Origin of the sequence: Listeria grandensis, assembly GCF_014322885.1 — a bacterium.
GTDB classification, from domain to species: Bacteria; Bacillota; Bacilli; order Lactobacillales; family Listeriaceae; genus Listeria_A; species Listeria_A grandensis.
Window position 1 is genome coordinate 230,686 of record NZ_JAASUG010000001.1, and the last position, 394,753, is coordinate 625,438.

Below are 394,753 nucleotides of genomic sequence, written 5' to 3' on the forward strand. Positions count from 1 at the left end.
TAAAAAAACCTCCTATTCATTCTAGAAATAGGAAGTCAAAACCAGATTTGTAAGCATCAGCAAACAAGCCTGTTTTTATTCGCTCTGCGTCATTTTGAACACAGCAATCCCATTCTAGAAAATTTCGTTCGTCAAAAAACCAGACATCCGCCCGCTTTATCTAACGTCCATATCGAATTCTCTTAAAAAATAGGATTACATTTTCATCGGCTCAAAAGACACCCCTTTGCATTTGTTGGCTCCATCATAACGCATTTCTTAAAAAAGGTCAACCCTCATTCTTCCACTGATAATTTCGCCTCGTATTCCTTTTCTTTCGGCGCTTTTTTCTTATAAGCTAAGTAATAAAAGAGCGAAACAAATACTGCGCCCCCAACGACATTTCCTAAATATACTGGAATCACGTTAGCGATAAAGTCTGCCCATGAGTAACTTCCCGCAAAAATAGCTGCTGGAATGATAAACATATTGGCAACAACGTGCTGGAAACCGATCGCAACAAACGCCATAACCGGAAACCAAATCCCGAGAATTTTTCCAGTGAAATCTTTTGCCGCGTAACATAGCCAAACCGCAATGCTAACAAACCAGTTACAGCCAATTCCCGAGACAAAAGCAACCCAGAATGGATCTTTTATTTTAGCACCGGCCGTGGCAATCGTTTTCGCCAAAAAATCGCCTTCCGTCAAGCCTACAAAATGCCCGAAGAAAAAGGCAATCGCGATCGCTCCCACAAAATTCATAATCGTGACAATAGCCCAGTTTCGGATCAGTTGCGCAACTGAAATTTTCCGATTAAACCATGCCAATGCAACGACCATCATGTTCCCTGTAATCAGCTCACCGCCACCAAGTAAAATACAAACAAGCCCAACAGGAAACAAACTAGCTCCGATAAATGTCGCAAAACTTCCCCACTCATGCGGCATCGTTCCAACAGCGCGAATATAGAGCAAATACCCCAAGGAAATAAAAGCCCCACCTAGAAATCCTAAAATCACAAGCGTTAATGTGGAAGACTCTGCCTTTGCTATCCCCTTCTTAATTGTCTCATCTACCGTTTCTTGTGGAGTGTAATATGCGCCCACAAAAATCCCCTCTTTCGTCCTAGTTTGTCTATCTCATCTATCTTCTAACTTGCCATAACACAAAATGCTCAATACATCACAAAAAGTTCCATATAGATCATTTTTTGCAAAAACAAGGTGTTTCTCACAAAAAACCAAATAAACAACTTTATTCACAAGCTGCTTACTTGGTTTCTATGGTCATTCTAAATGTTTTACTACAGGAATCATAATATGGAATCCTTGTTCCGTTCGTGGTGCGTCAATTTTATCGTAAACCTCAATTTTGAAAGGTAATTCATCGAAAACAGGATACTCTACCGTAATATATGGTCGATAGTCGCGTGCTTTAATGCGCTCGGCGACTTCTTTATAAGTCTCATTGATGTCCGTACCGGCAATATGATCGCACACAAAATACGTATGAGCAGGAACTTCAATCCATTCCATATCTGCTGGGACGTTCTCAGGTTTCCAGTTCGCTTTCACCGCAGAATAATACGAAAAGCCATCCTCTAAATTATGCACAGATAAACCGAGCAATGCGTTGTCTTGCTTCAAGCTTTCCTGTTCCTTCGCCCAAGTCTGCATTTTCTTGATTGTTTTATGGACTTCTCCGTGAAACGCTTCCTCAAAAGTGCCTTGCCAAACAAAAGCAACAGCAGTAAATCCTTCATGTTCTTCAAACCGTGCAGCTGATAAAGCCATTTTAATCAACTCCTTCATGGGATTTCGTTGCTTCCTTCTAACCATGTAAATCATACCACAAATCGTAAAAATAATCTCACAATAAGTATGAATAAAATGACAATTTGTAAAAAAAATGATTTTACCAGACAATCGGCGTTTTTCCAGCTACCTCGAGATATTCATTGGTTTGACTATACGGCTTACTACCAAAGAAGCCATTGTAGGCCGATAACGGACTCGGATGCACAGCTGTAATCACTTGATGTTGCGGATTCGTAATCAAAGCTTGTTTTTTCTTTGCGTCCCCACCCCAAAGTACAAAAATGACCTGCTCCTCTTTCTCATTCAGCAAACGAATAATCGTATCTGTAAACAGTTCCCAGCCTTTTTTGCGGTGAGATGCCGCTTTTCCTGCCTGTACCGTTAATACCGTATTCAGCATCAGAACCCCTTGTTCCGCCCAGTCCGTCAAATTAATATCGGTCCGCGTCACACCCAAATCCGCTTCGAGCTCCTTAAACATATTGCGAACAGATGGTGGAAACTTCGCCTCACTCGATGCCACCGAAAAACTAAGGCCATGCGCTTGATTCGGGCCATGATACGGATCTTGTCCTAAAATAACAACCGACGTATCCGCATAACTCGTCAGATCCAATGCCTTATAAATTGATTCACGCGGCGGATAAATCGTCGTCGTCGCGTATTCCCCCTCAATAAAGCGCTGCAACTCCTTGAAATATGCCTTCTCTTGCTCTTCTTTCAAAAGTTCCTGCCAATCGCTTTGCATCTCTAATCAATCCCTCTTTTCTACAGCCTATAAGTGCGGCCCAATGCTATCTTGTTTTGCCCTATTTTGAATCTCAGCGATCGTCTTTTCTTGATTACCCGAGCTCTTTTTCTTCCTATCCGTCAAGTTCGGTAGAAAAAACATGATGGCGGCAATGATGACAATAAGTAAGATGATAAACCACATAAGAACATCCATCCTTTTCTTTCTAGTATAGCTTTTTTCAGCTCAGGAAGCTAGAACTTCAATAAATTTACAGAAAGATTATAAATTTTTATATCTTATTTACCAATTCGTTATTTTCCAGGTAAATTAAAATAGTTTAGTAATCATTCCGAGACTTCAAAGATCCGAACATCAAGAAGTTCCATTGCTACGGCCTAAATGACTCACGATCGGTAACCTATTTCCTCTAATTAAGCGAGCGCTATGCCACCATTATTAACACTGAAATTACAGTCCGTGCTCACTATCACATTAAACTTTTGAATTTATATGACTTAAGTACATTCGACCTCTCAAAACCAGATGTAAATGGCTACAACGTTGGCATTCATTTAGACATCAACACCTCGCACAAGCGATGGAAGTCTTTATCAAGAGTTTATAATGCACGAAAAAACCTTTTTCGATGAGTGTGGATTATCTCATTGAGAGGCTTTTATCGTTAGTAATTACATATTTTGGCTTAAAAGTTCCTGTGCGCAATTTTGGTCTAGTGTATATACAATCGGATTGTTTCTCACCTTTGTAAGGTAACCGCGGTCTATTAATTTTTGCATGGATGTATCCACTTTTTTACGCCCCACATTTAGAGCTTCAGCGATATCTTTATTGGATAATCTACTGAGCTTCCTACTAAATAACCAGCTCTGCGATATCAGGTAAAAAACGCTGTAATCAAAAGTTTTCAGGCCCGGATCAATTTTTATAATTTCACCAATACTTTTTTCCATCCTGTTTAAATTACTTTCTTTTTCTTCCATATCATCTATAATTCTTTCCTGACCTTCTAACAAAAAAGTCAACATCTTCATGCAAAAAAAGGTCATCTCGCCTTGGTTTAAAGGGTTAGATGCTTCCTCAAAAGACTTATAGTACTCATCACGGTGCCTGTTGATAACATATGAAAAAGTAACAGAACTAAACATATCCAAATTCGCGTGGACTAGCGAACAAACGAGGTATCTTCCAGTTCTTCCGTTACCGTCATAAAAAGGATGGATATACTCGAAATAATAGTGTGCAATCATATATTTATACAAATCCGGCATTTCATCATTCTCTAAAAAATTTAGTAGCCTATTTAAATAATCAATGATCCTTGTTTCTGGCTCTACACCTTTGTGCATGAATTCCCCATTTTTGGTTACACCTACAAAAGATTTCCTGAAGATATTACCGTCTAATACGCAATTTTCTGCTTCTATTTCATCAGCAACTAATTCATCATATATTTCTCGGAACTGCTCTACACGGTTTAATTTATGATAGTCCCCTATATGTTGATATAACTTCACAAGCCCTATAAATCTTTTCACTTTTTTCTCATCTTTTTTGCTATTTAACTCTTCTATTGCTTCAGCGATTTCCTTCTTGGAGCTTCTCACACCTTCTATTTCATTAGTGCTCTGTAACTCATTAATAAGCAGACTATCCATATACTGTTGCAAAGCGTGTGTAGGCATATTTTGTGCTTTTAAACTTATTATTTTACTATTTTTCATGATATCTTCATAGAGTTTCATCAGCTCTGGAATATTAACAAGAAACAAATTCACTTTTTCTTTACTGAAAGCACCACCAACAATTGGTGTTATTTCCAGGCTTGTTAGAAAGGAACCATAGCCATTCTGACGTTTATTTAATTCTGTTTTAAATAATTGTTCATCTTGATGAAATATCTTCTTTAATGGATAATATTTAGTCATTCGGAGTGCACCTCAGTTCTTTTTATACCCATTTTACGATAATAAGGAGAAAAACACAATTAATATAAACTTTAATTTCTCCTTTTTTGATATAAAGTCGAAATAAAAAACTTCTGATAAGATATTGTATCTCACAAGAAGCTCTATACGATTTTTTACAAATCGATGTAATCAAATACCCAACTATTAATTAAAATAATCCGTTATTATAATCCGCTACTTTACCGTTGAAATTAATGATTTCACTATTATGATTTTTCCCATCAAAAATAATGTCGGCGATTAATTTTCCTGCCTCAGGAGCCGTCTTCATGAAATCAGCTTTCATGTTATCATTCAAATCTGTTGTTGTTCCACCTGGCATAATGGCAAAAATCTCAAGCGGTTTTTCTGCCTTTGAGAAATTCTGAGCAAGGCTTTGTGTCATCGCATTCAGCGCCGCCTTACTCATTTTATAGGCGAATGGGTTAAAGAAATCTGACATCCCAATTGGTATTGAGATATTTAGAATTCGTCCACTATTTTCTTCAAGTATCGGTAACAATTGTTGCGTAAGATCAAATGTGCCAAAAACATTCGTTTCCATGACTTCTCTTAGCTCATCTAAAGTGAAGTCGTAGCCGGGTTTGCCCATGTCACCTGGAATCGCCGCATTATTGATTAACATCGTAAGATCTGGATGTTGTGATTTAATCGTATCTGCTGCTGTCAAAATCGTTTCATGGCGCTGCAAATCAATGTTTACGTAAATCGCATCAATGCCCTCAGTTTTAAGCTCATTCGTAGCCTTAAGTCCACGGCTCTCATCACGTGCCCCTAACAAAACAGTCCACCCGTTGTTTCCCATCTGATGCGCGATTTGCTTGCCAATCCCCTTATTTGCCCCGGTAATAAACACTTTTTTTGTCATAGCTTAAGTCTCCTCCTATTCGTTATATCGCTTCCACTATAAACCATAAGTAAAATGTTGGCAAATTTAAAACTTACGATAAAAAATCCCGAACCAGCAAGGTGAATATGCCAATTCGGAATTTTTGTATCGTTTCTTATATCCTTAACAAGTCAAAGTTTGTCTTACATCATGCCGCCCATACCGCCCATTCCCATATCAGGAACACCGCCACCAGCATTTTCGTCTGGATGGTCTGCAACGACCGCTTCTGTTGTAAGAAGAAGTGCTGCGACAGATGATGCGTTTTGTAATGCGGAACGGGTTACTTTAGTTGGATCGACAATGCCTGCTTCAATCATGTTTACCCATTCGCCGTTTGCTGCGTTAAAGCCTACGCCGATTTTTTCGTTTTTCAAGCGTTCTACGATAACGGAGCCTTCTAAGCCTGCGTTATGCGCGATTTGGCGGACTGGTTCTTCTAACGAGCGAAGAACGATTTTCACGCCTGTTGCCTCGTCGCCTGTTGCTTCGATGGCTGCGACTTTGTTGTACACGTTGACAAGGGCTGTACCACCACCGGATACGATTCCTTCTTCAACGGCTGCACGTGTAGAGTTCAGCGCGTCTTCAATGCGTAATTTGCGCTCTTGCAATTCGGTTTCTGTTGCTGCGCCGACTTTAACGACCGCAACGCCACCTGCTAATTTCGCAAGGCGTTCTTGTAGTTTCTCTTTGTCAAACTCGGATGTTGTTTCTTCCATTTGTGCACGTAATTGATTCACACGAGTCGAGATTTGTGCGCTGATTCCGGAACCTTCTACGATCGTCGTTGCTTCTTTTGTGACCATAACTTTGGCCGCGTTCCCGAGTTGCTCCATGGTTGTTGATTTCAGCTCTAGACCTAGCTCTTCCGTGATTACCTGGCCACCAGTTAGGACACTGATATCTTCTAGCATCGCTTTACGACGATCACCGAATCCTGGTGCTTTGACTGCGACAACATTAAATGTACCGCGTAATTTATTTAAAACGAGCGTTTGTTGCGCTTCGCCTTCTACGTCTTCTGCAATAATGAGCAGTGGGCGATTTTGCTGAACCACTTGCTCTAAAATTGGCAGGATTTCTTGCGTATTGTTGATTTTTTTGTCGGTGATTAAGATATATGGATTTTCCAAAACGGCTTCCATTTTGTCTGGATCTGTAACCATATAAGGGCTTGAGTAGCCACGGTCGAATTGCATACCTTCTACTACGTCCAGCTCTGTTGCGAAACCTTTGGATTCTTCAATCGTGATAACACCATCGTTACCAACACGTTCCATTGCTTCTGCGATTAGTTGACCAACTTCTTCGTCGCCTGATGAGATGGCAGCAACTTGGGCGATCGACTCTTTACCTTCAATTGGTTTAGAAATCGCTTTTAGTTCTGTAATCGCTGTGGCTACGGCGCGCTCGATTCCACGACGAATTCCAACTGGGTTAGCGCCAGCTGTAACGTTTTTTAAGCCTTCTTGAATCATTGCTTGCGCTAGAACTGTCGCTGTTGTTGTTCCGTCACCCGCAACGTCATTTGTTTTACTCGCAACTTCAGATACTAATTTAGCACCCATATTTTCAAAACGATCTTCTAGTTCGATTTCTTTTGCGATTGTTACGCCATCATTTGTGATAAGCGGCGAACCAAATTTCTTTTCCAGTACGACGTTACGTCCTTTAGGTCCTAAAGTTACTTTTACAGCGTTTGCTAATTGATCGACACCACGAAGCATTGCGCGGCGTGCGTCTTCACTAAATTTAATATCTTTTGCCATAATTTTATAGCCTCCTATATATTTGTTGTGGCTCTTACGAAGCGTCCTTTGCTGAATTAGAGCCTCAATATGCATGAGAACGCAGTGATCATGTAATCCACCAGTGGCCTGCTTACGCTATTCTCAGCTTAGCTTCCTTATTCCAGTCCAGCCTCAAGAGCCAACCTCTCGAAATTTTCCGTGCCTCCGCAAAAACCAAGTTCCGATTTTCACTGCGCCCCCACAAATCTTTTCGAGGATAACGGGCTCTTTCTGCTTCCTTATTTCACTACTGCAAGTATGTCCGATTCGCGTACAATCAAGTAATCTTTTCCGTCATATGTTACTTCTGTACCTGAGTATTTGGAGAAGATAATGTGATCTTGTTCTGCAACTTCTAGTGGCGCGATGTCGCCGTTATCTAGTACGCGGCCGCTTCCGACTGCTACGACTTTACCTTCTTGTGGCTTTTCTTGCGCCGAATCTGGTAGTACGATACCACTTGCCGTTTTCTCTTCTGCTTCCAAAACTTCGATAATAACGCGATCTCCTAATGGTTTTAACAATTAAAACAACCTCCTCAAGTCTATGTTTATGATTTTTAGCACTCTTGACATTAGAGTGCTAACCCACTTCCTATATTATAAAAAATGTAGCTAAAATGCAAGTATTTGCACCTAATTTTTTCTCCTTTGCGTGCCCTTTGTTGATTGTTGCGCGGATAATTAGTACAATGGAAAAGTATTTAATGAAAGTAGTGTTACCTATAATGGAAAGGTCGTGTTAGTTTTGAATAGACGTTATTGGTATGTACTACTTACATACTTTGCCGCGTATTTTTCGTCTTTAATTGGTGCTCCAATTGTGATGGGAATCCTGCGCGCGACGACAGAATTATCGGATAAACAAGTATTGACATACGCCTCTGTCTACTGGAGCGTATTTAGTAATCTAGTGGCTGTTGTTATTATTTGGTTGCTACTTCGGAAGCAACCACGGACAACTAAAATCGAAAAAGGGGAACCCGCGTCGATCGGAAAAAGTACCGCTTATGCCATACTAGGCTTTATCGCCCTATTGTTTGGTCAGTCAATCTGTGTATTTGTCATGAGCCAGTTTGGTATTACTGGTGAGTCCCCGAACACGGAAATGCTTGGAGAACTCGCTCGGGCTGTCCCGCTCATGATCGTGTTTACGTCAATCTTAGCGCCTATTTTAGAGGAGATTGTTTTCCGTAAAATTATTTTCGGTGGACTTGCTTCCCGTATGAATATTCATGTTGCTGCTGTAATTAGTTCGGTCTTCTTTGGTTTAATGCACATGGACCTGTCCTTTTTACTCGTGTACGTCGTAATCGCGCTGATTCTGTGCTATATTTATACGAAAACAAAACGAATTGCTGTACCAATTGCAGCGCATATGTTGATGAATGGTATCGCGATGCTTGGTCAGTTCTTAATCGGAGGCGGATCATGAAAAATCCATTAGCAATGCAAGGCCTTATTTATTTAGTGCTCGCTATTGTTTTTACCTACTTTGCGATAAGTCAGGTAAACATGAGCGGTTGGACATTTATGACATTTTTGATGATTGCGATGGCGACCGTGAATTTAGTGACTGGGATAAAATTTGTTCTAGTTGGCTTGACGAAAAAAAAAGAGTAGGGTAATTCCTGCTCTTTTTATATGCCTACATATTTAATTTCTGCTGGGCGCGGTTCGATTCGTGATGCGAAACGCTCAAGCTCCTGCTTTATTTCCGTTTGAAAACTTGCTTCTTCAAAATACGAAATGGTAAACAGTAAGATGTCTTTTTTCCATTCATATTTCCAAAGCCCCACTGCCCGGTTTCCAGCTATGATAATCGCTGAGCAGTGACCATTAACCGTCCAAGCGGATTTTCGCTGTGCTTCTGTCATAATCCATGTCGGATCTTTATAAGCGATGATCGACTGGTCAAACTTCCCTGTTAAAAATACTCGAGTTGCGTCTGTCGGAACTTGCTCGCCTTTTAGAGCAACATAGGATTCACCCTCTATTTCAAAAGTATCTAGCTCATCTGCTAAACAAAGTGTCGCGGCTTTGATCTCACCAGCGTTCAAACCACTCCAATGCCTGAAATCCTTCCATGTTGCTGGACCGTAACCACTCAAATAACGGCGGATTAAATGCTTCATCGCTTCCTGATTACGCACTGGATCGGATTCCCATTCTTCATAATTTCCCAACCTCATTCTATGACTATAATTTCTAATCCCATCGCTTGACGGCAATAAGTATAAACTTCCCTGTATCGCAGCCTGTGCAATAATTCCTGAGGTGACTTGTGAGGAATAATCCCCAATTATAGCCTCTAATTCTTTCCGACTGATGATTTCCTGCCGCCTTCCAAGCCTGTCCATTTCCGCTAAAATCGCCTCTAAATCAGCGCCTTCTTTTTGGCAAAGTCGGTGGACAATATTCGTTCTCGTGCCAAAAACACGATAGACCATTTCCCAGTCCTCTGCTAGAAATGTATGTAGCGTCAGTCGGTTTGCCCAGATTTTTATCACGCTTTTCTCTTCAAAAAATCGGCTTGCCTCTTCCCATGTCATAGCCACATGCTGTAACAAGTTCACAAGCGCTGGCTGATGGTTTTGCGACTGCAAGGCGATAGTTTGGTGCATGAAGCGGCTCGGGTCATCAAATTTTTCTACCATTCCGAGCTTCTGAAGCCTGATTTGTGTTATTTCATTTTGTGTCAACATGCTTATCCCTCCTGAATTCTGTGAAGTAAATTTTTCATTCGTTCTATTTTAACTTGAGGAAGGGCAAAATGGTACTGTAAGGCGATAAAATTCGATATCTCCTCAAATAAAGCGATCTCTTCCCACATCGCCTGCCAATTGGAAGCTAATGAGTAATCTGCAAAAATGGCTGCTAAACGTGTTGTGTCTGTCCAATTTTCGATTTTCCGACCTGAAAAAGATAGCTTCTGTCCCTTCAAACGTGCGCTTTCTTCCAGTAAAGGTAGCAAGTAATTCTCTCTAATACCAGCTTGGATTCCTTGCACAAACCAAATTTCTCCTCGTTTTAAGAATTTCGCAACGTAGTGTAATTCGAACCAAAATTCATTGACGATCCGGTCAAATTTGGCTTTTTCCATCCTTGCTCCGTTTTTTTCAGATATGCATTGTTTGATTTGTCCTGCCTGTGAATCTTTATCCAGCAAGATTTCGAGTTTTTCATAGTAAGGAAACGCTTTTTCAAGCAGTGAAACCGGCCAAAAGGAGAAATCTACTTTCACGCCGTTCCCAAAAATAACGAGCTGCGTGTTTATCATCCCTGCTGGCGTCTCCATCTGTAGTCGGTTTTCGATCAGCACTTCGCCAATATCGGCAAGCCAAGAGATTGTTTGCCCAAACGGAATTTCACCTTCATACCAAACGTTGATATCTAAATCTGATAATTCGTCAATGCCTTGTTGTTTCGCAAGGGATCCTTCCAGCACCAATGCTCGAACCTGCGCCTGTTCTTTCCCCCACGCCACAATCCTTTCCAATATCTTATGTCGCATCATAACGCCTCTCCAATCAAAAAGGCCAAACGCAATTGTCTGGCCAAGGTTTTCATTATTTATTTGGATAGTTTTCCAAGAAGTAAATCAGTGTTTGTAATTCAGTTGTCAAATCGATGTGATGCACGCGCACATGTTTTGGTACACTGATACGTGCTGGAGTAAAGTTTAAGATTCCTTTCACATCAGCTTCTAGCAAACGGTCGACCGTTGTTTGCGCCTCATCAGATGGTACTGTCAATATCACGACTTCGACTTTGTTTTCTTTTAGCAAATCTTGCATGTCATTTAAGTGATAAATTGGAATATCCTGCTGTACTGTTCCAACTTTATTCGCATCGACATCAAATGCCGCGACAATTTTTATATTATTATTTTTCATGAAATTGTAGTGTAATAGTGCAGTCCCTAAGTTACCGACCCCGATAATAGCTACGCTGGTTTGCTTGTCTTGACTCAGTGTTTTACTAAAGAAATCCAAAATATAGGACACATTGTAACCGTAACCTTTCTTACCAAGCGCTCCAAAATAGGAGAAATCACGGCGAATCGTTGCTGAGTCCACTTTCACGGCCTCGCTTAATTCTGCGGAGGATACTCGCTCCTTACCTGATTCGTGTAGATACTTTAAATAACGGTGGTACAGCGGCAAACGCTTTGCTGTGGCTTGTGGAATCTTGCCCGTTTCCTCGATCATGTTTGTTTCCCTTCTTCCTTTTGATTTTAAGTGGATAAAAAAGCAACTGGTGCTCCTTCTTCCTTGTGCTACTAAACATGCATTTACAACAAAAACGATTGCGCTAATTCTATCGTTGTTCATTTCACATGCTTGCTTATTCACTATAAACATTCCACATAAATTTCACAATGTTTTTGCTCAAAAAGTATGTTACTATTTTGTTACAACTCTTCCTATCTTCTATTATACAGCAAAATATACCAAATTGCTAACATTTTCACAATATAAAGTTTGTGAATTTTATTATCGTAAGCGTTTCCTTTCTCAGACCATTGCTTCTACGCTTGCTTTGCGATAAACTAGGAGGATATAGATATTTAAAGTTGAAGGGGTAAACAATATGATACTTTTACAAGTACAGCAGATTGTCAAGAATTTTGGCGCTGAAACGATATTAGAAAATATAAAATTAGAAGTACAAACGAATGACCGCATTGCGCTTGTGGGACGAAATGGTGCTGGGAAATCCACACTTTTGAAGATTATTGCTGGGCAGATTAGCTACGATGGTGGGACGATTTCCAAGCCTAAACATGTTCAAATTGGCTATTTAGCGCAGAACACAGGTCTTGAATCGACGAAAACAATATGGGCGGAGATGTTAACTGTTTTTACCGGCTTACAAGCGATGGAACAGGAATTACGTGGGCTAGAAGAACGGCTTGGTGATCCCGCAATTTATGAAAACAAAGACCAATATGAGCAGACGTTGCAAGAATATGATCAGCTACAACACACGTTTAAGGAACAAGGCGGTTACCAATACGAAGCCGACATCCGCTCTGTTTTGCATGGATTGCGTTTCTTCGAGGCAGATTATGAGAAATTGATTGAATCGCTCAGTGGTGGTCAGAAAACGCGGCTCGCATTGGCGAAATTACTTTTGGCGCGTCACGATATTTTAATTCTCGATGAGCCGACCAACCATTTGGATATTGCAACACTTTCGTGGCTAGAGACCTATTTGCAAAATTACAAAGGCGCCTTATTGATTGTATCGCATGACCGTTATTTTCTCGATAAAGTGGTAAATCAGGTGTATGAAATTAGCCGTACGCAGATTGATCGCTATGTCGGCAATTACTCCCGTTACCTCATTCAAAAACAGGCGAAGTTGGAACAACAGTGGAAAGAATTCGATAAACAACAAGATAAAATCGCAAAATTAGAAGATTTTGTAGCGCGAAATATCGTGCGTGCGTCGACAACTAAACGGGCACAAAGCAGGCGGAAACAGCTAGAAAAATTAGATCGTTTGGATCGACCGCAAGGCAGTGAAAAAACGGCACATTTTGGTTTTCAATTTGAGCGTGCTAGCGGTAAAGATGTCCTTTTTGTAGAGAATTTAGCGATTGGATATGCTGTCGATAAGCGGGTCTCTGAGAAATTGACGTTCGACATGAAGCGTCATGAGAGTATCGCGCTTGTTGGACCGAACGGGATTGGGAAATCGACTTTACTGAAAACGTTAATTGGCGACATTCCTGCCCTTTCTGGCGACTTCCGTTTCGGTACAAATGTTCAGATTGGTTACTATGATCAGGAGCAGGCAAAACTAAATTCGAATAAGTCCATTTTGCACGAGCTATGGGATGATTATCCAGAATTAGATGAGCAGACCATTCGTACGACGCTAGGTAATTTCTTATTCTCAGATGATGATGTTTTGAAAGTCGTTAATACGCTGAGCGGTGGCGAAAAGGCGCGTGTAGCGTTGGCTAAGCTGACCTTGATCGGCGCGAATCTACTGATTTTGGATGAACCGACGAACCATTTGGACATCGAGAGTAAGGAAGTTTTGGAGGCAGCGTTAATTGATTTTGAAGGGACGATTTTGTTCGTATCGCATGATCGGTATTTTATTAATCGGATTGCTTCTAAAATCGTGGAGATGTATCCCAATCACGCCCAGATTTATCTTGGGGATTACGATTATTATCAAGATAAATTAGCGGAGCAAAAAGAGCATGCTAGGCTTGATGCGGAACGAAAACAGCAAGAGAGCCCAGATGAAAAATCGCTAGCAACGAATAAACAGGCCTATCATTTGGATAAGGAACAGCAAAAAGTGATGCGTCAAAAGAAGCGAAAACTCGAGGAAATCGAGGCTAAAATGGAAGAATCGGACCTGAAGATTAGCGAAATAGAGCAAGAATTATTGGACCCAGTTGTATATCAAGATCATGAGGCGGCTTACGCTAGAACGGAGCAACTGGATTTGTTGAAGCAGCTGAGTGAAGATTTAATGGAAGAATGGGCACAACTGAGTGAGGAACTAGAAGAGTAACCGGCGAGAAACGTTTGTATTCAAGGGTTTTATCTCATTCTTCTGAAATAAAAAAATACGTATCGAAATGGTGAAAGTGCGTTTCCAGGTCATGGGAGCGCACTTTTTTATGTACAATATGAGATTTCGAAACCTATTACAATGCAAATCGAATGCATTCTTCTCCACCGTTTCTTGAAATCTCTTACCTTTTTCTACTTTATGGGGAACATATCATTCTTAGAGTTTTTTAGAGTCCTTCTTCATTCGCTACCGTTTATATTTCCAGTGCAGAAAAAATGACCTACAGTCATCCCATAAAGAGAAGATTTATAGATCATTTATCGGAATTTCTGTTACTTCATAATGTGCGAACTTCTTTATTTACTTGACCTGTTTGACTGTTCCTATTAGATACACTCATCCCAAATCGATAATAAAAAGTTATAAAAACCAACTTTTAGACAACTAAGTCATTCGCATACATAACCTATAGAACGGCTAATGCGTATTTCCTTATCATTCCCACTAGCCAAAATTCTATAGGTCCCGTTACAAAATTATATTTTACTATCTGACTAGCACTACTTTAAAACCTCTGCAGTTGTTTGACCACTAACAACGCCAGCAGTGAACGCTCTCACGATAAACCTATTGCCGATCGTTTGGAGCGGTGCCAGACCCGTCACATAAATGCGATATGTTCCATCCTCATTAATCTGACCGTTATGCAGGACAACACCGGCACTATCACATACAGCAATTCGCTCGGTTCCTACTCTTACCGTACCCGTGACATAGGCTTGACCCACTCGATATGGCGTTACTATTGGATTGGCTAAATCTTTCACTTCGCCTTCCGCGGCTTCACTTAATTGGCCAGACGCATCGGTTGCGACAACTTCAAATTTTTTCCCTGTTTCCTTGAGTGCGGCAATATCATTGGCATAGATGATGTATTTTCCATCTGCACTAATTGTGCCGACCCTCGCAAGTACACCATCAATCACTAGTGTAATCTTCACTGCACCTTTTGGTACCTCCCCGCGGATATATGTCACGTTCAGGTAATAATCCGAAATGGTTGGTGGCGCTAATTGGCCATTGATCACCGTGATGACGACTGGCTCACTCTCATCCGTGCTATCTAGCTGAGTAATCGTGAGTTTCGTTCCTACGACTTGTTTGGGAATGGTGACATCAAAATTACCATTCGTATCCACTTTCCCTGTTCCGATTTCAATCCCATTGACTTTAATCTTGATCGTAGCGTTGGGCGTTCCTTTTCCAGTCACTTTCGTGCTGTTAGTCGTCACAATATTGCTGTTACTCGGCTTGTCCAGCCCTCGAATGACGGTGGTTTCTGCTGCTACGCTACTTATACCATTTTTCGTTTGGGTGATGGCTAATTTTTCTCCTTCAATTTGTCTCAGGATGAGCACTTCAAAGTTACCCGTATTGTCAACGATCGTTGTTCCAGCGAGGATGCCTTCTACGGTTACTTGGACAGAAGCTCCTGAACTCCCTTTACCGGTTACTTTTACGCGGTCGCCAAGGATGATGGCGCGAAGGTTACTTGGCTTCGGTAAATCTATACCATAGCGAGCGCTATATTTGTACTCGCCTGATGACAAGGTTGCTCGTACTTGTACTACATTGCCACCGACTAATGCTGGGACTGTCGCTGACCAATTGCCTGTGACATCATCGGCTTTCACGGTTGTCACTGCTTCTATGGCTCCTGTCCAAATCGCAATACTTGCTCCTGGAGAAGCGGTTCCCGAAATACTTGTCATCCCATCTTTCAACTCCGAGGTCACCTCAGGATTCACTTGGTCTACAATCACCACGATAGGATCACTGACATCTATTCCCCCAATATCTTGTTCCTGTGTGACGGATAATCTTGTGCCGGCTTTTTGTTTAGGAATGACTACTTCAAAATCGCCTTTCGCGTCCACGAAGGCGTTCCCTATTTCTTTCCTACTTACTTTCACGCGAACCACTGCGCCCGGTGTTCCTTTTCCTTTTACGCTCGTGTTGTTGTATGTGACAGGACTGACTGTAGGCTCTTCAATGCCTTGAATAACATCTAGCGCAGAGTATTCAGAGTCACACATGGCGCCCTGCTCCGTAGTATTCTTTCGAACTACTTGCTTGAAGTACAATCTGCTTCCTTTTGGTGCTTTAGGAATATCTAGTATATAACTCCCATCTCTATTTACAGCTGCTTCTGTGACATAGTCAATAATCTCATCGCCATTTCTCCCATAGAGAGATAGTTCAATGAAAGCCCCCACCAATCCGTTCTTACCTATTACTTGAGTGCTATTCGTGGTAACCGGTATTATATCCTCTTTTTTGACAGCTGCTGGCGTCACTGTCACAAAATCAGCATTATGCCCATATATCGGTTCGTTGTAGATAATAAAGATCATGGAATCTCCTGGTTTTAATGGCAGAATATTCGCTTCCCAATAACCTTTACTATCCGGCATTATATCTCTGATTTGTCGTACATCAGTAGTAAATAGATTCGTCATCCTTATCCCTATTTCAACCCCTGGTTCGTTTGTTGTGCCCGATATCTTCGTACTCCCTAGCGAAACACCACCTGTAACTACTATATTCCATCCGGACTGCCTTAAGACTAACTCAGTTGATGGTCCTTTCGCTAAAAGAGGTCCTGCTGTATTTATACTAGGTATTTCTGCTGCCTCTACTGTTGGTGCTTGAGAGATCAGGCCAGCTACATTCAGAGATATACCGACTAAACCTGCCGCCATTAATAATCCAGCTATTATGTTTTTTATTTTCATTTCATACTCTTCCCCCATCTTTGTATATTTGTGTATAAAACAACCATGTCAAACCATTTTAATCACTATCTCCCTCCTTTATCTAGGAAAAGCTTTCAGAGTCATATGTTCTAACGGTTACTTTACATATGATATCCATCTGTTGCCATCTCCACTTCTTCACCACACCACTTATTATACGAGGTTACCTTATTTTAGTATGTAGATAAATTTCAGATATTATTTGATGAAATCGCCATAGGTAAACGCTTACTTTTTCATTTTTACAAAAAATGGATGACCATTCAAAAAAAGGCAAGGAACACAGTGAAAAGAACCACGAGCGACATTCATAACCTGGCGTTGTCAAGAAAAAGGAAACATAAAGAGAAGAGCAATTAAACATATTTTCTTTCCAATGCGACAGTAGAAAAGATTCCATCCACTTTTTGGTTTCGATGTTGGCATCATGGATAAGCTCTTTTTTAATATTTTGTAGAAAGATTCCATGAAAGTATTATCGTAGGGTTTCCTTTTCTGCTCTCATTTTAAAGGTACTTGTAGGATCCGGATTTTGATATATTTAGTGTTTTACAAGCTTTTGCGATCTGGAATTTCTCCTTATTTTAAATCGTGACACCTTATAGCTTCTTTTTGTTCAAGGACACCTGAAACGTTTTTAATATTGTGCATTAAAAAGCGCGCTCCCATGACCAGGAAACGCACTTTCACCATAGTATTCGTATTCTGAGAACCAACGATATAGCGTATTCGTGTCTACTTTATTATACCAGCTCCCCCAAAAGTTAGATTTTTTGGTCCAGCTTTTGGGAGTCTCTACAAAGCAGATTTTTGATACGTATTTTTTGCCTTATTAACTTCTTAAACCGCGCCCTTTTTCAATCAGATACCAGCATAGGGCATACAGTACTACAATGAAAAGAACAAGGATTGCTACAGACCACATAACAGAGATGTCTGTTGTTCCAAGAAAACCATATCGGAATCCTGAAACCATATAAACAATGGGGTTCACTTTTGAAACGGCTTGCCAAAATGGTGGTAACATGGAAATCGCATAAAAGACGCCGCCAAGATATGTTAATGGTTGCAAAACAAAGGTCGGTATTATCGATACATCATCAAAAGATTGAGCGAAAATACCATTCAATAAACCTGCTAACGAAAATAAAATAGCTGTCATGAAAAGAGTAATAATAACAAGCAACCATGAATGGACATGAAGTGGTACAAAAAATAGCGAAACCATCGTGACAAGTCCACCAACTAGAATACTCCTACCAAGCCCACCGAGGACAAAGCCCCAAATAATAACATGTGTTGGTACTGGAGCAATCAGTAATTCTTCAATATTTTTCTGAAACTTCTGCGAGAAAAAGGAAGAGGAGACATTGGAATAAGAACTGGTGATGACAGACATCATAATAAGTCCAGGTACGATAAATTCCATGTAGGAGAAGCCCCCTACTTGCCCGATTCGTCCCCCAATCAGGTTCCCAAAGATGACGAAGTATAGCGATGTGGTAATCACTGGTGGTACTAAGGTTTGTATCCAAATACGCATATAGCGGTTTGTTTCTTTTGCGGCCAAACTTTTTAAGGCTGTGAAATACAGATTAAACATTTTTCCCCTCCACTTGATGTGTGTCTTCTGTGATTTTCAGAAATAGCTCTTCCAATCTATTAGATTTGTTGCGCATGGAAAGCACTTTTATTCCTTGCTCGGTAAGCTGCTCAAATACCTCATTGATCCCCTGGTTGCGCTCGACTTCAACAGCTAGTGTTAGGTCATCTTCCATAACACTCGTATAACCTGTAATCTCAGGTGCTTTATCGAAAGGCGCTAAATCAAAAATAAAGGTTTCAAACTGCAGCTTCCCTAAAAGAGTTTTCATACTGGTATTTTCAATTAACTCGCCTGACTGGATGATTCCGATATTACGACAGAGCATTTCTGCTTCTTCTAGATAATGCGTAGTCAAAATAATGGTTGTGCCACCTTGATTGAGTTCTCTTAGATAAGTCCACATCTCACGTCTTAACTCGATGTCCACTCCTGCTGTTGGCTCGTCTAAAATAAGCAGACGCGGTTCATGCATCAGTGCGCGTGCAATCATGAGTCGGCGTTTCATCCCGCCAGAAAGCATTCGTGCGCGTACATCACGTTTTTCCCATAGGCCTGATTGTTTTAAATATTTTTCACTGCGTTTTAGCGCCTCTTTACGAGAAACGCCGTAATAGCCAGCTTGATTGACGACAATTTGTTGGACTGTTTCAAATGGATTAAAGTTGAACTCTTGCGGTACCAAGCCAATTTGCTGTTTTGCACGGACCAAATCTGTATCAAGATCGTAGTCAAAAACCTTCACTTTCCCTGATGTTTTATTAACCAGTGATGTGATAATTCCAATTGTCGTTGATTTTCCGGCACCATTTGGACCTAATAGTGCATAGAAATCTCCCTCTTCTACCGTTAGATTGATGCCACGCAATGCTTCCACACCCGTCGCATATATTTTTTTTAAGTCTGTTATTTCCAATGCATATGTCATTTAATAATTATCTCCTTACTCAAGGTATGATTCTGTAATTTATCATTTTTTTCTATCTCGTTTTTCCCTTCATGACTTTGGTAAGCATCCTCCTCTACACGCTTGGAAAGCAGTTGCACCATGGAGCTCATAAAGTCTCTTACAAAGTCTTCTCTCAAAGTATAGTAGTGCCATTGACTTTGTTTTGTCACCGAAATAATTCCCGCCTTTTCCAATGCTTTCATATGATGAGAAAGCGTCGGTTGCGTAAAATGAAAATGCGCCAATACATCGCAGCCACACAAACTACCATACGAAAGAAGATCAATGATTTTCATTCTATTAGGATCTGCCATCGCTTTTAACACCAATGAAGTTCTTTCATAGTTCATTTCTATTCCTCCTGTATATACATGGTTACCTATGTTGAATATAGATTAACATAAATGTAATGTCAAGTAGGACTATTATTGAAAAAGCCGTTATGCTTCACAACTACTTATAACAAGAACTAGCAGGCAAAACCATTGTGAGGTTTTACCTACTAATATTAATATCCTTCGACTATTCTCTTTCACGTATCTTGATCATTTTTTTATTCGATAAGTAAAGCGGGACATTTTCAATTTGGACGTCGCTGTACTCTAAACCAAACCAGTTTTCTGGTGATGTTGTGAAGCGCTTGATGAATAGTTTGCTCCTCATGATCGTCCGCTGCCAATTCGTTAGATCGGCCTCTGTGCTCAGCTCATCTTGGATAATGACAAAGCAGAAATCACCGAGGGATCTGCCTGGCTTTGCGGTATATTGACGTTTTTGCTGGGCGAGTTTGCCCTTACTAATCAAATCTTTTGCGATTTGGTGTAAGAAGACGTTGATGTCTTGTTCGACGCGGAAACCGAGTTTTAATTGGACGCGTACAACATGATCGGTATCAAAATCTTGGACGGTGTAGTAAGCGGCGTATGGGGCATCTACGACTTGGACATTCACGAACCAGTAGACATCCGCCCGCTTTGGTCGCTTATCAAGGATCGAAGCAACCACTTCATGCTCGACACGCGCCGGATTGCGACTGCTCGTTAGATATACTAGATTATGTGCAAATTTCGGGTAGGATAGGTCGCCTTTTAATTTGGTAAATGTCGGAATGTATTTTTTTAATGGCGCGCTTTTCACCAGTTTGGCTTTGATTTGGTAGCCGGTAAACCAGATGTACATGAGCGCCATGATTGCGACGGCCATGATGACAGCGACGAAGCCTCCGTGCATGAATTTCGCAGCGCTTGAGACGAAGAAGGCAAATTCTAAAACGCCAAATGTCAGTAAAATCCCTGTTGTCATGAGAACAGAACGCCCTTTCATGCGTAGGAATTGGAAAAGTAGAATGGTTGTCATCAGCATCGTCACTGTGATCGATAGTCCGTACGCGGCTTCCATGTGACTCGAGTCTTGGAAATAAAGCACAACACCGATACAGGCAATCCACAGAACCGTCGTGACTGTTGGGATATAGACTTGTCCTTTCGTTTCGGACGGATAGCGAATACCAAGTCGTGGCAATAAGTTAAGCGCAATAGCTTCGGAAACGAGCGTAAATGCGCCTGATATGAGAGACTGCGAGGCAATAATCGCTGCGAGTGTTGCAATTAATACGCCGTACAAAATGAACTGCTCTGGCATACTTTGAAAAAAGGGATTCACGAATGGGTCGTCGACGTTTTTCAAAGATAAGATCCAAGCGCCTTGTCCAAAGTAGTTGAGCAAGAGGCATATTTTGACGAATGGCCACGTGATGTAGATATTTTTGCGTCCAACGTGTCCTAAATCCGAATAGAGCGCTTCTGCCCCAGTGGTCGCCAGGAAAACGCTACCGAGGATGAGGAACCCGGCTTTATTTTGATCGCTAAAAAGGAGTTCCACTGCGTAATACGGCGAAAAAGCTCGGAAAATCGAGGGTTCGCCAAGTATATTAATAATGCCAAGGATTCCTAGAATCGAGAACCAAAGGAACATCGTAGGGCCAAAGATGCGACCAATAAACATCGTTCCGTAGCGCTGAATAAAGAAAATACCGCTAAGAATGATGATAACAATAGTAATGATTAGCGTCGTATTTCCAGTGAACAGGGCCTCGAAAGCAGGAATTTCTTCTAGTCCTTCAATCGCCGAGGTAACGGTAACCGCGGGGGTCAAGACGCCATCAGCAAGTAGCGCCGCACCACCAATCATCGCAGGAATCACCAGCCATTTTCCGCGTTTTCGTACTAAGGCATAGAGTGAAAATATGCCACCTTCGCCGTGATTATCGGCACGCAATGCAATGATTACATATTTGATTGTCGTCAATAGAGTAAGCGTCCAGAAAATAAGTGATAAAGATCCGATGATGTAGTCTTCGGATACGTGGTTTAAGCCGCCATTGCTCGCGACGATGGATTTCATCACGTAAAGTGGTGACGTCCCAATATCCCCATAAACGATGCCGAGAGTTCCAATCGCCAGGCCAATCCTTATTTTATCCTTCTTTTCCATAATATGTATCTCCTTTCGAAACAGGATTCAGCGTTGAACGTATTATACCACCATTTCTTCCAAAAAACGAATATAAAAACAGCGTGGCGACAAGGTCTTACTTTCGCCACCACACTGCGGTTTGTCGTATCTTTTTTTAATACGTATCTTCAAAAAGTAGGCCTGGATTTGCGTTCATCATCAAGTCACTTCGGCTTCCTTTTTCGTACATGATCGTTCCAGCGGCTGCTATCATCGCTGCGTTATCGCCACATAGGGACAGCGGCGGGATAATAAGTGTGACGTCTGGAAGCTCCGTAGCTACTTCTTGTATCAAACGCGCGCGAAGTCCTTGATTAGCCGCGACACCGCCTGCTAATAAGAGTTGTTTCACGCCATATTCTTTAGCAGCACGAATCGTTTTGGCAACAAGCACGTCCACCACACTCGCCTGAAAACTTGCTGCGAGGTCTGCCTCATTTAGCGGCTGCTCTTTTTGACGCAAATTATGAACGGTGTTGATAAAAGAGGATTTAAGTCCACTAAAACTAAAATCATAACTCGCATCGTCCATCATCGCACGCGGAAAATGGAAACTATCTTCTCCAGTCGCTGCCAACTTGTCGATTTGGACACCGCCTGGATAGGTTAGCCCTAAGGTTCGCGCTACTTTATCGTAGGCTTCTCCTGCTGCGTCATCTCGCGTTTCACCGATGATTTCAAACTTGCCGTGTTCGCGCATGATGACGAGCTCCGTATGACCGCCACTTACGACGAGCGACAAGAGCGGAAATTGCATTTCTCTGTCAAAACGGTTTGCATAGATGTGTCCTGCGATATGATGCACACCGATTAGCGGCTTATTATGAATAAACGCTAATGTTTTGGCTGCATTGACGCCGATTAGGAGTGCGCCAACAAGCCCTGGGCCTTCCGTTACGGCAATCGCGTCTATTTGCTTCATCGTGACGCCGGCCTGTGTTAATGCTTCTTCCAATACGATCGTGATTTGCTCGACGTGATGACGTGATGCAATTTCTGGTACAACACCACCGAAACGTTTATGGCTTTCGATTTGTGATGCCACCACATTGGATAACATTTCGGTTCCTCCGCGCACAACAGATACTGCTGTTTCATCACAGCTTGATTCAATTCCAAGTATTAAAGTTTCTTTTTTCATTCTAATTCCACCCACATAACTAGCGCATCTTCTCCATTATCCGGATAGTATTTTTTCCGAATCGCGCCATCTTTAAATCCAAATTTTTTATACAAATTCTGTGCTCTCGTGTTCGTCACCCGAACTTCAAGCGTCAAGCATACCATCTGTTTCGCTTTCGCTATCTGCACTAATTCTTGCAAAATTGCCTCACCGTATCCGTGCCCTTGCTGATCTGGATAAATGGCGACGTTCGTAATATGCCCCTCATCGATAATCATCCAAATCCCTGCGTAACCAATGATTTCCCCAGCTTTTTCGGCAACGATGTAGTGCGCGTAATCATTCATATGAAATTCATTGCGAAACGCGTCCTCACTCCAAGGAGATGTAAAAACGGCTCGTTCAATTCGTAGCAAATGCTTGATATCTGCGGCACTTGCCTCTCTAAATGTGAGCTCACACATCTTGATTCGCCTCAAGCCACTTGCTTTCTGCCTCCGCGAGTTTCAAATATGTCGGCACAAATGTATGTGCTGGAACACCCGTGTCCAAATGCGCCAGTTCTCCGAGGAAAGCCGGGCGCGGATAGCAGAGTGCTTCTCCTGCCAAAACAGCTCTTTCACCAAGCGCCATCTTGATTTCTGTTTTGAAATTTGCGATGGAATCTCCGATGAGTAATACATCCTGTGCGTCTTTTTCCGCCAAGTTCATTAGTAATTCCGCAAAGCTAAGATGTGCATCTGCCTGTTTCACTATTACCGTCTCGCCGTTCGCTTCATAAATCCCAGCGTAGACATTCCCACGACGCGCATCCATCACTGGCACCACAAGTCCATCAAAAAAACGACCATTTTGCGCCATCAAAGCCAAACTAGAAACTCCTACCAACGGAATTTTCAAATCCCAAGCCATTGTTTTTGCTACTGTCACACCGATTCGCAAACCCGTATACGACCCCGGACCTTGCGCCACTGCAATTTTATCCAAGTCTTGCGGCGTCAAATCGCACACCTTCATCAACTCAGCAATCGCTGGCAGTAAACGGATGCTGTGATTTTTTTTCAAATTAGTCACGATTTCACCGATTACCGACTGATCGCGCCATAAACTAACGCCTAACGTATCATTAGACGTATCCATACCTAATATAATCATCCTTTTAAAACCTCCGAACAAAGTGTCTCATATCGCGCTCCAACAGGCTCCATCACGATTTCGCGTTCATGCTCTGATCGATGTTGCAACGTGATCCGTAAAAATGACTCCGGCAAATCTTCGGTGATAAAATGTGCCCATTCAACGACCGATACGCCACTTCCTTGGAAATATTCATCCAAACCAAGATCATCCTGAGCATCCTCTAACCTGTATACATCCATATGGTAAAGCGGTAACCGCCCTTTCGTATACTCCCGAACAATCGTGAACGTCGGGCTCTTCACCATTTGCGGGATCTCCAAGCCTTCCGCGAGTCCCTTCGTAAACGTGGTTTTGCCAGCGCCAAGATCCCCTTCTAAAAGAATCACATCACCGGCTTGCAAACGTTCACCGATCTGCTTGGCGATTTCACGTGTCTTAGCCTCATTATTCGTTTCTATTTTATAAGTCATAGCCTCACCTTTTTTATCATTTTCTGTACATATCATACCATAAATGCCGTTCGATGGTTAGTAGGAGTGTTTCAAGTAGCTTTTGAATTGTGTCTAAAAAGACATAATAATTTATCGAAAACGTAAAGTATTGCAATTTTTTTAAAAGTCGCAAAATGATATGATTTACATGTAAGCAAAATTTCTTGCTTACCGAGATATACTATCCCTAAGGAGGAAAACAAAACAATGATGATCAAAAAAATTGGGGTCGCAACTGCCACATTAGTGATGTGCGCAAGTTTGCCAGTACAAACATATGTGATGGCTGCTGAAAATTCACAAAGTTACACAACAAAAGCAGAAAACAAATTAAAAGGGTTACAAACAACAAGTAATAATAAAGTATTCTCTGACTTAACAGACTACTTCTCTGTTGTCCCTGGAAAATCCTCAACCATTGATAAAAACGTTGTAACATTAACAACAAATAAAGCTAATCAAGTCGGAGGATTATGGTCGGATGCAAATAACAAGATTGACTTGACTAAAAATTTCCATTTAGAGGCAGAACTGTACATGGGGGATAACTCCAATGGCGCAGACGGTATGGCCTTTGTTATGCAAAATGATCCAAGAGGGAGTAATGCGATCGCTGCTTCTGGTGGAGCTTTGGGGCTCTATACTAACTCTTACATCAAAAATGCATTGGCGATAGAATTCGATACGTATATTAACGATGATACAGCATCTGCATCGGCATGGGATAAAGGTATTAATCCTAGAAACGAGCACATGGCTATTACAGTTCCTAGTGCAGACTCAGTCATTCAGCACAATGCACTAAACGTTTTACCGAATGGTACGTATTTTGAAGATGGACAAAAACATCCACTTATCATCGATTGGGATGCAGGAACGAAGACCTTGAGCTACAGCTATATTGGTTACACCGGTAGCTATCAAGTCGATGATTTACAAGCTACATTTGGTGGCAATGAAGTGCAATTTGGCTTTGTAGGCTCAACCGGAGATAAAAGTAACCTCCAAGAGCTAACGATTACACAACTTCAAGTAAACGGCATCTCCCCTGAAATAAACTTAGAAATCGATGACAAAAAAGGCAATAATAACGGAAAAGCAGAACCTTCTGAAACCGTAAGCGTGCAAAATACGATTTCCAACACAACAACAGATGCCACAGATTTTACCATGCAATATGGTGTTGATATGGATGCTTTCTTTGACGCTAATACCGTTTCTAACATCGAATTAAAACGAAATGATGGCCAAACTTACACCGTGACAAAAGAGCAACTGCTGAGCCATCAAGTAGCATTACCGTTTGCTGATCCATCGAATACGTTTACGTTGACTTATGATGTGCAAGTGAAGTCAGATGCCGCGCCAAAAGGAACGGCTATGAAAATTAGCGGTACCGGAAAAATCAACGGCGTGAAATATATATCGGAGGGCTCCATTTTATTAGCGATCCCAGGACAATCTCCGGTTATCACAGCCACCGATCAGTCCTTAAAAAAAGGCAAAACCTTCGATGTCATGGCAGACGTTTCGGCGACAGACTTTGAAGATGGGGACGTAAGCAGCAAGATTCAAGTGACCGAGAATAATGTGGACACGTCGAAAGTAGGCACATATCACGTGACATATAGTGTGACGGATAACGATGATAACACCACGACGAAAACCATCACAGTGACCGTTACCGGTGGCCCAGCACCAGTCATTACCGCCACGGATACAACGCTTAAAAAAGGCGGGATCTTTGATGTTATGGCTGGAGTTTCGGCGACAAGTCAAGAAGATGGCAATTTAACAAGTCAAATCACGATTACGGCGAATGATGTGGATACGTCGAACGTCGGGACGTATCATGTGACGTATAGCGTGACGGATAGTGATGATAATGTGGTAACGAAGACGGTGACCGTGACGGTGACGAGTAATGATGCACCGGTGATTTCAGCGGCAAATAAGACCGTGAAAAAGGGTGGTACACTGGATTTGGAAGCCGGGGTGAGCGCGACGGATACGGAAGATGGTAATCTGACGAGTCAAATCACGATCACGGCCAATGATGTGGACACGTCGAAAGTGGGAACGTATCATGTGACGTATAGCGTGACGGATTCTGACGGCAACACGACGACCAAAACGATTACGGTGACAGTGACGAGTAATGATGCACCAGTGATTTCAGCGGCGAATAAGACCGTGAAAAAAGGCGGCACACTGGATTTGGAAGCCGGGGTGAGCGCGGCGGATACAGAGGATGGTAATCTGACAAGGCAAATCACGATTACGGCCAATGATGTGGATACGTCGAGAGTGGGAACGTATCATGTGACGTATAGCGTGACGGATTCGGATGGCAACACAACAACGAAGACGATTACCGTGACGGTGACCAGCAACGATGCACCAGTTATCCAAGCGTCCAACATCACGATGCGTGTCAATAAAGCCTTCGACGTTAACAATGCCGTGACGGCGAGCGATACAGAAGATGGCGATATCACTAGCAGAATCCAAGTCACAGCGAACGATGTCAATGTAGCCAAAGCAGGCGTGTATCATGTGACGTACAGTGTGACGGATTCGGACAATAACACGACGACGAAAACGATTACCGTGACCGTGTTAACGGATGACGCGCCGATTTTGACAACGAATGATGTGTATTTGAAAGTGGGCGACACGTTTGAACCACTGGCAGGTATTACCGCAAATGACACCGAAGATGGCAACCTCACGAATAAGATCAAGGTAGAGACGAACACGGTAGACATGACACAAGCGGGCACGTATGCTGTTTCTTATAGCGTGACAGATGCTGATGGCAATGAAACCACGATCCAACGCCACATCTATGTCCGCACGAACGACAAACCAGTGATCCACGCGACAGACCAAACATTCAAGGCTGGTCGCACTTTCGATCCGATGGCAGGCATGTCCGCAAGCGACATAGAAGACGGCGATGTGACAGGAGACGTGACGATTACAGCGAATGACGTCGATGCGACTCAAGCAGGCACTTACCACGTGACTTACAGCGTGAAGGACAGCGACAACAACGTAACGACGAAAACGATCACGGTGACCGTTTTAACCAATGAAAAACCAGTCATCACGGCAAGCGATATCACGCAAAAAGCCCATCGTGCCATCGATCCAATGGCGGATGTTTCCGCGGCAGACCTCGAAGATGGTGACGTGACAGCCAACGTGAAAATCATCGCGAATGATGTCAATATCGATGTGCCCGGCGAGTACCATATCACATACAGTGTCCTCGATTCCGACGGCAATACCACAGAAAAAACGGTGACCGTGACGATTCTCAGCAATGAGAACCCCGTCGTAACTGGGCAAGATAGCAGTTTCAAAGCAGGTCGCACGTTTGACCCAATGGCCGGTATCACAGCAAGCGACACCGAAGATGGCGATCTCACAGCAAGTATCCAAGTGGTCGCGAACGACGTGAATCCAGATGTTGCCGGTGTGTATCATGTGACGTATCGTGTGACCGACTCTGATAGCAACACGACAGAAGTGACCTACACGGTGACTGTATTAAGCAATGAGAAGCCAGTGATCCACGCGAGCGACCAAGCGATTGCTTTTGGGACGCCGTTTGATCCAATGGCAGGCGTCAGTGCAAGCGATGTCGAAGATGAGGATCTCACAGGTAGCATCACGATTATATCCAACGATGTGAATCCGAACGTCGCGGGGATTTACCACGTGACGTACAGTGTTATCGATTCCGATGGCAATGAAACGCAGATCACGATTACCGTCCTTGTCGGGGCGCAACCCGTAGCTCCAGTCGTTCCAACTACGCCCGTCGTGGCACCAGTGACTCCAACGGCACCCGCTGTTCCAAGTAAACCAGCACCAGCGCAAACCATCCAAGCTGTGGCAATGCCGACAGACCAAGCATTACCAAAAACAGGCGATAATGACGTCGCGAAAACACTTGCCCTCGGCGGTTTCCTAACAGCCCTTGGCGCAATGTTCTTGCGTAGAAAGAAATAAGAGAACACAAAGAAGCGGATGCCCATCTAGACGGCGTCCGCTTTTTTTGTTCATAGTATTTTCTCCGTTAGCTCAAGATATCTCTTTTTCTAATTTGCTTTATAACTACATATGCGATGAGTAAGCCTACCATTGCGCCTGAAAAATCGAGTAGAACATCCTGAACAAGCGGTGTTCGACCACCAGTTAGCATTTGGTGAAACTCATCCATTGCTGCGTAACCAAGCGGTATCCCTGCACTGAGTGAGATAACTAGCCACGTTCTTTTTATAAATGCACTGAAGCCCATAAATAAACTAAAACCAAGTAAGGCATATGAGAAGAAATGCGCCCCTTTTCGGATAAAGAATTCAATGAAAGAACTATAACCTTTCGCTGCGATACTAATCTCTGAACCAGCATAGTGGAAAGATATAGCAGATAATTGTTGTTCAAACGGCTTATTGGCAAGCAATTTATCTAAACTAGATGTTAAAGATTGTTCCTCATACGTTTGTGAAGACGATACAAATAAGATAATAATAATCGTCAATGCTATGCCTATAAATAACCAAGATAATCTTTGTTGCAAAAATGCCACTTCCTCTAAGTTTTTTTCTAATTCTAGCACATTAAGATTAAAATTAAATGAAAGGCTCCACTTTATTCAAAAAAGCCAGACAAAAAAACATCTGGCACTGCATAGATTTCACTTATATGAAAGTCAAAACGACTGTTTTCACCCCGTAATAATTTTCTCTTTCGGCAGTCTAATCGCGTTCTTCGGCTCATTTTTGCGGCGGAAGGATAACATCATGTACATAATCCCCACCCGACCGATAAACATGAGTAGAATAATAACAATCTTACCGATATTGCTCAAATCACTCGTCAATCCCATCGATAAGCCACATGTTCCAAACGCGGAGAGGACTTCAACAATGATCGCCATCAGTTCCGCCTGTTCGGTATAGCCTAAGATAGTGATAGCGCCAATGCACAGAAGTGATGCAAAAATAGCAACAGCCAACGCTTTGCGAACATCTTCCTGGTACAATTCACGACCAAAAATATAAATATGATTACGTCCGCGAATCACGGAATATAGGAACAAAATCGTAATCGCAAACGTCGTTGTTCGAATTCCTCCACCCACAGAACTCGGAGATGCACCGATGAACATCAGTCCTGAAACAACGAGTAGCGTCGGATCAGTAAGCGCGGATGTATCAATCGTTGAAAGCCCTGCACTTCTAGATGTCGCCGATAGGAACATCGAGTTAAAAAAGCCTTCATCGAGTGAGGTTCCTTTAAAATAGTGCTGGCTTTCCATCGCCCAAATAAGCAAGCCACCAATGACAAGTAAACCCATGTATGTCACTGTGGTTACTTTTACAAACAATGAGAATCGGAATGGAATCAACGTGTTTTTTTCAAATAGGAAACGGCGGGCTTCGATAAGAACCGGAAACCCTATTCCACCTGAAATAATGAGCAGAATCGTGATGAATTGGACGAAATAATCGTTGACAAATGGCGTCAAAGAGTAACCCGTTATGTCCACACCTGCATTTGTCACCGCTGAAACCGAGTTAAACAGGCCTTGGAACATTGCCTCGCCAACATCTCCATTGTAAAACGGAATGAAATAAATACCCAGAATCAGACCACCAACAATCTGGATTCCGAAAATCAACACGAGGATTTCGCGTAGCATCCGCACCATCCCACTCATTGAAAACTGATTCGTATCCGTCATGATTAACTGCCGTTGCCGCAAGCCCACGCGTCTTTTTAGAACGAGGTAGAAGAACGTACTAAGCATCATCACACCGAGTCCGCCGACTTGGAAGATGCCCATTAGCACCCAAATACCTGCACGGCTGTAGGACTCACCAACATTGACGGAAGCAAGCCCAGTCACACTCACAGAACTAGCCGCGGTAAAAAGCGTATCGATGAACGGTATTTTGACACCAGGTTTTTGCGTAAATGGCATGCTTAATAGTGCAGTCGCAAATGTAATCGATAGAAAGTAGAACGCAATAATGACTTGGATTGGCGTTAGCCTAGACATCCGTGCGCGCATTCTACCCCGCCGCGTGTTGCCACCGATCATATAGTTATCCCTTTTGTTTTTCTTTTTTTCTAGCAATGATATAACCACCTAAACCAAGTGTAATCATGACGACCCAAAAGGTGATTTCCCACCCCGGTGAATCAGGAAAACTCTCTGGTAAAATGCCTACTTGTGGGTTAGCCAGTGCAATGACGGCCATTTTCACCCCAACCCAGCCAACGATTAAGAAAGCTGCTGTTTCTAATGTAGGGTAACGCTCGAGTAACTTGACAACTTGTGTTGCGGCAAAACGAATCACGATCAATCCCGCCAAACCACCAAGGAACATGACGATAAACTGACCTGCACTCATGCCGCCAATTTCGTATGTGCCCAGCTTTGGTAACGTGACAACCAAGGCGGCAGCGGCTAACATCGAATCTAGTGCGAAAGCAATATCCGTTAACTCTACACGCGCCACAGTTCCCCAGAAAGAGGTTGGTTTTGGTTCTTTGTCTGTCGCTTCCTCTTTCGCCTTGCCTTTTCGCTTATCCCAAATATGCTTGATCGCGAGGTAAAGTAAGTAAATAGCACCAATCGCTTGTATTTCCCAAAAATTAACTAAGTATGAAATAATCAGCATTGCAATCAGACGGAATACAAACGCACCGACTAAGCCGTAAAACAGGGCCTTGCGTTGCTGTTCATGCGGTAGTTTTTTTACGATAACGGCCATGACGACCGCATTATCTGCTGAAAGTACGCCTTCTAATACGACTAAAATTAAGAAGACCCAGAGGTACTCTCCCCAAATCGAAATATCCATTTTCACCCCACCATTTCTTTACTCTCCACTTTAACATATTTACCGCCCTATTTGCCATTCTTTTGTTGTTGTGTGTAACGGAAAAACTCCCGCATGACACGGGAGCAACATCTTATTTAGCTCAGGCTTCTTTCTTCTTAGCGGAACGGACGGATACGAGCCATCCCCAGATAATGATACCGATCATCACTGCCCAGAATGTTAATTTCCAAACCGTTGAATGCGGGAAGTGTTCTGGAATAACGCCTAGTTCAGGATGCGCTAATGTGTAAACAACAAGTTTCACGCCGACCCAGCCGACAATTAGGAATGCGGCTGTTTCCAGTGATGGGTATTTTTTCAGTAATTTCACGAATTGTGTCGCGGCAAAACGGATACAGATAAGTCCGACTAAACCGCCGATAAACATCACGGCAAATTGTCCTGTATCAAGTCCTCCAATGGTTCCCCAACCTGTTGCCGGCAGCGTAATCGCGAGGGCTACAGCAGCTAGCATCGAATCAATCGCAAACGCAATATCTGCAATCTCGACTTTTAAAACGGTCATCCAAAAGCTCGAGCCTTTGCCTTCTTTGACTTTGTGACCGTCATCTTTCCCCTTGGCATGCTTCCACATATGACTAATACAGATATAGAGCAGATATGCGGCACCAAGCGCTTGTACTTGCCAAACTTCTGCCAAAAAGGAGATGAGAAATAGGGCGGCAAAGCGGAACACGAATGCTCCAATTAAACCATAAAATAATGCTTTTTTCTGCTGTTCATCAGGTAAATGCTTGACCATAACAGCCATAACGACCGCATTATCAGCAGCTAAAATCCCTTCTAAACCGATCAAGACTAGTAGTACCCAGCCGTATTCCAGTATCATTGCTGTATCCAAATAAATTCCTCCTTCATCTTTCAACCGTCATGAGCGCCTCTTTTAAAACACGAAAAAGCGAGACCTCTGCCAGTGTTTGGCAAAGGTCTCGCTGACATTTTGTAATAAAATGTTGATAAAACCGATGGACTCGCATCCATGTAATGACGACTTTATCTTAGCCTTTCTAAATCAGACTAACGCTACTCCCCCTTGACGAATGTCAAAAGCGATATTTGATTGATAGGAAAATAATATCATGAAAAGCGGGGCGGTGTCAACAACGTTTTATTATGCATCCTTCCTTTAATAAGTCCACCGAGTATCTGATTTTATATTTAGATAACTTATTTCGTGCAAAAGTTTATCTTTATTTCATTTTTTGTTTAGCTGTACTTTATTTTTAGTTGCGATAATGGAATTATGTGAAGGGGGAAACTGATTTGAAAAAACTGATATGTATCGTGTTCTCATCGCTACTACTAGCGGCTTGTTCTAATGAAAATAGCCACCCAGAAACAGCGAACGAGCCGAAAGCGAAAAAAATAACGGTCCAAACAAAGGCACATAAGTATAATTATGATGTGGTGACCTCTGCAACGACTACGACATTCGGTACAAATCCAGAACCGAAATGGACGCCAGAACAAAAAGAAGCTAAGATGTTTTGGTCTGTTCAACCGCCGACAGGTATCATCAAAGGAAACTACTACAAAAATGAACAGCAATTCGATGGGGGCAATAAGGGGATTCTGGAGTTGGTAACGGATGATAGCGGAAAACTGATTCATGTGGAATTTAATGAACTCGCCTCCGAGACTTATTATGAACCGAAATATGCCAATGCTTCCAAGCGCTTGTCGGATTATGCTTTTTTCCAAGCGACGAATGCGCGAACGGATGATACGCTTGTGACTTGGGTGAACGGGATTACCTTTTTAGAGGGGCAGATGCTTGCGGAAAACCGATTAGATGGGAATTTTCAGACGGTGAAAGGATCTTCTACTAGCGCTAGAAACGGGATGATGCCACTCGCGGCCGAGATGAAAGACTGGGTGAAGAAGCCATTCGGATTTTATTATTACGGCATTGCGGAACCGCTCGGAAATGGTTTAACAGCGCGTCTACAAGTTGTTACAGAAAATGGGGAAATTATCTCTGCTAAATATGATGAGATCTTTGCCGATCAAAAAGTGGAGATCACTGATTCGGCCCTACAGTCACTGTACCGGCAATCTAAATATTATTCTCTTGATTACGAGACAATGACAGGTGATGATTTTGTGGCATTTGCGGATGGTTTGGAAAAACATATTTTGCAGTCTCAGGATCTGTTGGATATTCCAAAGCAAGGCCTAGCGAGCTTTCGAAATTACGAAAAAGTAGCCACCAAATTGAGTGCGGAAATAGATGGGGCTGGGACATAACCCAGATAAATCGGCGAAAAGCGCTCGCATTCAGGGAGTTTAGCGGACTTCCGGTTCTCATGCACAATCGTACACTCCGCTTCCGACTTCCACCAAACTCCCTGAATACAAACGCTTTCGCTCGATTTGTGTAAAGCAAAATTTTCGTCCTACCCAAAGTAATGGGTTGGGCGATTTTGCTTTATCTTGAGTTTTGTCTCAGACTCATTTTTTACGTATTAGAAATGTTGCAGAACTTACGGCTAATAAAGTGCCTATTAATTCAGCGATACCATGACTTACATCACCTGTTTGAGGAAGTGTTTCCATTGTTGGGGATGTGAGACTAGACGTGTTCATTACTCTTGTTGTCTCTTTTTTCGGTGTTACCTTTACGATTAATTTTTGACCAATTTTGAGTTCATCGGTTTTAAGTTTATTCCAGACTCTGAGTTGGTGTGGTGTTGTTTCGAATTTTGTTGCAACGCTTGAAAGTGTGTCACCTTTTTTGACGATGTAAATTTGTATCTCGTTATTCTCGTCCGTGATTGTGGTCACTTCTGGTTCATTTGGTGTCACAGTAATCGAATCTACATTCGGCTTCTCTGGCGTTGGTGGTTCAGGATTGGTCGTTGGTGGATTGACCGGTGGTGGCGTTGTTCCGCCACCTTCGCCGCCGCCTGAATAATCATTGACTGTAGCATTTCTCGTTTGCTCCTCAATGTTTGAGCCACCGATTTTTGCCGTGTTTTTATAACTAAATTGTCCACCCGCCATTTTTGTTTGATAAGTAATGACAACCGATGTATCTATCAGGTCACCAAGATCGAGCCGGAAACTGCGATTAGCATCTAGCGTGATATTTTCATTTTGTGTATAAAGTTCTTTTTTATCTGCATCGCGGTATTTCAGTTTCACTTTTCCAACGAGCGTTTGGCCTGGTCCCATCACATCGGTATAGTACGCACTATTAATATCTACCAATGCGTTGTTCAGCGTGACTGTCCAATTAATGAGACTGCTATCGTTCGCGTCAATCCGTCCCTGCTTGAAAACGACAGTCGGTGTTCCCGTGCCACCACCACTATCTACCTTACGAATCATCACTCCAAGCGTCGTCAAATCTCCTGCAACTGGAAAAGCAATCGGATTTATCTGGTCGACTACAATGTTCGCCTTATTAAAATCGGCATAGAAAAACATTGAACCTTGAATGTCCGAATGTGTATCAACAAAAGTAGTAAATGTTAAAATGATTTTTCCCGATATAGGATCTACTAGCGCTGTGGCTACCGTATTTCCACCACTGTCTTTTAATAAAAAAGGGGCAAAACTTACATATTTCAATTGTACAGGTAATGGAAGTGTCATCGTTTCTCCACTATGTACTACCTGCGTCACATTCCAGTTATACACAACCTTCACGCGTTCGTTTTCTTTAAAATCCGTATCAGGAACACCGTTTTTATCTTGTAATTCTACATGTGTAAAGAACTGTGAACCATAGTCCGTCGCGGCTTTTGCACTTTGTCCGCCCAAACCTAGCACGACTATACTTATCAGACCAAGCCCTATCAAAAAAAGTATCTTCTTCATTTTCTCATCCCCTTCCCTTGTTCTTTCCCCCTTCTATTATTGTATTAAACGATATTTTTACAAAAAAACAAAAAGAGCCCAATTTTGAGCTCTTCCTGCTTTTATAGTAATGATGTTAACTCAATATCTGGATTCTTATCGTGGAACCAATTTAATGCAAACTCATTTTCGAATAAGAATAATGGTTTGTCAAAACGATCTTTTACAAGCATACTACGCTGTGTCGAAAGTTTTTCATCAACGTCCTCTTCCTTAATCCAACGGGCAATTTTAGAACCGATGGGCTCCATGCGAATTTCGGAATTATACTCATTGTTCATTCGGTGCTCAAATACTTCAAATTGTAATTGACCAACCGCACCAATGATGTAATCCTCCATGCGCCACGTCTTAAAGAGTTGAATCGCGCCTTCTTGGACAAGCTGTTCGACACCTTTATGGAAATGCTTTTGTTTCATCACGTTTTTTGCAGAGACTTTCATGAATAATTCTGGCGTAAACTGCGGTAGTTTCTCATATTGTAACGTTTTACTACCGTTTGTAATCGTGTCACCGATTTGGTAATTCCCCGTATCGTACAAACCGATAATATCACCCGCCACGGCGCTGTTAACCGTTTCGCGATCATCCGCCATAAATTGCGTCGAATTACCGAGTTTCATCGATTTACCCGTACGCGTCAAGTTCACCGCCATGCCTCGTTCGAATTCACCAGAGCAAATACGCACAAAGGCAATGCGATCACGGTGAGCTGGGTTCATATTCGCTTGAATCTTGAAGATAAAACCGGAAAACTTGTTCATGTAAGGATCGATTTCACCTTCATTAGATTCGCGCGGTTGTGGTGCTGGCGCAAAGTTTACATACGTTTTGAGGAACGTTTCCACACCAAAATTCGTTAGCGCGCTTCCGAAAAATACGGGCGTCAACTCGCCAGATGCAATTCGTTCTTCACTGAAATCATTTCCCGCTTCGTCTAGCAACATGATTTCGTCAAGCGCCTGCTCATAATAACTCGAGTTCTGAATCGCGTGCGGCTCTGCCAAATCGCCGTCCTCACCAATAGGTAGAAAACGCTCATCACCTTCCACACGATACTGCTCTACTTGACGGTGATATCGGTCATACAAACCGCCAAGCTCTTTTCCCATCCCAATCGGCCAATTCATCGGGTACGACTCAATGCCTAAAACCTCTTCTAGTTCCGCTAAAAGTTCCAGGGGTGCCTTCCCTTGACGATCCATTTTATTAATAAAAGTAAAAATCGGGATTCCACGCATCCGACACACTTTGAAAAGTTTCAAGGTCTGCGCCTCAATCCCTTTCGCGCTGTCAATAACCATCACGGCACTGTCAACCGCCATCAATGTCCGATACGTATCCTCACTGAAATCCGAGTGACCCGGTGTATCCAAAATGTTAATCCGTGAACCGTCATAATCAAATTGCATCACAGAGCTCGTTACCGATATCCCACGTTGTTTCTCAATCTCCATCCAGTCACTCGTCGCAAATTTGCCTGATTTCTTTCCTTTTACCGTACCAGCAGAACGAATCGCTCCACCAAAAAGTAATAATTGCTCTGTAATGGTTGTTTTCCCCGCATCCGGGTGAGATATAATTGCAAAAGTTTTGCGCGAAGCAACCTCTTTTTGTAAATCATGACCCATTTTCAAATTCCTCCTAGACATACTCACATTTCCTTAGTATATCACATCGAGGCGTTTTTGAGATAGTATTTGGTGAAAAAATAGTAGCAAGTTTTATCGCTCTATTCGCTGATTTTCTTTTTTCGTGTACGGATGATAAAAGGGAGGCTAACCAAGATACATGCTGCGCCAAGAAGTTGTAACCACAAGGACTGGGACCCATCACCCGTCGCTGGTAAATCTTCTTTTGAAACAGGTTTGACATCCTGCGTTCCGACCGCATTCAACTGTAAATGATCCACTCCTTTTTTCGGTGGTGTCGCTGTGCCTCCATTTACTTTTTCTGGCGGATTTGTTGGCCCAATCGTATTCGGCTCGTTCGGGTCACCTGGCGCCGGTAAGGCATCTGTTAGCGTGATTTGAACTTTTTTCGTAGTTGGTGCCACGCGTTCTCTAGATTCATTGGCAAGTTTTATCGTCCCCTCATATACACCAGCTTTTGGCGATTCCCAATCGAAGTTCGCTATATCCAATGCTATCGCGAGGTTGTATTGCGTCGTTTCACCTTCATAATTGTAATACCCCCGCGCCTTCAGTGCTTGTAGCAGATAAGCTTGCTTCGCGTTCACCCCCGACTGCGCGTCTACATCCGATAACGGCAACGTGATTTTGTTCAGACTCTCGATCGCATTATTTTTGGACAAAATTTCAAAATGAGCTTCGATCGTGTGTCCTGCCGCTAGGGCTTGGAATGTGTAAGTATTACCCGATAACGTCACCGCTTGGCCGTCCACAAGAACTTCTTTCACACGGTATCCAGCATCTGCCTTCACCACAAAATCGGGCTTCTCACCAGGGTTGTAGATCTGTTTCCCGCTCGGCGTAATCGTCCCACCGGCTCCTGCTGACGCCTCAATTTCAAAAGTTGCCTCGCCATTTTTCAAAACGAGCGCGGAAAGTGCCGGCACCTTCACGGCACTCGTTTCCGTCGCTAAATCCGTCGTTGTCTCGCCAATTTTCACATGATATTGATCACTCGGAATCGCCACTTCTTGCTCCGCTTTGTTCGCATTAAAAAGTACCACATATGATGTTGCGCCATCTTTTAATTCGTAGGCCACAACACGATCCGCTTGCTTGATAATCTTCATTTTTTGATTGATCTGGGCGTAATCCGTCAACCGGAAAAGCGGCTCAGAATTGCGGAGTTGCATCACGGCCTCGATGTCCTTCACCGAATCGATATTATCCGCATAACGCTCCCAATCTAGCTTATTGATCGCATCACTGGATTGGTAACTGTTCTCATCCTGATCTTTCGTTCTGTAAAATTCCTGCCCCGCATGAATAAACGGAACGCCTTGCGAAAGTAAAACGATGCTGGTAGCTAATTTTTGCATTTTCTTTTTATCTTGCTCGTTGTCCCCAGGATTCGAGTAGGATAGCTTGTCCCAAAGCGTCAGATTGTCATGCGCTTCAGCGTACTGAATAACTTGGCTCGGTTTAGCAAAATCATAAATACCTTGTCCTTGATCTCGCAGACTCCCAGCTAGTATGTTTTTAGCAAGCAGCTCTTCTTTACCAGTAGCGCCGTTGACAAAACCTGGATCTGCTTCTTGACCGCCCCATGTGCTTCCTTTAATCGCATCCCGAATCGAGTCATTAAAATGAGCGATTTCCGGCATTTTGGAAGCATTTTTTTGATTCGCTTTTGTATCACTTGCAAGTGGTGTCCCAAGGTCCCAACCTTCGCCAAGCACGATAATGGATGGATCGATTTTGTTCAATTCCGCTTTAATCGCGTTCATCGTATCGACATCGTGAATGCCCATCAAATCAAAGCGGAAGCCGTCCATATGGTATTCCTTCGCCCAATAAGCGACACTCTCGACCATGTATTTACGCATCATCGCGCGTTCAGAAGCCGTATCATTTCCAACACCCGTCCCATTGGAAAGTTTGCCGTCATCGCCATATCGGAAATAATAACCCGGAACCGTCTTCTCAAAGGAATGTGCCCCCGCATCAAATACATGATTATAAACCACATCCATAATCACACGCAACCCATTGCTATGAAGGCCTTGCACCATCTGCTTCGCCTCTTGAATCCGCGTCACAGGATTGTATGGATTCGTGCTATAACTACCTTCTGGAACATTATAATTTTTCGGATCATAGCCCCAATTGTAGGGCAACGCACCCAGTTGCTCCGAAACGCTTTGATGATTCTCCTCATTGAGCGACGCATAATCAAACATTGGCAAAATTTGCACGTGCGTAATGCCGAGATTTTTCAAATAATCGATTCCCGTCGCATCCCCATTGGCCGTTTTTGTCCCCTCTTGTATCACGCCTAAATATTTCCCTTTATTCACCGTATCCTTATTTGCAATCGAGAAATCCCGAATATGCATTTCATAAATAATCGCATCCGTTGAATTTGTAAACGCAGGCATCCGATTCGTCTCCCAATCTGAGGGAACCATTACTGCTGGGTCTAAAATAACAGAACGATTTCCATTCGCCGTCGCAGCTTTTGCATACGGATCTTGCGACACGGTTTTCTTCCCATCCGCAAAAATAAGATCGTACGTGTACGCCGTTCCAGAAGGAATTTTTGCGGTGAATTCCCAGATTCCTTGCGCTTTTGGCGTCATCTCATAGCTTTGCGCTACAGGACTGTTCGGTAAATTATCTTGATACGTCGTCAACTTCACGCTCGCTGCCGTCGGTGCCCACAATCGCCACACACTCTGTTCCGCGTTATACGTTGCACCAAGCGGCTCCGTCCCAGTATACGCATATTTCGCATCAAACGCTGGATTTCGAACAATGCTCGTCGTATCCACCAATTTCTCGCCAAAACCAGCCGTCTTCACCGTCAAAGCTGCTTGAATTGGCAAATCTTGCGCCGTTTCGATATAGAAAACAGCTGGATTCGCCGCATCCCGTCTAATATTAGAAATAGCAACCGCATTACCATCCTCTGTAAGCGTCACATCCGCCATCAAATCAAGCGCCGTCGCATCCCGATTCAGCGTCACCTTCACCTCTTTAAAACCCGTCAAACTTGCCGTTTTTATCTGCTTCGTCGCATCCGCAAAATTGGGATTCCGGTAACCCGCCTTATCACCACTTACAATCCAAACCTCTGCTTTGCCATCATCCGTAAACAGATAAACAAAACGATCGTCCTCCGTCCCGTCCTTTTCCCAATTACCGGTCGCATTATTCGCAATAATAAAGCCCAGATTCGACAGACTCGCGCCACTAGAAGCATTAAACGTCGCCTTCACAGACTGCCAATCACCATCTGCCTGCCCATCCGTAAAATTAACCGTCTGCGTTCCCGTCGCACCATCCGCCCACGAATGAACAAACCAATGGCTGTAATCCTTATCATCGCGGTGATAATAAAACGTCACTTCCAAATTCTCATGGGTCGGTAAAACCGTCAAATTCGCCGGCTTTGTCGCAATTTCCTCCTCACCATAATTCAGCCAAACCTCTGTAATTCCCTCTTTTGTGGAAATATAACGATCGCTGCTAATATCACGATCGCCGCCCCAGCCAGAACCATTTTTAATGAGAAAACCGAGTTCCGATTGCACACCATCCACATCCAGGACTGCCACTTTCGAATAGTCACCATAGGCACTCGTATCTTCAAAAACGACTTCATGCCCCGCAACACCATCATTATTCCACACCCACATTTGCCAAGCCTTACTCGCCTGACTTTTTGGATTGTAGTGCACAATAACCTTCGTCTTACTTTCCCTATTTTCAGATAAAACACTGTCATTCACAGTACTAGCTAACTTGGCCTGCTGTGCTGCATCCGCTTTCGGTGTGATCCTTTCCTCCGCAAAACCTTGCATGCCAAAACTAAAACTCTGTACAGCAAACAACACAATCATGATGGAAACTAAATACTTACGCCACATGTTTTTCAAATCCCAAACCCCTTTTCTTTTTATTGGAAAGCGCTTACTCATTTTAAAGTATAAGCAAGCCGGGTTGTTTAAATCAACCTAAATTTAACTGTTAACGATAACAACTTGTAACATGGTCCTATAATTCAGACTTTTCTTCCCTTGTTTTATTAGTCAAAAAAAAAGCCGAACCCGTTAAGATTCGACTTCCACTTACTACTTTACTATAGCAAGGCCTCAATTTTATCCTTCATATTCAACGGGCTGTCTTTAGGTGCATAACGCTCGACCACGTTGCCATCACGATCCAACAGGAACTTCGTGAAATTCCATTTGATGCCACCACCAAGTAATCCTTTTTTCTGCTTCGTCAAGTACTCAAAAACAGGGTTAATATCGGAGCCACGCACTTTCGATTTTGCAAAAAGTGGGAACGTCACACCGTAATTAATTTTGCAAAATTCTTCAATTTCGCTGTCCGTGTCAAGCTCTTGGTTCATAAAACTATCGGACGGGAAACCAAGGATCGTAAAACCCTGGCTCTTATACTCCTGATACAACTTCTCAAGCTCCTCATATTGCGGTGTGAAGCCACATTTACTCGCCGTATTGACAACAATGATAACCTCGCCTTTATACTTATCTAATGAAACCTTTTCACCGTGAAGCGTCTCCTGCTCTAACTCAAAAATAGACATATTCTTCTCCTCCTATTTCACCATTTCAGAAAATAAATAAGCGTAAACTAATTTTTCTGTGTGATATAAAGAATCTCGGTGCGTCCTTTCGTAAGCATGGCTAGCGTCGATTCCGGGCCCGATTAAGCCGTGCACAATGTCAAAACCAGCCTTGATCGCAGCGCTTGCATCGGAACTATAAAACGGGTAAATATCAACTTTGTAATCAATCCCATTATCTATACAAAGCTGCACCAAATTCTTGCGTAAACCATAATGGTACGGGCCGCTTCCATCCTTCGCACAAATCGAAACCGTGTATTCATCAGACGTTTGGCCATCACCAAGCGCGCCCATGTCGACAGCAAGGTACTCCACTGTCTCGGCGGGAATATTCGAGTTACCACCGTAGCCAATCTCTTCATTATTGGAAATCAGGAAATTCGTCGTATATGGTAACACTTCGCCATCTTGTTGCAACTTTTTCAAAAGGGTAAGCAGGATCGCAACGCTCGCTTTGTCATCGAGGTGACGTGATTTAATGAATTCCTCGTTTATAATCCTCGCGCGTGGATCGAGCGACACAAAGTCACCAACACCAATTCCGAGCGCAGCCACATCTTCTGGATTAAAAACTTTGGCATCTAAGCGAATCTCGATATTTTTCGCGTCACGAGGGGCAGTCCCAGCTTCTTGATACACGTGAACCGACGTTTGGTGCATCAAAATGGTACCCGTATAACGCTTGCCATCGCTTGTTTCCACTGTACAGTACTCGCCTTCAATTGCGTTAAAACGATAACCACCAATCAGATTGATCGCGAGACGACCGTCGGGTTTCACCTGCTTCACCATCGCGCCAAGCGTATCCACATGCGCTGTCAACATCCGCTGTTTCGTGTCATCTTTCCCAGGGATACATACGAGTAACGCACCTTTATTGTTTCGCGTACTCGCAATCCCAGTTTCTTTCAAGTAATTTTCGACGAAGGCAAGTACCTGTTCCGTGTTCCCAGTGGGGCTCGGTATCGATGTCAATTCCTTGATCAACTGCATCGTCTCTAATGTATTTGGTTCAAACGCCATTCTCCAACTCCTCCTCACACTTTCTTCTCACGTTTCATTATACCCCTTTTTTAAAATAATGACGGCTATCCTGCTTTTTCATTTCGAGTTATGTTATAATTTTAACGTTATGTGAAAGGAGTTTTTATCAAAATGGAACAAACGAATACAAAAAGAACAGCCGTCACGATTGCTGTTTTTGTGGCTACTTTTATGGCTGCGATTGAGGGAACGATTGTTAGTACGGCGATGCCTACTATTGTCAGCGCCTTGCAGGGCATCGAGCTGATGAACTGGATTTTCTCGATTTACTTACTTACCTCGGCCGTTACTGTCCCAATTTACGGAAAATTATCCGATTTATTCGGCCGCAAAAAAATATTTATTATCGCCACCATTATTTTCATTGTTGGTTCCTCCCTCTGTGGTTTCGCGCAAACGATGGAGCAATTAATTATTTTTAGAGCCATTCAAGGAATCGGAGCTGGCGGAATTTTACCAACGACGATGACGATTATCGCTGACGTCTACCCATTCGAAAAACGAGCAAAAGTGCTTGGCTTCATGGGAGCCGCATGGGGAATCGCTGGTGTTTTCGGACCATTGCTCGGTGGATTTTTAGTAGATCAGCTATCATGGCACTGGATTTTCTTCATCAACGTGCCCGTCGGAATTGCAACGATTATTTTGATTTCGATGTACTTGAAGGAAAACCTCGTTCGCGTCAAATTACCGATCGATTACTTAGGAACAACGCTGTTCACCGTCGCACTGCTCAGCCTACTATTCGCTTTGCAACGAGCTGGTGAGACGCTGAATTGGTTAGAGCCGCTCGTCATCGTATTGTTCGCTGTGTCGATAGCGCTATTCGTTGCTTTCTATTACGCCGAGAAACGAGCCCAAGACCCGATCATGCCGTTCGTCCTGTTTAAAAATCCAGTCGTGCTGATCGGAAACTTGATTGGATTTCTCGTGAGCGCGTTCTTGATCGGGATTAATGTATACATTCCGATGTGGGCGCAAGGCATGATGGGCCATGATGCCATGATTGCTGGCCTAATGATTGCACCGCTGTCGGTGAGCTGGATTATCGGTTCGTTTATCGGTGGTCGGCTATTGATGTCGATTGGGAATCGCCACACGGTTGGACTCGGCGTAATTATCGCGACGGTCAGCGGACTTTTTTTGGCGCTGTTTCCGAGCACAACACCGGACCTATACTTCTATCTTGATAGCGCCTTGATGGGCTTTGGGTTTGGGATTATATTTACAACCACGACGGTCACCGTCCAAGATGCTGTGCGAAAAGATCAGACCGGAATCGCGACGGCTTCTAATACACTATTTCGTACGGTCGGCCAGACGATTGGTGTCGCGGTATTCGGAACGATTTTCAACTCCGTATTGGCGAATGGTTTTCGTGACGCAGCGACTGGTGTGAATCGAGATAACCTAAACCAACTAATCAGTCCACAGACATCTGGAAATGTGGATGTCGCACTCATTGAACCGTTACGCGATGTTCTCTACAACGGACTGCATATGGTATTCTGGGCCATGTTCGCCTGCTGCCTACTCAGCTACGCGGTTCATTTTATTTTACCGAAAAAACACATTTCTGGGAATTAACATAAAACAGCGATACAATCTCGATCAAGCAGATTGCATCGCTGTTTTTAATTTTATAGCCAATCAGAAATATACATGTAGCCTTTATAAATAATAGCACCACATACTGCTAATAAAATCACGATGGTGGCAACATTCTTGAGCTTCTTTTTCCAATCTATCCGGTGAGGCATCTCGTCATCGTCCAGATCCTCCGCTACATACATTATTCGCAGTAACGCATCAAAACTGTCGCAAATCACATTCACTTTCGAACTATCCGTATCAATGTGTATAACCTTCGGATCTGTCGTTGTCCCCTCATAATCAAGCGCGACAAATGCATGACCGTCCCCACCAATAATAATGATATCTCCTTTAGTAATCCCCCATTCATTTCTCAAATATTCCGTCTCCATAATGCCTTCATCTGGCCCAATACCATAAAGCTCATCCAAATGAATATGATCTTCTGCCCAATCGTTCTCAAAATTTACCGGCACCGCATCCGTTTTTAAATAACCACCATTTCGCTCCTCCAAAACTTTCACATAGCTCGCAGGTAACTTTACGCCAAATGTCGCTTCCGCCAGCTCAATATTTGCTTTTGTTAGCTTCGGTATCACTTCTTCATCTTCTCTAAAAATACTAATCTTATTTCACCTCCTAAAAATCTATACTTTTTTTCGTCTACTTTTAGTCCACAAAAATACAGCTACCAGTAACAAAATCGAAAACACAGAAAGCGACAAGCCAATATCTAAAGCCGCAAAAAACGTATCCTTAGGCGTATCCTCAAATATAAACAACATAAGAAGCCCTAGCGCTATCGCAATTCGAAAACCATATTTTTTACTAAATATAAGTATAAATCCTGAAATTACCACATAAACAAGGAGTACACCCCATAGAAACATACGCCATTCACCTCCTTATTTCGCGCACGTGATATCTATTTTTTTTCACGTCGACTCTATCCATTCCCAAATGTAAAAACCATAAATCAAAATCGGAATGCTGAAAAACATAACTATGTTCGCAATAATCAAGACTCGTGATTTTATTGCCATCGCGAAACAAAATCCGATCAGTGAAAATGGGAGCGTTAGTAGAAACCACTGGGATACGAGTTGGAATACGATACTTGGAAACCAAGCCAGTAAGCTGAGCAAAATACAAAAAATAGATGCTATCTTTACTATTATTCTCCCCATGTTTCACTGCTTTCTTTACGATTTTTCCTTTTATAACGCCATTCCAATACAATCAGCGTCACTAAAATCACTAAATTGGACGCCAAATAAACATCTGAAACCTCATCAGGTGCTAATATCACCGTAAAAAAATTACTGCCAAGAATCCATAAAAGAATCTTTACCTTCTTACTCTCTGTCAATGTCATCATTATCACCTATTTCCTTGTACTAAGCTAAGCCACAAAACATCATATTTCTATGTAGTAATCGATGCATTTTTCCTTACTCTAGACTTTCTATTTTTATAACCTGTTGTCTATATAAAAATTAGGTTTTATCCCACTTTTGATCACGAATTTCTTTAGAATCAGGGAAGAAATCTGTTTGTGCCCATCTGCATACTGGCACTTGTCATGCTATAATGAATCGTCGTCTATCTTCATGTGAGTCATTCACAAGAAGGAGGTGAGTTTCATGTTCATACTATTCTCCAGTATCATTGCGCCGACTGTTGTTGGCTGTGCTATTGTATGGTTCAAACACAAGTTAGAGAGTCGGGGCCATGAAAAAAATAAATAGACGGCGCCTCTAACACCTTAAAAAATCCCCTCGTTGCCACACAACGAGGGGATTTTGGTGAGCTCATGCCCATACTATTTCCAAATTCATTATACCATGCGAATCAAAGTCCGTAAACCTCTATCAAAATTTATTTCACTTTATAAATCCAACCTTCTGGCGCTTCAATGTCACCAAACTGGATACCGCAAAGCTCATCATACAATTGCTTCGTCACAGGTCCAACTTCGGTTTCACTATAAAACACGTGGAAGTCGTCACCATTTTGGATGCCACCAATCGGTGAAATCACGGCCGCCGTACCACACGCACCAGCTTCTGTGAACTCGTCCAATTTATCGATGTACACGTCTCCTTCTTCGGCCTTCAAACCAAGGCGGTGTTCCGCTAAATAAAGTAAGGAATACTTCGTAATACTCGGTAAAATAGATGGCGAGAACGGCGTTACGAAACGATTATCTTTTGTGATTCCAAAAAAGTTCGCTGCGCCTACTTCTTCAATTTTTGTATGTGTCGCTGGATCTAAGTAAATGCAGTCGCTGAACTCACGGTCTTTCGCGATTTTACCTGGGTAAAGGCTTGCTGCATAGTTACCACCTACTTTAGAAGCACCCGTACCGTTTGGCGCCGCGCGATCATACTCCGAAATAATGAAGTTAGTCGGATTTAGGCCACCTTTAAAATACGGGCCAACCGGGCAACAAAATACGGAAAACATGAATTTCGGTGCTGTGCGAACGCCTAGATTATCGCCAATTCCAATTAAGTATGGGCGTAAATACATCGTTCCACCTGAACCGTATGGCGGCATGTAGGCTTCATTCGCCGCAACTACTTGCTTACACGCATCAATAAAGCGATCTTCTGGAAATTCCGGCATCAATAGACGATCACAACTTGCTTTCATGCGTTTCGCGTTCTGATCTGGTCGGAATAAATTAATCGAACCATCTTTCGTACGATAGGCTTTCAAACCCTCAAAACACTGCTGTCCGTAGTGAATCGCTGTGGAGCCCTCTGCAATATGGACGACATTATCTTCTGTCATTGTCCCCTCATCCCACTTGCCATTTTCCCAAATAGACACATAGCGCAAATCCGTTTTTATATACTCAAAACCAAGTGTGCTCCAATCAATATCCTTACTGCTCATGCGATTCCCACCCTTTTTCTTCTAATATTTGATTTGTTCATTATATCATAATTTCAGTGGATTGGAAAAAAGACTTATAACCTTTTGAAAAAAAACTGATTATTTAAGCAAAATTTTGCCGTTCTGCTTTATTTTGTGGTAAAATGTTAGTACGTTAATTAAATTCAGCGCAAATTGGTTTATTTACAGAATATTGTCTAAAAATTTAGATAATAATAACGATCTAGGAAAGGGGATTATAAAAATGACAGAAGCAAAAATGTTGGAAAAAAAGATCTGGAGCACTGTTTTAAATGAGGAATTGGACTTATTAATTTACTTACCACCAACGTTTTCGCCTCTTTCGAAGTATCCATTTTTCCTAGTGCAGGATGGAAAAGATTATTTTCAATTTGGCAAACTGGCACGCTTCGCTGATGAATTAGTAGAAAGCAAAACCATTCAAGAGGCCATTTTTGTAGGTATCCCTTATAAAACCGTGGAGGACCGGCGAGCGAAATACCATCCAGACGGTGCGCAAAATGAGGCGTATATTCGCTTTCTAGCACATGAATTAGTACCTTACATCGAAGCCAATTACCCGACATATCATATGGGTGCTAGTCGTTTCTTGATGGGAGATTCCCTCGGAGCCAGCGTTTCTCTCAAAGCTGCGCTAAAGTACCCACATACATTTGGAAACGCGATTTTACATTCCCCGCTCGTGAATGAAGAATTGATGACACTTGCCGAGAAAACGAACCCTGCTTTAGTGAAGATTTTCCACGTCATTGGTAGTGAAGAAACCGAAGTCCCAACAACCGATGATAATGTCGCAAACTTTTTGGAACCAAATCTTGCACTTCATACTATTTTGGAAGCGCGTGGTTTTGATTATTATTTTCAAGAATTCGAGGGCAAGCATCGCTGGAAATATTGGCAGCCTTTTGTGAAAGAAGCGTTGCAATTTATGCTAGACAAAGAACAGTTTGCCACCGAAGATATGACCGTTTAAGGAGGAAAAAGAAGCATGACAGTACAGAAAGTAACCGACAAATCTGGGAAACAAGATGCATTTGATATTCGTAAGGAGGTTTTCGTTTTAGAACAAAAAGTAGATCCTGAGTTGGAGTGGGACGAGTTCGATTCACTGGACTCAACAATCATGTTTGTCGACTATGATGAAGATGGTACAGCGCTTGCGACAGGACGATTTCGCGCTCTTCCCGAGTATGGCAAAGTAGAGCGCATCTGCGCCCGCAAAATAGCTCGTAAAAAAGGAAGCGGACGTCGCATTATGGAAGCCATTGAACAAGAGGCAATCGCCCAAAAAGTGACCCTTCTGAAACTAGGCGCACAAACAACCGCGATTCCCTTTTACGAAAAACTAGGTTATGAAGTGTGCTCCGATATCTTCCTAGATGCTGGTATTGAACATAAAAATATGCAAAAACAAATAGGTTAAGCATAAAAAGGAGGCTCCCAAAATTCGGGAACCTCTTTTTTATTTATCTCGGACCTCCACGTTTCCATTGGAATAACCGATAACGATCGAAGTCGCATAATTCAAGAATAAACCATTCTCAACAACGCCGGGTAGGTTATTCAACCACGTGTTTAATTCCTCAGGATTGGCGACTACTCCCATATGTAAATCTAAAATATAGTTTTCGCTGTCCGTTAAATAAACGCTACCATCTTCATGATGACGCAACACTGGCTTGTATCCATTCATTTCTAGCTGACGCTCCACTTGCTTGTAACCAAACGGCACGACCTCAACTGGTAATGGGAAGGCGCCTAGTGTCTCCACGACCTTGTCTTCCCCAATAACCCAAATACTTCTTTTGGATGCTTGTGCTACTAGTTTTTCGAATAAAAGTGCACCACCGCCACCTTTAATACCCCGAAACAACCCATCAACTTCATCCGTACCGTCAATCGTCAAGTCAATTTCGTCAACCTCGTTTAAATCCATTAGCGGAATATTACGCTCTTTCGCCAATTTTTCTGTTGCTTTCGATGTGACTACACCAGTAACATTTAGTCCCTCAGCCACGCGATCACCTAATTTTTGAATCATGTAATAAGCGGTTGATCCTGTACCAAGCCCTACAACCATACCATCTTGAATAAACTCACACGCCTTTTCTCCCGCGATTTGTTTGCTATTCATCTCCACAATCCCCCTCAAAAAGTTCATTCTCTCTCCATTATATAGAATTTCCAAGGTTTCGCATAGTCGTATCATGCAAAGCTTCATAAATTGAATTATTACACTGCGAAACATTCCATACATTAAATACCATTTTTTAGTTTTTTTCTATTACATCTTACATTCTTCAAAAATTCACAAAAAGTTCATAAATATTCCTTCAAAACCTTATAAAATCTTGCCCAGTAGCGCTTTTTCATAAAAAAATAATTTGTTGATGTAGTTTTATTTACATTTAAAACAGTCTTTCTATAAAAAAAAATAGTCCAAAATGCTAATTTAATCTCCCGTAAACCCTTTCTTACACAACCTTACAAAAATGTAATTGGACATTTCCAAGAAAATGCGTTACATTATATAAATACATGACACTCGATTTTAACATTTGTAATATTAAAGAAATATTAAGAGGTGATGCCCAGCATGAAGAAGTTAAAAACCGCGATGTTTCAGCCAAGAGCTATATTTATCTGGAAGACCTTGTTCTACTTGATTGTATTACTAGGCTTACTATGGTTCTACGGTTTCAAAAATCCAAACGACACAACCTTTATTTATAACGAATTTTAGAGAGAAGAGAGGGGATTATGAATGAGTGTATCTTTTTTCACTACTTCCATTAATGAACGAATTGATGAGTGGGCAACGAAGACACCGAATAAGTCTTGTTACGACTACCAAGGTGAGTCACTGACTTATAGAGAATTAAAGGAGCAGTCAGACGCATTAGCAGTCTTTTTAATGCAAGTTTTAACGGATGATGCACCAGTCCTTGTGTATGGACACATGTCAGCTTCGCAAATTGTTACATTCTTAGCTTGTTCGAAAGCTGGACGGGCGTATGTTCCCATCGATGTTTCTATGCCAGCTGACCGCATTAAACAGATTACAGAAGTTGCTAACCCTAGTCTAATTCTTTGCACAGAAACGCTGCCTGAGGACGCTGTAACAGGGCATAATGATATCGTTACACCAGAACAATTACATGCCTTTATTGAAAAACATAAAGGAGAGCAACCTGCTACATCCCAATTTGTGAAAGCCGATGAGAATTACTATATCATTTTCACATCTGGAAGTACTGGTGTTCCAAAAGGCGTTCAGATTAGCCATAACAACCTGGTTAGCTTCACGAATTGGATTTTGCAAGACTTTGGTATTAGTGAAGGCGAGCGTTTCTTAAATCAGGCACCCTACTCGTTTGATCTTTCAGTGATGGATCTCTATCCGTGCTTACTTGCCGGCGGGACGCTAGTGCCACTTGATAAGACAATTAGTGCTAATTTAAAAAATTTATATGAGGCCATTCCAGATTTGCAAGTGAACGTCTGGGTTTCGACACCCTCTTTTGTTGACATTTGTCTGATGGACGCTAATTTCAATGGTGACATGAATCCGTCTATCACGCATTTCCTATTTTGTGGGGAAGTTTTAACGAAAGAAACGGCACGTGAACTGATTGCACGCTTCCCTCAGGCTACCGTTTATAACACGTATGGGCCAACCGAGGCAACAGTTGCTGTTACTAATGTCGTGATTAATGCTGAAAATGTAGATACCTATCCAAGCTTGCCACTAGGCCGTATTAAGCCTGATACGAAACTTCTAATTATGGATGAAGATGGTGTAGCTTTACCTGACGGCGAGAAAGGCGAGATCGTTTTGGTTGGTCCTAGTGTTTCCAAGGGCTATCTAAATGAACCTGAGAAAACAAATGCTGTATTTTATGCGGACACGCTTTTCCAAGCCTACAAGACCGGTGATTGTGGGATGATCATTGACGGTATGCTATTTTTCCAAGGACGCTTGGACTTCCAAATTAAACTTCACGGTTATCGCATTGAACTTGAAGATATCGAGAATAATTTAAAAGAAGTCAGCTATATTCGCTCTTGTATTGTTGTTCCAAAGATGCGCGAAGGAAAAGTGGACAGCTTAGTTGCATTCGTTGTTCCTTTTGCACACGATTTTGAGAAAGAGTACAAACTAAGTGCTGCTATCAAAAAAGTGCTCGCTGAATCGATGCCAAGCTACATGATTCCACGCAAATGGGTCTACAAAGAAGAATTCCCACTAACAATGAACGGCAAAATTGACCGCAAGATGCTATCCAGTGAGGTGAATTCATGACAACGCCATACGGATCAATACTCTATTTTGCAGTATTGTTCGCTTTTTTAGCTCCGATTGTGATTGCTGGTTTGCTCGGTAAACGAATGCCAGTTTACAATGCTTTTGTAACGCTAGTTTTCATCTACATGATGTTCGCTGGCAATCCAATCCAAGCCATTGCCCTAATCGTTTTCGTTTTTTGGCAACTAGCGCTTGTGAGACTATACTTTAATTATCGTCAGAAACATAATCACGGTGGTATCTTTGTTCTTGCATTGATCCTCGCGATTCTCCCATTATTTATCGTAAAAGTACAACCCTTGCTTGCTGCAAACTCAACGATGCTTGGGTTTCTCGGGATATCGTACTTAACTTTTAAGGCCGCGCAAATGATCATGGAAACGCGTGATGGCTTGATTAAAGAATTGAACTCTTGGGATTTCATTAACTTTCTATTGTTCTTTCCTACGCTATCATCTGGTCCTATTGATCGCTTCCGTCGCTTTAAAAAAGAAGCCGACTCACCACTAGATTCTGACAAATATGCGAATTTACTTAATCGAGGCATTTTCCTTATTTTCTTAGGTTTTCTATATAAATTTATTATTGCATACGTAATTCAAACGAACGCTATTGTTGGACTGGAGTATAACCTCCACCATCACGTCCAATTCGGATGGAGTTTGGTCGGTTACATGTATGCGTACAGTATGTATTTATTCTTTGATTTTGCAGGTTACAGTGCTTTTGCCGTTGGGGTCAGTTACTTGATGGGCGTGCAGACACCGATGAACTTTAACAAACCGTTCGCTAGTCGCAATATTAAAGAATTCTGGAATCGCTGGCACATGACATTGTCCTTCTGGTTCCGTGATTTCGTCTTCATGCGTCTCGTTTTCTGGATGACGAAAAAGAAATTTTTCAAAAGCAAGTTTACCGTAGCCTATATCGCCTATTTTGCGAACTTTCTTCTCATGGGAATGTGGCACGGACTTCATTGGTATTACATCGTTTATGGGTTATATCAGGCGGCTTTGATCGTCGGATTCGACCTCTTTGAACGCTGGAATAAGAAAAAGAAATTCTATCCGAAAAACAAAGTCACAAACGTGATTGGCATCGTGATTACGTTCCAGTTCGTCTGCTTCGGCTTCCTGATTTTCTCGGGTATTTTAGACAAAATAAGTTTTTAAACTATATTAGGGTAAGGTGGTAAATTATTATGGCATTTCGTGAAGATGTATTAGAAATTTTAGAAGAGATTACAGAGTCTGAGGAAGTTGTGGAGAACACTTCTGTGAACATGTTTGATGAAGGTTTACTTGATTCAATGGCAACCGTGCAATTTTTAATAGAAGTAGAATCGCGCTTAGGTATTACAGTTCCTGTTTCCGAATTTGATCGTGATGAGTGGGCAACTCCGGATCAAATCATCGCGAAACTTGAGGAACTAAAATGAAAAAGAAGCTTTGGATGACATTTGGGCCTTTGCTTATTGCAGGGGCTGTGTTCTTATTCATCCTGTTCGGCCCAAGTTCCATCTTTGGTGGCGTCACACAAGGCACGATCAAAAAAAGCGCGACTTCTATGAGTACTACTGTCGTACAAGGTGTTGCCATTCAACAAAAAATGCTTGCGGCAGATAAAACTTATTTACCTATTTTCGGTTCTTCTGAGCTTTCTCGGGTCGATCAATTCCATCCGAATGTGTTCTCCGAGAAATATAATCGTGGCTATACGCCATTTCTAATCGGTCGTCCTGGTACACAATCACTCTCGCATTATTTAGATATTAAAGCGATGGGAAACGAGCTAAAAGGCAAAAAAGTCGTGTTTATCCTATCACCACAATGGTTTCAACCTGCTGGTGTTGATGATGGACATTTTGGTGGGAATTTCTCGCCACTGCAAGCGTACAAATTTGCGCTTTCTGACGATGCTCCAACACCTGAGAGAAGATATGCCGCACGCCGATTACTAAGTTATAAAGTCGTGAAAAACGATACGACTTTATCTACCTTACTTGAAAATATTGCATCCCCTGGTCCTAAAACCGAGGTCAATACATTTACGAAAATGGCCGCTGCTGCCAAAATGAAAATTTTGCAGCGGAAAGATGATTTGGAATCGAAGTTTATTAAAGGATCACGCGAAGAAAAAGTCGCGAATAACTTGAGATTGCTTCCTGACAAGTTAGATTACGCGAAATTAGACGAGCTAGCTACAAAAACCGGCGAGTCTAAAGTCGGAGCTAATCCATTTTTTATTAAGGATTCTTATTATCAGAAGAAACTAGCACCGACGATTAATCAGTTGAAAGATAGTCGAACGAACTTAAGCTACGATAAGTCACCAGAATACAGTGATTTGCAACTTGTTATGGACGCGTTTAAAGAAGTTGGTGCAGATGTATTATTTATTAATCCACCTGTGAACGGTCCTTGGTATGACTATATCGGCGCTTCGAGAGAGAAATTACAGAAGTATTATGATAAGTCTGGAAAGCAAGTGAAGGATCAGGGATTTCAATATGTAGACATGTCGCGCTATAGCGATACACCTTACTTCTTAGAGGACACGATTCATTTGTCTTGGCGTGGTTGGGTCGTGATCGACAAACAAATCGATCAATTTATGAACAATAAGACCAAACCTAGTTATGAGAAAACGCCAAAACAGTTTTATTTTAACCAGCTTCTCCCTCCCAAAAAGGAAGATAATAAATAAAAATAAGGATGTAGCGCACGTATTTAATACGTTTCTACATCCTTATTTGTTTATTCTACTGTGACACTTTTCGCGAGGTTACGTGGCTTATCGACATCACAACCGCGATGAAGCGCTGCGTAGTACGCTAGAAGTTGACACGGTACAACGCTCGCAAGCGGTGTTAGAAGCTCGTGTACTTTTGGTATAACGAATTGATCACCTGGTTGGTTCACGCCCTCCATCGAGAGGATACAAGCCTTAGCGCCACGTGCAAGTACTTCTTTCACGTTACCGCGAATATTCCAGTTAATGCTTTCTTGCGTGATTAGCGCAAGAACTGGCGTACCTTCTTCAATCAAGGCAATCGTTCCATGCTTCAATTCACCACTCGCAAAACCTTCTGCTTGGATATAAGAAATTTCTTTTAGCTTCAGCGCCGCTTCCATCGCAACGAAATAATCGATATGGCGACCAAGGAAAAAGGCGTTGCGTGTCGTTGCTAAATACTCACCTGCGATATGCTCGATGATTTCTTTGCTGTCAACCAACGTTTCCATCGCGTTGGCAACGATGCCTAGTTCCACCGTTAAATTGAAATCTTTGGCGATGCTAAGACCTTTCTTACGACCTACAACGGTTGCTAGAATAGATAAAGCAGCAATTTGTGCTGTATAGGCTTTGGTTGATGCTACTGCAATTTCTGGCCCGGCATGGAGGTGCATAGTGTGGTCTGCCTCGCGCTCAAGCGTGGAGCCTGGCACGTTTGTGATCGTTAGAGAACGGTATCCAAGCTCTTTTACTTTCACCAAAACTTGACGACTATCTGCTGTTTCACCACTCTGCGTAATAAAGATGAAAAGTGGCTTCTCCGTTAGAAGTGGCATATTGTAGCCAAATTCGCTGGAAACGTGAACTTCTACTGGTATTGCAGCTAATTTTTCAATCAGATTTTTACCGACCAGCCCTGCGTGATAACTTGTCCCGCATGCGACAATGTGAATACGATCGGATGCCAGTACTTCATTCACGATGGTTGGATTGACCGTGACCTCGCCATCTTCATTTTGGTAGGCTTGGATAATTTTACGAATCACAGCTGGTTGTTCATCTGTTTCTTTTAGCATGTAATGCGGATACGTTCCTTTTTCAATATCGGATGCATCTAATTCTGCTGTGTAAGCCTCGCGTTCGATTTCTTCGCCATCTAGCGTTTCGATCGTTACACCATCGCGTTTTACAAGCACGATTTCTCCATCCATAATTTCGACAAACTGATCCGTTTCACGAATTACAGCCATCGCATCACTTGCAATAACGTTGAAATCTTTGCCTTTTCCGATGAGGAGTGGGCTTTTATTTTTCGCTGCATAGAGCGTTTCATTATCTTCTTTATCGATCAGGCAAATAGCGTAAGAACCATGAAGTAAGCTAAGTGTCTTCGTGAATGCTTCTTTCGTTGTCATGCCTTGGTTTGCAAACATTTCGATGAGTAGGACGATCACTTCTGTGTCCGTATCACTCGCAAAACTAGCATCAGCTAAATATTGATCTGTTAGTAAGGAGTAGTTTTCAATGACGCCGTTATGCACCATCGTGTATCGCCCTGATTTGCTTTGGTGGGGATGTGCATTGGCGTGACTCGGCTTTCCGTGTGTTGCCCAACGCGTATGACCGATCCCCATTTCACCAGATGCACCGGCTGGTACTTCTGCTCGCAAATCAGCAATCCGACCTTTTTCCTTCGCTACGAGTACGCCATCAGATGATTTCAAAGCAATTCCAGCTGAGTCGTAACCACGATATTCTAACTTTTCTAGTCCTTCTAATAAAACTTCTTTCGCATTTTTCTTTCCAATAAATCCTACAATTCCACACATAATAATATCCTCCATTTGGTATGAGAGCAGACGTATCCTGTATGCAAGCCCTCTATTTTTTGAAAAAAGGGCAGACTATTCCGTTGTCTGTTTTCCTTTTCGCGTTTCCATGGGGGTAAAAACATGTTCCTTTCCACTCTGTTCACTAGGTCACCCTAATGGTTTGTAGCAAAGGCATCACGATTGCATGTACAACCGAGGGACTCCCGCCGAATTTTCGATTAATCCCTTCCTCGTCAACTAGGACCATTACCTAGTTCTGGCGCTTCTATTTAATTTTGAGCGATCCTCCTCATTATTTTTTCTAGGAAACAAAATTATCATACCTCAAAGTTGTATAGTTCGTCAAGCCTTATATAATGTACCAATTATAAAATTGGTATAGCCGTTGACAAAAAGTAGTTTTTATTTGATAATGGAGAGGAAGCGTCATTTCCTGTCATAATCAGGTTTTAGCGATGATACGATATAGAATTTCAGATCATGAAACTTGGAGGTTAGCACATGAAATTTTTTCAGAAAATACTTGCTGGGTTTACAACACTTTTTGTTGCGTGGGCCATTTTTTGGAAATTCGGTTCATTACAAACAGTCCATGCTGTCGAAATGAATGAATTACCAGGAACCGGCGACAACTTCTCGATTTGGACCATTGTAATAGGTGGTATCCTGATTATTGCCGCGATTGTACTGTTATTACGAAAAAAATGGTAAAAAAAGAAATTCGATCCTAATTAGGTGTCGAATTTCTTTTTTTCTGTCGCTATGACTAAGAACAGACTCGCAAATATGCCGAGTGTACCGATAATTAATTTAAGCGCGACAATCGTATTTTCATCTTGACCAATTTGCGAACCGATCTGTGAGCCAATTTTTTGGAGTATTTGTTCGAGCCATAGATATTCTGTCAAGAAATTGAAAGATAGGCCTAGTAGCGGCGCCGTGATGAAGGCATTTGGTTTTTTAAATCCGAATAGAATAGCAAGTAGGAAGAAAAATGCAATACCGATTCCAAGATACGCATCAAACGGTGTTGTGAAAAAGAATTCTTCGCCGGATAAGACGATGACCGCGATTGTAACCGACAGTCCTAAACCAAGTATTGCGAAAAATACGCCTGCCCAACGCCATTTTTTTTGCCAATCTATGCTTGGTGTTGACGGCTTCTCCATTGTGTTTATGAAAGGCGAAACGAGGCCGATGAGTGCAACTAAAAGCGTGATAATACGGGAATAATCTAGCATGTCTAACTCGCCTGCATCGATCCATGGTTTCATTTGATTTTGCCATAACATCCAACCTTGAAAAACACTAAACCCAAGTAAAATGACTAAATTAGCCGCTAAAGAGGACTTATCTAGCAGTGCCAATATACCAAAAACGAATAGTAATACGGTTAAAGCCAATGTTACCCACAAAATCCACGTTGACTTGAAATCGGAGCCATTTAATGCCCAGCTGTATAAAAAACTACTAACATTAGGTAGCAACGTTGCCCCTAAAAATAACATGATAAATCCACTTACTTGTTTCTTCATCCTACAACTCCTCGTTGTTTTTTTGAAAACCTTCTGGGAAGCTGTATTTTCTGTGCCTATAGCAGGTTCATTTTTTTGCCGTCCACAATATATTCAAGCTCGGATAAACGCCAGAACTCTTCTTCTTTGTAGACATAGCGGTATGTCGCATTGAAAACGTAATCATCTGTCGCACCGACTCTGAATCCTGGATTTTCGAAAGTGAAGCGTTGGATAATACCCACTTCTGGCTCAATCATGCCGATATCATTCTGGCCGGCATCAAAATAAGCTGTACCAATCGATCTACCACCAACAGTAATATTAAAGGAAAATACAATTTGTTGCACTTGCACTTCTAAGAAATTGGCGAGAACAATATTGAAATGAATATTCTCCTCCGTGATTTCTAGACCAAATGGGAAAAGTTCCATCTCCCAGCGCGCATCTTTACCTTCCTTTATTTGTTCCATAATTCGTTCGCTCATTGAAATATCTTCCATTGACGGAAAAGTGCTTACCATTTCTCTTTTCTGCAAATCATAAAGTGACCAAGTTAGTTCCATAGTAGTTACCTCCATAAAAAATACCCTTTTCACCATTGTATCAGAAAAAAGATATTTCCACGATTAAAATATGGTTATAGTGGTGAAAAAATCTTTTTTTCGAAAAGATAGGAAAGTGTCTCCGCATGCCAAGGTCTTCCAAAAACCCGCTTACTGACGAAATATTGGGCGCGTTCCACTTGCCCTTCTTCATTTTCTGCTTCCATCGCTAGTTTATGTACGAAACGTTTTTTATCAAGGCGAATGGCCCGGATTTTGTCTTTTGGTAAAAAGTACATTTGTGTTTCGGATTTGCTGACGATGGAAAAAGAAAAGGTAATCAGGCCGACTTCTGTGAAAACGAGGACGAGACTGTGCCTAGTACGCATCGACGGGCCAGCATACATGAGACGCTGAAAACTCGTCGACATGCCATTGTCCGCTAAATATTGATTGACTTCTGTTTCTATTTGATCTTTCATTGCCATATGTGGATTCACCTCTTCCATCTATTCTAACACAAAATGAAAAGGCTGGGCGTGAATTCATTGCCCAACCTTCTTTTTATGAAATCATTTTTTTCGCTTGTAAAACTATATGTTCAGCGGTAAGTCCGTAAAACTCCTGGAGATATGGCATCAAACCAACCTGACCGAATTGTTCGCGGACACCGATGCGATACAGCGGAACGGGATGGTGCTCTCCGAGAAATTCCGCGACAGCACTTCCAAGCCCACCGTTTACGTTGTGATTTTCTGCGGTAATGACGCGTCCTGTTTTTTTGACAGATTCGAGAAGTGTTGCACCATCTAATGGTTTGATTGAAAACAAGTCAATAACTTCGGCCGAGATGCCGATTTCTTTAAGGCTTGCCGCCGCCTTTAAGCTTTCCGCAACCATAATTCCCGTGGCGCAAATCGTAATGTCCGTACCTTGATGCAAAATTTGTGCTTTTTCAAAGGTGGTATTTGGCTTATACAGTTGTGTCGCGTTTTTACGAATTGTCCGGATATAGTGTAAGCCGCCTTTTTCGTAGGCTTGTTCGAGAAGCCATCCGAATTGAATCGCGTCGCTAGCCTCATAAACATACGCATTTGGGATTTCGCGCATTAAGGCGATATCTTCAAACGTCATGTGCGTGCCGCCATTATGTTCTGCGGAAACGCCTGCATCCGAGCCCACGATAACCGCTGAAAGTTGCGCATAACCTAGCGATACAAAAACCTGATCAAAGGCACGACGCGTCACAAATTGGCCAAACGAATGAATAAATGGCTTTCGTCCAAGCACGCTAAGTCCCGCGGCGATGCCCATCATGTTTGCCTCCATAATCCCGACGTTCACGTACTGGCCTGGTAACTCCTCTTTTAGCCCTCCAGTCGACATCGAACTACTCAAATCAGCCTCCAGCGCAATTACATTCGGATCTGCGGCTGCTAGTTTTCGTATTGTGTCTGCGTAAACTTGGCGCATCTCTATTTGGTCTTTTTCAAGTATGAGCGTCATTGTGCCACCCCTTCCAAATCGTTTTCTAATGCCAAAATGGCACCGTCAATCGCTTGCCAATCCGCGTCATCTGGGCGCAAATGATGATTATCCGCCTTCTCCTCAATATGCGTCACACCCTGCCCCTTCACCGTATCTAGCACAATCGCGTGCGGCTTTCCAGAGGTTCTTTTTGCCGTCTGGATCGCTGCATCTATGGCCTGCGTCGAACTACCATCCACCTTCGACGTATGAAATCCAAACGCCTGCATCTTCCACTCCAAATCGAGCGGATCAATAATATCCGCCGTCAAGCCGTCCAACTGCTTCTTATTATCATCAATCAATACAATCATGCGGTCCAGCCTGTGATGCCCAATAAATTGAAACGCCTCCCAGCACTGCCCCTCATTCAGCTCGCCGTCACCAACAATCGCATACGTATAATTCTCACGTCCAGCCAACATATTCCCAAACGCAATCCCGCCAGCAACCGAAATCCCCTGACCAAGCGAACCCGTTGTCATTTCCACGCCCGGCGTCAAGTTCCGATCCGGATGCGACGGCAAACGCGTGCCGTTCTGATTCAACGTATACAACTCCTCCTCCGCAAAAAATCCCTTCAAGAACAGCGTCGCGTACAAAGCCGGCCCACCATGTCCCTTCGACAGAACGAAATAATCACGATTCGCGTCCTCCGGCTTCTCCGGATCCACCACCAAATGCTTCCCGTAAATCACCGCCAACGCCTCCACAATCGATAAACTCCCGCCAAAGTGACCAAATCCAAGCGCTCGTAGCTCCTTCAACGTATACAGCCGTATTTGCTTCGCGGCCACATCCAAATTTTCAGTCAACATCATGCTTCCTCCTCTACCGCATTCCTCTTTTTCCGTTTCATACTAAGCAAGAACATCACGGCCAGAATCGCGACCAGACTCACCACAATCGCAATCGTCCCGCCATGATTCGCGAGCACACCGAAGAAAATCCCACTCACACCAAAATCAGTATCCGAGAACGTCGAATTCGCAAACCCAAGATTTCCGAGCACCGGCATCAAGAAAACAGGCAAGAAACTAATCAAAATCCCGTTCACAAAAGCCCCTAGAACCGCGCCACGAACACCGCCCGTCGCATTCCCAAACACACCAGCCGCAGCACCCGTGAAGAAATGCGGCACCACACCAGGCAAAATAATCACGCCACCCGTAAACGTCATGATCACCATACTCACAATCCCACCGATAAAACTCGAAAAGAACCCAATCAACACAGCATTCGGCGCATACGGATAAATAATCGGCACATCCAGCGCAGGTTTTGCATTCGGCACTAAGCGCTCCGAAATCCCTTTAAACGCCGGCACAATCTCCGCCAACACAAGCCGCACGCCAGATAAAATAATAAACACCCCAGCCGCAAAAGTCCCCGCTTGAATCATCGCAAACACAAGATAATTCGTGCCATCACTCAAATTCGCCTCCACATAACTAGGCCCAGCAAACAGCGCGACAACCACATAAATTACCATCATCGTTAGCGCAATACTCACCGTGCTGTCCCGTAAAAAGCCTAATCCTTTCGGAAAATTAATTTTCTCCGTCGATTTCGGATTTTTGCCAGCGACCGCTTTGCCGACAAGACCACTCACCGCATAACCAACCGCGCTAAAATGGCCCAACGCCACGTTGTCATTCCCCGTCAAAATTCGCATAAACGGTTGCACAATCGCCGGAGATAGCGACATGATGATTCCGAGCGCCACAGCTCCTGCCATGATCAGCGGAACCGACGTGAAGCCCGCCACCGTCATGATTACCGCCAACATACACGCCATATAAAGCGTGTGATGCCCCGTTAAAAAGATATATTTAAACTTCGTGAACCGCGCAATCAAAATATTGACCATCATCCCGAAAAACATGATTAACGCCGTATTCGTCCCGTATTCCGTCAAAGCAATCGCAACAATCGCCTCATTGTTCGGTACGACTCCCGTCACATGAAAAGCCGCCTTAAACATCTCCCCAAATGGCGCGAGCGATGCCGATAAAATCCCAGCCCCCGCCGAAATCACGAGGAAACCAACAAACGTTTTTGTCGTCCCTTTTAGCGTGTCCGATAATTTTTTCCGTTGCGCAATCAAACCGATGAGCGCGATCAGCGCCACCAAAATCGCCGGTTGACTCAAAATATCCACTAATACTTTTAGAAAGTCATTCATATCTCTTACCCCTCCCCATTTTTAAATCAAGCCCTTGTCCCGAACGACCGCCGTTACCTTCTCGCGCAGCTCATCCATGTCGATAATACTGTCCAACACAATCACCTCACCGAGCGATTCACCGCCCTCCGCAATGTCCTTCGCAAGGAAAAACACGTCCGCACTGTCCGGAGTCGCCGAACTGAGATCCGAATGCGACACCTCCACATCCGTCACGCCCAGCTCCTTCAACACCTGATTAATATTCATCTCCACCATAAAACTCGTACCCAAACCAGACCCACAAACCGCTAAAATTCTCATTCCTGTTCCTCTCCTTCTATTAAATCCGTAATTTCTTCCACTGTTTCGGCTTGCTTCAATTTCTCCAAAGCCACATCATTCGTCAAAAATTTCGTCAACTGCGACAACGCCTTCAAATGCGCCTCGTTGTCCACAGCCGCCAAACAAATAAAAATATCAATCGCGGGTCCCGACGCATCCACTAAATGTACCGGCGTCCGCGTTCGCAAAAACGACATCCCAATTTGATTCACACCTTTTTCCGGCCTCGCATGCGGAATCGCAATCCCTTTTCCAATATGAATGTACGTCCCCATTTCCTCGACCGTTTCAATCATCGCATCCACATAATCCGTTTTCACACGATTTCCCGTCACAAGCGGTGTTGCCGCAAGTCGAATCGCCTCTTTCCAACCCAATTCCTCATCCGTAAACTGAATCATATCTTTCGTTAATAATTCTGATAGCATTGGCGCATATCCCCTCTCTATCGACACTTTTCCGTAAATCTTATTAAATATGGCATCATATAATTTCTGCTCATCCTCAATCACCGCGTGCCGTTCAATGATTTCGAGTAACGCATCCACCGAAATATGGCGATGATCAATCGTTGGAAAATCCGCCGCAACCGCCTGAATCAAGTAGTTCTTTTCAAGCGACGTCAATAGCGGCTGCACTAAGTACACCGGTTTTCGCGTCGGCACATACACCGTCGAAAAAATCATATCGTATCCCGATTCCGGAATATTCGCCCCGTCCGCCATAACGAACCGCAACTCTGGAAACAACTGGCGCAACTGCGATTTCATCATCAGCGACGTACTAATCCCATTCGGACAAACCAACAACGCCTCGAAATCCCGCCGCGCCTCACGCTTCTGCTCAAAATACCCACCAAAATGAATCGTAAAATAACCAATCTCCGCCGCGCTTACGGTTTTCCCAGTCAGTTTTGCAAGTGGCGACAACGCCTGTCTCACAAACGCGAACAACTCTGGGTGCGCCGTCTTAATTTGCTCCGTCATTGGCGCAATCAGTGGCAGCGAAAACACGATTCGGAAGTACGCCGGCACCAGGTGGTCGTAAAGACTCCGCCGCAACTCGCGCTTATTATCCAGCGTCAACAACGTCAGCTTCTCAAAAGCCGCAATAATCCGATCCGCCAAATCCAGCAACACCGCATGCTCACCAATCTCCGCCGTCCGCTGCGCCCCAATCACCTGCACCGTCACGTAAAGCCGCTCCATCTCGTTTTGTGTCCCAAACAGCGCCACCACAAGCGATTCCGTCATCCGATACACCGCCTGCTGCATGGTCAACTCCCGCTCCATATCCGAAAACGCAAGCCCCGCATGTTTCCCGCGACACCTCAGAAACGCCGCCAAATAAAGCCATTCCCGCTGCCGATCCTGCACGAGCTCCACCCGGTTCACCTTTTGCCAATCAAGCAGAACCCGCTCCGTCGCATCTAACCGCGCGCGCAGTCCCCAGCTTTCCAGAACAAATTTCAGCGCAACCTCACCGAGCGGCAACACCAACAACGCATTCACACACCGCCCCGCCAGCACCCGCTTATCCCGCTCTGCCCCCACCAAATGGTACCCAGAAAGCCGCGAATACACCAATTGCACATCCGCCTCCGCACAAAACCCACGCACCTTCTTCACATCACTCAGCGCCGTATTCCGACTCACATGCAACACCCGCTGATAATGAAAATTCGATATTTCCTCCTGCCGTATAAATGTATACAAATAAAGTAAATAGACCCGATCCTGCTCCCCGAGAAAAAGCTCCTCCTGCCGTATAAATAACTCCGAACCCTCCAAATAAGCCGTTTTCAGCCCAGGTTCCATAATAAAACGCTGATTTCGTATGCCAATTTCCGATTTTCCAACATGCCGCAAAGCCTGATTCATCTTTTCAAAATCATATTGAAACTGCCGCTCCGACAGTCCCATTTTTCGAACAAGCGCCCCGCTCGTCATTTTCTCATACCGAATAATCTGCTCAAAAAGCCGAAATGCACGTTGATCAAACATGATTGCCTCCTCCTTACTTTTTATTTTAAAGCGGTTACATAAAGATAGCTAGGTGATTTGAGTACAAAGTGTGTGGTGCGTTTGGAGGTGAGATTGGGTTTTTGGTGGGTATTGTGATTATAGCAGAGGTTTTAGAGGAATGGGAAAAAGCCGAGTTCGCGGATTTGTGGTCCGGGAACTCGGCTTTGCTATTTAAATTATTTATACCAGTTTATCCATAATTCCTTTTCGTCACTTGGATCATAATAATTAGGTTCTACGCCTCCGTTTGGTTTTATATAAAACCCTGTTTTTTCAGATGTATCAGCGTCTTTAGCTTCTAATAGAATTTCGTAATGTCCCGGTTCTAAACCAGGAATAGCACTCAACTCTTTTAGAAATTGCTCCTTAGCATCTTCCGTCCATGGAGCTGTCTGTCGAAAAGTTAGATTGAATTTTTGGATATGTGCACTCGCATATCCTGTTTCATCAGTACTAAAAACAGGAGTAGCAATCTGATTTATTACTTCTTTAGCTTCTGCCTTATCGGTTATACCCTCTATATAATATTCGATTGCTTTATCAAGGTTTGTATTCGATTCTTCTCTACTCGAGATTAGCCACCCCAACTCCAATTCAGAATGTTCTTTAAGAAAGCTCCTACTCTTAAGATTTTGGTACAAGTCATCTCCAAAACTCATAGCTTGCAATGCAAACATAAGCTCCGACTGAATACCGACGTTACTATTTGTTTTATCCAGGCCATTTCTAGTGACTTTTCCAAGTTTCGCTTTTTTCCCACCCTCATTATTCTTCACATCGATTCGAGCTCTTCCTATAAATTCAAAGCTATAGTTTAGTGTATAATTAACTTCAATAATAGATGTCAACTTACTTTTTCCAGAATTAGCATATCTTAATTCATCTGAAATATCAGCTTTCTCAATTCCTTGCTCCTTAAGCGATTCTCTTACCAATCTAACAGCCTCTTTTTTCGTCATTGAATCCTCTAGAAAAGCTTGTTGCTCTTTCGTCACACATCCTGCTAAAAATAGTGTAACCACACATACCAAAAACAGTACTCTAATCTTCATATCGCTCTCATCCTTTTATGATCTTTCCTAGTTTCTAAAACGCATAAAACCGTGGCAAAAATCATCACCACGTTGCCCACCACACCCAAATAAGGAGCAAGCGATTCCGCGTATGTAAACGAACTATTATTGCGCATGAAAAAGCCTATGTTCGGTCCCAATAAATTATCTGCAATAAAACCCACAACCAATATAAAAACTGCAAAGCCAGCCATTAAAACGTCCATCCATTTAGAAGTTGGGTATTGCAAAGAGTTCATATTTACTTTTTGCGTTGTAGCATAGATTATTTTCGGTACACACACTAAAATAAACAAGAAAATGCCTAACAAACCTAACACAAAATTATATACACTAATCACATTAATAATTATCGCTAATGGTAGCCATATATACCATTTCAAAAATTTCCCCATCTAGCCTAACTCCCCTTCGTTTCTGGACATTATATATTTTTCATGTAACACACCACTTAATCGATTAATGGAAAACTTCCCATGCGCCAATCTGTTAGCAGTCCCTAGTAAAATCATTGCAAATGGTACTGTGAACGGGATAATGAATAGTGCTAAAGCTACCTGAATAACTTTCATCAACCTTAACTGCGGTGTAGAAATGGTACCCACTGTTTTCTTGAATTTCCTAATCCATAACAAGCTTCTCAAACAAAATACCCCATTGATTAAATACATCACGAGCTCAAGCCACATAAAACATTTGATAAATAATAAAATATTCTTCTCATCGATTCCTATAACCAATGCCAAAATAAAGCCCATATCTACAAATAAAACTATAGAAATTGGTATCGATATCGCGAATCCAAATGCGATTTTTGTGATTTTCTTTAATTTAGCTTCTAAATCATTAACCTTCAAAATAATTCCTCCATAGTATCATTGTAAGCTACCTATTTCCTCTTCATTCTGTACTTAGTAGCTTCTTCATAGGTTACAGCAAACGCTTGAAATCTATACCTACATATAGCTAATACTATAAGTTCTTGCACTGCTACAATAAATGCAAAAAATAAGAATAAATATATAACACAACCTTCTATAATGGAGCCATTCATGAAAAGTAGCCAAATTATTAGGCCGATAAAGCAAATCCCGTTTATAGCAACTATCCATTTCAAATTTGAACTACTACTGAATAATCCTTGGCCCGCCTTTTTCATCGATCCGTTCTTTATTCCTTGTCGGACAAACGCAAAATGCATCATAAACTGAATGCAACCTGCAATTAGTACTACTATAATCCAAAGACCAATCCCATCATCCTGATTTCCGTTTCCATCCATGGCAAAAAGATAGAGCAGAAAAAATGGTTCTATCGACATCATCAGTGTATAGACTACCATCACAACACCGCCAAATTTCTGACTTTTGAATAGAAATTTCTCTGAGATTAGGCATATACTACGGTACACAACAAGAATTAGAAATACTATTAGCCAGATGAAATAGACCGTATTAAGTATTTCGCCTAAGGGTACTCTTCCTTGATTTCCCCATAGAACAAATGCTGAGACTCCTAATATAACGAAAAAATATAAACACAGACCCACTAAATAGACGATGACACTTCCCAGTGAAAGCCGATTAATCGCAACATTCTTCAATTGGTAAAAATAACTCTCATCTAGTTTCCACATGATGTACCCTCCCTAACTATATATGTTAGAATCAAAAAGCTGTACACAATAATAGCCCGTCCATTCAGACTCGTTAGGGATGGACGGACTTTTCTCTACTTATTTATTTGCATCTGGCGTATAGGAATCCATTATTTTATCTTTCAACTCCTGCATTTCCTTTTCTTTTTTCTCTGCCTCTAGTTCTTGTTGGATTTGAAGTTCTTCTTGAAGTTCCATCGCTCGTTCTCTCGCTTGTTGTTGCCGTTCTTTTTCTGCATTAGCTTCCAGACCACTCTGATAAGTCGTTCCAAATATTACTGCTCCAACGCATACATAGAGAACCAGTACGCCGTATATCAAACCATTTTTAGGTTTAGCATTTTTATCGCTGTGCAGAAATTTAACGAACCAAGCGACGGCACTCAATGCGATTAGATAGAAAATTAAAGGTTGCGGTGGTATATCATTAATCCCTAAAATAATAATTCCTGTAATAACACATAAACCTGCGATGCTAACAAATATAATATTTTTCTTCATAATTTACCCCGTTTCCTGATATGTAGCCTTCAAATAGCTTAGACCCATTCGTATTTTAAACTGGCGGAGTATCCAAATATCGAATACCTCGCCAGTACTCATCCTAAATTCAGACCCTTGCTAACCTTCTATCTACAAAATCATAGAAAGCTTGGCTAAAATCTCCATCTTTAGTTAACGCTTGTTTATTTTCTGTGAAGTAGCTGATCATGGTGTTGAGACATTCGTCTTTAGGAATTGTAATGACAGCGTTTGGAAAGTGTTTTTTACTAACCTGCCACACAAAATTATCAGCAACGTCTTTAAAAGACTTATTTTCGCGTAATTTATCTGCTAGGATTACAAGTTCCAAATGTGCCATGTAATTATCTAGGGACTCTTGAAATCCATCTGTTAAAGCATCTGAACTTTTTCTCCTAAAGTGTTTTATTCCTTTATTATATATTTGTGTACTTTGGTTTCTTAAAGTTTTTAATTCTCCTCCTTTAAAATATACATCTAAGGATTCAAATAAATTTTTACTTACTAATTCAGAATAAAAACTAATAAGTATATTACATGCAGAATCTTCAAAATCAGTCCCTTTTTCATCTTGCACTGCCTGTATCAAATATAGTTCTGAATCTTCCAATGGTCTATAGTTTTGTGGACTTCTTTTTTTGAAATCAGTACTACTTAGTTCATTTTTTATAAAGCTTCCATAATTCAAAGCTGCTAGTGATTGATGCTTTGCAGTCGCAACTTCATATAATTCGATTATTCTACCCACTATATTTTCGAACTCTTTATCTTTGATTGAATAGCAAGTGTCATAAATATTCGCAAGTCGTGACTCAGCATTCTTTTGACCTTGTTGCACACATTTCTCACTTGAATCAATCCATTTTTTAAACCACTTATTCTGCTTAAGCGCAGCATTATAATTCTCATGATGCACGTAATAATATGATAAACCCTCAGAATAATCTTTATCTGCGTTTTCAATATTATCTGCAATTGCATCACTTAATATCTTTTCGCCAGCTTCCCCCTCCCCTAAAACCATTAAAAAGCTTCCTAACATACCAGGTGGAACCACTTTGCTCTGTACTCCAGTCGTGATATTTTCCCGATACCTTTTAATTTCATTAGGACTTGCATGCATCCAGTCGTCAACTGTCCCATACATTTTTTGAGCATTATTATTACTAATTCCACCAAATAATTTCTTTAAAAAAGTCATTTAAGCACCTCTCTTATTTCTATTTCCCAAATATTTCAATCCCCCGTAAATTGTTAGGAATCTTTAATTTATCATATATATCATCCCATAATTGTTCTGGGACACCATCTTTTATTAATTTTGAAGTTATATCCTCTGCGAGCCCTTTTAAACGTGTTGCTTGCGAGTCAGTCATTACATTAGTTATAGAAATCTTAGCATTATTAAAGTTTGTTATCTTCTCTTGAAAATTACGTATAACAGCCTGGTCGTCAATGTCTATGTCCATTCCAGGATTCCATTTTTGAATCCCAATCCCTGTAAACGATTCATTCCCAACGTCATGAGGTAACTGAAAATCGTAATACTTATTAATAACCGCTAAGTCTTCTGCTGAGAATCCGCCGCCAAGTTGTGTTGACAAATTCTCTAACCTCCTTCGCTGCACGCCGTGTAAGTCACTAAAATCTCCTGTGGAAAAATAATCATGCCATCCTCGGCCAAGGCTTGATTCATCAATGGTTGCTGCCACACGTCTCACATTAAACTTACTAATAACCTTCGACGCTGCCATCCCGATTAATATCGCTCCAATAGTTGCCTTACTGTCTACATTTATTCACAGTTACCTAATTTTTGAATCCTATGTAAAGAATGATAAGCAATTTCATTTCAAAATTCTTACCATTCTCCGTACTACATTGAGAGTTACTTTATAATGATTATTATAGCTTTTCGATTATTCGTTAGTTCTATTCTTGCACTGTGATCTAATTACCTCTTAATACTATTTCTTTGTTCAATAAAATTATAAAAATCCTTAGTGTAATCTTTCCCATTATAAAAATACTGTTGTTTGTCCCCTAAAAATATTTCAGACATCTTATCCACAGCTTCTTCTTTCATAAACTTATTAGTGATTCCAGGAAATTTCTTTTTATTTATTTGTCGGACATAGCTATCACTAATGTCTTGAAACTCATCTACTCCTCTTAATTTATCGGCTAACAGTAAAAATTCAAAATGAATCATACGACTATTGAGTGACGATTCAATCGAATCTGCCATTTCTCCACAATCCTTTATATTGTCTAATATTTTCGCTCTGTTTGTCATGATTATATTTACTAGGTTAGTTAGCTCTTTTTCTTCAAAATAATAGTCTATACTTCCATCTAAATATCCCCTAATATATTCCATATAAAACCAACAAACAGATTCATGTGCATATCCCTTATATTTCGTATGTTTCTCATCTTTCAAAGACTGCATTAAAAATGGACCTGCTTCTTCCCAATTTTGATACTTTTCTGGGTTAATCGCTTTAAACTCATCTGTACCAATTCTATCCTGTATGAATAAGCCACAATTTAAGGCTCCATTTCTCTGATGTTTCCTAGCCGCTGTATAGTACAATTCGATAGTGCAATCTACAATATTGTTAAATTCTGGATCTGTTATTTTGTAACACGTTTTATATATGTCCGCCAATCGAACCTCTGCATTTTCTTCGCCTGAATCTATGCTTCTCTCGGCAGCACTAATCCATTTACTAAACCATTTATCTTGCTTAGCTAGACTATTGTACTTTCCATTTTTCATGTAGTAGTATGAAATTGTATCTACATACTCTCCTTCAGCACCCTCTACGCCATTTTTGATAGCTTGATAAAGTATCTCTTCGCCACGCTCAGCATCATCTGTAACTACTAAAAATCTACCCAACATGTCAGACGTAACTTGACCATTTTCTAACCCTGATTCAATATTCTTTTTAAATTCCTCTCGTTTGCTTGGGCTGGCTTTTTTCCAATCATCCACCGTTCCATATAGAGTCATTGCATTTTTTGTGCTGATACCACTAAATATTTTTTTCAGTATTGACAATTTGATCTCACTCCCTAATTTATTGACTCACTGCACCAAAATCTACAGCCCCACCTTGGATGCCAATTTTATCATATATTTTATCCCACGTTTCCTCTGGTATACCACCTTTTAGGATTTTACCCGTAGAATCTGTTGCTATTGTCTCTATTCCTTTTACTTGATTATGATTCAATACATCCTCTAAGGTTACTTTGCTATTATTAAAGTCTGCCACATTTTTTGTGAATTTATTCAAGATCCTTTGATCGCTGGGATCTACCATTGCCCCAGAATTCCATCTTTGAATCCCAATCCCAGTAAACGCATTATCCCCAACCCCCTGTGGCAACTGGAAATCATAATATTTATTAATAATCGCCAAGTCTTCTACTGAGAATTCGCCACCAAGTTGCGATGACAAATTATCTAATCTGTTTCGCTGTACGCCATGCAGCTCACTATAATCTCCCGTAGAAAAATAATCATGCCATCCTCGGCCAAGACTCGACTTATCAATCGATGCCGCCACACGTCTCACGTTAAACTTATTCTTTTTTTTTGAATCCTATGTAAAGAGTGGTGATCATTTTCATTTCAAAATTCTCACCACTCTCCGTACAATACTAAACGCTAATTTACAACATTATTCAACCATATAACTTTTATTATGCATTGGTCATACCTTCTTTCCGCTTTTTCATAAATTCATATGTTGCCGTTGTAAACTTTATACCCTTATTGTTCAGTTCCCGTTCATTAGTTAAATAATACTCACTCAAAGCATCCATTGCTTCTTCTTTTTTCATACTAACTTGAATATCCGCAAAACGTTTTCTATTAATTTGATATACATAATCATCTGCTATAGAAATCATTCTGTTCTCTGCTTTTAATGCACTGGATAAACATAGAAAATCAAAATGAATACTGTAATTATTCAAGCTTGATTGTATAAAACTCTTAGGAGTAATTTCCTTAGATTGATGTTTGATAATTTCCTTCTTATTCTTTTCAATATTTTTCGCTATCTCTGATATCTCTTTCCCATCAAAATAGAAACCAATTGCATTTTCTAAATCTATACGGATAAACTCTGTGTAATAATGCGCCATGGTTGAATAAGCATAATCTCTATCTTGAGTGTTTTTTTCATCCAATAAAGCCTGTAAAATATACTTTTCTGCTACTTTCCATGGTACGCTTTGCACAGGATTTAATCTCCCATACTCCTCGCTACCTATTTTATCCATAATGAAAACAGCATAGTTTAATGCTGCTTTGGTCTGATGTTTCGACGCCGCAACTTCATACAAATGGGTTATCTTTGGTACTAGGTCGTTAAATTCAGGGTCTTTTATGCTATAACAAGCTTTATAAATATCAGCCAGCCTTACCTCTGCATCTTCCTCTCCATTTTCGACACATCTATTGGCCATCTCAATCCATCTAGTAAACCATTTATCTTGCTTAGCGGATTGATTATATCTATCTTTTACCATAAAGTAATAAGACATTGAATCTACATAGTCACTTTCTGCGCCCGCTACTTTATCCTGCGTAGCCTTATATAAAATTGATTCCCCCTCAAGCACCTCATTTATAGTTATCAAAAACCTCCCTAGCATTAAAGGCGATATTCTACCTTCTTTGACTGCTTGTGAAATATTTTCTTTGTATAAAGACAATTGTTTTTTATCAGCGCTACGCCATTCCTCCACTGTACCATATAATTTTTTTGCAGAAGTTGTATTTACTCCACCAAATATTTTTTTTAAAAAAGACATTGCAATCCCCTCCTATTTTTTATTAATTAACAGCAGGATTTCTAAGATCTTTAGGAATCCCTATTTTATCGTATATAGTATCCCAAAGGTTCTCTGGAATACCTTCATCAATTAGTGCCTTAGAAACATCACCTGCTGTTTGAGCGATTGCCTCTGTTTGCTTTTCACTAAATCTGTCCACTATAGTTGAATGTGCTAAATTATACTCATCTATTTTCAGTTCAAACTCAGAAATAATTCTCTGATCTCCAGAATCAATCAAATTTCCAGGATTCCACTCTCTAATCCCAATCCCTGTAAACGCATTATCCCCAACACCCTGTGGCAACTGGAAATCATAATATTTATTAATAATCGCCAAGTCTTCTACTGAGAATTCGCCGCCAAGTTGTGATGACAAGTTCTCTAATCTGCCTCGCTGTACACCGTGTAAGTCACTATAGTCTCCTGTGGAAAAATAATCATGCCATCCTCGGCCAAGACTCGACTCATCAATCGATGCCGCCACACGTCTCACGTTAAACTTACTAATAACCTTCGACGCTATCATTCCGACTCCTTTTTCACCACCTATTAGTGTCGCTCCGAGTAATGGATTTCGTATCGTTGTTATCGCTAAATCTACTTTTCCGGCTATATCCTCTGCTCCCTTTGCTAATTTCAGTGTACTCGCCAATGTCGAGCCTTCGCGCAACGAGCTACCCAGTTTCGTCACAATCGCTCCTGCTCCGAACGATAATGTCGATGCGACAAAATCCACGCCTAACCAGACTTTATCCTCTGTGTCCAGAATATCACCGGTAATCATATTTGTTCCGCCAGCAATACCGACCACTGCTTTTGTTCCTAAATAGGCGAGTGCTGGGGCTGCGAGTAGTAACGATGCGCCACCCGTCACAAAAGCCGATGCAACTAGCGCCACGCCAACGACGACGGTCAAACCAATATCCACCCACTTCAACCAGCCCGCATTATTTTCATGCCACGTTGATTTCAGCTCTTCGAATTCGCCTAGTTGGGTTGGGAAAAAGGCTCTCACCAGTTCGTCATTACTCATCCCTTTAAGTTCTTTAATGGTTTCCTTATCTGTAATTTCGCCACTATCCATAAGCTCATTTATTAATTTTAGGCGTTCGTCATATAATAATTTAGTCGCTTTAATTGGACTATCGCTGGAATTAAGTATTTGATCTAGTGTGTATTTTTTCTGTGTTGTGTATGTTGAGGTCATCCCTGAATAAGGATCTGTTGTTGTGTACGTTTCGCTAAATGTTAGCTTATCTGTTTTATATGCGTTCTTGCCTTCGTTCACGTTATCAAGTTTTTTAACTGCATCATTCATTGCTTGTGTAATTTTTCCATCGATATTTTGCAACACTTCTTTATGCACGCGCCCGGCTAATGTTACGAGTTCATTCGCGTGTTGGTATTTTTTCTCTAGCCCACTTTTTCCTTTGCTCGCGGATAATGAAGATGTACCTCGTGACGGGAATAAATCAGACAAACCCTGACTTCTTAACTCGGCTTTTACTTCTTCAATGCCATCTAAGATTTCTCCAATCCTCTTTACCGCGTAGGATTCTGGCGTTTCTGTTGAGTACGAAGAATAGTACGATCCTGTGTAACTATAACCGCTGCTACCACCATTACTACTTTCCCAGAGAGACTTATCACTTTTATACATTACCATGCCCGTACCTCCCTATTTGTTTTCTTTCATGTAGGTTTTCACCTGGTCAATCACTGCGTTAGGATCTTGCTCACATGCTAATTTGAACTCTGTGGTTGTCCCTGGCTCATTCAATATTGCATTTACCACCTGCATCGCTAGCATTTTATCCGTGTCAATCATTGCTTTATACGTGTTCTCTGTTTGGATTGACAAAACTTCTGCCAATGTTTGGAGTGTCTGTGCTTTGAGTGTGAATCGTGATATTGTTCCTTGATCATTGTTAACAATTCTATCTTTAAATTGACCTTCTAAACAAATCGCACTTACTGCTTCTCCTGCTTCTTTCAGCAATTGTGTCAACTCTCCTGAATGCTGTGCTAATTTCTGCATTTCAACAAGCAGTTGTTCTTGTTCAGTAAGCGAGATCGAAATTTCACCTGCTCCCATATTTTATCACACCTGCACTTTCATAAATTTAACAAATTGCTTTTTCAATGTTTTCCCTGCTATGGAACGAACTTTTTGTCTTGGTAAATCATACTCAATAATCTCTGTATCATTATCGATAATCAAGGCTGAATAGGTACATTTATCATATTCAAAATACTGTAACTGAAAAGCTTCATTCTGGCTATAATATGCTTCTAATCGCAATAACGCATAGTCTTGCCAGATTTTTGTATCTTCACTTTGCTGTTTATTATCCAACTGCTGTAGAAATTTAATGTTTTGATAAAAGACTGCTAGCAAAATCATTTTATCTGTTCGTTCTAGCGTGTATATGTTTTCGTCTGTTTTTTCTAGTACATGTGAAAACATTTTATTCTTGTCTACATCAACAGCGCATGTAAAACTATTTAACGTCATGTAACGCTTTGCTTTTTGATATTTCTTCAAAATATAGCCATATTTCAAGCCTTCTTCTGTCGGTTCACCATTTTGAAACAAGCCAATTTTTTCTAGATCGCTATATCCTTTTTCAAGCACTATTTTGAGATTTTCCAGTTCACCCTCTTCATTATATTTTGGGATAGGTACATTAAATATATCAGTAGAATCATCATTCAGCATGTTCAACGCGTATAAAGCTTCACTCGTAAACTCCATATTATGCATCACCTATTTCTTTAAGTACTTTGGCATCGCTAATGTTATTCAACAGATGATCAGCGCCTTCAACCGCTTTTCTATATTCTTTCACAGCTTCATTAAAATCCTTCCTAAACCTTGTATAAAAGCTCTTTAATTCGTCATACTCTGTCTTGCTTTTCCCCTTCCAAAGCGATTCTTTCCCAGTGATTCTTTTTATATCTTCGGGTATTGTTGTATTTAATAACGTTTCAGCCGCTTGTAGTTTTTGCAACGCCTCACCAGTTCTCGTGCTATTGTATTTGACCTTATCCGAGGTAAATTTATCTTGTATGGAATTTATATTTTTCAAATCTGTCATATCAACCAAACAATCCATCTCCTTTTAACTCGCGTTCCCAGAGCATTTTCCCATCGTTATATTTATCTACATCGTCACTTATTTTATCATCTAGACTTCTCTTTTTTGACTCTAAAGTTTCGTGCAAGTCTTGAATTGATTTTATGGAGTCTTTTGCAAAATCAATATACGTATCAATATCTTTTAAATCGGTTTTTAATTTTGACGAGAGTGTATCTAAATAGTCATATGCATTGGTCATTTCCATCGTCTGCACTTTTTCTCGATTAGAGTCAACAAAACTTTCTGTAGAACTCATATCGGAGGATCGAGACTGATTTAATCGATTAGAGTCGATTACTTTTATAACGGCTTTATATTTTTTTCTTTTTTCTTTATTTCGATTGATTCGTTCCAGTAGCTCAGCATCATTGGCAGCCATCTTATCCCTCCTATATTCTAGCCTACTATCCAGTAGGCTAGATGTCTTACAACTACATTCCTAATTTGATCTTCTGTAATTGCCCATCAAAAATTATATAGGCTTCTGCTTTTTCAAGTGGCTTTTCTTGCATCATACGATTCGTTGTACTGAAAACACTTTGATCGGAGACACGCATAGATAGAACAATTAGCTTACTATCTCTAATTTTATTTACGATATCGCCATATCCTTTATTAATAACCGCTGGCTCATTACCAATAACAAACCAAATTCCCGTCTTACCATCTTGATGCAGCATTTCTAGTAGTTGCGATTGTGTTCTTGATGATACTGCCTCACTAATTTGTACTAAACCATTGAAAATAATGCATTTTGGATCGTACTGACGGTAAAACTCAAATGGAGTCCCAGAAATATCGCTCGTTTGAACCATTTCTAAATAGGATGCTTCACGGTCTTTAAACTCGTCATAGATTTCCTCAATGAATTCTTCTATTTCCTCAACATCTGTTAGGTAGTTGTTCACCAGTTGTCGAGCATTTACGAGCCCCATGGAACTTTGATCAATGACCGATGTTTCTACATTTTCTTTTCTATTCATTATTTTTGCAATCGCAGTTAAATTATCAACAACAACCGATGAACTGCCAGCAGCTATGACAATATTTTGTTTATAAAGTGGGATTGCTACGGGTTCAGCAAACTCGTAATCAATTCCCAGTGGCAACTCACCGTATGCTGTAAGATGTTTCTTCGTCTTCTCCATCTCAAACAGCTCCTCGATAGGGAATACTTCTGCAACCATAGGGATTGGCTTAGGCAATTCTCCTTTCCAATTACTTCTCATCTCATTTGCTTCTTTTTGATTTGCTTCGATAATTTCTAGTGTGTTTTCACCTATATTCGGCAATGCTGCTTGGAAAAGTGTCGGTTCATCAATTTTGACAAGCCCTCTACCAGGTAACTCTTCTATCGCCATTGTTGTTCTGCCTACAATCGAGCTTATATCCGATTTATCTATTAGGAACAGCGCTAATTGCATCTTGATGTTTGAAGCAAGTGGAACTTTAAGAGCGGCATGTCGTACACCAGATATTAGTAAATGAATACCAATTCCCGCGCCCTCTCTGGCAATCTGAGTTATGAGCGGCTCTAGCATATTTACGAGTACTTCCTCTTCACGGATAGCATCATAATTATCGATCACAATCGTGATATATGGTACTTCTTTACCGCTTGCTTGTTCATACATTTTTAGACTAGCCACGCTATAATCTTTAAGCATTTTCTTGCGTTCTTTAATCTCGGCTGTTAATCGACGAACAAATTTTTGACATTTTTCAAGTTCTTCAATACCAATTGTATCTGCGATGTGTGGCAGGTTTTTCAGAGACAATAAGCCGTTTGTTCCGAAATCAAATAAATATGCATTTAGGTGCGCTGGTGAATGCTCACGAGCAAGGCCTAACATAATTGTTTGTAGGAATGTTGACTTACCGAAACCAGGGCTTGAAAATACAGCTAGATGACCGTCTTTTGTTAAATTAAGGGTATGGACATCTTGGCTTTGTAAATGTGGCTGATCCACAATCCCTATAACTGGTTCCAAATCTCGCTTGCCTTTTTGCCATGCGTCTTTGTAATCGATTGGATGCAGCTCTGGCAAGAAAATCATGTCTTCCAGCGGCGGCAACCACGGACGCGGCAACATCGCAATGTTCGCTTCCTCCGTGTAATCGTGAATATAGTCGATCACCGCATCAAGTTCTGACGGCACTTTTGAAATATCCTCTTTATCGCCCAAACCACTCAAATCTTCCGTCAAAATTTCATACTGACCGAGATCATTAATCGCGTAAATCGTCGTGTCCACTTGCTCCTGATCGTCTTTATCTGGCACGTAATCCGCACCACTCCAAGCACTTTGGAACAATTCATAAATCTCGTTATTCCCGACTTGCAAATACGAACGACCTGGTAGCGTGATTTCGGCTGCGTCTGGTGTTTTCAAAATTTCATTGGAATCCGACGCATTTTGTACTTTCAACGCCAGTTTGAATTTCGAGTTGGACCAGATTTGATCATCCACGACACCGCTCGGTTTTTGTGTTGCTAGAATTAAATGGATACCTAGCGAACGCCCGATACGCGCCGTTGAAACAAGTTCTTTCATGAATTCCGGTTGTTCACTTTTTAGCTCGGCGAACTCATCGGAAATCAGGAATAAATGCGGCATCGCTTCGGATGCTTCGCCTAATTTGTATAATTTTTGATATTGGTTGATATGGTTGACATCGTGCTCGCCAAATAGACGTTGACGTTTTTGCAATTCGGCTTTAATCGAAGCGAGTGCACGCATACTCTGCGCACCGTCCAAGTTCGTGATTGTACCGAGTAAATGTGGCAAGTTTCGGAATAGATTCGCCATTCCGCCGCCTTTATAATCTATCAGCAAGAACGCAACTTCGTACGGATGGAAATTCACGGCAAGCGAGATAATATACGATTGAATAATCTCCGACTTACCAGAACCCGTCGTACCCGCGACCAAACCATGCGGACCATGCGCTTTTTCATGCAAATTTAGGTTGACAATATCGTCTTTCCCACGCAAACCAAGCGGAACCGCCAAGCTTTTATACGTCTCATTTTTCTCCCAACGCGCGCTAATTCCAAGCTCTTCCACGCGATCAACACCGTACATCTCCAAAAATGTCACCGATTCTGGAATCGAATTTTTCAAGTTCTGCAAGTGATTAAGCGGCGCCAATGCACGACTCACACTCTCTTTATCAAAATCAGCAGGGAAATGATCCAGCGTAAAGCTACGATTCACAAGCTCACCTTGCTCCAAAATCACATTCCCGTTCTTCGCATCCCGAATATCGATAACCGTTTTCACATGCTCTGGCAAACTTTGCATCACGTCCTGCACGAACACAAGCGAAACCCCGTACTCACTAGGATCCTCATTGAAAAACTCCATCACCGTGTGATCCATCATCAGTTTTTCGTCCGTCACAAGCACCACATAATGCGGCGAAAAGTACATCTGCTCTGACTTGTTGCCCTTTTCCTCCAAAGCCATCTTGCGCTCCTTCAAAATTTGGTACAACGAGTTCAAAACCTGGTCCCGCGAACGCTCATGGTACACAAAGCCACGCACATTAATATCGCGCAAACTCGCGTGTGGCAACCAACGCATCCAGTCCCACTGTTCCTTTTCCTCTTCCGGGAATACCGTAATAAACTGCAAATCATAGTAGCTGTGGAAAAGCGCGGTCTGCATCACCATCAACTGCAACTGCTCCAACACAAGCGCGCGGTGCCCAATATAACCAACCGGCCCGTTCATCAAATCCGTCCCCATCGGCACATCCTTCACCGAATAATACTGCGACTTCAAATCCTTCGCGCTCTCCACCAACTCATCCTTGTCCTGCGTGAACTCCTCCTCTTGGAATTCCACTTGAAACGACGTATTCTCCTCCCCAGTACCAACCCGATACTGCAAAAAATCATGGTGAAACATCGTCTTCTCATAAATCCGCGAATCAACAGAAAGCGCCATATCGCGAATCTCCGTCACCGTTGGAAAATGATAATGTAGCGAATGCGCCTGTTCCTCCGCTGCTGCGTGAAGTTCCGACGTCTTGTCTTTCAAATAACGACGATAACTCGCGTCACGTTCCTTCATGTCCACCTTATATTTTTTGCGGTTTTTCACATACGTAATCACCGAGAAAATCACCGTCGCGCCCGTCATCCCAAGCGTCATCAACACAAAAATCGGATTCGGACGTAAAAACATCATCACAATCGACATCACAATCATAATCAGCGGCGGGATCAAAATTTTCATCAATTCCTCGCTCGGTTTCGAAGGCTTGCCCGGCGGCTTTGCGATCGTCAAATTCGTCTCTGGCGCACGATAAATAATCCGCGGTGACCGGTGATAATCCGGATAATCCGCACTAAAAGCATTGTCCGGCGCAACCAACTGCGCAAGCGTCGCATGAACACGGCCATCTCCCGCGATAATCTCGATGTCCTCCTTACCAACCCGAATTGTCACGCCATCAAAATAAAGCTGATCCCCGGCTTGCAACATACACTCCGATTCCACACGATAATAGTTATGGTAAACAATCCCACCGTACACGTTCAATTTAAACGTCGCACCAAGCTCCTCACGAATAAACAACAAATCCGCCGTCGTGCCCGCAATCACAACATCATTAAAATCCTTCTCACCAAATGTAATCGAATATTTCGTCGTCGTATCAAAAACCTGCGCGGCCAAATCCTCCGTCAAATAAAACTGGATCTTCTCCCCGTCAGACGTCTCCAAATTCAGACGCTCATTCAAAGCAAGCGGCAAATCACCTAAAAACCATTGCTCCGCGTCCTCGTTCCAAATCACTTGCAACGAATCCGCCAAGTTCTCATAGGTCACCGTATGATTCAAATCTCCACCAATCGTTACCTCTTTTTTCGAATCTAGCTGGCATTTATGTAGCTGGTTGCCATAACTAATCGTTAGTAGTTGCTTCTCCATGTTATTCGACCTCCGATGTTGCTTTTGCTTTGTCTTGTTCTTTTTGGTTAGCTTCCTCTTTCGCCATCTCTTCTTTTAACTTCGCTTCGTTCTCTTTTACCTTCTTGATTTTGTCGTTGAGTGCTTCCTGTTCCTCATTTCGCGTAGAAGCCTTCATTTCCGTATTCGCATCCAACTGCTCAATCTGTCTCGCTAAATTGTAAACCTGCAAATCATTATCTTTCATCGTTAGCGCGATATCATTGGCCTTCGTAAGTTCCGCCTGTCCATCATAAATCCAGTACAATAAATACTCTTCCGGTGATTTTAGCGTTGTTTTTTGTAGCACCGTCTTCTTCTGAACATCGCTCAGTTTCGCGCTTTCCACATACGATTTCGCCAATTCAAATTTGCTCGCTTGTGGTAACTTCTCTGGATCCACATCACGCAACGTTTCCGTCACTTTTCCATAATCATCCGCAATAAACGCCTCATTCGCGCTCAGCAATGTCTCTTGAAATGGCACTTTCACAAAAGCAAAATAAGCAACCGGAACCGCCAGAACAAGCGTCGCAATAATAAATCCAATCGTAAGCCCTTTAAACAAACGATAATTCTTCCGTTGCACTAGCGTCATTTTCCGATTCACAGCCGCCGTTTCCTTCGCATAACTCTCCGCTAAAATCTCCTCAATTGCCGCTAAATCCTTCGCCTCAATAATACTCCGATCAAAACTCGTCCCCTTCGCATTATCAAGCGATCCCGAAATCAACTCATCAAACGCGTACTTTTTCGAAAACAGCGCCACAATCAAACACTTATACTGCTTCAAAAACTTCTCGTCTGTCATCGTATACGGCGGCAACACATCACGAATCCCACGATACACTAAAAACGGCATTTGATTCACATCAAAAACCATATTTTCTGGATGTAAGAAGAACGTAAATCGCGTCTTCAACAACTCTGCGAAACGTGCTACATTACCAATCGCTCGTAACTTCTCATTCCGATCAAGTCCATACAACTCATCCCATGTTGTTTTTCCAGCTGTATCGAATTGGAACGACAACGCATCGCCCTTATCCTCAAAAGAAGCCGGTACAAAAAAAGTCGAATTCTCCTTCAACAAAGCCAATTGACGAATATCCTTCACCTTCGTTTGTGACTTCGAAAAATCAACCTGCCAAGTCGTCCCATCCACCTGAAAATTATATTCCATCGCATCTACCATTATTTTTCTCGTTATCATGTGTCTCAAATCTCCCTTTTATAAAATTTCAATGATGTCCCCGTCTGTAATTTGAAAATCTGTCAACTTATCATCATCTGTCAACAATAGTTCTTTATTAGCCACCTTAATCGCGCAATGCGACATGTTCGGCTGCGACAACTTTAACGTCTCTACCAAATTCAGTAGCAATGCCTTGACCGGTTGGTGCTTCGGGATTCGCAAATCGTGAATTCGCCCACCCCACTTCGTAAAATTGATCGTCACATTAATATGCGTATCTTGTGCCATCTCTATCTCCCTCTCCTTATTCCCATACTTTCCGAACAACCATATAAAGCAACGCGCCTACAGCCAAAACAATACCCGATAGAACCCACCAAATCGTCTTATTCGTTTTTTCTGGCACATCTTGACCTACTGCCGTCACTTCATTTTGCCCCGCTACTTCCTCTGCCTCAGAAAACAAAGAAGCTTTCATCACTTGCACGGAATTATCTTTTTTTGATTCCCCAGTAAACAGAGCAGCTTTTATATCATCCATTTGTTTCTTTTCTTGCGCCTTTATCTCCGCAGCATTTTTCTCAGCTTCAGGCGTGAATAACGTGATTCCCATTTTTTCAAGCTCCGTTTGCTCTGTATCCATATCCGTGTTCTTCTCGTCAATCGTTTTTGTCGCCCGGTCCAACTGCATTTCCATTTTCCCATCATCGCCAAGGTACGAATCTTCACTATTCGCCGCAAAGACACCTACAGGAATAGCAAGAATTGTCCCCATCAGAATCGCAGAAATCATACTTTTTTTATGCTTCATCGTCGTTTCCTCCTGCCTGCTTACTCCGATGCCATACGAATAAATTCACGATTATACCAACTACCGCCGCGCCAATCAGACTATACATCAGAACAAGCCAATCATCTGTGCGACTCATAAACCCATTCAACAAGTTCTCCACATATTGCAATGGCGACAACGAACGAATCGTAGCTAACATCGAATCTTGGTCAATTTTAAGCCCAACTGCCTCCGTTAAGAATAAATAAAGCGCTAAAATAACGAGTAACAAGAACATCCCAATCATTCGTAATTGTCGTAACAAGTAAGTAGAAATCGTTACAAAAACAAATACAACCAACATAATAACACCCATCCAAGAAACGAAAATAACGCCTTTCATTTCCAAGAAGTAGGCAGAAATAACACCAATAATCGCGCCCTCAATCAAGGCAATTCCAACCGTCATGAGCGTAATCGGTGTATTTTGATACGCCAACGCCATTTCTTCGGAAAACTCATCCTCTTGCTTACGTTTACGCTCCTGTGCCGCAATCACATAACCCGTAAATAAAGCAACAATAAAGCAAACTAAAACAATCAAGTACGGTGTAAACGTATCTCCCGCCGCAATCGTTTCCCCTTTTACTTTCTCGACTGGGTTACTCAGAAAACTATATAAATTTTCATTTTGGCGATCACCAACACGACTATTTTTCATCATAGTCGCGAAATTAGAAGCAAACTCCTGATCCGTTCCTAGCTTATTCGCCATATTTGCCGATAGTTTTTGCGCTTGCGTTACAATGCCTAAACCGCTGTTTTGGATGTTCTTCGCTTGTTTATCAATAGCATCAAATGTTTTGTATACATTATCCGCCGAGTTAAGATTCGTTTTTGAAGAATCCGCCAATGACTTACTTTGCGATAGTAACGCGCCAAATTCACTTCCCAAAGATAAAGTAGCGGATTTTTCATCGCCACTATTCGTCACAACGATGCCGCCTTTTTCAAGCAACTCTAGGCTAGCTTTACGCCATGCTTCTACATTTGCAAGCGTTTGGGCAACGCTCGTATTCATAGTCGCCGCCTGTGTCGTTGTTTCTGTTAAACGCTCCGATAACACATTCGCATTCTCTTTCGTAATCGCCGTCCGCATCTGTGACTCATCCACTTGCTGCTGGAAAATTTCTAAATCCCGATGGATAAAATTCGTGACATTATCTGTAATCAGCGTTACCATACTTGCAATTCGATTTTCAATATTGAATTGATAGTAGTAGGAATTCTTCTTGTCCGCTGCGTACTCCGTCAATGATTTTCCGTCTAAATCTAATGGCGTAACGCGAGCATCAATACCGTAATACGTCTTAAAGAGCTCAGATAATTTATAGTACGGTTTGACATAATCCGCCACATTATCCGCTAACATTGTTGTCTCTTTCTCAATAGCCCCAATCGTATCGTGTACTTCTTTTATCGCATCATCTCGCTCTTGCGTCGTAATAATGTACTGCGGCCCTAATTCGATGTTCACGTTTTTATCTTCTACCGGATTAGTAACTGGTGGATCAGGTGGATTGTCTGGGTCCGCAGGTTCTTCCACTTCCAACCTAGTCTCGATATTTGTCACATCAACCTTAATCGGAGCAAATAAATCAAACCCCGTTCCTTCCGTATTTGTAAGCGCCTCTTCTTTAATATACAATTCAATGAATAAATTCAAATCCAAGGCTGTAACACCCGATCCATCAGGGTCCGTCACACTTGGATCGATATCAATCGTCCACTCCTGTTTTGCCTCATCGTAGTTAGTCGTACTGTATACATAACTGCCATCTTCTTTCGTAAGCTTAACAGAATAAGTCGCTTCACTGCTAGGCACTGCAAAACCTTCTGGCTGTTTAAAAATCAATTTTTGTGTATTATCTTTAACTCCCGATTTTTCAATCTGGAAATCTTGGCTAAAGGTATAAATATAGTAATTTCCGTCAACCAAATTACGCGTCCCAAGCCCAGCGATCTTCTCCTGTTTCAATTTATCAATCGCATTTTCGACCGCTTCATATTTTGGAAATTCTTTTTTCTTATCCAGTAGTCCCTCCGACCAATCGCCTGCATTCGAACTCATATACCTTCTAGCGATTTCAATCACATTCCGCAACTCATTGAAAACCGCTCTTTCCTCCGCGCTAGCATCATCTTTCAATAAATAAGCATCGTAATTCGGAATCTCTTTCATTAATCTTTGAATTTCATCATTAAAGCGATTATTCAACGTCTTATCCGTCAAATCATCTAGCGTAATATTCCGATTCCCCTCATCCGAAATATAATTAAGTAAGTCCCCTTCCACACTTCCACGCAAGCTTTCGCCCATTTTTGTCGTAACCTCTGTATTTATCATGGCAACCTGCTCGCTCACTGCATCTAGGTATGTCTGTACACTATCTACCTGCGTCGATAATGTCCGTTCCTCTTCCATTTTCTGAAACTGCTTGAAAAGCGCATCATTAGAACTTTTCAGATTAGAAAGTTGTTCCGATACATCTGCCGTTGACATCGCTGTATCGTTTCCTGACATCTGCTCAGCAAACGACTTTGAAACAAGCGCATTCGTTTCTTGACTTTTCGCCAATTTTTCTAAAGACTGAAAATACGTCTCGTTCGTTTTCGTTCCTTCCGCGAGCCCTGTTCCAAATCCTTTTAAAATATCCTGCAATCCTTTAAAACTATCTTTAGACATAACCGTGTAATCCTGCACCGTTTTGAATTGTTGCGTATAGTTAGATAATGGCGAATTAACATGCGCATCATATATCGAACCATACGTTTCTTCCTTGTCGACCAATTTTGTTATACTATCCTGCGCTCCATGAAGGTTAGTAAGAATACTCGCAAAATAAACATCAATAATCTGACTATTAAAGTCTTCTAGTACAGCCGCTGCCGCTCGTTCCGCTTCTGCTGCTACATCTTTATTTCCAGTCTCACTAATTCGATAAGAAATCTTCACTTTCTCGGGCTTTTCCAACGTCATGGACATCGCCGCTTTTGAAAAATCTTGTGGGATAAAGATAATCATATCGTACACCCGATTTTTCAAACCATTTTCAGCAAATCCACGAGAAGTAGTCGCCCATTTATGATCCGTCTGTTTCAAAACTTTCGCTGTAAATTTATCACCAAAATCAATTTTCTCGCCGTCATCCGTCCTAACTCCGATGTCTTCATTGACAAGCGCGATGGACATTTTTTTCGTTTGCATACCATTTTCTTTCTTAGCCGCATTTTGTTCCAACGCCAAGTAAGACGTTCCAGCCGAAAGAAGCAAAGCCAGCACTAAAAAAGCCAACACACTCCACTTTATTTTTTTCACTTGTATCCACTCCCGATGCTTTATTTATGTAAGAAGTCTCCCAACTTCGAATTTCCAAATGAGGCGTTTACTATATTACTGAGGCTAAAAAATAGCCCCAGCATCTAATATTTCTTAGTTCAATCCAAAATTGCGAGATAAATTCGCATCATTTTCTTCCACCGCATTTGCTGTTTTAGCCAGTTGTTGCTCGATTTGGTGCATCAAGTTGGAGAAATCCGTTACTTTTGGTTTCAATTGCTGGAATTGATCATCAAATTTACGGAACGCTTCCCCTTCCCACTCACTGCGTAATTGTTCTTGTAATTGCTCTAATTCTCTTAAGATTTGTTCGATATCTTGCCCTTTACGGCCGTAAGTTTTCGAGCGATCGCGGAGTTCCGCAGGGCTCATTCTAATTTGTCCTGACATTGTTCTTCCATCTCCTTTTAATCAAATTAAAAAGGCCGCACATCACAATGTACGACCTCATCGGTAACTGCACAAAGATGTATTATGTACTTTATGCAATTGGTAACGCTTTAATTCAATCCAAAATTGCGCGATAAATTCGCATCGTTTTCTTCCACCGCTGTTGCTGTTTTGCTTAATTGCTGTTCGATTTGGTGCATCAAGTTGGAGAAATCCGTTACTTTTGGTTTCAATTGCTGGAATTGATCATCAAATTTACGGAACGCTTCCCCTTCCCACTCACTACGTAATTGTTCTTGTAATTGTTCTAACTCTCTTAAAATTTGTTCGATGTCTTGTCCTTTACGACCGTATGTTTTTGAACGATCGCGAAGTTCCGCAGGGCTCATCCTAATTTGTCCTGACATGTCATTCAACTCCTTTTTATTTTTAGGTCTTGAGGTATACCATAGCCTAATGGGCTATATTGCCATTATAGCAAAAAAGAACTAATTATTGTTGATTCTATTTGTGAATTTTTTGTGAACATTTTCATTATATTTCCTATTATGTTGTATTTATGTTCATTTTTTTCAAAAAATCAACCAAGTAAGCATTCTCTTTACATATAATGGATTTATTAACACTATTATCGCCAAAACAATATCATCCATAATCAATTAGTATTAACCTGAATCTATACTACTATGCAATTTCCATATTAATTGTATTTTTTTGATATCATTGCTACTATTAGGATGGAGGTGCTCTCATGGAAATTAAGAAATGGGCAGAGTATGATATAATACCCTATGAAGCCTTACTTTTGGCAGATCCTAATATATCTGAGATTAAGCGTTACTTTTATCAATCTGACGTTTTCTTGATAGAAGAAGAGGAATACACAGTCGGAGTTGTTTGTATACAAAATAAAGAAGATTGCTCAGAAATCGTCAATATCGCTGTTTTAGCAGAGTACCAAGGGCTAGGCTATGGAAAACAACTTTTAGATTACGCTATCTCCCATGTAAAGCAATTACATAGCAAAAACTTGATCGTCAAAACAGCTAATTCGAGTATTCAGGCACTTGCTTTTTATCAAAAAGCTGGGTTTCGAATGGTCGAGATTGTTCCAAATTATTTTACTACATCTTATTCTAAATCAATCTGGGAAAATGGAATTTTAGCCCAAGATCAAATTATTCTGCAACTCTCATGGATCGGATGAAAAAACATTCGTCTTTTATAAAATCAGTTTAATTTTTCCAATTACTCCTCTATAAAGTTGCATATTTTTAACATATTCATAAAACTGTAACATATTATACTTAATTTTCTTTACGAAAGTATAATTTATGACTTTTTTTATTTTGAAAAATCTTTATAATAAGAAGTAAGATCAATCGTTAAAGAGAAGGGGAAATCAAATTATGTATGTAGCTGACTTAGTAAAAAATTTTAATGGAGAAAAGTTAATTGAAAAGATAACCGAACTGGATATTCCACACAAGACGGCGAGCTTCAAGAAAAATGAACTCATTGTGGAGGAAGGCAAAATAGATTCCCATTTTTACATAGTGGATTCTGGACTTATTTCATTTAGTGTAACAAACTCAGATAAGTTACAAGTAATTACTCGTTTTTTAAATAGTAATACTTGGTTTGGTAGTGCTAATTTCTTGTTAGATTCTCCTTTTCAATTTAATGTAACTGCTTTGCGAGATACAAAAATCAGAATTTACAACCGAAATGATATTCTTCGCCTTTTCCAAACAGACTCAGACGGTTTTTGGTTCTTGTACTTTGATGGTTACAGTCAAGTACACGAGCGTAATGCCCTTGTTGAAATTGCCCACCATGATCCTCGTCGCCGACTTATTTCGGCATTGCTTTACATTGCAAACACAGTTGGAATCAAGACAGATGATGGTATCAGTTTTCCGCGCGGCATCACGCAAAACCATCTTGCCCTAGTTTCACAAGTTCCAAGAACACGCGCGAATGTAGAGCTTCAAAAATTACGAGAGCAAGGCATTATCAGACTGAAACCAAAGCCAACCGTCATTTTGGACATTCTGAAGCTTCGTGAGCAATTGGAAATACACCGCACGCCTCGGACTACAGACTAATTCACCAAAATAAATAGAGTGCCAAACATAGAACTGAACAAGCTCAGCGATATGTTTGACACTCTATTTTTGTTTTTCAAGCCAGGTTGTGATTTGCGCTTGATCGTCGAGATCTCCTTTATAACGGTCCGTTTCCAGCCCTCTTGTGTAATAAATAAGCGTTGGCACAACTCTGACGCCCATTTCTTTTATAATCGCTGTATAGTTCTTGTCAGCCTCCCTAGCCTTATCCGTATTGTAATAAAAAGCCTGGCGCTCTGTTTCCTTCAGCGCTCCAACAAGCTTCTTACGGAACGGCTCACAATCAGGACAAGTCGGGCGTCCAATATAAACATACCCTGTCTTCTTCTCTGCCAAAATCGACTTCATCTGCGTGTTTGTAATATGGCGCATCACTTGCTGATTCGCCTCTGCTTTCGTATCCGCCAGATTTTTCGCATGCGTATCCACAATCAACTGCACACCGACAATAAAAAGAGCTAGCGTGACAATAGTAAGCAAAATAATCTTATATTTCTTCACCAGAAAACCTCCCCACAAATGAAAAGCGAGCAAAAACTGCTCGCTTACCCTTAATTTCACTTGCCTTCATCCCTAAAACCGTGACTCATCGCCGAAAATCTGAAAACCAGGGCAGAGGCTTAACAGCGGGGATGAGTGCTTGTTACTCCGCCGAGAGACCCATTTCGGAAACGACAACACTTGCTATACTATCACAAAAACGTTCTGTGTCTTCCGCAGATGCTGCTTCGACCATGACGCGAACGAGTGGCTCTGTTCCAGATGGGCGAACTAATACGCGACCATTTCCGTTCATTTCTGCCTCCACTGCTGAGATTGCTGCATGAACTTTTGCATTTTCCGTGACATGATTTTTATCAGTAACGCGGATATTAACTAATTTTTGAGGGAAGGTTTGCATTTCTGCTGCTAACTCGGATAGCTTTTTCCCAGTTTCTTTCATTACATTGACTAATTGAATACCTGTTAATAAACCATCGCCTGTTGTAATGTAGTCTAGGAATACGATGTGGCCAGATTGTTCCCCACCAAGACTGTAGCTTCCTTCGCGCATGGCCTCTACCACGTAACGATCCCCTACTGCGGTTTGTATTGCTTTAATTCCTAGTTCATCCAAGCCTTTATAAAAACCTAGATTACTCATTACTGTAGATACGATTGTATTATTGGTTAAACGACCTTGTGCTTTTAAATGTTTTGCACAGATAAACATGATTTTATCACCGTCGACAATTTCACCGTTCTCATCCACTGCAATGACACGGTCGCCATCACCATCGAATGCAAGGCCAACATGTGCTTCTTTTTCTTTCACAAATGTAGCAAGTTTTTCAGGGTGTGTGGAGCCCACGTCTGCATTGATGTTAAGTCCATTTGGTGATGCACCCATAGAGCTTGTATCTGCGTCAAGATCAGCAAATAGATGCGTTGCAAGCGATGATGTAGCACCGTGTGCACAATCTAATGCCACATGTAAACCTGAAAAGTTGCCTTCTACAGATTGTTTTAGATATTGTAAATACTTCTGCTTACCTTCAAAATAGTCACTTACTGTTCCTAATCCGGCATCACTCGGGCGTGGCAACTCATCGTTTCCGCCATCAAGTAAGGCTTCGATTTCTAACTCTTGGTCATCTGATAGTTTGAAACCATCGGAACCAAAAAATTTGATACCGTTATCTTCTACTGGATTGTGTGATGCGGAAATCATAACGCTCGCTGCTGCACCTTGTGCTTTTGTCAAATAAGCGACACCAGGTGTCGAGATTACACCTAGACGCATAACTTCAATTCCTACGGATACGAGACCTGCGATTAAAGCAGACTCTAACATTTCACCCGAGATTCTTGTATCTCTGGCTACTAAAACTTTTGGATGTTCCCCAACGTGTTTTGTTAGTATATATCCTCCAAATCTTCCTAGGCGAAATGCCAATTCTGGAGATAACTCTTTATTTGCTATTCCTCTAACACCATCAGTACCAAAATATTTTCCCATTTTATAATTCGCTCCTTCTTAATTAAGAGGTTGGTCACGCTGATTTGTTAATGTCTGCTTCATTTCGTTTTTCATTCCTAGTGGAGACCAACTTTTGTGTCACAATTTTTGATCCGTGTATCTACTCATTATACCTTTTTTTAATCTTTTTTACACCTATTCGTATGTAATTGCCCGATGAACTGCCATATAATGCGATATTCATCGGGCTGTAAATTAATTAGAAATCTGGTCTGATGCATCTGCAACTTTTTTGGTGACCTGTATTTCTGCTTTAGACTGTGATAGTGTAAATGTAAAATTTGGTGCTAATCCATGAACTGTGAGTGGAATGGTATGTGTCCCGTCTTGTAAATTCGACATATTGGCAACGATATTAAAATCATTTCGTCCCAATGCATCGATATCTTTCTTGATGCCACTGATTGTGATACTCACTTTCCCACTTTTGGGGTCCAAGTATTCTGTGTTGTAGGTTTCAGAACGAACGAGCCCAATAATACTGATTGGAACATCTTTAAATTCCGTCGACTTTTGTCCTGTGGAGGCGTCTTGATCTGCTGAATCATCTTGTTTATCCGTGTCTTTTCCTGCATCTTTCGTCGGTGTACCTGGTTCCGTTACATTCGGACTTTTATTAGTTGGCTGACCATTGCTCTCACTTGGCTCATTGGAACTCTGGTCATTCTGCTTTTTTCCAGTTTTTATCTTTACTTTTACCGAAGTAGGGGTGACAGATGCTGCGCCAGTTGGAACTGGGACTGGGACCTCTAGTGTTTTGTCCTCCGTAACTTGCGTGACATCAATTGGAATCGTGATTTGCTCCACCTTGTCAGTCACAGCCTCGCTACCAATCACGGTAACCTTCTCATCTTCAGATGTGATACTTGTAATCGTTACGGTTTTATCTGCTGGGTTGCCACTTTGTTGGAATCGTAATGGTACGGTTTTACCTATTTTTGAAACTGGAACGGTTACCTCAACTTCTTCTGGATCGATTTCGACATCCAGTTTATTTAAATTCACATCAAAAGCGCTAATTGTAGCTTTCGTTGTAAAATCGCTGGTCTGGTCTTTTTCATTAGATACCGTTGCTTTTACATAGGCGATTTGGTCGAGTATTTCTTTCGATCCGGTAATGGAGACTTTCTTGGGATCGGTTTTGATACTCCCTGCCTCATAGCCATCTGCAATCACGGATTTATTTAATTCCACTTCTACCGAATATTTTTTCGTGACTTTTTCTGCGAGTGTGACTTTGGCAGTTGGTGGATTGACCGTTCCTTTCAAACGATCTGATAAGCCTTTGATTTCTATTTTGACGCTCTGTGTCCCAACTTTTGCGTTAGTTAGATCGATATAAGCAATGAGATTTGCTTGAGTTTTCGCGAGCTGCACGAGACCTTTCGAGCCACTAACTGTCACATCAACCGTATCTGGTACGCCGGTGACATTCATGTTGTCTTTGTCATAGTAAACTTCTACTGGTACATTGTTGATAACATCGACATACACACCTTCTGTCGTAGTTAATGAATTATTGCCAGCAGCCGATGTAACCGATGTAAATAGGATTGCTGCAAAGATTAGAGAAATGATTCTTACAGACCATTTATTGGTTAAAATGCGATCCATCATTCTTTACCGCCCCCTCTCCATTTGCTGAAAATTGACGGCTTCTTCTGCATCGGTACAACGAGCTCAAACTCTAAAATTTCATGTAAACGTTCTGGTGTTACTTCGCGGAAAAGTTCGCCGCCTTTTGTGATCGAAATGCCACCCGTCTCTTCGGAAACGACAACAGTTAAGCAATCCGTTACTTCACTGATACCAAGTGCAGCTCTATGCCTTGTACCAAGTTCCTTTGAGAGAAACGGGCTATCAGACAATGGCAGATAACCTGCTGCTGCTGCGATTTTATTATTTTTTATAATAACCGCGCCATCGTGTAGCGGTGTATTCGGAATAAAAATATTGATTAGAAGTTGCGAAGAAATATCCGCGTCCATTGAAATACCTGTTTCGATATAATCATCGAGCCCCGTTCCACGTTCAATAGAAATAAGGGCGCCAATACGACGCTTGCCCATGTAGCTGACAGATTTCTCAATGGCATCAATCAGATGTTGTTGCTCTTTCTCACGCTTAGTCCCTGCTTTCGAGATAAAACTACCACGCCCAAGTGTTTCTAGCGCTCGGCGTAATTCGGGTTGAAAAATAATAATAATAGCTAAGAAACCCCAAGTTAACACCTGATCGGTAATCCATTCCACCGTCTGTAATCCTAGGAAACTGCTGACAATCTTTACAACCACAATAATAAAAATACCTTTTAATAACTGTACCGCTTTCGTTCCGCGAATCAGCATAATCACTTTATAAATAACGAACCATACTACTAAAATATCAATTACATTTGCCAAATAATGCAAAATCGATCCGTCTGGAATGGTCATAAATTCGCCTCCGTTTTCAAAAAAGCAAGGTTCGTGTTCCTTTGCTGCTTCCATTATTAAGCGTATGAAAATTGCTTATACTTGCCATTATAGCACAGAATAGGAGGTGGAAAAAGATTTGTGCCACGGAAATTGTTTAAGAATTTATAAAGAAGTATCTATCTTTAAAAAGAAGCAAGCAAAACCAAGTATTTCCTGATTACATTAGAATACTATAAAAAAAATCGTTGTGATGACTGCCTTTATAAACACGAAAAGGAACCCCCTTTGGAGCCCCCTCTCGTACTATTTATGGTAATCATGTTTTTCTAACTTATCCACCAACTGCACAGCTTCACCAAATAACTCTAGCTCTAGTGGCGCACCATCTAGTAATTCAAGGCGTACCGTTTTCGCGTTCACCGAAACTTCGATGAGGCGATCACGATAGTTAATTTTGAAAGCGTATTTCGTCCATGTTTTCGGCAGGAATGGTGCAAATGACAGGCGTTCCTGATAGGTACGCATACCTGCAAAGCCTTGTACAATCGCGATCCAACTACCCGCCATCGAAGTGATGTGCAACCCGTCGTCCGTATCGTTATTATAGTTATCCAGATCCAGACGTGCCGTTCGATTATACATTTCGACAGCTTTGTCTTCACGCCCAATTTCCGCGGCTAATACCGTATGAACTGCCGGTGAAAGACTTGACTCATGCACAGTCAACGGTTCGTAAAACTCATAATTTCGCTGCTTCGTCTCAAAATCAAATTCATCCCCGAATATATAAATTCCCTGTAGCACATCTGCCTGTTTGATAAAACATGACCGCAAAATTTTATCCCATGACCAGTTCTGATTAATTGGCTTATCTGCTTCTGTCAACGTATCCGTTGAACGCAACTCTTTATCCAAGAATGTGTCATGTTGCACAAATATTTGCCACTTTTCATCATATGGAAAGTACATGTTATCAATGATATCCTGCCACAGATCGATTTCAGCATCAGAAACTTGCAGTTCCGCTTTTTTAGCTGGCGTTATTTTCGCAAGCGATTCGATTGTGTAGCGCAATGTCCATGTCGCAATGTAGTTTGTATACCAGTTATTACTAACATTATTCTCATATTCATTAGGCCCTGTCACACCATGAATCATATACTTATCCAATCGTTCCGACATGTGCACCCGATCCGCCCAAAAGCGACTAATCTCAGTCAACACATCCATGCCTTCATTTTCTAAATAGGAGCTATCCCCTGTATAATTTGTATAATTATAAATCGCATAGGCAATCGCGCCGTTCCGATGAATCTCCTCAAATGTGATCTCCCACTCGTTATGACACTCCACACCAGTGAACGTGACCATCGGATAAAGCGCACCCTTCATGCCAATTTTACGCGCATTAATCTTTGCACCATCCAATTGATCGTGACGATATTGCAACAAATTACGCGATACGTTCTTGTCCGCTAGTGATAAATAAAGCGGCAGAGCAAACGCCTCTGTGTCCCAGTAAGTCGCACCACCATACTTCTCACCCGTAAAACCCTTTGGCCCAATATTAAGACGCGCATCCTCACCATAATACGTCGCAAACAATTGGAAAATATTAAAGCGAATCCCTTGTTGTGCCGCGTCATCTCCTGAAATCAACACATCCGCTTTTTTCCAGCGCTCATGCCAAGCAGTTACATGTTCTAGACGCAACGTCTCGTAGTCTAAACCTTCTAAATCATCCAAAATCCGCTGTGAGCTCGGCGCTAATTCTTGCTCCGCATAATCTCGCGAAGTCACAACCGCCACACGTTTTTCCAATTTTGCTGTTTTTCCTTTTGCTACCGTAAATTGATATTTATTTTCCACATAAAGTTTTGATGCTTCAGCTGCAGTCTCACTTGCACTTTCTGCGCGTGATTCCATCGAAGCTGCAATCGTGAACCGAGGAATCTCAAAATTGTTCTCAATCGTCTTGGTCACAATGGTTGCCTTGTTTTCACTTGCCTCTTGCGCCACTTCCAACCAAAACATATCATCATAATTCGCGTCCTCATTCGTCACATTCCCATCGATATAAGGCGTTAAAATCACGATTGCATCCACATCCAACGAGGTAACATGATAGCGAATCAAGCACAGTTCTTGTTTCACAATGCTAAGAAAGCGCTCCGTTTCCACGAAGAATGCCTTCCCGTTTTTCGTAACCTTGAAAGAACGGCGCAAAATCCCTGTTTTCATATCCAATTCCAATACAAAATCCGTCACTTCATCCTTAAATAAGTCCAGCATTTCGCCATCTATTTCCACATCAATACCGATAAAATTCAGCGCATTAATCACTTTTCCAAAATAATCAGGGTAGCCATTTTTCCACCAGCCAACACGCGTTTTATCCGGATACCAAACACCCGCAATATACGTGCCTTGGTGCGTATCCCCAGAATATCGCTCCTCAAAATTGCCGCGCATCCCCATATAGCCATTTCCAAGTGAAGTAAGACTTTCCTGTAATCGTTTCGCCTCTTTCTCCACACTTCTAGATCTTAATTTCCATTCATCAATTTCAAATAAGCGTTGCATCATCCTGCTCGTCCCCCCAATTCCAAAATATCATCCGTCTGTCTAAAACGCGTCTTAATGAAAGTGAATGCAATCATCAGCACCATACCAAGCGACTGAACCGCCATCATCACCGTCACATCAAAATAAATCAACCCGATCACAGTAGCAAGGAGCGTTGGTAATCCAAGCGCGAGCAACGTCAGTGACAGCGCCTCTTTGTAAGAACCTATTTCCGACATCTGATTTCGCTTCGTAAACCAAATAAACAGAGCCGCAAACAGCGTCAACATGAGGCTACTCGCGAAAAGTACCGAACCAAGCATCGCGGACATCGTCAAAAATACAAACGCCTTGTTCTGCACATACCATTGCCCACTAATCCACGCCTGCATATCCGTCGGACTCGTAATCCCCTCAAGACTCGCGTCATCCGTATACTTCACCGTGAACGCATATCCTGAGCTATCCCGAAGTTCCATACTATTTTTTCCTAAAACAAGCATATTTTTTGCATCTGGCATATCCGAATTTGCCAGGTTAACCATCGCGATACCGCTCTTATTTTCAAGCCTCGTCTCGCTCGGTTGTCCCGAAAGCGTTCCATTTTGTAGCGCATAACTGGCCGTAACCTCACCCACAAAAGCCTCATCCACCTGCTGCATCATATTTGGCATCAACGACTCCAAATCAAACGAATCCTGCTTCGCAAAATGAAGCGACACCGGGATCAACAAACAAGCCGTCAAAAACACAAATATAAACATCAACTTTCCCCATCCAAACGACGTTCGACTAGCAAACATTCGCTTTGGCGAGCACATTCCCCAAAAATAACTCATCGGAAACCCACGCTTCATAACTAATCACATCACAATCTAAAAATCTCATCCTCAAAGCTATCATAGCACCCCAAGGAAAACTTTAACAACTAAAACCTTCTTTCAAAACAAAGGCCAAAATCAAGCGTCCGAAAGGCGACAAATAGATCCCTAGTCTTTGCACGCACACCGGAGCATAAGCTACTGTATGCGAACAACTCCAACATTAAGCTTCCATCACTAGCCTTTGGTTCCGCCGGCCGTAAGCCCTGACACAAAGTTCTTTTGTAGGAAGAAGAACAATAAACAGATCGGTAAAGCCGCTAAAATAGCACCTGCAGCAAATAGTGCAACCTTTTGTTGTTGCGGATTCGCAATAAAACTCTGCAAGCCAACAGCAATTGTCAAATTTTCCGGTGTCCGTAGTAGAAATTTTGCCAAAAGGAAATCTCCAAACGGTCCCATGAACGCCCACAAAGCTTGTACCGCTATCATCGGCCGAACTAGTGGCAAGATAATTTGACCAAAAATCCGGAAATGACCTGCACCATCAAGCTTCGCAGATTCATCCAAATCGCGCGGCACTGTGTCGAAATAGCCCTTCATCAGCCAAATGTTCATCGGAATTCCCCCACCAATATAAATCAATGTTAAGAACCAGAATTGATCTAACGCGCCTAAAAGCATTGCTAACACATAAAAAGCGGTTAAAGCAGCCATTGTCGGCACCATTTGAATAATCAAGAAGAAAATCAAGCTATTTTTACGTCCTTTGAAGCGGTAACGACTATACGTATAGCCCGCAATCGTCACAATCGCAACTTGGAAAATCATCGTTGTAACTGCAATAATCAACGTATTACGATACCAATCTAAATACAATGTATCATTGAAAAGTCTCGCAAAGTTATTAAGCGTCCAATTATCGCTCCACTCTAGTGTGAATGCTGCAATATTACCAGGTTTAAACGCCGATGATGCTGTAATCAAAATCGGATATAAAATGACAATCGTTAAACCTATCAAAAAGAAGTACGTGAAAAATTTTGTTAAGAAATTCGTTGTCCGTTGATCTTTAAAAAACGACTTCATCCTACATCATCCCTTCATTACCAAAGGCATTGGTTTTCTTAAACGCAATCATAGATACGGAAATAACAACAATCGATATAAGGAGCGTAACCGCCGCTGCAACCGCATACTGTGGCGAGGTCCCAGTTGTTAACTTGTATATCCAAGAAATAAGTATATCCGTTGAGCCAGCACCTGCGCCGACACTTCCAGGTCCACCTTCATTAAATAGGTAGATGATAGAGAAGTTATTGAAATTAAATGTATACTGTGTAATAAATACAGGAGCCGTCACAAAAAGAATCATCGGCATTGTAATTTTGCGGAAACGCGAAATGGCACTGGCACCATCAATCTTTGCAGCTTCATATAGTTCACCAGGAATTGCTTGTAAAACCCCGGTAACCATAACGTAAATATATGGAAATCCCAACCATCCTTGAATAGATATTAAGGCTACTTTTGTCCAGAACGGATCTGTTTTCCAAGCAAGCGATGGAATATCCACAAACGGCAGATGATTTAAAAGTGGGATAACTTGCATATTAATTGCACCGATGCTGTCATTGAACATGTTAGAAAAACTCATGATCGTGATAAAAGCTGGTACTGCCCACGGAAGCAAGAAAACAACTCCGAAAAGGCGCTTTCCTTTGATGAAATTTTGATTGGCAACAACAGCCGTGAAAACACCGATTATAATTTGTAACGTCGTTGCGCAAAGCGTCCATATGAGCGTCCACGAGAATACACTCAAGAATGTATCGCGATATGAGCTCAGGAAAAAGATACTAAAGAAATTCTTGAAGCCGACCCAGTCAATTAAGTTCGCTGGTGGAATGTGATAAAAATCATAGTTCGTAAATGCCATAAATAGCGTGACCAGTACTGGAAAAATGATAACAAATGTCATCACAAGATATGCAGGTAGCGTGAAAAGATATGGAAAACCTTTCTCCACCATATTTTTTAGAATATCGATCGTTTTTGTATTAACTGTTTCTCCCAAGTTCCACGTTATTGCTACCCGCCTCGCATCAAATATATTAATAATATAAAAGCCGATAAAAAGGACAGTAACAATCAGTTGAAGCGTTCCCTCAATCATCAGGAACAACGAGTGATCTACACCTGGAATTGATCCGAGCGTAATAAGACCAATAAATGCATTAATACCAACTGCGATAAATTCGATAACAAAGGCAATGAAAACGGCGATAAAAACCACACCTTTAAAAATTTGCCCGTTATAAAATTGTCCGAGTCCTGGAATGATCGATAACAGCGTCGCCTTACGAACATTTTTAATTGGTTCATTATTCATCGTGTTATCTCCCTATCTTAAAGCTTGGGAGTGGAATAAAGCCTCCCATCTCCCAAACTTCTTTTTATTTATTTTTGATATTTCTGAGCGATATTGTCTGAGATTACTTTGACAGCGTCGTTTGCAGATTGTTTCGGCGTTTTATTACCCGATGCTGCGTCAAACATTAAGTTCTCAGCACCCGTCCAAACTTCGGCCATTTCCGGAATGTTTGGCATTGGTTGTGCATTCGCGTATTGTGCAATAACTGCTGTTGATAATTCGTCTTTCTTAGCCGCGGCTGTATCACGTGATTCGTGGTTTGCCGGCACTTCATTTGTCATTTCGTACAATGTATTTTGATTATCTGTGTTCGTCAAGTAGTCTACCCATTTTTGAGCTACGTCTTTGTTTTTAGAGTAATTCGAGATAACCCAACCTTTACCACCAGCGAATGGCGAATAAGGCTTGTTATTATCAAGTGTTGGAATTTCTGCAACACCATAGTTTAATTTCGCTTCTTTATAGCTCGCTGCTGACCAAGGTCCACCGATGATGGCGCCCGCTTTACCTTTTATAAACTGATCTTGGATAAAGTCATCCGCGCTCTTATTGTCTTGCATTCCTTTTGGCCAATAAGTTTGGAACCATTTCGTTGCGTACGTAATTCCCTCGATAGAACCTTCGTTATTCAGACCAATATCTTTCGGATTCGTGCCGTTATCACCAAATACATAGCCGCCGTAGCCCGCTAGCAGACCATATGAGAAATAGAAATCTGTCCATTTAGCAAGAAAGGCTGTTGATTTTCCTTTTTCTGTTTCAAAATTAAAACGAGGATCTTTTGTTAACGCTTCTAGTTCTTTAAAAGTCGTTGGGGCTTTGTCTAGTAAATCTTTATTGTAATACAGCACGAGTGTCTCAATGATTGCTGGTGCACCGTATATTTTGTCGTCAATCGTCACTTGTTTCACATCATTATCGTCAAGTTGATCTTTATTTCCCAATTTTACTTCAGCTAAATGTCCCTGTTGTCCAAGACTACCGATTCTGTCATACGCTGACATCATTACGTCTGGCGCTGTTCCCGCTGGACCATCTAGTGGCAATGCTTCCAGTGTTTCGAACATATCTTTTTTAACTACTTTAATTGTTACGTCGTTATCTTTTTCGAATTTAGATTTCACTTTATCAATATATTTTGCATAGCCTTCATCAACGGAAACCGTTAATGTTTTTTTACTGCTATCCGAACTGCTATCTTTTGATGAGCTGCCGCTACCACATGCTGCAAGACTTGCTACAATTACCAAAACCATTGCTAATAAGCTAAACTTTTTGAATGAACTCATTACCTTTTTTCCTCCTCTTTTGGAAAATCCATGCACAACTTATCAATCATAGTCTGTACATTCCTTCTCCACGCCCTATTTTATTCTTTGGTAAAGCATTGTGAAACAGGTTAACCTCTGTAGTCATTATGGCTGATAACGAAAACGTTTTCAAGATTTATTTCCGTGTTACCGATAACAGGATTATTGGTATGACTTGGGTAGTGGTAACAGGGTAAGTGTTATCCTGGAAATCGGGCCCTGTTACCGCGCCTTGTAAGTTTGTGAAAGGGATATTAGCTCTCTAGAATGGTAAATGATTTCGCTGCTACCTGAATGTCTGTAACAGTTTCATCCGTCCAAACATTTCGAAGTTCAGTTTGAATACCAAGATCCGATTTTTCAATGCGTTGCACTACTTCACTTTGGTTGAAAAGGAAGATCAAGCGCTTGACGCCAAGTGCCCTTGAAAATGTTACAATCCGATTTATATCATCAACAACATGCCATTCTAAATCACCATACGTCAGTATCTCTTGATTCACTTTGCGGAAAACAATTAATTTCTTCATGAAGGCTAGCATTTCTTTATCTTGCTTCGCTTCATCCCACTCCATACATTTACGACAAAGCGGGTCATCCGCACCATCCATGCCAATTTCAGTCCCATAATAGATACACGGAGAACCGGTATGTGCAAACATAAAAGCTAGCGCTAATTTCGCCCTCTCTTTATCCCCCTCACATCGCGTCAATAGACGAGCCGTATCATGCGAATCAAGCATATTAAACATCACATGATTCACCTGCTCTTGATAGCGCATCAACTGTTCATTAATTCCAGATACCATTTTCGTTGGCTTAATACGCTCTTCTACAAAATTCTCAATGATTGTTTGCGTGAAAGGATAGTTCATCACAGAATCGAATTCATCTCCAAGCAACCAAGCCCAAGAATCGTGCCAAATTTCCCCAAGGATGTAGATATCTTCTTTTTCGGTGCGCACAGCTTTATTAAATTCCTTCCAAAAGGCGTGATCCACCTCATTAGCAACATCTAAGCGCCAACCATCGATGTCAAATTCGCGAACCCAATACGTTGCAATATCAAGCAAATACTTCTGTACGTCCGGGTTGGTTGTATTTAGTTTCGGCATGTGCATCGTATATGCGAACGTATCGAAAGAGAGCGTATTTTCGCCTTCGATATTACCATTTTCACCTGGCGTTACTGGGAATGAATGAATGTGAAACCAGTCTACAAACCTTGATTCAGAACCATTTTCAAGCACATCTTGCCATTCCGGAGATTTATCCCCAATATGATTAAAAACAGCATCAAGCATTATTTTAATACCACGGTTATGCGCTTCTTTTACAAGTTTACGGAATGTCTCTTTGTCACCGAAATGCGGATCGATTTCAAAATAATTGAGCGTGTCATACTTGTGATTCGTCGATGCCTCGAATACAGGTGTCAAGTAAATACCGTTAATGCCAAGCTCTACTAAATAATCCAGATGTTGGATAATACCCTCTATATCTCCACCAAAAAAGTCATCACGTCCAGGATCTTTGCTTCCCCACGGCAATACATTTTCCGGTGAAAGATCAGGATTACCATTGCCAAAGCGCTCTGGGAAAATCTGATACCAAATCGTTTTCTTCACCCACTCTGGTGCTTTAAAAACTTCCGACTCATGCAAGAAAGGAAATTTGAAATAATAGTCCATAATCGCGCGGTTCTCAGGTGTATTTTCATAAAAACCCCGTCCTCCGTAAAAAATATCTACTCCGTCAGTATCAACCAAAACAAATCCGTATTGTAACCTGCGTTGCTCCGGTTTTATGGCGACAAACCAATAGTCATGTTCTTCCGTTGTTGCCACCTTACGAAGCGATGTTTCCTTCGACGACCATCCCGCTTTTGTGTGCAAATACGGATCTGCGGCAATCAAAGTGACCTCTTTCACATCACCTCTCTTACTCCGAATCTTGATATGTAGCGTTTCCGAATCATAGCCATATGCATACGAACTAAATGGCTGGTGATAAATTGCTGATTTCTCCATCACTAAAAACCTCCTTCAATATCTTCTTCCAAGTTAGCATGCTTTGAAAACACTTACAATAAAATTATGATTGTTATCGGTAACAGAATGAAAAGCGGAACGGGCTCGTTCAGCGCCGAAAAAAACTGGAGCGGCCGCAGTAAAAAGCCACTTTTGCTTTTTATGGAGGGCGTGAAGTTTTCGAGGAGCTAGCCCGTGAAGCTAGATCGCGAAATTAGGCTACGTAAAAGAACAAAGCATTCCCACCAACAAGATTACCCTACACGACTAACCGCAGAACTCGAGAACGAGGCACCAGGCCAATTTTGAAAACAGCGGACAAGCACAAACCCCTACAACAAGACTCAGCTAAACAGGTACTTAACAGAAAAAATCTAATGCCCATAGTTTTCAAGAAGTTAGGAAAGCCGAGGGGGGGAGTCTCCTTATTTTCTTTGAGAATGAGAATCCCTGTTTCCCGCATAAAGCCCACTGACGTCCCACTACACATACTCATAGCACAAACACAGCAACAAAACGCGCAGGAATTTACCCCTACGCGCCAACATTTCTGTCCTATCCACTACTCTCTCCCAATCACCGTTGAGCCCCTCACAATTAGCTCTGGTGGAAACAAAATAGAACCCTGTTTTGCACCACCTTCATTAATTTTTTTCAGCAATAACTGTGCACACGTCTCCCCCATCTCGATCACGGGAGAACGCACGGTTGTAATTTTGGGTGAAGAAATTCGATCTAGAAAAACACCGTCAAATCCCGTCACTGCAATATTTTCCCCAAATCGTTTGTGCAGAAAATTCGCGGCCCGAATGACGCCTACCGCCATCCGATCTGATGCACATATAACAGCTATTGGTTCAGTAGCCTTACTCAAAATATCTAGCGCCTTCTTCTCCGCAACCCGCGAACTATTTTTCATAAAATAACTTTCCTCTGTTAGATCATGTTCTTTCATCACTTCAGAATAGCCGGTGAGCCTAGAACGCATAAATTCCTCTTCCAACAAATTAATACCAAAAAAAATAATGTGTCGAAAGCCAATCTCGTACACATGTTTTGTTGCTAGTTCGGCACCCATTCGGTTATCGACATCAATAGCATCGATATCACGCCTATTCTCCCCGTACGCAATCACCGGTTTTTCAAGCCCTGCAATCACCTTCTCAATTTCGCAATCACGCATTCCTGTCACAATCAACCCATCATACGGCCCAATATTTTTAGATTTTTGTGTCACCAGTTGCAACGAATAGGAATGCTTATCGAGCTCCCTACTTATCCCTGTCAAAAGGTTCATATAGTAAGGCTCGACCGTATCAATCTCCTCTAAAATTAAAAACTTTACAACTTGTGTTCGATTTTGTACAAGTGCTCTAGCTGCATAATTAGGCACATACTCCAACTCTTCCATTGCGCTATACACCAATTGTTTCAACTCGTCAGAAACTTGGTCCGGATGATTAATCACACGCGAAACAGTCATTTTAGAAACATTTGCTTTTTTTGCAACATCAGCTAATGTAGCCATCCATATCCTCCCTTGCCACTTCTTCTCCATTTTATTGTAGCAGTTTTTCTGTAAAAAGGTAGCATTTTAATTTCTTTCCCGATAACTAAAAACGTGATTTAAAGCACAAAAAAACACTTCTCCCCAGAGGAAAAATGTTTTGAACGTATGTAATTTATCTTTTTGAAATGACAATAACTTTTTTTACAGCGCGATGTTCTTTCCACGTTTGGAGTAGTTTCACAAGCAATTTAATTCCTACAGCTAGCCAACCGCATATAGTTCCGATAAGAACAGCTATGAGTCCAACAATCATAAACTCAAACACCGGAAAAGTAGGTCCACTAATAGTAGCAATACCCAGAATAAAAACAACAATCATCGGAATGACAAAATACCGTATCTCATGCTCCTCCACACCAAACGCTCCTTTGCAAAATAATATTCTGCTAAACTTTTATGCCTAAATCATAATTCCAGTATACTCCCAAACCCCGCTTTTTTCAACAAGAAAAGCGCTTACATTTTATATTTATAAAAAAATGGTGAACAAGCGGTATTCATTGCTATCACCCATTTACCTCATAATTATTTCGATTCCATCACAAAAAAGAAACATTTGTCTACAAATTGTAACATTCATTTCAGCCTTCCAGTTGATCTATTTGCATACTTTTCGCCTTAAAATACTCTTCTAAGAGCGAATTAACAAATTTAGCCGTCTTATTTTTATCATCATTTAGTGGATTTACTCCAGTAAAAGTCATTGCACTAATCTTGTTACTGAGTGCTAGATTTCTCATGAAATAGCGAATTTCTCTCCAATAAATCCCACCCTGTGAAATAAAATCTGTTCCTGGTGTAAACTCTGGATCAACCGCATCCACATCTAGTACTAAATGCACATCCCCATTCCTCCTAGCTAGCCACTGAATAATTTCATCCGTCATCATCGCAAAGCCCATCCGATCAATCGTTGTCATTTCAAAATGAAGGATTTTCTCTGACTCAATCACATGTATTTCTTCTCTATCAATACGTCTTGTCCCTACAATACATACATTATCACCTCGAACAAAACGATGGTTCATAATACTTTCTAGTTCCTCAGGCCCTCTTCCGATAACGGTCGCCATCACATTGTGGCATAAGTTCTCTTGATTTAGTTGCGTCCCCATATCCGCATGTGCATTTACCCAAATGACCGCCTGCTCATTTCCATCGCTCTGTACCCCAGCAATCGAGCTAAGTGATATAAATTGATCCCCACCAAAAATAATCGGCATACCACCTTCCGCCTTCATATCTGCGACGATTTCTCTTAGTTCTTTCGATTTATATGTAATCGCTTTCAAATCCTTTGATTTCAAAATAGCCTCTTGTTCCATATCAGTAAAGAACGCCATGTTGTGATAGTCTACAACGTCATCTACCATTTTCTCTAGCATTTCCACAATCCCCGTATATCGGATCGCATATGGTGCTAAAGCTACGCCTTGCCTTTCTTCATGAAACATCCACGGTACACCGAGAATCCCGAGCTTCTCCATCCACTTCACCTTTTCTATATATATTATCTTACATTCTATCATAAGTCCCTATCTTTTCCAAAATATAAACTTTTTCTTTTTATTACTAATTTTGTATTTTGATTGTCTTTGCTGTACTGAAAAACCGTTTTTGACCTTAAAGAAAACTAGATTTCACACAAAAAAAGAGCTTCAAAAGCTGTTTTTACTGTTTTTACGTCCTACTCTTTTTCTGTTAGGATGATGGTAGTCCTCCTGTACAAACCTTTTGTATAGTTGTAGATGAATTGCAAAGAAAGCGTAAAGAGATGGCACCTCCCCCCTTTTATCCTTAGAAGTTCCCCCCAGAATTTTTTAGGTTTAATTATGCCATCTCTTTGCAATTTCTATTCTTTTAAATGATATGGATAAGTTGCTACGACAACGTCCTTTTTAAATAAAAGCTTGGTTCGAATCAATAAACTTGTTTGGTTATGCAAAACGTTTTGCCAACCTTTCTTCGGGATGAATTGTGGTATTAGCACTGTTAATGAGTAATTATCTTGGTTAGCTTTTTGCTGTGCTGTATCAATAAACTTCATTAGAGGCTCTGTAATCGAGCGATACGTAGAGTATAAATCTGCGATACGAACTTCCGGATGTATCCTGTTCCATCGTTCTACAAACTCTTTTCCTTCTTGCCTATCTAATGACACATGAACCGCAATAACTGTATCTCCGATTGATTTCGCATAACGTAGAGCCCCTTCGACCACTTTCGTCGTATCAGACACACAAATAACAACAGCATTTCCTTCAAACGCAGGTAAATCTATTTGTTCATCAATACGTAGCTGTGGCGCTAATTTTGCGTAGTGTGAACGCGTTCTATGGAAAACATAAATCATTGCAGGCATGAAGATAAATACTGGCCACACCTCACTCATTCTAGTGATAAATAAGACCATAAGCACAGTAAATGATATCAGTGCTCCAAGTAAGTTAGCAGATAGTTTTTTCATATAACCCTCAGGCTTTTCTTTTACCCACTTGATAATCATGCCCGTTTGTGAAAGCGTAAAGGGAATGAACACACCAACCGAATATAGTGGTATAAGTGATTCCGTCTTCCCTTGAAAAAGAATAATCAAAAGGATAGAGCCAAGCGCCAATGTGATGATCCCATTAGAATAACCTAGCCGATCCCCTTTATCTAAATACATCCGTGGCATATATTTATCTTTTGACAAATTAAAAGCTAGTAATGGGAATGCTGAGAATCCAGTATTAGCTGCTAGGACCAAAATAAGTGCAGTTGTCGCTTGAATAAAATAATAAAAGAAGTTTCGACCAAATATATTCTCAGCAATTTGTGATAGTACCGTAGATTTTAGTTCAGGTACCACACCATAGAAATAAGCCAGTAGTGTGATGCCTACAAAGAAGAACCCTAGAATAGATGCCATCATAATTAATGTCCGAGAAGCATTTTTTGCTTTTGGATCTTTAAATAACGGCACTGCATTTGAAATAGCCTCGATACCTGTGAGTGATGCAGATCCAGATGCAAATGCTCTCAATAATAGGATGAGCGTGACGCCAGATACATGCGTACCAACAGAAGCAGTTTCATGCGTGACATCTTGTCCCATCGCTAATTTGACTAGCCCAGTAACAATCATAACAATCATCGAGAAAACAAATAAATATACTGGGATCGCCAAAATAGTTGCCGATTCTGTCACCCCACGCAAATTAATGATGGTAACCACAATGACTAGCACAATTGCAAGTGGCACTGCGAACTGGTACAGCGACGGTATCGCCGCAATAATCGCGTCTGTTCCAGATGAGACACTTACTGCTACAGTCAACATGTAGTCGACTAACAAAGATCCACCAGCAACCAAACCTGCGTTCTTGCCAATGTTTTCTCTGGAAACAACATAAGCACCGCCGCCATGTGGATAAGCGTAGATGATTTGCCGATACGATAGGCTGAGCGCAAATAATAGTACTAATACGCAAAGCGCGATCGGTAAAGAATACCACATTGCTGCGGCTCCCACAGTAATCAATACAAGTAATATTTGCTCAGTTCCATAAGCAACAGATGACAGCGCATCCGATGATAATACAGCTAACGCCTTTAGTTTTCCTAGTTTCTGATCCCCGGCCTCTGAAGATTTAAGAGGTCTACCAATCAGCATTCTTTTTAATGGAGATGCCATTTTGCTCCCTACCTTTTTTAACGAAATTTTTTATGAATTTACCCTTTAAAAATAGCATACGTCACATTATAACACAGCGATTTAAAAATGGAATACCCTTTTATATTTAGAGTGATTAGCTAGTACTTATTTAGGCATCCCTTCAAAATCTGCGCTCTAAAAGTCGATTTTTTAGCAACTACTGAAAAATAACATATCCTCCTATTCCCTTGTTATTCTAGGCTTGAAACCTATTTTCCATTTTTCTGAATAAAAAGAATTTAATTTAAGTATTTACAAACCACCCATTCTCTTTATATAATAGTTTTCGGCTGGTAAATTTGCTAGCATCTGGCCCGTTGGTCAAGCGGTTAAGACACCGCCCTTTCACGGCGGTAACACGGGTTCGAATCCCGTACGGGTCACTTTTTAAATTTTTTTGTAGCAAAACACTGGTCAAAACAGAAAATATGTTATATTATGAGATAGTATCTTTTATCGGGGGCTTAGCTCAGCTGGGAGAGCATCTGCCTTACAAGCAGAGGGTCAGCGGTTCGATCCCGTTAGCCCCCACCATTCATCTGTAATTGTTATTTAGGAAACAGTTCTCTTGGGCGGTCGAACAGAATATTCTGTTTTGCCAACTTAGCTCAATCTGGTAGAGCAACTGAATCGTAATCAGTAGGTTGCGGGTTCAATTCCTGCAGTTGGCATTAGATTTATGTTTTTATATGGAGGGGTAGCGAAGTGGCTAAACGCGGCGGACTGTAAATCCGCTCCTTCGGGTTCGGCAGTTCGAATCTGCCCCCCTCCACCATTTTTTATTATTGGGCTATAGCCAAGCGGTAAGGCAACGGATTTTGATTCCGTCATGCGCCGGTTCGAATCCAGCTAGCCCAGCCATATTAGAGCCGTTAGCTCAGTTGGTAGAGCATCTGACTTTTAATCAGAGGGTCGATGGTTCGAGCCCATCACGGCTCATAAAAAGAGATTGATTTTAAAAATCAATCTCTTTTTTGCATTTGAACAGCGCACGTATTTACTCTATAATGAATTTCAGTTGTTGCCCAGAAATACTTACCCCTCCCGTTTCCAAATAGAACTGGGTGCTTTTTTTGCTCATACCTAACTGCTCTGCTGCTTCTTCCATTGTGATAAATACCTGCACCGGAAATCCTTTTTGATCAAACAGTAAGATTGGCATCATTCCCGTTTTACCATCCATATAAAAATGGAGCGCATCGCGTAATTTCTCTCCTTGCTTCGTCAATCCTTCGAATACAATCATTTCATCATCAAACAACGCGTGTACTAATTCTGCTGAAACCAACCACTGAAATGATTCAAAATGATCAATGTCATAATATGCTTTATTAGTGTCTCCTAATTTCAATAAGAACCTCCATTCTGTTTTTAAACGTTCTACTATACGTTGCTGCTTCTCTTGTACTTGCATTATTATCATCTCCTATGGCTCGTAACTTGCTATACATAGAGTATAATATAGGAGCTAAGAACAGTTGGGACTTTTAGCGTACTTTTCATGACATTTTACAAAAAGAGCATTTTTCTAGAGAATTGTTTTGAAGGTTTGCGTACTTCCGCTACATAGATGGTGTTTATGTTATACTAATACTACTTTCGATTTAAAGGAGGAATTCTAATATGGCTACTTTTTCTACTCATTTCATATCAAAATCATTACAGTTAAGAACCTCTTTGCAAGTCTTTATCCCTGATCAGGTTGATACTGAAAAACCGTTGCGCCTATTGTACTTATTACACGGTTTATCCGATGATGATACAGCTTGGTTGAACAACACATCTCTGGTCCGCTATGCCGATAATCGTAATATTGCAATTGTTATGCCGCAAGTTCATCGCAGTTTTTATACGGACATGCAAGTTGGAAATCAGTACTGGACTTTTTTAAGTGAGGAATTACCACAGCTTATTCACAGCTGGTTTAAACTGCCGACTGAGCCTGAAAATACATATGTAGCAGGGCTTTCCATGGGAGGTTTTGGGGCATTCAAATGGGGATTCTGCCACCCAGAGAAATTCGCGGGGATTGCATCGTTATCCGGCGCACTTGATATGGTAGGGTTGCGCGAGGCGCGTCCTGAAGGAGAAAACGAGATGCTAGCAACTTTTGGCTCTATTGCCGAACAGCGAAGTTCTACTAATGATTTACTGGCTTTGCTAGACAAAGAATTTACCACGAAACCGCGTGTCCTCCAGCTTTGTGGTACAGAAGATTTCCTCTATGACAATAACCGTATTTTTAAGGCGCATATCGAAAAAACAGATTTCCCTTACATTTATCGGGAAGCACCAGGTGAGCATAACTGGGAATACTGGGATCGCGAAATTCAAACTGTCCTTGATTGGATCGATCAAAAAGGAGACTTTGCATGATGAATACGAAAAAAAATGCGCGCATCTTATTTTTGCTTAGTGCGATGACAGCGGTCGGTTTTATTGTACTATTGATCGGTGTCGCTACAAATGCTAGCTTTATTACACAGTTTGATACCTATTGGATTGATATTATTCGCGTTAATATTTCAGCAACAAAAACGGACATCATTGCTTTTATCACTAATTTTGGTGGCGTTGCTGCGATTGTAGTGATGACCATCCTGCTTTTACTAATCTTTATCCTTATGAAGCGCTACACGATTGCGATTTGGTTTGGTGGAACGGTTTTAGTTGGTGGTGCGCTTTTACCTTGGCTTATTAAACAGATCATCGCACGTCCACGCCCCAGTGATATGCTAATTGAACAAGGTGGTTTTAGTTTCCCAAGTGGGCATGCAGCAGGCTCGACAGCGTTTTATGGTATGATTGCAGCACTTCTCATTATTGCTTTTACAAAACTATGGCATCGTATCGTAATCGGTCTTCTTGCGTTCCTCATCATTTTAGTGATTATGTACACGCGCGTCTATCTTGGCGTTCATTATCCTTCTGATGTCACCGCTGGATTATTGCTTGGTAGCACGATCGTTCTCAGCGGTAGCGCCCTATTTTTGCTATACAGTCAATCCTGTCATCACTATTTATTGGCTCGAAACTGGAAAGACGTTTACTTAAAAAAATTTGAATAACAAAAAAGCTATGCCGTCCGTATCTCCTTTTACAGGTTACGAATGGCATAGCTTTTTGCTTATTTAACTACGCTTATTTCTAGCGCTTTGAATTAAATTCCAAATAACCAATACCAGAACGACTACCAATAAAATATTGATCAATGCCCCACCAATATGGAAAATCAATCCGATGACCCAGAATACAAACAGGATAACAATAATCCCCCAAATAATACCAAGCATCTGCAACCCTCCTAGATTTGTGTCATCTATATCTTTACCACACTGAAAAAAGGCCAAACATTCTTACTCGAAGCTAATTACGATTTTTCCTTTTGCGTGGTGTGTCTCACTTAACGCATGCGCATCATAGACACCTTGTTCGGAGAATGGGAATGTTGCACCAACAATCGCCTTCACTTTTCCACTTGCCATTAAATCAGCGAATGCTTGAAGTTGCTCTCCGTTTGGGGTCAGCCAAATGCTTTTTGCAACGATATTTTTCGCTTTGGCAATCGCTTGATCTGGCTCCGATACGATGGAAATCAACCGTCCTGTGTTAGCCTTCAAGACTCGGAAACTATCCTTTTGAATATCGCCCCCCATTGTATCAAAAACGACGTCGACATCTGTCAACACGTCCGCAAAATTGGTCGTTTTATAATCAATCACTTCATCCGCACCTAGCTCCTTCAAAAAAGCCGCATTCTTCTCGCTTGCCGTTGTAATCACGTGCGCCCCAGCATTTTTTGCAAGTTGAATCGCAAGTGTTCCGACGCCTCCCGCCCCGGCATGAATCAACACTTTTTCACCAGCTTGTAGTGTTGCATGATCAAACAGCGCTTGCCAAGCTGTCAAACCAGCTAGCGGAATCGAAGCTGCTTCCTCGAATGACACATTATCTGGAATTCTGGCAAGTAATGGCGCATCGACTACGGTATATTCTGCATACGTACCAAAACGTGTGGTTTCCGGACGCGCAAATACTTTATCGCCAATTTTCCAATCTGTCACGTTAGCACCGACCTCTGAAATCACACCTGCCGCGTCCCAGCCAAGAATAATCGGAAATGGCCAATCCATCATTTGTTTTAAGTACCCTTCGCGAAGTTTCCAGTCAATCGGATTAATCGATGTTGCCGTAAGCTTCACTACAACCTGTCCAGCACCCGCTTTTGGCGTCTCAACCTCCGCCTCTTTCAATACATCTTTACCACCATAATTTTCAATAATAACTGCTTTCATCCTCTATTTCCTCCTCTAAAATGAACGTGTCACATTCGCCGACATCCGTTCTAAAATATCTGCAAAATGAGCTAGTTCTTGTTCTGATAAACCGTCTAATAATTCCTTCTGAAAAGCTTCTTTTTGTGCCGTCAACGCTACAAGTCTTGTCTCACCCAATTTCGTTAGCCGAATAAAAGTTGCTCTCCGATCCGGCACCCGCTTTTCACGAATGAGCAAACCGTCTTCTTCCAGTTTTTTTAAATGTCTTGTGATCGCTGCAGCATCAAGGTCCAAGCTACGTTGCAAAGCCTGCTGGTTCTGCTCCCCAACACAAGATAAACGGTACAAAATTTCGACTTTCGTCGCACTCATCTGTAGCGTAGCTTCAAATTTCTGATTCATCTGTTTGCATAAACCATGCATTTTAGCAAGCAGTATCGCACGCTCTGAACAACCATCGTCCATCTTTATCCCCCCATTAATTGATCTATCAATTGATGTATCAACTATATTACTCTTTTCCAGCAAACTTGCAAGATATTTGCTCAAAGGAAATATTACAGGCACCTTTCATCTGCTATTCATCATTATTTCTGCCTCGGATTATGTTTACCATTTAACGTTCCAATGTCCTATTTGAAGTGGCTCGCCCTCTTTACAATCCTGATTTATGCCTTACAATTCCTCATAAGTCAGATGATTATCCTCTCTCCAACCATGACAGCAATCCGCTACTTAATTTCGACACAAAAGAAGCATTTACAACAAAAAAAGGAAAGATCCTCTGTCATCCTCCAAATAATGATTATATAATGAAGAGAGTTCCATAAAAATGGTAAGAGGAGAGATTCAAAAAATGAAAAAAAGCATCGGGATACTGCTTTTGAGCTTTGTATTACTTTTAGCATCATGCTCAACCCCATCCGGCAGCGAAGAAAAAGCAGAAACCAAGACGACATTAAAACTTGATAAAAAAGACGTGATCGCAGGAGTAAATGATATTTTCACCGTTACAGGAAAGACCACTCCGAGCGCTTCTGTGAGTATAGATGATGTAACTGTTACAGCGGACAAGCAAGGGGATTTTGAGCTAAGCCACGTCTATGAGAGTAACAAGTCGTACAAAGTTTTAGCTACTAAAAAAGGGCTAGAAAAAAGCTACGCAACAATCAACGTGACGCAGCCTGTTGCCATTAAAGAGAAGAAACAAGAGCTAGAAGTAGCCGCAAAACAAGAGGCACTAAACAAAATAAAAACCGCGGCAAAACCAAACGCAGCAAAAATACCTTATAATGTGCTAAATCAAGATCCAAACAAATTCGCGCACCAACCTTATTATCTAAAAGGCCAAGTAACAGATAGTGGCGCCACAACACTTCTTCGGGTGAATATGACGCAAGATGGTGACAGTTGGAAAAATCCCGTGACTGTCATTTATGCGGGAACAACAACTGCCGTAAAAAATGATATCATCGAAGTTTACGGTACTGTTTATGGTATCTATGCCTATGATACAACCAGCGGCAATACCGTCACGATACCAGGAATAACGGCTTCTATCATCACTGTTTTGAAATAAAGGAAAATCGTCGGAATTTGTGCATGCTAGTTCCGATGATTTTTTTGCTACTGCTTCCACCCACGGAGTACTTTTCACAGTGTAAAGCTAAAAGGATTGACAGAGCTAAAAGCGCTATGCTACAATGATTTCAAGATATCGGGGTGTTAGCTCAGCTGGGAGAGCGCTACGCTGGCAGTGTAGAGGTCAGGGGTTCGATCCCCCTACGCTCCATAATAATAGGAAGACGGTCTGCGCGTGCAGGCCGCCTTCCTATTTTTTATGTATATGGTCGATATTTTTTTCGCAGTACCAGTTGTTCTTCTTTACGCTTTTCAATATCAGCTTTGAAAAATAAGTTGATCTTTCCTTTTTCCACGCGTTCTAGCTTGCCTCGTTTGACGAGAGATGACAGGGCTTGTTTGGATATACCTAGAAATACTGCGGCTTCTTCTGTAGTCAGGAAGTATTTTTCAAGAAGGATGATCGCTTTCTTTTTTTCCATTTGCTTTTCCCACCCGCTTTCTATTTGTTATTTTACTGGATGTTGGGGGTCTTTTTCAAGTCTTGGCCTAATAATGCTTTCATCTATTTCAAAAAAGGGCTATACTTAATTTGTTACTATTATCGAAATGGAGGTTTTCATTTGAATCCGATCATAGATCATTTGCGGAATCATCGGTCATTCCGCAAATTTAAAAAGGACCAACCAATTCCAAAAGAAAAGCTTGATGCCATCGTTCGTTCTGCGCAAAGTGCACCATCCTGGATTAATGGCCAGCAGTATTCGATTATAGCCATCCAAAATCCAGAAAGGAAACAAAAAATGGCGGAGTTGTGTGGTAATCAGACGTACATAGCGGAAAGTTCCGTTTTTCTAGTATTTGTTGCTGATTTTTATCGGGCACAGTTAGCGAGTCAACAACATGGTGGCTCGTTGTCAGCAGTGGAAAATATCGATGCCCTGCTCGTCGGTGCGACGGATGTTGGACTTGCTTGTGAAAACGCGATTATCGCCGCAGAATCATTAGAGCTCGGCGTCGTCTGCATCGGTGGAATTCGCCGAAATATGGCAGAAGTTATCGATTTTTTGCAATTACCAAAACACGTTTTTCCGGTTGTAGGGCTTTGTGTTGGCTATCCTGATGTAGAGATGCCTATCAAACCACGACTTCCCAAAGAAGCTATTTATTTTGAAGAAACATATCAAAGCGATGTCGCGGCATCACTTGCGGCATATGATGAAACGATTATTCCGTTTTCGACGCGTGAAGGTGGGATTTCTTGGACAAAGCGCGTTTCTGCATTTTACGACAAAGATTATTACCCTTCGATCGCAGAGGCGCTTAAAAAGCAAGGGTTTGTAATGAAAGATTTATAATTAGGAGGAAAAAAACAATGACAAAGGCTTTATTTTTAGATTCCGTTTTTCAAGATCGTATTTGGGGGGGCACGAAACTACGCGACTTTTTCGGATACACGATTCCGTCTGAAACGACCGGTGAATATTGGGCGATTTCGGCGCACCCACACGGCCCTTCTACAGTAAAAAATGGCGAATTCAAAGGGAAAACACTGATCGAATTATGGAATAATGAACCGGCTCTATTCGGAAATCCGACCGAGGCTGTTTTTCCATTACTCACAAAAATTTTGGATGCAAATACAGATCTTTCGGTGCAAGTTCACCCAAACGATGCCTACGCTAAAGAGCACGAGAATGGCGAGCTAGGCAAGACGGAATGTTGGTATATTATTGACTGTGAGCCTGGTGCTGAGCTTGTTTATGGACATAATGCTACGTCGAAAGAGCAATTGATTGCATGGACGCGCGACGGAAAATGGGGAGAGTTGCTTCGTAAAGTTGCAATTAAACCAGGTGACTTTTTCTATGTGCCAAGTGGTACGATTCATGCGTTATGTACTGGGACGCTCGTTTTGGAGACGCAACAGAGTTCGGATACGACTTATCGTGTCTATGACTACGACCGTGTCGATGATCATGGCAATAAACGCGAGCTTCATTTAGGAAAAGCAATTGATGTAACGACAGTGCCGCACCACGATGCCGTGCTAGATATCCAAACAAAAACGATCGGTGCTTTAACAGAAACGACGTTTGTCGACAGTGAATTTTTCGCCGTTTATAAATGGGATATTGCCGGTAGTGCTGATTTCACTGCTACTGCACCATACACATTGGTTAGCGTACTTGCTGGTGAAGCAACGTTAACAATTGATGACGACACAACAACGATCAAAAAAGCGGATCACTTCATCCTACCAAACACGTGTAAAAACTGGACGATCGATGGCAATGTTAGCTGTATCGTCTCCACGCCAGCCAAATAATATGTTCGATTTGCCTTCACATTTTTTGTGGAGGCTTTTTTTCACAAACATGCGTTGGGACAATTTTCGTATTTCTATGTTACAATTCAAGTAATACATAGGAAGGAAGTGCTTGGTATGAACGAAGCGGTAAAAACATTAGATGGTTGGTTTTCATTGCACGATTTTAGATCGATTGACTGGCCTGCTTTAAGAGAAGTTTCTCCAGAAAATCGCGAATCTATGCTCAATGAATTACAAAATTTCTTGGGAGATATGGACATCACGAAAAAAATGGGCGAAGGAGAACACACGATTTACTCAATTCTTGGCCAAAAAGCAGACTTACTATTTTTCACACTTAGACCTACGCTCGAAGGTTTGAACGAGGTCGAAAACCAATTGAACAAACTGCGGATTGCGGACTATTTATTGCCAGCCTATTCCTATATTTCAGTCGTAGAGCTCAGCAATTATTTGGCGAATCACATGGCAAAAGGTGAAGATCCGTATGAGAACAAGCATGTTCGAGAGCGCTTGTATCCTGAATTGCCGGCACGTAAACATATTTGCTTCTACCCAATGACAAAAAAACGGAGTCTCTCAGATAACTGGTATATGCTACCGATGGAAGAACGACAAGCGATGATTCGTGATCATGGTGCGATTGGTCGAACATATGCCGGAAAGATCAAGCAGATTATTGGTGGCTCAATTGGTCTGGATGACTTCGAGTGGGGCGTAACGCTGTTTGCAGATGACGCGCTTGATTTCAAACGGATTGTGACAGAAATGAGATTTGATGAATCTAGCGCTCGTTTCGCTGAGTTTGGTTCGTTTTTAGTTGGTAATTATGTAGCGACAGATGCATTGCAAGATTTTTTTAGGATTTAAAATAAATAAGTGATGATATAGGGCACCGCTTCGATCCGAGTTTTCGGAATTAGAGCGGTGCCTATTTGTTAAGGTTTATGAAGCGTCTTTTGCTGAATTAGAAACTCAATATGCATGAGAACAACGTGATCATCTAACCAGTATAACAAATAAGTAGCAGTTTTCCTAAAGAACTTCAACCTGTATTCAAAGATCCGGTGTTCACTACTGCGCCCCCTAACCAATTCTTTCGAGCCTAACGGGCGTGTTTCGCTTTTCAGTATTACAATATTGTAAGTTCCCTCCTTCATAATGTCATCTTAATCAATGGTTTACGCCTCCTTCTATCATTAAACTAAGGGTATAAGATATTTATCAAGGAGGAGTTTACATGGAAATAGTTTTACAAGCAAAGAACGTTCGTAAAGTATACGGCATTAAAGGCAACGTCTACACAGCTTTAGATAACATTAGTCTGGAAATCACAAAAGGGGATTTTGTTGGCATCATGGGGCCTAGTGGTGCTGGTAAATCCACACTACTCAACGTCTTCTCAACGATCGACAAACCAACCTCGGGTGAGATTCAAATCTCCGGCCAGGAGCTAGAAACAATGAACGAGCAACAAATGTCTTCGTTCCGTCGGGATCAATTAGGCTTCATTTTCCAAGACTATAATCTACTCGACACGCTTAGTGTTCGCGAAAATATCATTTTGCCTCTCGCACTCGCCAAGCGTCCTGTGAAAGAAATGGAAATCCAACTGGAAAAAGTGGCGGATACGTTCGGCATTCGTGATATTCTCGACAAATATCCCAACGAAATTTCCGGGGGTCAAAAACAGCGGACAGCTGCGAGTCGAGCAATTATCGCTAATCCTAGCCTGATTTTTGCGGATGAGCCTACCGGTGCACTTGATTCAAAATCAGCGACAGACCTATTAGAAAGCTTGAAGGAACTAAACGAACAGGAGCACTCAACAATCATGATGGTAACCCATGATGCTTACGCGGCTAGTTTCTGTAAACGTATTTTATTTATTAAAGACGGTGCCATTTACACCGAAATTTATCGTGGCACGAAAACGCGCAAAGAGTTCTTCCAAAAAATTCTGGATGTGTTGGCGAAATTAGGAGGGGACATGAATGACGTTATTTGATTTAGCAAAAAAGAACATTAAACATAATTTTATTCATTATTTCCTCTACTTTGCCTCGATGATTTTCTCGATCATGATTTATTATACGTTCGTGTCGCTAGCGCAAGATCCAAAAGTCGTTGCTCGTATCAATAATGACGACAATCTTGCCAGCATTTTTAACGCATCATCGATCATCTTAATTATTTTCGTTGCGATCTTTATTTTATACTCGAATCACTTTTTTACTCGTAAGCGAAAAAAGGAGATCGGTATCTATTCCCTTCTCGGCCTTCGAAAAAAAGAAATCGGCCGGATGCTCTTTTATGAAAATTTCCTAATGGGTATCGGTGCTCTAATTATCGGGATTGGCCTTGGCACACTCTTGTCAAAACTATTTGTCACGATACTGCTCAAGATCATGAATCTTGGTGGGATTAGTGATTTCGTCTTTTCTATCGATGCTGTGATGAACACAGTTATGATTTTTATTATCATCACACTGATCACCTCGTTTACCGGCTACCGCATCATTTATCGGACGACATTACTTGATCTATTCCACTCAGAAAGCAAGCGTGAAAAAACACCTAAAAGCAATCCCTTCTTAGCCATACTCGCGCTCGTTTTGATTGCAGGCGGCTACTTTATTGCTTTGCAACCCCTAATAACTGCTGATTCTATTTGGGCAAAACTCGGATTTGGGCCAGTAATGATAATCATTTTGATATCCGTTATTTTAGGCACCGTGCTCTTACTCAACAGCTTCCTACCATTCGTACTCAATAAGATTCGTAAAAATAAGCGGCTTTTCTATAATGGTACGAATATTATAAGCAATTCGCAGCTCACATTCCGAATCGCTTCAAACGCCAGAACGCTTGCTACTATCGCTGTTTTGACCGGCCTGACATTGGTTGCAATCGGCATGGTTGGCGGCCTCTATAACAACGTAAATAAAGATGCTGGCTTAAATAATCCTGCCACTTTTGAATATCATGTTGTGGATGAAAAAAGTAATGAACAAGCATTAGCACTTGCACAAAACAACACAAATACGCCATTGACTGGCCATCAAGAAACGACTATCAACTATGTAAAAGCAACAAGTGATCGTAAAATGCCATTTGTATATAGTCCAGAAGAAGGATTTGCAGTCATTAGCCTTACAGCTTACAGTAAACTGCTAACTCTAGAAAAAAACAATGATTCAAAAATGGCAGCATTAAAAGATGATGAAGCTATACTTATCTCACCAGATCTAACTGCCCAAAACACTACAAATGATGTAATAAATACAAGCTTCACCTTAAAAAATAGTACCGATCAAAAAATAACAGTCACAAAAACAAGCACAGAGACACCTTTTAGCACAATTTACAGTTTTCTCGTCGTTTCCGATAATGTCGCAAATACACTATCTCATAAAAATAAAACAACAATCCAGTCAATCATGGTCGATCAACCAAAAGATGCCGTCGCACTCAGCAAACAAATGGCGAAAGTACTTCCAAAAAACGCCGTGTTCCGAAGCTATCCTGAAAACTATGAAGCACTGATGAGAGGGAGTGGCGTTCTGCTATTTATCGGTATGTTCATCGGTATAGTTTTCCTAGCAGCAACTGGAAGTATCATCTACTTCAAGCAACTCACCGAAGCCTACAATGATGTGGCGACCTACGATATCCTGAAAAAAATCGGTCTAGATCGAAAGGAAATTCGCAAAACAATCGCCAAACAAGTACTCGTTATCTTCTTAATCCCGCTTATTTTAGGCATTGTACACAGCTCTGTCGCACTTGTCTCATTATCCAACTTGCTGCAAATGAATATAACATTCGCGGTCATCATAAGTACAGGAGCCTATACATTGATGTTCATCGCTTACTACTTCATAACGGTAAATACGTACACTAATATTGTAATGGGCAAAAAAAGAGAGGAGATTTAGATGAAACAAAAGACTAAGCACATAACCCACTATGCATAAAAACAAAGTGATCATATAATCATACGCTGTGTCATATTTGGCGCCTTCGGAACCTCCGCAAAAGTCAAAAGAGGACTTTTACTAAATTCTTTCGAGCCTAACGGGCGTGTTTCGCTTTTCAGTATTACAATATTGTAAGTTCCCTCCTTCATAATGTCATCTTAGTCAATGGTTTGATGCTTGTTTTACCGTTACACTAGGGGTATAAGTTATTTAGGAGGAGTTTGCATGGAAACAGTTTTACAAGCAAAGAACGTTCGTAAAGTATACGGCATTAAAGGCAACGTCTACACAGCTTTAGATAACATTAGTCTGGAAATCACAAAAGGGGATTTTGTTGGCATCATGGGGCCTAGTGGCGCTGGTAAATCCACACTACTCAACGTCTTCTCAACGATCGACAAACCAACCTCAGGTGAGATTCAAATCTCTAGCCAGGAGCTAGAAACAATGAACGAGCAACAAATGTCTTCGTTCCGTCGGGATCAGTTAGGCTTCATTTTCCAAGACTATAATCTACTCGATACGCTTAGTGTTCGCGAAAATATCATTTTGCCACTCGCACTCGCCAAGCGTCCTGTGAAAGAAATGGAAATCCAACTGGAAAAAGTGGCGGATACGTTCGGCATTCGTGATATTCTCGACAAATATCCCAACGAGATTTCTGGGGGGCAAAAACAACGGACAGCTGCGAGTCGAGCAATTATCGCTAATCCTAGCCTGATTTTTGCGGATGAGCCTACCGGTGCGCTTGATTCAAAATCAGCGACAGACCTATTAGAAAGCTTGAAGGAACTAAACGAACAGGAGCACTCAACAATCATGATGGTAACCCATGATGCTTACGCGGCTAGTTTCTGTAAACGTATTTTATTTATTAAAGATGGTGCCATTTACACCGAAATTTATCGTGGCACGAAAACGCGCAAAGAGTTCTTCCAAAAAATTCTGGATGTGTTGGCGAAATTAGGAGGGGACATGAATGACGTTATTTGATTTAGCAAAAAAGAACATTAAACATAATTTTATTCATTATTTCCTCTACTTTGCCTCGATGATTTTCTCGATCATGATTTATTATACGTTCGTGTCGCTAGCGCAAGATCCTGCGGTTATCGCACGTATCGATAAGAGCGCCAAGCTTTCTACGGTTTTTGACGCGTCGTCGATCGTCTTAATTATTTTTGTCGCGATCTTTATTTTATACTCGAATCACTTTTTTACCCGCAAACGAAAAAAGGAGATTGGTATCTATTCCCTTCTCGGCCTTCGTAAAAAAGAAATCGGCCGGATGCTCTTTTATGAAAATTTCCTAATGGGTATCGGTGCTCTAGTTATCGGGATTGGCCTTGGCACACTCTTGTCAAAACTATTTGTCACGATACTGCTCAAGATCATGAATATTGGTGGGATTAGTAATTTCGTCTTTTCTATCGATGCTGTGATGAACACGATCGTGATTTTTATTATCATCACACTGATCACCTCGTTTACTGGTTATCGCATCATTTATCGGACGACATTACTTGATCTATTCCACTCAGAAAGCAAACGCGAAAAAACACCTAAAAGCAATCCCTTCTTAGCCATACTCGCGCTCGTTTTGATTGCAGGCGGCTACGTTATCGCCCTACAGCCCCTCAATGAAACTTCTATTTGGGGGAAAATCGGCTTTGGACCTGGTGCGTTAGTTATTTTAGTATCCGTTATTTTAGGAACAGGGCTCTTACTTAGTAACTTTTTACCGTTCTTACTCAATCAGATTCGCAAAAACAAACGAATTTTCTACAATGGCACGAATATTATCAGTAATTCACAACTAGCATTCCGGATTGCTTCTAACGCTAGAACACTTGCTGTTATCGCGATTTTGAGCGCTACAACATTAACCGCAATCGGCGCGATTGGTAGCCTTTACTACAACGTGAATAAAGAATCCAATTCCAGCTACCCTGCCACTTTTGAATACCATATCGTGGATGAAGCAAGCAACGAGAAGGCTTTGTCCCTTGCAAAAAGCAATAAAGAAACACCCATGACCGCGCACCAAGAAACCATTGTGAACCATGTAAAAGCTACGAGCGATCGAGAAATGCCTTTAGAATACAGCCAAGAGGAAGGTTTTGCAGTCATTAGCCGCACAGCTTACAATAAATTACTAGCTCTAGAAGGCAACGACGATTTAAAAGCTACAGCCTTAAAAGATAATGAAGCAATTCTTGTCGCACCAAGTACTTTATATTCACCTGACACAGCAGATATCGTCAAAGATCAAAGCTTCACCCTACAAAACACCACAAAGCAAAAAGTAACGCTGACAAAAACCATCAAAGAATCACCGTTTAGTACAATTTATGGTTTACTCATCGTCTCGGATGATGTGGCCAATGCGATACCAGCTAACAAACCAACAAATGTACAATCCATTATGGTCGATCAGCCAAAAGATGCCGTCGCCCTCAGCGAACAAATGTCAAAAGTACTTCCAGAAGACGCGATGTTCCAAAGCTTTCCACAAAGTTATGAAGTCATGATGAGCACGATTGGCGTACTTTTATTCATCGGTATGTTTATAGGGCTAGTTTTCCTAGCTGCAACCGGAAGTATCATCTACTTCAAACAACTGACCGAAGCTTACAATGACGTGGCAACTTACGATATTTTGAAGAAAATCGGTCTAGATCGCAAAGAAATTCGCAAAACGATTGCCAAACAAGTGCTCATCATCTTCCTAGTTCCACTGATTTTAGGAATTGTACACAGTTCCGTCGCACTTGTCGCCTTATCTCACATGTTACAAATGGATCTGACATTACCAGTTATTCTAAGTACTGGAGCCTACACCTTGATGTTTACCATTTACTATTTCGTAACAGTAAATACGTATACCAACATCGTAATGGGTAAAAATAAATAAGTTAGATGCACACGAAAAAAGACTGGCTCCTTGTTGTTCCAGTCTTTTTTCGCATTATAAATACTTGTATTTCTAGTTATTTACGTTAAAATATAATTAGTAGGAAACATCATTTCAGGAGGTAAGGTAATGGAGACTCTAGAAGACTTTTTAACAAAAATTGATGATCCACAAAATCGCATGCGCACCGAAGAAATTTTCGCTTGGGTCATGAAAGAATTCCCAACATTGGAACCTAAAATTGCATGGAATCAGCCGATGTTTTCAGATCATGGCACGTATATCATTGGCTTTAGCGTTTCAAAAAAACACTTGGCTGTTTCACCAGAAGGCGCAGGAATCACACATTTTACAGACGCGATTGCTGAGGCTGGGTATGACCATACAAAGTTATTAGTCCGTATTCCGTGGGACGGTCCAGTCGATTTCGAATTACTTAGAAAAATGATTGCTTTTAACATTTCCGATAAAGCTAATTGCGAAACATTTTGGAGAAAATAGACTCATCACGCGCCTTACCTTATAGGCGTTTTTTTTTGAGCAAAAATTGAACATAATCAACCCACTTCTTGTTTTGGCATATACCCTGTCATCAATTCTTGCGCGGAGGCAACCTCTTTTTAATCCTTTTCCCATATAAATAGCCTGTTTAGACTCAAGCGCAACAAAAAAGCTTCGAAATGGACAAGCGTATCTCGTAGTTTATACCATCACGCGTTTTAAAAACAAAAAAATATCGCTAGACCGGCAATGTCAGCAGGTTTAGCGATTAAAAGGGAGTTTAAGGTAAGAAAGACTCTCAATTACTAAAAAGGGAGAAAAAGTAATTAAGATGTCGTTGCTTACATGTATAATACCCCGCAAATCTGAAATGCAACCCTTTTTTTAAACATTTTTTTGTTAAAGTTTGATAACAAAAATTACCACAGACCTGGTAAAAATACGAAACTCGTTGCTATGCAACACTTTTTATATTACAGAGTCGGTTTATTTTTCGCTACAGCAATAATAAAACATATCCATCCCGCAATAAATGCAACGCCGCCAAGTGGTGTTACTGCGCCAAGCACGGTTATTTTCGTGATGCTGAGCACGTATAAACTTCCTGAAAACAATACAATTCCGATCGCAAATAAATATCCGGACACCCGCATTAACCCCACATCCGCTTTTCCAAGGAGTAAACCAACAATCAGTATCGCTGTTGCATGAAACATTTGGTATTGCACGCCTGTTTCAAATGTTGTGTGATAGCTTCCCAGCGTTTCTTTCAGCGCATGTGCACCGAATGCCCCAATTCCTACTGCTAATCCTGCAAAAATAGCTCCTAAAATCAACATCTTTCTCATATTCTCATTAGAACCCCCTAAAAATCTAGCAATGAATCCCCATTGGATCCATCTTCTGTTTCCATCTTTTTACTATCCAATGTCATCGGTTTTGCGATTGGCAATTCGCCGGTCATCGCTTGATATTCCATGCTGGAGCTAAGTGTCTCTGCTTTTTCTGTGGTGCCTGCTTGCCCACGCATCACTTCCACCAGAACTGCCAGCCCGTGCAAATGCAGCTGCTTTTCTTGCTCTTTACTAGCATTCTTAGCAAGGCTTAGCTCCTGCTCCATTTTGGCAAATAAAGCCTGATCTGATACTGTCATCGTTTACTTGCCTCCTTGCGCATCATTTAGCGTGCGAATCACGCGTGCCGGGTTTCCTGCGACAACGGTGTTCGCCGCGACATCTTTAGTCACGACAGATCCTGAGCCAATTACAGCGTTATCTCCAATCGTAATCCCAGGATTAATTACACTCCGCCCACCAAGCCACACATTGTTACCGATTATGACAGGCTTCGCAAGCTCCAAACCACTATTGCGCTCGGTCGCGTCCAGTGGATGATACGCCGTATAAATATGAACACCCGGCGCAAACATGCAATTATCACCAATTTTAATCGGTGCACAATCCAAAAAGACACAATCAAAATTCGCATAAAAATAATCGCCGACTTCTGTATTATAACCGTAGTCAAAGCGAACATTAGGCTCCATATAAACCTCTTTCCCCGCCATGCCCAATAATTCACGAATATGTACCGCACGTTCAACCTTATCACTTACCACGCTATTAATCTTTGCACTCAGATGTCTTGCCCGATCACGATCCGCCACTAATTCTGCATCTCCCGGCCGGTACAATTCGCCACTGATCATCTTTTCACGTTCTGTCATCATTCTCCCACCACCATCCTTTTTTATCTACTCCCCCATTATACTGTTTTTCAAGCTAAAAACCTACATAAAAAAGCCTCATTCAAAATATCTTTTTGAACAAGGCTACGTCTCCTTTATTCTGTTATTTTTTCGTTTGTTGGTAGAAATTGAAATACTTTTTTAAATGATCCTGTAATCAAGGTTACGACAGAAAGCACGACTAACACAAATTCTGGCTCGTATCCGCCTAGGAAACCACTCGAAAACTTCACGGTCACAATCGCGACACCTAAAATACCGATGAACAAAATCGAAATATAAGGAACTAATACACCAAAAGCAAGTGCTAAGCCACCGACTAATTCGATACTAGCAACAACATATCCCATAAATCCTGGAATTCCTAGACTCTCAAAAAAGCCTACCGTTCCGCCAATCCCATTTGTGAATTTTTGTAGTCCGTGAAGAAACATCAATCCGCCTAATAAAATTCTGACAAGCAAAATACCGTATTTATTCATATCCTTCCTCTCCTTTTCTAAAGTAGTAAAGCTTATTATGCCCAAAAATTATATCCCACTGATTAACTAGGTATTAAATTTTTCTTAATTTTATGAGCCGATTTTACTTACTGCAATTTTCCCGGAAAAATGATATTCTAGTTATATAGGTACAAAAATGGGAGGATTATATTCTATGATAAAAGTAATTGCTTCAGATATGGACGGCACACTGCTTAATTCCAAAATCCAAGTAGACGCAGAGGGTGTGAAAGCGATCGAGATGGCTCGTGCAAAAGGTATTCACTTCGTTTTGTGTACAGGCCGTATGTATGATGACGCCACGCAACTCATCAATCATGCCAATCTTTATGCACCAGCAATCTGCATGAATGGTGCTGAAATTCGAGATGAGCACGGCAAAATATTAAAACAAATTCCGATTGAGGAAGCATCTGCACGATACACGTATCAAGTTTTGAAAGATTTGGGGATGTATTGTGAATTTTTCACTGATATTGGTCCGATCTCGCCAAATAAAGATAAAGGTATTGAGCTAATGAAAGAAATTCAGCATAAGGTTCATCCTGACTTGAGCGCAGAGGAGATCCATCGCTATGTTGAGGAGCGTTTTGAAAGCAAGGACGTCCATGTGATTGATGATCCTGAGCGTCTTTTCCGAAATAAAGATATTACGATCCTGAAATTTATCGCCTTCTCTTCTGACCAAGCGGTGCTAAAAAAAGCGAAGGATACGCTAGAATCAGAAGGAAATTTGGCGATTAGTTCCTCGTTTTCCGACAATATCGAAATCACGCATATCGATGCCCAAAAAGGACTTTCTTTGCAATACTACGTGGAGCGTATGGGCGTAACAATGGATGAAACCTTCGCAATTGGCGATAATTTCAACGACGTCTCGATGCTAAAAATGGCAGGATACAGCGTCGCGATGGGTAACGCCGAACCGGCTGTTAAAAAGCTTGCAAAGCATGTCACCGACTCTAATGATGAACATGGCGTGGCAACTGCCATTCATAAAATGCTAGAAACCAATAATTAATTTTATAATTCGGAGGGAAAATATCATGACAATCAAAAAAACATTAACTGTTGCAGGCTCAGATTCTAGCGGTGGCGCTGGACTCCAAGCGGATTTAAAAACATTTGAAGAATACGGTACTTTCGGATTTTCAGCGATTACAACGATCGTAACGATGGATCCAGACAACAACTGGAGTCATGGTGTGACACCACTCGATGCAGATTTATTGCGTGCCCAGTTAAAAACGATTCTTTCTGGTGGCCCCGTTGACGCTATGAAAACAGGAATGCTCGGTTCTGTCGAAATTATTGAAGCAACACGTGATGCTATTGATGAATACAACTTGCAAAATGTTGTCATCGACCCCGTTATGGTTTGTAAAGGAGAAGACGAGCTCATCCAACCTGAAAATGCCGAAGCAATTCGCGATCTGTTATTGCCTCGCGCACTAATCACGACACCAAATCTCTTCGAAGCTGGTCAACTTTCCGGTCTTGGTAAATTAACAACGCTTGACGATATGAAAGCTGCTGCTGAAAAAATCGTTGCTCTAGGCGTGAAATATGTCGTTATCAAAGGCGGCAAAGCCCTAAAAAGTGATAAAGCAATCGATCTATTATATGATGGCACGACGTTTACTGTGCTAGAAACACCAAAAATTGATACCAACTTTAATCACGGTGCCGGCTGTACTTTTGCAGCAGCGATCACAGCAGGTCTTGCGAAAGGTCTAACTGTCGAAGATTCCGTGCACAAAGCAAAAGACTTCGTGACCGCAGCGATTAAAGGCGGTTTTGCGCTAAACAAATTTATCGGACCGGTATGGCACGGTGCTTACAATAACGCCGAAAATAGATAAACCCCTTCCAACTAGTGACCTTACTTGATTTTTCAGGTAAGGTTTTTTTATGTGACTATCTTTTCATACCAATTCACGATCTGAACATGGTATAATGGAAACGAAACTTATTTTAGGGGGATTTAAATTCATGACACAAAAAAAAGATGCGATCAATAAAGCGACATCTGAAAAAAATTATTTCTGGCCAATTATGATTTTATCGTTCGTAGCAGTAGTCGTTATTTTACTGTTGTTCTTCTCACCAATCGGTTACCAAGGCAAAGTCGATTATGATCTATCTATTTTCCCACGCTTAAACGCGATTTTTAACAGTTTTACGTTTGTATTTCTGCTGATTGCACTCTGGGCCATTATTGCGAAGAAAAATATTAAGATGCATCGCGGCTTCATTTTAGCTGCCTTTACATCGACGTTATTTTTCCTAGTGAGCTACTTGACATTCCATTACATGTCCGCGGAAACATCGACTTTTGGTGGTGAGGGAATCGTTCGTCCTATCTACTTCTTTATTCTGATTACACATAGTTTCCTTGCAGCTGTCGTTGTGCCACTCGCACTATTCGCACTCGTTTGGGGCTGGACCAATCAAATCGGCAAACATAAAAAAATTGTTCGCTGGACAATGCCTATTTGGCTGTATGTGAGTTTAACCGGAGTGCTCGTTTACTTGTTTATGGCGCCGTATTACTGAGCTTCGCCACATTCATGTAACATTGCTTGGCTATAATTATCATGGGAGAATTGTTGTGCTGTTAGCTTTAAACTAACAAATGAGGTGAAAAATATGGCCACTCGCCAAGATCGTAACAACCCAACACAGAAGAAGAAATTAAGGAAAGGCAGAACTATTTTTACTGTCATCCTCGTCATCATTTTGGCTATCGCAGGAATAGGTTTTTATCAATACAAATCAAGTTTAAATGCGGCTGAATCTGATAATAAAATAAAAGATTTTGAATTTAACGGTCAGAAAGCGGAAGACGCGAATGATCTCAACGTGTTACTAATCGGTAGTGACTCTCGTGGGAAAGACCAAGGTCGTTCCGATTCACTGCTTATTGCCCACTACGATACAAAATCAAAATCTCCAAAACTGGTCTCGATTATGCGTGATACATATGTCGACATCCCAGGTCACGGTCTGAACAAGATCAATGCTGCTTATTCTTTCGGTGGTCCAGAGCTCGTTCGCCAAACGATCAAAGAAAATTTTGGTGTCAATATTGAGTATTATGTTGTTGCTAATTTTGAAGGATTTCCGAAAATTGTTGATACGCTTGCACCAAATGGTATTGAAATCGATGCCGAAAAAGATATGTCTAAAAATATTGAAGCCAATATCAAGGCTGGTAAGCAGTCCATGAACGGCGAGACATTGTTGCAATATGCACGTTTCCGTCATGATGCCGAGAGCGATTTCGGTCGTGTTCGACGGCAACAACAAGTACTGGGAGCACTAAAAGATCAGGCGCAAAGCATTGGTACTGTCACAAAACTTCCAAGTCTAATCGGGACGATGCAAGGTTACACAAATACAAATGTGTCCACTGGTCTGATGATTTCCATTGGGAAAGACTTCATTCTAGGAAATGCGAAAGATATCAAAGATTTTCGCCTCCCTGTCGATGGCACATATAAAGATGTCCGCAATTCTCATGGAGCGGTACTAGACATTGATGTAGCCGCCAATGCGAAAGCTTTACAAGACTTTTTGAAAGACTAAGTAGAAATAAATTACTCGTTTTCATCGACGGGTAGTTTATTTTTTTTGACTCTACTTGCCAAGATGATTATACTATTAGTCAAAGAAGGGCAGTGATTTTTATGGCAAAAAGTACATTTGGAGAAATTCCTTTATCCATTCTCGATTTAGCATCGATCCGCGAAGGCTTTAATGAATCGGATGCTTTTCAAAATAGTAAGGCGTTAGTTCAGTTTGCGGAAGAAACGGGATTTCATCGATATTGGGTCGCTGAACATCACGGGATTGCGGGCGTTGCAAGTTCTGCTACAGCCGTTTTAATCGGATTTCTAGCAGCACAAACCGAAAAAATTCGAATCGGTTCGGGCGGCGTCATGTTGCCAAACCATTCTCCGCTCATCATTGCAGAACAGTTCGGGACACTTGCTACGATCTATCCAAATCGGATTGATCTTGGTCTCGGACGCGCGCCAGGAACTGATTTCAAAACAGCCCGTGCGTTGCGTCGCGATTTACACGAAACCGTGGAAGCTTTTCCGAATTCAGTGATGCAACTTGCCAACTATTTTTCCGATGCTGGCAATGATGGTATTGTCGCCATTCCTGGTCGCGGTTTGCACGTTCCACTATATTTACTGGGTTCTAGCACATACAGCGCCAAACTTGCTGCGAAATTGGGCTTACCGTTCGCTTTTGCTAGCCATTTTGCACCGGATGAACTAGAAAATGCACTGGAGCTTTATCGAAGTCGTTTTGAGCCATCCGATGTTTTAGATGAGCCCTATGCGATGGTCACCGTCAATGCGATTGTTAGTGATACAACAGACGAAGCTAATTTTCTCGCAACATCTGGTTACCTATCCTTTTTAAACCTGACTCGCGGCAACCCTACTCCACTTCCAAAACCAAGAGAAGATATCGATCAAATTTGGACCGATTATGAAAAACATGCGCTGCAACACCAAATGAAATATAGCTTTATTGGTGACCAGCAGAAAGTCACAACCGAATTAAAACAATTTATCGACGTTCACCAACCAAACGAAATTATTGTTGCGTCGAACATCTATGATCCTATGTTAAAACAAAAAAGTTATCAACGCTTAGCTGAAATGTGGTTTTAGGTGCTACTTTTAGACGGATTGCTCTATTTTATTTTTTCGTTCATTGGGGAAGCATTTATGAGCCTGTTTGATCGCAAAGGATCGAATAGAAAGCGAAAAACGCAAAAAAAGAACAGCAAACGAACTAGACGGCGTAATGCCACGCACAAGCATCCACGAAAATCGAAAAAGCTTTAATAGCGAACTAAATAAAGCCGAAAACTAATTTACCCGCTATCATTGGTAGAATAGTTTTCGGCTTTATTTTCATGCTTTTTCCTGATTCGTAATATGATATGTTTTTTCAATACCTGTTTGTGATACCACAACGCCGTGCAAATCGCCACCGAACACTGCACCACCATCAATATCAATAATTGTGCGATCTGGTGAATACCAAATAGCCGCTGATCCATCTTCATTTAAACTCTCTGTGGGGGTATGCCCAACAATAAATGTCTTTCCTGTTTTATTTTCACCCTGTTGAAAAGGTTCACGAATCCAGACCATATCGTGCTCTGACGTCATTTTCCAGTCTGCCATTGTTAAATCGACACCAGCATGGACAAAAACAAAATCGCCCCATTCATAGTAATATGGCCGTTTTCGAATGAAAGCAAGTTCTTCTGCAGCCTCGTCTTCCACACGCCGTGCTAATTCTTCTGGTGTTATTTTTCTTGTCATTGCTTTGTAGGTTATAAAACTCTCAATCGTCTCCATTCCGCCTTGGCTAATGTAATACATCATTTTCTCACTTGGTTCCGCCAGCCAATCTAGCAACATGTTCTCGTGATTTCCTCGCAAAAAAATCGCTCCGTACTGCTTCTCAAGTAGCATTGCTTTACGGACAACCGCTCCCGGATTCTTGCCACGGTCAATTAAGTCCCCGACTGAAAGCAAGCGTTCCTTCTCTGGATTCCATTTCGTCAATAATGCCTCCCATGCCGCTATCTCTCCATGCACATCGCCAACCGCAAAAATATAATCCATTTCTATCACCCCATATGTAGTACCTCTCTATTCGCCTTGGTAAATCAGGCGCTAAAAAGGCTGATCTAACTTGTGTATACGCGTCTTTAGATCATTTTAAAGTTTATTCAATTTCTTTTCAACCGATTTGATCTCTTTTTCAAGTGCATGCATTCGTAGTTCTGTCGCCGAAATCGTTCCATTTACTAAGTTGGTATCATTAAATTGATCTGTTTCACCGAGCAGTTCCTGATGTTGACGACGCAGTTCAATCAAGCGGTCTTCTAAATCTTGTTTTTCATATGCCATTTCTTTTTCACCTCCGAAAGTAATCAGCATCCATTTTACCTTATAGACTATTCCCCTTTACTTGAAAAGTCAATCATTTTGTAAAATCCCTAATTATTGCTGTCATTCGTAACGATTCTATGGTACTTTTAAGTATATATGTATCTTTTGAAAGGAGATAATAAATTTTATGATGAGTATTTCAGAAGTTAGAAAGATGACAAAGCAAGCCTTGAAGGGTAACTGGGGGTTAGCAATTGGTGGAATAGCATTGGCTTACGTGATTTTAGCGGCTGTCTCCATGCTCAATTTCATTCCGGTTCTAGGGACGATTGCGTATTATGTTTTTGCAGGACCGTTTATGATTGGCGCAACTTGGTTTTTCCTTGCTATTAGCCGCCAAGAAAAGCCTGAGATTGGCTATTTATTTAGTGGATTTAAAACATTTGGACGCAATTTACTTGCCGCCGTACTAGTATTTATTTTTACATTTTTATGGAGTTTGCTATTCCTTATTCCTGGTATTATTAAATCGTTCTCGTATTCCCAAACGTTTATGATTTTGCGCGATGATCCGAATATTTCACCACTGGATGCGATTACAGAAAGTCGTCATCGTATGAATGGACATAAAGGTCGTTTGTTCGGTCTTGTGCTGTCCTATGTTTGGGTGTTCTTTATCCCCGTGATTATTATGATGATACTTGCAATTGTGGCGATGGCAACAACTGCTATGTTCGACTATGGTTACCATTCATACTCATATGATTATTACTCAAGTATGCCTGATATGAGCCCAGTCTTTGTGCTTGTGTTTGTTTTAGGCTACTTCTTGATGGCTGCCGTATTGTTTGGTCTAGCGATTTGGATTTATCCACAAGTTCTTATTGCTTGTGCGGTATTTTATGATGATCTTTACGCGAGCACTGGTACGTTTGGTGGCGGCGATACAGACTTGCACGCACCAGAAGATGATACAACATTTGGCGCTATTCCACCAGTGGAACCCGAAGCACCGCATTTTGAAAATAAAACATGGGGCTCTGCGTCTATGGTAGCACCAGATGCATCACCTGAATCTGAGGAAACGCCACCAGCAGAGGCGCCATCAATCGAAGAAGCACAAAACGACACGATAAGCGAAACCGTTCGTCCATCTCAACCTGAACAATCTGTCGAGCAAAAAAATGACGACGAACAAAAATAACATTCCATTAGGCGATGACATTTTTGTTGTGAAAGAGGCTTCGGTATCAGAAGAGGCCTCTCTACAACAATTAATGATTGATACTGCCTCTTGGCTAAAAAGCCGCGGTTCCTCTCAGTGGTCTGATATTCTAGAAGGAATGGATGTCCACGGACTCAGCGACCGCATTCGAGATGGCGAAGTTTTTTTAGTTTTAAGAGGAGCGGAAATAACGGCAGCCTTCATTTTACGAAAAACTGCTAGTGACTGGGATGCACGTCTGTGGAACGACCACGGAAAAGATGCGCCTGCCCGATACTTGCATCGTTTAATGATTGCGCGCGAATGGTCTGGTAAAAACCTCAGTCAAGCGATACTTGATTGGGCAAGCAAAGAAGCCGAACACACTGGCCATGTAGCCGTACGCCTAGATTGCATCGCTGATAATCAAAAATTAAACACATTGTATCAGAACGCTGGTTTTATCAACATCGCGACGGTAGATGGATTCTGTATATACGAAAAAAAACGTAGGAATTAATCCTGCGTTCTTTTTTGTCATTTGGACTATTCACGAAATGCGCTTAATGCAAAATCCGCAAATAGAGATTGAATCCGTTCATTCGCCAAGTCATAATCGTTCGCTTCAAAAGCATCTGCAATAGCTGTAAATTTCTTCACTGTCAAATCACGCTTATCCTCCGATCCTTGTTTCACAACCGTCTCCATCGAGAAATTGTTAATCGTAAAGAAAGTACGCTTCACATTTTCATAATAATATGGATTTGGATCATATTTTAAAATTCGGAAGAAAAATTGATGCTGATTAAAAATATAGTCCTCCATATTTTGCAGATAAGAAGATCGATCCATAGAAGCAATATAGTTACGAAAGGCATCAATATCCAATTGTGTCTTGTTTTTCTTCATTTTCTGAATGGTAGCATCTATAAATACTTCAATAACTTCTAAAAGTTGTGCATATTTAGCAGAATCGATCATCGAATCCCGGACAACGACCCCGCTATATGTACGATAGTCTAGGATACCTTCTGAAACCAGTGCTGTAATCGCTTTACGTATCGGTGATCTACTTACATCTAATTCTTTTGCTAAGCGTTCCTCCGTTAAGTGTTCGTTCGGTTTTAACTCACCAGATTTAATTTTTTCGATAATGCTGAAATACACCATTCTGTCTAGCGTCTTATATTCTCGTTTACTTTTCAATTGATCCGCCACTCCCTATCTTAATTACGAACATTGTAGCATAAGCCCTCGGAAAAAAAAAGCAATTTACAAAACATTACATCACTATAGATAAAATACCTACCAAGTGTTAGCGGAAAGTTTTGATTATAAAATAATTTACTAAATCCCTCACAGTCGCTTTTGCTTCATCAAAATCCTTATGTTGCAGTAACTCATTCAATTTCAATAGCTGCTCCATCAGAAATACACCGTTATGAAATGGAATTAGAAGAATTTCTTTTGGTGCCCTAGTTAAAAAATCAATTCCCATCTTACGAACTGTATTTGCCGCATATGTATTGCCCAAATAGCCCATAAAATCAAAGATAATTTGCCAAATCTCTTCCACAAAAGCAATATTATCCCCCAATTTAAAAGATGCTTCCATTACCTCCAAGCGACGATAAAATAGTTTTGGCTCGTAAGAAATACCCTTATTATTAATCTTATCCATCGTCTTGATCGTGAACAACTCAAGCATTTCCAACATTTCAATAAACTTACCCACCGTCACTTTACTCTCACAAACAATAGCCCCTCGATTGCTCTCAATTGTTAAAAAACCTTCCGTTTCAAGCATCATGAGCGCACGTCGCACAGGAGTACGACTAATCCCAAGCTCTTTTGCAATCACATTTTCAGGGACACGGTCTCCCGTCCGTAATTGTCCATTTAGTATTTTTTCCTTAATTGTTTCATAAGATTTTTTCTCATAGTTTTGTTTTTCCAAGTCGATCGTCCCTCTCGAAGTCTTTTTAAAAGTACTTTTTGCGCCAGAATATGATCGTTGTGATAATTGTAATGACCAGTGTCCCCACCATAATGAGGCCAAATGCATACTCTTGATCAGAGAACGGTAGCTTCACATTCATCCCGTAAACGCTCGCGACAATTGTCGGTAAAGATAGAATAATCGTGAACGACGTCAAAAATTTCATGACACGGTTTAAATTATTCGCAATAACTGACGAAAATGTATCAGACATACCACTTACGATTTGTGTGTACGTATCTGTCATCGCAATCGCCTGCTTGTTTTCAATGATAACATCTTGCAAAAGCTCTTGGTTCTCCATTTTATTAGTATAATGTTCTGCCAGTGCCATCTTGTCCAAAACAGCTTTATTTGACTGAAGCGCTGTTGCAAAAAACACTAAACTGCGTTGAATTGCCATGAATGCATACAATTCCTCATTTTTCATCGATACGTGGATGTTTTTCTCAAGCTCATGCATGTGCTCGATGACCCTATTTAAATAATTGAGGAAATAATAAGAAACCGCGTACAAAATTTGCAAGACAAATTGGATGTGATTAGCCGTATTATACTGCTCCATTCGCCGGTCCATGATATCTTCCAAAACAGGAACCTGCCGCAAAGCCACCGTCACGACAACCTCTTTCGTCGTAATCACCCCGATCGGCATCGTTTTAAACTCTAAAAACCCCATCTCATCTTTCGCTTCCACCGGACAATCAACAATGACTAGTGAATGCTTGAAATTCTCTTCCACATGCTTTAATTCAATACGTGAACGTTCCTGCTCATCCAATGGATCAAGAATATGATCTTTCGGTATCTCCAGTTTCTCCGATAAATAGTCGATTTCATCTGGATTAGGCGCGATGACATGAACCCAACATCCCGATTCATAGCTGTTTATTTGCCCCATCTCACCGTTTTCTTGCGTTTTATAATACTCAATCATTTTCTCTCCTCCAAGCCTAACATTACAAGTGAACTTTACAATACATTTCATTTGTGTTACAATTATTATCAATAAAATAAAATTCGTAACAAATCGAGGTGTCCATCATGGCGTTCCAAATGATAATGATTGGTTTGGGTTTTGCAGTCTTTTTCTTCGTGCTATCTTTTATCATTAGTAAACTTGGAAAGCTCCCTATTTATTGGGTATCGCTCAGTGCAAATACAGGCTTCTTCCTAGCCTTCCTACTTGTTGGGCGCGCGTTTCCAGAAGAGGCACAAACTGCCCTATTTTACTTGAACTTAGGTATTCTAACCTTTGTGTTGATACAAGCCGCACTCGGACTAGCGCACTGGCTGTTAAAGAAAACAGCAACGCGTCAAAAGAACTGGAAACATTCTTAAAGTTAATTATAGCAAAATTTTGCTCATAAAGAAAAGCTAAGCGTCGAAAATGACGCCTAGCTTTTTTGTTGTCAGCTATGCTCAGTAATGCGTAATTTAATCCCATTCGGATCTTCTACTAGAATATCATCATCCTTTTCTTGAAAAACAATCCCTTGTTGTATAAGATACGCTTGCAATTTTTCTATGTCTGCAGTTTTGATTGTGAAATAGGCCAAGCCCGTTTCGTCATCTGCAAGCTTCGGCAGATCGCGCCCAGCCCATATGTTAGCGCCGATATGATGATGATAGTCTCCAGCTGCAAAAAAGAGCGCTGATGGGATCTCTGTCATAATGGTGAAGCCTAACATAGTTTGATAAAAGTTCCGCGTCGCTTCGATGTCACCGATTTGCAGGTGGATATGTCCAACTTTTGTATCCTTTGGCACACCCGACCAATCCATATCGGCACCAGCCATCAAAAGGCCATCCCCATCCACTTGATTTGTCGCCATCGGTAGGTTACCAGCCTCATCTCGTTGCCACTCTGCTCTTGGCCGATCTGCGTAAACCTCTATCCCATTTCCTTCTGGATCCCGAAAATAGAGTGCCTCACTAAAAATATGGTCCCCGGCGCCATCAAGGGGATACTCACTTTCTAGTAGATGTTGCAAAAAACTCCCCAATGCCTCACGACTCGGCAACAAGAAAGCCGTGTGATACAAACCAGTTTTGGCCTCCTTTGGTATTTGGGCTCGCTTTACTTGCACCAATTCCACAAGAATACGTTTCCCAATACCTAGTGAGACACTGTCCGCTGACTCTTCTATTACTTTCAAACCAATTATTTCTTTATAAAAGGCCGCTAGCTTTTGATTATTTTTCGTTTTTAAAACAACTTTGCCAATCTCTGTATGTGGATTTATTTGTATCATTCAATCACTCCTTTGTTGTAACTAATAATATTACAACATACTCATCTGCAAAAGTCCAATCATTCCGCTTACAATTAGTAAGCAATTTAGTGCTCCTATTTTTCGTCATACTCTTTTAATTTACGGTATAATATCGAGCGATGAATACCAAGTTGTTCCGCAGCTTTTGTCACATTTCCATTATTTCTTGCTATCGTTTTTCGAATACAGTGAACCTCTACTTCAGCCAGATACGTTTTTAGATCCTGGAACTTATCTATCTGTTCGTCATAAAACAAATCGAGCGCAAGAGGATACGGACTATTTGAGATTATTTTCTCCAACTTCATCATCCTTTCTGATTGCTCACATATGAACGTATTATAACATAGATGTACTTGAAGAAAAAATCATCGTTTTCCCGAATTTTTATTACTTCATGGTGCGCCGGTGCTCAAACGAAGCAATGTGCTTAGTTAGGAAGAGGAAGGGCTATATTCATCGGCCCTCCTCTCTATACCTTTATGCGAACTCAATGACAGTTCTGCCAACATTCACTGCGCCGATATCATGGAAGTCAGCGAAGGCTTCGTTTATTTGGTCCAGTTTGATTTTGCGCAATACGAGATGGTCTAGATTCAGTTTACCATCCAGATAAAGCTGAGCAAGAATCGGAAAATCGCGGAACGGTTGGGAATCACCGTAGAAACTGCCGCGTAATGTTTTCGCAACTCGGTGAAAACCACCTGCTGGGAGCGCTACCTGTTTACTTGGATGGAAAGCTCCGACAACAACTGTAGTGCCCCCTTTTCGAGTTGCTTTCCAAGCTGTTTCTGTCGCAATCGTATTTCCAGAGCAATCGATGGCATAATTCACACCAAGGTGACCACTCAGCGCTTTAATCTGCTCCACAACATCTTTATCTAGTGAATTGACAGTATGTGTGGCGCCAAATTTTTTAGCTAATTCCAAGTTATCTGGTTTAATATCGCAAGCAATAATTTTTTCAGCTCCAGCGATTTTAGCCCCTTGGATGGCATTCACACCAACCCCGCCAATGCCAAAGATCGCAACTGTAGAACCAGGTGTCACTCCTGCAGCGCGAACAGCAGCATTATATCCAGTCGCCACTCCGCAGCCGATGAGAGCAGCCTCAGCAAACGGCATTTCTTTTGGAATTTTCACGCATGATTTTTCCGGGACAACTGTATATTCGGCGAAAGTCGACAGTAAAGAATAATGATAGGCTTTTTCACCATTGATAGAAAGTCTTGATGTGCCGTCTAGTAAAGTCCCATCAAACATCGGCCCAAATGCCGATTCGCACAAGTGCGGTGTTCCTGATGCGCAATATTCGCAAGTTCCACAAAACGGCACCCAATTTAACGCCACATGGTCGCCTGGTTGGACGCCAGTGACAGCGCTGCCAACTTTTTCAACAATTCCCGCGCCTTCGTGTCCCAAAATGCTCGGCGTCGGTGTGCTGTCGTCTTCATAAGCATTCAAGTCGCTGTGACAAACACCTGTAGCTTTGATTTTAACAAGTACTTCCGTCTCTTTCGGATCGGCCAAATCGACCATTTTAATTTCAAGTGGCTGACCAAGTTTGATCATTACCGCAGCTTGCATTTTCATGATTTATCCTCCTAGAAAAGCGCCGATGCGCGACGCTTTTTAATCTTTTTAATAGGCGAACCAGATTGCTTTTTGTTTTGTGTAGGCAGCGAGGGAGTGTACGGCGAACTCTTTACCCCAGCCGCTTTGTTTCCAGCCTCCAAATGGGCTTGCAAAATCATAGCACCCGTATTTATTAACGAAAACCATCCCCGCTTCGAGCTGATTCGCCACACGGTGTGTACGGCTAGCATCATTCGTCCAAAAACCAGCAGCAAGGCCATATGTTGTATCATTCGCGATCCCTACAGCCTCTTCCTCGGTTTCAAATGGAATGACACACAAAACTGGGCCAAAAATTTCTTCGCGTACGGCTTTCATCGTATTATCCATATCTGACAAAATCGTTGGACGGACGTAAAAACCTCGCGCATTATCCCCAGTAGTATCACGGAAACCACCTGCAGAAACGGTGCCTCCCTCTTCTTTTGCACTCTCAATATAGCCAAGAATTTTCTCCATATGTGCTTCAGACACGGACGCGCCTTGATGAACACTTGGGTCGAAGGGATTACCGAGCTTATAGCTATCCGCGTATTCCGCGAGTTTTGCAACCACCTGCTCATAAATCGGCTTTTGAACAATCAGGCGTGTTGGGGCGGAACATTTCTCGCCTTTATGTGTGAACAGACCATAGAACGAGGTTTCGATCGCTTTATCTAAATCCGAGGCATCTGCAAAAATAATATTCGGGGACTTCCCGCCAAGTTCGAGTGATACTGCCTTTAAATTAGATTCTGCCGATGCTCGCACCAAATCACGACCAATCTCTGTACTCCCTGTAAAGGCTACTTTATCCACCTCTCTATGTCGCGCCAACGTCTGCCCCACAACGCCTCCACCGAGTGCTAAATTAATCACGCCATCTGGTAAAATTCCAGCTTCATCGATGATCTCAAATAAACGGATTGCTGAAAAAGAGGTTTTCTCTGACGGTTTCAAAATAATTGTATTTCCCATTGCAAGCGCTGGTGCCAGTTTCCACGCAGCCATATCAATTGGGAAATTAAATGGCACAATCTGTCCACAAACACCAATTGGATCGCGCGTTGTTATACTAAGAAAATCGCCCTCCACTGGATTATTTTCACCATAATATTTATTCGTCCAGCCTGCATAATAATCAAATAAATCTGCCGCTTCTTGCACATCATCTTGATAAGATTCGGTATATAATTTCCCATTATCAAGCGATTCAAGCGTTGCCAGTTCCGCTTGATGCTGCCTAATTAAACGCGCAATACCATGCATCATCTGCGCTCGTTCTTTGCGTGTAACTTTCTTCCAAGTGCTTTGAAGAGCCGTTTTAGCGCTTGCCACGGCCTGATTCACCTCTTCTTCACTACCCGCATAAATCGAACCAATCACCATTCCATCGATTGGGCTAATGGATTCAATTATCTGCGCAGTTTTCACCCATTGACCACCGATATATAATTTTTTCGGTGTACGTAACCATTCCTTAGCCCAGTCTAACTTCGGTTGCTCAATTCCTTTAAATTCTGCTATCATTTGTCGACACTCCTTTTAAAATTTCTATCAATTCCGATCTCGTCTTTTCGGATAATAAAGCTTGGACTTCTTTATACGTGAAATGTTCCTTTAAGTCTACAACGGTCGGTATTAGCGCCTTCGAATAGCTCGCACAGCGCTCTTTATTTACCATCAAACCTTGCAGACATCGTTCAGCAAGAAGTACCACCATCGCACGAAGCTGTGCCACACATTCTAGTAACTGCATTCCCGCCATATGCTCAAAAACGTTCAGATCGGTATCACTGTGACGGTAACAAAGATGTATCGTTGCCACTTTTCCAATAATGCTAAAAGCTCCCTGCATCACAGTTTCCGGAATAACAGGGTTCACCTTCCCTGGAAAAAATGTCGATCCAGCCATGTGGGCAGGCAATACGAGCTCTCCGATACCCGCCTCAGGGCCAGACGACAAAAAACGCAAGTCTTGGCAAATTTTTAGCAAAGTTTCTGCATAAAGTTTGATACCATCTGCAAGTTCTACAATATCATCCATATTTTGCGCACTATCAAAACCGTTTTCTGTCAAGTGAAGTTTCAAACCTGTGACTTCACATAGTTGATGCGTTATTTCTTCCTGATACAATGGGCTCGCGCCAATTCCAGATCCAATAACAGTTTTACCAAGGTTCACCGTCAATAAAGCAGGCATCCTATCCATCACCTTTTTCCGGCGCCGTTTTAGCACATCTGCATAACCACTGAAACGTTCCCCCTGGGTAAAGCGCATGCCATCTTGCAAGCAAGTCCGACTAATCGTCTCGATTTCCGCAAACAGAGTCGCCTTGTCCACCACCACAACTTCCAGTAATTCCAAATCATCTAGCAACTTCTCAAAATCACGATATAGCGCAATATGTAGCGCTGTATGACACGCATCCGCCGTCGATTGCGAGCGATTCACGTCCTCCGTCGCATCAACGCCCATACCTGCCACATGTGCCACCACCTCATTCACATTGACATTCGTTGCAATCCCGCCACCCCCATGGTAAGCATCCACAACAAAAGCCCCCCAGTCAGCATCTGCCAAAAGCGTATCACACGCCGTCGCAATCGCATTTCCCTTTGCCACACTTAGTTCTGAAATCGCCACATTCGTCAAACTTGCCGCTTTTTTCACTTCCAGCATCGCTCGGATAAAACTCGTTTTTCCAGACAATAAAACCCCCGAAAAAGATAAATTGGCAACTGCGCGCGCCGTCAAAATACCATATTGGTGGTTCTGTGGAATTTCTACCTCACCAAAATAATCTCGCTCTATTCGTGATTCAACTGTTTCACTCATAGTTAATTCCGACCTTTCCCTGAATTTCTACTTTTGATTGCGTCCAAATAAAGAAACCGCTTACTAAACAGCGTATCAGACCTATTCGATCTTCTATAAAGTCGTCTTTTTGAAAAATAATCCCCCAACCATTTGTTCATATTACGAAATTATTATTTCTTTATTTGAATTCAAAGCCATTATAGGGTATAAAATAGGAGGCGTCAACTTTGTGTTTTTATGCACTTAATTTCCGCTATAAAGTTTGATTATCATTCTGCCCCAACGACTCTGAATTGAAAAAATGAACTTTTAAAGCTATAATGAATAGTATGAAGAAACTAGTAGAAGATTCACCTAAAAAAAATATTTCTACTGTGCAATCCGTTGATAATGCGCTTTTATTATTAAGAATGATCAGTGAAAGTAAGATTGGGCTTTCCATTAATGATCTCATCGACAAAACGGGATTTAACCGTACAACCATTTGGCGATCGCTTAATTCTCTTGCAGAGCAAAGCCTTATTGAACGCAATGTGCAGACAAAACTGTATACGGTTGGCACCTTTTTTTATTTGCTATCCAACAAACATAATTACCACCAATTTCTCATTCGGCGGACGCATCATCTGATGAAAGAATTGTGCGCTGAAGTTCACGAAAGTGTCCACTTAAGCCTCCCTCTTACAACAACGACACTAACAATTGAGCAACTCGTTCCCGAAGATCAGGTCAAACTAATCGATTATATCAACGTTGAGTTGCCGCTCCATTCCACTTCTAGCGGTAAGATCGTGCTTAGTCTATTGGAAAATGGTGATTTAGAAGCGATTCTTGCTGGGCATTTGACAAGCTATTCACCAAGCACCATGACAGATCCTGACAAGCTACGAGCCGAAATCGCTTCCATCAAAAAAAATGGCTATGCAACTGTTTTTGGCGAACTAGAAACCGCTGAAAATGGACTTTCCCTTCCAATAACCGACCAAAATGAACAGCTGATTGCCTTGCTTAGCGTTTCTGGCCCAGGCTTTCGCTTCACGGAAGATAAAATGAAAGAAGCATTACCAATTATTCAAAAATATCGCGATTTGATGACGACGGCAATTCTTCGCGAAACAGAAATGGAGTAGGTGCTAACCAACCTATTCTTTTTTTGCGATCAATTTCACATGTCATTTTGTCTATAGCCTCACAATGAAATTCTGTCATTATGCTATTTTATCTTCCCTAAAATAAAACCATTGACAAAGTTTGTGATTTTGTCGTAGGATAGAAATCGAATAGTGAAATTACTTTTTCGTTATTCGAACTTTTATTAATCCCCCAGCAAAATATTTTTGTAATCCCTTACATTTTGAAAATAGGAGGATTTACTTATGTCGACGACTACGAAAGATTTGATACGCTTAGACGATGCGCCTTTAAATAAATTTCATATTAAGATAGCTGGCTTAACGTTTGGTGCACATTTTACAGATGGGTATATTATTGGTGTCATTGGTTTTGCTTTAACTTTGATTCAGCCACAAATGGGGCTCACTCCGCTTTGGATTGGCTTGATTGGTAGCTCTGCGCTGATTGGCTTGTTTTTAGGTAGCCTTGTTTTAGGTTGGATTTCTGATTATATTGGACGACAGAAAATCTTTGTAACGAGCTTTATTATTATTACACTTGGATCAGCCCTGCAATTTTTTGCGGATACGCCATTGGAATTGTTTTTATGCCGCGTCTTGCTTGGCATTGGACTAGGTGGTGATTATAGCGTCGGGCATACGATGCTAGCTGAATTTGCACCGCGAAAACATCGTGGAGTATTGCTAGGATCATTTAGCGTGATCTGGACATTTGGCTATGTAGCCGCTAGTTTTGTTGGCTTTTTCATGCAGTCGATGGGACCTGATGCCTGGCGGATTATGCTAGCTTCTTCGGCTTTACCTGCTTTCTTGATTTTAATTTTACGAATTGGGACACCGGAATCGCCACGTTGGTTGATTAGTAAAGGTCGTAAGGAGGAAGCGCTGGCAATTGTGCAGAAGCATGTCGGTTCAAACGTGATGCTAGATGATGAAGAAGAAACGACGACGAATAAAAAACGTAGCTTCATGACTTTGTTTAGTAAAGAGATGCGAAAACGGACAGCTTTTAATAGTTTATTCTTTGTTTGTCTTGTCATTCCTTATTTTGCGATTTATACGTTCCTGCCATCTATTCTGAATTTGATGGGACTTAGCGAGAACTTCGGAACGGATCTATTGCTTAATGTTATCTTGATCGTTGGGGCTGTACTTGGTATTTGGTTTACCATTATTTTTTCTAGACGTGGCTTCTTGATCTATTCGTTTATTTTTCTTAGCGTGATGTTGGTGCTTTTGAGTTTGCTTCCAACGAGTGCTAGTTTCTTGATGATCCTTGTTTTTGCAGGTTTTACGCTCATTATGTCCGCCGTTAGTAACCTTGTTGGTGTCTTCCCAGCTGAGAGTTTCCCAACGGAAATTCGTTCGCTAGGCGTCGGTTTTGCAACATCGATGAGTCGGTTGGGCTCTGCAATTGGAACGTTTTTATTACCGATTTCGACGGCAAGCTTTGGAATTCAATTTTCGACGATGGGGCTCGCCATTATCCTTATTATTGGAACGATTGTATCCATTGCATGGGCACCGGAAACAAAAAATTTAACACTTTCCGAGGCCGCAAAAAAAGACGATCGCCTTGTAAAATCTGTGCTTAAGGGAGAGAAATGATGTGAATACCGTACAGAATCAGCATCGAGTAGTAGCGGGGCTTCAGTTAACAAAAGAGGAACGTGATGCGCTTGGTATAACACCTTTTTTGCCGCGTCAAGTACTCGATTTGGAACAAGAGATGACAACCATACTCTCGCGTATGCGGGAAATGCCGACGGATTTTGCGAAATATTTATTTTTACGTGGGCTTCGTGAAAGGAATAAGGCGCTGTTTTATCATTTGATTAGTGCACATATCGAGGAGCTGCTACCAATCGTTTATACACCAACAATTAGTGAGCCAATTCAACGTTTTAGTCAGTGCTATGATGGCACCTCTGGTGTTTATTTTTCGATCGATCAAATGGCGGAATTGCCTCGTTTAATGGAGCAAGTGAAAGCAAAATATCCGCGGATTGATATTGTGATTGTGACAGATGGGGAAGGTATTTTGGGAATCGGTGACTGGGGCGTTGGTGGTAGCGAGATTGTAGCTGGTAAAGGAGTCGTTTATACAGTCGCAGCGCACATTCCAGCAGAGCGGATTCTGACAGTGATGCTTGATGTGGGGACAAATAATCCGGAGTTATTGGCAGATCCATACTACCTTGGATTGCGTCAAAAACGTGCCATTGGAGCAGAATACGATGCCTTTATTGCCGCTTTTATCACTGAGCTCAACCATTCTTATCCCCAAGCGTTACTACATTGGGAGGATTTCGGCCGGGAAAATGCAGACCGTTTATTGCAAAAATATGCGGATTCGTTTACATTCAACGACGATATCCAAGGTACTGGGATTATTGTTTTAGCAGCGCTCAGTGCAGCTCTCAAGCGAGTTCAGGCAGACCTCTTTGCACAGAAAATTTTTATATTCGGCGCGGGAAGTGCTGGACGAGGGATCGCTGCACAGATAAAAGATTGGCTAGTAACTCAGGGCTTGACGATGCAGGAAGCAGATCAATGTTTTTACTTTTTTGGGAAAGAGGGATTGATTTCAAAACAAAAAGAACTCGCAGGACTCCCCCTTGCAGAAGCAGTTAATCAGATTCATCCGACGGTTTTAGTTGGCACATCGACGTCGCCTGGAGCCTTTACGCGAGAAATTGTGACATCGATGGCACAATCCTGCGAAACACCGATCATTTTTCCAATTTCCAATCCAACTGCCTTAGCGGAAGCTACACCCCAAGATTTATTAGATTGGACGCAAAGCCGTGTTTTTGTGGCAACTGGAAGTCCTTTTGAGGATGTCATGATAGGTGGAAAACGCCACAGAGTCGCTCAAGCAAACAATGCGCTGGCCTATCCTGGCTTAGCACTCGGCGCAATTTTAGGCAATGCCACAAGAATTAATGCCAAGATGCTTTCTGTCGCAGCCGAAGCGATTGGTGCATTCGAAACAAGTGACGACGCCCTACTCCCAGCCATACCAGAGCTTCATGCTGTGTCGATGACAGTCGCAAAAGCAGTCGCTGAGTATAGCCTTGGAGAAACATGGAGCAATTCTGTATTTGAAGAAAAACTGTATACCTATTTGAACTAACGAAAAGGCGATGCCACTAGTTTCAGTGCATCGCCTCTTTTTTATGCGGTTATTTCGATCTGATTTCCTTCGCTGTCCAAAATAACACTTTCATAATAACCATCACCGGTTGTTCGTGGGCCGCTTTCTAAAACATAGCCATCTGTTTGTAACTGCTTGGTTAGCTCATCCACACGCTCTTTGCTACCAACTGAAAAAGCAATGTGTGCCCAACCAAGTTGCGCTTTTCCCTTCTCTTCGGTAATGTCTCGTCGATTCATAATTTCAAGACGTGCACCTGTCGGATACGTGATAAAATAAGAACAGAATCCTTTTGTTTCATTGGTGTATTTTTCATTAGCAACACCTTCAAAATAGCGTGTATAAAAATCCTTTGCTTGCTCAATATCTGCCACCCAAATAGCTACGTGTTCAATCTTCATTTTGCTCCTCCTTCTTTTGGCTGCTTTTTCTTAAATTCAAAATTGATCATCCACGGTCTTCCTTTTTTCAATGCCCAGTAACCGATCAACACAAAGACAAGTGAGCCGAGAACATCGACTATAATATCTCCCATTGTATCTGCTAATGCCGCACGACCTGCAAGCGGTGTCCCATTCGACAAATTATAACGCTGCATATTTAAGTTCATCAACCCGTCAAACGTGTACTCATAAATTTCCCAAAAAGCACCTAACGTGACGGCAAAGCAGAACGCAAAAACGGAAATAAAACCTGGTTTCATTTTCATCACGACATGCTTGTCATTATTCAGCAAGTTGACGAAGGAGAAACCGATGGCCCCGAGCATGGCACCACTGAATGTATGCAGAATCTTATCCCAATGCGGCACCGTAGAATAGAATTTTTGCACCGTTCCAAGATAAATAGATGCATACAAGAAAATTAAGAATAAAATATAGACTAACCCTGGTATCTCAAATTTGAATCGGTGGGATAAAATCGTTGGTAAAAGTAGTATAATGACTCCTAACACACATTCAAATAGCAAGAAAATATAATCACTGCGCAGTGTTACTTTTGGCTGACCCGGCGTTTGTTCCACTGGCGCCAAGAAAATTTCAACGGTGATAAAAATCATCGAAATCCCCATTGAAACGAAAATAAAGATCGCAATCCATTGCGCGATGCTCACTCCCTTTAATTTTGTTAACATTGTTCTCATCTCCTCTTCTTACAAAAGTCTTCCTTGATCCTTTTCATTATAGCAGAGTTACATACCTCAACGTTGAATGGATACGCCTATGCTTTCCACATAAACCGCCGTTCCTGTAATCTTGATCTCGTATGTAGCCTCTCTTTTGTGAACGTGCACCATTACTTTACCATCGCGACCAACCTCCGTACCTTGTTCCACCATGATATTCAGCTGATTTTCGAAATCTGGTGAAATATACGTGGCATAATAAGCACCCATAACACCTGATGCCGTCCCTGTAACCGGATCCTCGATTATCCCGGAAAATGGTGACGAGAAATGGCGCGCATGCATAGAAGCTTTCGGATCTATCGTTTCTAAACAAAATGGATGCACCGAAGCCCGAGGTATTTCTTTTAATATCTCTGGAAACCTCGCATTATCTGGTTTCATTTTTTGAAAGGTTTCCCTGTTTTTAATTGGTACGAGCAGCGTCCAAACCCCGGTACTTCCATACATAATCGGCCATTCCTCAGACAAATCATCGATCTCAATCCCTATTGCTTCGGCTAAATCCAAGCGAGAACCTGAAAACAGCTTAAAAGCAGGTGTAGCTTGCTCCATCGTTATCTCCAGTTGCCCGTGATCCAAACGCTCCGTTTTCACCGTCAAAATGCCTGCCTTAGTCTCTACCCGCATTTCACCCATTTCAGTCCAAAAATGTTGATCGTATAGCGCATAAATTGCTGCCATTGTTCCGTGTCCACACAGATCCATCTCATGTCCAGGAGTAAAATAGCGCAATCTTATATCCGCTATATCCGATTGTAGCACAAAAGCAGTCTCATTAAATCCTACTACCTTCGCAATCTCCTGCATCTCGTCTCCAGTTAGCTTATCAGCTTCCAACAACACACCGGCCGGATTTCCCCTATTCGGCACATGACTAAACGCATCATAACGATATACTTGCATTTCCCATCACTCCTTCTCTCAAATTATAACACTATTTCCCGGGAAATATTATTATGTTGTCAAATTAACGTCACATACAGATGCTATAGTTGTCCTCGAACCAATGAAGGAGGAATAAAAATGAAAAAAATGATGATCATAAGCATAGTAATGTTTCTACTCATCGGCACTGCTTGTTCACAGGACACAAGTGCCCAAACACCATCACAGATCGACAAAGAAAATAATAAACGAATCGAATATGCCCAAGGTGATTTTGAATATGAGGTTATTCCTGAAACATTCACATTAAAAATCACAAAAGACGGCACCACAGAAACCATCGCAGAACCCCAAGCCAAACGAAAAGTGAGCAATCTCCAAAAATCAGCCACAAAAACAAGTTGGGATTTCCCAGATGATAAGCTCCACGTTACCATCGAAAAACAGAAAAAATCACTTGCTGTCTCCATTCATTCTACCGATCCAAAAACATCGCACTTGGAGTGGCCTCGTGTAAATGCACCAACCTACACACTTCCTATCTCAGAAGGAAAACAAATTCCTCAAAACGATACGGCTTGGAAAAAATACTTCACCTCGGATAATGAGCAGACGATGAATGAATATTTCTCAATGAAATTTTTCACACTAAATAAAAAGAATTTCGCTGTATCTTATGTTACGCCTGATACATTCAACAATGATATTTTATTTCACACAGACCCAGCTATTCAGTTTAGCATCAAGCACACATTTTCTTCCGTAAACAAGGAAAAAAACTATAACTATCAAATTTTTGTTACGGATAACAATCCTGTAGCAATCGCCAAAAATTATCAAAATTATATCAAGGACCACCACCAGTTCACCACACTTGCTGAAAAAGAAAAGCAAAATCCTGAAATCAAAAAACTATACGGCGCACCGCACGCTTATCTTTGGAACAGCCGCGTGTTGACCGCTGATGATATGCATTGGAATACATTAAAGAGTGCCATCAATGATCCACTTTTCGAATGGATTGGAGATTTACTAGACAAATACGGTGATGATGGCGCAAAAGAGTATCGAACCGTAATAACCAATATAAAAAACGGGGAGCTCTATGCCTATGAAAAAAATATGATCTTAAATTCTCTCCAATATACTTTACAAATGAAGCAACTTTACAATCCTGATATCTTTAAAAATCCTGATGCAACCGCGGCAAAGTACATTGATAAGGGAATAAAAAACCTGAACGAGCAAGAACTTTACGATTTAAACAAACATCTGGTCGCTAACCAAATAACGGACCTTACTACACCAATAAATGAATGGGGACAATCTAATTCCAAGGATATTATTGCTTCCATGCAACAAGCAGGAATTAAAAACGCCTGGATTGGCCTTCCCAACTGGGTGAACGGCTTGATGAATCCGGCGTTTGTGGATGCTGCCAAAAAAGCAGGATATCTCGTTGGACCATACGATTCCTATCAGTCTATTCAGCAAAATGCGAGCATCGATTGGAACACCGCCTCCTTCCCAGATCCGACACTTTACGAAGATGCAACGGTTGAAAACGAGCAAGGCGAGAAACTCACTGGTTTCCTCGGAAAAGGTCGCAAACTTAATCCCACGCTTGTTTTTAATGCCGTGAAAACGCGCGTTGACGGTATTTTAGCAGGCGGTATTGGTTTTAATTCATGGTTTATGGACGTCGATGCTGCCGGTGAACTCCACGATGACTTCGCAAAAGCACATCCAACTACGCAAAAAGAAGATGCTGCAGCTCGAATGAAACGACTCGATTTTCTAACTAAAAAAGGACTCGTTGTTGGTTCAGAAGGCGGCAATGATTACGCTGCCTCCGATATCGCTTTTGCCCATGGATTGGAAACACCTGTTATTAAATGGGATGATCCTGATATGCGTGAAAATGAAGATAGCCCGTACTTTATCGGGAAATATGCTTCAATGGATGGCTCCATTCCGACACGCTATAGCAAAATTGTCCCAATAAAAGACGAATACAAGCCGATTTATACGAGTCCAGTTTATTCCCTACCACTTTTCAAATTGGTGTATAATCGTTCAGTCATTAGTACGCATCACTGGGAATGGGATAGTTACAAAATAAAAGGACAAACAGGCGAGCGTCGTCTCAAGGAATATTTATACAACACACCGCCCCTCTTCCATCTCGATGAAGCGAATTGGGAACTTCACGGCGCTGATATTGCCGCGAATATGAAAAACTGGACACCATTTCAAAAAGAAGCCTTGCAACATGAAATGTCAAACTTCCAAACACTCGATCAAGATCGTCTCGTTCAAAAAACAGAATTTGGTTCTAGGCTTCAAGTCATCGCCAACTTTTCTAATAAAGACTTTCAAGCAGACAAGTTGAAAATACCAGCACACACCGCGGTGATTCTTCAAAACGGCAAAAAAACACTCATTTCAACGGATACTCTCGATAAATAAACACTGAAAAAGACTGGGAGTTATTCTCCCAGTCTTTACTTATACATATTCGCCAGCAGTTACTTATCCATGAGCTCCTGCAATTCTCTTTGTCTCTCCTTAAACATATCGATCGTTTTTTGCAATCGTTGCTGTTGCTCTTCCGTTTGCGCACGCATCTGATCGATAACCACTTGGAAAGCCTCCGCGCATTCGCTCCACGTTGTATCTTTATTGCCATTCTCTAATGCATCCCGTTGCATATTAACAGCACCTTTCTTTATTTCATTTTTATTATATCTATACTACCCTATAATTATAACAAAATATGTATGAATTAGCCAAGGAAAATAATCAATTTTAGCAAAATAAACACAAAAAGACGCTACTCCCTCATTTTGAAGCGTAGCGTTTTTTCGATTTATCGGTTATTTTTTGTTCTGTGTAGGTAAGATTCATATAAAAGGTAGGCAACAAGAGCAAAAACAACAGGACCCGCAATCATCCAAATCGTGCTACTATAGTCACCTTGAAGAGATGGGTTGATAATCGTAAAGATATTTGCAAACCCAACAACAATCAATACAACAGCAGTTCCCAAATATGTCTGCCATTTCTTTTTATAAATCACAAATTCTCTTGTTAGGCCTTGCTTCGCCTTAAAGAATGGGAAGGCAAACGCTAAGAATAAGTAAGGCAATGTCATCGAAACATTTGCCATCAGTGTTAATTTATTATAAAAAGCAGAAGCATTATCGCCACCAAATGAGGCTAAAAGAATGATGATAGTTACGGCTAAGGCCTGCATCCACATTGCGAATTCCGGCATATTCGCCTTATTCATCTCTGTCATTTTTTTCGGCCAAACTTTAGCAGGTGTCCCTTGAATCAACGTTTTCAGAGGTGAGTAGATCAAGGTGAAAAATGCGCCCGTATAGGCTAGGAACATCGATAGCCCAGTGATTCTAGCAAACCAGGTGCCAATAGAAGCAGCGGCAGTTGTACTCACTTGAAGCGCATTCCCGAGCTCAAAACCAAGGTTATACATCAATACGTATGTGATATTTCCAAGGTTCGTTGTTTTACCACTAAGTACTTGTAACCAATTCGCACTCACGCCCCAAAGGAAAATCCCAAGCGCGTAACCAACGGAGATAATAATCGCCGAAATAATAACTCCTTTTGGGAAATTTTTCTCTGGATTTTTCGTCTGATCCACAAGTCCTCCAACCGCCTCAATTCCACCATATGCAAAAATCGCAAAAACGACAAACGAAAGCGTTGCAAGTGGCGTCACATAAGACGGATTAGGTGATTCAACAAAAGAGCTCCAGCCAGTAATCGGCTGTGCAAATTCCCCACCGTTCAGGAAAATAATCAGCAAACTTACGAGTAGAAGCACAACATTCAAGCCGGTAACCGCAATCCCTCCAACCGCCGTTACCTTCGAAATCTGTTTCAAACCACGCGACGCAAAGAATGTGATAGCAAGCATCCAAATAATTGCCAGAATACCGACTGTCTGAGTTGATGTTAATGAAAATAGGCGCCATTCTTGCGTCTTATCCCCACCAAAAATGAATGTTGAGAGCGGAATCCACACTTTGGAAGATGTACTCACCATCCAGATTACATAGGAAGCAAACCACATAAAAGTCCCAATAAAAGCAAACCGTGGCCCCACACTATCATTCATCCATGAGAAAATACCGCCTTGTTCTTTTTTGTATGTCGAGCCAAATTCCGCCATCATCAAAGCGTACGGAATAAAAAAACAAATCGCGGATAAAATATACCATGGAATCGCGCCATAGCCCATCAGATAGAACGCGGATGGACTGTTTGCAAATCCAAATACCGAAGTAAAAATCATCAGTATAAGCCCAATCAATGTTAATTTTTTCACTTGTGTTGTCATATATATCCCCCAATTTTTTATTTTGAAACTGCTATCGTGATAAAATATTATTAAAAACGTAATTAAGTCTACTTTTATCTGATAATTAAATTAAAATAGATCGACTCTTTAACCTCCGACCAATCTACAAAAGAAAGTAAAACTTGTATAGCAAAAGGATTATACCATACATTCGTTTATCGGGTCATCCATTTATATGCCTATTTTGTTGTTATTTTTACATGCCCGATGATACGTTGCATAATTTCGTGCCCATAACTAACTTCACATGACAAGTGATGCATCTCCTACAACAAATCGGTCGATCACCATCATTTCATTCTACTGGCGATCGACCGATTTTAATTTTATAAGATTGGGGACAGTAGACTCGCCAATGTCTCCTTCATCCGTTGTGTTCTTGATTTGGCTTTCATATCAGCGTCAGTGAATAAATAACTCTCAAGAAAATCTGCGTTGAAATCTCGTTCTATCTGTACAATAGCTTCACTGCGATCATATAAAAATACCATTAATTCATGATTTAAACGGAAGCTACGAATATCAAAATTAGCTGTCCCTACTGCTGCACGTTCACCGTCAACAAGCATTACCTTCGCATGGATAAAGGAATCGTCACGATACGAATACATTTTTGCTCCTGCATCAATCATGGTCTGGATGTAGGCATTACTTCCATTGAAAGACACGCCTCGGTCACCCTTACCTGGGACGACAACGCGAACGTCAATTCCGCTCATGGAAATACGCCGAATAACAGCAAGTGATTCTTCATCTGGTACAAAATAGGGGCTGGCAATCCAGACAGACTTCTTGGCAGAACTCATTAAATCAAGCATGGCGTCACGCACCCACTTCTCTTTGTCATACGGTCCGCCATAAACGACCTGAATCCAATCATCTGCACCTGTGGCTGGCTGTGCATTAAGATAGCGCGCAATTCCAGCTTCACTAATAAACTCATCCGCACTACCAGCATAGTTCTCCATGTAGACCCAGTCACATAGAAAAGATTCTTGCAACTCGATGACACCGGTACCTTCAATTTGCATATGAGTATCCCGCCAAATTTCAAAGTCAGATGTGTTGCTACGATATTCCTCGCCAACATTAAGCCCACCTGTAAAGCCAATTTTCCCGTCAATAACAATCATTTTACGATGGTTCCGCAGGTTCGCTGTACGCGCAATCCAAATTGAACGCACGGGATCATATGCATAAATCGATGCCCCCGCTTCTCTTAGCGGTTCCAAAAATTCGTCTTTTAAGTGTGCCGATCCCATGCCATCAAACATAAAACGAACCGTCACACCGGCCTTCGCTTTCTCAATCAAGATATCTCGTATTTCTGTTGAAATTTTATCTTGCCGATAAATATAATATTGCATGTGGATATGATCCTCTGCTTCGCGCAAGGCCGCTAAAATAGCTGGAAATGTTTTCGAACCATTCGTTAAAATCTTGACTTTATTCCCATTCATCGGCCGAATATCGGTTAATGCATAGAGGCTTTTTGAAAGCTCCGGCAACTCTTTTTCCGATTGGTGGATGGGCAAATTATGTATCGTCTCAATAAGTTTCTCTCTTTCTTTGATTTGATTTGCCGAAAAGATACGATTTTGTGGGTTTCTACCGAAGAATAAATAGAGTACAACACCTAATATTGGTAACACGAACACAGCAGCCAACCAAGCAATTTTGGATGTAGTATTGCGCTGATCCAAAAGAAGTAGGCGCAAAGCGATGCAAACAGCCGTGATTTCTCCGATAATAGTTAGAATGGTTAGAATAAACCCCGACCAAGTATATAAAAACCAACCTACAAACGCAAATAAAACTAAAATAACGATAAACTGAATTAATTTTGGCATATCATGGCTCCCTTGTATAGTATATTTATAGTCAACTATTTGTTCTTTGAAAACGAAAAAAACAAACGTTGTTTAAAGAATAGTGAATGAAAATGAATCACCACGCGCTTTACAACATCCCCTGTTAAAAAGGAAAAGTATACAGCGCTGCAGTACTTGACACGAGCATTCCAGGTATCGGTAAAATCTACGCCGCGGGCTTCGTTTCGTGTGGCCTCTTTTATTAGATCTACTCTTTCTTCACACTAGACTTACTACCACTAGATTTTATACCACTAGACTTTTAATATTTCTGCTTTCATTATACATCGAATGTCTGCGTTTGTCCTCTTCTATCAAAAACGGCCGCGCCTAGTTCTACCGAGCGCGACACATTTTATTAATATTTCCAAAGCTTGAATTTCCCAGCATCGTGCAAGTCTTTGATAATAACCGTCACAATTGGTGCCATGATGAGCCCGATAATGCCGAACAGTTGGAGCCCGATGTAAAGTGTAAATAGAGCCACAACTGGATTTAAGCCTAGTTTTGTACCGAGGATTTTTGGCTCGATAATATTTCGAATGACAGTAATCACGCCGTACAGGATAAGTAGTTCAATCCCAAAAGCAAAATTGCCGTTGATCATGGTGATCAGGACCCACGGAATCATGATGCCGCCAGTACCAAATACCGGGATCATATCAAAAACAGAAATCCCAAGCGCAATCCAAATCGCATTTGGCACACCGAGAATGGTAAGTCCGATAAACAGCTCCACACAAGTAATTCCCGCGATAATAAGATAAGCTTTTACGTACTCGACCGTCGTAGTTTTGAAATGCTTATGCACATTTTGCACCGTTTCATTCACGCGATCTGGCAACTGCTTACGCATAAACTCCCCAACCTTATCAAAATCCCACACAATGAAAAAGGAAAATAACATGCTGAAGGAAAAGAAGATAAAAATACTTGGCAAAGAAAGCGTTACAGAACCGACCCAGCTCGCGATACTTCCCGAAAGCGAAAGCGCAAATCGCCCAATTTTGGCGATGACAGCATGGAACACATCCGTATACTGTTTCAAAAGATCAGGCGCAATATTCTCAATCCAGTCGGCACCCCAATCTTCAATTTTTTGCAATGCCGGTAAAACATCATTTTGATAATGACCTGGAATACTGCTAATCGAGCTACCGAGTAACTTGAACAACTCGAGCAATCCAAGAAAAAGCAGTCCACTGAGGATCGTGTAGAAAAGTAACATCACGATAAGTCCCCAAGCCTTGCGATTCCGCCATTTTGTTTTCCGGGCGAGTAACCTTGTCAGCGGCATACACATCCAAGCCAGCCCAAACCCGATCAAAAACGGATAAGTAAGCGGCAAAACATACTTTATAAACAGAAAAATAATAACAACAATACTAGCAATATACAAAAAGCGAATCAAAAACCGTTTCTGCTTCTCTAAATCCGGTTTCTGAGCGCTCTCCCGTTCCTCATCCAAAAGCACCCCTCCGTTCTATTCCAATACTATGAGCCAATATGTACTCCAAACTTCATCGGAAGCGAGAAAGCATCAGTTCCTGGGCAAAAGCGAGCACCGAAGCGGCACGTACGGGTTGTACATGAGCATCGGAGCACAGCTTTTCACGACAGAAATGAGGCCTTCTCGCCCCGGTGAAAGATTAGAAGAAGTCGTGCATCATCGCTTTAATTTCTCCCACCGATTTGTCCATGTCTTGTTGTTCCTTGTCATTTAGCGGCATTTCAATAATAAACTTGATTCCTTCACGATTTATAACGGCCGTTGAACCAATATAAATATCGCGATGACCGTACTCACCTTCTAAATAAACCGAAAGTGGCAAAATCGCATTTTCATCATTAAAAATCGCTTTTGTGATCCGAGCAAGCGAAATCGCAATACCGTAGTAGGTAGAACCTTTGTACTCGATGATTTCATAAGCTGCGTCACGAACGCGATGGAATAGCTCATCAAGCACTGTATCCGTGATTTCGGGATGATCTCGCATCCATTCTTTGATCTGTAAGCCACCAATATTCGCGTGTGACCAGACCGGAAACTGACTGTCGCCATGCTCGCCTAGCGTGTAAGCCTGTACGTCACGGGCGTCAACGCCAACGAGTTCTGCCAGTGCTTGTTGGAATCTCGCGCTATCAAGCGATGTTCCAGAACCAACGACACGGTTCTTTGGCAATCCTGAGTATTTCCAAACGGCATACGTCAAAACATCTACCGGATTGCTTGCTACGAGGAAAATACCATCAAAACCGCTGGCCATCACGCTATCCACAATGGCTTTTGTGATTTTCAAATTTTTGCTGATCAAATCGAGCCTAGTTTCACCAGGTGCTTGCGCTGCGCCTGCTGTGATAACAACGAGATCTGCATCGGTACAATCGTCATAACTCGCCACATAGATCCGTTTTGGCGAAGTGTAAGCTAGGCCGTGCGACAAATCCAACGCGTCACCTGTTTTTTTACCTACATTTAAGTCGATAATACCGATTTCACGTGCGATATTTTGCGAAGTCAGTGCGAAGGCATAGCTTGCTCCAACATCTCCCGCTCCTACTAAAATCACTTTTTGTTTGTCTTTACGCATATTTCTCGTCTCCTTTTTGTTTGCGATTTTTAACCGCTTTTTGAATTTCTACAAAAATTAATGGAAAAACTGATAAACCAAATGCTAACAACCAATGTGTCAAGCTAAGCGGTACCAGGTAAAACATGTTTGCAACTGGTGGAATCAGCACCATCAGTAAAATAATGACCATCGATAGCATCGCGCTAAAGAATAGCGGTTTGTTCGATAAAAAGCCGATTTTGAAAATGGACTCATCGCTACGAACATTAAAAATATGCGACACGGACGACCAGGCTAAAATAACGAACGCCATTGTCATCCCAACGTCTGCACTTGCGCCAATGGTAGCATTGATATCAACAAATCTACCGACATAAAATCCGACCAAGGTCACCACGGTAAACACAACGGCTTGCGTCGCTACTTTTGCACCTAAACCATTCGCAAAAATGCCACTATTTTTCTTCATCGGCGGACGATCCATCACATTCGCGTCTGCTTTTTCACGACTCAAACAAAAACCAGGAATCCCATCTGCAACAACGTTAATGAGCAGTAACTGTACTGCCACAACTGGTGCTCCCCAGCCAAGCGTAATCGCGATAAACATGATAAAAATCTGCGAGAAGTTTGTGCTGAGCAAGAAATAAATCGTTTTGCGAATGTTTTCGTACGCCGTCCGACCTTCTGACACCGCATCTACAATGGTCGCGAAATTATCATCCGTGATCACCATATCTGCTGCATTTTTTGATACGTCTGTTCCGGTAATTCCCATCGCAGCTCCAACATCCGCCGCTTTCAAAGCAGGTGCATCATTGACGCCATCTCCGGTCATCGTTACTACTTCGCCATTTTTTTGCCAAGCTTGGACGATCCGAATTTTATCCTCAGGGCTCACTCGGGCATAAACCGCGTAGTCGCGAACTGTGCGTTCCAATTCTTCCTGTGACATCTCCGCAAGCTCCACGCCAGTAATCGATTTATCTCCTTCTTCCAAAATGCCAATCTCACGAGCAATTGCAGAAGCGGTCACAATATGGTCTCCCGTAATCATGACTGTTTTTATTCCCGCCTTCTTCGCCTCCAAAACCGCACGCTTACTCTCAGGTCTTGGCGGATCGATCATGCCTACCATCCCTGCAAACGTCAGATCATGTTCCAGCGCCTCTGCAGTTAAATCTACCGGCATCTCCGTATAACGTTTATAAGCCACCGCAATGACCCGCAACGCTTTTTCCGCAAATTGATCATGGATTTCACGCGCTTGCTCTAACAACTCCTCCGAAAAAGAAACCGGAATCCTATCAAAAGCGCCTTTTGTAATCGCTAAGAAACCGTCCTCCACTTCATGAATAGTCGTCATCAACTTGCGCTCCGAATCAAATGGTAATTCAAATACACGAGGCGATTTCTGTTCCAATTCCTTTTTCGTCAAGCCTTTCTCACCTAGCAACCTGATAATAGAAGATTCCGTCGGGTCACCAATGATATTCTCGACGCCCTCCGTCACTTCAATCGTTGCATTATTTGATAAGCTCAGCATTTCCAACAGCGTATCTTCTTGCGCGCTAAATGTTTCCTCCACTTTTTTCGGCGTCACACCGACCGACCAGATTTGCTGAATGCGCATCTTGTTCTGCGTCAACGTCCCCGTCTTATCCGAACAGATAACCGACGTGTTTCCAATCGTTTCCACAGCTGGAATCCGTCTAATAATCGTATTTTTCTTCACCATATTCTGCACGCCGTAAGCCAGTGTAATCGTCACGATCACCGGCAATGTCTCCGGAACCGCAGCAACCGCAAGCGATACCGCGATCATCAACATCTCAATCATCGTTTCACCGTGCCATAAGCCGATTCCAAAAACAAGAACACCAGCAACGAGCGCAACAATACTCAGACGCTTCGCAAGCTCCTTCAAGCGTTTTTGCAGCGGTGTTTCCGTTTTCTTCGTCGCATTAATCAGGCTCGCAATTTTCCCCATCTCGGTCTGCATCCCGGTTTCCACAACAATCGCACGCGCGCGTCCTCCCGTGACTAAGCATCCCGAAAACAGCATATTAAAGCGATCTCCAAGCGGTGATGCCTCCGTCACAATCGCGTTTGCATCCTTTTCCACCGGTAAGCTCTCACCCGTAAGCGCTGACTCCTCGACTTGCAAACTACTGCTATCAATGATTCGCGCATCCGCCGGAATCATGTCCCCCGCACCAAGCTCAATCAGATCTCCCGGTACAAGTTGCGTCGCGTCAATCTCCTGCTTCACACCATCACGAATCACCAGCGTCATGTGCGCATTCATGTTCTGCAAAGCCTCAAGCGCCCGTTCTGCGTTATTCTCCTGATAAATCCCTAACACCATGTTCAGCACAACAATCGCCAAAATCACAATTACTTTCGGATATCCGTATCCTGTCGTTACTGCCAGATACAGAGAAATTGCCGCTGCTACAAGTAAAATAATCGTCGTGATCTCTAGTAAATGATGCCCAATTTTAGCAAGTAATGTTTCCTTTTGGCCTTCCTCGAACTTATTTGCTCCCTGTTCAATTTTTTTCCTCGTTGCAGCACCTGTCGTTAACCCTTTGCTCTCATTCGAATTAAGCGCCGTAAAAATATCCTGTATTGCTTTTTCCATCCATTTCATCCTGATTACCTCCACACTATGTTTCTCCATACGTGATTCCCTACCAAAATAATTGCGCTATTAAAGTAATCTTACAATTCGTGTCTTGATGGTTTATGTAACAATCATACAGCTATTCTATACTATTCCCGAAAAAAAAAACTACAACCCCTCCAATAACTATTTCTGATCAAAAGTAGCATCATTTCAAAATTTACGAGTGGTTCTAGTCTTTATTATGTTATTTACGATGTTGTTTTTAGAATGTCAATGTGTGATCAACGACTAATTGCAAATAGTGAGAAAAGTGCGACTGTATATGACACTTTACAATTCCCTTCGCTAGCTTCTCTCTCTATTACTTCCATTTCTAATAATACCATAAAAAGGCCTCCAACCGTACCACATTGATTTCCTTTTTCAGCCCAAAGTTGTGCGCCGCATAGATTCATTCATGACAATTTTATTTCGTGATAACAAAAAAAGGAACCCCTATGAAACGAGTTCCTTTTCTCTCAACCTGAGAAATGTATTATAAAGAAAAATAATTACTAAGCACTTTTGCAGCGTCTGCGATCAATTGATCGTTGTATTCATCGTCTTTGCCCGCTTTTTTGGAATAGATAATCCATACTAATGGTCTCGTATCCTTTTCCTTAGGATAGATGACCGCAATATCATTCCTAGTACCATATGATCCAGCACCAGTTTTATCTCCAACAGCGTAACCTTCTGGAACGCCAGCTCGGATTAATTTATCTCCAGTCGTATTATCAATCAACGTTTGCTTGAAATAATCCAATCGATCAGAAGCCATATTTCCTTTTGTTACAAGGAATGATAGGACTTTCGCCATCGCTTCTGGCGTGGTTGTATCACGCTTATCTCCAGGCACAGCTTCATTTAATTCTGGTTCAAATCGATCTGCCTGTGTTGTTTTATCACCAATTTTCGCGAGCTCTTTTTGATAGCCTTTAGGTCCATTCAATTGATGAAATAAGATATTTCCTGCTGTATTATCACTATACGTCATGGCCGCGTTAATAATTTCCTTAACCGTCATGCCACTTTCCACGTGTTTTTCTGTAACTGGTGAGTAATCAACTAGATCCTCTTTTGAGAAATAGACACGCTTATTTAGCTGTTCTGCTGTCAAATTTTTAAGTAGTAATCCTCCAGCAATCGCTTTGTATGTAGACACATACGCAAATCGTTCTTGTTCATTATAACTGATTTTCTGATTATCCTCTAAATTAACACCATAAACACCTAGCGTTGCATCATATTTCTTTTCTAGTTTTTCCAACTCGGCATTGGCCTCTGCCAACGCTTTTTCCTGCTTTGTTTCCTTTTTAGTTTTAGTAGCTGCCGCATCCTCATCTGCCATGCCGCATGCCGCCAAAGCCGTTACTGCAAAAAGAAACATCAATCCTAATAAACATTTTTTAAAAAACATTCTTTCAACCCCTCCTAATTATGTTGTACAAATACTACTCTACCGTACAATATTTAAAGAAAAGTATAGAAAACAGAAAGAAAATATTAAGTTTTCCGTCAATGTTAACAATCATACAAAATAACCACCGAAATAGATCATCTGATTTTCAGTGGTTATCCTCCTTGCTATACCTAATGGTTATAACTCTGCCTTAATACTCGAAACACGACCCGAGATAACAGGTAAATTCCCATTTTTAGTACGGATTGCATCGATCAGCTCTTTTTCCTGCTCGATATTTTTCAATTTAATATAATATCGTAACTCCATCAAACTCCCCATATTCGTCGTCCGCACTTGCTCCAGTGAGATTTCATATCCATAACGTTGCAATAAATCATCGAAAAGGTTCGCATAATCAATGTCCTCAGGAATCGAAATACGGAGACTTCGCTCAGCCACTTTACTTTTCGAGCCAAACCTAGTGCGCGTTAAGACAATCAAAACAACCGCAACAAAGGCAGAGAAGATGAGCGCATACATAAGATACCCCATTCCTGTTGCTAGGCCAATCCCCATCGACCAAAAAATACTGCTGATTTCGCGCGCACCACCTGCTACAGAGCGGAAACGAATCAAGCTGAATGCTCCCAGGACAGCGATACCTGTACCAACATTTCCATTAACGAGCATAATAACCGATTGCACCAAGATTGGCAAAATCGTTAACGTCACGATAAAACTTTGTGAATAGGTGTTGCGGTACATATGGACGCAAGCAACTAATATCCCTAAAAGAACCGAAGCCCCACTGTACATTATTATTTCCCATACATCTAAGTTCACCATTGAACTTTTCACTACATTTTCTAACATTATAAAACTCCTACTTTCTGATTCGTTAAATAGCGTCTATATACTTGTTCATATTTGGAAAATTTGGAAGGATAGAGGTCTAAATCGGAAAGTATTTTCACAAACCATAAAGGATAGGCATGCAATGATTTCACTTCCATTAATACATCTATTTCTGGTGCCACAAGTTCCCCATCGTGACCATTTGCCAACTGGAGATCGTCGTTGCGCCACCTTATTTTCGCATCGAATGTTACTCTAAACTCGTCCTCTTTATACGCACTAAAGGCTCTTCTATCATACGAAATGATAACTTTAGGCGCGATTATGTCTTTCTTCTTTAGCCAAAAAATTTCGTTACTGATTTGTTGATTTAATCTGTCATCAAATTGCTGTGCTTCATCGCTTCTCATATACGCGTCTACTTGACTCAAACGCATCGAAATTCGCCGTTTATAGACAATCCCTTTTAATTTTTTCTTAATTTCTAAATAAACCATCTGATCATTACTCGGAACCCCGTAAGTTCGAACTCGGAACTTCTCCTTGAATGTAGGTTTTTCACTAGATCGCTTAATTAAATCATAGTTGTTTGTGTCATAATAAAGCGAGCAAATCGTGTGTAAGCCGTACTTATCTTCTTTCATATGCTCAGAAATTCTGTCTAACAGCAAAGTGTATTTCTCCTCACTCAAGATATACTTCTTTTCTTTCCGTTCAAAAATCTGCATTACTACTCACCTTTCTAAAATATGTTTATATAAACCAGAAGCGTAACGCGAAAATAGGCTACGCTTCCCGGCTGGTATTCTAAACTCTATTTCTTTATCAATTAATGCAAAGATCCTGATACTTCAAAACCGACCATTTCTTTTAAGACCTGTATATCCAAGATTGTAATTGGTTTCGGCGTTAATTTAACGAGCCCTTCTTCTTCAAACTTGGACAGTATCGTCGTTGCATACTCGCGCGTGATTTGGCAATAGCTAGCTAAATGGTGTTGACAGATTTCTTTTGGTAAATGTCCTTCCGATTTGCCTAGCTTTTTAGATTCTAAGTGCAACAAGGACGCTGCTACTTTTGCTTTCGCTGGTAAAAGATTGAACTTGCCATAATAGTTCACGGATTGTGTTAGATTTTCAATGATTTTTAGTAGAATCGAGGTCCCCCAACCTGATTCATCGATTACATTTAAAACGAAGTACGGATCAATGAAATATGCCGTCGTTTCAGAAATCGTTTCTAATTCAAACTGATTGCTTCCCCTTGATAATAATGATGCAAAACCGATAAATTCGCCATCTCCAGAGAATGAGATTGTTGTCTCCTTCGTGTTATGGCTTGCCACAACTTTGGTCAGACCTTTTTCTATATAGATGAAAGAACGATTATCTGTCACCGTGGCATCGATAACTGTTTTAGCTGGTAATACTTTTTTCTTGGAATATTTATCAAATGATTTATTGGAAAACAGCAGTATTTCCAGAAAGTTCTCGTCGATTTCAACACCAAATGTTTGTAGCATAATGAATGCCTCCTTTAATTTTCACATAACTTTTTGAGCTTGTTGCTGTAGCAATAGTATCTCTTAAAACCATTAAATCTTCTTTCAAACTTACTTGATCGGTCCTTCTTTGGCGCGGTCGCCAGCAACAACAGCATATCTTATGCCACCCTAGGCCTGGCCTTTAATAGTCATCGTAACATTTTTTTGAGCATTTCTAAAATCGCGATTTCCTCTTCAGAACTGATACGAATAACGGTATTTACTGCTTTTTCAGATACTAGCCGATTGGTCTCTACCACATCCTCAACATAAACATAATCCCGCGTATAGCCATTTGGCATATCTGCATACATCGTTTACACAGACGGTTTATCCACTAAAATATTATTTATAAAAATTAGAACAACACCGCATTCTCCATTAGGGATTTGGCGTAACATAGTACTCTATATTCAAAACCGTGCGTGCTCGCGTAAAAATTCAAGTATTTTGTGATGGCATAAGGGGAAATCAGTTGAGGGGTGTCGCTTTCTTTGACTTTTCAGTGCCTTCAATGATTTTACTTAGGCGCAAGTCAGAGGGGGGTGTGGATAAATTTTTGATTGGAGCAAATGAAACTTGTATCGTCTGTTTGATGAAGATAAAGTGGCTAAAAATGATGCACTACGAATCACAGATCTCTTGCGAACACAGCATTTACGATATCGCTCGTTAAAAGCAACATATGTGATGCTACAATGCGTACTCCCCTTTTTTCCAAAAGCTGATCAACTCTACTTCAGATTCGCAAGCCAACAACCCTGCTATAACAATATATTGGCTTGGCGTTTTTTAATGTTATCCCTTTTTTATAGCCCTATTGCAAAATTAAAGCATATACGCGTCATCATTTAATCGAATCAACTCTGGAAATCCAAAGGGGCGTGATTCGTTGATGTCTCGAATCGTTCGATAAATCAAGTTGGTATGCTCCGTAACGAGTGGACTATGGCTTTTCCGGTACGAATTGATAATCACTTTTACGCGGACATCTTGTTCTTGTAAATAGTCTTTTAATGCCATTAACTCCGCAAATTGCATATCGTTTTTCCCTGTATATAAATGGAATGTTGTATTTTTTATCGCATCGGATTGGTAATTTTTTGAGTTAAAGAAAAATGTGTCTATTTCACCTTCCAGTGCGGTATTGCCCCGATAAAATGCCTCTTTTTCTGTCGGATGATATCGGTCAATAAAACTACTTACTTTCACTTGCGGAACAAGTGCAAAAACATCGGTAATGTAACGATTCAAAACACCATATACCAAGGCTCCTGTTCCGCCTTTACTACTCCCAAACGCAATCACTTTTTCATACCCGTGCTTAGTAATGAATTGCTCTAACTCCTCATTTAACTCATTGTAAATCGCCTTGCCACCGTCGAACAAATACCACCCATAACTATCTGAAAAGCAATCTTGAACGAATAGATAATCGCTCTCTTTATAGTCCATACAAAAATTCATCCAGTTGTATCGTTCATGCAGCTTTTTGATTTTCGCATGATTTGCAGTACCATTTAAGACGCTTGGTACCTCGTCTAAAACTTTCTTACTGACTGATTGGAAAACAAGGATCAGATGTTTACTCCCATTCTTCAAATGTCTACCATGTAACATAATTTCACCTTTTCCATTATCATTTTAGAAATCCACCGCGACGGTAATGCGGATTTTTCCTGAGTTTTTTGTGATTGTTTCTTTGTTTCGCTTGATGAATACTTTAACAAAATAACTGCCACCATCCTCAGCTGTGTAGCGATATTGAGGACTTTTTTGGTATTTTGTTTTATGCAATGCTTCTTGTTCTCCAATTTTATAGAAGTAATAAGCAAATTCAATGCTCGGGTCTTTCATTAAATAATCGGGTAACACACATTCCGCGAGTATTTTGTTGTCATTTTGCCAAGCGATGATTTCCTCGCAAGTCAATTGATTCGTGCGCTCACACAATTCGCTTTTCAAGAAGTCTGGGAAACCTGCTACGCCTAGATTACGGCGGCGACAAACCGTGCTCAACACTTGTTTATCCTTCAAGACATCTAATAGATATTTCGTCTCATCTTCATAATTCTTTGAGCTAGATCCGCTGTAGAAGTAGATCTGGGGACGATTGAAGTCCTCGATGTGCAGTTGTGCGAATTGATGATCGACACGTTGATTTCCTTTCAGAGATGCTTTGACCACATTCTGATGAAAAACATAGTGGTTTTTCAAACTTTTTGGGTCGCCCGCAATCGTGTGGTTGTAATGGAATCGCATAGCAAAATAAATCGCTACCGTTCCACTTTCGCCATATCCAGTAATAATGATATTTTTGCGATTCACTTTCAGTTTTTTAGCGACAGATTCCACAAGTTCATTCGTCACTTTTTCATATTGTGCCAGCGTGATTTTGTTATTCTCTTTGGCAGGCGGCATTAGAAACAGTCGGTGATGGATATCCGTATTACTCGCTTCGCCTAAATAGTCAAACGGTTTGTCTGCATTGTCAAGCTCCGCAAAACAAACAAGAAGGTACTCACTAGCCGGGCTCGATTTAGCAATATGATATTGTACTGGTGTTTTTCCCGTCACTACTTCCATCTCAAAGCTTGTTGCTCGCTCCATATAAGAAAGCCTCCTTTATCGTTTTTTCTATTTTTTTGCAGATGATTAGTTTATCAAAATTGGCTTGTGGATACAGGCGTAGTTCTGCTTGTTTTTCAGGTGTTCGCTTATACGCTCGAATGTAGTCCGCGATCTCTGTTGTCGTCTCAAAAATATTTTCCTCTGGATAAATCGTTTCGGCTCCTGACCAGTGTAAAACACACGGCACGCTTCCTGACGCCATTCCCTCCATCGGTGCTAAATGAAAACTTTCAAAATCACTCGTTGATAACATGAAACCAATCTTGCGCATCCACTCGGGAACATCATCCCCATGTTCGTCAAAAATGACGGCATCTTTCCACGGTGCATCTTCTATACGTTTGAAAACAGCATCGTAATATGCTTTTTCGTCTTCGCGCTGCATGAGCCACGGCAAATCTTGTGGCATCCTGCTTTTCACATAAAGACGGTAACGATTATCTTTTTGCCATAGCTTTTCTAAAATGTCTAGTGTTAAATCCAGACGCTTTCGACTTGGTAAAATACCACAAACACCGATGTTATAACGGCTATCGATTGTTTTCTTACGGCGATATTGCGCGGTATCAATCATATTGTAAATCATTGTCATCTTTTCCCGTGGAATTCCGCAAACCCGGTGAAATTCTTCAAATATATACGGTGAAATGGCGATAAATTGGTCGATATTTTCAATCGTGTAGTTGGCTGGGTGTGGCGTTTCGCGTTCTTGCAAGTGCATCCGGACAATAAGTTTTTGATGCGGTTTTTTATGCTTCGAATACCAAACCGCGTTGCCTAGACCCCATTCGCAAAAAATAACATCCGCCCATTCTAGTAGTTTTTGACTCGTTTTTTCGTCGTGGGTCGCATGTCCTTGCCACGTATCAATCTTCACTTCTAACTGAGGGTCAGCTTCAGATGCAGCAATAGCCATCGTCAAGAATTTCAAATCATGACCTGCAAAAACAACTCGAATCTTATCCTTTTGGTAGCTCCATAAAAAAGAACTTAAACGCTTATAAGCTGCTTCCATCGTGAAATATTTGCTGGCTTCATATGTCATGCGTGCTGCTCGCTCGTATAATTTACTATCTGTCAAACTCTGTGTTGCTTTTTCGATAAATTCCTCTTTTGTCATCACGAATAGTGGATAATCTTTGCCTAGTAAATCTTCATGCATCTTTGTACGACGCAATAAGACTGGTTTCCCGTTACGCCCATATTCCAATAACTTCGTCGATAGCTCCACTGATTCATCGTTATCGATTGCTTCACTGCGCCAGCTAATACCAACGTCTCCGTCTTCAATAAATTGTTGGCTGGCCGAACGTGACATGGCTCCCTGCCAATCAATCATCGGTTCTTCCGTAAATTGTTGCATAATCTGCTCTTTTTTCGCTGCTAGTTCTCCTTGAAATTTATCTCCAGCAATGCCGATCATCATATTCTTATCTAGTTTCGGTGCTAGTTCTAATAGTTCTTCTGTATACCAATCTGCGGCAAACTTTCCTGTATAAATTAAACGATCATTTTGATTTCGGAAGCTTGGTTCTGCCGTCATATTCGGTACCATCGGGAATAAAATCTGAATTTTTGCCCCATCCACATTCATGAGTCGCATAAAGGCTTGCTTCATTGGCTCAGTTTGCATAAAAAGGTTTGGAAAACGTCGATATACTTCGCTCAACTCCGACCGTTCTTTTCGTGATGACTCGGTGAGTGTATGATGAAAATCAGTAATATAAGGTACCGTTTTTCCCGCTAATTTAGATTCTTGCAATAGCTGGCGTACTAAATCGAACCCGCGAACAATAATAAGGTTGTATTTATTTTTGGCATCCAGTTCCTTCATCACGCGCACTGCTTCTGCCACATTCATCCGGTTTCCATTCGCAAATGTTCGCTTCTCCAAGTCTTCATAAGGCTGAATCATCTTCACATTAGAGTATTCCGCCATTTCTTCGGTTAATCGAGTGTTTTTGATACGTGCTTTTAGCAGAATATCGGTTTGAATATCAGGACTCGTAGCGAGCATTCCCGCCATGGAAGTAAGCCATACCGCCGAGCCATCCATAATATTCAAATCCACATCCCCATACACTAACACTTTTAAAGTTCTCAACACTATTCCTCCTAGATCTCGATCTGTTGTCGGTCTTCCAATTTTATTTTTTGACTATTTTCGATAAAATTATAGGTGTCCGCACTGAATAATCGCGCGCCTTGTTTCAAATACGGTGCAAGCGAGGCGTTTTCCTCCATCTCTTGCAATAATTTCGGTAACTTTTTACCAAAATGCCAATTGGCAGCGACGAGACTACTCTGGAAATGGAGATCTGTCACAAATTCATACCGCGCCTTACTTTTGCCAATGAAATCAGCTTCACTGTAAAGTCCTGCATGCACCAAGTCCTCCAGATAATACTTCCCATAAAAATGACTATCTGAGAAATAGGCGAAATAATCCGTATCGATAACCTCTGTTATCTTGTCATAATGCGACATATAACTATGCACAAATACGCTGATATCTGCTGTATTGTACTGATTCATTAACTGGATTGCTTCGTCAAACATCGTTACAAAAACGACTAACTTTTTCCCTTGATAGGTTTGAGCTTGATACTGCTTCAAAATGTTTAAAAAAGCTCGTTTGGAACGCGCAACCGCCATCACCGTCACATTTTTTGTAAACTTCGGCACAGCCAGTTGTAAATCGCCTAACATACTTGCCAAACGGTGTTGATACGTATGCTCTCGATATACCGCGCGAATCCCAGCTAAAGATTTTTGATCATATATCTGGTCATCTTTCGTAATGGCTTGCATTTGTTGATGTAATTTATCTGTGTCCTCTGAAATCATGACGACATCGCCAAAGAGGCGGCGAATCCCTTTCGAATAACTGCTTAACACTGGTGTACCAGACGCCAGCCCTTCAAACACACGGCGGGAAAACATCGTCGGTGAGTACTTAATACTGTTGATATTGATCATATATTTGTAGCCTTTATATGCTAATTCCATCTCGCTGTAAGGCAAACTTCCAAGAACGGCTGGCTGATAACGTTCGGGAAATTCGAACATCGCCTTATCCTTTAACGGCTTGCCATGGTTACGATCGTAAATCGCCAATCCATAATCAAGCGCTACATCAAGCACATCCTCCATGTCCTTACGTCGCTCCTCATGGCGATTACCATAATAAGAACCCGCAAAACACATCTTATCCACCCGCGGCTCAGCCAAAGCAATCGGATTATGCATCGAAGGCTGTACGGCAAAGCTTTGCGCAAACACATTCGTATGCCCAGCACGTTCCTGGTATTTCGGAATCATATCGGCATCTGTCGTGTAAATATAGTCAAATCGTTCCGCTGTATCAATAAATTTATCAAAATGAATCGGGTCTTCTTTATTCCAAAACACAGTCGGAATTCCTTGCTCCTTACACCAATCTAGCAATTCAAAAAGTTCAGCTTTCGACTGGTTATTATAAGTGGCAATCTTAAACTCCCACGCGCCGTAGTTCCCTTTCCATGCCGACTCCACAAATAGAAAATGCGGGCGGTTTTCAGTCAGTACATCGCGCCAATCTGTTGGTGTAATTGGTAAAAGTTGCACTTCTTTTTCATAACAAGTCCGTGTGAATTCATCAAAAATACAGGCCACTTGTAGATCTTTCAAACGCTTAATTGCCGGTGCATGGCTCATTACTCCATGGCTCGCTGTTCGCTTGCTTACCTCGCTTGCCACTACACGTTCTAACTGTATTCGTTTTACTATTGTCACGCCTGCATGTGTCACTTTTAAGGCTAATCGTACTTGTGTTGTTTCTTCTGACAAGATAATTTTAACTTCTTTATTCGGATCATAAAATGTAACATTACATTTTTCAGAATGGTTATATTCAATCAATGCCAATTTCGCGGAAACATTTCCCATCATTTCTGCTTCAAAATGAAGTTCTAGTGTTTCTTTGGGTAACACAGGGATACCATGTTCTGGCTCGCGTGTGAAGACATTGTTATTTTCAAGAAAGGTAAGGTAATCGTAGCCAGCATCCGAACTTGATATATAGAGATGTCCGCTTTGCTCGTAGGTTACTAATTTCTGGCTTGGGCTATGCCAATTTTCGATTGCGTTTAATTGCTTCACGTCGACAATATTCGGATTCGTATCATCCAATATTTCCTTTTGTACAGCTTCTATTTCTTCGTACAGCTCATTAATGTCGATCATTGGTTCTCTCCTTTAAGCTTTGTTTTCTTATTCATAGCCCAATACTTTCGTGATATTTTTACAAGTTTTGAATCGTTCAAACGCTCATAACGGTCATTCATTTGCTCTAATTTCCGTTTCGAAACGGCACACTTTTCTTTCAATTCTCGTACTTCTTTTTGCCGTTCCGTCAGTTCGATATTTAAGGCTGCGAGCGCCGATTTCTGCTGTCCTAACAAATCATAGATGGTTTTCTTAAACGTCGTGCTCTCTATTTGATTTTTTTGAATGACCTGCTCTTGCTCAGTGATTTTTTCCTTCAATTGTTTTATTTGTTGCTCTGCATTCGTCATTGCTTTAACTCCTCATTGCTATTTTTTCGTATATGGCTAGAAAAATCGGCTTTTCTTGCTCCCAATTAAAAATTTCACGTGCTTGCAAACAATTTTGATGCATATTTTGTCTTTTTTCTGGCTGATTCACGAGCTCATTGACAGCATTGGCAATCGCTGCTGGATCGTGTGAATCGACCGTTAGCCCAACTTCATATCCTTTGACAACGCGGCTTATTTCGGGGAAATCACAAGCGATTACTGGAACACCACTCATGATATATTCAAATAACTTATTAGATGAGGCTGAGTAGTGATTGAAACATGTATTGTTGAGTAATTGGAATCCTATATATGCGGCTCTAGTATGGTTTGGTAATACTTCTAACGCGACTTTCTCCATAAATTTCACGCGGGTTTCCAAATTTCGTTCTGCTACCATTTTTTCTAGTTCAGGCTTAATGCGTCCATCTCCGATCAAAACAATTGTTCCTGTTGTGATGTGTGGCGCGGCTTCGATTAATCGATCTAAGCCTCGTCCTGACTGGATTCCGCCTTGGTATAGTAAAATTGGTTCTTGAGGTGGAATTCCTAATTGCTGATGTAGATCCACCGATACGGTTTCATCATAATTCTGCTTAAATGGATAATTATGCACAACCTCTGGATAAAAACCGTAGCGCTCTTTCACATATGCTGCGCGCGTATCGTTTTCATGGATACAAACATCGACAAATCGTAGTAAAAAGCGTTCCATGATACCGTATAAAGGGCTATCATATCCTGTTCTACTCGTCTGAACCTCATGCGAGTCATAAATGAGCTTGCTACGTCCCAACCATTTGGCACATATTACGGCTTGCAGTAACGTATTCAAGTCATTCGCGTGATACACGTCATATCGCTTACGAAAACCTGCACGTATCATCCGTAAAAAAACAACACTTCGAAACATTAATGTGCGCATCGGTTTTGTAAGGGGGAGAATACTGATTAAGAGGAGGATGAAGAGGGGGGGCCAATAAAAACACGCAATCCCGTAGGTCAGTGCGATCAACCCAAGTAAATACTTTCTATTTTTAAGCCAGCCAACGACCGGACTAAATGGGAACTTTCGAGACATCCGATGAATGTGAAAATTCGCATGACGCTGTTCTGTTTCTGGTAATCCTGCTTGGTGCACTGCGATTAAATCAACGTGATATCCAGCCTCGCTAAGCGCTGTGCATTCTCGTAAAACGCGTGCATCGTTAGTGAAATAGTTCCATACAAACATGCCTACTTTATTTGCCACAATCGATGATGCCCTCCATTTTCTTAAAATTTTGTTGCCAGCGATGATGCTGATACGCGTATTGATATCCATTACAGCCAATTCTCTGCGCCATTTCTGGATTTTCGACGAGCTCTTTTACTTTTTGATACATCTCATCGATTTGATTATGTTGGAATGTGTATCCACAGTTCGCTTTTTCAATAACACAGCTGCTATATCCCGACACGTTTCCAATGATTGGTACACCCATTCCCATGTAATCGATAATTTTTCCTGGTATCACTTTTTCAAAAATAGGGTGATCTACGAGCGTAACATAGGCAACATCTGCTTTACCGATTTCTTGTAAAACTTGTGAGCGCTTCTGTGGTGGTAAAATTGTGACGTTTGTCAATTGATATTGCTGTAATCGTTGCTTTATTTCTTGGAGTTTGAATCCGTAGCCGATAATCTTAAATGTTATTGCCTCGTTTGCTTTAAATCGTGCTGCTAGTTCAAAAAAACCATCCATCTCTTGCGCTAAGCCAACATTTCCGGTATAGATAATTGTTTTAGTTTCCTTATCATTTACTCGATTTTGAGTAGCGCTACACTCGAACTCTGCTTCTGTTAACGAATTCGGAATAAAGTGTATTTTTTGTTTCGAGATACCTTTGGCTATAATGTAATCTACAAATCCTTCGCTATTGACAACAATCTCATCAGCCTGGTGATAGATCTTATTTTCTAGCCAGTAAGCAAAGCGGAGAAAGAACCGATTATTCCAACGCTTGACACCTATCAAGGTTTCAGGCCACAAGTCTCTTACCTCGACGATTAACCTGGCCTTCAAAAAGCGCTTGGCAAAAAGCCCCGCAACACCCACTGAAATCGGCGGTGTTGAAATATATACAGTATCTGTATCCTTTCCTTGTCCCACAATCGCTCGAATGAATTGGAGCATTACTTCTAGGTAGAACAGGAAACGTTTTAAAATGTTGTTGGCATATTTTTTCGTGCGCGGCTTTACTCGAATGACACGCGTTTCATCCAAAGCTTCTTCCCAAAAATCATCTTGCTTATATAAATTTTGATTTGGGTACCGTGGATCCGTTGTGATAAGTGTCACTTGGTTGCGTTCAGACAATTTTTGAAATAGGAATTTTGTGCGGTTTGCAGCACTCCCAATCTCAGGATAAAAATTTTGTGAAATAATTAGGATTTTTTTCATATGGCTTCCCATTTCCGGCTAGATTTCACGCCTGTGCCATACATACTAAACACCGTATGGCCGGTACTTATTTCTAAGATCTTCTTGGCGCATCTTTCTATCCTCAATTTGATAACGAAAATATAAAACACACGATCCTTTTTTTATTTTCGTTAGTTTATTTCTTGTGACGAGCGAATGAAAGCATTGCTTAGAGACTGCTAAGGCTTCAATTGCTTCACTGGTTGACATAAAGTTGGCATCGAGTAGTTCTAACAGTTCCTTATTTTTCATTTCGACTCCTTATACGGAAAGAACCTTGGATTCGGCTGGATACTGAGAAATTTCTGAAATATTCCCCATGTGGGTATAGCTACTCGCAGCCGTTAATTCTTTTGCGATATTCTTCGTATCAAATACATTTTGTTGCTTCATGTTCGCAATATTATCAAGATTTAATGTCTTAAATTCTGAATGATCAGCTAATATCAATAATAAATCTGCATCAGCTGTTGCAATTTCACTATTTTTCTCAACAAAAGGAGCATCAACATGTGGATCATGTGCAACGACTTCATAACTTGTTTCGTTCATTAGCATCTCCCAGATTTCTTTTGCTGGGCTTTCACGAATATCGTCAATATCGCCTTTGTAAGTTAAGCCAAAAATAGCAATTTTCTTACCAGCTACGCGTTCCATCATCGTTTTCACTTGCTCTACGATATAACTTGGCATCGATGTGTTGATAGCGCGGGCTTGTTGAATAAGCGGGGAATAATCTGGAGAGGCTGCGGCAATAAAGTATGGGTCAACAGCTAGACAGTGACCACCAACTCCTGGGCCTGGGAAGTGCAAATTCACGCGAGGGTGTTTATTCGCCATGTCGATAACATCAAGTGCATTGATTCCTAAGTCAGCTGATATCTTGGCAAGTTCATTGGCAAGTGCGATATTAACATCACGATACGTATTTTCCATTAGTTTGGACATTTCTGCTGTAGATGCTTTTGCGGAAATCAATTCACCTTTTACAAAAACGCCATAGACCGCTTTTCCAGCTTCTGTACAAGCATCGGTTACACCACCGATAATGCGGTTGTTATAAATTAATTCGTGAATAATTTGACCCGGTAATACGCGTTCTGGGCAATGTACTAAGAAAATATCTTGTCCTACAGTGAAACCAGCTTGCTCGATTAGCGGTAAGATGTGGTCTTCCGTTGTGCGTGGGGCAATGGTCGATTCGATGATCACGGTATTGCCTTTTTTCAAATAAGGTAATGTAGAAACGACTGCGGATTTCACATAGGATAAGTCACATGATTTTAAAGCATCGTTATTGTTTGGTGTTGGTACTGAGATGATGAATGCGTCTGCTGCTTCTGCTTGCAAGCTAGCTCGGAAGTTTCCGGCTGCGATTGCACGGTCCAGTTCTTCTTGCAAACCTGGCTCTTCAATATGAATCGTTCCGTTGTTCAATGATTTAACTACTCGCTCACTCACATCCACGCCAACCACTTCTTGTCCGTGATTAGCAAACATAATAGACGTCGGTAAACCAATATATCCTAAACCTATAACTAAAATTTTCAAAATATAGCACTCCTAATTATCTATAGTTTTTTTGTCCATCGAGAAAAAGATTATTCTTTTTCTGGTATTGTGATTTCCCACTCTGCTTCGGCTTTATCTTTTGGTTGGTAGACTAATGTTGCTTTTTCTGTGCCTTTTGGTAAATTAAAATACGCTTTTCCAGTCAATGTTTTTCCTGCTGCTATTTCATCACCAAAATTACTTGCTTGTGGATCTACTTTTACTGTTTTGTCTTTGGCTGTTTTTAGCTTGAAATCGCCACCGCCAATTGCAAATGGTGTATTACTGTTGTTCTGAATGTTCATTTCAACTTGTAGAATGTCTTTTTTACCATCGCCACTCTCGGTTAGTTTTAAGTTTGCGATTTTCATGTCAATGTTGTCTACTGTTTTAGTAGTGGATACTTTATCTTTTGCTGTTTCCTCTGTTTTAGGTGTTTTATCAGTACTTGTATCAGGATTTCCGCAGGCTACTAGCGTCGTTGCTGTTAAAATTGTAAGACCAAAAATTGCTATTTTTTTTATCATCATTACCGTCCTTTTATAAAGCATGGCTGGGAGGGAACACTTTGTTCCCTCACCAACCTGCTTCTTGTTTGTTTTATTGTGTTACTGTAACTGTTTTTGTGTTAATTACTGTGTTTTTGTCATCGTAAGCGATAACTTTTACAGTGTCTGTATCAGCTGAAATCTTGTCTTTTGCATAATATTGGAATGTTCCGTCTGTTGCTACTGGTACATAAGCGAATACTGTTCCGTTCACTTCTAGACCAACTTTTTTCACAGCTCCAGTGTACGTTCCTGTTACGCGAGCATCACCGATTTTGTATGTTACTGGGAAAATGTCGCCTGTTACTGTTGCTGAACCATCTGTTACTGTTACTGTTTTTGTGTCTACAACGTCATTGTTTGCATTGTAGGCAATAACTTTCACTACGTCTGTTTTTGCTAGTACTTTATCTTTTGCATAGTAAGTGAATGTTCCGTCTGCTGCTACTCCAACTGATGAGTAAACTGTTCCATTTACTTCAAGTGCTACTTTTTTCACGCCGCCTGTATATGTTCCTGCTACGCGAAGGTCACCAACATTGTATGTTGTTGGGAAAACGTTACCTTGTAGAGCTGCTGAATCTGCAAGAGTTACTACTTTTGTATCAATTAACGTACCTGCTGAGTTGTATGCTAGTACTTTCACTACATCTGTTGTAGATAGAACTTTATCTTTTGCATAGTAAGTGAATGTTCCATCTGCTGCTACTGCTACGCCTGTATAGACTGTTCCATTTACTTCAAGCGCTACTTTCTTAACACCGCCTGTATATGTTCCTGCTACACGTAGATCAGCTCCGATAGTGAATTTCGCTGGTGTTACAGTTCCTTGTAATGCTGATGAATCTGTCAAATTAACTTTAACTGTTTGGATTAGATCCCCATTAGCATTGTAAGCCAATACTTTCACATCATCCGTTTTGCTTAGAACTTTATCTTTTGCATAGTAAGTGAATGTTCCATCTGCTGCTACTCCAACTGATGTGTAAACTGTTCCGTTCACAGATAGGGCTACTTTTTTCACGCCGCCTGTGTACGTTCCTGCTACACGTAGATCACTACCTACTACAAAGTTACTTGCTGTAATTGTTCCAGAAAGTGCTCCTGAATCTTGAATAACAACTTTCACTGTAGATGCGACTGTACCTGCTGAGTTATAACCAATGATTTTAACATCATCTGTTAAGTTTAGAATCTTGTCTTTTCCGTAGTAAGTGAATGTTCCGTCTGCTGCTACTGCTACGCTTGTGTAAACTGTTCCGTTTACAGATAGAGCTACTTTTTTGATGTCGCCTGTGTACGTTCCTGCTACACGTAGATCTTGACCTAGGCTAAATTTCACTGGAACAACAGTACCTTTCAATGCTGCTGCATCTAAAACTGTTACTTTTTTCGTTTCGATAAGCTTGCCGCTTGCACTGTAAGCTAAGATTTTAACATCATCTGTTAGGTTCAAAATCTTATCTTTTGCGTAGTAACGGAGTACACCATTAGTTACGGCAACTGTTGTGAAGTCTACGCCATTTACTTGTAGTTTCACTTTAGCTACTTTACCTGTGTAAGTTCCTTCAAGGTAAGTGTCGCCATTTAGATAGAAGACATTTGGAAGTACTGAACCAGTTAGGTCTTCAACTGTAACTGTGATTGTTTTTGTTACTTTGTTGCCATCTGCATCAGTTACAGAATAAGTCACGCTGTAAGTGCCTTCTTTTGTTGTATCAACATTGTTCGCTGTTACAGTTACTTTAGATGTTAGATTACCGTCTTCGCTATCTGTTGCTGTTACGCCTGTCAATGGGTTAAATGTAGTACCCATTTTGATAGTTTGGTTAGATGCTGTGATGACTGGTTTTTCGTTAGTTTTTACTGTTACTGTAATTGTTTTTGTTACTTTGTTGCCGTCTGCATCAGTTACTGAGTAAGTTACATTGTAAGTGCCAGCTTTTGTTGTATCAACGTTGTTTGCTGTTACAGTTACTTTAGATGTTAAGTTACCATCTTCTTTATCTGTTGCTGTTACACCTGTTAGTGGAGCAAATGTGTCGCCAACTTTGATTGTTTTGTTAGCTGCTGTGATGACTGGTTTTTGATTTGATGCTACGATTTTTGATGTTTCTGGACTTTCAACACCATTGTCACCTTTTTGTGTTACTTTAACTTCATCGCCTTCTTTTTGTGCTGGAACTGTGACAGTGAAGTCACCGTTAGCATCTGTTTTACCAGGTACTTTTGTTCCGTCTGGAAGTATGACAGTGATGTCTTTATTTGGCTCACCTTTACCTTTAACAGTTGTGTCGCCTTCTTTGATGTCATTAACTGTTGGTGCACTTGGTGCGCGTAAATCTTCTTGTACTTTTGTTGTTACGTTTGCACTGTCGTTTACACCGTTTGTTTGGTATGAAACTACAGATTGATCTTTAGCAAGATTAACGCCTGCTGGTACGTCTAATGACCATGTGCCGTCTGGTTTAACTGTCGTTTTTCCAGTTGTTCCGTTAGGGAATGTAACAACAATGTCGTTACCTGCTACACCAGTACCAGTTATTGCTTTCGTGTTAGTGTAGATTGGATTAACTACTGGACGAGCGATAGCACTTGATCCTTCTGTTGAAAGGCGCGTGTAATCGAATAGGCTGAATCCGTCAATTCCTGTTGCTACACCACCGTAGTAAGCTGTTGTTACTGTACCGTTTTTATTTGATAGCGTAACACGACCTGCGTCAATGTCAGTCCATTCGGCATTTGGTGTTTTAGACCAGTCTGTTCCGTGATTCCATGCCATTAGATTTTTAACGTTGTTGATTTCTACGCGTGATTGGCTAGCAACTGTTGCAGTACCAGCACCTTTCACAATATGACCCGTTTTCTTAGATCCATCATTGTTGTTTTGGCGGAAATCAATAAATTTAGGACTGTTAAGCACTAATTTAGAGTTATATGCGCCACTTAAGTCAAATACAGATGTTGTTGATGATGGGTAAAGTGATTCAACATACGCCATTGTATCTTTTTGGAATGTTACAACACCGTTTGCTTTTACTGCTGGTTTTGCTGTTTTTGAAGCAGCGCGGATGTTAGCTTTTGAACCAGTAGCGAATGTTGCAGAACCAGTAGTATAGATACCATAGTCTGCTGCTGCAATTTTAACTGTGGAGTTCGTTCCTACGTTAAGTGCTGCCGCTGCGCCACCTTCTTGTCTGATACCGTCTGTTCCAGATAGGTCAAAGCTTGAGTCAGGAGCGATATTAACTACTGAGCCAGAAATCGAGTGAATCGCATGACTGTTCAATGCTTTAATTACGACTGTATTATTTGCTCCAAAAGTTGTATCTTTAGCTGTATAAATACCATCGTGATTAGATGCTGTGATGTTTAGGTTGACGTTTTTACCTGTTGATAGACCTTCACCGCTTGTATCTGTCGTGTAAATGCCATCTACGTAACCTTTAATATCCATGCTTGAGTTATCAGCGATTACTACTCCACCAGCATCAATACCTCTACCAGCTGAAGATGAAATTGTCGTTTGTGTGTTTGAACCAAAGTTTACACGTGAGTTTCCTGCTGCATAAATGGATCCAGCTTTCGCTTTTACGTTAACTTCTGTGTCATCACCGAAAATGATTGGTCCGCCAGAGTAGATACCGTAGTCGATAGCAGAATCAATATCAATCTTCACGCGATCTGCTGCTGCTTTTGGTTGGTTAGATATTGTACCGAAACGGATTGTTGCTGCTCCTGCTGAATAAATACCTTTATATTGTGTTCTTAGTTTTAGAGATGAACCGTCACCGAATGTGATTGTTGCATTACCGTAGATACCATGACCGTTATCACTTACGATATCGATATTAGCATTTTTACCTACAACGATTGCTGCTCCTGTGTTGTATGCGTAAACGGCAGTACCTGTACCAGTTGCTTTAAGTTTTACGTCATCGCCGATTGTGATGTTTCCAGATACATAGATACCGTTACCAACATCACCAGATGCTAGTGTTAAGTCAGCGCCATTTTTAACGACTAATGTTGCTGCTCTTACAGTTCCGTATTTAGATGCTGATTTCAAGACTGTGTTTTCACCAATTACAACGGCACTAGTTGATGCATCAAATGCGTAGCCTTTGTTTGAACTCATGTTGATATAAGCGTTATTACCAATGCCTACATTACCTGATGAACGAACTTTAACGGCTGTGTTTAGAGCTGATAATTCTTCGATACGTGTATTGTCTTCGATAACTAATTCATCAACATCCATACCATATTGATCTGGGCTGACGATTTTATTGTTTGTTCCACCGATAGATAGGGAAAGTTTACCCGATCCACCCATGATCATTCCCCATACTTGTACATTGTTCGTCAAGTTAACTGTTGGTGCTGCAGATGAGTTATAACCTGTGAACACACCTTTTGTTCCAACGTTTGAGATGCTTAAGTCTTGTACATCAATAATAGAAGTAGAGCGCATAATCATTTGGTAGCTACCAGCAGTTACTGCATAGCCGTTACCTTCGATGCGAATGTTGCTGTTGATGGATACATTACTTGTGAATTGGAAGTTACCAGTGATTTCGATTACGTTGATTGTTGTAGATTCTGCTGCTGCTTTAAACTCTGCAAATGTAGAAACTTGTGCACGTCGTTCTGTTACCCCATTGTCTAGAGCTAATGACATCGGTTCGATTGCAATTCTGCTCGCTGCTTGGTCAGCAGTTGGCAATGTTGGTGTTGTTACTTCTTGACCAGACGCCTCTGCTGCGAATGATCCTGCTGGTAATACTGTAAATACTTGGCTTGCAATAACTGTAGCTACTAAAAGTGTTTTGGCTGCTTTTTTGACCGTCGTCATAGATAAGACGTTAATTGGTCCCTTTTGTTCGAATTTCATGTTTATTTTTCTCCTTCTTCCTTAAACTGTTTATTTGTCTATTTTTTTTCCTGCGTGAAACATGCTGCCTTCACATAATAAACACCCCCTAAGTCGCAATGAAACTGTATTCTCATTTTTATTTACTAAAAATATCGAATCATCTGAGGAGTATTTTATTACTGTGATGGAATACGTTTCTGCAAATTTCAAAGTAAAATTCATTACTTCATACTTGCTGATTGGATTATATCACAATATTTTGGAACTACTTTGCGATGTTTTTTTCTGTAAATCGCCAGTCTCTTCTAAAAAGAAATGTAGTTTGATGATAGATCCTTTTAATTTTGTTAACTAATTTACTTTTAGAATAGTTAGGTGAAACCTTTGTTAAATCTAGCAAAATTAAAGTTGAATTATTCTTTAAATTCTGATTTGTATCTATAAAAGCTTGGAAATGATTTATTCGTCGTGCTTATACTGCATATTCCTATGCTACTATGAGTTTTTTCTCCCCTAGTACAATGTTGCTGAAATAAATATTTTCTTGTGTTTCACACTTTCTCACTTGTTTCTGAGCCTATCTCTCTTATTTAGGCTACTTTTACGGCTAAAAATAAATTATTTTTTTTGGTAACAAATTTCACTTATTTTAACCTGTTTTTGCTTGTTTAACTCTAAATTGGCAGATTTATAACTTTTTGATGTAACTTATCTTTCTTGTTATGGAATTGCCATACATCATTGACAGTTCTTTCTGGCTGCTTTCCCTTGAAGTTGGGCATCACCTCCTTTAATGTATTAAGGTATTATATTTTTACTAGTTAGAGATTTGTTGTTAAATGAAGGATGTTCGGAAGATTTAGAGGAGCTTAGCTGTTCCTCTGAAGTTTAATTTGAGTTGCAAAGTGGTCGGGGGATGACCAGTAGAAGAATTATTTACGTTTTAGAGCCGAGTGTTATAAGCTTAGTGGATGCTGTTTACGTCGTTCTCGGTGCCTCTTACAGTTATAAGAATACTACATAAAAACACAAAAACCGTAGTATTGTCATAAACTTCTCAAATCAGGAATTTTTTGATTCTATACCGCCGAAAAAAAGGGAGAAGAAATGACAAATTGGAATTATGATGCTATATTTGGCAAGAAGATAATCGTGTCTTAGGGAGGCGAGTTTAATATGAAAAACCTTGTCATTGCTTCGGAATATCGCAAATTGAGATTACTACATATTTTATTTACGTCGGAACAAAACTATACGAAAAAAGAATTAGCCCAGATGCTACATTGTTCTATTAAAACGCTCGATGCAGATATTAAAGGATTGCAAGAAATTTTTGATCCTGCCATTGCTCATGTTCATGAAGATGAATACCACGTGCTCTTTGATGTCGGTGAACAGATCAATTTTTCCTATCTCTATGCTATGACTGTTAGCAATTCCTATATGTATCTGATTTCTAAAGACATTTTTTTAGGGCATAAGTTAAATTTACCTGATTGGGCGGAGAAGAACTTTAGTAGCTTGCCAACGACGTATCGCCGGATTCGCCAGATTGATACGTATTTAGCGGAGAGCCGCCTTGTCCTTGAAACAACGCCACTGGACATCAAGGGGGCTGAGATTCGGCTACGCTTTTACTATTTCCAGATCTATAGTCGGTCTTATCCTTATACGAAATGGCCGTTCCCTGATGTGCCTTATACGCAGGTGAATGCATTTATTCAAACGGTAGAGAGCTGTTTCGGGATTTATTTTTCGCTGTCTGCTCGGATTAACTATGCGATCGCGATCGCGGTTTGCTTGATTCGTCTGAAACAGGGCTATCATTATACTATGTCAGCATCGGATCAAGCCTCTTGGAAAAGTATTGCCGAGGCTCAACGTGAGTTTCATCCAGTCGATTATACGATTTTAGATGATATCGTTGGCTTTCCTTTACCCAAAAATGAGCGTTATGTCAATGTTTTAATGGCGTTTTGGACACGCTTTTCGTATATCGACGAAGGTCAGGCGGACGTTCGTATTAAATCGAGTAAAGAGATCAATCCGAGTAAACATATGCTAGCAAAAGAGTTAACCTCCTTATTGGCGGAGTATGATATTCATAATAGCAATCAGATCTTAGCAGGAACGATTGATTTTCTAACGCGTTTCTTGTTTATCGATAAGATCAATATTCTACCGGAGATACCTTACATCAACGTGGCTCCCGATAAACATGAGCTGAGCCAAAAAATAAGAGCTGTTTTAAACAAGCATGAAACGAATCCAAACTATCGTTATATTCGCTCTAACAAAGCAATGATGGTTCACTATCTTACGGATTTCTACAACATTATCATTCAACAGGAACAGCAGTATCGGATTTTGCATGTAAAAATCGTTTCGGAAAACGGCTATTTCTGGGAGGAATTTTTGCGGACAGAGTTGCGGAAACGATATTCGGAAGAGCAGATTATTATTTGTGACGAGTTACATTCGCATGAACACATGCAGCACATCGATCTGATTATTAGTGATTTCCCTTTCTATGAAGAAACTGGAATTAATGCGGATATTCTTGTTTGGAATATACCGCCTGCGAAGAAAGACTTTGAACAGCTCGATTTATTTTTAACAAGGAAGAAATAATGAAAAAAAGGCATGAGAACCCCGCTTGATATCAGAGGTTTCATGCCTTTTTATAATGATAGTAGACGCTTCGATGCGCTAAAAATATTATGCTGGTGTATCTGTTAATTCCCAAGTCAATGTTGCTTCGTATTTACCTGCAACTTTTGAAGTTTTACCTGGTACGCTAAGCGTGATACTTTCAGCAGCTTCTGTTTCGTCTGCGCCGAACATCTCAACCCATGTTCCCATACCTTGATTCTCTTCTGCACTCATAACATCAGATGACGTTCCTGCTGGATCAAGTGAGAATCCTGTTGCTACTGGTGAATCACTTTCAGATGCAGAGTTCAAAGATGGATTTTCGAATTTCAGTACGGCACCTGTTAATTCGGACGCACCATTAATGAATTGACCGTCCTGCTTTACTGTTAAATGCCAACCTGCGTTAGATCCACGGTTATCTGTAATTTGAACGTAGTTAGGAATATCTTTCACTGTTCCTGCCTCGCCTACTTTAATTTGGTCTAATTGAGCGCTATAAACTTCATTGTTACCGGAAATTTTTTGCTCGCCGAAGTGAATGTTGGAGATGTAATCAATACTTAGAGGTCCTGCTGTACCTGCTGGATGATCTGGATCAACGGGCTCGACTACTTCGGGATTGCCTGGATCGGTTGGATCTACCGGATTTGTGACCGTGTCATTTGGAATAAAGTTCACGTCTGCTTTAGAGCCTAGTGTCCCTCCATCTGCTGCCGATGCTATTGTTCCTGTACCTGTTCCGACGAATGTCGCGACCGTTATCATTCCTACAATTACGAATTTCGTTAATTTCATACTATCCATTCCTTCTCTCGTTTTTTATTTGTGTGTGTACCTTACATACATAAGAATACTACGAGAAATGGATGAAACAGCCATAAAATCAAAAATTATTGAAACCCAGAAAAAAATGAAAATCAGATAAGCCTATAATTAGCGTGTGTATAGAGTGCGGTCATGCTTTAGTGATACCTATTAGCACGCCACCGATAACGACTAAAATCACACCAATAATCACAAAAAGAATCTCTTTTCGCGTTTTGCGTTCGTTTAATAGAAGAATCGCGCCAAGCGTCGAGATGACCACACCGAGCTGAGATAGGGAGAATCCTGTTGCCACACCAACAAGACTGTTCGCATACAGCATCGCAACATTTCCTATCGCCCAAATCATACCAGGAATTGTAAGCCAAGCCGTTCTCTTGATGAATCGGCTCTCTTTGTCGTCCTTACTACGCGCCGTCATAATCAGTGCAGCAATCACCATCCCAATCGCTTGCGGCAAAATCGCATCGAAGCCATTAATCGCAAACCCTTGAATAATGACGACATAACTGATGTACCCCGCCGAAGAAATTGCCAATGCCAACAAACCACGATTCAGCGTCGCTTGTCCAGCCTCTTCTTTTTCAGCGTAAGACGTCATAAAAATTCCAATGATGATAAGCGCCAACGCGATAAAGCCAAATACAATGCGGAATGTGGTATCCCATTCGTGAAATAACAGCACACCGCAAAGTGTCGTCCCAACGAGTTGCATTCCCGTCGAAATCGGCATCGCCTTAGAAACACCGATCAGCTTAAACGACTTCAATTGGAACATCTGCCCGACACTCCACAAACACCCTGTAACGAAACTAACAATAACGGTTTCAGCAGTATATACTGGATCTGTAAAAATAAAAGCGATACAAGCAAAAATCAACGCACCAAACGTGATTCCTGTTGTTTGTTGCCTCGTTGTCCCGCCAATTTTTGTAATAAGTAATGGCATGAAGCCCCATAACAAGGCTGGTATTAGCGCTATCATAATATTCATCTGTGTACTTCCTCCCTTTAATAACAGTGGCTCCTTACTTCATATCGAATGCATACATATGTAAAAAATGATTATCCCATAGTATCTCCAATATGTCGATAGCCCTATGCCTTTATTATACAAGATGAAAGGCGTTTCAGATCAAACGTGTAGCATACATTCACCAACAACTTATTAATCCAAAAAAAGTGCAATTCATGTGCAAAAAATCTTACCTTTCAAAACACTTTTTCAAACGCATGTAAGCCTCATCAAAGCTTAGAGCTGGCACTACTAGGATCGAATTTATGTCCATTATTTGAACAGTGTTAAAATAGTAGAATAAAGTTTTAGTTTTCCCTTGCTTCTTGAAACTTTTTAGTTTAGAATATATGTTCGTGCTGGTTTTTAACACATATAAAAGGAGGTATGTAATGAAAGTTTTATTTCAACATTTAAAGAAATACAAGCTTCAAACCACGCTTTCCACACTGTTTATCGTTATCATGGTTATCTCACAACTATGGCAACCGAAATTATTGCAACAGGTTATGGAAGCAATTATTAATGATAAGATGGATGAAATCACAAGAATTGGTATTTTACTTATTGTCATTGCCATCATCGGACTTATCGCAGGTATCCTCAACACCATCCTCTCTGCAAAAGTGGCACAAGGTGTAGGAGCCGACATTCGTGAAACTAGTTTCCGCAAAATTCAAACATTCTCCTTCAGCAATATCGAGAGACTGTCTACAGGAAACCTCGTTGTTCGTCAAACGAATGATATTACGCAAGTTCAAAACTTAGTGATGCTTTCTTTACAATCACTAACTCGAATTCCAATTATGTTTATTGGTAGTTTTATTTTAGCGATGTATACCCTGCCTGAACTTTGGTGGATTATTATCGCGCTTGTTATCCTTGTTTTCATGATCGTCTTCCTGATTTTTGGAAGAATGGGCAAGCATTTCGGCAAAATTCAAGGCTTCATTGATCGTGTCAACGCGATTGCGAAGGAAAACTTAGCTGGTATGCGCGTTGTGAAATCATTTGTGCAAGAAGACAACGAACTCGAACGCTTCACAAAAACGAGTGACAAACTGACGCATCACACAATCGTAGTCGGACAACTATTCTCCATTATGATTCCGGCATTTATGCTTGTCTCGAACATGGCCGTTGTTGGCGCCATTTATTTTGCTGGTGATTTGGTGAAAGAAGACCCAGCAGTTATTGGGGCAATCGCGTCATTCATGAACTACTTAATGCAAATTATGATGGCGATTATTATCGGTGGTATGCTGATGATGATGGCGTCACGTGCAATGATCTCGCTGAAACGGATTGGTGAGGTGCTAGAAACAGAGCCTGATATTACGTACGACGAAAATGCGCCAAAACAAGATCTAATTGGTAGCGTTGAGTTCCGCGATGTCAGCTTCCAATATGAAGGCGATGAAACCAAAGCGCTGAAACATATTTCTTTTGAAGCGAAGCCGGGCGAAATGGTCGGGATTGTCGGTGCAACTGGATCGGGTAAATCAACACTGGCCCAACTGATTCCGCGATTATATGACCCAACAGAAGGTGAAATTTTGATCGGTGGAACGGACTTGAAGAAATTAAGCAAGCAAACGTTGCGCGACACGGTTTCTCTTGTATTACAACGCGCGATTCTATTTTCAGGTACGATCGCAGAGAACTTGCGTCATGGTAAGAAGGATGCAACGCCAGATGATATGGAGAAAGCAACACGCATTGCGCAGGCGAAAGAATTTATCGAACGCCAAGCAGATATCTATGATGCACCAATCGTTGAGCGTGGTAATAACTTCTCTGGTGGTCAAAAACAACGCCTTTCCATCTCACGCGGTATTATCGGTGAACCAAAAATCTTGATTCTCGATGACTCCACAAGTGCTTTGGATGCGCGTAGTGAGAAACTCGTGAAAGAAGCTCTAAATAAAGAGCTTGCAGACACAACAACCTTCATTATTGCTCAAAAAATCTCTTCCGTTATCCATGCAGACAAGATTCTCGTTCTTGATGCTGGTGAACTTGTCGGCGTTGGAACGCATAAAGAACTCGTCGAAACAAGCGCGACCTACAGAGAAATCTATGACACACAAAAGGGAAAGGAGGTTGACGCGTAATGGTTGAATTTAAACGTATCTGCCGCTTTTTCTGGCACTATCTAAAAGCTTACAAGTTGCAACTGAGCGTGATTATTATCGCGATTATCGGTGCTACTTATTTACAAGTCAAGGCTCCTGAATATATCGGGAAAGCCATTCAAGAACTGGCAACGTATGCGCAACGCCTCTTCACGACAGGCGTCGATGACAAAACCGATTTCGTGCATATTATTTGGATGCTGATCATGTTTTACGTCTTGCTTGCCGCCGCAACATTTATTCAAACAATCTTGATGGCTGGTGTTTCTGGTCGTGCGACGAACCGGATGCGTATTGGGTTGTTCCGTAAGATGGAGAAATTATCGATTCGTTTCTTCGATGGACACAAAGATGGTGAAATGCTTAGTCGTTTTACAAGTGACCTAGATAACATCTCGAACACGCTGAACCAGGCGCTTGTACAAGTTTTATCTAACGTGGCACTGATGATTGGTGTTATTATCATGATGTACCAACAAAACGTGAAACTCGCGTCTGTTACATTGATTCTAGCTCCTGTTGCGATTATTATTGCGGCCCTTATCATTCGCAAAGCGCGTAAATATGTGGATCTGCAACAAGATCGTCTTGGTGAACTAAACGGCTACATCGATGAAAAAATCTCTGGGCAAAAAATCGTTATCACAAACGGTTTAGAAGAAGAAACCATTGATGGCTTCGTGAAACATAACAATATCGTAAAAGAAGCCACATTTAAAGGTCAAGTTTACTCCGGTTTACTTTTCCCAATGATGCAAGGTATTTCGCTGATCAATACCGCTGTTGTTATTTTCTTCGGTGGTTACCTCGCGCTTGACGGCAGTATTGAACGCGCCGCGGCACTTGGTTTGATCGTTATGTTCGTACAGTATTCACAACAATTTTATATGCCACTGACACAAATCTCGTCCCAGTACAGCATGCTTCAACTTGCAATTACTGGTGCGCGTCGTGTTAGTGAAATTTTTGACGAAGAAGAAGAAGTGGAGCGTAAAGATTTAAAAACAATCGATGGCGTTCACAAAAGCGTGAAGCTACAAAATGTCGATTTCGCGTACACACCTGAAAAACCAGTCCTTAAAAATGTCTCTATCGATGTTGAAAAAGGTAAAATGGTAGCCCTTGTTGGCCCAACTGGTTCTGGTAAAACAACCGTTATGAACTTGCTGAACCGTTTCTACAACGTTGACAACGGCGCCATCCTGTTTGATGATATCGATATTCGTGACATCAAGCTTGCGTCCCTTCGTAAACAAGTGGGTATCGTGTTGCAAGATTCTGTTCTTTTCTCTGGTACTATCCGCGATAATATCGTTTTTGGTAACCCAGAAGCAACGGACGCAGAAGTTACGGATGCCGCGAAGCAAGCCAACATCCATGACTTTATCATGACGCTTGAAAACGGCTATGACACAGAAATCACCGATGAAAACAACATTTTCAGTGTTGGTCAAAAGCAATTGATTAGTATTGCGCGTACCATCATTACGAATCCGTCCCTTCTTATTCTCGATGAAGCGACAAGTAATGTGGATACGGTAACCGAAAGTCGCATACAAAAAGCGATGGATAACGTTATCTCTGGTCGTACTAGTTTCGTGATTGCCCACCGTTTGAAAACAATTCTAGATGCCGATCATATCGTAGTCTTGCATCAAGGAGAAGTTATCGAACAAGGAACACACGAATCACTGCTCAAAGAAGAAGGTTTCTACTCTGAGTTGTATCATAATCAGTTTGTAATTGAATAATAGTTTTTACAGAAAGAGCGCATCCCGCGAAAGGATGCGCTCTTTTTATTTAGAAAAATAATTTGCTAGCAGTGATGGATAATGCGAGCAATGCCACTGATCCGATCGTAGCCGCCAGAAAAACACGACCGCCACGACGGATGATAACTTGGAAATTCACGCTCATCCCAAGTCCTGCCATCGCCATTCCTAAAGCTAAGTAAGCAAGTGATACGAGACCATTCAAGAGGCTTACTGGCATAGCAATAAATGTTCCAATCGCACTTGTTAACAAGAAGCCACCCATAAACCATGGAATCGGTAATTTTGCCTTTTCAGCTGTCGTTGTTTTGGCTTTGCGTTGGGCGATAATACCGACGATAAGGGCAACGGGAGCTAATAACAGAACTCGCGATAATTTCATGATAATCGATGCGTCCAGCGCCTGCGTTCCTCCTGCTTCTCCGGCTGCTACAGCATGCGCGATTTCATGCAACGAGGAACCCGCCATCACCCCAAATTGTGTCGGAGTCATACCTAATACAGGCATAAATCCTACTTCTATCAGTGTAAATACAGTTCCTAGAATACATACCACAGCAACGGCTAAAACCGCATCATCATTTTTCGCTTTCAATTGTGGTGACACACCCATGACCGCAGCCGCGCCACAAATCCCGCAACCGCAAGCTGTTAACATACCTAACGTGCTGTCTACTTTCAGCCACTTACAAAGAAAATATACCACCACAATCGTGAACGCTACGACAACAATCGCGAGAACAATCGTTTTCACACCAGAGTCCGCTAACGCCTTCAAATTCAATCGAAATCCTAGCAAGATAATTCCTAATCGCAAAAATTTATTCGATATAAAACCCGTTCCAGGTTGTGCACTCACAACAAGCGCCCGACTCATTTGTACCAGCATTCCGAGTATTAACGCAATAACGAGCGCACCAACTAATTGTAACCCTGGGATTTGCGCTAAGTACTTCCCAGCGAGCGAACAAGTAAGTGTCACCGCTACGCCTATCCAAAATCCTTTTTCCTGCCATTTTACCTTCATGTTTCTATTCATCTCCTAAATCCATGTTATAATAATAAGAAATCTTATGTATGAGGGGGGCTATCACTGATGTTTCATTGGCTTCAGACGTTTATGACGGTCTACGAAGAGAAAAATTTCACACATGCCGCCGAAAAACGCTATATCTCACAACCAACCGTTTCATTACATATTCAAAAATTAGAAGAAATCACGGGTAGCGAGTTGTTTATTCGCAAAGGTCGAAACCATGCTATGCCAACTGAAAGCGCTGATTTACTCTATATTCGCGCCAAGCAACTCGATTCGTTATGGGAAACCAGTCTAAGTGATTTGCAACAACTGCAAGGCAATACACGGATAACCTATACCATCGGCGCCTCACAAACCATTGGTGTATACATGTTACCACTCATTTTACCACAACTTCAAAAACAGTTTCCCAACTATGATTTCGTCATCTCGATTGCGAATTCGACGGTAATTTTTAAACGCGTGGAAACGCACGAATACCAAGTTGGCTTAGTCGAATCGCCAATGATTGCACCGATGATTACGCGTACCATTTTTGCCCATGATTCACTTGTTTTGGCTGGAGATATGACGAGTGATTTCTGGCTATTACGCGAAGATGGTTCGGGAATTCGCACATACACCGATCAATTTTTCCAACAAGAAAACATTATCCCAGCGCAAAAAATGGAGATTGCAAGCAATGAGGCGATTTTGAATATGTTAGCGCAAGGCATCGGGAAAACTTTGCTCTCTGATTTGAGCGTCCGTAATTTGCCGTATTATAATCCGCCAACGCCAATCGTTCGTCCACTTTTCCAGATTCACCATCACGCTTTTCCGCAAGATCCGCTACAGATTGCACTACATCAATTATTGCTAACTACCTTTGCTTGACTATATGTAAAGTATACAAAGATTTATCTAATAAGTAAAATAGATATATTATATACTAATCATCAGAATTACTAATATTAAAGAGGAGCCTGAAAAAATGAACAAGAAAAAATTTTGGAAGATCATTTAAAAAACAATCGTACGAGGTGGCGCAGATATAGACGAACGAGCAGAAGTCTTAGAAAAACTACTCTCTAAACTAAAGCCTGATGATATCGTGAAATGGCAACTTATTTTGGATGAATACCCTGAAGTTTCAAAAGTAGATAGACTCTGGGCCGCCGCTTATCTGCTAAATGATGGCGCTAGTGATGATGGTTTCGACTATTTTCGAGCATGGCTTATCTCGCTTGGGGAAGCTGGATTTTTAGTGATATTAGAGGATCCGGATCTGCTCGGTGAGTTGCTGCAAGATGGCATTGATGATGATTTTCTTGCTGAATTTGAAGAGATCATGTACATTGGTAGCGACGTTTATTTGGAAAAAACCGGAGAAGATGATGAAGAGGTTTTCTTTCAGGCTTGTGATCAGCTAACTTTAACAACCGATGAAAAATCCGCGATTCATGCAGATATTATCTTACCAGAAGCTCTTGAATGGGATGAAGACGATGATTTAGAAAGCATATTCCCTAAAATCGCGAGGATTAAGCCCGAATAAAAATACACAAAGACACCCCTAAAACTAGATAATATTTCTAATTTTAGGAGTGTTTTTGTATAGCTAGTCCTTAAAGAAAGATGAGGCTACCGAGCTATCTGGTTTCTGCTCCAATACATCCTTCGCAAATGTACTCGCTGCTTTATACGCCAATAGTTTATCTGGTATACGGTGAAACAATAACATATATTCCTTATATTCGATATTCAAAGGATCCAGCTCCAGAGCACTTTTTGCATGTTCAAAGGCTAAGCGATATGCATCTGGGTGGAATGAAAGCGCCGTACTGAGTATCTCCGAGGCTAACATGTGTAGCTCCTGATCCTCATTATCTGTTAGTAAATAGGAAATAAAATAGTAAGGCTGCATGTTCTCTAAATCAAAGGCTATTTCTAGCATCTCGTCCCTGAAATTCTGAAAAGAAAAAAGTCGGGCTATTTTTTCAGCCTCTTCAAACTCCCCATTAGTAATACACAATTTCAGTGATTTTTCCATCTAATTCCTCCTTTAGCAATCTCTCACCCAAGCATCAGAAATTTTGATACCACTGGCTAATTTGGCATAAGTAACCTCGACCGTCTGTCCCGCAACAACTAAAATTTTAAAAAACACACGACTATAAGGTCCCTCCGTGCCCTCATCTAGCACCTCAGACATGAGTACACTCACCTCGCCCCAATTTACAGGAACGGGCACAACTCTATTCCAATCATGTTTAGGTGCAAGTATATGACTAATTCTTTGATTTGTAAGATTCGCCACCTCTTGCCTTACAACCATATTTGCGGATTTATCAGCTAGCATCTCCTCAGATTCACCACTTTTCACGATATAATTACCTCCATCCTTCCTCGTTATATAACTGACAAATATCGCCAACTATACTTTCCTAGTATACCGAATAAGTTGAAATAGGTATGTAGATGAATTGAGAACATATTCAAAAAAAAGGCCCTCAGAGAACGCTTTCTTTGCTTCCAGTTTAAAATAATCGCCATGGTATTAAAAAAACACCATAAATCGCATCATATCAACGATTTACAGTGTCTTCTCTTTTTCCTTCATTTCCTAAAAACGGAGAAACGGGGATTCGAACCCCGGCGCGGCCGGAACCGCCTAACAGATTTCGAGTCTGTCCCCTTCAGCCGGACTTGGGTATTTCCCCAGATTGCAGATGTTCGTCCAATAGTGCATCAAACGTCGCATCCTGAACAATCACAAGTTCCATTCTAATGCATTTTTCGATAAAAATCCAGTGTTTTCTCCGTTCCTTTAAAACCCATCATAAAAATCGCTTCGTACGTGGGGTATAACTTTTTCCCAAGCTGCGATAGTTATGTCACTTGCCGTTGCTTTTCCGTAATACACGAGGTCGCGCGGTCGCACAAATCCCATCAACATCTGGCTCAACCCTTGAATCGAAATCGTCAAAATCCCGCCTTCTGTCTTATCTATGCGTTTCACAAAACTACCCCGAATTTCAAAAAGTCCTTCATTCCAAGGTGCCGTCTCGTCCTCGACTTGTAGATATAGCGTTGTGTCAGAACGATCAAATCGGTATTTCTCAAGAAACGGCTCGACGTCCACAATCCGAACCATAAAATCCAAAATTTCACGTTTTTCGAAGTCTGGTGATGGGAAAGCCAGCGCAATATCACGCAAAGATCCTATATTTTTCGCAACAACGCGGTCCACCATCATGCCATGCGACCCGGTAAAGCGCCACAGACCTTTTTCAGCTTCGTAATCTAGCGCAATCATTTCATGGATTTTAAAAACCTCGTGATCAAGCCCAAACAGCATGTATCCCGTCGCAATCCCGTTCATGTCACAATAAACTGCGATTTCCTTCGTGTATCCACGACGAGCCAGCCGCAACCACCACGCATCGTCGCGCATCATCATGCCACTTTTCTTCGTCAAAGCGAAACGATTATACAATTCGCGAACGACCGAAATCCCTGTGCCATCCTCACTCGTGAACCGCATGACACGCCCCGGTACAGTCCCCATATCAGGCAACGCATGCGCCGGAATCGTCAGTTCCACTTTTTCCGTAAAAATCTCGTATCCAAATTTCCGATAAAACGGAATCGAAAACGGGCTCAAATAGGAAACCAGTTGCCCAGCCTCGCGCATTTTCACAAGGGACTCCTCCATTAACTGGCGAATCAAACCACCGTTTCGATACTCTGGATAACTCGCAACATATGCAATGCCGCCCATCGAAAAACGCTCACCCAAAATCGACACGCTGAGCGGATATGTCAAAACCTGTGCCAGTAAATGTTCGCCATAAAACAAACCTAGGCGCCTCGCATTTTCTGCCCAATAATTAAAATCAGCTTCACCACCAGATGCGGGGAGTCGAAATGCATAATCGCGCAATTCCTTCACTTTCCCAATCTCCGAATCCTTAATTTCCCGTAATTCCATACCAACACCCCATTTCTCCTTTATTTTAGCATAAAATGCGCCTAATTGTTCATGAAAACACTTTTACTTACTTTTAGAAACAAACTAATTTTTTGTAAGCATATTACTTGAAGTGTAAAGTGCAATAAGATACACTGTTAAAGTAATCAAAACATATTGGAGGAATTTATAAAATGGCAAATGTATTATTTATAAAAGCAAACGGTTTACCAGCGGAGCGTTCCGTAAGTGTGAAATTATACGAAGAATTCTTGAAGAACTATAAAGCGAGCAATGCAGGAGACACAATCACAGAACTTGATTTGTTCCAAGCAGACCTTCCTTATTATGACGCAACGATGATGAGCGGGCTTTTCAAAGAATCAACAGGTGAAACATTAACAGAAGACGAAGCACGCTTAGCAAAAGTAGCCAATAGCTACCTAGAACAGTTCCTAGCAGCAGACAAAGTTGTGATGGCATTCCCATTATGGAATTTCAGCATCCCAGCCCAATTCCTAACATACTTATTCTACTTAAACCAAGCAGGTAAAACGTTCAAATACACAGCACAAGGCCCAGTAGGTCTAGTAACAGACAAAGAAGTCGTATTACTAAACGCACGTGGCGGTGTATACTCAGACGGTCCAATGGAAAGCTGGGAAATGTCATTAAACTATGTAAAAAATGTCTTGGCGCATCTCGGCATCGCAAACCCACAAACCGTAGTCGTAGAAGGTCATAACGCAACACCAGACCAAGCACAAGACCTAATTACAGCTGGTCTTGAAAAAGCAGCAGTATTGGCGAATAAATTTTAACTAGAAGTGCTGAACACGCCCGTTAGCTTCGACAGAAATTGTTAGAGGCGCAGGAAAAACCCGCATTTGGTTTTTACGGAGGCCTCGAAAATTTCGAGGATCTGGCTCTTGAAGCCGGACACCACAACGAAGTGCTGAAAGAGCCCGTTAGATCCGAAAAAATTTGTTAGAGGGCGCAGAAAAAACCCGCATTTGGTTTTTACGGAGGCCTCGAAAATTTCGAGGATCTGGCTCTTGAAGCCTGACACCGCAGCGAAGTGCTGAAAGAGCCCGTTATTCCCAATAGAAATCAGCGTAAAAAATAAGAATCGCCACTCCTCAAAAAGTAGCGATCCTTATTTTTTTTACTTACTATCCTTCAAAGCCTCAGTCTCCACTCGTTTCATAAAATCAATCACAACCTTATCATTATTCTTCGTGCTACCGAGCTTCATCAATGCTTTACCAAGAAAGTTAACTCCTTGATTCGAACCACTATAAAAGAATCGTGTCGAATTCTCATCGATTTTTTCCAGCGTAAAAGACGTCTCGATCTTGAATGCTTTTGCGAGCACAAATCCACTCGTATTATGCTTCCGGTTCGGCGTATCCTCGTGTGCTAAATCCTCCACGATATACGTCTCCACACGCTTGCCTTCCTGATATTTTTGTCGATATTTTGAACCCACAACGCCTTCCTTTTTTTCAATCACCTCATTCTCAATAATTTGAGGCATAATCCGCGGCATATTTTCGAGCTGAAACAAATTCCAGATCACCTCAATATTCGCCTCAATCACCATTTCCTCATTCCAAGTCTGCATCCTTCAATCCCCCATTTCTAAAAATTCGTCAATCTCCGTAATAATTGCTTCCGTTTGCACAATCCGCTGACGCAAAGCCACTTTCTTCTCCTTTAAAATTTCCTCTAGCTCGAAAAGCGATCGATCATGTATCACCGTCAGCATTTCCTGGATAGAAAAATCAAATCGCCGCAAATAAACGAGTAGTCTTGCCGTCAAGAACGAATGGTTATCATAATAACTATACTTATTTTTAGGATTCACAAATACCGGTACGAGCAACTCAATCTGCGCATAATACCGCAAAGTTTCCTTTGTCAATCCTGTCATTTCAGCAAACTCACCAATTCGGTACATGATTTCTCCTCCTCCTCACTAATTATAAACCATGTAGCGCACCACAGTGTCAATCATATTCTTTCATAAAAAAAAATTTCATACTATCTCCACATTCCCCACCACTCCCATGTCAAAATAGGTTATACTAGTAGTAGGCAATCTATATCATAAGGATGGTGAAGCATAATGTCGCGAGAATATACGGAAGATGATCTTGTATACGGTGAATCTTGGGGACTTGTACACCGTGGTTTTTTAGCGGATAGCGAGATCGAACGAATGAAAGCGCTACGAGATAAGGTGATGGGTAAACGAGGAACAGCCGGAACAACTTTGAAACCGATTGGCAGAGTAATCATTGATAACGAGTGGTACGACGCTAGGCTCAAAGATGGTTATTTAGACATAGGTACTCCTATCGTTGTTGTCGGCATTGATATTGGCTATGTTTTAGTAAATGAAGACCTAAAAAGAGAGGAAGATAATTCATGATTGGACCAATTATTATTGCAGTTTTAGTAATCGTATTTTTGATTATATTTTTCACACTTGTACCGGTGGGCTTGTGGATCAGCGCCATTTCCGCACAGGTTCGTGTCGGACTAGGAACATTGATCGGTATGCGTTTACGCCGGGTAACTCCTTCTCGCGTCGTTAAACCACTAATTAAAGCCGTAAAAGCCGGATTGGAACTGGAAGTCAACCAACTGGAAAGCCATTACTTAGCAGGTGGTGATGTGGACAAGACGGTAGATGCACTTATCGCCGCGCACCGTGCCAACATTGAACTAGACTTCAGCCGCGCCGCAGCGATTGACCTTGCTGGACGTGACGTTTTAGAAGCCGTTCAAACTTCCGTTACACCAAAAGTTATCCGTACACCTGAATTTACCGGCGTTGCCCAAAATGGTGTCGAGGTTAAAGTTATCACGCAAATTACCGTGCAGTCGAATATTGACCGTATCGTCGGTGGTGCTGGTGAAGATACCGTTATCGCACGTGTCGGTGAAGCCGTAGTCTCCACAGTCGGTGAAACCCGTGAACATACCGATGTACTCGAAAATCCAAACAGCATCTCGAAAAAAGTACAAGAACAAGGTCTGGGCGACGGCACTGCTTATACGATTCTTTCTATTGATATCGCTGAAATGCGTATCGGTGACAATATCAAAGCAAAACTTGATATCGAAAAAGCCAATGCCGATATGGAAGTAGCACAAGCTGCCGCGTCAAAACGTAAAGCCGAAGCGATTGCGCTAGAGCAAGAAAATCGTGCCGTCGTAGTTGCTGCCGAAGCCGAAGTTCCAAGAGCCCTTGCAAAAGCGCTTGAAAAAGGAAACCTTGGCGCAATGGATATTTACCGGATGGATAATGTTCAGGCGGATACGACGATGAGAGAGGCTATAGCGAAAGAAGATAAATAAGTTCGGCGGCATCGTCGTTATTTAGTTGTTGGGATATTCTCTTCGTTCATATCCATATTGATGCTGTAACTCATTTCATTCGAACAGCCTCAACAATGAGAGAGGCTATAGCGAAAGAAGATAAATAAGTTCGGCAGGCATCGTCGTTATTTAGTTGTTGGGATATTCTCTTCGTTCATATCCATATTGATGCTGTAACTCATTTTCATTCGAACAGCTTCAACAATGAGAGAAGCTATAGCGAAAGAAGATAAATAAGTTTGGCAAGCATCGTCGTTATTTAGATGTTGGGATATTCTCTTCGTTCATATCCATATTGATGCTGTAACTCATTTTCATTCGATCTAATCCGTTCACTTTAAGAGAAAGAGGGTGTAACGAAAATGGAAAGTGTTTTTTCTAATATTGGTGATTGGTTCGGTACTGCAATCGTTATTATCGGGATTCTCGTTGGCCTTATCAGCTATTTCAAAAATGCTGAAACCGAGGAGAAAGAGGAGAAAACTAATCTTCCAAATGTCCCTAAACAGCGTTCGAATCGCTCCCAGTCTCAAAAAAAACCTGTGAAAAAAACGCAACAAACAGCTTACAAAGATACGGTAATTAAAGATGCTATCACGAATGTCGATACCAATGTCATTCATTCGCATCATCACCATACCGCTACTCGTAAACGTGTCCGTGGCAAAATGCAAGATGCTATTATCATGAAAGAAATTTTAGATAAACCTGTGTCATTGCGGCAGGAGAAATAATGCGCTAAATCCCCCTCCTAACTGGGAATGAAATACTTTCTAGTTGGAGGGGATTTTTGCGTTATCTACCTAGACAAACCAATTTCATAATTCAAAAGCATTGCAACCCAATGATTTTCAAAAGTCAAGAATGGTCTATCTTCCCATTGATAGGATGCGATTTCCACTTGGCTTCATAAAAAATAAGATAAAAATCCATCTATTTCAAGCCGTTTTCGACTTATGACTGTGATCCATACTACATAAGCGTGTGTTTTCTGGACACATTTAAGTCATGCAACTGCGTCTCGGCTTGGTTCCTGTTCTAAGCGCGTCATCAAGAGCTTTAGTGGCGCAAGATGCTCGCACTTTTCGTTCATAAAGGGGCAGGTTCTGGGCCCTGTTCCTTCTTTTCGGATGGATGGGAGGTAGTGCCGTTTTCTTTACATTGCTCCATTCCGTATGCCTCTTGTTTTCATTCCTTTCTTCATACATACATCATGTATTTGATTACCATTCGAAAGAAGCGTCGCTTGGGATGAGCGGACGCTTCTTTTTGTATTACGATGGCCTGCTTGGTAACATCGGGACTTCTTGTTCTTTTTGTAACGTATTTGTCGCGCGATCGTAAACTTTCGCGGTGATCTGACTGCTTACACTTGGGATACGCCCAGCCATATTGATGGCGAATGTGCCACTACCTTCTGTCACGGCGTAATTATTTTTGCGCACGCCATCGACCCACATTTCGATCCGTCCGACGAGGCTACTATTGACTTTTCCCGTCACGTTGGTTTTTCCATAAAAGAAAGCGGCTGCCCCTGTGTCTAAGGCTAAATCATACCGTGTGTCAACAAGAGGAACCCTCGCTTGGTATTTTTCCCAGGTAAAACCATTGGTATCGACGGGGGTTAACGTGACTTCGGCCAATGCGGAGGGGATTTTTCCCATAAGATTGACTTGGAAGCTACGTGCACCTGCGGGAATAACGACCTCCGATGTATCCTGCTTGCCATTCACATGGATCAGCACTTTAGCGATTGGATGACTGGCTTCTAAGGTGACGGTAAGCTCCGATTGGGCGACATCGTAGGTAGGAATGGTCATGCCCATGCGACTTTTGACAAATTCGACATTGGTCGTTTGGCGTTGCTTGTTCCATTTATCATAGGAAGCCAGTTGGATCCCGCGGTTATCGGATGCTTCGACGTTTCCTCGCAGGCTAAAAACAAATTCGGCTGCGGGATCTGTAATGGTTAGCATGCGTTTGACCACTCCCTTGTCTACGAGTCCTAATCGTTGGACGAGTGCCCCAACGCTCCCTTTCAGCGAGACATGATCGACATTATAGGCGCTTGGGGCGACTTTAAAACCTGCGACATCCTCTAATGGTAGTTTTTGTGTCGTCGCTAGGTTATTCTCTGCATCATAGCCTTCGATCCAAATCCCGCGATACACATCCTCTTTGGTTGGACGAGGGAGTCGGAAAGGGAGTTGCGTGGCTTCTTGATCGATAGGAACCTGGTCCTGCAAGACCTGTATAGCCTCATTACTGCCTTCTGGGGGATACTCGACAACACGTACCTGTTTAATGAGAGAACCTACCTGTAGTTTCAAGTGGGTGTCTTGTTGGACGTCGTACACTTCCGGTGTGATGCGATACCAAGCGGCTTGTTGGACGGGTTGGGTATTCACTTTATACCGATGCCCGCTATTCCCTGTTACTGGATGTAACTGAATAGGGTCATTAAAAGCCACAAGGGACATGTCGCGGTAGTCTGTCCCCTTCAGGGCTTCTGCTTGGATGCGAAATGTCCGTGTACTCAGATCCACTTTGACATACGTATTGGGTACCACGTGTTGATTATTTTCCAAAATAGCTTGTTGGTTTCCTTGGTGAAGCTCGACAGCACCTACTTGGCTGCCTACTTTCCCAGTCACCGTGCCTGTCTCGCCATCCCAGTGTACATCCGTCATAGCATAGCTGTAGGCATCCTGTTGCCGCGCACCAGCTTCTTTGGCATCTTCCCATTGATTCGTGAAAAGCCCCTCTAGATGCATCTTGGAACGCACGCCGAACTTATCATCCTGTACGATGACGGTATTCTTATTGGCGATGATGTTTTGCTGAAACGTCATGTGGCTCTCATTTTCTCGTAAAACGATAGGGGCATAGGTCCGCTTTCCAATCACCGCCTGGCCCTCGGGACTACTACTCCCAATCACACCGATGTGGTTCGATGTCACGGTGAGTTTTCGTGTACTACCCGCAGAACTCATTCCCGCTACTTGAACAGAGCCTTCGGACGCTTTGCCAATGGTATTTTGTGCAATATGCATACCTTGGGGGTTGGATTCAGATTCTGATTTGGCTTTATTTCCTACCATTTTGACAGCAATGGCGCCAAAGGGAGTTGTATCTGTACGTCTTGGTTCGATGGCATCGATCGTATTGCCTTGGATCACGCCGTTGGTATAGCCAATAAGTCGGGGGATCGTTGTATCAAATGGTGACAGGCGGTTCGTTCCCCAGACAGCAATGCCTACTTGGCTTTTGGCTTCGTTTTTGGGTTGCCATTTTTGGCGATCCCCCGCTTGATTGATACGGTTGTTGGTGATGATGACGTCTTGGGAAGGGTAGTAGTATGCTTTATCCGTTGCTGGCACATCGGCATCCGTGTGATCTTGTCCTCCCACCACGATAGGACGATCGACACCTACTAGCACATTTTGATCCATAGTTATACCTTGCACACTATGACCATCTAGTCCCTCCCAGTATGGATTGTCTAAGACAACATTATGTTGAAAGGTCACGTTGCGACTATTAGGGTAACGGATGTAGTAAGCGAGCCCAGGATCAGGGGACTCCATTTTATGCATTGATGCACATATGTTGTAATTTTTTCCGTTCTTTCCCTTGTCAGTATGCCCAATTGACTTTGTTAGTGTCTTTTCGACTACCATGTTCTCGACGGAATAGCCGATAATACCATCACGCTTCACATTCTCGACTTTCATCGCATGATTGAGCGTGGTAACGGCCGTTGTGCCACGAATCGTGACGTTTTTGGCTAGGTCGATCGTTATCCCATTGCCAGCCATATTTTGGACAGTCACGTCTTCGATGGTGAGATTCTGAAGATAATCCTTCGCTGTTGGCGCTTGGGGATTCGGACCTTCGCCGTAGTTTCCTTTGGCTGTGATACCGTTTTGATGGTAACTCATACTAGCTACTGGGGTTTGAAGCCCATCTAAGGTTAAATTACGTACCACCGTATCATTTGCCATATCAATCATGGCATCGTAATAACGTACCTGATCCACAGTTGAAATTGCAGTTAGTGCGAAATCATCCAACACTCGATAAAGTGTTGTTTTTCCTTGCCCTTCAAGTGTTACCCCATCTATTAACTTTATTTTTTCGCTTAAATACCACTCCCCTGAAGGCAAGCGGATGGTACCACGATGTTGATTTATATCAGGAACTAATTCACTTACCTTTTGAAGTGCTGCTTTGATGGATGCTTCGTTCACGTCCTTCGCGGCATCTGAATCCCCTGCCATCATTACATAGGAATCCTGTTTTATCAATTCACCTTTGGCATTTAAGATAGAAATAGGCTGTACATTGGCGGACAACACACTTCTGACTTGTTTCGTGACTAACTTCTCTCCCACTACGTCCTGTTGCAAAAACGCTACAATTTGCGAATCACTGTCTCGATATTGTACAATTTGGTCACCAGGCTGGAGCCATTTCACCGTATTCTCCGCCTGCACTTCGCCCTGTGAGCTCCCCACATTCGCGGCTAGTTGCTCCCCTTCAGGAGTGTACACCACCAATTGACTCGTCTCTCCCGTCGTCTTTGTCTCTTCTGCCTGAATCGTTTGAGCGAGTGCTTCAAAACGGTTCGTATCCTTTGCCTGTACAGCTGGTAGCGCCTCTAATGGCCGAAAATCGGTCACTTGGTTCCCTGTCAGCCGTAGTGTTTGTAAGTTCGTCAACCCTTGTAACGCTTGCACCGATGTAATCCGATTAATGGAGAGATCCAAGCTCTGTAACTGCGTCAACTTGGCTAATGGGGTTAAGTCTTGAATGAATTCGTTTCGTAAGGTCAGGTGCTCTAAGTTTTTCATCGATGCCAATGGTGCTAGCTGTTGAATCCGCCCCCCTTCATTCCCCTCCGCATGCAAGGTTTTTAAGTGGGACAACTGTTGAATGCCTGTCAAATCTGTTATCGGCCTTTCGGGGGTATCTGCTAAGGTGGTGATCGTCGCTAATTGCTCCGCAGACACAGGCGCTTCTAAGTTAACTCGTTCGGGGAACAAGGTTTTTTCTGGATATAACTCTAGATACACGGCGTGTGCCAGGTGTGGATCTGGAAATCGCTCTTGAAAGGACACCCCGACCTCCGCTTGTGTCACTGCCTCGACGGGGTGCCGATCTTCTAGCCAGCTCTCCGCTGGGCTGAGTAGTAAGACCCCTAGGCACATACCATAACTTGCTTTTTTGATCCATGTTCGTTTCCTCGTCATTTAAATTTAGCTCCTTTACGCTTGCTTGCTTGATATCGTGGACGAAGGAATAGCCAAGTGCCTACTAGCAACAAGGTCAGTCCCCATCCGATGGAATGCGTGGTGCGATCCCCCAACGAGGGCAGGGTCGGTCCTGGCACAACTGGTACCACCGATGGGCTTGCTTCGGAGGATACATGCGTTGGTAAAGGAACAGATGGTGTCCTTGTATCCTCTGTCGCAGGAGACGGTAGTGAAGGCTTCGGTGGCGTGGTATGCCCCTCCTCCAATGGATCAATCGCTTCGATGGGCTCGTCTAGCGCATACACAAAGCGCACCGTTTGTGCGGATGGACCGAAGATCCCCGTCGCATTCGCTGGATGTTCGGAGACACGGTATCCTAGAATCACTTTGGCTTTGGCGTGGTACGTCTCCCCTGCATGCCCCTGCAGGATATCTTCTTCCGCTACGGTTTTTCCTTGCGCATCCACATGTTGGACCGTGACAGGTTGCACGACTGGTAACGCTTGTTTGGTATAAACAAAACGAACCGTTTGTGCCACCGCTTGGAAGGTCCCGGTATGATTACTTGGCAGGCTCGTCAGTTGGTAGTCTGGAATCGTTTTAGCCTCGGCTTGGTATGGGGCACCAAATGCCCCTGTCAAGGTTTCCTCTTGTGTTAGGGCTTGCCCTTGGTCATCGACATACTGTACCGTGACGGGTTGCGTCATAGGTGGGACAGTCTCTTGCGCATAGATAAAGGTCACCGTTTGCGCTTCCGTACCAAAAGTGCCCGTTTGATTGGCTGGTGTCGTGACAAGACGGTACCCTACAATAGCCTTGGCTTCGGCTTCATACGTATCTCCCAAAGCTCCTGTTAACACTTCTTCTGGTGCTACCATCTTCCCGTTGGTATCTAGATGACGCACTGTGACCGCTTGACTGACAGGGACCGCTTCCTTGGTATAGACAAACGTCACGGTTTGCGCCTCGGTGCTGAAAGTCCCTACCCGATTCGCTGGTTCTTCCGTAAGCTGGTAGCCGTCAATCGTTTTGACTTGGGCTGTATACGCTTCGCCCAGCACTCCCGTTAAACGGTCCTCTGGCGCTAACACCTCGCCTTGGTCATCCACATAACGGACGGTGACGGCTTGGACGGTTGCTTTCGCAGGTAGTACTCGTTGTTTAAAAACGACACTTATAAAACGATTGGAATTGGTGCCACCTACGGGTCGCTGTGTAAAGGTAACCCTGCCAACGGTCCCCTGTTTTGTCCAAATGACCTGATTATTTTGGTATGCGTCCAATCCCTGCCATTTATCGTCCAAGTAAACGGAACCATACGCCACCTGTTGCCCAGTAGGATCAAACGCCTGCATAAAGACAGGTTCCCCGACATAGGCATCCGGGAGTTGCACCTCACTTCGTAATTGCCATGTATTACTTGCATCCTGGATGAGCGGTAAGTGTTGTAACGGTCGAAAATCACTGACACTCGTAGTCAAATACAACGTCTTCAGGTTCGTCAGCTGCCGAAAAGGAGCCAAGCTTTGAATGTTATTTTGCATATCCAAATTGATATATTCCAGTTTCGTTAATCCTGCAATCGGACTCGCATCTGTGATGTTGTTGTCACTTAAATCTAAATACGTGAGATTGGTTAAGTTTTTTATCCCCGAAATATCTTGCACTCTACTCTTTACGATGGAGAGCTCTTCTAGTTTATCTAGACCGGCTAATCGATCTAGATTTTCTACAAAACCACTCCATACACCATCTCCAATGTTTAACTCCTTTAAATTATGCAGATATTGGACACCTTCGATCTTTCGCATCGGATTTTCTGTCATGCCCCAATTTTCCGTGATTTTCGTCACCTGATTGAGCTTTTCTTGCGTCACTGGACGATCTAACGAATAGTCATCTAGATTTAGTAACCACGCATCCCAATCGAAATCCCCTATCTCTGCAGCGACCGTCATTGCTAATTTTGAATCTGGAAAAAGCGAACGATAGGTACTATTGGCGGGAATGGTTGGTGTTGTATTTGTTGCTTTGGGTGTCGTCAGCGTCTTGGCTTCTACACTATATGCGGACGAATTTTTGGGAACGTATGTGACAATGCCACTCCCTAACAACACGCCTGACAGCCCTATATGGACCCACCTTCGGTATTTCTTTCTTCTTTGATATGTTAGCATATTATTATTCACTCCTTTTGGCGACGGAAATAGCCTCATCGCGACTCTATTTATTCATTGTATCTATTTTCACATGTAATTGCTGTATACAAAATAAGGCATTACTTCTCAAAAACCGCCTAAGATAACGCTTTCAATGATCCGTTTGGCGCAAACTGTCCAAATTGGCGTTTTTAAGGAGATCGACCAGCACATCCCCAACAAAAAAGACACATGTTGTGTGCCTCTTTTTTCGATTATGCGAATAAATATGTAACGAGAGTATCACACAACGGCATTGTGTAATACTCCTATTTAGCTGTAAATTAAACAAAAATACTGATTTAACCCATTGAAATAGTTGGACTATACGTTTCTTCTATAAATATATAGACTTTAATTTATTGATGCTTTTTTAGCTATATCAAACATGATATATAGCGACACATACCATCACTTGCTTTTTGGATCCATGTTCGTTTACTTGGCTATTGATTTAGCTCCTTTTACGCTTGCTTGATTGGTAACGTGGACGAAGGAGTAGCCAAGTCCCTACTAGCAACAAGGGGAATCCCCATCCGATGGAATGCGTGGTGCGATCCCCCAACGAGGGCAGGGTCGGTCCTGGAACAACTGGTACCACCGACGGACTTGCTTCGGAGGATACATGCGTTGGTAAAGGAACAGATGGTGTCCTTGTATCCTCTGTCACAGGAGATGGTAGTGAAGGCTTCGGTGGCTCCTCCACTGGATCAATCGCTTCGATAGGCTCGTCTGGGGCATACACAAAGCGCACCGTTTGCGCGGATGGACCGAAGATCCCCGTCACATTCGCTGGGTGCTGAGAGACACGGTACCCCGGAATCACTTTGGCTTTCGCGTGATACGCCTCCCCTGCGTGCCCCTGCAGGATTTCTTCTTCCGCTACGGCTTTCCCTTGTGCATCCACATGTTGCACCGTGACAGGTTGCACGACTGGCAACGCTTGTTTGGTATAAACAAAACGAACCGTTTGTGCCACCGCTTGGAAAGTCCCAGTATGATTACTTGGTAGGCTGGTCAGTTGATAGCCTGAAATCGTTTTAGCCTCGGCTTGATATGGGGCACCAAATGCCCCCGTCAAGATTTCCTCTTGTGTTAGGGCTTGCCCTTGGTCATCCACATATTGTACCGTCACTGGTTGTGCTAGGGACGGTGCAGTCTCTTGCGCATAGACAAAGGTCACCGTTTGCGCTTCCGTACCAAAGGTGCCCGTTTGATTGGCTGGTATCGTGACAAGTCGGTATCCTGCAATAGCCTTGGCCTTGGCTTCATACGTATCCCCTAAAGCTCCTGTTAACACTTCTTCTGGTGCTACGACCTTCCCGTTGGTATCTAGATGACGCACTGTGACTGCTTGACTGGCAGGGATGGCTTCCTTGGTATAGACAAAGGTCACCGTTTGCGCCTCGGTGCCGAAATTTCCTACCCTATTGATCGGTTCTTCGGTGAGCTGATACCCGTCAATCGTTTTAGCTTGGGCTTCATACGCTTCGCCCAGCACTCCCGTTAAACGTTCCTCTGGCGCTAACACCTCGCCTTGGTCATCCACATAACGGACGGTGACGGCTTGGACGGTTGCTTTGGCAGGCAACACTCTTTGCTGAAAAAAAACGTTCATATATTGTTTAGATGTTATACCTTCCTCGGGACTCTGAAACCAAACTTGTCCTTTTTCCCCACTTTTTTCCCACCGCATATATGGCGTTTTATATGTGCCACCTCGCCAGTTTCCATCTAGCTCCACCGCACCATACGTCGGTGTGTCTCCAAACGGATCAAACGCTTGCATAAAGACAGGCTCTCCAACATAGGCATCCGGGAGTTGAACGGTTCCATCCAAGTGCCATGTACTACTGGAATCTTGAATTAAAGGTAAGTGTTGTAACGGTCGGAAATCACTGACACTCGCACTCAAATACAACTTCTTCAGATTCGTCAATTGACGAAAAGGGGCCAAGCTTTGAATGTTATTTCGTGCATCTAAATTGATAGATTCCAGTTTCGTTAATCCGGCAATCGGACTCGCATCTGTGATGTTGTTGTCACTTAAATCTAAATACCTGAGATTGGTTAAGTTTTTTATCCCCGAAATATCTTGCACTCTACTCTTTACGATGGAGAGCTCTTCTAGTTTATCTAGACCGGCTAATCGATCTAGATTTTCTACAAAACCGCTCCATACACCATCTCCAATGCTTAGCCTCTTTAAATTATGCAGATATTGGACGCCTTCGATTTCTCTCATTGGATTCTCTGTCATACCCCAATTTTCCGTGATTTTCGTCACCTGATTGAGCTTTTCTTGCGTCACTGGACGATCTAACGAAGTGTCATCTAGATTTAGTAGCCACGCATCCCAATCGAAATCCCCTATCTCTGCAGCGACCGTCATTGCTAATTTTGTATCTGGAAAAAGCGAACGATAGGTACTATTGGCTGGAATGAGTGTTGCTGCTTCTTTGGTATAGACAAACGTCACGGTTTGCGCCTCTGTGCTGAAAGTCCCTACCCGATTCGCTGGTTCTTTGGTGAGTTTGTAGCCGTCAATCGTTTTGACTTGGGCTTCATACGCTTCGCCCAGCACTCCCGTTAAACGTTCCTCTGGCGCTAACACCTCGCCTTGGTCATCCACATAACGGACGGTGACGGCTTGGACGGTTGCTTTCGCAGGTAGTACTCGTTGTTTGAAGATAACTCTCATATAATTGCCTGATGATGCCTCATCATTTGATCCCTGAAAAGTGACTTGTCCCTTTTCCCCACTTTCTTCCCACCGCATGTATGGCGTCGTATATTTCCCCCCACGTAACTTGCCATCTAGCTTTACCGAGCCATACGTAGAAGCTTCCCCAAAGGGGTCGAACGCCTGCATAAAGACAGGTTCCCCGACATAAGCATCCGGGAGCTGCACCTCACTTCGTAATTCCCATGTATTACTTGCATCCTGAATGAGCGGTAAGTGTTGTAACGGTCGAAAATCACTGACACTCGCACTCAAATACAACTTCTTCAGGTTCGTCAGCTGATGAAAAGGAGCCAAGCTTTGAATGTTATTTCCCGTATACAAATTGATATATTCCAGTTTCGTTAATCCGGCAATCGGGCTCGCATCTGTGATGTTGTTGTCACTTAAATCTAAATACGTGAGATTGGTTAAGTTTTTTATCCCCGAAATATCTTGCACTTTACTCCTTAAGATGGAGAGCTCTTCTAGTTTATCTAGACCGGCTAATCGATCTAGATTTTCTACAAAACCACTCCATACACCATCTCCAATGTTTAGCTCCTTTAAATTATGCAGATATTGGACACCTTCGATCTTTCGCATCGGATTTTCTGTCATGCCCCAATTTTCCGTGATTTTCGTCACCTGATTGAGCTTTTCTTGCGTCACTGGACGATCTAACGAATAGTCATCTAGATTTAGTAACCACGCATCCCAATCGAAATCCCCTATCTCTGCAGCGACCGTCATTGCTAATTTTGAATCTGGAAAAAGCGAACGATAGGTACTTCCTGCTGGAATGGTTGCCGCTTTTGTTTCTTTCGTAGCTTGTGTTGTTTCTACAGCATGTACTGCTTTTGTTGGGACCGCGTACGGTAATAAGCCATTCACGACTAAAAGTCCCGCCAGTGCCAAGCTTGTCCTTCCTTTTCGATTTGTTGCCATGTGTTTCACTCCTCCTATATTAGATTTATCGTGCCATAATTGTCTATCGACAATACCAGGTAACTGCCTTCTTGCGACTCTGCTTAATTATTATATATGTTTCCAAAAATAATTACTGTGTAAATAGTATGACAATTGCCCTTCTAAAAGCCGTCGAGATAACGCTTTCTTTGACTTTTTTATAGTATTCTGCCCAAATTGGCGTTTTGAGTACAGTAAAAACTACATAGCCACGCAAAAATACATATCTCACGTGTACCTTTTTTTGATATACGAGATAGTATGTAGATGGTTCCTGGGCTTTAGCTCCATATCAAACAGCATGTTTTTTGATACAACGTGAAAAACAAGAAAGGACATCCCTTTTTCAGTGCGCCCTTTCTCTTATTAACCATGCACCTGTTCTATTAATCTTTGTACAATTTATATGAATCAATGTCATAATTTCTAGGCCCTGCGGCTCTACTGTTTTGAAGCTATGAAAAAGATATACCTCCCCATTTTTGATATCATGTTAAGTGCTAACCAAACATAATCAAAAAGGAGCGATCCCTCATTACAATGGTACCTATAGAATGCATTTCTTTTTTGAAGTGTCCATTCTATAGGTACCACTGTAAAATTGACTTATGAAATTAATTCAGACATAAAAACAGCGCCATTGCCGTGTAAAGCCAATGACGCTACTTCTATTATTTATTATCTTTACTATCAGTACCACGTTCTGGCATTGGTCCATCGTAATCTTCGTCAAATCTTTCGCTACTGGGCATTGCGCCGAAATCAGGACGTCCACCCATAAACCTTGGGTCTGCCATTCCTTCGGGGCCTCCGCCACCAAATCTTGGGTCCATCATTCCGCCTGGCCCCATTCCTCCGAACCTCGGATCATCTATTCCACCTGGGAAACCACCACGACGAGGGCGGCCACCTCCCCAGCTGCGACCAAATCCTGGACGGCCACCTCTTCCTTGCACTGGACCTCCTTCAAATTCTAAAGAATCGTCTCCTAGTTCTTTCTCCAATTCAGCTATCACACGTTGTAAATAGTCGTGTAAATGAGCTTGTTCTTCTTCATCCAACACATCGAAAAGTTTATCAAAATCAAAGGGGCTCTCTTGTGATTGTTCTGCGGCCTCTTTCCCAGCTTCTGTTAGTTTGACATTCATGACACGACGATCTGCTTCTGATGGTTCGCGTGTCACAAATTCACTTCGTTCCAGTTTTGCCAGTAATTCTCCTAACGATTGGTTGCGCATATCGAGTAAATAGCCCAATTCTTTTTGCGTGATCTCCGGTTTCATTTTCAAAATCGATAACACGCGGCCTTGGCCTCTATATGGATTGCCAAATGGCCCAGCATTTCTTGCACTGTGAATTTGATAGTGGTGCATCAAGCGATTAAATTGCATAAATTGTTTGGTTAGATTGCTCTTTTCTTCTGTCATTTTAAATTCCTCCAATGTTTCATTTTTGTCATCAAGACATAATTAAAAGGTACCTTTGTTTTACATTATAAAGGCACCTTTCTATTTTGTCAATCTTTTTCATTTAATGACTAATTTGTTGTCTTGATAAGCACGGTATCTACTTTTCCACCGTCTACGGTTCTTACTTTGATCGTAGCTGTACCAACTGCTTTGCCTGTAATTTTACCTTTCGCGTCTACCGTTGCAACTTTTGCGTTGGAGGTTGACCAAGTAATGCCTTTGTTGGAAGCATTGCTCGGCATAATCGTTGCGCCCATTTGGAAAGTCTTATTCTTTTTAATATAAACACCGCTACGATTTAGCGCGATTCCAGTTACAGGATACGCTGGGCCGATCGTCACTGACATCGCTACTCCTGGTTTTGAATTGACTTTCATTGAAAAATTAGGATAGGTTCCGTTACTTAGTCTGTTACTTGGATTTGTTCGATTATTCAAATAGATTTGTTGCGCCTTTCCTCTCATCCCAGTGCCAACGTAATAAAAAGCATCCGACTTACTTGTCGATCCACTATTGAGCTGCGAATAGCCTAAAATTCCTTGATTAGCCTCTTTTAGTGTCACTAATTGTCTCCCGATCGTTTGGTTGCTAGCATAATTTGTATTGATATAATACACCGCGATTCCGCCTTTATAGACCTTACCAATCAAGGAACGATCAAAGCCAATGAACTGCCGGTTTTCGATCAAAAAATATTCCTTCGGCAAATTGGTATTCACTCGCAAAATGGTCGTGCCTGCGTAAACCGTTTGGACGGAAGTCGTTGTTGTACTTACAACTCGAGGTGTGACGGCGCCGATCTTCACTTTTGAATAGGCATCTAAAAGTACCGGTGTTTGACCTGGATAACTGTCCCCTGGCTGCATACCCCATGCGCCTTTTGCCATCAAACTATAGGTTCCAAGTCCGCTTCCAGAGCCATTCGTGTTATAGAGATCCAACAAACCTAAATCGTGACCGAGTTCATGTGCGATGACGCCGATCGTTGCCATATGTGTGCCGTGCATTTCGCCAAATTGTGTATACGTGAAAAAGGTCTTCCCATCCAGTTTTGGCGTCACATTCGCTGCCATGCCCCACATATGTCCCCATACAGAAAGCGCTACGTTGTTATAGGCCCGTTCTTGCCCTGCAATAATCGTCATGATATGCAATTCGCTCGCATCAATACGCCCATTGTGATTCGTATCATACTGGGCGAAATTAACATACCCGTTCGCCGCGATTAACGCATCCCGAACCAAAGACTGATTCCGTGAGTCAATCGCAGTCCCCGTCCGAGGATGATTGCGATTCAATTTTACACGGACAACACCATTGTTCACCGTTCCCGAAGCCTCACTCGCAGGAACAAGATTCACTTTTGCATTGGTTGCTTGTGTGTAGTAAAGCTTAACCGACTTGCTAGACGTACTAAAAATCTTTTGATTCCAACTCGCCTCACTCTGCTTGATCGCAATATCATTAAAACTCACTAAAATAACAAGGACCCGATTTGTTTGAGGTATCGCGCCCACTTTTGGGATCGCCGTCGTTGGCGTTTGCGCTGGTGGAGATGATGCACTAGGATATTTACTTACCGTAACAGGTGCAATCGTTTTTGTATTTGATGCTGCGAAAGAATCTGTGGAACCATCTTGGGCTATCGTTACGACACATATCGATAGAACCATCATGACCATCAACGCTATTCGACTAAGAATAGCTCGCATGATTTGTTCCTCCTTTATTTCGGCAAAACACACCGTTTCATGAATGGTAATTAATACCCGTATTTTATTTATTGTAAACGATGAGAACCATTGAGCATAAGCCATTTATCCAAAAAAAGAGTCCCCATTAAGAGGACCCTGCATCATTAATAACGGCTCAATTCCGTTCTTGGTGACTGGATAATCACCGGTTTTTTCTTAGGATCGAGCCATTTTAAAATTTTCACGACATTCGCTTGGCTAGTTCCTGTGCACCCCATCGTGTAGCTACTGGAAACGTGGAAAAAAATTGCCGAACCCCATCCTGGTTTGCGAAGTGGATTATAATTGATCACAAAAGCATAGTTATACGCTGGTTGATATAGTTTTTCTGCAGATTTCCAGCGGTTATTAATCGGTAATACTTGCCACGAATTATACAATTTTGACTTGCCATCGTCGACCCAAACATCGCGCGTTGTCGTTTTCCGATATGGCATTTTTGTCCCTGGATTTGCGTAACGCCCAAAAGCCGTGCCGAGCGTGAACTTACCGCGTGGGCTTTGCACAACCGTTTCCCGCATCGTTGTCGCAAAACCGTCCCGCCCAATAAAGCCATACATCAACGCCTTCCGCTGCCAAACACCTTTAGCATCCCGCTCAAACGTCTGAATCGTCGCCTTGTTCGATTTGTAACCCGACGTCGTCACCAAAATCAACTGCTTATTCGCACCCACCGTCTTGAACCTCTGCGCATCATTCGTCGCCGCATCCGCCTTACTACCCACTACAAAAACAATTCCTAAAGCCATAAAAACAACAACCATCGACCAAAAAACTTTTTTCACAACAAAATCCCCCCTACTTATCTTAATAGAGTTCCACCTTTTCGCCAAATCAAACATTTCTACAGCAAAAAAGCGCCACCAGCCAAAGCCAGTAGCGCCTAATGTTTCATCTTTTAATTCCTTCACGCCAACAATGAAGTCACCGCTACACCTTAGGCGGACGACAAATGCTTAGCTACTAGGCAAAGCCGAGCAACGGAGCGTTTGTCGTTCGCCTGAGAGACGTTTAGACAGCTTGGTCGTTAGCGAACTGACTATTATAAAGATCCGCGTAGAAACCATTTTCAACAAGTAGTTCTTTATGCGTTCCTTGCTCAATCACATTTCCGTGATTCATAACAAGAATCAGATCCGCATCACGGATTGTGGATAGCCTATGCGCAATCACAAAGCTCGTCCGGCCCTCCATTAAGTTCCCCATCGCAAGCTGGATGTTAAGCTCTGTCCGCGTATCCACACTTGACGTCGCCTCATCCAAAATCAAAATACTCGGATCAGAAAGAATCGCACGCGCAATCGTCAACAATTGTTTTTGACCTTGTGAAATGTTAGAGCCTTCTTCATTCAAAACAGTGTCATACCCGTCTGGCAAACGTCTGATAAACTCATCCGCATAAGCCGCTTCTGCCGCCGCGATAACTTCTTCCGTCGTCGCGTCATCTCGACCATATGCAATATTTTCAGCAATTGTACCGTTAAATAACCACGTATCCTGAAGTACCATTCCGAATTTATTACGCACATCGTTCTTCGTCATATCACGCGTATCGACACCGCCAAGACGAATGCCACCGCCTTCCACATCGTAAAAACGCATCAGCAAGTTGATAATTGTAGTTTTACCAGCACCAGTCGGACCAACAATCGCCACCATCTGACCTTCTTGGACATCAATATTCAAATCGTGCATCAACGGTTTATCTGGCGTATAACCAAATTTCACATGATCGAAAACAATCCGATCCGACTCTCCTGCACGGTGTTCTACATTTTCTGGGATAATATCCTCTTCTTCTTTTTCATCCAATACTTCAAAAATACGTTCTGCTGAAGCCATCGTGGATTGAATGACATTCGAGATGTTAGCCACACTTGAAATTGGTTGCGAGAATAGTTGTACATATTGCGTAAACGCTTGGATATTACCAACTGTTAGCGTACCATTCGTTACAAAAATACCACCACCAACACAGACAGCTACATAACCAAGATTACCAACAAATTGCATTAATGGCATCATGATACCCGAGATGAATTGCGCTTTTTTCGCAGCAACGTAGTAATCTTTGTTCACCACATCGAACTTTCCAAGCGTCTTCTTCTCTTGACCAAACGCCTTCACAACTGTGTGACCACCAAATGTTTCTTCCACGTGATCGTTTAGCACACCAAGGTTTTTCTGTTGCGCGCCAAAATACTTTTGCGAACGGCTAGCGACTATGGCTACGAGTAACACACTAAGCGGAACCGTCGCCACAACAATGAGCGTCATCTGCCAACTAATCGTCAACATCATAATCAAAACGCCGATAATTTGTACAATCGCCGTAATCGCTTGTGTCAATGCTTGTTGCAACGTATTCGCGATATTATCCATGTCATTCACAGACCGACTCAAAATATCACCATTCGAACGCGTATCAAAATAGCGAAGCGGTAAACGACCTAGCTTAGCCTTCAATTCTTTACGCATATCATACACCGTACGTTGCGCCACACTCGACATCACATATTGTTGCAGGAAGCTAAACAGCGAGCTACCCAAATAAAGCATTAATACGATGAACAATATATCAAAGATTTTATCATAATTAATTCCAGCCGGCGTCATCACACCAGCGAATATTTCCGTCGTTGCCTTCCCGAGTTCTTTCGGGCTGACAACATTAAAGATCGTTGACAAGATCGCGAGTAAGAGCACTACAATGAGTGAGATAGCACGCGGTTTCATATATCCTAATAAGCGAAACAAGGACTTTTTAAAATCCTTAGGCTTGGCCGCTGGCATCACGATTCTTCCGCCACCTGGGCCGCCGCCATGTCCACCTGATCCTGGTCCTGGACTCATGCTATCTCCTCCTCTGACAATTGCGATCTCATAATTTCTTGGTAGATCGTGTTCGATTCTTTTAGCTCTTCATGTGTGCCAATTCCTGCTACTTTACCTTCGTTTACCACAATAATTTGATCTGAATCAACAACCGATGTAATGCGTTGCGCTACGATAATCGTAATCGACTCACGCGTTTCCGGTTTTAGAGCCGCACGCAATAACGAATCCGTTTTAAAATCGAGCGCCGAAAAACTATCATCAAAAATGTAAATTTGCGGCTTACGAATTAAAGCGCGCGCGATAGCCAGACGTTGCTTTTGACCACCCGAAAAGTTATTTCCGCCTTGTTCCACACGACTATTTAAGCCATCCGACAACTTCGAAACAAAATCTTCAGCTTGAGCCGTCCGTAATCCCGCCCAAATTTCTTCTTCTGTCGCCGTTTCGTTACCATAGCGCATGTTTTCCTCGATATCACCAGTAAACAACATCGCTTTTTGAGGTACTAATCCGACCTTCATCCGCAAATCTTCCTGCGTCATTTCTTTCACATCGAGCCCGTTCACGCGAACAGAGCCTTCCGCCACATCATAAAAACGCGGAATCATATTGATAATCGTAGACTTCCCGGCCCCTGTACTACCAATAATCGCGACCGTCTCGCCAGCTTTTGCCTTAAAAGAGATGTCCTCAATAACAGGCTTTTCAGCACCTGCATAGCGGAAAGTAACCTTATCAAACTCCAAAGAAACTGGAGCCATCGCATTTTTTGCGTCTTTAGGATCGTGAATTTCTGTATCCATTTCCAACACTTCATTGATACGCTCCGCAGAAGCCGCCGCACGTGGAATCATAATAAATACAGCAGAAACCATCATAAATGCGATCATAATTTGCGTCGCATATTGAATAAATGCCATCAAATCCCCGACTTGCATACTGCCGTCACCGACAAATTTAGCACCAATCCAAATAATTGCGATAGTCGTCAAGTTCATAATCAACATCATCATCGGACTCATCAAGGAAAGCAGCCTATTAACACCAACCGCTGTTTTCGCGTAATCCTCATTGGAAACATCGAATTTCCTCAACTCATCATCGCCACGGTTAAACGCACGAATCACTCGAATCCCCGTCAAACCTTCTCGAATGACTTGATTCAATTTGTCCATTTTCTTTTGCAGTGATTTGAACATCGGCATTGCCTTACCACCAATAAATACCACAAGCAATAGCAAAATTGGTAATACGACCACGAAAATAAGTGACAGTTTGGCATCTTTACCAACTGCCATGATCACGCCACCGATCAGCATAATCGGCGCCATCACCATCATACGCAGCATCATGTACAACACATTTTGAATTTGTACCACATCATTCGTTGAGCGCGTAATCAGCGATGCCGTCCCAACTTTGTCAAACTCTTGCAATGAAAAATTCTCTACCCGACCAAAAATATTGTCCCGCAGATCGCGTCCAAATCCCATCGAAATTTTCGATGCATAGTATACGATAACAACGGAAAGTCCTCCTGACAAAGCAGAGATGCCCAACATCTGTGATCCCACTTTCCATATGTAGGCCGTGTCACCTTTTGCAACACCTTTGTCAATAATGTCTGCCATCAAGGTCGGCAAATATAGCTGACCCAGCACTTGCAGAAATGTTAGCACTAGAACTAATACTATGCCCCATTTGTAGGCACCCATTCGCTTCATTAATTTCATCATAACGTTGCCTATACCTCCTTGCTCTCAGCTTTATTGTTGAGATAATCTGTTAGCTTGCCCAGCAGCGAAATTAATCTCTCCATTTCTTCTTTACCCAAAAAAGAGGTCATATCCTCAAAACTTTTGTGAAAAGTTGAAATAATTTCTGCCACTACTTCTTTCCCTTGATCTGTAAGCTGAATGTACGCGGCTCGCTTATCCACAGGATCTTGGCTGCGAATGATAAACTTTTTCTCCTCTAAAGCATTGATCTGTTGCGTCACGCTTGGCTTTGAGACCCTAAGAATTGCCGTTGCATCCGATACTTTCATGCCAAGTTCATGTTCTGTATGCTGCAAACCTTGGTGTAACATAAACAAGAATCTTGTTTCGGACCTTTTTAAGCCGGGAACTTTAAAATTTCGCAATTCCGCACGTTTAAAGTTCATAAAAGCTTTCACAACCGTTTGGCCTAAATCTTCCTCCGAATTATACACGACCTCGCATCCCCTTTTTATTTAGTTTACTTAACTAAGTATATGCTTGCCGCAAAGAAAGTCAAGCAAAAACCATCGCAAAAAAACTCCTAGCAATGAAGCTAGGAGCCGTGTATCATCTCTTATTTTAGTACGCTGTCCAACCTGCATCCGCGGTGATAACTGTACCATTCACAAAGCTAGAATCATCCGATGCTAGGAACAGTGCTACTTTTGCGATTTCGACTGGTTCTCCAGCACGAGGGTTTGTGCCCATACCAATCATCGCCCGTGACTGACCGAATTCGTCTGGTTCATGCAGTGTTGTTCCAATATTCGTAGTCACAGCACCTGGCGCGATCGCGTTACAACGAATATTTTTGTTCGCATATTGGAAGCCCACGTTTTTCGTGAAACCGACGACTGCATGTTTCGAAGCGGTGTAAGCTGCACCTGCACGAGAACCGAATAAACCGCCAGCCGACGCGATATTGACGATCACGCCGCCGTTATTAGCCTCAAAAATGGGTAGTGCCTTTCTCGTTGTCCGCATCACACCCGTTGTATTAATCGCAAAAACGCGATCCCAAAGGTCGTCCGTAATGCCTCCTGCTGGTACAAAATTATCCATAATTCCAGCGTTATTTACCAATATATCTAGCGTGCCGTATGTCTCGACTGCCTTATCGATCATCGCCACGACGTCCTCTTCCTTCATTACATTCGCAACAACAGCCAAAGCTTCCCCATTTATCGCTTTGATTTCGTTTACCGTTTCTTCTGCTGCCTCCAAATGTATATCTGCAACGACCACTTTTGCCCCTTCTTTTGCATAAAGCAACGCGATTTGGCGTCCCATTCCTGATGCGGCACCAGTGACTACCGCTACTTTTCCAGCTAATTTACTCATGATTATTTCCTCCTTCAAATGAAATTGCGCTAGAGCCTATAAACCCGCTCTGTAGTTCAAGTATAGCTCTGCCAAACGGGTGATTCAATAGGTAATGAAAGCGTTGATTGTTGCTTTAGCGTCATTTTTGCGGTATATGTATACTAACTCAAAAAAAGGACGTGAAAAAATGACAGACCGACGCATCAGAAAAACAAAAACCGCCTTCGCCCAAGCCCTGCTTACTTTGCTAGAGGAAAAAGAATTCAAAAAAATCACCGTAACAGACATTGTTGAACGAGCAGATGTGAACCGTGGCACCTTTTATAAACACTACCAAGAAAAAGAAGATTTGCTGGAAGAAGTGATCACAGACGTCTTAACTGCGCTCGAAATTGCCTATGAGAAGCCCTACAAAGAAGCCAATCATTTCTCCGTGGAAACACTGACACCTTCGATGGTCAAAATTTTCGATCACGTGTATGCCCATCAATTATTCTACAAACAAGCGATCGCTGAAAAATTAAGGCCCGGTTTCCAAAACCAATTATGCGATGTTATTAAGCGCATCGCCTTGCGCGATTTCGGGGTCATCTTTCGGGGAACCGAAGCTAATCCAGAACTCTTTGCTAGCTACCAATCTCATGCCATTTTTGGCCTAATCGTCCACTGGACACAACATGATTTTGAGTATACGCCGGAATATATGGCGGAACAGCTACTCTATATTTTACATGCCGATATTTCTTTTTCTAAATGAAAGGAAAAAACAGGATTGACCAATTAGTAATTATTACAGTTCAATATCATTTATTCATAAGTCTATACTTTACTCCTGACCTGCCTTATAATTAAGGATATTATTGTGAGAATCGTCATATTTCATTAACGTTGAGGTTTATTGAGATAGCCTCATTCGAAAGGAAGAGGTCCTATGGATAAAAGCCAATCAGCAACGAAATTAAATTTATTCTCACTCGCTTGGCCTATTTTCATTGAGCAATTTTTGCGGGTGATGATCAGTTATGTCACGGTATTTATGTTAGGCCACTACTCCGATGATGCCGTCGCAGCAACAGGTGTCGCCAATCAGATTCTTGTACTCTCGGTCATTATGTTTGCGTTTATTAGCGTCGGCGTACAAATCCTAGTCGCCCAAATGATCGGTGCGCGCAAGCACAAATTAATCGATCAAGTCATTACGAATGGGATCGTGTTTTCCGTCGTTATCGGCGCGGTGGTGAGCCTTGTCTTCTTATTTCTATCCACGCAATTCCTAACATGGATGGGGCTTGACGCACATTTAGTCGACATCGGTGCTCCCTTTTTAGAAATTATCGGTGGTGCATCCATCTTGACAGCAATTCCCTATTCGATCATGCCGATTTTGCGAACACACGGACACGTACGCCAAGCGATGTATATTCCTGTTGTCGCCGGAATCATCACAGTTATCGGGAACTATCTCGTTTTATATGGCCCACTTTCTTATCTGGATCTAGGCGTGACAGGCGTAGCATTAGCAACCGTCGTGGGGAATATCGTCGCTGTCTTCCTATCGATCTGGCTCCTGCACCGCCACGTCGACTACCGTTTTCAATTACAAAAATTCAAAGAACTATCGCGCCGAACGATGTATTCGATTTTGCGTCTTGGCTTACCTTCCGCGGGTGAAAACATGTCGTATGCAGGCTCACAGCTCGTCGTCACCGCCATCATAGCCCTCATGGGAACCGATGCCTTAACGACGAAAGTGTACGCCTCAACAGTCAGCCAATTCGTCGCTCTGTTTGCCATCTCCATCGGTCAGGCTTCGCAAATTATCATCGGACGCGCCGTCGGAGCAAAAGAAGTCGACCGCGCCTACAAACAAGGCTTGCGCAGTTGGAAAATAGGACTTGCTATCGCCGTCTGCATCAGCATTCTCATCTACTTCTTCTCAGAACCCATCATGCACTTATTCACATCCAACGAAGACATCATCGCGATGACGAAACAACTCTTTTTCCTATCGATATTCCTAGAAATCGCACGGTCTACTAATATTATCATTATTAGTAGCCTCAATTCGACCGGCGATGTGCGTTTCCCGTTCATCGTTGGCATTATCGTCATGTGGATCGTCAGCCTCCCGTTCTCCTACGTCCTCGGAATCACAGCAGGAATGGGGCTCATCGGCGTCTGGCTCGCCTATATCATCGACGAAGGCTTGCGCGGTTGCCTCATGGTTTACAGGTGGCGTTCCAAAGTCTGGTCATTAAAATCAGTCTTATAATAAAAAATCGGCTAACATATAGAAGCCACAGGATTTTCAAGTCAAATTCTGTGGCTTTTAAAATTAATTTTAACAAGTGTTACATCTCGTGATAACGCTTTCTCGACATTTTTTAAAACCCTCTGTGAACAAAATAACATATACCCTCCAAAGGCCTTGATACAGCTAGCTTTTCATCATTTTCATAAAATACCCTGACTTCCAAATAACATAGTTTTAAAGTACAATAAAACTTGTAAGAAAAAAATTAATGGAGGCAACATAAATGAAAAATTGGATTAAAGTCGCGGGGTTTACAACAACAGCCGTAGTATCAATGCTTATCTTTCAAGATCACGCATCAGCACATGGTTATATTTCAAAACCAGCCAGCCGCGTATATCTGGCAAATCAAGGAATTAACACAGGGGTAGGTTCGGCACAATGGGAGCCACAAAGTATTGAAGCACCGAAAGGTTTCCCAGAAAAAGGACCACTAGACGGTCAAATCGCTGGTGGCGGAAAATACAACTTACTCGATGAACAAACACAAAATCGTTGGTCAAAGGTCGATATCCAAAGCGGAAAAACAACGATTGAATGGACATTAACCGCACCACACAAAACAAGCAGTTGGAGTTACTACATCACGAAAAATGGCTGGGATCCTAACAAACCACTAACACGTGACCAATTACAGCTCATCACAAAAATTCAAGCAGACGGTACAGCCCCCGCTTCGAAAACATCGCAAGAAATCACAATCCCTGCAGATCACACAGGATATCATGTTATTTTAGGCGTTTGGGAAATTGCTGATACAGGAAATGCATTCTATCAAGTAATCGATGCAAACATCAGTGGTGGCAACACGGTACCAGACACAGAAGCACCGACCAAACCAGCTCAATTAAAAGCCACAGAACAAACATATAACTCCGTATCTTTAAATTGGCAAGCATCCACGGACAATAAAGGGGTTGAATCCTACGAAATTTACCGTGATGGCAAATTCATCGGTGAATCAGCCACGTCATCTTACCAAGATAAAAACCTCGCAGAAAACACAACATACACTTACACCGTTCGTGCCAAGGACTTTGCAGGAAACCGCTCGGAATGGAGCGACAGCGTACAAGCAAAAACTGCCGTAAAACCAGTAGTAGACACAGAAAAACCAACTGCACCAAAAATGTTAATGACACACGCCCAATCAACGAGCACGATTGATCTATGTTGGCAAGCTGCTACAGACAACATCGGCGTAGCCTATTACGAAATCTACCGTGATGGTGTCAAAGTAAAAACACAAACAGGTACAATGTTCCAAGATATTAGCCTGAAGAGTGATACCACTTACAGCTACCTTGTATATGCCGTTGACACATCTGGAAACCGTTCCGATGCAAGTAATCTACTGACCGCAAAAACAAAACCAGCAGAAGTCATTCCAGAAGGCACATGGTCATCCATACGAATCTACGTTGGTGGTGATATCGTCACTTATGACAATAAACAATACCGCGCAAAATGGTGGACACTAGGCAATAAACCAAGCGAAAGCGATGCCTGGGAACAAATCGGTGGAGCCCTTCCTGATTGGAATAGCTCAAAAGCCTACAACGGTGGCGACAAAGTCATCTATAACGGCAAAACATACCAAGCGAAATGGTGGGTTCGTGGCGATCAACCAGACACATCCGCAGTTTGGGTATTAGTGAAATAAAGCACCTGCTCCAAAAAGGAGTGGCGTAACAAACGAAAAACATCAGCCTATAACTTGTTTCTCTATCCTTATTTATGATAGGAAATTGGTTATAAGTTGATGTTTTTGTTAGTAAATAAAAAAGAATCGCTTAGGCTTCATACATACTTCTCTCTCAGTATTAACTATGCTATAGATTTGGATACAGCACTAAGATGGGACACTGCATCTACTTTAACCTTTAAAAAAATAACTTACCAAAGAAAGCGTTATCGTAAACCAAAAAAATGCATCATTTTCCATATTATTGTAACATTCTTCCACTAATTTTTAAGTTATAATTAATGTAGTAAGACTATTACGTTTAGTAAAGAGAGGGAATGATTAAGATGAAAACAAGTGTATCTAAAAAAATGGGGGTTGCTATTGTCACCACTGCCATGATTCTCGCGCCAATCAGCATGTCAAATTTGGGGCAGCCAATTCATGGGTTTGCAGCAGAAAAAAGTGTCGCGCCCGCTCGCCCTTCTGTCACAAAAATCACTTATATACCAGGCGATTATTGGGGAGTGATTGTAACTATGCATGCGGACCCAAACATGAGGGTGTGGCTAAATTACAGCAGAGATGGTGGAGGCTATGCGGAGCCCATTAGAACAGACGCTGCTGGAAACGCTACCTTTAGTATACCAAGTAGTGTAACAGATAACGAGTTTACTTTACGTCCACAATCAGATGATTTCACTTATGGCGAATCGTTATACGTCTCCTTTGAACCAGGGAAAAACCTTCCAAGCATTAAGCTCGCGAAGGACTTAGTGGAAGGCGACTCCGTGGTTAAAGGAATAGGAACACCTGGTGCCAAAGTAACTATGAAAAGTTCTTCCGCCACAATAATAACAACACTCGTAGATGCAGCAGGAAATTTCACCCTGACTATTCCAAAATATAATGGTGTCCTTGATTACACGATGGTACAAGAACTAAATGGCCTTACAAGTGGAGAATTGAAACTGTATGGACTTAAAAAACTGGCTATGCCGCTTGTATCAGCCTTACTTGAAAACGACACTACAATCAAGGGAAGTTCGCATCCTTATACCGATGTCATCGTAAGCGTTGATGGAGAACAAATTGGAAAAGGTATGAGTAATGCTCAGGGTTCTTTTGCAATAGCAATTCCAAAACAGGCTGCTGGTACGCAAGTTTCTGTTATACAAAAAGCATACAATATCTACTCTAGTCCAGCGCTTATTACCACTGCAAAAAGTTTAGCTACTCTCACTCCAAGTGCGTATACATCAGGAGCAACCTATATTAGAGGAACCTATACTGGTGGTATCGTGAAAGCTAGGGTTTCTGTAAACGGACAAATCCTACCCGTTTTTGGTGGAAGTTTTAGTAATGGCTCATTTTCTTACTATGTTGGTTCTGGCGCTATAAAAAAAGGCGATGCAGTAAGCATTGTTGGTTATAACAGCAATGATCTTCCCGTAACAAGTCTCCAAACTATCAATACTAACTTTTAGCACCTGCTCGTGACGGTTCCTAAAGTAAGCCTCTTATAATAGAAAAATATACCAATCAGCGTAACAAACGAAAACATCAACCTATAACTGGCTCCTCTATCTTATATGATAGAAGATCCGTTATAAGTTGATGTTTTTTTGTTGATCCTGCTTGAGGTTAGCGAACCCTTCTTTGTTTGCTATGCCATTATCCATTCTGCAGGATAGCAATATTTTCATGGGGAAACTGTGACTTTTTTTCCAAGTGTTGTGACCTTGTTTTGAGCATTTAAGCCAACAAATTCGACACGATCTCCAGCCTTAATTTGACTGCCTTCAATGTAATAACGGAATCCCGTACTTGTGAAATCCCCACGTATGGATTGTGGAGTCCCATTGATGACAAGTAGCCCTTTGGTGACATCCCCCGTAAAGGTTCCAGTAACATAAGAGCTGCCAACTTTAAATGAGGCTGGTGTGACACCTCCTGTAACTTGTGGGGTTCCAGTGCCTTCAGAGAATGTAAAGTGTTCCGGTCTACCGTGCCATAGCCCCATCGTATTAGACACTCGGGACTCACTTATTCTCATCTCATAGTAACCTGCTGCATTAACAGTAGCATGCCCCGAAGCATAGGTTGTCGTATCTCGAAGGACGATCACTTCACCTGGAGATCCCGTCCCAAGCACAACACAATCGGTAGCTGTATTGTAAACGATTGTTGTATTTATCGTAAAAGGAGATAAAACAGCTACTTTTGTTTCCATGCTAGTTTCTCCATTTTTAGATTGGACAACGCTTAATTCTGTTCCTAGTGTTTGTTTAGGCATAGTCAGTTTGTACTGTCCCCACTCATTGACCAATACTTCGCTTAGTGTTTGTGTGCCTTTTTTTAATGTCATTTGGGCACCCGGAATCCCGTATCCAGTTATAGCCGTACTATTAGTATTTACTAACTCGTTAATGATAGGAGCATAGAGTTTTTTTCCAATTGTCAGTTCAAGATTTCCTGTCCACAATTTAGAGTTGTTGGCGTTAGCGATGGATAGTGGATAATTAAAATTTGTTACACCATTAATACCACTGACCCAATTGGACATAGTTAACCCATTCCCAAATGGTGGAGAAATAGAAGCAGCGGTTCCTAATTTAAAATTGCTTACTATCACATTTACATTCGTTGACGTGTACTCTAATTCGGATACTGCATACGGTGTGAATGTTTGTTGTGGCGTTACGGGCACTTGGGATGCTGCACTCACGGAATCAGCAATGGGAGTGTATTGGCTGGTGAATGGGAAAAGGAGGACGCCAGCCGACATGACGCCAATCATTACTTTTTTCGGCATTGCTTTCTTCATCTTTTTCAAATCCCTTCTCTATTATAATACTTGCTTTCGTCTTAAGTATATCAGGATAGTATTGTAATAGCTGTATCTGAAAAAAGAACATTTTCCCTTTAAAACCCTTTTAGAATGCGCTTTCATTTCTTGAAATATAACAATAGATTTAGGAACGTGTGTTTAACAGACACATCTAAGCAACTCATCGATACGATTATTGGCTTATTTCTCTCCTTCTATATGCGAAAAGGTATAGGCTCCCTTCCATTTCATGGGGTCTATACCTCTTTTTTATTCACAGTTGCCACAAATAGTGGATCCTTTTGCATAAGAAATAGTATTGTAGCAACTATTTTTTGCCCTGCTATCTTTATACTAAAAGGCTTCGTTTTACTCAATACTCCAGCTCTTTCTAGATTTGCCTTTCGTACAGTATGCACACAAAGTTACCCTATTCCTATTCTTTAACATAACTCATCGAAAGCCGTTCACACGCGGTACCATTTTATTTCCGATATAACTTCTTAAGCGTATTAAAAGTTGCTACATACAGTAAAGCGATACAAATTAAAATTCCCATATTAAACACAATACTATAATAGTCAAAGAAAGTATTGTACAGCGCTGCCAAGAAAAGCAGTCCAACCGTGCAAAGCTGTCTCGTAATCCGAATTCCTTCCCACTCTCTATTAGAAAGTAGCGAGCGCAGGACATAATAGATAACATAAGCAATCCCCATACTTAGAGCCGCACCCCTCGCCCCATAAATCGGAACGAAATACCATGCTAATAAAATGTTAGTAATAACGGTACCAATTGCCACATATATATTGAGATACGTCTTTCTACTAAAAACAATCCCTAGCGCTGTAGTCTCACTAATGGTGTACAAGATTGGCACAAAGCATAAAAATGGAAAAATACTAATAGCCCCTTGATAAGACGCTGTAAAAACAAGCATAATGACTGGTTTAAAAATAAGAAGCATCATAAAGAGCATAGAAAGCCCCCCAGCGACGCCATCACTTGCCAACTGGAAATAATGGATATTTTTTTTCCCAGCATGCCACCGATAGGCCATCGGGATCCAAAAACTTGTAAAGCTCATCTGCACAATCTTTAATAAACTAGCGATTTTAAATGCGGCTGTATACAAACCAAGTTCCGTATAGGTTGACCGCAAACCAATAATAAAGCGATCACTTATCGTAAAAATAGCCTCGATAGCAAGTGTAATAAAGATCGGAAATCCAAATATCCACATCTTTCGAATCAACGGCTTATCTAACCTAAAATTCGCGATATTTAAAAGTGGTAAACACAATAGCACAACAACTAGGTCTCCTATAATCTGACCAATTAAAGTACCATAAATCACCACTGTAAAATCTCTATCTCCTAGTAAAATATATAAAATCGTGACGCACAGTATCAATACCCGAATGAGGAGTGTAAGAGAGGAATACAACTTGGCCCTCTCTTCCATACGAATCGATAATAAACAAAACCGTTCAAAAATTAGCGTGAACATGCTGACACAAAGCAAGAAAATCGGTAATTGCATCGACTTATCTTGAAAAATCCACACGGCTAAATCTTGCCTAAACAAAATCACGATAATGCTGAGTAAGGTCGCCATCAGGAGTGGAACAAGCATCGCATTTTGTATCAATTTTTTCTTATCCGTATACTCATGGTAATCACGTGTATATGCCTGATCAAAGCCCAAATAAAGATAGGCGGTTAGAAATGTTTGAATCATGATAAACATACTCGCCTTACCAAATTCCTCAGGGGAAACAAAATACGTCGTAATAGGTACTGTGATAAAAGAAATAAAGGCTCCTGCTACCGGCCCAAGTGAAAAATATAGAAATCGATTTAATGTATTTTTCATAGACCGTTACCTGTTTTTTGTTGTACTTTCATCTATCTCATACCTCTTTCATTTAGCCTTCTATCGTCGCCAACAGTTTTTCTAAATACGTATCTCTAGAGCACTCTTTCATCATGAAGTCCCTCGCATTTTTCCCAACTTTATTGGTCGTTATCATATCTCGGAAACATCTCACTATTTGTTTCGCTAATTTTTCCTCAAAATTCTGGCTAATGTCTATTAAAAAACCTGTTTCTTCGTGGATAACAAACTCAGATGTGCCACCAGCTCTTGTAGTGATTAATGGTTTGCCCATCGAAAGGCTTTCTAATTGCGCTAAACTGCAAGGCTCATTCCATAAAGATGGTGATACAATCACATCCCCTACACCCAAATACAGTTCTATCTCGGAATAAGGTATGAAGCCTGTGAAGAAGATGGTTTCACCTATTTCACCTTGGGCCGCTTTTTTCAGTTGATCGCAATACGCAGTGTCCTTGAGTTCGCCTATGATGACCAACGCCAAATTAGGAACCGTTTGCCGTGCTATTTTATAGGCATGGATTAACTCTAAAACACCTTTTTCAGGTATGAGCCTGCCATGGAAAGCAACGACCTGCTTATCGTGTAATTTCTCAAGTAAGGGGATATCCGGCGGTGTAGCTTCTTTAAATTTTTCAACATCGATCGTGTTTCGCAATGTTCTTACTTTTGAAGTAGCGAGGCCTGGTGAACTTTTCAAAACTTGGTCTTTAATATAATCGCTGACCGTTAAAATACAGTCGTAGCTACAATAAATAAACGCATTCAATGACTTCTTAAAAGACTTATTAAAGAAATGCTCGTTATGCAAATGTAGCGCTATTTTTGTACGCTTATCCTGCAGTGATTCTCTCAAACTTAAAATAAACTGTGGCCTATTTTGAACTAAAATCCAGTCGTATTGCTGCTTATTAATTTCTTTTATCGCTGTATTCAAAAATTGGCATTGGTACAATTCTTTTACGCCTAGCCGAAGTATTAGCTGATTCCTAAGCTTTTCAAATCGACTGCTTTTCCCTTGATGAAAGTAATGGTTTGTATTCTGCTGCTCTCCGGCCTCTCTTTGCTCATTCGAGATGGCGTAAATATCTATCTCGACAAGTTGTTTCTTGTTATTTAGAGCAACCAAATCCTCCACAATGGCCTCTACAGCTCCTACTCCAAGCGCTGGAACGGGCTTATCTTCTGTGCAAATAATCGCAAGCTTCATTTTCTTTTCTTTCATTTTTCGTACCATCTCCTAATCTTAGTTAGAATTAATAGTTGTTAGCCGGCTGATTTGGGCCAGTAATTTTTGAATCACGTACGCTTGTTGGGACTCTCTCATCGCTGATCCTGATGGTAAGCACAAGACTTCTTGAAATAGCTTCTCACTCACATTTTCATCTCCAGCCTGATAACATGTTGTTCCAGCGAAAGATGGCTGTAAATGTAATGGATTCCACATCATTCGAACTTCTATCCCTACCTCTGCCATCATTTCCACCAATTCACTAGTCGTTACTGCTATTTTTTCAGGGTTTAATCGAATCGCAGACAACCAACAGTTTGGCTCTGTACCTGGTAAAATTGGCATCATCGATATGCCATCCACTTCTCTAAAAACCATTTCATATGTGTTGAAAATAGAGCGGCGTTTAGCGACGTGCTTATCGATGACTTCCATCTGACCAATCCCAATCCCTGCCAACACATTGCTTAGCCGATAGTTATAGCCAATTTTTTCATGTAAGTAGAATGGAGCGTCTTCTTTTGCTTGTGTGGCGTATTTAAAAGCGTCATTGCGTGTGGCTTTTGTTTTGCTAAGAAGCATACCCCCACCTGATGTTGTGATGATTTTATTACCATTAAAGGAATAGATACCCATTTCACCAAATGTACCTGTCATCTGACCATTGTATGTGCTGCCCAAGGATTCCGCAGCATCTTCAATTAACGGGACGCCATAAGTTTCACAAATGGTTTGAATCGCTTCTAAGTCAGCAACAAGACCTAATATATGAACTAAAATCACTGCTTTAGGTAGTTGGTTTTGCCTTGCTGCATCTGCTAATGCCTTCTCGAGCGCAATCGGGCACATATTCCACGACTGTTCATCTGAATCGATGAATACCGGTGTCGCGCCAACGTACACAATCGGATTAGCACTCGCAGCAAACGTTAATGTGGAACAAAAAACGGTATCTCCTGTTGTCACACCTAACGTGATTAATGCTAAATGAATAGCAGCTGTACCGGAGTTGAGCGCTAAGGCATTAGCGGCTCCCGTGTACTGCTTCATTTTTTGTTCAAAACCGTCGACATTAGCACCAAGTGGAGCAATCCAATTTGCCTTAAAAGCATCCACAATATAGTTTTGCTCAGTTCCTCCCATATGTGGCGGAGATAAAAATATTGTCGCTTTTTTCACGAAATAGTCGTCCTCTCTCTTCTTGTATTTTGTAAAATATCACTTAGTTTCTCGAGTAAATCTTCTTTTTTATATTGGTTGGCAAGCTCATTGACGTATTGCTGTACCATTTGATAATTTTGTTTATGACTGCTCAAATCTTCGAGGTAGGCCGTTAATCCATCTAAGTTTTCATAACAAAAACCTTGACCAGCTTTGAATTTACGCATCACTTCATCTTGCCAGCCTTTGTAGTTGATTAATGTTGGTTTTCCTGCTGCCCAAAAATCAAATAACTTGTTCTGGCTATTGCGATTTAGTATTTCCTCGTCCCGAACAAAGCACATCCCAACATCGCTCATCGTCATCAATGTCAGCGCGTCTGCTTTGGAAACAGCATCTAAAAACAGAACATTCGTCAACGCTGCTCGCTTTGCTTCCTTCAGCAGATTTGCTTTTTCTTTGCCGTCCCCAACAATAACGTAGAGAATTTTTTCATCTGTTGTATTTTGGGCGAGTTTTAAAATGTAATCAATATGGTTCACAAAACCAATCGTGCCAGCATATAAACTAATAAAACGGTTTTGCAATTGCGGATATTTGGTGTATAACGCAATTTGATCGGTCACACTAATCTCTTTAAAGCGATTGATATCCGCAAAGTTAGTGATGACCTCGATGTGGCGTGCGTCGATTCCTTTTTCGACAATATCTGCTTTCATGCCGTCTGATAGTGCGATAATTTTATCCGCCTGTTTGTAAATGCCATATTCCATACGGTAAAGCGTCGCGATGAGTAGTTTATTTTTAATAATGCCTAACTTAATGGGGACGTCTGGCCATAGGTCACGGACTTCAAAGACAAATTCGCATTTTTTAATTCTCGCTACCCACTTCCCAACAAGACCAACTGTGAGCGGTGTGGATGTCGCGTAAATCATATCGACATTTTTTTCTCGGATAGCGTAGAAAAAACTTTTCAACATGTACATAAAAAACGAAATAATCCTTCTAATATAGCCATACTCTTGGTGGTACGGTGTTTTCGTTGAGATGATTGTGATGCCATCGCACGACGCTACATCATTTCCAGTAATCAGGGTCACTTGATGCCCCTCAGAAACAAGTTTTTTGGCAATTTCATACGATCTTGTTCCGCCTTTATCTTTTTCAAAATATTGATGTAAATAGACGATTTTCATAGTGACACATCCTCAAAATTTGTATAAAAAGAAAGCAGTTTATCTTCTTCCGTCTGCCAATTGTAGGCTTCTTGGTACGCCTGAAGACCACATTTTCCCATCTTTTCTACAATCTTTGGATTTTCTAAAAGGTACAACGCCTGCTCTAAAACAGCATCAACATTGTCCGTTTGTGCCGAAACACCACATGGATATTTTTCCAAATCTTCTTGCATCAAAAAATCCGAAACAATAAATGGGATGCCGGCAGCCATATATTCCATACATTTCGTCGGTTTACAGCCCTTAAAATTAGCATTTTCAAGAAGTAATGATAATCCCACGTGCGATGTTTGCAAAATTTGAAAGGCTTCATCGAATTTTTTCGCGCCTTCAAAGGAAATCCATTGACCGACGCCTCGTTTTTCTACTTCTGCTAGAAATACTTCTTCGTCAGCGCCTGTGCCAATCACACGAATTTGGAAATCGGCGCGCTGTGCTGCTAGCTTTTCTGCCAAATCAATCATCAGACGTGCACCGCGTAATTCAGAAACACTTCCGACATAGGCAAAAGTAAAGATATCTTGTTTTTCAGGAGATAAAGATGATGGGGTAATCGCAGGATAGTTATAAATATCTACGGTTGGACAAGTCAAATCCGTATAGTTTTCATGATAATGTGCTTCTGCAAAAATGATACCATCACATGATTGCATCAGTTTTTTCTCTAACTTTTGATACATGTATCGAACCATTTTTCGACATATACTAGGAATTGCTTGTTTAGAGGCAAGGATCTGTGGGACATTTTCATGCATATCATAGATTATGATTGGCGCTTGTTGTATGCGCCTTTTGATGAACCAAGCGAGTAGCAATAGTTCTGGATCGTGCAACTGAACAATATCTGGCTTTTCTAAGCGAATCATGCGCCATATACGACGCCAGTTTTTGTATCGCTTTAGCCTAGGGAGCTTTGGTAACAATCGAATTTTTATGGGGGTATTTGTATTTACAATCACCTGATTTTTAATAGCGATATGGGTGACACAGTAATCTAAGTTTTCCGCAATGGACATCGCTTCCCGAAAGAAGATACGCGTATCGCTCCATGGGTGAACGGAACTAATATTAAACATTTTTTTGAGCATTTGGTAATCCTCCTGCACAAGAAACAATGAGATCATCATTTAATTTGGCGATGTTGAATTCACGACTTATTTTTTCTCGTGCTTGTTGTGAAACTTGTGGCCAGATTTCAGGTTTATTCATTACTTCTATCATTTTATTCACTGTTTCAAAAACATTATCCTCTGCAACAAGCCAACCGCTACTACCATTCGTGATTAATTCTGGAATGCCGCTGTGTTCTGTTGAAATAACTAATTTACCACGTGCCATGGTTTCCATTAAAGCCACTGGTACGCCTTCTTTATCACCGTTTGCTGCGGTTTTACTTAGTTGCAAGACAAAATCCGCCTTTTCAATTGCTCGATTTACTTCGGTTTGTGATTGCCAGCCCAGTAAAGTCACTTCTTTTTCGAGCTTTTCACCCGCAATGAGTGACTCCAGCTCATGCCTTAATGGACCTTCACCAATGACTTCAAGCGCTACTTTGAAACCTCGTTTTTTCAGTTCCCCCATGGTTTTTATCGCCACATCCATGCCTTTTTTTTCTGTCAATCGACCGATGGAAAGGAACTGTATGGTTTCGCTTAATTCAGAAAGCGCTACTGGATGAAATTTTTCTAAATCGATGCCCATGCGATGTACTTTAATTTGCTCAGAATTAGCACCGTAGGCTTTTAGTAACCGAGCAAATTGATGGCTTACTGGAAGCAATTTGATATCTGTGGAAAACAAGCTATCATAGACTTTAGTGCCATGTTTTTTAATAAACGTCGTGATATCATTTCCGTGAAAAAAGGTCATTGTATTTTTGGGTAATAGTTCTTGATCTTGTAAGTATGCGGCGACGATACCACTTGGACCATAATGGCAAATGACTGCATCAAACTTTTTTCTTTCTAGAAAATATGGCAAAGCATATAAAAATCGTACTGTGAAAATCATCTTTCCGTATTTTTTATAGTTAAACGCCTGGCAGGTTGCTTTTGGAGCCTTCCAGATACATTGGAAGGCCAATTTCAACCCACCAAAGAGTCGTTTACTTTTCGTGGACGAATTATTTAAGAAATGTGTTTTTTCTAGTAGACCATATTTTTCAATTTCTGGATGATTTTTTTGATTCACTACTTTGTTCCATGCAACGATTTCGACGTCGATCCCTCGATCCATAAAACCAGTAATTTGATTTAAAATAAATGTTTCTGACAATGCTGGAAATGAAGATATTAAAAACAATACTCTCACCTTTGATGCCCTTCTCTCCTGGTTATTTTTAACAATTCCATTAGCTAAACCTCTATAGATAAATTTCTTGGAGAGTTTTGTTGATTCGCTAGCGCTAACAATCGTTGGTGTAGTAGCTCATTATCCATCATCTTGTATGTGGCCATCAAACCTTTGATTGCACGCAACTCTTCTACCTGTGTATAATAATTGCCCTCATATATTTTGTCTCCTACTTTAGATGAAAATTCCGCTTCATTAAATAATTCCTCCGACATCTTCTCACCTGGTCGAACGCCAACAAATTCCATCGCGACATCTTGTTTATTTCTACCTGAAAGCGTAATGAGCTGATCTATCATTGTATCGAGGCCTAATTGTTCTCCCATATCCAACACAAAGATAGCATTTCGTCCCTCTAACATACTCGCTGATATCACTAACTTACTTGCTTCTGGAATCGTCATAAAATATCGTTTCATCTCTGGATTAGTAATGGTAAGCGGAATACCTCGATGAATTTGCTCCCACAATGTTGGAAATACACTACCACGACTACCGAGAACATTTCCAAACCGAACAACGCTACATCTTGTTTTACTTGTTGTGTCTATTTCAAGCGTTAGCTTCTCCGCCAGTCTTTTTGAGGCTCCCATCACATTTTTAGGATTCACAGCTTTATCGGTAGACACCATCACAAATTTCTCGACCGCTACTAATTTACTTGCTTGAATGACATTATAAGTCCCAACAACGTTATTTTTCACTGCTTCGTGCACATTATTCTCCATCAATGGAACATGTTTATGCGCCGCCGCATGGTAAACGATATCTGGCTTATGTTGTTTAAAGATACGCGTAATCTGATCCATATCACTGACATCGGCAATCACCGAAATAAGCTCAACTTGGGCAGCATCTCGCTTTTTCTCCTGCTCTAATGTCCTACCTATTTGAAAAATACTCCCTTCTCCGTGTCCTAATAAAATGAGTTTCTTAGGTTGGCATTTTAAAATTTGGCAAGCAATTTCTGAACCGATGGAACCTCCAGCACCTGTAATAAGCACTGTTTTTTGTCTCATTTCTTGGTGCACATCTTGATAATGTAACTGAAACTCTGATCTATTTTGAATAAGGTCACTATAATTTAACTCAGGAATGACGATTTTTTGATTTTGTTTTGCCGAAAATACAGCTGGAAGAATAAAAAATGTTGCGTCATATCCTCCTACTTGGCAAATAATTTCTTTTTGCTTAGCATTACTAAGTGTTGGAATGGCCAAAATAATATGTTCGATTTTATATGCTTCCATGCAATAATGAATACTCTCTAATCCGCTTACTATAAGAACTCCTTGTAGCTTAGTATTCCATTTGTCAGGATTATCATCCAAAATCGCTACCGGCACATATTCGCTATTAGGCATTTTTTTGAGTTGCTGAATAACAAACTCGCCTCCCGAACCTGCGCCAATAATAAGTGTATTTTTCCTCGTTGTTTTCACTATCATTCACCTCTCCCATAAGAACTCACTTTACCGATTTCTATACCGTTCAGCTGAAATGTATCCATCTTGATTAATACCTTCTCTCTTAAAAAGAACTTTGATTGTAAGCAACATAATCTTCAAATCAAAAAGCAAAGAATATTTTGTGACATACAGAATATCCATTTGAAATTTCGTTTTCCAATCCAAACTATTTCTCCCGTTAACTTGCGCCCAGCCAGTCATTCCCGGCTTCATATCTAATCGTTTGTGCTCTTCTTTTGTATATAAATCATTGTATTCTAGCAGTAACGGTCTTGGTCCAATTAAACTCATATCACCTTTTAACACATTAATTAATTGTGGCAATTCATCTAAGCTCCATCTTCTAATCCAGTGCCCAAACGTTGTAATGCGCTTATTATCAGGTAGCGGCTCCTTATTCGCATCTAGCAAGTTATGCATTGTTTTAAACTTATAAATGACAAAGCCCTCACCATGATACTTTGCTCTGATCGATGTAAAAATTGGATTACCTTTAAAATGTATCATCAACACTATATATAAAATCCCCATTGGTATACTAAGAATAAGGAGTAGTATAATCGACATGACGATATCTATGCCACGCTTTATCATTTGTTGCTTCCGCATCACCTGCGCCTCCTACTGTGCACGATTCATTTTTTGAAAGCATTTGGTTTTACTTCTTCTATAGATTCACATTCTATTGCCATGTTTCCATCAGATTCAAATGGTCGATACTTTGTTCGTAACATGGGTTGCTTGTTCAAACGTTCTAAAATTTCATCTTTGAAAAACAGCACCGCGCCGTCCTTTTTAATTCGAGTAATTTTATTTCGGTATATAAGAGAATAAAAATTTTGTCTTGAAATCTGCAGTACATCTAATGCTTCTGTTGTTGAGAAAAAATAGTGATTTAGCATTTCCAACTGCTCTTCTCTGGACAAATCCATCTTTTTGCACCTCCTTCGACCTTGCCTGTACCTTCTTTATAAAGGTACTTCTTCCTTTGAAATAGGTTTTATCTGATTGGCCACTTTGCCGTACGTTCTTTTTTTATCTTCAAAACTATTTTTTAAGATGTCTTTTGTATCTAAAATCAGCTTGCTGTTTTTACCAATTTCCGCTATATCAAACACGTCATGCTTTGTCAGTAAAACAACTAAATCGTAGTTGTCAAATTGAGAATAATCTAATGGAATAGAATATTGTATCTCTCCTTGCTCATCCACAAATTGAGGAGCTTTAGGATCGCAAAAGGCAACATTGGCTCCGCGATTACGTAATAGCTCAAAGATTTGCAGTCCTGGTGATTCGCGTAAATCATTGCTATTTTCTTTATATGCCATGCCTACCAGGAGAACGCGTGAACCATTGATGGACTTCTTATGTTGATTCAGTGTTGCAACAACATGCTCTGACATCTTATCTGGCATCAAATGATTGATTTCATGCGCGAGTTCGATAAATCTACTATAGAAATTTTTCGATTTCGCTTTCCACGATAAATACATCGGATCGAGCGGAATACAGTGCCCGCCAATTCCTGGACCTGGTGTAAATTTCATAAATCCAAAAGGCTTTGTACTTGATGCTTCAATCGTTTCCCAAATATCTATGTCTAACTTTTCGCATAACAACGCCATTTCGTTGATGAAAGCGATATTGATACTTCGAAACGTATTTTCAAGTAACTTACTCATCTCAGCGACTTCTGTAGAATTTACGGCAATCACTTCTTGAATGACTTGGCTATATAGCGTTTCTCCTAATTCTTTAGATGCCTGGTCTACTCCGCCCACCACTTTTGGCGTATTCTCGGTTTGGAATCTTTTATTACCTGGATCCACGCGTTCTGGCGAGTAGCAGGCGAAGAAATCCGTACCTAGCGTATAGCCTTCTTCTTCCATTGCTGTACATATAATCTCTCGCGTTGTGCCAGGATAGGTTGTACTTTCAAGAGAAATCAGCACACCTTTCTTCGCATTTTTTTTGATTGTATCTACGGCAACTTGAATATAGCTCATATCTGGCTCCATAGATTCTGTAAGCGGCGTTGGAACACAAATGATAATTGCATCTGCGCTTGATAGAGCAGTTGGAGTCGTCGTTAATTGTAGTTTTCCACCTTCCAAGCTCGTTCTGAGTACATCATTTGAAATATCTTCAATATCAGATATGCCTTGACTCAAGCCGTTAATTTTTTTGATATTGATATCGTATCCAAGGGTTTCAAAACCCTTCTTTGCAAAGGAAACCGCTAGCGGCAAGCCCACATAACCCATTCCCATGATTGCTATTTTGAATTTCTTTTCTAATATTTTTTCTTTTAAAATAATAGTCATTTTTTCACCTATCCTGCGTTTTATTTGAAATACTTTTTTCATCACGATCTGTTGCATTATAATAGATATTCAGTAAACACAATCCTATACCAATTCCTAAACCTAGAAACATTTTGTCAAAAGTACCACTTAAACCGACACTCGCAAACACAAAAGCGATCCCTATCAATAATGGAACGGTACTGTCCACCTTCCATCCCGTCTGCATCCAGTAACGAAAGGAGGCAATGAAGTATAGAATAAAGAAAGCAAAGAGTGGTAAAAATGCAAGAAGCCCGCCATTTGCCAATGCTTCTAACCAATAATTATGTGGCGCCCAATATCCTGCTGAAATATTTTCAAAACCATACATCACCAAGCTTAAATGTGTCGGTAGCATTCCAGCCCCAATTCCCATAAAATTAGAGCCTTTTATTAAAGACCATGTGACCCGATACATTTCCATGCGTTCGATTGTCGAACCATCCTTATCTGTGAAAGCTCTTGTCACATCGGAGAACAACACTGTCACCCAGTTCAACTTGATATAAACAGAAATGACTCCCGCTCCTATCCCTCCAAGCAGTATCCCAGTAAATGCCCAACTTCTCATCCAACTGATCAACAGTATCGCCACTTCAATCAAGATAACTAGCATAGCCATTCTAGAGAAGGTCACGATGATAAGATAAATGGAAACACATGAGACAACACTTATTGCTACAATGGCTAGCTTCTTTCTCCATTTCGCAATTTCAGCGATGACGATAGGGAAAATAATAGCTAGCATAGAAGCATAATCGTTTGTATTAAACTGAAAGCCGGTCGGTTGGTGCTTACTCGTTGTTGTAATGTACACCGAGGAACCAGAACGCGGAAGATGCGTGCCTGTAATAACTTCCCATACGCCAATCGCCATGAACAGAACATATAGAATAACTACATATTTCGCAAATGTACGATAGCTTTTCACATCTTTCAAAAAATAGATACAAACAAAGAAGACATACATCCATTCAAAAAGAAAGTAGATATATCGAACACTTTCTCCGATACTGTCTGTCCAAAACAAGGTGATTGACATCGCGAAAATAAAAGCCGCGTATAAAAACAAAAAGCTTTTAATTTTTTTTAATCTTGCCCAGTCCTTTTTATAGAAAAAGAAGAATAGAATTAAATGAATCGGCAGTAGTATGCGAAATAAAAAGATATTCTCCATGGCTGGAAGTCCTAAATAAGGGCCAAAAAAACCGGCACATAATAGAATAATAGATAATCCGAACATGCATTTTTCCATATTGATATGCACAACGAAAGGAACAGCTGCTAGTACTAGGATGCAAAACAAAACATATCCATATGGAAGGAATACACATATTTCCACTATGACCATGGAACATAAGCAGAATATCACTAATTTATAATTGTCTAGTAACCATCTAATAATAGGCATATACTTTCTTATCTTTCTCGCTATACTTACTACCATTCAATATTGCCCCTATAAGCGGTGCACCAGCTTTGTCGATATAATCCTTTGCTTCTTCCACCTCGTAAAGCTTTGTGACACCATTACGGATAACCATAACCACGCCATCGCATAATGAAGCTATCACCCGACCATCTGCCAAAACTCGCACAGGTGGTGTATCAATAAATATATGATCAAATTTATCTTCTAGTAAATCTAATGTTTCTGAAAAAAGCGGGGAACTAATAATTCCCAAAGGGTTGGGAGGCAATACACCCGTTGGTAACACATATAAATTTTCATCCATTTTGTAAATGCTATCGTGAATGTTTTTATTGTTTCCCTCTTTAACCGCATTCATCAACCCCTTTCTTTCTTTTGGTAGCAAGCTCTGTGATAGTCGTGGATGGTGCAAATCTAAATCCATTAGCAATACTTTTTTCCCTTGATTGGCGGCTTCTTTTGCTATATTGATAATACAAAATGTCTTTCCTTCGCCTTTATTCGCCGATGTAAACATAATTTTTTTGTGGTTCTCTTGTGTTAATAAGGAAAACTGCATATTTACTTGTATAGAACGAATCTTTTCTGCTTCAAAAGAATTCGAATCCCCGTCAAAAAAAGGTAATTTCTTTTTACTTCTAGTTTCCATCATTCCTTATCTCCTTTGATAAATGGCATATCTCCAAGAAATGTAATGCCTAATTCGTCAATTGCTATTTTTTGGCGAATCGTATTATCATAACTAGCCTGCAATATAATCAACACAAACGCTAAGACGATACCGAATAGTCCAGCTAGTACATACTTGATTAAATTGCTAGCTTCTACAGGAGTACTTGCTTTTTCCAAAACCACCATTTTAGTGGAGCTAAATAGCTTTGTGAAATCCTTTTGTGATACCTCAGCGATACCATTCGTCAATTCTTTAATCTTACTAGGATCTCGATCTGTTACGGTAATTGTATAAACCAATGAGTTCTCACCACTTGAGACTGTCACTTTTTTAGCTAAATCGGAAGGGGTGATATTGAGCTTATATTTATCGATAACGCCTTGCATTGTTCTTGCGCTTGCTAAAGTTGTACTGAAGGTGTTGCTAAGCTGTATCGACGTTCGCACTCCTTCAAAGCTTTGCATCTCATCTTTTTGCGCCGTCGTTGTTACTAATACTTGTGTCGATGATGTATAAATCGGTTTTGCCCATAGTGTGCTAACAGATGTCACTAGTATTAGCAAGACAGGTATGATAATTAGTAGTGACCACATTTTTTTTAAGCCTCTTAAAAAGCTGTTAACCGTTATTACTTGTCTCATCTTGCGCCTCCAACTTCACTTGTCTAACTTAGGTTTTGTTCATTCAGTATTTTTTGTCCGTATTAATAATTTTGGAATCTTCGGACGAAATATTATATGAAACTCTCTTATTCCTCAGCTCAGAGTCATGTAGAATGCTCTCATCTCCTTTATTTTTCCTTAAGCTATACATATAGTCTACACTTATTTTGAGTATAAATCTGTAGACAAAATACAACTATTTCCTTGAAAATAAAGGGGTTACGGGTAGCTTACGGAGCATTAATATTAATGAAAGCGTTATCTGGCGCCATGAATTTGTCTGACTAATAATTCATGTATTGGTGGTACATATTTTGCACGTATAGCATGGGGCCTCGGTGCGAAATAAAAAGAGAAAAAGTACTTAGTAAAAGAAGCACCCGTCAAGTACACATTTACCTTCCAGCGATTCTATTTCTCATGCTTTTCAAATCAAATACTAGATAAGCAAAATAAGCAGGGTTCACGTGTTATCCATAGAAATTGGAATTCGTGATACCCCGCTTATTCTTGTTTACAACTTGAGATGCCCTTTTTAGTCAACTTAGATTAAGTCTCTGTTGTGTTGCTATTTATTTAGTAGCTGCTAATGCTTTGACTTCGCTCGTACTTATTTTGATCACTTGCTTGTTGGCATCATATGCAACCACATGGAAGACAGTTCCTACTTGTTTCAACTCTTCCACACCGCTGACGTAGATACTGTAGTTCCCATCTGGGGCAACACTACCTGTTCGGATACTTTTTCCGTCTATCAGGATGGCAATACTAGTAGAGCCTTCTGGGGCTTTGCCTTTTATATACGCTGCTCCTACTTGATAGTTCGTGATCGTAAGTGGATCTGTTGGTATGGTGGCGCTGACTTTTCCTTGCGCTCCGATACTGACACTTCCCTGTGCGTCTATCGACTTGACGATAAATGTTGTACCGACAGTTTGGAGAAGATTGGTATCTTTCGCATAAATCTTGAAGGTGCCGTTTGGATTGATTTGACCATAACGGATCAACTTATTATCTTTGTCATAGAGGCCGATTTTCGTGGCTCCTTTTTCGACAATTCCTGTGATATAAGTTTGATCCACCTGATATGGGGCAACAACTGGTGGCAGGATGCCAAGGACCGTACTCGTCACTTCTTTGCTCGCTTGATTGTTGGCATCTCGTGCGGTAACACTAAATGTTGTTCCTTTTTCTTTGAGCAGTGCGATATCGCCGGCATAAATACTGTAACTACCGTCTGCCGCAATCGCCCCGTTTCGAATGTTTTTGCCGTTAATCGCGAGCGTGATGCTGGTAGCTCCTGTTGGTGCTTTGCCTCGAATATAAGTGCTCGCTGCGTAATAATCGGCAATCGTTGGTGGCGCTAATGTCGCTGGTGGGGCTGTCACAATGCCTTTTGTCTCTTCACTCACCGCACCTAAGGCATTAAATGCTTTCACGGAAAACCCATCGCCTGCCTGTTGAAGTGCCGCTTTATCTTTCGCTAAAATTTGATAGGTGCCATCTGTATTAATTTGTCCGTAGCGAAGGAGCGTCCCCGCTTTATCGTACAGACCGATTTTAGTAACATCTGTGGCAACCGTTCCGGTGACAAATTCCTGTCCTGCTTGATACGGTTTCAAAGCTGGCGCTTGGACTGCTTGTACCGTACTTTCGGTTGCTTCACTTGTCTGATTGTGTGCATTTTGTGCGACAATCTCAAATTTAGTTCCTGCTTGTTTTAACGCGGGGATATCATTGGCGTAAATACTAAAAGTCCCATCCGCGTTGACGTTCACTGTGCGTATATTTTTGCCATCGATATTTAAGGTGACTTTCGTAGACCCTACCGCTGCTTTGCCACGAATGTAGGCGATACCAGTATAATATGGCGTTAGCGTTGGTGCTTCTAATCGACCACTCACAACGGTGACCTCCACTGCGTCGCTTTCATTGTCACCTTTTGCTTGTGTGATGCTCAATACGGTTCCTTCAGCTTGTTTCGGGATTGGGACAGTGAAATGACCGGTGGCATTGACTTTTGCGTGGCCGATTTCATGACCATTCGCTACTACGTGAACGGTCGCTTCTGCTGCTCCTTTTCCGGTAATGCTCGCACTATGTTCGGACACGGTGCTAATATCGCTTGGCTTCGCTAATTTCACATAGACAACCGATTCTGTCACGGGACTCGTTTGTGTATTCTTGGTTTGTGTGAGACTGAGTACGGTTCCTTCGGCTTGCGCGGGAACGGTGATTTCAAAATGCCCTTGGTCATCAGTGACACCTGTTCCAATCGTCAATGTACCTGCTTTAATCGTGATGGTTGCTTTACTCGCGCCTTCTCCCGATACGGTGACATGGGATGTTGCCGTATGCAATTGGGCTTTGACTTTAGCCAGGTTATCTAAGCCTACTTGCACTTTGACCGCGTCTACGTAGGCTCCCGCTATAAAGGCTCTTGGTTGCACGTTCTGGTTCGAAACAAGCGTTGGGACTACGGCTCTCCAATGTCCAGTCGTGTCTGTCAAACCACTCGCAACGTTCTTCCCCTGAATCCATACATCCACTTTGGAATTTGGTGTAGCCAAACCTTCCATTTGCGTTTCACCTTCCACCAATTTCGAAGTGATTGTTGGTTTTTCTTGGATAACGGTATAAACATCGCTTTTTTGCGATTGATTCGCGAGGCTGGCTTCTGCCTGCACCTCATCGCTTGCCGTTAGTGCTGGGACGGTTGCCGTCCATTGGCCTGCATCATCCGCACTTACCGTGTCTACCAAGGTATTTTCAATGGATACTTGGACGGTGGCTTTTGGTGAGGTCGTTCCTTTGATGGTCGTATCCTTCGCTGTGAGGGGCGCTTGGATGATTGGTTTATCGGGTGCGACTGTATAGCTATCGCTGACTTGATCCGTCGCATCCATCGTCGCCTTGACCTGCACGGTTTGTCCGCCTATTAAAGCGGGGACGGTCGCTGTCCATTCGCCCTTGTCATTGGCTGCACCTGTTGCCACCACGTTGCCTTGAACAAGCATCGCTACGACAGCTCCTGGGGAGGTAGTCCCGGTTAGCTTCGTTGCTTTTCCTACGACTGGAGACGTGATGGTTGGTTTTTCTGGTGCCACGACAAAGTCCTCACTGGTTTGTGTTTGTGTGCCAAATGTGGCCTGCAGGCGGATGGTTTGGCCAGCTGTCAAGGCTGGGATCGTTATGGTCACCTGTCCTGCTGGATTGGCCACCCCACTCACGATGGTTTTATTTTGCGTCGCTATTTCTACTTTAGCGCCGGGTACGGCTTGACCGGTGATCGTCGTTGCTTCTTTCGTTGTAAGGGTCGCTGTGATGCTTGGTTTTTTCGGTACAATGGTGTAGCTATCGCTTTCGACTTGTTGATTCCCTGCCACTACCTTGGCCTGTAGTTTTTGACCGGCGATGAGGGCACTGACGGTGCCTGTCCATTCGCCCGTCGCAGATGCCGTGACCGTCGATACGGTACTGCCATTGATCGTGATACCGACCTTGACGCCTGGGGACGCGGTGCCGGTGACTTTCGTTTCGCCAGCGCCTAACACCGATGTGAGGCTTGGTTTTTCTGGTGTCACCGTGTGATGCGTACTTTCTGCCACTTGGCCGTCCAAGCTGGTTTTCGCATAGATGACTTGATCGACTAGCAACGCCGGCACGGTGGTTTCCCATTGGCCGACTTCATTCGCCGTAGCCGTACCGACCACGCGGTTTTGGATCACTACCTCGACACTCATGCCTGGGGTGGCTGTGCCGCTGAGTGTTTTGTCACCAATAGTCGTCTTCGCTGTAATGGTTGGGTCTGCTTGTTTCTGGGAAGGGACGTCTGCTTCTGGTACGCACTGCAAGCCTTCCCTCGTTACTTGGTAGGTTACCGCTTTATTGGTGGTTGATAGCGCGGCTTGACTGTCTTGATTAACAATGCGTAACTGCTTGTCCCCTGCTGCATGATAAACCGTAATGTAGTCGCCCATTACTAGGTTCACTGTTTTTTGAGATTCCGTATAGTTCGTTGTTCCATGATAATTTCGCTCATATTTCTTGATGCCGGTGTCACTTTGAATCAAAATGGCGGCATATTTTTCTGCTGAGCTTAGATTTGGTTTGCCTGCTTCGGTATCTATGGTCGCTTGTTTTTTTGAAAGATCTACTTGCATTGTCGCAAATGGGGTCGCATCGGTTCGTTTGAATGTAAAATCGAAGGTGTCGCCATAGTGCAAGGCGGAAGATAGGATCGGCGCATATTTTTCCAAATATTCGCCCTTAAATGGTTCACTGAGTAAATCGATCGCCAGTTCTAAGTTTTTCTTTTCTGGAGACTGGATAAATGGGGTGGCTTTCAATCCTTCATTCTCCGTGATCCGTTTTCCTTCTGCATCAATTTTGCGGATTAAGTCTTGTTCTGGGTCATTTTTTAGTTCTTCGTTCCGCAACCCCCACTTCGTCATGAGGAGCACGTTATCTTTGCTTTTAACAAGGATAGGGTCTGAAGCGGTTTGGCGAGATGCTTCTGCATGGTAAAGTTCCACTTTATCGCCTGCTTCAAATGGTAGCACTTTCGTTTCTGTTTTGGCATTGGATCCAGTAGCTTCTTTTTCGTAGACGAGATCGCCTTTTGCGTTGAAGATTTTTACACGGACGTACACCGTGCTTCCGAAATAAGAATGGGGACTGGATGTTGTAATCGCAACCGTCACTTGATGTCTCCCTACATCGGTTTGCACATAGCCAATTTCTTTATCACTGATTCCTTTTAAAGTGATCTTTTGATTGGCTACATTGGTTGGCGCGATTTGTTGTAAGGCCGGTATCGTTAATTCATTTTGTGCTTCCTTCACATATGCATAATATTGTGGTATTTCATAAGCACCCATCGCATTTCCTAAAAATTCAACGGTATAGATGCCGTTAGGTACGTGTTGAAACGCCACGTCTTGCCCTTTGATCATTTGTTCTTGGACAACTTTTTTGCCGTCTTTGAGCACCATTTTAGTACCTTTTAGATGCGCCACGTCAGCTTCATTTAATTTGACGGTCAATGCACCGTTCAAGCCCAATGACGCGATTTCTTGATTCGTTACCATTTCAAAACTCGAATTGAATACCGTTTTCGGATCGATTAAAGCACGTGCAGCTAGCAAATGGCTTTCTGGAACAACATCGGCCAACGACGCCACTGCCTGATAGCCTCGTGATCTATTAATACTCACTTGTTCCGCTGGCATCTTGTATCCCCAGCGTTCGAGGACTGGCGTGAAATCAAATCCACTATATTCGCTATAATAGCGATTTAGCTCATTTGGCAAGTAATAAGTACCTGCTTCACGTCCGTTATTTGTTTCTAAACGATAGCCTTGATACATTTTGGTGAATGCCTCAAAACCTGCTTTTTGTAGCATCGACAATTGTAACAGTGCTTTTTCACGTGTACTTACAGTTTCGTACGTTCCTGGATTTTTGACCATGCTTTTATAGAGGTCGGCATCTGTCTTCACTTTGTTGCCATTGAATAACCAACCTGTACTATCGGCTTCCTTCTTGCCAATATCTTGATACTGGAATAATGCGGCAAATATATTATTAAATACTTCTCCCGTATACATACCGCGTCCATCCAAACCGGTTTGATAGCCATGACCTATTTCGTGAAGCGGGCCCCATGTCTTACCGAACCATAGGCTACCGGATGGAGAAATGTGCGCGGTCCAGTTAGTACTGTAGTACGCCAACACGGATGAGGACCCATCTTTTCTCGCCTTCAAGAAATAACGATTTGTTCCGAGCTTATTGGTAGGAGACGAATTATCGAATCCCGCTGTTTTATTATAAAAAGCAAATACTCTCTCGTAATAATCAATCACTCCGTCTAAAGATGGAAAACTTGTTGGATATCGCGCTAATTCCTTACCAGCTTTCGGCACAAACAACTGAAAATCTTTTCCTTTTATCAAACCATATTCACAATCGTATTTATCCCACGTGTTGAAAAATTGTTTTTCGCTGTCGCCGTGATTATAAATAGGTAATGGTTTTTGAGGTTCCTTACTTTCCACCACATACTCGAGCTTCGGATTCACTGTGTCATATTGTGTCGTAGCAAATGGAACCGTTGCTACTGTACTACTGATGGTTGTCCACTCAGGACCCGCATAAACCAAAGGCTCTACGGCATCCGCATCAGCAAGTAATCTGATAGCTACATTTCCCTTAAAATTTGGATTTACTTGTCTTACTTTGAGAACCGTGTTGGGGCTTAAAATAAATCCTAAGTCCTGCCGGTCATGATATTTCCCTTTATTCATGCCCGAATTAAATATCCAATTCTGCGGTGGTATACTGAACATCTCTTTTGTATGGATTTCTTCCGCATGTATTTTAGTCGCTCCGAACCCTAAAAATAGACATGCGATAAAAAAAGTTAGTAGTAGCTTCTTCATGATTTTCCTCCTTGTGTAATAAAATACTCTCTCAAGATATCATATTTAGACGGAAAAATATGTAGACTCCCTGTGGCTATTTACTAATGTTTTTTGGGAACATGTAACGTCCAAAAGCGTTGGTATAACTATCTTTCAATGAAAACGATCAGAAAAAATTGCTTTGTTTTCCTATTTTTTTCAATATTGCTAAATCGATAGACCTGTTTCAGCAAACGCTTTCCTTCTATATTTTCGAAATATGGGCTAGCTACTTCTACTGATTTTATGGATCAATCACGAAGGGGCAGTCCCGCAAAGTTTCGGAAAGCTACAAAAAAACATCACCCTATAACTTGTTTCTCTAACTAGAAAACCTGATATAGGGCGATGCTTTTTTATTACGATCATGGCTGCTCTTGTGTTCTACTTACTTAACAACTACTGATGCTTTGACTTCGCTTGTGCTTATTCTAATGGGTTGTTTATTGGTATCGTAAGCGACCACATGGAAGAAGGTTCCTACTTGTTTCAACTCTTCCACACCGCTGACATAGATACTATAGTTCCCGTCTGGGGCAACGCTACCTGTTCGGATGCTTTTTCCGTCTATCAGGATGGCAATACTAGCGGTTCCTACTGGTGCTTTTCCTCGAATATAAGCGGCTCCCATTTGATAGTTGGTGATGGAAAGCGGATCTGATAGAGTTGCAATAACGCTTCCTTGTGCTCCGATACTGACACTTCCCTGTGCGTCTACCGACTTGACGATAAATGTTGTACCGACAGTTTGGAGAAGATTGGTATCTTTCGCATAAATCTTGAAGGTGCCGTTTGGATTGATTTGACCATAACGGATCAACTTATTATCTTTGTCATAGAGGCCAATTTTCGTGGCTCCTTTTTCGACAATTCCTGTGATATAAGTTTGGCCTACCTGATATGGGGCAACAACTGGAGGGAGAATGCCGAGAACTGTACTCGTCACTTCTTTGCTCGCTTGATTGTTGGCATCTCGTGCGGTAACACTAAATGTTGTTCCTTTTTCTTTGAGCAGTGCGATATCGCCGGCATAAATGCTGTAACTACCGTCTGCCGCAATCGCCCCGTTTCGAATGTTTTTGCCATTAATCGCCAGTGTGATGCTCGTAGCTCCTGTTGGTGCCTTGCCTCGAATATAAGTGCTCGCTGCGTAATAATCGGCAATCGTCGGTGGGGCTAACGTGATCGAAGCTGTGGCTACTGTTCCTTTTGTCTCCTCACTCACCGCACCGGTGGCACTAAATGCTTTCACGGAGAATACGTCACCTGCCTGTTGAAGTGCCGCTTTATCTTTCGCTAAAATTTGATAGGTACCGTCTGTATTAATTTGTCCGTAGCGAAGGAGCGTCCCCGCTTTATCGTACAGACCGATTTTAGTAACATCTGTGGCGACGGTTCCGGTGACAAATTCTTGCCCTACTTGGTATGGTTTTAACGTTGGTGCCTGCACTTTCTGAACGGTCTCTTTGGCGGCTTCGCTCCAATGATTCGTCGCATCTTGTGCGACAATCTCAAACTCGGTTCCTACTTCTTTTAACGCGGGGATGTCATTGGCGTAAATACTAAAGCTACCATCGGCGTTGACATTCGCTACGCGTACATTTTTACCATCAATTTTTAGGGTGACCTTCAAAGCGCCTATAGGTGCTTTACCGCGAATATAGGCAACACCGGCATAATATGGCGTCACTGTTGGGGGCTCGACTCGGCCACTCACAACGGTTACTTCGACTGCGTCGCTTTCATTCTCGCCTTTGGCTTGGGTGATGCTTAAGGTCGTTCCTTCGGCTTGTTTAGGAATGACCACCGTGAACTGACCATTGGTGTTTACGTCGGCATGGCCGATTTCTTCCCCTTTGGCTTCCACACGAACAGTGGCGCCTGCCACGCCTTTTCCGGTAATGCGTGTACTGTTTTCGGACACGGTGCTAATATCGCTTGGCTTCGCTAATTTCACATAGACAACCGATTCTGTCACGGGACTTGTTTTCGTATTCTTGGTTTGTGTGAGACTGAGTACGGTTCCTTCGGCTTGCGCGGGAACGGTGATTTCAAAATGTCCTTGGTCATCGTTGACACCTGTTCCAATCGTCAACGTACCTGCTTTAATCGTGATGGTTGCTTTACTCGCGCCTTCTCCCGATACGGTGACATGAGATGTTGCCGTATGCAATTGGGCTTTGACTTTACCGAGCATGTCTAACCCCACGGGATAGACACTACTATATACATAAACCCCAATAAAGGTACTTCTAACCTCTAGTCTCTGGTTAGCGATGAGTTTAGGCACCGGTGTCCTCCAACGTCCTGTTGCATCTGTATTTACTGTTCCGCTGTACTTATCTGAAATCCATATATCCACTTTTGAATTGGGAGTCGCTAATCCTGTCATGCGTGTTTCACCTTCCATCAACTTCGATGTGATCGTTGGTTTTTCTTGGATGACAGTGTAAACTCCACTTTTACTACCTTGCGATTGATTGGCAAGCATTGCTTCCGCCTGCACATTGTCGCTAGCAGCTAATGGGGGAACCGTTGCTGTCCATCGACCAGTTTCATTGGCAGTCGTGGTTGCTGCGATATGCTTTTCAATGAACACCTTGACGGTAGCTCCTGGCGACGTGGTCCCTGTTATCCTCGTATCCTTTGCTGTCAAGGGGTCATCAATGGTGGGCTGGTCTGGTGCTATCGTGTAATTGTCGCTGACTTGATCCGTCGCGCCTATGGTAGCCTTAACCTGCATGGTTCCCCCTACCACTAATGGGGAGGAAAACCATGCTCTCCACTCTCCATTGTTCCTCGCTAAAGCATTCGCAATGACTTTACCTTCGACAAGAATTGCTATGCTTGCACCTGGTGATGTGGTTCCTGTTATCGTGAATAAGCCCCCAGCTATAGGAGAAGTGATTTCTGGTTTTTCTGGTGCGACGATATAATCATCGCTTTCTTGTGTTTGTGTGCCAAAAGTGGCCTGCAAACGGAGGACTTGGCCAGCTACTAATGCTGGGACAGTTACGCTAGTCTGCCCAGCTTGATCTGCTATGGTAGTGGCTATTATTTTGTTTTGCAACCATATTTCTACTTTGGCGCCTGGTACGGCTTGTCCTGTGATCATTGTTGCTTCTTTCGTTGTGAGCGTCGAGGTGATGCTTGGATTTTTGTGTGCAATGGTATACACATCGCTTTCTACTTGTTGGTTTCCGACCTCTGCCTTCACTTGTACTTTCTCACCAGCAATAAGGTCGCTCACGGTGTCTGTCCATTGCCCTGCAGCGGATGCAGTGACCGTAGATACCGTACTACCATTGATCAGGATGCCTATTTTCACGCCCGGTGTTGCGGTACCAGTTACTTTTGTTTCGCCAGCGCTTAGCATGGATGTGATACTTGGTTTTTCTGGTGTGACCGTGTGACGTGTACTTTCTGCGACTTGGTCATCGAAAGTGGTTGTCGCATAGACAATCTGATCGACTAGCAACGCAGGGACAGTCGCTTCCCATTGTCCTGCTTCATCAGCCGTAACAGTAGCTACCACACGATTTTGGATCAATACGTCGACATTCATACCAGGTGTCGCTGTCCCGCTGATTGTTTTGTTACCAATGTGCGTCGTCCCTGTTATTGTAGGGATCGCTTGTTTCATCGCGGGTATATCTGCTTTTTCTACGCGGTGCAAGCCTTCGCTCGTTAGTTGGTAGGTCACAACTTTATTGGTGGTTGGTAATTCCGCTTGACTGTCTTGGTTGACTATGCGCAACTGCTTGTCACCTGCTTCATGGTAAACCGTAATATAATCGCCAATCGCTAGGTTCACTGTTTTTTTAGATTCCGCATAGTTCGTTGTACCATTATAATTTCGCTCATATTTCTTGATGCCTGTGCCACTTTGAATCAAAATGGCGGCATATTTTTCTGGGAAGTTTAGATTGGGTTTTCCCACTTCTGTATCTATGGTCGCTTGTTTCTTTGGAATATCTACTTGCATCGTCGCAAACGGTGTGTCATCGGTACGTTTGAATGTAAAGTCGAACGTGTCACCATAATGCAGGGCGGAAGATAGAATCGGTGCATATTTTTCCAAATATTCGCCTTTGAATGGTTCATTGAGCAGATCGATCGCGAGTTCTAAGCTCTTCTTTTCTGTTGACTGGATAAATGGGGTGGCTTTCAACGTTTCATCCTGCATGATGCGCTGTCCTTCTTTATCAATTTTACGGATCAAGTCTTGTTCTGGATCATTTTTTAGTTGATCGTTTTTCAGACCCCATTTCGTCATGATGAGCACATTATCTTTATTTTTGACAAGGATAGGCTCTGTCGAAGTTAGACGAGATGGTTCTGCGTGGTAAATTTCTATTTTATCGCCTGCTTCAACTGGCAGCACTTTCGTTTCCGTTGTGGCATTGGACCCCGTAGCTTCTTTTTTATACACGAGATCGCCTTTTGCATTGATAATTTTTACACCGACATAAACGCTGCTTCCAAAATAAGAATGCGGGGTGGTTGTTGTAATGGCAACTGTCACTTGATGCTTCGCTAAATCGCTTTGAATATAACCAACTTCTTTATCACCTAGTCCTTTCATCATTATTTTTTGTGTTGTTAAATTGGTTGGATTAAGTTGTTGTAATGCTGGTATCGTTAATTGATTTTGAGCTCCTTTCACATACGCATAATATTGCGGTACTTCGTAGGATGTCATTGCATCTCCTAAAAATTCGACGGTGTATATACCATTTGGTACATGATGAAATGCCACATCTTGCCCTTTGATCATTTGTTCTTGGACAACTTTTTTGCCATCCTTGAGTAAAATTTTAGTGCCTTTTAGATGCACCACGTTGGCTTCATTTAATTTTATTGTTAATGCACCTTTCAATCCTAATGATGCAATTTCTTGATTTGTTACCATTTCAAAATTAGAATTAATTAAAGTCGTTGGGTCTATTAAAGCACGTGCGGCAAGCAAATGGCTTTCTGGAACGACATCGGCCAATGATGCCACTGCCTTGTAACCTCGCGCTCTATTGATGCTTACTTGTTTGGCCGGCATCTTAAAGCCCCAACGTTCTAAGACTGGTGAAAAATCAAATCCGCTGTACTCGCTATAGTAACGATTTAGCTCATTTGGCAAGAAATAAGAACCTTCATTATATCCTGGCTGATTTGCTTCCAAGCGGTAACCTTGATACATTTTTGCAAAAGCCTCAGTCCCTGCTTTTTGTAGTAACAACATGTGCAAAATTAATTTTTCACGCAGGCCGACAGATTCATAGGTTCCCGGATTTTTGATCATACTATCATATAGATCACTTTCTGTTTTAGCTTTGTTCCCGCCAAATAGCCAACCCGTACTATCTGCTTCCTTTTTGCCCATTTCTTGATACTCGAACGTTGCGCCAAATATATTATTAAATACTTCTCCAGTGTACATTCCACATCCATCCAGATATGTTTGATACCCGTGGGCTATTTCGTGAAGTGCCCCCCATCCCTTATAAAGCCATAAGTCTCCTTTTGGAGAGACGTGAACAGTCCAGTTCGGGCCATAATAGGCTAACGCTGCTGATGAGCCGTCTTTTCTCGCCTTCAAGAAATAGCGATTCTTCCCTGGTTTATTTGTTGGGGATGAATTATCAAAACCAGCCATTTTATTATTCAAAGTGAAAACTTTCTCATAATAATCAATCAATCCGTCTAAAGATGAGAAATCAGTTGGATATCGCGCTACTTCCTTACCAGCTTTAGGAAGGAATAGTTGAAAGTCTTTGCCTTTTATCAAACCATATTCACAATCATATTTATCCCATGTATTAAAAAATTGTTTTTCGCTGTCACCGTAATTATAAATCGGTAATGGCTTTTGAGGTTGATTACTTTCTACTTCATACTCAAGCTTTGGGTTCACTGTATTATATGGTGTTGTCACGAATGGAACGGTCGCTTCTGTGCTGCTAACCGTTACCCATTCAGAACCCACACTAACCGATCGTTCTATAGCAGCTGCATCACCAACCAGCCCTACAGTGATTTTACTTTTATAATCTGAGTTTACTTGTCTTACTTTGAGAACGGTATTGGGGCTTAAAATAAAACCTAAGTCCTGTCGATCATGATACTTTCCTTTATCTATGCCTGAATTAAATATCCAATCCTGTGGTGGTATACTGAATAAATCTTTTGTATGGATTTCTTCTGCATGTATTTTAGTTGCTCCGAACCCTAAAAATAGACATGCGATAAAGAAAGTTAGTAGTAATTTTTTCACGGCTTTCCTCCTTTTGTAATTAAATACTCTTTCAAAATAGCACATGTAGACAGAAAAATATGTAGACTCCCTGTGGCTATTTACAGTTGCTTTTTTCTGTTATGCAGAGTAAAGAAATGTTGGTACATCTCTATTTTGATGAAAACAAGCAGCAGAAATCGCGTTGTTTCCCTATTTTTTCAATATTTATAAATCGATAGACCTGTTTGAGCAAACGTTTTCTTTCTATATTTTTGAAATAAAGGATAGCTACTTCTACTAACTTTATGGATAAATCGCGAAGGTGCAGTCCCGCAAGATTTGGGAAGCAAAAAAAGCATCACCCTATAACTTGTTTCTCTAGATAGAAAACCTGATATAGGGCGATGCTTTTATATTACGACCATTGCTGCTCTTTTTAGTGAGCGTAGATTAAATTTGCACTTACTTAAGGACCACTGGTGCTTTGACTTCGCTTGTGCTTATTCTAATAGGTTGTTTATTGGTATCGTAAGCGACCACATGGAAGACAGTTCCTACTTGTTTCAACTCTTCCACACCGCTGACGTAGATACTGTAGTTCCCGTCTGGGGCAACACTACCTGTTCGGATACTTTTTCCGTCTATCAGGATGGCAATACTAGTAGAGCCTTCTGGGGCTTTACCTTTTATATACGCCGCTCCTACTTGATAGTTCGTGATCGTAAGGGGATCTGTTGGTATGGTGGCGCTGACTTTTCCTTGCGCTCCGATACTGACACTTCCCTGTGCGTCTATCGACTTGACGATAAATGTTGTACCGACAGTTTGGAGAAGATTGGTATCTTTCGCATAAATCTTGAAGGTGCCGTTTGGATTGATTTGACCATAACGGATCAACTTATTATCTTTGTCATAGAGGCCGATTTTCGTGGCTCCTTTTTCGACAATTCCTGTGATATAAGTTTGATCTGCCTGATACGGGGCAACAACTGGTGGCAGGATGCCAAGGACCGTACTCGTCACTTCTTTGCTCGCTTGATTGTTGGCATCTCGTGCGGTAACACTAAATGGTGTTCCTTTTTCTTTGAGCAGTGCGATATCGCCGGCATAAATACTGTAACTACCGTCTGCCGCAATCGCCCCGTTTCGAATGTTTTTGCCGTTAATCGCGAGCGTGATGCTGGTAGCTCCTGTTGGTGCTTTGCCTCGAATATAAGTGCTCGCTGCGTAATAATCGGCAATCGTTGGTGGGGCTAATGTCGCTGGTGGGGCTGTCACAATGCCTTTTGTCTCTTCACTCACCGCACCTATGGCATTAAATGCTTTCACGGAAAACGCATCGCCTGCCTGTTGAAGTGCCGCTTTATCTTTCGCTAAAATTTGATAGGTACCGTCTGTATTAATTTGTCCGTAGCGAAGGAGCGTCCCCGCTTTATCGTACAGACCGATTTTAGTAACATCTGTGGCGACGGTTCCGGTGACAAATTCTTGCCCTACTTGGTATGATTTTAACGTTGGTGCCTGCACTTTCTGAACGGTCCCTTTGGCGGCTTCGCTCCAATGATCCGTCGCATCTTGTGCGACAATCTCAAACTCGGTTCCTACTTCTTTTAACGCGGGGATGTCATTGGCGTAAATACTAAAGCTGCCATCGGCGTTGACATTCGCTACGCGTACATTTTTACCATCAATTTTTAGGGTGACCTTCAAAGCGCCTATAGGTGCTTTACCGCGAATATAGGCAACACCGGCATAATATGGCGTCACTGTTGGGGGCTCTATGTGGCCACTCACAACGGTGACCTCCACCGCGTCGCTTTCATTCTCGCCTTTGGCTTGGGTGATGCTTAAGGTCGTTCCTTCGGCTTGTTTAGGAATGACCACCGTGAACTGACCATTGGTGTTTACGTCGGCATGGCCGATTTCTTCCCCTTTGGCTTCCACGCGAACGGTGGCTTCTGCCACGCCTTTTCCGGTAATGCGTGTACTGTTTTCGGACACGGTGCTAATATCGCTTGGCTTCGCTAATTTCACATAGACAACCGATTCTGTCACGGGACTCGTTTGTGTATTCTTGGTTTGTGTGAGACTGAGTACGGTTCCTTCGGCTTGCGCGGGAACGGTGATTTCAAAATGCCCTTGGTCATCAGTGACACCTGTTCCAATCGTCAATGTACCTGCTTTAATCGTGATGGTTGCTTTACTCGCGCCTTCTCCCGATACGGTGACATGGGATGTTGCCGTATGCAATTGGGCTTTGACTTTAGCCAAATTATCTAAGCCTACTTGCACTTTGACCGCGTCTACATAGGCGCCAGCAATATAGGATCTAGGTTGCACGTTCTGGTTCGAAACAAGCGTTGGTACGGTGGCTTTCCAATGTCCAGTGGCATCTGTCAAGCCACTCGCAACGTTCTTCCCCTGAATCCATACATCCACCTTAGAATTAGGATCTGCTAATCCGGCCATTTGTGTTTCGCCTTCCACCAACTTCGATGTGACCGTCGGTTTCTCTTGAATGACCTTGTAGACATCGCTTTTTTGCGATTGATTCGCGAGGCTGGCTTCTGCCTGCACCTCATCGCTTGCCGTTAGTGCTGGGACGGTTGCCGTCCATTGGCCTGCATCATCCGCACTTACCGTGTCTACCAAGGTATTTTCAATGGATACTTGGACGGTGGCTTTTGGTGAGGTCGTTCCTTTGATGGTCGTATCCTTCGCTGTGAGGGGCGCTTGGATGATTGGTTTATCGGGTGCGACTGTATAGCTATCGCTGACTTGATCCGTCGCATCCATCGTCGCCTTGACCTGCACGGTTTGTCCGCCTATTAAAGCGGGGACGGTCGCTGTCCATTCGCCCTTATCATTGGCTGCACCTGTCGCCACCACGTTGCCTTGAACAAGCATCGCTACGACAGCTCCTGGGGAGGTAGTCCCGGTTAGCTTCGTTGCTTTTCCTACGACAGGAGACGTGATGGTTGGTTTTTCTGGTGCCACGACAAAGTCCTCACTGGTTTGTGTTTGTGTGCCAAATGTGGCCTGCAGGCGGATGGTTTGGCCAGCTGTCAAGGCTGGGATCGTTATGGTCACCTGTCCTGCTGGATTGGCCACCCCACTCACGATGGTTTTATTTTGCGTCGCTATTTCTACTTTAGCGCCGGGTACGGCTTGACCGGTGATCGTCGTTGCTTCTTTGGTAGTTAGCGTCGAGGTGATGCTTGGTTTTTTCGGTACAATGGTGTAGCTATCGCTTTCGACTTGTTGATTCCCTGCCACTACCTTGGCCTGTAGTTTTTGACCGGCGATGAGGGCACTGACGGTGCCTGTCCATTCGCCCGTCGCAGATGCCGTGACCGTCGATACGGTACTACCATTGATCGTGATGCCAACCTTGACGCCTGGGGACGCGGTGCCGGTGACTTTCGTTTCGCCAGCGCCTAACACTGATGTGAGGCTTGGTTTTTCTGGTGTCACCGTGTGATGCGTACTTTCTGCCACTTGGCCGTCCAAAGTCGTTTTCGCATAGACGACTTGATCGACTAGCAACGCCGGCACAGTGGTTTCCCATTGGCCGACTTCATTCGCCGTAGCCGTAGCGACCACGCGGTTTTGGATCACTACCTCGACACTCATGCCTGGGGTGGCTGTGCCGCTGAGTGTTTTGTCACCAATAGTCGTCTTCGCTGTAATGGTTGGTTCTGCTTGTTTCTGGGAAGGGACGTCTGCTTGTGGTACGCACTGCAAGCCTTCCCTCGTTACTTGGTAGGTTACCGCTTTATTGGTGGTTGATAGCGCGGCTTGACTGTCTTGATTAACAATGCGTAACTGCTTATCCCCTGCTGCATGATAAACCGTAATGTAGTCGCCCATTACTAAGTTCACTGTTTTTTGAGATTCCGTATAGTTCGTTGTTCCATGATAATTTTGCTCATATTTCTTGATGCCGGTGTCACTTTGAATCAAAATGGCGGCATATTTTTCTGCTGAGCTTAGATTTGGTTTGCCTGCTTCGGTATCTATGGTCGCTTGTTTTTTTGAAAGATCTACTTGCATTGTCGCAAATGGTGTCACATCGGTACGCTTGAATGTAAAATCGAAGGTGTCGCCATAGTGCAAGGCGGAAGATAGGATCGGCGCATATTTTTCCAAATATTCGCCCTTAAATGGTTCACTGAGTAAATCGATCGCCAGTTCTAAGTTTTTCTTTTCTGGGGACTGGATAAATGGGGTGGCTTTCAATCCTTCATTCTCCGTGATCCGTTTTCCTTCTGCATCAATTTTGCGAATCAAGTCTTGTTCTGGGTCATTTTTTAACTGTTCATTTCTCAATCCCCACTTCGTCATGAGGAGCACGTTATTTTTGTTATTTACCACAATCGGCTCTTTCGAGGTTAAACGAGATGGTTCCGCGTGGTAGATCTCCACTTTATCGCCCGGTTCAAATGGTAGCACTTTCGTTTCTGCTATAGCATTGGATCCAGTAGCTTCTTTTTCGTAGACGAGATCACCTTTTGCGTTGAAGATTTTTACACCAACATAAACACTGCTTCCAAAATAAGAATGCGGGCTGGATGTTGTAATGGCGACTGTTACTTGATGCTTCGCTACATCAGGTTGCAGATAGCCGATTTCTTTATCACTTAGCCCTTTAAATATTATTCTTTGAATGGCTAGGCTTGTTGGCGCAATTTGTTGTAAGGCTGGTATCGTTAATTCATTTTGTGCTTCCTTCACATATGCATAATATTGTGGTATTTCATAAGCACCCATCGCATTTCCTAAAAATTCAACGGTATAGATGCCGTTAGGTACGTGTTGAAACGCCACGTCTTGCCCTTTGATCATTTGTTCTTGGACAACTTTTTTGCCATCTTTGAGTAAAATTTTAGTGCCTTTTAGATGCGCCACGTCGGCTTCATTTAATTTGACGGTTAACGCGCCGTTCAAGCCTAATGACGCGATTTCTTGATTCGTTACCATTTCAAAACTCGAATTGAATACCGTTTTCGGATCGATTAAAGCACGTGCGGCTAGCAAATGGCTTTCTGGAACAACATCGGCCAACGACGCCACTGCCTGATAGCCTCGTGATCTGTTGATACTTACCTGTTTCGCTGGCATCTTGTATCCCCAGCGTTCAAGGACTGGTGTGAAATCGTATCCACTGTATTCGCTGTAGTACCGATTGAGTTCATTCGGTAAGAAATAAGAACCCGCTTGAAACCCATTATTTGTTTCTAAACGATAGCCTTGATACATTTTGGTGAATGCCTCAAAACCTGCTTTTTGTAGCATCGACAATTGTAACAGTGCTTGTTCACGTCTGCTGGCAGTTTCATACGTTCCTGGATTTTTGACCATGCTTTTATAGAGGTCGGCATCTGTCTTCACTTTGTTGCCATTGAATAACCAACCCGTAATATCGGCTTCTTTCTTGCCAATATCTTGATACTGGAATAATGTCGCAAATATATTATTAAATACTTCTCCCGTATACATACCGCGTCCATCCAAACCGGATTGATAGCCATGACCTATTTCGTGAATCGGACCCCATGTCTTCCCAATCCATCCACTACCGGTTGCAGAGACATAGGCGGTCCAGTCGCTACCATAATAGGCCGCCGCAGTTGATGGTCCGGTTTTGTTCGCCTTCAAGAAAAAGCGATTCGTTCCTGGTTTATTGGTAGGAGACGAATTATCGAATCCTGCTGTTTTATTATAAGAAACGAACACTTTCTCATAATAATCAATCACCCCGTCTAAAGATGGAAAACTTGTTGTATATCGCGCTAGGTTCTTACCAGCTTTCGGCAAAAACAGCTGAAAATCTTTACCTTTTATTAAACCATATTCACAATCGTATTTATCCCACGTGTTGAAAAATTGTTTTTCGCTGTCACCATAATTATAAATAGGTAATGGTTTTTGAGGTTCCTTACTTTCGACTTCATACTCGAGCTTCGGATTCACTGTGTCATATGGTGTCGTGGCAAATGGAACTGTTGCTTCTGTACTGCTAACCGTTTTCCATTCCGGTCCCGCATAAGCAACGCTCTGTGTAGTATCCGAATCGGAAAGTAGTCTGATAGTGACATTCCCCTTAAACTCTGGATTTACTTGTCTTACTTTGAGAACCGTGTTGGGGCTTAAAATAAAGCCTAGGTCCTGCCGGTCATGATACTTCCCTCTACTCATGCCCGAATTAAATATCCAATTCTGCGGTGGTATACTGAACATCTCTTTTGTATGGATTTCTTCCGCATGTATTTTAGTCGCTCCGAACCCTAAAAATAGACATGCGATAAAAAAAGTTAGTAGTAGCTTCTTCATGGTTTTCCTCCTTGTGTAATAAAATACTCTCTCAAGATATCATATTTAAGCGGAAAAATATGTAGACTCCCTGTGGCTATTTACTAATGTTTTTTGGAAACATATAACGCCCAAAAGCGTTGGTATAACTATCTTCCAATGAAAACGATCAGAAAAAATTGCTTTGTTTTCCTATTTTTTTCAATATTGCTAAATCGATAGACCTGTTTCAGCAAACGCTTTCCTTCTATATTTTCGAAATAAGGGCTAGCTACTTCTACTGATTTTGAGGATGCCATTCCACAAGATTTGAGAAAGCCACAATAAAACATCGACCTATAACTTGTTTCTCTACCTCTAGATAGAAAACCTGTTATAGATCGATGCTTTTTATGACCGCTCTTTCAGTGATTTATATCGCATTTCTACTTACTTGACAGCCACTGGTGCTTTGACTTCACTCGTGCTTATTCTGATTGGTTCCTTATTCATATCATAGGCAACTACATGGAAGACGGTTCCTATTAGTTTCAAGTCTTCCACACCGCTGACATAGATACTATAGTTACCATCAAGGGCAACACTACCTGTTCGGATGCTTTTTCCATCTATCAGAATAGCAATACTCTTTGTGCCTTCTGGGGCTTTGCCTTTTACATACGCTGCTCCTACTTGATAGTTTGTGATCGATAACGGACCTGGCAGGTGTGCAACGACATTCCCCAGAGCTGCGCTACTCACACTCCCCTTCGCATCTATCGCCTTGACAATAAACGTCGTTCCAACAGTTTGGAAAATGTTCGTGTCTTTCGCATAAATCTTGAAGGTGCCATCTGGATTGATTTGACCATAACGGATCAACTTATTATCTTTGTCATAGAGGCCAATTTTCGTGGCTCCTTTTTCGACAATTCCTGTGATATAAGTTTGATCTGCCTGATATGGCGCAACAACTGGTGGCAGGATGCCAAGGACCGTACTCGTTGCTTCTTTGCTCGCTTGATTGTTGGCATCTCGCGCGGTAACACTAAATGTTGTTCCTTTTTCTTTGAGCAGTGCGATATCGCCGGCATAAATACTGTAACTACCGTCTGCCGCAATCGCCCCGTTTCGAATGTTTTTGCCGTTAATCGCGAGCGTGATGCTGGTAGCTCCTGTTGGTGCCTTGCCTCGAATATAGGTGCTCGCTGCGTAATAATCGGCAATCGTTGGTGGGGCTAACATCACTGGTGGGGCTGTCACAATGCCTTTTGTCTCTTCACTCACCGCACCTATGGCATTAAATGCTTTCACGGAGAATACGTCGCCTACCTGTTGAAGTGCCGCTTTATCTTTCGCTAAAATTTGATAGGTACCGTCTGTATTAATTTGTCCGTAGCGAAGGAGCGTCCCCGCTTTATCGTACAGACCGATTTTAGTAACATCTGTGGCGACGGTTCCGGTGACAAATTCCTGCCCTGCTTGATACGGTTTCAAAGCTGGCGCTTGGACTGCTTGTACCGTACTTTCGGCTGCTTCACTTGTCTGATTGTGTGCATTTTGTGCGACAATCTCAAATTTAGTTCCTGCTTGTTTTAACGCGGGGATATCATTGGCGTAAATACTAAAAGTCCCATCCGCGTTGACGTTCACTGTGCGTATATTTTTGCCATCGATATTTAAGGTGACTTTCGTAGACCCTACCGCTGCTTTGCCACGAATGTAGGCGATACCAGTATAATATGGCGTTAGCGTTGGTGCTTCTAATCGACCACTCACAACGGTGACCTCCACTGCGTCGCTTTCATTGTCACCTTTTGCTTGTGTGATGCTCAATACGGTTCCTTCAGCTTGTTTCGGGATTGGGACAGTGAAATGACCGGTGGCATTGACTTTTGCGTGGCCGATTTCATGACCATTCGCTACTACGTGAACGGTCGCTTCTGCTGCTCCTTTTCCGGTAATGCTCGCACTATGTTCGGATACGGTGCTAATATCGCTTGGTTTCGCTAATTTCGCATAAACAACCGATTCTGTCACGGGACTCGTTTGTGTATTCTTGGTTTGTGTGAGACTGAGTACGGTTCCTTCGGCTTGCGCGGGAACGGTGATTTCAAAATGCCCTTGGTCATCGGTGACACCTGTTCCAATCGTCAACGTACCTGCTTTAATCGTGATGGTTGCTTTACTCGCGCCTTCTCCCGATACGGTGACATGAGATGCTGCCTGATTTAATTTTGCTTTTACTCTAGCTAACTTATCTAGCCCTACGAAACTTTTAATACTATCTACATAGGCACCAGCCAAAAAGCCCCTGACTTGGATACTCTGGTTGGCCATAAGTTTAGGCACCGGTGATCTCCAACGCCCTGTTGCATCTGTAACTACGGTTTCAATATATTGGTTGGAAATCCATATATCTACTTTTGCATTGGGATTCGCAAGCCCTGTCAGAAGCGTCTCGCCTTCTACCAATTTAGATGTCACTACCGGCTTTTCTTGGATGACAGTGTAGACATCGCTTTTTTGTGATTGGTTGGCAATGGTCGCTTCCACTTGAACATCTTCAGCCGCTTGGAGTGCGGGAACTTTCGCGGTCCATCGTCCTGTTTCATTAGCCGTCGCGGTCGCTACGACATGGGTTTCAATGAACACCTTAACTGCAGCTCCTGGTGACGTGATCCCTGTGATCGTTGTATCCTTTGCTGTCAGTGGCGCTTGGATCGTTGGTTTGTCTGGTGCTACCGTATAGCTATCGCTTGTTTGATGCGTCGCACCCATCATCGCCTTCGCCTGCACGGTTTGCCCACCTATTAATGAGGGAACCGTTGCTTTCCATTCTCCGTTATCATTCGCTGAAACCGTTGTGATAACTTGACCTTGGATCAGGATTGCTACACTTGCGCCTCGGGAAGTTGTTCCTGTTATCGTGGTGGCCTTCCCTACGACTGGAGAGGTGATTTCTGGTTTTTCTGGTGCCACAACAAAGTCATCACTTTCTTGTGTTTGTGTGCCAAAAGTGGCTTGAAAACGGATAATTTGACCAGCTGTTAATGCTGGAATAGTCACCGTAGACTGTCCTGCTTGGTCTGCTACGGTAGTCGCTATTTTTTTATTTTGCGACCACACTTCTACTTTGGAGCCAGGTACGGCTTGTCCTGTAATCGTTGTTTCTTCTTTGGTAGTTAGCGTAGCGGCGATGGTCGGTTTTTTCGGTACAATTGTGTATATATCGCTGTCTGCTTGCTGCGTACCTGCGACCACCCTAGCCTGCACTTTCTGACCTGTGACAAGAGCGCTCACAGTGCTTGTCCATTGTCCTGTCGCCGATGCTGTAACCGTTGCTACCGTATTGCCATTGATCACAATGCCAACTTTGACGCTTGGCGAAGCGGTACCTGTGAGTTGCGTTTCGCCAGCGCTTATCATCGATGTGATGCTCGGTTTTTCTGGTGTGACGTTCTGACGTAAGCTTTCTGCCACTTGGCCATTGAAAGTAGTTTTCGCATAGATAACTTGATCGACTAGCAACGCAGGAACAGTGGCTTCCCATTGCCCTGCTTCATTGGCCGTAACAGTTGCTATCACGCGATTTTGGATCAGGATTTCGACACTGCTATCTGGTGTGGCCGTTCCACTTAGTGTTTTGCCACCAATATAGGTCGTACCTGTTATTTTAGGTGTGGCTTGCTTCACTGGTGGGATCGCTGCTTTTGGAACGCGCTCTAAGCCTTGGCTCGTTACTTGATACGTCACCTCTTTAGTCGTTGGCAAACTCGCTTGGCTGTCTTGATTCACGATGCCGAGCTGTTTGTCGCCAGCTTCATGGTAAACTGTAATATAGTCTCCAACCGCAAGATCGACTGTTTTTTGCGAAGCTGCATAGGTGGTTGTCCCATGATAATTTCGCTCATATTTCTTGATGCCTACTTCACTTTGAATCAAAATGGCGGCATATTTCTCTGGATAATTTGGATTTGGTTTTCCTGCCTTGGTGTCCACGATAGCTTGCTTCTTTAAAAGATCTACTTGCATCGTCGCAAATGGCGAGGCATCGGTGCGTTTGAATGTAAAATCAAAGGTGTCGCCATAGTGCATAGAAGATAAAATCGAGGAATACTTTTCCAAATACTCGCCTTTGAATGGTTCATTGAGTAGGTCGATAGCTAATGCTAAGTGCTTCTTCTCTGGTGACTGGATGAATGGAGTGGCTTTCAATCCTTCATCTTGCGTGATGCGCTGTCCTTCTGCATCAATTTTGCGTATTAAGTCTTGTTCCGGATTATTTTTTAGTTGTTCGTTTCTTAACCCCCATTTCGTCATCGTGAACACATTATTTTTGTCATTGAAAACAATAGGTTCTGTCGAAGTTAAACGAGATGGTTCGGCGTGGTAAATTTCGATTTTGTCGCCAGTTTCAAATGATAACACTTTCGTTTCAGTGGTAGCATTATTCCCAGTAGCTTCTTTTTCGTACACAAGATCACCTTTTGCATTGAAGATTTTTACACCAACGTAAACACTGGTTCCAAAATAAGAATGGGGGCTTGTTGTCGTAATCGCGACCGTCACTTGACGCTTCGCCACATCAGTTTGAACATAGCCGACTTGTTTATCACCCAGCCCTTTCATCATTATTTGTTGATTTATTAAATTGGTCGCCTTAATTTGCGGTAAAGCAGGTATCGTTAATTGATTTTGTGCTTCCTTCACATAGGCGTAATATTGTGGTACTTCGTAGGAGGACATCGCATCGCCTAAAAATTCGACAGTGTATATGCCATTGGGTACATGCGTAAACGCCACATCTTTCCCTCTAACCACCTGTTCTTGCACAATCTTTTTACCATCCTTGAGTAAAATTTTAGCGCCTTTTAGATTTGTCGCGTCCTCTGGGTTTAATTGGACGGTTAATTCGCCTTTCAACCCTAGTGGTGCAATTTCTTGATTGGCGACCATTTCAAAACTAGAATTGATTAAAGCCGTCGGATCAATTAAAGCTCGTGCGGCTAGCAAATGACTTTCTGGAACGACATCAGCTAAAGATGCCACTGCGCGGTAACCTCGCGCTCTGTTGATGCTCACTTGTTTCACCGGCAACTTATATCCCCAACGCTCTAAGACGGGCGTAAAATCATATCCGCTGTACTCACTGTAGTACCGATTGAGCTCGTTCGGCATGAAATAAGAGCCTGCACTATATCCTGGTTGATTTGCTTCTAGGCGGTAACCTTGATACATTTTTGTGAAAGCCTCCGTTCCTGCTTTTTGTAGTAGCATCATCTGTAAAATTAACTTGTCACGCAGGCCGACAGAATCATAGGTCCCTGGATTTTTGATCAAACGATTATATAAATCTGCATCTATCTTCGCTTTATTTCCATCAAATAGCCAACCCACACGATCGGCTTCCTTTTTGCCCATTTCTTGATACTGGAATGTTGCACCAAATATGTTATTAGAAACCTCTAAAGTGTTCATACCGCGCCCGTCAAGGCTCGTCTGATAACCATGGGCTATCTCGTGAAGGGCCAACCAAGAATTTCTACCGAACCATCCAATACCTGTAGGTGATACTTGAACGGTCCAATTAGTATTATAGTATCCCGCAATTCCTGCACTTCCGTCTTTTCTCGCCTTCAAGAAATAACGATTCTTTCCTAGCTGATTTGTTGGCGATGAATTATCCAACCCCGCCATTTTGTTATCCAAAGCGAAAACTTTCTCATAATAATCAATCAACCCGTCTAAAGATGGAAAGTTAGTAGTATATCGCGCTAATTCTTTACCAGCTTTAGGAACAAATAACTGAAAATCTTTACCTTGTATCAAACCATATTCACAATCATATTTATCCCACGTATTGAGAAATTGTTTTTCACTATCGCCATGATTATAGATGGGTAATGGCTTTTGAGGCTGATTACTTTCTACCTCATATTCGAGTTTTGGATTTGCTGCGTTATATGGTGTGGTAACAAATGGAACGGTCGCTTCTGTACTGCTAATCGTTGTCCACCCAGCACCTACATCAACAGATCGCTCTATCGCCTCAGCATCACCAATTAGCCTGAGCGTAACATTATTCTTAAACTCTGGATTTACCTGTCTTACTTTTAAAACCGTATCTGGGCTTAAAATAAAACCCAAGTCCTGTCGATCTTGATTCTTACCTTTATCCATACCTGAATTAAATATCCAATTCTGCGGTTCTAAACTGAATATATTCTTCGTATGGATTTCTTCTGCATGTATTTTAGTAGCTCCGAGCCCCAAAAATATACAGAAAATAAAGAAAGTTAGTAGTAACTTTTTCATCGTGTTCCTCCTTCAAATTAAAATACTCTCTCAAAATATCATATTTAGAATAAAAAATATGTAGACTAGCTGTGGCTTTTTACTGATGACTTAGTTAGGTGTACAGTATGGAGAAGCGTTGGTAAATCTCGATTTTAATAAGAAGAAAAAGAATAAGCTTTCTCATTTTCCTATTTTTTTCAATATTGGTAAATCGATAGACCTGATTTAGTAAACGCTTTCTTTCTATAATTCTTTAAACTACGAACTATTTACTTTCGATTATTTTACTCGTTCGTTCATTTCGAATAGCCCCAGCAATATGTTTCATACTTTTCATATACACATTTAAAAAAATGACTTATCCGTGAAAACGCTTTCCTTTCAAAAATCCCTCTATTATGTTAGCCTTACGGATACTTCTGGCTCTAAATAGTTGGTTTTTGTCTACAGATTTACGCAAATGATTGGTATAGAATGTAAGTTAGGAGATGGAGAAAATAAAAGTTGATGCGTTTTTGAAGCTGTTCATCCAAAGGAGTGAAACCATGTTAACAATTTGTGAATTTTTAACTACTTCCCCAGAATTAGCAAAAGAATATACCAAAAGAATTTCCTTTCAAAATAACGAAATTATTCATCGGTATGATTATGTGAAAAATAATCAGTTTATATTAATCGAAAAAGGTGTTGGAAAATTAGAATTTTACAGAAAAAGAAGATGGGAATTCGAAACTTTTATTACAGAAGATGAGTTTGCTGGCGTTGAAAACCTCCTTAATGCTAAAAAATATTCTTGTTCGATGAAATATCGAGTTGTCGGTGCCTCGGAAGGAAGTGCTCTTTTAGTAAATAAGGATTTCTTTCTGGATCATATGTACGCTGACCCCCTTATTTTTCATGCGGTACTGGAACATGTAGCCTTACGCCACATTTTAACCTCTCACAACTTCCGTGAGAAGAAATCACCTTTAAAACAGCGAGTAGCTGATCTCCTTCTAGAGTTTACGATTCTCACTACATTGCCAACAATCAATAACCAAATTGTTTTCCCCGATTATTTTTCCGAATCCATGCTCACTTCTGTACTTAGAGCGCCTTCTGACAACGTTATCGCCATCCTTGTGTTCCTAGAAGAACAACAAATAATTATTCGAGAACCCGTGTTTACAATTATCAATCCTGCACGGTTAAAACGTTTATCTAACCTTGATTTAGAGCTTTTCGAAGATACTACGGAACTGGTTTTTTAATGTATTTCTTCGCTACTGCCTGATAAACGGCTTTTTACATGCATACTAAAAGCGTCTCTAAAATTAGTTTTTATCCTAATTTTAGAGACGCTTTGTTTATTCTTGATGGCTTAGGATCTCTCGGTCATTTAAAGGTTGTACTTTACGGTTGTTGCCGTCGTAATACTTATTAAATGTTTCAATCTGTTGTTTTGAAACTTCTACCGGTGTTGCCATCACATACCATTCTACATTTTCAGTAAGCGGTGGGGTAGTTAATGAACCGAGGTAATGATAATACGATTTATTGCTCGGTAACATACTTGCTACATTGACGCTCTCTGCGGAAGGACTTTCCTTCCCTTTTTTTATGTGCTCTAAAACAGCTTGAAATCCTGGGTTCGCCTTTCCTTCTTTGAACAACACACCTACGACTGCTAAACGCCCTGCCTGTGATTGATTTACAAAATGCGCCTCAATAGGATAGTACTTGCCATCCACCGTATGCTCACTTTTAGCATGAAAATGGAATTGCTTTAGTTCAAACTTGCGCCCATTAATTTCAGCGATGCCATCATCATTCACCTGAATACTGTGTCCATTGTCTACTTGATCGAGTACTTTATCGTCGTAGTTTAGGCTGATATCTCCATTATCTCTCATTGGTTTTACGCTTGCTGTATCAATGTTAATGGGAGACTGATATTTCCCTGCCTCTACCTTCCAATCCGCCTGTTTAGCATAATCTAAGTGGCTTTCATGTGCGTCTGATGCTTTCTCCTTATCTGTTTTTGATTCTGTGTTATTGTTGCATCCAGATAAAGACATGCCCATCACGAGTAATACTCCTAGTAGTATCCTTTTTTTCATCAATATTGCTCCCTTTTTTTAAAATTATTTTGGCTGGATAGTCACATGTGTTTCACTGGTAGTGCCATTTTCATCAGAAGCTCTCACTGTAAACGTATCTCCAACGATCTGCAGTGCCGCTACACCGCTCACATAAATTCTAAATGTACCATCTGCATTGACTTGACCGTTACGGAGTAGTGTGTCAGCCTTATCATAGACACTGATTTTGGTCACCTCGTCAGACACGGTTCCTGTCACGTACGCTTGACCGGCACGATATGTGGCTACAACTGGTGCTGCTAATAATCCTTGTACCTTACCTGTCGCCACTTCGCTAAACTTACCATTAGCATCCTGCGCCACGACTTCAAATGTTGTTCCCACAATTTTCAGCGCCGCTACATCGTTGGCATAAATTCGGTAGCTACCATCTGCTGCGACGTCTACGGTTCGGATGTTTTTACCTGCAATTCTAAGCGTTACTTTCGCAGCTCCTGTTGGTGCTGTGCCACGAAGGTAGGTGGTTCCTACATAAAATGTTGTAATGCTGGGTGCTGCCAATTGGGCACTCACAACGGTGACTGTCACACTGTCACTTTCATCGCCGTCTTTTGTTTGATTAATTGTAAGCTCTGTTCCAACGGCTTGTGGTTTGATGATTACCTCGAAGTTTCCATCTGTGCCTACTTCCCCAGTTCCAATCTCCACTCCAGCCACTTTCACTTTAACAGCAGCTCCTGAATGGCCTTTCCCAGTCACTTTCGTACTATTTGTTGTTACCTCGCTGATCTCTGTTACTTTTTGGAGTCCTTTTACTACGACAATTTCTGTAGCTTCACTAACTGCACTCCCCTTCGTTTGGGTGATCTCTACACGCGTTCCTTCGACTTGTTTTGGAATAGTCACTTCAAATGCGCCGTTACTCCCCACTACACCACGACCGACCTCTGTTCCCTCTACTTTTACAACAACTGTAGCCCCTGCTACGCCTTTTCCGGTGACTTTCGTACTGTTTGTTGTTAATGTATTCAGGTCGACTGTTTTGTCGATATCTACTGTATAATCGATACTTTCTTTCACTTTATCGAATAACGTCGCTGTCACTTTTAATGTAGCTCCTGCTTCTAAAGGTGAAACAGTGGCAATCCAATCTCCTAAGCTATCAGCCTTTGTCGTGCCAATTTTCGTAGTTCCACTCCATAGTTCAACATTAGCTCCTCCAGCTGATTTTCCAGAAACAGTCGTGCTTCCACTGGCTAATTTGGATGTAATGGTTGGATTTACTGCTGCGCCAACATTCGTAAAATAGGATTGTTTCTGGTAATCCGACTCCATGTACATTTGCCCAATAGTATAAATGTACATTCCTTCTCGTAACGGCTCATCTAAATACGCTACCCATCGACCTGTTGCAGATGTTTTTACTTCTCGGCCTAAATCCCACTGTTTTACATAATCTCGAACCCGAACGAGCATGCCTGGTTCAGCTATACCCGAAATAACGCTATCGCCTTCCTCTGGCTCCTTCATAAGGATGGGGGCATTAAGTTTTGGTTTAACGACCTCTTCACGGTCTATGACTGTTCCATCCTGAAAAGTTGCTTTCATTTGCACCTTAGCGCCAGCACGTAGGGTAACATTGTTAACAATCCAATTACCTGCGTAGTCTGTATTCGTTGCAGTTACCCATCCTTGATTGTTATAATTAACTTGTATACGAGCCATCCCATTATAATTCGGATCACCGAACACCCCGCTTGTCCCAGTTATATTAGTTTGTCCGTCTCTTAGGGCAGAAATAATAGTTAAATAATGGTTATACCCTAACGTGGCACTGGTACTAGTACTGGTACTAATCTGATAACCGCCCCCAACCACCGTTCCTACTTTTGCATTAGTCGGGATAGTCGCTGCTTTGGCTATCGTTGCTTCTGCGCCTCCCCAAGATGTTCCTCCAACTATACAAATACACGTTCCTGCTAATAGTGTGGCTGTCGCTATTTTTGTTTTTAGTTTCATCATGATTCTCCTTTTTAATATTTTATTTTTAAATTAGGAATTGTATTTTATATCTACTAATTAGCTTTTATTTTGCTTCAATAGTCACTCGTGTTTCACTGGTAGTGCCATTTTCATTAGAGGCTCTTACTGTAAACGTATCTCCAACGATCTGCAGTGCCGCTACACCGCTCACATAAATTCTAAACGTACCGTCTGCATTGACTTGGCCATTGCGGAGTAGTGTGCCAGCCTTATCATAGACACTGATTTTAGTCACCTCATCAGACACGGTTCCTGTCACGTACGCTTGACCGGCACGATATGTGGCTACAACTGGTGCTGCTAATAATTCTTGTACCGTACCCGTCGCCGCTTCGCTAAAATTACCATTAGCATCCTGCGCCACGACTTCAAATGTCGTTCCCGCGAGTTTCAACGCTGCTACATCGTTGGCATAAATTCGGTAGCTACCATCTGCTGCGACATCTACGGTTCGGATGTTTTTACCTGCAATTATGAGCGTTACTTTCGCAGCTCCTGTTGGTGCTGTGCCACGAAGGTAGGTGGTTCCTACATAAAATGTTGTAATGCTAGGTGCTGCCAATTGGGCACTCACAACGGTAACTGTCACACTGTCACTTTCCTCACCGTCTTTTGTTTGATTAATTGTAAGCTCTGTTCCAGCGGCTTGTGGTTTGATGGTTACCTCGAAGTTTCCATCTACATCGACTTCCCCCACTCCAATATCCTTTCCAGCCGCCTTCACTTTAACCGTCGCACCCGGATAACCTTTCCCCGTCACTTTGGTACTATTTGTCGTTATCGCACTGATCTCCGTTAGTTTATCTAATTTTAGCGCCACAAAAAGTTCGACAGGATCACTAAATGCACCATTCTTTGTTTGGGTGATCAATACGCGCTTACCTGCCGCTTGCTTTGGAAAGGTCACTTCAAATTCTCTGTTACTACCTACTACGCCATGGCCGATCACTGCCCCATCTACGTAGACAGAAACAGTGGCTCCTATTGTGCCTTTTCCACTGACTTTTGTGCTTTCTGTTGTTAAGCTATTCGACACAACTAATGGTTCGACATTTACTCTATAGTTGCGGTTGCTTTCTGTTACCTTGCCAAATAAGGTCGCTTTCACTTTTAACATATCTCCACCCACTAAAGGCTGAACGGTAGTTGACCACTCTCCCAGTGCATTAGCCGTTGTTGTTCCTATCTTGGTAGTGCTATTCCATAGTTCAATGGTGGATCCTCCAGCTGCTTTTCCGGAAAGAGCTGTGCCTCCATCAATCAATTTAGTTGTAATCGTTGGGTTTTCAGCGGCACCAACAGGCTTAAGAGTAGATTGTCTCGGGGCATCTGGATATCCAGGCCAATACCCAACGGCATAAATGGTCATGCCTTCTCGTAGCGGCGCTGCTAAATAGGCTGTCCATATACCCCTTGCATCTGCTTTCACTTCACCAATTGCTAGATCCCGATCTGTTGCATAATCTCGAATCTTGACAATCATGTTTGGATCAGCTGCACCCACAATAACACTTACACCTTCACTCATGTCCGCTCTAATAAGCGGGGCATCTGACAATGCTTTAACAACATCTTCACTCTCTACAACTACACCATCATAAAAAGTCGTTCTTGCCTTTACTCGATCCCCTGTGCGTAATTTGTTGACCTTTATAGTCCAATTACCTGAGTAATCGGCGACTACCGCATTAGACCATCCTTTGTCATTAATATTAAGTTGTACTTTATTGACCTTATACGGGTATGGATCACCCCATATATAGCTTGTACCAGCTATTTCAGTTTTCCCATCAAGTAAATCAGAAGTGAAATGAACATAGTGATCGGCACTTACAACTGCCCTTGCGTTCGCATTAGTCGGGATAGTCGCTGCTTTGGCTATCGTTGCTTCTGCGCCTCCCCAAGATGTTCCTCCAACTATACAAATACACGTTCCTGCTAATAGTGTGGCTGTCGCTATTTTTGTTTTTAGTTTCATCATGATTCTCCTTTTTAATGTTTTATTTTTAAATTAGGAATTGTATTTTATATCTACTAATTAGCTTTTATTTTGCTTCAATAGTCACTCGTGTTTCACTGGTAGTGCCATTTTCATTAGAAGCTTTCACTATGAACGTATCTCCAACAACTTGCAGTGCCGCTACACCACTCACATAAATTCTAAATGTACCGTCTTCATTGACTTGGCCGTTACGGAGTAGTGTCCCAGCCTTATCATAGACACTGATTTTGGTCACCTCCTCAGACACAGTCCCTGTCACGTACGCTTGACCGGCACGATATGTGGCTACAACTGGTGCTGCTAATAATCCTTGTACCGTACCCGTCGCCGCTTCGCTAAAATTACCATTAGCATCCTGCGCCACGACTTCAAATGTCGTTCCCGCGAGTTTCAACGCTGCTACATCGTTGGCATAAATTCGGTAGCTACCATCTACTGCCACATCTACGGTTCGGATGTTTTTACCCGCAATTATGAGCGTTACTTTCGTCGCTCCTGTTGGCGCTGTGCCACGAAGGTAGGTGTTCCCTACATAAAATGTGGTAATACTTGGTGCTGCCAATTGGCCATTCACAACAGTAACTGCCACACTGTCACTTTCATCGCCGTCTTTAGTTTGGCTGAGCGTAAGTTCTGTTCCCAGGGCTTGTGGTCGAATGTTGACATCAAAGTTCCCATCATCGTTGACTTCCCCGACCCCAATATCCTTTCCAGCCGCCTTCACTTTAACCGTCGCACCCGGAGAACCTTTCCCCGTCACTTTGGTACTAATGGTCGTTACCGCACCGATCTCCGTTAGTTTACCCAACTTTTGCACCACAAAAAGTTCGACAGGATCGCTAAATGCGCCATTCTTTGTTTGGGTGATCAATACGCGCTTTCCTGCCGGTTGCTTTGGAAAGGTCACTTCAAATTCACTATAAACACCTACTACACCACTACCGACCACTACCCCATCTACGTAGACATCAATAGTGGCTCCTACCGTGCCTTTTCCACTGACTTTTGTACTCTCTGTTGTTAAGCTATTCGACACAACTAATGGTTCGACATTTACTCTATAGTTGCGGTTGCTTTCTGTTACCTTGCCAAATAAGGTCGCTTTCACTTTTAACATATCTCCACCCACTAAAGGCCGAACGGTAGTTGACCACTCTCCTAGTGCGTTAGCCGTTGTTGTTCCTATCTTGGTAGTGCTATTCCATAGTTCAATGGTGGATCCTCCAGCTGCTTTTCCGGAAAGAGCTGTGCCTCCATCAATCAATTTAGTTGTAATCGTTGGGTTTTCAGCGGCACCAACAGGCTTAGGACTAGCTTGTCTCGGGGCATCTGGATATCCAGGCCAATACCCAACGGCATAAATGGTCATGCCTTCTCGTAGCGGCGCTGCTAAATAGGCTGTCCATATACCCCTTGCATCTGCTTTCACTTCACCAATTGCTAGATCCCGATCTGTTGCATAATCTCGAATCTTGACAATCATGTTTGGATCAGCTGCACCCACAATAACACTTACACCTTCCCTTATGTCTGTGTAAATACCTGGGGCATCTGGCAATGCTCTAACAACCTCTTCACTCTCTACAACTACACCATCATAAAAAGTCGTTCTTGCTTTTACTCGATCCCCTGTGCGTAATTTGTTGACCTTTATAGTCCAATTACCTGAGTAATCGGCGACTACCGCATTAGACCATCCTTTGCCATTAATATTAAGTTGTACTTTATTAACCTTATACGGGTATGGATCACCCCACATACCGGTGTTACCAGATATCTCCGCTTTCCCATCTAGTAAATCCGAAGTGAAATGGACAAAGTGACCAACACCTACCACTGCTCTTGCGTTTGGATTAGTCGGAATAGTCGCTGCTTTAGCTGTCGTTGCTTCTACTCCTCCCCAAGTGTTCCCTCCAACCACACAAATACACATTCCTGCCAATAGTGCGGCTGTCGCTATTTTTGTTTTTAGATTCATCATGATTCTCCTTTTTAGTATTTTATTTTGTAAATTTAAAATATTACTTACCGAGAGAGGTATCCCCTTCGAATTTATGTATCCATGGTATATTCCATAAATCATGCATCCCCCGTACAGGTCCTCCTTCTTACATAATTATACGCAAAAACATCCTCTTAGTATGTAGAGAAAAACCAAACATATTTCGCCATTTATCCAGAAAGATATCGCTTTCCTGGCTTTTTTTAGTATTTTTTAGCACGCTTCGTTCCTAGCATCCTTTCATCGATAAAGCTACTATAAAACTTTTTTCTGGCACATTAAAAAAACGACCCACAATAACTTCTGAATTGTAGGTCGTTTCTTCAACATCCGTTGATTTGACAGTCTATTTCGTTAAGACTGTCACCTCATTTTTGTCGCTTACTCCTCCATCTGCTGTGAAGGCTCTCACGCTAATTTTATTTCCTACGCGCTCAAAAATATTGATTCCATTAACGTAAACTCTGAAAGTACCCTCTTCTTGGTTGACTTGACCTGTTCGAAGAGCAACGCCTGCTCCATTGTACAGCGTTATTTTTTCAACACCTTTTGCGACCGTTCCTGTCAAGTATGCTTGTCCTAGTCGGTAGGCATTCACAACGGGTTTTGGCACCTCGGTAACTGTGTCACTCGTCTTGTCACCAGCTAAATTATTACCATCTAATGCTACAATCTCGAACTTGGCACCTACCTCCTTCAATCCGGCAATATCATTGGCATAAATGCTATAGCTGCCATCTTCGGCTACTCCATGTACTCGAGTTGTTACACCATTTACGCTCAATCTTACTCTTGTTGCGCCACTTGGTGCTTTACCTCTGATGTAAGCAGCATTCAGATAATATTTCTCAATAGTCGGAGCTACCATTCCATCGGACTCAATCTTACCGCTTACGGCATTACTTACAGCGCCACTAACATGGAAAGCTCTCACGGTAAAGCTGTCGCCTAGCACTTTGAAAGCTTCTTGGTCGGCTACATTAATTCTAAAAGTGAGGTCCGCATTAATTTGACCATATCGCAATATTTTTCCAGTTTTATCGTATACTGCAATTCTTGTACTACCTTCTGACACTCGTCCTGTCACATAGGTTTGACCTAGTTGATAGCGTGATACAGTTGGCACAGCGACTGTTTGTACAGTACTTGTTACTTCTCCGCTCAATAGATTATTGGCATCTCGTGCAACGATACCGAAAGATGCTCCTGCTTGTTGCAACGCCACCACATCATTACAGTAAATGCTGTAGCTACCATCCGCCGCGACACTCACCGTTCTAACAATCTTGCCAGCTATAACTAATGATACTTGTACGGCATTTTCTGGCGCTTTTCCTTTCAGATAAGCAACACCTAGGTAGTAATCACTAATCGTTGGATCGGCTAATCCTTTCGTTACTGTTACTTCGGTAGCTTCACTTTCATCCTCATCTTTCGTCTGGCTAATCAGTAATTTAGCCCCTTCCGCTTGTTTCGGAATAGCTATATCAAAATTACCATCTGTTTTCACACTTCCTGTTGCAATTTCTGTTCCATTAACCTTGATACTAACCGTTGCTCCCGATACGCCTTTTCCTGTCACTCGCGTACTATGAGGTGTCAACGTACTAACATTCGTTACTTTTTCTAGGCCTTTTACAACCGTTACCTCCACCGCGGCACTTTCATTTTCGTCCTGTTTTTGTGTTACTGCAAGCTTACTTCCTTCTGCTTGCTTCGCGATTCGAGCAGTAAAATTACCATCCGCATCTACTGTACCTGTTCCGATTTCATTTCCATTAACTTTGACGCTGACAGTTGCTCCAGCACTTCCTTTTCCGGATACGGTTGTACTATTCGCTGTCACTTTTTTGATGTTACTTACCTTGTCTAAGCCTTTCACAACAGTAGCTTCCGCAGTTTCACTAGTCACGCCATTTTTAGCTTGCGTAACGACTAATTGTGCTGCCTCGAGTTCTTTTGGAATAATAATCTCAAAATTACCACTCTTGTCTGCTGTTGTTGACCCAAGTAGTTCTCTTGCCTTGCTTCCTTTGATGCTGATATTAATCGTCGCGCCTGGGCTTCCTTTACCAGTTACTTTTGTTTGATTATCTGCAACGACTGCTCGAATGTCACGTGGGCTTCCTAGGGCAATACCATATTTTTCGCTGTCTTTATATTTTCCTAATTCCGTCGTGGATCGAACTTGTACTGCATTTCCTGCAACTAAGGCTGGGACTGTTGCTGACCACTTTCCTGTTAGCTCATCCGCTTTTACGGTTGCTACTGGATTGGCACCACCCGTCCAAACCGTCACGCTAGCGCCTGGGAAAGCTGTTCCCGAAACGCTTGTTACACCATCTGTTAGTGTTGACGTTACCGTTGGGGCTTCTTGGTCTACGATCACTTGTTCAGCATCACTGACATCAAGATCTTGTTCCTGCGTCACGGATAGTTTTGTGCCTAATTTTTGTTTAGGAATCGCTACCTCAAAATCACCTTGCTCATCCACTGAGGCTTTCCCAATTTCGGTCCTGCTTACTTTGACACGAACTACTGCGCCAGGCTTCCCTTTTCCTGTTACACTCGTGCTGTTAGATGTTACAGGGCTAACTTTAGGCTCTTCAATCCCTTGAATAGCTTTTACAATAGTAGTCTTAGAATCTGAATATCTATCAGGCGCATAATACACTTTCTGATAAATATTGTAAGTAGTTCCTTCTGGCTGTTTTGGAATAGTTAGTATATAGCTCCCGTCCCTATTTACAGTTGTCATGGTACTATAATAACTACCATCTGTCTTGCGTGTTCCTAGGTAAACTATGGCGCCTGGAACTCCATTCTTACCAATGACTTGATCGCTATTCGTTGTTATAGGTGTTAAATTTTCTTTTTTAATAGTCTCTGGTAAAATTATCGCCACATCATTAACTTCTCTGATTCCGTTTACAGTGGGGTAGGACCAGATTACATCTCCAACTTTTAATGGCAGAAGTTCAGCTTCAAAATTACCTTCTGCGTCAGCTGTTACATCTACAAACTCTACCGGATGAATCGTCGGATTTTTAACTAGCCTTAATTCAGCCCCCGGTAAAGTTTTGCCCCATATTTTCGTGCTACCTATTTCCGTCCCACCTGTAAGAGCTGTAGCCAAAACTGATTGCGCTACATTTAAGTCCTCTGGCACTTGCACTTGTATTGCTTTCGATGCTTTTGTCTCTAAAAGATCTCCTGCCGTATTTAAATTAGGTAGTTCTGCCGCCTCTACTGGAGATGCCCCAGAAACCAATTCTGCTATACTCGGAGTGGTACACGCCAAACCGGCTACCATCAGTAGTCCAGCTAATTTTTTCTTGTTTTTCATTTAATTTTATTCCTCCATTTTTTTAACTTTTCGCATATTAACCGATAGAATGGCTAACAGTAATATCACGTGTTAGCCAAGATTCTATCGGCTATGCTCTCGATATCATGCTATTCGCTATTTTGACAACTTATTTGGGTAAGATTACAACGCTAGTCTCACTAGTCTTCGTGCCATTTGCATTAAATGCTCTTACGATAAAGCGATCGCCTGCAATTTGAAGCGCGGCTACTCCACTTACATAGATTCGGAAAGTACCATCCGTATTAATCTGTCCATTACGAAGTAGCGTTCCAGCCTTATCGTGTACACTAATTCTTGCTGCTTCCTCTGATACCGTTCCGTTAACATATGCCTGACCAGCGCGATACGGTAACACGGTTGGAGCTGGCATCCCCAACACTTCGCCTTTAGCAACTTCGCTGTACTTATTATTAGCATCCTGTGTTACCACTTCAAAAATGGCACCAACTAACTTTAATGCAGGTAAGTCATTCGCATAAATACGATAGCTTCCATCTGCTGCAATCGTTCCACCTCGAACGGCCTTACCATCAATTCGCAGGAAGACTTTCGTTGCACCAGCGGATACTTTCCCAGTAATATACGTGTCACCTAAAAGATAATTCGCAATGGTTGGAGCTGCAGCAATTGTCTGATCTTGTCCAACCGTTCCTACTGACGCATTACTTACAACACCAGTCGCACTCGTTACTTTCACAGTAAAGGTATCTCCAACAACACGAAGCGCCGGTAAATCACTCGCTAAAATCCTAAATGCACCATCAGCATTGATTTCCCCGTGACGAAGCAATGTCCCCGCTTTATCATACAACGATACACGAGTCATTCCCTTCGCTACTTTTCCAGTCACATGGGTGTGTCCTACGTTAAAAGCATCTAATTCGGCTACTGGCACTTCTTCTACTGTGCTTGCTGCTACTTCACTTAACTGTCCATCGGCATCTTGCGCTACGACTTCAAAAATGGTTCCAACTTGTTTTAATCCAGCTACGTCATTCGCATAGATTCGGAAACTATTATCTGCTGCAACATCCACTGTTCGGACGTTTTTGCCGTCGATTTTAAGCGTTACTTTTGTTGCACCGGCTGGAGCTACTCCTCTTAGATAAGTGGCACCCGCATAGTGTGTTGTCAGTGTTACCGCCGGCAATTGCGTGCTTTTCTCCACGGTTACCACTACGGCGTCGCTTTCATCTGTACCACTCGCTTGTGTGATCGATAGCTTGGTTCCTTCTACTTGCTTGTTAATGCCCACACTAAAATTACCTTGGCTATCTACTTCATTTTTCCCAATCTCGGTGTCGCCTACTTTCACGCGGACGGTTGCTCCTGGTGTTCCTTTTCCGATCACCTTGGTGTCATTTGCTTTGACGATACCAATGCTACCCACTTTACCAATTCCTTGACTTACCGTTATTCCCGAATATATGCTCGCTATGCCCTTAGATACTTGATTGAAATCCAGTTGTCGAAATACGGCTTGTTTTGGAATATATATTTCAAAGTTTCCATTTAGATCAGCTCTTCCACCACCAATCCTAGTACCAATCGGTGCAACCCTCACATTGACTAATGCTCCCGGTTCGGCTCTTCCTGTTATTTTAGTAGTGTTCGTTGTTATACTACTAGTAACCGTTAGAATAGACACATCTGGTGCTGAGCTAGCATATGGAATAGACTCGTTAGCCAAGCTTTCTTCATCATTCCTGATTTGGAAAACTGCAACCCGCGTTCCTGGAAATAGATTAGCTAATGACTGATTCAATGGTATTTCGAAATTACCATCTGGGTATACTCGAGCTTGCCCAATCTCAGTTCCATTGATTCTCGCACTAACAATTGCTCCTGGAATTCCTTGCCCAGTCAGTATTTTGCTGTTCAAATACGGACGATCAAGCATTGATACGGCGGGGGTAGCTTCTCCTCTGACCGTAATTTCTAGCGGTATACTCTCTTCTCCATCAACAACTTGAACAATGGATAATTTTGTTCCTGCCTTTTGTGCTACAATCTTAAAGTCAAAGGTCCCAAATGCTGTCACTCTTCCGTTCCCAATCTCAGTATTTCCTACTCTCACACGGACAGCTGCACCGCGGATCCCTTTTCCACTTATCCATTCGGAGCGTTCCCGCACAATGCTGACATCACTTACTTGATCTACACCATACACATCTATATTGCTAAAAATAGATTCCAGCGGTGTTGCAGATTGTGTAAGTGGGTTTACCTCTTGTTCCATCATCGCCGCTTTTACTTTCAATTTTTCATCGTCCACCAATGAGGAATCATCTAGTAAACATACAAATGCTCCTGATAGTAATGCCGTTGCCACCATTTTTCCCTTTTTATTCATTTTTAATTTGTTCCTCCCAATTTTTAATTTTTTTCGTATCTTGACCTATAGAATGGCTAGCATTCACATTCCTGCTGGCCGTTCTATAAGTCAGATTACGACATCAAATTCTAGTATCTATTCCCTTTATTTATGGTAAAACCACCGCTGTTGTTTGGGCACTAACGACGCCCGCAGCATTAAGTGCTCTGACTGTAAATGATTGTCCAGCAGTTTGTAATGCGGCTATACCACTAACATAAATTCTATAGGTTCCATCTGCATTCACTTGACCGTAACGAAGTAGTACGCCTGCGTTATCATAAACAGCGATTCGCTCGGTTCCTACTTTTACAGTTCCTGTGATATTCGCTTGACCTGCTCTGTATGGTGCTATTACTAGCTCTGATAATCCTTTTACCTCACCTGCTGCCACTGCGCTTAGTTGACCATTCGCGTCTGTTGCAATGATCTCAAAGGTTTTCCCTACCACCTTGAGTGCTGCTATATCATTAGCATAGATCATGTATTTTCCATCTGCGCTGATCGTTCCTATTTTCACAAACTTACCGTCAATAACAAGCGTTACCTTCACTGCGCCTTTTGGTACTTCACCTCGAATATACGTCGCATTCAGGTAGTAGTCTGTAATTGTTGGTGCTGCTAATTGTCCACTAATAACGGTTACGGTTACCGAGTCACTCTCATCTTCGCCTTCTAGTTGACTAATCGTTAGCTTGGTTCCTACGGCTTGTTTTGGAATGGCCACGTCAAAATTACCCTGCGTATCCACTTTTCCTGTTCCAATTTCGCGTCCATTTGCTTTGATGCTTATTGTTGCATTCGGGCTTCCTTTTCCGGTAACTTTTGTGCTATCTGCAGTTACAATACCAATGCTACTCGGCTTGTCTAATCCTTTGGTTACCTCAACTTCAGATGCTACACTGCTCATGCCATTTTTAGTTTGGGTAACAGATAGTTGCTCTCCTTCAATTTGTCTCATAATAAGAACTTCAAATTCACCTTGATTGTCGACGGTTGCTGTTCCAGCCAAAATGCCATCTATTTTCACGCTGACAGACGCTCCAGCACTGCCTTTACCAGTTACTTTTACTCGATCGCCAATAATAATAGCTCGTAGATTACTTGGCGTCATTAGATTAACACCGTAGCGCACGCTGTCTTTGAACTGGCCTGGTGCTACCGTTGCTCGCACCTGTACAGCATTACCCCCAACTAATTCTGGGACTGTTGCTGACCAATTCCCTGTTATGGCATCTGCTTTTACATGTGCTACTGCTGTGGGTGACCCAGTCCAAACAGTAATATCAACTCCTGGAGCTGCTGTTCCTGAGATTGTTGTCATGCCATCCTTCAATTCCGAAGTTACTTCCGGAATTTCTTGTTCTACAACTAGCTTTGTTTCTTCACTTACGTCTTTATTCTGTTCTTGCGTAATGAGCAACTCGACTCCTAGCTTTTGCGCAGGGATCACGACTTCGTAATTCCCATTCTTATCAACTGTTGCTGTTCCAAGTTGCTTGTCTTGTACGCTTACCCGAACTGTTGCTCCTGCTTTACCTTTCCCAATTACTTTCGTGCTCCGATTTGTAACAGACTCAGCACTAGGTTTCGCAATGCCTTCCGCAACTTGTACATGGAAATTACCCAAACCATTAGTACCATCAAAAGCCACGCCATTCCACTTTTGCGATATGCTGATAAAATAACCTTTTGCTTGTTTCGTAATTGGCAGTTCAAAATTTCCATCTTTATCTACAATAGCGGAAGTAGACATCAATTCCATTTGGTTACCAACTTTAATTTGAAACTCTGCTTCAACTCTTACACCTGGGTACCCTCCTGACCCCGTTATTTTTGTACTATTTGTAGTTACTGGATCAATGTTACTTTCTGAGAGTTTACTTGGCCATAAGCTGTATACTGCACTACCAGCCGAACCAACTCCATGATTTTGTAAAGTTAGAGTATGTCCCAACTCCAATTTGGGGATGATAGCTTGCCACTTTCCTTGGCCGTCTACTTGTACTGTAATCGTTTCTTGTGGCCTACCCATAAATGATATTCTTATACCTCCACCTGGTACACCATTTCCTGATATAGATGTACTACCCAAATGAAAACCGCTAGTTATTTGTATCGTCTTATCTGGAGCTAACGAGACATCTACCGATTCTTGAGATAAAACTTTACTAAAATCTTGACCTTGTGTTGAAATTTCATTTTGCTTTTGAACAAACAATCCATTTTCCGCAGCGTTTACCACAGGTCCATTGAATGCAGATCCTAACACGCCTCCTGTTGTCACAATCAATCCGGCCATCATTAATAAAACTGGTTTCTTCATATCTCTATCTTCTCCCTTTTAATCAATTATTAAAAATATTTTTTCTATTAAGTCTACACTATTTAAACAAACAGATTTCTCTCACGTGCACTGGACCAAAAAATTAAGCATTTTAGTTACTATCTACCTCCTTATTCAAGTGAGCATTCCAGAAATCATATGTTCCAAAGTATAACTTTGCATGTGATATCCATCTGTAAAAAAACTCCGCTTCTTCATCACACTACCCATTATACGTCGTAATATCAGATTAGTATGTAGATAAATTTCAGACATTTTTTGATGAAAATAGATTCAGTAAACGCTTTCTTGCAATTTCATCATCAAAATAACTACCTGCCAAAACCAAAAGTAACACAACGAAAAGCCCAGTAAATGTGCTCCTAAGGACACTTTTACTGGGCTTCAGCGTATCGATACACGACCATTTTTGTTGTAGCATTTTGAATAGTTTTCTCTGAGGTTTGGCAAAATGGACAGGTTTTTTGCGTGAAAGATAGTTTCTCTACAATCTAAAGCCATAAACGATATTCCTAGGAACATCATTTATGGGCTTTTTAATAATGAAATATGGCTGAACTCGATATACTAATTATATATGAAGTGGTTGAAGACGCATATTTTTGAATGTCTCCACATTTAAGTTCGATAGTTTTCCTAATCGGTTATAATCCATCACTTGGAAATCGTGTTCTCTTGTTACTATCTCTTCCTTCTCCAAATAGCTCAATATTTCTTTCACATGATGAACTGGAACTCTTAATAAGGAGGAAATGATGTCTTCTGAGAAAGGAAATGGTAACGTTACTTGATTATTTCGGATTGGTAATGATGTAAGCATGACTAATTCTAGTATAACATCAGCCAATCGCTGTTTGAGTGGTGCTTTTTTTTCACGTAAGTTATACGAAGTGATGATATGATGTAGCGTCACATTTTCAAGTATTTTGTGAAATAGGGATGGGTTAGCATAGACATGATCTAGAAAGTAATCTTTTTCTATTAGTAGACCTTCTCCGTGCGTAACGGATACGATGCGATATTTTATATTACTACAAAAGAGGCGGCGGTTTATCAAATTCTCAATACCAGCAAATTCACCTGCGGCAACTAGCGTTTCAAACTCCCAACGTCTTTTCCGATAAATCTCAATCTTAGCTATCCCTTTCTTCATGAGAAAAAACTGATTATTTTTTAGCCAATCATACTGATACAATACTTGCTCACTTTCAAAATGAATTGTCTCTGTATATTCTTGAGCTAATCCTGAAGAAGTCGTTAAAAAATCATACACTTCTAACATTTCAGTCACTCCTCATATTTACTTGCTTTATTCACTTTAACGTATCAAAGTGATTTACTACATTGGCAAGTATACACCCATATGCTTTCTTTGTAAATGTGAAATATGGCACATATAACCTTACACTTTTGTAACCTTGAAAAAACGCATGGGATAAAAATAATTTTCGCACAAAATGAAGTAGGTTATCACGAAACCTGTATGGAGAGGCACCCTATAAAGCTAGCATTTGAAATCTAACTTTAAATCGAGATACCTCACCCACTCCTGGAACCTTACCTTATATAATAAACTGGACTATATTCTACTTTGCCACTCAATACTGCTTTTGCCTGTACCGTTTGCCCGGCTTTTAATTGTGGAATAATGGCCGACCAGTTACCGTCAACATCTGGTTTCATTGCACTCCAATCAACGTCTCTACCTGATACTCGTACACTTACTTCTACACCAGGAGTTGCGGTCCCGAATACTTTATTGTAACCTACGCCCAATCCTTCAGTGATTAGTGGTTGTGCCATTTTTGCTAACACAATGCGTTTTTCGCTGTCTTTATATTTTCCGTTTGCTTGTGTCGCTCTAACTTGAACGGTTTGACCTACTAATGCTCCCGAAAATTGGCTTTTCCAATAACCATTATCGTCCGCGTACACTGTTCCCCTATTTTTTCCTTCGACCAAAACGTCAATTCTGGCGTTAGTATGTGATGTTCCTTCTAATATATCTTCTCCTATTACGACAGGGGATGTTATATTGGTTTTTCTTTGAACCCGGTAACAATCACTAAAAAAAAGATTACTATCAAAGTCTGTTCGAGCCTGAACGGAATGCGTAGCGATTAAAGCTGGAATCGTTGCTTGCCAGCGTCCTTGTGCATCTGCATAGATCGAAGCATGATTCCATTCATAAGGAAATACCCACACATTCACTCTAGCAAAAGGCGTTGCCGTTCCATATATGACTGTTTGTCCAGCTTCTATATCTGATGTTATTTCTGGTTTTACGCGTACATCATACTCCGCACCCTCTTGATAAAACCCATCTAGTTTCGCACGGATTTTCACTTTTTCTCCTGCTTTTAGTGGAGGAACTATTACGCCCCAACTGTTAGCTAAATTTGCTTTTGATGTATACTTTAATAAGCCTATCGAGATTTCTATATCAGAAAGACTCGTCGCCATACCAGTTATTATCGTATCACCTACCCCCAATCTACCTACAATCGTCGGCTTCATTTGTACACTATATGACGTGCTATCAATCCCGTAACCGTCTAAGGATGCTCTTACTTTTACAAACTGGCCTGCTCTTAAAGCTGGGACGGTCGCTTGCCAAACTCCAGATGCATTGGTGTAGGTCGTTTCTATGCGTTCATTTCCTGCTCCATCTGTTATTTGAATATCAATTTGGGAGTACGGTACAGCTGCTCCTTCTAATTGTGTCTCTGATTCTCTTAGACCTGATGTAATCGTTGGTCTTACTTGTACGCTGTAATTCTTACTATCAATATAATTATCCCCCATCGTTGCCCTTACTTGAATTTTTTGACTGGTTGTTAATGGTGGGATATTGGCCTCCCAATTACCATTTTTGTCGGTAAGAATTGTTTCAGCCACTGTGTAAGCGTCTGTCCATACATCGATTTTAGCATGTGGCGTCGCTGTTCCTTTTACGAATGTAGCGCCTTCTTTAACATGTGATGTCACTTTAGGCTCTACTTGAGCGACCCCTGGTTCTAAATTATCCCAAAATTTTAGTTTTAGCGGTTGGATATTGACTTTATACTGATATCTTACATTTGTATGTGGATTTCGTGCTACTAAATATAGTTCACGTTTGTTCATGTTTCCCAACTCGTTAACCGATATTCGAAAGGTGCGTGCTTGAGGGTTTATTATTATGCGACTGTCTGATACTGGTGTGCTAGTTGTCTGTAAAGCTTCTTGTTTAGTAGCCTCATATAATTCAATAAATCCTACTTTCGGACCTACTTTCCCTGTGACTACACCCTGATCTAGGTCCCACTGAATGTCACTTATTGCGTAACTATACAAATCTTTATCTCGGGTGCTGTCGGATTGCGCCCATGTATTTGTTGCTAAGCCTTCTGTTTGATTTCCCGTGTAAAGCCCGTAGCTATCATCTTTGATAGCAATCACATTTTGATTGGCGAATGTATTATCTTGTAATTGTACTCTATTATATCTTTCTCGAAAAGTGATGGGAGCATAGCTATTATATGCTACTTCAGCGATATCTTCGTGGTAGGTAACTGTCCCTAATTTGTTCTTCGTTACCTCGATATTTTCATTCGAGCTTATCAAACTAATTCCTGCTAATTGAACAGATGTCCCTGCCCTATCCGTTGCTGGCTCCAGTCCAACATCATTCTTATTGACTTGAAATGCGGGAGCTCCAGTGCTGGTTGTCGGTTCCGAACCTGTCATTTTTAATGCAATTCCGCCAAATGAAGCTGTTTGCGGAGTGCTTGGACATACTTGGTCGATCTTATTATCTTGCAAAACTCCATCTGTATAGCCGATTTTATTGGGTTGTTGGGGACTTAACCTACTTGTACCCCACACCGCTATTCCCATCTGGCTTTTCTTTTGGTTAGTGGGTTGCCATTGTTGGATGTCTCCTCGTTGGTTTATACGGTTTTCTGTGATGCTAACTTGACGTGATGGGAAGTAGTGACCACGAATGTTAGCTGGGATACCTGTTGATGAATAATCGTGTCCACCAACGACAATCGGTCTATTCACACCCGCCAGGATATTTTGATGAATTTTTAAGCCTTGTATGCTATGACCGTCTATCCCCTCCCAATATAAATTATCAAGGACAACATTGTTTTGGATGGTGACGTCGCGACTGTTCGGGTAGCGAATGTAATAGGTGAGACCCGGATCAGGTACTTTCATTTTCCGCATGGAGGCTGCTATATTGTAATGGCGCCCAACGCCATTCTGACCAACGTGACCAATCGCTTTTGTCAGTGTTCTTTCTACTGTCAAGGCCTCCACAGAGTAGCCAATGATGCCATCAAATCCGACATTTTCTACTTTCATCGCATGATTATTAGCAGTGACCTCTTTTGTTCCACGAATGGTCACTTTTTTTGCAAGATCAACTGTTATACCTCCTCCAGACATATTCTGGATTGTGACATCTTCTATTAGTACGTCATGCAGATAGTCTGCTTCATTTGGTGGTTTCGGATTAGAACCTGCGCCATATTTTCCTCTTACTGAAATGCCATTTTGTATTTCGGTGGACGGTATTTCATTTTGTTCCAGTCCATCCAACGTCAGGTTTCGAACCGTTGTATTATTCGCCATCGCAATGGTCGAGCCGTAATATTTTACTTGATCACTCGTAATAATTGGATCGTCAATAAAATCTTCTTGGATGCGATGAAGTGTGGTTTGGTCTTGCCCTTCTAAGGTGACTCCGTCCGCTAGCGCTACCACCCCTTTTATATACCATTTACCATTTGGAAGGCGAATAGTACCTCGTTTTTGATTTGTATTTGGTGTTTGCTGACTTATTTTTTGAACAGCATTTTTTAAAGTGTTACTGTTCCAATCTTTCGTCTCGGCTGAGTCACCAGGTAACAAAATGTACGTATTTTGATCGATGATTTGTCCATCTGCGCTACTGATTGTAATTGGTGTACCGCCTTCTTGGGTACTTCTCGTTTCTGTCGATCGCAATGCGTTCCCTTTCACTTCTTGTTGGAGGAATACAGCAATATTTTCATCGGACTCTTGGTAACTCACTACATGTTCCCCAGCTCGGAGCCATTTAATAGTTCCATTTTGTTGCACCTCACCTTCTGTACTAGCTACTTGGGCAGTTAGTTCTTCTCCTTTTGGTGTATAGACGGCTAATTGGCTCGTTTCTCCTGTTGCCTTGGCTTCTTCTGCTATAATCGTTTGCCCCAACGCTTCAAACTGAGTGCCACTTCTAGCTTGCGACCCTACTACAGGCAAGTCATCAATCGGGCGAAAATCTGTTATCTGATTTCCAGTCAGCATGAGTTTTCGGAGGTTCTTTAAATTTTTTAGTGGCTCAATGGATGTAATGCGACTAAAAGACAGGTCTAAACTCTGTAATGTATCTAATTTTTTCAATGGTGTTATATCCTGAATAAATTCATCGCGTAAGGTAAGATGTCGCAACGTTTTCATGTTAGCAAGCGGCGCTACCTCCTTGATACGACCGCCTTCATTTCCATTAAGTGTAAGCGTGCTAAGTGTAGTGAGTTGCTGAATACCTGTTAAATCTGACACAGGTTCTTCTGGTGTATCTGTCAATTCTGGGATCGTCGCTAATTCGAAATCCGATATTGTTTCGTTTAAATTAATTTCTTCTGGAAAAATAATATTTTCTGGATGTAATGCCAAATAAACCGCCTTAGCTAAATTTGCATCTGGAAAACGTTCTGAATATGTTTTATTCTCGATGGCTAGCACGGGAACTGGTTTGTTGGTTAAGTTCACCTCTATGTAGCTAGCTAAAAGTAGAAGTATGAGTAGCCAACATCCCCCTTTTTTTAGTAACCTCTTTCGTTTCTCCATATAATTATTCCCTCCTATTATGTTTTTGCTTGCGCCATTCGGGAGGAATACTGTCTATCTAAAATTTATGTACATTCTAGCTTCCCCAACACAAACACCTCCATTCATTTTATACGTCTACTTACCAAATAGCTGTATCTAAAAAAAGAATTTTAACTCAGAAAAACGCTTCAAGAGAGCGCTTTCTTTAGATTAAACAACCATTTATTCCCTATACGATTAAATACACTAGATATTGACTACTAGTGTGCTTACAAAAATGTAATGATAAATTCCCGATTTGTCACCTGATTCAATGGCTGTATCAAGCTCTTCTATCGTATACTAAGTACAAGAAGTTACGAAAGGAAGTTATCACAATGAAGGATCAAAAAATATTAAACGCACTCAGCTATTTCAGTTTATTTTTTGCACCACTTATCGTACCCATTGCTATTTGGATTTTTAGCGCTACAGAAAGCACGAAGCATCATGCTAAAGTAGCCCTGTTAACGCATATATTACCAACCATCGGCGCCATTGTTTCCGTATTTATTGTCGGCGTCGTCGGATTCAGCACCAACAGTTCTAACGTCACAGGATTTATTGGCCTTGGCCTCATTGTTTCCATCGGCATCATGATTGTTGTACTCGCTATATTCAACATCGTTCGCGGTATCCAAGCACTCGTTGCCAAAGACGATGATCCACTTTTTAACTCCATTGACTAACAGCATAAAAGCTAACCAGTGAGCAAGATTCTGGTCAGCTTTTATGTTATAATATGTTTGGAAATGGGGGAATGCATCATGCGTTTTATCTTTGCTTACCTAACCGTCTTTGTTTTTGGAATTCTTGCTGTGATTGGCATGGAAGCTATTATGTACGGCGAAATAACCTATCAGCTCGTGTTCGCAGCAATTCTCTTTGCAGCACCGCTAATACTCGTGGGCACCACTGTTGCTGAGATGTACTACGGCTTCAGCAAAAATGCTACCACGAAACGCTTCATCGTTTGGGGCTTCTTATTCGGTGTTATTGCAACTGTCATCATTACGAGTATTCTACAACTCATCAGCCCAGTCATGGTCATCTTGATTTCACTCCTTGGTGGTGTCATGTGCGCGATTCTTTCTTGGATTTTCTTCGTAATCCGCGGCGGACAAAAACAAAGTGGCAAAGCAGCAACAAATAGCAATACTTAATCTACTAAAAAAATAACGATAAGACGTCCAATGTTGTTAGGTGTCTAATCGTTATTTTTATATCTTTTTATTTCCAATAAAGGATTACTTTTCCAATATTAGGGTATGGAGCGTAGTAAGAACTCTCATTATGTCTGGAGGAATCTAATATGTTTAGAAATGGTACCTTAGAACGCTTTTCTTCCGCATCAAGTATTATCAACTCCCTGAAAGAAGACGCGGATTTCCATCAATATTGCATTCAAGAGAAACTAAAACCAGGACCCCTTAACCATTTTTCTGTCGTAAATAATATTTTTTATTTAATAGAAAGTGGTTTTGTGATTGGGTCACGTAACATGGGCTTCGGTGAACAGCTTCCCATTCTTTTGCAACCCGGTGATTTTCCTTATCTGCCTTCTTACATAGAGGAACTTCCTCCATTCATGGAGTGTGAAGCGCTGACAGAAGTTACATGGTGGAAAATTGACCGTTCTTTTTTTCAAAAAATAATAGCTAACGATTTATTAACCTCTCGCCTAGCTAAATCCGAGAGAAATATCCAAGAGCATGCCTTGATGGATCGGATGCATCCCGAACAACGCATTTATTTTAGCTTACACATCATGATGCAGTTAGGTTCCGAGGTAAAAGCCAATGTCCTCAAGCTTCCAGTATTTGTTGATGTGGAAAAACTAGCCGCATACGCCGTCACATCGATAGATTACACCGCTGATATACTACAAGCGCTGCAAGAAAAAAACATCATATCTACTGAAAAAACGTCATGGGTCATTGAGGACATCACAGCTTTTCATACGCTTTTAGAATCTGAGAACATTTTCGCTCAACCATAAAAACACCGCTAAGTCAGCTTTTTGGGCCTCACTTAGCGGTGTTTCTTTATGCTTAAACTTCTTCTTCAACATGTTGAATCAACTGCAAACGCACAGTCTCCAACTTATGCCCATAAAAATCTTCATCGAATTTATCCCATTCTACAAAACCGCGAGCCTTATAAAAAGCAATCGCATTCTTGTTTTCTAGTTCCACGTTGACGAATAACGGCAATGGTAGCGCGAATAATTTGATACCCTCATCTAGGAGCATCGTCCCGAAACCTTTATTCTGCACGCCTGGCAATAAATAAAAAGCCGCGAGCTCGCTCTTACGTTTCTCAAGCTCAATAAAATTTGCAAAACCAATCACATCATCATCTTGTTCCAATACCGCAAATGGCGTTGCCGCAACACGCGTTTTTAGCGTCTCCAAATTATAAAACATGTCTAAAAAACGATCCTGCACATCGCGCGGAATGATTTGCTCATACGTATCGTGCCAAGATTTTACCGCAATATCTTGAATAGCACCAATGTCTTCAAGCGTACCTTTTCGAATTTGAACTGTCATCTGTGATTTCCCCTTTCATCCTTGAGATGTAGCGTTATCACTTATTATACCCTCTCATCCGACTTTTAGTCACGCCGAAGCAAGCGATGCCATTTCCTGTTCCTCTACCTCGAACTGCTCCAGATACCTCGGCATCGCACCACAAAACTCTATTCTCATCTTCCCTTCATACAAAAAATCACACGGTTGCAGAAAATGTTGCTTCCGATCTCCGACAACCGAAATGCCACCGAGCTCTAAAATATGTCCGACAAACTGTGAACAGAAAAACTCATTTTTCCCCGATAAATCCAAACGCAACACCAACCCAAGAATCCCCCAAAAGTTATACCGATAATTCTCCGAAGTCAGCGAAAACCAGTCCAACTCCTTTTGAATCCGTGCGTGTTGTACTGGCGTGATATCATAGCTCAGTATCGCCGTAGCTGCCTCTTGAAGCACACCACCGCGCATATCTTCCTCGACAAAACCACCGTTCAGTGGATTTCGTTTCCCAAGCCTTCCAAAGCTATACACGCGCGTCAGATCCTCCGTCAAACTGATCGATACATGATTAAACGGTTTACGCGTATATTTTTGAATAATCCGACCTGGAACCGTCGTTGTTTTCGTTAAAATGACATATACTTTCATAACTTCCATTCTCCTTTATTGAAATAAAAAGGCGAGCCTGAGCCCGCCCTACCTAATTACTGCTCTATTTTTATATTTCCTGATCCAGTCCGAACTTTCACGACTGTTTTTGAGCTTGTTTTGATGTTTGGTGATTTAATATCGCCTGAGTTACTGCGCAAGTCTAAGAATCCTGCAAACGAAGTCGGAATTTCAATGTTGACATCACCAGAATCCGCGTCTACTGTCACATCTTTTTTCACATCGCTAAAGTCTAAGTCTACCTCGCCAGAACCACTATTGACGATCGCCGCATCATTCAAACCAGAAAGGTCAATATCACCGGAATTATTATCCACTTTGACAGCACCACTTACTTGCTCTCCATCGATGCTACCGGAACCATTTGTCAGCGTGGTCGTCTTCGCAGTCACACTTTTGACCTCGATATCACCAGAGTTCGATGCCACGCTTAATTTATCGCCGTTCATACCTTGAATCTCGTTTTCTCCTGAACCGTTTGTCACTTCTAAATCAGATGTCACGTTTTTCAAACCAATGTTACCTGAACTATTCGTAACAACTGTCGTATCCGCCGTTAAATTCGAAGCCTCAATCTCACCAGAACCAGCCTTCAGCGAGATCATTTTCGCCGTCACGTCATGTGCCGACAAATCGCTCGAACTCAGATTCGTCGCTAATTCGCCCAATTTCGCGCCCTTCGCAACGTGAATCGTCACTGTCTGCTCCCCGTATATTTGGAATTCCAAAAAGCTGAACCATTCTTGTTCATTCTCAATATCAATCGTTAAATTATCCTGATTTGCTTTCACACTCTTATCTAAACGATTAATGGCCTCTTGCGACAAATGACCATTCATCGTCACATAACTTTTTCCAGTTGTACTTTCTGTTACATTGACGCGCATATCCTGATCACCCATCAGTTTAATCAGCGAAATATCACCATCTGCCAGTTGCCATTCGCGGTGGTAAGCCTCGCCACGATCCACATTATCATTGTTAAATGTCAGGCCAAAACCGATACCTCCAACGAGAAGAAGCGCCGCACCAATAATAAGTAGTTTCCATTTATTTTTAAACATGCTTGCTCTCCCCTTTCATCAAGTGAATATTGAATTTTGTGTAAGCGATCGATGCCGTTACCATTGCCTTGGCGAGCCAAATCGTAAGGACAAAGAAAATGAAGCCGAGACCAACAACCGCAATCGTTCCAAATAACTTATACAACTCAAAATTCTGATTCAACACCGCGTCCAAAACAAAGCCAAACGGTGTCAAAAAGAATCCTAATGTCGATCCTGCAAAACCAACGACAACACCCCAAAATGAGAGAAGCAAGGAGTAAACGACAAGATTGGGAATCAACATCGCGAGGAATAACCACATCCTTCCAGCCACACCACGCTTTTTACGTACAACAGGTCGCGGTACATAATACGGTGCCTCACCAGCTGGTATCTCGCTACGTTCCGCTAAAATATCACGCGCAATCTCATCCGGGCTCCCTAAATCAAAAACAATCTCCTGTTCCGATTTACCGCTTGCTGCCCCCGCTGCAAAATGTTCCATATAGTCCGCTAAGATTTCCTGTCTCTCCTCTTGTCCTAGCCCCGAAAGCTTCAATGCCAGTTCATCTAAAAATTGCGTTTTATCCAATTTGCTCTCCCCCTTCCACAAACAATCGATTCACATTTGCTACAAAATCTTTCCATTCAAACATTAATTCCGTCATATACATCTCACCCTTAACCGTTAGTTGATAATATTTCCGCGATGGACCCTCTGTTGATTCCTTCAAATACGTATCGCAGTAGCCTTCCTTTACTAAACGGCGCAAAACGGGATAAATCGCGCCCTCAGCTACTTCTACGTATTGCGAAACATGTTGCGCAAGCTCATAGCCGTATTGATCCTTCTTATGAATCAGGAATAGGCAGCATAATTCCAGCACACCTTTTTTAAATTGCACATTTACTTCCATGCCGAACCCTCCATTTCTTATTAGCAAAACTTCAGTACTGAACATTAATCACTACTTGTTATAAGTACTATATCACGGACTAGTAATTAATGCAAGGTAGTGACGAAAAAAAATAGTATTGCCAATTCCGCACCTTAATGTTAACCTAATATCATATCAAGTTAACAAAGGAGAAATTATGAGAGATCAAAAATTAAAACAACTTATTATTAATGCCCTATTCGCAGTCATCATTGCCATACTCGCTCAAGTAACCATCCCGATCGGTCCAATCCCATTAACCGGACAAACATTCGCGATTGGCCTTGCCGCCACCATTCTTGGTGCCCGAAATGCGACCATTTCTGTTGCTGTCTACCTTGTCCTTGGTGCAATTGGCGTACCCGTTTTTGCAGGAATGAGCGCCGGACTTGGCATTCTTTTTGGCCCAACAGGTGGTTTTTTGATTGGTTTCCTGTTCAATGCTTACGTAACGGGTTTCCTAATCGAAAAAACGAATTTCAGCATGGCTTACGCTATTTTCGCCAACATCATCGGTTCCTTCATTACCTTACTATTTGGCGCGCTTTGGCTAAAATTTGGCGGAGACCTCTCTTGGAGCGCCGCATTTACTGCTGGCGTTACTCCTTTCATTATTCCAGGCATCCTAAAAGCAATATTTGCCGCCCTGATTGGGATCAGTATTCGCAAGCGTTTAGTGACTGCGAAATTGGTTTAACTTTCTGACACTCAAGGGAAAACGTTATACAAACCCTCTTTGCTCCGATATAATAAAATAGATAATCTGTGAGAAAAGGGGACAAACTATGACTTTATACGATTACCACAATCTGAAAGAAAGCTTTGATACCGACAAATTGCTAGCCATTTTGATGGATCCAAGCGAAGGACCACCACCTTATACGGAATTAAATTACCGCCGCAATGAGGTTATTATGGAAGAGGGCAGCTCTAATCGATACTTTTATGTCGTTAGAAAGGGAATGGTAGCCATGTCAAAAGGAACCGCCCGCGATGATTCTATCCTTACGTTCTGCGGTCCCAATGACATTTTAGGATTTTTAAGCGTCCTAGAAAATGCCGTTTCCCCTGTTGCCTATACATCTATTAGTGAAGTCACACTGCTTCAATTCGAGCGCCAGTATGTGATCGATAAAATCACTTTCGGTCAAGAAAGCTTCTGGTACGCCTACTTCTTCTATTTGAATTTCACACATCCTATTTTAGTGCGTGAATCGCTCTCTAATCTACCGTCCGACAAAAAAATATTGGCTGGTCTTGTCATCGTCGCCGAACGCTTCGGTCGCGCAGAACCAGACGGCTCTTACTTAATTCCGTATTATTTTACACAAAAAGTGATTGGCAAATACTTAAACTTAGCACGCGCCTATGTGGCTACCAATTTGCGCAAATTGGAACAAGATGGCCACATTTCTCTTTCTCCAAAGCCATGGAAAATATATGATATGGTAGCGGCTAAAGAAATGCTTGGCATGAAGTACACAGATCTATATTCGTTAACAACAGAAGACTGAAATGTAACCAGTGATTTCCCAATCACTGGTTTTTTATTACAAACATGTGACATATTTTCGACAGAATGCGCTTTCTTTATGGGAATCGTTACAAATAAGTGATGACAATTTAACTAAAGTTCTGTATACTATATTTATTACACATAAAAAAGGAGAGAATTTAATGACTAACAGATCAACAAAATTGGCTTGCGGCTTACTCGCATGCGGACTAACGCTTTCACTTGCAACACCAGTATTCGCGGAAGAAGAAGTAAAAACACCGGTTACATACGCGGATCCAGCGACACCTGAAACAAAGGATGCTGCACCAGTTCAACTAGCAGCAACCGCCCTTACACCAAATGCGAACATAACATTTGTTAAAGATGCTACTACTACACCTGCTGATTTTGTAACCATTCAAGAAACAGGCACAACACTTACTTTTAAAGCAGGAACGGAAGCCAAAACAGCGGTTGCTGGAACATTCCAAACAACGATTATCGCAACGTTTGCTGACACAACAACACAAGAAATCGTTGCTGACTACACCGTGACAGAACCTGCGAAAGCACCTGTCAAAGCGGCAGCTGCCCTAGCCACTGCAAAAGCAAATGTAACAACAGAAATCAACGTAGCAGTGAAAGACCCAAGCAAATTCGTAACAGCGACCTCAGGTGTCACTTTATCATTCGCTAAAGCACCTGCTGTAAACCGTATAGGCGCGCAGACCGTCACTGTTGTAGCGACAGATGGTACGACAACAGAAAACATCATTGTCAATTACACTGTGGTTGATACAACAAAACCGGTGATTGACGTCTATGATAATAATTTCTACGTATCAGCTGACGAAGAATGGTACGCTGATGAACTGGTTGACGCAACTGATAATTCTGGTTTCGTTAAACTTTATTTTGCAAATGGCCAAGAAACTTTAGATACATCTAAAGAAGGGAAACAAACGGTGGAAATCATTGCAGAAGATGCGAGCGGTAATACTGCTAGTGCGACCCTAACTTATACTGTTGTGGGCGAAGACTTCTACTTCTTTGACGCACCAGTTGTCAATGTCGCTAAGACTACTGCAACGGATGTTTTCGGAACGGCAGAACCGCTGACAACTGTCGTCATTCTATCGGAAGATGGCGTTTCTTTAGGACAGTCTGATGCTGACGAGAATGGTAATTTCCATATTAAATTAGGTACACCTCTTGTTACTGGACAAACGGTATTCTTAGGTAGCTTCGATATGGATACTGGGGAGTTTAGCGACTTAGCCGAGTTCACATTCCAAGGCGGAACGCTTAAAGTTGATCCAGTTGAGAATGCTGAAAAACCATCTATTACTCAAGTTGTGAAAAAAGCTCCTATCAAAGTAGCTACTGTAGCAAAAACAACAAACCTTAAATCATTACCAAAAACTGGCGATGAAAGCACGTCTGGTTTAGTATTTGCCGGACTGCTTATTTCAGGAATTGCAGTAGCCGTTCTTAGAAAACGTAGCTAATATAAAAAAGACGAAAAATCTGTGTTAGATTTTTCGTCTTTTTTATTACTTTAGTTTTCCAACGAAGAAGAACGTTGCGATACAGTTGATACCTTGTACAATGAAGAATGTTCCTACAAGGATCACAATACCAATTGCTCCAACGATTGGGTTGAACAAGGCAATGAAACCTAGAACGATTCCTAAAATGCCGAGTGTTAGGAGCCAGCCCCAACCTTGTGCATTTTCATTTTTAGCGGCAAAGGCACCGATTGTACGCATAATTCCTGCAAATAGGACCCACATGCCGAAGACAAGTACTAATGTCACTGTTCCTTCGAATTGGTCCGCCAATAATAAAATACCTAATAATAGCGAAAGAATCCCTTCTGCGAGTATCCAACCTGAGACTTTTTGTCCGCTACGGTTGGAGAAATATTGGATGATTTGGAATACCCCAACGACTAGCATTAAGATTCCGATGAATAAGGTGAATGATAGTAAAGAAATACCTGGATGGAACACAAACCAGATTCCTAAACATATCATTGCTATACCTGCCAATAGGACAAGTATACGTGTGAATGTTTTCATGATATGTAACACTTCCTTTTTTATGATTAGAATTTTTAGGTTCCGTTGCTTATTTTACCCTATTTATCTCAGTTAAAACAATAATTGTATTGTTTATTATTTTATCTTTTCTATCTATAGACACATACCCGATCGAAAAACAGAATGTAAGCGTTGTTTTATCGTTTTTTGGACCATTTTTAGACGAAATTTAATCACAACTGCTTAAAAAGTTCATAATTTATAATAGGTGCATCATTCTTTCGAAAAATCTGTCTACTCCTCTTGACAGCTACTCCTTTTTAATTGTATGATAGAATAAATTTAATATGTTTCTTATCAAGAAAGGTGGAGGGACTGGCCCTGTGAAACCTTAGCAACCGGATATGTGAATCACGGTGCTAATTCCAGCTGTATGTATGCGAAGATAAGCTATTAACTAATGAATCGTTGTCTTTTCAGCCTTCTCTAGTAGTGCTTTTCGAAGCTTACTGAGAGGGTTTTTTCGTTCCTTTTATAAGGAATTTAGCAAGGAACGCTTGCGCTAGAGCAGCTTTAAAACTATAAGATAAAGAAAAGGTGATGACATGGGGACGCTTAGACAGATAGAACTTTTTAAAGAGACGCCATTAGTACTCGAAAATGGGGAAACGATTGGTCCGATTGAGGTTGGTTTTGAAACGTATGGAGAGCTTGCGGGGACTCGAGATAATTGTATTTTGTTAGAACATGCGCTGACTGGGACGGCACACGCTGCGAAACATTTTGAGGCGGATGTTGCTGGCTGGTGGGATGATTTTATTGGGCCTGGAAAAACGATGGATCCTGCTGATTACTTCATTGTTTGTACGAATGTGTTTGGTGGCTGTAGTGGGACAACAGGGCCTTCCTCCATCGATGCCAAAACGGGAGCCGAGTATCGGTTACATTTTCCAGGTTTTACGATTAAAGATATTATTAAGGTACAAAAAGCATTGCTAGATGCGCTTGGTGTCGTGCATGTCGTCTCGGTTATTGGTGGTTCGATGGGGGGCATGCAGGCGACGCAATGGGCGATTGATTATCCGGAAATAACGGGAAGTGTGATTAATTTAGCATCTCCTCTTGCGGCAAGTCCTGAGGCGATTGGCTATAATTTGATTATGCGAATGGCAATTTTGAATGATCCTGATTTCAATGATGGGAATTATGTCGGTCAACCGGAGGGCGGGCTTGCGACAGCGCGAATGGTCGGAATGATGACGTATCGTACGAGTGAGCTGTTCTCGAAGCGATTTGAGCGCTTTACAGTGGCAGATTCTTCGCCAGGAGCATTCTCAAAAGAGCATTTCCAGGTGGAGTCGTATTTGCAATATCAGGGGGATTCGTTTGTAGAACGGTTTGACGCGAATAGTTATCTGTACTTGACGAAAGCGATTGATCTGTTTGATGTGACGGTGAATGGCGCGGATGAAAAACCGCTTTTCACTGCGATTCAGATTCCGTATTTATTGGTTGGCGTGACGAGTGATCAGCTGTTTCGGATTCACGATTTGCGCCGAGATTATGAGCTTTTAAAAGAATGGGATGTTCCCGTGACTTATTATGAGGTCGATTCGGATTATGGGCATGATGCCTTTTTGGTCGAAGTTGAGAAATTTCATCCACTTATTAGTACTTTTTTGACGCAACATTCGCGTGTGATATAAAAAAATAAGTGTTGGCATCAAGGGCTAATCTGGGATTAGTTCTCGATACCAACGCTTATTTTGATACCATGTATATCCGACCTTTATGGATTACATGCTCTCTTTAGTCTCTTAGCAAACCAATTCTTTCTACCAAAAACTCATTTTCAGTCTGCACTTTGTAGGTTTCTTTTGTAATAATATCTGTCACGACAAGTCTGCTTACTTCTTGATGATTGACTTGAATTGTGTAGCCATCATGTATCGGGATATCTAATGATGCTGCTGTTTGAGTTTCATTACCAATGAAGTCCTTCGTGTATACGACTTTTCCTGAGGCATCTTTCACCTCAATGCTTGCATAGGTGCTAGAAAAATACACATGAGGCTTGACTGCTTTGATATTAAGATGTAGTGTATTTTTGTCTTTATCCAGAATAAGTGATGCAAATTGTTCGTTACCAAGGCCTCTGAAGGTAAACGCAAGATTGGAGCTATATATTTTCTCTTTGGTGAATCTGGATGGGACTGGGATGTCTTGAATGCTTTTCTTCACTAATCCATTCGTACTTACCTGATATACATTTTGTTTTGCTAGTGGGCTTTGCAGTATATTATCCGTTGCCAATTTCAGTCTACTAATGCCTTCTAAATGTTCGATAATCACGTAATAGCCTTCTTCCAACTTGATTTTTTTGAGTACTTTGCCAACGTCTTCATTGCCGACCATCGCATGTCTGTAAACCGTTCTTCCTTCCTTATCTTTTATGTGAAGTGTTGCATATGGCACTTCTTTCTTTGTGAAATACACATGCGGTTTGACTGCATATTGTATAAAGTTAAGTTCCATCGATGCTAGATTCATTTTTAGAATCGCAAAATTCTTATTACCTAACCCGTAGAACGTGAAATCAAATAGTTTTCCATCTATATCATTTGGATTAATGGTTGGAATGCTTTCTTCTGCGACTTTTAATAGACCATCCTTTGTTACTTGATATGTGGCTTGTTTCGCTGTCGTATAGGCTTCTTTTGTATCTGCATTGATGAAATTCAAGCGTCCTGTATTTTCTTGATGCATAATGGTCATATAATAGCCTTGCCCTATTTTTACGTTATCCAGAGCGCTTGGGATACAGCCGCGTCCATTGAATTCTTTCGTATACACACGTTTTCCACGCGCATCATAGATAGTAATGGATGCGTAGGTTCCTGGGAAATACCAATGTGGCTCAGTAGCTTGCTGCGAAATTTTCACTTGGTTCGTTGCTAAGTCTAGACTCATGGTTGCAAATTGTATGTCGCATAAACCTTTGAAATTAAATTCAAAATTGGTTCCGTCAAACTCGTCTGGATTCGGTGTCGGTATTTTTGTGGCATCTACTTTTTTAAGACCATCTTGTGTCACAACATAGGTAGCATTTTGGTGCGAGCTGTAACGCTCACCGGTTTCTTCATTTGTCGTAATGAGACGTCCAGACGATTCTAGATGTGTCACTGTGATAAAATCGCCCACTGCAATGGCAACCGTATTATTCGATGCCGAGGCATACCCGCGTCCATTAAACTCTTTTGCAAATATTTCTTTTCCTTTAGCATTATTAATTTTCACTGTTGCGTAGGTTCCTGGGAAATACCAATGTGGCTCGCCAGCATTTTGCGTGATTGTTGCTTGTTTTGTATCTAAATTAATGCGTAAATTGGCAAATTCCCAATCGCTTATACCTCTCATTAAGAACCTAAATTTATCACCAGTTAGCATGTTTTGGGTGACATTATTTTTTATTGCAAGCAAGTCTGCATAGTCATTTTGAAACTTGATTTTATCGATGTCTGTATCTGCTAAATACTGAATGGCTTTTTTCAACTTGGCTTTTACCCCAGCGTTGTCTTCGTTTCTAAGAACTGTGTCATTATTTATTGTTGCTGCGAATGCTACTAGCTTATTTTTATAATTGGTGAGCGCATCCTGTCCTGTCACGCCTGTGGTTTCATTTGTTAAGCCATATTTCGTTACCTTCAACGTATAATTTGTGCTTTTATTCACAAGACCTAGTGACGCTTTGTCAATACTGAAACGAGAAGGTTCTTTATGCATTATTTTAATCGTGTATCCTGGCTTTATAGCGGCTGTGAACTGACCGGTTTGTGTGCTTGCTCCGTTCATCACTCTTTTGAAAATCGAATTCCCATTTTCGTCAAGTACTTCGATAGAGGCATACTCACCTGAAAAATACACATGGGGTTCACTGCTTATGACATTCAATTCCATCGTTCCTTTTTCAGGATCAATCGCAGCTGTTGCAAAAACACCGTCCCCTAGTCCTTTAAATATCATGTTTTCTACTGCAATTTCTGATGTTTGCAATTCGTTCATCGCTATGTTGGTATAATTTTCACGATCTGAAACTACTAAATAATTGGTCGATGGATCATAAAAACGTGTGTTTCCTGTTGGAATATCTAGTGAATAAATTCCGACCGGCATATTTTTAACGGTGAGGATTGGTGACGTGATTTTAATTTCGCGCACAACATCTGCGCCGTCTTTAATTCGTAATACGCTTCCTTTCATTTGCGCAAAATCATCGATTGAAAATTCGATTTTAGCTGTGTTGCTTAGTTTATATTTTTCAAGTTGTTTATTACTCACTAATCCCCACTTGGAGTCTAGGTTAATATCTTTTCGTGCATTTCTCAAGTTATTTCCTGAAACTAGGGATGCCAGCGGATATACAGCCTTGTTTCCCGAATAAAGATTTTCTGATTTTTGTTTGGCCGACATGGAACCTTGCACAAGCTCTACAAATGCTGTGAAATCATAGCGGCTCGTTTCACCGAAATATCTCGTAAGCAAATCAAGTAGCAACGGAGAAGGGATTGCATTAGCATTCGCTGCTGCCCGGTACGCTTGGTTGAAGTGTGTGAAAGCTTTATCACCTGCTTTATCTTTCATCATGGTTAACATGTATAGTTTGTTTCTTACATCCCAGCTATTCAGGGGTGTTTTTGTTGTGTATACTCGTTCCTCAAAAGCATCTTCTCGTTCGCGAGTACTCCCAGCGTATAACCATCCATTATAATAGTCGTTTCCTAGCATCTTTTTTTGCATCGTATCAGCGAAAAGGTTATTCCAAACTTCCCCTGTTGAAAAAGTGGTGTCACGCATAAATGACCCTTGATAGCCATGCCCAATTTCATGTAAGCCTCCCCAACCAGGTCTTAACCAAAATGACGCGACAGAACTACTCGTTTCTGCGGTAACCGTATCTCCATAATATGCTCCGCCCGGTCCATTTTTATCTGCCTTAGCGAAGTAGCGATTGGCAATATTCTTATCCGTCTCTTTTTCTGGTGTGAAGGACAGCCCTTCTAGTTCGTTATACGTTTCAAACATAGTGTCATAGTATGCTAATAAATCATCGATAGAAGCGTAATCATCCATTTTTTTCAGATAATCCTTGTCTCTTGCTGGTACTAATATTTGAATGTACTTGTTGCTAATAAGACCAAATTTAGCATCGGATTCGTCCCATTTTTTAAAGAAGCTGGCCTCATCGTTGCATTGTTTGAACACAGGCAACTGGATAACGGAATCATTTACCTTATACTCTAAAATAGGGGCTTCTTTTGTATAAGTCGTTCGGATAAAAGGAACGGAATCAGCTGTTGCAGTCACCGTCACCCATGAACTCCCAATAGCATGTGAACTTTCTGTTTTTCGATCATCATTTAGTAATTCTAGTGTGACATTACTGTTAAAATCCTTGTTTACTTGTCTGATTTCAATTATCTCACCTTTAGGAATTATCACTCCCAGATCTTGACGATCGTGATTAATCCCCTTGGAAAGGCCTTGTTTACTCAGCCAAGTCGGGTTATCTAACGTATTCATTTTCTTTTCAAAGGTTGCCGCTTCCACTTTTAAGTTTCCTGAAAAAGCAATCATTACCATCAAGAATACCCCTATGAATAGTATCTTACTCCATTTTTTATACATGATTTCTAAATCCCTTCCTTATTTTCTGATTTTTCCGTTTATTTATTGGTTACAGACCTTTAAACAGCCGCTCCTCCCCTCTCTCAATGTATTAATTATACCATTTATACTTTGCTCAAAAGGTTACAAAAAACCGACTCTTAATCGCGGAAAAATCATGGAGAATACGCTTTCATTTTAATATGTATATTTTTGCAAAACACCACATTTCAGCGCAAAGAAATAAGCGCGAAATGTCGCACTTATTTCTTTGTCACCGGTATCCAAACATCACATTCATAATTGTCAGCCCTACTATCACCGGGTCCGTAAACTTCTATTTCTGGCCCTGGCGCATGCTCGTAACCACTCGTCGGGAACCATTCGGAAAAGATCTGTTGCCACGTTTGTTGAATCGCCTCAGGTAATGCACCTACAGATTGAAACACTGCCCATTGAAACTCAGGCACGTTGAATACTTCCATCCCTTCAGGTACCTCTCCCGCGTGTTCTATCGCTATCCAATAGTCCATCTCCTGCTTTGGCCCTTGCTCCTCCGAGACGTGACAGATTCCCATGTAATTCGGTACCTCTTTGTTGCTCAGCTTTTCTAGTTGCTCTATTGTCCCGTCAGCCCACACTTGCTCCCAAAACTTCGGTACCTCCACTAAATTTTGCCCTTGATGAAATGAAAATACTTTTTTGATTCCTACAACTTGAAATTTTTCTCGTTCTATCATTTTGTATTCCATTTTTATTTACTCCTCTCAAGATTCATTTTCGCTCTATGAAAGCGGCTTATCTTTAGTATACCTTTTCTGGACGAATTTTTCTTTTCACAACCGCTACCACACAAAATACACAAAAAGAGAAAAAGAAGTTAGGGATTTTCTTCCTCACTCAGGCTATCATGAAGATATATCAAAAATTAGAGGAGGAATTTCTAATCTTATGAAAAAGTATTTTTATATGGCACTTATCATGGTAGCAATTTTGTTAGTAATGTCCCATATCACGAGTAAATCAGCCATTGCAGAGGAGCGGGCGGCATCTATTACATCCACGATTCCAAGCAAGGATTATATTGTTTTAACTATTGCGGGTGCTGCTACTGGGGATGAAGTTCTCCAGTATATAAAAGCGATGGATCTCCAAGGAAATCAAATAAAGCGGTTAAAAATTGTCGGTGATATGACAGCGTATGGTAATCAAGGCGTCTATACCTTTTATAACCTAGAAGAATTGGAATTAGATGGCACCAGTAACATTCCCTCGTTCCTAGCATACTATGCGCCTAAATTGACAAAATTAATCGATACGAACAACACGATCAAGAATGTTGGAACATACGCCTTTGCCTATAGTGGTATACAAGAAGTGGAGCTGACGAATGTAGACCTTCTTGACACTGGCGCTTTTCGAGGATGTCTGTCCCTCACTTCTTTCAAAAGTTCTAGCCTCAGCAAGATGAATAACTGGGCTTTTTCAGGCGCTAGTTCCTTAACCACCTTTGAGGCACCTAATTTATCAACAACGTTCACAAGTACTGTCCTAGAAAATACAAATATTGATACGCTCGATCTTCCCAAAATAACATCACTCAGCAGTTTTCTGCTACTTTTGTGAATCTCAAAAATCTGCGCGTCCTTAAATTAAATGGGCTTTCCGTCTTACCTAAAGATTTGTTGAACTACATCGCTTCTGATCGCTTAGAATATGTCGAAGTTAAAAATGCCACGTCTCTAGCACATGAGGATACGTTCTCTACAGGCTCTAGTAACATTTCCAAACTTTTGATTCTAGCTTCCAGTAAACTCAACTTGAACAGTATTGATAGTTCTAGTTTACACGCCAATACGGTTGTTACTTATCCAAAAGATACCACCGAGCAATCACTAGTAGAAGGGGAGACCTTAAACATTCCCGCCTTCGAATATAAAACTGCGCCAACAACGAACGTTTCTTTTGGGTGGTTTCAAAATGGAAGTTTTCTAACACGAACGCTTGGACTAGTAGTAGCCGAGCAGGCACTTGCCTCACATTCTGGCACTTTTACCGCGAGCTTTTTCATCAATAATTTAGGAAGCCCTGACCTATGGCCTAGTTCTGAGGAGCATCTTGTTACCGTCAAATCGGGGACCATTGGGTTTGAAACGCTTAGACCACATTTTCATTTTGAAGATTATACTATTTCCGAGCGTGACCTATTGGTGAAGCGATTTGATCCTACTACTGGTATTTTGATTAGAGACAATCGTTTCAATAAAAGTGATTGGGAAGTTCATGCTAAAATTGAGAAGCCTCTGACAGATCCTGATTCAGCAAGAACACTCAACAACGCGCTTGTTTATGTCGATTCGTCTGGTAATAAGACGGCGTTAACACACGAAGCACTCCCTATTTTTAAGAGTACAGCTAAAGATGATGCGACTGAAATTCGTTGGGAAGAAGATCGTGGCATCTTGCTAAATATTGTGGGAAACCAAGCCTTTGTTGGCAACTTTAGCACAGAGATAGAGTGGGAACTCGTTCTCGCACCATAAATAAAACGCGGATTGTAATAAGTCTACCTCAGGCTAATTGTGGTCCGCATTTATTTATGATAAAAGCACAACAAAAAAGGCACCTCCCTAATGAGAAAGCACCTACTTAAAGCTGTTATTTACAGCTTTCCTTAGCAATAAATATCTCTTTTTCACTTTTTGGAAACGTTGCTTATAGCGCCTCTATTTTAATATCATCTATACCCATCGTTGACCCCAATGTTATAGCGAATATATTGATAACATTTTTGTTAGATACTCCTTCGTAAGAGTAAGTTTGGGCGCTATTCATATTCACACTGCCTGTATTAATCCTAATATAATCCGCATTATTGATGGAAACATTACCTACACCTGAAGCTCTAAAAGTTACTTTATAGCGTTGCCCATTAGAAACGCCTGGAACATCTCTTTCTATGAATCCAATGTCACTGATAACACCTGACCCTGGAATGGACGAAGTATTCTCCCCTGATTGAATATGAATATACTTATTTCCATTAACCGTTCCAACAGATGCATAATCATACGACCACCCTAATAGACCCGCATCAAAAGTTTCTTGAAAAACAGTGGTACTAGCGCTTACAGGAGTGGAGAGACCGCTGTATTGGCTTGCAAATGGTGAAAGAACCACCCCAACAGACAGTACTCCGATAATTAAACGTTTTACTAATACTTTTTTCATTTTCCTCACCCTCTCTTGTCATTATTTTCCTTACCCTCTTATTCTAACCTTTTTTCAGGTAAATATCTGTGTACAAAAAATGAATTATAGATATAAAAGCCGAAAAAGAAAACGCTTTCATAATATTGCCTATAAAGCCCTAAGTAATGAAAGCAATCCTAATTACTTAAAACAACAAATACCATCTATTACTATCAAATATATATACAAAAAATTCGTGGTACCTCTTCATCACGAGAGGCACACACGAATTTTTCTAGTCTTTATAAATTGATTTTGTTTTATTCAGCCATGCGTAGCCTAGTCCGATAACGAGACCCCCGCCGACGTAGTTTCCGAGTAGCGCTAATGATAGATTCGTTGTTACGCTGCTCCATGTCATCGCATCTAAATGACCGCCTGAGGCAAAGAATGCCAAGGAGAATGACGAGAAGTTGGCGATAACGTGCTCGAAGCCTAGGAAAGCAAAGATGAAAATAATGAAAACCATCGCAAATATTTTACCTGCATCGTCTTTCATCCGCATCGTACAAATAACTGCCGTATTTACAACAATATTCGCGAATATCGCTTCAATAAAGATTTGGAGCGGTTCTTTTTCGAGTTTGCCAGTAACGGCTGTGAATAAGAAATGATCCGCTGGTAACGCGTGAAATGCAGATGTGAGTGACATCAAATATCCAGCTAAAATACCACCAATTAAATTACATAATATACAAAAGAATAAAATACCTAAAGCTTTACCGGGTTTAATGATTTTTTGGTAGACACCTGTTGTCATATACATCATGTTACTTGTACCGAGCTCGGCGTTCATATAAATAATCATTACAAGTGACCAGCTGAACATGAATGCATAAGTAATTTTGCCGAGTCCGTGAGCGATGTGATCTACCTTATCGCCAATCATAACCGCAACCGCTGTTCCTAATGTTAAAAATAAACAAGCCAGTATAGCGCGGAAAATATAGCGGGCAACACTATGGTGCACAAGGTCGATCTTCTTACGCGTACTATAATCGATTTTCTGCATCAATGTACTATTTTCTGAGTCCAAATTCTTCATCTCCATTAATCAGTTTTCACAACTTTACTATTGTAGCACGAAATGTATCGATTGAAAATAACCATTTTAGAGATTTTCAAAGTTTTTCTGAAAAGTTACTGAAACCGATTTATTTTATGAATCTAGACTACCATTCCCATTGTGAATGCCAGCTAAACATGAAAACATGTATCGATGCACCTCAAATCCCTCTCCTTTTGGGCTCTTTTATTTCGCACGCCGCGTTTACGTTAAAAATCGATATAAAGTAATAATTGTCTCTTTTAATTTTAATTGGCATACTTTTAAAAACTGGTTGGCATTAAAAATAGATATTATTCCCAATTAATTATGTATAAAGAACTGTTTATATAGGTATATTTTCATTTATTAAATACAAAAATGAGAATATAGCTACAGAAAACTTCTTGTTAGACAAAAGTCCAACCCCTGATTTCCCTTACAAAAATGTCAGGTTTCATCTAGTATTTGTATGTTATACTCGAGGCCACTATTAAATAGAAAGAAAAGAGGTTAAAAGATGAAGAAAATAAAGGTACTGTTCCTTCTAGCCACGGTATGTCTTGGTATTTCAATATCATTAAAAGTTGTTCATGCAGCCAGCGACCCTGTAAAACCAAATGTTATTGATATTTCTAAGTGGCAAGATCCTAAAAACATTGATTTTAAAAAATGGAAAGAACAAGGTATAGAAGCGGTGATTATTAAGCTCACAGAAGGAATGGAAGATGATCAACCCGTTTTAAATCCGCAGGCTGAAGAACAAATAAAGGGCGCACTTGAAGCCGGAATTAGAGTGAATTTTTATCATTACAGTTGGATGAATAGTATCCAGAACGCCAGAGAAGAAGCTGATTGGTTTGCTAAGATAGCAAATAATTTAAACGTACCAAAAGACTCTGTTATGGCACTAGATTTAGAAGGTAATGCTCTGACGAAAGATCGCCAAGAACTGACTGATCAAGCCAATGCCTTTTTTGATAGAATGAGAGAACATGGCTACCAAAAATTAGATGTGTACGCCTCTTTATCATGGTACCAAAATCGATTTTATCCGGATCAATTATCCATAAGTAATTTCTGGCTAGCTTATTGGCCTGAAACACCTATAGAGCCCCCGTTCCCAGTTGGTTTATGGCAATTTGCAAGCGATTATCGGTTAGATGGCTACGATGGGCTTCTTGACGCTAACATTGACTATACAGGCTTTTACACCGGCAAGAAAATAGAAATACCTGATAATTTGGAGGAACAAAAAGTTTTAGCTGCTATTAAAGCATTGTTTCAGAATCAAAATGAAAACGGAACCCTTTTAGAGGACACCGATCAAGCTAAAATTGATAATGTTTCCCAACTATTGTCCTCACTGAAAGAATCTGATCAAAAACAAGCGTTTCAAAAGTTATTAGATGAAGCTCAGCGACAGTTAAAAGAAAGAAACGCAGATATGGAAAATCAACTTGCAGCTGAAAAAGCTATAAAAAATTTATTTGAGGGACAACAACTAGGTGGTAGTATTAAAGAGAATGTGAATAAAGAACTTATAGATCATGTTCAATATTTAATTAGCCAAATGAATGATAGCCCACAAAAAACAGAATTCCAACAAGCTTTAAACCTTGCAAAACAACAAGTATTAGAAAAAGAAAGACAACGTATAACAGAAGACGCAATTAAGAATTTATTTGAAGGACAACAACTAGGTGGTAAAGTGAAAGACACCGTGAGTAGCGATATGATTGACCAAGTACAGTTGTTGGTAAATGAAATCACAGACACAAAACAAAAAGAACGTTTGCAACAGTTATTGAATGAAGCTTCTAGGCAATTAGATAATCGAAAAGAGAAAGAAAAGGCACCAGCGGTCTCGGAAGAAAATAAAAATTTGCATAACAGCGCTCAAACTAGTGCAACAGAATTATCTCACCCACCAAAAAAGGTAAACCCACAAACGATGTCAAACAATGTGAATAAAGGTACCTCTGCAAATAGTATCTCACCTGTAAAATATGACGATGCGATAAATAAAATTCCTCAAACCGGTGATGAGAACAACCAGTTTATACTACTATTAGGCTCAATCCTCACTATTTTTGGAGGAATTCTCTTTAGAAAAAGCATACAATAATCGCAAACCATCTCCATAAAAAGCGAAAATGAAAAATTAGATGCAAATATTGACTATGTTAGCTTCTCATCATAAAAATAAAGGAGCGATATCAATGAAAAAAACTATAAAATTAACATTAATCATCTGCTTAGTAGCTGTAATAGTTGGTATAAAACAGGAAGATGCCTTTGCCTCTTCTATTAAGCCACCTGTCATTGAACCCACTATTGAGAAGCGCCCAGCGTTTGAAAATATTCCTAATTTCCCCAAACTTCCGTATCGAAATGGTATCGGGAAACCAGAAGGCATCGTATTGCATTCTACTGGAGACACTAGCAAAAGCTTAGACGAATGGATTCAATATGAACAAGAAACTTGGGAAAATGCCTTTGTTCATGCGTTTGCAGATGCTGACCACACCGTCGAAATTGCTAACACCGATTATCTAGGTTGGGGCGCTGGAGCAATCGCTAATAAACGTTTTATCCATGTCGAGTTAGTGGAATACCCCGATGGGACATCTAAAGAAACTGTCTTAAAATCTATCGAACAATATGCTAATTACGTGGCGCATATGCTCCATCAATACAACCTAGGGGCACCTGATTTGATGGACGACAATGGGCTAGGAAATATGATTACGCACAGAGGCGTCTCAGAATTATTAGGTGGAACAACACACACAGATCCCTTCAACTATCTCCCAAAATGGGATATACCTATTTCATATGTAGTAGACCGAATCCAGTATTACTATAATAAGGAGCTTACAAACTAAATACTTTGTACACAGTGAAGCACACAAATGAAGAAGAAGGAGGATTATAAATAATGGTCATTCTAAGAAAATCATTTTACGTTATGCTCGCAAGTGTTGTAGCTTTAGTCATGGTCACCTGTTCCCCAAGTCAAGAAAAAGCGCTGGCCCAATCAAAACCAGAAGCCAAAACCGCGTCAGACACAACTGCTCAGCTCAAAAATTTAGAAAAGAAGTACCAAGCTACATTAGGTGTTTACGCCATTGATACTGGGTTTGGTGAGACATTCGCTCACAATGGAGATCAACGCTTTGCCTTTGCTTCCACTATTAAGGCATTTCTGGGTGGCATATTACTTAAAAACCTCTCCTGGGACGAGCTAAATAAAACGATAATGTATACAAAAGACGATCTAGTCAGCTATTCACCTATCACAGAGCAACATGTGGACACGGGCATGGCATTGAAAGATATTATCAGTGCCGCCATCGAATATAGCGACAATACTGCCGCTAATCTTATGTTCAACCAATTAGGTGGTCCTAAAGGTTTTCAAGAACAATTGAGACATTTAGGCGATACCGTCACGGATTCTTCCCGGATTGAAACAGATTTAAATAGCGCCATACCAGGTGATATAAGAGATACAAGCACCCCTAAAACGATGGCCGAAAACTTAAAGAAATTGCTTTTTGAGGACAAACTAGCGCCAGATAAGTTAAAGTTTTACAATCAAATTCTGATAGGAAATGCTACGGGCGATACGTTAATCCGAGCTGGCGTTCCAGCAAATGTAAAAGTTGGCGATAAATCAGGTGCTGCTTCTTTTGGAACGCGCAATGATGTTGCCGTTCTGTACCCACCGCATAGAAGCCCGATTATCTTAGTCGTCTATTCGAATAAAGCAAACGAAGACGACGAATATGATGATGCGCTTATTGCAGACGCAGCTAGAGTAATGAGTAGCCACTTTGGTTTATCCAATTAGTTAGTTCAACTAAAAATTCGATTATCTCAGAAAAAGGTTGCTAAACCCTGCCACTAATAATGGCAATAGTTTAGCAACCTTTTTTGGTACTCTTGGTAAACATAACCGATTGATTTTTCATTGCGCGACCATCATTTTAACTATTTATCTGTTTACCTTATTGACATTTATTCAAAATAGCAAGATAGTCTATTAATGATAATAAAATCATGTATGAAAATAAAAAATAAAAATGCTAAAATACAGTTTATAGATACGTTAAGTAAGCGCTCACTATAATAGGTGATAAAAAAAGTAGCTGTTTAACTAAACGCAACATTGTAGTTTTAGTCCACGTTAGAATTAAAGAGTGAGTAGCTGGCTGATCTTCTTGAGGCTTTGATTTTTTGAGAAAATATACTGTTTATTCGTTACATCTTGTTTTAGTGTGTTCACTTGATTTTCGCAATTTTGTTGCTGTTTCCGAAAAATTTTAGGGCTTACTCCATAAAAACGTTTAAAGGAACTATTTAGATAACGCAGATCTGAAAAACCACAAAGGCCACAAATGGTTAAAAGTGTATTCTCTGTATGAATTAATAGATATTTCGCCTTTTCACACCGAAGAAGATTTAAATATTCTTGGAAAGTGACACCAAAGTTTTCATGAAAAAAATGAGATAAATAGGTAAATGAGAGCGCTTCTTTTTTGGCAATATCAGAAAGTAGTAGTTTTTCCTGATAGTTTTTTGAAATGTAATCGCTTATTCTTTTAATTCTTTCAAGCTTCAGTAGCAGTTGATTTTTGTTCTCTTCCTTTATTTGCTTGTGAGGGACGAGTTTTATTAAATCAAACATAATAATGGAGGAAAAACCATGACAAAGCAGCGAAAAGTATTCTTCTTCTTTAAAGTAGGCTTGACTGGCTAATAATATGTTCTCTAATAAGCGTTTACCAGTCTCGGAAGTTTCTAAAGCGATCGGCGTTGTATCGAAATAAACCTCATTGATTTGAGGAAAAAAAGCTTCAAAAATTTTGGGAGAAAACTGAAAAATTAACAGTAGCGCAGAGTTTTTTGAATGTAGTTCGTGTAATTGGCAGGAGTTTAAAACAAGAAAGTCTCCTTTTTCCAGTGAAATTTTCTTGTTATTTGTCACAATATTTAAGGAACCACTCAATAGATACACAACTTCAATATCCATGTGTAGGTGCGTACTACGATAATGCATCTCAATCAAAAAAACATGAATGTCTTGTACTTTACTATGTTCAATCAGTTCGAATTCAGTTGTCATGTTCCTTCCCTCCTCAATATTCTTACTATAAGCGAAATTGAAAGCGGAAGCAATATATAATTTTTATCATCAAAGGAGGAAATTAATAACGCAATCATTGTTTATACTACTAAAAATGGGGGATATTTATGAGATTATCAAAAAATTTAATTTATTTTTTCGGAGCTTTAGGTGGATTATTATTTGGTTATGATACAGGAGTCATTGCTGGGGCACAAATTTTTATTCAGGATGAGCTTCAATTAAGTAATGGCGAGATTGGATTTGTCGTTAGTTGTATTTTGATTGGGGCGGTTGTAGGGGCGGTCTTAATTTCACCGTTATCTGATAGATATGGCCGTAAGAAAATGGTTATTTTGACTGCTTTTATTTTCTTTGTGGGGGCTTTGGGCAGTGCATTGTCGCCTGATGTGACGGCCTTAATTATTTCGCGGATGTTCTTAGGGATAGCGGTTGGTGGAGCCAGTGCACTCGTTCCAATGTACTTGGCCGAATTGGCACCAGCGAATCAACGCGGGAGCTTATCTTCTTTGAATCAGTTGATGATCATGATTGGTATGTTGCTCGCTTACATTGCGAATTACGTTTGGCGAGATTCACCAATTGGTTGGGAATTGATGTTAGGTTTTGCTGCGGTACCTGCACTCGTTCTGTTTATTGGTGGGATTTTGCTACCGGAATCTCCACGTTACTTGGTGAAAGTCGGCAAACGAGAAGAAGCGGAAGCAATCTTACTCAACATTCGAAGCAAGTCAGAGGCCGAGGCGGAAATCCTTGAAATTGAGGAGCAGAGCCATATCGAAAAAGGTCGTTTGAAAGATGTCTTTTCAAAATGGGTGCGTCCATCCGTGATTGCAGCATTTGGTTTGGCTATTTTGCAGCAGTGGATGGGTTGTAATACGGTCTTTTATTATGCGCCGCGTATTTTAATGAGTGGTGGGACGGACGCTACTTCGGCGATTCAGACGCAAATTTTTCTAGGTATTTTTTATGTTATTGTAACTGCTGTAGCCGTGTCGTTGATGGATCGCTTTGACCGGAGAAAAGTTCTGATGGTCGGGGCTTTGGCGATGGGAGTTTCGTTCTTTGCTTTGTCTGCGGCGTTCCATTTAGAGGCGGATAAACCTGGATTCCATCTGTTCACCTTTATTTTCCTAGCTACTTATATTTCAAGTTTTTGTGCGACGTGGGGACCGGTTATGTGGGTTATGATTGGCGAAATCTTCCCGCTACAAATTCGTGGTTTAGCCGTTGGTATCGCGTCGTTGGTGAACTGGGTAGCTAACTGGACCGTTTCTGTTAGTTTTCCGGTTTTAGAAGAAACGATAGGAAATGTGACGCTATTTATCATTTTCGGATTGGTTTGCTTAGCCGCGGTATTCTTTGTTAAACGCTTTGTATTCGAGACGCGAGGTTATACGCTCGAGGAGATTGAAGAAGCGTTAGTGAAAAATGAGACGAAAGCATTGAATAATAAAAATAAGACTTCTGCTGCTAGAGCGATTTAGTGGCCGTCAAAAAAGGTCAAGTAGCGGTGAGCTATTTGACCTTTTTAAAATACATTTTTAAGCGTTCACTGTACTTTTTTCTGGTAAGATTCGTGTTCCTGCGCGGCCTGCTAATGCTTCTACTGCAGCGTCTAGTGAGCAAATGATGGCTTCTTTTCCAGATTCGGCAAAGGCAATCGCTGCTTCCATTTTAGGTCCCATGCTACCGTCTGCAAAATGGCCTTCTGTCATGTATTGTTTTGCTTCGTTGACGGGAACGCCTTCTAATTTTTGTTGGTTTGGTTCCCCGAAATGTAAGTACACGTTTGTCACATCAGTTAGGATCATGAAAACGTCAGCTTCGACTTGTTCGGATAAGCGTAACGCGGAACGGTCTTTGTCGATCACTGCTTCAACGCCTTTTAGGTCGCCTTCTTCGTTTTGAACGACGGGGATGCCGCCTCCGCCCGTGGAAATAACGACGGTATCTGTGGCTACGAGCTGTTTAATCGCTTCGACGCCGTGGATTTTTTGTGGTTGTGGAGATGGGACAACGCGGCGGTATCCTCGTCCGGCGTCTTCTGCCATCTCCCAACCTTTTTCGGCAGCGAGTTGGACGGCTTCTTCGTGCGTATAGAAAACACCGATTGGTTTTGTCGGGCTTTGGAACGCGGGGTCGCTCGCGCTAACTTCGGTTTGTGTTAAAAGCGTGATGACGTTTGTTGGTAGTTTTTTGCGTGCGAGTTCGTTTTTTAGTGATTGCTCCATCATGTAACCGATGAAACCTTGTGATTCTGCGCTACACGCGTCGATCGGAAGCGCTGGAACGAATTCTTTGGCTTCTTCATTTTGGCGTAAAATATTGCCGACTTGCGGTCCGTTTCCGTGTGTGACGATGACTTTATGCCCAGCTTCTGTGATTTCAGCGATTTTGGCACAGCTGTCTTCTACGTTTTTGAGTTGATTGGCAAATGTTGCTTCTTGGTTCGGTTGCAAAATCGCATTGCCGCCAAGCGCTATTACTACTCGTTTTCCCATTGAAAATTCCTCCTTTAATCCGAGTGCGACACCTGCGATCGTGTCTATTCCCGATGTGTGTCCGTACTGATAAATTTGTTGCGTGATTCCGCTTGTTTCTGCGCCTGTTTGGAACGCTTGATATAGTGCTAAAAGTGAATCGCTAAATTCGTCGTTTAACGCGTATTTTAAATAGGTTTGGCTGATATCTGTTGTTAGTTGTTCTGTCGTGATTAGCCGCGTCAGGATTTGCCTGAAGGCGGTTGTCGTATTCCCAACGAGCAAAATACCGACGAGCAGATCATCTCCTGATGGCGTCAAACCATTGCCACGTCCCAAAAAATATCGCAACGTCTTCTCGATGAGCGCGGAATCTGTTGTACGTATTGCTTTTGCTAGATCTTGAATCGCCGCTTGTTCTATTAATTCTCGAAAGGAAAAACCTAGCCCCGTCTGCTTTTCTTCTTGCAAAACTTGCGATAAAAAAGCGGGACTCGGCTGGATTTCTACTTTTTTGCGTGTGCTTGTGTATTTTGGAGTAAGATTGAGCTCTATTTTGAGCGATGATGCATGGTGAAGAAGTACGCCGGCTTCGTAAGTGAGTTGTTGGTTTACTCGCATCGTAGCGATTAACGTGGTGACGTCTGATGGTGCGATCTGGACGGCGAATGGTAACTTGCCATTTTTAGCTGTGCCGATGAAAATCAGATTTCCCGCATTTTCAAGGTTTATCCCGTTTTGAAAAATGCTATGGACGCGCCATACTTGGTCTGTGACGAGTAGATCAGCGACATTTTGAGCGAGGTTTGTTGCTTGAATGAGCGGCATACTTCTTCCTCCTTCCTTTTATACGGTTAAACCCAGCTTCTCTGCATAGGCTGTGATTGCTTTTTCAAAACAGGCAACGGGGGGATTTACGGTTCCTGCGCCGATTTGGCCGATACCAGCTTTTTTATGAGCAATTCCGGTATTGATGACTGGTGTAATGCCAGTTTCGACGACTTTGCGGGCATCGATACCAAGACAGATCCCTTGAAAATCCCATGTTGGAACGGTGAAATTCGGATTTTGATCGATCACGATTTCAAGCATTTCGTTGCTTATTTTCAGGGCATCGCCAAATCCGCCGGTTCCGACAAAACGAGTGACGGCAGGTGCAGCAATCATCGCCATACCTCCGACGCCGAATGTTTCGGTAATCGCGCTGTCACCAATGTCTGGATTCGCATCCTCGCCGGAATAACCTGTGAAATACAGGCCTTGTGGTGTGTTGACGGGTGCTGTGAACCATTCGTCACCCATGCCGCTGATACGGATACCGAAGTTTTCACCGTTACGACACATTGCGGTTACAATCGTCCCCTCTTTAATCATCCGCGCGCCGTCCATCACTGCTTTTGCTGACGCCATCATGATATTAAGGAAAAATTGATCGGTATCCGCGAGGAATTGGATGACTTCTTGGCGTTCTTTTTCATCGATTTCTAGGCTCACAATAATCGGGCTAACTTCTTTTAAAAATACGAGTGAAGCCGCGATATTGCGTTGGTGGAACTCGTCTCCCATCGCGATTGCTTTAGCCACGATTACGTTCAAGTTCATGCCTTCGTCCAATGTTTGGAGCGCCTTGCTAAGCACTGGACCGAGCACGTCACGCATCCAGCGCAAACGATTCACGACTTCTTCTGAATAAGCGCCAAAACGAAGCACAGCACCAATTCCTTCATTCATCGTACAGTAAGCGCGATTGCCGTCTGTACGGTTTTCCACAACAACGACTGGCATGTTCGCTGAGGTAATGCCGCCCATTGGTCCGACTGCATCTACGTGATGACATGGAATAAACTGCACATCCCCACGGTCAAGCATCGCACGCGCGTCTTCTTCACTGCTTGCCCATTCTTCAAATAACGCTGCTCCCACGCATGAACCCTGCATCGGGCTCGTCATGTTCTCCCATTGAATCGGAGGACCCGCGTGAAGTAACACACGTCCTTCATTTAGTTCAGAAATCACGGATTTTGCTGGTACGACATCTAATAAAAATGGTGCCGAAGCGACGATTTTGTCCGCTACTGCGCGGTTAGCTTCATCGATTGTATGATAGTTTGTCATTCTTTTTCCTCCTTTAAAAAATTTATTTCACGTCCGCCGTCTCTGCGCGGTAACTGTTCAAGAATTGCAGTACTTTTTGCAGTTTTGCGTCGCCGCCTGCAACTGGGCGCCAATCGAATTGCACGACACGTCCACCTGTTTCGGTAATAGCTTCTGCAAAACTTTTTAGTCCGACATTGATGACGCGTGGTTGTTTCGCAAGGAGGTCAAGCATGGCATCTGATGCCTCTAAAGATTGTGCTACTGGCGCATCATTTTCTGTTTCGCGAATCGCTTTATCTTCGTCTACAACCTCGTATCCAACAATCGCAAGTCCCGTTCTCACCGCTTCATTATTGCTATCCTTCACGATAACGCCCGCATCGATCAATGTTTGGCGTTGCTCGTGATAGTCTTGCGGATCTTGAAGCGTCCCACAAACCGTTCCAATAACAGCAAGTTCACGTCCGGCCGCTTTCGCTTTGGCAATCACAAGCTTAATCGCTGGCGCCAATTGCCCCGCCATGTCTTCATGTGAGCCATAACCGAGCACCACATCTAGCAAAATAACCGCTGTTTCTGGGTCATTCGCCGCGTCTTCGATGAATGCGATTCGTTTCTCAGGATCAATCATTGGATGCGGTTTTCCTTGCGTGTAAATATCATCGCCAAGATCGATAACTTCGTGCCCTTCTGTTTTCAAAATGTAGCCGTCTTGCTTGATCAGGCCTTCTTTTAAAGCCAACGCATCCGCGATAAGCATTGCCGCTTCAGAAGCTAGCGTCCCGCCGGAGTAGTAACCTTTCATATGTTTTTGCTCTGGTGTAAGCGTGATTTCTGGTTTCGTAATCTGGCTCGTTGTCGCCGTTACCGTTTGTCCTTTTGCCAATGCAACAGCAATGCGTGCCGTTTCTTCTAACGTATAGGCGTGGTATAAATTCGTCTCATGATACGTCGGTTTTTCACCCAAAAAGATGGTCACTGCAGGCTTCGTGATCGTGCGTAATAACGCTAAAACTTTATCGCGAATCACTTTTGCAGGTGGCTTAGAAATGACCACGATCACGTCTGTGTCTGCTTGCTTTTCAAGCGCTGCAATCGCGTCTAGCATCGTGATACCACCAACCGTTTCAGATAAATCACGCCCGCCTGTTCCAATCGCATTCGTCACGCCACCGCCAAGACGGTCAATAATCGTGGAAACTTCTTGAATTCCTGTTCCAGATGCACCGACAATGCCAATATTGCCGGGCTTCACTACATTTGTAAACGCCATCGGAACACCATTTACAATGCCCGTCCCGCAATCCGGTCCCATCACAAGCAACCCTTTATCATGCGCTTTCTGCTTCAAACGCAGTTCCTCTTCCATCGGCATATTATCGCTAAAAATAAACGCGTGCAACCCTTCATCAAGTGCGCGATCCGCTTCTGTCGCGGCGTAAGTACCTGGAATCGAAATAAGCGCCATATTGGCATCCGGATCAAGCTTCATTGCCTTATCCCATGTCCGCGCCGTTTCCGTCGTATTACTGCTTTCCTTCGTCGCCTGGCTCGCTAAAAACGCATCCACTTCTTCTAAAATTTCATTCAATTTCGAAGCATCATCCGTGTCCGCAACAATCGCCATATCGTTCGCCGAAGCCGCCTCCAGTTCCGCCGTCCGCAAGCCTGACGTTCCGAAAATATCCTTGTTCGCAGGCGTTCCCATCATGATAGAAACCCGGTTTACCCCGTCAATGGTGGATATTTTGTTCGTAAGTAGCATCAAAACGACCGAATCTTGATACGCATTTTCCTTAATAATCGTGTGTAGCATCGTTTTCTTCACCTCTCCTTATTCCGCAAATTTATTTTTTCCATCATAATTGTCAAAATGAATCGCATCCGAGATCAGGTACTCATAAATATCATCCACAATCTCGATACCGTTCTCTTCGTATGCCTTCTCGCGCAACCGTCCACGTTCGCCAGGATAATACACCCGATCCACGCCCGGCGCTGGTTTCACGGCCGTCACCTCATCCAGAACCTCCGACATGTTCGCCTTAAACGCCTCGATATCCGTAAAGAACGCCGGATTAATCACGATATGCAACTGTCCCAAATCGCGTCCTTTCGAAAGATCCGCGTACATCGAACTAACATGCTTCCCGAATGGCAATCCTAGCAAAATTCCCGACAACACGTCCACCATCATCATCAAGCCGTAGCCTTTTGCCCCAGCGATTGGCAATAACGCATTCACCTTCGCAGGATCCGTCGTTGGCGCCCCGTCCGCGTCTACCGCCCAAGTCGGCGGAATCGATTCCCCGCGCGATCGCGCATGAAGCACCTTGCCCCAAGCCTGAACCGTCGTCGCCATATCAAATGTCAACATGCGCCCATCATCCGTCGGCGCTGCAAACGCGATTGGGTTCGTCCCGAAATAATCTTCCGCACCACCAAATGGCACCACCATCGGGTCCGACTGGCAAACAGAAAGCGCTACAAAATCACAACTCGCCGCCTGTTCCACAAAATAAGCGAGCGCCCCGCTATGCGACATGTTTTTCACACCGACAACCGCGACACCATTTTTGCCAGCAATCCGGATCGCCTCTTCCATCGCCCGTTTTGCCGCCACATGCCCCGAACCATTGTCCCCATGAAAAATACCACTCGTTGGCCCCGTCTGCTCAAACCGGAAATTCGGCCGATTCGTGATGCCACCTTTGGCAATCCGCTCTGAGTAATATTCCACCCGAACCGCGCCATGCGAATGAATCCCGCGTGCATCAGCGAACGCCAACACATCCGCAACAATATCCGCGTGTTCTTCCGTCAAACCAGCCCGTTCTATTTTTGTTTGGATCAGCTGGTGCAAATCTTCTTTTGAAACTCGCATTCTGTTTACCTCCTCACTAGTCTTGCTCCACGAATAATCCCGCGTGATCGTACTGATCAAAATGAACCGTATCACTAATCAAATAATCATAGATATCTTTCACAATCGGAATTCCGGCGTCCGCATAATCCGTTTCCACAATCTCCGCTAACTCGCCTGGATACAACACTTGACTGAATCCTGGCGCGGCTTTTGTCGCGTGTAACTCGTCCACCATTTGCGCGATATTTTGCTTGAACTCCTTTAAAGACGTGAAGAAAGCCGGGTTAATCACGATATGCAGTTGCCCCAAGTTGCGTCCTTTCGTCAAATCCGTGTACATCGATGACACGCGTTTACCAAACGGTAACCCTAGCAAAATTCCCGATAAAATGTCGACCATCATCATCAAGCCGTATCCTTTAGGTCCTGCAACCGGAAGTAAAGCGTTGACGTGATGCGGGTCTGTCGTCGGCTCACCATTCGCGTCCACCGCCCAAGTCGGCGGAATATCCGCACCCTTCGAACGCGCATCCAAAATCTTGCCCCAAGCCTGAACCGTCGTCGCCATATCAAAAATAATCGGCTCACCGTCCATGCGCGGCGCTGCAAACGCGATTGGGTTCGTTCCAAAGTAAGGCTCTGCGCCACCAAACGGTACTACCATCGGATCTGATTGACAAACCGATATCGCCACCATATCTTGATCTGCCGCCTGCTTCACAAAGTAGGCCAATGCCCCACTGTGCCCCATTTCATGCACACCGACAATGCCAACACCCGTTTCCTGCGCCAAGCCAATCGCCTCATCCATCGCCTTGCGTGCCGCCACATGTCCGACGCCATTATCCGCTTCAAAAATACCTGAACTCGGCCCCGTTTTATTAAACTTGAAGTTTGGCGCAATCGTTGTGCCACCTTTGGCAATTCGTTCCGCATAATAGTCAACGCGAACCGCACCATGTGAGTGAATCCCGCGCGCGTCAGCAAAAGCCAGTGAATCTGCAACACCATCCGCATGTTCCTCAGAAAGCCCCGCCGCTTCTAATTTTTTCTGGATTAAATCATGTAAATCATGTTTTCTTACTCGAATCATTTGTGGCTCTTTCACACCAATTCCCTACCTTCTTATAATTGTGGATCGCGATTACAGTCTTTGGAATACAGATAACTAAACGCTTCGCCGCGTCCTACCGCATACGTTGCTTGTGGTACATACGCCCCCATGAATAAATAATCCCCTTTTTTCACTGGGACCCATTCGTTATCCAAGTTATATACACCTTCGCCCGATAACATATACGCGCCGTGCTCTTGATAATGCGTTTCAATATAACCATGACACGCGCCCGGTTCGAAGCTTAAAATATGGAAATTCATATCAAAACCAAGATCCGCTGGCAATAAATTTTGCAAAATAACATCTTCCATGCCTTCGTATGCGATTTTTTCGAGGTTGGCAACATTATCCACGACAACATGCGTGTCGTAACCCGCTACCGCCTCGTATTTCTTCTTATAAAGGAAAGCCTCACTGTTCGCGCCACCATTATCATTTTCAAATGTTAACATCACGCCTGCTGGGCAATAAATATAGCCACCTGCCGAAAGACTATGTTTCGCGTCATCCGCCCAAACCGTAATCTTACCTTCTAAACAATAGAAAAAAGTTTCCACGCCAGGTGCGCCGAAGCCCGCTTTATTTTGCCCATCACTGAGCAACGTAACAATATAATCCACAAAAGTCGCGCCCAATTTCGGCGTCGCTAGAATCGATAATTCACAGTTCAGAAACCCTGGAATAGCATTATTCACCAAACCGTCTGGCGGAATGATCGCGTAATTCGCGCGTTTAATCACGGATCTTGAAGCGAGAATATCGCTCACATAACCCGTATTCTTATTTCTATAACCCATTTTAAAAACCTCTCTTTTCCCCAATTATTTAGTACCTAACGTGTACTTGAGCCTGCCACTAAAATAAAGCGGAACGCAAATGTTTCAATCCTAGATAAAGCCCGGCAAGATGAATATTTGTCGTTCCGCTACTAATTATTATGCTACTTTTTTACTTTTAATATTTGCAATTAAGAATACAGTCGCCCCAATGACGAGGATGATCGCTGAAATATAGAAGCCCATTACTTTCGAGCCGGTGGAGTCAGAGATAACCCCTGTCAAAAACGGCGCGATAACGGACGAACTCATTCCGAAGAAGTTGAATACGCCAAACGAGGTACCGTATCCTTTTTTCGGCGCGCTATCTGCCACGTAAGAAATCAGAATCGGTTCTACTGCCAATTTCCCTAGCAATCCGTATAAAATCAAGCCGACAAGCAAGATGCCCGATGTTGGTGCAAGTACTGTCAACATGAGCATCAATGCCGCCGCAACCGTCAAGCTAACGATGAAACGAACTTTTTTCGTGCTGAATTTATCCGACATTCTACTGAAAAATAAGGCTCCGGGAATCGCGGAAAAAGCTACTAATGCTGCGGAGAATCCAATCGCAACGCCTTGGAATCCACGTTCTTGTTGTAAAAAGGATGGCAGCCATGTCACGACCATGTAATATCCATAACACGTTGCAAAATAAAGAATATAGGACGCAATCATCCGACCTGTAAACAAGTTTTTGATCGGAGCCTTTTCTTTCGGTGCCGCAGCCGCTTTGACCTTAGCTGAGCGATCCACTTTTGGTGAACTTTTAATCACACTTGCAAAAACAAAGATCATAACAACGATCAAACCAGCAATAATGAAAAGCATGATTTGCCAGTTCATTCCGACCGACTTCACGAGTAGGCTAGAAGCAATCAAGCCAACACCCATACCGAGCGCGGAACCACTATTAATGATCGCTGTCGAAAGTCCACGTTTTTCTGCTGGAATATTTTCAGAAGATAGCGAGTAAGCCGCACCGTAGTAAGAACCACAGCCAAGACCTGCAAGCAAGCTACCAAGATAAATCATTTCTAAGTTTTGCGCGGTACCAATCACAAGTGCCGCAATCGCAAATAGGGAGAAACCAGGAATCAGGACGACTTTCTTCCCAAATTTATCGACTAAAATCCCCGCTGGAATCTGCATTCCCGTGTATGCAAAAAAGTAAAAACTGGCGATCAAGCCCATCTGTGCATCAGAATGCTGTCCAATTGTTTGTTGAATTTCTGGAAAGATTGGTGTTAAGACACTCCGGTAAATCCAAATAACGACCCAACCTAAACATAAAATAATAATGATTTGCTGCCAATACTGGAGCCCCTTTTTCATTGTTGCCGTTTCGTTTTCCATTTCTATTCACTCCCTATGAAATTTAATCATTTTTTTCTTTGTGTAACGTCTATATCTTGCTTCCAACAAATCGAGCGCTTGCCACCGATTTACATGATGTATGAGCTGTCTATTATTTATATGCTAATTCGTATAGCGCCTCTGTTAATGCTTTCACGCCTTCAACCAAGTCTTCTGTTTTCGTGTCCTCGGCTGGATTGTGGCTAATTCCACCAATGCTCGGCACGAAGAACATCGCGGTTGGTACACGCGGTGCAAAAATTTGAGAATCATGTCCTGCGCCACTATGCATCACGCGGTAATTCAACCCTTCTTTCTTACAAACGTCTTCCAAAACAGATACGATACGCGGGTCCATCGGCACTGGCGCTTCGTCCATCCACAAATCAATGGAGATTTCGATCCCCATCTCCGCACAAATCGCCTTCATATCTTGCTCCACTTCTTTCGTAAAGCGATGCAACTCTGCCTCATCCGTATGACGACAGTCCATGGTGAACAGCGTCTCACCCGGCACAACATTGACCGTATTTGGCTTTGGCTCTACTTTTCCGAAAGTAAGTACGAGTGGATCGCCAATTTTTTTCGCCTTATCGATAGATTGCGTCACGATCTTGCTGAACGCATAAACCGTATCTTTCCGGTAGCCCATCGGCGTTGTCCCCGCATGATTTGACTCACCATTTAGCACAATCGTGTAGCGGCGTTGCCCAGCGATACTGTTCACCACACCGACCGCCTTACCTTCGTTTTCCAGTACTTTTCCTTGTTCGATATGAATTTCGACGAACGCCTTAATATCATCACGCAGCGGCTTCGTCTCATCTCGAAAATCAAAACCAGCGCCACGCATTGCATCCACGAATTTCACACCTTCAAAATCAGCAACGCCCGCCATTTCATCCTTATTAGCTAGTCCAAAGAAGTTCTTGCTGCCCCAGAAAACATACGGAAAACGGCTTCCTTCTTCTTCCGCCATCGAGATAACTTCGAGGTTACGAAGTGGCTGACCGTGCTTTTCTTTCAAATATTTAATCGCTAAATACGCGGCTAAAACGCCAAATTGACCGTCTAATTTTCCACCATTGACCACCGTATCGATATGAGAACCAGACATAATCGTCTCGTCCTTATATGTAGACCCTTCCACACGACCAAAAAGATTACCAATATCATCGAAGTACGTCGTAAAGCCGGCTTCATCCATCTTCTTCTTCACGCCTTGTTGCGCTTCCACCCAATAGTCCGAGTAAAGCAAACGCGTCGTTCCCCCTGTTGGATCAGCACCAATGCCTGAAAGCCATGTCACATTATCTGCTACGTCTTTAAAAATTTTGTCCATCGTTAAAGTCCACCTTTCGTCATTCTCAAGCGATTTATACGCTACTATCAAAGTGTAAGCGTTTTAAGTTCTGATTGCATCGTTTAAAAGCGATAAAAACCCCGCCCACTTTTTGTTCATTATGACTAATTAAGGGATTGAAATTGTTAATATTGATTATACTAGCCAACCATCTCATTAGCAAAAGTCCGCACTAGTGCAACGTTTACTCTCCATTATGTATCTTCTCCTACTTCAAAAAAAGAAACCAAGACAAGATCCCATACCTATAGGGGAATCTCGTCTTGGTTTCGCTAGCCTTATACGATTGTTCTTATGTGTGTACTAAAATCTTTGCTGTTTGAACAACATGTACAGCCCGTTTTCTTAGTTCATCAAGTCAATCGTGTTGACGATGTTGTAACCAGCGTCTAATGCTAGAATTTCGACTTTATCTGTGGCATTGGCGACAAATCCTGCAATGTTGCCGAGGTCATAATCAGTTTCGCCAGGCAGAAGGTTGATATTTTTCTTGATCGCTCCGGTGCCACCTTCTGGTGTGACACGTAGGCGCACACGGGCAACGTTCGTACCAACTGTACCGGTAATCGCGGTGGTATCGCCAAATGTGTACGAGACAGGCCCGGTTAACGTGTTATCCAATGCTGCGGCTGGGTTCACGGTTACCGTAATCGTGTTGATGATATTATAGCCTTTGTCGAGCGCTACGATTTGCACGACGCCGGATGTATCTTTGACTAAACCGGAGATATCACCGAGGCTATAGCTACCTGCACTTGGCGTTGTTTGGCGCACGACCGCCATGTTGTTCACATCACTTCCTGTACGCAGACGAACAATGGCTACGCCTGTACCCGTATCACCCTTGACCGCTGTTTTATCGCCAACGGTATACTCGCTTGGACCGGTGAGTTTATTGTCGACGGTTGGTGCTTTCACTGTGACTTTGAGGGTTTTCACGATATTATACTTCGCGTCTACGCCTAAAATTTCGACGGTGCTTGTTGCATCTGTTACGAGTGTGGAAATATCACCGAGGTCATAATTACCGGCGGAGCGGGTTGCTTGACGGACAATCGTTCCTGTTGTTTGACCTGCAGGTGTGACGCGGAGGCGGACATACGCTATATTTGTACCGTATTCACCCTTGACCGCTGTTTTATCCCCAATCGTGTAGGTTGCTGGACCTGTTAGCTTGTTATCGAGCGTGTCTTTATTGATGGCTACAACGACCGTGTTGACTACGTTATATTTCGCATCGACGGCAATGATTTCAAGTTTTTGTGTCGTGGCGTCGACGTACGTCGAGATATCACCCAGGTTGTAGGCGTTGCTTGACGTCGTTGTGCTCACTTGTTTCTTGATCGTCACATCACCGCTCGCCCCTGTCACACGTAAACGAACATAGGTTACATTGGCGCCGTAAGTGCCGGTGATATTCGCTTTGCTACCAAGGTCATACGTTTCTGGCCCTGTCAAACTATAATCGAGAACAACCGCTGTGACGGTCTTGCTCGCACTCGACGTTTTGCTATTGCTTGCTTTGGTCACCGTTGCAGTTATCGTCGTATTGGCTAGTTGTTTCGCGATGGCTATTTGGTATTTACCATTCCCGTCCGTCGTGCCAGAAGCAAGGATTGTCGCGCCCTTTGTGATAACGACGGCGCTGTTTGGTTCGCCTGTTCCAGATACACTCGTGGAATTCGTGTTCAGCGCGTTAAGCGTCGTTGCCTTGATGCTGTTATCGACGATATTGGTGCTCGCACTTGATGTTTTGCCATTCGCTGTCACGGTTGCTGTGATGGTAGCGCCTGCGGCTTGTTTGGCGATACTCAGCGAGTAGGTACCAGTGCTTGATACGCTACCAGAAGCGATTTGTGTCGCGCCATTCTTGATGACGATCGTCCCGTTCCGTTCGCCTGTTCCAGATACTAGGATCGAATCAGTGGTTAAGGCACCGATCGTCGTAGTAGCGATTGGTATCGTTTGTGTTGCCGTGGATGTTTTGCCATTGCTTGCTTTCGTCACGGTTGCCGTAATGGTAGAACCACCCGCTTGTTTCGTGATGTTGAACAAGAATTTGCCATCGCCCGCTACGCTACCAGAAGCGATTTGCGTGTCGCCGTTTTTAATAACGATCGCCGCGTTCGGTTCCCCTGTTCCCGTTATCGTCGTGGAATTGCTTGTTAGGGCATCCATCTTCGTAGGCGCAATGCTACTATCAGCGACCACTTGGCTTGCGCTCGATGTTTTGCCATTGCTTGCTTTGGTTACGGTCGCGGTAATCGTTGAGCCGGCCGCTTGTGGCGTCACGTAGAACAAGTACTTGCCATCGCCCGCTGTGGAGCCGGAAGCAATTTGCGTGCTGCCATTTTTGATAACAATCGCGCTGTTCGGTTCGCCGACACCCGTCACACTGGTGCTATCTGTTGTCAGGGCGCCCATCGTCGTTTGGGCAATCGCGTTATCTACAACGGTCGTGCTCGCACTCGAGATTTTACCGTTGCTTGTTTTGGTTACGGTCGCGGTAATCGTCGAGCCACCCGCTTGTGGTGTCACGAAGAACAAGAATTTGCCATCGCCTGCTGTGGAGCCAGAAGCAATTTGCGTGCTGCCATTTTTGATAACAATCGTAGCGTTCGGTTCGCCGGTGCCGCTCACTGTCGTCGAGGCCACGGTCATTGCATCAATTTTTGTCGTGACAATACTCGTATCTTGGACGGTTTTGCTGGCGGACGATGTTTTGCCATTACTTGCTTTGGTCACGGTCGCGGTAATCGTCGAGCCAGCCGCTAGTTTCGTGATGTTAAACAGGTATGTGCCATCACTCGATACGCTGCCAGAAGCAATTTGCGTGTCGCCGTTTTTGATCACAATCGCGCTGTTTGGTTCGCCGAAACCAGAGAGAGTAGTGCTCTCTGTCGTCAGGTCGCTCAACGTCGTTGGAGTGATCGCTTCGAATAAGGTGTTGGCTTTCGTGATATCCGCTTGCATTGCTGTTTTCTCAGCACTTGCTGGTAGCGCATTGACTTTCGCACTGGCATCGTTGATCATCGCTTGCGTAGTGCTCGGTTTTAATTTGGTATTCGTTGGTGCATCGCTAAAGAGCGCATCGACACTTGCTTTCGCCGTTTTTTTCGCATCGAGTTCTGTTTGTGCTTTATCCACGTGTGTTTGGAGCTCCGCTTTCTTCGTCGTATCCGTCACGGCATCGACTTTCAGTTGCGCCGCGTCTATTTTGGCTTGTGTCGTCGTATCTTTGATGTGATTCGCTGGGTTGTCACTGATGAATAAGTCATTCACCGATGTCGTCGCGGCTGTGGCAGCTGTGCGTGCGTTGAGTTCATTTTGCGCCTTCGTCACATAGCCTTGTAATTCGGTTTTTTGTGTCGCATCATTCGTGATGGCGTTCACTTTGGCTTGGGCATTGTCGATCGTTGCCTGCACCGTGGTATCTTTGATGTGATTCGCTGGGTTGTCACCAATAAATAGGTCATTGACAGAAGTACGGGCGATCACTACCGCGGAACTGGTAACTGTTACAGGGATTGTTTTCGCAAGAGAAGTATTGCCTACTGGTGTAACTGTAATCGATGCCGAACCTGAGGCAACAGCTGTCCATTTACCTGTGGCATCTACTGTGATCACATTGGTATTACTAGAGGCATACGTCACTTGTTGAACCGCCTGTGCAGGAGTAATAGAGCTGGTTATAGTGCCAGTCGCGCCTTCCACCGCGTCGATCTGTGTTTGACCTAGATTTAATGCGGTAGGCGTATACGAAACAACAGGTGCTACTTCTACATTTTTAAAACCTTTTAACAGAATACGATTGTCGGAAGCGGCCAGTACCCGGACTATCCTTGATCCATTGACTGACGCTTGGTTGACATTCACACTAAAGTAACCTTGTGCATCTACAAGAAAAGTCCCTGTTTGACTCTGTACAGTGTACTGAGGTGAAGAGTTAAGAAACTGCACATATACCCACGTATTATAATACGCAGGATCATCAATTTTACCACTGATCTTGGTAGCATCTGTTCGATACGTATCCAGATATCCTTCTACTGCCTCATAATCAACAACACGACTCGCGGTAACACCATTAGCCCCTTCGACAGTAGCAACACTAAAAGACGTTGCTCCTACCCATAGACCACCGACTGGAAGACCAACTTGACCTGTCCCAAATGAATAATTGCCGGATGCATCTGCTGTTGTAATTCTAGTATACAGGACCACGGGGCTACCACTAGTATAGTCCCTAACGGTTAATCTCACCTGTTGATTCCCACCACCTGGGATTGTGCCACTAACTTTATCAAGACCCCAATCCAGTATATTCATGACACTCGCTTGTGTTGCCTTCAAGTTAGCCGACAACTTATTCTCCGCGGCATGTGTTTGTACTGGTGGTAATGCTGTTAATACCGTACTCGCGATTACATTGGTTGCGAGTAACGCGATCGCTATTTTTTTCATATTCTTCTTCATTAGTGTAATTCCTCCATTTTTGTTTACTGTTGGTATTTGGCTCCTCTTATTTTCCATCCTTGCGCCCCCGTTATTTTCTTCTTAAGTTTCTGCTGCAACCTCCTTTTCCACCCTAGTCTATTACGCTGGTTTTGGAAATATTAGTTACCATCACTTTCATACCACTCTTCTACTCTATCAGCTTTCCAAACTTAAAAAATACATTTCTTCCGCTTCACGAAGCTTTTTTGTGACTACTTTGTTAATTTTTTATTTCCCTATTCATCGCCTAGAAATATGAATCGGCAGGTTTTCATTGAGAATTTCTTCAAGCTATGCTACGCTTTTTCTATCCATAATAAAGGAGATGACCCCATTGCAAACCATTATTTTCGCGCAAAAAAATAACGTCGAACTAAAGGGCGACTTCTATCCAAGTCCGCGTTCTGACGCATCGAAAACGATTATTTATTTTCATGGTGGGGGCTTGATTTGGGGGCTTCGCAATGATTTGCCCGAGACGTATCGCAATCTTTTTCTCGAAGCTGGCTATCATTTTTTCGCCGTCGATTATCGTTTGGCACCAGAAACGAAACTACCTGCACTTTATGAGGATGTGCAAGATGCGATTTTGTGGTTTGAAGCCAATGCCCGCGCGGCGTTTGGTGTCTCGAACGCTTTTATTTTGTTCGGTCGTTCTGCTGGCGCCTATTTAGCACTCCAAGCAGCGGCTGATGCTACGCTTCCAAACGCCGACGCTGTATTGTCTTTTTATGGCTATGCGTCGATTGCTGGCTCTTGGTATCAAAAACCGAGCGCGCATTATGCTAAACTACCAGCGATTCCAGTCGATTTAAAAAAGGCATTGGTTCAGCGTCATGAACTGGCAGAAGGCTTCATCGAAAAACGCTATGCGCTCTACATATACTGTCGGCAAACGGGGACCTGGCTCGATGAAGTATTTGGATCGCATCAAGATAGCGACTTGGATGCTTTTTGCTTGGAGGAGATGCGCGACTTTAGTTTCTTGCCTCCTGTATTCATTGCGCACAGTACTGCGGATCAAGATGTCCCATACAGCGAAGCCGAAAAAATTGCCCAGACAACCTTCCAAAATGAACTTTTCACAGTACGCGATTTGGAGCATGATTTTGATAAAAATATCGATGACGGCTTGCCGGCCTATCAACAGGCATTGCGCTTTTTAGAAGCGTATAAATAAAGAGTAGTGGGAGAAATACGATACAACATCGTGTTTCCCCACTACTCTTTATTTGATCAACAACACAGGAAAGGTTGCATCCTCTATTATCTTTTTCGCAACGCTACCAATCGTTACTTTCTGCATGAGAGACAAGTCGTGATGCCCCATAATGATCATATCAAGCTTGCCATCGTTTGCGTATTTCGTGACTTCTTTTGCAGGGAAACCGTTCAAGATCGCTGTTTTATACCCAAATCCAGCCGCTTCAAGTACCGTGCCTTTTTCCGCTAGCATTTTTTGTGCATCCGTTATCAAGTCACCTTCTAGATCCACGCCAACTTCGATGTCCTCCGCAATCCCTTTCATATTGACGACATGAATCAACGTAATCTCAGGTGGTACCGCGAATTCCCGACACAGCCCAATCGTTTTTTCCATGATCTTTTTTGATAGTTGGTCGTCTGCAATTAATACTCCGATTTTCATTCGAATCCCTCCATTAATCAAGTGCTACCAGTGATTTCCTTCCTACGAGCAAAATAATAATCCCGATAACAACAGCAAATCCAGCCACGTAAAATGTCACATGAGGGTTGAACCATACAGCCAAACTTCCGGCAAGCCAAGGCGCAATCGCACCACCAGTAAAGCGAATGAAGCTATACGCAGAAGAAGCCGTGGAGCGCTCTACTGGCGAAACAACCATCACTGCTGAGGTAATAAGCGTATTGTTAATTCCTTGGAAAAAACCGGCGATCACGATGCAAACCGAAATGATTGTACTGTCATTCGCACCGATCCCCATGACAACCAAAACAAGCGCAAACAGTGCCAAAGCTCCAACCATGACAAGCTTCGTGCCCCACATTTCTTCTAGTCGTGGCGCTACAAAAACGGACGAAATAGCAAGCATCAAGCCCCAGCCAAAAAACACCAAACCAACTTGAATCGCGCTATATCCCTCCATCAAAAACGGCGAATAAGCCAACAATGTAAAAAATCCAAAATTATAAAATAAGGCCGTTAAACCAGTGACGAGTAGACCTTTATGGCGTAAAGCTACAAGTGAACCCCAGAATTTCGACTTCACTTTCGGTTTTGGTATCGGATCAAGCAGCATGATAATTGCCACAAATCCAATGGCCATCAGCGTCGCTACTCCAAAAAATGGGGCACGCCATGTGATGCTACCAAGAAGCCCTCCGACAAGCGGTCCGACCGACATGCCGAGTCCCATTGCCGCTTCATACATAATAATCGCTTTTTCCGTCGCGCCCGAACTAACCGCGATAATCGTTGCAAGTGCCGTGGAAATAAAAAGCGCGTTACCAAGTCCCCAGCCTGCCCGCAAGCCAACTAACTGCCCCACCGATTGCGATAATCCACCAAGCGATGCAAAAATAATAATGATAACGAGTCCGATCAACAACGTCATTTTGGCCCCAATTCGGCTCGATATAAATCCTGTAAACAGCATCACAACACCCGTCACCAACATATAGCTCGTAAATAATAGCGACGTTTGCGCGGGTGTCGCGTGTAATTGTTCCGAAATCGATTTTAAAATCGGATCCACTAACCCGATCCCCATAAAAGCCACGACACATGAAAAAGCTACCGCTAATGCCGATTTAGGCTGATGCAGCAAACTTTTCAAAATACCGTCTTCTTTGTTTAATGTTACTTTCTGCTCTACCACAACTACCACTCCTGTTTCTTTTTATTGCTTATTTTAGAGTATACGCCTCCCATCACCATTATGTAAATATTTACATGTTTATTTTTATATGTATTTTAGAACAAAGATGTGCTATACTGAAATGAATATATGCTGCGTTGGAGGGGTTTAAATTGAATACACTGAGTTACGTCCTACTTTGCATGCTCGCCCGAAAGTCCTGTACTGGCTATGAACTAAAGCAATATATGGAACTTTTTTGGCAAGCCCATCACAGTCAGATCTACACCGTCCTCGGCAAAATGGAAACAGAAGGCTATGTCCATTTCGAGGCCGATCCTGATACGACGAAGAAAATCTACTCGCTCACAGAAAAAGGCGTGCAAGCCGTCAGCGAATGGGTGCTAGAAGACACACCAGAGCCCATTAGCCGCGATGAATTTCTTGCTAAAATTTACGTAATTGCCTTAATGGATAAAAGCACCGTGATCCAACTTTTCAATGATCGCCGTAGACATTACAAAAAAAGAGCTGCGATTAATAAACCAAAACTGGAAGAACTAGAAATCTTGCAGAACGACCCGACTAGAAAAGAAGAATGGCGCAATTCCTTTGGCCGCTATCTAATCGTCAAACGCCGTGATGATATTTGCACACAGGAGCTAGAATGGTGTGACTGGGCTGAGGATTTGTATCATACCGCGTTTGATAAGATCTGATTATATGCAAATGAAAACACCGCATCCCTAGTCTGAGATACGGTGTTTTTAGCGCGCGATCTTATTTTCTATTTTTAAATGCGTTTTTTCTAAGTGGGAAATGATGTTCTCTACTGACTCACCAAATGGGACTTCGAATCGATAAATCTTACCGTTCAACGTATGTATACGAACAATTTCCCCGTGATTGGACCAAAATCGATTCCAGCTTCCTTTTGATCGGAATTCTAGTTTAGTAACTTCTTTGAATTCTATCTTGAAGTTAGCGGACTTTTGTAAAAGCGTCATAAAAGCTTTTTTGGCAACCAATTCATCACATTGTTGACATCGTTTTTCCTGCATCTTCTGTGCTAGCCGATATGGAAAATAAAACAATAACATCCCAACAATAGTATCTCCTGTAGCTGCTTCAAAGGCTTTTTGATTGTAGAAATCACCGCCTACTTGAACGAAATAAAGCCTCCCGTCGTCTATGTAAACACGCAGGTACCGATCGAGCAACACCGCCTTCTTCCTCACTAAATGAAAAAACATTTTCTCCACTCCCTAAAATTTTCACTCACTCCTATTCCATCGACTTACTGGAAAACACTTAAATAATCGCTCCCCGTCCACCGCACGATAAAATTCCTGCCTTACTCGATTTCCGCGCTCCTTCAACTCCTCATTCTTAGTATAACTATAACAGGCAATCCCAACAAGAAGAATAGCTATGACAACCAGGCCCGCTACAATAAATTTCTTCATAACACGAAGCTCCCTCACCATTTTTACATTAAGCTTATCATAAAACGTGTGCCAAAAACCGATTTTATCCTAAACGTATGAAAATTGATCCTGAACGCTATTTTTAAACTTGACATGGAGCTACATCAAAGTTTTACAATTTATCTACACCACACAATTGGGGAGAAGAACAATGAAGAAAACATTATTTAATGAACACAAAAAGATTCAAGGATTTTGCGATGCACCACTAGCTGAAACTAGTATCCATCAGGCAAAAACAGATGGAAATTTCTTCAAAAATCACGATATTACTTTTGATCAAGCCTACAGTTCCAAATTTGAATGGGCTTGCGACACGCTAGAATTAGTCACTGCGATGAACTATACACGAATCAAGGCTTAAAAGAATGGAACTTTGGCACATTTGAAGGGGAAAGCGAAGACTTAAATCCGCCGCTTCCATATGGAGATTTTTTCGAGAATTATGGTGGCGAACGAGAGATAGGTTTTCGGGATAGGCTTCCAGATCATGATGTCGTTTTAGCGGCTTCTCACGGTATTGCTTGCGCCCAATTTGCACGACATTGGGAGGCAAATAGCAAAATTGGCAAAGTAACCGGGGTGAAAAATCGTTTTATTCTGAAATTTGAATATGAAAATGGGGAATTTATGCTGTTTGATTTTATTAATCATAATCTTAAAAACATTAACAGAGAAGCTATGAATTAAAAATAGAGACTGAGAGATACGGTGATCTAACGATCACTCTACCTCTCAGTCTCCTTATTTTTTATGATTCCAATGCTCTAACATCTATACCATCATTTTTCTTAACTGTTACATAATAGTTTGACACAGCACGTTGTCCAGTCCAACTGTCTATTGTAGTTTTTGTTTGTTTAACCGAGTAAACTTTATACCGTTTACGCGTTTGGACCTTATATGAAACATTCTTTTTAACATTCCAAGTATTGGAGAATTTATACGTTTCCGAACTGGTCAACTTAAACCCTAATACCGACTCAACCTTTGGAACACCAACTTTTATAGTGCCATTATATGAAGTCGTAACTTTTGTCGTACCTGAAAAACTAACCGTACCCGTAGAATTACTTTTCTTTCTAACCCCTTGTGTCTCCCATGCTCCATATGCCATATTTGAGTATGTTTTTGTTGTTTGCCATCCTACAACTGGTGCTGCATCTGCTTTCTTTGGAACCAATACAGTCCCTGAAACTACTAAAATTGCTACCAAAATTCCCACTAAAATTTTTTTCAATGTAACTCTCACTTGCAAACCCCCCCCGATTTATTATGTTTTTACTATTTCAATTATCATATTAACATGTTAAACTAAGTATTACAAAAATAAGGAGGGAATTTCCATGAAAAAAGTATTTGCATTTACATCTTTTATGTTGGGATTAAGCGGTATATTTTTGTTAGAAATATTAGACCTTTTCCAGAGAAATTTAATCACTGTTTCAACACAATCCAGCGAAGACTTTGATAACGTCAATTTTTTAGGTGGGATTTTAACTATTCCAATAATGTTAATAGTCCTAGGTGTGGTATTTATTTGGTGGGACTATAAAACAAAAAAATAGCAGTGAAATAAACCCTTAAAATTAGAGCTAAACTCCAGTTTTAAGGGTTTATTTTTCAAGAAAAAGTAGGCGCAAATATAAGTTTATCTAAGCATTCAATTTCGAATTACGCCTTCCATAAGAAAAGTACACAATTAACCCTGCGACAAACCAGATCGCAAATGAAATCCATGTAATTGCGGATAAATTCAAGATCAAATACACACATAACAAGAACGACAACGCTGGTACAAACGGGTACAGCGGTGTTTTGAAACCTGTTTGTGGTAAATCTTTGTTTCTACGCAAGAAGAAAATTCCAAGCGATACCATCGAGAAAGCGAACAATGTTCCGATATTAATCAGCTCTGCTAATTGTTCGAGCGGTACCACACCCGCAACAAGACCCATCGAAATCGCAAAAATCAACGTATTACGAACTGGTGTATTGCGTTTTCCTAATTTAGAAAAGCTTTCTGGTAGCAATCCATCACGGCCCATGGCGAACAATAAACGTGTTCCACCATACGACATAACAAGGATAACTGTTGTCATCCCAACAATCGCACCAAGTGATAACAGGCCTGCGAACCAATTTTGCCCGATGGCTTGAAGTGCAAAGGCTACAGGAGCACTAATTCCTTCCAAATCAGCAAATGGAACGATCCCTGTCAAAACAGCTGATAGCAAGATGTACAATGCTGTACAAATTGCAAGAGAAGAGATAATCCCAATTGGCATATTACGTTGGGGGTTCTTCACTTCCTCTGATGCCGTCGAAACCGCATCAAAACCAATATAAGCAAAGAATACTGTCGATGCTCCTGTTATAACTCCACTAAATCCAAACGGTAAGAATGGCGTCCAATTGTCCGGCTTCACATAGAAGATACCTACAATAATAAACAGGACAACAACGGCAACCTTAACCAGCACCATCACATTGTTAACACGCGTGGATTCTTTTATTCCTAAACTCAGCAAAATGCCTATAATAATAATTACTAAAAATGCCAATAAGTCGAAATAAACACCTTTGTCTGGGTTGTAAGAACCTGAAATAGCTTCTGGAATGTGGAGGCTAAATCCAGCCAGTAAACTTTTCACATAAGAAGCCCAGCCACTTGCAATGGCTGCAACTGCAAGACCATACTCCAGCAAGAGCGACCACCCTAGTATCCACGCAATTCCTTCACCGAAAACGTGGTAACTATATGTATACGCACTACCAGCAACCGGCAACTTTGAAGCAAATTCCGAATAGCAGAGTGCCGCTAAACAGCAAGCCAAACCTGCAATAATGAACGAAATAATGATTCCTGGTCCAGCAATGACAGAAGCAACTTTCCCCGGCAAAATAAAAATACCAGCTCCAACTACTGCTCCTACACCAAGCATTGTTAAATCAAAAGCCCCTAATGTCTTATTCAAATGATGCGCGCCACTCGTATCCAAGTGAAACTTCTTTTTTCTGAAAAATGAATTATTGTTTCCCATCAAACTCCTCCGATCTATATACGAATTTTAGCATAATTTTCGGAATTCTTCAACCGCGTTTTGCATAAAATCATTTGCCCAACTCTTCTAGCGCACGATCAAAGGCTTCTCGAACCGCAACTGTTTTCTCTTCATCGCGATATTCCTTTAAAACCCGCACGATTGCAGCCAAAACTCTGGGGTCTTCCAACGCTATTTCCGTCAAATAAAGCACGATGCGAATTCTAACAATGTAGTAATCATTCGCTAAATTTTCAAAGAACAGATCTAAATCGCGGTGTCCTAAACGCTCTAATCCATAAACAATGCCCATTTTCGCAACATCGTCCTGTTCTTCAAGCAACAAACGCTGCAAAATCGAAATAGTCGCCTCGTTCGCCGTAGCACCAATCGCCTCGGCCGCATAACAACGCACTAGCGCATCCTCATCCTTTTCCAAAACAGCCAAAAGTTGCGGGACAACCTCACCGTCTCCCCATTTCCCCAAAATTTCTAAACATTTAATACGCTGCAACGCATCCTCACTTTGTAGCCCTTCACACGCAATGTCTACCGTTCGCGGATCATCAACATACCACAAATACTCATATACAGCGTCTCGGATATCCTGATTTTCATGCGTTACATGCTGCAACAACAGCTCCGCAACAATTGGCCGTTCCCCAAACTCCTTCAATATCTCAAGCACCTCCACGATTTCCTCACAATCCGGCTCCACCATCCCCGCCAGTATCCGAAAATCAGTCAACGCCCGCTTCAAGTTCTCCTCCACACTTTCCTGCACACCGAGAAACTCCACTTCCTCACAATAAAACGACATCGTGCCATGCTCATAATCATTCACATAAAACTGGATTTCCTCTATCGGTTCCCGGCTAATCTTAATATCGCCGACTAGCCAATCCCCATGCATATCCAGTTTCAAGCTACTAACCCCAATAAACCGCAACGACACATCATACATTTTGCCATCCATTAACTGCAAAAATACCGACGTCAAACAAGGCTTTTTGTCATAATAAGGTGGTAATTCCAAGACCTCATATGAAAATGTCGACATCTCATCCAAATAAGTCCCGTCAAAACCGGGCACCGCTTCCTGCATTTCTTCCCAGTGACGCCAATGCTTCATCACGATCTCTCCCCTCTAAATCTGTTTCATCACAAATAAATTCGTCCCAATATACACAACTGCGAAAACAATAATCAAGGCAATCGTCCACGTACTCGTTAGAAAATAAACTAGAACTAGCGCAACAAACAAAATAAACTGGACAACCGTTGCCAGCTTCATCATCATTAAAGCCCGCGTCTCTACTCTCTCATCGCGCAAAAAAACCTTATTCTTCTTCCAAAATATCACATCATCCATCTTCGCTATACGCCCAGTCAAACGTGACCTCATACACCGACTCCGCATTCGGAATAACATCAAATTCTAACGCATCTGTCATTTTCTGAATTCCCTCTATTTTCCCCATACGCCTCTCCCTTTACTAATCTGATACTTCTATCATACCTAGTTTTCAAACTATCTTCAATAGTTAAAAAGTTTTCCCTGCATGCGAGTAGGGTAAAAATAGAATGTAGATACATTCACTAAAATGAGGAGGACTAATTATGTCAAAAATGAAAGCAAGCACAGCGCTAGTTAACGTCTTAAAAAACTGGGATATCGATCACGTATACGGGATTCCCGGCGATTCGATCGATACCATTGTTGATGCGCTCCGTGCCGAACAAGAATCTATCCAGTTCATCCACGTCCGCCATGAAGAAGTCGCCACACTCGCCGCTTCATCCTACACAAAGCTCACGAACAAAATCGCGGTCGCTCTATCCATAGGAGGTCCCGGCGCTATTCACATGTTAAACGGAATGTACGACGCCAAAATGGACAACGTGCCGATGCTCGTTCTAGCTGGCCAAGTCCCAACCGATGTCGCCAACACGAACTATTTCCAAGAAGTCGACTTACCAACCCTATTTGCCGATGTCGCCGTTTTCAATAAACAAATCGAAAGCGCAGAAACACTTCCCGACATTGTCGACGAAGCCATTCGTACAGCTTACGAGAAAAAAGGTGTCGCCGTCCTAACGATTCCAAATAATATACCACTAACTGAAATCAAAATGAATAACAAACCAAAACAAGAGGCTTACCAGCAAATAAAACCAGAAATGGCGACAGAAACCATCGCGCGCGCAGCTACCCTCATCCAAAAAGCCAAAAATCCGATCATCCTAGCTGGCGTCGGCACCAAACATGCCAAAGCGACACTTGTCCAATTTTCCGAACATACCAAAACACCAGTTATCATCTCACTTCCAGCCAAAGGCATCATGCCAGATGACCATCCAAACTTCCTCGGAAACCTTGGAAAAATCGGTACAAAACCAGCCTATGAAGCGATGCAGGAAGCCGATTTACTACTTATGATTGGCAATGATTATCCTTATACGGACTACTTACCGCAACATGACGTGACATGCATCCAAATCGATATCGACCCAGCCAAAATAGGTCACCGCTTCCCCGCTACAGTCGGCATCGTTGGCGACGCAGACGAAGCGCTAACCGCTCTAATCAATGCAACGGATTACATAGCGAAACGCGAATTCCTAGATGCCTGCCAAGAAAACATGACCAATTGGTGGAAATGGCTCCGCGAAGATGAAGCAAAAACAGGCGAGCCCATCGCTCCCGAAGCTGTCATGGCCAATATCCAAAAAATTGCCGACAAAGATGCTATTTTCTCCATCGATGTTGGTACAGCTACGGTTTGGAGTACCCGTTATCTCCACCTTGGCCATCAAAATGATTTCCTCATCTCCGCTTGGCTTGGAACAATGGGTTGCGCGCTTCCAGGAGCCATCGCAGCTAAATACGCATTCCCAGAACGCCAAGTCATCGCTATAGCTGGTGATGGTGGCTTCTCAATGGTCATGCAAGATTTCGTGACCGCCGTACACTATAAATTGCCAATGATTATCGTCGTGCTAAACAACAAAGAACTGTCCTTCATCAAATACGAACAACAATCCGCCGGCGAATTAAATTACGCGATCGACCTCCCAGACATCAACTACGCCGAATTTGCCGAAAGTTGTGGCGGTCTTGGTTTCCGTGTCGAAAAATTTGACGATCTCGAACTGGCTTTTGAAGCTGCCCGCACCGCTACACGCCCTGTAATTATCGATGTCCTAGTAGACAGCGATGCCGCACCACTTCCCGGAAAAATCGTGATGGACGAAGCACTCGGTTACACTAAATTCGAAATCCGTTCCGTTTTAGAAGACCGTCGCTTTAGCAAAATGCCGCCACTGAAAACCATCATCCGTCGCTTCTTCTAACGTACAAAAATACGATGCCAGCGCTGTTTATGCCTAGCATCGTATTTTTCATTTCAAGAAAGGACAGCCGTTCGTTTCAATATAATCTACCAACTCCGCCCCCACAACCGTCACCGTTTTTCGCCAAGGATGACTGAGCCACGCCAAATCCATCTCCATGTTTAAGAAGAAATAATAATCCCCATCCGGCAAATAAGGCACATACCAGTCACCAAATTCACCACGCGGATATTCCGAATCCACCAAAAATCGATACGCTTCATGATACCAATCCAACGCATACATTTCCTCGCCGAAAAACCGTAAGAACAATCGCTTCGTCCAAGCTTCGCCCTCAAAATACTCCCGCTCCGCCTCCTCCTCATACGTCCGATGACTCAAAATCTTATACTCCTTAAAAACTACATTCGCATCGTTCGGTATAATCGGTCTCGCAAAAATGGAAGAAGACGGCTTAAACGCGTACTTCGCGCGAAATTTATCATCAACTGCTCGCACATGTTCTATTTCATACCATTCCATCGTGCCACCCCTCAACTATACATCATATTCACAACTACACTTCCCACAATCAATACGACGGCACTAGCAAAAAGACTCCCAAAAATATAATGTCTATGCTTCAAATTAGAGATCGAAACCGCCAGGAAACAAAGGCCCAGTATCACTTGAATCCAGACTGGAAATCCAAGCCCCGTTTTTGTTTGAAACATATAATAAATAAGGTTGGCTAAGATCACCCCATAAACAACGATGACAATACCCACCATGATTTTTGCAACGCTCACTCTAAATCCCCCTATACAAAAAAACTTCTACTCCATCAGTATACACGAGCCAAAAAATTTTTAAAATTAATATTTGATGATGGCTGCGAAAAAAAAGAACCAGTTATCGCTAACTGATCCTCCCATTTCAAACCTTATTTTTCTTTTGTTGCTGTTGTGTCCTCTGCATAATCGCTCTCTGGCTGCTCCCCGTAAAGCCCTGAGATCCGTTTAAACCAGATGAACATATGCGTCACGATGACTTTAAGTACGGCATATCCTGGCACCGCAAAAATGACGCCTAGAATACCAAACAATTTCCCTGAAACTAAAATCACGAAAAGAATTGTAATTGGATGCACTTTGAGCGTTTTCCCCATGACTTGCGGGGAGATAAATTTTCCTTCTAGTAGTTGTACGACGATCCAAACGATGATGAGTTTTATAAGTAACCAAGGAGATGTCACAATCGCAATGATAATCGCTGGTGTAATCGCAATAACTGGTCCCAAATACGGCACAATACTCGTACACGCGGCAATGATAGCAAGCGTCAGCGCATACGGTAAACCGATAATGAGATAACCGATAAACAGTAAAATCCCGATACAAAAACTAACGATAATCTGACCACGAATATACGAACTAATTTGGCCATTGGATTCATGCAAAACTTGGCGTGTATGTGCGCGTGAATTCACTGGTAACATTTTTAAAAGATAGTCTGGTAACTTCTTGCCGTCTTTTAGTAGATAGAATAGGACAAGTGGGGTTGTTACGATCGCGAGTATAACCTCAGTCACCGTTCCAACCACGCTACCAATACTGTTAACAGCGCTGCTCACAACACCTGCCCCTTGCTCAGAAATCGTTTTTGTGATGCTACTAAAATTCTCCTGCACTTTCCCCTTCACCTGATCAAATAACGGTGACTCCGAAAATTCATTGAACTTCGCAACGACTTTATCCCAGTATGACGGGAATGTTTTCACTAAACTCACAATCTGATCTTTCACAGCTGGCACGATAAAGCTAAATACCAATACCAATAACCCAATAATCACAAGATACAGCAAACCGATGGACCAGCCACGATGCCAGCCCTTCTTTTCCAACCAATCAATGAGCGGATTACATAAATAATAAGCAATTCCCGCCAAGATAATCGGCGCTGCAATCGTGGATATAATCACCATAATTGGGTCAAAAATGAACGAGATCTTCGTCAAAACGTAAATATCTAGCGCGACCAATAGGAAAATTAGTAGACTAAGCACAAATTTGTTTTCAATAAAAAATTTCTTGAACTTCGAAAACGATTCTTTCATTCACTCCACCCCTCTTTATTTTTAGATTCCCTAAATCTAAGTTTCAGAACCATTATACAAGTTATTCCTAACAAACTCACGCATTTATATCTAACCAAGCACAAGACCTTCTGGGTCAAGTTCCAACAACGCATGCGCAAAATAGAAATGATACCGATCCTGAAAACCTGTGAACAACTCGGCGCCTTCTTTTTGATACATGATTAGCGGATCTTGTTGCCCGTAAGCGCGCAAATGGATTCCCTCACGAAGTTGCACCATCTGATCCAAGTGCACCACCCACATTTGATCTAGCAAATTCAAATAGACCTCTTTTTCGATCTGGTTAATCGTTCCTGTTGGAAATTTCGTTCGTTGTTTGCGATGCCAGAAAACCAACGCTTCTACCGCCTCTGCTTGCGACATCAACGTGACTTGGTCAAACGAATGTGGAAATTTCGTACCACCGAGCAGTTCGCCCATTTTGGCATAGCGCGCGTCAAGATCCGGCTCGCGTTCTGAGAATACGTCCTCCGCCACTTCCCGCAAAATCCGCTCCGAAAAAGCGCCCAATTGATCAATGCTAAGCAGGCGATCCCGCTCTTCGTACACCTTTTTGCGTTGAATATCGATGACCTCATCGTAAGCTAGCAAGTCTTTGCGAATATCGTAGTTCGAACCTTCTAAACGCTTCTGCGCCTCCAAAATCATCTGATGGACTTTCCTCGACTGCACCGGTTTATCATCAAAATTGTATTTGCGTTGCATACGGCGAACATAGGCTTCCCAACGCTTATTATCAAAATGGTCGATCAGCTCATCATCTAGCGACAAGATAAACTTACTAAAACCAGGGTCCCCACGACGTCCAGAGCGTCCCATCAGCTGCAAATCGATTCGCCGGCTTTCATGGCGTTCCGTTCCAATCACAGCTAAACCTCCAAGCGTATACACGCCTTTATCAAGCTTGATATCCGTTCCGCGTCCCGCCATATTCGTCGCGAGCGTCACCATACCTCTTTTCCCAGCGCGAGCAATGATTTCAGCCTCTTGTTCATGATTTTTCGCGTTCAGCACTTGGTGCGGGATTTCGGCTTTTGTTAACAGCTCGCTGACCCATTCATTACTCTTAATCGAAGACGTCCCAATCAAAATAGGTTGCCCACGTTCATAACGCCAAGACACCTCATACACAATGGCCTCTCCTTTTTGTTCCTTCGTATAGAAAACCTCGTCCTCATTATCCACCCGATTTACCCGTAGATGCGTCGGAATTACAACCACATCCATATTATAAATATGACGGAATTCCTCTTCCTCCGTTTTTGCCGTTCCCGTCATGCCCGAAAGCTTCTTGTACATCCGGAAATAATTCTGAACCGTAATCGTCGCCAGCGTCCGAGATTCCTCCCGAACCTCCACGCCTTCCTTCGCCTCAATGGCTTGGTGCAAACCGTCATTGAAACGCCGCCCCGGAAGCGCCCGCCCAGTATGCGGATCAATGATCAATACCTCTCCATCTAACACCACATAATCCCTATCCTTTTGCATCAAAAAATGCGCCCGCAAAAGTAGCATTGTGATCCGATGAAGCGGCTGATGTGCCTCGGCATATAACGAATCAATTTTCCAGAAGCGTTCCGCCTTCTCAATTCCCGCGTCATGCAGCCAAACAAATCGTTTCTTTTCCTCGACTTCATAATCGTCCGTCAACATCGTCCGCACCAATTCGTCGGCTACCGTGTAAAGCGTCAAGTCCTCTTCCTTACGATCCGAAATCAGAAGTGGCGTCCTAGCCTCGTCAATCAGAATGGAATCCGCCTCATCGATCAGCACAAAATCAAGTCCCGACTGCACCTTATCCTCTGTTTGCCGAACCATGTTGTCGCGCAAATAATCAAAACCAAATTCCGATGCGGTTCCGTAGATAACATCCGCCTTATAAATCGCTTGTTTCTGCTCCTTATCAAGCCCCGAAACATTTAAGCCAACCGACAAACCAAGGTATTCCAACACCTGTCCGATTTCCTCACGGTCACGCTTCGCCAAGTACTCATTCGCCGTTACCAAATGTACCTTATTTCCTCGCAACACCTCTATGTACATCACAAACAAAGAAACGAGCGTCTTCCCCTCACCTGTTTTCATTTCCGCAATTTTCCCATCGCCGAGAACGAAAGCGCCAATCAACTGAACCATCACAGCCTCCAGCCCAACAGTCCGCCGTGCCGCCTCTCTCACTAGCGTAAAGATATAAATCCGGTCGCGCTCCGTGATTTCCCGCTCCTGAAATTTATGTATCCAGTGTTGCGTTTGTTCCTTCAGCGCGGATTGATCCATCAATCTATATAAATCCTCCCGCTTGACAACCTCACGGGCCATATTTCGGTATGCCTTCACTATTTTTCGATCATCATATGTTTGTACCATTTTTAAAGCCTCCTAATCATCTTCTATTATAACCTAGAAAGCCTTGCAAAACCAAGGAATCTCTAGATAAAATTTCTTTAAGCATGCCCCCTTACAAAAAAACGCCAGATTCAATTATTACAGTTTGATTAAATTTTTCTATTGATTTTTGCCAACAGGTTTCGTCATACGAAAATCAGAATGTAATATTTTATACAGATTGACGCTCACGATTCCCAACCTCTCGCGTTCCACAGCATAATGAAACGCGCGTTCCTATTATCTACCTTTACAGCCATGTTACAAAAGTGCCCGCGTGTTTATAGAATCACCTTAAATCCTTATTCCTCCATTTGTAATTTATCTTAAATCCCCGTAGAATGGGTATTACATGAGTATGTATAAAAAGAAAAAACCTAGCATTAAAAGTTAGAGAGGAGTTTTAAAAATATGAAAAAGGCGGCAATAGCAACGGCAACGGCTGGAATCGCAGTCACAGCCTTCGCAGCACCAACCATTGCATCAGCAAATACTGTCATTGTACAAGCGGGCGACACACTATGGGGGATCGCTCAAAAAGCAGGTACCGACGTTGATACTATTAAAAAAGCTAACAAGTTAACTTCCGACACGATCTATCCAGGTCAAAAATTAGAAGTAGCTAAATTAGCCGAAGAAGCTAAAAAATCCGTCAATGCGACATGGCTAAATGTTCGTCAAGGCCCTAGTGTTGAAAACAGCATCATTACTTCTATTAAAGGTGGCACACAAGTCACGGTTGAAACTACAGAAGCAAACGGCTGGAACAAAGTCGTCTATGCAGACGGTAAATCAGGTTATGTCAATGGCAAATACCTATCTGACGTAACTGCTGCAACTCCTGTTGTTGAACCAGAAACACCGAGCGCACCCGTTCAAGAAGAAGTAACAGAACCACAAGCAGAAACACCTGCAGCACCGCAAGTTGAACAACCTGCCGCAGAACAAGAAGTATCCGTTAACGCGACAACACATAAAGTAAAAAACGGCGACACACTTTGGGCATTATCAACCAAGTATGGCGTATCCGTGCAAGACTTGATCTCTTGGAATAATCTATCTTCCTCTTCTATTTACGTAGGACAAACGCTCGCAGTGAATCAAAGCGAAGCACAAACCCCTGCACCTGAAAAAGAAGTAACCGCTCCTGTTGCAAAAGAAGAAGCACCAGAAACAGCTACGCCAACAGCTCCACCAGCAAAAGAAGAAGTGAAGGAAGCAGCACCAGAAACAGTTACACCTCCAAAAGCGGAACAAAATGAGGCTCCAGCCGTTCAAGTAGACACAAATGCATCTACATACACCGTTCAAGCTGGCGACTCGCTTTCCAAAATCGCAACGCTGTTTAGCACAAGCGTAGCAAATTTAAAAGCAATCAACAGTTTAACTAATGACAATATCGTTGTTGGCGACGTTCTAAAAGTAAAAGGCTCTGCACCGGTAAAAGAAACGGTAGAGAAACCTGAAACAGAAAAACCAGCCGTATCAAAACCTGATACCGCTCCAACAACTAATGTCAACAAACCAAGCAAGCCAAGTAAACCAGCTGTTAACACTTCCAACACATCGAACTATACTGTCCAAAGCGGTGATTCTTACTACACAATCGCGCAAAAATTTGGCACAACCGTAGATAACTTAAAAGCATTAAACAATGCAACAAGTAACAATCTACAAGTTGGCGATGTTTTGAAAGTAAAAGGAACAGCATCTAGCTCCAACAACAACTCAAATGTAAACAAACCATCAAATACAGGCAATAACAACAGCAATTCGAATTCAAGTTCCAACACGAATAACAATTCGGGTAGTAGCAACAATAACTCATCTTCTTCCGATGCAAGCTTCAGCGCACTAATGAACGAAGCACAAAAGCATCTTGGAAAACCTTATTCTTGGGGCGGTAACGGACCATCTACATTCGATTGTTCCGGCTATACAAAATATGTCTTTGCAAAACTTGGCATTTCGATTCCACGTACATCGGGATCACAATATGCTGCATCTACAAAGATCAGCGCTAGCCAAGCAAAACCTGGCGATCTAGTATTCTTTGATTACGGTAGCGGTATTGCGCATGTTGGTATCTATATCGGCGGCGGTCAAATGATCGACGCACAAGACAACGGCGTTAAAATCGACAACATCACATCAGGTTACTGGGCTAATTATCTCGTAGGATATGGTCGCGTAGCTAACTTCTAAAAAATAAAACCAAACCGCTTGCAGGCTTCGTACTTGCAAGCGGTTTTCTTTCGTATAAAAACAGATTCATTATCGGTGAAATCTCAAAAAGATGACTCCTGTACAATACAGAAGCCATCTTTTCGCAAGTGCTTAATTCTTTTTTTACATGTGTTAGCTTATTTCTTTCTGCGTAGGAACCATGCACCTAATGTGACGAAAAGTCCTCCGAATAGGGTTGTGCTTATTCCTGATGTGTCCCCTGTGTTTGGTAATTCTTTTGCTATTTGCGCAGGCTCTATTTCTTTCTCTGGTGTTGGCTTTGCTGTTGGCATCACAACAGTAGGTTGAACAGGTGTTACTGGTTTCACGATTGGATTTGTTGGGGCAACTGGTGTGACTGGTACTATTGGCTGTGCACCAACAATAACCGTGATGGTAAATTGTGTTTCGTTGCCGTCCGAATCGATCACGCTGTAAGTCACATGATAGATACCTGCTTGCTCTGGGTTCACATCATTTGATACAATCGTAATTTTGCCTGTCAAATCGCCATCTTCGAGATCAGTAGCATTCACGCCTGCCATTGGATCAAAGGCTTGACCGTATGCGAGTGTTTGATCGCTTGCGTGAATCACTGGTTTTTCGTTGGTCAATACGGTCACGGTATAGGTCGCTTCCGTTGTGTTGCCGTCAGAATCAGTAATGCTATACGTCACGTGATACACGCCAGGTACGTCTGGATTAACGTCGTTCGCCAGGATTTGGATCGCGCTTGTTACGTCACCGTCTTCGGTGTCGCTTGCTGTGATTCCGGCCATTGGGTCAAACGTGCGGCCTGCTTTGAAGCTTGTATCATGCCCCGTAATCACTGGCTTGTCATTGCTGAGAATCGTCACGGTAATCGTTTTTTCCGTAGTATTACTGTCGGTATCGAGGACACTGTATGTGATATGGTACTCGCCGGGCACATCGATGTTCACATCATTCGCCACCACTTGGATATTCGAAGTAAGATCGCCATCTTCGAGGTCCTCGGCGCTCACACCTGCCATTGGATCTAATGAACGATGTGCTTTTTGCGTGATATCGCTTGCCGTGATGACTGGTTTCTCATTGGTTAAAACGGTCACCGTGATCGTTTTCGTCGTCACGTTGTTGTCGCTGTCCTTCACGCTGTAAGTCACGTGGTAGGTGCCTGCTTGAGTCGCATCGACGTCATTCGCTGTAATCGTCACGTCTCCTGTCACATCGCCGTCTTCTGTATCACTTGCGGACATGCCTGCCATCGGATCAAACGTGCGTCCAGCCTTGAATGTTTGATCTGTCGCGTGGATCACTGGTTTGTCGTTCGTGCGGACATAGACGTGGCGTTGAATTGTGGTTTCATTGCCATCAGCATCTGTCACGCTATAAGAAACAGCATACGTGCCCGCTTGCGTCATGTCTACCGTGTTCGTCTCTACCTTGATCTTATCCGTGAGGTTGCCATCTTCGGTGTCATTCGCGGTAATACCTGCCAGTGGTTCAAACGTGTCGCCCACTTTTAAATACACATCATTCGTTGTCAAAATCGGCGCGTCATCCGTTAACACGGTCACGGTAATCGTTTTCGTCGTTGCGTTGCCATCCGAGTCCGTCACACTGTACGTCACGTGATACACGCCTGCTTTGGCTACATTGACATCGTTCGCTGTGACTTGGATTTTGCTAGTGATATCGCCATCTTCCGTATCGCTCGCTGTCACAGCATTGTTCACGTCGAAGGCTTTATTGACACGCATCGTGATGTTGGACGCTTGGATAACTGGTGCATCGTTGCTGGTCACTGTCACGGTAATCGTCTTCGTTGTGGTGTTGCCGTCGGAATCCGTCGCACTATATGTCACGTGGTACGTGCCGACTTTCGACGTATCCACATCATTCGCGGTTACCTCGACAGCCAGTGTCATATCGCCATCTTCCGTGTCACTTGCCGTCACATCTGCGTATGGGCTAAACGTACCTCCCTTTTTCAATGTCTGATCTGTTGCCGAAATCATCGGTGCATCATTACTCGTCACCGTCACGGTGATTGTTTTGGTCGTCGTGTTGCCATCCGAATCCGTCACGCTATATGTCACATGGTACGTTCCCACTTTCGACGTGTCCACATCATTGGCCGTGATCGTGATTTGACTTGTCAGATTACCATCTTCAGTATCCGTCGCGCTCACACCAGCTTCCAGATCAAGCGTACCACCTTTTTTCACGGTCTTATTTGCCGCTGTAATGACTGGTGCATCATTACTTGTCACTGTCACCGCAATCGTTTTCGTCGTGACATTGCCGTCCGAATCCGTCACGCTGTACGTCACATGATACGTCCCAACTTGTGTTGTATCCACATCGTTCGCCGTCACTTGGATGTCAGCCGATACGTCACCATCTTCCGTATCGCTCGCACTCACGCCCGCTGTTGGCACAAATTGTTCCCCTTTTTTCAGCGTCATGTCCGTTGCGTTAATAACTGGCGCGTCGTTACTCGTCACCGTCACCGCGATTGTTCTCGTCGTCTTGTTGTCGTCACTATCTGTCACGCTATAAGTTATATGATACGTTCCGACTGTCGATGTATCCACATCATTGGCCGTCACTGTCACTTTATTTGTCAAACTACCGTCTTCGATGTCTGTAGCCTCTACACCTTCCATCGGGTCAATCGTCGCGCCTTTTTTCACTGTTTTATCGCTCGCTGTAATAGTCGGTTTTTCCCCCGGTATTCTTAGCTCAATCTGACCGCTTGATGTGTAACTAACTCCATTTACTTTTCCAATACCACTAATTTTCATTAGCGATTTGTTTGGCGCGGCATCTGCTTTGATATTCACATCATACGTCAGTGTAAATGTGTTGGATGGACTAGCAAACGGCAACTGAATGCTATGGCTTAGGAGCTCCTCTTTTGTTACCGAATAAACTTCTCCATCGTTTCTTGTTAGTGTCAGATTTGTCAGTGTGCTCGCATCAAATTCGGCTGCCATATCAACACCGTATTGCATCGTAAATGCTGTAGCATCATTTGTTTTATTGGAGATCATATTCGTAACAGTTACTGCTTCTGTTGGCTCTGCTTTACCGTTATCATTCCCCTTCTTGTCGTCTATTGTCAATTTTAGTTCTGGAGAAATACCGTTCACTTGTAGTTCCGTAATCGTTAATTCTTGTAAATTAGGTCTTGAGCCTGTAGAGCCGACAAATCCGAATTGCACCTCCGTTCCTCCAAAGGCTGCTTGTAAATCCTCTACTTGATAGCTTCCTGAATATGAAAGGTAATGGTAGCTTAATGTTTTAGTAGTAGCGTCCCAATCAATAGTTACCGGATGGATTTGGTCATCTTCAAAATATTCTCCTGCTGGTAGTACGTTCAAGGCATGATGTTCAATAACCGGGCCAATACCAGGAACGGTTATTGCGATATGTTTATTTTTCGGCGAAACATTTAAATCCCATGTCTCTGCAAACTCAATACCGTCATTTACATACGTATCAAATTCCACAGCTAAGGCATTTTTAATATAGTTACTACCGTACATTCCCATCGAGCCGCCAACGCCTGCAATTGCTTCACTTCCGCGAGGATCATTTTGCATAACAAACGCCATTCCGTCCGCACCATTTGGGTTATCTCCCATATATAAATTTGCTTGCATGTGGAAATTCTTTGTTAGATCAACTTTATTTTTAGCGTCAGACCAAAGTCCTCCTGCCTGACTATCCTTCTTAGGTGTGATGGTTACCTTATTTTTATCGATACTTGATGATTTTCCTGGAACAACAGAAAAGTAGTCTGTAACATCTGAAAAAGAACCACTTTCCTCCAGTTGAGTTGCTTTCAGCTTCGATTCAGCCTTCGTTGTATACATATATGAATTATCTTGTTCTGCGGCATACGTTGGAACTGCTCCTCCAACAAGTAGTGCTATCGCCGCAGATGTTGCGCCTATTTTCTTCAATGACATTTTAAATTCTTCCTCCTTCTTAATAGCTAAATATTTCCTTGGCAAAATCAATACCGTTTCCTATCGTGGAACTTTTACCACATAACACTTGCGTATTTTGAGTACAGAAAGAAGTAGATGCCACAACGGCAACTATTTCTTTCTACGCAAGAACATTGCGCCAAGGGCTGTTAGGAAACCGCCGAGGGCAAGTGTTTTCGCGACGTCATTATCGCCTGTTTTTGGTAATACTTGGTCTGTTGGCATCGCCACAGCTTGGATGGTTTGCGCTGGTGCTGGTTTACTTGGAACAGTGGGTGTCATTGGTGTCACGACGGGCGTAGTTGGAACGACTGGAGCTACGGGTTGCGCCCCGACAAGGACGGTAATCGTGATCTGTGTTTCGTTGCCATCGGAATCGACGACACTGTATGTCACGTGGTAAATCCCCGCGACGTTCGGATTCACATCGTTGGATATAATCGTGATGCTACCTGTGAGATCCCCATCTTCGACATCGCTTGCACTGACGCCTGCCATTGGATCAAACGGTGTCCCAAAAGCAATCGCTTGGTCGCTCGCGTGGATCACTGGCTTCTCATTGCTTAATACAGTCACCGTGTAGGTCACTTCTGTCGTGTTGCTATCAGAGTCGGTCACACGATACGTCACATGATACACACCGGCAACATCTGGATTCACGTCGTTCGCGATCACTTGGATACTTGCTGTGAGATCGCCATCTTCGGTGTCGCTTGCTGTGATACCAGCCATTGGATCAAACGTGCGACCTGCTTTGAAACTGCTATCTTGCCCAGTTACGACAGGGTTCTCGTTGCTGAGAATCGTCACGGTCACCGTTTTTTCTGTGGTATTGCCGTCGGAATCGAGGACACTGTATGTGATATGGTACTCGCCGGGCACATCGATATTGACATCATTCGCGATGATTTTCACGTTGGCTGTCACGTCACCATCTTCGAGGTCTGCCGCGGAAACATCCGCCATTGGATCGATGGCACGATGGGCTTTTTGCGTGATATCGCTTGCCGTGATGACTGGTTTTTCATTGGTTAACACGGTCACCGTGATGGTTTTCGTCGTTACGTTGTTGTCGCTGTCCTTCACGCTGTAGGTCACGTGGTAGTTGCCTGCTTGAGTCGCATCGACGTCATTCGCTGTAATCGTCACGTCTCCTGTCACATCGCCGTCTTCTGTGTCGCTTGCGGACATGCCTGCCATCGGATCAAAAGTGCGTCCAGCCTTGAATGTTTGGTCTGTCGCGTGGATCACTGGTTTGTCGTTCGTGCGGACATAGACGTGGCGTTGGATCGTGGTTTTATTGCCATCAGCATCTGTCACGCTATAAGAAACAGCATACGTGCCCGCTTGTGTCATGTCTACCGTGTTCGTCTCTACCTTGATCTTATTCGTGAGGTTGCCTTCTTCGGTGTCATTTGCGGTAATACCTGCCAGTGGTTCAAACGTGTCGCCCACTTTCAAATACACATCATTCGTTGTCAAAATCGGCGCGTCATCCGTCAACACGGTCACGGTAATCGTTTTCGTCGTCGTATTATTGTCGGAATCCGTCACACTGTACGTCACGTGATACACGCCAGCCTTGTCAACATTGACATCGTTCGCTGTGACTTGGATTTTGCTAGTGATATCGCCATCTTCTGTATCGCTCGCTGTCACGGCATTGTTCACGTCGAAGGCTTTATTGACACGCATCGTGATGTTGGACGCTTGGATAACTGGTGCATCGTTGCTGGTCACTGTCACGGTAATCGTCTTCGTTGTGGTGTTGCCGTCGGAATCCGTCGCACTATATGTCACGTGGTACGTGCCGACTTTCGACGTATCCACATCATTCGCGGTTACCTCGACAGCCAGTGTCATATCGCCATCTTCCGTGTCACTTGCCGTCACATCTGCGTATGGGTTAAACGTGCCTCCCTTTTTCAACGTCTGATCTGTTGCCGAAATCACCGGTGCATCATTACTCGTCACCGTTACCGTGATTGTTTTTGTCGTCGTGTTGCCATCGGAATCCGTCACGCTATACGTCACATGATACGTTCCCACTTTCGACGTGTCCACATCATTGGCCGTGATCGTGATTTGGCTTGTCAGATTACCATCTTCAGTATCCGTCGCGCTCACACCAGCTTCCAGATCAAGCGTACCACCTTTTTTCACGGTCTTATTTGCCGCTGTAATGACTGGTGCATCATTACTTGTCACTGTCACCGCAATCGTTTTCGTCGTGACATTGCCGTCCGAATCCGTCACGCTGTACGTCACATGATACGTCCCAACTTGTGCTGTATCCACATCGTTCGCCGTGATCGTGATTTGGCTTGTCAGATTACCATCTTCAGTATCCGTCGCGCTCACACCGGCTTCCAGATCAAGCGTGCCACCTTTTTTCACGGTCTTATTTGCCGCTGTAATGACTGGTGCATCATTACTTGTCACTGTCACCGCAATCGTTTTCGTCGTGACATTGCCGTCCGAATCTGTCACACTATACGTCACGTGATATTCGCCAACACTTGTTGTATCCACATCGTTCGCCGTCACTTGGATGTCAGCCGTTACGTCGCCATCTTCCGTATCGCTCGCACTCACACCCGCTGTCGGCACAAATTGCTCCCCTTTTTTCAGCGTCACGTCCGTTGCGTTAATAACCGGCACGTCATTACTTGTCACCGTTACCGTGATTGTTTTCGTCGTCGTGTTGCCGTCGGAATCCGTCACGCTATATGTCACATGGTACGTACCGACTTGTGAAGTATCGACATCATTTTCTGTTACTTTCACGCTACTCGTTAAGTTACCATCTTCTTGATCCACTGCGCTCACGTCTGTAAGAGGATTAAATGTGCCCCCTTTTTTCACGGTATGATCTGATGCTTCAATGGTTGGCACATGGTTCGCGATCACCTTCAACGTGACGTCGTTCGAGTAATTTATATAGTCTTCATCTGTAAAGCCTTGATCTTGATGTGTCACTGTCGCTTGTGTAGTGATATCGTCGGCTACAACTGCGCCCTTCACGTCAAATGTCACATGCTTTGTTGCGCCCTCACCCACACTTTCAAGCGGGATCGATAGTGTACGAGTACTACTGTCATAAGAGCCAGCAATCGATACGCCGTCCACCATGACATCAGATGAAACGAGAGTCACTTCTTCCGGAATCAGAATCGATAACTCTGTATTTTGTGATGCCATACCGCCTTCATTTTTGGCGTCGAAAGAGTAGGTCGCAATTTTGTTTTCTTTCACAGAAGTTTGGTCTACTTTTCCATCTACAGTAATGAAGGATTGCGTGGCAAATACGATATTATCCAGTAAATTCCCATTTCTAGGATCTCCACCTACGGCTTCAAATTGGAACCGTGTAGTTGTTTGTCCTGCTGGAATGGTATACGTCCCCGAATAAGTTTTCCAAGCCTCTTTTGAAGTCGTCATCGTTTCGATTATTTTTAAATCATCAGGTGTTCCAAATTTAACGGTTGCAGTATCCGTTGTCAACCGCCCACGATGCGCAACTCGCCATCTCACTTTTGCCCCTGGTGTCGTGATTATGTCCTGATATAAACCAGAAGCTTCATATGCATTTAGCTCCACATATTGTTCTCCATCCGCTGCTTCTCTGTTTTCAAAATGATTCTGGATCTCGATTAAGCCATCTGATCCTGTTGTATTCCATCCTGGAACTTCTGATTGATCCAGTGTTTTCCAAGTTCCATAAGACACGGCTGGTTGTTCAAAACTACCATTTTGAAGACTAATTACCTCCACTGGTGGTTTCGGAACACCTTGTGCATTTGTTGCCGCTAGCACGATAGGTCCCTTCATTACATTGTATGGCACGCTTGTGTTTCCAGTTAATACGGCTGATACAATCATGCTTCCTGCCACAATTTTGACGATGTTTTTGCTCATTTGTAAATCCTCCATTTTTGCTCATTTGAGTAGTTATATTTAATGTACACGTAAAAAATCGTTAAATCAGCAATCTTTTATCGTGACACATTAATAGCTCTTGGTCATATACATGTTAAAGATGTCATTTCTAATCTCGTATTCGTTTTTCCAATATTATTTCCCACTATAAGCTAACCTTTCACTCATTGCCTAGATATTTTTAAAATCATATCATTCTGCCCAATATCAGCTAATCTGTAGTGATATCTAGCAGTCGCCACCCCAATTTTTTTAATCATCATTGTTGTCTTTCCCTCCTCATTTCCGGTACATCTCACAATACGAGTAGCACCACAAACGAATCATACCATACATATAAGTTGCAAAAAGTAAAAAATTCTCCTATACATATATATAATTATGTATTTTTTGACACATTTGTTGTTTTAAAAAAAAAAGGATTTCCATATAACTATGAAAACCCCATTCCGTCTATATTTTTACAGGCCCCCAACAACAAAATCTACTCTAACAATCTCCTTAAAATATTCATCAATCCCCACCAATTCATACTTACTTCCGTCATTTTTCACGATCGCATCCAAGCCTTTTAACACATATGTTTGGGAAACTTGATCCATATCGGCCTGTTTAACGGGTACATTATTTTTGAGCAAACGCACCCGCAAAATTGGCCCCTCATAGCTCCCCTTATTTTCACTAGTACCGAGCGTGTAAACATTCTGGGTAACCCCGACCTTTAACACGTTCACTTTCAAATCGATACGAACTACTTCTTTGTACGTCGCATCAAATCCCACTACTTCATATTTAGCTCCATCTGCCAATATGATATTCTCTAATCCCTTTAATATATATTTTTGTGTTGTCGCGTCGATATCTGCTTGCTTCACAGCTTTGCCATCCTTCATCAGCCGAACGACTCGGATATTATCTCGGTATCCTCCACTAAATTCCTTCTGCCCAACTGTGTATTCCGGAACATCCAAGACCGATTTTACTTCCAGCGGCACACGGATTACCTCTGCGAAATTTTTATCCAAACCTACCATTTCATACTTACTTCCATCATTTTGAATCAAACGTCTCATCTCTTTTAGCACATAGTTTTCTCCGTCCGTATCTGCCTGCTTGATCACCACATTATCCTTAAAAAGTCGCACTCTAGTAATTGTTGAACCGTATGTCCCAGTATATTCATTCGTCCCGATAATATAGGCCGGAACATCCAGCATAGAGCGCACTGTGAGCGGTATCCGAATCACTTCTTTATAACTCTCATTCACACCGACGAGCTCGTACTTACTACCATCATTCACCACAAGCGTATCTAACCCTTTAAAAGTATAGGTTTTGGTAACTACATCTGTATCTGCTTGCTTCACCACCTGAGAATTTTTCAAAAGTCGGATCTTCCAAATCGGCTCACGATATTGCCCAGTGTAGAGATTTGTATTCGTGAAAAGTGGCTTATCCTGCACAAAGTAAGCGTAGTCAGTCGTGCCGATGTTCCCACGCACCGTATTTTCCAGTGCACTATTTCGCGTGTTATTCACAGCAACTAACTCATCCAGCTTCACTTGCGTACCGTTGTATGCAACATCGCTGACCGAAACCAAATGATCCATCCGCGTCCCCATCGTGATTGTATTGCCAATCAGCAACAGCCTCTTCGTAGCCGAACTAATCGTGAAAAAGGAATAATAACCATTGTTTACAAGTTTTCCTTCCACCAAAAAGTCATTCTTCGTGAACGATATGCCTTTTTCCTTATCATTCGTAGCCACATCCCCTTCAAAAATGCGAACTGGGTAGCGAACATTTCCCTCCGCTTGGAATTTATTTTGGTCGATCGAAATATTGCTTGGCTTCGTCGAAATTATCCCCGTACTATCCTCTTTCTCCCGACTATTGATGTAGACCATCGTGAAAATATCGCGCCCCTTTAAATCCACCTGATTGCCTGTCACAAGCGCATCCATGACACCGCACAAACGAATCCCCGTATAGAAAATCATATTTTCTGGATACACTTCCTCACTATAATCCATTCTAATTTTCGTGTTGTTTGGATTCTCACTATTAACCCGACCAGCCGTCAAAACATTATCTTTAATGATGAAATTCTCATTTTGTGGTCCATAACTATCAATTCCCGAATCATTCATCACATCCACTGGAATGCCCGCCTCATACTTCGTCTTAAAATGCGCATACCCATAACGCTGCATCCAATTTGTAATCCGATTTTTCTCGATAACAATCGGTTCCGCCTTACTGCCATTAAATTTATACATCTGAATCCCAGACCGGCCAAGATCCGACAAATCGTTATCATAAATTCGCACATTCTTGGAAAATTCTAGCCCGATGCCATTTTGCAAACCTGAATTCTTGATGATATTGTGCGTAATCGTGGCGTTCGTTACTCTACCAAGGTAAACCGTGGAATTTCCCTTTTTCTTCGCATCAATCACGCAATTCTCGATGTTCAACGTATCCAGAACTTGATAATCCTCATAATTCTTCTCTTCGTAGCCCGCGCCAAAGTCAATAAGCGTTCCAGATCTCTCATCCGATGCGTCGTCAGTATAGCTTATTTGTAAATTCTCCAGACTAATCGTATGCGCTTTCATTTCGTTCAATGGAAAACGCGTCGCAATCCCACGAACCACTTGAGTAAAAACTAACGAAGACTCGCTCACTCCCTCTGCATTCTTCTCCCCAGTCACCGTCACATTGGATGGTATCCCCAATGTCTGGCTAAAATAATACACCCCTTTAGGAACATAAATCGTCGTGTGTTGCGTGCTATCAAGCTTTCGCATCAGTTCATTCCAACGAGAAGCATTTTGGTCCGCTAAGCCCCTATTGTTAGCGATTACAATTTCACTCATATCTATCGTTTTCGCCTCTGATACTGCCTGAACCTCCTTCACATAAACCGAACATAAAGCAACAATAAGTAACGTAAAAAGTAGTTTCTTCAAATAAAACATCCTCCCTATTTTTGGATAGACTGCCTAATTTTTCGAAGTTACAACCGTTATTATTTGCCGTTACATTCAAAACCCCCTTTTTCCCAAAATTTCCTTTCACTAAAATAATAGCACGTTCCGCTATATTAAAAGTTAAATACTTCCGCTTCCTAGGAAATAATTATGAAGTTTTCGTCACAATTTCGTTTTTGCCTCTTTATTTTATGATATAGTGGATGTATTACTTTTTAAAATGAGGATGAAGCAGGATGCAGGAAATAACGATTAAAATAAAGAAAAAATCGGCGCGACAATACATACAAGGCTATCCCTTGCTGACAAAAGAAGCGGTTGTCGCTTGGCCTGATGTGGCAGAAGGAACGGTGTTGCGCCTGACAGATGAGGCCAATCGTTTTATCGCAAAAGCCTACCATGGAAATCAGAATAAAGGGATTGGTTGGCTGCTAACGTATGACGCCGAACAAGCGCTTGATCAAGCTTTTTTTGTCACGCTTTTTAAAGAAGCCTTTGCGAAACGGCAAGCCTTCTTTCATGACGAGGCGACGACTGCCTTTCGGATTTTTAACGGTGAAGGCGACGGTCTCGGCGGTCTGACGGTCGATTATTATGATGGTTTTCTCGTCTTGCAATGGTACAGTAACGGGATTTATAAGTGGAAGCAGATGCTTATCGCCGCACTTAAGCGCGCGATTGATACGCGTGGTATTTACGAAAAACGCCGATTCGATGAAAAAGGACAATACTTGGAAAGCGACGACTTTTTAGAAGGTGAGACAGCTCCTGAACCACTAATTGTAAAGGAAAATGGGATTAATTACGCGGTGTATTTGAACGATGGTGCGATGACGGGGATTTTCCTGGATCAACGTGACGTTCGCAAAACCATTTGCGACACATATGCAGCAGGTCGGACAGTTTTGAATACATTTTCTTATACAGGCGCCTTCTCGATTGCCGCAGCATTTGGCGGAGCCGCTCACACAACCAATGTCGACGTTGCCAACCGTAGCATTCCCAAAACCCGCGAACAATTTAGCGTCAACGAACTTGACCCAACGGCACACACGATTATGGCCGAAGACGTTTTCCAATATTTCAAATACGCGAATCGTAAAGCGTTGGCATTCGACATGGTGATTTTAGACCCACCAAGCTTCGCCCGCACGAAAAAAACAACATTCAGCGTTGCAAAAGACTACGGGAAATTGTTGGAGGAAAGCATCGCGATCACGAATCCGAATGGCATCATTGTCGCATCGACCAATTACGCCGGGTATGGCATGGAAAAGTTTAAGCAAGTTGTGCAAGAAGCGTTTCAGCATCAAGGACGGAAATATCGAATTGTGGAGCAATTTACGCTACCCGCAGACTTTGCAACGCGGAGTAGTTTTAAAGAAGGCAACTATTTGAAGGTATTGTTTTTAGAAGTAGAATAGTTAAAAAAGCATCTAATCATGGCCTGTAAAATGCCTAGACTAGGTGCTTTTATTATATTTCACTCAAATCCATTGCAATTTCGCGTTCATGATGTTAACCTTATTTAAAAATGAGTTTACAGCAAGGAGTGAATAACATGTACGATATAGTAATAATCGGCGCTGGAGTGAGCAGTATTTTTACGATGTTGAAATTAGATGATAAGCAAAAAATTCTGGCCATTGATTCAGGTCCTAGCATAGAAGAGCGGCTTGAAAAACCTTCTGCCTCCGGTTTTGGCGGTTTAGGATTGTCAGAAGGAAAGTATAATTTTTCTCCTTATTTGGGTAGTAATTTAAGTAGCAAAATTGGAGACAAGTTAGTACGTAAGCAACTATCCGAAGTGGAAGAAATAATAAATACGTTTGGCGGACAATCTGCCTTAAAATACCAATCCGATGCAGACAGCCACCTGTCTCGTGAAGGCGACTCACCGATACATTTTTTAGACTGCCCAACAAAGCATCTCGGCACCAAGCTTTCGAAAGAAGTGTATACGAATATATTTGCTCACTTGTCCAATAGAATCGAGTTCCTTTTTAATAATGCAGTAACCAACCTAGAGAAAACCGATGATACATTTCGCATTACCACTTCAGAAAACCATGTTTTTTACTCCAAAAAAGTGATTATTGCTACCGGTTCAAAAAAGAATCCTTCTCTTGACAACAGTTTGGCGGAACTAGGACTTGCCTATCAGAAAAAAAGGATAGATATCGGTTTTCGCATCGAGACCCTAAGTGAGGCATTGGATCCAATACTACAAAATAATTTAGAAGTCAAAATGAGAAGTGGTCATTTATATAGCTATTGCATGAATAAATTTGGGCGGGTAATTAAAAGAAATTTACATGGACGAGTGACACCAGATGGTCAAAATTGTAGAGAAGATAAACCAAGTAACAATTTAAACTTCACACTATTTCGCCCCTATCACTTCGATAATGAAGCACAAATGAATGCATATCTTGACCCTCTATTCCACAAAATCAACCAAGATAGAGGCAGAATCATTGGCTACCCCCTTCACTCCCTATCTTCCGAATTTAAACCCAGAAAGAAAATCGAGGGGACATTACCGTACGAATCAGATTTTGCCGCCGACATAATTTTGGATGATTTATTAAAAGAAACGATTGCTTTTTTTCATTGCTTAGAGCAGGTTTCACAGTCTAAAATAGATGGAAACACATTATTATATTGCTATGATACGAAAGAATTAGGGCCCGAAATCCATACCGATATTTCATTCGAATCTGACGTTCCTAACCTGTTCTTTATTGGTGATTGCTCCGGAGTCACGCACTCACTGTCACACGCAGCTTGCAGTGGTCTATATTTAGGCAAAGCTCTACGCGACTAAAAAGCGGGAGACGGGACACGAGAAAAACCACCTAGCTAAGAGACACTGTATGTCTTGGCTGGGTGTTTTTTGATTGCTTATGTTTCACTCGTTTTTCATATTGCTTGGAGAAAACGCAGGTTTAAAGCGAATCCTGCCACATGTTCATGATTTAGATATTACTTAGATAAAAACACGGCAAACCTTACCGCAGTGGCTACGTTCAGGCCAATTTACATTTCACATTACTTAGATAAAAACGCACCTATCGAACACCAACCGATACTCTGAATGAAATTTACATTTCACATTACTTAGATAAAAACTTGGCTAGCGATTTTAACAATCGGCGGTCTTTTCTTATTTACATTTCACATTACTTAGATAAAAACGAAGAAATAGCTGTCTATCTCGGTGTATCCGATCGGATTTACATTTCACATTACTTAGATAAAAACTCAAAGATGACCGTGTAGAAGCGTTTTCTAAACTTATATTTACATTTCACATTACTTAGATAAAAACATGCGGGATGATGCTTCAAAAATTTATCATGAGCTTATTTACATTTCACATTACTTAGATAAAAACCTTTTCCTGTATAATCCTGCCCGTAGCCTGATACGAAATTTACATTTCACATTACTTAGATAAAAACTTCAAGATGCTATGAGTAAACAGCGTGTATTGTGATTTACATTTCACATTACTTAGATAAAAACCTTAAAAACTTTAAAAAGAAATAGGAGGTGGTAAGAATTTACATTTCACATTACTTAGATAAAAACTTTTGTAAATGAAAGATGGCAAGGTGAGAGACGTTAATTTACATTTCACATTACTTAGATAAAAACAACAAAAGTATGTAGGAGCAAATGATGCAATTGTGATTTACATTTCACATTACTTAGATAAAAACCCAAGTGTGCAATCTGATAACAAATTATCCAAAACAATTTACATTTCACATTACTTAGATAAAAACGAAACGAAGAAATGAATAAAAAGCTTTCCCAAGCTAATTTACATTTCACATTACTTAGATAAAAACTTTATTTCGCTATGGATAAATAGTATCACGAATGGTAGATTTACATTTCACATTACTTAGATAAAAACTAAGCGCACCATTGCTTGAGTTCTTTTAATTCAGTATTTACATTTCACATTACTTAGATAAAAACCATTCCAGCGCTCTAAGTATGAAGCGAGTTTGTCCTATTTACATTTCACATTACTTAGATAAAAACTTTTTCTGCCGCTTTTGCCTCATCTAATTTCTGACATTTACATTTCACATTACTTAGATAAAAACACGAGCAAAAAGCGCCAATAAGCGAGTGTCCACATTGATTTACATTTCACATTACTTAGATAAAAACGGAGGCGAAGACGATGCAGGAACAGAGCCGGGCGTACATTTACATTTCACATTACTTAGATAAAAACAGTACAAGAGCTACAAAAAAAGAACTCCACTTCTTGATTTACATTTCACATTACTTAGATAAAAACAGTCTAGAGTGTACTGTAGACATGATTCACAACGGAATTTACATTTCACATTACTTAGATAAAAACAGCGTTAGTTATTGAAGCTTTAATCGGAGAAAAAAATTTACATTTCACATTACTTAGATAAAAACGAATTATGATGCAAGTTTTATAAGCGGTGTGCTAGATTTACATTTCACATTACTTAGATAAAAACTTACCATAACGATATACACGTAGGCGACCCGCTCAATTTACATTTCACATTACTTAGATAAAAACCCGTGCTATTTCGAGCCTACTCCCATCATACCTCAAGACCCCTAATCTGTCGACCTCCACCAAAAAACAAATTTCGCACTACAAATTCATCCTACCTTTCCCCTCTAAATCGCGAAACCCATTCTACCCCAACACTTTATCAAAATCTGTCGATCCCCCAATGTTTTTACGCTACTGGAGGTCGACAGATTTTTTCACCCCTTAGAAAAAGTTCGACGTTTTTTCATCTGCTGCTCCCCAAAACTCCTTCTCCAACCATCTTTCCTGCCTACTAGAGAATACAATCACCGAATCTTCTTCCTCACGAATGTATTGATCTAACTCCATCCGTAATTTCACTAACAACGGTGGCGTGATTTCCCCCTCAAAAACTGATTTTTGAACATGCGTTAAGTATTTTTTACAGATTTTAAAAATGTTTCGCGATACTTTTGCGCCACCATTGTCCTGTGTTATATCGTAAATCAAGATAATATACATCGCCATTCACCACCAAATCTTGAATCCTTCGTAATTCTTATCGTTCATCACGTGCTTGATTAGTTTATAGCACTCCAGCCGAATCAGATGCCGATAGGAAACATTTCGTCCTAAATCCCGATGTTTCACCGTTTCCTTCATCCGCAAATCGTACGCCTGCAAAATTTTCTGCCGCGCTTCTTTCTTCATATAGCAAAAATTAGCTTCTTTTTCAAAGTCTTTCTCTGTAATAATATTCTTGTTCAACATGCTGAAAATAATCCGATCGGCAATCAGCGGCTTAAACACCTCCGAAATATCCAAACAAAGCGAAAATCGCCGCTCCCCCGCGCTATGCAAATAACTGATCGCTGGATTTAATTGCGTTTTATAAATCTCCGTCAAACAGCTCGAATACACCAAAGAATTTACATATGAAATCAACGTATTAATCATATTATCCGGTGGCCGCTTCACTCGTTTTTCAAAATCGATTTCTTGGTTAATAATTGCCTGCCAAGCACTGTAGTACACTTTGCGAATATTCCCCTCGATGCCCATCAACTCGGGCACGTTCTGCGTCTTCGCAATTTTCCTCCGCAACGCCTTGATTTCTTCCATCGCCCCGTCCACATCTTTCTCACGCTGACGATAATACCTTAAGTTCCGCAAAATATTAAACGAAGCGCTTTCCACCAATTGAACCGCAATCGCATGACGAAGCAACTCATCCACATAATGCGACACTTGAGCCACGAGCAATTCCCCAGAAACATTGGATTCGCGCGGATAATAACTGCCACTATAAAACCCATAATAATTAAAAATATGCACCGGGATTCCAAGTTGGCCGATATAATTCAAACATTTCGTATTTAAATCCACTTCCCCAAACAGAAAAATTTCGCGCGTCATCTCGACTTTTAAATCTTTAAACTTGCCATCTGGCGCCGTTAGCCGGACAACATTATCCTTCCGCTTCAACTCGCCATTTGAAAACAAATAATAGCTCTCCATACATGTCTCCTTTCAAATATAGCAATACTCAAAGTACGCGCATTTTTTGCAAATCGGCTTGTCGATCACATGCGGTGGCGTATTTTGCGCGCAAATTTTTTCAATATCCGCCAAAATCAGCACTAATTCCTCCGAATCTTCCGGTGAAAGCGTCGCTTCTTCTCGGCGGCGCAGTTTCGGATAATCGATCACGCCATTTTCGATCGCAATCCCTTTTTCACGCAGAAAATAAATGTAATACTTCAACTGCCAAATTCCCGCCTCCTCAATGGCCCGGCTTTTCTTGACCTCATGCAAAACCTTCCAATCGCGGATAAAATCAATGTTCACCGTCTCATCAATCATCACCTGACCAGAATCACGCGTATAGCTCGATTCATCAAGCAACTTGCCCAACTGCACATTCTCATCCAAATGCTCCATCCGAATCGCCTTCGCAAAACACCATAATTTGCGCTGACATACAAAATAATAATACACATGCGTCCCGCTAATTCTCATTGCCCTGCCCTCCTACTAGAAAAACTGACTCTCTTTCTCTCGATCTTTTGGCGTCAAACCAAGGCCTGTGTCATAATCACAATCAAAAATAGTCACTTTTTCATAGTCATTAATCTTGATGGCGTCCGATTTCCCTTTTTCAAAAATATAACCTGGCACGTCCAGCATGAACGCAGAGAGCATCGTTCGCGCCCTCATCTTCGTTTTACGATCCAGGCCTTTTGTTTTTATCGTCTCGATGTAGCCTCTAATTTCGGCTTCATTTTCAGCAAAAATCGGCTTTGGAATCGCAGCAACCGAGTTAATATCACGGAATCGCTTCTTCACTTCGTTCTTATCCAGTTCATACGTACCAAAAGATTTCACGTAATCTATATCGCCCTTCACTTTCTCATAGTACTCGCTGCCCTCAAGCGCCTCCGTCGAGTAAACCCGATCAATCATCGCCAACTTCTGGGCCTCCGAAACCGCGCCGTCCACATCTTGCAACAACGCCCTCGAGTTCTCATGAATTTGCGCATCGATAAAGCCCCGCGGTCTCAAACCCGAACATTCCACGTCAAACACATACACATTCGTCGCCACATCCAGCTCCCGATTCCGGTAACACCGCCCCATCCGCTGAAAAAGACCGTTCACATCAGACAACTCGGTAAACAAAATGTCAACATCAATATCAAGCGAAGCCTCCACAACCTGCGTTGCGACCCAAATACAAGGCCTAGAGCTCCCTTTTTGCCCATCCGATAAAATCGCGTCTTCTTTCGCAGTACGGTCACGTTTAATAAACTGACTATGAAGCAAGTGAACCTCCGCATCGCCGTGAGCCTCAACGAGCTCCTCATACATAGCCTTCGCAACCCGCACCGTATTACAAATCACCAAAATCCGATTGTCCTCATAAAACGCACTAATAAACGCGCTGCTAATCGGCTCGTGAATAACTTTTAGACTATGGCGTACCCGATCAGAAATAAAGTCCTCCTCCGCACGCGTAAAAGTAACGCCCTCTTCGGCCAAAAGATCCGGAATAATTCCCGGTAAAGTCGCCGTCAAAATCGTGAATTTACCGCCCACTTTTTGGATGTAAGAAAGCCCAACAATGAGGTAGGCCAACAAGTCTGGCGAGTACATCTGCACCTCATCGATAATGACCTTGGAATAAGAAAGCGTCGCCAGCTTCGGCTCAAATCCCGCATAACGAAACACAAAATCAAAAAGCTGATCCAATGTACAAACCGTGATCGGAAGCGACATTTGGCGCGTTTTCGTAAAGTAGTCCTCAATATCCATAGCTTCTATCTCTGGCTCGTGAATCAAATACTGACCGTAAGTTTCCGAATGAAGCAACCCAACGCGATCCGTCTGTTGCTCCCTCACAATGCCCGTTTCGCTATCCATTAACCTGCTATAAATCGCGTTGATCGCCGTCCGCAAAGGCAACGTGAAGAAGCCTTTATTGTTTCCTAGCCAAAGCAACCCAGCCTCCGTTTTCCCCATGCCCGTTTCCGCCACAACAATCACGTTCTCCTCTTGGTGCGCCTGCATATATTTTTGTAAGGGTTTCCAATCAGCGTCAGGATTTTGCTTCCGAAATGCACTCATCTGCTCCGTCATCGCCGCTTCTAAAAAATCGTTGGGCTTTTCAACGTCAATATCAGCACTTGCCGCGAAATCAATGCGGTTTAGGAGACCTTTTAGGAGGACGTATTGCCGGAATGTTTCAAACGGCGCACCATCATTCTCAAAAATTTGATCATTAATATGAAAATATATCTCAGGAATTTCATCGGCAATATGGTATTCTAATTTCTTTTTCAAATCACCATATTCAAAATCATTCCATTCTAGCTCCAGTTTAGAAATTTCTTCTTTCCAAACATCTTTTGCTCGCGGAAACTTCCTTTCATGATGCCTTGCAATTACTTGAAAAAGGATTCTAATCTCATCCTCTGAATAGCCCCTATCCTCCAATTTCTCAAACGGAACAAATGCTACCGATAGATAGCCATGTGTAATTTCATTTTTATTAGTTCTCCCGCCAGATATCTTACTTTGAAAAGATGTATTCATTTTTCCAAGATCATGTATTAAACATGCTAAGTCTAACAAGTACCAATCCACTTCAATATCTGGATAAATTTTTTGCAATAGTTCATAGTTTTTTAATAAATCATTAGTGTGGTTTTGTATCGTTTCTATCGGATCTGATTTTGCTAAGTATTGATTCATTCCCATCAACTCCTAAAAAGCTTGGACAAACTAAATGACTTCGGATAACCTTACCAATACCGGTTATATTGATCATATACAGATTTGCCCAAGCTCTATTTACTCTTCCATTCTAACAAACATTAACTTATCATCCTCATCTTTTGAATAGAATCTTCGAGATGATACGGTAACATCAGTAGCATAAAAAACATCCTTTTTTAGCCAATTCCGAAACATTTTAGGAGCCTTGGCTGTTCCCCTATTGATCAACTCATACGTACTAGTCAATAAATACCTTGTTCCTAAATTATTGCGCCTCCCTATATTCGAACGTTGCCCGAAAATCACTAACTTATCTTCCACATCTTTCACAGGAATATATGCTCCATAGCCCCGGTCTACCGATATATTCTTTTTAAATCGTACATTTCGCTCAAACGAAACCACCTTCACCTCTTGGATCGTCGCAATATCTTCACGGCGACCAAGCGATGGATACTCTTGCGGCGTTTCGAAAGCTTCGGCGATCGTCGGAACCAAGCTTTGATCTTCCGGAATCACATGCAGAAGTAGTTCGACATCCACAAGCAGCTCCGCCGTTGCAATCCCCCGACCCACGCCATAATCACCGACTTTTAACTGATGACGTTTCTCGTCATACGTCATGCCATTCTTAAATTCATACCGCGTGTACAAATCGTTCACCTTGGAAAAATACTTTCCTTGAATACTGATTTCCATCGGATGATAACTTGTAAACCCACACATCGTATGCACCATCCCGATCACCGTCGAATACGGCGGCAACGGGTATGTTTCCTTTAATTGAAAACTCGTCGGCTTTTTATAATTCACTAAATCCTGCCATAATTTAATCCTAATTGCTTTCATAATATGCATCAATCTTTTCTTTAAGATCATTGAAGAAAGCAGGCACAGATTCGGCATTTAGTGCTTTTTTAATCTCAGACGTGTTCTCGAATTGCCCGTCAATCACACCACATTTGGTATTTTCTTTGATGCCGCTATAATCCAACACACCAAGAATATTGTCGACGAGGACTTTATTATCCTTGATATCCACGACATTTTGGAAAACAGGGTTCTTCACATCGTACACGCCACCGATGATAAATAGCGGTTTCAAGTCCTCACGACGACCGCGAATATCACGATACAAGAACGCAATCGTATCCATTAATTTTTGCACGCGACGGCTTTTTTCCTTGTTGTCGATTTGGGTTTGTCCATCGATTCCGATTTGATCGAGGTCGATTGTCACCGTATAGCGGTAGTAAGAACGATGAATCTCTGCTTGCGCGATGTTCATGTTTTCGCCAACTTTATCCGCTTGTCCTTTATTCGTCAGGAAATCCAGATCCGCTTTAAAAGTCTCTAGCGAAATCGCATTTGACAGTCGTACTTTTGCCGAACGTTTTTGCCCTTGTGTTCCCTTTTCCGTTTTTAAGTAACCGAAGAAATCAAGTTCTGGAAAATCTGTGATCGTTGCTTCACTCAAGAACTGAATTACCTTCTTGTCTCCACTACCTTCCGCCTTGACTGGGGCAGGCTTCTCACCAACCTGCTCCATCATATTGTAACGAATCGCTTGGCGAGAAATGTACGTGTATTGGTCACCATTGTTGCGAGATATTTTTTTGAGCGCCGAGATATTCCCTAGACTCTCCCCATAGTTTGCGCTTTCTGCTTGAAAAATGATTGTCATTGCTAGGCCTTTACTTTTCATTGTCATTTCCTCCATCTTTATCTTTGTCATCGCTCTCTATCGCACCGTTCACACCAACCATAAAGGCATAACCGACCGTTTTAAACGTCTCATCACTCGTAAAAGATTCTAAGAAAAAATCTGGAATCGTCTTGCCTAAATACGAATAGCTGTTTAGAATAATGTCCATAAACGCATCACGATTGTTTGTTTTCAACGCGTTCAACATTTTGTAGTTAAACCCGCCACGCTTATGCTCTGGATACGCCTTCTTAAACTCATTCCCGCACTTGTTAATATGCCAAATCCGACCTTTCGAAATCTCAGTCATCGCCTCTATCTCCTTTAGAAAATTCGTATTGATTTCAAGCAAACTGCCGACGTGCCCCATATGATAATATGTATTACTCACATTCGTCACTTTTAAATACATCGCTTTGTGGATAAATGTAAATAAATTCTCATTATTCATCAGACGGCGAACCGTTTCTTGATAGAAATTAACGTTCAACGTACCTTCTTTAAAACCACATTTTTGAATCATTTTTAAAGCGTTTTTGGAGTCATGAAAAATATTCAACGCGCGCTTGGATAAGATGTTGAAGCGATATTTCTCATTTTCGTAACGAACCACTTGGATATCTGCTAACTCGTAGTGCCGCTTATCCTCAATTTGATTAGTAATCGCCTCAATCAGCGCACGATACGGACTTGTCTGCGTCAAGGAATCTTCATGATTATGCAATATTTCATAGCGTATTTTCTCATTCACCTCATGCAAGGCTTCCGCGCTAACCGAATCATTGATGAAAATACCGTTGCCATAAACATAAGTAAATCCAGCTGGGACGCAGGAATAAATCATTTTGCAAACTGCACAAATTTCTACATCATTATAAAAATCCCACACATGCGAACTTTTCTTTCCTACATCAAACCCTATTTCATTTAAAAATCTAAGATTGAATTTCATTCGTTTAATCGGTTTATTGCATGTCGAACAACGATAATTTGGATCTATTTTATCAATTTCACAGTATTCTTTGGCTGGGTCTATGAATGTAGTACGATAATCCACATAGCAATCCTTTTCTTTCGTCTGTGGATTCAGGAAACTGATGCCTTTCCAGCCATTATTAATGATCGTATAAATCACATTTTTAGCCGCCAAATATTTCTTACCTTTATCACTTTCACAAAAAGCAATAATCTGATCTAATTTCGGATAGACTTGCTTCACTTCTTGGATGATTTCGGATCGCTTCTCCTCAAACGTTTCCCTCTTTTTCAGCAATCCAACTTTGGCAAGATTTTTCCCCCACTGGGCAGGGTCAACTGAGGCATCAATAAGCGGGTATTCACTCACATAACTTGCACTTTTTAAATAATGTTTCACCACTTTCGCAATATAATCATTCAACCGCTCCAACGCCTTCTCATCAAAATCTGCAAAATCTGCTTTCCGATGTCGCTCCATTTCCACTTTGAACGAAACGATCTTATACCATGACAGCGTTTTCTCATATTCCCGAATAAAATAATCAAAATACTTTTCCTCAAAGCCGTCCAATAAGGCTTCATCGAAAAAGACACTCTGACCTTCCATCCGAATATTCTTTTTACCAACAATATTGATGAAACCGACAAGACCAGCATTAAACAGCCAATCATTCGCTCGACATTCTATTTCACTCATATTTTCACCTCCTATGCTTGCATTACCATCCCAAATCCGGTGCCAGTCAACGATCCGATGCCGCTTGTCAACATGTGCTCCAACAAATATTTCGGCGCCTCTACTTCAATTAAACCAAGAGAACATGCAATATAGATGTCATAATGAAGCGCAACAGTCTTCTTCATTTTCAATGGCGTAATCTTCATGTTCTCAATGTCTTTTGCAATGAATTCGCCATATTCATCCTGTAATTTAATCAACAAATTACGCTTCAACAAAGATACAAACTCCCCGTCTTCAAAGCTAAAGAACCAATCCTTAAATGTTTCTCTATTATGATCTCGACAAACAATTGGAGATAGCGTTTTAAAAACGACACTTTTACCTTCTATTGGAGCGATTTTAACAATGTCAACATGGCGCACACTTAAATCGCATAAATCTGTAATTTTGACAGCTCTATTTTTTAAATTGACGAATGAGTTGTAAATTACAATGGCTAATTCTGGATTCCCCGTTGAAAAATTAATAATCAGTTGTCTCCCTTTCACAGTAATCCCATCTTTTCCAAATATACCTTCTTTGAAATATACCGCAAAAGTAAAATCTTTTTGTTTATTTGTACCATACAATTCTTCAAATACTTCTGGATGTGCTTGTTTCATGCCAGTTTTAATAAGCATTAAAATCTTACGTCTAAAATTTAGTGGAAATCTCTCATCACTTAATTCACACGTTACCTTTAATCTCAAATCCTCACCCCCTTTGTCTGTAAGGCGACTTGCAACATGCCACCCTATAGATCTATCATATAATAAAACCGTAGTATATTACATCTGATAACCTACCTTTTTTATAAACAAATTATCTTTATGTTCACAAAAATGACACCTAATCATAACCAAAATTAGGTGCCTTACTTCCAATTCTATTGCTTCAAAATCAACTGACGTTAGGATTAGTACCACCGCGCGAAAGTACTTTCTTCCACCTAAAACAGCAAAATCACGGATTTCTTATTGTATCCAGGCGAAGAGTACGCTATACTAGATCTTTGTTATTGAAATCTGAATAACATGTAAAATTCTGCGGATAACATAGAAATGGAGAGATGAAAAATGGCGAAAACACCACAGTGTCAAAGTTGCGGCATACCTATGAATAAACCAGAAGAATTTGGTACCGAAAAAGACGGAACGCGCTCAGAAAAATATTGTTTGAAATGTTATGAAATGGGACAGTGGACAAACCCTGACGCAACCTTCGATGAGTTTTATGAAATAAGTTTAAAAGGTTTTCAGGAATCTGACATGAGTAAGATCGGGAAATTTTTTCTGAATAAAATGTATACTAAAAAATTCTTGAAAAAGTTAGAGCGCTGGCGTTAACACCGTAGAAAGTGAAAGTACATTCACCTCTTAAAACTACTGAATATTTAAAATGGCAGAAGCCCAGTAAACCGTTTGCTGTATAACGGTTTACTGGGCTTCTTAAAATACCTTTGCATGGTAACTACGCGTTTTGTTCTCCCTACTTCAAAATCAACTTCCCAGCTACTTTCTTCTTATCAATCAACTGATGCGCGCCAATCACACCGCGCAGGTCAAACGTCAGTACCTCCGCCGTCTTCAACTGCAATTTATGCGAGCGATATAAATCCGCCAAGTAACTCAAAGCTTCTTTATCCTTCATGTCCTTCGTGCGCTTCAAGCGAACTGCTGTCACTTTCTTGTCCTCAGCATGTTCTGGAACTGCTGTAAGCGAAATGTAACGCCCGCCTTTTTTCACGTAAGCAAGTCCTTTCGCGGCACCTTTACCGCCAAAACTTGCGTCCAGTACAACGTCTGCTTTATCTGCCAGCAGTTCAGCTACGTTATCACGATCGTAAGCTACGACGCGGTCTGCGCCGAGTGCGCTAACGTAATCTGCATTTTTACTACTCGCAATCCCGATCACTTTGATACCTTTTTCTTTGGCAATTTGTACTGCGATCGCGCCAACTGCTCCTGAGGCTCCTTGAATGATCAGTGTCTCGCCTTTTTTCACGTTCGCAACTTGTAGGGCATAGTACGCCGTAATTCCAACAGACGATAGTCCTGCCGCTTCCTCTATACTCATCTCTTCGGGTTTTTTGACGATATTGTAACTTGGTGTCGCGACATACTCGCCGTAACCACCGATAGAAGGATGGGCAATGACGATGTCTCCAACCGCGTAGTTCTTCACTTTGGAGCCGACTTCAGTAATTTCACCGACGACATCGCTTCCGGGAACAATTGGGAAACCTAATGGTCGTATTTTTTGCATCACGCCTGCGCGTAACAGAGCATCATAAGGATTCACCCCTGCGGCTAAAACCTTGATAACTACACCTTTTTCGCTTGCTTTTGGTGTCTCTAGTTCTAATTCTTCAAATACTTCGGGAGCTCCGAATTGTGTAAATCCTAATGCTTTCATTTTGTAAATCCTCCTAGTCTGTAACTTTTTCTTCTATGCCTGTGAGCCAATCGATAATTTCATCTTCTTCGGCTACATTCACATTATGGCTTACGTAATACGTCCTGAGTGTCACTTCATCACTCATCGTTTTAAAATATCGTGCAATGCGTTCGCCTTCCACAACGGGAAGAACGGCATCATTAATTCCGTGGCCTACAAAAATGGGCTTCTTCTTTAAAAGGAGGTTTTTCGGGCCTGCCTCGAGAAACGCTGGTAACTTCGCGCTCAGGAAAACGCCACCGTGATACATCCCTCCATTGCGGACGAATTCCGTCATCGATACGATGCCGCCTTGTCCAAAGCCCATCAAATACATTTTTTTGCGATCGATCGATGGATACTGACCGATGATTTTTTCAACGAACTCGTGGATGCTGTTTGCTGCATATGTAATCGTCTTTTCGCTAGGTTCTCCTTCTGATACCATTTTGTAGTAGGCGTATCCTGGACCTTGTTGGACATTTCCGCGAATTCCAACGATGACAAATCTATCCATGACCGATTCTAAAATTCCTGGTAAATCTAGCTCGTCAGCTCCAACGTCATGCAGTGCAAAAATCGTCGGAAACGTATCTTCTGCCTTGCGATCAATTGGTTCATAAATGTCATATGCAAACATAAACAAATTCCCCCGTTACTTCGCTAGTTCAGCGATTTTTTTAAACTCTTCCTCTGTGAGCGTAATGCCTTTGCCCATTTTCTCATTATTTGGCGCCCAATCACGAATATCGTATTTTGGGGCGCGACCATTCCAGCTGATCAAATTAACCTCTCTGCGCCATCCCTTAGCGTTTTCCGACAATACACCAATGTGTTCTACAATTTCAAACTCGATACTGCTCATCTGCAAAGACTCCTTTTATACGTAATGCTTTCATAGTTCATAATACCAGATGTTTACCCTCAAATCGCCTTGTAGAATCGTGTTTTTAGAAAATCTTTTTATTTTGACTAGAAAAATTGCTGTTGTTGCGTTAGGATGGGAGGAGAGATTAGTTAGAACGGAGGGTAATGCGATGGAAGATGCTCCTCAAGATTTTTTACTCGACACATGTTTACTCGCGGGAAAAATTATGATGGAAAGCGGCGCAGAAATGTACCGCGTGGAAGATACGATGAGCCGAATTGCAGAGGCTGCTTCAGAATCCAAGGGGATAAGTTTCGTAACTCCAACTGGTATTTTTATGGCGTTGCAAGGCGGTTCGACGGTAAAAATGGAACAAATACCAACGCGAACGATTGATTTGGAGAAAGTCTCCAAGGTCAACGATTTATCGCGTGAATTTACGATGAAACAAATTTCGCTAGGTCAATTTTATACGCAATTACGGTCGCTGGATAAAGAGGTGAAGTTCTTTCCAATCTGGTTACAAATCGTTGCGGCAGCAGTTGTCAGTGGTACATTGATGATGATTTTTGGTGGGGTTTGGAAAGACTTGATTGCAACATGTATGATTGGCGCGATCGGATTTATCATCTTTTATTACGGTACCGAATTTTTTAAAGTGAAGTTTTTGGCCGAGTTTTTAGCTGCATTTACGGTTGGTTTATTGTCGGTACTCGCGATTTCGGTCGGCTGGGGTGTGAGTTTGGACAAGATGATTATTGGTGGTGTCATGCCGCTCGTGCCTGGGGTTCCAATTACAAACGCCGTGCGCGATTTGCTGGCTGGACACCTACTGTCAGGAATGGCGCGCGGAACCGAAGCCTTGATTACAGCAGGGACGATTGGGATTGGGATAGCAGTGGTATTCCGCTTTTTCGGTTGAATGAAAAGCTGAAACGGCCCGTTCAGCTCCGAAAAAAACTGGAGCGGCCGCAGTAAAAAGCCGATCTTGCTTTTTATGGAGGGCGTGAAGTTTTCGAGGAGTTGGCCGTTGAAGCTGGATCGAAGGCGCAGGACACGATGTAGCACATGGATTACATACTCACCTACGGTTCCTATGCATATTGAGGCTCTAACTCAGCAAAGTTCGCTTCGTAAGAGCCACAACAAAGCTGAAACGGCCCGCTCAGCTCCGAAAAAAACTGGAGCGGCCGCAATAAAAACCCGCTCTTGGTTTTTGTGGAGGGCGTGAAGTTTTCGAGGAGTTGGCCGTTGAAGCTGGATCCGAAGGCGCAGGACACGATGCAACACATGGATTACATACTCACCTACGGTTCCCATGCATATTGAGGCTCTAACTCAGCAAAGTTCGCTTCGTAAGACTCTCAACAAATCTGGAAGGAGATGACCCAATGTTTTCGATAGTACTCATGCAAATTGTTTTCAGTTTCCTCGCCACACTCGCATTTGCCATCATCACAAATGTTCCCCGTCGTTCATTAATAGAATGTGGATTTACCGGGACGCTCGGCTGGATGACTTACTGGATTTTATCTCACCTAGAGGCAGGCACAACGATGAGCACGCTTGCCGGAGCGTTCATTGTCGCTATCGCCAGTTATTTCTTTGCAAAATCTAAAAGGTTACCTGTTACCATTTTCAACGTTCCAGGCATTGTTCCATTGGTGCCCGGTGGTCTAGCCTACCAAGCCGTTCGGAATTTTGTGCTCGGTGATTATATCGAAGCTATTTCTTTTTCGGTACGCGTTGCTCTAGTTGCTGGTGCTATCGCCGCTGGACTCGTACTTTCGGAAGTTCTGAACCACAGTATTCGCCGTTTTCGTGAACATAAGGAAAATATTTGAGTGTCTTTCGTTGGCAGAGTTTATGCAAAAGCGTTATGCGGGGAAAATAGATGGCGACATATTGGAGCCCGGATCGCTTAACATGTGCATCGAGCAGCCAAAACAGATCGTTTTTGAACGGGAGATTTATCCTACGCCACATGACAAGGCTGGGATACTATACAAAAGCTTGATCATCCAACACTGTTTTGCGAATGCGAATAACAGAACAGCACTTGCTTCTTTAGGTTTATTTTTGAAATGTAATGGTTGGCAGCTCTTGGCAAGCAATCAAGATGCGGAGGATTTCACGGTAGCCATTGCGCTAGATAGTAATATGGAGTTGTCCAAGATTTCTGATTGGATTGGAAAAAATTCCGCGATGCCTCGTTAGTTGGGCACCGCGGAATTTTTTATTATACAAACGAATGGACGCGTGTATTTTTTGTGAATTTGTAGCTGGCAATGCAGAAGAACAGTAATGCGTAGCCTAGCAGAATCGCGATATTCAGACTGATAGAGGCCAAATTGCCGTTTTGCTGTAGTGTCGTGATCGCGTCCATAACCCAATACTGTGGCATGAATTCGGCGATTTTTTGCATGAAGCTTGGCATGATGGCTACTGGAATGAGCGCGCCGGATAGCAAGCTTGTCAATGTGAATAGAATCATTTGCAAACCGCTGACGCTCTTTCTGCTCGTCGCTGTAAATCCTAAAGCGAGCGATAGAAGCACTGCCATGATTGCGAAAATAAACAGGATACCAAATAGGGCAAAATAAGATACCCCTGGATCAATGCCAAATGCAAATCGCATCGCTACGAGACAAATCAGGATCTCCGTCACAACAACCGCTAACGAGAAAAGCGCATTCCCAAATAGGTAAACCTTGCTACTAAGCGGTGTGGACATAAGTCGGTAAAACGTGCCATCTTCTTTTTCCTGCAAAATTAATTCGCCTAGATTCCCCGCCGCGTACAGCAACATCATACATAGAAAACCAAGAATTTGCATCGACATCATCAAAATAACATCTTGCTGTGTGCTTGTCGTTTTTTGCGTCACGCTAATTTTGGATTGGTCGAATGTACTCGCATATTTAGAGAAATCTTGTCCGCCATTTTGACTCGCCTTCATCATCGTCATCATATTGGTGAGTGAAGCGTTCACTGTAGCCTTCACCGTCTTGTTCACCGTATCGCCTTGAATCGATTTCACCGTAATATGTTGCGGATCAAGAGCCTCGATACTTTTTTCCGATCCCTTTTCAAAAATAACAAGCGCATCTAGCGACCCACTCGTGAGTTTCTTGTTTCCATCGGATAGTGAAACCGACTGTGCCTCTTTATTGTCCGCCTTCATCCACGTCACCATTTGCGTCGTATACGCGCCTGGATCCTCATTTACCAAACCAATTTTCAGCCCGGCAGTCGTCGATTGCGCACCGTACGAAAGAAAATAGATTAAAATACTCAAAATCGGCAAGCCAATAATCATCAGCAATTTCGCCTTGCTCTGCGTGAGACTTTTCAAATTATGCCTAAATATCCATCCAACTTGTTGCATTTTAATACACTTCCTTTCGACGAATCCACAAGCTCATCATGACGACAAGCACAGCAGTTATCAATAAATTAGTCGCGATTGGTATGACAGCTGCAGCCACATCCTGATTATACATCACATCACGAACGCCGATACGCACCCAGCCAATCGGTGAAAGCTTCGACATTAAGCCGTCTCCAGTCGGGAAGTACGCGCCTCCGAGAAAAGCGAACACTTGCACGAGTATCGACGCCGCTCCCGTCGCCGCAGGGTTCCCGTTACTAAACACGTCGACCGCCATTCCAAGCGCCACCGACAAGAACAACAAGCTAAAGTAAATCACGAAAATCACCGCGACATATGGCCCCCAATTCACCCCGAAAAAGAGATTTGAAACCACCATTAGCAGCAGAAGCGCCACGACCTGCATAAAAATCGCGCCGAGAAAATTCCCGATAATCGCCGTAGATTTCTTGATTGGTGCAATGAACAATCGCACATCTGTATGGCGCACCTTCTCCTCACGAAACACGTTGATACCACTGTTGATCCCAAACATCATCACCATCGCAATCATCGCAACCGCATAATATTCAAATGCACTAATCTTATTTCCTGACGCCTGCTTTTCGATATGAACAGCCGTATCAGACGGTTTCGGTGGATTTTGCAACACACTTGCTTGCGTCTTGTCTACTTTTACAATCGTGCTCGCCAACTGATATTGCGCCGTAAACTGGTCTAAATAACCATTCAATACACTCATCTCAATAGCGCTTGGTGAGTTGGTCGTCACCGTCAAATCATCCGCAACCGCAACAAATCCGACCGCATCTCCATTTTCGACCGCACTTTTGCCGGCTTTCGCGCTTTTTGCTTCCTTAAACGTTATCTGTTTCCCGCTGGCGTCTTTTGCGAACTGCTCAAATCCCTTGCCTAGCGGGCTTTCCTTTTGCACCACGTACTCTATCGTCATCTTATCAAGCTTGACATCACTGCTAAAGCTATCCTGCAACACGCTCCCTAACACTAGAATCAGCGCTAATGGAAAAATTAACATATAGAGAAAATAGCCCTTATCACGCAGCGTGAGCTTGATTGCCTTCAACATAATATGAAAAATCATCATCTGCCCAACTTCTCCTCTCTAATCTCGTAATTTGCGGCCTGTTAGGTTTAAAAAGACCGTTTCCAAATTCAGCGTTTGCTGGTTCATCTCGACGACTTCCGCCGAATGACGAATCAAGACTTCTAATACCGTATTCAAGTTGTTCACTTCACTGTTTGAAGTAATTTTCAGCGTATTGCCAGCCAGTACTTCCACTAATTGGATTCCAGAAATCGTCCGCAATTCGTCCAGATCCACTTTTGCAACCTCATCCACAACGATTCGCATTTCTTTCATATCGGAAACCAGGCTCACAAGCTGTTCTTTAGTACCTTCCGCGATCACTTTGCCATGGTCGATAATCGCAATATAATCACACAACTCCTCAACTTCTTCCATATAGTGACTTGTATAAATGATCGTACAACCTGACGCATTCAGCTTTTTAATCGACTTCAAAATGTAGTTCCTAGACTGCGGATCAATCCCGACCGTCGGCTCATCCATAATAATCAGCGCTGGTTTATGCGCGATCGCACACGCAATATTGAGGCGCCGCTTCATGCCACCTGAAAAAGTACCCGGCTTCTCCTTCCGCTTGTCCGCCAAACCAACAAACTCCAATGCCGTCTCTGCTGCCGTATCCAGTTCCTTCCCACGAAGCCCATAAAGCCCCGCAAAAAAGCGCACATTCTCAAACGCCGACAAATCATTGTACAGCGCAATATCCTGAGGCACTAAGCCAATTCGTTGCTTAATCTCCAAACTATGTTGCTCTTGCTCCTCACCAAAAAGTCGTATCACACCCGTATTCTTCTTCAAAAGTCCACATAAAACGCTGATCGTTGTACTTTTCCCAGCACCATTTGGCCCAAGCAATCCAAAAATCTGCCCCTCTTCAATGACCAAATCCAGATTATCCACTGCAATATTTTTCTCAAATTTCTTCGTTAGTTGCTCAATTTCTACGATTTTCATTGCGTTCCCTCATTTCCATGCTTATCTTACTTCCTAGTATAGAAAAAAAGCGAGCATCGCAACAGTGCAAATACTCACTTTCTCACCGTGAAGATCTCACGAATTTTTTCACATGCTTCACGTTTTCGAGCGGAATCAGCGTCACAAGCGTAAATCCATCCGTTGCATCAATAATCAGCTTGCCACCAAGTTTCGCCGTTCGCTCCTCCATTCCCATCAAACCAAGGCTTTTCGTTACGGATTCTGCACCAACACCATTATCCTTCAACTCCAAACGCACAAACTTATTCAAAACCGCAAACGTCACATCCACGCGGCTCGCTTGGCTATATTTCAATATATTCGTCAAACCTTCCGTCAAATTTTGGATGAAAACATACCACATCGCTTGCGTCACTTTTGCAATGATTCCTTGCGTTTGAAAAATCGTCCGAATCCCGTACTGCGCCTCAAATGTCTCTAGTTGCGCCTTCACGCGATTAATCGCTAAACTTTCCTGAGCAGGTTTAGTCATTTTAAGCGTCTTGCGAATCTCCTCAATGCCCGACTTATTGATCAAAATCGCATTATCCAGCAGTTCTGCCGCTTTTTCCCGATCCGTTTTAAGCAATGCCTTCGCGGCCTCAAGCTGCATCAAACCACCCGTCAGCGAATGCCCTAACTGGTCATGAATCTGATGAGATAGCGCGTTCCGTTCCTCAAGCTTCGCCAAATACGTCTGTCGGATATTATTCGTTTCCGCAGCATCGAGCCTTGCCGCAAAACCATCCAGCTTCACACGCATCCCTTCATTCTCTAGCTCCATCTCCGTCATGACATACGCCGCCCGGTTCAAATACCAATAAAAAGCACCGACAAAAATACTAATCCCTACATAAATCAACGTGTACCCTCCGAAAAATAACGGAATCAGGGTTAAAATCACAGCACATCCTATCCATTTCGGTGGACACTTCTCATCACGCAATAACAAAGCTAGCGTACAAAACGGCATTAATAGCCCCATCAGAGGCAAATACCAAACGCTTACCAACCAAACCAGCCCAATTAACCCTAGCCGAATTCCCAGCTGGTACCGCACAAGAATAAACGACAATAACGTCACCGAAATATACAGCAAAAAATGCAATAAATAGAGAGCAATAATCCCACTCGGCGTATTTTCCTCAAATAAATATACGATCAGCAACAAACAAAACGCCACATCCAGCGTTAGCTTATACCTCGTCACCCTTCAACGCCTCCAATTTTGCCCGTCAAATACAATATCGCGAGCTGCGTTCGGTGATCTAATCCTAATTTTCCAAGGAGTGCCGAAATATTATTGGCAACCGTTCCTTCCGAAATAAATAAATTCTTCGCGATTTCCTTGTTTGAAAGACCGCTTGCAATAGCCTTCATCACATCCATTTCTCGCGCCGTCAAGTGCAATCCACTCAAATCAGGAGCAGCAGGCATCACCTCATCCTGCAGCGAGCGCTTCACCTTATCCCAAATTTCATCTTGAATAATACTTTGATTTTGCATCACACTCACAATCGCATGGTGAATCATCTGCGGATCATTATTTTTCAGCAAATAGCCCTTCGCTCCGTTCTCAATCGCCTTCAAAATAAACGCGTCATCATCAAACGTCGTCAAAATAATCACTTTTGTCTGCGTTGTTTCCGTAATCACTTTCGTCGCCTGAACCCCGTCCATCACAGGCATCCGCACATCCATCAAAACCACATCCACCTCATGCTCCTGACAAAATGCTACGGCCTCTGCCCCGTCCGCAGCCGTTCCAACCACTTCAATCCCATCCATCGTTCCAAGAATAATCTCCAGTCCGCCCGTAATAAACGAATTATCATCCACCACTAAAATATGTATCATATCCACCGCACCCCATCGCTATTTTCATAAAATCAACATAGCACATTCCCCGCCATTTCTCCACTAAAAAAAGACTGCGCCTCATCAAAGAAACACAGCCTTCCCCATTTTACCGCCTAGCAATATTCACCGTCGTAAACACAAACTTATCATAACGATGGCGCGACTTCGAGTATTCAAACGCCATCCCATTATTCAAATAAACCGTTTGCTCGACCTCGATCACCGGATCATCTTGCGCACAATCCAGATACTGAAAATCCAACGCATTCGGCTTATCCGCCCGAATTTGCTTGTAGGAACTCGCAATTTTTAAATTCAGTTCCTCGCGAATATGCGTATAAATCGAATGCTCCAACACTTGCTGTGTCACACCGGGAATCAACGCTACCGGCATGCACGTATGCTCTAAAACATACGGCTCCCCGTCCAGAATCCGCGCCCGCACAATATCATAAACCGGCGTCTCCAAATCAATATTCAACCGCTCCGCCACATGTACATCCGGAAAAGTTACCTGAAAGCCCACGATCTTACTTTCCACATCGCGCCCTTCCAACAACTTCGTAAATCCATTTACTTCCTGACTATGAATATGGAGCCGATCCATATCGAGCGCTGACTTAATAATAAACGTCCCGTGCCCCCGCTTACGATACAATAGCCCTTCCAAAACAAGAACTTCCAGTGCTTTTTTCATCGTCATACGACTACAATCAAATTCCTTCGCAAGTGACATCTCATCCGGAATTGGCTTATCAAGAGGATATTCCTTAGCGAAAATACGCTTTTTCAACTCTTCCGCGATAAAACTATATTTTGTCTGATTATTCGCCATGATGCCAAACACCTCTTTTTTTCTTTTATTTTATCATATAATTAAGCATCAAAGCCATGATTATCTGAAAGCGCCTTGTACCAACGCCCAGAAGATTTCACCGTCCGTTTATAATCTTGATCCAGATTCACTTCAACTAAACCATAGCGATTTTTATAAGCATTTGCCCACGACCAGCAATCCATAAACGTCCACAGATGATATCCTTTACAGTTCGCGCCCTCACTCATAGCCTTATGCAACCACTTCAAATGATCTTGAATAAACGCGATCCGGTAATGATCATCGATGTAGCCAGACTCCGTACGATAACGATCTTCGCCTTCCACGCCCATCCCATTTTCCGAAATAAAGAACGGAATATTGCCGTAATTATCACGCAGATTGATCGCAATATCATAAATCGCCCTCTCAAAAATTTCCCAACCACGATATGGATTCATTTTACGATAAGGCATTTCGTAGTTATCAAATAGGTGTTCCGGCATAAATGGCGCATCCGGATGAGCCGCATATTCCTTGGCTTTCACACGGCGCGGCTGGTAATAATTCACACCTAGAATATCGATAATATTGTTCTTAATAACCGCCAAATCTTCCTCCGTATAAACCGGGAGCGCATCATGCTCTTTCAAAATATCCACCAAATCAGCCGGAAACTCGCCCTTTGTCACTGGATCTAGGAAGCTTCGATTAAAAATCAAGTCTGCAATATGTGAAGCGCGTAGATCGGCTGGATTTTGGCTACGCGGATAAGATGGTGTCAAATTCAAGATAATTCCAATTTCACCATCTTGCTGCAATGCATGATACGCTTTGACCGCAAGCGCATGAGCCACCGTTGTATGGTAAGCCACCTGTGCCGCGCGCTTGAAATCAACGACATTCGGAAAATGCATATCATATAAGTAACCCGCCTCAACAGGAACAATCGGCTCGTTAAATGTAAACCAATGTTTCACACGGTCGCCAAACAACTCGAAACACGTTTTAGCGAAAGCAGCATAAGCGTCCACAACTTCGCGATTTTCCCAGCCGCCCAATTCCTGCATCGACATCGGCATATCAAAATGATACAAGTTAATAAACGGCTCCACCTCATTTGCCAACATCTCATCGATCACATTATTATAAAATTCCACCGCTTTAGGATTCACTTCACCAATCCCATCTGGAATCAAGCGCGACCACTGAATCGACGTCCGGAACGAATTATGTCCCGTTTCCTTCATCAACTGAATATCCTCTTTATACTGATAGTAGAAGTTAGACGTATTCACAGGCCCAACATTATTGAAGAATCGACCCGGTTCCTCCTTGTACCAATGATCCCAAATACTAGGTTTTCTGCCATCAACATCCGCAGCCCCTTCCGTTTGCGGACCCGAAGCAGCACTACCCCACCAAAAATCTTGCGGAAATTCATATTTCATCATTTCTACCTCCAAAGGACAAGCTCATTAAGCTCGTGTAATATCCTCATTATACCCTATTTTTTTAAAAGTATAAACTTATAACTTAATAAAGTAGTATTTGAGATGATCAAAAAAGCCGTCATTTTATCTTTTTAAGACATAATGACGGTTTTTTTAAATATTATTCAGTCGGAAGCTTAAAGTTTCAACTATCAGCGCCTAATCAAATATGGATTAGTGATATTTTCTATATTCCCATCAAACAATCCTTTGTTTATATATGCGTTTGGACCTATTCTCTAGAAAAGTCATGGCGTGGAGAGTCACTTCCTTGGTCACAAAGGCTACGCACACCACTTCAACTCCTTTTTTGTAAATTTCATTTCTATTACTTACTAACAATTTTTCCATTTTCCTTAAGAAAGAGCATCACTTTTTCAGCGCGCCCTTTCTTTACATTTACTTTGTTCCCTTCATCAACTATTCTTTATTTTTTTTGCTCTTCTCCTAGCACTTAACAACATCAAAATGTTATAAAATAATACTCCATAAATCGCCGTTTCCATAAAATCACCATTTACTATAAATTCTATTGAAATACCTATCACACCACTTACAATAGCTATTATCAAGACACTCCAATAGGGATGCTCATTATAAAAATGATTCCATTTCTTATACAACGTCCTCACCTCCATTAGCCACTATTTAGTGGTATACCTAGATGCAACTTGTTTGCAAGCAGCATTGTATCCCCACTGTTTACGGTTTTAATCGTTGCTTTTTCTGATGCGCCTTCTATTGTTCCTTCTGCTGGTGGCACTCCTTGTTCCGCATACGGTTCGTACGCTGGAATCGTAGACACGATCATTGTAATAGCGATCGTGACTAAAAGTAATCGTGATAGTCCCTTTTTCATCTTGTTAAGCCCCTTTTCTGTTTGTAATTGAGCAATACATCTCTATTAAAACGTACCATATAATACATGTGAAAAGCAATAATTTTTTTCTTATATATGTAAATATAGGACAGCCATTATCGTGTGTTTCTTCCATATACTATCCTTCATATCTTTTGAAGTTAAGTTTTATCAGAGCATTTCACTTCTTCTTATCATTTTACTGTCTACTTTATTGATATCTATCCAAACTAAGTCATTGTCTTCAGCAACTTCTACTTGTTAAGGGAGTTGTGTGTCCAGCGCCTCTCTTTTTATGTTCATTATGCCAGTTTCTCATTCTCTTGCAACGATTCTTTCCCCCCCTCTTGCTAACCGCCACTAACTAAGCTAAAATAAACACATGTCGTATATGTCTAGGAATATGGCCCAGACGTTTCTACTTAGCTACCGTAAATGGCTACACTACGAGCAATAGCATACTGCGTTTCTTTTTCGTTGACTTAGAAACGGCTTTTTTTTGCGATGGCTCATCTTTGAAAAATGTGCGACAACACAATTCAGGGAGGCTTTTTTTAATGGAAAAATTGTTTAAACTGCGAGAAAATAAGACAACGGTTAGAACGGAAATTTTGGCGGGGTTAACGACTTTCTTGTCGATGGCGTACATACTATTTGTGAATCCATCCGCGCTAGCAACGACTGGAATGGACATGAGCGCGGTGTTTGTCGCAACAGCTCTAGCAGCTGTGGTTGGCTCACTGCTTATGGGATTGATTGCGAATTATCCGATTGGGCTCGCTCCGGGCATTGGGCTTAGTTCCTTCTTTGCCTACACGGTTTGTGCGCAATGGGGAATTCCTTGGGAAACTGCTTTATCAGGTGTTTTAGTCTCCGGTTGTGTATTTATTGTACTGACCGTCACCGGGATTCGAGAAAAAATTATCAATGCCATTCCGACAGAACTAAAATTCGCAGTTGGTGCAGGAATCGGCTTTTTCATCGCTTTTCTTGGGCTGAAAAATGCCGGGATTATCGTGGGAAACAAAGCGACACTCGTGGCGCTTGGAGATTTACATAACAGTACGGTTTTGCTTGCTGTTTTCGGCATTGTCATCACGATTGTTTTGATGACCTTGAACATAAATGGTGCGATTTTTATCGGGATGGCTGCGACGGTTATTGTCGGGATGCTCTTTCAATTGATTGATGTCCCGACGCAAATTGTGGCGCCTATTCCTGATATTTCACCTACATTTGGGCAAGCGATTTTTCATCTTGGAGACATATTCACGCCGCAGATGTTGATTGTGATTTTGACGTTCTTCTTTATTGACTTTTTCGATACCGCGGGGACGCTGGTGGCTGTTGCAAATCAGGCTGGTTTTATGAAGGATAACAAAGTCCCTCGTGCAAGTCGGGCGCTATTCGCAGATTCATCAGCAACGATTGTTGGCTCGATTTTAGGGACATCAACGACCACTTCATACGTGGAATCAACGGCTGGTGTGGCGGTTGGTGGACGGACTGGTTTGACGGCGATTGTGATTGCGATTTGCTTTGCTCTTTCGATGTTCTTTTCGCCGCTGCTAGGTGTGATTACAAGTGCAGTGACGACGCCAGCGCTTGTCATAGTCGGGATTTTGATGATTGGAAATGTGGCGCATATTGACTGGTCTAAATTCGAGATCGCCGTGCCTTGTTTCATGGTTATTTTGATGATGGTGCTTAGTTTCTCGATTGCTTCGGGGATTGCGCTTGGGTTTATCTTTTACCCGATCACGATGTTTTTTAAAGGTCGTTACAAAGAAGTTCACCCGATTATGTATATTTTGATGATCTTATTTATTTTATATTTTGTGTTCGTCGTTTAAAAAATGCAAGAAAGAAGCTGAAATATCGTCCTAATGGATGGAGTTTCAGCTTTTTTCTATGATTTCTTGTAATTCGCCTACAAAGATTTTTCTATATCATCGTAGCCGCGGCCAACATCTGCCAAGCTGTGCGCATCTGAGCCGTAGACTAACTCAATGCCAAGTGAATGTGCTTCTTTGGCAATATCAAGTGGTGGATAAGCTTCCTTGCAATATTCTTTATATAGCCCCGCTGTATTCCAATCTAATTGATAATTTCGCGCTTTTATATCTTGGAGTAGATGCGATACTTGCTGTCTCGCTTCCCCTTTTATTGCCGTTTCATGCTCTGGAAAATAATGCTGGAATTTCTGACAAAGCGAGATATGACCCAGTCGAGTTGGTTTTGCCGCGCCTAAATCGGCAAACAATGATTCCCGGATCAGCTCATAGTAGGCTTTTTGAATCGCCGCAAAATTTCCATAATGCTTCCAAATGCCAGCTTCAAAATCTGGCGCTGAGAAATCGATAAATCGCCAGCCACCAACTCCCGGCATGAAGTGCAACGATAAAACACCATCATCCATCTGCGAACCATATTCCCGAAGTAAAGCTCTCGTGTCTGCTTCAAATCCTGGTAAAAAATCAACCTCTAATCCGACGTGAATCCGAATCTGATCACTATACTTTTGCTTCACCTCATGTGCCTTCTTAAAATAGGCATCTAGCTGATCCCACTGAAGTGCCGCCGTCGCAATCTCCTCTTTCGAATTAGCAATTTCTTGTTCAAAAGCTGTGGGCATCGGCGGGTGTTCCGTTATCGAATAATCGGTAAATCCAAGTCCAATTGCTTTTTCAATCATCGCCTCTACTTTATCACCAGAACCGTGCGGGCAGAATTCAGTGTGTGTATGTCCATCGCGCTTGATCATGTGCCACCACTCCTCTTTTCTTCCAATTATAGCATCCCTTGGAAAGAAGGTCATGCTATCTTTATAAAATATTTCATTTTTCTGATATAATGAAGGGACAGAAGTTTTTATTTTATCTATTTACAAAAACGCTTTACTCTGCTAATATGCTAATATGTTAAAGTTTTATGAAAAAGGAGCTCAGATCAATGAAGTGGAATCGGAATTTGCCTATTGGAACAAGAGATAAACTTTTCAAGGAAGCCGCGTCGGCCTATGATATGGAACATCAAGTGAACCGATCATTTCACGAGCGGGGCTATCAAAGGATTGAGACGCCAGTTATCGAATTTGATGATGTTTTTTCGGCGATTGATGATATGAACTTATACCGTTTTTTCGATACAAAAGGACGCTTGACAGTGCTACGGCCTGACATGACTTCTCCCATTGGACGCGTGATTAGTACTACTGGCGTCACACCACCGCTCAAGCTTTGTTATAGTGGCAAGGTTTTTCGGGCGAATGAGGAGCTGGCTGGGGAACGGAACGAGATGACGCAAGCAGGGATTGAGATTATCGGTTTTGCATCGATAAAGGCGGAGATTGAGTGTATCACTAGCGCGATTGCAGTTTTACGGGAACTCGGGATGACAGATTTCCAAATCGAGATTGGCCATGCCGCGATTTATCAAGCGGTTATCCAGTCGCTTGCGTTGCAGGATAACGATGAGGAAATCTTTCGCCAAGCCTTGCAAAATAAGAGTTTATTCGGGATTCGATCCTTTGTGGCGAGTCACCCGAGCGCGATGGATGCTTTTATTTTAGCATTGCCGCGATTGTTTGGGTCAGTGGATACAATCGGAGAAGCGCGGGCTTTGACGGATAATCGACTTATTTTGGAGGCATTGACACAGATGGAAACGATTGTTCAGGTCGTGAATGCACCGGAGCACTTATCGGTGGACATCGGCCTCGTGCAGGAACTTCATTATTACACGGGAGCCATTTTTCGGGGATATGCGGATATGTCTGCTGTTCATTTCCTAAGCGGTGGACGTTATGATTCGCTTCTTGCCCAGTTTGGCGAGGAGAATTGGCCTGCGGTTGGTCTCGCGCTGAATTTAGATGAGATTGTTTCACTGAAACGCCGGACGTTGAAAAAGCAGGAGCATATCGCTAAAACATTTATTCATTACTCGCTAGAAACGACGCAACTCGCGGAAGAAGTGCTTGCCAAGACGCCGAACAGCTCGCTCAGTTTTTTTGATGAACTTTCGGAAAGTGTGGCCTATGCGAAAAAATGGCAATATCATAAACTGATTGATGTATCTGGTAATGAGCTTCGCGAAATCGATCCAGAGAAGGAGGTTTTATCATGAAATCGCTACAAATTGCGCTGACAAAAGGACGCTTGGAAAAATCGGCTGTTGCGCTTCTTGAAAAAGCTGGCGTGGATTGCGAGATGCTGCATGAAAAAAGCCGGAAACTCATTTTTGCGAGCGAGGATGCGCCCTATTCGTTTATTTTAGCGAAAGCTCCGGATGTCGCGACCTATGTCAAACATGGTGTTGCAGATATCGGAATCGTTGGAAAAGACGTGCTGATGGAGCAAGACAAGGAGCATTACGAGATGCTGGATTTAAAAATTGGGCAATGTCAGTTTTGCTTAGCATCCACGCCAAGTTATGATCCAAGCGATTATAGACGCAAAATTATTGCGACGAAGTATCCGACGGTTGCGACAAAATATTTTCGGGAACGCGGTGAGGACGTCGAGATCATTAAAATTGAGGGCTCTGTTGAAATGGCACCCCTACTTGGACTTGCGGATGCGATTATTGACATTGTGGAAACAGGATCAACTTTGCGCGAAAACGGACTGGTCATTTTTGATACGATGTACGCTATTTCGGCACGTTTGATTGTAAATAAGGCCTCGCTGAAGCGGAATAAGGCGGAAATTTTCGAGTTGATTGACTTGTTGGAAAACACATTGGAGGAGGAGACACGATGATGCGATTTATTTCTGGGGATAAAGCGGCAATTTTTCAGCAATTACATACGGCAGTAGTTGATGAGGCGCAAATCGAAACGGAGCTTGCCGTCAAGCGAATTGTCGCAGATGTTCGTGACAATGGTGATGAGGCGCTAAAACGATTGACGTCGCAGTTTGACGGGGTTACGCTAACCGATTTTAGGGTTCCACAAAGCGATCTTGATGACGCGCTTCAACATGTCGAGTCAGATTTCATTCAAGCTTTGGAGCAGGCGAAGGAAAACATTCTTTCCTATCACCAAAAGCAGAAGCAGTCTGGGTTTGTCGATACGGAAAAACGCGGCGTCATGCGTGGTCAGCTCGTTAGGCCACTCGAAACGGCTGGTATTTATGTTCCCGGAGGCACGGCGGCGTACCCGTCCTCGGTATTAATGAACATTCTCCCAGCCAAAATCGCAGGCGTTCCGCGAATCATTATGGTGACTCCGCCTGGTGCGGATGGTTTGAATCCTTATATTTTAGCGGCTGCCAAGATTGCGGGAGCCGACGAAGTATATCAAGTTGGGGGCGCGCAGGCCATCGCGGCGTTAGCTTTCGGAACAGCATCGATTCCCAAAGTAGATAAGATCGTTGGACCTGGAAATATGTTTGTCGCATTGGCAAAACGAGAAGTGTTTGGCATCGTGGACATCGATATGATTGCAGGACCTTCTGAGGTTGTAGTCGTGGCGGATGCAACAGCGAATCCGCGATTTGTAGCTGCGGATTTATTGTCGCAGGCGGAGCACGATAAGCTAGCGCGCGCGATTCTCATTACGACAAGCGAACCGTTTGGCCAAGCTGTTGCAAGCGAAGTCGAAAAACAATTGCGAACATTGCCACGTGAAGAGATCGCACGCGCCTCGATAGCAAACTTTGGGCAAGTCATTGTTGCTGATTCAATCGAAGCCGCGTTCGAGATTATGAATGACATCGCACCGGAACATCTAGAAATTCAGCTGGAAAACCCGATGGATTACTTGAGCTACGTGAAAAACGCTGGTTCTGTCTTCTTAGGCGCTTATGCATCCGAACCGCTCGGTGATTATTTTGCTGGTCCAAATCATGTCTTGCCGACGAGTGGCACGGCGCGCTTCTTCTCCCCGCTTGGCGTCGCTGATTTTTGCAAACGGACATCGTTTATCTCCTATACAAAGGATGCGCTCGAAAAGGAGAAGGATGCCATTGTGTTACTCGCTGAAAAAGAAGGTTTAACCGCGCATGCTCGCGCTATCCAAATTCGCTTTGAGGAGGAAAACTAAAATGAGAACTGCCAAAATAGAACGGAAAACAGCGGAAACATCGATTCGTATGGAGGTATATCTTGATCAGCCAGAAAAATGTGAGATTCATACAGGGATCGGTTTTCTGGATCATATGCTGACACTTTTTGCGCGACATAGCCGCATTGGACTTGTTTGTGAAGCGATCGGTGACCTCGATGTTGACTCGCATCACACCGCCGAAGATGTCGGAATCGTGCTTGGTCAATGTTTGAAGGAAGCGCTTGGCGATAAGGCTGGCATTAACCGCTACGGTTCGGAGTACGTGCCAATGGATGAATCGCTTGGCTTTGTAGCACTAGATTTGAGTGGACGTTCGTATCTTGTTTTTGACGCCACTTTTGATAACCCGAAACTCGGTGCTTTTGATACGGAACTCGTGGAGGAATTCTTCCAAGCTGTGGCGTTTAATGCGACGATGAACTTACACTGCCGCGTCCTCTATGGTAAAAATACGCATCACAAAATTGAGGCACTTTTTAAAGCATTTGGGCGCGCATTGCGTCAGGCAATTACGGTAAATCCCGATATTAAAGGGGTTAACTCAACGAAGGGCGTGCTGTAAATGCAGATTGCAATTGTGGATTATGACACTGGCAATACGAAAAGCGTCAGCAAAGCGCTCGATTTTATTGGTTTAAAGAATAAGATAACCGCTGTGGAAAAGGAGATTTTGGCGGCTGACGGGATTATTTTGCCGGGGGTTGGTGCCTTTCCGCAAGCCATGGCGGCGCTCGAGGAACGCGATTTAATTGCTGTTTTGCAAGAAGCTGTGGCACATGGGAAACCACTACTCGGCGTTTGTCTCGGTATGCAACTGTTGCTTGATTCCAGCGATGAGCATGGTTACACACAAGGGCTCGGGCTCATTCCAGGGCATGCGAAACTACTCCCTGACACGGCGAAAATTCCGCATATGGGATGGAATCAACTCGAGGTGAAGCAGGATTGCCCCTTAGCGCATGGTCAAGATGGAAATTTTGTGTATTATGTCCATTCCTATTATGCCGAATGCGAGCCAAAATATGTGATGGCATCCAGTGACTATTCCGTAGAAATTCCTGGTATCATCGCCAATGAGAACGTCTACGGTGCCCAGTTCCACCCCGAAAAAAGCGGTCAAGCAGGACTCGAAATTTTACAAGGATTTAAGGAGGTTATCGAATGCGCATCTTCCCAGCAATAGATTTGAAAAACGGCCGTTGTGTGCGGCTTTACCAAGGTGATTTCGCCCAAGAAACGGTGGTGAATCCCGACCCGATCACCCAAGCAAAAGCGTTTAGCGAAGAAGGCGCGACCTATTTACATATCGTGGATCTAGATGGGGCGCTAGAAGGAAAACCGATAAATCTGGATATCATTCGTGAAATGAAAAAAGTTTCGCAGCTTCCTGTCCAAGTTGGCGGCGGCATCCGGACGATGGCACAAATCACCTTTTATCTCGAAGATGCTGGCATCGATCGTGTCATTATTGGTTCGGCCGCTCTTTCCCACCCTGACTTCGTTCGCGATGCCGTAAAGCTTTACGGTGACAAAATCGCGGTCGGCATTGACGCGAAAAATGGCTTTGTTGCCACATCTGGTTGGCTCGATGTAAGCACCACGGATTACCTCACTTTTGCAAAAGAAGTCGAAAAAAGCGGTGTACAAACGATCATTTTTACTGATATCGCGAAAGACGGCACGCTTGCAGGTCCGAATTTGCAGCAACTACAGGCTTTACAAGGCGCCGTAAATGTAGATATTATCGCATCTGGTGGCGTGAGCAGTAAAGCCGATTTAATAGAGCTTGCCGAACTCGGTTTATATGGTGCCATCTCTGGAAAAGCCCTGTATAACGGCAATATCTCCATGGCAGAAATTACGGAGGTGGAGAACCTTGCTGACTAAACGCATCATTCCGTGCTTAGACGTTACCGATGGACGCGTGGTGAAGGGGATCAACTTCGTGGCGCTAACCGATGTCGGCGATCCTGTTGAAATTGCTAAGGCCTATAATAAAGCCGGTGCAGACGAGCTTGTTTTCTTGGATATCACAGCCACCCACGAAGAACGCCGGACGATGGTTGACGTCGTGGCGCGGACTGCAGAACAAGTTTTCATCCCGCTTACCGTCGGCGGTGGCATCCATTCCGTCGCGAATATGAAAGCCTTACTCCAAGCTGGCGCGGACAAGATCTCACTCAACTCCGCTGCCCTCAAAAATCCCGACCTGATCGCAGAAGGTGCCGCTAAATTTGGCAATCAATGCATTGTCGTGGCCATCGATGCGAAATATCACGCCGACGATGATTCCTGGCATGTTTACAGTCGCGGTGGACGTGATGATACAGGCCTTGACGCTATCCAGTGGGCGAAAAAAGCCGTCTCACTCGGCGCTGGCGAAATCCTGCTTACAAGTATGGATGGCGACGGTACCAAAGACGGTTACGACATCGCGCTCACCGACGCCATCTGTAACGCCGTCTCCGTCCCCGTCATCGCATCAGGCGGTTGCGGGAACGCGGAACACATGGTCGAAGTTTTTGAGAAAACAGGCGCAGACGCAGCACTCGCCGCCTCGATTTTCCATTACGGTGAAATGACGATCCCTGAAGTCAAACAAATTTTGCAAGTGAAAGGAGTTGCGATTCGGCCATGACACTTGATTTTTCGAAAGGTCTCATCCCTGCTATTATTGTGGAAGACACGACTGGCGATGTCCTCATGCTCGCCTATATGAACGCCGAAAGCTACCAAAAAACACTCGACACAAACACGACGTGGTTTTTCTCCCGTTCCCGCAACGAACTCTGGAATAAAGGCGCGACATCCGGCCATTTCCAGCACGTCAAAGAAATCCGCTCCGACTGCGACAACGATACACTCTTGATTCGCGTCGACCAAATCGGAGCCGCCTGCCACACCGGCGCGCACAGCTGTTTTTTCAATATTGAAAAGGAAGTGACTGCAAAATGAGCATCCTAACGGAACTCTACAATCAAATCAATGACCGTAAAACAACGCCAAAAGAAGGCTCCTATACCAATTACTTATTCGACCGCGGACTTGATAAAATTTTGAAAAAGGTTGGGGAGGAAGCGACCGAAGTGGTTATCGCCGCAAAAAATAATGACAACGCGGAATTAACATCAGAACTCGCCGACCTGACTTATCACGTCCTCGTATTGTTGGCACAGCAAGGCTTGACGCCTGATGACATCGCACGTGAACTCGAAAAACGCGAAGGCAAACTCAGCGTCACAGAAGATCGCAAACCAATCGACGAATTATAAGAAGGAGGTTTCCACATGGTAAAATCAGCCCTAAACGCCCTATCCGCATACAAACCCGGCAAACCGCTAGAAGAAGTACGCCGCGAACTCGGACTCCAAAAAATATACAAACTAGCGTCAAATGAAAATCCGTTCGGCACATCTAAGGCCGTGTCACGCATCCTGAAAGAAGAAAGCATCGATTTGTCCTATTATCCCGATGGCGCCGGACGTATTTTGCGCGAAGCGATCGCCAAATTCCACGATGTTCCTACCGACCAAATCTTGCTTGGCTCAGGTCTCGATGACGTTATCCAAATCATCTCCCGCGCCGTCCTAGAACCGGGTGACAACATCATCGAAGCCGCGCCGACCTTCTCCCAATACTCCCTACACGCCACGATCGAGGGCGCTGAAACGATTTCACTCCCCGTTGATGAAACAACCGGAAAATCCGATCTCACCGCCATGGCAAACGCCGTCAACGCACGCACCAAAATCATCTGGCTCTGTAACCCAAATAACCCGACAGGCACGATTTCCACCCAACGAGAAGTCCTAACTTTGCTGGAATCCGTACCAAAAAACGTGCTTGTCATCAGCGACGAAGCCTATTTCGAATACGCCACATCGGCCGACTATCCAGATACATTCGCACTCCTTGACCAATTTCCAAACGTGATCATCATGCGCACCTTTTCAAAAATTTACGGCTTAGCAGGCTTGCGCATCGGATACGCGATCATCCCGGAGGCACTGAGCGAACCGCTGAACATCGTGCGACTCCCGTTCAATACCTCATCGATCGCCCAATCCGCCGCAACAGCCGCACTCGCCGATCAAGCCTTCGTCAAAAAATGCGTCGACGCCAACACGAGCGGCCTACAACAATGGTACGATTTCTTAGACGCGCACGGACTCACCTACTACAAATCCGACGCCAACTTCATCTTTTTTGACACAAAACGCGACGCCACCGAGCTGTTCAATAAACTGCTCCAAAAAGGCTACATCGTACGTGCCGGCCTCAAACCAAATTGGCTACGAATCACCATCGGATCCACCCAAGAAAACCAAGGTTGCATCCAAGCATTAACTTCCATTTTAGAGGAGAAATAATATATTCTAACACGCACTTAACCCTACTCTCATCACATTCTAATCGATCTTATCGAACCTGACAAAACTGTCACTTTTCAGTTTCATAATGTAAGACAAAGCGATGTTTTAAGATCACTATTCGAGATATACTTAACTTATTGGAGCAAATCATCTTTTCCCCAAGATGATGTGGCAACGACGATAAATAAAAATGGGTTCTCTTTTCAAGTTCTAATACACGCTTCAAAAGAAAACCCATTTCTTATTCAAAATGAGAAGCATTACTCGCTTTGCTTCTTGTGGTGAATATATCCTATACCATAAAATTCCCCTGATATCCCTTTTATATCGTCGTCCCACACACTCCTAAAACTCCCTACTTGCACATGCGGTTCCCCCCGCGTGTGTTTTGTTGTGGTTCTTATGAAGCGTACTATGCTGAATTAGAACCACAATATGCATGCGAACGCAGTGAGCAAGTAATCCCCCAGTGGTTCTTATACGCCGAACCATGAATCAAGCCCACACAGAAATGACTACAAACCAATTACGTTCCCCTCTCTAAAACTTCTCCCTCTTTCTCCTACTAGCCACAAAGTAGAACACAAAATTCAACACCAACCCCACCGCTGCAACAATAACAACTATCAACAACAACCCTGATTTCGTATTTACATAATTGATTACATTCAATATCAGCAGTAACGCCCACATTAATGTCAACACAACCAGATTTAATTTGGAGGCATATAATCGATTCATATCCATGCTCACATCCTTACCTAATTCTATCTACCTAGAAAGTTTTCCCCGTATTCTCCTCAACCCATCTATCTAACCCTGTCTTTGGATAATACATATAACCATCAATAGTAATACTAGGCAAATCCCCAACCTTTTGCAGTCGTTTCATCTCTTTTTCATCAATGCCCAAGTAAGACATCAAACCATCCTCATCCAACAATGTCGTATCCGAATTTTCTATATTAACACCTATAGACGCTCCATCATCCGACAGCTCGATTGGAGTTGGGCTATCTGCTGAATCTGCAGAACCACTTCCAATCATAAATCCCGCTACAATCACACAAATCCCAATAATCCAAGCATGCTTATTCTCCATATCCTCTGTCTCCCTTTTTATGTTTTTAATCCATCAAAGCGGCTTCACAACAGTCGGCTGATAATCAATCAAAATCATCGACCGCTCCCCAGCCTCGTCACCGGTTCCCTTATGAACCGCACTCACATAATGGCTCACTGCCACATCCGCGACCCCATATGACTCCAAAGCCTCTGTCAACGCAAAATCCGCAAAAATATGCCCCGTATCGATAGCTCCCGGTAACTGATCCACATCATCCACCGTCGCAATCACATTCAGGCCTCCAACGACATTCTGGCGTCTCACTAAATGCGCAAACGTAAACGGCTCACCATCCCGATGCAAACAATTCGGCGACGAAACCGCTGCATCTCCATCACGCTCCACCTTCAACTTCACAAAATGCACGCCCACGTTCACCGGCATGACCATGTCCCGCTTATCCCAATATGTCTGCGCAAAATCAAACTGAATAATCCGCTTCAAAAGCTCATTTTCAAGCATCTCCTGTTGCAACATCGGAAAACTACGATACGCATCCTTAAACTCCGGATTAAACGCACCCTGAAAATACTCCGCAACCTCATCCCCATCCTCATTTACCATTGCTGGCAACCATTCCACCTGATTCGACCACGGCAAAATAACCGCACGCGAAAAACGGCGATAACGATGTAACCCAGTGGCGTAAGCATCCATTGGTAAATCCTCAAAAGCTCGTTCGATCGCCTCGAACTGTTCCGCAATCCACGCCTGATCCTTACTATATAAACGGCCAATATCCGCCCCAGCATGGAACCGAATAAATCCTTTTTCTAACATTTCATCTTTATACACAATCTATTCCCTCATTTCTTTTGTAACTCCCTCCATTGTAACATTCCGCACGTACACAAAGAAAGCGTTTTTAAATTGCGTGCCTTATTAAAAAAATCTGAAAAATTATTTTTTTATCTTGTATACTGAACACATTTCATGTAAACTAACATTATAAGTGAATTTTTAGAAATTAAACATCTTATGCGACAAGAAAAGCGGCATCTTATATTCCATTTTCATGTTATCTTTATTCTCACTTAAAACTAAAGCACAAGGAGCGGTCAATATGGTACAACCAACAACAGTGACAAAAGAAGTCGAAGCAGCAGAAAGTTACACAGCACGTATTTTTGAAACAATAAAGAAACGCAATCCTTCTGAGAGCGAATTTCACCAAGCAGTCGAAGAATTTTTACAATCCTTAGTCCCAGTTTTAGCAAAAGAGCCGAAATATGAGGCAGCTGGAATTCTAGAAAGATTGACCGAGCCAGAACGACTCATCACATTCCGCGTCCCTTGGGTAGACGATAACGGTAATGTCAAAGTCAACCGTGGTTTCCGCGTACAATTCAATAGCGCTATCGGTCCATATAAAGGCGGACTTCGTTTCCATCCATCGGTAAACGGCAGCATCGTCAAATTTCTTGGATTCGAGCAAATCTTCAAAAACTCCTTAACTGGCTTGCCAATCGGTGGCGGTAAAGGTGGTTCTGATTTTGATCCTAAAGGTAAAACAGACAATGAAGTCATGCGTTTTTGCCAAAGCTTCATGTCCGAATTACAGAAATATATCGGTCCAAATACCGACGTTCCAGCTGGTGACATCGGTGTCGGCGCCCGCGAAATCGGCTTCCTATTCGGCCAATATAAGCGCCTAAACGCCTTCGATGCTGGTACTCTAACTGGTAAAGGCCTGAACTACGGCGGAAGTTTAACACGTACCGAAGCAACAGGCTACGGCGTGGTCTACTTCACACAAGAAATGCTCCAAGACAAAGGTGATTCCCTAAAAGGCAAAAAAATCACCGTTTCCGGTTCAGGTAACGTCGCGATTTATGCCATCGAAAAAGCCCATGAACTTGGCGCAACTGTCATTGCATGTAGCGATTCAAGCGGCTACATCCTAGACGAAAACGGCATCAACGTCGCCACCGTCAAACAATTGAAAGAGCAAGAACGCAAACGGATCAGCGAATACACCAAACACCATCCAAATGCCACTTTTGTCGCAAACGGAGATATTTGGTCCCTACCCGCTGACATCGCCTTACCATGCGCAACACAAAACGAAATCAACGCAGACCAAGCCGCAACACTTGTTAACAATGGCGTCATCGCAGTAGCAGAAGGCGCGAACATGCCATCTACGCTCGATGCTGTTGCCGTGTTCCAAGAAAACAACGTATTATTCGGACCTGCTAAAGCGGCAAACGCTGGCGGAGTTGCTGTATCAGCCTTAGAAATGGCCCAAAACAGCATCCGGATGAGTTGGACTTTTGAAGAAGTGGATGCTCACTTGAAATCCATCATGAAAAATATCTACAAAAACGCTAGCGCCACAGCATCTGCTTACGATGCAGCGGGGAACTTAGTCGTTGGTTCCAACATCGCTGGCTTCCTGAAAGTTGCTGATAGTATGTTGACAGAAGGTATTATCTAAACAATAAAAAGACCGAATAATGATGGGCTACTTCCCTCACTATTCGGTCTTTTTTCTACTACATTCTAACGTATTCGACTCGATATTACATGTCAGAGTACTCCCCATTCGCTCCAATACTTATATTTGGTACCACTCCAATCAACACGTTATTAGCCACCGTACATCCGCCAGTCACAACACTGCCTGGAGCAAAATGAACAACCGAAATATCATGTTCTACAGTAGCACCACTGTTTACAGTAACATGTTTCCCAAGTATCGTGTTCGCCTGAACAATCGAGCCAGCTATCACCAAGCTACCCTCACCGATTTCTACCGTTGCTTCTACAAACGCAACCGGATGAACGATCACCGCAAATTTTTTCTCAGCCAACGCCAAGGTTCTAGCGATTTTTTTCCGAATTTCATTTGCCATATCCTTCGTTAAACTGGAAAAATACCCCTATAATTCCATCAGAAGTATTTATCATAAAAAGCCGCTGAATCTAGAATGTATATAGCTTTAGTGGCTTTTTATCCATTCCGTCTGCCAAATCGAATCGGCCAAACGGACGGCCTCATATTTTATCGTGTTTTCTTTCTCAAAAACGAGATTGCCAAATGTTTTTTTGAAAATCGGGATGTTTTGTAACGCTTGTCGGCATATGTTTCCCGCGGCCTTCGACGTCCGCATTTTTTTCCCACTTGCCTCAGCAATGAGTGTCACGAGCTGCGTCGTGTTCACTGTCTCACTGTTTTGAGGCACATAGATCCCACTTGCCTTTACACATATAACTTCCTGTAAAAAAGCAGACAAATTATCGATGAAAATCATGCTTCTTTCTCCATTGATCGTCGGGAAAATCGGCGTTTTCCGGGCGAGTTTTGCCAGGCGAGCGTAGTTTCCTGGACAGTCAGGACCATAAATCATCGGCGGACGAACAATCGCGACTTGGAAATCAGGACTTTCTAATTGGTGTAATCGCTTTTCCGCTTCGTATTTTGACTTTCCGTATAGACTCGTTGGGCGCGGCACTTGCTGAATCGGTATCTCTTTTGCTGGTTCCTCAAAGCTACCTTCTTCCCCGTAAACGGCCACAGTGCTCAGGAATACGAAGTGCTTCACACCTGCCGCTTTTGCCCTGTACGCTAAATTTTCTGTGAGTTCTGTGTTGATTCGGTGGTACTCGCTAGCGCTTTCCGGCGTTTCTT

General features: G+C 42.1%; 318 protein-coding genes, 8 tRNA genes, 2 pseudogenes, 1 CRISPR repeat array and 3 riboswitches (1 of these 332 cut by a window edge). Of the genes and pseudogenes, 98 read left to right on the forward strand and 230 right to left on the reverse strand.

The annotated features are described in order from the left end of the window. The 9 genes from abc-f to groES all read right to left on the reverse strand — a co-directional run. A protein-coding gene (gene abc-f / locus HCJ54_RS01015; RefSeq protein ID WP_187136300.1) for a ribosomal protection-like ABC-F family protein crosses the window boundary here: on the reverse strand, position 1 shows a 1-nt sliver of it. It extends 1,565 nt beyond the left edge of the window; only 1 of the gene's 1,566 nt is visible here; the start codon is cut by the window's left edge — 1 of its three bases falls inside, at position 1; its stop codon lies beyond the left edge, outside the window. A gap of 274 nt (positions 2 to 275) precedes the next feature. Beyond that, positions 276 to 1,088, reverse strand: a complete 813-nt coding sequence (locus tag HCJ54_RS01020) for a formate/nitrite transporter family protein (protein ID WP_036064029.1) — start codon at positions 1,086 to 1,088, stop codon at positions 276 to 278. Positions 1,089 to 1,268: 180 nt separating this feature from the next. Beyond that, the gene (locus HCJ54_RS01025; protein WP_036064027.1) at positions 1,269 to 1,775 is read right to left on the reverse strand and encodes a GyrI-like domain-containing protein; all 507 of its coding nucleotides are present in this window, start codon (positions 1,773 to 1,775) and stop codon (positions 1,269 to 1,271) included. Between the two features lie 121 nt (positions 1,776 to 1,896). Next, positions 1,897 to 2,547 carry a uracil-DNA glycosylase gene (locus tag HCJ54_RS01030; protein WP_187136301.1) on the reverse strand — a complete coding sequence of 217 codons (651 nt, stop codon included), beginning with the start codon at positions 2,545 to 2,547 and terminating at the stop codon, positions 1,897 to 1,899. A 27-nt stretch (positions 2,548 to 2,574) separates the two neighbouring features. Further along, entirely contained in the window at positions 2,575 to 2,733 is a 159-nt protein-coding gene (locus tag HCJ54_RS01035; protein WP_187136302.1) for a hypothetical protein, read from the reverse strand. A gap of 488 nt (positions 2,734 to 3,221) precedes the next feature. After that, entirely contained in the window at positions 3,222 to 4,478 is a 1,257-nt protein-coding gene (locus HCJ54_RS01040; protein WP_187136303.1) for a Fic family protein, read from the reverse strand. A 190-nt stretch (positions 4,479 to 4,668) separates the two neighbouring features. Then, positions 4,669 to 5,388, reverse strand: a complete 720-nt coding sequence (locus HCJ54_RS01045) for an SDR family NAD(P)-dependent oxidoreductase (protein WP_187136304.1) — start codon at positions 5,386 to 5,388, stop codon at positions 4,669 to 4,671. A gap of 164 nt (positions 5,389 to 5,552) precedes the next feature. Next, the gene (gene groL, locus HCJ54_RS01050; protein WP_187136305.1) at positions 5,553 to 7,181 is read right to left on the reverse strand and encodes a chaperonin GroEL; all 1,629 of its coding nucleotides are present in this window, start codon (positions 7,179 to 7,181) and stop codon (positions 5,553 to 5,555) included. 260 nt (positions 7,182 to 7,441) lie between these two features. After that, positions 7,442 to 7,726 carry a co-chaperone GroES gene (gene groES, locus HCJ54_RS01055; protein ID WP_036064020.1) on the reverse strand — a complete coding sequence of 95 codons (285 nt, stop codon included), beginning with the start codon at positions 7,724 to 7,726 and terminating at the stop codon, positions 7,442 to 7,444. 223 nt (positions 7,727 to 7,949) lie between these two features. Between groES and HCJ54_RS01060 the strand changes: the two genes are divergently transcribed. Both HCJ54_RS01060 and HCJ54_RS01065 read left to right on the forward strand, forming a co-directional pair. Next, a complete protein-coding gene (locus tag HCJ54_RS01060) occupies positions 7,950 to 8,636 on the forward strand; it encodes a CPBP family intramembrane glutamic endopeptidase (protein ID WP_244966867.1) in 687 nt (228 codons plus the stop codon). Continuing rightward, complete coding sequence (locus HCJ54_RS01065; RefSeq protein WP_185411364.1) at positions 8,633 to 8,824, forward strand: YdiK family protein; 192 nt, start codon at positions 8,633 to 8,635, stop codon at positions 8,822 to 8,824. The genes HCJ54_RS01060 and HCJ54_RS01065 overlap by 4 nt, the downstream gene beginning before the upstream one ends. Before the next feature lie 17 nt (positions 8,825 to 8,841). Here HCJ54_RS01065 and HCJ54_RS01070 read toward each other — a convergent pair whose 3' ends face one another. Genes HCJ54_RS01070 through HCJ54_RS01080 form a run of 3 tightly spaced genes read right to left on the reverse strand, consistent with a single transcriptional unit; the run spans position 8,842 to position 11,412 of the window. Then, the gene (locus HCJ54_RS01070; protein ID WP_187136306.1) at positions 8,842 to 9,906 is read right to left on the reverse strand and encodes a DNA glycosylase AlkZ-like family protein; all 1,065 of its coding nucleotides are present in this window, start codon (positions 9,904 to 9,906) and stop codon (positions 8,842 to 8,844) included. A gap of 2 nt (positions 9,907 to 9,908) precedes the next feature. Beyond that, a complete protein-coding gene (locus HCJ54_RS01075) occupies positions 9,909 to 10,718 on the reverse strand; it encodes an aminoglycoside 6-adenylyltransferase (RefSeq protein ID WP_187136307.1) in 810 nt (269 codons plus the stop codon). 52 nt (positions 10,719 to 10,770) lie between these two features. Continuing rightward, positions 10,771 to 11,412, reverse strand: a complete 642-nt coding sequence (locus HCJ54_RS01080) for a redox-sensing transcriptional repressor Rex (RefSeq protein ID WP_187136308.1) — start codon at positions 11,410 to 11,412, stop codon at positions 10,771 to 10,773. A 382-nt stretch (positions 11,413 to 11,794) separates the two neighbouring features. On the opposite strand from HCJ54_RS01080, the gene HCJ54_RS01085 reads away from it, so the two are divergent. Next, positions 11,795 to 13,741 carry an ABC-F family ATP-binding cassette domain-containing protein gene (locus HCJ54_RS01085; protein ID WP_187136309.1) on the forward strand — a complete coding sequence of 649 codons (1,947 nt, stop codon included), beginning with the start codon at positions 11,795 to 11,797 and terminating at the stop codon, positions 13,739 to 13,741. A gap of 563 nt (positions 13,742 to 14,304) precedes the next feature. On the opposite strand, the gene HCJ54_RS01090 is transcribed toward HCJ54_RS01085, so the two are convergent. The 9 genes from HCJ54_RS01090 to tsaE form a co-directional block, all read right to left on the reverse strand. Next, entirely contained in the window at positions 14,305 to 16,539 is a 2,235-nt protein-coding gene (locus tag HCJ54_RS01090) for an Ig-like domain-containing protein (protein WP_187136310.1), read from the reverse strand. A gap of 853 nt (positions 16,540 to 17,392) precedes the next feature. Further along, a complete protein-coding gene (locus tag HCJ54_RS01095) occupies positions 17,393 to 18,163 on the reverse strand; it encodes an ABC transporter permease (RefSeq protein ID WP_185411353.1) in 771 nt (256 codons plus the stop codon). Next, positions 18,156 to 19,091 (reverse strand): ABC transporter ATP-binding protein, encoded by a 936-nt coding sequence (locus tag HCJ54_RS01100; RefSeq protein ID WP_185411351.1) that lies wholly within the window; start codon positions 19,089 to 19,091, stop codon positions 18,156 to 18,158. Before HCJ54_RS01100 ends, HCJ54_RS01095 begins: the two co-directional genes overlap by 8 nt. Further along, on the reverse strand, positions 19,088 to 19,462 hold the full coding sequence (locus HCJ54_RS01105; protein WP_187136311.1) for an ArsR/SmtB family transcription factor: 375 nt from the start codon (positions 19,460 to 19,462) through the stop codon (positions 19,088 to 19,090). Before HCJ54_RS01105 ends, HCJ54_RS01100 begins: the two co-directional genes overlap by 4 nt. 172 nt (positions 19,463 to 19,634) lie before the next feature. Continuing rightward, positions 19,635 to 21,605, reverse strand: coding sequence for a KUP/HAK/KT family potassium transporter (locus HCJ54_RS01110; RefSeq protein ID WP_187136312.1), 1,971 nt, complete (start codon positions 21,603 to 21,605; stop codon positions 19,635 to 19,637). 136 nt (positions 21,606 to 21,741) lie between these two features. Then, positions 21,742 to 22,767: a tRNA (adenosine(37)-N6)-threonylcarbamoyltransferase complex transferase subunit TsaD gene (gene tsaD, locus HCJ54_RS01115; RefSeq protein WP_187136313.1), complete on the reverse strand. Its 1,026-nt coding sequence runs from the start codon at positions 22,765 to 22,767 to the stop codon at positions 21,742 to 21,744. Beyond that, positions 22,764 to 23,213, reverse strand: a complete 450-nt coding sequence (gene rimI / locus HCJ54_RS01120) for a ribosomal protein S18-alanine N-acetyltransferase (protein WP_187136314.1) — start codon at positions 23,211 to 23,213, stop codon at positions 22,764 to 22,766. Before rimI ends, tsaD begins: the two co-directional genes overlap by 4 nt. Next, positions 23,206 to 23,901, reverse strand: a complete 696-nt coding sequence (tsaB, locus tag HCJ54_RS01125) for a tRNA (adenosine(37)-N6)-threonylcarbamoyltransferase complex dimerization subunit type 1 TsaB (protein WP_187136536.1) — start codon at positions 23,899 to 23,901, stop codon at positions 23,206 to 23,208. Before tsaB ends, rimI begins: the two co-directional genes overlap by 8 nt. Continuing rightward, entirely contained in the window at positions 23,901 to 24,359 is a 459-nt protein-coding gene (tsaE, locus tag HCJ54_RS01130) for a tRNA (adenosine(37)-N6)-threonylcarbamoyltransferase complex ATPase subunit type 1 TsaE (RefSeq protein WP_036063996.1), read from the reverse strand. Before tsaE ends, tsaB begins: the two co-directional genes overlap by 1 nt. A gap of 228 nt (positions 24,360 to 24,587) precedes the next feature. Between tsaE and HCJ54_RS01135 the strand changes: the two genes are divergently transcribed. Continuing rightward, positions 24,588 to 28,400, forward strand: coding sequence for an immunoglobulin-like domain-containing protein (locus tag HCJ54_RS01135; protein ID WP_187136315.1), 3,813 nt, complete (start codon positions 24,588 to 24,590; stop codon positions 28,398 to 28,400). Between the two features lie 67 nt (positions 28,401 to 28,467). Here HCJ54_RS01135 and HCJ54_RS01140 read toward each other — a convergent pair whose 3' ends face one another. From HCJ54_RS01140 to HCJ54_RS01155, 4 genes are all read right to left on the reverse strand, one after another. Further along, positions 28,468 to 28,971, reverse strand: coding sequence for a VanZ family protein (locus HCJ54_RS01140; RefSeq protein WP_187136316.1), 504 nt, complete (start codon positions 28,969 to 28,971; stop codon positions 28,468 to 28,470). Between the two features lie 147 nt (positions 28,972 to 29,118). Next, complete coding sequence (locus tag HCJ54_RS01145; RefSeq protein WP_036066242.1) at positions 29,119 to 30,456, reverse strand: TrkH family potassium uptake protein; 1,338 nt, start codon at positions 30,454 to 30,456, stop codon at positions 29,119 to 29,121. A gap of 46 nt (positions 30,457 to 30,502) precedes the next feature. Next, a complete protein-coding gene (locus tag HCJ54_RS01150; RefSeq protein ID WP_187136317.1) occupies positions 30,503 to 31,264 on the reverse strand; it encodes a TerC family protein in 762 nt (253 codons plus the stop codon). 121 nt (positions 31,265 to 31,385) lie between these two features. Then, a complete protein-coding gene (locus tag HCJ54_RS01155; protein WP_185411333.1) occupies positions 31,386 to 32,147 on the reverse strand; it encodes a TerC family protein in 762 nt (253 codons plus the stop codon). A gap of 93 nt (positions 32,148 to 32,240) precedes the next feature. Further along, positions 32,241 to 32,350: riboswitch (yybP-ykoY riboswitch) on the reverse strand. A gap of 219 nt (positions 32,351 to 32,569) precedes the next feature. Here HCJ54_RS01155 and HCJ54_RS01160 point away from each other — a divergent pair. Further along, positions 32,570 to 33,553, forward strand: coding sequence for a hypothetical protein (locus HCJ54_RS01160; protein ID WP_187136318.1), 984 nt, complete (start codon positions 32,570 to 32,572; stop codon positions 33,551 to 33,553). A gap of 204 nt (positions 33,554 to 33,757) precedes the next feature. Here HCJ54_RS01160 and HCJ54_RS01165 read toward each other — a convergent pair whose 3' ends face one another. From HCJ54_RS01165 to HCJ54_RS01185, 5 genes are all read right to left on the reverse strand, one after another. Beyond that, on the reverse strand, positions 33,758 to 35,128 hold the full coding sequence (locus HCJ54_RS01165) for a collagen binding domain-containing protein (protein ID WP_187136319.1): 1,371 nt from the start codon (positions 35,126 to 35,128) through the stop codon (positions 33,758 to 33,760). A 101-nt stretch (positions 35,129 to 35,229) separates the two neighbouring features. Next, positions 35,230 to 36,798 carry a peptide chain release factor 3 gene (locus HCJ54_RS01170; protein ID WP_187136320.1) on the reverse strand — a complete coding sequence of 523 codons (1,569 nt, stop codon included), beginning with the start codon at positions 36,796 to 36,798 and terminating at the stop codon, positions 35,230 to 35,232. Between the two features lie 101 nt (positions 36,799 to 36,899). After that, positions 36,900 to 40,727, reverse strand: coding sequence for a type I pullulanase (gene pulA, locus HCJ54_RS01175; protein ID WP_244966879.1), 3,828 nt, complete (start codon positions 40,725 to 40,727; stop codon positions 36,900 to 36,902). A 212-nt stretch (positions 40,728 to 40,939) separates the two neighbouring features. After that, positions 40,940 to 41,413 (reverse strand): glutathione peroxidase, encoded by a 474-nt coding sequence (locus HCJ54_RS01180; RefSeq protein WP_187136322.1) that lies wholly within the window; start codon positions 41,411 to 41,413, stop codon positions 40,940 to 40,942. A 12-nt stretch (positions 41,414 to 41,425) separates the two neighbouring features. Further along, a complete protein-coding gene (locus tag HCJ54_RS01185) occupies positions 41,426 to 42,478 on the reverse strand; it encodes a M42 family metallopeptidase (protein WP_187136323.1) in 1,053 nt (350 codons plus the stop codon). Positions 42,479 to 42,610: 132 nt separating this feature from the next. On the opposite strand from HCJ54_RS01185, the gene HCJ54_RS01190 reads away from it, so the two are divergent. Then, positions 42,611 to 44,086 carry an LM6179_1298 family efflux MFS transporter gene (locus tag HCJ54_RS01190; RefSeq protein ID WP_187136324.1) on the forward strand — a complete coding sequence of 492 codons (1,476 nt, stop codon included), beginning with the start codon at positions 42,611 to 42,613 and terminating at the stop codon, positions 44,084 to 44,086. Positions 44,087 to 44,139: 53 nt separating this feature from the next. Here HCJ54_RS01190 and HCJ54_RS01195 read toward each other — a convergent pair whose 3' ends face one another. Together HCJ54_RS01195 and HCJ54_RS01200 are read right to left on the reverse strand one after the other, a co-directional pair. Continuing rightward, a complete protein-coding gene (locus HCJ54_RS01195; RefSeq protein ID WP_187136325.1) occupies positions 44,140 to 44,691 on the reverse strand; it encodes an SMI1/KNR4 family protein in 552 nt (183 codons plus the stop codon). 575 nt (positions 44,692 to 45,266) lie between these two features. Beyond that, positions 45,267 to 45,470 (reverse strand): hypothetical protein, encoded by a 204-nt coding sequence (locus HCJ54_RS01200; protein WP_187136326.1) that lies wholly within the window; start codon positions 45,468 to 45,470, stop codon positions 45,267 to 45,269. 265 nt (positions 45,471 to 45,735) lie between these two features. Between HCJ54_RS01200 and HCJ54_RS15640 the strand changes: the two genes are divergently transcribed. After that, a complete protein-coding gene (locus HCJ54_RS15640; RefSeq protein WP_187136327.1) occupies positions 45,736 to 45,840 on the forward strand; it encodes a type I toxin-antitoxin system Fst family toxin in 105 nt (34 codons plus the stop codon). 130 nt (positions 45,841 to 45,970) lie between these two features. On the opposite strand, the gene HCJ54_RS01210 is transcribed toward HCJ54_RS15640, so the two are convergent. Further along, positions 45,971 to 46,993, reverse strand: coding sequence for a branched-chain amino acid aminotransferase (locus HCJ54_RS01210; protein ID WP_185526164.1), 1,023 nt, complete (start codon positions 46,991 to 46,993; stop codon positions 45,971 to 45,973). A gap of 244 nt (positions 46,994 to 47,237) precedes the next feature. Here HCJ54_RS01210 and HCJ54_RS01215 point away from each other — a divergent pair, with 244 nt between their 5' ends. After that, positions 47,238 to 47,987, forward strand: coding sequence for an alpha/beta hydrolase (locus HCJ54_RS01215; RefSeq protein WP_187136328.1), 750 nt, complete (start codon positions 47,238 to 47,240; stop codon positions 47,985 to 47,987). 15 nt (positions 47,988 to 48,002) lie between these two features. After that, positions 48,003 to 48,437, forward strand: a complete 435-nt coding sequence (locus HCJ54_RS01220; protein WP_036066119.1) for a GNAT family N-acetyltransferase — start codon at positions 48,003 to 48,005, stop codon at positions 48,435 to 48,437. 39 nt (positions 48,438 to 48,476) lie between these two features. Here HCJ54_RS01220 and rpiA read toward each other — a convergent pair whose 3' ends face one another. Further along, a complete protein-coding gene (gene rpiA, locus HCJ54_RS01225) occupies positions 48,477 to 49,148 on the reverse strand; it encodes a ribose-5-phosphate isomerase RpiA (protein WP_187136329.1) in 672 nt (223 codons plus the stop codon). Positions 49,149 to 49,610: 462 nt separating this feature from the next. Between rpiA and HCJ54_RS01230 the strand changes: the two genes are divergently transcribed. Genes HCJ54_RS01230 through dltD form a run of 5 tightly spaced genes read left to right on the forward strand, consistent with a single transcriptional unit; the run spans position 49,611 to position 54,026 of the window. Further along, complete coding sequence (locus HCJ54_RS01230; RefSeq protein WP_187136330.1) at positions 49,611 to 49,757, forward strand: teichoic acid D-Ala incorporation-associated protein DltX; 147 nt, start codon at positions 49,611 to 49,613, stop codon at positions 49,755 to 49,757. Between the two features lie 21 nt (positions 49,758 to 49,778). Continuing rightward, on the forward strand, positions 49,779 to 51,317 hold the full coding sequence (dltA, locus tag HCJ54_RS01235; RefSeq protein WP_187136331.1) for a D-alanine--poly(phosphoribitol) ligase subunit DltA: 1,539 nt from the start codon (positions 49,779 to 49,781) through the stop codon (positions 51,315 to 51,317). Further along, complete coding sequence (gene dltB, locus HCJ54_RS01240; RefSeq protein ID WP_036066123.1) at positions 51,314 to 52,492, forward strand: D-alanyl-lipoteichoic acid biosynthesis protein DltB; 1,179 nt, start codon at positions 51,314 to 51,316, stop codon at positions 52,490 to 52,492. The genes dltA and dltB overlap by 4 nt, the downstream gene beginning before the upstream one ends. Positions 52,493 to 52,521: 29 nt before the next feature. Continuing rightward, positions 52,522 to 52,758, forward strand: coding sequence for a D-alanine--poly(phosphoribitol) ligase subunit DltC (gene dltC, locus HCJ54_RS01245; RefSeq protein WP_036066124.1), 237 nt, complete (start codon positions 52,522 to 52,524; stop codon positions 52,756 to 52,758). After that, positions 52,755 to 54,026, forward strand: coding sequence for a D-alanyl-lipoteichoic acid biosynthesis protein DltD (gene dltD, locus HCJ54_RS01250; protein ID WP_187136332.1), 1,272 nt, complete (start codon positions 52,755 to 52,757; stop codon positions 54,024 to 54,026). Before dltC ends, dltD begins: the two co-directional genes overlap by 4 nt. A gap of 50 nt (positions 54,027 to 54,076) precedes the next feature. Here the strand turns inward: dltD and glmS are convergent, their stop codons facing one another. Continuing rightward, the gene (gene glmS, locus HCJ54_RS01255; protein ID WP_187136333.1) at positions 54,077 to 55,885 is read right to left on the reverse strand and encodes a glutamine--fructose-6-phosphate transaminase (isomerizing); all 1,809 of its coding nucleotides are present in this window, start codon (positions 55,883 to 55,885) and stop codon (positions 54,077 to 54,079) included. A gap of 504 nt (positions 55,886 to 56,389) precedes the next feature. Between glmS and HCJ54_RS01260 the strand changes: the two genes are divergently transcribed. Next, entirely contained in the window at positions 56,390 to 56,599 is a 210-nt protein-coding gene (locus HCJ54_RS01260) for an LPXTG cell wall anchor domain-containing protein (RefSeq protein WP_187136334.1), read from the forward strand. A 20-nt stretch (positions 56,600 to 56,619) separates the two neighbouring features. Here the strand turns inward: HCJ54_RS01260 and HCJ54_RS01265 are convergent, their stop codons facing one another. The 30 genes from HCJ54_RS01265 to HCJ54_RS01410 form a co-directional block, all read right to left on the reverse strand. Beyond that, entirely contained in the window at positions 56,620 to 57,423 is an 804-nt protein-coding gene (locus tag HCJ54_RS01265; RefSeq protein WP_187136335.1) for a hypothetical protein, read from the reverse strand. 56 nt (positions 57,424 to 57,479) lie between these two features. Further along, on the reverse strand, positions 57,480 to 57,968 hold the full coding sequence (locus tag HCJ54_RS01270) for a hypothetical protein (protein ID WP_187136336.1): 489 nt from the start codon (positions 57,966 to 57,968) through the stop codon (positions 57,480 to 57,482). Between the two features lie 74 nt (positions 57,969 to 58,042). Beyond that, on the reverse strand, positions 58,043 to 58,435 hold the full coding sequence (locus HCJ54_RS01275; protein WP_187136337.1) for a hypothetical protein: 393 nt from the start codon (positions 58,433 to 58,435) through the stop codon (positions 58,043 to 58,045). Positions 58,436 to 58,511: 76 nt separating this feature from the next. Next, the gene (locus HCJ54_RS01280; protein ID WP_187136338.1) at positions 58,512 to 59,453 is read right to left on the reverse strand and encodes a transketolase family protein; all 942 of its coding nucleotides are present in this window, start codon (positions 59,451 to 59,453) and stop codon (positions 58,512 to 58,514) included. Continuing rightward, positions 59,450 to 60,295: a transketolase gene (locus HCJ54_RS01285; RefSeq protein WP_187136339.1), complete on the reverse strand. Its 846-nt coding sequence runs from the start codon at positions 60,293 to 60,295 to the stop codon at positions 59,450 to 59,452. Before HCJ54_RS01285 ends, HCJ54_RS01280 begins: the two co-directional genes overlap by 4 nt. Next, complete coding sequence (locus tag HCJ54_RS01290; protein ID WP_187136340.1) at positions 60,292 to 61,659, reverse strand: PTS ascorbate transporter subunit IIC; 1,368 nt, start codon at positions 61,657 to 61,659, stop codon at positions 60,292 to 60,294. The genes HCJ54_RS01285 and HCJ54_RS01290 overlap by 4 nt, the downstream gene beginning before the upstream one ends. Positions 61,660 to 61,680: 21 nt before the next feature. Further along, a complete protein-coding gene (locus HCJ54_RS01295) occupies positions 61,681 to 61,962 on the reverse strand; it encodes a PTS sugar transporter subunit IIB (protein ID WP_036066132.1) in 282 nt (93 codons plus the stop codon). Further along, complete coding sequence (locus HCJ54_RS01300) at positions 61,959 to 63,986, reverse strand: BglG family transcription antiterminator (protein ID WP_187136341.1); 2,028 nt, start codon at positions 63,984 to 63,986, stop codon at positions 61,959 to 61,961. Before HCJ54_RS01300 ends, HCJ54_RS01295 begins: the two co-directional genes overlap by 4 nt. A gap of 197 nt (positions 63,987 to 64,183) precedes the next feature. After that, a complete protein-coding gene (locus HCJ54_RS01305; RefSeq protein WP_187136342.1) occupies positions 64,184 to 65,059 on the reverse strand; it encodes a hypothetical protein in 876 nt (291 codons plus the stop codon). After that, positions 65,056 to 65,475: a hypothetical protein gene (locus HCJ54_RS01310; RefSeq protein WP_187136343.1), complete on the reverse strand. Its 420-nt coding sequence runs from the start codon at positions 65,473 to 65,475 to the stop codon at positions 65,056 to 65,058. Before HCJ54_RS01310 ends, HCJ54_RS01305 begins: the two co-directional genes overlap by 4 nt. Next, positions 65,476 to 65,937, reverse strand: a complete 462-nt coding sequence (locus HCJ54_RS01315; RefSeq protein WP_187136344.1) for a hypothetical protein — start codon at positions 65,935 to 65,937, stop codon at positions 65,476 to 65,478. It abuts the gene before it with no gap. Positions 65,938 to 65,969: 32 nt separating this feature from the next. After that, positions 65,970 to 66,716 (reverse strand): hypothetical protein, encoded by a 747-nt coding sequence (locus HCJ54_RS01320; RefSeq protein WP_187136345.1) that lies wholly within the window; start codon positions 66,714 to 66,716, stop codon positions 65,970 to 65,972. A gap of 99 nt (positions 66,717 to 66,815) precedes the next feature. Beyond that, complete coding sequence (locus HCJ54_RS01325) at positions 66,816 to 67,238, reverse strand: hypothetical protein (RefSeq protein ID WP_187136346.1); 423 nt, start codon at positions 67,236 to 67,238, stop codon at positions 66,816 to 66,818. 109 nt (positions 67,239 to 67,347) lie between these two features. Then, positions 67,348 to 68,460 carry a hypothetical protein gene (locus HCJ54_RS01330; RefSeq protein WP_187136347.1) on the reverse strand — a complete coding sequence of 371 codons (1,113 nt, stop codon included), beginning with the start codon at positions 68,458 to 68,460 and terminating at the stop codon, positions 67,348 to 67,350. Between the two features lie 19 nt (positions 68,461 to 68,479). Beyond that, complete coding sequence (locus HCJ54_RS01335; protein WP_187136348.1) at positions 68,480 to 69,013, reverse strand: hypothetical protein; 534 nt, start codon at positions 69,011 to 69,013, stop codon at positions 68,480 to 68,482. A gap of 200 nt (positions 69,014 to 69,213) precedes the next feature. After that, positions 69,214 to 70,326 (reverse strand): hypothetical protein, encoded by a 1,113-nt coding sequence (locus HCJ54_RS01340; RefSeq protein WP_187136349.1) that lies wholly within the window; start codon positions 70,324 to 70,326, stop codon positions 69,214 to 69,216. Positions 70,327 to 70,345: 19 nt separating this feature from the next. Continuing rightward, positions 70,346 to 70,846 (reverse strand): hypothetical protein, encoded by a 501-nt coding sequence (locus HCJ54_RS01345; RefSeq protein WP_187136350.1) that lies wholly within the window; start codon positions 70,844 to 70,846, stop codon positions 70,346 to 70,348. A 127-nt stretch (positions 70,847 to 70,973) separates the two neighbouring features. After that, a complete protein-coding gene (locus HCJ54_RS01350; RefSeq protein ID WP_187136351.1) occupies positions 70,974 to 72,092 on the reverse strand; it encodes a hypothetical protein in 1,119 nt (372 codons plus the stop codon). 22 nt (positions 72,093 to 72,114) lie between these two features. After that, positions 72,115 to 73,782, reverse strand: a complete 1,668-nt coding sequence (locus tag HCJ54_RS01355; RefSeq protein WP_187136352.1) for a hypothetical protein — start codon at positions 73,780 to 73,782, stop codon at positions 72,115 to 72,117. Between the two features lie 12 nt (positions 73,783 to 73,794). Next, a complete protein-coding gene (locus HCJ54_RS01360) occupies positions 73,795 to 74,211 on the reverse strand; it encodes a hypothetical protein (protein WP_187136353.1) in 417 nt (138 codons plus the stop codon). Between the two features lie 6 nt (positions 74,212 to 74,217). Beyond that, on the reverse strand, positions 74,218 to 74,871 hold the full coding sequence (locus HCJ54_RS01365; RefSeq protein WP_187136354.1) for a hypothetical protein: 654 nt from the start codon (positions 74,869 to 74,871) through the stop codon (positions 74,218 to 74,220). Position 74,872: 1 nt separating this feature from the next. Further along, positions 74,873 to 75,223, reverse strand: a complete 351-nt coding sequence (locus tag HCJ54_RS01370; RefSeq protein ID WP_185409666.1) for a hypothetical protein — start codon at positions 75,221 to 75,223, stop codon at positions 74,873 to 74,875. After that, on the reverse strand, positions 75,216 to 75,635 hold the full coding sequence (locus HCJ54_RS01375; RefSeq protein WP_185526185.1) for a hypothetical protein: 420 nt from the start codon (positions 75,633 to 75,635) through the stop codon (positions 75,216 to 75,218). Before HCJ54_RS01375 ends, HCJ54_RS01370 begins: the two co-directional genes overlap by 8 nt. A 52-nt stretch (positions 75,636 to 75,687) precedes the next feature. Next, positions 75,688 to 80,196, reverse strand: coding sequence for a type VII secretion protein EssC (gene essC, locus HCJ54_RS01380; RefSeq protein WP_187136355.1), 4,509 nt, complete (start codon positions 80,194 to 80,196; stop codon positions 75,688 to 75,690). A 1-nt stretch (position 80,197) separates the two neighbouring features. Beyond that, positions 80,198 to 81,427: a type VII secretion protein EssB gene (gene essB, locus HCJ54_RS01385; RefSeq protein WP_187136356.1), complete on the reverse strand. Its 1,230-nt coding sequence runs from the start codon at positions 81,425 to 81,427 to the stop codon at positions 80,198 to 80,200. Between the two features lie 18 nt (positions 81,428 to 81,445). After that, the gene (locus tag HCJ54_RS01390) at positions 81,446 to 81,697 is read right to left on the reverse strand and encodes an EsaB/YukD family protein (RefSeq protein ID WP_036066143.1); all 252 of its coding nucleotides are present in this window, start codon (positions 81,695 to 81,697) and stop codon (positions 81,446 to 81,448) included. A 16-nt stretch (positions 81,698 to 81,713) separates the two neighbouring features. After that, positions 81,714 to 82,220, reverse strand: coding sequence for a type VII secretion protein EssA (gene essA, locus HCJ54_RS01395; RefSeq protein ID WP_187136357.1), 507 nt, complete (start codon positions 82,218 to 82,220; stop codon positions 81,714 to 81,716). Beyond that, positions 82,210 to 85,560, reverse strand: coding sequence for a type VII secretion protein EsaA (esaA, locus tag HCJ54_RS01400; protein WP_187136358.1), 3,351 nt, complete (start codon positions 85,558 to 85,560; stop codon positions 82,210 to 82,212). Before esaA ends, essA begins: the two co-directional genes overlap by 11 nt. A 114-nt stretch (positions 85,561 to 85,674) precedes the next feature. Next, positions 85,675 to 85,971, reverse strand: coding sequence for a WXG100 family type VII secretion target (locus HCJ54_RS01405; protein WP_036066144.1), 297 nt, complete (start codon positions 85,969 to 85,971; stop codon positions 85,675 to 85,677). Between the two features lie 110 nt (positions 85,972 to 86,081). Then, the gene (locus HCJ54_RS01410) at positions 86,082 to 86,378 is read right to left on the reverse strand and encodes a WXG100 family type VII secretion target (protein WP_036066145.1); all 297 of its coding nucleotides are present in this window, start codon (positions 86,376 to 86,378) and stop codon (positions 86,082 to 86,084) included. A 344-nt stretch (positions 86,379 to 86,722) separates the two neighbouring features. On the opposite strand from HCJ54_RS01410, the gene HCJ54_RS01415 reads away from it, so the two are divergent. Continuing rightward, positions 86,723 to 87,178 carry a GNAT family N-acetyltransferase gene (locus HCJ54_RS01415; RefSeq protein ID WP_187136359.1) on the forward strand — a complete coding sequence of 152 codons (456 nt, stop codon included), beginning with the start codon at positions 86,723 to 86,725 and terminating at the stop codon, positions 87,176 to 87,178. Between the two features lie 202 nt (positions 87,179 to 87,380). After that, on the forward strand, positions 87,381 to 88,079 hold the full coding sequence (locus tag HCJ54_RS01420; RefSeq protein ID WP_036066147.1) for a Crp/Fnr family transcriptional regulator: 699 nt from the start codon (positions 87,381 to 87,383) through the stop codon (positions 88,077 to 88,079). 63 nt (positions 88,080 to 88,142) lie between these two features. On the opposite strand, the gene HCJ54_RS01425 is transcribed toward HCJ54_RS01420, so the two are convergent. The 14 genes from HCJ54_RS01425 to HCJ54_RS01490 all read right to left on the reverse strand — a co-directional run bounded on the left by HCJ54_RS01425 (position 88,143) and on the right by HCJ54_RS01490 (position 106,943). Further along, on the reverse strand, positions 88,143 to 88,601 hold the full coding sequence (locus HCJ54_RS01425; protein ID WP_187136360.1) for a thioredoxin family protein: 459 nt from the start codon (positions 88,599 to 88,601) through the stop codon (positions 88,143 to 88,145). Between the two features lie 142 nt (positions 88,602 to 88,743). Next, positions 88,744 to 90,099: a phosphoglucosamine mutase gene (gene glmM / locus HCJ54_RS01430; RefSeq protein ID WP_187136361.1), complete on the reverse strand. Its 1,356-nt coding sequence runs from the start codon at positions 90,097 to 90,099 to the stop codon at positions 88,744 to 88,746. Between the two features lie 216 nt (positions 90,100 to 90,315). After that, on the reverse strand, positions 90,316 to 91,737 hold the full coding sequence (locus HCJ54_RS01435) for a CdaR family protein (protein WP_187136362.1): 1,422 nt from the start codon (positions 91,735 to 91,737) through the stop codon (positions 90,316 to 90,318). Next, positions 91,734 to 92,555, reverse strand: coding sequence for a diadenylate cyclase CdaA (cdaA, locus tag HCJ54_RS01440; protein ID WP_036066148.1), 822 nt, complete (start codon positions 92,553 to 92,555; stop codon positions 91,734 to 91,736). The genes HCJ54_RS01435 and cdaA overlap by 4 nt, the downstream gene beginning before the upstream one ends. A gap of 285 nt (positions 92,556 to 92,840) precedes the next feature. Next, positions 92,841 to 95,123: a glycoside hydrolase family 65 protein gene (locus HCJ54_RS01445; protein ID WP_280527048.1), complete on the reverse strand. Its 2,283-nt coding sequence runs from the start codon at positions 95,121 to 95,123 to the stop codon at positions 92,841 to 92,843. Beyond that, on the reverse strand, positions 95,120 to 95,959 hold the full coding sequence (locus tag HCJ54_RS01450; protein ID WP_342354437.1) for a DUF1189 family protein: 840 nt from the start codon (positions 95,957 to 95,959) through the stop codon (positions 95,120 to 95,122). Before HCJ54_RS01450 ends, HCJ54_RS01445 begins: the two co-directional genes overlap by 4 nt. Positions 95,960 to 96,160: 201 nt before the next feature. Further along, entirely contained in the window at positions 96,161 to 97,012 is an 852-nt protein-coding gene (locus HCJ54_RS01455; RefSeq protein ID WP_185410838.1) for a sugar ABC transporter permease, read from the reverse strand. Between the two features lies 1 nt (position 97,013). Next, positions 97,014 to 98,315 (reverse strand): carbohydrate ABC transporter permease, encoded by a 1,302-nt coding sequence (locus tag HCJ54_RS01460; RefSeq protein WP_036066150.1) that lies wholly within the window; start codon positions 98,313 to 98,315, stop codon positions 97,014 to 97,016. 68 nt (positions 98,316 to 98,383) lie between these two features. Next, positions 98,384 to 99,646, reverse strand: a complete 1,263-nt coding sequence (locus tag HCJ54_RS01465) for an extracellular solute-binding protein (RefSeq protein WP_185410836.1) — start codon at positions 99,644 to 99,646, stop codon at positions 98,384 to 98,386. Positions 99,647 to 99,921: 275 nt separating this feature from the next. After that, entirely contained in the window at positions 99,922 to 101,697 is a 1,776-nt protein-coding gene (locus HCJ54_RS01470; RefSeq protein ID WP_187136364.1) for a glycoside hydrolase family 13 protein, read from the reverse strand. 562 nt (positions 101,698 to 102,259) lie between these two features. After that, positions 102,260 to 103,225 (reverse strand): LacI family DNA-binding transcriptional regulator, encoded by a 966-nt coding sequence (locus HCJ54_RS01475; RefSeq protein ID WP_187136365.1) that lies wholly within the window; start codon positions 103,223 to 103,225, stop codon positions 102,260 to 102,262. A gap of 154 nt (positions 103,226 to 103,379) precedes the next feature. After that, positions 103,380 to 103,622 (reverse strand): hypothetical protein, encoded by a 243-nt coding sequence (locus tag HCJ54_RS01480; RefSeq protein ID WP_185410830.1) that lies wholly within the window; start codon positions 103,620 to 103,622, stop codon positions 103,380 to 103,382. Between the two features lie 226 nt (positions 103,623 to 103,848). Further along, a complete protein-coding gene (locus HCJ54_RS01485; protein WP_187136366.1) occupies positions 103,849 to 104,754 on the reverse strand; it encodes an arginase family protein in 906 nt (301 codons plus the stop codon). A gap of 365 nt (positions 104,755 to 105,119) precedes the next feature. Further along, complete coding sequence (locus HCJ54_RS01490) at positions 105,120 to 106,943, reverse strand: APC family permease (protein ID WP_187136367.1); 1,824 nt, start codon at positions 106,941 to 106,943, stop codon at positions 105,120 to 105,122. 332 nt (positions 106,944 to 107,275) lie between these two features. Between HCJ54_RS01490 and HCJ54_RS01495 the strand changes: the two genes are divergently transcribed. The 6 genes from HCJ54_RS01495 (at position 107,276) to HCJ54_RS01520 (ending at position 107,903) form a co-directional block, all read left to right on the forward strand. Next, positions 107,276 to 107,347 (forward strand) — tRNA-Glu (locus HCJ54_RS01495). A 75-nt stretch (positions 107,348 to 107,422) separates the two neighbouring features. Then, positions 107,423 to 107,498: transfer RNA gene (locus HCJ54_RS01500), tRNA-Val, on the forward strand. Between the two features lie 63 nt (positions 107,499 to 107,561). Beyond that, positions 107,562 to 107,635: transfer RNA gene (locus HCJ54_RS01505), tRNA-Thr, on the forward strand. Between the two features lie 20 nt (positions 107,636 to 107,655). Beyond that, positions 107,656 to 107,739, forward strand: a tRNA-Tyr gene (locus HCJ54_RS01510). An 11-nt stretch (positions 107,740 to 107,750) separates the two neighbouring features. Then, positions 107,751 to 107,825, forward strand: a tRNA-Gln gene (locus HCJ54_RS01515). 5 nt (positions 107,826 to 107,830) lie between these two features. Next, a tRNA-Lys gene (locus HCJ54_RS01520) sits at positions 107,831 to 107,903 on the forward strand. Between the two features lie 58 nt (positions 107,904 to 107,961). Here HCJ54_RS01520 and HCJ54_RS01525 read toward each other — a convergent pair. Continuing rightward, the gene (locus HCJ54_RS01525) at positions 107,962 to 108,378 is read right to left on the reverse strand and encodes a hypothetical protein (RefSeq protein WP_187136368.1); all 417 of its coding nucleotides are present in this window, start codon (positions 108,376 to 108,378) and stop codon (positions 107,962 to 107,964) included. A gap of 209 nt (positions 108,379 to 108,587) precedes the next feature. Here HCJ54_RS01525 and HCJ54_RS01530 point away from each other — a divergent pair, with 209 nt between their 5' ends. Continuing rightward, positions 108,588 to 109,340, forward strand: a complete 753-nt coding sequence (locus tag HCJ54_RS01530; protein WP_187136369.1) for an alpha/beta hydrolase — start codon at positions 108,588 to 108,590, stop codon at positions 109,338 to 109,340. Beyond that, on the forward strand, positions 109,337 to 110,032 hold the full coding sequence (locus HCJ54_RS01535) for a phosphatase PAP2 family protein (protein ID WP_244966868.1): 696 nt from the start codon (positions 109,337 to 109,339) through the stop codon (positions 110,030 to 110,032). Before HCJ54_RS01530 ends, HCJ54_RS01535 begins: the two co-directional genes overlap by 4 nt. A gap of 63 nt (positions 110,033 to 110,095) precedes the next feature. On the opposite strand, the gene HCJ54_RS01540 is transcribed toward HCJ54_RS01535, so the two are convergent. From HCJ54_RS01540 to HCJ54_RS01550, 3 genes are all read right to left on the reverse strand, one after another. After that, on the reverse strand, positions 110,096 to 110,257 hold the full coding sequence (locus HCJ54_RS01540; RefSeq protein WP_149024011.1) for a lmo0937 family membrane protein: 162 nt from the start codon (positions 110,255 to 110,257) through the stop codon (positions 110,096 to 110,098). A 63-nt stretch (positions 110,258 to 110,320) separates the two neighbouring features. Then, the gene (locus tag HCJ54_RS01545) at positions 110,321 to 111,259 is read right to left on the reverse strand and encodes an NADP-dependent oxidoreductase (RefSeq protein WP_187136370.1); all 939 of its coding nucleotides are present in this window, start codon (positions 111,257 to 111,259) and stop codon (positions 110,321 to 110,323) included. A 15-nt stretch (positions 111,260 to 111,274) separates the two neighbouring features. Further along, positions 111,275 to 111,706 carry a MarR family winged helix-turn-helix transcriptional regulator gene (locus HCJ54_RS01550; RefSeq protein ID WP_244966869.1) on the reverse strand — a complete coding sequence of 144 codons (432 nt, stop codon included), beginning with the start codon at positions 111,704 to 111,706 and terminating at the stop codon, positions 111,275 to 111,277. 391 nt (positions 111,707 to 112,097) lie between these two features. Here HCJ54_RS01550 and HCJ54_RS01555 point away from each other — a divergent pair, with 391 nt between their 5' ends. Further along, positions 112,098 to 112,820, forward strand: coding sequence for a hypothetical protein (locus HCJ54_RS01555; RefSeq protein WP_187136371.1), 723 nt, complete (start codon positions 112,098 to 112,100; stop codon positions 112,818 to 112,820). A gap of 140 nt (positions 112,821 to 112,960) precedes the next feature. Then, positions 112,961 to 113,033: transfer RNA gene (locus HCJ54_RS01560), tRNA-Ala, on the forward strand. A gap of 46 nt (positions 113,034 to 113,079) precedes the next feature. On the opposite strand, the gene HCJ54_RS01565 is transcribed toward HCJ54_RS01560, so the two are convergent. Then, positions 113,080 to 113,304: a helix-turn-helix domain-containing protein gene (locus tag HCJ54_RS01565; protein WP_187136372.1), complete on the reverse strand. Its 225-nt coding sequence runs from the start codon at positions 113,302 to 113,304 to the stop codon at positions 113,080 to 113,082. Positions 113,305 to 113,445: 141 nt separating this feature from the next. Here HCJ54_RS01565 and HCJ54_RS01570 point away from each other — a divergent pair, with 141 nt between their 5' ends. From HCJ54_RS01570 to HCJ54_RS01605, 8 genes are all read left to right on the forward strand, one after another. Further along, entirely contained in the window at positions 113,446 to 114,180 is a 735-nt protein-coding gene (locus HCJ54_RS01570) for an NADPH-dependent oxidoreductase (RefSeq protein ID WP_187136373.1), read from the forward strand. 17 nt (positions 114,181 to 114,197) lie between these two features. Then, a complete protein-coding gene (gene manA, locus HCJ54_RS01575) occupies positions 114,198 to 115,151 on the forward strand; it encodes a mannose-6-phosphate isomerase, class I (RefSeq protein ID WP_187136374.1) in 954 nt (317 codons plus the stop codon). A gap of 117 nt (positions 115,152 to 115,268) precedes the next feature. Next, entirely contained in the window at positions 115,269 to 116,024 is a 756-nt protein-coding gene (hemQ, locus tag HCJ54_RS01580; protein WP_036066165.1) for a hydrogen peroxide-dependent heme synthase, read from the forward strand. A gap of 370 nt (positions 116,025 to 116,394) precedes the next feature. Then, on the forward strand, positions 116,395 to 117,162 hold the full coding sequence (locus HCJ54_RS01585) for an ABC transporter ATP-binding protein (protein ID WP_187136375.1): 768 nt from the start codon (positions 116,395 to 116,397) through the stop codon (positions 117,160 to 117,162). Then, positions 117,149 to 119,092, forward strand: coding sequence for an ABC transporter permease (locus HCJ54_RS01590; protein ID WP_187136376.1), 1,944 nt, complete (start codon positions 117,149 to 117,151; stop codon positions 119,090 to 119,092). The genes HCJ54_RS01585 and HCJ54_RS01590 overlap by 14 nt, the downstream gene beginning before the upstream one ends. A gap of 267 nt (positions 119,093 to 119,359) precedes the next feature. Then, entirely contained in the window at positions 119,360 to 120,127 is a 768-nt protein-coding gene (locus HCJ54_RS01595; protein WP_187136377.1) for an ABC transporter ATP-binding protein, read from the forward strand. Next, positions 120,114 to 122,048 (forward strand): FtsX-like permease family protein, encoded by a 1,935-nt coding sequence (locus HCJ54_RS01600; protein WP_187136378.1) that lies wholly within the window; start codon positions 120,114 to 120,116, stop codon positions 122,046 to 122,048. The genes HCJ54_RS01595 and HCJ54_RS01600 overlap by 14 nt, the downstream gene beginning before the upstream one ends. Before the next feature lie 129 nt (positions 122,049 to 122,177). Continuing rightward, on the forward strand, positions 122,178 to 122,549 hold the full coding sequence (locus HCJ54_RS01605; RefSeq protein WP_187136379.1) for an iron chaperone: 372 nt from the start codon (positions 122,178 to 122,180) through the stop codon (positions 122,547 to 122,549). A gap of 473 nt (positions 122,550 to 123,022) precedes the next feature. Here the strand turns inward: HCJ54_RS01605 and HCJ54_RS01610 are convergent, their stop codons facing one another. The 4 genes from HCJ54_RS01610 to HCJ54_RS01625 all read right to left on the reverse strand — a co-directional run bounded on the left by HCJ54_RS01610 (position 123,023) and on the right by HCJ54_RS01625 (position 124,778). Next, positions 123,023 to 123,397 (reverse strand): DUF423 domain-containing protein, encoded by a 375-nt coding sequence (locus HCJ54_RS01610; protein WP_187136380.1) that lies wholly within the window; start codon positions 123,395 to 123,397, stop codon positions 123,023 to 123,025. Positions 123,398 to 123,414: 17 nt separating this feature from the next. Then, the gene (locus tag HCJ54_RS01615; RefSeq protein WP_036066172.1) at positions 123,415 to 123,702 is read right to left on the reverse strand and encodes a YwdI family protein; all 288 of its coding nucleotides are present in this window, start codon (positions 123,700 to 123,702) and stop codon (positions 123,415 to 123,417) included. 3 nt (positions 123,703 to 123,705) lie between these two features. Further along, the gene (locus tag HCJ54_RS01620; protein ID WP_187136381.1) at positions 123,706 to 124,278 is read right to left on the reverse strand and encodes a sugar O-acetyltransferase; all 573 of its coding nucleotides are present in this window, start codon (positions 124,276 to 124,278) and stop codon (positions 123,706 to 123,708) included. A 113-nt stretch (positions 124,279 to 124,391) separates the two neighbouring features. Next, entirely contained in the window at positions 124,392 to 124,778 is a 387-nt protein-coding gene (locus tag HCJ54_RS01625) for a DoxX family protein (protein WP_036066174.1), read from the reverse strand. A 175-nt stretch (positions 124,779 to 124,953) separates the two neighbouring features. Between HCJ54_RS01625 and HCJ54_RS01630 the strand changes: the two genes are divergently transcribed. The 5 genes from HCJ54_RS01630 (at position 124,954) to HCJ54_RS01650 (ending at position 129,490) form a co-directional block, all read left to right on the forward strand. Then, on the forward strand, positions 124,954 to 125,820 hold the full coding sequence (locus HCJ54_RS01630) for a Cof-type HAD-IIB family hydrolase (RefSeq protein ID WP_036066175.1): 867 nt from the start codon (positions 124,954 to 124,956) through the stop codon (positions 125,818 to 125,820). A 25-nt stretch (positions 125,821 to 125,845) separates the two neighbouring features. Then, the gene (pdxK, locus tag HCJ54_RS01635) at positions 125,846 to 126,661 is read left to right on the forward strand and encodes a pyridoxine/pyridoxal/pyridoxamine kinase (protein WP_185410784.1); all 816 of its coding nucleotides are present in this window, start codon (positions 125,846 to 125,848) and stop codon (positions 126,659 to 126,661) included. A 130-nt stretch (positions 126,662 to 126,791) separates the two neighbouring features. Next, the gene (locus tag HCJ54_RS01640; RefSeq protein ID WP_185410782.1) at positions 126,792 to 127,355 is read left to right on the forward strand and encodes a DUF420 domain-containing protein; all 564 of its coding nucleotides are present in this window, start codon (positions 126,792 to 126,794) and stop codon (positions 127,353 to 127,355) included. Between the two features lie 93 nt (positions 127,356 to 127,448). Then, on the forward strand, positions 127,449 to 128,387 hold the full coding sequence (locus HCJ54_RS01645; RefSeq protein WP_187136382.1) for an LCP family protein: 939 nt from the start codon (positions 127,449 to 127,451) through the stop codon (positions 128,385 to 128,387). 101 nt (positions 128,388 to 128,488) lie between these two features. After that, positions 128,489 to 129,490 (forward strand): LLM class flavin-dependent oxidoreductase, encoded by a 1,002-nt coding sequence (locus tag HCJ54_RS01650; RefSeq protein ID WP_187136383.1) that lies wholly within the window; start codon positions 128,489 to 128,491, stop codon positions 129,488 to 129,490. A gap of 246 nt (positions 129,491 to 129,736) precedes the next feature. Here HCJ54_RS01650 and HCJ54_RS01655 read toward each other — a convergent pair whose 3' ends face one another. After that, complete coding sequence (locus HCJ54_RS01655) at positions 129,737 to 130,459, reverse strand: metallophosphoesterase (RefSeq protein ID WP_185526547.1); 723 nt, start codon at positions 130,457 to 130,459, stop codon at positions 129,737 to 129,739. 96 nt (positions 130,460 to 130,555) lie between these two features. Further along, entirely contained in the window at positions 130,556 to 130,747 is a 192-nt protein-coding gene (locus HCJ54_RS01660; protein ID WP_185410774.1) for an Lmo0654 family protein, read from the reverse strand. 169 nt (positions 130,748 to 130,916) lie between these two features. Between HCJ54_RS01660 and HCJ54_RS01665 the strand changes: the two genes are divergently transcribed. Together HCJ54_RS01665 and HCJ54_RS01670 are read left to right on the forward strand one after the other, a co-directional pair. Continuing rightward, positions 130,917 to 131,933, forward strand: a complete 1,017-nt coding sequence (locus tag HCJ54_RS01665) for a DUF975 family protein (RefSeq protein WP_187136384.1) — start codon at positions 130,917 to 130,919, stop codon at positions 131,931 to 131,933. Next, positions 131,914 to 132,453, forward strand: coding sequence for a GNAT family N-acetyltransferase (locus HCJ54_RS01670; protein WP_187136385.1), 540 nt, complete (start codon positions 131,914 to 131,916; stop codon positions 132,451 to 132,453). The genes HCJ54_RS01665 and HCJ54_RS01670 overlap by 20 nt, the downstream gene beginning before the upstream one ends. Positions 132,454 to 132,479: 26 nt before the next feature. On the opposite strand, the gene HCJ54_RS01675 is transcribed toward HCJ54_RS01670, so the two are convergent. The 3 genes from HCJ54_RS01675 to HCJ54_RS01685 all read right to left on the reverse strand — a co-directional run bounded on the left by HCJ54_RS01675 (position 132,480) and on the right by HCJ54_RS01685 (position 134,869). Continuing rightward, positions 132,480 to 133,139 carry a GntR family transcriptional regulator gene (locus tag HCJ54_RS01675; RefSeq protein ID WP_187136386.1) on the reverse strand — a complete coding sequence of 220 codons (660 nt, stop codon included), beginning with the start codon at positions 133,137 to 133,139 and terminating at the stop codon, positions 132,480 to 132,482. A 109-nt stretch (positions 133,140 to 133,248) separates the two neighbouring features. Further along, on the reverse strand, positions 133,249 to 133,890 hold the full coding sequence (locus HCJ54_RS01680; RefSeq protein WP_187136387.1) for a GntR family transcriptional regulator: 642 nt from the start codon (positions 133,888 to 133,890) through the stop codon (positions 133,249 to 133,251). A 25-nt stretch (positions 133,891 to 133,915) separates the two neighbouring features. Then, complete coding sequence (locus tag HCJ54_RS01685) at positions 133,916 to 134,869, reverse strand: magnesium transporter CorA family protein (protein ID WP_187136388.1); 954 nt, start codon at positions 134,867 to 134,869, stop codon at positions 133,916 to 133,918. Positions 134,870 to 134,976: 107 nt separating this feature from the next. On the opposite strand from HCJ54_RS01685, the gene HCJ54_RS01690 reads away from it, so the two are divergent. Next, positions 134,977 to 135,273 carry a hypothetical protein gene (locus HCJ54_RS01690; RefSeq protein WP_187136389.1) on the forward strand — a complete coding sequence of 99 codons (297 nt, stop codon included), beginning with the start codon at positions 134,977 to 134,979 and terminating at the stop codon, positions 135,271 to 135,273. Between the two features lie 71 nt (positions 135,274 to 135,344). On the opposite strand, the gene HCJ54_RS01695 is transcribed toward HCJ54_RS01690, so the two are convergent. From HCJ54_RS01695 to HCJ54_RS01715, 5 genes are all read right to left on the reverse strand, one after another. Next, positions 135,345 to 136,187, reverse strand: coding sequence for a VOC family protein (locus tag HCJ54_RS01695; protein ID WP_187136390.1), 843 nt, complete (start codon positions 136,185 to 136,187; stop codon positions 135,345 to 135,347). Positions 136,188 to 136,282: 95 nt separating this feature from the next. Next, positions 136,283 to 136,510, reverse strand: coding sequence for a helix-turn-helix domain-containing protein (locus HCJ54_RS01700; protein WP_241433307.1), 228 nt, complete (start codon positions 136,508 to 136,510; stop codon positions 136,283 to 136,285). A 178-nt stretch (positions 136,511 to 136,688) separates the two neighbouring features. Beyond that, on the reverse strand, positions 136,689 to 137,801 hold the full coding sequence (locus HCJ54_RS01705; RefSeq protein ID WP_187136392.1) for a Zn-dependent alcohol dehydrogenase: 1,113 nt from the start codon (positions 137,799 to 137,801) through the stop codon (positions 136,689 to 136,691). A gap of 48 nt (positions 137,802 to 137,849) precedes the next feature. Continuing rightward, a complete protein-coding gene (locus HCJ54_RS01710; RefSeq protein WP_187136393.1) occupies positions 137,850 to 139,352 on the reverse strand; it encodes an aldehyde dehydrogenase family protein in 1,503 nt (500 codons plus the stop codon). Beyond that, on the reverse strand, positions 139,336 to 140,661 hold the full coding sequence (locus tag HCJ54_RS01715) for a lyase family protein (RefSeq protein ID WP_187136394.1): 1,326 nt from the start codon (positions 140,659 to 140,661) through the stop codon (positions 139,336 to 139,338). The genes HCJ54_RS01710 and HCJ54_RS01715 overlap by 17 nt, the downstream gene beginning before the upstream one ends. Before the next feature lie 311 nt (positions 140,662 to 140,972). Between HCJ54_RS01715 and HCJ54_RS01720 the strand changes: the two genes are divergently transcribed. The 3 genes from HCJ54_RS01720 to maeA all read left to right on the forward strand — a co-directional run bounded on the left by HCJ54_RS01720 (position 140,973) and on the right by maeA (position 144,912). After that, positions 140,973 to 141,773: an IclR family transcriptional regulator gene (locus tag HCJ54_RS01720; RefSeq protein WP_187136395.1), complete on the forward strand. Its 801-nt coding sequence runs from the start codon at positions 140,973 to 140,975 to the stop codon at positions 141,771 to 141,773. Between the two features lie 246 nt (positions 141,774 to 142,019). Beyond that, positions 142,020 to 143,384, forward strand: a complete 1,365-nt coding sequence (locus tag HCJ54_RS01725; RefSeq protein ID WP_187136396.1) for an MFS transporter — start codon at positions 142,020 to 142,022, stop codon at positions 143,382 to 143,384. 1 nt (position 143,385) lies between these two features. Beyond that, positions 143,386 to 144,912, forward strand: coding sequence for an oxaloacetate-decarboxylating malate dehydrogenase (gene maeA, locus HCJ54_RS01730; RefSeq protein ID WP_187136397.1), 1,527 nt, complete (start codon positions 143,386 to 143,388; stop codon positions 144,910 to 144,912). 41 nt (positions 144,913 to 144,953) lie between these two features. Here the strand turns inward: maeA and HCJ54_RS01735 are convergent, their stop codons facing one another. From HCJ54_RS01735 to HCJ54_RS01745, 3 genes are all read right to left on the reverse strand, one after another. Further along, entirely contained in the window at positions 144,954 to 145,334 is a 381-nt protein-coding gene (locus tag HCJ54_RS01735) for a VOC family protein (RefSeq protein ID WP_036066196.1), read from the reverse strand. Further along, entirely contained in the window at positions 145,331 to 146,068 is a 738-nt protein-coding gene (locus HCJ54_RS01740) for a DUF2238 domain-containing protein (RefSeq protein WP_187136398.1), read from the reverse strand. Before HCJ54_RS01740 ends, HCJ54_RS01735 begins: the two co-directional genes overlap by 4 nt. Before the next feature lie 66 nt (positions 146,069 to 146,134). Next, the gene (locus HCJ54_RS01745) at positions 146,135 to 147,025 is read right to left on the reverse strand and encodes a PhzF family phenazine biosynthesis isomerase (RefSeq protein ID WP_187136399.1); all 891 of its coding nucleotides are present in this window, start codon (positions 147,023 to 147,025) and stop codon (positions 146,135 to 146,137) included. Positions 147,026 to 147,145: 120 nt separating this feature from the next. Between HCJ54_RS01745 and HCJ54_RS01750 the strand changes: the two genes are divergently transcribed. Then, positions 147,146 to 149,476: a glycoside hydrolase gene (locus tag HCJ54_RS01750; RefSeq protein WP_187136400.1), complete on the forward strand. Its 2,331-nt coding sequence runs from the start codon at positions 147,146 to 147,148 to the stop codon at positions 149,474 to 149,476. A 59-nt stretch (positions 149,477 to 149,535) separates the two neighbouring features. On the opposite strand, the gene HCJ54_RS01755 is transcribed toward HCJ54_RS01750, so the two are convergent. From HCJ54_RS01755 to HCJ54_RS01860, 22 genes are all read right to left on the reverse strand, one after another. Then, positions 149,536 to 149,718 carry a hypothetical protein gene (locus HCJ54_RS01755; RefSeq protein WP_036066202.1) on the reverse strand — a complete coding sequence of 61 codons (183 nt, stop codon included), beginning with the start codon at positions 149,716 to 149,718 and terminating at the stop codon, positions 149,536 to 149,538. A 158-nt stretch (positions 149,719 to 149,876) separates the two neighbouring features. After that, entirely contained in the window at positions 149,877 to 151,373 is a 1,497-nt protein-coding gene (gene yjeM, locus HCJ54_RS01760; RefSeq protein WP_187136401.1) for a glutamate/gamma-aminobutyrate family transporter YjeM, read from the reverse strand. 347 nt (positions 151,374 to 151,720) lie between these two features. Further along, positions 151,721 to 153,244 carry a cardiolipin synthase gene (gene cls / locus HCJ54_RS01765; protein ID WP_187136402.1) on the reverse strand — a complete coding sequence of 508 codons (1,524 nt, stop codon included), beginning with the start codon at positions 153,242 to 153,244 and terminating at the stop codon, positions 151,721 to 151,723. A gap of 379 nt (positions 153,245 to 153,623) precedes the next feature. Further along, the gene (gene ytvI / locus HCJ54_RS01770; RefSeq protein ID WP_187136403.1) at positions 153,624 to 154,733 is read right to left on the reverse strand and encodes a sporulation integral membrane protein YtvI; all 1,110 of its coding nucleotides are present in this window, start codon (positions 154,731 to 154,733) and stop codon (positions 153,624 to 153,626) included. 181 nt (positions 154,734 to 154,914) lie between these two features. After that, positions 154,915 to 155,856, reverse strand: coding sequence for an L-lactate dehydrogenase (locus tag HCJ54_RS01775; RefSeq protein ID WP_185410744.1), 942 nt, complete (start codon positions 155,854 to 155,856; stop codon positions 154,915 to 154,917). After that, on the reverse strand, positions 155,849 to 158,491 hold the full coding sequence (locus tag HCJ54_RS01780) for a cation-translocating P-type ATPase (protein WP_187136404.1): 2,643 nt from the start codon (positions 158,489 to 158,491) through the stop codon (positions 155,849 to 155,851). Before HCJ54_RS01780 ends, HCJ54_RS01775 begins: the two co-directional genes overlap by 8 nt. A 511-nt stretch (positions 158,492 to 159,002) precedes the next feature. Next, a complete protein-coding gene (gene bla / locus HCJ54_RS01785) occupies positions 159,003 to 159,926 on the reverse strand; it encodes a class A beta-lactamase (protein WP_187136405.1) in 924 nt (307 codons plus the stop codon). Between the two features lie 180 nt (positions 159,927 to 160,106). Further along, positions 160,107 to 160,784, reverse strand: coding sequence for a DUF4956 domain-containing protein (locus tag HCJ54_RS01790; RefSeq protein WP_036066208.1), 678 nt, complete (start codon positions 160,782 to 160,784; stop codon positions 160,107 to 160,109). Then, complete coding sequence (locus HCJ54_RS01795; RefSeq protein ID WP_187136406.1) at positions 160,784 to 161,494, reverse strand: polyphosphate polymerase domain-containing protein; 711 nt, start codon at positions 161,492 to 161,494, stop codon at positions 160,784 to 160,786. Before HCJ54_RS01795 ends, HCJ54_RS01790 begins: the two co-directional genes overlap by 1 nt. A 101-nt stretch (positions 161,495 to 161,595) precedes the next feature. Beyond that, positions 161,596 to 162,288 carry a Crp/Fnr family transcriptional regulator gene (locus HCJ54_RS01800; RefSeq protein WP_187136407.1) on the reverse strand — a complete coding sequence of 231 codons (693 nt, stop codon included), beginning with the start codon at positions 162,286 to 162,288 and terminating at the stop codon, positions 161,596 to 161,598. 170 nt (positions 162,289 to 162,458) lie between these two features. Further along, a complete protein-coding gene (locus HCJ54_RS01805; RefSeq protein WP_187136408.1) occupies positions 162,459 to 162,623 on the reverse strand; it encodes a hypothetical protein in 165 nt (54 codons plus the stop codon). A 514-nt stretch (positions 162,624 to 163,137) separates the two neighbouring features. Next, positions 163,138 to 163,929, reverse strand: a complete 792-nt coding sequence (locus tag HCJ54_RS01810) for a hypothetical protein (RefSeq protein WP_187136409.1) — start codon at positions 163,927 to 163,929, stop codon at positions 163,138 to 163,140. Between the two features lie 24 nt (positions 163,930 to 163,953). After that, positions 163,954 to 164,919, reverse strand: coding sequence for a hypothetical protein (locus tag HCJ54_RS01815; protein WP_187136410.1), 966 nt, complete (start codon positions 164,917 to 164,919; stop codon positions 163,954 to 163,956). Next, positions 164,897 to 167,044 carry a glycosyltransferase gene (locus tag HCJ54_RS15360; RefSeq protein WP_222712939.1) on the reverse strand — a complete coding sequence of 716 codons (2,148 nt, stop codon included), beginning with the start codon at positions 167,042 to 167,044 and terminating at the stop codon, positions 164,897 to 164,899. The genes HCJ54_RS01815 and HCJ54_RS15360 overlap by 23 nt, the downstream gene beginning before the upstream one ends. A gap of 11 nt (positions 167,045 to 167,055) precedes the next feature. Then, entirely contained in the window at positions 167,056 to 169,164 is a 2,109-nt protein-coding gene (locus HCJ54_RS01825; RefSeq protein ID WP_187136411.1) for a CgeB family protein, read from the reverse strand. After that, on the reverse strand, positions 169,161 to 169,496 hold the full coding sequence (locus HCJ54_RS01830) for a hypothetical protein (protein WP_187136412.1): 336 nt from the start codon (positions 169,494 to 169,496) through the stop codon (positions 169,161 to 169,163). Before HCJ54_RS01830 ends, HCJ54_RS01825 begins: the two co-directional genes overlap by 4 nt. A gap of 4 nt (positions 169,497 to 169,500) precedes the next feature. After that, the gene (locus tag HCJ54_RS01835; RefSeq protein WP_187136541.1) at positions 169,501 to 170,772 is read right to left on the reverse strand and encodes a glycosyltransferase; all 1,272 of its coding nucleotides are present in this window, start codon (positions 170,770 to 170,772) and stop codon (positions 169,501 to 169,503) included. Further along, the gene (locus HCJ54_RS01840) at positions 170,759 to 171,961 is read right to left on the reverse strand and encodes a glycosyltransferase family 4 protein (protein WP_187136413.1); all 1,203 of its coding nucleotides are present in this window, start codon (positions 171,959 to 171,961) and stop codon (positions 170,759 to 170,761) included. Before HCJ54_RS01840 ends, HCJ54_RS01835 begins: the two co-directional genes overlap by 14 nt. Positions 171,962 to 172,006: 45 nt before the next feature. Next, positions 172,007 to 172,234 (reverse strand): hypothetical protein, encoded by a 228-nt coding sequence (locus HCJ54_RS01845; protein WP_036066220.1) that lies wholly within the window; start codon positions 172,232 to 172,234, stop codon positions 172,007 to 172,009. Positions 172,235 to 172,243: 9 nt separating this feature from the next. Continuing rightward, positions 172,244 to 173,533 carry a nucleotide sugar dehydrogenase gene (locus tag HCJ54_RS01850; protein ID WP_036066221.1) on the reverse strand — a complete coding sequence of 430 codons (1,290 nt, stop codon included), beginning with the start codon at positions 173,531 to 173,533 and terminating at the stop codon, positions 172,244 to 172,246. Between the two features lie 50 nt (positions 173,534 to 173,583). Further along, the gene (locus HCJ54_RS01855) at positions 173,584 to 174,063 is read right to left on the reverse strand and encodes a DUF4352 domain-containing protein (RefSeq protein ID WP_036066222.1); all 480 of its coding nucleotides are present in this window, start codon (positions 174,061 to 174,063) and stop codon (positions 173,584 to 173,586) included. Between the two features lie 70 nt (positions 174,064 to 174,133). Next, on the reverse strand, positions 174,134 to 178,975 hold the full coding sequence (locus HCJ54_RS01860) for an immunoglobulin-like domain-containing protein (protein WP_187136414.1): 4,842 nt from the start codon (positions 178,973 to 178,975) through the stop codon (positions 174,134 to 174,136). Between the two features lie 1,158 nt (positions 178,976 to 180,133). Here HCJ54_RS01860 and HCJ54_RS01865 point away from each other — a divergent pair. After that, positions 180,134 to 181,588 (forward strand): AcpB/EbpR/MafR family transcriptional regulator, encoded by a 1,455-nt coding sequence (locus HCJ54_RS01865; RefSeq protein WP_187136415.1) that lies wholly within the window; start codon positions 180,134 to 180,136, stop codon positions 181,586 to 181,588. Between the two features lie 87 nt (positions 181,589 to 181,675). Here HCJ54_RS01865 and HCJ54_RS01870 read toward each other — a convergent pair whose 3' ends face one another. Both HCJ54_RS01870 and HCJ54_RS01875 read right to left on the reverse strand, forming a co-directional pair. Further along, on the reverse strand, positions 181,676 to 182,407 hold the full coding sequence (locus tag HCJ54_RS01870) for a WxL domain-containing protein (RefSeq protein ID WP_036066225.1): 732 nt from the start codon (positions 182,405 to 182,407) through the stop codon (positions 181,676 to 181,678). A 160-nt stretch (positions 182,408 to 182,567) separates the two neighbouring features. Then, entirely contained in the window at positions 182,568 to 183,431 is an 864-nt protein-coding gene (locus HCJ54_RS01875) for a GRP family sugar transporter (RefSeq protein WP_187136416.1), read from the reverse strand. A 413-nt stretch (positions 183,432 to 183,844) separates the two neighbouring features. Here HCJ54_RS01875 and HCJ54_RS01880 point away from each other — a divergent pair, with 413 nt between their 5' ends. After that, on the forward strand, positions 183,845 to 185,566 hold the full coding sequence (locus tag HCJ54_RS01880) for an ABC transporter ATP-binding protein (protein WP_187136417.1): 1,722 nt from the start codon (positions 183,845 to 183,847) through the stop codon (positions 185,564 to 185,566). Next, a complete protein-coding gene (locus tag HCJ54_RS01885; protein WP_036066228.1) occupies positions 185,566 to 187,338 on the forward strand; it encodes an ABC transporter ATP-binding protein in 1,773 nt (590 codons plus the stop codon). The genes HCJ54_RS01880 and HCJ54_RS01885 overlap by 1 nt, the downstream gene beginning before the upstream one ends. Positions 187,339 to 187,387: 49 nt before the next feature. Here HCJ54_RS01885 and HCJ54_RS01890 read toward each other — a convergent pair whose 3' ends face one another. After that, positions 187,388 to 188,386 (reverse strand): YeiH family protein, encoded by a 999-nt coding sequence (locus HCJ54_RS01890; protein WP_187136418.1) that lies wholly within the window; start codon positions 188,384 to 188,386, stop codon positions 187,388 to 187,390. Positions 188,387 to 188,455: 69 nt separating this feature from the next. Between HCJ54_RS01890 and HCJ54_RS01895 the strand changes: the two genes are divergently transcribed. Together HCJ54_RS01895 and HCJ54_RS01900 are read left to right on the forward strand one after the other, a co-directional pair. Further along, positions 188,456 to 189,274, forward strand: a complete 819-nt coding sequence (locus HCJ54_RS01895) for a LysR family transcriptional regulator (RefSeq protein WP_187136419.1) — start codon at positions 188,456 to 188,458, stop codon at positions 189,272 to 189,274. 157 nt (positions 189,275 to 189,431) lie between these two features. Then, complete coding sequence (locus HCJ54_RS01900) at positions 189,432 to 189,935, forward strand: DUF4240 domain-containing protein (RefSeq protein WP_342354440.1); 504 nt, start codon at positions 189,432 to 189,434, stop codon at positions 189,933 to 189,935. A 63-nt stretch (positions 189,936 to 189,998) separates the two neighbouring features. Here the strand turns inward: HCJ54_RS01900 and HCJ54_RS01905 are convergent, their stop codons facing one another. The 4 genes from HCJ54_RS01905 to HCJ54_RS01920 form a co-directional block, all read right to left on the reverse strand. Further along, the gene (locus HCJ54_RS01905) at positions 189,999 to 190,430 is read right to left on the reverse strand and encodes a hypothetical protein (RefSeq protein WP_187136420.1); all 432 of its coding nucleotides are present in this window, start codon (positions 190,428 to 190,430) and stop codon (positions 189,999 to 190,001) included. Positions 190,431 to 190,442: 12 nt separating this feature from the next. Next, positions 190,443 to 190,763: a polymorphic toxin type 35 domain-containing protein gene (locus HCJ54_RS01910; protein WP_187136421.1), complete on the reverse strand. Its 321-nt coding sequence runs from the start codon at positions 190,761 to 190,763 to the stop codon at positions 190,443 to 190,445. Positions 190,764 to 191,010: 247 nt separating this feature from the next. Then, a tRNA-Ser gene (locus tag HCJ54_RS01915) sits at positions 191,011 to 191,100 on the reverse strand. A 107-nt stretch (positions 191,101 to 191,207) separates the two neighbouring features. Then, positions 191,208 to 192,371, reverse strand: coding sequence for a GNAT family N-acetyltransferase (locus HCJ54_RS01920; protein ID WP_187136422.1), 1,164 nt, complete (start codon positions 192,369 to 192,371; stop codon positions 191,208 to 191,210). A 173-nt stretch (positions 192,372 to 192,544) separates the two neighbouring features. Here HCJ54_RS01920 and HCJ54_RS01925 point away from each other — a divergent pair, with 173 nt between their 5' ends. Then, positions 192,545 to 193,171: an FMN-dependent NADH-azoreductase gene (locus HCJ54_RS01925; protein WP_187136423.1), complete on the forward strand. Its 627-nt coding sequence runs from the start codon at positions 192,545 to 192,547 to the stop codon at positions 193,169 to 193,171. A gap of 344 nt (positions 193,172 to 193,515) precedes the next feature. Here the strand turns inward: HCJ54_RS01925 and HCJ54_RS01930 are convergent, their stop codons facing one another. Beyond that, the gene (locus HCJ54_RS01930; protein WP_187136424.1) at positions 193,516 to 193,974 is read right to left on the reverse strand and encodes an SRPBCC family protein; all 459 of its coding nucleotides are present in this window, start codon (positions 193,972 to 193,974) and stop codon (positions 193,516 to 193,518) included. A gap of 3 nt (positions 193,975 to 193,977) precedes the next feature. Continuing rightward, positions 193,978 to 194,310: a MerR family transcriptional regulator gene (locus HCJ54_RS01935; RefSeq protein ID WP_187136425.1), complete on the reverse strand. Its 333-nt coding sequence runs from the start codon at positions 194,308 to 194,310 to the stop codon at positions 193,978 to 193,980. 168 nt (positions 194,311 to 194,478) lie between these two features. On the opposite strand from HCJ54_RS01935, the gene HCJ54_RS01940 reads away from it, so the two are divergent. The 3 genes from HCJ54_RS01940 to HCJ54_RS01950 all read left to right on the forward strand — a co-directional run bounded on the left by HCJ54_RS01940 (position 194,479) and on the right by HCJ54_RS01950 (position 196,471). After that, on the forward strand, positions 194,479 to 194,784 hold the full coding sequence (locus tag HCJ54_RS01940) for an NfeD family protein (protein ID WP_185410698.1): 306 nt from the start codon (positions 194,479 to 194,481) through the stop codon (positions 194,782 to 194,784). After that, complete coding sequence (gene floA / locus HCJ54_RS01945) at positions 194,781 to 195,716, forward strand: flotillin-like protein FloA (protein ID WP_185410696.1); 936 nt, start codon at positions 194,781 to 194,783, stop codon at positions 195,714 to 195,716. Before HCJ54_RS01940 ends, floA begins: the two co-directional genes overlap by 4 nt. A 383-nt stretch (positions 195,717 to 196,099) precedes the next feature. Next, the gene (locus HCJ54_RS01950) at positions 196,100 to 196,471 is read left to right on the forward strand and encodes a hypothetical protein (protein WP_187136426.1); all 372 of its coding nucleotides are present in this window, start codon (positions 196,100 to 196,102) and stop codon (positions 196,469 to 196,471) included. Positions 196,472 to 197,011: 540 nt separating this feature from the next. On the opposite strand, the gene HCJ54_RS01955 is transcribed toward HCJ54_RS01950, so the two are convergent. From HCJ54_RS01955 to HCJ54_RS02000, 10 genes are all read right to left on the reverse strand, one after another. Continuing rightward, entirely contained in the window at positions 197,012 to 200,989 is a 3,978-nt protein-coding gene (locus HCJ54_RS01955) for a leucine-rich repeat domain-containing protein (protein WP_187136427.1), read from the reverse strand. Then, positions 200,986 to 203,169: a MucBP domain-containing protein gene (locus HCJ54_RS01960; RefSeq protein WP_187136428.1), complete on the reverse strand. Its 2,184-nt coding sequence runs from the start codon at positions 203,167 to 203,169 to the stop codon at positions 200,986 to 200,988. Before HCJ54_RS01960 ends, HCJ54_RS01955 begins: the two co-directional genes overlap by 4 nt. Positions 203,170 to 203,644: 475 nt before the next feature. Then, on the reverse strand, positions 203,645 to 206,860 hold the full coding sequence (locus HCJ54_RS01965; RefSeq protein ID WP_187136429.1) for a MucBP domain-containing protein: 3,216 nt from the start codon (positions 206,858 to 206,860) through the stop codon (positions 203,645 to 203,647). A gap of 692 nt (positions 206,861 to 207,552) precedes the next feature. Further along, the gene (locus tag HCJ54_RS15410; protein ID WP_187136430.1) at positions 207,553 to 208,308 is read right to left on the reverse strand and encodes a MarR family winged helix-turn-helix transcriptional regulator; all 756 of its coding nucleotides are present in this window, start codon (positions 208,306 to 208,308) and stop codon (positions 207,553 to 207,555) included. A 110-nt stretch (positions 208,309 to 208,418) separates the two neighbouring features. Continuing rightward, complete coding sequence (locus HCJ54_RS01975) at positions 208,419 to 210,062, reverse strand: M6 family metalloprotease domain-containing protein (protein WP_187136431.1); 1,644 nt, start codon at positions 210,060 to 210,062, stop codon at positions 208,419 to 208,421. A 146-nt stretch (positions 210,063 to 210,208) separates the two neighbouring features. Next, a complete protein-coding gene (locus HCJ54_RS01980; protein ID WP_187136432.1) occupies positions 210,209 to 210,889 on the reverse strand; it encodes a L,D-transpeptidase family protein in 681 nt (226 codons plus the stop codon). A 226-nt stretch (positions 210,890 to 211,115) separates the two neighbouring features. Next, complete coding sequence (locus HCJ54_RS01985) at positions 211,116 to 212,957, reverse strand: ABC transporter ATP-binding protein (protein WP_187136433.1); 1,842 nt, start codon at positions 212,955 to 212,957, stop codon at positions 211,116 to 211,118. Beyond that, on the reverse strand, positions 212,954 to 214,678 hold the full coding sequence (locus tag HCJ54_RS01990) for an ABC transporter ATP-binding protein (protein ID WP_187136434.1): 1,725 nt from the start codon (positions 214,676 to 214,678) through the stop codon (positions 212,954 to 212,956). Before HCJ54_RS01990 ends, HCJ54_RS01985 begins: the two co-directional genes overlap by 4 nt. Before the next feature lie 8 nt (positions 214,679 to 214,686). Beyond that, positions 214,687 to 215,154: a MarR family winged helix-turn-helix transcriptional regulator gene (locus HCJ54_RS01995; protein WP_185410684.1), complete on the reverse strand. Its 468-nt coding sequence runs from the start codon at positions 215,152 to 215,154 to the stop codon at positions 214,687 to 214,689. 127 nt (positions 215,155 to 215,281) lie between these two features. Then, positions 215,282 to 216,043: an SDR family oxidoreductase gene (locus HCJ54_RS02000; protein ID WP_187136435.1), complete on the reverse strand. Its 762-nt coding sequence runs from the start codon at positions 216,041 to 216,043 to the stop codon at positions 215,282 to 215,284. A 169-nt stretch (positions 216,044 to 216,212) separates the two neighbouring features. Here HCJ54_RS02000 and HCJ54_RS02005 point away from each other — a divergent pair, with 169 nt between their 5' ends. From HCJ54_RS02005 to HCJ54_RS02020, 4 genes are all read left to right on the forward strand, one after another. Then, positions 216,213 to 216,782 (forward strand): TetR/AcrR family transcriptional regulator, encoded by a 570-nt coding sequence (locus tag HCJ54_RS02005; protein WP_185410681.1) that lies wholly within the window; start codon positions 216,213 to 216,215, stop codon positions 216,780 to 216,782. A 174-nt stretch (positions 216,783 to 216,956) separates the two neighbouring features. Continuing rightward, entirely contained in the window at positions 216,957 to 218,297 is a 1,341-nt protein-coding gene (locus HCJ54_RS02010) for an MATE family efflux transporter (RefSeq protein WP_187136436.1), read from the forward strand. A gap of 265 nt (positions 218,298 to 218,562) precedes the next feature. Further along, positions 218,563 to 220,002 carry a lytic polysaccharide monooxygenase gene (locus HCJ54_RS02015; protein WP_187136437.1) on the forward strand — a complete coding sequence of 480 codons (1,440 nt, stop codon included), beginning with the start codon at positions 218,563 to 218,565 and terminating at the stop codon, positions 220,000 to 220,002. A gap of 368 nt (positions 220,003 to 220,370) precedes the next feature. Continuing rightward, positions 220,371 to 221,510, forward strand: coding sequence for an Ig-like domain-containing protein (locus HCJ54_RS02020; protein ID WP_187136438.1), 1,140 nt, complete (start codon positions 220,371 to 220,373; stop codon positions 221,508 to 221,510). 215 nt (positions 221,511 to 221,725) lie between these two features. Here HCJ54_RS02020 and HCJ54_RS02025 read toward each other — a convergent pair whose 3' ends face one another. The 18 genes from HCJ54_RS02025 to HCJ54_RS02110 all read right to left on the reverse strand — a co-directional run bounded on the left by HCJ54_RS02025 (position 221,726) and on the right by HCJ54_RS02110 (position 262,618). Then, positions 221,726 to 222,850: an immunoglobulin-like domain-containing protein gene (locus HCJ54_RS02025; RefSeq protein WP_187136439.1), complete on the reverse strand. Its 1,125-nt coding sequence runs from the start codon at positions 222,848 to 222,850 to the stop codon at positions 221,726 to 221,728. A 487-nt stretch (positions 222,851 to 223,337) separates the two neighbouring features. Further along, positions 223,338 to 224,729 (reverse strand): lipopolysaccharide biosynthesis protein, encoded by a 1,392-nt coding sequence (locus HCJ54_RS02030; RefSeq protein ID WP_187136440.1) that lies wholly within the window; start codon positions 224,727 to 224,729, stop codon positions 223,338 to 223,340. 52 nt (positions 224,730 to 224,781) lie between these two features. Next, positions 224,782 to 225,975, reverse strand: coding sequence for a glycosyltransferase family 4 protein (locus tag HCJ54_RS02035; protein WP_187136441.1), 1,194 nt, complete (start codon positions 225,973 to 225,975; stop codon positions 224,782 to 224,784). Between the two features lie 21 nt (positions 225,976 to 225,996). Continuing rightward, complete coding sequence (locus HCJ54_RS02040) at positions 225,997 to 227,160, reverse strand: DegT/DnrJ/EryC1/StrS family aminotransferase (RefSeq protein ID WP_342354438.1); 1,164 nt, start codon at positions 227,158 to 227,160, stop codon at positions 225,997 to 225,999. Further along, positions 227,157 to 228,341, reverse strand: a complete 1,185-nt coding sequence (locus tag HCJ54_RS02045) for a glycosyltransferase family 4 protein (RefSeq protein ID WP_187136442.1) — start codon at positions 228,339 to 228,341, stop codon at positions 227,157 to 227,159. The genes HCJ54_RS02040 and HCJ54_RS02045 overlap by 4 nt, the downstream gene beginning before the upstream one ends. Next, positions 228,338 to 229,471, reverse strand: coding sequence for a glycosyltransferase (locus HCJ54_RS02050; protein ID WP_187136443.1), 1,134 nt, complete (start codon positions 229,469 to 229,471; stop codon positions 228,338 to 228,340). Before HCJ54_RS02050 ends, HCJ54_RS02045 begins: the two co-directional genes overlap by 4 nt. Continuing rightward, positions 229,452 to 230,693 carry a glycosyltransferase gene (locus HCJ54_RS02055; RefSeq protein WP_187136444.1) on the reverse strand — a complete coding sequence of 414 codons (1,242 nt, stop codon included), beginning with the start codon at positions 230,691 to 230,693 and terminating at the stop codon, positions 229,452 to 229,454. Before HCJ54_RS02055 ends, HCJ54_RS02050 begins: the two co-directional genes overlap by 20 nt. 44 nt (positions 230,694 to 230,737) lie before the next feature. Further along, entirely contained in the window at positions 230,738 to 232,183 is a 1,446-nt protein-coding gene (locus HCJ54_RS02060) for a polysaccharide biosynthesis protein (protein ID WP_187136445.1), read from the reverse strand. 24 nt (positions 232,184 to 232,207) lie between these two features. Next, on the reverse strand, positions 232,208 to 232,813 hold the full coding sequence (locus HCJ54_RS02065; protein WP_244966870.1) for a sugar transferase: 606 nt from the start codon (positions 232,811 to 232,813) through the stop codon (positions 232,208 to 232,210). 26 nt (positions 232,814 to 232,839) lie between these two features. Beyond that, a complete protein-coding gene (locus HCJ54_RS02070) occupies positions 232,840 to 233,136 on the reverse strand; it encodes a helix-turn-helix domain-containing protein (RefSeq protein WP_187136446.1) in 297 nt (98 codons plus the stop codon). 36 nt (positions 233,137 to 233,172) lie between these two features. Next, positions 233,173 to 234,570, reverse strand: a complete 1,398-nt coding sequence (locus HCJ54_RS02075; protein ID WP_244966871.1) for a nucleotide sugar dehydrogenase — start codon at positions 234,568 to 234,570, stop codon at positions 233,173 to 233,175. Beyond that, positions 234,533 to 235,726, reverse strand: a complete 1,194-nt coding sequence (locus tag HCJ54_RS02080) for an O-antigen ligase family protein (RefSeq protein WP_222712940.1) — start codon at positions 235,724 to 235,726, stop codon at positions 234,533 to 234,535. Before HCJ54_RS02080 ends, HCJ54_RS02075 begins: the two co-directional genes overlap by 38 nt. Before the next feature lie 220 nt (positions 235,727 to 235,946). After that, positions 235,947 to 236,633, reverse strand: coding sequence for a CpsD/CapB family tyrosine-protein kinase (locus HCJ54_RS02085; RefSeq protein WP_244966872.1), 687 nt, complete (start codon positions 236,631 to 236,633; stop codon positions 235,947 to 235,949). Continuing rightward, complete coding sequence (locus tag HCJ54_RS02090; protein WP_187136447.1) at positions 236,630 to 237,295, reverse strand: YveK family protein; 666 nt, start codon at positions 237,293 to 237,295, stop codon at positions 236,630 to 236,632. Before HCJ54_RS02090 ends, HCJ54_RS02085 begins: the two co-directional genes overlap by 4 nt. Before the next feature lie 593 nt (positions 237,296 to 237,888). Beyond that, on the reverse strand, positions 237,889 to 243,759 hold the full coding sequence (locus HCJ54_RS02095) for an Ig-like domain-containing protein (protein WP_187136448.1): 5,871 nt from the start codon (positions 243,757 to 243,759) through the stop codon (positions 237,889 to 237,891). 409 nt (positions 243,760 to 244,168) lie between these two features. Next, positions 244,169 to 250,048, reverse strand: a complete 5,880-nt coding sequence (locus HCJ54_RS02100; protein ID WP_187136449.1) for an Ig-like domain-containing protein — start codon at positions 250,046 to 250,048, stop codon at positions 244,169 to 244,171. 423 nt (positions 250,049 to 250,471) lie between these two features. Then, positions 250,472 to 256,342, reverse strand: a complete 5,871-nt coding sequence (locus HCJ54_RS02105) for an Ig-like domain-containing protein (protein WP_187136450.1) — start codon at positions 256,340 to 256,342, stop codon at positions 250,472 to 250,474. Between the two features lie 408 nt (positions 256,343 to 256,750). Further along, positions 256,751 to 262,618: an Ig-like domain-containing protein gene (locus tag HCJ54_RS02110; protein ID WP_187136451.1), complete on the reverse strand. Its 5,868-nt coding sequence runs from the start codon at positions 262,616 to 262,618 to the stop codon at positions 256,751 to 256,753. Positions 262,619 to 263,088: 470 nt separating this feature from the next. Between HCJ54_RS02110 and HCJ54_RS02115 the strand changes: the two genes are divergently transcribed. After that, a complete protein-coding gene (locus tag HCJ54_RS02115) occupies positions 263,089 to 263,850 on the forward strand; it encodes a cyclic nucleotide-binding domain-containing protein (RefSeq protein ID WP_187136452.1) in 762 nt (253 codons plus the stop codon). Between the two features lie 96 nt (positions 263,851 to 263,946). Here HCJ54_RS02115 and HCJ54_RS02120 read toward each other — a convergent pair whose 3' ends face one another. The 9 genes from HCJ54_RS02120 to HCJ54_RS02160 all read right to left on the reverse strand — a co-directional run bounded on the left by HCJ54_RS02120 (position 263,947) and on the right by HCJ54_RS02160 (position 284,684). Continuing rightward, on the reverse strand, positions 263,947 to 264,699 hold the full coding sequence (locus tag HCJ54_RS02120; RefSeq protein ID WP_187136453.1) for a carbonic anhydrase: 753 nt from the start codon (positions 264,697 to 264,699) through the stop codon (positions 263,947 to 263,949). Positions 264,700 to 264,723: 24 nt separating this feature from the next. Continuing rightward, positions 264,724 to 266,703: an Ig-like domain-containing protein gene (locus tag HCJ54_RS02125; RefSeq protein WP_187136454.1), complete on the reverse strand. Its 1,980-nt coding sequence runs from the start codon at positions 266,701 to 266,703 to the stop codon at positions 264,724 to 264,726. Positions 266,704 to 266,767: 64 nt separating this feature from the next. Then, positions 266,768 to 268,705, reverse strand: coding sequence for an Ig-like domain-containing protein (locus HCJ54_RS02130; RefSeq protein ID WP_187136455.1), 1,938 nt, complete (start codon positions 268,703 to 268,705; stop codon positions 266,768 to 266,770). Between the two features lie 64 nt (positions 268,706 to 268,769). Next, positions 268,770 to 270,707 (reverse strand): Ig-like domain-containing protein, encoded by a 1,938-nt coding sequence (locus HCJ54_RS02135; RefSeq protein ID WP_187136456.1) that lies wholly within the window; start codon positions 270,705 to 270,707, stop codon positions 268,770 to 268,772. 367 nt (positions 270,708 to 271,074) lie between these two features. After that, a complete protein-coding gene (locus HCJ54_RS02140) occupies positions 271,075 to 274,074 on the reverse strand; it encodes an Ig-like domain-containing protein (RefSeq protein WP_187136457.1) in 3,000 nt (999 codons plus the stop codon). Positions 274,075 to 274,204: 130 nt separating this feature from the next. Then, entirely contained in the window at positions 274,205 to 276,451 is a 2,247-nt protein-coding gene (locus HCJ54_RS02145; RefSeq protein ID WP_187136458.1) for an Ig-like domain-containing protein, read from the reverse strand. Between the two features lie 130 nt (positions 276,452 to 276,581). Continuing rightward, a complete protein-coding gene (locus HCJ54_RS02150) occupies positions 276,582 to 278,798 on the reverse strand; it encodes an Ig-like domain-containing protein (protein WP_187136459.1) in 2,217 nt (738 codons plus the stop codon). 592 nt (positions 278,799 to 279,390) lie between these two features. After that, entirely contained in the window at positions 279,391 to 280,101 is a 711-nt protein-coding gene (locus HCJ54_RS02155) for a cyclic nucleotide-binding domain-containing protein (protein WP_187136460.1), read from the reverse strand. Positions 280,102 to 280,376: 275 nt separating this feature from the next. Next, entirely contained in the window at positions 280,377 to 284,684 is a 4,308-nt protein-coding gene (locus tag HCJ54_RS02160; protein WP_187136461.1) for a leucine-rich repeat domain-containing protein, read from the reverse strand. Between the two features lie 359 nt (positions 284,685 to 285,043). Between HCJ54_RS02160 and HCJ54_RS02165 the strand changes: the two genes are divergently transcribed. The 3 genes from HCJ54_RS02165 (at position 285,044) to HCJ54_RS02175 (ending at position 286,704) form a co-directional block, all read left to right on the forward strand. Further along, positions 285,044 to 285,394 (forward strand): magnetosome magnetite crystal formation protein family, encoded by a 351-nt coding sequence (locus tag HCJ54_RS02165; protein ID WP_036066279.1) that lies wholly within the window; start codon positions 285,044 to 285,046, stop codon positions 285,392 to 285,394. 78 nt (positions 285,395 to 285,472) lie between these two features. Next, a complete protein-coding gene (locus tag HCJ54_RS02170; protein WP_185411723.1) occupies positions 285,473 to 285,868 on the forward strand; it encodes a hypothetical protein in 396 nt (131 codons plus the stop codon). Between the two features lie 149 nt (positions 285,869 to 286,017). Continuing rightward, a complete protein-coding gene (locus HCJ54_RS02175) occupies positions 286,018 to 286,704 on the forward strand; it encodes a cyclic nucleotide-binding domain-containing protein (RefSeq protein WP_187136462.1) in 687 nt (228 codons plus the stop codon). 52 nt (positions 286,705 to 286,756) lie between these two features. Here the strand turns inward: HCJ54_RS02175 and HCJ54_RS02180 are convergent, their stop codons facing one another. From HCJ54_RS02180 to HCJ54_RS02200, 5 genes are all read right to left on the reverse strand, one after another. Next, the gene (locus HCJ54_RS02180; RefSeq protein WP_036066285.1) at positions 286,757 to 287,257 is read right to left on the reverse strand and encodes a GNAT family N-acetyltransferase; all 501 of its coding nucleotides are present in this window, start codon (positions 287,255 to 287,257) and stop codon (positions 286,757 to 286,759) included. 69 nt (positions 287,258 to 287,326) lie between these two features. Beyond that, positions 287,327 to 287,890, reverse strand: coding sequence for a hypothetical protein (locus HCJ54_RS02185; protein ID WP_187136463.1), 564 nt, complete (start codon positions 287,888 to 287,890; stop codon positions 287,327 to 287,329). A gap of 56 nt (positions 287,891 to 287,946) precedes the next feature. Further along, positions 287,947 to 288,975, reverse strand: coding sequence for a DUF4097 family beta strand repeat-containing protein (locus HCJ54_RS02190; RefSeq protein WP_187136464.1), 1,029 nt, complete (start codon positions 288,973 to 288,975; stop codon positions 287,947 to 287,949). Beyond that, positions 288,968 to 289,549 (reverse strand): DUF1700 domain-containing protein, encoded by a 582-nt coding sequence (locus tag HCJ54_RS02195; protein ID WP_187136465.1) that lies wholly within the window; start codon positions 289,547 to 289,549, stop codon positions 288,968 to 288,970. Before HCJ54_RS02195 ends, HCJ54_RS02190 begins: the two co-directional genes overlap by 8 nt. Next, on the reverse strand, positions 289,542 to 289,874 hold the full coding sequence (locus HCJ54_RS02200; RefSeq protein ID WP_036059127.1) for a PadR family transcriptional regulator: 333 nt from the start codon (positions 289,872 to 289,874) through the stop codon (positions 289,542 to 289,544). Before HCJ54_RS02200 ends, HCJ54_RS02195 begins: the two co-directional genes overlap by 8 nt. A gap of 178 nt (positions 289,875 to 290,052) precedes the next feature. On the opposite strand from HCJ54_RS02200, the gene HCJ54_RS02205 reads away from it, so the two are divergent. The 3 genes from HCJ54_RS02205 to HCJ54_RS02215 all read left to right on the forward strand — a co-directional run bounded on the left by HCJ54_RS02205 (position 290,053) and on the right by HCJ54_RS02215 (position 292,901). Further along, positions 290,053 to 290,592, forward strand: coding sequence for a biotin transporter BioY (locus HCJ54_RS02205; protein WP_187136466.1), 540 nt, complete (start codon positions 290,053 to 290,055; stop codon positions 290,590 to 290,592). An 88-nt stretch (positions 290,593 to 290,680) separates the two neighbouring features. After that, the gene (locus tag HCJ54_RS02210) at positions 290,681 to 291,409 is read left to right on the forward strand and encodes a Crp/Fnr family transcriptional regulator (protein WP_187136467.1); all 729 of its coding nucleotides are present in this window, start codon (positions 290,681 to 290,683) and stop codon (positions 291,407 to 291,409) included. 163 nt (positions 291,410 to 291,572) lie between these two features. Beyond that, positions 291,573 to 292,901: an LPXTG cell wall anchor domain-containing protein gene (locus HCJ54_RS02215; RefSeq protein ID WP_187136468.1), complete on the forward strand. Its 1,329-nt coding sequence runs from the start codon at positions 291,573 to 291,575 to the stop codon at positions 292,899 to 292,901. A 45-nt stretch (positions 292,902 to 292,946) separates the two neighbouring features. On the opposite strand, the gene HCJ54_RS02220 is transcribed toward HCJ54_RS02215, so the two are convergent. Next, positions 292,947 to 293,474, reverse strand: coding sequence for an HdeD family acid-resistance protein (locus tag HCJ54_RS02220; protein WP_036065431.1), 528 nt, complete (start codon positions 293,472 to 293,474; stop codon positions 292,947 to 292,949). A 312-nt stretch (positions 293,475 to 293,786) separates the two neighbouring features. Continuing rightward, positions 293,787 to 293,887, forward strand: a riboswitch (SAM riboswitch). 153 nt (positions 293,888 to 294,040) lie between these two features. Between HCJ54_RS02220 and metX the strand changes: the two genes are divergently transcribed. Further along, a complete protein-coding gene (gene metX, locus HCJ54_RS02225; RefSeq protein WP_187136469.1) occupies positions 294,041 to 295,141 on the forward strand; it encodes a homoserine O-acetyltransferase MetX in 1,101 nt (366 codons plus the stop codon). Between the two features lie 103 nt (positions 295,142 to 295,244). On the opposite strand, the gene HCJ54_RS02230 is transcribed toward metX, so the two are convergent. Both HCJ54_RS02230 and HCJ54_RS02235 read right to left on the reverse strand, forming a co-directional pair. Further along, positions 295,245 to 299,075 (reverse strand): putative mucin/carbohydrate-binding domain-containing protein, encoded by a 3,831-nt coding sequence (locus HCJ54_RS02230; protein WP_244966874.1) that lies wholly within the window; start codon positions 299,073 to 299,075, stop codon positions 295,245 to 295,247. A gap of 287 nt (positions 299,076 to 299,362) precedes the next feature. After that, the gene (locus HCJ54_RS02235; RefSeq protein ID WP_187136471.1) at positions 299,363 to 299,851 is read right to left on the reverse strand and encodes a GyrI-like domain-containing protein; all 489 of its coding nucleotides are present in this window, start codon (positions 299,849 to 299,851) and stop codon (positions 299,363 to 299,365) included. Positions 299,852 to 300,050: 199 nt separating this feature from the next. Here HCJ54_RS02235 and HCJ54_RS02240 point away from each other — a divergent pair, with 199 nt between their 5' ends. Both HCJ54_RS02240 and HCJ54_RS02245 read left to right on the forward strand, forming a co-directional pair. Next, the gene (locus HCJ54_RS02240; protein WP_187136472.1) at positions 300,051 to 300,725 is read left to right on the forward strand and encodes a leucine-rich repeat protein; all 675 of its coding nucleotides are present in this window, start codon (positions 300,051 to 300,053) and stop codon (positions 300,723 to 300,725) included. After that, complete coding sequence (locus HCJ54_RS02245; protein WP_187136473.1) at positions 300,722 to 301,642, forward strand: hypothetical protein; 921 nt, start codon at positions 300,722 to 300,724, stop codon at positions 301,640 to 301,642. The genes HCJ54_RS02240 and HCJ54_RS02245 overlap by 4 nt, the downstream gene beginning before the upstream one ends. Before the next feature lie 172 nt (positions 301,643 to 301,814). Here the strand turns inward: HCJ54_RS02245 and HCJ54_RS02250 are convergent, their stop codons facing one another. After that, entirely contained in the window at positions 301,815 to 302,330 is a 516-nt protein-coding gene (locus HCJ54_RS02250; RefSeq protein ID WP_187136474.1) for a hypothetical protein, read from the reverse strand. Between the two features lie 256 nt (positions 302,331 to 302,586). Next, positions 302,587 to 303,387: a formate/nitrite transporter family protein gene (locus HCJ54_RS02255; protein ID WP_187136475.1), complete on the reverse strand. Its 801-nt coding sequence runs from the start codon at positions 303,385 to 303,387 to the stop codon at positions 302,587 to 302,589. Between the two features lie 529 nt (positions 303,388 to 303,916). Between HCJ54_RS02255 and HCJ54_RS02260 the strand changes: the two genes are divergently transcribed. The 3 genes from HCJ54_RS02260 to bla (HCJ54_RS02270) all read left to right on the forward strand — a co-directional run bounded on the left by HCJ54_RS02260 (position 303,917) and on the right by bla (HCJ54_RS02270) (position 307,252). Continuing rightward, positions 303,917 to 305,524 (forward strand): GH25 family lysozyme, encoded by a 1,608-nt coding sequence (locus tag HCJ54_RS02260; RefSeq protein WP_187136476.1) that lies wholly within the window; start codon positions 303,917 to 303,919, stop codon positions 305,522 to 305,524. Positions 305,525 to 305,618: 94 nt separating this feature from the next. Beyond that, a complete protein-coding gene (locus HCJ54_RS02265) occupies positions 305,619 to 306,284 on the forward strand; it encodes a peptidoglycan recognition protein family protein (protein WP_187136477.1) in 666 nt (221 codons plus the stop codon). A 53-nt stretch (positions 306,285 to 306,337) separates the two neighbouring features. Further along, positions 306,338 to 307,252: a class A beta-lactamase gene (bla, locus tag HCJ54_RS02270; RefSeq protein ID WP_222712941.1), complete on the forward strand. Its 915-nt coding sequence runs from the start codon at positions 306,338 to 306,340 to the stop codon at positions 307,250 to 307,252. Between the two features lie 342 nt (positions 307,253 to 307,594). Here the strand turns inward: bla (HCJ54_RS02270) and HCJ54_RS02275 are convergent, their stop codons facing one another. Then, complete coding sequence (locus HCJ54_RS02275; RefSeq protein ID WP_187136478.1) at positions 307,595 to 308,527, reverse strand: helix-turn-helix domain-containing protein; 933 nt, start codon at positions 308,525 to 308,527, stop codon at positions 307,595 to 307,597. Between the two features lie 128 nt (positions 308,528 to 308,655). Between HCJ54_RS02275 and HCJ54_RS02280 the strand changes: the two genes are divergently transcribed. Then, entirely contained in the window at positions 308,656 to 310,035 is a 1,380-nt protein-coding gene (locus HCJ54_RS02280) for a sugar porter family MFS transporter (RefSeq protein ID WP_187136479.1), read from the forward strand. A gap of 57 nt (positions 310,036 to 310,092) precedes the next feature. On the opposite strand, the gene arcC is transcribed toward HCJ54_RS02280, so the two are convergent. The 10 genes and pseudogenes from arcC to HCJ54_RS02325 all read right to left on the reverse strand — a co-directional run bounded on the left by arcC (position 310,093) and on the right by HCJ54_RS02325 (position 325,124). Continuing rightward, on the reverse strand, positions 310,093 to 311,052 hold the full coding sequence (gene arcC, locus HCJ54_RS15415) for a carbamate kinase (protein WP_244966885.1): 960 nt from the start codon (positions 311,050 to 311,052) through the stop codon (positions 310,093 to 310,095). A gap of 27 nt (positions 311,053 to 311,079) precedes the next feature. Then, positions 311,080 to 311,859, reverse strand: a pseudogene (locus HCJ54_RS15420) (oxamate carbamoyltransferase subunit AllH family protein); the annotation flags it as partial. Between the two features lie 18 nt (positions 311,860 to 311,877). Then, positions 311,878 to 313,146 (reverse strand): YlbE family protein, encoded by a 1,269-nt coding sequence (locus HCJ54_RS02290; RefSeq protein WP_185411781.1) that lies wholly within the window; start codon positions 313,144 to 313,146, stop codon positions 311,878 to 311,880. 22 nt (positions 313,147 to 313,168) lie between these two features. Next, positions 313,169 to 314,944, reverse strand: a complete 1,776-nt coding sequence (fdrA, locus tag HCJ54_RS02295) for an acyl-CoA synthetase FdrA (RefSeq protein WP_187136549.1) — start codon at positions 314,942 to 314,944, stop codon at positions 313,169 to 313,171. 18 nt (positions 314,945 to 314,962) lie between these two features. Further along, positions 314,963 to 316,012 carry an ureidoglycolate dehydrogenase gene (gene allD, locus HCJ54_RS02300; RefSeq protein WP_187136481.1) on the reverse strand — a complete coding sequence of 350 codons (1,050 nt, stop codon included), beginning with the start codon at positions 316,010 to 316,012 and terminating at the stop codon, positions 314,963 to 314,965. Positions 316,013 to 316,028: 16 nt separating this feature from the next. Beyond that, positions 316,029 to 317,084, reverse strand: a complete 1,056-nt coding sequence (gene allD, locus HCJ54_RS02305; RefSeq protein WP_185411785.1) for an ureidoglycolate dehydrogenase — start codon at positions 317,082 to 317,084, stop codon at positions 316,029 to 316,031. A 35-nt stretch (positions 317,085 to 317,119) separates the two neighbouring features. Then, positions 317,120 to 317,908, reverse strand: coding sequence for a (S)-ureidoglycine aminohydrolase (gene allE, locus HCJ54_RS02310; protein ID WP_185411778.1), 789 nt, complete (start codon positions 317,906 to 317,908; stop codon positions 317,120 to 317,122). 138 nt (positions 317,909 to 318,046) lie between these two features. Next, entirely contained in the window at positions 318,047 to 319,285 is a 1,239-nt protein-coding gene (locus HCJ54_RS02315; RefSeq protein ID WP_187136482.1) for an MFS transporter, read from the reverse strand. 112 nt (positions 319,286 to 319,397) lie between these two features. Beyond that, positions 319,398 to 320,627, reverse strand: coding sequence for an allantoate deiminase (gene allC, locus HCJ54_RS02320; RefSeq protein ID WP_187136483.1), 1,230 nt, complete (start codon positions 320,625 to 320,627; stop codon positions 319,398 to 319,400). Between the two features lie 366 nt (positions 320,628 to 320,993). Beyond that, positions 320,994 to 325,124, reverse strand: a complete 4,131-nt coding sequence (locus HCJ54_RS02325; protein ID WP_187136484.1) for a beta strand repeat-containing protein — start codon at positions 325,122 to 325,124, stop codon at positions 320,994 to 320,996. Positions 325,125 to 325,479: 355 nt separating this feature from the next. Here HCJ54_RS02325 and HCJ54_RS02330 point away from each other — a divergent pair, with 355 nt between their 5' ends. Beyond that, positions 325,480 to 326,325 (forward strand): alpha/beta hydrolase, encoded by an 846-nt coding sequence (locus HCJ54_RS02330; RefSeq protein ID WP_187136485.1) that lies wholly within the window; start codon positions 325,480 to 325,482, stop codon positions 326,323 to 326,325. A 48-nt stretch (positions 326,326 to 326,373) separates the two neighbouring features. Here the strand turns inward: HCJ54_RS02330 and HCJ54_RS02335 are convergent, their stop codons facing one another. After that, positions 326,374 to 326,793, reverse strand: a complete 420-nt coding sequence (locus HCJ54_RS02335; protein WP_185411760.1) for a universal stress protein — start codon at positions 326,791 to 326,793, stop codon at positions 326,374 to 326,376. A gap of 13 nt (positions 326,794 to 326,806) precedes the next feature. Continuing rightward, positions 326,807 to 328,006: an MFS transporter gene (locus HCJ54_RS02340; protein ID WP_342354439.1), complete on the reverse strand. Its 1,200-nt coding sequence runs from the start codon at positions 328,004 to 328,006 to the stop codon at positions 326,807 to 326,809. Positions 328,007 to 328,158: 152 nt separating this feature from the next. Here HCJ54_RS02340 and HCJ54_RS02345 point away from each other — a divergent pair, with 152 nt between their 5' ends. Then, the gene (locus tag HCJ54_RS02345; RefSeq protein ID WP_187136487.1) at positions 328,159 to 328,704 is read left to right on the forward strand and encodes a PadR family transcriptional regulator; all 546 of its coding nucleotides are present in this window, start codon (positions 328,159 to 328,161) and stop codon (positions 328,702 to 328,704) included. A 48-nt stretch (positions 328,705 to 328,752) separates the two neighbouring features. Here the strand turns inward: HCJ54_RS02345 and HCJ54_RS02350 are convergent, their stop codons facing one another. Beyond that, the gene (locus tag HCJ54_RS02350; RefSeq protein WP_187136488.1) at positions 328,753 to 329,238 is read right to left on the reverse strand and encodes a hypothetical protein; all 486 of its coding nucleotides are present in this window, start codon (positions 329,236 to 329,238) and stop codon (positions 328,753 to 328,755) included. Positions 329,239 to 329,623: 385 nt separating this feature from the next. On the opposite strand from HCJ54_RS02350, the pseudogene HCJ54_RS02355 reads away from it, so the two are divergent. After that, positions 329,624 to 330,162, forward strand: a pseudogene (locus HCJ54_RS02355) (histidine phosphatase family protein). A gap of 61 nt (positions 330,163 to 330,223) precedes the next feature. Here the strand turns inward: HCJ54_RS02355 and HCJ54_RS02360 are convergent. Further along, positions 330,224 to 330,724, reverse strand: a complete 501-nt coding sequence (locus HCJ54_RS02360; RefSeq protein WP_187136489.1) for a hypothetical protein — start codon at positions 330,722 to 330,724, stop codon at positions 330,224 to 330,226. A 94-nt stretch (positions 330,725 to 330,818) separates the two neighbouring features. On the opposite strand from HCJ54_RS02360, the gene HCJ54_RS02365 reads away from it, so the two are divergent. Next, the gene (locus tag HCJ54_RS02365) at positions 330,819 to 331,040 is read left to right on the forward strand and encodes a hypothetical protein (protein WP_187136490.1); all 222 of its coding nucleotides are present in this window, start codon (positions 330,819 to 330,821) and stop codon (positions 331,038 to 331,040) included. Positions 331,041 to 331,127: 87 nt separating this feature from the next. Here the strand turns inward: HCJ54_RS02365 and bcaP are convergent, their stop codons facing one another. The 3 genes from bcaP to HCJ54_RS02380 all read right to left on the reverse strand — a co-directional run bounded on the left by bcaP (position 331,128) and on the right by HCJ54_RS02380 (position 333,909). After that, on the reverse strand, positions 331,128 to 332,516 hold the full coding sequence (bcaP, locus tag HCJ54_RS02370; RefSeq protein ID WP_187136491.1) for a branched-chain amino acid transporter BcaP: 1,389 nt from the start codon (positions 332,514 to 332,516) through the stop codon (positions 331,128 to 331,130). A 70-nt stretch (positions 332,517 to 332,586) separates the two neighbouring features. After that, entirely contained in the window at positions 332,587 to 333,648 is a 1,062-nt protein-coding gene (locus HCJ54_RS02375; RefSeq protein ID WP_187136492.1) for a HEAT repeat domain-containing protein, read from the reverse strand. Positions 333,649 to 333,663: 15 nt separating this feature from the next. After that, on the reverse strand, positions 333,664 to 333,909 hold the full coding sequence (locus tag HCJ54_RS02380; protein ID WP_187136493.1) for a hypothetical protein: 246 nt from the start codon (positions 333,907 to 333,909) through the stop codon (positions 333,664 to 333,666). 227 nt (positions 333,910 to 334,136) lie between these two features. On the opposite strand from HCJ54_RS02380, the gene HCJ54_RS02385 reads away from it, so the two are divergent. Beyond that, positions 334,137 to 335,870, forward strand: coding sequence for a pyruvate oxidase (locus HCJ54_RS02385; protein ID WP_187136494.1), 1,734 nt, complete (start codon positions 334,137 to 334,139; stop codon positions 335,868 to 335,870). A gap of 48 nt (positions 335,871 to 335,918) precedes the next feature. Here HCJ54_RS02385 and HCJ54_RS02390 read toward each other — a convergent pair whose 3' ends face one another. The 4 genes from HCJ54_RS02390 to secA2 form a co-directional block, all read right to left on the reverse strand. After that, positions 335,919 to 336,392: a DUF2716 domain-containing protein gene (locus tag HCJ54_RS02390; RefSeq protein WP_187136495.1), complete on the reverse strand. Its 474-nt coding sequence runs from the start codon at positions 336,390 to 336,392 to the stop codon at positions 335,919 to 335,921. An 11-nt stretch (positions 336,393 to 336,403) separates the two neighbouring features. Then, the gene (locus HCJ54_RS02395; protein WP_036063986.1) at positions 336,404 to 336,658 is read right to left on the reverse strand and encodes a hypothetical protein; all 255 of its coding nucleotides are present in this window, start codon (positions 336,656 to 336,658) and stop codon (positions 336,404 to 336,406) included. 134 nt (positions 336,659 to 336,792) lie between these two features. Beyond that, complete coding sequence (locus HCJ54_RS02400) at positions 336,793 to 337,965, reverse strand: AI-2E family transporter (protein WP_187136496.1); 1,173 nt, start codon at positions 337,963 to 337,965, stop codon at positions 336,793 to 336,795. A 90-nt stretch (positions 337,966 to 338,055) separates the two neighbouring features. Beyond that, entirely contained in the window at positions 338,056 to 340,374 is a 2,319-nt protein-coding gene (gene secA2 / locus HCJ54_RS02405; protein ID WP_187136497.1) for an accessory Sec system translocase SecA2, read from the reverse strand. Between the two features lie 429 nt (positions 340,375 to 340,803). On the opposite strand from secA2, the gene HCJ54_RS02410 reads away from it, so the two are divergent. After that, entirely contained in the window at positions 340,804 to 342,597 is a 1,794-nt protein-coding gene (locus tag HCJ54_RS02410; protein ID WP_187136498.1) for a LysM peptidoglycan-binding domain-containing protein, read from the forward strand. 158 nt (positions 342,598 to 342,755) lie between these two features. On the opposite strand, the gene HCJ54_RS02415 is transcribed toward HCJ54_RS02410, so the two are convergent. From HCJ54_RS02415 to HCJ54_RS02425, 3 genes are all read right to left on the reverse strand, one after another. Beyond that, on the reverse strand, positions 342,756 to 346,577 hold the full coding sequence (locus HCJ54_RS02415; RefSeq protein ID WP_187136499.1) for an immunoglobulin-like domain-containing protein: 3,822 nt from the start codon (positions 346,575 to 346,577) through the stop codon (positions 342,756 to 342,758). A gap of 132 nt (positions 346,578 to 346,709) precedes the next feature. After that, on the reverse strand, positions 346,710 to 350,516 hold the full coding sequence (locus HCJ54_RS02420) for an immunoglobulin-like domain-containing protein (RefSeq protein WP_187136500.1): 3,807 nt from the start codon (positions 350,514 to 350,516) through the stop codon (positions 346,710 to 346,712). A 482-nt stretch (positions 350,517 to 350,998) separates the two neighbouring features. Continuing rightward, positions 350,999 to 353,509 carry a right-handed parallel beta-helix repeat-containing protein gene (locus HCJ54_RS02425; protein WP_187136501.1) on the reverse strand — a complete coding sequence of 837 codons (2,511 nt, stop codon included), beginning with the start codon at positions 353,507 to 353,509 and terminating at the stop codon, positions 350,999 to 351,001. Positions 353,510 to 353,766: 257 nt separating this feature from the next. Here HCJ54_RS02425 and HCJ54_RS02430 point away from each other — a divergent pair, with 257 nt between their 5' ends. Further along, on the forward strand, positions 353,767 to 354,954 hold the full coding sequence (locus tag HCJ54_RS02430; RefSeq protein ID WP_187136502.1) for a class I SAM-dependent rRNA methyltransferase: 1,188 nt from the start codon (positions 353,767 to 353,769) through the stop codon (positions 354,952 to 354,954). A 137-nt stretch (positions 354,955 to 355,091) separates the two neighbouring features. Beyond that, positions 355,092 to 356,357, forward strand: a complete 1,266-nt coding sequence (locus tag HCJ54_RS02435; RefSeq protein WP_187136503.1) for a Rossmann-fold NAD(P)-binding domain-containing protein — start codon at positions 355,092 to 355,094, stop codon at positions 356,355 to 356,357. 210 nt (positions 356,358 to 356,567) lie between these two features. Beyond that, positions 356,568 to 358,112: direct repeats of the CRISPR family, unit length 30 nt; unit sequence ATTTACATTTCACATTACTTAGATAAAAAC. Positions 358,113 to 358,313: 201 nt separating this feature from the next. On the opposite strand, the gene cas2 is transcribed toward HCJ54_RS02435, so the two are convergent. From cas2 to cas6, 8 genes are all read right to left on the reverse strand, one after another. Continuing rightward, entirely contained in the window at positions 358,314 to 358,592 is a 279-nt protein-coding gene (gene cas2, locus HCJ54_RS02440; RefSeq protein WP_185411561.1) for a CRISPR-associated endonuclease Cas2, read from the reverse strand. A 6-nt stretch (positions 358,593 to 358,598) separates the two neighbouring features. Then, complete coding sequence (cas1b, locus tag HCJ54_RS02445) at positions 358,599 to 359,588, reverse strand: type I-B CRISPR-associated endonuclease Cas1b (protein WP_187136504.1); 990 nt, start codon at positions 359,586 to 359,588, stop codon at positions 358,599 to 358,601. Positions 359,589 to 359,600: 12 nt separating this feature from the next. Continuing rightward, the gene (cas4, locus tag HCJ54_RS02450) at positions 359,601 to 360,089 is read right to left on the reverse strand and encodes a CRISPR-associated protein Cas4 (RefSeq protein WP_187136505.1); all 489 of its coding nucleotides are present in this window, start codon (positions 360,087 to 360,089) and stop codon (positions 359,601 to 359,603) included. A gap of 15 nt (positions 360,090 to 360,104) precedes the next feature. Further along, a complete protein-coding gene (cas3, locus tag HCJ54_RS02455) occupies positions 360,105 to 362,321 on the reverse strand; it encodes a CRISPR-associated helicase Cas3' (protein ID WP_187136506.1) in 2,217 nt (738 codons plus the stop codon). A gap of 99 nt (positions 362,322 to 362,420) precedes the next feature. Beyond that, positions 362,421 to 363,194, reverse strand: coding sequence for a type I-B CRISPR-associated protein Cas5b (gene cas5b, locus HCJ54_RS02460; protein ID WP_244966875.1), 774 nt, complete (start codon positions 363,192 to 363,194; stop codon positions 362,421 to 362,423). Next, the gene (cas7i, locus tag HCJ54_RS02465) at positions 363,181 to 364,050 is read right to left on the reverse strand and encodes a type I-B CRISPR-associated protein Cas7/Cst2/DevR (RefSeq protein WP_187136508.1); all 870 of its coding nucleotides are present in this window, start codon (positions 364,048 to 364,050) and stop codon (positions 363,181 to 363,183) included. Before cas7i ends, cas5b begins: the two co-directional genes overlap by 14 nt. Then, positions 364,040 to 365,725, reverse strand: a complete 1,686-nt coding sequence (gene cas8a1 / locus HCJ54_RS02470; RefSeq protein ID WP_187136509.1) for a type I-B CRISPR-associated protein Cas8b1/Cst1 — start codon at positions 365,723 to 365,725, stop codon at positions 364,040 to 364,042. The genes cas7i and cas8a1 overlap by 11 nt, the downstream gene beginning before the upstream one ends. Before the next feature lie 11 nt (positions 365,726 to 365,736). Continuing rightward, positions 365,737 to 366,459, reverse strand: a complete 723-nt coding sequence (cas6, locus tag HCJ54_RS02475) for a CRISPR-associated endoribonuclease Cas6 (protein ID WP_187136510.1) — start codon at positions 366,457 to 366,459, stop codon at positions 365,737 to 365,739. A 366-nt stretch (positions 366,460 to 366,825) separates the two neighbouring features. On the opposite strand from cas6, the gene HCJ54_RS02480 reads away from it, so the two are divergent. Next, a complete protein-coding gene (locus HCJ54_RS02480; RefSeq protein WP_036065859.1) occupies positions 366,826 to 367,095 on the forward strand; it encodes a zinc ribbon domain-containing protein in 270 nt (89 codons plus the stop codon). A gap of 142 nt (positions 367,096 to 367,237) precedes the next feature. Here HCJ54_RS02480 and HCJ54_RS02485 read toward each other — a convergent pair whose 3' ends face one another. Genes HCJ54_RS02485 through HCJ54_RS02495 form a run of 3 tightly spaced genes read right to left on the reverse strand, consistent with a single transcriptional unit; the run spans position 367,238 to position 369,050 of the window. Continuing rightward, the gene (locus HCJ54_RS02485) at positions 367,238 to 368,164 is read right to left on the reverse strand and encodes an NADP-dependent oxidoreductase (protein WP_187136511.1); all 927 of its coding nucleotides are present in this window, start codon (positions 368,162 to 368,164) and stop codon (positions 367,238 to 367,240) included. A gap of 13 nt (positions 368,165 to 368,177) precedes the next feature. After that, positions 368,178 to 368,825, reverse strand: coding sequence for an alpha/beta hydrolase (locus tag HCJ54_RS02490; RefSeq protein WP_036065857.1), 648 nt, complete (start codon positions 368,823 to 368,825; stop codon positions 368,178 to 368,180). Positions 368,826 to 368,840: 15 nt separating this feature from the next. Further along, positions 368,841 to 369,050, reverse strand: coding sequence for a YdbC family protein (locus tag HCJ54_RS02495; RefSeq protein ID WP_036065856.1), 210 nt, complete (start codon positions 369,048 to 369,050; stop codon positions 368,841 to 368,843). Positions 369,051 to 369,222: 172 nt separating this feature from the next. Here HCJ54_RS02495 and HCJ54_RS02500 point away from each other — a divergent pair, with 172 nt between their 5' ends. The 3 genes from HCJ54_RS02500 to HCJ54_RS02510 all read left to right on the forward strand — a co-directional run bounded on the left by HCJ54_RS02500 (position 369,223) and on the right by HCJ54_RS02510 (position 371,270). Next, positions 369,223 to 369,975 carry a threonine/serine exporter family protein gene (locus HCJ54_RS02500; RefSeq protein WP_185526277.1) on the forward strand — a complete coding sequence of 251 codons (753 nt, stop codon included), beginning with the start codon at positions 369,223 to 369,225 and terminating at the stop codon, positions 369,973 to 369,975. A gap of 469 nt (positions 369,976 to 370,444) precedes the next feature. Beyond that, complete coding sequence (locus HCJ54_RS02505; protein WP_036065852.1) at positions 370,445 to 370,897, forward strand: threonine/serine exporter family protein; 453 nt, start codon at positions 370,445 to 370,447, stop codon at positions 370,895 to 370,897. A gap of 10 nt (positions 370,898 to 370,907) precedes the next feature. Next, the gene (locus tag HCJ54_RS02510) at positions 370,908 to 371,270 is read left to right on the forward strand and encodes a type II toxin-antitoxin system death-on-curing family toxin (protein ID WP_187136512.1); all 363 of its coding nucleotides are present in this window, start codon (positions 370,908 to 370,910) and stop codon (positions 371,268 to 371,270) included. A gap of 22 nt (positions 371,271 to 371,292) precedes the next feature. On the opposite strand, the gene HCJ54_RS02515 is transcribed toward HCJ54_RS02510, so the two are convergent. From HCJ54_RS02515 to HCJ54_RS02555, 9 genes are all read right to left on the reverse strand, one after another. Further along, complete coding sequence (locus HCJ54_RS02515) at positions 371,293 to 372,441, reverse strand: ABC transporter permease (protein ID WP_244966876.1); 1,149 nt, start codon at positions 372,439 to 372,441, stop codon at positions 371,293 to 371,295. 1 nt (position 372,442) lies between these two features. Then, on the reverse strand, positions 372,443 to 373,549 hold the full coding sequence (locus HCJ54_RS02520) for an ABC transporter permease (RefSeq protein WP_187136513.1): 1,107 nt from the start codon (positions 373,547 to 373,549) through the stop codon (positions 372,443 to 372,445). An 18-nt stretch (positions 373,550 to 373,567) separates the two neighbouring features. Then, complete coding sequence (locus tag HCJ54_RS02525; protein ID WP_187136514.1) at positions 373,568 to 374,506, reverse strand: ABC transporter ATP-binding protein; 939 nt, start codon at positions 374,504 to 374,506, stop codon at positions 373,568 to 373,570. An 82-nt stretch (positions 374,507 to 374,588) separates the two neighbouring features. After that, entirely contained in the window at positions 374,589 to 375,737 is a 1,149-nt protein-coding gene (locus HCJ54_RS15595; protein WP_187136515.1) for a histidine kinase, read from the reverse strand. Continuing rightward, positions 375,734 to 376,384 carry a response regulator transcription factor gene (locus HCJ54_RS02535; RefSeq protein WP_185526272.1) on the reverse strand — a complete coding sequence of 217 codons (651 nt, stop codon included), beginning with the start codon at positions 376,382 to 376,384 and terminating at the stop codon, positions 375,734 to 375,736. Before HCJ54_RS02535 ends, HCJ54_RS15595 begins: the two co-directional genes overlap by 4 nt. Positions 376,385 to 376,493: 109 nt before the next feature. Further along, on the reverse strand, positions 376,494 to 377,222 hold the full coding sequence (locus HCJ54_RS02540) for a GntR family transcriptional regulator (RefSeq protein WP_187136516.1): 729 nt from the start codon (positions 377,220 to 377,222) through the stop codon (positions 376,494 to 376,496). Positions 377,223 to 377,263: 41 nt separating this feature from the next. Then, complete coding sequence (locus HCJ54_RS02545; RefSeq protein ID WP_187136551.1) at positions 377,264 to 378,655, reverse strand: glycoside hydrolase family 1 protein; 1,392 nt, start codon at positions 378,653 to 378,655, stop codon at positions 377,264 to 377,266. A 458-nt stretch (positions 378,656 to 379,113) separates the two neighbouring features. Then, complete coding sequence (locus HCJ54_RS02550) at positions 379,114 to 379,320, reverse strand: hypothetical protein (RefSeq protein WP_051998442.1); 207 nt, start codon at positions 379,318 to 379,320, stop codon at positions 379,114 to 379,116. A 14-nt stretch (positions 379,321 to 379,334) separates the two neighbouring features. Beyond that, the gene (locus tag HCJ54_RS02555) at positions 379,335 to 379,556 is read right to left on the reverse strand and encodes a hypothetical protein (RefSeq protein WP_187136517.1); all 222 of its coding nucleotides are present in this window, start codon (positions 379,554 to 379,556) and stop codon (positions 379,335 to 379,337) included. A gap of 365 nt (positions 379,557 to 379,921) precedes the next feature. After that, positions 379,922 to 380,023, forward strand: a riboswitch (purine riboswitch). A 90-nt stretch (positions 380,024 to 380,113) separates the two neighbouring features. Between HCJ54_RS02555 and HCJ54_RS02560 the strand changes: the two genes are divergently transcribed. Next, a complete protein-coding gene (locus tag HCJ54_RS02560; protein ID WP_187136518.1) occupies positions 380,114 to 381,409 on the forward strand; it encodes an NCS2 family permease in 1,296 nt (431 codons plus the stop codon). A gap of 77 nt (positions 381,410 to 381,486) precedes the next feature. Here the strand turns inward: HCJ54_RS02560 and hisJ are convergent, their stop codons facing one another. Next, positions 381,487 to 382,317 carry a histidinol-phosphatase HisJ gene (gene hisJ / locus HCJ54_RS02565; protein WP_187136552.1) on the reverse strand — a complete coding sequence of 277 codons (831 nt, stop codon included), beginning with the start codon at positions 382,315 to 382,317 and terminating at the stop codon, positions 381,487 to 381,489. A gap of 191 nt (positions 382,318 to 382,508) precedes the next feature. On the opposite strand from hisJ, the gene hisZ reads away from it, so the two are divergent. The 10 genes from hisZ to hisC are packed head-to-tail and all read left to right on the forward strand — an operon-like array spanning position 382,509 to position 389,993. Further along, complete coding sequence (hisZ, locus tag HCJ54_RS02570) at positions 382,509 to 383,681, forward strand: ATP phosphoribosyltransferase regulatory subunit (RefSeq protein WP_187136519.1); 1,173 nt, start codon at positions 382,509 to 382,511, stop codon at positions 383,679 to 383,681. Continuing rightward, complete coding sequence (hisG, locus tag HCJ54_RS02575) at positions 383,678 to 384,316, forward strand: ATP phosphoribosyltransferase (RefSeq protein WP_036065842.1); 639 nt, start codon at positions 383,678 to 383,680, stop codon at positions 384,314 to 384,316. Before hisZ ends, hisG begins: the two co-directional genes overlap by 4 nt. Further along, entirely contained in the window at positions 384,316 to 385,599 is a 1,284-nt protein-coding gene (hisD, locus tag HCJ54_RS02580; protein ID WP_187136553.1) for a histidinol dehydrogenase, read from the forward strand. The genes hisG and hisD overlap by 1 nt, the downstream gene beginning before the upstream one ends. 1 nt (position 385,600) lies before the next feature. Beyond that, positions 385,601 to 386,185, forward strand: coding sequence for an imidazoleglycerol-phosphate dehydratase HisB (hisB, locus tag HCJ54_RS02585; RefSeq protein WP_036065841.1), 585 nt, complete (start codon positions 385,601 to 385,603; stop codon positions 386,183 to 386,185). Then, entirely contained in the window at positions 386,186 to 386,806 is a 621-nt protein-coding gene (gene hisH / locus HCJ54_RS02590; RefSeq protein WP_187136520.1) for an imidazole glycerol phosphate synthase subunit HisH, read from the forward strand. It abuts the gene before it with no gap. Continuing rightward, positions 386,785 to 387,510, forward strand: coding sequence for a 1-(5-phosphoribosyl)-5-[(5-phosphoribosylamino)methylideneamino]imidazole-4-carboxamide isomerase (gene hisA / locus HCJ54_RS02595; protein ID WP_187136521.1), 726 nt, complete (start codon positions 386,785 to 386,787; stop codon positions 387,508 to 387,510). Before hisH ends, hisA begins: the two co-directional genes overlap by 22 nt. After that, positions 387,500 to 388,261: an imidazole glycerol phosphate synthase subunit HisF gene (gene hisF, locus HCJ54_RS02600; protein WP_187136522.1), complete on the forward strand. Its 762-nt coding sequence runs from the start codon at positions 387,500 to 387,502 to the stop codon at positions 388,259 to 388,261. The genes hisA and hisF overlap by 11 nt, the downstream gene beginning before the upstream one ends. After that, positions 388,258 to 388,578, forward strand: coding sequence for a phosphoribosyl-AMP cyclohydrolase (gene hisI / locus HCJ54_RS02605; RefSeq protein ID WP_036065837.1), 321 nt, complete (start codon positions 388,258 to 388,260; stop codon positions 388,576 to 388,578). The genes hisF and hisI overlap by 4 nt, the downstream gene beginning before the upstream one ends. 2 nt (positions 388,579 to 388,580) lie before the next feature. Then, complete coding sequence (gene hisE, locus HCJ54_RS02610) at positions 388,581 to 388,895, forward strand: phosphoribosyl-ATP diphosphatase (RefSeq protein WP_185411616.1); 315 nt, start codon at positions 388,581 to 388,583, stop codon at positions 388,893 to 388,895. A gap of 15 nt (positions 388,896 to 388,910) precedes the next feature. Further along, entirely contained in the window at positions 388,911 to 389,993 is a 1,083-nt protein-coding gene (gene hisC, locus HCJ54_RS02615; RefSeq protein WP_187136523.1) for a histidinol-phosphate transaminase, read from the forward strand. 543 nt (positions 389,994 to 390,536) lie between these two features. Here hisC and HCJ54_RS02620 read toward each other — a convergent pair. The 3 genes from HCJ54_RS02620 to HCJ54_RS02630 are packed head-to-tail and all read right to left on the reverse strand — an operon-like array spanning position 390,537 to position 391,917. Further along, entirely contained in the window at positions 390,537 to 390,737 is a 201-nt protein-coding gene (locus HCJ54_RS02620; RefSeq protein WP_187136524.1) for a hypothetical protein, read from the reverse strand. 34 nt (positions 390,738 to 390,771) lie between these two features. Next, the gene (locus tag HCJ54_RS02625) at positions 390,772 to 391,098 is read right to left on the reverse strand and encodes a MerR family transcriptional regulator (RefSeq protein ID WP_187136525.1); all 327 of its coding nucleotides are present in this window, start codon (positions 391,096 to 391,098) and stop codon (positions 390,772 to 390,774) included. Between the two features lie 33 nt (positions 391,099 to 391,131). Beyond that, the gene (locus HCJ54_RS02630) at positions 391,132 to 391,917 is read right to left on the reverse strand and encodes a 2OG-Fe dioxygenase family protein (protein ID WP_187136526.1); all 786 of its coding nucleotides are present in this window, start codon (positions 391,915 to 391,917) and stop codon (positions 391,132 to 391,134) included. A 268-nt stretch (positions 391,918 to 392,185) separates the two neighbouring features. Between HCJ54_RS02630 and gdhA the strand changes: the two genes are divergently transcribed. Continuing rightward, complete coding sequence (gene gdhA, locus HCJ54_RS02635; RefSeq protein ID WP_187136527.1) at positions 392,186 to 393,559, forward strand: NADP-specific glutamate dehydrogenase; 1,374 nt, start codon at positions 392,186 to 392,188, stop codon at positions 393,557 to 393,559. A gap of 85 nt (positions 393,560 to 393,644) precedes the next feature. On the opposite strand, the gene HCJ54_RS02640 is transcribed toward gdhA, so the two are convergent. Next, the gene (locus HCJ54_RS02640) at positions 393,645 to 393,977 is read right to left on the reverse strand and encodes an LbetaH domain-containing protein (RefSeq protein WP_187136528.1); all 333 of its coding nucleotides are present in this window, start codon (positions 393,975 to 393,977) and stop codon (positions 393,645 to 393,647) included. A gap of 87 nt (positions 393,978 to 394,064) precedes the next feature. Beyond that, positions 394,065 to 394,753 (reverse strand): NAD-dependent epimerase/dehydratase family protein (locus HCJ54_RS02645; protein ID WP_187136529.1); only part of this gene is annotated, 689 nt, incomplete at its 5' end.

What these genes read in the sequence shown, in the direction of transcription:
- HCJ54_RS01025 (WP_036064027.1), bottom strand. Translation starts at nt 1,775, where the DNA reads ATGGCTTTATCAGCTGCACGGTTTGAAGAACATGAAGGATTTACTGCT.
- HCJ54_RS01030 (WP_187136301.1), bottom strand. Translation starts at nt 2,547, where the DNA reads ATGCAAAGCGATTGGCAGGAACTTTTGAAAGAAGAGCAAGAGAAGGCA.
- HCJ54_RS01035 (WP_187136302.1), bottom strand. Translation starts at nt 2,733, where the DNA reads ATGTGGTTTATCATCTTACTTATTGTCATCATTGCCGCCATCATGTTT.
- HCJ54_RS01040 (WP_187136303.1), bottom strand. Translation starts at nt 4,478, where the DNA reads ATGACTAAATATTATCCATTAAAGAAGATATTTCATCAAGATGAACAA.
- HCJ54_RS01045 (WP_187136304.1), bottom strand. Translation starts at nt 5,388, where the DNA reads ATGACAAAAAAAGTGTTTATTACCGGGGCAAATAAGGGGATTGGCAAG.
- groL (WP_187136305.1), bottom strand. Translation starts at nt 7,181, where the DNA reads ATGGCAAAAGATATTAAATTTAGTGAAGACGCACGCCGCGCAATGCTT.
- HCJ54_RS01065 (WP_185411364.1), top strand. Translation starts at nt 8,633, where the DNA reads ATGAAAAATCCATTAGCAATGCAAGGCCTTATTTATTTAGTGCTCGCT.
- HCJ54_RS01070 (WP_187136306.1), bottom strand. Translation starts at nt 9,906, where the DNA reads ATGTTGACACAAAATGAAATAACACAAATCAGGCTTCAGAAGCTCGGA.
- HCJ54_RS01075 (WP_187136307.1), bottom strand. Translation starts at nt 10,718, where the DNA reads ATGATGCGACATAAGATATTGGAAAGGATTGTGGCGTGGGGGAAAGAA.
- HCJ54_RS01080 (WP_187136308.1), bottom strand. Translation starts at nt 11,412, where the DNA reads ATGATCGAGGAAACGGGCAAGATTCCACAAGCCACAGCAAAGCGTTTG.
- HCJ54_RS01085 (WP_187136309.1), top strand. Translation starts at nt 11,795, where the DNA reads ATGATACTTTTACAAGTACAGCAGATTGTCAAGAATTTTGGCGCTGAA.
- HCJ54_RS01090 (WP_187136310.1), bottom strand. Translation starts at nt 16,539, where the DNA reads ATGAAAATAAAAAACATAATAGCTGGATTATTAATGGCGGCAGGTTTA.
- HCJ54_RS01095 (WP_185411353.1), bottom strand. Translation starts at nt 18,163, where the DNA reads ATGTTTAATCTGTATTTCACAGCCTTAAAAAGTTTGGCCGCAAAAGAA.
- HCJ54_RS01100 (WP_185411351.1), bottom strand. Translation starts at nt 19,091, where the DNA reads ATGACATATGCATTGGAAATAACAGACTTAAAAAAAATATATGCGACG.
- HCJ54_RS01105 (WP_187136311.1), bottom strand. Translation starts at nt 19,462, where the DNA reads ATGAACTATGAAAGAACTTCATTGGTGTTAAAAGCGATGGCAGATCCT.
- HCJ54_RS01110 (WP_187136312.1), bottom strand. Translation starts at nt 21,605, where the DNA reads ATGGAAAAGAAGGATAAAATAAGGATTGGCCTGGCGATTGGAACTCTC.
- tsaD (WP_187136313.1), bottom strand. Translation starts at nt 22,767, where the DNA reads ATGAAAAAAGAAACTTTAATACTTGGAATTGAATCAAGCTGTGATGAA.
- rimI (WP_187136314.1), bottom strand. Translation starts at nt 23,213, where the DNA reads ATGTGTGAGCTCACATTTAGAGAGGCAAGTGCCGCAGATATCAAGCAT.
- tsaE (WP_036063996.1), bottom strand. Translation starts at nt 24,359, where the DNA reads ATGACTTATAAAATAGAAACGAATAATGAGGCTAAGACACGTGAAATC.
- HCJ54_RS01135 (WP_187136315.1), top strand. Translation starts at nt 24,588, where the DNA reads ATGATGATCAAAAAAATTGGGGTCGCAACTGCCACATTAGTGATGTGC.
- HCJ54_RS01145 (WP_036066242.1), bottom strand. Translation starts at nt 30,456, where the DNA reads ATGTCTAGGCTAACGCCAATCCAAGTCATTATTGCGTTCTACTTTCTA.
- HCJ54_RS01150 (WP_187136317.1), bottom strand. Translation starts at nt 31,264, where the DNA reads ATGGATATTTCGATTTGGGGAGAGTACCTCTGGGTCTTCTTAATTTTA.
- HCJ54_RS01165 (WP_187136319.1), bottom strand. Translation starts at nt 35,128, where the DNA reads ATGAAGAAGATACTTTTTTTGATAGGGCTTGGTCTGATAAGTATAGTC.
- HCJ54_RS01170 (WP_187136320.1), bottom strand. Translation starts at nt 36,798, where the DNA reads ATGGGTCATGATTTACAAAAAGAGGTTGCTTCGCGCAAAACTTTTGCA.
- pulA (WP_244966879.1), bottom strand. Translation starts at nt 40,727, where the DNA reads ATGTGGCGTAAGTATTTAGTTTCCATCATGATTGTGTTGTTTGCTGTA.
- HCJ54_RS01180 (WP_187136322.1), bottom strand. Translation starts at nt 41,413, where the DNA reads ATGTCTATTTTTGAGTTAGAGCAGGAGACGCTTCACGGTGAAAAGGTT.
- HCJ54_RS01185 (WP_187136323.1), bottom strand. Translation starts at nt 42,478, where the DNA reads ATGGCGTTTGAACCAAATACATTAGAGACGATGCAGTTGATCAAGGAA.
- HCJ54_RS01190 (WP_187136324.1), top strand. Translation starts at nt 42,611, where the DNA reads ATGGAACAAACGAATACAAAAAGAACAGCCGTCACGATTGCTGTTTTT.
- HCJ54_RS01200 (WP_187136326.1), bottom strand. Translation starts at nt 45,470, where the DNA reads ATGATGACATTGACAGAGAGTAAGAAGGTAAAGATTCTTTTATGGATT.
- HCJ54_RS15640 (WP_187136327.1), top strand. Translation starts at nt 45,736, where the DNA reads ATGTTCATACTATTCTCCAGTATCATTGCGCCGACTGTTGTTGGCTGT.
- HCJ54_RS01210 (WP_185526164.1), bottom strand. Translation starts at nt 46,993, where the DNA reads ATGAGCAGTAAGGATATTGATTGGAGCACACTTGGTTTTGAGTATATA.
- HCJ54_RS01215 (WP_187136328.1), top strand. Translation starts at nt 47,238, where the DNA reads ATGACAGAAGCAAAAATGTTGGAAAAAAAGATCTGGAGCACTGTTTTA.
- HCJ54_RS01220 (WP_036066119.1), top strand. Translation starts at nt 48,003, where the DNA reads ATGACAGTACAGAAAGTAACCGACAAATCTGGGAAACAAGATGCATTT.
- rpiA (WP_187136329.1), bottom strand. Translation starts at nt 49,148, where the DNA reads ATGAATAGCAAACAAATCGCGGGAGAAAAGGCGTGTGAGTTTATTCAA.
- HCJ54_RS01230 (WP_187136330.1), top strand. Translation starts at nt 49,611, where the DNA reads ATGAAGAAGTTAAAAACCGCGATGTTTCAGCCAAGAGCTATATTTATC.
- dltA (WP_187136331.1), top strand. Translation starts at nt 49,779, where the DNA reads ATGAGTGTATCTTTTTTCACTACTTCCATTAATGAACGAATTGATGAG.
- dltB (WP_036066123.1), top strand. Translation starts at nt 51,314, where the DNA reads ATGACAACGCCATACGGATCAATACTCTATTTTGCAGTATTGTTCGCT.
- dltC (WP_036066124.1), top strand. Translation starts at nt 52,522, where the DNA reads ATGGCATTTCGTGAAGATGTATTAGAAATTTTAGAAGAGATTACAGAG.
- dltD (WP_187136332.1), top strand. Translation starts at nt 52,755, where the DNA reads ATGAAAAAGAAGCTTTGGATGACATTTGGGCCTTTGCTTATTGCAGGG.
- glmS (WP_187136333.1), bottom strand. Translation starts at nt 55,885, where the DNA reads ATGTGTGGAATTGTAGGATTTATTGGAAAGAAAAATGCGAAAGAAGTT.
- HCJ54_RS01260 (WP_187136334.1), top strand. Translation starts at nt 56,390, where the DNA reads ATGAAATTTTTTCAGAAAATACTTGCTGGGTTTACAACACTTTTTGTT.
- HCJ54_RS01265 (WP_187136335.1), bottom strand. Translation starts at nt 57,423, where the DNA reads ATGAAGAAACAAGTAAGTGGATTTATCATGTTATTTTTAGGGGCAACG.
- HCJ54_RS01270 (WP_187136336.1), bottom strand. Translation starts at nt 57,968, where the DNA reads ATGGAACTAACTTGGTCACTTTATGATTTGCAGAAAAGAGAAATGGTA.
- HCJ54_RS01275 (WP_187136337.1), bottom strand. Translation starts at nt 58,435, where the DNA reads ATGGCAATGAAAGATCAAATAGAAACAGAAGTCAATCAATATTTAGCG.
- HCJ54_RS01280 (WP_187136338.1), bottom strand. Translation starts at nt 59,453, where the DNA reads ATGACGCTCATACTTGAAAAAGACCAAATAGAGATGCGCCAAGTTTAC.
- HCJ54_RS01285 (WP_187136339.1), bottom strand. Translation starts at nt 60,295, where the DNA reads ATGATGTTGACTGAAAATTTGGATGTGGCCGCGAAGCAAATACGGCTG.
- HCJ54_RS01290 (WP_187136340.1), bottom strand. Translation starts at nt 61,659, where the DNA reads ATGAATGACTTTCTAAAAGTATTAGTGGATATTTTGAGTCAACCGGCG.
- HCJ54_RS01295 (WP_036066132.1), bottom strand. Translation starts at nt 61,962, where the DNA reads ATGAGAATTTTAGCGGTTTGTGGGTCTGGTTTGGGTACGAGTTTTATG.
- HCJ54_RS01300 (WP_187136341.1), bottom strand. Translation starts at nt 63,986, where the DNA reads ATGTTTGATCAACGTGCATTTCGGCTTTTTGAGCAGATTATTCGGTAT.
- HCJ54_RS01305 (WP_187136342.1), bottom strand. Translation starts at nt 65,059, where the DNA reads ATGAAGATTAGAGTACTGTTTTTGGTATGTGTGGTTACACTATTTTTA.
- HCJ54_RS01310 (WP_187136343.1), bottom strand. Translation starts at nt 65,475, where the DNA reads ATGGGGAAATTTTTGAAATGGTATATATGGCTACCATTAGCGATAATT.
- HCJ54_RS01320 (WP_187136345.1), bottom strand. Translation starts at nt 66,716, where the DNA reads ATGTGGAAACTAGATGAGAGTTATTTTTACCAATTGAAGAATGTTGCG.
- HCJ54_RS01325 (WP_187136346.1), bottom strand. Translation starts at nt 67,238, where the DNA reads ATGAAGAAAAATATTATATTTGTTAGCATCGCAGGTTTATGTGTTATT.
- HCJ54_RS01330 (WP_187136347.1), bottom strand. Translation starts at nt 68,460, where the DNA reads ATGACTTTTTTAAAGAAATTATTTGGTGGAATTAGTAATAATAATGCT.
- HCJ54_RS01335 (WP_187136348.1), bottom strand. Translation starts at nt 69,013, where the DNA reads ATGGCAGCGTCGAAGGTTATTAGTAAGTTTAATGTGAGACGTGTGGCA.
- HCJ54_RS01350 (WP_187136351.1), bottom strand. Translation starts at nt 72,092, where the DNA reads ATGTCTTTTTTAAAAAAAATATTTGGTGGAGTAAATACAACTTCTGCA.
- HCJ54_RS01355 (WP_187136352.1), bottom strand. Translation starts at nt 73,782, where the DNA reads ATGGTAATGTATAAAAGTGATAAGTCTCTCTGGGAAAGTAGTAATGGT.
- HCJ54_RS01360 (WP_187136353.1), bottom strand. Translation starts at nt 74,211, where the DNA reads ATGGGAGCAGGTGAAATTTCGATCTCGCTTACTGAACAAGAACAACTG.
- HCJ54_RS01365 (WP_187136354.1), bottom strand. Translation starts at nt 74,871, where the DNA reads ATGGAGTTTACGAGTGAAGCTTTATACGCGTTGAACATGCTGAATGAT.
- HCJ54_RS01375 (WP_185526185.1), bottom strand. Translation starts at nt 75,635, where the DNA reads ATGGCTGCCAATGATGCTGAGCTACTGGAACGAATCAATCGAAATAAA.
- essC (WP_187136355.1), bottom strand. Translation starts at nt 80,196, where the DNA reads ATGGAGAAGCAACTACTAACGATTAGTTATGGCAACCAGCTACATAAA.
- essB (WP_187136356.1), bottom strand. Translation starts at nt 81,427, where the DNA reads ATGATAACGAGAAAAATAATGGTAGATGCGATGGAATATAATTTTCAG.
- HCJ54_RS01390 (WP_036066143.1), bottom strand. Translation starts at nt 81,697, where the DNA reads ATGGCACAAGATACGCATATTAATGTGACGATCAATTTTACGAAGTGG.
- essA (WP_187136357.1), bottom strand. Translation starts at nt 82,220, where the DNA reads ATGAAGCATAAAAAAAGTATGATTTCTGCGATTCTGATGGGGACAATT.
- HCJ54_RS01405 (WP_036066144.1), bottom strand. Translation starts at nt 85,971, where the DNA reads ATGTCAGGACAAATTAGAATGAGCCCTGCGGAACTCCGCGATCGCTCG.
- HCJ54_RS01410 (WP_036066145.1), bottom strand. Translation starts at nt 86,378, where the DNA reads ATGTCAGGACAAATTAGGATGAGCCCTGCGGAACTTCGCGATCGTTCA.
- HCJ54_RS01415 (WP_187136359.1), top strand. Translation starts at nt 86,723, where the DNA reads ATGGAAATTAAGAAATGGGCAGAGTATGATATAATACCCTATGAAGCC.
- HCJ54_RS01420 (WP_036066147.1), top strand. Translation starts at nt 87,381, where the DNA reads ATGTATGTAGCTGACTTAGTAAAAAATTTTAATGGAGAAAAGTTAATT.
- glmM (WP_187136361.1), bottom strand. Translation starts at nt 90,099, where the DNA reads ATGGGAAAATATTTTGGTACTGATGGTGTTAGAGGAATAGCAAATAAA.
- HCJ54_RS01435 (WP_187136362.1), bottom strand. Translation starts at nt 91,737, where the DNA reads ATGATGGATCGCATTTTAACCAATAAATGGTCTGTAAGAATCATTTCT.
- cdaA (WP_036066148.1), bottom strand. Translation starts at nt 92,555, where the DNA reads ATGACCATTCCAGACGGATCGATTTTGCATTATTTGGCAAATGTAATT.
- HCJ54_RS01445 (WP_280527048.1), bottom strand. Translation starts at nt 95,123, where the DNA reads ATGATGCAACGCTTATTTGAAATTGATGAATGGAAATTAAGATCTAGA.
- HCJ54_RS01450 (WP_342354437.1), bottom strand. Translation starts at nt 95,959, where the DNA reads ATGAAGCGTGGGTTTCCGATGAGTTATTTTTGGGGAATGTGCTCGCCA.
- HCJ54_RS01455 (WP_185410838.1), bottom strand. Translation starts at nt 97,012, where the DNA reads ATGAAGTCGTTTTTTAAAGATCAACGGACAACGAATTTCTTAACAAAA.
- HCJ54_RS01460 (WP_036066150.1), bottom strand. Translation starts at nt 98,315, where the DNA reads ATGAATAATGAACCAATTAAAAATGTTCGTAAGGCGACGCTGTTATCG.
- HCJ54_RS01465 (WP_185410836.1), bottom strand. Translation starts at nt 99,646, where the DNA reads ATGAGTTCATTCAAAAAGTTTAGCTTATTAGCAATGGTTTTGGTAATT.
- HCJ54_RS01470 (WP_187136364.1), bottom strand. Translation starts at nt 101,697, where the DNA reads ATGGAGAAATCAGCAATTTATCACCAGCCATTTAGTTCGTATGCATAT.
- HCJ54_RS01475 (WP_187136365.1), bottom strand. Translation starts at nt 103,225, where the DNA reads ATGGCTACATTAGCTGATGTTGCAAAAAAAGCAAATGTTTCTAAAATG.
- HCJ54_RS01485 (WP_187136366.1), bottom strand. Translation starts at nt 104,754, where the DNA reads ATGGAGAAGCTCGGGATTCTCGGTGTACCGTGGATGTTTCATGAAGAA.
- HCJ54_RS01490 (WP_187136367.1), bottom strand. Translation starts at nt 106,943, where the DNA reads ATGGCATCTCCATTAAAAAGAATGCTGATTGGTAGACCTCTTAAATCT.
- HCJ54_RS01525 (WP_187136368.1), bottom strand. Translation starts at nt 108,378, where the DNA reads ATGCAAGTACAAGAGAAGCAGCAACGTATAGTAGAACGTTTAAAAACA.
- HCJ54_RS01530 (WP_187136369.1), top strand. Translation starts at nt 108,588, where the DNA reads ATGGCTACTTTTTCTACTCATTTCATATCAAAATCATTACAGTTAAGA.
- HCJ54_RS01535 (WP_244966868.1), top strand. Translation starts at nt 109,337, where the DNA reads ATGATGAATACGAAAAAAAATGCGCGCATCTTATTTTTGCTTAGTGCG.
- HCJ54_RS01540 (WP_149024011.1), bottom strand. Translation starts at nt 110,257, where the DNA reads ATGCTTGGTATTATTTGGGGGATTATTGTTATCCTGTTTGTATTCTGG.
- HCJ54_RS01545 (WP_187136370.1), bottom strand. Translation starts at nt 111,259, where the DNA reads ATGAAAGCAGTTATTATTGAAAATTATGGTGGTAAAGATGTATTGAAA.
- HCJ54_RS01550 (WP_244966869.1), bottom strand. Translation starts at nt 111,706, where the DNA reads ATGGACGATGGTTGTTCAGAGCGTGCGATACTGCTTGCTAAAATGCAT.
- HCJ54_RS01555 (WP_187136371.1), top strand. Translation starts at nt 112,098, where the DNA reads ATGAAAAAAAGCATCGGGATACTGCTTTTGAGCTTTGTATTACTTTTA.
- HCJ54_RS01565 (WP_187136372.1), bottom strand. Translation starts at nt 113,304, where the DNA reads ATGGAAAAAAAGAAAGCGATCATCCTTCTTGAAAAATACTTCCTGACT.
- manA (WP_187136374.1), top strand. Translation starts at nt 114,198, where the DNA reads ATGACAAAGGCTTTATTTTTAGATTCCGTTTTTCAAGATCGTATTTGG.
- hemQ (WP_036066165.1), top strand. Translation starts at nt 115,269, where the DNA reads ATGAACGAAGCGGTAAAAACATTAGATGGTTGGTTTTCATTGCACGAT.
- HCJ54_RS01585 (WP_187136375.1), top strand. Translation starts at nt 116,395, where the DNA reads ATGGAAATAGTTTTACAAGCAAAGAACGTTCGTAAAGTATACGGCATT.
- HCJ54_RS01590 (WP_187136376.1), top strand. Translation starts at nt 117,149, where the DNA reads ATGACGTTATTTGATTTAGCAAAAAAGAACATTAAACATAATTTTATT.
- HCJ54_RS01595 (WP_187136377.1), top strand. Translation starts at nt 119,360, where the DNA reads ATGGAAACAGTTTTACAAGCAAAGAACGTTCGTAAAGTATACGGCATT.
- HCJ54_RS01600 (WP_187136378.1), top strand. Translation starts at nt 120,114, where the DNA reads ATGACGTTATTTGATTTAGCAAAAAAGAACATTAAACATAATTTTATT.
- HCJ54_RS01605 (WP_187136379.1), top strand. Translation starts at nt 122,178, where the DNA reads ATGGAGACTCTAGAAGACTTTTTAACAAAAATTGATGATCCACAAAAT.
- HCJ54_RS01610 (WP_187136380.1), bottom strand. Translation starts at nt 123,397, where the DNA reads ATGAGAAAGATGTTGATTTTAGGAGCTATTTTTGCAGGATTAGCAGTA.
- HCJ54_RS01615 (WP_036066172.1), bottom strand. Translation starts at nt 123,702, where the DNA reads ATGACAGTATCAGATCAGGCTTTATTTGCCAAAATGGAGCAGGAGCTA.
- HCJ54_RS01620 (WP_187136381.1), bottom strand. Translation starts at nt 124,278, where the DNA reads ATGATGACAGAACGTGAAAAGATGATCAGTGGCGAATTGTACCGGCCG.
- HCJ54_RS01625 (WP_036066174.1), bottom strand. Translation starts at nt 124,778, where the DNA reads ATGAATAAATACGGTATTTTGCTTGTCAGAATTTTATTAGGCGGATTG.
- HCJ54_RS01630 (WP_036066175.1), top strand. Translation starts at nt 124,954, where the DNA reads ATGATAAAAGTAATTGCTTCAGATATGGACGGCACACTGCTTAATTCC.
- pdxK (WP_185410784.1), top strand. Translation starts at nt 125,846, where the DNA reads ATGACAATCAAAAAAACATTAACTGTTGCAGGCTCAGATTCTAGCGGT.
- HCJ54_RS01640 (WP_185410782.1), top strand. Translation starts at nt 126,792, where the DNA reads ATGACACAAAAAAAAGATGCGATCAATAAAGCGACATCTGAAAAAAAT.
- HCJ54_RS01645 (WP_187136382.1), top strand. Translation starts at nt 127,449, where the DNA reads ATGGCCACTCGCCAAGATCGTAACAACCCAACACAGAAGAAGAAATTA.
- HCJ54_RS01650 (WP_187136383.1), top strand. Translation starts at nt 128,489, where the DNA reads ATGGCAAAAAGTACATTTGGAGAAATTCCTTTATCCATTCTCGATTTA.
- HCJ54_RS01655 (WP_185526547.1), bottom strand. Translation starts at nt 130,459, where the DNA reads ATGGATTATATTTTTGCGGTTGGCGATGTGCATGGAGAGATAGCGGCA.
- HCJ54_RS01660 (WP_185410774.1), bottom strand. Translation starts at nt 130,747, where the DNA reads ATGGCATATGAAAAACAAGATTTAGAAGACCGCTTGATTGAACTGCGT.
- HCJ54_RS01665 (WP_187136384.1), top strand. Translation starts at nt 130,917, where the DNA reads ATGATGAGTATTTCAGAAGTTAGAAAGATGACAAAGCAAGCCTTGAAG.
- HCJ54_RS01670 (WP_187136385.1), top strand. Translation starts at nt 131,914, where the DNA reads ATGACGACGAACAAAAATAACATTCCATTAGGCGATGACATTTTTGTT.
- HCJ54_RS01685 (WP_187136388.1), bottom strand. Translation starts at nt 134,869, where the DNA reads ATGATTGAGTATTATAAAACGCAAGAAAACGGTGAGATGGGGCAAATA.
- HCJ54_RS01690 (WP_187136389.1), top strand. Translation starts at nt 134,977, where the DNA reads ATGGCGTTCCAAATGATAATGATTGGTTTGGGTTTTGCAGTCTTTTTC.
- HCJ54_RS01695 (WP_187136390.1), bottom strand. Translation starts at nt 136,187, where the DNA reads ATGATACAAATAAATCCACATACAGAGATTGGCAAAGTTGTTTTAAAA.
- HCJ54_RS01705 (WP_187136392.1), bottom strand. Translation starts at nt 137,801, where the DNA reads ATGAAAATGCAAGCTGCGGTAATGATCAAACTTGGTCAGCCACTTGAA.
- HCJ54_RS01710 (WP_187136393.1), bottom strand. Translation starts at nt 139,352, where the DNA reads ATGATAGCAGAATTTAAAGGAATTGAGCAACCGAAGTTAGACTGGGCT.
- HCJ54_RS01715 (WP_187136394.1), bottom strand. Translation starts at nt 140,661, where the DNA reads ATGAGTGAAACAGTTGAATCACGAATAGAGCGAGATTATTTTGGTGAG.
- HCJ54_RS01720 (WP_187136395.1), top strand. Translation starts at nt 140,973, where the DNA reads ATGAAGAAACTAGTAGAAGATTCACCTAAAAAAAATATTTCTACTGTG.
- HCJ54_RS01725 (WP_187136396.1), top strand. Translation starts at nt 142,020, where the DNA reads ATGTCGACGACTACGAAAGATTTGATACGCTTAGACGATGCGCCTTTA.
- HCJ54_RS01735 (WP_036066196.1), bottom strand. Translation starts at nt 145,334, where the DNA reads ATGAAGATTGAACACGTAGCTATTTGGGTGGCAGATATTGAGCAAGCA.
- HCJ54_RS01740 (WP_187136398.1), bottom strand. Translation starts at nt 146,068, where the DNA reads ATGTTAACAAAATTAAAGGGAGTGAGCATCGCGCAATGGATTGCGATC.
- HCJ54_RS01745 (WP_187136399.1), bottom strand. Translation starts at nt 147,025, where the DNA reads ATGCAAGTATATCGTTATGATGCGTTTAGTCATGTGCCGAATAGGGGA.
- HCJ54_RS01750 (WP_187136400.1), top strand. Translation starts at nt 147,146, where the DNA reads ATGAAAAAAATGATGATCATAAGCATAGTAATGTTTCTACTCATCGGC.
- HCJ54_RS01755 (WP_036066202.1), bottom strand. Translation starts at nt 149,718, where the DNA reads ATGCAACGGGATGCATTAGAGAATGGCAATAAAGATACAACGTGGAGC.
- yjeM (WP_187136401.1), bottom strand. Translation starts at nt 151,373, where the DNA reads ATGACAACACAAGTGAAAAAATTAACATTGATTGGGCTTATACTGATG.
- cls (WP_187136402.1), bottom strand. Translation starts at nt 153,244, where the DNA reads ATGCCAAAATTAATTCAGTTTATCGTTATTTTAGTTTTATTTGCGTTT.
- HCJ54_RS01775 (WP_185410744.1), bottom strand. Translation starts at nt 155,856, where the DNA reads ATGCGTAAAGACAAACAAAAAGTGATTTTAGTAGGAGCGGGAGATGTT.
- HCJ54_RS01780 (WP_187136404.1), bottom strand. Translation starts at nt 158,491, where the DNA reads ATGAAATGGATGGAAAAAGCAATACAGGATATTTTTACGGCGCTTAAT.
- bla (WP_187136405.1), bottom strand. Translation starts at nt 159,926, where the DNA reads ATGTTTTTTAAAAAATGTTTATTAGGATTGATGTTTCTTTTTGCAGTA.
- HCJ54_RS01790 (WP_036066208.1), bottom strand. Translation starts at nt 160,784, where the DNA reads ATGTTAGAAAATGTAGTGAAAAGTTCAATGGTGAACTTAGATGTATGG.
- HCJ54_RS01795 (WP_187136406.1), bottom strand. Translation starts at nt 161,494, where the DNA reads ATGCAGATTTTTGAACGGAAAGAAAAGAAGTATATCTTGAGTGAGGAG.
- HCJ54_RS01800 (WP_187136407.1), bottom strand. Translation starts at nt 162,288, where the DNA reads ATGCTACAAACATTTGGTGTTGAAATCGACGAGAACTTTCTGGAAATA.
- HCJ54_RS01805 (WP_187136408.1), bottom strand. Translation starts at nt 162,623, where the DNA reads ATGTATGCAGATATGCCAAATGGCTATACGCGGGATTATGTTTATGTT.
- HCJ54_RS01810 (WP_187136409.1), bottom strand. Translation starts at nt 163,929, where the DNA reads ATGTTACATGGTAGACATTTGAAGAATGGGAGTAAACATCTGATCCTT.
- HCJ54_RS01815 (WP_187136410.1), bottom strand. Translation starts at nt 164,919, where the DNA reads ATGGAGCGAGCAACAAGCTTTGAGATGGAAGTAGTGACGGGAAAAACA.
- HCJ54_RS01825 (WP_187136411.1), bottom strand. Translation starts at nt 169,164, where the DNA reads ATGATCGACATTAATGAGCTGTACGAAGAAATAGAAGCTGTACAAAAG.
- HCJ54_RS01830 (WP_187136412.1), bottom strand. Translation starts at nt 169,496, where the DNA reads ATGACGAATGCAGAGCAACAAATAAAACAATTGAAGGAAAAAATCACT.
- HCJ54_RS01840 (WP_187136413.1), bottom strand. Translation starts at nt 171,961, where the DNA reads ATGAAAAAAATCCTAATTATTTCACAAAATTTTTATCCTGAGATTGGG.
- HCJ54_RS01845 (WP_036066220.1), bottom strand. Translation starts at nt 172,234, where the DNA reads ATGAAAAATAAGGAACTGTTAGAACTACTCGATGCCAACTTTATGTCA.
- HCJ54_RS01855 (WP_036066222.1), bottom strand. Translation starts at nt 174,063, where the DNA reads ATGATGATAAAAAAAATAGCAATTTTTGGTCTTACAATTTTAACAGCA.
- HCJ54_RS01860 (WP_187136414.1), bottom strand. Translation starts at nt 178,975, where the DNA reads ATGAAATTCGAACAAAAGGGACCAATTAACGTCTTATCTATGACGACG.
- HCJ54_RS01865 (WP_187136415.1), top strand. Translation starts at nt 180,134, where the DNA reads ATGAAAAACCTTGTCATTGCTTCGGAATATCGCAAATTGAGATTACTA.
- HCJ54_RS01870 (WP_036066225.1), bottom strand. Translation starts at nt 182,407, where the DNA reads ATGAAATTAACGAAATTCGTAATTGTAGGAATGATAACGGTCGCGACA.
- HCJ54_RS01875 (WP_187136416.1), bottom strand. Translation starts at nt 183,431, where the DNA reads ATGAATATTATGATAGCGCTAATACCAGCCTTGTTATGGGGCTTCATG.
- HCJ54_RS01880 (WP_187136417.1), top strand. Translation starts at nt 183,845, where the DNA reads ATGAAAGTTTTATTTCAACATTTAAAGAAATACAAGCTTCAAACCACG.
- HCJ54_RS01885 (WP_036066228.1), top strand. Translation starts at nt 185,566, where the DNA reads ATGGTTGAATTTAAACGTATCTGCCGCTTTTTCTGGCACTATCTAAAA.
- HCJ54_RS01890 (WP_187136418.1), bottom strand. Translation starts at nt 188,386, where the DNA reads ATGAAGGTAAAATGGCAGGAAAAAGGATTTTGGATAGGCGTAGCGGTG.
- HCJ54_RS01895 (WP_187136419.1), top strand. Translation starts at nt 188,456, where the DNA reads ATGTTTCATTGGCTTCAGACGTTTATGACGGTCTACGAAGAGAAAAAT.
- HCJ54_RS01905 (WP_187136420.1), bottom strand. Translation starts at nt 190,430, where the DNA reads ATGGAAAAATCACTGAAATTGTGTATTACTAATGGGGAGTTTGAAGAG.
- HCJ54_RS01920 (WP_187136422.1), bottom strand. Translation starts at nt 192,371, where the DNA reads ATGGAATTACGGGAAATTAAGGATTCGGAGATTGGGAAAGTGAAGGAA.
- HCJ54_RS01925 (WP_187136423.1), top strand. Translation starts at nt 192,545, where the DNA reads ATGGCAAATGTATTATTTATAAAAGCAAACGGTTTACCAGCGGAGCGT.
- HCJ54_RS01930 (WP_187136424.1), bottom strand. Translation starts at nt 193,974, where the DNA reads ATGCAGACTTGGAATGAGGAAATGGTGATTGAGGCGAATATTGAGGTG.
- HCJ54_RS01935 (WP_187136425.1), bottom strand. Translation starts at nt 194,310, where the DNA reads ATGTACCGAATTGGTGAGTTTGCTGAAATGACAGGATTGACAAAGGAA.
- HCJ54_RS01940 (WP_185410698.1), top strand. Translation starts at nt 194,479, where the DNA reads ATGTCGCGAGAATATACGGAAGATGATCTTGTATACGGTGAATCTTGG.
- floA (WP_185410696.1), top strand. Translation starts at nt 194,781, where the DNA reads ATGATTGGACCAATTATTATTGCAGTTTTAGTAATCGTATTTTTGATT.
- HCJ54_RS01950 (WP_187136426.1), top strand. Translation starts at nt 196,100, where the DNA reads ATGGAAAGTGTTTTTTCTAATATTGGTGATTGGTTCGGTACTGCAATC.
- HCJ54_RS01955 (WP_187136427.1), bottom strand. Translation starts at nt 200,989, where the DNA reads ATGACGAGGAAACGAACATGGATCAAAAAAGCAAGTTATGGTATGTGC.
- HCJ54_RS01960 (WP_187136428.1), bottom strand. Translation starts at nt 203,169, where the DNA reads ATGCTAACATATCAAAGAAGAAAGAAATACCGAAGGTGGGTCCATATA.
- HCJ54_RS01965 (WP_187136429.1), bottom strand. Translation starts at nt 206,860, where the DNA reads ATGGCAACAAATCGAAAAGGAAGGACAAGCTTGGCACTGGCGGGACTT.
- HCJ54_RS15410 (WP_187136430.1), bottom strand. Translation starts at nt 208,308, where the DNA reads ATGACAGAAGAAAAGAGCAATCTAACCAAACAATTTATGCAATTTAAT.
- HCJ54_RS01975 (WP_187136431.1), bottom strand. Translation starts at nt 210,062, where the DNA reads ATGCGAGCTATTCTTAGTCGAATAGCGTTGATGGTCATGATGGTTCTA.
- HCJ54_RS01985 (WP_187136433.1), bottom strand. Translation starts at nt 212,957, where the DNA reads ATGAGTCCAGGACCAGGATCAGGTGGACATGGCGGCGGCCCAGGTGGC.
- HCJ54_RS01990 (WP_187136434.1), bottom strand. Translation starts at nt 214,678, where the DNA reads ATGATGAAATTAATGAAGCGAATGGGTGCCTACAAATGGGGCATAGTA.
- HCJ54_RS02000 (WP_187136435.1), bottom strand. Translation starts at nt 216,043, where the DNA reads ATGAGTAAATTAGCTGGAAAAGTAGCGGTAGTCACTGGTGCCGCATCA.
- HCJ54_RS02005 (WP_185410681.1), top strand. Translation starts at nt 216,213, where the DNA reads ATGACAGACCGACGCATCAGAAAAACAAAAACCGCCTTCGCCCAAGCC.
- HCJ54_RS02010 (WP_187136436.1), top strand. Translation starts at nt 216,957, where the DNA reads ATGGATAAAAGCCAATCAGCAACGAAATTAAATTTATTCTCACTCGCT.
- HCJ54_RS02015 (WP_187136437.1), top strand. Translation starts at nt 218,563, where the DNA reads ATGAAAAATTGGATTAAAGTCGCGGGGTTTACAACAACAGCCGTAGTA.
- HCJ54_RS02020 (WP_187136438.1), top strand. Translation starts at nt 220,371, where the DNA reads ATGAAAACAAGTGTATCTAAAAAAATGGGGGTTGCTATTGTCACCACT.
- HCJ54_RS02025 (WP_187136439.1), bottom strand. Translation starts at nt 222,850, where the DNA reads ATGAAGAAAGCAATGCCGAAAAAAGTAATGATTGGCGTCATGTCGGCT.
- HCJ54_RS02030 (WP_187136440.1), bottom strand. Translation starts at nt 224,729, where the DNA reads ATGAAAAATACATTAAATCGATTTCTATATTTTTCACTTGGGCCGGTA.
- HCJ54_RS02035 (WP_187136441.1), bottom strand. Translation starts at nt 225,975, where the DNA reads ATGAAAGAAAAGAAAATGAAGCTTGCGATTATTTGCACAGAAGATAAG.
- HCJ54_RS02045 (WP_187136442.1), bottom strand. Translation starts at nt 228,341, where the DNA reads ATGAAAATCGTCTATTTACATCAATATTTTGAAAAAGATAAAGGCGGA.
- HCJ54_RS02050 (WP_187136443.1), bottom strand. Translation starts at nt 229,471, where the DNA reads ATGCTCAAAAAAATGTTTAATATTAGTTCCGTTCACCCATGGAGCGAT.
- HCJ54_RS02060 (WP_187136445.1), bottom strand. Translation starts at nt 232,183, where the DNA reads ATGATAGTGAAAACAACGAGGAAAAATACACTTATTATTGGCGCAGGT.
- HCJ54_RS02065 (WP_244966870.1), bottom strand. Translation starts at nt 232,813, where the DNA reads ATGCGGAAGCAACAAATGATAAAGCGTGGCATAGATATCGTCATGTCG.
- HCJ54_RS02070 (WP_187136446.1), bottom strand. Translation starts at nt 233,136, where the DNA reads ATGGATTTGTCCAGAGAAGAGCAGTTGGAAATGCTAAATCACTATTTT.
- HCJ54_RS02075 (WP_244966871.1), bottom strand. Translation starts at nt 234,570, where the DNA reads ATGAAAAAAGTATTTCAAATAAAACGCAGGATAGGTGAAAAAATGACT.
- HCJ54_RS02080 (WP_222712940.1), bottom strand. Translation starts at nt 235,726, where the DNA reads ATGGAGAATATCTTTTTATTTCGCATACTACTGCCGATTCATTTAATT.
- HCJ54_RS02085 (WP_244966872.1), bottom strand. Translation starts at nt 236,633, where the DNA reads ATGATGGAAACTAGAAGTAAAAAGAAATTACCTTTTTTTGACGGGGAT.
- HCJ54_RS02090 (WP_187136447.1), bottom strand. Translation starts at nt 237,295, where the DNA reads ATGAGACAAGTAATAACGGTTAACAGCTTTTTAAGAGGCTTAAAAAAA.
- HCJ54_RS02095 (WP_187136448.1), bottom strand. Translation starts at nt 243,759, where the DNA reads ATGAAGAAGCTACTACTAACTTTTTTTATCGCATGTCTATTTTTAGGG.
- HCJ54_RS02105 (WP_187136450.1), bottom strand. Translation starts at nt 256,342, where the DNA reads ATGAAGAAGCTACTACTAACTTTTTTTATCGCATGTCTATTTTTAGGG.
- HCJ54_RS02110 (WP_187136451.1), bottom strand. Translation starts at nt 262,618, where the DNA reads ATGAAAAAGTTACTACTAACTTTCTTTATTTTCTGTATATTTTTGGGG.
- HCJ54_RS02115 (WP_187136452.1), top strand. Translation starts at nt 263,089, where the DNA reads ATGGAGAAAATAAAAGTTGATGCGTTTTTGAAGCTGTTCATCCAAAGG.
- HCJ54_RS02120 (WP_187136453.1), bottom strand. Translation starts at nt 264,699, where the DNA reads ATGAAAAAAAGGATACTACTAGGAGTATTACTCGTGATGGGCATGTCT.
- HCJ54_RS02125 (WP_187136454.1), bottom strand. Translation starts at nt 266,703, where the DNA reads ATGATGAAACTAAAAACAAAAATAGCGACAGCCACACTATTAGCAGGA.
- HCJ54_RS02130 (WP_187136455.1), bottom strand. Translation starts at nt 268,705, where the DNA reads ATGATGAAACTAAAAACAAAAATAGCGACAGCCACACTATTAGCAGGA.
- HCJ54_RS02135 (WP_187136456.1), bottom strand. Translation starts at nt 270,707, where the DNA reads ATGATGAATCTAAAAACAAAAATAGCGACAGCCGCACTATTGGCAGGA.
- HCJ54_RS02140 (WP_187136457.1), bottom strand. Translation starts at nt 274,074, where the DNA reads ATGAAAAACAAGAAAAAATTAGCTGGACTACTGATGGTAGCCGGTTTG.
- HCJ54_RS02145 (WP_187136458.1), bottom strand. Translation starts at nt 276,451, where the DNA reads ATGAATAAAAAGGGAAAAATGGTGGCAACGGCATTACTATCAGGAGCA.
- HCJ54_RS02150 (WP_187136459.1), bottom strand. Translation starts at nt 278,798, where the DNA reads ATGAAGAAACCAGTTTTATTAATGATGGCCGGATTGATTGTGACAACA.
- HCJ54_RS02155 (WP_187136460.1), bottom strand. Translation starts at nt 280,101, where the DNA reads ATGTTAGAAGTGTATGATTTTTTAACGACTTCTTCAGGATTAGCTCAA.
- HCJ54_RS02160 (WP_187136461.1), bottom strand. Translation starts at nt 284,684, where the DNA reads ATGGAGAAACGAAAGAGGTTACTAAAAAAAGGGGGATGTTGGCTACTC.
- HCJ54_RS02165 (WP_036066279.1), top strand. Translation starts at nt 285,044, where the DNA reads ATGAAGGATCAAAAAATATTAAACGCACTCAGCTATTTCAGTTTATTT.
- HCJ54_RS02170 (WP_185411723.1), top strand. Translation starts at nt 285,473, where the DNA reads ATGCGTTTTATCTTTGCTTACCTAACCGTCTTTGTTTTTGGAATTCTT.
- HCJ54_RS02175 (WP_187136462.1), top strand. Translation starts at nt 286,018, where the DNA reads ATGTTTAGAAATGGTACCTTAGAACGCTTTTCTTCCGCATCAAGTATT.
- HCJ54_RS02180 (WP_036066285.1), bottom strand. Translation starts at nt 287,257, where the DNA reads ATGACAGTTCAAATTCGAAAAGGTACGCTTGAAGACATTGGTGCTATT.
- HCJ54_RS02185 (WP_187136463.1), bottom strand. Translation starts at nt 287,890, where the DNA reads ATGAAAGTATATGTCATTTTAACGAAAACAACGACGGTTCCAGGTCGG.
- HCJ54_RS02190 (WP_187136464.1), bottom strand. Translation starts at nt 288,975, where the DNA reads ATGTTTAAAAATAAATGGAAACTACTTATTATTGGTGCGGCGCTTCTT.
- HCJ54_RS02200 (WP_036059127.1), bottom strand. Translation starts at nt 289,874, where the DNA reads ATGGAAGTAAATGTGCAATTTAAAAAAGGTGTGCTGGAATTATGCTGC.
- HCJ54_RS02205 (WP_187136466.1), top strand. Translation starts at nt 290,053, where the DNA reads ATGAGAGATCAAAAATTAAAACAACTTATTATTAATGCCCTATTCGCA.
- HCJ54_RS02210 (WP_187136467.1), top strand. Translation starts at nt 290,681, where the DNA reads ATGACTTTATACGATTACCACAATCTGAAAGAAAGCTTTGATACCGAC.
- HCJ54_RS02215 (WP_187136468.1), top strand. Translation starts at nt 291,573, where the DNA reads ATGACTAACAGATCAACAAAATTGGCTTGCGGCTTACTCGCATGCGGA.
- HCJ54_RS02220 (WP_036065431.1), bottom strand. Translation starts at nt 293,474, where the DNA reads ATGAAAACATTCACACGTATACTTGTCCTATTGGCAGGTATAGCAATG.
- metX (WP_187136469.1), top strand. Translation starts at nt 294,041, where the DNA reads ATGGGGACGCTTAGACAGATAGAACTTTTTAAAGAGACGCCATTAGTA.
- HCJ54_RS02230 (WP_244966874.1), bottom strand. Translation starts at nt 299,075, where the DNA reads ATGGTAATGATTGCTTTTTCAGGAAACTTAAAAGTGGAAGCGGCAACC.
- HCJ54_RS02235 (WP_187136471.1), bottom strand. Translation starts at nt 299,851, where the DNA reads ATGGAATACAAAATGATAGAACGAGAAAAATTTCAAGTTGTAGGAATC.
- HCJ54_RS02240 (WP_187136472.1), top strand. Translation starts at nt 300,051, where the DNA reads ATGAAAAAGTATTTTTATATGGCACTTATCATGGTAGCAATTTTGTTA.
- HCJ54_RS02250 (WP_187136474.1), bottom strand. Translation starts at nt 302,330, where the DNA reads ATGAAAAAAGTATTAGTAAAACGTTTAATTATCGGAGTACTGTCTGTT.
- HCJ54_RS02260 (WP_187136476.1), top strand. Translation starts at nt 303,917, where the DNA reads ATGAAGAAAATAAAGGTACTGTTCCTTCTAGCCACGGTATGTCTTGGT.
- HCJ54_RS02265 (WP_187136477.1), top strand. Translation starts at nt 305,619, where the DNA reads ATGAAAAAAACTATAAAATTAACATTAATCATCTGCTTAGTAGCTGTA.
- bla (WP_222712941.1), top strand. Translation starts at nt 306,338, where the DNA reads ATGGTCATTCTAAGAAAATCATTTTACGTTATGCTCGCAAGTGTTGTA.
- HCJ54_RS02275 (WP_187136478.1), bottom strand. Translation starts at nt 308,527, where the DNA reads ATGACAACTGAATTCGAACTGATTGAACATAGTAAAGTACAAGACATT.
- HCJ54_RS02280 (WP_187136479.1), top strand. Translation starts at nt 308,656, where the DNA reads ATGAGATTATCAAAAAATTTAATTTATTTTTTCGGAGCTTTAGGTGGA.
- arcC (WP_244966885.1), bottom strand. Translation starts at nt 311,052, where the DNA reads ATGGGAAAACGAGTAGTAATAGCGCTTGGCGGCAATGCGATTTTGCAA.
- HCJ54_RS02290 (WP_185411781.1), bottom strand. Translation starts at nt 313,146, where the DNA reads ATGACAAACTATCATACAATCGATGAAGCTAACCGCGCAGTAGCGGAC.
- fdrA (WP_187136549.1), bottom strand. Translation starts at nt 314,944, where the DNA reads ATGCTACACACGATTATTAAGGAAAATGCGTATCAAGATTCGGTCGTT.
- allD (WP_187136481.1), bottom strand. Translation starts at nt 316,012, where the DNA reads ATGCGAGTTTCAAAAGAAGATTTGCACCAGCTGATCCAAACAAAAATA.
- allE (WP_185411778.1), bottom strand. Translation starts at nt 317,908, where the DNA reads ATGGGTTATAGAAATAAGAATACGGGTTATGTGAGCGATATTCTCGCT.
- HCJ54_RS02315 (WP_187136482.1), bottom strand. Translation starts at nt 319,285, where the DNA reads ATGGAAAACGAAACGGCAACAATGAAAAAGGGGCTCCAGTATTGGCAG.
- allC (WP_187136483.1), bottom strand. Translation starts at nt 320,627, where the DNA reads ATGGACAAAATTTTTAAAGACGTAGCAGATAATGTGACATGGCTTTCA.
- HCJ54_RS02325 (WP_187136484.1), bottom strand. Translation starts at nt 325,124, where the DNA reads ATGAAGAAGAATATGAAAAAAATAGCGATCGCGTTACTCGCAACCAAT.
- HCJ54_RS02335 (WP_185411760.1), bottom strand. Translation starts at nt 326,793, where the DNA reads ATGAAAATCGGAGTATTAATTGCAGACGACCAACTATCAAAAAAGATC.
- HCJ54_RS02350 (WP_187136488.1), bottom strand. Translation starts at nt 329,238, where the DNA reads ATGTTTTTTCATTTAGTGAGGAAGAAGGCGGTGTTGCTCGATCGGTAC.
- HCJ54_RS02365 (WP_187136490.1), top strand. Translation starts at nt 330,819, where the DNA reads ATGAAAAAAGTATTTGCATTTACATCTTTTATGTTGGGATTAAGCGGT.
- bcaP (WP_187136491.1), bottom strand. Translation starts at nt 332,516, where the DNA reads ATGGGAAACAATAATTCATTTTTCAGAAAAAAGAAGTTTCACTTGGAT.
- HCJ54_RS02375 (WP_187136492.1), bottom strand. Translation starts at nt 333,648, where the DNA reads ATGAAGCATTGGCGTCACTGGGAAGAAATGCAGGAAGCGGTGCCCGGT.
- HCJ54_RS02385 (WP_187136494.1), top strand. Translation starts at nt 334,137, where the DNA reads ATGTCAAAAATGAAAGCAAGCACAGCGCTAGTTAACGTCTTAAAAAAC.
- HCJ54_RS02390 (WP_187136495.1), bottom strand. Translation starts at nt 336,392, where the DNA reads ATGGAATGGTATGAAATAGAACATGTGCGAGCAGTTGATGATAAATTT.
- HCJ54_RS02400 (WP_187136496.1), bottom strand. Translation starts at nt 337,965, where the DNA reads ATGAAAGAATCGTTTTCGAAGTTCAAGAAATTTTTTATTGAAAACAAA.
- secA2 (WP_187136497.1), bottom strand. Translation starts at nt 340,374, where the DNA reads ATGGTACAAACATATGATGATCGAAAAATAGTGAAGGCATACCGAAAT.
- HCJ54_RS02410 (WP_187136498.1), top strand. Translation starts at nt 340,804, where the DNA reads ATGAAAAAGGCGGCAATAGCAACGGCAACGGCTGGAATCGCAGTCACA.
- HCJ54_RS02415 (WP_187136499.1), bottom strand. Translation starts at nt 346,577, where the DNA reads ATGTCATTGAAGAAAATAGGCGCAACATCTGCGGCGATAGCACTACTT.
- HCJ54_RS02420 (WP_187136500.1), bottom strand. Translation starts at nt 350,516, where the DNA reads ATGAGCAAAAACATCGTCAAAATTGTGGCAGGAAGCATGATTGTATCA.
- HCJ54_RS02430 (WP_187136502.1), top strand. Translation starts at nt 353,767, where the DNA reads ATGCAGGAAATAACGATTAAAATAAAGAAAAAATCGGCGCGACAATAC.
- HCJ54_RS02435 (WP_187136503.1), top strand. Translation starts at nt 355,092, where the DNA reads ATGTACGATATAGTAATAATCGGCGCTGGAGTGAGCAGTATTTTTACG.
- cas2 (WP_185411561.1), bottom strand. Translation starts at nt 358,592, where the DNA reads ATGTATATTATCTTGATTTACGATATAACACAGGACAATGGTGGCGCA.
- cas1b (WP_187136504.1), bottom strand. Translation starts at nt 359,588, where the DNA reads ATGGAGAGCTATTATTTGTTTTCAAATGGCGAGTTGAAGCGGAAGGAT.
- cas4 (WP_187136505.1), bottom strand. Translation starts at nt 360,089, where the DNA reads ATGAGAATTAGCGGGACGCATGTGTATTATTATTTTGTATGTCAGCGC.
- cas3 (WP_187136506.1), bottom strand. Translation starts at nt 362,321, where the DNA reads ATGAATCAATACTTAGCAAAATCAGATCCGATAGAAACGATACAAAAC.
- cas5b (WP_244966875.1), bottom strand. Translation starts at nt 363,194, where the DNA reads ATGAAAGCAATTAGGATTAAATTATGGCAGGATTTAGTGAATTATAAA.
- cas7i (WP_187136508.1), bottom strand. Translation starts at nt 364,050, where the DNA reads ATGAAAAGTAAAGGCCTAGCAATGACAATCATTTTTCAAGCAGAAAGC.
- cas8a1 (WP_187136509.1), bottom strand. Translation starts at nt 365,725, where the DNA reads ATGAGTGAAATAGAATGTCGAGCGAATGATTGGCTGTTTAATGCTGGT.
- HCJ54_RS02480 (WP_036065859.1), top strand. Translation starts at nt 366,826, where the DNA reads ATGGCGAAAACACCACAGTGTCAAAGTTGCGGCATACCTATGAATAAA.
- HCJ54_RS02485 (WP_187136511.1), bottom strand. Translation starts at nt 368,164, where the DNA reads ATGAAAGCATTAGGATTTACACAATTCGGAGCTCCCGAAGTATTTGAA.
- HCJ54_RS02490 (WP_036065857.1), bottom strand. Translation starts at nt 368,825, where the DNA reads ATGTTTGCATATGACATTTATGAACCAATTGATCGCAAGGCAGAAGAT.
- HCJ54_RS02495 (WP_036065856.1), bottom strand. Translation starts at nt 369,050, where the DNA reads ATGAGCAGTATCGAGTTTGAAATTGTAGAACACATTGGTGTATTGTCG.
- HCJ54_RS02500 (WP_185526277.1), top strand. Translation starts at nt 369,223, where the DNA reads ATGGAAGATGCTCCTCAAGATTTTTTACTCGACACATGTTTACTCGCG.
- HCJ54_RS02505 (WP_036065852.1), top strand. Translation starts at nt 370,445, where the DNA reads ATGTTTTCGATAGTACTCATGCAAATTGTTTTCAGTTTCCTCGCCACA.
- HCJ54_RS02515 (WP_244966876.1), bottom strand. Translation starts at nt 372,441, where the DNA reads ATGCAACAAGTTGGATGGATATTTAGGCATAATTTGAAAAGTCTCACG.
- HCJ54_RS02520 (WP_187136513.1), bottom strand. Translation starts at nt 373,549, where the DNA reads ATGATGATTTTTCATATTATGTTGAAGGCAATCAAGCTCACGCTGCGT.
- HCJ54_RS02525 (WP_187136514.1), bottom strand. Translation starts at nt 374,506, where the DNA reads ATGAAAATCGTAGAAATTGAGCAACTAACGAAGAAATTTGAGAAAAAT.
- HCJ54_RS02535 (WP_185526272.1), bottom strand. Translation starts at nt 376,384, where the DNA reads ATGATACATATTTTAGTGGTGGATGATAATTCGTTTATTACGGGCGGA.
- HCJ54_RS02540 (WP_187136516.1), bottom strand. Translation starts at nt 377,222, where the DNA reads ATGGCGAATAATCAGACAAAATATAGTTTTATCGCGGAAGAGTTGAAA.
- HCJ54_RS02545 (WP_187136551.1), bottom strand. Translation starts at nt 378,655, where the DNA reads ATGAAATATGAATTTCCGCAAGATTTTTGGTGGGGTAGTGCTGCTTCG.
- HCJ54_RS02555 (WP_187136517.1), bottom strand. Translation starts at nt 379,556, where the DNA reads ATGAAAAAGGGACTATCACGATTACTTTTAGTCACGATCGCTATTACA.
- HCJ54_RS02560 (WP_187136518.1), top strand. Translation starts at nt 380,114, where the DNA reads ATGGAAAAATTGTTTAAACTGCGAGAAAATAAGACAACGGTTAGAACG.
- hisZ (WP_187136519.1), top strand. Translation starts at nt 382,509, where the DNA reads ATGAAGTGGAATCGGAATTTGCCTATTGGAACAAGAGATAAACTTTTC.
- hisG (WP_036065842.1), top strand. Translation starts at nt 383,678, where the DNA reads ATGAAATCGCTACAAATTGCGCTGACAAAAGGACGCTTGGAAAAATCG.
- hisD (WP_187136553.1), top strand. Translation starts at nt 384,316, where the DNA reads ATGCGATTTATTTCTGGGGATAAAGCGGCAATTTTTCAGCAATTACAT.
- hisB (WP_036065841.1), top strand. Translation starts at nt 385,601, where the DNA reads ATGAGAACTGCCAAAATAGAACGGAAAACAGCGGAAACATCGATTCGT.
- hisH (WP_187136520.1), top strand. Translation starts at nt 386,186, where the DNA reads ATGCAGATTGCAATTGTGGATTATGACACTGGCAATACGAAAAGCGTC.
- hisA (WP_187136521.1), top strand. Translation starts at nt 386,785, where the DNA reads ATGCGCATCTTCCCAGCAATAGATTTGAAAAACGGCCGTTGTGTGCGG.
- hisI (WP_036065837.1), top strand. Translation starts at nt 388,258, where the DNA reads ATGACACTTGATTTTTCGAAAGGTCTCATCCCTGCTATTATTGTGGAA.
- hisC (WP_187136523.1), top strand. Translation starts at nt 388,911, where the DNA reads ATGGTAAAATCAGCCCTAAACGCCCTATCCGCATACAAACCCGGCAAA.
- HCJ54_RS02620 (WP_187136524.1), bottom strand. Translation starts at nt 390,737, where the DNA reads ATGAATCGATTATATGCCTCCAAATTAAATCTGGTTGTGTTGACATTA.
- HCJ54_RS02625 (WP_187136525.1), bottom strand. Translation starts at nt 391,098, where the DNA reads ATGGAGAATAAGCATGCTTGGATTATTGGGATTTGTGTGATTGTAGCG.
- gdhA (WP_187136527.1), top strand. Translation starts at nt 392,186, where the DNA reads ATGGTACAACCAACAACAGTGACAAAAGAAGTCGAAGCAGCAGAAAGT.
- HCJ54_RS02640 (WP_187136528.1), bottom strand. Translation starts at nt 393,977, where the DNA reads ATGGCAAATGAAATTCGGAAAAAAATCGCTAGAACCTTGGCGTTGGCT.